This is a genomic window from Spirillospora sp. CA-142024, assembly GCF_050942325.1.
GTDB lineage: Bacteria > Actinomycetota > Actinomycetes > Streptosporangiales > Streptosporangiaceae > Spirillospora.
The window spans coordinates 5562871-6019745 of sequence record NZ_CP192077.1 but is presented as its reverse complement, the minus strand read 5'-3'; the positions used below and the strand labels follow the sequence as shown (position 1 = coordinate 6019745).

Genomic DNA, 456875 nt, shown 5'->3' with positions numbered 1-456875 from the left:
CGGTCGCGGGCGCGGCCGGCGACTCCGGCAGGACGTGCCTGAGCGCGTCGGCGATGAGCTCGTCCGTGGACCGCCAGCGCCGGTAGATGGCGGCCTTCCCGGTGCGGGCGGCGGTCGCGACGCCCTCCATGGTGAGCCTCCGGTAGCCGACCGTCTCCAGCTGCGCGAACACGGCGTCGAAGATCGCCGCCTCCAGGTCGCCGCCGCGGCGGCGGGTGGCCGGGGTCATGACACGGTCCCGAAAATAGTGAACGCTAGCGTTCTCTTTCGTGCGAATCGGTGATACGTTCCCCACATAGTGTACTTCGCCGTTCCTTAAATCTCGGGAAGGTCCGACTTGACCGCGTCCAACGAGCGGACGGCCGCACCCCGGGAGTTCGCCGCTCCCGGGAAGACCGCACCGCCACTCCATCATCGTCCAGGAATCATCCTGGCCGTCATCGTCGGCTGCCAGCTCATGATCGGCCTGGACACCTCCGTCGTCACCATCGCGCTCCCGGAGGTCAGGCAGGGCCTCGGGCTGTCCACCGGGGGGCTCGCCTGGATCCAGAACTCCTACATGCTCGCATTCGGTGGGCTGCTGCTCCTCGGCGGGCGCGCCGGGGACGTGTTCGGCCGCCGCCGCACCTTCACCGCCGGGATCGCGCTGTTCACCGCCGCGTCGCTGCTCGGCGGGCTCGCGAACGCCGGCTGGTGGCTGCTCGCCGCCCGCACCCTGCAGGGCGTCGCCGCGGCCGTCGCCGCGCCGAGCGCGATGGCGCTGATCGCCACGAACTTCCAGGGCCCCGCCCGCGTCCGGGCGCTCAGCGTCTTCTCCGCGGTCACCGGCGCGGGCGCCGCCGTCGGCATGATCGTCGGCGGGGTGCTGACCGAGGCCGGGTCGTGGCGCTGGGTGTTCTTCGTCAACGTCCCCGTCGGCCTCGTCCTGATGCTGGTCGCGCCGCGGGTCCTCTCCGGGACGCGGCGCAGGCCGGGCCGGTTCGACCTCGGCGGCGCCGTCGCGTCCACGCTCGGCATGACCGCGCTCGTCTACGCGCTGATCAGGGCCGGGGAGGACGGCTGGGGCGACGGCCGGGCGCTCGCGGCGTTCGGCGCCGCGGCCGTCCTGCTCGCCGCGTTCGTGGCGGTCGAGGCCCGCGTCAGGCAGCCGATCATGCCGCTGTGGCTGCTGACCGGACGCGACCGGGCCGCCTCCTACCTGACCCAGCTGGGCCTGGCGGCGGGGATGTTCGGCGCGTTCTTCTTCCTCACCCAGTACCTGCAGCAGGTGCTCGGCTACGGGCCGCTGCGCGCCGGCGCCGCGTTCCTGCCGATGGTCGGGATGCAGTTCGCGGTCGTCCGGACCGCGCCGCGGGTGATGCAGCGCCTCGGCGCGAAGCCGCTCGTCGTCACCGGCACCGTCCTGCTCACCGCGGGGCTGCTGTGGCTGACGCGGCTCTCGCCGGGGGACGGCTACGCCGGCGGGCTGCTCGTGCCGTTCATGCTCATGGGCGCGGGCGGCGGGATGGCGGTCCTGCCGCTGAACGCGACCATCCTCGCCAGCGTGGAGCCGGAGCAGTCGGGGGCCGCGTCCGGCGTCGCCCAGACCATGCTGTGGTCGGGCGGATCGCTCGGCTCGGCGGCCATGGTCACGACCTACGGTTCCGCGTCCTCCGGCCACGACGTCGTGGCCGGGATGGACGCCGCGTTCACGACCGGCGCGGTCTTCGCCGCCGCCGCTCTGCTGGTGGCTGCGCTGGTCCTGCGCGTGCGCCGCTGAGTCACGCCGTTACGCGGGCGGGGGAGCGTACTCGTCGAACCACGCGAGGAACTCGGTGTGGCCGAACATCCGCGCGGTGTCGGCGGCGGACGGCGACCCCGCCCGCGGGTCGGCGCCCGCGTCCAGCAGGGCCAGCACCACGCCCGTCTCCTTCCTGAACACCGCGCCCGCGAGGGGACGCCGGCCGAGGTCGTTCGCCCGGTCCGGGTCCGCGCCCCGCCCCGCGAGGGCCCGGACGGTCTCGGGGTGCCCGTGGCAGGCGGCGAGCATCAGCAGCGTGTCGCCCCTGTCGGTGGACAGGTTCACGGGCGCCCCGGCGTCGACGTAGCCGACGAGCCGCTCGGTGTCGCCGTCCCGGGCCAGCTCGAACAGCCGGGCGGCGGCGTCGTCGGTCTCCGGGTCGGCGCCGGTCATGACGGGGACCCGGTTGCCGGCCGTGAGCAGCCCGCCGAGACTGTCCTCGCCGTAGGTCAGGTGCTTCTCCAGCGCGACCAGCGCCCCCTCCTCGGGGAAGGAGCTGAACCGGACGTCGTCGGCCAGCGTCCGCATGATCAGCAGCCCGCGCCCGTGCTCCGCCACCGGATCGGGCCGCGGGACGCGTTCCGCGTCGAACCCGGCGCCCGAGTCGATCACCTTGATCACGCAGCGGCGGTCCTGGATCATGGCCCGCACCGTGTAGTCGGCGCCGTGCTCGGCGTGCTTGATCACATTGGTGCACGCCTCGGTCAGCATCATCTCGATGTCGCCCCGGATGTGGTCCTCCACGCCGAGCGCGGCGAGCGCCGCGGCCAGGAGCCTCCGCGTCGCCGGGACGCTCGCGGCGTCCCGGGGGAGCAGGAGGTCCATGGTGATTTCCACATCATCTCCATCCGTCCCCTTGAATCGTGCCCTTTCGGTCACGCTCAAACATGCGGGCGGTCAGGCGGGGGGCGGCGTGTGGGCGGCCACCGGCCTGGGCGCGTAGTCGTCGACGTACTCCTGGCCCGACAGCCGCTGGATCGCCTCCATGATCTCGTCGGTGACCTGCCGGGCCGCCCTGCCGCGCGGGACGCCCGCGTCCCGTCCGGCGAAGTCCATCGGCGCGCCGATGCGCAGCCCGATCCGTCCCGGCCGCGGGACGGCCTGCCCGCGCGGCTGCACCCGGTCGGTGCCCTCGATCGCGACCGGGACGACGGGCGCGCCGGTCCGCATCGCCAGCCGCGCCACGCCCGTCCGGCCCCGGTAGAGCCGCCCGTCCGGCGACCGGGTGCCCTCGGGGTGGATCGCGAACACGCCGCCGCGCTCCAGCACCGCCGCCGAGGTGTCGAGCGCGTCCAGCGCCGCCCGCCCGCCCGACCGGTCGACGGCGATCGCGCCGACGCTGCGGAAGAACGTCGCCGTGGCGCGGCCCTTCACGCCCGGTTCGGTGAAGTACTCGTGCTTGCCGAGGAAGTAGACCCGTCTCGGCACCATCAGCGGCAGGACGAACGAGTCGAGGAACCCCAGGTGGTTCGCCGCGAGGATCACCGGCCCGATCCGCGGGACGTGCCGCAGCCCGCTCACCTTGGGGAGGAAGGCGACGCGCATCGCGGGTCCCATGACGACGTACTTCATCAGCGGGTAGATCAGGCGTTCAGGGTCCATGTCCGAGCAGGCTATGGCGGCGCCGTGCCCGCCGCCGCTCGCGCCCGATACAAGTTCGCACCCCTCGAAGTTGTAGGAACCCGCACTTGCCGTATATTGGTTGTACGCAATTGAATTGGTGGCAACTCAAGGAGGACGCATGGACACCCACTACACCGCCGTGGCCACCGCCAACGGACGCGACGGCAAGGCCGTCAGCTCCGACGGGCGCCTCAACCTGCCGCTCGCCATCCCCCGAGAGATGGGCGGCAGCGGTGACGGCACCAACCCCGAGCAGCTGTTCGCCGCCGGCTACGCGGCCTGCTTCGCCAGCGCCCTCGGCGCCGTCGCGCGCGCCACCCGGCAGGACGTCCGGGACGTCTCCGTCACCGCCGAGGTCGGCATCGGCGGCAGCGTCGAGAGCGGGTTCGGGCTCTCCGTCGTCCTGCGGATCGAGCTGCCCGACGACCTGGAGAACGGCAGCGACCTGGTGGAACGAGCCCACCAGGTCTGCCCCTACTCCAACGCCACCCGGGGCAACATCCCGGTGGAGCTGGTCGTCGAGTGAGTTCAGCCGGCGGCGGCGCGCTGGCGGATCGCCTTGCGGACCGCGTCCGCCGCCGGCCCGGACCGGGCCGACAGCTCCTCGATCCGCCGCTTGTGCCGCCGCCGGTCCGCCCCGGGCAGGACGCTCTTCAGCTCGCCCGCCGCCGCCAGCGCCACCGCCGCCGCGTCGTAGCTGTTCACGTGCGCCACCGGACGTCCTCGCAGCGCCGACGACGCCCCGCCCCACAGCTCCTTGACGACCCGCGGGTCCTTCACCGTGACCCGGCGGCGCGGGAACAGCCCGAGCACCCGGCGGGTGCTCACCTTGATCCAGCCGCCGCGCACCAGCTCGTCCCGGACCGTCTGCACGAGGGCCCTGCCGTCCTTGCGCACCCAGTGCTGCCACGACCGGGGCCGCGACGCGGAGATCTGCGCCAGCACGCCGTACGGGTCGTCGCCCGGCGTCCCCGGAACGGGCTTGCGCCGCTCCTCGCCGAGGCGCCCGTCCAGGTACAGCTCGGTCAGCGCCGCCGCCCGCAGCACGTAGCCGAGCTCCGCGCCCCCCTTGGTCATCTTCTGCTTCCGCAGGTCGTACGCCAGCAGGTACATCCGCGCCGGCAGCGAATCGGGAACATCGATCATGGCTGGTCCTCGCCCCCGCCGGGCGGCGGGTTCTCCTCGTCTTCCCCGTTGCGGGCCCTGCGCGGACGGCCGGGCCCGCGCATCCGCCGCGCCGTCCCCGGCATCCGTCCCGCGTCGGCGAGCGCCCGCCGGAGCAGGAACTCGATCTGCGCGTTCGTGCTGCGCAGGTCGTCCCCCGCCCACCGGGCCAGCGCGTCGTGCACGGCGGGGTCGAGCCGCAGCAGGACCTTCTTGCGTTCCGTCACTGGTAGAGCGAGCCGGTGTTCACTATCGGCTGGGCGTCCCGGTCGGCGCACAGCACGACCAGCAGGTTGCTGACCATCGCCGCCTTGCGCTCCTCGTCCAGATCGACCACGTTCTCCTCGTCCAGCCGTTCCAGCGCGAGCTGCACCATGCCCACGGCGCCCTCCACGATCCGCTGCCGGGCGGCCACCACCGCGCCCGCCTGCTGCCGGCGCAGCATCGCCTGCGCGATCTCCGGCGCGTACGCCAGCCCGGTGATCCGCGACTCGATGATCTCCACGCCGGCGGACGCCACGCGCTGCGCCAGCTCCTCCGACAGCTGCGCGGTGATCTCGTCGGCATTGTCGCGCAGCGACGTCCGGTCGTGCGCGTCGTAGGGGAAGCTGCCCGCGATGTGCCGGACGGCCGCCTCCGTCTGGAACGCCACGAACTCCACGAAGTCGTCGACCTCGAACACGGCGCGCGCCGTGTCGGCGACCTGCCACACCACCACAGCGGAGATTTCGATCGGGTTCCCGTCCAGGTCGTTGACCTTGGCGAGTCCGGTCTCGTGGTTGCGGATCCGCGTCGACACCCGGCTCCGGTTCGTCAGCGGGTTCACCCAACGCAGCCCGTCGAGGCGGACGGTGCCCTTGTACCGCCCGAGCAGCTGCAGCACCCGCGCCTCGCCGGGCGCCACGGCGGTGAGGCCCGCCGCCAGGACCAGCCCGGCCAGCCCCAGCAGCGATCCGGCCGTGACGCCCGTCGCGATCGCGGCGCCCCCGCCGACCGCCGCCGCGGCGAACACCGCGGCCGTGCCCACCGCCAGCAGCAGGACCGCGATCCCGAGCATCGCCCACCCGCCGCGGTCCGCGGCCGGCCGCTCCGCGATCTTCGGCCGCGGCATGTCCACCTTCGCCGTCGTGTCGGCCATCCCGTCCTCCTCGTGATCCGTTATCACCAACATAGCAAAGTGATATCACATTTACGACCCCGGCCGACGGGACGATCCCGCCCCGGCCCGGGGCGGGATCGGGCGGTCAGCCCACGGTGACCGGCTCGGCCTCCTCGCTCTCCGGGATGACCTTGGGGACGTTGCGGAGGGTGATCAGGGCGAAGACGGCGACCAGGGCGGCGAAGGCGGCGCTGCACAGGAGGGCGGCGTGCATGCCGTCCACGAAGGCGGTCCGCGCGGCCGCGGCGACCTGGGCGGCCACCGTCCCCGGCAGGTTCGCGGCCGCCTGGAGGGCGGCGCCGAGCGAGTCGCGGGCGGCGGACGCGGCCGGCGCCGGAACGCCCGCGGGCAGGTCCAGGACGTTCCGGTACACCGCGTTCAGCACGCTCCCGAGGATCGCCATGCCGAGCGCGCCGCCCAGTTCGGTCGCGGTCTCGGAGATCGCCGACGCGGCGCCGGAGCGGTCCTTCGGGACGGACGCGAGGACGGTGTCGGCGGTGACCGTCAGCCCCATCCCCATCCCGATGCCGGACAGCAGCATCGCCGGGAGCATCGTCCAGTACGAGGTGTCCAGCCCGATGATCAGGAAGATGGCGAAGCCGCCGGCGGACAGCAGCATCCCGGCCGCGACGACCCGGGCCCGGCCGAGCGCGTTGATCAGCGGCGGGGCCAGCGCGGCGCCGCCGATCATGGCGCCCGCCGCGCCGGGCAGCCCGGCCAGGCCCGACTTCAGCGGCGACCAGCCGAGCGCGAGCTGGAAGAACAGCGAGAAGATCAGCGACTGGGCGACCAGGGCGAACATCGCGAACATGTTGGTGACGACCGACCCGCTGAACGCGGCCCGGCGGAACAGCCGGATGTCGATCAGCGGCTCGGCGAGGCGGCCCTGCCGGACGAGGAACGCGGCGACGGCGAGCACGCCGACCACGGCCGACACGTAGATCCGGACCTCGTCCGGCCCGTGCGCCGCCGCCTCCTTGATCGCGTACACGAGCCCGAGGACGCCGGCCACCGACAGCGGCACGCTGAGCAGGTCGAGCCGTCCGGGGACGGGGTTGCGCGACTCGGGCAGCGCGGCCGCGCCGGCGAGGCACGCCACCGCCATGATCGGCACGTTGATCATGAAGATGGAGCCCCACCAGAAGTGGTCCAGCAGCGCGCCCCCGATGACGGGCCCGAGCCCGACCGCGAGACCGCCGACACCGGCGAACGCGCCGACCGCCATCGTCCGCTCCTTCGGCTCGGTGAACACGCGGCGGAGCAGGGACAGGCAGGACGGCATCAGCGTCGCCCCGGCCACGCCGAGCAGCGCGCGGGCCGCGATCAGCAGCTCCGCGTTCGGCGCGTAGGCGGTCACGGCGGACGTGGCGGCGAACACCGCCGTGCCGATCAGCAGCAGCCTCTTGTGGCCGATCCGGTCGCCGATCCCGCCCATGGTGATCAGCAGGCCGGCGAGCGCGAACCCGTAGGCGTCGGCGATCCACAGGATCTGCGTGGACGAGGGGTCCAGGTCCGCGCTCAGGTGCGGGATCGCCTGGTTCAGCGCGGTCAGGTCGATGTTCGGCACGATCGCGACCAGCAGGCAGATCGCGAAGGTGCTCCATTTGCGGGCTGAGGTGTTCATGCCCGCAACGTTCGCCCGCCGCGCTGACCGTCCCCGCACCGCGCGCTGACAGCGCGGACCGCGGGCCGTCAGCGGCCGACCTGCTCCTGCGGGGGTTAGTCCTCTCGCGAGAGGCCCGGCCGGTCTTCCCGCAGCACGGCGAGGGCCTGGTCGCGGGGGAGCGCGGCGGCCCTGCCGAACGCCTCCTCGTACGCCTCCTCGCCGAGCAGGGCGCGCACGGAGGAGGAGACCTGTTCGACGTCCGGATCGCCCGCCAGCGTGATGCCGCGCAGCGTCCTCCCCACGCCGAGCAGGACCGCCGCGCGCTCGCCGTCCCCCTCCGCCGCGGCGATGCCGGCGAGCCCGGTGGTGGCGGCCGCGCGATAGGCGAAGATCGGGTGGTCGAGCGACATGTCCAGCGCCTCGGCGAACAGCGCGCGGGCCCGCCCGAGGTCGCCCTCGCCGGTCGCCAGCCGGCCCAGCCCGACCAGCGCCGAGCCCCGCACGGCGGCGGCGATGAAGCGTTCGGACGTGTACCCGGTCAGCGCCGTCTCGTACAGCCGGCGCGCTCCGGCGGCGTCGCCGCGCAGCCGCGCGACCTCGCCGAGCCCCAGGTAGCCGCCCGCGATCTTGTCCGGGGTGCCCGCGCGGCGGGCCAGCTCGATGCCGCGCTCGTACTCGGCCCGCGCCGCTTCCAGGTCACCGGCGTGGATGCGGACCAGGCCGCGCTGGTAGAGGATGTCGGCGGTGTCCTCCAGGGCGCCGAGCTCCTCGAGCAGCTCCAGCGCCTCGTCCAGCAGCGCGAGGGCCCGCTCCCGGTCGCCGCGCAAGTCCGCCACCTGCGCGAGCGGGTCGATCGAGTTGGCCGTGCCCCAGCGGTCGCCGCAGGCCCGGAAGCCGCGCACCGCCTCGCCGCACGCCCTCTCCGCCTCGTCCAGGTCGCCGCCGAACTGGGCGAGGAACCCGTCGCTCATCCTGACCAGCGCGCGCGTCCACGGGTCGTCCCCGACCTGCTTGGCGAAGACGGCGAGGTCGGTGCGGTCGGGCCCGGCGGTCAGCGCCCACAGGACGATCGCGACCGGGTACCGCAGCGGGCGGTCGATCCGGCGCAGCAGGTCCGCGGCATGGTCGAGGCACGCCACCGCGTACTCGCCGGTGATCCCGCCCGACACCGCGTTCGCGACGCACAGGACGTACTCCTCGTCGAGCCCGTCCGGCGGGTCGACGCCGACGACGTCCAGCAGCTCGGACGCCAGCGGCGCACCCTCGACGCGTCCGCGCAGCCACCAGTACCACGACAGCGACGCGATCAGCCGCAGCGCGAGCGCCGGGTCCGGCCGGAGGATCCGCCGCAGCGCCGCGTGCAGGTTGCCGTGGTCGGCGGCGAGCAGGTCGAGCCATTCCAGCTGCGCGGCGCCGCGCAGGTGCGGGTCCGCCCGCCGGGCGAGCCCGGCGAAGTACTCCGCGTGCGCCCGCTCGAACCGCTCCTTCTCCCCGGCCTCGGCCAGCCGCTCGGCGCAGAACGCCCGCACGGTGTCGAGCATCCGGTAGCGCGTCCCGTCGCTCTGTACGAGCGACTTGTCGGCCAGCCCGACGAGCAGCTCGTCGGCGTCGTCCAGGTCGCAGACGCCCATCGCCGCGTCCAGCGTGAGACCTCCGGAGAACACCGTCAGCCGCCGCGCGAGGGTCTGCTCCGCCTCGTCCAGCAGGTCCCAGCTCCACTCGACGACCGCCCGGAGCGTCTGGTGGCGCGGCGCCGCCGTCCGGTTCCCGCGCGACAGCAGCCGGAACCGGTCGTCCAGCCGGGTCGCGACCTGCGCGACCGGCAGCGACCGCAGCCGCGCCGCCGCCAGCTCGATCGCCAGCGGCAGCCCGTCCAGCGCCCGGCATATCCGGAGCACGGCGCCGGCGTTGCCGTCGTCCACCGCGAACCCGGGACGGACCGCCTCGGCCCGGTCGAGGAACAGCCGGACGGCCGGATACCCCGGCATCTCCCCGGCCGGGGTGCCCTCGGGCGGAAGCTCCAGCGGCGGCAGCGGGCGCAGCGCCTCACCCGTGATCGCCAGGGCCTCCCGGCTGGTGGCCAGCACCCGCAGCTCCGGGCAGGCGCTCAGCAGCCGGTGCGCGAGGTCAGCGACGGGTGCGACGACGTGCTCGCAGTTGTCCAGGACGAGGAGCACCCGCCGCCCGTCCAGCGCCGTGACCAGCCGCTCCACCGCGTCCGGCGGCTGCTCGCCGGGCATCGGCCGCATCCCGCCCTCGCGCAGCCCGAACGCCCCGAGCAGCGCCTTCGGCACCTCGCCCGCGACGACGGGCGCCAGGTCGACGAAGCGGACGTCGCCGCCCTCCCGCCCCGCCGCCTCGATCGCCAGCCGCGTCTTGCCCGCGCCCCCCGGGCCGAGCAGCGTGACGAGCCGCCCGTCCGCGAGCATCTTCCCGACGCGCCGCAGCTCCTCCTCGCGCCCGACGAAGCTGGTGAGCTGCGCCGGAAGGTTCGCCCGGACGGCCTCCGGCGCCGTCTCCAGATCGCCCCGCAGGATCGCCATGTGGACGTCCGCCAGCTCCTTGGACGGGTCCGCTCCCAGCTCGTCGGCCAGGATCCGCCGCCCGTCCTCGAAGACCGCGAGCGCCTCCGCTTGCCGTCCGCTCCCGTGCAGGGCCCGCATCAGCAGCGCCCGGGCCCGCTCCCGCAACGACTGCGCGTCCACTAGTTCGCGCAGCGGGGAGACCACCGCCCCCGGGTCTCCGCCTTTCAGCCGCGCCTCGGCGTACTCCTCGACGACCGAGGCCCGCTCCTCCTCCAGCCGCGCCGCCTGAGCCCCGGCGAACGGCGCGCCCACATCGGCCAGCGCGGGCCCGCGCCACAGGCCGAGCGCCTCCTCGAACAGCCCGGCCGCCGCCTCGTGCCGCCCGCCCGCCAGGGCCTGCCTCGCGTCCCGGGCCAGCTCCTGGAACCGGTGCACGTCGACGTCCTCGCGATCGACGACGATCCGGTACCCCGTCGGCAGCCCCTCGACCGACCCCGCGTCCTTCAGGCCGCGCCGCAGCCGCGACACCTGCGACTGCAACGCGTTGGCCGCCCCGCTCGGCGGCTCCTCCCCGTACAGCCCGTCGATGAGGCGCTCGCCCGGGACGGCCCGTCCCGCGTCGAGCAGCAGCATGGCCAGCAACGCCCGCACCAGCGGCCCGCCCACCGGCACGACCGCCCCGTCCGCCCAGACCTCGACGGGCCCCAAGATGCCGAACCGCATGCCCCGATTCTCCCGCACTACCGTGGTCCTCCCGACCCGCGGAGGGACGCCATGACCGAGATCCAGACCGTCACCGAATTCCTCGCCGCCCTCGAAGAGCTGGACATCGACCGGGCCCTCGGCCACGCCGCCCCCGGCATGACCTACCAGAACGTCCCGCTTCCCCCGGCTCGCGGCCTGCCCGCCGTCGAGCGGACCCTGCGCGCCATGGCCCGCCACGGCACCGGCTTCGAGGCCCGCGTCCACAGCATCGCCGCCAACGGCCCGGTCGTCCTCACCGAACGCACCGACGTCCTGGAGAAGGGCTCATGGCGAGCCGAGTTCTGGGTCTGCGGCACCTTCGAGGTCCACGACGGCAAGATCACCCTCTGGCGGGACTACTTCGACTGGGCCACCTTCCTGGCGGCCTCCGCCAAGGGACTCCTGTCCGCCGCCCTCTCCGCCGCCCGCGCTCCGCGGACAAGGCCGAGCCGGGGGGCGACTGCGGACGCACAAAAGTGATCCCCGAGGCCGAACAGGCCCCGGGGATCACCACTCAGACCGGCCGGCTCGTCACCGGGTGGTCGACTTCGACGTGTCCGCGCAGGTCGGATACGTCTGCTGCTGCGCGCGCTCTGCGAAGTCCGCCTTGGACTTGAACGCCTGGCAGTTGTTGTAGACGTCCTGGGAGACGCTGACCTTCCAGAGCTTGTCGTGGTACGGCAGCCAGGTCTGAACCTTGCCCAGGTCCCGCAGGCTGTCGTTCAGCACCAGCTTCTCCAGGCTGGCCGGGTCGGCGTCCGCCGGGGCGAGGACGAGGTACGGGCCCTCGGCCTTGTCGTCGAACTTGGCGACCACGATGCCCCCGTCGTCCGCCGGGTCGGACGTGCCGGTGGCCGACGGCGTGGGCGAGGTGGCGGCGGGTTCGGTGGTCGGCGCCGCGGATGAGGGCTCGCCGGCGCCCGATGTGTTGGACGAGGGCGGCTTGGTGATGGCCGGCGGGAAGGGACCCGGCTGTTCGCCGTGCGGGCGGATGGAGATCGAGGCCGCGATGGCACCCACGAGGATCGCGAGTACGGCGATGGCGAGCCAGGAGCGTTTCCGGGCAGGCTTGATGTTCGGCATTTTGTTTTTATGCTGGCGACAGGCCCGACGTTTTGCGGGCACGTGGATGACGCCAGTCCTCCGAGGAGGACCGTCCGGCCTCCGGGCAGGATGACCACCACCGACGTTGCTCAAGAAGGCGCCGCCCGAGCCCGCGTGCCGCACACACCAGAGTTAGAGCAAGGGTGCCGGTGACCGTCGATTCCACCCGTCCCCGGCTCAGGACGGCGGCGCGGTGACGTCGACCGCGGCGGTGTTCACACCGGCGGCGACGCCCAGCAGGATGCCCGCCAAGGCCGCGGTGACGACATCGCCCTGAGTGGGCTCGCCGCTGACGGTGGCCAGGAGAGGCCAGGTCACGAGCGTCCCGACGGCGGCCGCGGACACGGACGCCACGTCGATCATGCTGGCTCCGGGGACGTCCGGCCCGGGCTGCGGGCGTGGTCGGCGGACGGTTCGTGTGGTGGGGTGGAGGTGTGACCACGGTTGACGTCCTGGAGCGGGGGCGGCGGTCGTTCGCCGCGGGCCGGTGGGCGGACGCGTGCGCGCACCTGGCCGACGCGGACCGGGACGCGCCGCTCGAACCGGCGGACCTCGAACGTTTCGCCACGGCCGCCTACCTGACCGGCCGGGAGGCCGACAGCGTCGAGCTCTGGGAACGCGCGCATCACCTTCTCGCCCGGCGGGGTGACCCGGCGCGGGCGGCGCGATGCGCGTTCTGGCTGGCGTTCGAGCTGCTGACCGGGGGAGACGCCGCACTCGGCGGTGGCTGGCTCGCGCGTGCCGGGCGACTGCTGGACGACGCCGGCGGCGACTGCGCCGAGCGCGGCTACCTGCTGGTGGCCGCCGGGCAGCAGCGGGTCGTCGGCGGCGACGCCGGGGAAGGCCGGGAGTTGGCGGCCCGCGCGGCCGGGATCGGCGAGCGGTTCGGCGATCCCGACCTCGTCGTCCTCGCCAGGCAGGTGGAGGGCCGGGCCCTCATCCGGCTGGGCGGCACCGTCGACGGGGTGGCGCTGCTCGACGAGGTGATGGTCGCCGTCATGGCGGGGGAGGTGTCGCCGATCGTCGCCGGGAACGTCTACTGCAGCCTGATCGAGGCGTGCGGGGAGACCCTGGACGTGCGCCGCGCCACGGAGTGGACGAGGGCGCTGACCCGCTGGTGCGACTCCCAGCCCGGCCTGGAGCCGTTCCGCGGCCAGTGCCTGGTGCACCGGGCCGAGATCATGCAGCTGCACGGCGCCTGGCCGGACGCGGCCGAGGAGCTGCGGCGCGCCTGCGAGGTGTTCGGCGGCCGCCCGGGCGACCCGGCGGCCGGGTCGGCCCACTACCGGCAGGCCGAGCTGCACCGGCTCCGCGGCCGGTTCGGCGAGGCCGAGGAGCTCTACCGGACGGCGAGCCGGCTGGGCCGCGAACCGCAGCCCGGGCTGGCGCTGCTCCGCCTCGCGCAGGGCCGGACGGACGCGGCGTCGGCGGCGATCCGCCGCGTCGCCGGTGAGGAGTCCGACCCCGGATCGCGGGCCGGGACGCTCACCGCCTGCGTGGAGATCATGCTCGCCGCCGGCGACGTCCCCGCCGCGCGTGCCGCCGCCGACGAGCTGTCGGGGCTCGCCGCCGGTCTCGGCGCGCCGCTGCTGCGGGCGGCGGCCGGTCAGGCGCGTTCCGCCGTCCTGCTGGCGGAGGGCGACGCCCGGGCCGCCCTCGCCGAGTCGCGCCGGGCGTGGGCGGGCTGGCGGGAGCTGGACGTCCCGTACGAGTCGGCGCGGGTCCGGGTCCTGACGGGGCTGGCGTGCCGGGGGCTCGGCGACGAGGACGGCGCCGCGATGGAACTGGACGCGGCACGGTGGATCTTCCGGCAGCTGGGCGCCGAGCCGGACGCCGCCGCGGTCGACGCGCTGTCGGGCGCCTCCGCGTCGGGCGTGCTGACCGCCCGCGAGACGGAGGTCCTGGCGCTCGTGGCGACCGGACGGACGAACCGGGCGATCGCCGCCGACCTGTTCCTCAGCGAGAAGACCGTGGCCCGCCACGTCAGCAACATCCTCGGGAAGCTGGGCCTGCCCTCGCGGGCCGCCGCCACGGCCTACGCCTACGAGCACGACCTGCACAGATCTGCCCATCCCGGTTCCGGGTGAAATGCCGAATCCTCCCGACGCGGCGGACGGCCGCCCGCGCCTAGCGTCCTGCGTAAAGCGCGCGAACGGGGAGGACCGTCATGGAACAGATCGGCACGCTGGTCATCGGAGCCGGGCAGGCGGGCCTGGCCACCAGCCACCACCTGACCCGGGCCGGCGTCGGCCACCTCGTCGTCGACCGCCGGGACCGGTTCGGCGGCGGCTGGAACGACCGCTGGGACGGCCTCCATCTCGTCGCCCCGAACTTCACCCTGCTGCTGCCCGGCATGCCCTACGACGGCCCCGACCCGGACGGCTTCATGGCACGCGCCGACGTCGTCGACCACCTGACCGCGTACGCGTCCATGATCGAGGCACCAGTGCGTCTGGGCGTGGAGATCACCCGGCTGTCCGCCCTGGACGGCGGCTTCGTCGCGCACACGTCCTCAGGTGCGATCTCCGCGCGCAACGTCGTCCTGGCGACCGGCCCGTACCAGCGTCCGAAGATCCCGGCCGCTTCCCGGCGGCTCCCGGCCCACGTCCGGCAACTCCACTCGGCCGACTACCGGCGCCCCGCCCAGCTGGCGGACGGCGCCGTGCTCGTCGTGGGCACCGGGCAGTCCGGAACCCAGATCGCGGAGGAACTCCACGACGCCGGACGCGAGGTCCACCTGGCCGTCTCCGGCTGCTTCGCCGTCCCCCGCCGCTACCGGGGCCGCGACTCCATCTGGTGGCTGCTGCACGCCTTCCTGCACGGCGCGGAGGTCGGCGTCCCGTTCCCGACGGTGGCGGACCTGCCGTCCCCGGCCGACCGCTTCGGCTGCGACCCGCACGTGTCCGGCAAGGACGGCGGCCACGACATCAGCCTCCGCGCCTTCGCCCGGCGCGGCGTGCACCTGTACGGCCGCCTGGAGTCCGCGGACGGCGCCGTCGTGCGCTTCAGCGACGACCTCGGCGAACGCCTCGCGTTCGCCGAAACGCACTTCGACGAGGAGTTCCGTCCCCTCTTCGACGCCTACATCGCCGCCGCCGGCATCGACGCGCCGCCTGACGACCGTCCGCCCGCCGACACCTACACCCCGGACACCGCCACCGAACTCGACCTCGACGCCGCCGGCATCGGCACGGTCGTCTGGGCGACGGGCTTCGGCCTCGACTTCTCCTGGGTGGACGTGCCGGTCTTCGACGAGTGGGGATACCCGCGCCACGTCAGAGGCGTCACCGAACACCCCGGCCTGTACGCCGTCGGACTGCGCTGGCTGCACTCCGAACCGTCCTCGGTCTTCGCCGGCGTGGGCGCGGACGCCGCCCACATCGTCGACCACATCGCCGCCCGCGCCTGAATCCGATTCACAGCACTCGCGTCATGAACACGCTGTTCGGATCGGACCGTTAATCCGCGAAGGGCTCGCAATATCCGAACCCGAACTTCTCATAGAGCCGCCGTGCCGGAAGGAAGAAGTCCGCCGACCCGGTCTCCAGGCTCACCCGCGTGAACCCCATGCCCCGCGCCTCGCCGAGAATGTGCTCCAGCAGCAGCGACCCGATCCCGCTCCGCTTGCGCGCCGACGTGGTGCGCATCGACTTCAACTCGGCATGCTCCACGTCCAGCTTCTTGATGGCACCGCACCCGACGACCGCCCCGCCGTCCAGCACCGACCAGAACGTCACCTCGGGCTTCCGCAGCGCGTCGAGGTCGAGTGCGTGCTTGCTCTCCAAAGGCGTGATCGCCCGCATCTCCTCGACATGCTCCTGCAGAAACGCGGCGATCTCCGCCCCGCCCAGATCATCCACAACGACCTTCATGCCCTCCAAACCCCAGCCCGGACGCTACCTGACGCCGACGCCAGGACCGCACTCAATTACGTGGCCCCTCGATGGTCGCGCCGAGTCTCCGACATGCCGAACACACCCGCCCACGTCCGTCGTCAGCCCGGCTTGCGTTGCCCCCGTCGCTGCTCGCGGCGTTCTCTTCTCCTTCGACATCGTTCCGCCTCGGCCCAGGCCGCCTCCTCGCTGAGCGACCACGCCGGTCGCCGCCGCAGCAATTGCTCCACGTACGCGGCCTTCCAGCGCCCCGTGCCCGGCCTGAGTCTCCGCACCACTTCCTTGGACAGCCCCAGTAATTCGGCCACGCCGGCGTCACTGAGCCGCGACGCCGCCCTCTCGGCCGTATCGAGGACGGCTTCCCGCTGCTTCTCGTCCTGGCGCACCACTTCCACGGACGCCCGCTGGAACTCGATATCGGCCCACGCCGCGAGAAGCCACGGCGGCGGGGCTCCGGCCAGTTCCCGAAGCGCCGGGACGGGAACGTGCCCCCCGAAATGCGGCACGTGCTGCGAGACGAGCCACGCGGAGACGCCCAGCATCGCCGAGACTTGGTCAGGATCGGCGAGACCCTCGGTGGCACGGGCGGCCCGAGGCAGGACGTCCTCCAGCATCGCCGCGAGTTCGTCTTCCCGCAGCCGCGCCTGGCGCATCAGATGGGCGAGTTGCCCGGTCGGAGCGTCTTCCACGTGGGCGAGCCTCCGGAGCGGCGCCGGGAATCTCCCGGCGGTTCGCATCAGGGCGACCGCCCACCTCAGCTTTTCGATACCTTCCGCATCCGCAGGCTTCCGCGACTCCAACTCGGTGCGCGCCTCCCTGCGGAGTTCGGCGTTCCGTTTCCTGGTCACGGCGGCCTTCTGCGCCGCCTGCTCCCGCGACACCGCGACCGCGGCGGCCCGCAGTTCAACGTCCGCCTGGACGTGGTCGGCGAGCGCATCGACATCACCCGCCCGGTAGTAGACGACACGCAACACCCTGCCGTACTTGCGGACGTCCTCCCCGGCGACCGGCACCAGGCCCGTCGCGGCCGCCACCCGCTTGAAGCGCTGCACGCTGATGCCCAGCCGCGCTGCGGACTCGGTGGCGTTGCAGCGCCTCTCCTGCGCCAATCCCTGCCGGAACCCCCCAGGATCGTCCAACGCCGCCCGGACGGACGCGGCCTCGAAACTCCGATCCGGGAGCCGCCGCAGCAGGCCCGTCTCCGCCGCCAGCTCCACCTCCCACACCGCGAGCCCGAGAGCCGCCCGCACCTTTTCCCGCCCGACCCCGACCGTCCTGTCCACCATGCCGACCTCCTCACCGCACAGCAGCATGACGCAGAGGTGTGACAATCCGTGACGGCTGCTCGACCAAACGTGATCGACGCTCGTGGGCTGGCCAAGCGAGCCGTGCTCGGCACGGTAGAGGTCAGCGCCCGTGGCGAAGCACACGGGTTCTGTCCAAACAGTCCGGCGCCCGTGGTGAAGCACGGGCGCCCACACAAACCGGGAACAACATGAGAAAATTCGTGACACGTGCGCGGATCGCGATCGCGCTCGGCACTCTCGCCGGCGCCCTCGCCGGATTCCTCCTCGGAGGATTCGTCGGGGTGCTGGACCACGTTGGGCACCTCGTCTGGGCCTACCGAACCTGGGGCTACATTCCCGCGGGGTGGGCCGACCTTGGCGTCTTCGTGGACAAGGCCATCGCCGGCGGCGGATCCGTCACCATCGCCGGCGTCATCGGTGGTTTCATCGGTGCCTGCTTCTTCGGCCGTGACGACGACTGGGCCAACCTCATCAGGAAGTACAGGCACTTCGTCGTTGCTGGCGTCGGTCTCGCCGTCATCTGCGACTTCGTCATCGGCTACGGTGCTGCCGGAGACCCCGGCCACCTCAGCCTCCTAATCGCCTACAGCACCTACGCTGTCGGCGTCCTCGTCGGCGCCCGCGTCGTCGGCGACTGACTCACTCGCGGGGGCCTGGCCTGCCAGGCCCCCGCGAGGCACCCTGTAGGACTGGCCCGTGCCGGCCAGGACGCCGAGGTCACCGGAGTCCATGAACCTCTGGCGGAACCCGCCGGGCCGCCGTACGGTACACCTCGTGATCAGTACTGGAAGGCGCGCGCTGCGCCTGGCCGCCGTCATGCTTCCCACCTTGACGTTGACGACCGTGCTGGCCCCCAGCACACCGGCGAGCGCGGCAGGCCCGTCATGCGGGTCCAGATACGCGCTGCGCAGCACCCACTCGATCTACGTGAACTCCAAGGTCCGCGGCTACCTCAAGGTCTACTACAACAACTCCAACGGCTATAACTGCGCGCTGGCCGTCCGCAAGGGCTCGACGCCGCTGTACAACATCCGGCTCAAGCTCTGCGTCTACAACGCGGCCAGGACCAAGTACGGCAACTGCAAGTACGACGGTTACAGCAAGAGGAACCACTGGTACGCCGGGCCGCTGTACGTCTACGCCCGCCATCGGTGCCTGTACGTCAACGCCTTCATCAACACCGACGGCGCGCACACGGGCGAGTTGACCGGCAGGAAGGTTCACTGCGGCTGACCAGCGCTGACCCCCGACCCCCCACCGGTCGGTCCCGGATCGCCGCGATCATCGAGCCCGCCGCCCGGAACCCGAACGCACCCGGCTCACCACGAGATTCGGGACCGGTCCCGGATTCCCCGCGCTAAAGTGCGGTCGCGCGAGGCCGGGTCGGTCGTCCCGATGCGGGAAATGCTGTCCGTTTCGATCTTCAGGGGTGGGTCCTGGTGTTGCGGTATGGAGGTGTCATCGCGGCGGCGGTCCTCGCGTCGGCCCTGGCAGAAGCCGCTTCCGGCTGCGCGATGAGTGCGGATGCGAAGGCGCGGGACGCGTTCAAGTCGGCGGTGCAGGACGTCGGGCCGAACTCTCGTGGCGGCATTCCCGAGTATTGCCGGGAACACATTGCGATGAGCAATGGCGATTGCCTCGACGTGTTCGCCAACGCCGCGGCCTACTGCCCGTGGCCCGACAACAACATGCCCGCCATTCTGAAGTCATGGGATGGGGGCGGTGGACAGACTCTGCGTGTCAGGGGAAAGTACCGTGACGGCACCACCTACACCCGCGATGTGGTCATCGTGAAATACCAGGGAAAGCTGAAGCTCGATCATCCGTACTGGCTCGATGGCAAGAGTCAGCCTCCGTGTCCTCCCGGTTGAGCAAGTCCAGCTTCGATCGGCTTGGCGGGGGTGCCGACGCTCGCGCCGCCGGACGAGCAGGTGCCGGGCCCGGCCCGAGGCGGTGTGGTGGCGGGTGCCGCCAAACGTGACCCGGGCATCCGCCCCCGAATGCCCGGCAAGTATGGCGTACTGGTCAATGATGCCTGGTTACGCAGATCGCCCCCGGGCACCGGCCGCCTGCGGGCCGTGCTCGCCGACGAGGCCGCGCTGCTCCTCGACCTGCCCTCCCTCCCCGGTCTGCCGTCCCTGCTGGGTGTGGAGATGACGGCGGAGGCGATCACCATCGTGACGGCGATGCAGTCGCCCGCGACGCTCCGTGAGCGTCTCACCCGCACCCGGCCGATCCCCGCCCGCGACGAACTGACCTTGCTGGCGAGCACCCTCCCGCACCTCGGCGACGCGCTCGGAGCACTGCACGACCGCGGCCTGGCCCATCGGGCATTGGGCCCCGGGACGATCCTCATGCCGGAACCGGGCACCGCCCTGCTCTGCCTCGGCTGGCCGGCCCTCACCGGCACTCTCGACTCGGGCGACTCCGGCGACGTCCGCGCTGAGTTCGGCGGCTGGCTCGCCGAGCGCGACATCGACCCGGCCCATCTCCAATGGACCGACGCCGGAGTCCTGCGCCTCACCCTGCCCCCCCGGCCGCTACAACATCCGTAACGCGACGGGCGGCCGCAAGGGGACCTTCTCCCTGGTCCGCCTCGGCCCCTACGTGACGTTCCACAGCCACATCCTGCAGCTGTGGTGCGACGATCCCCGCCTGCGCCGCGAAGCCATCCTGGAACGCATGCTCACCCGCGTCGCCGCGTCCCGGAAGCTCGGCGCCGACGAGGCCGCGGACTTCCTGACCCGTCTCAGCGTCCAGTTGGACACGGTCCCCGTCACTGTGGACGACCTCCGCCGCTACGCCCATCACAGCGGGGAGACGCCCTTGCCCTTCTGACCGGTGATGGCCGGTGTGACCTGCCCTGACGGGCCGGGGCCGTCACCGGCCGTCGACATCGGCACCCCGCAGCGCCCCGCCTATCGGCATTGGCGCGTCTGCCAGGAATGCGGGTAGTCCGTACAGCCGCCGCCGAGGACCACGGCCCGTTCCTGGGGGCAAGATGAAGATCGCCGGCCGCTACGTCACGGCACGCCTCCGGCGCGCGGGGGCCGAGCCTCAACGTAAGGCGCCTTTACTCGGAATGAAGAGCGTGCCGAACTCGTATGGTCCAAGCAAATCAAGCCGTTGCCGGGAGGGAAGTCGTGATCTCGTATTGGCCTTCTCCGGCCGCATGCGCCCGAAAGGGTCCTCAAGGCGACGAAGGTCGTAGAAGATCGGGACAGGGGGCAGCGCGAGTACCGGACATCCGGCGTGAAGGCTCCCTTGCCGCGCCGGTCGGGGTTCCACCCCGCCTTCGACGGAATGCTGATATAGGAGGATTTCGTGGGCCAACTCGGACTTGCGGAAAGCATCGCCGCACTACGCGCCGAGCTGATGGAAGCCTTGGAGGCGGGGAAGGACTCGGAGTTCGGTTTCGGTGTCGGCCAGATACAACTCGAATTCCACGTCGGAGTCACGCGGCAGGGCGGGGCGTCCGGCAAGGCGAAGTTCTGGGTCATCGAACTGGGCGGTGACGGCTCCTATCGGAGGGAGGAGATTCAGCGGGTAACGGTCACGCTGGAAGCCCCACTCGACGGAGACGGAAACCCGCTAAAGGTAACGCGCGGACTCGGAGAAAAACCCTGAGATGCCCGAACTCAAGACCCGCGCCGTCGAGATCCTGCGTCGAGGCCCCGGCGGCCGTTGGACCGTGGGATCCGGCTACCTGGTCGGTCGGCAATGGGTGCTGTCGGCAGCGCACAACGTCCTGGACGCCGAGACACTGCTCGTCCGGCTCGTCGATGAGACGGAGCACCCGGCCGAGATCGTGACGGTGGACGAATCCACGGACCTCGCCCTCCTCGCGGTGACCGGCGACTTCTCGCCCGTCGGCTTGGACCCGGTCCGCTTCGCCCGTATCCATCGCTCCGAGACGGACGAGATCACCGGGTGCTGGACGGTCGGCTACCCCAGATGGAAAGAGCGCCCGCAGCCGTCGAAAAAGGTCCCAAAACGCGACACCGCGCACGTGCGCGGCGCGATACCGACGGGTTCGAACCTACGCATGGAGTCGATGGAACTGCGTGTCGAGTCAGACCCGCGTTCGGCCGATGGGCGAGGTGTGAGCGAATGGCAGGGGATGTCCGGGGCGCTGGTGTTCGCCCGGCACCCCGGGCACAGCGCACTCGCGGTCGGCGTGGTGATCGAACACCACGCAGCCCAGGGGACGTCCGTGCTCACGGTCGCCCCGCTGGACCGGTGGGCGGACACGATGCGGGACACGCCCTGGGGCCGGGAACTCCGGCTGGACGAGCTGATCCGCCTCCCACACCCGACCGGCACCGCTCCGTTCTCCCAAGGCCACATGAAGCTGAACAGATCGCTTCCGGACTTCACGGATCGGGACGAGGTCATCGCCAGAGCGAGGGCTCTGCTCACCGAACGGCTGACCGAGACCTGTCCGCTGGTCGTCTTCCACGGCATGGCAGGGGTCGGGAAGACAGAGGTGGCCAACGAACTCGCCCACAGACTCGCCGCCACCTTCACCTATGCGCGCATCCGCGTGGATGTAGCGGCGGCCGCCACTGTGGACGCCGTCATGGTGGAGGTCATGGCCGCGTTCGGCATACCCGCCGACAAGCTGCCGCATGACCCCGTCCAGCGTCAGCGCAAATACCAAGAGCAACTGGCAAAGGGGCCCGGCCTCCTTTTGCTCGACAACGTGTCCGAAGGACGGCAGATCGCCACGCTCCTGCCCGAGTCACCCGGCACGGCCGTGATCGCGACCAGCCGCACCACGCTGGCGTCAGTGGACGGCGCCGACCGGCTCCGCCTCGACCCGTTGCCCGATCCCGACGGACTCCGGCTGTTCGAAAGGATCGTCGGCACCGAGGTGGCGGACCGCGACCGGCCATCCGTCCAGCAGATCGTGCGGCTCCTGGCCGGGCTTCCGCTGGCGATACGCATCGCCGCCGCCCACATCGTGATGAACAGCAGATCGCCGGCACGCTACCTGACCAATCTTCAGGACGAGAGCAGGCGTATTTCCCGCCTCGAAGGCGAGGACAGGGGAGTGCGCAGCAGCTTCGAACTCAGCTACCGGTCTCTGCGGCCTGACACGGCATCGCTGTTCCGCCACCTGGGCGTCCTGGCAGGACGGGAATTCACCGCCGAACTGGTCGCCCGCACAGGCGACGTGGACGACGAGCACGCCGAGCGCATGCTCGGGGAGATGTCGGACCGTCATCTGATCGAGCCTGCGGGAGAAGACCGATACCGCCTCCACGACCTTCTCCGGCTGTACGCAAAGGAACGCATGACGGCCGAGGAGTCACCGTCCACCCGGCGGGACGCCTTCCGGCGCGCACTGAACTGGTACGCCGATCGCCTGCACGAGTGGATGTCGCAACCCGGCGCGCACGAACAGCCTCCGGCCGAGGCGATCGCATGGTTCGCGGACGAATCCCTTAACGTCCACGCGAACCTCCAGGCCGCCACGGAGGCGGAAGAACACGAACTTGTCGTAGGGATCTCTGAATCGCTTTATGGACTCCTCTTCTACCGCGGGCAGTGGGAGGAGATGGAGACGGTAAAGACACTCGCCGTTCAGTCGGCGCATCGCACTGGGGACGCCCCCGCCGAGCTCGGATCGCTGATCCACCTCGCCGAAGCCCGCAGAATCCTGGGGCGCGCGACCGAAACGCCGCCTCTCTATGATCGCGCGCTCGAAGTGGTCCGCTCCATGCGCGATCCCGGCAAAGAGGCGTGGGTGCTGACCCACTTCGGTGACTTCCAGTGCGACCTAGACCATCCTGAACAGGCCCTCGACCTTTATGCTCAGGCACAAGCCATCTACGAGCGCCAGGACGACGCGGCGGGCGAGATCTGGCTGTCAGCGCACATTGCCGACGCCTACCGCCAACTCGGCCGGCACGCGGACGCGGCCCGCGTGCTGGAACACGCCATGGCCCTGGGCCGGCAGCGTGACGACCGCGATGAGATCATCTGGTGCGCATGGCACCTGGCCCTGGCCTACGACGGCCTCGGCCGCTTCGCCGACGCCGAGGAAGTACTGAAGCCTGCCATCGACTTCCATCGAGAGATCAAGAACAAGGCCGGTCTGGCCACGATGCTGTGCATTCTGGGCGACATCCACCGCCACACCGAACACCTGTCCGGGGCCCGGCGAGCCTACTCCGAGGCGCTCGACCTGCTCATCGAGATCGACGCTCCCACAAGGGCCACCGAAGTGCGAGAACTCCTCGCAAGCCTCCCCGAGCACCCCGAATACTAATAGTGACCTCAATCGACCCGGGCGGACGGCTGGAACGCCAAAAGAACCCTGTCATCCCCCCAGGGCCCTGCATCCCGCCGTAACACTCACGACGCTCTCCGGGAAAATTGCCGACACCCGTTCAACATGGCCGGTGACGCCGGGGTGCGTCCCGAGGCGAATCGCGGAGCCGTCTTATACGGCATGGGATACTCAGGACTTTGCCTGAGGTCGGAGACGACGATGCGCCGTTTGCGTTGGACGAGGAGCGGCGTCTCTTAACTCGGGCCCAATTGGGTACAGCGTACTTCCGCCTCTTCGGGTATCGGCCGTGACGCTGTCGGCCACATCCTGGACAGCTTCTGGGCTTTCCAGCGCAATGGTCCCGAGCGGTTCGTGCGCGACAAAGACCCGATCTCGGACGTCGGCGACGCGATGGCGCAGGCGAAGCAGATGGGGGAGCCCTACAAAACCATCCTTGCCGTCCTTCTGGGGAAGGGCCGCGCCGTCCGGACCTTAGCTACGCCAGCAACCTTGAGGCGAGCCAGCTTGGTCTCAAGACCGCTGATGTTCGAAGAGTCAGTGGCAGTCCGTACGGATCTTGTGGAGCAAGGCCCGCCAGTCGTCACCTGTGAACTCCAGAATGGGACTCTCGCCGTTGAGCTTCGTGTCGCGGACGCCGATGGTCCCGTCGCGGGCTCGGCCTACCTCGACACAGTGGCCGTCAGGGTTGCTGCGACCGGATTTGCGCCAGCCAGAATAGTCCTTGGTCATGTTCACGATCCTGCCTGGTCTGCCAGCCGGTTGGCTACCTGTGCGAGGAAGGCGATGCTGTCTTCTGGGGAGAGGGCGGCCTTTCGGAGGCGGTCGTACATCCCGGTATACCTCACGACCTCACGACGCTGGGTGAGAATGAGGTCGGTGGTGACAGTGTCGACAACTGCCATCGGCGGGTCGCCGGGCTCGGCGAAGGCGTAGAGGTAGAACGACGACTGGGGGAGGAAGCCTCCCGGGAGCTGGGCGTTGTGCATCAGCACCCGAACCGTGATCCGCTTTTCCTCCGAGATCGTCGTGATCATGTGCCAGAGCTGAGCGGACATCGCCTCAGGCGGTACCGCCAACCTGTGGATCACGCACTCGTCGAGGACGGTCTCGTAGGCCGGTCCGTCTGGCCTGAGTAGTTCGCGCTGCCGCCGTTCGCGGGCTTCCGCCATCCGGTCCGGTTGGTAGTCGAGAGCCCTTTGGCTCTCGTCGAGCTTGACGAGAGCGTCGATGAATGGACGGCACTGTAGGGCGCCGGGCATCGCCGTCTGGTCGTAGCTGCGGACGGTCGCGGCGTTGTGCTCCAAGTCCGCCGCGAGCTTCTGGCGTGGCCCAATCGACATGCCGTACTGGTCCCACCAGCCTTTGTGTGCAGCCTCTCGAGTGAGTTGGAGGAGCTTGTCGTACTGGCTGCCGGTGACTTCGAGGATGTCGAGCATGTTCATGATCTCGCCCACGTCCGGGCGACTCTGGCCGTTCTCCAGCCGAGAGATCTTCGCGCGGTTGTAGAACATGAGGCCGGCCAGGTCATCGGCCGTGAGGCCACGGCTCTCGCGGAGTTTGCGGATTTCAGCCGCCAGCCGACGGCGGCGGACGTAGGGGCTCGGCATGGCCGTCCTCCTGATATCGCGGAGACACGATCCGTACTGATCGCTAACTCTATGCGGGCAACCACTATCGAGTAATCGTATGGTCACGCTCGGACAAACGCTCGACTCGCGCGCCGATATGAAGCGCCACCCGCAATATCCACACGTGCAAAACCTGAACGTGCGACATTCACGCGCCCGATTCGGCCCAAGAGGCCCAAATCACAAAGCCCACACACGGCGATGTGTCGGAATTGCGAGCACATGACTTCGCAATCGGCGAAGCCACGAAGAGGCCGACGACCCCACGCGCTGCTCGCGCCAACCCGCCAACGCGGAGTACTGCCCGGCACCCGAGGCGCGGATGATCAACAGGCTCAAGACATCTCGTGCCGTAGCGACGTGCTACGACAAGCGCCTACGTCTGCCACGGCAGGGCATCGTCAGTGTGGCGATCCGTCTCTGTCTCGGAGCGTGACCAGCGGCTCCCAGCTCAGCTCGCTTCCAGCGCAGCGCGTCAGGTCCGCCGCGATGTCGTCCCAGTCCAGGCCGTGCAGCCAGAGATTCTCTGCGGCCTCTCGCATCAATGCAGGCTCGTCCGGTCGCTGCAAGAGCGCCAGTCGGTAGGCCAGGTTACGGACCCAGACCGGCAAAAGGCCATCGACCCTATGCGGACACAGTTCATGCAGCATTGCGAGAACCGAATCCGCATCCGCGAAGGTCAGCTCTTCGATGAAGTAGCGCTCCTCGTGCTCGAGGCTGCACTCCGGCCTTGGCCGGTACTCGTCCCCGAAGAGACATCGGGCGTGCTCCGTCAGGGTGTTGTGCATGACCCGGAGCGTACGACACCGTGATTCACCGGCCACGGCCTTGTCCCACCCGGTGTACTCACGACAGGGCGACATTGAACCCCACCTGTCACCCCGGGTGTAGCGCAGTCAGGAGGCACATCGCCAGCGCTCGCATCAGCACAGCCCATCACCCGCCACCTCACGGACGGCACGGCGTAGTTGGTGCGGAAAGGCCTTCGGACGGCTAGGCATCCTGCCGGTCTTTGAGGTAAACGGCCACGGTGGCGTTGATTGCGGGTAAGGGAAGTCTGGCGCGTCGCTGCGCCGAGACCAGTCCGTGATTACTGTCTGCCTCAGGACGGCCCGGCGAATAAACCACGGCCGATTGACAATGATTGTCAAAGTCCTCGGAAGTGCGCCCGGTCGGGCCTAGAGTTTTCCCTCTCCTCGTCGGTGTCTTTTGGCGAGGGTTCGCCGATAACCTCTTACTGGACGTCACCCGTGATCGCACGGGTACCCTCCGCCTGTAGCGAACCCGCAGTGCCCTGAAGAGCAAGCGCTGACCAGTCGAACTCTCTGGCCTTGTCCGCAGCCTCATTGATCAACTCGTATAGAGCGGCCGCATCCAGATCGGCTTCCGCGACGAGTGCCATGAGTAGAAGATGCTCTGTGGCCAACACGCCCGCCGAATCAGAGCCAAAAGGCGGCGCATCCTTTAGTAATTTATCATTGAGCAGCAGGCGAATGATCTTCTCGGCCAAACTTGGGATTAGGTTAGATTCGCCTCCAAGGGCGATCCGCAAATGGGCGACATATTTGATTACATCGGCCAATGACCAGGTCGAAGGAAACTTTCGACGTAACGCCACACCAAGAGAGAATCCAAGGAGCGTTGAGTAGCCTGACGGGTTGGCGTCTTTGCTTAACATCTCAGCGTACTTCGATTCCCATTGGTCTGGATCGAAGATTAGTGAATGCAGGGCAGCCCTGTGAAAGTGAGTGATGTTGGGGGGAGATTTATCTGCCATTCAGTTATGCGCCTTCAGCTAGCCGTCGAATTCTGTTCATAAACTTCTCTAGATCGGAATCACTGAATTCGGCATCTGCTACCAGCCCGCCGAGGATGATAATCTGGCTGAGCATCATCGTGTCGCCATCTATGTCGTCGACTTCGCCCTCGCCCAGGGCATGGAAGATCATCTGTTCGGCAACGGCCGGGTCCAGATTTTCCGCGATATCCGATGTCCGGGAGCGCATGTTTGCGATGAAATCGATGATCGCGGCGCGGGTGGCCGTCCTGTCTCCCTCATCAAAACGATCGTTAATGGCAGTAAAGAATGCTGCGGCCAGAAGCTCGGAATATCCTGCCTGGTCTGCACTCGACGTGAGTTGGCTCAGCAGGCGTTGGTGCTCGTCACCTCGACCCGCAAGCTGAGCCTGCAGTGTGGCCACCTGGAGGTCAGTTATTTGCATGTCTCTTTTCCCTCAACCTGTTGATCGTGTGTTTTGCTGCCCGGTAACCATGGCGGGCCGCCTCGTAGACTACGATTGCAGATACTCCCAGTGACAGTGCGGCATCGCCCGTCCCTGCATTGGTTTGCAAATGCTTTATTTCTGGCCCCGTGGCAGCGACCTCTGCCTTGCCGGTAGGGGGTGGCTTTCGCAGCACACTATCAATAATGGCACCACCTTTCTTGCCGACTTCTTCGAATTTTTCTGCCCTGGCGTTAGCTTTGTAACGAAAACGCTCATATGGGGACATTGATTCGAGATCGGGTTCGAAGTAGTCCCGCTTCTCTGGATCCTCGTCAGGGTCACGGAGTTCGCCGCGTCCAGGCTTGCTGTTGGCTCCGGCTGGGTCGAGGTCTTCGCGGGTTGGGAGGCCGGTCGGGTCTGTTCTTTCCGGTTCGTTTCGTGCCAGTTCGCTGGTCTGCTCGCGTCCATATCGGGGTTCGATGTGCACTCGGCCGCGGCTGTCGGTGTAGACATTGGAAAGGTCGGGATTGGTGCGGGTCTCGGGGTTTGTCTCAGTTGTCTCGTTGGTTTCGTTTGGGGGCTGCTCGGTGTCGGTGCCTTCGGCGTTCTTATCATGGTCGCCGTCTTGATCGCCGGGAGGTTGGCCGTCCCGGGTGTTGTCGTCTTGGGGCTTGGATTGTTCGGTGTCGGGCGGGTTCGCCGGGTCGTCCGGGGGCTGCTCGGGTGACTCAGGCTGGGACGTCCGGCCGTCGGCTGCGGGTTCTCTGTCCGGGATCTGTGGATTCTGTTCGGAGCCGCCGAGGGGTTCGGTGTGACGCTCCCCGGTCTGTGCTTCGCCCGATGCGCCTTCCGTCCGACCTTCCGGCGGGCCGACGGGTTGGTCGGTGTTCTCCCCTGCCTGATCGGGGTGAGGCTGGTCGCCGTCTTCTGCGGCCTGCGGGTTCTGCTCGGTAGGGAGTGGCTCGTTCGAAGCCTCGGGAACGGGACGAACCTCGTCTGTCTTCGGTGTGCCCGCTTCCTGCTCTTGGTCGGCGGTTTCGCCCGGTGGCGTCTGGTCCCCGGCGGGTGTGTGCTCGGGAGTACGACTGTCGCCTTGCGGGGTTCGGCCGTCTCGCTGGGGGAGCGCCTGGCCGCCCTGCTCCTGTGGCTGTCCGGTCCCGGGAGCGGCGTCGGTGGTCTCGGTTTGCTGTGAGCCGTTGTCCGGTAGGCCGGGGAACTCCCAGCCGGCTTGGCGGAGGCTTTCGGTGCGGGACAACAGCTGGGTGGGGGAGCCGGGATTGTCGGTTGGCGGCGTGGCGGTGCGTTCCGGGGACTCGGCCTTTTCGGTGGCCTCGGACGTGTCGCCGATGTCTTCGGTCCGCGGGCCGCCGGACTTGCCGTCGCGCTCACCGTTGGCTTCGCTGCCGTTCCCCGGTACCTCGGCCGGCCGCGGCTCGGTGTCTCGGGGGTGTGCCTGCCCGTCGTGTGGTGTGGTCTGGCCGGTGGGCTGTCGGTCGCTGGTTTCGCCGGTGGGAGCGGTCTGATCGGCCGGTGCGGCTTCGGAGGTGCCGGGCCGTGGTTGGTCCGGCGTCGGTTCCGTCCGTTCGGCGGGGCCTTTGGTGGGCTCTCGACCGTTGTCCCGGTTCTGGGACGCGTCCGCTGCGCCGGTGGGTTCTGCGCCGTTGCCCGTTTCGCTTCCGGGCTGGGCGCGGGGCGTCTCGGAGGGCGCCTGGCGTAGTTCAGTGTCGGTCGTGCGGGGGTCTTGGTCGCGTCCGCCGGTCCCCGATGTTTCGGTTCTGGGGTCGTCGGTTTCGCGCTCGTGGTCACCGGTCTGGGAGCCGCCTTCGGGATCGGCCTTGCCGGTCTCCGGCTCCTTCTCGGCCTCCGGTTCGGCCTCGGCCTGCGGGTCGCCCGGGCCGTGCTGTTTGTCGGCCTTCGGGTCGGCGGGGGAGGACTCGCCGGTCTGCTGGTCGCCGCCCTGTTCGGTGCTGGTTTCTGGCTGGCCGTTGAGTTTCCAGCCGGATTGGCGGAGTTCTTGGACGCGGGACTTCTGCTCGCCAGAGCCGGGGTCGTCGGCCTGCGGCTGGTCGCTGGGGCTCTGCGGGGCGGGCTTGTCGCCGGTTTCGGTGCCCTTGTCGGGCCCGCTCGGGTATTCCACGCCCACGCTTGCGGTCCTTCCATCGGGGGGAGCGGGCCGCCATCGGGGGCATTGGTCGGACGGCACGCCGGGCGTGTCACTTGACGCGCGGGGCTGACGTCACGATCACACCGAGCCCCTATGTAATCGCGCATGTGCGAACTTTGCACGTGCGGATATTCCGCTTGCCCTCCCTGGCCGCGCCTATCACTGGCTTGAGTGCTGAACAACCCGTCGCTTCGTCCGTCTTGGCGAGCGACTCAGAACGATTCAGCCCTCAAGGAGGGGTCATTCAAGCGAAACGAAGATGCTCTCTTCATCCCGAAATGGGTGATTCAAGGGCGCCTGGGATGCCGCAGGAGCAGCGGCTACGTCCGGTCATCGAACAGACCCCTGTCCTGCTGACCACTGCATCTGACACATGAGCTTCCCGCTGGATGGGATGCCCGACCGCACACCCGGGCCGAGAACGCAACGGCAGGTTGCGCGGTCGACGCCCTCGTGGCGCTACCGTTCGGGGACGACCGTCCTTGGAAGGGAGTTGGCGTGAGACCGCCGATGTGCTTGATCTGCCACCGGTCCCTCGGGGACGACCTCCCGTTCTCGTCCTTCAAGCTCGTCCGGTTCGCGCTCACCCCCGAGGAGGAGGCGGTCGAACGGGAGCAGGCTCGGGAGGGCTGGACCGGCCATCCCTCGTGGGAAGAGTGGTTCTGCGACGAGCACACCGCATTGGCCGAGGAACATTCGCATCTGCACTGGCGTGAGGCAATGGCGTTGCTGGCGCAGCAACGGAAGCCACCCGGCCGGATGCGGTGAGTGCCGGAACATGGCGGGCGGCCTGGAATGTCAAGTGACGTTCTGCCGACCTCACGTCATCGCCGGTACCGATGACGTGCACATCGTGGAGACCGTGTTTGACCTGTCAGCGCCTCCCGACGCACTCCATGCGCAGATCATCGAACTCGCCCGCCGCGTCGCCACCGGCCTTCCAACCTGACCAGACGTCCACCCGTGGGTCCGTAGCGGCCCACACACCGGAGCCCCCTCCTCCGGGCGACCCGCCAGATCATCCGGCTTGCACAATGCCTGCGTCAGTGATCTCGCTAAGGTGTTTCGCCCACCCGTCCAACCGGCCCGGAGGATCCATGTCGAATGACGAACCGTCGGCTCCGGATCTCGCCGAAGCGGGCCGGGCGCTTGCGGAGACCATCCGGGTCACGCCGGACGATGCGCTGGAGTGGGAGCCGCGGTTCGCCGGCCGCGACGTCCCGGAGGATTACATCGCCCTCATATCGCGGACGGGGCCGGGGACGCTCGCCGGGGCGCTCCGCCTTCTGGCTTCTGGCTTCGATGGCTTTGACCAGGAAACGGAGCAGCGTCGGCACCAGGCGCCGCACGAGGAGGCGCTGCTTTGGGCTGTGTTCGGCAGCGGGGAGACCTGCTGGTGGCTGCCGATACGCCCCGATCCGGCCGAGTGGCTCGTCGTGGTGGCGGGTGAGGGGCACCAGCAGCTCAATCTCACCACCGCCGAGTTCCTCGACGAATGGCTGGATGGACGACTTGATCTACCGGTCTTGTCCCTGCCGCCCGTACGGCGCGAGCGCGTCCTGACCCGGCCCGGTCATCCGGTCGAGGACCTTGCGTCCGGCCGGAGCGCGGCTCGGGATCCGCTGGCGCAGCTCCAGACCATCATCGGGCCGGGGGAGGCGTGGGCTTGTGACTGGGAAGCCGTCGAGCGAGAGGTCGGCGTGACCCGACTGCCGTCCGACTACAAGCGCCTTCATGAGGCGCAGGGGCCGCGGGTCGTCCTCAACGGCATCTTCGTCTGCGCGCCCGGCGAACTTGCTGAACATCACGACATGCACTCCGGCCTACTGCGGTCCTACGGCAGTTCGGAGGATTCCATGCGAGTCCATCCAGAGCCGGGCGGCCTGCTGTTCTGTGCGAGCACCGAGGGCCGGGACATCCTTTGCTGGGATACTGCGAAGCCCGATCCGGACGAATGGCCCGTCGTCAACATCGACTCCGGGGTCTTCCACGGAAACATCACCGAGCTTCTGGTCGCCGAACTGACCGGGACGGGGCTCGGCATGACCGACTCCTCCCTGGGCGACCCCGCCACCTGGGCGTGGCCCATCTGGGGACCGCACCGTCCGAGATGACGCTCTACCGCCGCGGGCCTGGGCTGTGGATTCCCATCGGCTGGAGCGCTGGAATTCGGCCTCCGCGGAGCCGCGGCGTCAGCGCGGGCGGTGACCCGGCGCGTCCGGCGGCCATTCGGTCTGCGTAGGCATCAGGTGCAGGCCGCTGAGCCACGCGTGGTCGGTCTTCGGCACCACGCGGACCGAGACCGGGATGTTCCGGGCCCGGAGGGTCGGGAATTCGCCCGGTCCGGCGTTGCGGGCCAGGTAGGCGAGGCCTTGCCGCAGGAAGACGCGCGGACCCGGATCGAGTTCGGCCGCCCAGTCCGGCTCGGTATCGCGGCGCAGCCACGCGTAACAGGCCATCGCGTAGCCGAACTCCCGTTCCGTGAGATAGCCGAGTCGTGAATAGCTGTCGTTGCGGGCGGCGTTGAGCGTGCGCTCGTCCAGATAGCCGAGGGGCTGGATGGAGAAACCGCGGGACGTCTCGCCGTATCTCAGCGCGGCGTTCGTCGTGAAGACGCCGAATCCGAAATACACGGTGAGGAGATCGGTGAGCCACTCGTGGTCCTTGCGGTCGGCGGTGATCCGTCCTTCGCCGAGGAGTCGGACGTGGCACAGTTCGTGTGCGATGACGGCGATCAGATAGGAGGCGTCGGACGCTTCCGTCACGTCCAGGCCGATGACCGGACGGCCGTTCTCGACGCGGTAATGCCCGACCGTGCGCTTCTCCTTCCGAGCCGCCGCCGCGTCCTCGTCGCTCCGGTCGAAGAGTTCGACGGTCAGTGTCGACCGGTCGATTCCCATCAGCTCGCACACAAGGGCGACCAAGCCCTCGATCTGCTCCGGCGTCCCGCTGTACGCGGCGGACCGCAGCTCCGGGCCCGCCACCACGACGCCTCGCATCACCGGTCCCCGGCCGAACTCGCGGACGAACCAGGTCATCGACGCCTCGATCCACGCCTGGTGCGGCACGCCGACCGGACAGCCGGTGCCCACGGCCGGCAGCCACGGCCGCGGCCCTTCGGGTTCGTCGTTCATCGCACTCCCTGGCGATCGTCCTGGCCCGTCCGCATTCGCGGAATGGGGTCGACGGTGACCCGCCGCGCCATTTTTACCACGCCGTCGATGGAGATCGCCAACATTAGCAAAAGGTTCTGGAGTGGATCACGAACAATGGTGAAGGTGCTTAAATTTAGAACTCATTTCCCATGCGTTCGTTGATCGAATGTCTTCGCTGCGCGGGTGCGAATCTCGCACGTTCGGTATTCGCGGGTGTGACGTCCGCCCGTGCCGATCTGCCGCCCAGGGATCCAACAGGCGGATTCTCCGTGCTTCGAGGGATGCTCAGTGTGACGAGCGGCGTGCGGACCAGAAGTGACCCGAGTGATCCGCAACCCGACTCGTCCATCACGATCTGAGGTGCCCGATGCCTCCGACGATGGTTCCAGCAGGTCTGTCCGCGACACCGCTGCGGTGGCGGCGCTCCTTCCTCGGCGGGACCCGAGCAGGCCCGCAACGTCCGCCGGTGCGTCGGCTGCCTGCTGGCCGGCTGCCCGTACCTCGACGTTGTCCTTCTCGCCGCCGACTCGTCGTCAACGCCCTGCGGCACACCGAGTCCGGGCAGGACGGCGGCCTCTTCACCGTCGAGATCGCCCGCGACGGCGGGCTGCTCGCGGTCTCCGTCGCCGACCAGGGCGGCCCCGGCGAGCCCGCCGCCACCGACGCGGGAGAGCTGGCCGAGTCCGGCCGGGGACTGCGCACCGTCTCCCCTGACCGCCGCGAGCTAGGGCTGGCACGGCAACGGCGAGGGCCGCACCGTCACCGCCGCCTTCGCCGGGGGATGGGCCGTGTGAATGCGCCGGTCGCGGCTTCCCAGGCACCGTCCCCACCAACGACCCTGGTTGGGCTCCGACCTGCATTCGATCAAGCTGTGACTGTACGTAAACCGCACTCCCCCTAGGGGAGCAATCCGGGAGAGCCCAGGGAAGTTCCCCATGCGCCCGGGGACGGTGGCGGATGAGGCTGGAGGCATGTTGATGCCTGCGCTCTCCGTGACCCTGATCGCCCTGGTCGTCGCTGCGGCAATCGGCTGGAACCGGCGGACACTTGCGCGGCCCCTCCTAGGGGCCCTCGTGGGTGCGTGGCTCGGTTTCATCCTCGGCGCGCTCGCCGGTCTGACCGTGGACGTGATCACCGGCGGTGGATTCCTGGCGATCGTCGGCCACGCGGCCGCGGTCCTGGGGGCGATGCTCGGTGTTCGCCGAGCCGCTCCCGCAGCGGCAACCTGAACCTGTACGGCCCTGCGCCCCCACCCTGACCTCACGGGACGGTATCGGTCACCCGGCGTCTCCTTGATCACCGGATCCCGCCAGAAGACCCGACCCGTTGGACTTCCTCTACCGGGCTATGGGGCAAGCGGTTTGCAGTCCTCCTTGGGCACGCTGAAGGCCGGGAGTTCGATGTCGGCCGCGGCCTTCACGTCCTCGAAGTTCTCGACGAACCGGTCGTGGATCGCCGAGTCGGCGATCCGCACGGTGATCTCGTCGTTCTCGGACAGCGACGACGGCGTGATGTTGTCCGACCCCGTGAACGTGATCTTTCGGTTCTTGCCCAGGTAGTAGCCGTCGATCATGATGTTCTTCTCGTGGTTGCCCTTCTCGCGCTTTCCGCGCGAGAAGCCCTTGATGTGCAGCGGGGATCCGGCGATGTACTTGGCCAATATCTCGCATGACGACATCGAAATCTGATTGGCCACGATGTCGACGGAGCACCCGGACCGCCCCATCTCCCAGAGCTTCTTGGCCACGGCCTTCCGGCCGATCCACCAGTTGCTGACGCGGACCGTGGCGCCCTTCTTGCAGTTGACTCCGTCGAGGACGTTCTTGACCGTGTCGCCGCCCTTCTTGCGCGGATGGAAGTAGGTCTTGGTATTGCCGGTGGGCTCCGGGGCGTTGTAGTTGTAGTAATCGGGGAGGTTTGGCTCGTCCTTGAGATCGTTGAAATACCCCCTGAGCCGCTCGTACAGGCCGTCGCTGGAGACATCGGTGTAGCCGGCGTTCCACCCCTTGGTGCCGCCTACCCCGCCCGTCTTGTTGTCCGTGAGGTTCGCGGTGGTGATGAAGCTGACCTTGCTCCTGCGAAGCGTCTGCGAGAACAGTGCGAACTTGCTGTGCAAGGCCGGACTGTCCCCCTTGCCGACGCATCCTTCGGAGCAGAGTTTCGCCCAGGAGCCTCCCCCTTCCTTCTGAAGCGCCGCCGCGAAGTCCTTGAATATCCCGTAGTGCTTCCGCTTTGTGTCGCTGTCGGCGAGGACCTTGACCGTGACGTCGTTCTTGGCCGCGGCGAGAAGATGCTTCGCGACGACCTTGTCGCGGAAGAGATAGGTCGAGAGGTAGATCGTGGAGCCGCCGTGCGCACCGTCGATCAGTCTGGTCAGCTGGTCCCTGACCTCTGTCCCGCCCGGTTCGTTGAAGACCGCGCTCGTCCCGAGGTCCGGGGGCGGCTCGGCGATGACGGGACCGCCCAGCAGGCCGGGTACGGCCAGGCTGGCGGCCATGGCTCCGGCCTTACCGATGCGTGCGGTGTTGCGGATGCGCATGAACGTTCTCCCCCGTGAGACTGATTCGTGTTTCCCCGTACTGGTCCTTGCGATGGTCAGGGAAAGCGCAGTTGGTGCGCACCCCCTTTCAGCGCTGCCTAAAAGGGTCACCCGATGGGGCGCTCGCCGGTCTGAGCGTGGACGTGATCACCGGCAATGGCTTCTTCCTGCAGCGGGAGGCCTGGATCAGTGCGGGCTCCGCAATCTGGGCGATGAACAAGTCACCGGCGCCGTGCGTACAGGTGAGCGCAGCCAGAGTGCCGACCGGCCGTGCGACGGCGGGAGGGAAAGGAGAGCGATGGACGCGCCTCGCCGACGTCGTGGTCTGTCCAACTGCGTGCTCGCCGGGGCAGCCTGCGTCACGGCACTGGCGCTGTGCACCGGCTGCGGCTCCGATTCCGCCGACCGCGGCCGCAGGACGCCCGGGGCGGCGACACCGGCGCGGCCGCTCACCCTGCAGCAACTCGGCACCGCGCTGGGCTGCACACCACAGCAACGCGGCCGGGCCGCCGACTACCAGCAGGCGATCTGCGCGGCCCCCTCAGGCCAGTACCTGATCAACACCTTCGCCACCGACAAGGGCCAGCAGGCGTGGCTGGAGTACTCGATGATGTACGGCGGCAGCTATCTGGTCGGCCCGCGCTGGATCATCGTCTCCAGCCCCGAGCGGCTGGCACCGCTGCACGCCCGGCTCGGCGGCCGGATCCAGACCGCGCAGCGCCCCACCGCGCCACAACCCCGGGCCTCCTGAACCGGCCGGGTGCTCCCGGCCCTCGGCGGTCCCAATGTGGCAGAAGGCACAGACGGGTCTCTGAAGAGCCTGAAACACTGACGCAGGCGGAAAAGCGCAATCGAGAACCGCCGCGGATACCGATGAGGACGCTCGGGCGAGGAGCCGTGTGATGGCGGAGCGAGAGCCGGCGGTTCCCTGGCAGCGTGCGCGACTCGTCTTCGGCGGCCTGCTGTCGGTCGGCCTGGGGGCCGTGACCGCCGTCGCCAAGCAGCAGGAATGGCAGCTCGGGCTGATCGTCACGCTCGCCTGCGTCACGCTGACACTGGTCATCGACGCTTTCTTCCGCCGAGAGGAGAGCATCCACCAGGACCGCAGAGAGCTCAAAGAGATCTCCACCGCGCTCGCGATCACCAAGTCGCTGGCCGACGCGCCTCCCGCCTGCCACTCCTTCATCCGTGAGATCGCCGAGCAGTGGACACGGATCGACGAGCGCGACAGCGCGATTCTGCTGAAGCTGCGGGAGGCGCGGCAACGCGCGTTCACCGAGGAGATGCGCGACCTCGCCAACGGCCAATCGTCCCTGAGCCGCCGCCAGGAGTTCCGTCCGAGCATCCTGTCCGAACTCGCGGAGATGACCGCGCTCAGCGCGACCGGCAACGACTACTGGTGGACCGGCCGCGACACCGCCTACCTCGCGACCGAACGGTCCGCGATCGTGCACAACGGTCTCACCCTCACCCGGATCCTGATCGTGTCGGAACGCGATATGGACGACGCCATGATCGAGGTTCTCAAGGGACAGGTGGACGCGGGAATCGACCTTCATCTGGTCATCTCTGAAAAGGTCCCGCCGTTGCATCAGAAGTGCCTGGTCGGCGACCGTGCCCTCGTCACGGACAAGGGAGGTATCGTCGGCGTGGTCATCCCAGGGAACGACGCCGAGGATGCCGTGGCCGACGCGGGGCGCTTCACCATCAATGAGGACAAGATCCAAAGCATGCGGGACATCCTGGAGATGCTCGCCCCGTACCAGATCTCCGTCGCTCAGTTCCTGGAGCACCCGGAGGCGCGGGAAGTCCCCGATTCGGCCTGGCTTCACGGTTCGGCCAGCGCAGGGCTCCGGCGTAATTGAGGTTGGGGCCCGGATCGGATCGCCCTGGCGGTCGAGGTGACCGCCGTGTGAAGACGACGAATGTGCAGGTAGGGCGAGCCAGTCTCCCCAGGTGATGTCGCGGCCGGTTCCGGTTACGGGGACGATTCGAGGATCTGTCTGAGAGTGTTCAGGTTCTTCTTCATGCCCTGTTTGAAAAGGCGTTCGGTCAGGCCGCCGAGGTGGGCGGCGGGGCTGGTCAGCCCTTCCCCGCTGATCTCACCGTCCAACATCAGCCTGGTGCCGCCTGGGTTCGGTTCGGTCCGGTAGTGGTAGCGGAAGGGAGTCGGGCCGCTCGTCGAGGAGAACGCGACCTCTCGGCCCGGGGTGTAGGCCGTGATCTCGACGTCGTTCCGCGCGGGCCCGCCGGGCAGGGATCGCAGCATGCGGAACCGTGCGCCCTTTCCGGGCGGGCCCGTCATCGCCGTGACGCTCTCCACCGCCTCGTACCACCGGGGCATGGCGCGGAAGTCCGCGACGACCTCGAACACGCGCGACGGCGGACGGTGGATGTCCAGCGATATGCGGAAGCTCATCGTCGTCTCCGATCGATCAAGCGGAGAGCCGCCGGCCGGGTCCGCCGTCGAGGGCGGCGGCCAGCCGCTCTGCCGCACCCGGGTCGTGCGCGGGCAGGACGACCAGTCCGGGAAGGCGGGTGCGGAGTTCGTTCACCATCCGCGTCGCCGTCCGCATCTGCCGCTTGTCGCCGACGCCCGGAAGCTTGCTCTGGGCGAGCAACGTGTCGTCATAGGTCAGGTCGCCGACCATGAGGAGCGGCGGACGGTCCGGACGGCGCACGAGCATCGACATCGAGCCGGGCGTGTGGCCAGGAGTGGGCAGGAGCACCAGGCTGCCGTCGCCGAACAGGTCGTGCCCGTCCTGGAAGGGGGCGAGCGATGTGTCGCCGAGGCCTTCCATAGCGACCCGCCTCCACCGCAGGCCCGGCAGGTCGATGTGGTCGGGCATGAGGCCGCGGGCTTGCGGCAGCGGCCGGTGCAGCGACTCCCATTCCGGCAGGCTGACGGCGATCTCCGACCGGCCGAGGAGCGGAAGCCCGCCGATGTGGTCTTGGTGGAGGTGGGAGACGACGGCTGTGCGGACGTCCTCGACGCCGTGCCCGAGGCGGCGCAGCCCGGCCGCCAGGGTCTCGTCGGGCCCGATGTCGAACCTGGCGAGCCGCGAGTAGACCAGGCCGTTCGCTCCGCCGGGGAAGTACCCGGGGTCGGTGACCGAGGCACGGTCCTGGCCCGTGTCGAACAGCACCAGGCCCTCGCGGTGCTCGACGACGTACACGTTGATCGGTCTCGGGGCCGTCCAGCGGCGGGAGGTGGCCAGCCACAGGTAGGTGTTCTTCCAGGTGGGCCCGACGTGCTCGGGCCGGATCGCGACGCTTCCGGTGCTGATGACGGACACTCCCGCGATGGGGTCGGACGTGGTCATGATGACTCCCTTCGATTGCGTTACACGACATTAGATTACACGACATCTATGCTTCGGCAAGAGGTGTCCGGTAAATATGTGTCGTGTAACCTATGGGCCCGTGAAACCTGTTGAGGAGCTGCGCTACCTGGTCCTCGCCGTTCAGCGTGAGGGAAACCGGATCCTCGCCGCACAGCTGCGGCCGCTCGGGCTCACCCCCTCGCAGGCCGAGGTTCTGCGCGTGCTGCACGATCACCAGCCCCTCACGCTGTCGGCGCTCGGCCACCTCCTGGTCTGCGAGACCACCGCGAGCCCCAGCCGCCTGGTCGACCGGCTGGTGTCGCAGGGACTGGTCCAGCGCGCCACCGACCCGGACGACCGCAGATACGTCACGCTGACCCTCACCCCGGAAGGGCGGGGGCTCGAACGCCAGGTCGCGGACGCCGAAGACCACCTGTACGGCCTCCTGGAACGGCTCGTGGCCGGTGAGCGTCTCGACGAGACCGTCCAACTGCTACGGAAGGTGGCGGACGAGTTCCCCGCCGGCCAGGCCCTAGCCCACCGCCGCGAGTCGTCACCGCCCCGACCGGCCTGACCTCTCGGAACAGAGGGGCGCAAAGGAGGGCTGGGCGAGTGAGCGGCCTGTGGCGGACGCTCGCAAGCGTCCGCCACAGGCCCCTGGGCGGGGTCAGGTGCTGGCGGTGACCTCCAGGTCCTTGACCTTCGGGTCGCCCTTGTCGGCGAGGTAGTCGGAGGTGCGGGTGGTGTCTTCTCCGTCGGCGAGTTTGGCGGCTTTGAAGATGATGGTGGCGATGACGGCGATGGCGACGTTGACGGCGAGTGCGAGCATGCCGGCGTAGACGGTGGTTTGGGTGTCGAGGCCGAGGTCGTTGAGGGGGTAGGCGGAGCCGCCGAAGTGCTCTTTGCTCTTGGCGGGGTTGGGGATTTGGTAGAGCATCCATAGGCCGGTGGCCATGCCGGTGGCCCAGCCGGTGATGAGGGCGCCGCGGTGGAACCAGCGGGTGATCAGGCCGAGCCCGACCGAGGGCAGGGTCTGCAGGATGATGACGCCGCCGATCAGTTGCAGGTCGATGGAGAACTCGGGGTCCAGGGCCAGGATGCAGGCGACTGCGCCGGCTTTGACGATGAGTGAGACCAGTTTGCTGACGGTGGCTTCTTCTTTGGCGTCGGCGTCGCGGCGGATGTATTCCTTGTAGATGTTGCGGGTGAACAGGTTGGCTGCGGCGATCGACATGATCGCGGCGGGGACCAGGGCGCCGATGCCGACGGCGGCGAACGCCACGCCGGCGAACCAGTCGGGGAACATGTGGTCGAACAGCACGGGGACGACGGTGTTGGTGTCGGGTTTGCCGCCGGTGGTGATGGGTTTGACGCCGGCGGCGATGGCCATGTAGCCCAGCAGCGCGATCAGGCCCAGGACGAAGCTGTAGGCGGGCAGTGCCGCCATGTTCCGCTTGATCACGTTGCGGTTGCGGCTGGCCAGGACGCCGGTGACGCTGTGCGGGTACAGGAACAGCGCCATCGCCGAGCCGAGTGCGAGCATCGCGTAGTTGAGTTGGCCGGACCCGGCGATGGTGATGCCGTCCCCGGGCGCCGGGGTCTTGTCGAATTTGGTTTTGGCGGCGTCGAAGATGTCGCCCCAGCCGCCGAGTTTGGACGGGATGTACAGCACGGCGACGATGATGACCAGGTAGATCAGCACGTCTTTGACGAAGGCGATCAACGCTGGTGCGCGTAGTCCGGACTGGTAGGTGTAGGCGGCCAGGATGACGAAGGCGATGATGATGGGCCAGTGCCCGTTGACGCCCATGGCTTTGAGGACGGCTTCGATGCCGACCAGTTGCAGGGCGATGTAGGGCATGGTGGCGACGATGCCGGTGATGGCGATGACCAGGGCCAGGGTGGGGGAGCCGAACCGGGCGCGGACGAAGTCGGCGGGGGTGACGAACCCGTGCACGTGCGACACCGACCAGAGCCGGATCAGGATCAGGAACACCAGCGGGTAGACCACGATGGTGTAGGGGACGGCGAAGAATCCGGCGGCGCCGGCGCCGAAGACCAGGGCGGGGACGGCGACGAAGGTGTAGGCGGTGTACAGGTCGCCGCCGATCAGGAACCAGGTGATCCAGCTGCCGAAGCTGCGGCCGCCCAGGCCCCATTCGTCCAGGCTGTGCATGGTGTCGGGGCGCCGCCACCGGGCGGCGACGAAACCCATCCCCGACACCAGCGCGAACAGCACGGCGAAGACGATGATCTCGGTGAGGTGGTCCGATGCCATCGCGCTCAGCCCCGCTTCTTGGTCATCTGGTAGACCACGACCGTGCAGGCCACCCCGAGCGGGATGAACGCCAGCTGGATCCAGTAGAAGGCCGGGAACCCGCCCAGCCGCGGGGTGTCACTGTTGTAGAACAGCGTCAGCAGCGGAACCACCACCGGCACCACCAGCAGCCAGTTCCAGGCACTCCGATCCGAACGGCCCTCAGACGGCGGGGACGATTGCGGCTCCTGTGGGGGTCGGTCATCGATTCTTGGCATGGGTGATCTCCTCGTGAACTGAAGGACAGGGCGGACCGGACCGCGGAGGCGTGCGGTCAGGTGTTCGGTCGGCGGCGTGGTGGCGAGGGGTGGGGCGGGCGGTCCCGGCGCTCGCGCAGCAGCAGGTACGCAGCCAGCATGCAGACGACGCTGCCCGGGACCCAGGCGAACTGGTACCAGTAGAAGAACTCCATCCCGGCCAGCCGCGGTGTCGAGCGGGCGTACCACGGCACGCACAGCAGCGCTACGACGGGCAGGGCCAGCAAGGTGCCGGCAGCGGCACGTCGCGCTGGTTTCGCCATCACGCCTCCGGGGGGTTTCGCGGTCTTGTGGCAGAGTTGTCGACACCCGCGATCCGGTTGACATCGAATTTCCACGAGATTTCCTGCCGGTCTGTGTCAACCAGACGTATGACATGCGCAACACAGAGGCAATGCTGGACGGATGCGGCGGTGACGGATGATCGAGCCGGTGAGCGTGGTGACGTTCCTCGCCGTGCTCGGCGGGACGTCGCTGGCCGCGGTCACCGCCCGCCGGTTCCGCCCGGCCCCCGAGCTGCCCACCCTGGAGAGCTGGGCGCTGGCCGACCGCCGGATCGGCGCGCCCGCCATGTGGTTCCTGCTCGGCGGCACGATCTACACCGCCTACACCTTCGCCGCCGTTCCCGGCCTGGTCTACGGCATCGGGGCGCCGGCGTTCTTCGCCCTGGCCTACACCGTGATCGTGTATCCGCTGGCCTTCGTCCTGCTGCCCCGGCTGTGGACGGTGGCGCGACGGCACGGGTACGTCACGGTGGCCGACTTCGTCCGCGGACGGTACGGCTCTCCGATGCTGGCGCTGGTCGTGGCCGTCACCGGAGTGCTGGCCACCATGCCCTACATAGCGCTTCAGCTGCTGGGCATCCGCGCCGTCCTGACCGCGGGCGGCCTTTATCCGCGCGGGGCCGCGGGCGATCTCGCGCTGATCGCGGTGTTCGCGGTCCTCGCGGTGGCGACCTGCCGGCATGGACTGCGCGCTCCCGCCGTGATCTCGCTGGTGAAGGGGACGGCGATCGTCTGTGCGGTCGTGGCCGTGGTCGTTCTGAGCATGGACCGTCTCGGCGGGCCCGGGCCGATGTTCGCCGGCGCGGAACGCCGCCTGTCGACCGGCGGAACCGCAGGGGCCTCGATGGCCCTGGACCCGCGGATGTACTCCGTCTACGCCACCCTCGCGCTCGGCTCGGCGATGGCGCTGCTGATGTATCCGCACGTGCTGACCGGGGCGTTCGCCGCCACCGGAGCGGACGCGCTGCGCCGCACGTCGATCGCGCTGCCCGCCTGGACGGCGGTGCTCGGGCTGTTCGCGGTGCTGGGCGTCGCGGCCCTTGCCACCGGGATCGTCGCGCCGCCGGGTAACGCGGAGGTCGCGGTGCCACTGCTGGTCAGGGAGGTGACGCCTGCGGCACTGACCGGGCTGGTGTTCGGCGCCCTGGCCGTCGGCGCGCTCGTTCCGGCGGCGGTGATGTCCATCGCGGTGGCGACCCTGTTCGTCCGCAACATCTACGTCGAGTTCTTCCACCCGACGGCCACGCCCAAGCACCAGCGGCGGATCGCGCAGGCGGTCTCGCTCGTGGCCAAGGCCGGGGCCGTGGTGTTCGTGTTCGGGCTGCGCGGCCAGGACGCCATCAACCTGCAGTTGCTCGGCGGTGTCTGGATCCTGCAGACCTTCCCCGCCGTGGCGGTCGGACTGTTCACCCGGCGGCTGCACCACGTGGCGCTGCTCGGCGGATGGGCGGTCGGAATGGCCGCAGGCACCCAGATGGTGGTCAGCGCCGGATTCACCTCGGTCATCCACGTGGGACTCGGCGGGTGGCAGGCGCAGGCGTACGCAGCGGTCGTCGGCCTCGGGCTCAATCTGCTGACCGTCGCGGTGCTCACACCGCTGCTGGACAGGATGGGGGTGCCGCGCGGCCGGGACCTGACGTCGCCGGCCGGCCCGCGGCCAGGAATGGAGACGATCACATGACCGTCCTGAGGCCCGGCGTCCCGTTTCCGCCGCCGCAGCCCGCTCCGGACGTCGCGGCGTTCGCCCCGCCTGAGAGCGCGGCACCATCCGCGCGGGCGCCCGGGCAGGCCGACGCCGACGGACGTGCCATGGATCGCGAGGCCGTGCTGACCCGGCTGTTCGACCTGCACTACCCGGGGCTCCTGCGGCTGGCCGTGCTGCTCGGCGCCGACGACGGCGAGGACATCGTCTCCGAGGCGTTCTGCCAGCTGCACCGCCGGTGGAACCGGCTCCGCACGCCCGATGCCGCGCTGCCTTACCTGCGGTCGGTGGTCTGCAACCTGACCCGCATGCGGCTGCGTCACCTCCAGGTCGTCCGCAAGCACATCGACCAGGGGGCGGATTCGGTGCAGTCGGCCGAGAGCGCCGCCTTGCTGCGCGACGACCAGCGGGCGCTGGTCGCGGCGCTGCGGCACCTGTCGGCCCGGCAGCGCGAGGCGCTGGTCCTGCGATACTGGCTGGGGCTGTGCGAAAGCGACATCGCCGCCTCGATGGGCATCTCGCAGGGCGCGGTCAAGACGCACGTCGCCCGCGGCATGACCACTCTGACCAAGCTGATGCAGGAGCGACGATGACAGGCGGTCCCGCTCTTTCGGGAGATCAGCTGCGCGCGGCCCTCGACGCGCTCACCGACGGGGTCCAACCGGCACCGGACGCCTACCAGCGGGTCCGGCGCGAGTGGCGCCGCCGGGAACGCCGGCGCCGCCGGATCGTGGCCACGCTCATGGCCGTCCTGTTCGTCTGCGCCGACGTCGTCGGCCTGTGGGCCCTCAACCAGGCCGACGACCGGCCCCACGTCATCTTCAACGACCCGGCCCCGTCCCAGCGGCAGCCCCCGGCGATCGACACCCCATAAAGGCCGGGCCGGGAGATCTCCAGCAGCACTCTTTCCAGGGCCTGCACGTGCGCAACGACGGCGTACGGGTTTTACCGGGGAGTCTGTCCGAATACGGTCAGCCGCTTCCCGCGTCCCGGGAGGCGCGGTCGCAGACATCCCTCCCACTCGCTCCGACCTGGGACGACGCTTCGGACGCGGGCTCCTTCGGCCCGTCCGGCCCGGACGATGGATCCGGAGTGGCCCACGGTCACCGCGCCGCGACCGTCGGGGAACCGTGTCGCGGCTACCTGCGCCGACCTATCCTGGCTACCCGGCCGCGGTTCCGGTCGGAGGTCCCTGGTCCGCACCGTCCGGAAATGGCAGGTGGCGATGAAGCCGCTCGAACCGGCCGATCCTCGGGAGATCGGCGGCATCGAGTTGCACGGCAGGCTCGGCCAGGGCGGGATGGGCGTCGTCTACTTCGGAGTGACCCCCGACGCGGAGCACGTCGCGGTCAAGGTGATCCGGGACGGCATGGCGAGCCAGGACGGCATCCGGGAGCGGTTCGACCGCGAGGTGCTCGCGCTGGGGATGGTCCAGGGCCCGCGCGTCGCGGGGCTGGTGGCCGCCGCCGAGCCGGGCGCCGAGGCGCCGTGGCTGGCGATGGAGTACGTGCGGGGCGAGACGCTCAAGGAGTACCTGGAGACGCGTCCGGCGCTCAGTGCCGAGATGGGCGCGGCGCTGGGCGTCCTGCTGGCGGAGGCGCTCACCGAGATCCACGGCGCCCGGCTCCTGCACCGCGACATGAAGCCGGGCAACGTCCTGCTCGGCCCGGACGGCCCGAAGGTCATCGACTTCGGGCTGGTCGACCTGACCGAGGCGGACGAGAGCCTCACCCGGACCGGCTTCCGGCTCGGCACGCCGGTCTTCATGTCGCCCGAGCAGGTCGACTCGGCGAAGGGCCTGGCGCCCGCGACGGACGTGTACTCGATGGGCGTCACTCTGCTCTACGCGCTGACCAAGCATCTCCCGTACGAGGGGCTGAACGGGCACGCGCTGTACTTCGCGATCGCGAACCCCGACAAGGAACCGGACCTGTCGGGGGTGCCCGCGCCGCTGGCGCCGGTGGTCGAGGCGATGACGGCTCACGACCCGCGAGTGCGTCCCACCCCGGTGGAGGCGTCCAGGGAGTTCCGCGGGGTGCTCGCCGCCGGCGGCCTGACTCCGCGGGACGCCCGCGTCCATCTTGCGACGCTCACCTACGTCGAGCGGCCCGACGACCCGCCGTCCGATGTCGAGCCTCCCCGCCGGCCCGCCCGGCCGCGACATCGGGAGCGCTCGGTGCCCCGTCCGGTCGTGGCCTCGCTCGCGGACCGGCTGGCCCTCGCCTACGGGCCGGGCCCCAGGCTCTGACCAGCGCCCCCGCCCCACCCCCCGCAGAACGACCGTAAGGAGCCCGCCGAGTGACCTCCGCCGACGACACCGCGACCCCGTTCGCGCCGGGCGCGCGCATCGAGGTCCGCGACGCGGAGTGGATGGTCCGCACCTGCGTGTCCATCGCCGAGGGCGTCTACAAGATCACCGCGGTGGGGGTCTCGGAGTTCGTGCGGGACGAGGACGCGGTCTTCTTCACCGACATCGAGCATCCGGCCCAGCTCCGCCCCGAGGACACCCAGCTCGTCGCCGACACGTCCTCGGCGTTCGCGCGCAGCCGCCTCTACCTGGAGTCTGTGCTGCGCCGCACGCCGCTGCCGCAGTCGGAGCGGGGGCTGGCGCTGGCCGACCGGTTCCTGCTCGACCCGCTCACCTATCAGCAGCGCCCGGCGGAGCTGGCGCTGAAGGGGCTGCGGCCCCGCATCCTCCTCGCGGACGTGGTGGGGCTCGGCAAGACCCTGGAGATCGGGCTGATCCTGGCGGAGCTGATCCGGCGGGGACGCGGTGAGCGCATCCTCGTCGTGACGCCGCAGCAGGTCCTCGAACAGTTCCAGCACGAGCTGTGGACGCGGTTCGCGATCCCGCTCGTCCGGCTCGACTCGGTCGGCATCGAGCGGATCCAGCGCGACATCCCCGCCGGTCGCAACCCGTTCCTGTACTACAAGCGCGTCATCATCTCCGTCGACACCCTCAAGAACCAGGGCCGCTACGGGCAGCACCTGGAGAACATGCACTGGGACGCCGTCGTCATCGACGAGTCCCACAACCTCATCAACGAGGGGAACCTCCGCAACAAGCTGGCCCGCCTGCTCGCGAGGCACACGGACGCGCTGCTGCTGGCGAGCGCGACCCCGCACAACGGCGACGCCAAGTCGTTCGCCGAGCTGATCGGCCTCCTCGACCCGGCTGCGATCGCCGACCCGAAGGAGTACTCGGCCTCCGACATCGCCCACCTCTACCTCCGCCGGACGAAGATCAGCGACGAGGTGCGCGACCAGATCGGCGGCCGGTGGCCCGACCGGGGGCCGTCGGTGGCCCTGCGCAGCCCCGCCACGCGCAAGGAAGAGGCGATCTTCGCCGAGCTGGCCGGGGTCTGGCTGCCCGGTCCGGACCGCACCGGCGGCTCGGTGGTCGACGGCGACCGCCGCCTCTTCCCGTACACGCTCGCCAAGGCGTTCCTGTCCTCGCACGTCGCGCTCGGCGCGACCGTCGCCAAGCGCTTGAAGAACGCCACGGAGCCGCGCGAGATCGAGGCCCTCAACGATCTGGCGCTTCTTGTCGAGCAGATGGACGACGCCGACTCCGCCAAGCGCAAGGCCCTCGTGGACGAGCTGAAGCGCATCGGGGTGAAGGCCAAGGGCACGATGCGCGCCGTCGTGTTCTCCGAGAGCATCCCGACCCTGGAATGGCTGGCGGACACCGTCCCCGGCGAACTCGGGCTCGCCGCCGACCAGGTGCAGATCATGCACGGCGGCTTCTCCGACCAGCGCCAGCAGGAGATCGTGGAGAACTTCTCCCTCGCCGACAGCAAGGTCCGCCTGCTGTTCACCGGGGACGTCGCGTCCGAGGGCGTGAACCTGCACCGCCAGTGCCACCACCTCGTCCACTACGACCTGCCGTGGAGCCTCATCCGGATCGAGCAGCGCAACGGCCGCATCGACCGCTACGGGCAGGAGCACCAGCCGCAGTTCCGCGCGCTCATCCTGACCTCGGAGACCGAGGGCGCTCTGGACGACACCACGGTCGCGGAGAAGCTGCTGAGGCGCGAGGAGGAGGCGCACCGCAGCATCGGGACGGCGGAGGCCGTGACCCGCGAGTTCACGGCGAAGAAGGAGGAGGACCGTCTCATCAAGGACCTCCTTCGCGGCAAGTCGGTCGAGGAGTCCCTCGCCGAGGCGCCGCCCACCGACTTCCTGGCCGAGCTGTTCGGCGCCGTGGAGCAGGGGGAGGCCCGCGCCGAGGTCAGGCGGGCCCGCGTCCCGAAGCTGTTCGGGTCGACCGAGGAGTTCGTCCGCGAGGCCCTGCGGACCGTCTGCCCGGACCTGCGGATCGACGACGACGGCGAACTGCTCGCCTTCGAGCCGCCCAAGGACCTGATCCACCGCCTGTCCGCCCTTCCCGCGTCCTACCTGCGCACCCACAAGATCAAAGAGCGGATGAAGGTCACCTTCGACCGGGACCTCGCGCAGCGCAAGCTGGACGAGGCCCGCCGCACCAAGACCATGTGGCCGGACATCGCGTACCTGTCGGACCTGCATCCGATGGTGGAGTGGCTGGTGGACAAGGTGCAGGTGCAGCTCGTCCGCCGGCAGGCGCCCGTCATCGCCGCGAAGGTGGACGAGCCGACGTTCCTCGTCCAGGGCATCTACTCCAACGCGCTCGGGCAACCCACGGTGGTCGAGTGGATGGCGATCAGCGGCCTGCCGGGCGCCCCGGCCGTCCGCGACATGACCGAGGTCCTCGCCGAGGCCGGGGTCGGCCCCACGATGATCAACACCACCAGGACGCCCGGCTTCGACCGTCTCACGCCCCTCATCGAGCCGGCGATCGCGGCCGCGCGCCGCCACCTGGACGAGCAGCGCGACCGCCACGACGACGAGGTGGCCCGCCCGCTGCGCGAGTACGACGGGCAGCTCGAACTGTGGGAGCGGCAGAGCCTGGAGAGCCTCGCCGGGACATCGCACGGAACAAGGAAGCGGGGGGCCGTGGACAGCACCGTCGCCGAGCAGAAACGGCTGCTCCGGAGCTTGGAGACGACAGGGGAGCCGCTGCTGCGCATCCTCGCCGTGCTTGAGGGGGACTCGTGACCTACGACTCGATCGTCAACCGCGGCGACTACTTCTCGGCCCACTACCTGGCCGAGGTCCTCCCCAAGGACCTGAAGAAGAAGGACGGACTGCTCGCCCGCTGGGCCGAGGCCGAGAAGGACGGCGAGCAGACCCCGCGCACCGGCCTGCGCGCCCTCAAGCGCGACTACTTCAAGCAGCGCCCCTTCTTCGCGGACAGGCTGGAGACCGTCCGCGAAGGCGGCGACATCCGGAACGTCGAGGAGTGGGAGAAGAACCTCCACGAGCTGCACGGCGACATCCTCCGCGCCCTCGGCTTCGAGGCCGAGCCGCGCGTCCTGACCGTCGAACGGTCCGACAAGCAGTACGAGGTCGCCGTCGCGCACGCCGAGCCGGCCGACCGTCCCGGCGTCATCGCGATCGAGTGCGGTTGGGCGCCGGACGTCGACGCCGCCCTCGACATCGCCGAGGCCGGGCGGCTCCTCAGCCCGGTCGAACTCGACCACCCGCACATGCTCCGGACCGGCGACAAGCTCGCGTCCTGGCTGTTCGCCGCCGACGAGCCGCCCCGCTACGTGCTGATCCTCGCGGGCGGCGTGGTCATCCTGGCGGACCGCATGACCTGGGGCGAGGGACGGTACCTCGCCGTCAGCCTGGACGTCGCCCTCGGGCGCAGCACGGCCGCGTCCGCCGAGATCGACACCATCGCCGCCCTCTTCGGCGCCGACTCGCTGCTGCCACCCGAAGAAGGCGGAGCCGAACCCCTCGCCGAACTGCTCTCCGGCTCCCGCCAGCACGCCGTCGGCGTGTCCAAAGAATTGCGCGAAGGACTCCGCGAATCCGTCGAGATCATCGCGAACGAGGTCCTCGACCGGATGCGCGAGCAAGGCGTCCGGCCCGAAGAGGTCATGGAACCGGCCGCATTCGCCAAGAAACTCGGCCGCGAATCCCTCCGCTACCTCTACCGGATTCTCTTCCTGCTGTATGCCGAGGCCCGCCCGGAACTCGGCATCCTCCCCACCGACGACGAGGCGTACGTCAGGGGCTACAGCATGGCCCGCCTCGGCGACCTGATCATCCGGGACCTGGTATCGGAGGAGTCGCGCCGCAGCGTCCACCTGTACGAGTCGCTCGACCTGCTGTTCCGCATGGTCAACGAAGGACACAACCCGCGCGGCGCGGGCCTCACCCTCGGCTCCGAAGGTGAGGGACTCCGCTTCGAACCCCTCAAGTCGGACCTGTTCGACCCCAAGCGCACGGAGTTTATTGGCAAGGCCGCGATCGACCTGGACGAGGACGAGCCTGACTCGCAGCCCATCGACACGCGTCTCCGCAACGAGGCGCTGTACAAGGTGCTGCGCCTCCTCATGCTCGCCAAGGGCAAGCGCAAGGAGCGCGGCGGCTTCATCTCGTATGCACAGCTCGGCATCAACCAGCTCGGGGCGGTGTACGAGGGGCTGATGTCGTACACAGGATTCATCGCCAAGGAGGAGCTGTACGAGGTCGCCAAGAACGGCGACCCCAAGGACGGCTCTTGGATGATCCCCGCATCAAAAGTGGACGACTACGAGGACGCCGTCTTCGTCCGCCGCGTGGATGACAACGGAATCAAGACCGACGAGCGCGTCCGCTACAAGCCGGGCGCGTTCGTCTACCGACTCGCCGGCCGCGACCGCCAGACAAGCGCCTCGTACTACACGCCCGAGTCGCTGACGCAGGTCACGGTGCAGCTGGCCCTGCGCGAGCGCCTCGACCAGGACGGGACGACCACCGAGGCCCGCGAGATCCTCGACTGGACGATCTGCGAACCCGCCCTCGGCTCCGGCGCCTTCCTCAACGAGGCGATTAATCAGGTCGCCGCCGAGTACCTCAAGAGGCGCCAGGCCGAGAAGAACCAGAGCCTCGAACCCGAGCTCTATGCGCACGAGTTGCAGAAGGTCAAGGCGTACATCGCCCTGCACAACTCGTATGGGGTCGACCTTAACGAGACGGCTGTCGAGCTGGCCGAGGTCTCGATCTGGCTGAACGTCATGCACGAGGGGTTGCAGGCCCCGTGGTTCGGGCTGCACCTGCGCCGAGGCAACTCGCTCATCGGCGCCGGCCGCCGCCTGTACGAGGCACACCACCTGAAGAAGAGGGCGTGGCTCACCACCGCGCCGAAGGACCACCCGTTCCGCGACGGCCCGATCCCCGACGGCCACATCCATCATTTCTTGTTGCCCGCCCAAGGCTGGGGAGCGGTCGCGAGTGAGAAGGAAGCCAAGAACCTGGCTCCCGAGGATGCCAAGCGCCTCGCCGACTGGCGCAAGGGGATGCTCAAGGACCCGTCAACCAAGAAGAAGCAAGGACAGAAACTCACCCAGGTCCAGCGACTCCAAGGTCTCGCCCGCCGCGCCGAGTACCTGTGGGGTCTGGTCATCGAGCGTCTGGAGCTGTCCGAGAAGGACATCAGCCGCCGCATTCACGTCTGGGGTGCCGATGACCTGCGCGAGCCAGGAGAAGAAGTCGTTTCCCGCGAGCAAATTCTCGACGACCTGACTTGGCCGGGCACGCCCTATTGGCGTCTCAAGACCCTGATGGACGCCTGGTGCGCCCTTTGGTTCTGGTCGCTCGACAAGTCCAGTCTTCTGGATGGTTCCGACAGCATCTACGAGCGGTTGAAGGACAACGTCCTCGACAGCGTCCCGCCCACGCCTACTGTGGTTGAGGCACCTGATCCAGACCCGGCTGGATTCCCGCAGACCTGGGAGTCCGCAGCGCTCTTCGGTGACACGCCGGTCCAGATGGCCATTAACCAGCAGAAGCCACGCACCAAGTCAGCGCGCAAGCCTGCCCGCGTCGAGCGCCGCCAGGTGATCCCGCTCGCCGACCTGGAGGACTGGCTCGACTTCGCCGAGGCCCTTCTCGGTACCACGGACATTCCAGAAGGCTCGCTCGGCGCTCACTTCGCTGGCCTGACCGAGATCGGAGAACACGAGGAGCAACTCGCGGCCTGGATGGGTATGGACAGCGAACACAAACTTAGCGACAGGTTTCCTTGGCTCGACACTGTCGAGGACATCGCTAAGGGTCAGGGCTTCTTCCACTGGGAACTCCAGTTCGCCCGGATCTTCGCGAAGGGCGGCTTCGACCTCCAGGTAGGCAATCCCCCCTGGGTGCGTCCCCGTTGGGACGAAGGAAACGTCCTGGCCGAATATGAACCATGGTTTGAGTTGGTTGATAAGCCTGAAGTGGAGGAGTGGGAAAATCGCCGAACAATAACTCTATCGAACGGCTTTGTAGTTCACTTTTTGCTCAGTGAGCTATCAATTCAGGCTGGCCTGAGCTTCCTTAGCTCTGCTGTAACATATCCGACGCTAGTCGGAACTCAAGCCGATCTATATCGGCCATTCATGGTTCGCGTTTGGCAAAATCTTACAGCTCTCGGCATTGCAGGTTTGATTCACCCAAAATCGCACTTCGATGGCACGAAAGAAGGGCGCTTTCGGGCGTCCACGTATAAGCACTTGCGACTTCATGCGCACTTCCAGAATCGACGCCTCTTGTTTGATGAAGTGGACTGGAATAAGCAGTTCTCATTGCAAATCTATGGACGTGAGCGCGCCATTCGCTTCGCGCATATAAGTTGGCTTTTCGATCCGGCAACTTTGACTAATTCCTTTGATCACGATGGCATGGGCGATCCTCCGGGTATTAAATATGAGCGTAGCTGGGATTTGAGGCCACATTATAAACGCATCATTATGGTTGATGCATCAGTGCTTTCGAGGTGGCAACTCCTTGCTGGCGATGGAGGGAGGGGTTTCGAAGAGGCGAAGCTCCTCTATCCCGTGTCAACTGCAGAGAACGATGCGATTGATGCTCTTGCGAATGCCTCGCCGAGGCTGGCGGATTTCAATCCAAGAATTAGCAGAGGGTATGACGAGTCTGGGGCCAAGAAGAATGGGCTTATCCGGTGGGCCACTTTTATGGCTAGCGATTGGGGTGAGGTAATTCTTCGTGGCCCCCAGTTCTCTATTGCCACTCCCTTCGCGAAGCAGCCTCCTGCTATGAAGCATACAGATAAGCCGGTTGACTTGAACAAGTTGAATCCCGATGCTGTGCCAAGTAGTGACTACCAGCGGTCCTGCAGCACTGAAAAATATCGACAGGCGCAGGACACTTGGGTTGACTATCGGGCTTTCGATGGCGGAATAGCGCACACCGCAGTTACCTCAGACGCAAGGACGAACAATCTGACGCCAGAGGATGAAGTGGCGGCCAGGCCGCATCCTATTGTTGTCGAGGGAAACGCGAGTCCGAAGGCCGATCGTGGGAATATTGTTCGGAGACCATATACGGATTTCTATCGCGTAGCCTGGCGGAGGAGGATTCCTTTTAGTACTGAAAGAAGTCTATTCGCGGCGCTGATTCCACCAGGCCCGGCTCATATACACGCAGTTCATTCGATGGCTTTGAAGAGCAATAGAGAAACTGTTGGCGTCGCAGGCTTCTGGGCATCGCTTCCCCTTGATTATCTTGTGCGGGCAACCGGGCGCGCTGATCTTCAGCAAGGGGAGGCCAGGGCGATGCCCGTGCCTGACCCCCGACATCCCCTACTTGACGCCTTGCTTCTGCGTACCTTGCGGCTTAATTGCTTGACTAGAGTATACGCTGATCTCTGGTCAGAACTTTATCAAGAACAGTGGCAGCAAGACTCGTGGGCTGTAGCCTGGGCGAGGATTCCGCCTTTGGGTGAAGAAGGAGAGCACTGGACTCCATCGACACCGCTGCGCACCGAGTTTTCGCGCAGGGCTGCCCTGGTGGAACTGGATGCCCTCGCTGCAATTTTGCTTGGTATCGATGTGGCTGGCCTGATTGCTCTCTATCGTTCCCGCTTCCCTCAACTCGTTGACTATGAATCTGAGATGTGGTTTGACGCTCAGGGACGTAAGATAGCTGCCAATTTCAATCAATGGGGTCATGGGCAGGGCAAAGAGCATTACAGTCAACTGATGGAGCATTTGGAAAGTCCAAGTAAGGTGCCACCGCCTGAGGGGTATCAGGCGCCCTTCTATAAGGCGGATCGGGAGGGTGAGTATCGGCAGGCGCATGCTGCTTTTTCTGAGCGGGCGCGGCGAGCGACGGCTGAGGGGTGGACGCCCGATAGTGGGGGCTCGTCCGCGTGATGATGGTGCGGCGCGCTTTGGATCGTCTTCCGGGCCTTGGATGCGGCGGCGTCGGGCGTTGACTTGCGGCGTGTTGCCCCCATGGGACGTGTCACAGAGGCGACACGCCGCTGTCGATTCCGCAGGCGTCACGGTTTGAGGCGGGCCCAGACCCATTTGCCGCCGGACGGATCCGAGGTGTGGCCGCACTCGGCGGCGAGTGTCGCGACGATCGGGAGGCCCCGGCCGCCGTTGTCGTCCCAGTGCTCCTCGGAGAGGTCCAGCGTGTCGAGCGTCAACTCGATCATTGGGCGAACTCGTGGGCTCGACGGGCTGGCGTCCCAGACGGCGATGAGGACGCCGGCCGCGTCTCGGCTGCACTGGTAGCGGATCTCCTTGCCGGGCGTGGCCGTCACGGCATTGGTGATCAATTCTGAGGCGATCAGGAATGCATCGTCCGATATGTGCATGTAGCCCCAATTGTGCAGGCGCGATCGCGTGAGCGTGCGCGCCAGGCCGGGTGCCGCCTTCGATGCCAGGATGGGCATCAGTAGGCAGTCGGGCGTTGTGATCATCGTCAAGCCTCTCGGGCGCTGTTTCTTTGTTTCTCCCCCAAGGATGAGCAGTTGGGGCTACCTTCCTGTGTATCTCCGATAATCGGAAACAAAGGAGGCGGCGTGGCTCGCGTCCGAGACCCCCTCGACCCCAAGATCTCCCTATGGCACTTTCTGGCGTACGCCCTGCGCTTTGAGCGGGAGCAGCACGGTCTCTCGCTGGCCCAGTGCGGTGAAATCATCAACGCTGCTCGTTCGACTGTTTCCAACATCGAGGCGGGCAGGCTCAAGCTCGGCGATGACCAGGCCAGGAAGCTCGATGCGCGGTACAACACCCCGCACCTGTTCGAGCTGCTGATCTACTTCGCCAACACGTCTCATGATCCAGATTGGTTCCGGCAGTACACCGAGTACGAATCAAAGGCCGAAATCATCCGGATCTACCAGGGACAGGTCATCCCCGTCCCATTGCAGACAGATGACTACGCGCGAGCGTTCCTTGCCGTGGCCGGTGTCAAGGACGTCGACCGCTCACTGGCGGCGCGGGTTGCTCGGCAGGACGCGATCTTCGCACGTCCGAATCCGCCTGTTCTGCTCGTCCTGCTGGATGAGGACGCTCTAGATCGTCCGGTGGGAGGTATCGATGTGATGAGGGGGCAACTCCAGCATCTGCTTGATCTCAGTGAGCGGCCGGATGTGATCATCCGCGTCGTCCCGAGGAAGGTCGGTGCGCACATCGGCCTTAACGGGCCGTTCCAGGTCATGAGCCTTGAGGTCGACGTCGCCTACATCGGTGCCTTCCACGGTGGGCGGTTGGTCCAAGATCCTGTCGAAGTGCGTGAGCTCGCCGTAGATTTCGAGATGATCGGGGCGAAGGCGCTGAGCGAAGACGCGTCCAGGACCCTGATCGTCCAGATCATGGAAGGTTTCTCATGACGATCTACTGGCGCAAGAGTTCCCGCAGCGGCAGCGCGACCGATGAGGCATGTGTCGAGCTAGCCGCATTGCCCGAGGGGGTCGGAGTCAGGGACTCCAAGGATCCGGAAGGCGGACGGCTCGTCGTGGATCGGGCACAGCTCGGAAGCCTGTTGCAGACGATCAAGGATGGGGCTCTCAACCAGGCTTGATGAGTACGCGGGCCGGTCTTGGAGCAAGGACGCTTCGAGATCGGCCAGCTCATCGGGGAGTGGACGGTTGGAGGGGCGCAGGACGAGGCCGGCGCTGGCGGTCGCCCGTGAGGGGCGGCGAGTCTGACGCGGTACCTCCCGACGCGTACGCGCTGGGGGACGAGCAGCCGCGCGACAGCTTGGAGCGTTACTCAACTATCCCGAGCAGGGCATCTCCCGGGGCCGGCTTGCGGGGCCGCACGCGAAGAAGCCGCCATGCCTCCGCACGTCCAGGGGACGTCCGGCCGTCCCGCCGCCTGCCCGGCGGACGCTGCGGCCTCACGCGTCAGGGCGTACCCGGACACGTGACACTCCCGGCTGGTCGTAATGACTGCGTCTCGACGATGGAAGCGACGCCGGCTGAGGCCGGTCCGGAGCCGGGGCTGGCGGTCGCCGCTGTGGAGTGGCTGGCGGCTGTGCAACAACGCTGAACGCGCACGACCTGGTTGGCTTTTCCATCCGTTCCGGGCTGTGCCGCCGCGGGAAGTTCCTGTCGGCTTCGTGAGGCGGGACGTCCATCGCTCTCGGCCCCCGATAGGGCCATGTGCCCCCGTCGTGTGGCATACCTCGTCGGTGATCCGGTGGCGGCAGCGTTCCGTTCGTGCGCTGGACACCGTCCACCTGGCACCGCAGGACCGGCCTTGCTGTCGTCCTGGACGACGTTGGCCCCGTGTGCCCGGTGCAGCGTGCCAGGACGTGAGCGCTCACCCCTCGGCTGGCCGGAAGAGGCCAACCATCGGTCGAGGCCGTGCAGCAGTTCGGAATGCGTCCGCCCGGCGCTTTGCAAAGAGTGGGTCGATATGCGGTTAAGTCGCCGACCAGCGAAGAGCGCTGATCGTCTTCTACGCCACGAAGTTTTCGGCTTCTCAATCCACCTTTGCGTGCAACTCCCCGCCGAATGGACTTTTTGGACAGACCTTGTCACTCCAGTGCCGGTGAGAGAAAATTTTTGCTGACGCACCCGCAACCGGAAGTGAGTTACATCATGGCCAGGCCGTGGGAAGCCGACCACGGTGCGGGGTTCCATCGGCGGCTGGGCAAGACGGCCGCCGAGGTGGGGGACAGCCGCACCACCCAGGACTGCCCGGAGATCTGGGAGCTGGACAACGGCGATATCGCTGTGATCGGCCGCGACGCCACCGGTGCGTACGGCGATCGGCTTCCGCCGGGCGTGAGCATCGGCCCCGACGAGCGCCTTGTGATCATCTCTGGTCGCCTGCTCTCCGCCGCCAAACCGGACATCCGAGATGCTTGACGAGATCCCCCGGCTCTCGGGTGACGAGCTGGACCACGCGGCCTACCACAGCGACTTCGCCCGCCACGTCAAAGGTCTGCGAGGTGTGATCTGGAAGCTCGAACGCTCCCAGACGTTCCGAGAGGTGGATGATCCAAGCTGGGAAGCGTTCCGTTCCGGTGACTGGCGGCGCGCCCTGGACCTCCTTGAGCAGGACCGCGAGGCCGTCCGTACGGAGGCCCGCCACAACAGGCGGCAGGGGCTGAAGATCAAGCGCGTCCGTGTGGTCGAACAGCCCTTGACCCCCTACGTCCAATGGGAGCTTTACGCACTGCGGATGCTCGCGGAAGTGGGCTTCGAGTTGCGCGTTGTCCCGGCCGCCGAACTCGCGCCGTTCGAAACCCGCCGCCAGTTGCCCGAGCTCGTGATAATCGGCAGGCGTGTCCTCTACCAGGTCCGTTACCTCCCCGACTGGACGCCGAACGGGGCCAAACGCATCAACGCGTCCCATGCGATCAGCACGGCCGCGGCCGAGATCTCCCGCCTGTTCCGGAAGGGCGAGCCTCTGCTCGACTTCTTCGAGCGGGAAGTGGCCTCGCTACCCGCCCCGGCGGTTTGATCTATCGTTTCTGGATGCCTTCCGTTCGCATGGGTCGCAGAGCGCTGAGAACACTCAGTCTCAGCCTCCTCGCCATTGTGGCCCTCGGCCTCCTCGGCGCCTCCCCGTGGGCCCTGCGCGCGTTCGAGGGGCCGACCGCCCGCTGGGAACGACTGAGCTTTATCGGCCAGACCTACGGCGCGGCGTCGGCGCTCTTAGCCGCCGTCGCCCTGGTCGGCATCGTGGCCACTCTCATCTTTCAGGCGCGCGAGACGAAGATCGCGCGTGAAGAGGCGCGTCGCATTGCGATAGCCGAGCTGCTCAAGATGGCCATGGACGCCCCCGACCTCGACGCGGCATGGGGCCCGGTGCCGGAGGGCGAGGACCGCAAGGCCCGCCGCCAGCTCATGTACATCAACATGATCATCTCTGAATGGCAGATGTCCTTCGAGACGAAGGCACTCCCCGAAACGCGCCTGCGCGCCATCTCCCGCGAGATGTTCAGCGCCCACCCTGGACGCTCCTACTGGCGCGAAGCCCGCGAAGTGCGCATGAGCACCTCCGAGACGATACGCGCCCGCCGCTTCCACCAGATCCTCGACGAGGAGTACAACCGGGCCCCCGTCCCTCCCTCCGAACGTCCCCGCTCCCGCCGCGCCCGGATACTTCAGGTCGGCGCGGCGGCGGGGGCCGTGGCGCTGGCCTCCGTCCTCGGCCGCGTCCTCACCCGCCGGACACGCCGCTGAGCGCGCGGCCGCACGAGGCTCGTTATCGCCGGAGCCATCTGCCGCACTCATCCGCGCCGACCTGGTCGATTGACCGGTGGCGGTCACAGCGACCCGCCCGAACGGCCTGGGACTGTCACCATGCGTAGATAGCCTGTCGCAGGTGGACGAAAGGGCGGTGTAGATGAGGCCGACGCTGGCGGCCGAGGAGGTTCGGCGGAATCTGACGCAGTACCTCACGACGACGTTCGCGCTGGCGGACGAGCAGGTGCGCGACGGGCTGGAACGCTTCCTCAACCATCCCGAGCAGGGCATCTTCCGCGGCCCCTACCTCCGCATCCGCACCCCGTTCCGCACCGAGCCCGACGGGTGGCGGGGACTGCTCCAGTGGGCGCCGGCCGGGTTCGTTCCGTACCGTCATCAGGCTGCGGCGTTCAGGCGACTTACCACCTTCGACCATGAGGCGCGGCCGACGCTGATCACGACGGGGACCGGGTCGGGCAAGACCGAGTCGTTCCTGATTCCCGTGCTCGACCACTGCCGCAGGCGGCGGGCGGAGGGCAAGGCCGGGGTGAAGGCCGTCCTCCTCTACCCGATGAACGCCCTCGCCACCGACCAGGCCCAGCGCCTCAACGACTACCTCCAGCAGCCCGGCCTCGGCGACGTCACAGCGGCCCTCTACATCGGTGACACGCCCAAGACCGGCTACGCCCGCGTGCTGACGCAGCGTGCCGAGATCCGGCGGTCGCGTCCGGACATCCTCATCACCAACTACAAGATGCTCGACCTTCTCCTCCAGCGGGCCGAAGACCTTCCCCTCTGGGAGGACGCCGACCTCGCCTACGTGGTCGTGGACGAGTTCCACACCTACGACGGCGCGCAGGGCACCGACGTGGCGATGCTGCTCCGGCGGCTGGCGGCGGCGCTCGGGCACAGCGAGCCGGGGCGGCCACTGGGGAACATCTGCCCGGTCGCGACGAGCGCGACGCTGGGGGAGGGCGGTGACGGGGCCGAGATCAGGCGGGTCGCCGAGACGGTGTTCGGGACGCCTTTCGAGTCCGACTCGGTGATCGGGGAGGACCGGCAGAGCGCCGACGAGTTCATCGAGCAGGACGGGATCGACTACACGCTTCCGCTCCCCGACCCGCAGGAACTCGCGCTCATCCGCGACCCGCACGACGACGGCGGCGCGATGGCGCAGATCATGCAGGCCGTGACCGGGCGGGACGCGCTCACCCCGCAGGAACTCGGCGCGGTGCTGCGGCGGCACATCCTCACCAGCGCCGTCCTCGAAGTCCTGGACGGCAGGCCGCACACGCTCGGGGAGATCCTCGAACTCCTCCCGCGTAAGGGCGCCTACAGCTGGGGCAACGCGATCCGCCTCTCGCCCAAGCATGCCGCGACCGCGCTCGCACGGTTCGTCGCGCTGCTGTCCGAGGCCCGCGACCCGGACGACGCGAGCCGCCCGTTCCTCCACGTCGAAACGCATCTGTGGGTCCGGTCGGTGACGCGGCTGCTGCGCGCGGTCGGTCCCCGCCCGGGGTTCGCCTGGTTCGGGGAGGCCCCGCCTCCGATGGACGCGGAGACGACGCTCACCGGCGGCGGCCGGGAGACCCTGCCCGCCGTGTACTGCCGCCACTGCGGACGGTCCGGGTGGGCGGCGATCTCCCCGGAGCGGGACCCGCACGACCTGGTCAGCGACGCCGCCCGCATCTACCGGTCCGGCATCTCGGAGAAACGACTCGTACGGCCGCTCATCAGCGCGACGCGGCGCGAGGTGGAGGCGCGGGCGGCGGGCGGGCAGGGCGGCCCGAACGTCCTGGTCCTGGCGGCGAACGGCCGGCACGTCCGGCCGCTCGACCCGGAGAAGGACCTGGAGAACTCCACCAGGAGCGACTTCCGCGACGTGTTCGTCCTCGCCGACCTCGGCCACTCCAAGGAGAGCAACCGGGACGCCGAGAACGACCGGTGCCCCGCCTGCGGCATGGAGCAGGGGACGCGGTTCCTCGGCTCCGGGCTGGCGGCGCTGGCGTCCGTCGCGGTGACGGAACTGTTCACCGGCGGCCAGCTCGACAAGCAGGAGCGCAAGACCCTCCTGTTCAACGACTCCGTGCAGGACGCCGCGCACCGGGCCGGGTTCGTCGCCAACCGGTCGTACGGGTTCTCGCTGCGGCTCCTCCTCGCGTCCCAGCTCGACGGCGCCGACGGGCCCAAGCCGCTGCACGAGCTGATCTCCGAGACCGTCAAGGAGGCCAGCGACCCTCGATACCTCCCCTCGGTGGTGCCGCCGGACCTGCACGACCGCGACGACGTGGACGCTCTGCTCGCGGGCGAGACCGAAGGGTCCGCGCGGACGTGGACGCTGATCGGGGAGCGGCTCGCGTTCGCGTCCGTCATGGAGTTCGGCCTCCGCTCCCGGCAGGGCCGCACCCTGGAACTCACCCGGACCGCCGCCGCCGAGGTCGCCGTCCAGGACATCGACCGGATCGCCGGCCTCGCCCGCGACCTCCAGCTCGCCGGACCGGCCGCGCTGACCGGCCTGCCCGGCCACGACACCTACGTCGCGTACGTGCGGGGGCTGCTGGAACGCATGCGGATGCGCGGCGCGATCAAGCACCACTGGCTGGACGCGTGGATCGACGGCGCCGGCACCAAGCGGTACATGACCATCTGGGGCAGGCGCCCCGACGGGATGCCCGCGTTCCCGCGCGGGCTGTCCGCGCCCCGCTTCGTGCTGGGCGCGCCGAAGAACCGCAGCGAGTTCGACGGCATCACCGGGCGGCAGTCCTGGTTCCAGGACTGGACGGCCCGCTGCCTCGGCATCGAACCCGGCGCGTCCGGCCAGTACCTGTCCCGGCTGCTGACCGTCCTCACCGACGAGGACGTGATCGCGCGGCGTACCGCCGGGGACGGCGCCACCCCCGTGTTCGGGCTGCGGCCCGGCCACGTCCAGGTGTGGCGGCTCGAAGACGACCAGGTCGAGGGCGCCGGGGTGTACTGCCCGGTCTGCAACTGGCAGCAGACCGTCCATCCCGACCGGATGCGCGAATGGGCGGAGGCGCCCTGCCCGCGCTACCGGTGCACTGGACGGCTCGACACCGACACCCGCCGCGGCGACCGGTACGAGAACGACTACTACCGCAGCCTCTACCGCAGCGCCCGCCCGTTCAGCGTCATCACCGCCGAGCACACCGGCGCCCTCACCCGGGAGCAGCGCGAGACCGTCGAACGGCAGTTCCGCGACGGCACCCGCTACAGCGACCCGAACGTCCTGGCGTGCACGCCGACGCTGGAACTCGGGATCGACATCGGCGACCTGTCCGCCGTCGTCCTGGCGTCGCTGCCGCGTTCCCCCGCCAACTACGTCCAGCGGGCGGGACGGGCCGGACGCAGGACCGGCAACGCCTTCCTGCTCACGCTCATCGGCCGGAACCCGCGCGACCGCTACTACCTGACCGACCCCACCGACATGATCGCGGGCGACATCGTGCCGCCCGGCTGCCACCTGTCCGCCGTCGAGATCCTCCAGCGCCAGTACGCCGCGCACCTCGTCGACCTCGCCGCCCGCGACCGCTTCGAGGGCCTGCCGCCCATGCCGCGGGTCGCGTCCGCGCTGTTCGGCGACTCCGGCTGGCTGCCCGCCTTCCAGGACGCCGTCCTCTCCCGCGGCGAGGCTCTCGCCGACGGCTTCCTCGCCCTGTTCGCCCAGGGCGACCCCGAGACCGGCGTCACCGAGGACGCCGCCCGGCGGCTCCGCGACTTCGCCGCCACCGGGCTCAAGGCGAGCGTCGACGCCGCGGCGCGGGCCTGGGACGAGCGGCTCGCCGACCTGCGCGCCCGGCTGGAGGTCATCGACGCCGCGATCGCCGAGATGATCGACTCCGACCGGCAGCAGCGCGACCGCCGCAACGAGCTGCGCGCCGAGCGCCGCGCCGTGCAGGCCCGGATCGGCGAGATCGGCCGCGCCGACGCGCACGGCGCCCTCGTCGAACTCGGCCTGCTGCCCAACTACTCGCTCATCGACTCCGCCACCGCACTCGAAGCCACCATCACCTGGGAGGAGCGCGTCGGCGACGACACGGGCGAGGTCCCCGCCCCCGCCGACCGGCAGCGCACCGACCGGGCCCGCGGCGACCGGCGCTACCACAGCGAACTCCGCGAGTACGAGCGCTCGGCGTCCCTCGCCCTCACCGAACTGGCCCCCGGCAACCACTTCTACATCCGCGGCTACCGGCACGAGGTCACCGGCCTGGACATCGGAACCCCGCAGCGCCCCGCCTACCAGCAGTGGCGCGTCTGCCAGGAATGCGGCTACGTCCGCACCACCGCCGCCCGCGAGGACCACAGCCCCTGCCCGCGCTGCGGCAACGAGCGCATCGGCGACAGCAGCGGCCTGCACACCGTCCTCGTCCCCACCCGCGTCACCGCCCACGACCTGCGCGACGACGCCCGCATCCGCGACGACCACGACGAGCGGCAGCGCCGCTTCTACGAGACCGCCGTCGCCGTCGACATCCCCCGCGACGAGATCGCCCCGGGAGCCTGGCGGCACGCCAGGCGGGTGTTCGGCGTCGACTTCACCCGCCGCGCCGTGATCCGCCGGTTCAACCTCGGGTCGCTGCGCATGGAACGGCCCGCGGGCGACCCGTTCGCCGGGGACCTGCGGCGCCTCAACCCCTTCCACGTCTGCAGGACCTGCGGCGGCGCCACCGCCGACGGCCCGCCCGACGGGGACGGACGGCTCGGCGGCGGCACCACGTCCGGCTACGACGCGTCCCGCAGCCACCACCGGCCCTGGTGCGCGCAGCGGCGCGGCGGCGACGTCGAGCACGAACCGCTGATCCTCGCGCACGAACTGCGCACCGAGGCGCTGCGGATCCTCGTCCCCATCGCCACCACGATGATCCCCGAGCGGACCGTCACGTTCGAGGCCGCGCTGAAGGCCGGGATCGCCCGCCGCTACGGCGGCGACCCCGCCCACCTGCGGATCGTCACCGCCACCATGCCCGACCACCTGCACCACAGCGGGCACCGCCGCCGATTCCTCGTCCTGCACGACACCCTGCCCGGCGGCACCGGCTACCTGCACCGCATGTCCACCGAGGCCGGGTTCCGCGAAGTGCTGGAGAAGGCGTACGAGGTCGTCTTCCACTGCCCGTGCGCCAACGAGGAGGGCAAGGCCGCCTGCCACCGCTGCCTGCTGTCCCACGTCCGCGGCGAGGAGTTCGACAAGGCCGACCGCGGCCTCGCCGTCGAGATGCTCGCCGACCTGCTGGAGGGATGGGAGACCGCGTCCGTCGCCAGCACCGACGACATCTCCCTCGTCAACCAGGTCGAAAGCGAGCTGGAGGCCCGGTTCCTGGACGCGCTGCTGCGGTGGGCGGGCAGTCCCGGCACCGGCCGCGCCATCAGCCCCGGCCCCCGCCTCAACGACCGCCGCACCGCCCACCTGCGCATCGCCGCCGGAGACGACGTCGTCCACTGGCAGGTCATCCTGCAGAACACCATCAAGGGCACCCGCCCCGACGTCTACTTCAAACGGCTCGACGGGGCGCCCCTCGAAGTCGCCCTCTACCTCGACGGCTACAACTACCACGCCGCCCCGCACGCCAACCGCCTCGCCGGCGACGCCGCCAAACGCGAGCGGCTGCGCGCCCACGGCCGCGTCGTCTTCCAGATCACCTGGGACGACGTCGAGCACTGGGAGGCTGGCCGGTTCCCCGAAGCGCCCGCCTGGATCCCCTACCAGGGCAACGCGCAGGCCAAGGCCCGCGAAGGCTACCTCCACGGCGGCGGAGACCCGGCCGAGCTGGCCGACCTGATCTGGGCCAACCCGATCCAGACGCTCCTGGCGTTCCTGTCCGACCCCGACGGCGAACGCTGGCGGCGCCGGGCCGAGGCCGCCGTGACGGGCCTCGTGATGCCCGGCGCCGAACTCCGCCAGGCCGCACCCGAAGCGATCGGCGACCTCCTGGGCGCCGCGGTGCGCGGCGACGACCTGCCGACCCCGCCGCGCGGCGAACTGATGCTCGCCCGGACACGGGACGCGAGCGGCTGCCCGCTGACCGTCGTCGCCAACGGGCGCACCCGGGCGTGGACGGCGCTCGCCGTCATCGACGACCGGGCCGACGCCATCGACGCCGACGAGGACGCCCACCGCCGCCGCTGGCGCGCCTGGCTGTACTGGGGGAACCTCCTCCAGTTCCTCTCCTACGGCGCGGGCGACGGAGTACAGCTCGCCTACACCGCCCTCGACGGGTTCGACCCGTCCGCCCTCGCCGTCACCGGCGGCGAGGGGCTCCATTCGACCCTCGGCCTGCTGCCGCTGGACCCCGACGACCTGCCGCCCGGCAGCGTCCACGACTCGCGGCCCGAGCCGGACGCCGTCCCGCCGGACATGCGGCAGTCCACCGGCACGTCCACGCCGCCCCCGGGCGAGCGCGCCGCCCCCGCTTCGGGCCCCGCGGCGTCCCCGGCGGTCAACCCGGACGCCTCCCCGGCACCGGACCCCGCCTGGGCCGAAGCACTCGACCTCCTCGACCCGGACGAGCGGGGCCTGGCGGAGCTGGCGCGGGGCCTGATGGCGCGCGGCGCCCCCGCCCCCGAGGTCGGCTACGAGCTGGGCGAGCAGGCATGGCAGGCGGAACTGGCCTGGCCGGACGCCAAGGTCGCCGTCGTCCTCGCGGGCAACGACGACGAGTCCACCGGCCGCTACCGCGCCTACGCGCGGGCCGGCTGGGAGACCCGTACGGCGACCTGGTGGAACGTGGACGAACTGGCGGAACGGATCAAGGCGGGGAACCCATGACCACGCAGGGTGAGGCGACGCTGCGGCTGCTCGACAAGGCCGACAAGGAGATCCAGAAGCTGCCGCGCGTCGTCAAGGGCGCCATCTACGAGTTCCAGCACGACTTCCGCAAGAACCCCGACGCGCGCGGGCTGCGCCTCAAGCGGCTCCAGGGCCACACCCGGCTCCACTCCGCCCGGATCAGCGCCGAGTACCGGGCGCTGCTCCTGCACGCCGGCAACCGCGACTACATCCTCGTCGCCGTCCGGCACCGCAAGGACGTCTACGACAACCTCGACCGCTACCAGTACAAGATCAACGATGTGACGGGCGCGATCGAGTTCGTCGACCTCGTCAGCGTCGAGGAGAACGTCTCCACGCCCCGGGCGGCGGCCCCGGCACCGACCGGGCCCGTCCTTGAGAAACCGGAGCGGACCGAGCCGGCCCCCGAACCCGCGCAGGCCCGGCCGCTGTTCGCCGACCTCACCGACGAGCAGCTCCTCCAGCTCGGCGTCGCCGCCGTCCTGCTGCCCCTGATCAGGACCGTCACCACCGAGGAGCAGCTCCTCGGGCTCACCGAGCTGGCCCCGGCCCTCACCGAGGAAGTCCTGCTGGAGCTGTACTTCGGCAAGACCTTCGACGAGGTCCTCGACCTGGTCACCGCGCCCGTCCAGGCCGCCGAGACCGTCGACACCGAGGACTACGCGACCGCGCTCACCCGGCCCGCCACCCAGGTCACCACGTCCGACACCGACCTGCAAGCCGTTCTGGAGGACGACTTCGGCCGCTGGAAGGTGTTCCTGCACCCCGGCCAGCGCAAGATCGTCGAGCGCGGGAACAAGGGCTCGGCCCGCGTCAGCGGCGGACCGGGAACCGGCAAGACCATCGTCGCGCTGCACCGCGTGAAGCACCTCGTCGACCGGCTCCCGCCCGGCGACGGCAAGCCCGTGCTGCTCACCACCTTCACCAAGAACCTCGCCGCCGACCTCCGCAAGCGCCTGCTCGAACTCGGCGGCCCCGAAACCGTCGCCCGCGTCGAGATCGTCAACATCGACAAGCTCGCCGCCGACGTCGTGGCCCGCGCCGAACCCGGCGGCAAACGCCGCTGGATCGACGACACCAAGGCCGTCCAGGAATGGCGCGACCTGCTCCTCGAACTCGGCGAGACCGACTGGGACCCCGAGTTCCTGCACGCCGAATGGACCCACGTCATCCTCGGCATGGCGGGCCACTCCCGCGCCGACTACTTCCGCACCCGCCGGCCCGGACGCGGCCGCAGCATCGGCCGCGCCCAGCGCGCCGAGATCTGGCGGCTCGTCGAGAAGTTCCGGCTCCGCCTCGACGAGAAGAACCTGTGGACCTACCGGCAGGTCGCCGAACACGCCGCCCGCCTCGAACAGGAACGCGCCGAACGGATCAGGAAGCACCAGGAGGACGGCCTCAACATCCACCGCGAGGACGGCTCCGTCGCCCGCATGCGGCCCCGCTTCCAGCACATCGTCGTGGACGAGGCACAGGACCTCGCCGCCGCGCACTGGAGGATGCTGCGCGCCATGGTCCCCGAAGGACCCGACGACATCTTCCTCGTCGGCGACGTCCACCAGCGCCTCTACGACAACCACGTGTCGCTGAGCGTGCTCGGGATCAACATCCGCGGCCGGCGCTCGACCCGCCTCACGCTCAGCTACCGCACCACCCACGAGATCCTCGGCTCCGCCGTCCGGCTGCTCGGCGAGGAGCCCTGGGACGACCTCGACGGCGAGACCGACGAGATCGGCGGCTACCGCTCCGTCCTGCGCGGGGACCGGCCCGTCCTGCACGGCTCCGCGACCTGGGAGGACGAGCTCGACCACATCGCCTCCCAGGTCAGCGAGCTGATCGACGGGCCGGCGCCGTCCATCGCGATCTGCGTCCCGGAGCGCGCCATGGTCGCCGAGGTGGAGGCCCGCCTCGCCCGCGCGGGCATCGCCGCCACCTCCATCGGCCCGGACGGGCCGCGCGTCGACGACGTCGTCCACGTCGGCACCATGCACCGCTTCAAGGGCCTCGAATACCAGCACATGATCATCGCGGGGGTCTGCGACGGTCTCGTCCCGCAGGGCTACCTGCGCAAGTGGGAGCACTCCGACCCGGCCCGGTACCGGCGGGAACTCCAGCGGGCCCGCGCCCTGCTGTTCGTGGCCGCCACCCGGGCGCGCGACACCCTCCTCGTCACCTGGCACGGCACCCCGAGCCCGTTCCTCGGCGATCCCCGGTGAAGATCGGCGACGCCACCGGCGCCGCCCTCAGCGCTACTCGATCGTGCGTTTGGTCATGTTCTTCTCCGAGCCGGGGTCGATGCCCCAGCTGAATACGGTGCGGGGGTGGATGCGGATGATGTCGCCGCCGAAATGGGAGCCCTCCACCGCCTCGACGACGGCGGTCTCGGCGCGTCCCCGGATCTCGATGCCGCGCACCTTCCACGGACTGACCGAGGCCAGATCGTCGACGACGAAGGCGACCTGGTCGTTGTGCTCCAGGTTGCGGTACTTGCGGGACTTGGCGAGGTTCCAGCCGCCGATATCGATCGTGCCGGTCTCGGCGTTGTAGCTGAATCCGACGGGATTGTTCTGCGGGTCGCCCTTGGGGCCGACGGTGGCGAGGCGGCCGAGCCGCTGCCCGGCGATGTATTCGCGTTCGAGGTCGGTGAGGATCATGCGCTCAAGGCTGCAATCTCAACCGTGCTTGAGGTCAAGCGAGGCGATGACGCTCCGGAGCCGGGGGGACATCTCGTCCGGCAGCGCGTCCAGCGGGCACCAGCGGGCCTCAAGGATCTCGCCGGCGTCCAGGTCGAGCCGCCCGCCGACGACCCGGGCCTCGTAGTAGGTCTCGACCCGGTGCCGGAATCCGCTGGCGAGATGGAGCGGGGGCCCGGCGACCTCCACCTTCAGGGCCGTCTCCTCCCGCACCTCGCGCGCGACGCCGTCCTCCAGCCGCTCACCGGCGTTGACGTACCCGCCCGGCAGCCCCCAGGCGCTGTACGCGGGCCACATGCGGTGCCGCAGCAGCAGGATCCGTCCCTGCTCGTCCCGGACGATCCCGCCGGCATAGACCAGGAACGTGCGGTGCCGGAGCCGCGCGAGCCGCCACTGCATCGGCCCGCCCAGCCGCCTCCAGACCCGCGCGGCCAGCGCCCCGGAGCGGCCGCGCGCACGCCGCGGCACGCCGGACGGGATCCTCATGATCGAGATGCTAGCCGCCGCGGGCGCCCGTCCCATGCCCGGCTCGGCCCGGGTGTGACGCTGGCCACACCGGCCGCGATCGGGATCCCGGACGCGGTTCCGGTTCGTCCCAATGACAAGACGTCCGGGGGAGGCGAAGTGACCACGACCGCGATGGACCGTTCCGGCTCGGAGACCGATCCGTCACCCGAGGCCCGGGGGCGGACGCCCGTCCGCCTCCTTCGCAAGATCGGCGTCGCGATCGCCGGCACCGCGCTGATCGTCGCGGGTGCCGCCATGCTCGTCCTTCCCGGCCCCGGCATCGTCGCGATCCTCGCGGGCCTCGGCCTGCTCGGCACCGAGTTCCCCGCCGCCCGCCGCGTCAGCACCCGCCTGAACGCCCACGCCCGCACCGGCTGGCGCAAGATCCGCCGCCCTCGAAACCCCTGACCCCGCGGTATGGTGCGGGCATGGCTTTCCTTTTCTTCGTCTGAGTCCGGGCACGGCCGATGCCGCCGTTTCTGCTGCCCGTAGACCCTTCGCAAGCCCAGGGAAAGTCATATGCGCGACCGCGCCCATACCGTGCTGCCCGCCGTCACTCCCGTCGCCGTGGCGCAGCTGTCCGTCAAGGACGTCACCAAGTCCTATGGCACCCGGACCGTCCTCGATCAGATCTCCTTCACCGTCCGGCCGGGTGAGAAGGTCGCCGTCGTCGGCGAGAACGGCTCCGGCAAGTCCACCTTGCTGCGGCTGCTCGCCGCGGCCGAGACGCCGGACGCCGGAGAGATCAACGTCGGATTCCCCGGCGGCACCGGCCACCTCGCCCAGACCCTCGACCTCGATGCGTCCCGCAGCGTGCAGGACGCCGTCGACCTCGCCCTGACCGAACTGCGCGAGATGGAGCGAACGCTCCGTGCGGCGGAGGAGTCGCTGGGAGACGCCTCGGATGAGGAACTCGCCGCGTACGGCGAACTGCTGATCGAATACGAGGAACGCGGCGGATACGAGGCGGACGCCCGGGTGGACGCCGCGATGCACGGGCTCGGGCTCGTCCGGATCACCCGCGACCGCCTGCTCGGCTCGCTGTCCGGCGGTGAGCAGTCGCGGCTCGCGCTCGCCTGCGTGCTGGCCGCCGCGCCCGAACTGCTGCTCCTGGACGAGCCGACGAACCACCTCGACACGGTGGCCGTGCGCTGGCTGGAGGAGCACCTGCGCGCACACCGCGGCACCGTCGTCGCGGTCACCCACGACCGCGGCTTCCTGGAGCGCATCGCCACCACGATCCTCGAAGTCGACCGTGACGAGCGCACCGTGCGCCGGTACGGCGACGGCTGGGCCGGCTACCGCGCCGCGAAGGCCGCCGCCCGGCGCGGCGCGGAGCAGCGGTACGCGGCCTGGACCGAGGACGTGGCCCGCACGGAGGAACTGCTCGACGCCGCGGAGAGGCGGCTTGCCACCACCGGCCGCGACCCGAAGGAGGGCTTCGGCAAGCACCGCCGGTCCAGCGAGGCGAAGCTCGGCGGACAGGTGCGCTCCGTCCGGGAGCACCTGGCCCGGCTGCGGCGCGACCCGGTGCCGAAGCCGCCGGAACCGCTCCGCTTCTCGGCGGTGCCGGCGGCGGACGGCCCGGCCCGGCACCCTCTCGCCGAACTCGGCGACGTACGGGTCGGTGATCGGCTGCGTCTGGACGGGCTCCTGACGATCGAGTCCGGACAGCGGCTGCTGGTCACCGGCGAGAACGGTGCGGGCAAGACGACGCTCCTGCGTGTACTGGCGGGCGGCCTGGAGCCGGACGCGGGCGCGGCCCGCCGCCCCGCCCGGATCGGCTACCTCGCGCAGGAACTACCCGCGCGCTCCACGCGGCTCCCGCTGCTCGCGGCGTTCGCCGCCGGGCGGCCGGGGCCGCCGGACGAGTACGCCGAGCAGCTCCTGGCCCTGGGCCTGTTCCGCGAGGAGGACCTGCACATCCCGGTCGCCGCCCTGTCCGCGGGGCAGCGGCGGCGGCTGCAGATCGCGGCCCTGGTGACCCGGCCCGCGGACCTCCTCGTCCTCGACGAGCCGACCAACCACATCGCGCTCGACCTGGTCGAGGACCTTCAGAGTGCGCTCGCGGCGTACCCGGGGGCGGTGGTCGCCGTCTCGCACGACCGCGGCTTCCGCGCACGCTTCGAGGGGGAGCGGCTGGAACTCCGGGCCGGCCGCAGGCGTGGACGTGTGTGACCGCCGTTGCCGCGTTCGCTCCGCGACAGGGGAGCACGAATGGGGCCGGTGTGATTCCTGAGGCGGTCGTTATTTAGTCGAAAATGGTTGTTGTTCCTTGTGTCTTGACGGTCCGAGATTCTCGTATTTCGGATTGCAATGGCGGATAGTGCCAAACACTGTTGATCAGTTTGGGGCTTGGGGGAATGGCGGGGCGGGTATAAGTCGGGCGACACAATTCGATACGTCGCCCGGAGTGTGCAGATGCGTCTCTCCCGCCCCTGTCTGGTCGCTTTCGGTGCGGTGACCTTCGCCGCCGGCTCAGTGGCATGGTCCGGATCCGCCTCGGCGGCCGGAACCAGCTATGTCGCATTGGGGGACTCCTACTCGTCCGGCACGGGGGCCGGGAACTACGACCCCGGCAGCGGGTCGTGCAACCGCAGCGCCAACGCCTACCCGAATCTGTGGGCGGCGGCGCACACCACGCAGTCGTACAAGTTCGTCGCCTGCTCGGGCGCGACGACGGACACCGTCGCCAGTGGGCAGCTCGGGGCGCTCAGTTCCTCGACGACGCTGGTGAGCATCACGGTCGGCGGCAACGACGCCGGGTTCAGCGACGTCATGCAGACCTGCGTCCTGGAGTCGACCTCGTCGTGCCAGAGCAGGGTGGCGCAGGCCGAGAGCTACATGAAGAACACGCTGCCCGGCAAGCTCGACTCCGTGTACGCCAAGATCCGGGCGAAGGCGCCGTCGGCCCGCGTGGTGGTGCTCGGCTATCCGCGCCTCTACAAGATCGTCAACTTGTGCGCGGGGCTGAGCAACACCAAGCGGACCGCCCTCAACGGCGCCGCCGACACCATGGACGGCGTGATCTCCAAGGCGGCCGGGCGCGCCGGGTTCACCTGGTCCGACGTCCGGGACGAGTTCGCCGGCCACGAGCTGTGCTCCGGCGACGGCTGGCTCAACGCCGTGACGATCCCGATCGGCTCGTCCTACCACCCGACCGCGCTCGGCCACCGGTCCGGCTATCTGCCCGCCATGACCGGCTCCGCCCTCCGGGCCCTGGAGAAGCAGGCCTGACCGGCCAGCAGCGCGATCGCGCCGGCCATCAGCAGCGCGCTCACCCAGACGGGCGAGCGGTAGCCGAGGCCGGCGCCGATCGCGGTGCCGCCGAGCCACGGGCCGATCGTCCCGCCGACGTTGAACGCGGCCGTCGCGAACCCGCCCGCCAGCGTCGGCGCGGCGGAGCCCTGGTCGAGGACGCGTGAGATCAGCGCCGGGCCCGTCCCGAACGCCAGCATGCCCTGCACGAACACGAGCGCGATCGTCGCCGCCGGGCTCCCCGCGGTCAGCGCGAGGGCGGCCCACCCGGCGGCCAGCGACGACATCCCGGCCGCGATCAGCGCGGCCGGGTGGGCGTCGGCGATCCGCCCGCCGATGGTGACGCCCGCGAAGGACCCGGCCCCGAAGAGGGCCAGCAGCGCCGGGACCCAGACTGAACCGAACCCTGCGACGCTGGTGGCCAGCGGCGCGAGGTAGGTGAAGGTGCAGAACGTCGCCCCCTGGAAGAGCGCGTTGACCGTGAGGGTCAGCAGGAGCCGGCCACTGGCGAGGGCGCGAAGTTCCCGCCCCGCGCTGCTCGCCGACGGGCGCTCCTCCGGGATCGCCTTGGCGATCGCGAACACCGCGGGCAGCGACACCAGCGCGACCGCCCAGAAGGCCGTCCGCCACCCCCACGCCCCGCCGAGCAGCGCGCCGGCGGGAACTCCGGCGACACAGGCGACGGTGACGCCGCCGACGACGACGGACGTTGCGCGGGCCCGCGCGGCAGGGGGGACGAGCGCGGTGGCGGTGGCGAGCGCGACCGCCCAGAACCCGGCGTTCGCCAGGGCGGCGGCGACGCGCGTCGCCAGCAGCACCGCGTAGCTGGTGGTGACGGCGCCGACGACGTGGACGGCGATGAACGCGCACAGGAACGCCAGCAGGGCGCGGCGGCGCGGCCACCGGCGGGCGAGCAGCGTCATCGACGGGGCGCCGACCACCATGCCGATCGCGAAGGCCGAGGTGAGCAGGCCGGCGGCGGGGATGGACACGTGCAGGTCGGCGGCGATGCCCGGGATGAGGCCGGACAGCATGAATTCCGAGGTGCCCTGGGCGAACACGGCGAGCCCGAGGACGTAGACGGCGAATGGCAAGGGGAGACTCCCGAATCGGCGAACAGGTCGGCTGATCGGTGGGGGGCGTGCCGGGAGGGCCGTCCGGCGTCGTCACGGACGGCGATGGCGAGAAGAGATCCCTCGGATCAGAGGGTGAAGGCAGCCCACCGCAGGCGGCCCGCGCTCAGGGGAGCCGCCCGGGAGTCAGCGTCTGTCGGACTCGGGGCTGGACATGCGGACGAGGCTAGCAGGCCGGCGCGACCCCGGCGCCAGAGCATTGTTCTGGGATGGCAGAATAATGTTCTGTGAGTGAGGCTGGACGAGAGAGGGTCCTGCGGGCGGCGCTGGAGCTGTTCGGGCAGGACGGGGTCGCCGGGACGACGTTGAGCGCGCTCCGGACGGCGAGCGGGGTGAGCGTCGGGAGCTTCTATCACCACTTCGCCGGCAAGGAGCAGGTGGCGGAGGCGCTGTTCGTCGAGAGCATCGCGATGTACCAGGAGGCTTTCCTGGCCGAGTTGAAGGCGCACGACGACGCGCGCGAGGCGGTGTCCTCCGCCGTGGCGTTCCATGTGCGCTGTTGCAGGGAGCATCCGGGGCGTGCCCGGTTCATGTTCACGGAACGTCCTGCCGGGAGCGAGGCACTGGCCGAGCGCAACAGGGCCTTCTTCCGGGAGGTGCGCAGCTGGTGGCGGGTGCAGGCCCGGCACGGCGCGCTTGCCGATGTGGACGCGGTGACCGCGTTCGTCCTCTGGCTGGGGCCCGCGCAGGAGCTGTGCCGGCTCTGGCTGAACGGCCAGAGCCCGGAGCCGGACGCCGGGCAGGTCGCGATCCTGAGCGAGGCCGCATGGCGGTCGGTGGGAGGAAACCATGGTGATTGACGCGTGGATGCAGCACGGGACGGTGCGGTTCCTGCAGCACGAGATGCTGGACTCGCTCTGGAGGTGGACGGGGCAGAAGCCTCCGTCGGAGGAGATACCGGTCGAGTCCACGGTGGCCGCGATGGACGCCGGGGGAGTGGACGTCGGCCTGATCAGCGCCTGGTACGGGCCGGAGGGTGACCTGGTGAGCAACGACGAGGTCGCCTCGTTCGTCCGGCAGGCGCCGGACCGGCTCGCCGGCGTCGCATCGGTCGACCTGCGCAAGCCCATGGAGGCGGTCAGGGAGCTGAGGCGGTGCGTGCGCGAACTGGGCTTCAAGGGCCTGCGCGTGGTGCCGTGGCTGTGGGAGTCGCCGCCGACCGACCGCCGCTACTACCCGCTGTTCGCCGAGTGCGTGGAACTGGGCGTCCCCTTCTGCACACAGGTCGGCCACACCGGCCCGCTGCGCCCGAGCGAGACGGGACGGCCGATCCCGTACGTCGACCAGGTCGCACTCGACTTCCCCGAACTCGTCATCGTGGGCGGGCACATCGGCTACCCGTGGACGGAGGAGATGGTCGCGGTGTGCCGCAAGCACCCGAACGTCTACATCGACACGTCCGCCTACACGGTGCGCAGGTATCCGCCGGAGCTCGTCCGGTACATGACCCAGGACAGGCACCACAAGGTCATGTTCGGCACGAACTACCCGATGATGACCGCCGAGCGGGCCCTCAATGGCCTGGACGAACTGGGCCTCGGCGAGGCCGCGAAGGACGCCTTCCTGTCCGGCAACGCCAGGGCGGTCTTCGGCATCTAGTGATCTACAACGTAAAGGTCAGCGCCGGAGCGTCCGGCACGCCAGCACACCCAGCGGGACCGGCGCCCAGAAGGTGATCGCCCGGAACAGCAGGACGGCGTGCAAGGCGGGACCGGCGGCGATGCCGAGGGCGGCGAGCGCGGCGACGAGCGCCGCCTCGGTGGAGCCGACCCCGCCGGGCGTCGGGATGGCCGAGCCTGCCGCGGCGCCGACCAGGTAGGCGGCGACGAGCGCCAGCGCGTCCGCCGGGCCGACCGCCGTCCCGGGGATGGCGAGGACGCTGATGGCGAACGCGACGCCCATGGCGAACGTGGTCCCGGCGGACGCGGCGAGGGTGGTCGCCAGGTCGCGCGGGCGGCGGCACAGGTCGGCGAAGCCGGCGACGGCCCTGCGGGCGGGAGCGGAGCGCGCCGCGCGGCGGCCCCACAGCACGGCGGCCGGCAGGAGCACCCCGCCGGCGATGAGCAGCGGGACGGGCGGGACGAGGCCCGCGGCCTGGGCGGCGTGGTGGCCGAGCGCGTCCAGCATCCGGTCGTTCCCGGCGCCCGGCCCGAAGACGGTGCCGAGGCCGAGGACGGCGCCCATCAGCAGCAGGTCCGCGGGGACGCCGGCCACGTGCAGGACCGCCACGGCGACGGCGGCGCGGCTCAGCGGCACGCCGCGGCAGACGAGATAGCGGGTGTTGACCGCGGCGGCGCCGATGCCGCCCGGCGTGACCCGGTTGGCGGCGGACGCGGTGAACTGCGTCATCGTCGTCGTGACCAGCGGCAGGGGACGGCCGGACGCGCCGCGGAGCGCGACCGCGGAGAAGACGTAGTGCAGCAGGGAGAGCAGGACCAGCGCCGGCAGGAAGGCCCAGCGCATGTGACCGATCGTCGCGGCGGCCGTCCGCAGCGGGCCGACGGTCAGCATCAGGGCCGTGACGACGAGGGTCAGCAGCACCCCGAGAACGGCCCAACGGGCCCTGCGGGCCCGTTGGACGAGGGTCGGCGTCGCAGTGCGCGCGCCAAAGCCGGAAAGCTCGGCGCCCACCGCGGGGTCGGTGCCTGCGGCGATCGTCTCCACACCTTATTGTCCGGTTGCGTCGTTGAAGAGTATGCGACCACCGCAACCACTCGATGCGAACGTTGCGTGACCTGCGGGCCGCGCGCCCGCAGGTCACGGCCGGGTCAGGCCGTCCAGCCCGGGTCGCGGCCGAGGTAGCGCAGGAGCGCGGCCACCTCGTCGTCACCGGTGTGGTCGATGGCCGCGGCGTACGCGCCGTACTGGCGCAGCGGCTCGACGATCTGCCTGGCGACGTCCAGCAGGGGCCGGGCGAGTTCCGGGGTGAGCGGGGAGGGGCGGCCGGTGGCGACGGCGATGTCCCAGGCGTGGACGGCGGCGTCGAGCGCGGCGGCTCCCGCGCCCGTCTCCGGCTTGAGAGACCCGGGCGGGACGGGGACCGGGGTCTCGGTGGCATCGCGGTCGACGGTGGCCCAGGCTGCGGCGCATGCGGACACGGATGGTTCCAGCAGGTCCATCGGCGATCCGTCGAGCGTGCCGGAGGGCTCGAAGGGGTTGTAGCCGGGGCCGGGCTCGCCGGTGATGGAGGAGGCGAAGGCGAGCTGGTCGCCGGCGGCGTGCTGGACGACCTGGGCGACGCTCCACTGGGCGCACGGGGTCGGGCGGCCGAGGTCCTGGACGGTGAGGTCGCGGACGGTGTTGCGCAGTGCCTCGTGGGCGGTGTCGAGGATGGTCCAGCCCGAGGTGATGATCTCGCTCATGCCCTCCACAATAGCAGAACGGAATAATTCGTTCCACTCAAACCTCGCTACACTCCGTAGGCTTTGCCTCACCCCCGAGATTCTTTTCACACTATGATTAGGTTCCGCTACGGGACGTGACGAAGGTTTGACGGGGGAGAGTGACGACCATGACCAGCGCTCACCAGCGGCTGGGCGAACGCATCAGGGTGTTCCGGGGCACCCGGGGCGGGCGGCGGCCCGCGCCCGCGCCCCCCGGCGGCGGGGCGATCATGCTGACCTGTAGCGACTATCTCGCCCTCGCCGAGCATCCGGCGGTCACCGAGGCCATGATCGCCAGCCTGCGGGCGGCGGACGGCGGCGCGCAGGCCGCCGGTCTCTGCCTGTCCGACGACCACCCGCAGATCGTGCTGGGCGAGGACTTCGCGCGGCACATGGGCGCGCGGGCCGGGGTGCTGTGCCCGTCGGGCTGGGCCGCCAACACCGGGCTCCTGCAGGTGGCCGCCGGGCCGGACGTCCCCGTCTACCTGGACGTTCTCGCGCACATGTCGCTGTGGGAGGGGGCGCGGGCGGCGGGCGCGGAGATGGCCTACTTCCGTCACAACGACCTCGGCCACCTGCGCCGCCGGATCGAGGTGGGCGGCTCCGGCGTGATCGCGGTGGACGCCGTCTACAGCACCGACGGCTCGGTGTGCCCGCTGCCCGGGCTGGTGGAACTGGCCGAGGAGTACGACTGCATGCTCGTGGTTGACGAGTCGCACTCGCTCGGCACGCACGGGGAGCACGGCGAGGGCCTGGTCGCCGCGCTGGGCCTGACCGGGCGCGTCGACTTCCGCACGGCGAGCCTGGCGAAGGCGCTTCCGGGGCGGGCGGGTCTGATCGCCTGCGACCGTCCGGGCTTCGCCGACTACTTCGTCCACACCGCGCTTCCGGCGGTGTTCAGCTCGACGCTGCTGCCGCACGACGTCGCGGGCCTCGCCGCGGCGCTGCGGGTCGTCCGCAAGGAGGGCTGGCGCCGGGAGCGGCTGCGCGCCGTGACCCGTCGCCTGCGGGACGGTCTGGCCGGGCTCGGCTACCGCCTCGTGGAGTCCGACTCGCAGATCGTCGCGCTGGAGACGGGCTCGGAGGCGGACGCGACCATGCTCCGGGACGCCCTGGTCGGCCGCGGCATCTTCAGTGCGGCCCTGTTCCCGCCGACGGCGTCGGTGGGCCGTACGCTGGTGCGCCTTTCCGCGCACGCGGCCCTGACCGACGGTGATGTCGGCCGGATCCTCGCCGCCTGTGAGGACCTGCGTCCCCGCCTTGCCTCCCCGGCCACGGCGGGTTGACTCTGTCAGGCCGCCGGGCGGTAGCGCGCGGGGCGGGTCTGCGCGCCGATGTAGCGGAGCATGCTGCGGAGGGCCCAGTGGTTGATGCCGGTGGGCATCATGCGGTACCCCTGCCGGTTGGCCAGGGCGAGGGCGGCGAACCGGGCCTGGTCCAGCGGGGACCACGGGACGTCGAAGCGTTCCCGGACGATCGGAGGCAGGCAGCCGAAGGTGATCAGGCGCAGCGGGCGTTCGACGACGAGGCGTCCGGCGCGGTCGAGGCGGGCGCCGCCGACGGGCAGGATCGTGACGGTGTCGGAGCCGTGCTTGGCGATCTCCAGGGCGCGGGCGGCGGCCGGGGTGAGTTCCAGCGTCTTGGCGCAGATGTGCCAGAACTTGGACTGGAATCCGGCGTAGTCGGCGGGGACGGGACGCATGCTGACGCCGTAGCGGGAGTACCAGGTGACGGTCTCGGCGTACATCTGCTCGTGGTCCTCGGCGGTGAGGGTGCCGGGGTGGAAGGTCTCGGCGGCCTTGAAGATCTCCCAGGTGAAGGTGGCGTGCGCCCACCAGAACGTCTCGGGTTCGAGGGCGTGGTAGCGGCGGGCTCGCTCGTCCACGCCCCCGATCGCGCGGTGCAGGTCGCGGATGCCGCGGGCGCGGTCGGTGCCGTCCGGGGCGAGGATCGTCGCCCAGATCTGCGGGACGGACCGGTGGATCCGGTCGAACGGGGCGTCGAAGAACGCGGAGTGCTCGGTGACCCCGGCGCCGATGCCGGGGTGCATGAGCTGCATGAGGCCGGCGGCGGCGCCGGGGAGCAGGGAGCGCAGGTCGGCGGCGTGCCGCCACAGGAGCGTGCCGGGCCCGAGCGGAGCGCGGGCGACCGTGCGGGCGGCGGCGGTGACGACCGATGGCGAGGACGGGGCGGGCATCGCACCTCCTGACCAGTGACCACTTACTTCTAGCCTAGCGAACCTGAGACAAGAGTCAATCTTTGTCGCACGTCCAGGCCGGGCAGCGGTCTTCCGCCCGTGACGGGGTTCCAGGGGGTCGCCCCTTGGGTTAACACTGCTTGTACACGGCGACCGCGCAGGCGCTGCCGAGGCCGATGTTGTGCTGGAGGGCTGTGCGGGCGCCGTCGACCTGGCGGTTTCCGGCCTTGCCGCGCAGCTGCCAGGTCAGTTCGGCGCACTGGGCGAGACCGGTGGCGCCGAGCGGGTGGCCCTTGGAGATGAGGCCGCCGGAGGGGTTGACGACCCATTTTCCGCCGTAGGTGGTGGCCTCGTCGTCGATGAGCTTGTGGCCTTCGCCGACCTCGGCCATGCCGAGCGCCTCGTAGGTGATGAGTTCGTTCGCGCTGAAGCAGTCGTGGAGTTCGATGACGTCGACGTCGTCGATGGAAACCTGAGCCTCGTCCATGGCCTTCTTGGCGGCGTGCTGGGAGACGCCGAATCCGACGACCTGGATGGAGGAGTGGTCCTGGAAGCTCTGCGGCGTGTCGGTGGCGATGTGGTGGCCGGCGATCTCGACGGCCTGGTCCCACAGGTCGTGCTCGTCCAGGAACCGCTCGCTGACGACGAGCGCGGCGGCGGCGCCGTCGGAGGTGGGGGAGCACTGCAGCTTGGTCAGCGGGTCGAAGATCATCGTCGCGTTCTTGACGTCGTCGAGGGAGTACTCGGTCTGGAACTGCGCGTAGGGGTTGTCGACCGAGTGCTTGTGGTTCTTCCAGCCGATCCAGGCGTAGTGGTCGGGGGTGGAGCCGTACTTCTCCATGTGCTCGCGGCCGGCGTTGCCGAACATCTGCGGCATGGGCGCCTTGTCGAGTTCCCACTCGCGGCCCGCGGTCATGGAGCGCAGGTGGTGGTCGACGATGGTGACCTTGGACTCGCCCATGCCGGCGCCGAGCGAGCCCTTCTTCATCTTCTCCATGCCGAGGGCGAGGGCGCAGTCTGCGAGGCCGCCGCGGACGGCCTGGCGGGCGAGGAACAGCGCGCTGGAGCCGGTCGCGCAGGCGTTCATGACGGTCATCACCGGGATGCCGGTCATGCCGGTCTCGTAGAGGGCGCGCTGGCCCATCGATCCGTACATGGAGCCGGCGTAGGCCATCTCGACCGTGTCGTAGCCGACGCCTGCGTCCTGCAGGGCGTTGCCGACGGCCTCCTTGGCCATGTCGGGGTACTCCCAGTCGCGGGAGCCGGGCTTCTCGAACTTGGTCATGCCCACGCCGACGACGAAGGTGCGGTTGGCCATCGGGCTCGCCTCCTGTACCGAATGGTGTTCGGTAACACGATAACGCGCGGGCCGCGCGGCGGGCGGACGCACTCCCGATGATCGGGATGCGCCCCTGGTCAGGCGGACATCTCCTCGGCGAGCGCGGCGGCGAACGCGTCCACGTCGTCCTCGGTGGTGTCGAACGAGCAGACCCAGCGGACCTCGCCGGTCGACTCGGACCAGCCGTAGAAGAAGAACCGCTTGCGCAGCTGCTCCGCCACGTCCTTCGGAATGATCGCGAACACCGCGTTCGCCTGCACGGGCCGGGTGATCTCGACGCCGGGGACGGCGCGGGCGGCGGTCTCCAGGCGGCGGGCCATCGCGTTGGCGTGCGAGGCGTTGCGCCGCCACAGGTCGCCGTCCAGCAGCGCGACGAGCTGCGCGGACACGTACCGCATCTTGGACGCCAGCTGCATGCTCGACTTGCGCAGGTACGCGAGCCCCTTCACCGCGTCCGGGTTCAGCACGACGATCGCCTCGCCGAGCAGCAGGCCGTTCTTGGTGCCGCCGAACGACAGCACGTCCACGCCGGCGTCGGTGGTGAGGGCGCGCAGCGGCAGGCCGAGGGACGCGGCCGCGTTGGCGATGCGGGCGCCGTCCATGTGGACCGACAGGCCGCGCTCGTGCGCCGCCGCCGCGACGGCCGCGGTCTCCTCCGGGGTGTAGACGGTGCCGAGCTCGGTGCTCTGGGTGATCGACACGACGGCGGGCTGCCGCCGCTGGATGTTGCCGAAGCCCGTGGCGTACTCCTCGACCTGGGCGGGGGTGAGCTTGCCGTCCGGCGTGGGCACGGTGACGAGCTTCAGCCCGGCGATCTTCTCGGACGCGCCGCACTCGTCGGTGTTGATGTGCGCCGACTCCGGGCACACCACGGCGCTCCACCGGTCCGACATCGCCTGCAGCGACACCACGTTCGCGCCCGTCCCGTTGAACACGGGGAACACCTCGGCGCGGTCGCCGAAACGCCGCCGGACGACCTCGCGGAGCCGGCCGGTGACGACGTCGTCGCCGTAGGCGGGCTGATGCCCGTCGTTCACCCCGGCCAGCGCCGCGAGGATCTCCGGATGCACGCTCGCCTGGTTGTCGCTGGCGAAACCGCGCACGGCGGGCGGCACGGTGGGCGGGGCGATGTCGGACGGCTGAGTCATGCGTCCATTCTCCAGGACGTCCGGCAATGCCCTTTTCCGTGCGGGACGGGGCCGCTATGCGGGGCGGTCGGTGATGTTCTGCACCGGGGCGGGCGAGGCGTCGGCGGGCGCCGGGGGCTCGGCGGCGCGCAGCGGGATCCGGGCGCGCATGGCGTCGAGGTCGTCGCCGAACCTGGCGACGGTGGACTGCAGGTCCCGCCACAGCCCGGTCCGCTGCTCCAGCTGGGCGATCTTGGTGCGCAGTTCGGCGAGGCGCCGCTCGGCGGCCTCCAGCCGGGTGCGGTGGCCGACGGTGTCGCGGCCGGTGCGGATCATGCTGGTGGCGACGGCGGCCAGGTCACGCTCCGTGTCGTCCATGCGCTCGTCGATGCGGGGCAGCAGCCGGTCGTTGAGCTGGACGACCAGCGAGTCGAGTTCGGTGCGGATCGTGCGGAGCTCGGTGTCCTGGTCGCGGACGGCCTGCTCTAGAATCGCGACACGCTCGATGTAGGAGGGCAGCACCCGGCCGAGCTCGGCCGACCGTTCCAGATCCCGCCCGACTCTGACGAGAAGGCCGACGCCTTCGCGCAGATGGCGCTCCGCCTCGGCGGCGGCGCGGCGGACGAGACCCGGGATCACGGTCATGGCGCTCCCTCCAAGGGGCAGGTCGGATGGAATCTCCTTAAACTGTAGGCGAACCGACCGTGAACATTTTGTGAACTCAGATGTTTATTTCCGGGGACCGGGCGTGCTTGCGGCGCGGTGCCGGGCGGGTCCGCGCGGGCGGCGGCCCGCAGGTGCACAGCCCCTGCCGGACGATGAGCCAGGCGCGTTCGGCGGTGTAGTCCGCCGGGCTCAGGGCCGGGCGGACACGGTGACAGGTCAGGCAGAGCATGCGTTCTTCGTCCTCCCCGTGACGCGGGGCGCGGCGCCGTCCCGCGCGCATTCCCCCCGGACGCGCGCGGGACGGCGGATCCACAGGATGGCCCTTCCGCTCCCCAGCGCCGGTAACGGTAGGTGGCGGCACGTTGCATGCACGTTGCGATCGTCCGATCACGGAACGTGCCCGGATCCGGCCAGGCGGGATCCGTGGAATCGGTTGCGCCGCGCCCGCGGATGGACCGATCCTCAGACGGGCCGAGGTTCTCTCCGAGGTTCGCTCCCGGGAAAGGGACTGATGGTGGTGCACGATCCGGTGACCGTCCGTCCGCCGATCGCCGAGTCGTGGCGGCGTTCCCGGGATGCCGGGATCGACGCGGGCGTGGCCGCGGCGCCCCTGGTGTTCGACCGGGACGTCCTCGCCGACGCCCGCGCCGCGCACCCCCTCGAACGGCACCTGCCGATGCTGCGGAACCTGCTGCGGCGGGTCGCCGACGAGACCGAGCACCTGATGGTGATCACCGACGAGACGGGCAACGCGTTGTGGACGCAGGGCCCGCCGGCCGCCCGGCGCGCCGCCGACGCGATCGGGCTGACCGAGGGTTTCCGCTGGTCGGAGGACGCCGTCGGGACCAACGGGATCGGTACCGCGCTCGCGACCGGCCGTCCCGAGTACGTGTACGCCGCCGAGCACGTCGCCCAGGTCCTGCACCGCTGGTCGTGCGCCGGCGCGCCGATCATCGACCCCGACTCGGGGCGGGTGGTCGGCTGCATCGACGTCAGCGCGACCGTGGAGGCGCTGCATCCGGCGACCGTCGCGCTCGTCGCCGCCGCGGCCCGGCTGGCCGAGTCGCGGCTGGAGAACGAGATGCTCGCGCGGGACGAGCGGCTCCGCGCGCGGCTGCTGCCGCATCTGCGGGGGCTGCGCGGCAGCGGCGTCCTCGTCACCGCCACCGGCCGCGTCCTCGCGGCGTCGGCGGACGGGCTGCGCGGGCTGCGCGTCCCCGTCCCCGAGCCGGGCGGGACGGTCGCGCTGCCGGACGGCCGCGTCGCCGTCGCCGAGCCGCTCGGCGAGGCGTTCCTGCTGCGGCTGCCCGGCGCCGGCGGCCGGGTCGACGCGGGCGCCGTTCCCCGCGGCGGCGCCCGCGACGCGGCGGTGAGGCCCGCCGCCGGTGACGGGCCGCTGCTGACGCTGTCGCTCCTCGGCGACGGGCAGCCGCACGCGCACGTTGACGGGCGGCGGTCCGACCTGACGCTGCGGCACGCCGAGATCCTCGCGCTGCTGGCCCTGCACCCGTGCGGGCTGAGCGGCGACCGGCTCTCGCTGTACCTGTACGGCGACGACGGCAGCCCGGCGACCGTCCGCCCCGAGATCCACCGGCTGCGCCACCAGCTCGGCGACATCGTCCGGGCCCGCCCGTACCGGCTCGGCTGCGCGGTCGAGGCCGACTTCCTCACCGTGCGGCGGCTGCTGGACGACGGCGACGTCGTCGGCGCCGTGCGGCTGTACGGCGGCGAGCTGCTGCCGCGCTCCGACGCGCCCGCCGTCCGCGCCGAGCGCGACGAGCTGGCCGTGCGGGTCCGGCGGCAGGCGCTCGACCGCGGCGGCGCCGACGCGCTGTGGACCTACGTCCAGACCGAGCCGGGACGCGCCGACCTGGAGGCGCTGGAGCGGCTGCGGTCGGTCCTGCCGGCGGGGGATCCGCGGGTCGCCGCCGTCGCCTCGCGCAGCGCCCGGCTGCTCAGCGGCGAGCTCTAGGGGGACGGCCGCACGACGCCGGCGAGGTGGGCGCAGTCGTTGTAGCAGACGGGTGCGAGGCCGGACCCGTCGTGCCGCCACCGGGTGACCGAGGCGTTGCCGATGGGCTCCTTCTCGATCTCCATGACCTCGCGCTCGGTCAGCTCCTCCACCAGGTAGCGGGTCATGACGACGATCGCGTCGTGCGCGACGACCAGGACCCGGCCGCCGGGTGCGTCGGCCTGCAGGTCGCGGTAGAAGCTGCGCAGCCGCAGGGCCAGGTCGGCCCACGACTCGCCGCCGGGCGGCCGGTAGTAGAACTTGCCGAGGCGCCGCAGGCGGTCGGCCTCGTCGGGGTACCGGTTCTGGACGCCGCGGGCGGTGAGGCCCTGCAGGATGCCCAGTTCCCGGTCGCGGAGCCGCTCGTCCACCCGGACCGGCAGGATCTCGGAGGCGTCGGCCACCTGGGCGAGAGCGATCTGCGCGGTGTCGAACGCGCGCAGGTAGGGGGAGGAGACGACCAGTGTCGGGCGCTCGTCGTCCGGCAGCTCGGCGAGCCAGCGGCCGAGCGTCGCGGCCTGGGCGCGGCCGGTGTCCGACAGCGGCACGTCGGCGTCCCGTTCGGGGATGCCGGCCTCCTCGGCGTCGGTGCCGTGCACCGCCTGGTAGGCGAGGTTCCCGGTGCTCTCACCGTGCCGGGTCAGGGTCAGCCACTGCAGCGCGTTCACGCCCGCCATGCTGCCATGCCCGGCGGGGCGCGGGCCCCGGTCGCGGTGACGCCGTCCTCTACACGCGGTAGTACTCTTTTGCCGTGACGAACGTCCTGGCCATCATGATCATCGTGGTGGCGCTGCTGGCCGCCGGCTACGCCCTGGTGACGGCGCTGCGCGGCCGCGCGATGGGCGTCGGCGACCTCGTCGTGCTCGGCGTCCTGGAGGCGCTGCTGATCGCGCAGGCCGTCGTCGGTTTCGTCAAGCTCTCCGGCGGCGAGGGGCCGGACGGCCCCGCCACCTTCGTCGGCTACCTGCTGGGATCGCTGCTGATCCCGGTCGCCGGGGCCGGATGGGGGCTGCTGGAGCGCTCCCGGTGGGGGCCCGGCGTGATCGTGGTCGCCGGTATCGCCGTCGCCGTCATGATCGTGCGGATGAACCAGTTGTGGAGCGGCACCGGTGGCTGAGCCCGAGGACGTCAGGCCCGACCAGGTCGGGCCCGGAACCCGTGAGGACGGCGGGCCGCGAGCCCGTGCGGGCGACGGCGCCCGCGCCGGCGCCGAAGCCCGCACGGGCGGCGGAACCCGGCGCGGTCTCCTGCGGGGGGCGACTCCCCGCGCCCCCCGGCAAGAGCCGGCCGGGTCGGCTCCGCGCCCCGGGAACCGTCCCGGCGGCACCGCGGGCGGCCCGGGGCGGCTGCTGGTCGCCGTCTACGCGATCTTCGCGCTCGCGGCCGGCGCGCGGGCCGGCGTGCAGATCGCCACCAAGTTCTCCGACGCGCCCGTGGCCTACCTGCTGTCGGCGTTCGCCGCGGCCGTCTACGTCCTGGCGACGGTGGCGCTGGCCCGCGGCGGCCGGACGTCGTTCCGGATCGCCGTCGCCGCCTGCTCCACCGAGCTGGCCGGCGTGCTGGTCGTGGGCACGCTCAGCATCGCCGACTCCGCGGCGTTCCCCGACGAGACCGTCTGGTCCATGTACGGGCGCGGCTACGGGTTCATCCCGCTGGTGCTGCCCGTCGTGGGCCTGCTGTGGCTGCGCCGCACCGCCCGCAGAGGTGGCGGATCCCCCGCGGGCGGTGGGCGCCCTGTGAGCGGCGGCGTGTGAGCCCTCCGGCCACAGGTGTCCGGCGGTCATCCTGTACCGGTGTGGGGGGTCGCCCCCCACACCCCCCGGCAAAAGCCGCGGCATGCCCTCGCTCCGCTCCGTCATGCCGCGGCGGACAGTGAGCGGCCGCCGATGGGGAGGGCGTGCACGGCGGCCCGGGTGATCGCCTCGACCTCCTCGGGGGAGCGGTCCGCGGCCGGGTTGCGGCGCATCCAGCGGATCAGCTTCAGCGGCGGCGCGAACACGATGCCGTCCGCGGCGAACGGCGTCCGGACCAGCTTGCCGCCGTGCACGGCGAGGACCGGCGTCACCGTCACCGGCACCTCCGCGACGCGGGAGATCGCCTCGGCGGCGGCCTCGGCCCGCGCGGTCAGCCCGCCGACGAGCTTGGTCTGCGTCCGGCCGTCGACGAACAGCCTGCCGCCGTGCTGGGAGATCTCCGTGCCGGGGGCCCACGCCTCGTTGTGGACGAGCCACACGCCGCCCGGGCCGATCACCAGCTGGTCGGCCGGGCCGTGCTCGGGGACCGTCCGCGCGTGCAGCACGCGGTGCCCGCGCCGCTCCAGCGTGTAGCGCAGGAACCGGTTCATGCGCTCCTCGCCCCGCAGCCCGAGCCGCCACACCCGCGACGCGGTGTAAATGCGCCAATGGACGAACGTGTCGGCGGACGCCACCAGAACCGCCATCAGGATTCCGAAAACGGCGTTGACGAGCAGTGCGCACAACACGAGCGTCGCCACCGCCAGAAATGCACGTGTCCGCAATCTCCCTTTACGGCCGCGTTGCCAGAGCTCCTCGTGGACCGCCTGCGGTGAACCTCCGGTGAAAGCGGGGCGGTCCCTGAGGTAGATGGAGCTGCCGAACATCTCTAGCCTCCCAGCACCTGCGATGACGTCCTCATTATGTGGATACCCGAGGCATTGCCGCTACACTTCGCGAGGTGACTTAAATCAAACTCCCGCGTTACTTCTTGGGCTTGACGTCATTGCTCACCTGCCCGTTCGCCTGGATTGAGCCGGTTGATTCGGGGGATAATCAAGAACGGCCCGGCCTATTGCCTGAAAGGCTCGGTGCAACTATCACCGCAACCGGCAGAGCCTTTTTCATCGCAATTGATTTCGGGTCCGCCCGGCCGGGGCGGCACACTGGGACGATGCACCTCAGCGCCGCCGAGAACCTTCCCGTCCGCCGCGCGGTCCCCGCCCTGCGCGCGGCCCTGGACACCGCAGGCACGGCGGTGCTCGCGGCGCCTCCCGGCACGGGGAAGACCACTCTCGTCCCGCTCGCGCTCGCCGGGCTCGCGCTCGGCGGCCCGCCCGCGGCCGGCAAGGTCCTAGTCCTGGAACCGCGCCGGCTCGCCGCCCGCGCCGCCGCTCGCCGCATGGCCTGGCTTCTCGGTGAACGCGCCGGCGGCCGGGTCGGCGTCACGGTGCGCGGCGAGTCCCGCCCGGGCTCCCACGTCGACGTCGTCACGACGGGCGTCGTGCTCCAGCGGCTGCAAGCTGAGCCCGAACTCGACGGCGTCGGCACGGTGATCCTGGACGAATGCCACGAGCGGCACCTGGACGCCGACACCGCGCTCGCGTTCCTCCTGGACGTCCGCGCGACGCTCCGCCCCGACCTGCGCCTGGTGGCCGCGTCCGCCACCGCCGACACCGGCCCCTGGGCGCGCCTCCTCGGCGACGCGCCCGTCGTCGAGACGGAGGCGGCGCTGCACCCGGTCGAGACGATCTGGGCGCCGCCGCCGCGGCCCCTGCCGCCGCCCCACGGCATGCGCGTCGACCCGGCGTTCCTCGCGCACGTCGCCGCCACCGCCGGCCGCGCCCTGGCCGAACGCGACGGCGACGTCCTGTGCTTCCTGCCCGGGGTCGGCGAGATCGCCCGCGTCGCCGGCCTGCTCAAGGACGCTCCCGCCGACGTCCTGCAGATTCACGGCCAGGCGCCCCGCTCGGTCCAGGACGAGGTGCTCGCCCCCGCGGCGCGCCGCCGGATCGTCCTCGCCACCTCGGTGGCCGAGTCGAGCCTCACCGTGCCCGGCGTCCGGGTGGTCGTGGACTCCGGCCTCGCCCGCGAGCCGCGCACCGACCACGCCCGCGGGCTCGGCTCCCTCACCACCGTCCGCGCGTCCCGTGCCACCGCCGGACAGCGCGCCGGACGCGCCGGGCGGGAGGCCCCCGGCACCGTCTACCGCTGCTGGACGCAGGCGGAGCACGACCGCCTCCCGGCCCGTCCCCGCCCCGAGGTCGAACTGGCCGACCTGACCGGCTTCGCGCTCCACGCGGCCTGCTGGGGCGACCCGGACGCGACCGGCCTCACCCTCCCCGACCCGCCCCCGCCCGCCGCGATGGACGCCGCCCGCGAAGTCCTGCACGCCCTCGGCGCCGTCGCGAACGGCCGCGTCACCGACCGGGGCCGGCGCCTGGCCCGCGTCGGCCTCCACCCCCGGCTGGCCCGCGCCCTGATCGACGGCGCCCCCCGGGTGGGCGCCCGCGACGCGTCCCAGATCGTCGCCCTCCTCTCCGAGCCGCCGCCCCGCTCCGCGGGCGACGACCTGACCGCCACGTGGCGCGCCCTCCGCCGCCAGACCCGCCCCGCCGACCCCCACGCGGCCCGCTGGCGCGACGAGACCACCCGCCTCCGCAACTCCCTCACCACCCGGGCCGGTGCCCCCGCCGCGCGATCCGACGACCACGCGGCAGGGGTCGTGGTGGCGCTGGCGTTTCCGGAGAGGGTGGCGCGCAGGCGGGGCGGCGGGTATCTGATGGCGTCCGGGACGGGGGCCGAGCTCACCGGCGGGTCGGCGCTGGCCGTGGGCCGGGCCGAATGGCTCGCGGTGGCGGCGGCGGACCGTCCGGCCGGGTCGGCGTCGGCGCGGGTGCGGCAGGCCGTGGTGATCGACGAGGACGTGGCGCGGTTCGCGGCGGCACCGCTGGTCGGGACGGCCGAGGAGGTCGTGTGGCGGGACGGGGACGTGGTCGCGCGGCGCGTCGAGCGGCTCGGCGCGATCGAACTGGGCTCCAGGCCGCTGCGGGAGCCGGGCCCGGAGCTCGTGCGGGCCGCGCTTCTGGACGGGGTACGGGCCGAAGGGCTCGGGCTGCTCACCTGGACGCCGGCCGCCGTCGCGCTGCGCGAGCGGCTCGCCTTCCTCCGCGAGGCGCTCGGCGATCCCTGGCCCGCCGTCGATGACGCGGCGCTGCTGGAACGGGCCCCGGAGTGGCTGGCGGGGGCGCGCGGGCGGGCGGATCTCCGGCGGGTCGACGTGGCCGGGATGCTGCGGGGGCTGCTGCCCTGGGAGCAGGCCAAGCGGCTGGACGAGTACGCGCCCGAGCGGGTCGAGGTGCCGTCCGGGTCGCGGATCCGGGTGGACTACGCGGGGGAGCGGCCCGTCCTCGCGGTGAAGCTGCAGGAGCTGTTCGGCTGGGACGCGGCGCCGCGGCTCGCCGGCGGGCGGGTGCCGCTGGTCGTGCACCTGCTGTCGCCGGCGGGACGCCCGGCGGCGGTCACCGCGGACCTGGCCTCGTTCTGGCGCGAGGGCTACCGGGCGGTGCGGGCCGAACTGCGCGGGCGGTACCCGAAGCACCCGTGGCCCGAGGACCCCGCGCAGGCCGTCCCGACGAAGCGGACCAAGCGGGCTAGCGGGAGCTGATCAGCGCGTCGATGCCGTCCAGGACGCGGGCGAGGCCGAACTCGAAGGCGCGGCCCGGGGCGACGGCGGCGTCGTACTCCCGTCCGGCGGCGGTGCCGACGCGGGTGCCGAGCGGATAGTCGGCCTCGTCGATGAAGGTGTCGAGGATCGGGGCGGCGGCCTGCCACCACTCCGCGTCGCTCATGCCGCTGCGGCGCCCTGCCTCGGCGGCGTTGACCGAGACGCGCGCGGCGCTCTCGGCGAATCCGGTGACGAGCGCGACCACGGAGTCCATCTCCAGGTCGGTGAGGCCGAGGCCGTCCACGGCGCGGAGCTCGTACTCGTACTTGCCGATCACGTTCGGGCCCATCGGAGGGCGGACCAGGGCCACGCGCAGCAGCCACGGGTGGCGGTGGAACAGCGCCCAGTTGTCGCGCGCGATGTGCTCCAGGCGGGCCCGCCACGTGTCGTCCTCGGGCGGGGTCAGCTCGCCGAACGCGCGGTCGACCATGACGTCGATCAGCTCGGCCTTGCCGGGCACGTAGGTGTAGATCGACATCGGCGACACGCCGAGCTCGTCGGCGATGCGGCGCATGGACAGGGCGTCCAGGCCCTCGGCGTCGGCCAGCTCGATCGCGGCCCGGACGATCTCCTCCGCGGTCAGCCGCGGCTTCGGCCCCCGTCTCGGGCGGCTCTGGACGCCCCACAGGAGTTCCAGGCTGCGCCTCGGGTCGCCCGCCCCGCTGTACTCGGTCACCGGCCGATCCTCTCAGGATGAAACTCTGTACTCCGTACGCTATATTGGCCGCGATGGTAAATCCGTACAGCGTACATAGTTTTGGAGGACGGGTGACGGAACCACGGTTCGCGGTCGTCGCCGAGGGGCTGCGCAAGCGCTACGGCGACACCGAGGCCCTCGCCGGGCTCGACCTGCGCGTCCCCGCCGGGACCGTGCACGGGCTGCTCGGCCCGAACGGCGCCGGCAAGACCACCGCCGTCCGGATCCTGACCACGCTCGCCCGGCCGGACGGCGGCACCGCCCGCGTCGCCGGGCACGACGTGGTCCGCGACGCGGTGGAGGTGCGGCGCGCGATCGGGCTCGTCGGGCAGCACGCGGCGGTCGACGAGGTGCTCGGCGGGCGGCAGAACCTCGTCATGTTCGGCCGCCTCCACCACCTCGGCGCGAAGCGGGCGCGGCGCCGGGCCGACGAGCTGCTGGAGCGGTTCCGGCTGACCGACGCCGCCGACAGGCCCGCCGGGCGGTACTCCGGCGGCATGCGGCGCCGGCTCGACCTGGCCGCGTCCATGATCCTCGCGCCGCCGGTGCTGTTCCTGGACGAGCCGACCACCGGCCTGGACCCGCGCAGCCGCAACGAGGTGTGGGACGCGATCCGCGCCCTGGTGGACGGCGGCACCACCGTGCTGCTCACCACCCAGTACCTGGAGGAGGCCGACCGGCTGGCGTCCGGCATCTCGGTGATCGACCACGGCCGCGTCATCGCCGAGGGCGCCCCCGACGCGCTCAAGGCGCGGCTCGGCGGCGACCGCATCGAGGTCGTCCTGGACGATCCCGCGTCGCTCACCGCCGCAGCCGAGATCGTCGCCAAGGTCGCGAACGGCGAGGTGGACGTCGACACCGAGACCCTGCGCATCGGGGCGCCGGTGTCCGGACGGGCCGCCGCGCTGACCGAGGCCGTCCGGGCCCTGGACGACGCGGGGCTCGCCGTGGCGGACATCGGTCTTCGCCGGCCCACATTGGACGAGGTGTTCCTGCACCTCACAGAGGAGAAGGAGGTGCCCGCGTGAGCGTCCAGACGATGCGGTGGGCCGTCGCGGACGGGCGGACCCTGACCGGCAGGGCCCTCGCCCACTGGGCGCGGCAGCCCGGCGAGGTCGCCGTCGGGCTGCTGTTCCCGGTGATGGTCGTGCTGATGATGGGCTACCTGTTCGGCGGCCAGATGGACGTCCCCGGCGGCGGGAACTACCGGGCGTTCATCGTCCCCGGCATGTTCGCCCTGACGATGGCGTTCGGCGTCGAGACGACGTTCGCCGCGGTCGCGAGCGACGCCGCCAAGGGCGTCACGGACCGGTTCCGCTCGATGCCGATGTCCCCGTCGGCCGTCGTGGTGGGGCGGGCCACCGCCGACATGCTGCACTCGGTCGTGGCGCTGGCGGTGATGGCGGCCTGCGGCGTGCTGATCGGCTGGCGCGTCCACGACGGCGCCGCCCGGGCCCTGGCCGGGCTCGGGCTGCTGCTGCTCCTGCGCTTCTCGCTGGTGTGGCTGGGCATCTACCTCGGCCTGATCGCCAAGGGGCCCGAGTCGGTTGCGACGATCCAGATCCTGGTGTGGCCGATCGGGTTCCTGTCCAGCGCCCTGATCGCGCCCAGCACCATGCCGGGCTGGCTGGCGGCCGCCGCCGAGTGGAACCCCATGTCGGCGACTGTGACGGCGTGCCGGGACCTGTTCGGCGAGCCCGTCACGGGCGGATCATGGGCGGCGCAGCACAGCGTCCTGATGGCGATCGCGTGGCCGCTGGCGATCGCGGCGGTGTTCGTCCCGCTGTCGGTCCGCCGGTACCGGGCCCTCGGCCGCTAGGGCAGCCCACTAGGGCAGCAGGGACGCCCGGTGGCGGGCCAGCGCCAGCGCCGGATAGCACTCCTCGGGCACGGGTTCCGCGCCGTATCCCATGTGGGGGGACGACCCCCCACGCCCCCTGGGAACCGCCTCGGTCAGCCCGGCGCGGAGTCTCGCCCCCGCGGCCGCCGCCTCGTACGGCTGGACGACGCACAGTTCGGCCTGCATCGCCTGCCGCGCCGCCGTCATCAGCGCCGGGACGTCCCCGACGATCACGACCTCGGCGAGGGCGCCGGCGTGGGACAGGCGCACGGCCAGCGCGTGCATCCCGGCGGTGCCGGCGTCCTCGTAGCGGAACTCGCAGACCAGCCGGTCGCCGTCCAGCGGGCCCTCCTGGATCAGCCACGCCTGGCCGGGGACGACCCGTCCGAGCGACCCCTCCCACGGCGCCGCCGGGACGTCGCCGAGCCCGTCCGCCGCGCGTCCGGCCGCCCGGCGCCCCTCGGGCGGCCCGATCGCGGCCAGCGCCCGCAGGAAGGCCCGGGCGCCGGGCGTGGCCGCCGCCCGCAGGCAGCCGATCAGGTCGCCGAGCGCGGCGCGCCGCCCCTGCGCGTGCGGGGCCGCCGCCTCCAGACCGCCGAGCTGCGCGGACGTCCACACCTCCGCCTGCAGCGGGCCGGGCAGCGCGGCCAGCGCACCCGCCTCCCGGACATAGGCCGCGTACACCTCGCGGAGCCCCGGCAGCATCAGCTCGGGGCCCGCGGACGGCCGGATCGCACTCACGGCGCCAGCCTATGAGACGCGGAGGAGCGGCGCGTCCCGCGCGGCCGGTGCGGCCGGACCGCGCGAGGACGCGCCGCGGGTCCTAGGCCGGGACGGTCAGCAGGGTGCGGCCCGCGCCGATCGTCCGGACCTCGAACCGGCTGATCTCCTGTGGCCGCAGCGCCGTCCCGCCCTGCAGCGCCAGCGCCGGCTGCTCCGAGCCAGGCAGGCCGTAGCCCTTGGCGGGGACGGACCAGCCGACGACGGTGTGCGCGCCGCCCCGCTTGTCGACCGCGACCAGCTCGCACTCCAGCGGCCCGCGGACCTTGCTGAGCTGCAGCCCGATCCGGCTGCCCCACGCCTTCTGCTGCATCGCGACCGTCCCGGTGATGCCGGTGCCCGCGTCGGCCGCCGACATCCGCTGCCCCTCGCGCATCAGCGCGGCCGTCCCGTCCTGCTGGGACCGGGCGGGGTCGCGGTCGGCGCCCAGCGTGAACCCGGTGCCGGCCGCGCCGCCGAGCAGCACGACCCCGGCGGCGGCCGCGGCCAGCGCCCGCGCGGCCCGGTACCGCCGGCGGCGGCGGATCCGGTGCCGCATCAGGTCGGTGACCAGCGCCGGTTCCGGCGGCGCCGGCATCGCCTCCGCCGGGTCGGCGATCGGGCCGATGCCGTCCAGCGTCTGCGCGAGCCCGCGGAGCGCGCCCAGCTCCTCGTGGCAGGAGAAGCACGTCGACAGGTGCGCCTCGAACGCGCGGCGGTCGGGCTCCTCCAGCAGGCCGAGGGCGTAGGCGCCGACGTCGACGTGCGGCATGTCCGGCGCTCTCATGGCGTCACGCCCCTCTCCTCCAGGGCGACGCGCAGCGCCCGGAGCGCGTAGTAGACCCGGGACTTCACGGTGCCCACGGGGATGCCGAGATGCTTGGCGGCCTCGTTCACCGAGCGGTCCCGGAAGAAGGTCTCGTTGAGGATCTCCCGGTGGGCGGGGGACAGCGCGAGGAGGGCCTCGGACACGACGACGGAGCGCAGCAGATCCTCCAACCCGTCGGGGACGCGCATGTTCTCCAGCGGGCCCTCGCCCGCCTCCTGCGGCCGGGCGTTCTTGCGGCGCTGGTCGTCGATGACGATCCGGCGGGCGACCGTCGCCAGCCACGGCAGGAGGGAGGTCGCGTTCTCGTCCAGCTGGTGGGCGCTGCGCCACGCGCGGATCATCGTCTCCTGCACGACGTCCTCGGCCCAGTGCCGGTCGCCGCCGGTGAGGCGCAGGACGAACGACAGCAGCGGCCGGCCGTACACGCGGTACAGCTCGGTCACGATCACCTGGTCGTCGACGCCGCCGGCGGGCTGCGGCCCGCGGAACCAGCTCCACGGTCCGGGAGGGCGTTCGCGGGTGGCCGACACGGCGGCCGGTGATCTGTGGGCCATCGGGGTCTCCGGGCGGGTGCGAGGGGGCGGGGCGACGCGGTGACCGTGGGTGTCACGTTGGGAGGCAGTACGGGACCTCCGTGTCTCGCGGTTCAACTGAGCCCGTTTCGCTGCGGATTTTCCGAAAGGTCCCTTACTTGTTCGCCACCTTTTCCTTACCTGCTGGCGCGGATGATCCCCGAGCCGCGTCTCAGATCCGTACGGCACGACAGGATCCGGCCGCACGGGATTCGCAGGGCAACGCTCACTCCATGACTTGGAGCGAATGCGGGCATCGGGCCCATTTGCCCACAGAGACCGAGGGGCGGGATCGGGCTAGTGAAAGGGAACGGGGAAGCACATCTCAGCTACCGCCTGCTGCTGGCGGTGGACATCCAGGGGTACAGCAAGCGCGACACGCGCGAGCAGCTCCTCGCGCAGCGGCGGCTGTCGGACGCGCTGGACCGCGCCGCGCGCGGCGTCGGCCTCGACCGGGCCGGCTGGGACAAGCAGGTCGGCGGGGACGGGGAACTCGCCACCCTGCCGGAGGGCGTCGACCCGGCGCCGGTCGCCGGGGACTTCGTGATCCTCCTCGACGAGGCGCTGCGCGAGGTCAACCGCGACGCCGGCCGCTTCCGGCTGCGGGTGCGGCTCGCGCTGCACCACGGCACGCTGACGGCCGGCCCGTTCGGGCCCGCCGGCGACGCGCCCATCGTCGTCCAGCGGCTGCTGGACGCGACGCCGCTGCGCCGCCTGCTGATCGACGACGCCGGCCGCGACCTGGCCTACGTCGTGTCGGACTCGCTGTTCGACGACGTCGTGCGCACCGGGTTCTGCGCGCTGCCGCCGCGGGACTTCCACGCCGTCAAGATCGTCGCCAAGGGCACGACCTTCCGCGGCCACATCCTCACCGGCCGCACGCCCCGCGAGGGCGCGGAGGGCGAGCGGGGCGGACCGGGTGCCGCCTCCGCCCCGCACGCCCGAGTCCTCGACTTCCCGGCCCTCGCCGTCCGCTGACCCCGCGGCCCGCCGGGGAGCGGCGGGAAGCGATCGGCGCGGGACGGGGTTGTCGCCTGGAAAGAGGACCTGTCGACGGAGGCGGACGATGGCGGACGACGCAGCGCTGGTGAAGCTGCTGAAGGAACGTGACCTCGGGGTGCTCGCCACCCTCAGGCGGGACGGACGCCCCCAGCTGTCCAACATCAACTACCACTTCGACGAGGGCCGCCGGCTCGTCCGGATCTCGATCACCGCGGACCGCGCCAAGGCGCGCAACCTGGCCCGCGATCCGCGGGCCAGCCTGCACGTCAGCTCGCCCGACGGCTGGTCGTGGGCGGTCGCCGAGGGCGACGCCGAGCTGTCGGAGGTCGCCGCGGACCCCGCAGACGCCGCCGTCGAGGAGCTCGTCGAGGTGTACCGCGACATCCGCGGCGAGCACCCCGACTGGGACGAGTACCGCCGCGTCATGGTCGAGGACGGCCGGCTCGTCGTCCGCCTGCACGTCGAGCGCCTCTACGGCCAGGCGCGCTAGTCCCGCCGGCCGGTCCCGCCGGCGGGCAGGAGGGCGGCCAGGAGGCGGTTGCCGCCGTGCTGCCACAGCGTCCCGACCTCGGTGAAGCCGGCGGCGTGCAGCGCCTCGGTGTGGGCGGACAGCAGCCGGGACGGCGAGCCGTGGTGCCCGGTCACCTCGTCGGTGCTCTGGGCGTGCACGTCGGCGAACGCGGGGTCGGTGCCGATCGCCTCCCACCACTGCTCCCAGTTCTCCGGGCGCGGCCTCCCGGCGAGCCGGCGGGCCTTCTCCTTCTCGCGCAGCTCGCGGGCGAGCCCGTCCAAGCCGGGCGTGACGTCGTCCACGTGCAGGTCGTCGCCGTTGAGGAGCAGCCCGCCGGGGCGCAGGACGGTGGCCAGTTCGGCGTAGACGACGCGCAGGTCGGCGGGGGAGATCCAGTGCAGCGCGGTGGTGCTGACGGCGGCGTCGGCCTGCCGGGGCAGCCGCAGCCGGGCGGCCCAGCCGGGCTCGCGCAGGTCCAGGGTGGTGAAGACGATGCCGTCGCGGCCGGCGTGCACGGCGCGGCCGAGCGACAGCAGCAGCGGGTCGGCGTCGACGGCGACGACGGTGGCCCCGGGGATCCGGTCGAGGATCCGGCCGGCGAGCGAGCCGGGCCCGCAGCCGAGGTCCAGCACCAGCGGGTCGGGGCGCCGCGCGGCCGCGCCGACCGCGTCGATCATCGCGGTGAAGCGCTCCTCGCGGTCGGGCACGTAGCCCTCCTGCTGGGCGTCCCAGCGTGCGATCCAGGTGCCGGCGGTCTGCTGGTCGAGCAGCGTCATGACCCCTCCTGTGACTGTCATGTAGCCTTTGGCCAGTGACACGCTAAACCGGAAGGGCGTAACTGGTCAAGTGAACTTCAACAGTCACACCGATGGCGTGGTGGCGTCCGCCGTGAAGCTGGTCAACGGGCTGACCGAGGGGGAGGCCCGCGGCCGCCCGTTCACGCTGCCCGCCGGGGACGCGCTCGTCCCCGCGGCCCTGGAGGTCCTCAAGGGCATGAGCAGGCGCACGAGCCTCACCGCGGACGAGGCGGCTGAGTTGACGGCCGTCGCGCGTGACCTGCGCGTCGTGTTCGACTCCGTTGCCGCCGGCGACCGCGACACCGCCGCCGAACAGCTCAACCGGCTGCTGACCGAGACCCAGGCCAGGCCCCGGCTGGAAAGCCACGACGGCGAGCCGTGGCACCTGCACTTCCACGGCGAGGGCGGCACCATCACCGCCGACTGGGGCGCGTCCTGCGCCACCGGCCTCGCCGTCGTCCTCGGCGGCGAGATGCACGACCGCCTCGGCGTCTGCACCGCGCCGCACTGCGACCGCGTCTACGTCGACACCTCGCGCAACGGCACCCGCCGGTTCTGCTCCACCGCCTGCCAGAACCGCGTCAAGGCCGCCGCGTTCCGCTCCCGCGCCAAGGTCTCCTGACACCGAATCCCGCTCGGTGTAGCGTGTGGCGATGATTCAGGTGACCGCCGCCACCACCGCCTCGCCCGAGACCCTGTTCCGGCATCTGGCCGTCCCCGAGGCATGGGGCGCCTGGGGCAGGTTCCCGACGTCGGCCCGGCAGACGCGCAAGGGCGACACGACCGCCTACGGGGTCGGGGCGGTCAAGAAGATCTGGCCCGCGAGCGAGCAGACCGTCGCCTACGAGCCGCACACGCGCTTCGGCTACGTCGCGCTGTCGGGGCTGCCCGTCCGCCGCTACCGCTCCGACGTCCACCTGGAGGCCCGCGACTCCGGCACGCTCATCCGCTGGGAGGCGGCGTTCGAGCCGCTGATCCCCGGCACCGGCGCGCTGGTCGGGTTCGGGCTGCGGCTCATGCTGAAGGCGTTCGCCAAGTGGCTGCCCGCGCACGCCGAGCACTGCCCCGAGAACTGCCCCGCCCGCCGGGCCGGGGACATCTGACCCGAAAGTAAGAGGAGTTCTCCTGTGGGGGGACGACCCCCCACACCCCCCGGCAAGAGCCGTCCGGCCCGGCTCCCTCCGCTCCGCTGGCGCTCCGCTCCGGGAACCGGGCCGGAGACCGCGCGACCCCCCGCGCGGCCTCCGGCGTGAAAGGTGCAGGCCGAGAGCACCCCGCAGTTCCCTCGGCCTGCACGACCTTGGCCCCCCTCGGACCCTCAGACGGGGTCCGGGCCGTAGACCTCCCACAGCTCGCCGGCGAAGAACCTGCCGAAGTCGAGCAGCTTGCCCGCCCCGTCCGGGCCGGACGTGCGGAACGTCGTCAGCTGGCGCGCGAAGTCCGTCAGCTGGATGTGCAGCACGCCCGCCGCGACGATCTCCGCGCCGTCCTCCTCGTCCGCGCCGACGTGCCCGTCCAGCAGCCGCACGTAGAGGGTGGAGGTGTCCGGCCAGATCCGCGTCGGCGGCCCGTGCAGGACGTTCTTGTGCCCGCTCAGCGTTCGCCGCCGGCCCTCGCCGTCGGTGTAGAACAGGCGGTACTTCATCAGCCGCCGGTCGTTGTCGCCGTCCGCGACGAACAGGTTGAACGTGCCCCGCTCGACCGGGCTGCGCCCCCCGTGGCCGGCGGCGTCCACCCACCCCTCGGCCGTCGCCTCGTGCCCGGGCTCGGCCAGGAACCGGTCGGTGTCCGCCGCGGTGATCGTCAGGCGGAACGACAGGTGCCGCCGCCCGTCGGCCAGCTCGCCGATCCGCGTGTCGGTCTCACCGTAGGTGACGAACCCCTTCATCTCCTCGGTGAACGACAGCGACGTACGGCCGGTCGCCACGCTGGACGGTCCCCGCGTCCCGTCGTGGCTCCCCGAACCCGCACCGTACGCCGTGTGGGGGGACGACCCCCCACGCCCCCCGGGAACCGCCTCGTGTGCCGAGCCGTTTCCCGCCCCGCCCGGCGAGCCGGTTCCCCCGACCGGCTCGGCCCCCGTGGCAGGCGGGGCGGCGGAACCGCCCGCACCCCGTTGTGCGGACGCGCCCTCCAGCAGCCGCGTGGCCAGGCGGTCGGCCTGCGCGGCGATGGTGAGCGAGGGGTTCGGGCCCACCGGTCCCGGCATCGCCGCCCCGTCGGCGATGTACAGGCCCGGGAACCCGAACACCTCGCCGAAGGCGTCGCAGACGCCTTCGCCCGGGTGCGCGCCCATGGGGGCGCCACCCAGCGGGTGGACGGTGATGATGCGCTTGCGGAACCACATCGGGTTGTCGGCGTAGTCGGCGCCGAGCACGTCCGCGATGCCCTGCATCGTCTTGCGGACGCGGTTGAACAGCTCCTCGCTGGTCTCCGACGTCCACTCGGCGGCGAGCCGGCCGTCCTTCAGCCGCAGCCGGCCGTCGGCGGTGTCGCGGCCCATCCCGAGCAGCGGCAGCGAGCTGACCGTCAGCGCCCCGTCGCCGATCAGGTCGGAGATCTCCTTGGACAGGTTGGTGTCCGGCGTGTCCTTGAAGTACTCGGTGAAGCGGTTCCACAGGAACTTCACCGCGCGTTCGAAGTCGTTGCGGACGTCGAAGCCGTCGACGATCCAGTCGGTGAACCCCGGGTAGCCGCCGTCCTCGATGTAGGCGCCGCGGCCCGCGCCGGGCACGCCGTCCAGCTCGTCCGGCAGCCGGATCGCCGTGGTGATCACCGGCCCCCGGCTGGCGTTCAGCGGCCGGACCCGGTTGCGGTCCTTGGCGCGCAGCAGGAACGTCAGCAGGTCGCCGTTGCCGCTGAACCGGGTGCCGAGCGCGTCGCTCAGGCCGGGGAACGCCTTGAGGGACTTCAGCAGCAGGAACGTGGTGCCGTAGGTGCCCGCGCCCAGGATCAGCCGGTCGCACGAGATCGTCTCGACCGCCCGGCGGCGCTTCTTGGCGGTCAGGTCCTCGTGGTGGACGTAGTCGACCTCGTACCCGCCGCCCGGCCGCGGCCGGATCGCCTTCACCTCGTGCGAGGTGCGGATGTCGGCGCCGTGGTGCGCCGCCGCGGACAGGTAGGTGTGGTCGAGGCTGTTCTTGGAGCCCTCGTTGCAGCCGATGTCGCATTCGCCGCACAGCCTGCACGTCCGGCGGCCGCCGCCGTGGATGTTGCCGTACCCGGCGTCCACGATCGGCAGGCTCAGCCCCGGCGTCCCGCCCGGCTCGGAGGCGAAGCTGACCGCGAGCGGCGGCAGCGTGCACTGCAGGCCGAGCTCGGCGGCCGCGTCCTGCATCGCGTGCGTCTTCGGGGTGTCGTCGAACGGGACCTGCTCCAGCGGGTACGGCGTCGCGCCCAGCATCTTCTCGACCACGTCGTAGTGCGGGTCCAGGTCGGCGCGGGAGACCGGCCACGACTCGTACCCGCCGCCGGGCAGCGGCTGGTCGTGGACGAACCAGTGCTCGTCCTTGCGCAGCAGCACGTTCGCGTAGATCAGGGAGCCGCCGCCGAGGCCGGCGGACACGACCGAGTCGCAGCCCTTGAAGCCCCACACGTCGAACATCCCGTACAGGCCGGCGTCCGGGTCCCAGAAGGCCCGTCCCATCTCCGCGGGGGTGCGGGGGAAACTGCCCGGCGGGTACGGCTGCCCGCGCTCCAGCAGCACGACCCGCTGCCCGGCCTCCGCCAGCCGGTAGGCGGTGACGGATCCGCCGAACCCGGATCCGATCACGACGGCGTCAGCGTGCTCCATGGCTCAGCCCGCCTTCCGCTTGAGGAAGTCGAGCACCTGCGGCAGCACCTCGGTGTCGATGCTCTTGCCCATGAACACGTCCTGGTGGCCGTAGCCGGGCAGGACCGCCAGTTCGTGCAGGCCGGGCGTGATCTTCTCGAGCGCGCGGTGGCAGACGATGTTGGAGTCGGTGAACACGTTGTTGCGGTCTCCGGTGAGGAACAGGATCGGCGTCGTGACCTCGGCGGCGCGGGTGAGGTAGTCGTCCGGCAGGTCCGCGTGGCGGGGGTCGCGCGGGGCGTACTTCACCGCGCGGCCGGCCTTCACCATCTTGGAGATGTGCCGGTAGTAGTGGACGTTGCTCGCCCCGAACAGGTCGGCCAGCCGGCCGTGCGTGACCGGCGACATCTTCTCGTGCGAGAAGATCGGTTTCCCGCCGCCCCACATGAAGCTGAGCATGTGGCACGCGGGCTCGGCGCAGTCGCCGTGGAACGGGGCGACCGCCTTGGCGATCGTCCAGCCGCGGGTCAGCACGGGAGCCTGGCCGTAGCGCGGATCGAGATGGCACGGTCCGACGACGTACTCCATCAGCGGCGGCCCGTACGCCAGCTTGATCTTCGACCAGAGCGGTGTCCGCGGGGTCAGCGAGACGCTGTTGCAGACCAGGCTCGCGATGCCGGTGACGGTCCCGGCGAACAGCGACATCGAGAACGACACGGCGCCCAGGCAGTGCGTGATCACGTGCACCCGCCGGTCCCCGATGTGGCGTCGCAGCTCGGCCAGCGCCGCCGGATGGTCGTAGTGCGCGATGTCGTCGAGGTTGTAGCGCTGGGTCTCGGCGTTGTAGGGGAACCGGCCGCTCATCCGGAAGTCGACCGCCCACACGTCGCCGAACCCGGCGTCGTGCAGGTAGTTCACCGTGTTGGTGTGCTCCGGCATGATGTACATGTCGCTGGACGTCGTCAGGCCGTGGACCAGCAGGACCACGTCGTCGCAGTCGGCGCGGCGGAACCGGGTCAGGTTCAGGCCCAGGCCGTCCTCGGTGGCGAAGGGGTGCACGGACACCTCGGCGCCGGCGACGCCCGCGTGCGTGAAGCGCGCGATCCGCTTCTGGTCCATGTCCATCCCTCCGCTTTCTGACGCCCTAACCTTGCCAAACGCGCACATCGGCGCGGCATCGTGGAGAACCCGTACTTACGTGCGTCATCGCGTCGTGCATACGGGACGTACGTGATGTAAGAGTCTGATCTACTCGGAACGGTTCATCGCGGTCGCGACACCGACCCGCGAGGAGACGCCGATCTTCGCGAACACGCGGGACAGATGAGTCTCGACGGTCCGGACGCTGAGGTACAGCTGCTCGGCGATCTGCTGGTTGCTCTTGCCCTCGGCGACGAGCAGCGCGATCTCGTGCTCGCGCGGCGACAGCCCGAACGGCAGGTCCTTCTTGTCGCCCCTGGCGCGCTTGGGCGGCGTCGGCGTGACCGGCACCCGGACGCCGAGGCGGCGCTGCTCGCGGACGGTCTGGGCCAGCAGCCCGCGCATCCCGCACGCCTCGAAGACCTCCGCGGCCGCCCGCAGCCGCTCGCGCGCCGCGCCGCGGTCGCCGCCGGCCGCGTGCGCGATCCCGGCGGCCAGCTCGGCGCGGCCCGCCTCCGGCCGCGCGGCCCGCCTCGGCGAGCAGGACGGCCGCCTCGGCGGCCAGCGCGGCGGAGGCGGCCGGGTCCGCGGCGCGGACCGCGTGCGCGCGGGCCAGCCGGGCCAGGCCCATGTCGCCGGTCAGCGCCGGGTTCGCGATCGCGTCGGCGATGCCCGCCCAGCTCGCGGCGTCGGCGGGGTCCTCCTGCGCGGCGCGGACGGCCGCGAGCGCCTCGGCGCAGACCACCAGCGTGCTGAAGTCAAGGCCCAGGGTGCCGTCGCCGCACGCCTCGATCAGCGCGGTGGCGCCCTCCTCCAGCCGGCCCTCGTTGATCACCGCGAGGGCGCGGGCGACGTGCGCCATGTGCGTCCACCACTCGCCGGAGCCGGTGTCGTTGGCGACGGCCTCGTCACCGGCGCGGATCGCCCGCTCGTGGTCGCCCATCCAGCTCGCCGTGAGGCACTGCTGCGTCAGCCCGTAGGCCAGCACCTCCTGCGAGCGCAGGTCGCGGCCGACGGCGGTGGCCTCGTCGGCGGCGGCGGACGCCTCCTCGAACCGCCCCAGCTGCGCCAGGACGCGGGACTGCCCGGCCAGCATGTAGCCGAGGATGAACGTCTGGCCCGTCGTCCGGGTGATGGCCACGAGCCGCTCCGCGTGCCGCCGCGCCTCGTCGTACATGCCGAGGAACGACTCGGCGTAGACCAGCCAGGCGAAGCAGTCGAGGCAGTCGGTGAAGTCGTTGTCGGACGCGGCGGAGAACAGCTGGTCGGCGGTCCGCGCGTACTCGATCGCCTCGTCGATCTGCCCCCGCCCGTAGGACACGATCGGGCGCATCGACGCGACGGCGGCGGTCAGCCCCCGCCCCCACCCGGGGTCGCGCTGCGGGATGCTGTCCAGGACGGCCTGCGACCCGCGGGTGTCGATCTTCTGGATGCGGTCGGCGACCAGCCGGATCCGCAGCAGCACCGCCTCGGGCGTCTGCCGGTCGGTGATGCGGCGCAGCTCGTCCAGCACCAGGGCGCGGGCCTCGTGGATCCGGCCGAGCTGCCGCTCCATCACCGCGCACATGTGGACGGTGCGCGCCCGGCGCACCGTGTCGCCCGGCGGCAGCAGCCCCAGCAGGGTGCGGGCGCTGTCGCGGCCCTCCTCGGCGTGGCCGCTGACGGCCTGCACGTGGGCCAGCTCGACCAGCAGCTCCGTCCGGTCCGGGTAGGCGCCGTCGGCGGCGTCCGGCATCAGCTCCAGCGCGGCCTGCAGCCAGTACGCGGCGGTGCCGGGCGCCTGCCGCGCGACGACGCGGGCGGCCTCCACCAGCGTCCGGATCGCCTCGGCGTCGCCGAACCGCGCCGACCGCACCACGTGGTGGGCGCGGACGGCCGCGGGGGCGCCGAGCTCGGCCAGCCGGGCCGACACCCGCGAGTGCGCCGCGATCCGCCAGCCGGCGGCGGTGGAGGCGTAGGCGACGTGCCGGACCAGCGGATGCCGGAACCGGAACCGGCCGCCCGTGGTGGGACGCACCACGTCATGGCCGGTCAGCACGTCCAGGGCGGTGAGCGCGGCGTTCTGCTCCATCTCGGCGGCGACGGCGGCGAGCGCGGGCTCGAACACGTCCGCGGCGACCGCGGCGCCCCGCGCCATCCGCAGCGCCTCCGGCGGCAGCGCGCTCAGCTCGACCTGCAGCGCCGCCCGCACCGCGGGCGGCAGCTCGGTCAGGTTCGCGACGCCCTTCTGCCAGCCCTCCCGGTCGATGCCGCCGCCGCCGGAGGGGACGCTCCCGGCCCGCATCTTCGACAGGGCCTCAAGGTAGAACGGGTTGCCGCCGCTGGCCTTGAACAGCGCCTCGCACCGGGTGCGGCTGATGTCGGGGCCGAGGAACTCCCTGACCTCGGGCTGGCTGAGCGGCTCGACGGCGATCCGCACGCCCTGCGGCCCGGCGGCGTCCACCAGCGCCGCCAGCCGCGGCGACGCCTGCGCCGGCCGGTAGGCGACCGAGACCAGCACCCGGGCGCGCGGCGGATGCCGGACGAGATGGTCCAGCAGCTCGATCGTCGCGTCGTCCGCCCAGTGCAGATCGTCGAGGATCAGCACCAGCCCGTGCGGCTCGGCCAGGTCCTCCAGCAGGTGCCGGACGGTGCGGTGCAGCTGGTACCGCGCGGTCCGCGACTCCGGGGACGCGGCCGGCGGCTCGCCGGTGATGTCGGCGAGCGCGGGGAACACCGTCCCGAGCAGGCGCAGCGCGCCCGGCGGCAGGTTCAGGGTGTGCTCTTCGAGCCGGTCGTCGAGGGCGTCGACCACGGCGCCGAACGGCATCTCCTGCTCGAACTCGGCCGCGCGTCCCGCCACGACCGGCAGCTTGCGCGCGATCGCGCCGTCGGCCAGCTCGTTCAGCAGCCGCGACTTGCCGGTGCCGGGCTCGCCGACCATCGCCAGGAAGCCGTAGCCGGCCTCGGCCGCGTCCAGGGCGCCGCCGATCTCCCGCAGCGCGTCCCGCCGCCCGACCAGCGGTGCGTTGCCGGGCCGGGCCCCGGCGCCGCGGGCCGCACGACCCTCCATGTTCACACCCCAGCAGGCGGTCGACTCGCCGTGATCATGCTTCTCGTTGTGGTCCCTGAGAACTGGCGGACCTTACCTTATCGGGTGGAACGTCAATAAGGTCGGGCAACACGCCCCGCCCGCGCGCGGTCCCCGCGGGCCGGTCTCCTCCGTGACCGGGTTGTTCATAGCTATGAACGGTCCTCACGCGCCCCATGTCAACCTCGGGAGGGTAAACCGTCCCGGCACCGTGACATCACCGGGGGCGCCGTGACACCACCGGGCCGGGTCAGCCCTCCAGGCCCAGCCGGGCGGCGGCGTCCCGCCAGCGGGACTCGTCACCCGACGGCGTGTAGCGGCGCACGTCCTGGGTGGCGGCGACCAGGGCGCGGGACTCGGCGAGGTCCGCGACGACGCCGTGGGCGCGGGCCTGGGCCAGGACGTTTCCGAGGGCCGTCGCCTCCACCGGCCCGGCGATCAGCGGAAGGCCGCTCGCGTCGGCGGTCAGCCGGCACAGCAGGTCGTTGCGGCTGCCGCCGCCCACCAGGTGGACGACGTCGATCTCCCTGCCCGACAGGCGGGACGCCTGGCGGAGCGTGGCGCGGTGGGCCAGCGCGAGGCTGTCCAGCACGCAGCGGACGGTCTCGGCGCGGGTGGCCGGCTCGGGGAACCCGCGGCGGCGGCAGTGCGCGGCGATGCGGGCGGGCATGTCGCCGGGCGGCAGGAACTCCGGATCGTCGGGGTCGATGAGCGACCGCAGGCCCGGGACGTCCTCGGCCTCGGCGAGCAGGGCGGGAAGATCCGGGTTCCCCCAGGTCCGCAGGGACTCCTGGAGGAGCCACAGGCCCATCACGTTGCGCAGGTAGCGGACCGTCCCGTCGACGCCGCCCTCGTTGGTGAAGTTGGCCTTGCGGCTCGCCTCCGTCAGCACGGGCTCGTCCAGCTCGACGCCCACCAGCGACCAGGTGCCGCAGGAGATGTAGGCGAAACGGCCGGTGGTTGCCGGGACGGCGGCGACCGCGGAGGCCGTGTCGTGGGAGCCGACGGCCGTCACCCGGAGGGCGTCGTGGCCGATCTCGGCCGCCACGTCCGCGCGGAGGGTCCCGATGACCGAGCCCGGGTCGCGCAGCGGCGGGAGGATCCCGGCGGGAAGGCCCAGACGGGACAGCAGGTCGCCCGACCAGGTGCCGTCGCGGACGTCCAGCAGCCCCGTCGTGGACGCGTTCGTGCGCTCGGCGCCGATCTCGCCGGTGAGCCAGTAGGCCAGCAGGTCGGGGACGAGGAGCAGCGTGCCCGCCCGGGACAGGTCGTCCGCCGCCAGCTGGTAGATCGTGTTGAAGGGCAGGAACTGCAGGCCCGACGCCTGGTAGAGCAGGTCGTCGCCCAGTTCGGCGCGGACCCGGTCCATCACGCCGTCCGTGCGGGCGTCGCGGTAGTGGACGGGATTGCCGAGCAGGGTTCCGCCCGCGTCCAGCAGTCCGTAGTCGACCGCCCACGAGTCGATCCCGGCCGAGGCGAGGCCCGGCGGCGCGGCGCGCAGCCCGTCCAGGACGTTGCCGTAAAGGCCGAGGATGTCCCAGTGCAGCGTGCCGTTGACCCGGACGGGACGGTTCGGGAAGCGGCGGATCTCGTCCAGCGCGAGCGTGTCCGGGCCGACGCGGCCCGCCATCACCCGCCCGCTGGACGCCCCGAGGTCGACCGCCGCGAACGTCGCTTCAGTCATTGGACGACCAGCACTTCCAGCGTGCGCGGCCCGTGCACGCCCTCGACGCGGGACAACTCGATGTCGCTCGTCGCCGACGGCCCCGACACGAACGTCAGCGGACGGCGCGGGTCGAGCCGTTCGAGCGCCTCCGGCACGTCCGCCGCCACCTGGCCGGCCAGGACGACGATCAGGTGGTAGTCCGGCACGAGCGACAGGGCGCGCGGCCCCTGCGCGGCGCCGTGGTCCAGGACGATCGTGCCGGTCTCGGCGATGGCGGCCGCGCAGCCGGTGACCGCCCCCGCCAGCCCGTCGAGCGACGCGACATCGGGATCCCGGACCAGCGAGGAGCCGGCGGCGGTGAACCATTCCTCGGGGACGCCACCGGGAACACCGTAGGAGCCGGGCCGCGCCGAGAGCCGCTCGGCGACCGTCGAGGCCACCTCGGACGGGGACACGCGCAGAACCGTCGCGCGGTAGTCGGCGACCCGCTCGGCGAACAGGTCGAGGATGCCGTCCTCATGGTGGCGGCGCAGGTAGCCGCGGTCGATCCGGTCGTAGGCGGCCGCGACCTCGGCGGCGGGACGGGCGGGCGTCACCCGCTCGACCCGTCCGAGGATCTCCTCGCGCGCGTTCACCTGTCCCCCTTCTTCCGGCCGCCGTCCGTCCTCGCCCACCAGGCGCGGAACGACTCGGGGGGCGGCGCCGGGGCGTCCCTGGTCTCGGTCCACGCGTTCAGCGGACCGGGGAGCCGCCGGATCCGGCCGCTGCGCCCCACCACGCGGCGGCTCGCCGACGCGGCCCGCTGCGCGAGCGCGAGCCGGGTCGGCGAGCGCAGCGTCCACCCGGCCGCCGTCATCGCCACCCGCTCCAGCGGATGGCGGGGGCCCTTCTCGACGGCGCGGGCCCGCAGGTGGACGAGCACCTCCGGGATGTCGATCGCGACCGGGCACGCCTCGAAGCACGCCCCGCACAGCGACGACGCGTAGGGCAGGGAGGCGTCCACGTCCGACCCGATGCCCCTGATCTGCGGGGACAGGATCGCGCCGATCGGCCCCGGGTAGGGCGACCCGTAGGCGTGGCCGCCCGCGCGCTGGTAGACCGGGCACACGTTCAGGCACGCGGAGCAGCGGATGCAGCGCAGCGCCTGCCGGCCCACCTCGTCGGCCAGGGTGGCGGTCCGGCCGTTGTCCAGCAGGACCAGGTGGAAGTCGCGCGGGCCGTCGCCGGGGGACACGCCCGTCCATGTGGAGGTGTAGGGGTTCATCCGCTCGGCCGTGGACGAGCGGGGCAGCAGCTGGAGGAAGACCTCCAGGTCCCGCCAGCTCGGCACGATCTTCTCCACGCCCATCACCGAGATCAGCGTCTCGGGGAGCGTCAGGCACATCCGGCCGTTGCCCTCCGACTCCAGCACGACGAGCGTGCCGGTGTCGGCGACCGCGAAGTTCACCCCCGACACCCCGACCTTCGCCGACAGGAACTTGGCGCGAAGATGCCGCCTGGCCGCCTCCGCCAGCTCGGCGGGGGAGTCGGTCAGGCCCTCAGGCGCGTCGTCCATCGCGCGCAGGAAGATGTCGCGGATGTCGGACCGGTTCCGGTGGATGGCGGGTACGAGGATGTGCGACGGCCGGTCGTCCCCGAGCTGGACGATCAGCTCGGCGAGGTCGGTCTCGTAGGCGGTGATGCCCTCGCCGGCCAGGAACTCGTTGAGGCCGATCTCCTGCGTGGCCATCGACTTGACCTTGACGACCTCGGTCTCGCCGGTCGCCTTCACCAGGTCCGCGACGATCCGGTTGGCCTCCGCCGCGTCCCGCGCCCAGTGCACCGTCCCGCCGGCCTCGGTGACCCTCTCCTCCAGCAGCCGCAGGTAGTGGCCGAGGTTTTCAAGGACGTGGTCCTTGATCTGCTTGCCCGACTCCCGCAGCGCGGACCAGTCGTCCAGCTCGGCCACCGCCGACGCGCGCCGCCCCCGGATCGTCGTGGTCGCGTGCGCGAGGTTGCCGCGCAGCCGCGTGTCGGCCACCGCGCGCCGCGCCGCCTCCGGAAACGACGGCATCCCCAGATAAGTGGGCATCGTCATGACGGGTCCTCCTCGGTGGAGGCGAGGATCTCGGCCAGGTGGACGGTCCGTACCCCCGCGCGGGTGCGGGTGAGGGCGCCGCCTATGTGCATCAGGCAGGAGTTGTCGGCCGCGCACAGCGCCTCGGCCCCGGTCCTGCGGACGGCGGTGACCTTGTCCGCGCACATCGCGGCGGACACCTCGGAGTTCTTCAGCGCGAACGTCCCGCCGAACCCGCAGCACTCGGCGGCGTCCGGCAGGTCGGCCAGGTCGATGCCGCGGACCTCGCGCAGCAGCCGCAGCGGCCGGTCGCCGACGTGCAGCATCCGCAGCGAGTGGCAGGTGGGGTGGTAGGTGACGCGGTGCGGGAAGTACGCGCCGACGTCGGTGACGCCGAGGACGTCCACCAGGAACTCCGACAGCTCGTACACCCGGGACGCGACGGCGGCGGCGCGCGGCGCCAGCCTCGGATGCCAGTCGCGGATCATCGCCCCGCACGACGCGGACGGCGTCACGATCGCGTCGTACGGCTCGAACGTCTCCGCGAACCCCTTCACCAGGGGCAGCGCCTGCTTCCGGTAGCCGGTGTTGAGATGCATCTGCCCGCAGCAGGTCTGCGACTCCGGGAACTCGACGTCGTGCCCGAGCCGCCGCAGCAGCCGCACCATCGCCTTGCCCGTCTCCGGGAACATCGTGTCGTTGACGCAGGTGAGGAACAGCGCGACCTTCAAGGAGTGCCTCCGGAGGAGCGGCTGGACTCGCGGACCACCAGTTCGGGCTGGAACATGACCTGCTGGTGGGCGTGCCCGCCGGACTCGTCGCACTCCTCCAGCAGCAGCTCGGTCGCGATCCGGCCGAGCTGGTACGTGGGCTGACGCACCGAGCTGAGCGGGACGGCCGCCGCGGCCGAGAACTCGATGTCGTCGTACCCGATCAGCGCGACGTCACCCGGCACCTCGATCCCGGCCTGCAGCAGGACGCGCAGCACGCCGAGCGCGAGCAGGTCGTTCGCGCAGAAGATCGCGTCGGGCAGCGGCGGGCCCGCCTCCAGCAGCCGCCGGGCGGCCTCCTGCCCGGCGCGCGCGTTCATCGCCCCGACGGCGACCTCGCGCATGACCTCGCGGCCGAGGCCGGCGGCGCGCAGCGCCCGCAGCGCGCCCTTGCGGCGGTCGGCGCACTGCCGCAGCACGGTGGGCCCGGTGACGAACGCCAGCGTCCGGGCGCCCCCGTCCAGCAGCTCGCCGACCGCCAGCTCGCCGCCCGCGACGTCGTCGACGGCGACCGAGCACTGGTTCGCCCGCGGCGTCGGATGGTCGAGCAGCACCACCGGGACGCCCCTGTCGCGGAGCCGGTCGGCGGTCTCCCCGTCGTCGCCGACCGGGGTCAGCAGGACGCCGCGCACCCGCTGCTCGGCGAAGACCCGCAGGTTGCGCTGCTCCCGCTCGTCCGACTCGCCGGACGACGACAGGATCACCGCGTAGCCGCGCTCGCTGGCGGTGTCCTCCACGCCGCGCGCCACGTCGGTGAAGAACGGGTTGGCGAGGTCGAGCACCATCAGCCCGATCGTGCTGCTGTGCCCGGCGCGCAGCGTGGACGCCGAGCCGTTGCGGACGAAGCCGAGCTCGCGGATCGCCTTCTCGACCCGGACGCGGGTCGCCTCCGCGACCCGCTCGGGCCGGTTGAGGACGTTCGACACGGTGCCGGGCGAGACGCCGGCGCGCGCGGCGACCTGCTTGATGCCGACCGTCCGGCTCAGGGTCCCGGGACGTCCGGTGTCGTCAGTGCTCAATCCGTGTGCCCCCGGTCCGTCCGCTGCTGTGTCGCCGCTCACTTTGGGTCATCGGATTAAAACGTGTCAACCCCGGAGTCGGGACGCCGCGGCGGCGAACCAGGCTGGCCGGTCCCGGTCGCGGGCGAGTTCGAAATCTTCGCCGCCCTTACGGAGACGGCGTTTTCGCAGAGTCAGACGGGCCCCGCCGACAGGTTCCCTCTTGACGAGTGCTCCGGCTCACATCTAGCGTCCTCCGCAACATCCTGTTAAAACGTTTTTCATCTGTACGTCACAGACGTCCCCCGCGAGGAGGGCCGCGATGGGTGCACCGGGCCGGTCGGCGCCGCCGACATTGGCACTGGTCAACGTGAGTAAGTCGTTCGGCGCCGTGCGCGCTCTCCAGGGCGTCACCCTGGAGCTCCACGCGGGCGAGGTGCACGCTCTGGCCGGGGAGAACGGCGCGGGCAAGTCCACCGTCGTAAAAACGTTCGCAGGGGTGCACCGCCCCGACGCGGGCGAGGTGCGGGTGGACGGCGAGCCCGTCACGTTCGGCGGGCCCGCCGACGCGCAGGCCGCCGGCGTCGCGGTCATCTACCAGGAGCCCACGCTGTTCCCCGACCTGTCGGTCGCCGAGAACATCTTCATGGGCCGCCAGCCGCGCGGCGCGCTCGGCCGCATCGACCGCCGCGCCATGCACGCCGAGGCCGCGAAGCTGTTCGGGCGGCTCGGCGTCGCGCTGGACCCCCAGCAGCCCGCCCGCGGCCTGTCGATCGCCGACCAGCAGGTCGTCGAGATCGCCAAGGCCATCTCCCGGGACGCGCGGGTCCTCATCATGGACGAGCCCACCGCCGCGCTCACCGGCCAGGAGGTCGCCCGGCTGTTCACCGTGACCCGCACCCTGCAGGAGCACGGCTGCGCGGTCCTGTTCATCTCGCACCGGCTGGAGGAGATCTTCGAGCTCTGCCAGCGGGTCACCACGCTGCGCGACGGCACCTACGTCGGCACCGACCGGACCGGGGACATCACCGCCGACGACCTCGTCCGCCGGATGGTCGGCCGCGACCTCGACGCGCTCTACCCCAAGCAGGACGTCACGCCCGGCGAGGTCGCGCTGAAGGTCAGCCGGCTGACCCGCGAGGGCGCCTTCACCGACGTCTCCTTCGAGGTCCGCCGCGGCGAGATCGTCGCGCTGGCCGGACTGGTCGGCGCCGGCCGCAGCGAGGTCGCCCGCGCCGTCTTCGGGGTGGACCGCTGGGACGCCGGCGACGTCGAGGTCGACGGCCGGAAACTGCCGGCCGGCAGCCCGACCGCCGCGATGTCGGCCGGGCTCGCGCTCGTCCCCGAGGACCGCCGCCAGCAGGGACTGGTGATGGACATGTCCATCGAGCGGAACATGGGCCTCACCCAGCTGAGGACGCTGCGCCGCGAGACCGGCCGCGGGGGCCTGATCTCGCGGAAGGTCGAGCGGAACCGCGCCGCCGACTGGGGCCTGCGGCTCCAGCTGAAGTACGCCCGGCTCACCGACGCCGTCGGCGTCCTGTCGGGCGGCAACCAGCAGAAGGTCGTGCTCGCCAAGTGGCTGGCCACCGAGCCGGCCGTGCTGATCGTGGACGAGCCGACCCGCGGCATCGACGTCGGCACCAAGGCCGAGGTCCACCGGCTGCTGTCGGAGCTGGCCGCGCAGGACCTCGCGGTGCTGATGATCTCCTCCGACCTGCCGGAGGTGATCGGCATGGCCGACCGCGTCCTGGTCATGCACGAGGGCCGGCTCACCGCCGAGATCGCCCGCGCGGACGCGACCGAGGAGAGCGTGATGGCCGCCGCGACCGGCCGCACCGGCAACGGAAAGGCGGCCTGAGCAGATGACCGTCCTCGCACAGTCCCCGGCCAAGCCGGGTTCGGGCGGGCCGCCGGGCGGCGGCCGCCGCCTCGTCGACATGGTGCTGCGCGCCCGCGAGCTGAGCATCCTCGGCGCGCTCGTCGTCCTCGTCGTCGGCACGACCATCGCCAACCCGCGGTTCCTGTCCGGGCAGGGCGTGAAGGACATCTTCCTCAACGCCTCGATCCTGGTGCTGCTCGCCGTCGGGCAGAGCATGGTCGTCGTCACCCGCAACATCGACCTGTCGGTCGGATCCGTCGTCGGGCTCGTCGCGTTCACCGCCGGCAAGTTCGCCTCCGGCGGCGACCGCAACGTCGTGCTGGTCGTCCTGGCCGGCGTCCTCATCGGCCTCCTCTGCGGGCTGGTGAACGGGCTGCTCGTCAGCTTCTGCCGCGTCCCGTCCCTCGTCGTCACCCTCGGCACCCTGTACGTGATCCAGGGGCTCGACTACCGGATCGCGCACGGCGACCAGATCGGCGCCGCCGAGCTGCCCTCCTCGCTGCTGAAGCTCGGCAACGACGGCGTCCTCGGCATCCCCTACCTGCCGATCATCACCGTGGTCGTGATGCTCGCGGTCGGCTACTACCTGCGCTCCTACTCGTCCGGGCGCGAGTACTACGCGATCGGGTCCAGCCCCGAGGCCGCGAACCTCGCGGGCGTGTCGATCCGCCGCCGCATCCTCACCGCCTACCTGGTCAGCGGCGCGCTCGCCGGCCTCGCCGGGGTCCTGTGGCTGGCCCGGTTCGGCACCGTCGTCGCCGACGCCGCGCACGGCTGGGAGCTCAAGGTCGTCGCGGCCGTCGTCGTCGGCGGCGTCGCCATCACCGGCGGCGTCGGCACCGTGTACGGGGCGGCGCTCGGCGGGCTGCTGCTCACCACCATCGGCAGCGTGCTGGTGGTGCTCAAGGTCAACTCGTTCTGGCAGGACGCGATCACCGGTGTCCTGCTGCTGCTGGCCATCAGCGTCGACCGGCTGCTGGCGCTGCGCGTCACCCGGGCGCTCAGGCAGCGGTCCCTGGAGTCCACCGTGCACCGCGACGTGAACGGCGGCGGGACCGCCCTGGAATCGAACACGGCATCGAACACGGCTACGAAGGAGGGCCGGTCATGAGCCGCCTCATGCGGTGGGAGACCGCGGTCACCGCGCTGCTGATCGTGGTGTTCGCCGGCGGCGCCGGGTTCTCGCCCGACTTCGCCAACAACGACAACCTGTCGTTCGCGCTGGACGACCTCAGCGAGATCGCGCTGATCGCGCTGCCGATGACGCTGCTCGTCGTCTGCGGGCAGGTGGACCTGTCGGTCGCCTCGATCCTCGGGCTCTGCAGCGCCCTCACCGGCAAGCTGTGGGACGGCGGCATGGCCATCGAGGCGATCATCCCGCTGGTGCTGGTCGTCGGGCTCGTCTGCGGCCTGGTCAACGGGCTGCTCGTCACCAGGCTCGGGCTGCCGTCCCTGGCCGTGACGATCGGCACGATGACCCTCTACCGGGGGCTGGCGTACGTGACGCTCGGCACCGGGGCGGTCTCGGAGTTCCCGTCCGCCTACACCGACCTCGCGACCTCGTCCATCCCGGGCACCCCGATCCCGTATCCGATCGCGCTGTTCGCCCTGCTCGCCGCCGCCACGGCCGTCGTCCTGCACGCCACCGGCATCGGGCGGTCGCTGTTCGCGATCGGCGCGCAGGAGGACGCCGCCTACTTCGCCGGCATCCGGGTCAAGCGCCTCAAGCTGATCCTGTTCGTGGTGTCCGGCCTCGTCGCCGGGTTCGCCGGCGTCGTCTACACGCTCCGCTACGGCAGCGCCCGCGCCGACAACGGCCTCGGCCTGGAGCTCACCGTCATCGCGGGGGTGCTGCTCGGCGGCATCGACTTCGACGGCGGCAAGGGCACCCTCGGCGGCGTCATCGCGGCCGTGCTGCTCATCGGCCTGCTCCGCAACCTGCTGATGCTCAACGACGTCTCCACCGAGGTCCAGTCGATCGTCACCGGGCTGCTCCTCATCATCAGCGTCCTCACGCCGCGGCTGATCGCCGTGGTGCGCGAGGCACAAGGCCGGCGGCGGGGCGCGCGACCCGCGGTCCCCGCCGCCGCACCATGACCCCGCCATGAACCCCGCCCCGACCGCCCGAGACCGTCCCCCCGCCGCGTCAACCCACCCCACAGCACGACCCGGATTCTCTGAAAGGCATCTGATGACCATTCGTCTGCGCGCCCCGCGCCGGCTGGCCGCCGTCGCCACGGCGAGCGCCCTGGCCCTCAGCCTGGCCGCCTGCGGCGGGACCACCAAGGACTCCTCGTCCGACTCCGGGGACGGCAAGGCCGCCGGGAACGCGTCCGCGAACCCGAACGCGCCGCTGAAGAAGGGCCTGAAGCTCGCGTTCCTGCCGAAGCAGGTCAACAATCCCTACGAGACGATCGTCGACAACGCCGGCATCGCGGCCACCAAGGAGTTCGGCGGCGCCGCCAAGGAGGTCGGCCCGTCCGACGCGTCGGCGTCCTCGCAGGTCTCCTACATCAACACGCTGATCCAGCAGCGGCACGACGCGATCCTCATCGCCGCCAACGACGAGAACGCGGTGTGCGGCCCGCTCAAGCAGGCGATGTCCAAGAACATCAAGATCGTCGCCTACGACTCCGACACCAACCCCGACTGCCGGGACGTGTTCATCAACCAGGCCAGCTCCGAGGAGATCGGCCGCAGCGAGGTCAAGCTGCTGAAGGAGCAGATCGGCGGCAAGGGCGAGATCGCGATCCTGTCGGCGACCGCGAACGCCACCAACCAGAACACCTGGATCAAGTTCATGCAGGACGAGCTGAAGAAGCCGGAGTACTCCGGCATGAAGCTCGTCAAGGTCGCCTACGGCGACGACGACGACCAGAAGTCGTTCCAGCAGACGCAGGGCCTGCTGCAGGCGTACCCGAACCTGAAGGGCATCATCTCGCCCACCACGGTCGGCATCGCCGCCGCGGCCCGCTACATCTCCGGCTCCAAGTACAAGGGCAAGGTCGCGCTGACCGGCCTCGGCACCCCGGACCAGATGCGCAAGTTCGTCAAGGACGGCACCGTCAAGCAGTTCGAGCTGTGGGACCCGAAGAACCTCGGCTACCTCGCGGCGTACGCGGCGGCGGCGCTGTCGTCCGGCCAGATCACCGGCGCGCAGGGCGAGAAGTTCAAGGCCGGCAAGCTCGGCGAGCGCACGATCGGCGCCAACGGCGAGGTGATCCTCGGCCCGCCGACGGTGTTCGACGCCAAGAACATCGACCAGTACCACTTCTGATTCCGATCGCATGACGTCGTCTGGAAGCCGGAAGCGCGTGTGCTTCCTGCTGAAGGTCAGGCAGGACCGCCTGGAGGAGTACGAGCTGCGCCACCAGGCGGTCTGGCCCGACATGCTGAGCGCTCTGCGCGACACCGGCTGGCACAACTACTCGCTGTTCCTGCGGGAGGACGGCCTCCTCGTCGGCTACCTGGAGACCGACGACTTCGAGGCCGCCCAGGAGGCGATGGCCCGCACCGAGGTCAACGCCCGCTGGCAGGCCGAGATGGCGCAGTACTTCGAGGACCTCGACGGCCGCCCCGACGAGGGCATGCGGCCGCTGACCGAGGTCTTCCACCTGGATTGAGAGAGGTAATCGTGACGGACACCAGCGCGGTGAAGGACGCCCTGCGCCGCCAGCAGATCGAGACTCCCTCGTGGGCGTACGGGAACTCGGGGACCCGGTTCAAGGTCTTCGCCCAGCGGGGCGTGCCGCGCACCCCGCAGGAGAAGATCGACGACGCCGCGCAGGTGCACCGGTTCACCGGCGTCGCGCCCAGCGTCGCCGTGCACATCCCCTGGGACAAGGTGGACGACTACGCCGCGCTCGCCGCGCACGCCAAGGAGAGGGGGGTGCGGATCGGGGCGGTGAACACCAACGTCTTCCAGGACGACGACTACATGCTCGGCAGCGTCACCAACCCCGATCCCGCCGTCCGCCGCAAGGCGCTCGACCACCTGCTCGAAGCGGTCGACATCATGGACCTGACGGGTTCCCGCGACCTGAAGCTGTGGTTCTCCGACGGGACGAACTACCCAGGCCAGGACGACATCCGCACCCGCCAGGACCGGATGGCCGAGGCCCTCGCCGCCGTGTACGAGCGGCTCGGCGACGACCAGCGGTTCCTGCTGGAGTACAAGCTGTTCGAGCCCGCGTTCTACGCGACCGACCTGCCGGACTGGGGCACCTCCTACGCGCACTGCGTGAAGCTCGGCCCGAAGGCGCAGGTCGTGGTGGACACCGGGCACCACGCGCCCGGCACCAACATCGAGTTCATCGTCGCGTTCCTGCTGCGCGAGGGGAAGCTCGGCGGGTTCGACTTCAACTCCCGCTTCTACGCCGACGACGACCTGATGGTGGGCGCGGCGGACCCGTTCCAGCTGTTCCGGATCATGTACGAGGTGGTGCGCGGCGGCGGCTACGACGCCGAGGCGGGCGTGGCGTTCATGCTCGACCAGTGCCACAACATCGAGCCGAAGATCCAGGGCCAGATCCGCTCGGTGATGAACGTCCAGGAGGCCACCGCCAAGGCGCTGCTGGTGGACGCCGGCGCGTTGCGGTCGGCGCAGGAGTCCGGTGAGGTCCTGGAGGCGAACGCGGTGTTCATGGACGCCTACAACACCGACGTCCGGCCGCTGCTCGCCGAGCTGCGCGAGGAGATGGCACTGCACCCGGACCCGGTCGCCGCCTACAAGGCGTCCGGCTACTACGAGCGGGTCGCCGAGGAGCGCAAGGACGGCCAGGCCGCCGGCTGGGGCGCCTGACAGGTGAAGGAGACGAAACCGATGACTTCCACCCCACCCGAGGTGGAGCAGCTGCTGGAACGCGCCAACACTCTCGGCTCGGACCCGCGCAACACCAACTACGCGGGCGGCAACGCCTCCGCGAAGGGCACCGTCACCGACCCCGTGACGGCCCGCGACGTCGAGCTGATGTGGGTGAAGGGCTCCGGCGGCGACCTCGGCACCCTCACCGAAGCGGGCCTGGCGGTGCTGCGCCTGGACCGGATGCGCGCTCTCGTGGACGTCTACCCGGGCGTGGAGCGCGAGGACGAGATGGTCGCCGCGTTCGACTACTGCCTGCACGGCAAGGGCGGTGCCGCGCCGTCCATCGACACCGCGATGCACGGTCTCGTGGAGGCCGCGCACGTCGACCACCTGCACCCCGACTCCGGCATCGCGATCGCGACCGCCGCGGACGGCGAGGAACTGACCCGGCGGATCTTCGGCGACCGGGTGGCGTGGGTGCCGTGGCGGCGCCCCGGCTTCCAGCTCGGGCTGGACATCGCCGAGATCAAGCGTGCCAGCCCGCGGGCGATCGGCGTGATCCTCGGCGGGCACGGCATCACCGCGTGGGGCGACACGAGCGAGGAGTGCAAGGCCAACTCGCTCGACATCATCCGCACCGCGGAGGCCTACATCGCCGAGCACGGCAGGGCCGACCCGTTCGGTGAGGTGGTCCACCCGGCGCTGCCGGAGGACGAGCGGCACGCCCGCGCCGCCGCCCTGTTCCCGCTGATCCGCGGCCTGGCGTCCACGGACCGGCCGCAGGTCGGGCACTTCACCGACGGCGAGAGCGTCCTCGACTTCCTCTCCCGCGCCGAGCATCCGCGCCTCGCCGCGCTCGGCACGTCCTGCCCGGACCACTTCCTGCGCACCAAGGTCGCGCCGATGGTCCTGGACCTGCCGCCGGACGCGCCGCTCGACGACGTCAAGGCCCGGCTGAAGGAGCTGCACGCCGCCTACCGCGAGGAGTACGCGGCCTACTACGACCGGAACGCCGTCCCCGGCTCTCCCGCCATGCGCGGCGCGGACCCGGCGATCGTGCTGGTCCCCGGCGTCGGCATGTTCTCCTTCGGCGCGAACAAGCAGACCGCGCGCGTCGCGGGCGAGTTCTACGTCAACGCGATCAACGTGATGCGGGGCGCGGAGGCGCTGTCCTCCTACGCGCCGATCGACGAGGCGGAGAAGTTCCGCATCGAGTACTGGGAGCTGGAGGAGGCCAAGCTCCGCCGGATGCCGAAGCCGAAGCCGCTCGCCGCCCGGGTCGCGCTGGTCACCGGCGGCGGCTCGGGCATCGGCGCGGCCACCGCGCGCCGCCTGGCCGCCGAGGGCGCCTGCGTGGTCGTCGCCGACATGGACGTCGCGGCGGCGGAGAAGGTCGCCGCCGAGATCGGCGCCAAGGCGCTGCGCGAGGCGGACGTAGCGGTCGCGGTAGGCGCGGACGTGACGTCCGAAGAGGAGATCGCCGCGGCCGTCCGGGCGGCGGTCCTGGCGTTCGGCGGCGTCGACCTCGTCGTCAACAACGCCGGCCTGTCGATCTCCAAGCCGCTGCTGGAGACGACCTCGGCCGACTGGGACCTCCAGCACGACGTCATGGCGCGCGGCTCGTTCCTGGTGTCCAGGGAGACCGCCCGCGTGATGATCGAGCAGGAGATGGGCGGCGACATCGTCTACGTCTCCTCCAAGAACGGCGTGTTCGCCGGGCCGAACAACATCGCCTACGGCGCGACCAAGGCCGACCAGGCGCACCAGGTCCGGCTGCTGGCCGCCGAGCTCGGCGAGCACGGCGTCCGCGTCAACGGCATCAACCCCGACGGGGTGGTGCGCGGCTCCGGGATCTTCGCCGGCGGCTGGGGCGCCAAGCGCGCCGCCGTCTACGGCGTCGAGGAGGAGAGGCTCGGCGAGTTCTACGCCCAGCGGACGCTGCTGAAGCGCGAGGTGCTGCCCGAGCACGTCGCCGCCGCCGTCTTCGCCGTCACCGGCGGGGACCTGACCCACACCACCGGACTGCACATCCCCGTGGACGCCGGCGTCGCCGCCGCGTTCCTGCGATGAGGAGGGACTTCCACCGGAAAGAGGGAAGAACGGCCGGCGGCCCGGACCGCGCGGCGCCGGCGCTCACATCGCCGTCGCCGCACCGTCCCCACCCGGGCCGCCGACCGTCCCTGTCGGGCCCGCTCGACCAAAGTGAACCCGAATAGGAGAACGATGCGCCCGGCCGGAAGGTTCGCGCGCTCCGACGTGTCGGTGATCACGTTTCCGGGCGCGCTCACGGCCCGCCCGCAGACAGGAGGAGAGGAATGGCAGACAACACGGCGCCGCCGACGGTGAAGGTCGGCCTCGTCGCCGGCGGTCTCGGCGCGTACTGGCCGCAGTTCCCGGACCTGCTGCCGCAGCTCAAGCGGTCCGCCGAGCGCGTCTCGGAGCGGATGCGCGGGCTCGGCGCCGAGGTCGTCGACGTCGGCTTCATCTCCGACGCGCAGGAGGGCGCGGCGGCCGCCGAGAAGCTGCGCGCCGCCGGCTGCGACATCATCGTCGGCTTCCTCACCACGTACATGACCGCGACGATGCTGGTCCCGGTCGCGCAGCGGGCGGACGCGCCGGTCCTGCTGATCAACCTGCAGCCGACCGAGTCGATGGACCACGCCGCCTTCGACACCGGGCAGTGGCTCGCCTACTGCGGCGCCTGCCCGCTCCCGGAGATGGCCAACGCGTTCGCGCGCTGCGGCGTCCCGTTCCGGTCCGTCTCCGGGTACCTGGAGGACGAGCGCGCCTGGGCGAAGATCGGCCGCTGGGTGCGGGCCGCCGGGGTGCGGGCCGCGCTGCGCCGGGGCCGGCACGGGCTCATGGGCCACCTCTACCCGGGGATGCTGGACGTCTCCACCGACCTCACCCTCGTCAGCGCCAACTTCGGCGGGCACGTGGAGGTGCTGGAGTTCGACGACCTGCGCGTCCGGGTCGAGAAGGTCACCGACGCCGAGACGGCCGCGAAGAAGGCCGAGGCGGAGAAGATCTTCGAGCTGGACGCGTCCGTCGTCGACGACGACCTCACCTGGGCGGCCCGGGTGGCGGTCGGCCTCGACCGCCTCGCCGAGGACTTCGAGCTCGACAGCCTCGCCTACTACCACCGGGGCCTGGACGGCGAGGTGCACGAGCGGCTCGGCGCCGGGATGATCCTCGGCGCGTCGCTGCTCACCGCGCGCGGGATCCCGGCGGCGGGCGAGTACGAGCTGCGCACGTCCCTGGCCATGCTGATCGCCGACCGGCTCGGCGCGGGCGGCTCGTTCACCGAGCTGCAGGCCCTGGACTTCCACCGCGGCCACGTCGAGATGGGCCACGACGGGCCCGCGCACCTGGCGATCAGCGCGCGCCGCCCGCTGCTGCGCGGCCTCGGCGTCTACCACGGCAAGCGCGGCTACGGCGTGTCCGTCGAGTTCGACGTCAAGCACGGCCCCGTCACCGCGTTCGGCGTCATCCAGCGCCGCGACGGCCGGTTCGCGTTCGCCGCCTCCGAGGGCGAGACCGTGGACGGCCCGCTGCTGAAGATCGGCAACACCACGTCCCGCGTCGACTTCGGCTGCGATCCGGGCGAGTGGACCGACGCGTGGAGCGCCACCGGAATCTCCCACCACTGGGCCCTCGGCACCGGCCACCGCATCGCCGACCTGAAGGCCCTCGCCGACCTCTTGGAGATCGACCTGGTCGAAGTGAATCCCTGACGGAACAACTCTCTCTTGGCGTGATCGGGGGATCCGCTCCTAGGCGATGACGGGCGAAAGCCCACGGCCGACCCGCACGGCCGTGGGTTCTGCTCGGCATGCCCGGGAAACGGGCGCCGTCCCACCCCCCCCGCACAGTTCCGAGAGGACGTCTCGTCCATGCGCAGAATCCCCCCGAGCCGCGCCGTCGTACCGGTGCTCTCCTGCCTCTTGCTCACCGCCGTCACGGCCCTGCCCGCACGCGCGGACGCGGCGGGGCTCCGGGCCACCGGGCTGCGGACCGACGCGCTCGACGACCCCGTCGGCATCGGCGACGTCACCCCCACGCTGAGCTGGCGCCTGTCGGCGGCCGGGCACGGCGCCGCCCAGACCGCCTACCAGGTGGTCGCGGCGACGTCCCGCGACGGGCTCGGCCACGCCGACCTGTGGGACTCGGGCAGGGTCGCCTCCGGCACCGCGAACGCCGTCTACCGGGGCACGGCGCTCACCTCCCGCCGCCAGGTGTGGTGGCGGGTCCGGGTCTGGGACGGCTCCGGGCGCGCGTCCTCCTGGAGCCCGCCGGCCCGGTTCGAGACGGGCCTGCTCGCCAAGGACGACTGGTCCGCCAAGTGGATCAGTGACGACCGGTGGCTGAACCGGGCGCCCACCCCGGTCACGGTCGCGCTGCCGACCGACACCAAGGCCCGTTACCTGCGGCTGGACGTCACGAAGCTGGGACTGCCGATCAAGGAGGGCAGCTCCCTGGTGTCCCGGCTCCAGCTCGCCGAGATCGAGGCGCTCGACCCGTCCGGGACGAACGTGGCGAAGGGCGCGGCCGTCACCGCCTCCGAGGTCCGCGAATACCCCGGCAAGTGGATGCCGGAGTTCATCACCGACGGGTCGGTCACGACGCAGAAGGCGCCCTTCGGGTACACGAGCCCCACCTACGCCTCGCAGGACCCGGGGCATCACATCTGGCTCCAGCTCGACCTCGGCGCGGCCAAGGACATCTCGTCCGTCAAGCTGTACCCGCGCACGGACGTGATGACGGGCGACGGGAAGACGCCGAACTTCCCCGTCGACTACACGCTGCAGACGTCCGGCTCGGCGGACGGCCCGTTCGCGACCGCCAAGACCGTCGCCGGCCAGGAACCGCCGCCCGCCTACCAGACGGACCTGCCCCGGCTGCCGCTGCTCGCCCGCCAGTTCTCCCTGAAGAACACGGTGCGGTCGGCGCGGCTCTACATCACCGCGCTCGGCATCTACGACGCCACGGTCAACGGCCGCCCGGTGAGCGACGCCGTCCTCGAACCGCCGAACACCGACTACCGCAAGCGCGCCGAGTACGCCGCCTACGACGTCACCGGGCTGCTGCGGCGCGGCGGCAACGCGATCGGCGTCCGGCTCGGCAACGGCACCTACAACGTCACCGCGACCAGCGACCGCTACACCAAGTACGTCGGCGCGCAGGGTTCACCGAAGCTGCTCGCGCAGCTTGAGGTCACGCTCGCCGACGGGACGACGACGCGGGTCGCGACCGACTCGTCCTGGCGGACCGACCTCGGCCCGACCACGTTCACCCACTGGTACGGCGGTGAGGACGAGGACGCCCGGCTCGCGCAGAAGGGCTGGGACCAGCCGTCGGCGAACCTGGACTCCTGGCGGCCGGCCGCCGAGGCGCCCGACCCCGGCATCGCGCTGACCTCGCGGACGTCGCCCGCCATCGTGCCCGTCGGACGCCGCGAGACGGTCAAGGTGACCCGGCCGAAGAAGGGCACCTACGTCTTCGACCTCGGCGAGAACGTCGCCGGGTGGCCGGAGATCCGCGTCGGCGGCCCGCGCGGCACGACGCTGACGCTCAAGCCGGGGGAGCGGCTCGGCGAGGACGGTCTCGTCGAGCAGGGCACCATGATCGCCGGGGGGGCGCAGAACCCGCCGGTCGAGGACCACTACACGCTCGCGGGATCGGGCACCGAGACCTGGCATCCCCGCTTCGTCTACCACGGGTTCCGCTACCTCCAGGTGACCGGCCTGCCGTCCGAGCCGGGCAAGGACGCCGTGTCCGCCCTCATCCTGCGCGCGGGCAACGCCTCCGCCGGGTCGTTCGAGAGTTCCGACCTGCTGCTGAACGGCGTCCACCGCATCATCGACCGGTCGATCCAGGGCAACATGTTCAGCATCCTCACCGACTGCCCCGACCGGGAGAAGCTCGGCTGGCTGGAGGAGACCCAGCTGGTCCAGGGGTCGGTCACCCGCAACTACGACGTCGCGGCCTACTACCCGGCGCTGCTGCGGAACATGGCCGAGGCGCAGACCGCGGACGGGCTCGTCCCCGACATCGCGCCCGAGTACGTCCAGTTCTCCGGCGGCGTCCGCGACGACCCCAACTGGGGCAGCGCGATCATCATGGCCGCCTGGCAGCACTACCGCACCTACGGCGACACCGCCCCGCTGCGCGACTTCTACCCGAACATGCAGCGCTACCTGGACTACCTGACGTCCAAGGCCAAGGGGAACCTGCTCGACTACGGCCTCGGCGACTGGGCGGCCGTCGACAAGACCACGCCGCGCGGAGTGGCCGCCACCTACGGCTACCAGCGCAGCGCCGCCACGCTCGCCCAAATCGCGAAGCTGCTCGGCAAGGACGACGACGCCGCCCGCTACGGCAGGCTGGCGGGCGACATCGCCGGCGCCTTCAACGCCGAGTACCTGAACGAGGCGGGGCACACCTACGGGTCGGGCAGCCAGGCCGGGGACGCGTTCGCGCTGGACCTCGGGATCGTCCCGGACGATCAGAAGAAGGCCGTCCTCGACCACCTCGTCGCGTCCATCAAGGCCAAGGGGTACCACCTGACCGTCGGGGAGATCGCGCTCCCCGCGGTGTTCCGGACACTGTCGGCGGCCGGCCGCGACGACGTCATCCTCGCCGTCGCGCAGCAGGTCACCGACCCCAGCTACGGCTACCAGGTCGTGCACGGCGCGACCGCCCTCACCGAGTACTGGGACGGACCGACGGGCTACGGCTCGCAGAACCACTTCATGCTCGGCGCCATCGACGAATGGTTCGGCGCCGGACTCGCCGGGATCGGGCAGGCGGGCGACTCGGTCGCCTTCGGGAAGCTCGTCGTCCGGCCCGCCGTCGTCGGCGACCTGACCCGCGCCTCGTCCGCGTACCGGACGCCGCGCGGCACCGTGTCCAGCTCCTGGCGGCGGTCTGGGCACGACCTGCGGCTTGACGTGACCGTCCCGCCCGGCGCGCCCGCGCGTGTCGAGGTCCCGCTGCTCGGCGCGTCCGGCGCGACGGCCCCGGCCGGCGCCCGGTCGCTGGGCGTCCAGGACGGGCGGGCCGTATACGAGGTCGGATCGGGTTCCTGGACGTTCACCGTCCGCACTCCCGGCGCCGTGCAGCAGGACCGGACCCAGCTCGCCGTCGAGCCGCCGTTCGGCGTCGACATTCCGGTGCTCGACGGAACGTCCGTGGCCGCCCGGTTCCGCGTCACCAACCTTGAGCGGCACGCCGTCACCGTCCCGGTGAAGGTCTCCGCGTCGGACGGTTTCACCGCCTCGGCGGGGGCGCGGGTCGCGATCCCGGCCGGCGGCTCCGCCGACGTCCCGGTCACGATCGGGCACACCGGCGGCGGGACCGGCGGGACCGTCACGGTCACGGTCGACGACGAGACCGTCCAGGCCCCGCTGCACGTCACGTCCGACCTCGTCCGCACCGCGACGATGTCGGCGTCCAGCACCCACAGCGGCTCCTCGCCCGCCTGGACCAACGACGGCGGCACCGACTCCGGCGTCTGGCTGAACGGCGTCGGCGGCTGGAACGACGACACCGCCGGGGACTTCCCCGACACCCTCACCGCCACCTGGGCCGAACCGCAGCGCATCGGACGCGTGAAGGTCTTCACGCTGGACGACTCCGCCCACCCGGCCTCGAAGACCGGCATCCGGGACTTCGACGTCCAGGCCGAGGTGGACGGGAAGTGGACGACGGTCGCGACCGTCACCGGCAGCACCGCCGGCACGGTCGAGAAGACCTTCGCGCCCGTCTCCGCGTCCGCGCTCCGGCTGGTCGTCAACGACTCCAACGACCACAACTACAGCCGCGTCATCGAGCTGGAGGGCTACTCCTCATGATCCGTTCCAGGACGTTCCGCGCGGTCGCCGTGGCCGGGCTGTCGGCCGCCGTGGTCGCGCTCCCCGGCACCGCCCAGGCCGCGCTGCGCGCCGGGCGTGCGCCGCAGTCCCCGGCCGGGCTGACCGTGGGGGATCAGGCTCGCCCGCTGAGCGTGGAGGGGGCGCCGCTGTTCGGCTGGACGCCCCGCGACCGCGACCCCGGCGAGGTGCAGAGCGCCTACGAGATCGTCGTGCGGGAGGCGTCCGGCAAGGCGGTCTGGGACAGCGGACGCGTCCGGTCGGGGAGCCAGGAGTACATGAAGTACGCCGGGCCGTCGCTGTCGCCGGAGACGTCCTACACCTGGACGGTCCGGACCTGGGACGTCTCCGGAAAGCGCTCTCCGTGGGCGCGGCCCGCCGCGTTCGACACGGGGCTCGCCGACAAGGACTGGCAGGCCACCTGGATCCGGCGCACCACCGCGGAGGCCGACGACTACACGCTGGCCCGCAAGGACTTCACGGTCGGGGACTCGAAGGTCGTGCGTGCCCGCGTGCACATCGCGGCCGGCCAGCAGTACGCGCTGCACCTGAACGGGGAGACCGTCGACCACGGGCCCGCGTTCGAGTACGCCGACGACGGCTTCTACAAGACCGTCGATGTCACCTCCAGGCTGAAGGCCGGGCAGCCCGCCACGATCGGCGCGCTGTACCACTGGTACGGGTCGGGGCAGGGCCGGCCGAAGGGCGAGCCGGGGCTGCTGGTCCGGCTGGTCATCGACCACGCCGACGGGACGCGGCAGGTCGTGGTGACAGACGGATCGTGGAAGGTGACGCGCGGGCCCTGGAAGAAGGCGCCGAAGCGCAACGGCGACGCCGGCGACTACGTCGAGGACATCGACGGGACCGCCGCGCAACTCGGATGGGACAAGCCGGGCTTCGACGCCTCCTCCTGGCAGGACCCGCAGGTCGTGGGCGTCCATCCCGCGTCCGGGTTCAAGCACCTGCACGGGCAGGAGACCGTGCTCACGTACCGGACCGTCCGGCCGGTGAAGGTCACTCGGCTGGACTCCGGCGCGCTGGTCGCCGACTTCGGGAAGGTGATCCCGGCCGTACCGGTGGTGCGGTTCCGGGACGGCGTCGCCGGACGGCATGTCGACATGCACGCCTCCTACGTCCTCAACGACGACGGGACGGTCTCCCGCTCAAAGGACGACAACCAGGACACTGACCTCAGCTACGGCTACACCCAGCGCGACGGCGACCAGACCTTCCGGCCCCTCACCTATGTCGGGTTCCGCTACCTGGAGATCGCCCCAGGTTCCGGCGCCGAGGCGGACGACATCTCAGCCGTCCTCCAGCACAACGAGGTGACCCGCGAGGGCACTCTTTATACGTCGAACCCGGGAGTGAACGCGGCCTATGACCTGATGGCGCGGTCGGCGCTGTACGGGTCGCAGTCCCAGTTCCTCGACACGCCCACCCGCGAGAAGGGGCAGTTTCTCGGCGACTCGGTCGACACCTCGCTCGCGATGATGGGCGCCTACGGGGAGCGGCGCCTGACTCGGCAGGCGATCCGCGAGTTCATCGCCTCGCAGGCGCGGTACTGGCCGGACGGCCGCCTCAACGCCGTCTACCCGAACGGAGACGGCAAGCGCGACATCCCCGACTACACCGAGATGTTCCCCGGCTGGGTCTGGGACTACTACGAGCAGTCCGGCGACGCGTCCACGCTCGCGGAGGCGTACCCGGTGATGAGCGCGGTCGCCGGGTACGTCCGCCGCTACATCGCGTCCGGGACGGGCCTGGTCACCGATCTTGAGGGCGGCTCCGGGCAGTACAAGTACGGCATCATCGACTGGCCCGCGACCATGCGTTACGGGCACGACATGGACACCGCCGCCCGTACCGTCATCAACGTCCTCGGCGTGGACGTCCTGAACGCCACCGCCCGTGCCGCCGAGACCCTCGGCAAGACCGGTGACGCGGCGGCGCTGCGCGCGGACGCCGGGACGCTCACCGGCAACATCAACGCCAGGCTCCGGCGGCCGGACGGCGTCTACACCGACGGCCTGAAGAGCGACGGCGGCCAGAGCGCGCACGCTTCGCAGATCGCCAACGCCTACGCGCTCGCCTACGGCGTCGCCCCGGCCGGCACCCGCGCCACGGTCGAGTCCTACATCGCCGGGCTCGGCATGCAGATGGGGCCGATGACCGCGCACCGGCTCCTTGAGGCGCTCTCCAGCCGCCCCAAGGACGTCGTCACCCGCCTCACCGATACCGAAGGGCCGGGCTGGGGCAACATCCTCGCCCGTGGAGGCACGTTCACGTGGGAGTCGTGGGACGCGCCCGAGACCGGGCAGAGCTTCTCGCACCCGTGGGGCGCGACGTCGCTCGTGGACGTGCAGCGGACCCTCCTCGGCGTCACCGCGACCGCCCCGGCCTCGGCCGCCGTCCGGATCAGGCCCCCGCTGACCGGCCTGGACCGCGCCTCCGGGAGGGTGCCGCTCCAGCGCGGCGACATCGGGGTCTCCTGGAACCGGGCCGGCCACGGCTTCTCCCTTTCCGTGGACGTCCCGGTGAACGTCCGCGCCGAGATCCACGTCCCCGCCCGCTCGGCCGGCGACGTGCACGTCTCCGGGCCCGCCCGCTTCACCGGCATGAGGGACGGCTACGCCGTCTTCGAAGCCGGCTCCGGGCACCTCACATTCCGCGCTGAGCAACGCTGAGGTGGCTGCGATGAGCGAGGGAATGAGCCGCCGCCGCTTCCTCGGGGCGTCGGCGGCGGGGGTGACGGGCGCGGTCGTCCTCGGTTCCGCCGGGGGCACGGCGTCGGCGGCGCCTCCGGCCGCGCGGACGCCGGCCGGGCTGCTGACCTCCCTGATGCCGGACGGGCTCGGAGTCACCGCCAGGCCAAGGCTGAGCTGGCAGGTCGCGGACCTCGGCCCGGGGACGCGGCAGACGCACTACCAGGTGCGGTTCGCCACGATCCCGGCCCGTCTGGAGAGCGGCCCGTACGTCTGGGACAGCGGGAAGGTCGCGTCGGCCGCATCCGTCGCCGTGCCGTACGGCGGCCCGGCGCTGTCGCCGCAGACGGCGTACTGGTGGCGCGTCCGGACCTTCGACGGCCACCAGGCGTCCCGCTGGTCCGAGCCCGCCCTGCTGGCCACGGGCGTCGGCGAGTGGACGGCCGAGCCGATCTGGGCACCCGCCGCGCAGGCCCCCGGCGACGGCGTCCTCACGGCCCGGCTGCAGATCACCGCGGTCGCGGCGGGCCTCTGGTTCCGGGCGTCCGGGGCGAGCGCCAACTACCTGTGGCAGCTTCGCGCCGGATCTCCGGGCGTGCTCAAAAAGCACATCTGTGTGAACGGCGCCTACCGGGTGCTGGAGGAGAAGCGGCTCCCGATCGCGATCGAGACGGGCCGCTGGTACGACGTGACCGTCGAGATGACGGGTTCCACGTTCCGGACGTCAATCGACGGCACCGAGGTCGACACGACCACCGACGCCACGTACCGGACGGGCACCGTCGGGATGCGCAACGGGTCCACGGAGTCGAACGTGTGGGACCGCGTCATCTTCACCGGTCCGGACGGCAAGGCGGTCATCGACGAGGACTTCGCCCGTGACCGTGGCACGTTCAGCGCGGGCACGGTCGCCGACGGCACCCTGACGCTCGGCAAGGGCCAGTCGACGCTGTCCTCGGCGGGCTCGGCCGACGACGACTGGGCGCTGCTGCGCACGGAGTTCACCCCGGAACGCAAGCGGATCGCGGCGGCCGTGCTCCACGTCGCCGCCCAATCCCCGACCCCCGTCCGCCAGTACCCCGCGAAGATATGGGTGAACGGCGAGCTGGCCGGCTTCGCGTCCATGCGCAGCGGGGCAGGGGCGCCGCGCTACCACTCGTTCGATGTGACGAAGGCGCTGGACCCGGGACAGCGCAACGCGCTCGCCGTCCTTGCCTTCACCACCGAGGACAAGCGTTTCCTCGCCCAGCTCGTCGTCACCTACGCCGACGGCACGACGACCACTCTCGGCAGCGGGCCGGCGTGGAAGGCGCGGCGCCAGGCCGGGCTGCTGCGCGACGGCGGCACGATCGGCTCCGGGTACTACGTCGGCCCCCAGGAGTACTGGGACATGCGGCAGGAGCCGGCGGGCTGGACGAGTCCCGGCTTCGACGACGCGGAATGGGAACCGGCGCTGGTCAAACCGGCCATCGAAGGGCTGGAACCCGCGCTGATCGAGCCGGTCGGACTGTACGACGCCGACCCCGCGTCCGTGCGGAAGGTCTCGCCCGGAACCTGGCTCGTCGATCTCGGCCGGGAGATCGCCGGCGGCCTGTGCCTGTCCGTGCGCGGCAAGGCCGGACAGACCGTCGAGGTCCGGCTCGGCGAGGAGCTGGACGACGACGGGACGGTCAAGTACGCGCTACGCGCGGGCGTCACCTACAAGGAGATCTGGACGCTCCGCGACGGCCGCCAGACCATCGAGCACTGGGGCTACAGAGGATTCAGGTACGCGCAGCTGATCTGTGACGACGACCTCGACCTCTCGCGGGCCGTCACCGGCCGGGCCTGGCGGGCCGCCTGGCGCGACTCCGACGCCGCCTTCTCCAGCTCCAGCCCCGGCCTCGACCGCGTGTACCGGCTGTGCCGGTATTCGATCGAGGCGACGCGCGGCGACCTCTACATCGACACGCCGACGCGTGAACGCGGCCCCTACGAGGGCGACGCGCTCATCAACCAGGCGTCCGAGTACGGGGTGCAGCGTTCGTTCGCGCTGGCCCGCGCGTCCGATGTCTTCCTGGCGCGCAACCACACCTGGCCGACCGAGTACCGGCTGATGAACGTCATGTCGGCCTGGCAGGACTATCTGCACACCGGCGACCCCGACCAGCTCGCCGCCGACTACGACATCCTCGCGACCAAGAATCTGACGTCCTATCTCGGCGACGACGGCCTCGTGCACAAGAAGCCCGGCCCGTCCAGCCAGGACCTCGGCGACCTGGTCGACTGGCCGGCGTCCAACCGGGACGGCTACGTGTTCACCGACGTCAACACGGTCGTGAACGCGTGCCAGTACGCGGCGTTCACCGCGATGGCCGACATCGCGACCGTCCTGGGCAAGACCGCCGACGCCGACTCGTGGCGTAAGAAGGCGACCGCGTTGGCCACCGCGATGAGAGAGACGCTTCTGGACGCCCCCAACGGGCGGTTCGTTGACGGTGTCGGCACCATCCACAGCGCGCAGCACGCGACCGCGTTCCCCGTCGCGCTCGGCGTTGCGGGGCCCGGCACGGTTCCCGATTCCGTCGTCCGCGCCCTGGGCAAGACGCTCGCGGACGGCGGCATGAAGGTCAGCGTCTATGGCGCGCAGTTCCTCCTGGACGCCCTGTTCGCCACCGGTCAGGCCGAGGCGGCGATCGGCTTGATGACGGCCACCGGCACGAGTTCCTGGCTGCACATGCTGGACGACCTCGGCGCGACCATCGTCACCGAGGCGTGGGACCCGTCCCTCAAGCCGAACATGACGTTCTCGCACGCATGGGGCTCGGCGCCCGCGAACGTCATCCCGCGCCATGTCCTCGGCGTGCGGATCACCGCGCCGGGCGCCGCCGAGATCGAGATCCGGCCCCGCCCCGGCGACCTCACCGAGATCTCCGGGCGCGTGCCCACCATCCGAGGCCCGGTCTCCGTCGCGCTGAACCGCGACGACGGTTACCGGCTGGACGTGGACGTGCCGCCCAGCACGTCCGCGCGCATCGTGGTCGAGCTCGGCGACGACGACCCGGGCGCCTTCCACGTCACCGGACCCCACGCCCGCGCCCCCCGCGCCACGGGCCAGGACGCCACCGGCCGGCTCCTCACCATCGGCCCGGTCGGCTCCGGCCGCACAGTGATCAGGAGAAGATAGGTGAACGACGACCGTAACGGGCAGGGATTCACGCGCAGGCGCGTGCTGCAGATCGGCACCGCCGCCGCCGCTGTGGCGGCCGCGGCCCCGGCCCTCGGGGGCGAGGCGGCCGCCCAGGCCGCACCCGGTCCCACGCCGGGGCCCGGCGGCGGGTTCGCCCGCCCGGGCGCGGCGGTGCGGCCGCGGTTCCGCTGGTGGTGGCCGGACGGCCTGGTCGACCCGGCGGAGATCCGGCGGGAGATCGACCAGATCGCCGCCGCCGGGTTCGGCGGCGCGGAGATCGTCGCAGTGCACCACAGCATCCGCGACAAGTCCGTCCTGGACCCGGAGGGGCACGGCTGGGGCACACCCGCCTGGAACGCCGGCGTCGAGGCGGCGCTCGACCAGGCGGCCCGGCGCGGCGTCACCGTCGACCTGACGATCGGCCCGGCCTGGCCCGCCGCCGTCCCGACGATCACGCCGGACGACGAGGCCGCCGTCCAGGAGCTCGCGTACGGGACGGCGACCGTCGCGGGCGGGGCCACCCATGACGGCCCGGTGCCGGAACCGGTCGCCGCGCCCGAGGCCGCCGTGACGAAACGGCAGCTCGTCGCCGTCCACGCCGTCAGGATCGACACCGCGAACGCGACCCGGAAGGAGACCGGCCTCGCCCCGGCGTCCTTCACCGACCTGACCGCGAAGGCCGCGGGGGAGCGGATCACCTGGACGGCGCCGGCCGGCGGCGACTGGCTGCTGTTCGCCTACTGGCGGCGCGGCAGCGGGCAGCGGCCCGAGTCCGGCCCGCACTCGGCGCCGGACAGCTGCGTCGTCGACCACTTCAGCCGGGCCGGCACCCGCGCCGTCACCGCGTTCTGGGAGGCGCGCCTGCTCACCCGCGACATCCGCAGGCTGATCAGGCGGGCGGGCGCGACGCTGTTCGAGGACTCGATCGAGCTGGAGACGGACGCGCTCAATTGGACGCCGGACCTGCCCGCCGAGTTCAAGCGGCGCCGCGGCTACGACCTGATGCCGTACCTGCCCGTGGTCGTCCGCTACAAGGAGAACACCAAGTTCGCCTACGACGCGGCGACGACGTCGCACGTCCGGCACGATTTCTGGCTGACGATCTCCGACCTGTTCAACGAGTACCACTTCGCGGCGATCGCCAAATGGGCACACTCGCTCGGGCTTGAGTACCGTGCCCAGCCGTACGGGCTGGAGACGGACGCCATCTACACCGCCGCCATCCTGGACGTCCCAGAAGGGGAGTCGCTCGGGTTCAAGAACCTGGACGACTACCGTGCGCTCGCCGGGGGGCGCGACATGGGCGGCCGGACGATCCTCTCTTGCGAGGCGGGGGCCTACCAGGGCGGCGCCTACAACACCACCTGGAACAAGCTGCTCCGCACCATGGGCGGCGCCTATGCGGCCGGGCTCAACCAGACCGTCCTGCACGGCTTCTCCTACGCGACCGCACCGGGTGCGGCGTGGCCCGGGTTCGCGGCGTTCACCCCCTACAACGGCGGCATCGGATTCGCCGAGTCGTGGGGGCCGCGCCAGCCGACCTGGCGGCACGCCCCCGACGTCGCCGGGTACCTGTCGCGGATCCACCAGGCCATGCAGGCGGGCAAGAGCCGCATCGACGTCGCCGTGTTCCGCCAGAAGGGCTACACCAAGACCGGTATCGGCGCCGGATGGTTCACCAAGAGCGGTGTCCCGCTCGGCTGGACGCACCAGCTCATCAGCGCGCCGCTGCTCGACCTCCCGTCCGCGACCGTGTCCGGCGGGCGGCTCGCCCCCGGTGGCCCCGCCTACCAGGTCATGTTCATCGAGGGCGACCGGTTCGCCGGCAACGAGTGCACGCTGCCGCTCGGCACGGCCCGCACCATGCTGAAGCTGACGCAGGCCGGCCTGCCGCTGGTGTTCCTCGGCGACTGGTCGGCCGCGACCGTGCCGGGGCTGGCGCGTGACGGCGAGAACGAGCAGCTGCGGGACGTCCTCAAACAGGTGTTCGCACAGCCGCGCGTCCGCGTCGTGGCTCTGGAGGACGATGTTCCCGGTGCGCTGGCGGACCTTGGCCTGCGCCCGACGGTTGCTTACGCGCAGGCGTCCACGCTCCTCACCGCCCACCGCCAGGACGGCGGCACCGACTACTACTACCTCTGCAACGGAAAGCACGCCGAGACGGTCAAACCGCCCGTCGCCGCCATCGACCACGACGTCACGTTCACCCGGTCCGACCGCAAGGCCGTCCCGTACCGGCTGGACCTGTGGACGGGCGAGACCGAGCGGATCGCCGTCTACCGCGAGGACGGCGACACGATCACGCTGCGGGTGGCGCTCCAGCCGTCCGAGGCCACCGTGATCGTGCTGGCGCGCGGCGGGCAGGCCCCCTCCGCCACTGCGTCCGACGCGGAACTCCGCGTCGACCGGCAGCGCCTCATCGCCCGCGCGACGGCCCCCGGCGGCTACTCCACCACGCTGCCGGACGGCCGGACCGTCGAAACCGTGATCGGTGCCGTGCCCGAGGCGCAGACCCTCACGTCCTGGCGGCTCCAGGTGGAGGACATGACGCCGGACGGCGTCCGGCGGCACGATCTGAAGCTCGACGCTCTGACGGCATGGCCGGACATCCCCGAACTCGCGGACGTCTCCGGCATCGGCACCTACACCACCACCGTGAACTGGGCCGGCGACGGCGGCGCTGTGCTGGACCTCGGCGAGGTCTTCGACACCTGCCGCGTCACCGTCAACGGCCACCGCCTGCCGGTCAGCGTGATCGTCCCGGCCGTGGACGTCGGCCCCTACCTGCGGCGCGGCGCCAACACGATCGAGGTCGGGGTGGCCACGACGCTCAACAACCGGCTCCGCGTCTCCGACCCCGCCGTCTACGGGGGCGCGGCCCGCCAGAAGTACGGGCTGATCGGCCCCGTCCGGCTCGTGCCCTATGGCGAGGCGGTGGTGAGCACTCGCTGAAACAGCGTGCGGGAGGGCGTTGGCCCGCCCTCCCGCACGGTGAACCCCTCATCCCACGTCCTGATCAAGACCGGAATCGCGAGGAATCCATGCAATCCAGCGTATCCAGGCGCCGCCGCGGCGCCGCCGCCGTCGCTCTCGGCCTGTCCGCCCTGATGGCCACTCAGGCCGCTCCGCTCGGCACCGCCTTCGCCGAGCCCGGCCACGACTCGGCCCCATGGGAGCGGTACAACCTCTCCCCGTCGTCTCGTACGCTCCACCCGGTCTCCGTGTTCAAGACAGGCGGCACCGTGGACGGCGCGGACGCCGTGCTGAAGGGCGGCAAGACCGGCCTGAGCGGCACCGGATCGTCCGTCACGCTCGACTTCGGCAAGGAGGTCAGCGGGCTCACCACGCTGCACTTCGCCGGGTCGGACGGCCCGCAGAAGGTCGGCGTCGCGTTCTCCGAGTCGTCCACCTATGTGGACATGACGAGCGACGCGTCCACCGGCGGCCCCCGCAGCCGGGACGGCGCCCTGTCCGTGGACGTCGACGGCGCCACGTCCTACACCACGCCCGCCGAGCAGCTCCGCGGCGGCTTCCGCTACCTGACGATCTTCCTGCAGTCGGGCGGCCGGGTCGACCTGGACAAGGTGTCGGTGCACTACACGCCCGCACCGACGATGAAGGACCCGTCCAGGTACGCCAACTACTTCTATTCGAGCGACGACCTGCTCAACCGCATCTGGTACGCGGGCGCCTACACCGTCCAGCTCAACACCATCTCCCCGAAGACGGGCCGGGTCTGGGAGCCGCCGGCGGCGCTGTGGGACAACACCGGAGACATCGGCGTCGGCGACACGATCCTCGTGGACGGCGCCAAGCGCGACCGGACGGTCTGGCCCGGCGACCTCGGCATCGAGATCCCGAGCGCGTACGCGGCGTTCGACGACACCGTGTCCGCCCGCAACGCGCTCACCACCGTGTACCAGCATCAGCGCGACACCGGAGAGCTGCCCTACGCCGGGCCCGAGCTGAACAAGTACGGCTCGGACACCTACCACCTGTGGACGCTGGCCGCGAGCTGGGACTACTACCGCTACACCGGCGACACCGGCTGGCTGTCGAGCGTCTGGGACCGGTACAAGAAGGGCGTCGACTTCACCACCGGGAAGATGGACGGCAAGGGCCTGGTGTCCATCACGGGCACGTCCGACTCCGTCCGGATCCTGGCCAAGGGCGAGAACCTCATCGCGAACGTGCTGATGTGGCGCGTCCTCGACACCGGCGCCCAGCTCGCCAAGACGCAGGGCGACGATGCTCTCGCCGCGTCCTACGCCGAGCGCGCCGCCGCGCTCCGCACCGCCATCAACACGAACTTCTGGGACGACACCGCCGGCGCGTACAAGTTCTACCCGAACTCCACGATCCACCCGCAGGACGGCAACTCCCTCGCCGCCTGGTACGGCCTTGCCGACCAGGAGCAGGCGCGCCGCATCAGCGCGTCCCTCAAGGGCAACTGGAACGAGGTCACCTCGACCGCGCCCGAGAACAAGGGCAACCCCGGCGTCTTCTCCGGATCGATGGAGGTGAACGCTCACTTCACCGCCGGCGGTCAGGCCGCCGACCAGGCCGGGGTGGACATCATCCGGCGCCAGTGGGGCTACATGCTCAATCATCCGGAGGGGACCGGCAGCACGTTCTGGGAGTCGTTCCGTAACCCCGGGGACGGATGCGTCTTCTGCAGCACCTACGTGAGCCTCGCCCACGCCTGGGCCACAGGTCCCACACCTGCGCTTACGTTCTCCGTGCTCGGGCTGAACCCCACCGGGACGGGCGGACGGTCGTTCGACTTCGTCCCGCACCCGGCCGACCTCACGTTCGCGCAAGGGAGGATCACCACGCCGGTCGGCGCGGTCAACGCGTCCTGGAAGGTCTCCAACGGGACCTACACCGCGCACCTGAAGGCCCCTGGCCGGACCGTGGGACGCGCCGGAGTGCCCACGTTCGGCGCCCGCATCAAGGTCCGCGTCGACGGCCGTCTCGTATGGGACGGTGCCCACGCGCGCGCCAAGGGCGTCCACACCGACGGTGAGTACGTGTACATCGAGGGCCTGCGCGGGGCCCACTCGCTGCGGAGCAGCCGCGCATGACGGCCCCCTTCACCCGCCCTGCATTCAGCCGACGGGCGTTCATCGGCACGGCGGGCGTCACCGCGACCGCACTCGCCCTCCCGGGCACCGCACCGGCCCACGCAGACGCGAAGACGCCGAAGGCGGCCCTATCGCCGTTCTCGTTGTCGGACGTCACGCTCCTGGACAGCCCGTTCCGGGCCAACATGACGCGGACATGCGCCTATCTGAAGTTCATCGACCCCGACCGTCTCCTGCACACGTTCCGCCTCAACGTGGGGCTGCCGTCGTCCGCCGAGCCGTGCGGAGGCTGGGAGGCTCCGAACGTCCAGTTGCGCGGCCACTCGACCGGGCACCTGCTGTCGGCGCTCGCCCAGGCCCACGCGAACACCGGCGACGACGCCTACGCGGCCAAGGGCCGGTACATCGTCGGTGAACTCGCCAAATGCCAGGCCGCTTCCCCGGCGGCCGGGTTCGGCGAGGGGTACCTGTCGGCGTTCGAGGAGGCGGTCTTCGACCAGATGGAGGCGGGCGGCCATCCCTGGGCGCCCTACTACACCCTCCACAAGATCATGGCGGGGCTGCTCGACCAGTACCGGCTGAGCGGCGACGCGCAGGCGCTGACCGTGCTCAAGGGCATGGCTGCCTGGGCCGGGACGCGCACGGGCAAGCTGTCCCGCGAGCGGATGCAGGCGGTACTGCGCGTCGAGTTCGGCGGCATGAACGACGTCCTCGCCGAGCTGTACCAGGTCACCCGCGACCCGCGGCACCTGGAGACGGCCCGCCGGTTCGACCACGAGGAGATCTACGGCCCGCTCGCCGAACGCCGCGACGCCCTGGACGGCTACCACGCCAACACCCAGATCCCGAAGATCGTCGGCGCCATGCGCGAGTACGAGGCGACCGGCGACACCCGGTACCGGGCCATCGCCGCGTTCTTCTGGGACACGGTCGTCCACCACCACTCGTACGTGATCGGCGGGAACAGCAACAACGAGCTGTTCGGCCCGCCCGGCGAGATCGTCAGCCGGCTCGGGTCGGACACCTGCGAGAACTGCAACTCCTACAACATGCTCAAGCTGTCGCGGCTGCTGTTCATGCACGACCCGGACGAGTCCGCGTACATGGACTACTACGAGTGGACGCTGCTCAACCAGATGCTCGGCGAGCAGGACCCCGTCTCCGAGCACGGCTTCGTCACCTACTACACCGGCCTGTTCCCCGGCTCGCAGCGCGAGGGGAAGGGCGGCCTCGGGGCGGCGCCCGGCAGCTACAGCTCCGACTACGACAACTTCTCGTGCGACCACGGCACGGGGATGGAGACGCACACCAAGTTCGCCGACAGCATCTACTTCCGCTCGGGGAACGCGCTGTACGTCAACCTGTTCATCCCGTCCGAGGTGACCTGGGCGGAGCGCGGTGTCCGCCTCCGGCAGGAGACCGGCTACCCGCACTCTGACACGACGCGGCTCACCGTGGCGGACGGGTCGTCCCGCTTCGCGCTCAAGATCCGGATACCCGGCTGGCTGGACGCCCGCGGCCGCCGTCCGCGCATCCGGGTGAACGGCGCGGCGGTGCCGGTGCGGGCGCGTCCCGGCGGGTACGCGACGATCGAGCGGCGGTGGCGGCGGGGCGACGCCGTCGAGGTCTCGATGCCGATGGCACCCGTCTGGCGGAAGGCCCCGGACAACCCGTGCGTCCAGGCCGTCACGGTCGGACCGGTCGTCCTGGCGGGGCGGTACGGCGACCGGGAACTCAACGCGTTCCCGGAGATCGACCCGCGCTCGCTGCGCCCTGCCGGGCCCCTGCGTTACGCGGCGAAGGCCGACGGTGCCGATGTGTCGCTGAAGCCGTTCGCCGAAGTCCAGCACGAGCACTACACCGTCTACTGGGCGACCCCGGCACCGAAGCGGAGGCCGCAACTCCTGGCGCACTTCCCCCTGCGCGACGGCAGCCTCGCCGACGCGACGGGACACTGGCCGGACGCGACCCTCGCCACAGGCGGGTCGTGGACGGAGGGCGCCGTCACCCTCGACGGCGCGACCGGCCACGTCGTCCTGCCGCCCGGTCTGCTCAGCGGCCTGGACACGCTGACCGCCGCGCTCTGGGTGCGCCTGGAGACCCTCACCAACAACGTCCGCGTCTTCGACCTGGGCTTCAACCGGCAGACCTACTTCGCCGTCATCGCCCGGACCGGGGCGGCGAAGGCCCGCTTCACCATGAAGATCACCGGAATGGACGGCGAGGACATCGCCGACGCCGCGTCCGCGCTCCCCACCGGCGCCTGGGCGCACGTCGCCGTCACCGCCGGGAACGGGACCGCCGCCCTCTACATCGACGGCGTCCCGGCCGGACGCAACGACGCCCTGGTCATGAACCCGGTCGTCCTCGGCGCGACCGCGCACAACTACCTCGGCCGCTCGCAGGACACCCGCAACCCGAACCTGCGCGGCCGTGTCGCCGGCTTCCGCCTCTACAACCACGTGCTGACGGCCGCCGAGATCGCCGAGCTGCACGCTCAGCGCCCCTTCTAGGAGCCCCCATGCGTAAGCCACTGCGCGGCCTCGCCGCCGCGTCCATCACCGTTGCGCTGCCGCTGACGTTCCTCTCCGCCCCCGCGTACGCGGACGCGGCGGCACCTCCCACTCACCTGAAGGCCGCCGACCTCAAGGCGGCCCTCGGCATCGACGACACGACACCGCCGCTGTCCTGGCAGTTGCAGGGCGGGCGGAACGTCACCCAGACCGGATACCAGATACAGGCCGCGACCAGCGAGAAGGCCCTGGAGAAGGGCCGTCCCGACCTCTGGGACTCCGGCCGGGTCGCGTCCGCCGACCAGCGCGCCGCCTACGCCGGCGAGAAGATCGGCAGCCGCACCCGGGTGTACTGGCGCGTCCGCGTCTGGACGGGGTCGCGGCACTCGGGCTGGTCGTCGCCGTCCTGGTTCGAGACCGGCCTGACGTCCCAGGACGACTGGCAGGGACGCTGGATCGGCCGGCAGGACTGGCAGACCAAGGACAAGAAGCCCGCACCCATCGTGGTCAAGGTGCCCAAGACCACCGCCCGCTACGTCCGGCTGGACGTGACGAAGCTGGGCCTGCCCAAGGTCGAGCAACTGCCCGGCAAGACCTGGCGACTCCAGCTCGCCGAGCTTGAAGTGCGCGACTCCGCCGACCCGGACACCGACCTCGCCAAAGGCAGGACCGTCACGGCGTCGGACAACGGCGGCAACGTCAACCGCAAATGGGGCACCCGCTACCTGACCGACGGCACGCAGACCACCAACCAGGAGTTCGCCGGCTGGTCCAGCTCCGCCTACGGCAAGGCCGACGTCTCGGATGCGCCCCTCACCCTCACCGTCGACCTGAAAGAGGCCGAGGACTTCGACGAGGTCCTGCTCTACCCGCGCACCGACCAGGGCGTCGAGGGCGGCAAGGTCCCGTACGCGCCCGTCGACTTCTCGGTCGGCACCTCCGATTCCGCCGACGGGCCCTTCGCGACGAGGCAGACGGTCACCGGCCAGGAACCGCCCGAATCGCCCGTCCCCGAGGCACTGCCGATCTTCGCGAAGGACTTCGGGCTGCCCCGCGGAGTCCGCCAGGCCCGCCTCTACATCGCCGGCCTCGGCGTCTACGAGGCGAGCCTGAACGGACGCCGCGTCGGCGACGCCGAACTGGAACCCGCCAACACCGGGTTCGCGAAACGCGTCCAGTACGCCGCCTACGACGTCACGAAGATGCTCCGCTCCGGAGCGAACACGCTCGGCGTCGAGCTCGGCAACGGCGCCGCCAACGTGATCTCGACACCCGACCGCTACCGCAAGTTCGCCGGGACGATCAGCGACCCCAAGCTGATGGCGCAACTGGAGGTCACGCTGGCGAACGGGCAGGTCGTGCGGGTCGCCAGCGACGGGACGTGGAAGACCGTCCTCGGGCCGGTCACGTTCTCCAACTGGTACGGCGGGGAGGACCACGACGCACGCCGCGAGCGTCCCGGCTGGGACACGCCGGGCGCGTCCCGCTCCGGCTGGGAGGCCGCCGTGCCCGTCCCGGCGCCCGGGGCGCTGAGCGGACGCAACGCCGAACCCGTCCGCGTGATGGAGACGCTCCCGGGCCGCCTGGCCGGGGCGGGCGACGGCTACCGGGTCTTCGACGTGGGCCGCAACATCGCGGGGCGTCCCGAGATCACCGTCCAGGCCCCGGCCGGCACGTCCGTGCGGATCCACCCGTCCGAGAGCCTGAAGGACGGGCGCGCCTACCAGTCGATCAGCAACGTCGGCGGGCCCCTCTGGGACGAGTACACGACCCGCTCCGCACGCCCGGAGACCTGGCACCCTCAATTCTCGTACCACGGCTTCCGCTACCTGGAGGTGCGCGGGCTGCCCGAAGGCGCGACGATCACCGTCCGGGGGCAGGTGCTGCGCGCCGACAACGACTCCGCCGGCTCGTTCACCTCGTCCGACCAGCTCATCAACGGCGTCCACGGGCTCGTCCGCCGCGCGATCGAGGGCAACATGATGAGCATCCTCACCGACTGCCCGAGCCGGGAGAAGCTCGGCTGGCTGGAGCAGGACCACCTCGTCGGCGACGCGCTCGCCGCCAACTACGACGTGCACGCCCAGCTCCGCAAGATGGTCCAGGACATGGCGGACGCGCAGACCGATGCCGGGCTCATCCCGTCCACGGTGCCCGACTACACCGTCCTCGCGGGCGCGTACCGGGACGACCCCAACTGGGGCGGCGCGTTCGTCGTCGTCCCGTGGCAGTTGTACCTGAACTACGGCGACATCGAGACCCTGCGGACTTACTACGACGCGATGAAGCGGTACGCGGCGTACATCGAGGGCCGGGTCTCCGGCGGCCTGACCGACTACAGCCTGGGCGACTGGTTCACCCCCGACCGGACGTTCCCCAAGGTCGTCTCCGGCACGTACGGCTGGTGGCGGATCACCGACACCCTCTCCAAGATCGCCGGTGCTCTCGGCGACGGGACGGGCGCCGCCGCCTACCGCGCCAAGGCCGACGAGAGCGCCAAGGCGCTGTCGGACAAGCTCTATGACCCGGCGACCGGCACGTTCGGCGGCGGTGGCCAAGGCGCCGAGGCCATCGCGCTCGACATGGGCGCCGTGCCCGCCGACCAGCGCTCCAGGCTGCTCGACCACCTGGTATCCAGCGTCATGAACGCCGGGTACCACCTGCTGCTCGGCGAGATCTCGCTGCCGTCGGCGTTCCGCGTCCTGCCCGACGACGTCATCTACGAGATCGCGACACGGACGGACAGCCCGAGCTACGGGTACCAGGTCGTCCACGGCAACACCGCGCTCGGCGAGTCATGGGACGGCGGCAGCGGCCAGTCGCAGAACCACTTCATGCTCGGCTCGATCGACTCGTGGTTCTCCGGCCGCCTCGCCGGCATCCGGCAGGCGCCCGGGTCCACCGCCTACCGGAGGCTGGTCGTCGACCCGGCCGTGGTCGGCGGCCTGACCAGCGCCTCCGCCACCCGGCGGACGCCCTTCGGCGAGGTCCGCTCGTCGTGGACGCTGGAGGACGGCGTGGTCACCCTGAAGGTCACCGTCCCGCCGGGCAGCAGCGCTGAGGTACACGTCCCCGGCGCGGCCAAGCCCGTCACCGTCGGCTCCGGAACCCACACCTTCCGCGGCACCACATCCTGACGCACGCTCCGGTGGGCTGCGCGCCGGCCCACCGGACGCGTTTCCACCCGCTGCCTAACGCAACGGGTCTAGAGGCCCGGATGGCCGATCGAATGTCTCCTCGTGTCGATTGCGTGTTCGAATATGGTGACGTATTGTGCTCGCCGTGATGCGTTCCGCAGTCGGCAATGAGGGTGGTGGCATCCCGGCGGCCGTACTCCCTGGTGCGGACGTCACGGCCAATGCTGTTTCCGATGTCGTGTCCGATGCTGTGGGCGGGCCCGTGGCCGGGGCTGGGGTTCGGCGGTTTCGGGGGCGTAACAAGGCTCCGGCGTGGCGGCGTCCGGATGCGGTGACGGTGGTGCGGTTGCGGCTGGCTCCTGATCCGGCCGTTCGGTGCCGGTTGGAGCGGTTGTTTGCGGCGGCGTGGTCGTTGAAGCGGGCGGTGCGGCGGGATGCCCGGTCCCGCGCCGTCGCCTATCGGGCTGGACGCGGCCGTCGTTGCAAGGATGAGGCGGAGGTGTGGCGGCGTCGGTTGGGGTTGTCGCGGGAGGGGTTGGAGCGGGCGGCGTACCGGCATCTGGACGCTTCGGGGCATCTGCGGCATCACGTGTCGAAGGCGGTGGCGATGCATCTGGCCGATGAGGTGTGGGCGGGGGTGGAGCGGCATCTGTTCCCGGATGCCTCAGGTCGCCGCCATGGTCTGCCGAGGGTGGGGTCGTGGTGGGAGTTCACGCGGATCCCGGGGCGGGCCCGTTCGCACACCATGGCGCGCAAGTGGGAGACGTTCCGGCTGCACGGCACCTTGGCCGGTCACCTGGCCGCCCACGCCGCACCGGATCTTCCAGAGGGCTTGACCCCGCGGGGCGCGGCCGGATTACCGCCGGGGACCAGCGTGCTGGCGCAGCCGCGGGTGATGCCGGTCCCGGCAGCGCCGCGCACGCGTGGCCGGAAGGGGGTGTGGTGGGAGTATGGCGGGCCGTTGGCGCTGGTGTTCGCGGGTGGCCCGGACGGGGTTCGGGGTGATCTGGTGGTCCCGGTGCGGTTGCCGCAAGGCGCGGGCCAGTGGCCGCACCTGGTGCACGCCCTGGATGATCCGCAGGCGTGGCACAAGGTCGACCTGGTCCGGCGCCGTGACCCGGCCGCGCCGGGCGGGTGGGTGTACGAGGCGCATCTGATGGTGTTGAAACCGGCGTTCGTTCCAGCCTCGACCGCGGCGCGCCGGGCGAAGGTTCCGTCCGGCCGGCGGGGCGGGGTGGACGGCAATGTCTCCAACCTCGCCATCGTCTCAGTACCCACCAACGTTCCCGCCGCCGTGTTTGCCGGTCTGGAGACCCCGGCGGGTGCGGCCGAGGTGGCCTCATCCGGGGTGGCCTCGTCGGTGGTGACGCTCTCGGCGGATGAGCGGGCCCGGATCGCCCGCCGTGAGCGCAAGCGGCGCGGACGGCAGCGGGCCCTGGAGCGGTCCCGCCGCGCGTCCAACACCGCCCAGTACCGGCTGAGCCGACGCCAGCGTCAGCGACAACGGCGCCGCCAGGCCGCCGGATTGGCGGCCAAGCAGGTGCAGGTGCCGGGTGGGCCGCGCGTCACCCGCGCCGACGGCAAACCCGTCCGCTCCCCACGCCGCGACGAGGTATCCAAGACCTACCGGCGCATCCGCGCCCGGCACGCCGCCGCGTCCTGGCGTGCCGCCCAGTCCCGCGCCACCAAGGCCCGGCAGATCGCCGCGCAGATCGTCGCCGTGCACGGTGCGGATCTGGTGATCGAGGACTGCCGCATCACCGCCTGGTTCCGGCTGTGGGGGCGGGCCTGCGCCCGCTTCACCCCCGGCACCCTCATCACCGCACTCGACCACCAATGCCGCGCCGCCGGCGGGCGGCTGCTGCGCGCCTCCACCCGCACCACCGCCCTGTCCCAGCACTGCCCATGTGGGCGACGCGTCCCCAAACCCCTGGGCGTGCGCACCCACCACTGCCGGATCGAGGACGGCGGATGCGGGCTGACCGGTGACCGCGACCTGGTCGCCGCCGCCCTAGCGGCCTTCATTCGCTTCGACGACTGTGATGACCCGTCCACCGCACGGGTGGACTACCAGACCTCCCGCCGCGTGCTGTGCAGCGGCGGGCCGGGGCTGCCTGGAGCCCTGACCGAGTCAACCGCACCCATCCCCACCCCCCACACCGGCTCATCCGGTGCCGGGACGGGGAGCGCGGCAGCCACCCCCCACACGCCCCGCCGGAAGACCCGGCGCCGCGACCGGGGAGCGGCCTCTGCTCGGCGAACCCGGACCAGTACGGTGCCGACCCCGGATGAACCACCCCCGCCCACCACGGGCAGGGCAGTGGTCACGCCGGACAGACACCGACCACGAACCCGGCTGTTCAACAAACCCCCACCACAGGACTTGTTAAACAGGCCTTAGCGGACGCGGTAGTAGAGATGGGTGACCCCGGTTCCCTGGATGACGCGGTAGGGGTCGTCCAGGCGGACGGGTGCGGTGGACGGGCCCGCGAAGAACGGGATGCCCTCGCCCAGCAGCACGGGTACGAGGTTGATGCGGATCTCGTCCAGAAGGCCGGCCTCCAGGCAGGACTGGGCGGTGAGCCCGCCGCCGACGCCGACGACCCCGTCGCCCGCCGCTGCGGCGGCCTCGCCGACGGCCTTCTCGATGCCGTCCGTGACGACGGTCAGGCCGGGCGGCGGGTCGGCCGGGGCCTCGTGCGTGACGAGCCAGACCGGGGCGTCGAACGGATGGCGGCCCTCCCAGCCGTGCGTGATGTCGTACAGGCGGCGTCCGGTGACCATGGCGCCCACGGCGTCCATCGTCTCGCGGATGTGGGCGGCGCTCGCCTCGGAGACGCGGAACGGCGGCATGCCGCCGACCGTCGGGATCTCCACAGAGCCGTTGCCGTACCAGCCGAACAACTCCTCCACCCCATCGGACGGATCGGCCACGTAGCCGTCCAGGGACATGGTCATCTCAGTGATGACGGTCGCCATACTGTCACCTCTCTCCGATCGCCCATCACCCATGAAGACCGAAGACGCCCCCGGAACTCATCGCAGCGGTCCCGGGCCTTGGTCCGATCACCACTGTCATGTGTCGTCGAACGGTGGTGATGCGGGCGGGGGGATTCCAGGCACCCCGATCAGCTTCATGAGATGGCGCAGCACGACATCGTTCTTCATCATCAGGTCGAAGGCGTCGCGCGCTTCGTACTGCTGCACCTGCTCCGCCACGTGATCGGCGAGCTCCTTGGCCTCGACACGCCGGTCCTTCGCCATCCGCTCGACGACCTTGGCCACCGCGTCCGGGTCCTCTGCCAGTGCGACGGCGTACGGGGTCAGCCACTCGCTTTGCCCGCTCTTAAGAAACCGTTGCCACAACAGGCGACGGTCACCGAAGTACATCACGAGTCGGCGCGCCAGTTCATGCTCGTTGGCCGCGTTCTGCCGCTTTGTCCACGCTTCGCGCTGGACGTCCCGGACGGGTTTGTCCAGGGCCACGATCGTCCGGTGATCGATGGGGCACGCTTCCCCGTCGGTCTGTTCTCCCGACAGGAACTCCAGCCTGGTATTGGCGAAGAGCTCCCCGGCCACCTGGTTGAAGCGGTTCTCCGCCTCGCCCGCCTCGTACGGGGCGAAGTCCCGTGACACCGCCCGCACCTGTGTGGCCAAACGCTCTTTCAAGATGAACTGGTGCTCCTCGGCACGCGCCGCGAGCACTTCCGGATACCCGTGTCCGGTCACGCACCATGTGAAATGGACGGTGACGGAGAAGGTGTAGCCATCGCCCTTCGCCGGAACGACGAGATGGAAGGCGCCCGGATGGTGCACCGCCCGGAACGCCCCCCCGGAACGCTGTGACCATCGCCGCAGACGAGTACCGAGACTGAGGTAGGTCGGAACTCTGTCCACCGGGCCATGGTTGCCGCAGTTCACGCGAACTGTACTCATGTCATGCGCTCCTTCTAGAGAAGGCCGTAGAACCGCATGCGTGGACGTAACCCCGGTTCCGCATAGAGGTCGTCCCGCAGCGCGTCGAAGCGAATGCCGTCCTTCGCCCAGTCGCGCAGGGCGTTCCAAGGATCTTGGCCGCAGTATCGGGAGAGCAGAACCTGACACCACAGCTCCCGCACGAGCACGGGATCCTCCTCGTGCAGCGCCAGGATGCGCGGTCGTTCGCCGTTTGTCAGCTGGGCGATCTTCGTCAGGCACGCGGCCACGAGCCCGCCCAGCTCCCGCGGCTCCGATCGCGCCCAGCCGCGCAGATGGCTGAGCACCACACGGGTGGAGCCGCTCGCGCACAACTCCACCACGGTGTCACGGACGGCGAGCTTCAGGACGTGGGGATGGCGGCGGGCGATCGACCTCAGCGCCTCCATGGCCTGTCCGGCGGCCTGTTCGCCGAGCAGTGTGCCGAGCAGCCGGACGGCGGTCGACTGCCGGGCGATTCCTTCCGGCCGTGCCTGCTGCAACCACATCCGGAGAAGGCCCGCTACACGGTCATGCCGCTGCGGGCATTCGGCGATGACCGCCTCCAGCGCCCACGCGGCGGCCATGTGCAGCGCCTCACGACGGCTGGCAACCCATCCGGCGATGCAGTGCTCGTAGACGAAGTCGAAATCGTAGGCGGCGAAACGCCCTACGGTTTGGGCCGCTTTCAGGCGTACCAGCGGGTCGTTGTCACGGGCCAACTGCGACAACCAGTCGAGCAGCGTCTGGTGCGCGACCACGTAGTCGAGCCAGAGCGCGTCCAGGACGGCGGGGGCGAACTTCGCCCGGAACGACAGCCTCCGATCCAAGTCCTGAACGATGGGGGACAGTTGCTCACGGGCATGCTGGAGCCAGTCATCGAGCATTGCGGCGAAGGGAAGCATGCCCAGCTTCGCGTCCTCCTTCTGTTTCTCGACTTCGAAAAGCCTCCCGGCGAGGTCGTAGGCCGCGCGGCAGACCTGAACCGTGGGCTGCTCGTTCAGCACGGCCCCCGCGATCACGAAGGCCCGGCGTCCAAGGTCGCTCTGGTCGTCCTCCTGGTGGAGCACGGCACGCGCCTCATGTCGCCATGGGTCCGGACGGTCGGTGCAGACGTCCTCGACAGATCCGCCCGATCGCAGCGCGGAGGCCAGCCTGACGGCCAGGTCCTTGGCGTCCCGCGGGCTGGTCGGTGCCTCTGGAATCCGGCCCAGGATCTCTGTGAGGTCGTGGGGGACTCCCGCGAGACGCTGGCTCAGCTGACGGGCCAGCACGTCACGCGGGTCCGGCCGCTGATGGTCGGTGACCAGCTCCGACACCTCGCTCTTGTCCGAATCCGGGCCCACCACGATGACCATCCGGGCATCGAGCTCCTTGAGCGTGTCCCAGCACCCCAGAACGTCCCCCTCGGTGAGGCGCTTGGCCCAGCTCTGCCCGGACACGTTGTACAGATATCCATGCCCGGGGCTGAGCTTCCCCTTGTCGAGCCGGATGGGCGGCTCTGTCGAGCGGATCATCCGTAGCTCACGACATCGGTGAGCCAGCGCTGCCAGGGCGGTGGTCGTACGCCCCGTTCCGGGCAGTCCTTGCAGTACGGCGACGGGCTCGTTGTCGAGACGGTGGATCAGTGTTTCCTTGGACGCGGTACCGGCGAATCGAAGTCTGATGTCGTCCAAGCGTTCTGGGGGGACAGGGTAGAGCTGCCACGAGTCCTTCCCCTTGGCCATGTAAATGTACTTGTCGCCTGTGACCTTGTCTCCGCCGAAAGCGTCCCCCCCGTGGGCCGTGTTCCGCGATCTGGCCTGGTCGTTGAACACGCGCCGGAATTCCCGCACTTGTTCTTGAAGTCTTCGAAGCTCCGACGGGCTTTGGTCCCGCTCCGGAAGACTCTCCAGTTCTTCAGGCTCTCCCTCTTCGTCGGACATCGCGGCCACCTAATGGATGTTCTTGTCACCAGCGACCTTGTCCCCGCCGAAGGCGTCTCCTCCGTACGAGACGTTCGCCGCCCGGGTCCCCTCCGTGCCTCCGTGCGGATACGGCGGCAAAGGCGGAAACGCGGGACCCGGATCGCCGCCCTCCGTCCCGTCCTCCGGGTCATAGGGGCCGAGCGCGGTGACGGTCGCCAGATCGAACCGCGGCACGTACAGGTAGGCGCGATAGACCTGCTTTTTCACGGCGACGCACACAGGGCGGAAGAGCGTCGGCCGGGGATGTCCCGGCCCCTGGGTTATGTAGTCGCGGTAGATGTCGGAGGATGCGATGATCCCCAGGTCCGCCTCGGGGAGCTCGCGCATCGCCACTCGCAGCGGATCGGAGTCACGCAGGCGAGCCGGTTGCACCGCGTGCTGGCCAGGCCACCCCGTCGCGCCGTCCAGATGGAGCGGACCGATGTGGACGGCCATGCGGAGCCGGAGACGGGTCCACGTCTCCTCCGCTTGCCGTCTGTTGTACGACCCCAGTGCCGCGTCCAGCTCGCGGACGAACACATCCATCAGCGGCCCTGTGTCAGTGCCCGCCGGCAGGACCACGTAGACGCCGTCACCTCCGTCTTGGCGCTGCCACGCACGACGGTTCAGCCGGGCCACGTCGGCGGCGTCGTCCAGGATCCGGCCGAGCGCGGCCTGCAGGGTCCGCTGCTCGGCGTCCGTACGGCTGCTGTAGTCCTCGATGTCGACCGTGAACAGAACACGGTATTCGGGAACGCCCATCGTTTCCTCCGATGCTCCGGGTGACCCAGAGCATGGGGCCTTACCATGCACGGCAATCCGGATTAATCCGGGTTCAATGCAGATCCGCGTACTCGGTGAGCCGAGCGAGGTCGGTGATGACCACGCGCCGACGTCCAGCGACTGACACCAGCCCTTCGGAAGTGAGTGCGCGCAACGCCTTCTGCACCGTGTCCTCCTTGGCGCCGACCAGGCCGCCCAGCTCGGCCTGAGTCAAGGGGATGCCCAGGTCCACTCCCATGTCGCAGGGGCGCCCGTGCCGGCCGGCGAGGGCGAGCAGAACCCGAGCCAGGCACTGCCCGGCCGCGTAACCGGCGAAATCGAGGCGTCGCTGGTTGGACCAGCGGAGCCGCTCGATCGTCATCTGGTTCAGGGTGAGCGCCGCGGCCGGGTGCCGTTGGAGGAAGCCGACGAACGCCTCACCTCGGATCTGGCACACAACCGCCCGGCCGCATGTGACGACGGTCGCGGACCGCACCGTCTCGCCGAGGACCGCCATTTCTCCGATCATGTCGCCGCTCACCCGGAGCGCCAGCAGCGCCTCGGTGCCGTTCTCCACCCGAGCGCTCACCTTGACCAGCGCGTCGATCAGCAACCAGACCGAGCCCGCCGGATCTCCCTGCCGCACCAGAGCACGGTGCGGCCCCAGCGAATGCAGCACGCCCAGCCTGAGCAACCCCGTCCTGTCCGGGACCGAAAGCCGACTCAGGAAGGTGCCCTTCGGCCACGTGCGAGCCTCGAACACGACAGTCTCCGGGTTTCCACGAGGCAAGGGATCGTGGGCGACCACGACACCATCATGCGTCAACGGCACCGGGCGGAGTAGCCGTGAGAGTGAGGCCGGTGGAGGAGTCCTCCGTGCGCGGAGCCGAGTCCGAGATGACCCGCGGCAGACCACTCAATGTCACGGAGCGTAACGTTCCGTGTATGGGGGAGGATCGGGGGGTCTGGACGGGGCCAGGCGGATTGAGGGTGACGGCGGTGCGGCTGAGCGGGGCGCACCGGATCTGGGCGGAGCGGGCCGGTGTGCGCGGGGCGAGCGCCTTTCTGGTGACGCGGAACGGAATGCTCGTCGGCCGCGGCTACTACCCGTCGGTCGAAGAGCTCGCCGAGGTCGTCGACCTCGCGGATCTGCGCGCCGGGTGACGGTTGCGCGGGCGCGCCCGCGCATGTAATCGGTTACAGGTGGAAAAACGCATGCGGGATGTCGTCGTGGTGGGGTCGGTCAACGCGGACCTGGTGGTGGGCGTCGAGCGGCGGCCCGCGCCGGGGGAGACCGTGCTCGGGTCCGACCTCGCGACCCATCCGGGCGGGAAGGGCGCGAACCAGGCGGTCGCGGCGGCGCGGCTCGGCGGTCGCGTCGGGCTCGTCGGGCGGGTCGGCGACGACGGGCACGGCGAGCTGCTGCGCGGCGCCCTGACCGCGGACGGCGTCGACCTCGCCCACCTGGCGACCACGCTGGGGGTCCCGACCGGCGTCGCGCTGATCACGGTCGGGCCGGACGGCGACAACAGCATCATCGTCTCGCCCGGCGCCAACGCCCGGCTCGGCCCGGACGACGTCGAGGGCGCCGGCGCGATGATCGAGGGCGCGTCGGTCGTGTCGTTCCAGCTGGAGGTGCCGCTGCCCGCCGTGGAGGCCGCCGCCGGGATCGCCGCGCGGGCGGGCGGACGGGTCGTCCTCAACCTCTCGCCGCCCGTCCCCGTGCCGGACGAGCTGCTCGCCCTCTGCGACCCCCTCGTCGTCAACGAGCACGAGGCCGCCTTCCTGCTGGGCGGGGAGGGCGACGCCGGGCGGATGGCCGCGGCGCTCATCGGGGCGGGGCCGCGCTCGGCCGTCGTCACGCTCGGCGCCGACGGCGTCGTCGTCGCGGACGGGCAGGGCACGACGGCCGTTCCGTCCCCGAGGGCGGAGGCGGTCGACACCACGGGCGCCGGCGACGCCTTCACCGCCGCGCTCTGCCTGCGGCTCGCGCGCGGCGACTCGCTGCGGGACGCGGCCCGGTACGCCGCTCGCGTGGGCGCCGCCGCCGTCCGCAGGCCGGGCGCGCAGAGTTCCTACCCGGCACCGGACGAGCTGCCCGGGGCGTAGCTCAGCGGCTGGTACGGGCCCGGAGCCGGTACAGCTCGTCGGCGACGTCGTGGACGTCGCCGCCGAGGTCGAACGCGCTGAGCAGGTGCAGGTCGTCCGCGGTCTCGATCTCCAGTATCCGCGTGTGCAGCAGGAGCCGGCGCCGCTCGTCGACCCGGATGGCGGTCACCTCGTCCCACCGCAGGCGGCGGCGCCGCGCGTAGCCGGTCACGAGGGTGAGGCCGTCGCCGTCGGCGGCGAGCCGGACCGGCGCGACCAGGTCGCGCAGGGCGAGCGCGTTCAGCCCGATCGCGGCCGTGGCCGCCAGGAACAGGAACTGGGGATCGTGGGAGTACAGGACGACGAGCGCCGTGACGGCCGCCGCGGCGGCGCACTTCACCGCCATGTGACCTGGGGGTACGCGCCACCGTCGTTCCGGACTCGCCTCCATGCCCGAGACCATAGCCGCCCGGGAGACTGCCCGGTCCGCCGATTCGTCCGATAGCGTCATGAGCATGCGACTCGGCGTGTTGGATGTGGGTTCGAACACCGTGCATCTGCTGGTGGTGGACGCCCATCAGGGGGCGCGGCCCCTCCCCGCGTACTCCCACAAGGCGGATCTGCGGCTCGCCGCGCACCTGGAGGACGGGGACCGGCTCTCCGAGGAGGGCGAGGGTCTGCTGCGCGACTTCGTCGACGACGCGCTGCAGATCGCCGAGGACAAGGGGGTCGAGGACCTGGTCGCGTTCGCCACCTCCGCCGTCCGTGACGCCGAGAACGGCGACGAGGTGCTGGAGCGGATCCGCGACGACAAGCGGATCGACATCCGGGCGCTGTCCGGTGAGGAGGAGGCGCGGCTGACGTTCCTCGCCGTCCGGCGCTGGTTCGGCTGGTCGTCGGGGCGGCTGCTGGTGGTGGACATCGGCGGCGGCTCGCTGGAGATCGCGTCCGGCATCGACGAGGAGCCGGACGCGGCGTTCTCGCTGCCGCTCGGCGCGGGCCGGCTCACCCGCGACTGGTTCACCGCCGACCCGCCGTCCCTGGACGAGGTCCGCAACCTGCGCCGGCACGTCCGGGCGGAGATCGCGCGCCGGGTCGGGGACGTCGCCCGGTACGGTGCCGCCGACCACGCGGTCGCCACCTCCAAGACGTTCAAGCAGCTCGCCCGGATCGCCGGCGCCGCGCCCAGCGTCGAAGGGCCCTACCAGCGGCGCGTCCTGGCCGGCGACGCGCTGACCGAATGGACCGAGAAGCTGGCGAAGATGCCGTCCGCCGAGCGCGCCGACCTGCCCGGCGTGTCCGAGCGGCGCGCCCCGCAGCTGCTCGCGGGCGCGATCGTCGCGGACGCGGCGATGGACCTGTTCGAGCTCCCGGACCTGGAGATCTGCCCGTGGGCGCTGCGCGAGGGCGTCATCCTCCGCCGCCTCGACATGATCACCGGCTGATCGCGCGGTCGGACACAACATTTCCCAGCGCGAAAACTGTCCGAATATGGCCTGCAATTAGCCATATCTTAAACGCGTTATGTCTTGACCGTCCCGCGGGTGTCGGCGTAGGGAGGAAAATGCGGGCGGCTTTGTTCCTGGGGGTTCTTTCATGACGGGTGCGAACAGGTTCTCCTCCCTGCCCTGCGGACGGCGGGGCAAATGGGTCGTACTGGCCGTCTGGATCGTCATCCTCGCCATCGCGATGCCGTTGGCCGGCAAGCTCACCGGCGCGCAGACCAACGAGGCGTCGGCGTGGCTGCCGAGCAACGCCGAGTCCACCCGGGTCGTCGAGGAGTCCAAGCGGTTCACGCCCGCCGACACCTTCCCGGCGGTGATCGTCTACCACCGGAACGGCGGCCCGCTCACCGCCGCCGACCGGGCGAAGGCCGCGGCGGACGTGCCGCGGCTGCGGGCCGTCACCGGGGACCCGGAGGGCTCCGATCCGCCCCGGCGGCTCGCCGTGGACGTCCTGGGGCCGATCCCGGCCAAGGACGGGACGGCGCTGGAGACGATCGTCTCCGTCCAGGTGGGCAACGGGGGCTGGGACCTGCTCGGCCCCGCCGTGGACGACTACCGCGACATCGTCCAGCACGGCGCCCCCGGGCTGCAGGCGCACGTGACCGGCCAGGCCGGGTACGCCGGCGACTTCAGCAACGTCTTCGCCGGCTTCGACTCGACCCTGCTGTTCATCACCGCCGCCATCGTCATCTCGATCCTGCTGATCACCTATCGCAGCCCGATCCTGTGGCTCGCGCCGCTGCTGTGCGTGGGCTTCGCGCTGACGGCCGCCCAGGCGGTCATCTACCTGCTGGCCGAGCACGCCGGGCTCACCGTCAACGGGCAGGCCGCGTTCATCCTCACCGTCCTCGTCTTCGGCGCCGGCACCGACTACGCGCTGCTGCTGGTCGCCCGCTACCGGGAGGAACTGCGGCGGCACCGCGACCGGCACGAGGCGATGGCGATCGCGCTGCACCGCGCCGGTCCCGCGATCATCGCGAGCGGCTCGACCGTCGCGCTGGGCATGCTGTGCCTGCTCGTCGCCGTCCTCAACTCGACCAAGAGCATGGGGCCGGTGATGGCGATCGGCGTCGTGGTCGCGCTCGCCGCGATGGTCACGCTGCTGCCCGCGCTGCTGGTGATCGGGGGCCGCTGGATGTTCTGGCCACGGCGTCCGGCATACGGCACGGCCGAGCCGTCCGAACGGGGCCTGTGGGCGCGGATCGGATCGGCCATCGCCGTCCGCCCCCGCGTCACGTGGATCGTCACGGCCGTGGTGCTCGGCGCACTCGCCATGGGGCTGTTCGGCCTGCGCACCGGTTCGCTGCCCAGCAAGGACGCGTTCAGTACCGGCAAGCCCGACTCCGTCACCGGCGAAGAGGTGCTCGCCCGGCACTTCCCGGCCGGCAGCGGCTCACCCGTTCAGATCGTCACGAACGCGGGGACGCAGGACGAGGTCCGCGCCGCCCTCGCCTCCGTCCCGGACCTGTCCGCGGTCGCACCGGCGGGCGACAACCCCGGGCAGCCGTCCGGTGGCCGGGTCTACCTGGAGGGCACCCTCAACGCCGCGCCCGACAGCGAACGGGCGTTCACCGCCGTCGACCGCGCCCGCGCCGCCGCGCACGCCGTGCCCGGTGCGGACGCCGAGGTCGGCGGCACGTCGGCGGTGACGCTCGACATCAACGACGCCTCCCACCGCGACCAGAACGCCGTCATCCCGATCGTGCTCGTCGTCGTGCTCGCGATCCTGGCGCTGCTGCTGCGCGCCGTCGTCGCGCCGCTGATACTCGTCGCCACGGTCGTGCTGTCGTACGCGGCCGCGCTCGGTGTCAGCGCGCTGATGTTCAACCACGTCTTCGGGTTCGCGTCGGCCGACCCGTCCTTCCCGCTCTGGGCGTTCGTGTTCCTCGTGGCCCTCGGCACCGACTACAACATCTTCCTGATGACGCGCGTCCACGAGGAGGCCAAGCGGTACGGCACCCGGCGAGGCGCGCTGATCGGGCTCGCCGCGACCGGCGGGGTGATCACCTCGGCGGGCGCGGTGCTCGCGGGGACGTTCGCCGCCCTCGGCTCGCTGCCGCTGGTGTTCGTCGCCGAACTCGGCTTCACGGTCGCCTTCGGGGTGCTGCTCGACACGCTCGTCGTCCGGTCGGTGCTGGTCACGGCGCTGAACCTGGACCTCGGCCGGCACATGTGGTGGCCGAGCGCCCTGTCCCGCGCCCGCGCGCCGGTCGCCGCGCCGGAGGAGCCGGCCCCGGCCGCCCGCGACTAGCCCGGGCCGGTCGCTACCAGTTGGGGTGACCGAACACGCGCCCGGCGGGGGTGATGACACGGTCGCCGGTGCCGTTCGCGCGGACGGCGTGGATCACCGGGTCGGCGACCGGGCCGCGCACGTAGGCGAGCCAGCGGCCGTCGGCGGACCACGCCGGGTCCATGTCGCGCCCGCCGGCGGACGTCACGGCGTGCGCGCCGGACCCGTCGGCGTTCATCACCCAGATGGCGCTGCCGGTGGCCGGGCCCCGGACGAAGGCGATCTTGGACCCGTCCGGGGACCATTCCGGGTCCACCGCGCGCACGCCGTCCTTGGTCAGCCGCGTCCAGCCGCCCCCGGGACGGTCCGGATCCATCGTGTAGATCTGCTCGTCGCCGCCGTCGCGCTTGCTCCAGAACACGAGCTTGCCCGTGGACGACCACATCGGGTCGTCCTTGACCGAGTCGTCGGTGGTCAGCTGGGTGACCGCGTGCCCTTGCAGGGTGATGGCGAAGATCTGCCGGACGCCCTGCTTCTCGTCCATGTAGGCCAGCCGCGTGCCGTCGGGCGACCAGGTCACCCGCGTGCCGCGCAGGATGCCGGTCACCTTCTCGGCGCCGGACCCGTCGGCGTTCATCACCCACGCCTGACCGGTCGTGTCGCCCCGCCTGCTGAACGCGATGCGCTTACCGTCCGGGGACCGCTCGGGCAGGATGTCGCAGGACGGCCCGCTCACCAGCGTCTTCACGGACTTGTCACCCGGCTTGAAGAGGCCGATGTCGGCGCTGCAGGACGTCGGCCAGCCGCCCGCCGTGTCGACCCGGACGAGCATCGGCGCGGTCGGGAACGCGGCGCTGTCCGCACCGGTGTTCCGCGCGTCGCCGGACGGCCGGTTGGCGAGGTAGACGGCGCCCGCGACGATCGCGGCGACCAGGAGCCCGGCCGCGGTGGAGGCGATGAACGTGGTGCGCCGGGACGTGCCGCCTCCCCGGGCGGGCGGCAGCGGCGGGAGGATCTCGCGTTCGGTGGGCGGTACGGTGTGCCGCTCGACCGCCGGCCGGGTCCGCGGCTCCGGCGGCACCTCCGGGACGGGCCGGGGCGGCTCCGGGACGGGCCGGGGCGGCTCCGGGACGGGGCGGGTCGGCTCCGGCGGGGGCGGCGCGGGGGCGGCGCCGGAGACGTCGCGGGAGGTGACGCTCGGGTCGCCGCCCGGCGGGGACGTCCACGTTTCGCCCAGCTCGTTCGTCACCGTCGCCTCACCGGTCCCGCCGACCAGGGCGAGCAGCAGGTCGCGGGCGCTCGGCCGCTGTGCCGGGTCCTTGCGCAGCGCCGCCTGGACGAGCCCGGACAGCGACGGCGGCAGGTCGCCGATCTCGGGGTCGGCGTGCACGGCGCGGGCCGCCATGATCTGGAACGAGCCCTGCCCGAACGGGTTGCGCCCGCTCGCGGCGAACGCGACGAGGCAGCCCCAGGCGAACACGTCCACGGCCGGGGTGACCTGCTGCGTCGTGATCTGCTCGGGCGCGATCCAGCCGGGGGTGCCGACGACCTGGCCGGTCCGGGTGTGCGCGGAGGCCATGTCCAGCGCGCGGGCGATCCCGAAGTCGATCACGCGGGGCCCGGAGATGGACAGCAGCACGTTGCTCGGCTTCAGGTCGCGGTGGACCAGGCCGGAGCTGTGGATGGCGACGAGCGCCGCGGCGACGCCGACCGCGACGCCGTGCAGCATCCCGGGGGACAGCGCGCCCTTGTCGCTCACGTGCTTCAGCAGCGACGGCCCGTCGATGTACTCGGTGACCATGTAGGCGAGACCGAGGTCCTCGCCGTGTTCGAGGACCTGCGCGGTGCAGAACGACGCGACCCGCTGGGCGTTCGCGGCCTCGTCGTGGAAGCGGGCGAGGAACGTCTTGTCCCCGGCGAGCTCGGCCCGCACCACCTTCACCGCGACCGGACGCTCCTCCGGGTCGCGGCCGAGGTAGACGGCGCCCATCCCACCCTCGCCGATCTTGGCCTCGATCCGGTACCGGCCGATCTGGTGGGGGTCGTCCGGGCGCAACTCACCCAGGGAGGTCGCGTCCATGCAGATCCACCTTCCGCCCCCACGAAGCCGCGTCTTGGCGGCCGCTCACGCGGCGGCACGCGGCCCCAACTCTTCTTACGATGTCAGAGGACGCGCAAAGGTTCTAGCGGCCACAGCCGGCCGCCCTGTCGCCGGTGATCTGAGGTGCCGTGCGCTGGAAGAGGGCCTTCAAGGCCCGACGCCAGGGCGGCTCAATGAAAATCGCGCGCTTTGACGCGGCCGGGGACGGGGAGGCGGCGGAGGCGGGTGGCGCGGATGTTGGTGACGCCGTCGGCGCGCTCCAGGCGGCCGCCGACCAGCAGCGCCTGCGAGTCGACGGCGAGGCCGCGGTACCGCTGGAACACCTGCGGCGGGCACACCACGTTGATGATGCCGGTCTCGTCCTCCAGCGTCATGAACACGATGCCGCCGGCGGTCGGCGGGCGCTGCCGGTGGGTGACGAGCCCGGCGACGAGGACGTTGGTCTCGCCCGGCGTCCCGGCGAGCCGCGCGGACGGCAGCGCGCCCAGTTCGTCCAGTGCCTCCCGGACGTGCGCGACCGGGTGGGTGTGGGAGACGCCGGTCGCCCACAGGTCGGCGAGCGTCTCCTCGATCGGTGTCATCGCGGGCAGCGCGGGGGCGGACGCGCCCGGCGTGACGCCTTCGAGCTGCCCTGGGCCGGAACCCGCCAGCGCACCCGCCGCCCACAGCGCCTCACGCCGCGACAGGCCGAACCGGTCGAACGCGCCCGCGGTGGCGAGCGCCTCCAGCGCGCCGGCCGACAGCGGCACGCGGCGGGCGAGGTCCTCCATGCCGGTGTAGGGGCGCCCTGCCGCGATCGCCTCCGCGGTGTCGTCGCCCAGATTGCGGATGCCGGAGAATCCCAGCCGTATCGCGGGCTGAGGCGCGGCGGGCGCGTGCGGGTGATCGGACTGCACCTCGACGGGCTCCTCCAGGGTCGGGTGGACGTCGCTGGCGTTGATGTCCACCCCCCTGACCACGACGCCGTGCCGGCGGGCATCGTTCAGGAGGCTCTGCGGGCTGTAGAACCCCATCGGCTGGTTGCCCACCAGAGCGGCGGTGAAGGCGGCGGGGAAATGACGCTTCAGCCAGGCGCTGGCGTACACCAGGTGGGCGAAGCTCTGGGCGTGCGACTCGGGGAACCCGAACCCGGTGAAGCCCAGGATCTTCTCGTACACGCTCTCCGCGATGTCGGACGGGATGCCGCGCTCGGCCATCCCGTCCAGCAGCCGCCGCTTCAGCCGCTCGACGCGCTCCGGCGCGCGCTTGGCGCCCATCGCCTGCCGCAGCCGGTCGGACTCCGCCGGGGTGAAGCCCGCGCAGTCCACGGCCAGCTGCATCATCTGCTCCTGGAACAGCGGCACGCCGAGGGTCCGCGACAGGGCCGGCTCCATCAGCGGATGCGGGCAGACGGCGGGTTCCATGCCCTTCCTCCGCCGCAGATACGGGTGGACGGACCCGCCCTGGATCGGCCCCGGCCGGATCAGCGCCACCTCAACCACCAGGTCGTAGAACTCGCGCGGCTTGAGCCGCGGCAGTGTCGCCATCTGCGCCCGCGACTCCACCTGGAACACCCCGACGGTGTCGGCGTCGCACAGCATGTCGTACACCTCCGGGTCCTCCGGGGGGACCGACTGCAGGTCGTACCGGTGCCCGTGGTGCTCGTCCACCAGGTCGAAGCAGTCGTGCAGCGCCGCGAGCATGCCGAGGCCGAGCAGGTCGAACTTGACCAGCCCGGCCGCCGCGCAGTCGTCCTTGTCCCATTGCAGGACGCTGCGGTTCGGCATCGTCGCCCACTCGACCGGGCAGATCTCCCCGACGGGCCGGTCCGCGATGACCATGCCGCCGGAGTGGATTCCGAGGTGGCGGGGGAGCTTCAGCATCCGGTTCGCCAGCTCCATGACCGGGCCCGGGATGTCGGTCTCCGACCCCACCGGGTCACGCGGATCGATGCCCTTCGACCACGCGTCCTGCTGGCCGGGGGAGAATCCGAGCGCGCGTGCCGCGTCCCGGACGGCCATGCGCGGGCGGTAGCTGATGACGTTCGCGACCTGCGCCGTGCACTCCCGCCCGTACTTGTCGTAGACGTACTGGATGGCCTCCTCCCGGCGCCGGTGCTCGATGTCCAGGTCGATGTCGGGCGGGCCGTCCCGCCCGGGTGACAGGAAGCGCTCGAAGAGCAGCCCGTGCCGGACGGCGTCCACACCGGTGATGCCGAGCGCGTAGCAGACCGCCGAGTTGGCCGCCGACCCCCGTCCCTGGCACAGGATCCCCCTGCTCCGGCAGAACTCCACGATGTCGTGGACGATCAGGAAGTAGCCGGGGAAGCGGAGCTGCTCGATGACGTCCAGCTCCTTGGCGATCTGCTCGTAGGCGCCGGAGATCCGCTCCCGCTCGGGCGGCCCGTACCGCGCGAGCGCGCCCTCCTTCACCAGGTGCCGCAGCAGGCTCGCCTCGGTGTGTCCTTCCGGGACGGGCCAGTCCGGCAGCCGGGGCGCGACGACGTCGAAGCCGAACAGGCACTCCCTCGCGAGCGCGACCGTCCTCTCCTGGACGCCGGGGAAGCGCGCCAGCCGCTTCGCCATCTCCGCTCCGCCGCGGATGTGCGCGGTGCCGCCCGCCGGGAGCCAGCCCACCATGTCGTCCAGGCTGCGCCGCGCCCGGACCGCGGCCATCGCCTGCGCCAGCCGCGCGTCGGCGCCGGGCGCCGCGAAGTGCACGTTGTTGGACGCCACCACGTCCACCCCGGCCCGGTGCGCGAGCGCGAACAGCGCGTCGTTGCGGAGGTCGTCGTCGGGCTGGTCGTGGTCGATCAGCTCGACGAACACGTTCCCGCGGCCGAACCTGCCGATCAGGCCGCGCAGCTCCCGCTCCGCCGCGTCCGGCCCGCCCGCCTCCAGCGCCGCGGGGACCGGGCCCTTCCGGCATCCGGTCAGCACCGCCCAGTGGCCGCCGTGGGCGCCGGCCAGCGCCTCCAGGTCGTACACGGGACGGCCCTTCCGGCCGCCCGCGAGCTGCGCCGACGTGATCGCCGAGCAGAGCCGCGCGTATCCGGGTGCGCCGCGCGCGAGGACGAGCAGGTGCCGGCCCACCGGATCGGGTTCGCCGGTCTGCGGCCCCGGCAGGCCGAGGCTCAGCTCGGCGCCGAACACCGTCCCGATCCCGGCCTCCTTCGCGGCCTGCGCGAACTGCACCGCCCCGTACATGCCGTCGTGGTCGGTGATCGCCATCGCCTCCACGCCGAGCCGCGCCGCCTCCCGGGCGAGCGAGGCCGGGTCGCTCGCCCCGTCCAGGAAGCTGAACGACGAGTGCGCGTGCAGTTCCGCCCACGGCACCTCCGCGGCGGCGCGGGGCGGCGGTGCGGCCGCCTCCGGCGCCTGCTCCGGAGCCCGATGGGCTGGCCGCCACGACAGCCGCTCCTCGAACTCCCGCCAGGAGATCGGCGGGTTGTGCCACCCCATCAGCGCCCCCTAGTCATAGACGGCCTCGACGTGCCAGCGTCCGCCCTCGACGGCGAGCAGGTAGGCGGCGCCGTCGTCGGTGGTGACCTGGAACCGGGCGCGGCGGCGCGCGGCGCCGGTGTCCCACCAGCGCTCGTCGGCCGGCCACGGGCCCGTCCAGCCGGTCACGGCGGCGGGACGTCCGCGGACCGTGAGCGTGGCGGGCGGCGCGGACACCTCGCACCGCGCCGACACCACCACCGCCGCACCGGCCGCGTCGACCAGCTCGGCCGGTGCGGGGGCCGCCGGGACGACCGCCGGCGCGGGCCCGGTGACCCGCCCCGGCCACGGCCCTTCCGGCAGGCCGGCGGGGGCCAGATCGCCGACCGGGACGCGCACGACCCGCTCGCCCGGCCCGCGCCCGCCCACCAGGACCGGCCGGGTGATCCCCTGATGGCCGAGCAGCGCCTGGACGCGGTCGGCGGCCCGTGCGATCCGGTCGGTGACGGTGGTCCGGCCCCAGAGCCCCTCCTGCCGCCCCTGGTCGGGGACGATCTGGTCCGGCGCCAGCTCCACCCACGTGACACCGCCCCAGACGTCCTCGGCGTCCCCTCCCTGCCAGGCGGAGAGCTGCCAGCGGACCCGTTCGGCCACCGCCAGCGCCGACAGGCCGTCGTGCCGCCACAGCCGCCGCAGGACGTGCCCGTCGGCGAACCCGACCGCGACCTCCAGCCGGACGCATGCCAGCCCGCCCGCCGCCAGCCCCTCGTGCAGCTCGCCCGCGAGCCGCTTCGCCGCGAACACGACCCGCTCGGCCTGCTCGGCGGGCGGATCGAAGTCGCCGCGCACCGACAGGTCGGCGGCGCCCCGGACCGGTGCGAGCGGGCGCGGCTCCTCGCCCCGCGCCAGCCGGTGCGCGAGCGCCCCGTCCGTCCCGAACCGCCCGGCGACGTGCCCGGCCGGCAGCGCCGCGAAGTCCCCCAGCGTCCTGATCCCGAGCCGCCGCAGCAGGTCGGCCAGCTCCGGCCGGTCGAGCACGGCGAGCGGATACGGCGCGAGGAACGCCGCCGCGCCGCCCTCCGGCACGACCACTCCGCCCGGCTCGGCCCGCGCCGCCAGCTCCGCCGCGAACAGCCCGTCCGCGACGCCCGAGCCGCAGTCGTGGCCCGCCTCCACGACCGTGTCCTGCACCAGGACTCGCAGCGCCTCCTCGCCACCGTAGAACCGGGCGGGGCCGCGCGCCGGGATCGCGCACAGCCCCGGCCGCACCGCCTCCACGCGCGGCGTGAGCTCCGCCACCGCCTCCACCACGGTCTCGAACAGCCGCCCCTCGGCATCGGTGTCCCGTTCCCGCACCTCCAGCTCGGGGCACCGCCGCTGCGCGTCCCGGACCCGCTGCCCGCGCCGCACCCCCTCGGCCCGCGCCGCCGCCGAGCACGCCGCCACCTGCCCCTGCACCACCACCGCCCCCGCCGTGGCCGCGTCGACCCCGACGGCGGTGACCGGCCAGTCCGGGCACCACACGACCAGCACCCGCGTCACGCGACCCCCTCCTGGACCGGCACCCGCACACCCGGCGGGACGCCGGCCGGCCGCGGATGGACGGGCGCGCCCGCGGCCACGGCGCCGGGGACGAGCTCCAGCGGCGGCCGTGCCGTCTCGTCCGGCCTGACGGTGCCGTCCGGAGCGGGGAGCCAGAGGCGGGCGCGGCGGCCGGAGCCGGGGGCGTCGCGGCCTTCGGCGACGATCTCGGCGCGGCGGCCGGTCAGCCGGCCGTGGCCGCCGGCGAGGCCCTCCCAGGCCACGCCGTCCAGGCGCAGCCGGAGCCGGACCCCGGGCCAGTCGCGGGCGAACGCGCCGGTCAGCGTGAGGACGCAGCCGTGCTTGCGGGCCAGCGCCGACAGGCGGCGGACGGCCGCGGCGCCCGGACGCTCCGGCGGGCACAGCAGGATCAGGTCCACGGCCTCGGCCAGGGCGGCGACGACGTCCGGCCAGCGGTCGCCGGGCTCGTCGACGAGCAGGAGGCGCTCGGGAGCCGCCCCCATCCCGGCCGCGGCGGCCACGCCGAAACCGGGGACGCCGACGACGCCGCACCAGCCGCCGGTGCCGTCCTCGCCGCCGTGCCGGGAGACGCCCGCGACGAGGGCGAGGCCGAGGGAGGCGGCGCCGGTGCCGTCCAGCCCGACGACGGAGCCGGGACGCAGGCCGCCGCCCGGGACGACGGTGCGCAGCGCGGGCAGCACGGGTACCGCCGTGTCGCGGCTCGCCGTGGCCGGCCCGGTGCCTTCCAGTGCTGCCGCCAGATCCCGCAGGGCCGCCTCCGGCACGGTCGTCCCTCCTCTCGCCCCCTCCTGCACAATTTCGAACATGAGTTCGACATCTGTCAAGTTGTCGCAGGTCACGCAGCGGAGTCGGGTGAGGTGGAAAGCCCGATGGCGTCGGGCTTCGCGGCAATTTGGGCATGATGGGCGGTATGACGAACGACGCGCGGACCGTCGAGTGGACGGGCGACGGGCTGCGGCTGCTGGACCAGACCCTGCTGCCCGGCCGGGTGGAGTACATCGTCGTCCGGGACGTGGACGCGCTCGTCGACGCGATCCGGCGGCTGGTGGTGCGGGGAGCTCCCGCGCTGGGCGTGGCGGGCGCGTTCGGCGTCGCCGTCGCCGTCCGGCAGGCCGCCCGCGAGGGGTGGGACGACGCGGAGCGCGCCGCCGCGATCGCCCGCGTCCGGGAGGCCCGCCCGACGGCGGTGAACCTCGCCGCCGGCGTCGACCGGGTGCTGCCGTTCGCCGCGAAGGGCGCCGACGCGGTGGCGGCCGAGGCCCAGGCGCTCCTGGACGAGGACGTACGCGGCAACCGCGCCATCGGCGCCCACGGCGCCGACTGGATCCTGCGGCGATCGGGCGACCGGCCCTTGCGCGTCCTCACGCACTGCAACGCCGGCGCCCTCGCCACGGCCGGGTGGGGGACGGCGCTCGGCGTCGTCCGGGAGCTGCACGACAGGGGACGCGTCGAGATCGTCTACGCCGACGAGACGCGCCCGCTCCTTCAGGGCGCCCGGCTCACCGCGTGGGAACTCGACCAGGCGGGCATCCCGTGCGTCGTCCAGGCGGACGGGGCGGCGCCGAGCACGATCCTGCGCGGCCTCGCCGACGTGGCGGTCATCGGGGCCGACCGGATCGCCGCCAACGGCGACACCGCCAACAAGATCGGTTCGGTCGGCGTGGCGCTGGCCTGCCACGCCGCCGGGATCCCGATGGTCGTCGCCGCGCCGTGGAGCACGATCGACCTCGCGATCCCGGACGGCGGCGGCATCCCGATCGAGGAACGCCCGGCCGAGGAGATCGTGACCTGGGGCGGCACCAGGACCGCCCCCGATCGCGTGGGCGCGTTCAACCCCGCGTTCGACGTCACGCCCGCCCGCCTCGTGACCGCGCTGGTCACCGAGACGGGCGTGCTGGAGGTCTCGGCCGGCGCGACGCCCGCTCAGCGGATGGCCGAGAACGCCTAGACGGTGGGGTCGAGGGTGCGGGTCGCGGCACGGAGGCTGCCGTAGAGCCTGGCCTCATACGCCTTGGCGGTGCGGACGTCGTGGTCGACGAAGAGCGCGTCGTTCAGCGCGGGAAGCCGCTGCGTGGCATATCCGGTGTCGATCCCCGGAGCGTAGATCTGGTGCCGGTACCAGGGACGGCCGGGGAGGCCCGCCTGCGTCAGCAGATTCCGCTCGGTTTGCATGATCTTGTCGTTGAGGCTGCGGAACGCTGCCGTATCGCCCCTGCGGAGCGCCTCGTCCGCGCGCGCTTGCAGCGCCCCTGCCGCACGCTGCCACGCCTTGGCCTGCTCGATGTCGCGTGAGACGTCCACAACGACGGACCCCAGCCGCTTACGCTGCTCGTCGGTGAAGTCCGTGAGGTACTGGGCGGTCTCCGCCGCGTAGGGCCGGTAGCCGATCGCGACCACGTCGGCGTTCGCGAGCCGCAGGGTCGCGATGCCGACCAGCCGCGACATGGCCGCGTGGTACTCCCAGGACGGGTCCCCGAAGCGCGACATCCAGTAGAAGTCGTCGCACGAGCAGTGGTAGTTCCCGGACGTCCCAGGCGACGCGGAACCGAGGTCCATCGCGGGCACACCGAACCGCTGGAAGAACGCCTGGAAGTCCGAGCCGCCGCCGATGCGGTCGATCGGGGTCTTCCCGTCGTTCTGCGCCTTCCACGCCTCGTACAGCGTCCCGCCCGTGCCGGGCCACTGCACTTCCTTGGACACGTCAATGACGGACTGGTCCAGCGCGGGCGTCGCCGTGGCGCCGAACTCCGAGCCACCGGCACCGTCCATGTTCACGTAGGCGACCGCGTTGCGGAGTTCTTTCGCGCGCTGCTCGGCGTACTCGGTCGAGCCGAACAGGCCGTACTCCTCGCCGTCCCATGTGGCCAGGACGACGGTCCTCTTTGGCCGCCACCCTTGTTTGAGGAGCTTCCCAAGGGCGCGCCCTACCTGAATGACGTTCTCCGCACCGGACAGGTTGTCGCTGCTGCCATAGGCCCAGGCGTCGTGGTGTGCGCCGAGGATGACCTCCTGCTCGGGGTGCTCGCTTCCAGGGATGCGCACGGTGACGTCCCACAGCGGACGCACCTGGAAGGTGTTCTTGAGGTCCAGGTGGACCTTCGTCCCGCCCGGGCCGAACCGGTAGGTGAACGGCAGGCCGCCCTGCCATTCCTTCGGCACCTGGCCGCCCTTCAGCGCGCGCAGCAGCGGCTCGGCCGCGCCGTAGGAGATCGGCGTCGTCGGGATGAGGCCCTTCAGCATGGGGGCCTGCGACGGCGGGATCCGGTGCGCGCCCTTGACCGCCGGCCAGCCGGGCGTCTGCGGGTCTCCGGCCGCGAGCTGGATCTGCGCGATGCTGCCGCGCTGGATGCCGTCCGCGGCGCGCCACGGCCCGTCCGGATACACCGGGCCCTTGGCGAACCCGTCGTCGGCGGGGTCGGAGTAGATGAGCACGCCCTTCGCGCCCCGCTTGGCGGCCTCGCGCGGTTTGATGCCGCGGAACACCGCCCCGTACCGGACGAGGACGATCTTCCCCTTGACCGAGACGCCGTTCTTGGCGAGCAGTTCGAAATCTTCAGGCCGCCCGTAGTTGGCGTAGACGACCTCGCCCCGGACGTTCCCCGACGGCGACATGCCGTTGTGCCCCGGGATGACGTCCTCGTAGTGCTTCTGCCAGGGACGCTTCTTCTCCTTGACGGGCAGCGTCCGCTGTGCCGGCGCGGTCATCTCGACCTTCACGCGCTTCGGCATGGACAGGTAGGCGTAGTACGTCTTGACCTCGGGTTCCAGGCCGTACGACGTGAGACGCGCGACGATGCGCTGGACCCGGTGCCGGTCACCGGTCGTGGTGGCCAGACCTGGTTCACTGGCCAGTTCGGCGTCCAGGTCGCGGGCCGTCTTCGCGGACGGGATCTCCTGCAGCAGCTTCTCGTACTGCCGCTGCCACCTGGAGTTCTCCTTGGTGAAGCCCGGGATTGGATCGTTCCCGGACGGGGCGGGGGACGATGCCGCGGCCGGGGCCGCGGCCAGCGTGAGGGCGATCGACACGGCGGGGGCGCTCAGCGCCGCCAGTGCCTGGAGTCGGGAGCGGAACACCAGCGATACCTCCCGGTACGGGTGTGCGTACGGGTGCGCCCGGAACGTACGTCGCGATCAACGGAAGATCCAGAACGTGTGCCGGATCCGGCCAACCCGCCGGGTGGATCGGCCATCATGGTGACCGTGCCGACCTCCCCGACCCAGCACGCCGCGCCGCGTCCGGCGGAGCTTGAGGCGGTCTTGGAACGGATCACCTACGCCAACGAGGAGACCGGCTACACGGTCGCGCGGGTGGCGACCGCCAAGACCGGAAGCGACCTGCTCACCGTCGTGGGGGCGCTGCTCGGCGCGCAGGTGGGGGAGAGCCTGCGCCTGGTCGGCCGGTGGCGCTCGCACCCGAAGTACGGGCGGCAGTTCGACGTCGAGTCGTACACGACCGTCCTGCCGGCGACGATCCAGGGCATCCGCCGCTACCTCGGCTCCGGCATGATCAAGGGGATCGGCCCGGTGACGGCCGACCGGATGGTCGGGCATTTCGGCACCGACATCCTGCGGATCATCGAGGAGGAGCCGGAGCGCCTCGTCGAGGTCCCCGGCCTCGGCCCCAAGCGCACCAAGCGGATCGGCGACGCGTGGGAGGAGCAGAAGGCCATCAAGGAGGTGATGGTCTTCCTGCAGGGCGTCGGCGTGTCCACGTCGCTCGCCGTCCGCATCTACAAGCAGTACGGCGACAGGTCGATCGACACCGTCCGCAGGACGCCGTACCAGCTGGCGTCGGACGTGTGGGGCATCGGTTTCAAGACGGCCGACACGATCGCGCAGGCCGTCGGGATCCCGCACGACAGCCCCGAGCGGATCAAGGCCGGGCTCCAGTACACGCTGTCCGAGGCCGCCGACGACGGGCACTGCTTCCTGCCCGAGCCGAACCTCGTCACGGCCGCCGAGAAGATCCTCGGCGTCGAGCGGGAGCTGATCGTCCCGGCGCTGGACGAGCTGGCCCGCGACGAGGGCGTCGTCCGCGAGCCGATCCCGGGGGACGGGGAGGACGCGGCGACGATCCCGGCCGTGTACCTCGTCCCGTTCCACCGGGCCGAACGCTCCCTCGCCCGCGGCCTGCTGGACCTGCTGGACGCCCAGACCGACCGGCTCAAGGCGTTCGCCGACGTCGACTGGGACAGGGCGCTGCCGTGGCTCAGGCAGCGGACCGGCCAGGCTCTAGCGCCCGAGCAGGAGGAGGCCGTCAAGCTCGCGCTCACGTCCAGGGTCGCGGTGCTGACCGGCGGGCCGGGCTGCGGCAAGAGCTTCACCGTCCGCTCGGTGGTGGAGCTGGCCGCCGCCAAGAAGGCCAGGATCGTCCTGGTCGCGCCGACCGGCCGCGCGGCCAAACGCCTCGCCGAGCTCACCGGGCACGAGGCCGCGACCGTCCACCGGCTCCTCCAGCTCCAGCCCGGCGGCGACCCCAAGTTCGACCAGGACAACCCGCTCGACGCCGACCTGGTCGTCGTGGACGAGAGTTCCATGGTCGACCTGATCCTCGCCAACAAACTGGTGAAGGCGATCCCGCGCGGAGCCCACCTCCTGCTCGTCGGGGACGTCGACCAGCTCCCGTCCGTCGGCGCGGGCGAGGTGCTGGCCGACCTGCTCGGCGCCGAGGTGATCCCGCGCGTCCGGCTCACGAAGATCTTCCGGCAGGCGAAGGAGTCCGGCATCGTCGTCAACGCGCACCGCGTCAACGCCGGCGACCACCCCCACACGCGCGGCTACGCCGACTTCTTCCTGTTCCCGTGCGAGGAACAGGAAGAGGCCGCCGAGATGACCGTGGACGTCGTCGCCAACCGCATCCCGCGCAAGTTCGGCCTGGACCCCCGCCGCGACGTCCAGGTGCTCGCACCCATGCACCGGGGCTCGGCCGGGGCGGGCACGCTCAACTCGCTGCTTCAGGAGGCGCTGACCCCGCACGACGACGGCCGCCCCGAGCGCCGCTACGGCGGGCGCGTGTTCCGCGTCGGCGACAAGGTCACCCAGCTCCGCAACAACTACGACAAGGGCGAGGCGGGCGTCTTCAACGGCACCGTCGGCGTCGTCACGTCCGTCTCCCTCGAAGAGCAGTCGCTGACCGTGCTGACCGACGAGGACGAGAGCATCGACTACGCCTTCGACGAGCTGGACGAACTCGCCCACGCGTACGCGATCACGATCCACCGGTCGCAGGGCAGCGAGTACCCGGCCGTCGTCGTCCCGCTGACCACCGGCGCGTGGATGATGCTGCGCCGCAACCTCCTCTACACGGGGATCACCCGCGCGAAGAAGCTCGTCGTCCTCGTCGGGTCGCGCCGCGCGCTCGCCGCCGCCGTCCGCACCGCCGGCGCGGGCCGCCGCCACACCGCGCTGGCGCACCGCCTGTCTCAGCGGTAGCGGGCCAGCTCCCAGGGGTCGTGCGCGCTGAACACCTCGACCTCGCCGCCGAGCGCCAGCTCCCGCAGCCGCGCCACGTTGGCGAGCCGCAACTCCCGGTCGACTTCACCGCCGGCCTGGACGAGTTCCATCAGCGGGTGCGTGACCGGCTCGGGGCGGTCGACCTCCCCGTGGTACATGTACGCGTCGCCCGCGTGCAGGAGCCACCGGTCGCCGTCCCGGACGGCCACACCGGCATGGCCCGGCGTGTGCCCGCCGAGGGGGACCAGCAGCACGTCCTCGGGCACGCCCTCCAGGGCCCGCACACCGTCGAACCGGTGCCAGGTCTCGCCCTCCCCGTCCTCGTAGGCGACCCACTTCGGGCCGTGGGCTAGCTGCGCCGGGGTCTTGCCGCCGTCCGCCCGCTCCGCCTCGAACAGGTGCACCGCCGCGTCCGGGAAGTCGCTCAGCCCGCCCGCGTGGTCGCGATGCAGGTGCGTCGGGACGATGTGCCGGACGTCGCCGGCCGCGTAGCCGAGCTTCTCGACCTGCCGGACGGCGGTCGCGGCCGGGTCCAGCGTGGGCCCCGCCATCTCCACCCAGTCGTCCAGCAGCCGCTCGGACGGGCGTTCGATGTCACCGAGACCGATCCCGGCGTCCACGAGCAGCAGCCCGGCCGTATCGGTCTCCACCAGGAGCACATGGCCGGCGGCCCGTGCCGGCCGCAACGGGCCGTCCGGCCCGTCGGCCGGTTCGATCTCCCGCATGGGAGCGCAGTCGAGATGATGAACGCGCAAGGGGACTCCTTAGAGCAGGTCGCCGAGCTGGCGGGTGACCTCGTGGATGACCGACACGTCCTGCCGGACGCGGGCGAGCATGATGGCGCCCTGCAGGGACGACAGGACCAGCGCGGCCAGCGGATCGGCCCGCTCGTCCGGCACGCCCCAGCCGCGCAGGGCCATCGCGATGCCGCGCTGCCACTCGGCGTAGGTGCCGTCGCAGGCGGCCCTGATGGTCTCGCTCTCGGCGGCCGTCTCCAGCGCCACCGTCGCCACCGGGCAGCCCTTGCTGAAGCCGGACTCCAGCAGGCTCCGCGCGAAGTGGTCGCCCAGCGCCGCGAGCCCGGCCCGTCCGTCCGGCGCGGCGAGGACGGCCTCGGTGAGGTCCTCGCCCACCGAGCGGCCGGACAGCGTCACCGACTCGGACGCGAGCTGCTCCTTCCCCTCCGGGAAGTGGAAGTACAGCGAGCCCTTCGGCGCCCCGCTCTCCGCGAGGACCTGGTTCAGCCCGGTGCCGTGGTAGCCCTGCCGCTGGAACAGCTCCGCCGCCGTCCGCAGGACGCGTTCTCTCGTCTCACCCCGGGGTGCCATGCCGACGAGACTAGACCGACTGGTCTAGAGATTTCAAGGTGAACCGGGCGGGCGCTCGAATAAAAGTCCTGATGGGTCGAAATATTTCGAGACCAGGAACAGAGAATGATCGCAAACGTTCCCTGAAGCTCGCCCTCGGCGTCGCGGTCGTCGCGACCGCCACCGCCGGCCTCGCCGTACCGTCCGCCGCCGCCCCCGCGCCCGCCGACAACTGCGGTGGAGGCTATGTCGGCCTCACCTATGACGACGGCCCCGCCCAGGGATTCACCTCCAGCCTGCTGTCCGCGCTTCGGCAGAACGGAGTCCGTGCCACCCTGTTCAACATCGGGCAGAACGCGCAGAACAACGCCTCGCTCGTCTCCGCGGAGAAGAACGCCGGCATGTGGATCGGCAACCACAGCTGGACGCACCCGCATCTGACGCAGACGTCCCAATCGCAGATGCTGTCGGAGCTGCAGCGGACCCAGCAGGCGATCCAGCAGATCACCGGAACGGCGCCCAGGCTGTTCCGGCCGCCGTACGGCGAGACCAGCGCCACGCTGAAGTCGGTCGAGCGGCAGCTCGGGCTGACCGAGGTCATCTGGGACGTCGACTCGCAGGACTGGAACGGCGCGTCCACCGCGCAGATCGTGCAGCGGGCGAGCGGCCTCCAGAACGGCCAGGTCATCCTGATGCACGACGGCTACTCGACGACGATCCAGGCCATCCCGCAGATCGCCGCGAACCTGAGGAGCCGCGGCATGTGCGCCGGAATGATCTCTCCGTCCACGGGCCGGGCCGTGGCACCGGCGTGACCGCGCCCGGCCGTCACCCTTCGGCGGGCGGCGGCGCGGTGCTCTTGCGGACGACCAGGCTGGTCGACAGCTCCATGCGGGTGGCGACGGGCTCCCCGGCCCGGATGCCCAGGATGATCTGGGCGGCGGACTCCGCCATCTGCCGGAGCGGCTGGTGGACGGTGGTGAGAGCGGGGCTGGCCCAGGGGGCGACCGCGACGTCGTCGTACCCGACGACCGACAGGTCGTCCGGCACCCGCAGCCCGTGCACCCGCGCGGCCTCCAGCACCCCGAGCGCCTGCAGGTCGCTGCCGGCGAAGATCGCGGTCGGCCGGTCGGGCCGGTCGAGCAGTTCCGCCGCCCGCTCGTACCCGCCCCGGACGTGGAAGTCGCCGTAGGTGACGAAGGACGGGTCGACCTCCAGCCCCGCCATGCTCATCGCCGACCGGAACCCGTCCAGGCGCGCGACGGAGCACAGCATGTCCGCGGGCCCGGTGATGATCGCGATCCGCCGGTGGCCCTGGTCGATCAGGTGCCGGGTCGCCGCGAGCCCGCCGGACCAGTTGGCCGAGCCGACCGACGGGACGTCCGGGTCCGGGTCGCCGGCCGGGTCGATGATGACGAACGGGATCGACCGGGACAGCAGCCGCTTCTTGCAGTCCGGCGGCAGGCTGGAGAACAGCAGGATGACGCCGAGCGGCCGGCGCCGCAGCACCCCGCTCATCCACTCCGGGCCGGGGGAGTGGCGGGTGCCGCTCTCGGTCAGCACCAGGCTCGCGCCGTTGGCCTTCGCGACGCTCTCCGCGCCCCGGATCAGCTCCATCGTCCAGAGGCATTCGATCTCGTGCAGGACGATCTCGATGAGCGGCGCCTCGGTGGCGGCCCGCGAGCCCCGCCGGTAGCCGTGGTGGTCCAGGAGCCGCTCCACCCGCAGCCGGGTCTTGCGCGCCACGTCCTCGCGTCCGTTGAGGACTTTCGAAACCGTCGAAATGGAGACGCCGGCCTGATCCGCCACCTGGGCCAGGGTCACCCGGCCGGATTGCTCGTCCTGCTGCATCCCCGAAGCATAAGGATTTCGGTAGACGTTCCGAAACTTGATATCGGAATGCGTCAGTCCCGGACGGTCAGGCGGTCGATGCGGAGGCCGGTGAAGGCGTCGGCGGCGACGCCGCGGACGCGCTCGGACCAGACGAGGTGCTCGTGTGCGGACCACAGCGGCATGGCGGGCATGTCGCGGAGCATCGCGCTCTCCGCGAGACGGGCGGGGATCACGCCTTCGTCCGGTGTGGCCGCGCGTTCGGCCTCGGCGACGAGGCCGGCCGTGTAGTCGTCGTCGAAGCCGGTGCCGGCGTCCAGCAGCGGCGCGAGGGCGGCGACCGGTGCGGGGTAGGCGGCCGTCGTGTGGACGACGAACGGGCCGTCCACCTCGTGATCGTCCAGGGCCTTGCGCAGGTCCGCGACGGGATGTGGGCGCGCGTCGAGCTTCAGCTCCTTCTGGAGCTGCCCGGCGACGGCCTTCACCCAGGCGTCGTCGCCGCGGTTCGCCTCGTACCAGAGGTTCAGCGGCCCCTTCAGCCCGCCCGCGTCGGCGAGCGCCGCGGCCGCGGCCTTGGAGTCGTGGACGCACAGCCGGCACTGCCCCTCGCGGTGACCGGGACGGATGCCCGGCGCGACGAGCGAGTCGGCGGGGGAGTACTGGTGGCCGAGCGCCCCCTCGGTCACGGCGGACCGGTCGATCGCCATGGACAGCGCCTGCCGGACGGTCGGGGACGACAGCCGCTCCTCCCGGCCGGGGAACGCCAGGTAGGTCACGTCGCGCCCGAGGACGGCGCGGTGCCGGTCGCCGAAGTCGGCGTCCATCGACCCGTGCCGGTCCGGCGGCACCTGCGTGGCGACGTCCAGGTCGCCGGCCTCGGCGGCGGTGTACTGCGTCCTCGCGTCCGGCATCGCCCTGACGACCACGGAACGGCCGCCGCCCGACCGGCGCTGCAGGACGATCTCCCGCGGGCTCCGCGACTTCAGCCGGAACGGCCCGTTGCCGACGGGGGCGCGGCCGTAGGACGTCCAGTCCCGCGACGCCAGGACGTTCTGCGGCATCGGGAAGAACGCCGGGTCGCCGAGCAGTGCCGGAAACCCGTTCTGGGGGCGGTCGAGCGTCACCTCGAAGGTCCGGTCGTCCTTCACCTTCAGGCCGGGCATCTCGTCCTCGCCCTCACGGGCGCCCTTGACATGCGCGACCTCGGTGAACAACCGCGCCCCGGCCCAGCCTTCGCGCACGACGGCCGTCCAAGCGCCGGTGAACGAGCGGGACGTGACGGGCGACCCGTCCTGGAACGTCGCGCCCGGGCGCAGCCGGACCGTCCAGACCCGCCGGTCCGGGCTGGTGATCGACTCGGCGGCGGCGTTCGCGGGCGCGCCGGTCTCGGGGGCGTAGGAGACGAGGCCCGTCCACAGCGCGTTCGCGATCATCCGTCCCGGTGCGTCGCGGACGTCGCCGGGCAGCAGCGTCGCGGGGGCAGGGGCGCCCACGGAGATCCGCGGGTCGTCCGGGGCGCTCCACGCCTTGAGGGCCGCCACCGGTGCCAGCAGCACCACCACGGCTCCGGTGATCAAGGACGCGGTGCGGGTGGAGCTCTTCACCCGGGGAGGGTACGGCAGGTTGTCAGGTCTCACCAGTCCGCACGGTGCTGAGTCCATTTCGTGACCCGCCGGACTGTTGATCAAGTTCGCGGTCCCGGTCACACTGGCCGTTGCGAAGATCCTTTCCGTGGAGGCGCGATGCTCCCCCGCACATCCATCGACACCCGGCGCCTGCTGCAGGGCGGCGTCGCGGTCGCGGCGTCCGTGGCGCTGATGGCCGGCTCCGCCTGGGCGTGCCCGCCCGGGCCGCCGAACGAGCAGACCACCAAGGCGGCGGCCGCCGGCGGCGAGGGCACGGACGGCGCCCACGCCGGGCACTACCACCGGGCGGACGCCGCGAGCACGAAGAAGTCCGAGGCGGTCAAGGGCGTGCGGCGCGTCGGCGGCGTGCCCGACGCCAAGGGCGCCATCTCGCTGATGTTCATGGACTACGGCCAGGGCCCGCACAAGCGGACGATCATGTACGCGACGGGCGAGTTCGGGCTGAAGGCGTACGACATCAGCGCCGACCCCCGCGTCCCCAAGCTGGTCGGGCAGCTGAACATGCCCGGCATGTGGGAGACCGAGGACACCGACTTCGACCCCAAGCGCAAGATCATCTATCTCTCCCGGGACCCGCGCGCGTTCGGCGGCAACACCCAGACCGGCGAGTCGGGCATCTACGTCGTGGACGCCTCCAAGCCGGAGAGCCTGCGCCAGATCACCTACGTGAAGGTCCCCGCGGGGCACACCACGACCTGCGTGAACGACTGCAAGTACCTGTGGACGGGCGGCCCCGCCAAGGCCGACTGGATGCCGGCGGACTGGGGCGGACGGCCCGTCTGGGTCACCGACGTCCGCAACCCGGCGAAGCCGAAGGTGCACAAGGACCCGATCGACACGGGCCGCAACGACGGCAAGACCGACTACACGCACGACATCCAGGTCGACTCCGACGGGGTCGCCTGGGCGTCCGGACGCGGCGGCGTGCGCGGCTACTACACGACCGGCCGCCACTACGACCCGGTGGAGAAGAAGCGGCGCACGGCCACCGCGGTCGACCCCGTCCCGTACGCGGGCGGCGGCCTGGACGAGGCCACCACCAACTCCACGTTCATGCACAACAGCTACCGGGCGGTCGGCCGGACGAAGAACCAGGCCGCCGACCCGCGCAGGTGGGGCAACGGCAAGCTGCTCTACGTCACCGAGGAGACGTTCAACGACGGCTGCGCCAACGACGGCCTGCTCGTCATCGCGTCGCTGAAGGGCTCCTACGGCGGTGAGGGCTGGCGGTCCACGCCGGAGCACAAGTTCCGCCTGAACACGGTCGCCACGTGGGGAGTCGCGGGCAAGGAGGGCAGCGATCCTGCGAGCACGGACTGCTCGGCCCACTACTTCGACGTCCGCGACGGGGTGGTCGTCCAGTCGTTCTACTCGCAGGGCACGCGGTTCCTGGACGTCACCGACCCGACGAACCCCAGGCAGCTCGCCTACTACCGGCCGGCGGACGCCGCCTCGTGGCAGCCTTACTGGCACGGCAAGTACGTCTACGTCGCCGACAACACGCGCGGCATCGACGTCCTGGAGCCGACCTTCCGCTGACCCCCACCCACGCAGAGGCCCGTCCCCCATCCCCCCGGGGGGCGGGCCTCTGCCCTTCAGGGCCGGTCGCGGGGCTCGCCGGGCTCGCGGGGGTTCCGCTCGGCGGCGGAGGCCGCCGCCGCGGCGGCCCGGCGCAGCTGGTGCCCGGCCTGCTGGACGACCCGGACCGGCCGCGCGGGCAGGTGCCGGGACGCGCCGCCGTGCCGCCGCCAGTGCTCGCGGGCGCGGGCCCGGTGTTCGACGCGCAGGTTCTCGATGAGCCGGTCGATGTCCATGGACACCTCGCCGTACAGCGGCCACAGGTCCCCTGCGGCGGCGCGCGCGTGCAGCCTGCGGGAGAGCCGGGCTCGGCGCTCGCGGGCCACGTCCACCCGCACCTCCAGCTCGTGCTCGGCGAGGAACGGCCGGGCGTCGCGGGTCAGGTCGGAGCGGGCGAGCCGGCCGTAGGAGGAGATGCTCGCGGCGATCCCCGCGAGCGCCTCGCCGAGCTCGCGGCGCAGCTCCGGGTCGGTCAGCAGCCGGCCCCGGTCGCCGAGCCGCTCGTCGTCGGCGAGGGACCGGGTCAGGCCCCGCAGCGACAGCGTGAAGTGCTCCATCGTCTCCATGGCGTTGCGCAGCGCCACGCCCGCGTCGATCAGGCGCCGCGCCCGTGTGCGCGGGTTGAGCCGGACGCTCTCCTCGGCGGCGCCGAGGTCGCGGTCGGTGCGGCCGATCTCGCGCGCGAGCCGTTCGGCCCCGTCCTGCCAGCGGGCCGCCTCGCCGCTTGTGCGCTCGCCGCGCAGCCCGTCCGCGATGTCCTCGATCAGCTCCCGCAGCTTCTCCGCGACGTCCTGGACGGCCTCCTCCGCCGGCCGGACCCGCACCGAGGGCGCCAGCAGGGTGGCCGCCAGCCCGGTGGCGGCGCCGATCAGCGTCTCCAGGACGCGGTCGGCGGCGCCCGCCTCGCTCGCCGACCCCAGCGCGAAGATCAGCATCGCGGAGATCGGCGCCTCCAGCACGTGTTCGCCCAGTCGCAGCGCGTGCCCGATGGCGAGCGCGGCGAGGATCGTCAGGCCGAGCGTCCACCAGGAGAAGCCGATCGTGCTCGCGGCCAGCACCGCGACCACGACCCCCGAGGTGACGGCGATGACCCGCAGGATGCTCGCCTTGATCGTCTCGTACACGGAGAACTGGACGACGAGCAGCGCGGTCAGCGGCGCCAGCAGCGGCCGCGGCCCGCCGGTCGGCAGCACGGCGAGCGCCAGCACGAACGACAGCACCGCCGTGATCGTCAGACGCGCGATCCGGTAGACCGTGGACTGCACCTCGGTCGCCACGCCCAGCGGCGAGCGGCCGGCGCGATCATCCCGGCCGGAACGGCGGCGGAAGGACACGAGCGGCATGCCCCTGTCGTTCCCGCACATCGGCAAAGGTCACGTGCGGGAAGGGCCGCGTGCGGCGAGGGTCACGTGCGGCGGCGGGCGCGGAAGGCGGCGACGTTCGTCCGGTTCGCGCAGGCCTCCGAGCAGAAGCGGCGCCGTCCCGCCCGGGACGTGTCGGCGTACACGCGGTCGCAGCCCTCCGCCGCGCAGACGCCCGTCCGGCCGAGACCGTGCTCGACGACGAGCTCGGCGAGGTTCATGAGCGTGGTCGCGCGGAAGCGGTCCGGGAGGCGGGACGAGGGCGGCGCGTAGTGCATGTGCAGGCCGTGCGGCTCGTGGTCGGACAGGTGCGGGTGCATGGGGATCTCCAGCATCAGCCGGTTCAGCAGCTCCGTGGCGTCCTCCAGGCGGGTGGCCTCGAAGAAGGTCCGCAGTGTGCGCGCCCAATGCCGGAAGGCGGGGGCGTCCGCGTCCTCGAACTCGTGCCAGAAGAACTCGTGGTCCCGCAGGACGCGGCGCAGCGCGTCGGGCGAGTCGTCCCCGTCGGCGCTCGTCACGGCGTTGACCAGCGCGGCGGCGGCCGCCACCCCGTGACTCTTGTATCCAGTGATGCGCATTACCCGGGCCTCCGGTCCCGCTGCCGTACGGTAAATGATATCTTAGCTACAACCCTTACAGACGACGTCCCTGGGGATGCGCCGTGGAATGCCCACGCTGTGGCTGGCCTGAGTCCGATGTGTACGAGGTGCTCTCGCGGCACCTGACCTCCGATGGCGTGGTGACCTACACCCGCTGCGCCTGCGGCCGGCTCCAGATGCGCGTGCAGCGCTTCGAGCCGAGCGCGGCCGTCGCGGCCGCCGGACGCGACGGCGCGGCCGGGCCCGGCCTCCCCTAGTGCCGCCATCGCGTCGCGGCGGCCACCTGCTGCGGCGTCGCCCCGTCCAGCAGCGCGATCTCCCCGCGCCGCACCGCCGACACCGTGTCGGTGACGGCCTCGCCGAGCGCCTCCCGCAGGACGCCGTCCGCCTCGAACGCCGCGACCGCCTCCGCCAGCGACGACGGCAGCGGGGCGATGCCCCGGGCGGCGCGCTCCTCCTCCGAAAGCCCCGCGGGGTCCACCTCGACCGGCTCCGGGAGCCTCCGGTCGGCGCCTAGCCCGTCCCGTCCGGCCGCGAGCAGCGCGGCCAGCAGCAGGTGCGGATTGGCGGCCGCGTCCAGGCACTTGACCTCCAGGTTCGCGGCGGTGGCTCGCTCGCCCTCCGCCCCCGTCACGAACCGCAGCGCGGCCTCCCGGTTCTCCAGCCCCCAGCACGCGAACGCGCCCGCCCAGTGCGACGGGATCAGCCGCAGGTAGCTCGCCACCGACGGCGCGCCGACCGCGAGCAGCGCCGGCAGCCGGTGCAGGATCCCGGCGGCGAACGACTCCCCGGCCCCGGTCATCCCGTACGGGCCGGGGCCGCCCGCCATCGCGTTCACCGCGCCGTTCTCGGCGTTCTCCCGCCACAGGCTGAGGTGGACATGGGCGCCGTTGCCGACCGAGTCCGCCTCGACCTTCGGCGAGAACGACGCGGCCATGCCGTGCGCCGTCGTCACCGCGCGGATCGTCTCCCGGACCAGGACGGCGGTGTCGGCCGCGCCGGCCGGGTCCTCGGCCGCCACCGACACCTCGTACTGCCCGGCCGCGTACTCGGGGTGCAGCTGGACGACCGTCACGCCCGTCGCCTTCAGCGCTTTGAGGAGGTCCCGCAGGTACCCGGCGAGTTCGGTGACCCGTGTCATCCCGTAGGCCGGGCCCTTGCAGGCGGGGGAGAACTCGTCGCCGTCGCCGTCCGACACCGCCCACTCGATCTCGAACGCGGCCTTCACCGTCCAGCCGCGCTCGGCGAGCCGTCCCATCTCGCGGCGCAGCAGGGCCCGCGCGTCCAGCGGGTGGACGGTGCCGTCCTGCGCGTACCGGAGCGCGGGCGCGTGCGCCCAGCCCGGCAGCGCCGCCATCGGGACGAGCCGGTCCAGGTCGGGATGCAGCCGCAGGTCACCGGCCGGGCCGCCGATGTGGCGCCCGGACACGATCGAGTCGTCCAGCAGGAACACGTCGAACACGGGGGACATCCCGACGCCCCACGCCGCGGCGTGCTCCAGCCGGTCCACCGGGACGGTCTTGGTGCGCGTGATCCCGCTGACGTCCACCCACGTCAGGGCGACGGCGACGATGCCCTCCCCGGCCAGCCTCCGCGCCGCCTCGGCCGCCCGGGCGCCGAGCCGGGCGCGCTCGCGCCCGTCGAGCGCACGCGCGCCGAAGTCCTGTCCGTCGAGGGCGGTCTGAGAGGTCGGTTCCACAGTGCTTACTCCCGATCGGGGCGGCGGAGAACACGGGCACGGCCCGTATGGGCATCGTAGGGAGAACACCGGCCTGTTTCAGGGAAGGAGGCGGGGTGCCGTGCTCGAATACCTGGAGTCGTTGCCGCTGCTCGACCACCACTGCCATGGCGTCTTCGGTGAGGATCTGGACCGGACGTCGTTCGAGGAGGCGCTCACCGAGGCGGAGACCCCGGCGCCCGGCGTGAGCCTGTTCGACTCCCAGATCGGGTTCGCGCTGCGGCGCTGGTGCCCGCCCGTCCTGGACCTCGACGCGCACGCCGAATCCGGCGAGTACCTCGCGCGCCGGGCCGAACTGGGCGCGGCCGAGGTCAACCGGCGGTTCCTGGACGCCGCCGGGCTGGACGCGCTCTGCGTGGACACCGGCTACACACCGGCCACGCTGCTCGACCCGCCCGATCTGGGGAGGCTCGCGGGCGCCGCGGCGCACGAGATCGTCCGGCTGGAGTCGGTCGCGGAGCAGGTGGCGGCGGACGGCGTCGAGGCGGCGCGGTTCGCCGGCGAGGTCCGCGCCCGGATCGGCGCGCGGGACGCGGTCGGGGCCAAGTCGATCGCCGCCTACCGGGCCGGGCTGGAGCTTTCGGGCGTGCGGCCGTCGGAGGCGGAGGTCGCCGGCGCGGCCGGGCAGCTCATGCTCGCGGCCGAGAGCAGCGGGGCGCCGCCGCGCGTCGGCGACGAGATCCTGCACCGGTTCCTCGTCTGGTGCGCGGTGGACGCCGGGCTGCCCGTCCAGTTCCACGTCGGGTACGGGGACGTGGACGCCGACCTGCGCCGCGGCGACCCGCTGCTGCTCATCGAGCTGCTGCGCGCCATGGCTCCCGCCCCGGCGATGCTGCTGCACAACTACCCCTTCCACCGGCACGCCGGCTACCTGGCCCAGGTGCTCCCGAACGTGTACGTCGACGCCGGCCTCGCGACGCACAACCTCGGGCACCGGTCGCCCGCGCTCATCGCCGAGCTGCTGGAACTCGCGCCGTTCGGGAAGGTGCTGTACTCGTCCGACGCGTTCGGGCTGGCCGAGCTGTACCACCTGGGCGCGCTGCTGTTCCGGCGCGGCCTGGCCGGGTTCCTGGCCGGGGGAGTGGAGGACGGCGCCTGGACGTCCCGGGACGCCGAACGCGTCGCGGGGCTGATCGCGTCCGGCAACGCCCGCCGGGTCTACGGTCTGGAGTGAGACGACGAACGTGGGGAGAACCGGCATGGCCGCACGCGAACGGCTGCTCGTCATCGGGGCCGACGCCGCGGGGATGAGCGCCGCGTCCCAGGCCCGCAGGCGGCGCGGCCCGGACGAGCTGGAGATCATCGCGGTCGAGCGCGGGCGCCACGCGTCCTACTCGGCGTGCGGCATCCCGTACTTCGTCGGCGGCGTGGTCGGCGACGCCGGCGCGCTCATCGCCCGCACGCCCGCCGAGTTCCGCGACCGCGGCATCGACCTGCGGCTGCGCACCGAGGCCGTGGAGATCGATCCCGGCGGCGGCCGGGTGCGCGTCCGTTCCGCCGAGGATGGCGGCGAGCGGTGGGAACCCTACGACCAGTTGGTGATCGCGACCGGCGCCATTCCCACCCGCCCACGGCTGCCCGGCGCGGACGCCGCGGGTGTGCACGGCGTGCAGATACTCGACGACGGGATCGCGATCCGCCGCGCCGTCGAAGAGGAGGAGCCGCGCCGCGCCGTCGTCGTGGGCGGCGGCTACATCGGCTTGGAGATGGCGGAGGCGATGGTGATGCGCGGCCTGGAGGTGTCCCTCGTGGACGCCGCCGAGCAGCCGATGCGGACCCTCGACCCGGACATGGGCGCCATCGTCGCCGACGCGATGCGCGGCATCGGGGTGAAGCTGTACCTCGGGGAGCCGGTCGAGGGCTTCGACACCTCCGAGGACGGGCATGTGACCGCCGTCCGCACCGCGAGCCGGACCCTGCCCGCGGACCTGGTCGTGCTCGGCCTCGGTGTGAGACCGGCCTCCGGTCTCGCCCGCGACGCCGGGATCGAGACCGGCCCGACCGGCGGCATCGTCACCGACCGCAGGATGCGCACCCGCACCGAGGGGGTGTGGGCGGCCGGCGACTGCGTCGAGACCCGCCACCTCGTCTCCGGCGCCCCGGTCGCGATCGCGCTCGGCACGCACGCCAACAAGCAGGGGCGCGTCGCCGGCGTCAACCTCGGCGGCGGCTACGCCACCTTCCCCGGCGTCGTGGGCACCGCCGTCTCCAAGATCTGCCGGGTGGAGGTCGCGCGGACCGGGCTGAACGAGCGCGAGGCGGCCGCCGCCGGCTTCGCGACGCTGAGCGTGGCCGTCGAGTCCACCACGCGCGCCGGCTACCACCCCGGCGCCACCGTGATGACGACCAAGCTGATCGCCGAGCGCCGGTCGGGGCGGCTGCTCGGCGCCCAGATCGTCGGGGAGGAGAACGCCGCCAAACGCGTCGACGGCCTGGCGATCGCGCTGTGGAACGGCATGACGGTAGAGGAGATGACGGGCCTCGACCTCGGCTACGCGCCGCCGTTCGCGCCCGTCTGGGACCCGGTCCTGATCGCCGCCCGCAAGGTCGCCGACGCCGTCGAGCGGGACATGCGTTCCGGGTCCTGGCCCGTCCTGTCGGTGATCTCCCCTACGGTGTGGCTCCATGGCGACTCGGGCTGATGAGGACATCTGGGAGATGCCGGACGCGTGGCGGCGGCTCGTCCATCCGCGCCGCGACCGTCCGGGGCCGTGGCCGGAAGTGCGGATCGACGAGTCCGCGGTGGGCAAGGCGCGGGCGCTGGTGGACGGCGCACGGGCGGAGGTCGAGGAGGTCCTCGCGCTGCCCGGCTCGGCGCCCGAACTGGTCGAGCGCGGCCGGGCGCATCTGGACGGTGCGGCCGATCCGCTGGGCGCGGCGGTGGTCGCGTCCATCGCGGTGGCCAAGCGCGGCCTTTTCGAACTCGGCGGAAAGGACCCGTTCCGGGACGCCTGGGCCGCCGAGCACGGCCTGCCGTTCGCCGCGTGCGCCTTCGCCGAACTGTGCGAGATCACGACCGACTACCGCCAGGTGGGGAGCAGGGCGACCTGGACGGGCGTGCGGCTCGCCCGGCCGTCGGACTACCGCGGCGGCCCTTGGGCGGAGGAGCGGCCGGCCCGGCACCTGCGCGCCCTGCTCGCCGCCGCCGATGACGGCGTGTACGCCGAGGCGGTCGAAGGCCTCGCGAGCCGGCGCCGGACGCCGGTGCAGCGCATGGTCGTCTCCTACCTGGCGCCGACCAGGCGGGACTGGGTCGACGAGGTCCGCGCGGATCCGGCGGTCCACGGCCTGCCGCCGCACGTGGGGTACCGGTGGATGCTGTTCTGCTCGCTCGGCGCGCCGGAGCAGGTCGATCCGGTCACCCTGCCGCTCGGCTACTACGACCGGAGCCCGAGCGTCGTGGCGACCCTCGCGGACGGTGCCGGGCCGTCCGCCGCGGTACCGCTGGTGACCGAAGCCCTGGACGGCGAGTACATCGACACCGACACCTTCCGGGACCTGCTCGGCGTCCTCGCGGTGCTGCCCGGGGACGAGGCGTTCCAGGCGCTCGTGGACCGGCTCGGCGCCAAGTACGTCCCGCCCGCGGTGATCGCGGCCGCCCGGACGTTTCCGCGGCGGGCGGTGCGGCTCCTCGCCGGGGCGGCGAGACCGGAGGCGGAGGACCTGCTGCGGGCCCACATGCTCACCCACCCCGACCTGGTGGAGGAGATGCTGCCGGAGCTTCCGGACGAGTCGCGCGCGGTCATCGAGTCGATCCGCGAAACGACGGTCCGGGTGCCGGAGGCGCCGGCCGCCGCCCTGCCGCCCCTGCTCGCGGACCCGCCGTGGACCCGGCCCCGGCCGAAGGCCAAGCCCGTCGTCATCAAGGATCTGCCCTCGTCGGGCACGCGTTCGATCGGCTGGGAGCCGGGCGAGCGCGATGACTGGAGGGTCGACCTGCACCACCTGTGGCGCTGGGTCGAGCGGCTGGACTGGCAGATCCAGGTCGAGAAGTTCGCGAAGGGCGACCTGCCGGGCCACATGCACCCGCTGTTCTTCGTGGAGGGCCCTGACGAACTCGTCCGTCCGCTGCTCGCGGGCTGGGAGCCGCCCACACCGTGGGACGTGGCCGAGTGGATGCGGGTCGTCGTCTCCCGGTTCGAACTCGACGCCCTGGACGCCGCCGTGTTCGCGGCGCGCCGTGACCCGGCCAACGCGGCCGAGATCCTGCTGCCCTTCGTGAGCGACGAGGTCGCGCGGCTGATGGCGGACTGGCTCGTCCGGCTCAAGCAGGCCGGGAGGACGGCGCGGACCTGGTTCCGGCGCCACGGCCTCGCCGCCGTCCCCGCGCTGCTGCCTCCCGGACTGGGCAAGGCGGGTGCCGAACGCCGTGCCGCCGAGGCCGCGCTGCGCCTCATCGCCGCACAGCATGGAGCCCCGCCGATCGTCGAGGCGGCCCGCGCCCACGGCGACAAGGCCGCGGACGCGATCGAGCGCCTCCTGACGGCCGATCCGCTGGACGTCCTCCCCACGAAGATGCCGGCCGTAGACGACTGGGCCGATGTACGGCTGCTCCCGCAGATCCTGCTGCGCGACCGCGAGCACGCGCTGCCGGACGCCTCCGCCCAGCACGTGCTGACGATGCTGGCGATGTCCAAGCCCGGTGAGGTCTACGGCGGGGTGGACGTCGTCCGCGACCTGTGCGACCCCGGGTCGCTCGCCGAGTTCGGCTGGGCCCTGTTCCGGCGGTGGGAGGCGTTCGGTGCGCCGTCCAAGGAGGGGTGGGCGCTGGCGCAGCTCGGCCTGACCGGCGACGACGAGACCGTCCGCCGGCTGACCCCGGTGATCCGGGCGTGGCCGGGGGAGGGCGGGCACGCCAAGGCGGTGACCGGCCTGGACGTCCTCGCCGCCATCGGCACCGACGTGGCCCTGATGCACCTGCACGGCATCTCGCAGCGGGTCAGGTTCAAGGGGGTCAAGAGCCGGGCGCAGGAGAAGATCGAGGAGGTCGCCGCCGAGCTGGAGTTGACCGCCGAGCAGCTGGCCGACCGGCTCGTCCCCGACTTCGGGCTGGACGCCGACGGGACCCTCACGCTCGACTACGGTCCGCGCCGGTTCGCCGTCCGCTTCGACGAGCAGCTCAAGCCGTATGTGACGGACGAGGACGGCAAGCCCCGCAAGTCGCTGCCCAAGCCCGGCGCGAAGGACGACCCCGAGTCGGCGCCCGCCGCGTACAAGGCGTTCTCGACGCTGAAGAAGGACGTGCGGACCGTCGCCGCCGACCAGCTCCGCCGCCTCGAAAGGTGCATGGTCACGCGGCGCCGCTGGCCGGTGCGGGAGTTCGAGGAGCTGCTGGCCGGTCACCCGCTCGTCCGCCACATCGTCCGGCGCCTGGTCTGGCTGGCCTGTGACGGTGAGGAGGACGGCGGCAAGGTCACCGCGTTCCGCGTCGCCGAGGACGGCACGTTCGCCGACGCGGACGACGACGTTCTCACCATCGCGGAATCGGCGGTCGTCGGTGTCGCGCATCCCGTCGACCTGGACGGCTCCGTGGCCGCCTGGTCGGAGGTGTTCGCCGACTACGAGATCCTCCAGCCGTTCCCGCAGCTGGGACGTCCGGTTCACAGGCTGTCCGGCGACGAGCGCGCGGGCGGTCGGCTGGCCCGGTTCGAGGGCCTGACGGTCCCGGTCGGCAAGGTGCTCGGGCTGACCTCGCGCGGCTGGGACCGGGGCGCCCCGCAGGACGCGGGCATCGAGTGCTGGATCTCCCGGCGCCTCCCCGGCGGCCGGTACATCGTCATCGACCTCGACCCGGGCATCGCCGTCGGCGTGGTGGACGCGCTGCCCGACCAGACGCTGCGGGCGGTCGCGCTTACCGGCCGTCCCGACCAGATCTGGATGGGCGGCGGCCCCACGGCGTCCTTCGCCGACCTCGACCTGGTCACCGTGTCCGAGGTCCTCGCCGACCTCGCGACACTGAGCTGAGAAAGAGAACGATCATGGAACTGCCGAAGGCCCTGCTGGACCCGCCGTGGAAGCGCAAGCCCGCGGCCGAGCCCACCGACGAAGAGCCGATCATCGTCCCCGGTCTGACGCCGCCCAAGGACCGCTTGATCGTCTGGAGGTTCGGCGAACGTGAACGATGGGCCGCGGTCCGTCCGTACGGGTTCTGGCGGAATGACGAGTGGGAGAGGGCCGCCGAGGAGTTCCGGGACGGCCGGATGGGCTACGAGCCCACGCGGGCGGGCTTCCTCGCGCAGGCCCCCGAGGATCTGGCGCGGCCGCTGCTGGCCGGGTGGAAGCCTCAGGTGACCTGGGACTTCAACCATTCGCTCGTGCCGATCGTCATGCGTTTCGAGATCCGCGCATTGGATGTGTCGTTCCGCCTGGCGAAGCAGAACCCGGCCGGCACGGGCCCGATCCTGATGCCGTTCCTGTCCGCCGACGTCGCCCGCCTGATGGCCGACTGGCTGTACCGGCTCAAGTCGGCACAGAAGGTCGCCCGCACGTGGTTCGAGAGGCACGGGCTCGCGGCCGTCCCGTACCTGGTGCCGGACGCGCTCGGCAAGCGCGTCGGTCCACGCCGGGGCGCGGTCAAGGCATTGCGGATCATCGAGGGAGACGTCGCCGGCGCCGCCCGCGTCCACGGGGACGAGGCCGCCGAGGCGGTCGCGAGGCTCCTCGCCGACGCACCGGCAGCCACGGCGCCCGTCGAACCGCCGGTCCGGCCACCGTCCCTCCCGAGCTGGCTGGACGTGGAGGCGCTGCCCAGGCCGGTCCTGCGCGACGGCGGGGAACTCCCGCCCGAAGCGGTCCGCAACCTGCTGCTCGCCCTCACGGGGAGCCCGGGAGGCAGGATCGACGTGACCCCGGTCGTGGACGGCGCCGCCGAGGTCTGCGAGCCCGGATCGCTCACCGCGTTCGCGTGGGCGCTGTTCGAGGCGTGGCAGGCGGCGCGGCTGCCGAAGGGCAGCCGGTTCGTGATGTCCGCGCTCGGCCGGTTCGGCGACGACGAGACCGTCCGCCGCCTCACCCCGCTGATCAAGGAGTGGCCGGGCCAGGGCGCCGGACACCCCCGGGCCGTCCAGGGGCTCGAGGTCCTGGTCGAGATCGGCAGCGACGTCGCGCTGACGCAGCTGAACGGCATCGCGCTCAAGTCCCGGTACAAGGGACTGAAAGGCGAGGCGGAGCGCAGGCTCCTGGAGATCGCGAAGCGGCGCGGGCTGACGACCGAGCAGCTCGCCGACCGGCTCGTCCCCGACTTCGGGCTGGACGCCGACGGGACCCTCACGCTCGACTACGGGCCGCGCCGGTTCGCCGTCGGCTTCGACGAGCAGCTCAAGCCGTCCCTGACGGACGAGAACGGCAAGCCCCGCAAGTCGCTTCCCAAGCCCGGTGCCAAGGACGACCCCGAGCTGGCGCCCGCCGCGTACAGGCGGTTCGCGGAACTGAGGAAGGACGCGCGGTCGGTCGCGTCAGGCCAGGTCGCCCGCCTGGAGTCCGCCATGGTCATTGGCCGGACGTGGACGAAGGCCGAGTTCAGCGAGTTCATCGTCGGCCATCCGCTGATGTGGCACCTCGCCAGGCGGCTGGTCTGGCTGAGCGGGGACCGGGCGTTCCGGCTCGCCGAGGACCGCACGTTCGCCGGCATCGACGACGACACGGTCGAGCTCCCGGACCAGGCCGACGTCCGGATCGTCCACCCGGTGGAACTGGGCGACGCCGTGGCGGCCTGGTCGGAGGTGTTCGCCGACTACGAGATCCTGCAGCCGTTCCCGCAGCTCGGACGACCCGTCCACACCCTCGCCGACGGGGAGGGCAAGAGCGGCAGGCTGGAACGGTTCGAGGGGCTGACCGTCCCGACGGGACAGGTCCTCGGCCTGACCCGGACGGCCTGGCGGCGCGGCGCCCCCCAGGACAACGGCGTCGAGCACTGGATCTCCTGGCACCTCGCCCCTGGCGTGACCGTCGTGATCGACCTGAACCCCGGCATCGTGGTCGGCCTGGTCGACCTCAACCCCGTCCAGACGATCGAGCGTGTCCGGATCGGTACGGGTCCGTACTCGGAGGCGATCGAGAACGGCCTCGCGGACGTGGATCCGATCTTCGTCTCCGAGCTGCTCACCGACTTGACGAGTCTGACCGCGTCCTAGCCGAAGCGGCTGCTGGGCACCGGGCCGGGGGAGCGCACCGCGTCCCTCGGGCCGGTGAGCCAGTGCCCGCCGACCGCGCGGACGAACGCCGCGAGGGCCTCGTCGGGGTCCGGCGGGACGCCTTCGTCCGCGCCGTCGTCCTCGTGCGGATCGGCGCGGACGATCTCGTCGGCCAGTTCCTCCACGGGACGGTCGTCGGGCGGGACGGTCTCGGCCTCACCGGCGGGCGAGATCCGCAGCCGCTCACCCCACGGCGACTTCACCACCTGGTGCAGGAGCCCGGTGACGTCGGCGCTGACGGGCGGCGGGTCGGTCCAGCAGGACGCGTGCTCGAACAGCACCTGCCCCTCGGCCCGCTCCCACAGCCCGTCCGCCTCGGTCTCGTTCAGGTCGTAGGCGACGACGAGCACGTCCGGGCGTCCCGGGGCGAACGGTTCGGCCGGCAGCCCGAACAGCCGCGCCGCCGCGAGCCCCAGGATCCGGCTCGACCGGTCGGGGAGCAGGCCCACCGACACCGGCCGCCGCCCCGCCGCGTCCAGGATCAGCCGCAGCCGGTCGAGGCTGCGCCGGCACGTCGCGAAGCTGTCAGAGGTGTAGGCGAACCGCCCCGTCATGCCGTCATGGAACCCGTACGGCGAGATCGTGACGAGGAGGCCGCCGGTGAGCGCGAAGTGCCACCCCCGCAGGTCCGTGGAGTCCAGCGGGCGCACGGCCCGCGCCGCCCGTGCCCGCGCGATCGTCCGCCCCAGCCGGTCGTGGGCGGGCCTCCAGTCCTGGTCGTCCGGCGCCGGCAGCAGCCCGGCCTCGTGCTCCGCGCGGGCGAGATCTCCGGCGAACAGCGCGTTGCGGGCCAGTAGGTAGCGGGCGGGCCACGGCTCAAGCGAGGCCACCCGCGGTTCCAGTGCCGCGACGGCCTCGGCGTGCCGGTTCTCCCGCTCCAATGCCGACACGAGTTCCATGAGCAGCACGGGCTCGTCCGGAAGCATCTCCAGCGCCCGCCTCAGTGCCGGAACGGCCAGGAACGGAATGCCGCGCTCGATGCAGGCGTAACCGAAGTCGTAGAGCTGCTGAGGCGCCTGCTCGCGGGCCATCGCCGCGGCGGCCTCCTGCATGTCGTCGAACCCGGACACCGCCGCCGCGCCCTCCATGAGCCGCGCGACCTCCGCCAGTTCCATGCCGTCCGCGTTGAACCGCAGATGCCGGATCAGCCCGGCGATGTCCCCGCTTTCCAGAAGTGCCCGCGCTTCGCTCATGGGCGGCAACGCTACAGCCGGCGCCCTCCACCGATCATGTCGTTTTCTCCAGCGCACGAAGGACGTCCGCGACGAGATCTGCGGTGTCCTCGATGCCGGCGGAGAAACGGATGAATCCGGGTGCGACGGCGTCGCCGCCCCACCTCCCGCGCCGTTCCGCGGAACTGTGCACGCTGCCGAAACTGGTGGCCTGCATGACGAGCCGGAGCGACCCGAGGAACCGTTCGGCGGACGCCTCGTCCTTCAACGTGAACGACACGACGCAGCCGAATCGCCGCATCTGGCGGACCGCGATCTCATGCGCCGGGTCGCCGGGCAGCCCCGGGTACCTGAGCCCGGAGACCTTCGGATGGCCCCGCAGCGCCTCGGCGAGCGCCAGCGCGTTCGCCGCCTGCCGCTCCAGCCTCAGCTGGAGCGTGGCGAGCGACCGATGCGCCAGCCAGGCCTCCATCGGTCCCGGGACGGCGCCGACGGTCTTGCGCCAGAACCGGACCCCCTCGGCGAGTTCCGGATCGCGGGTGGCGACGTGCCCGAGAAGCAGATCCCCGTGCCCGGTCAAGGACTTCGTGTCGCTGGCGACGGAGAAATCGGCGCCCAATTCCAAAGGGCGCTGCCCGAGCGGCGTGGCCAGCGTGTTGTCCACCGCCACAAGTGCGCCCGCCGCGTGAGCCGCCTCTACGATCCGCCTGATATCGCACACGTCCAGACCGGGATTGGACGGCGTCTCCAACCAGACCAGGCGAGCACCGTCCACCAATCCGATCTGCGCGTCCCCGGCGGTGGGCCCCATCCGGATCTCGGCGCCGTACGATTCCAGCCGCTCTTTCAAAGCCCGCGTCGTCTGATAGCAGTCGGCCGGCAGCACCACGACGTCGCCGCTCTGGATCCGCGACAGCAGGACACCCGCCACGGCCGCCATTCCGGACGAGAACGAGACGACCTCGGCCCCGCCCTCAAGCTCGCCGATCGCCCGTTCGAGCAGCGTCCACGTCGGATTGGAATCGCGCCCGTAGGCGTAGGGCCCGGCGGCCTCCCCGGCCAGGTGGTAGTGCGCGGCGAACACGGGCCCCGGCAGCCCCGGCGCGAACTGCTCCGCCTCCGGCCGCCCGGCCCCCACCGCCAGCGTCCCGTCCCCGATGTCCACGCACACCCTCCCCAGATGACCGGCCCTCATCGTCCCACCTGCCACTCTCACAGGGTTCCCGGTCGATTCCGAGCGGTTTGTCGGGGTGCTCCTCTACGGTTGGGCGACATGGAAGATCACCTCCCCGGCGAAGACGTCCTGACGATCCCGGAGTCGTGGCGGCGGTCGCTGCACGCGCGGCGCGGAGGTGCGCCCGGCCCGAAGATCAAGGTGGACGCGGCGGCCGCGGACGCCGTCCGGGGCTTCGTCGAGCGGACGGGCGGCGCGGTCGACGCGCTGCTGGAGGGCGGCACCGGCGACCCCGCGCTGGCCGAGGCCGCGCGGCGGCACATGGCCGGGGAGGCGGATCCGGCGGGGGCGGCGGCGATCGCGGCCGTCACCGTGATGGGCAACGGCGGCCCGTACCAGAGCGACAAGGTGCACCGCCCTTACGTCGACGCGTGGATCACCGAGCACGGGATCGCGTTCGCCGCGTGCGCGCTGGTCGAGCTCAGCCGGACGACGGCGGCCCGCGAGAGCGGCGGCACGTGGCGCGGCACCTGGGTCGGCGCCCAGCACGCGCCGGACGAGACCATGCTCGCGGTGTCGCAGGAGGACGCGCGCCGCGTCCGCGGGCTGCTGGCCGCCGCCTCCGAGCCCGACTACGCGGACGCGGTCGGCCGGCTGGCGGAGCACCGGTCCGGCTGGGCCGCGCGGTGGCTCGTGTCGTACCTGGTCCCGACGCGGCAGGACTGGGTGGACGAATGCTGCGCCGCGGCGGCCCCCCAGGCGCGGCGCCACGACCTCGACCTGCTCGTGCTGTCGGCAGTGGGCGACGCCGGCCAGCTCGCGGCATCGTTCCCGTCGCGCGGCCTCTACTGGGGCCAGGCGACGCGGGCGCTGCTCGGCACGATGGCGGACGGGATCGGCCCGGACGTCCTGCCGTTCCTGCTGGCCGAGGCGGACGGCAGGTATCTGGAGTCCGACGACCGCAAGCGCATCTTCGAGGCGATCGCCTTCCTGCCGACCGACGAGGCGTTGCAGGCGCTGATCGACCGGCTGGACCGCAAGCATGTGCGGGCCGCGCTCGGCGAGGCGACGCGGCGGTTCCCGGTACGGGCGCTGCGGCTGCTGGCGCGGGCGGGCGTGGACGATCTGCTCGCCCATCACGTCGAGGCCCACGCCGACCTCGTGACCGCCGCGCTGCCCGGGCTGCCGGACGACGTCGCCGCGGCCGTCGAGCGCATCGCCGCGACGTCCACGCGCGTTCCGGCGGCGGCGCCGGAGGAGCTTCCCGCCCTCCTCAGCGGCCGTCCATGGCTGCATCCCCGCCGGCCCGTGATGACCGGCCTGGCCCCGCCCGCCTCGCGGCTCATGTGGCGTGACGGCGAACGGCAGGAGTGGCTGGACGCCGAGCCGCACGTCCGGCGACCCCATGGCGACGAATGGGAGACCTACGTCGACAGCTTCACGAGGGGTGGTGCCATGACCGGTTCGCTGGTGCTGATGGTGCACGGCCCCGAGGAACTGATCCGTCCCGTCCTGCCGGGCTTCCAGGGCGTCGCCAACCGGGACGCCCACCGGTGGATGCGGCCCCTCGCGGCCCGCTACGAACTGGATGCGCTGCCCGTCGCGATCCGGATGGCCAGGCCGCACCCGGAGACCTGCTGCGAACCGCTGATGCCGTACTTCGACGCGGACGCGGCGCTGCTGATGGGGGAGGTTCTCGCCAAACACGGGAGGCGCTACCGTCCCGCCGGCGCATGGTTCGACAGGCACGGGCTCGACGCCGTCGCGCTGCTCGTCCCGGCGGCGCTCGGGAAGAAGGCCAAGGACTGGCGGCACGCCGAGACCGCGCTCCGGTACCTGCTCGACGCGCACGGTCTCCGGGCCGTCGTGGACGCCGCCCGCGACGCGCACGGCGACGAGGCCGCGAAGGCGATCGAGGACCTGCTGTCAACGCCACCGGCGGAGACGGGCCTCGCCCAGCCCGCGAACATCGCCGCATGGGTGGACCCGGCACCGCTTCCCCAGGTCCTGCTGCGCGGCCGTGACAAGGCGCTGTCCCTGGACGCGACCCGGGCCCTCATCGAGCTGCTCACCCTGCCGGCGGCGTACGGGATGGACGAAGTGGCCAAGGCGTGCACGCCGGATTCGGTGGCCGAGTTCGGCTGGGCGCTGTTCCGGCAGTGGCTCGACGCGGGCAAGCCGTCCAAGGACGCCTGGGCGCTGCGACAGCTCGGCCATACCGGCGACGACGAGACCGTCCGGCGCCTGACGGCGGTCATCCGGGCCTGGCCGGGGGAGGGCGGGCACAAGAACGCGGTCAACGGCCTCGGCGTGCTCGCCGAGATCGGGTCGGACGTGGCGCTGATGCACCTCCACGGCATCGCGCAGAAGGTCAAGTTCAAGGGTCTCCAGGCGGAGGCGCAGCGGCGGATCCGGCAGGTCGCCGAGCGGCTCGGCCTCACCACCGAGCAGCTCGCGGACCGGCTCGTCCCCGACTTCGGCCTCGACGCCGAAGGAGGCATGGTCCTCGACTACGGGCCGCGCCGCTTCCTCGTCCGGTTCGACGAGCAGCTCAAGCCGTTCGTCGCGGACGAGGACGGAAAGCACCGCAAGGCCCTGCCCAAGCCCGGCGCCAAGGACGACCCCGAGCTGGCGCCCGCCGCCTACAAGACGTTCGCCGGCCTCAAGAAGGACGTGCGGACCGTCGCCTCGGACCAGATCCGCCGCCTGGAGCGGGCGATGGTGACGCAGCGCCGCTGGACGACCGCCGAGTTCGGCGAGTTCATCGTCCGGCATCCGCTCGTCTGGCACATCGCGCGCCGTCTGGTCTGGATCGCCGAGGAGGACGGGACGACGGCCGCGTTCCGCATCGCCGAGGACCGGACGTTCGCCGACTCCGGCGACGACCCGTTCCCCCTCTCCGAGCCGGCCCGGGTCGGCATCGCCCACCCGCTGCACCTCGGCGACACCATCGAAGCCTGGTCGGAGGTGTTCGCCGACTACGAGATCACGCAGCCGTTCCCGCAGCTCACCCGTACCGTCCACGTGCTGACCGCCGCCGAGCGCGACAGCGGCCGGCTGGAGCGGTTCGAGAAGCTGAAGGTCCCGTTCGGCAAGGTCCTCGGCCTCGTCAAGCTGGGGTGGCAGCGGGGGACCCCGCTGGACGCGGGCGGCGAACGGTGGATCTCCCGCCGCATAGCCGACGACCGGCACGTCGTCATCGACCTCGATCCCGGCATCTCGGTCGGCGCCGTCGACGCCACCGGCGACCACCAGGTCCTCGACTACGTGTGGTTCGCGACGGAACCGGACGACTTCTGGCCCAGCAAGGGCACCCCGCTGAAATTCGGCGAACTGGACGACGTCACCGCGTCCGAGATCCTCGCCGACCTGACCACCCTCGCGGAGGCGGCCGAGAAATGAGCGACACCACCACCGAAACCGAGAGCACCGGCACCGGCTACCAGCGGCCGCCGGCCGAGGTCCGGTTCGCCGCCGAGCTGGACCGGCTCCGGGAGGACGACTCCGGGCCGCGGCCGCCCGGCTGGGCGCTGAGCCTGACGGCCGCGCGCCGGTTCATCGTCGGCGACGACGCGCTCGGCGTCCGCCGCAAGTTCGTCGGCGACACCGCCCTCATCGACCGGGCCCTGGTCACCCTCGCCACCAGCCGCGGGCTGATGCTCGTCGGGGAGCCCGGGACGGCGAAGTCACTGCTGTCGGAGCTGATCGCGGCGGCGGTCAGCGGCACCTCCACGCTGACGATCCAGGGCGGCGCCGCCACCACCGAGGACCAGATCAAGTACTCGTGGAACTACGCGCTGCTGGTGTCGGAGGGGCCGTCCACGCGGTCGCTCGTGCCGGCGCCGCTGCTGACCGGGATGGCCGAGGGGAGGGTCGTCCGGTTCGAGGAGATCACCCGCTGCCCGCTGGAGGTGCAGGACTCGCTGCTGTCGCCGCTGTCCGACCGCGTCCTCGCCATCCCGGAACTGTCCGGGCACGAGTCGATGGTCTTCGCGCGCGACGGGTTCAACGTCATCGCGACCGCGAACACCCGCGACCGGGGCGTCAACGAGATGAGCGCCGCGCTCAAGCGGCGGTTCAACTTCGAGACGGTGTTCCCGATCGCCGACTTCGCGACCGAGCTGGACCTGGTCGAGCAGGAGGCCGGGCGGCTGCTGGAGCACAGCGGCGTCGAGGCCGCGCCGCGCCGGGACGTCCTCGAAGTGCTGGTCACCACATTCCGGGAGCTGCGGAACGCCACCACCGAGGACGGCCGCTCGATGGACCGGCTGTCGGCCGTGATGAGCACCGCCGAGGCGGTGTCCGTCGCCCACCAGGTCGGGGTGCGCGGCTGGTTCCTGCGCGGTGAGGAGGGCAGCGCCGCCGACATCGTCGAGTGCCTCGCCGGGACCGCCGCCAAGGACAGCCCCGAGGACCTCGCCCGGCTGCGCCGGTACCTGGAGCAGCAGGCGCCCCGCCGCCCCGGGGAGCAGTGGAAGGCGCTGCACGCCGCCCGGCACCTGCTGCCCGGCTGATGGCCGTCACCTTCGTCGGCGTCCGGCACCACAGCCCGGCGTGCGCCCGGCTCGTCCGGGACGTGATCCGGCGGCTGCGTCCCGCGTACGTCCTGGTGGAGGGGCCCGCGGACTTCGGCGGACGGATGGACGAGCTGCTCCTCGGCCACGAACCGCCCGTCGCGGTCTTCAGCTACTACCGGGACGCCGAGCGCGTGCACGCCTCGTGGTCGCCGTTCTGCGGGTACTCGCCGGAATGGGTCGCGCTCCACGAGGGGCGGGCCGCCGGCGCGGACCTGCGGTTCATCGACCTGCCCGCGTGGCATCCGGCGTTCGCCGGCCGCAGCAACCGGTACGCCGACGCGGAACGCCGCTATGCCGAGGTGACCGAGCGGCTGTGCCGGGAGTTCGCCGTCGACAACACCGACATCCTCTGGGACCACCTCTTCGAGATCGACCCCGACGGGGCGGGGGAGCGGCTCGGCGCCTACTTCGGCCTGCTGCGGGGCGAGGCGGAGGCGGGGGAGGACGACACGGCCCGCGAGTCCTACATGGCGGAGTGGATCCGGGCGGCCGAGGCCGACGCCGGCGACCGGCCCGTCGTCGTGGTGACCGGGGGCTTCCACAAGCCCGCCCTCGAAGCGCTCGTCACCTCCGGCGGCACGGACTGGCCGCGGGTCCCCGAACCGCCCGAGGACGCGACCGGCGGCAGCTTCCTCGTCCCGTACTCGTTCCGGCGCCTGGACGCGTTCACCGGCTACCAGTCGGGCATGCCGTCGCCCGAGTACTACCAGCGGCTCTGGGAGAGCGGCCCGGCCGCGGCCGCCGGGGCGCTCGTCGAGACGGTCGTGGCGCGGCTGCGCGCGCGGGGGCAGGTCGTCTCGACCGCCGACCTGATCGCCGCCCGCACCCTCACCGAGGGCCTCACCCGGCTGCGCGGCCACCCGGCGCCCGCCCGCGCCGACCTGCTGGACGGGCTCGTGTCCGCCCTGGTGAACGACGACCTCGACCAGCGGCTCCCATGGACGTCCCGCGGCACGCTCGCCCCGGGCGCGCACCCGGCGGTCGCCGAGATGGTCGCCGCGCTCAGCGGTGACCGGACCGGACGCCTGCACCGCGACACCCCCGCGCCGCCGCTCGTGGACAACGCGACGTCCGAGCTGGCGCGGCTGGGCCTCGACCGCGACGGCCCGGTCGTCCTCGCCCTGACGACCCCGCGCGGGCTGGAGCGGAGCAGGGCGCTGCACCGGCTGCGCGTCCTCGGGATACCCGGCGCGAACCGCGAGTCGGGGCCCGCGACGGGCGCCGACCCGGTGCTGGAGGAACGCTGGGTCCTGGACGTGTCCGACCGGGGCGGGCTGCGGCACTCCGCGCTCATCGAGGCGGGCGCGTACGGGCCGACCCTCGACGACGCGGCCGCGGCCGTCCTGGACGAGCGCATGAACGTCGCGGGCACCGACATGGAGCGGCTCGCGGGCGTGCTGTTCGACGCGGCGCTGTGCGGGTGCGCGGGCCGGTCCGAGCGGATCGCCGAGTCGATCGCCGCCGCGATCGCGGGCGCCTCCGACATCGCCGCGCTCGGTGCGGCGCTCGACACCGTCCTCGGGCTGTGGCGGCACGACCGCGTCTTCGGGACGGCGCGCAGCCCGCTGTTCGGGACGGTCATCGAGGAGTGCGCCGACCGCGTCCTGTGGCTGGTCGAGGGCGTCCGCGGCGGGCCCGCGCCGGCCGATCCGCGCCGGCTCCGCGCCGTCGCCGCGACCCGCGACGCGCTGCTGCACGCCGGCGGGACCCTGCGCCTGGACCGGGACGCGGCGCTCGGCGTCGCCCGGCGCGTCGCCGCCGAGCCCGACGCCCCGCCCGACCTGCGCGGAGCCGCGTTCGGGCTGGGCCGCGTCCTCGGCGACGCCTCCGATCCGGTGCGGGCGGTGCGAGGCGCGGCCGGGCCGAAGACGTTCGGGGACTGGCTCGCCGGCCTGTTCGCGCTGGCCAGGCAGGAGGTGCTCGATCCGGACACCTCCGTCCTCGGCGTCCTCGACGAGCTGGTCGGCGCGCTGAGCGAGGAGGACTTCCTCGTCGCGCTGCCCGCGCTGCGGCAGGCGTTCGAGTACTTCCCGCCGCGCGAGCGGGAGGCGATCGCCCAGGGCCTGCTGGACCGCCGCGGTCTGCGCGGCTCCGCCCGCGCGCTGCTGCGCACCCCGGACGCGCCGCTGCTCACCGCCGAGGCGCTCGCTCTGGAGGCCCGCGTGGACCGCGCCCTCTCGGCCGTGGGGCTGATGGGAACGAGCGACTCCCCGCAGGGAACACAGGAGGGAGAGTCGTGACCCCGCCCGACTTGGAACGCTGGCGGCTCGTCCTCGGCGCGCCCGCCGAACAGTGCATGGGCGCGCTGGGCGGCGGGGCCGCAGAACAGGACGCGGCGCTCGACTGGCTGTACGGACGCGACCCCGACCTCGGCAGGCGCGGGGTGCGGCGCGGCGGCGGCGCGGGCGGCGGCGAGCCCGATCCGTCCGGGGACCGGACCGGCGGGGACGGGCCGTCCCAGCTCACCACCGTCGAGTGGCTCGACGCCGTGCACCGGCTCTTCCCGAAGGAGACGATCGAGCGGCTCGAACGCGACGCCGTCGAACGGTACGAGATCCACGAGGTCGTCACGGACCCGGAGGTCCTGCGGCGGATCGAGCCGGACGAGACGCTGCTGCGCGCCGTCCTGCGCACCAAGCACCTGATGAACCCCGAGGTCCTCGCGCTCGCCCGGCGCATCGTGGAGGCGGTCGTCCGGCAGCTGATGGACCGGCTCGCCACCGAGGTCCGGCAGGCGTTCCACGGCACCCGGTCGCGGCGGCCGAGCCGGATCAAGAACTCCCGCAACTTCGACTTCCACGGCACGATCCGCGCCAACCTCGGCCACTACCGGCCGGACGAGCGCCGCCTCTACATCGAGCACCCGAGGTTCGTGTCCCGGACGAGACGTCACGTCGAGCAGTGGCAGATGATCCTGCTGGTCGACCAGTCCGGCTCCATGGTCGGGTCGGTCGTGCACGCGGCCGTCACCGCCGCGTGCCTGTGGGGCCTGCCCGGCCTCAAGACGCACCTCGTCGCGTTCGACACCTCCGTGGTCGACCTGACCTCCGACGTCACCGATCCCGCCGAGCTGCTCATGAAGGTCCAGCTCGGCGGCGGCACCGACATCGCGCGGGCCGTCGCGTACGGGGCGGGGCTGGTGGAGAACCCGCGCCGGTCGATCGTCGCGGTCATCACCGACTTCTACGAGGGCGGGGACGAGCACCGGCTCGTCCGGGAGGTCAGGCAGCTCGTCCGGCAGGGCACGCAGGTCCTCGGGCTGGCCGCCCTCGACGAGGACGCCGACCCGTCCTACGACCGGGGCATGGCGCAGCGGCTGGCCGACGAGGGCGCCCACGTCGGCGCCATGACGCCGGGGCAGCTCGCCGAGTTCGTCGCCGAACGGATCGGCCGATGACCCGCGCCGACCTGCTCTCCCTGACACCGGACGCGCTCGCCGCCCTCGCCAACCGCGGCCTGGTCAAGCGCGCCGCCAAGGACCTGGACGCCGGCAACGGCCCCGAGATCACCGTGTCGCCGGACGGGGACATCGACGGCGCCTTCCCGGACGGCACCAAGACCTCGCTTCCCGCCGGAGCCGGGCTGGAGGCCGCGACCTGCTCGTGCGCAGCGACGGGGACCTGCCGCCACCGGATCTGCCTCGTCCTCGCCTACCAGCGGACCGCCTCCGAGGCCGAACCGGGGGCTGAACCGGGGGCCGAACCGGCGGCACCCGAGCCCGTCTGGTCGCCGGGCACGTTCGACGACGAGGCGCTCGCCCGGCTGCTCGGCCAGCGCGCCCTCACCGCCGCCCGCCGGACGCTCCGCACCGGCTACTCGGCCAGGATCCGCCGCCCCACCCCGCAGGACCCGGTGGCACAGGTCGAGCTGCCGACCTGCACCGTGCGGTTCCTCGTGCCGGACGAACTCGGCTACGTCCACACCGACGCCGTCGCCGCGGTGCGGGGCGAGGTCACCGTCCTCGCCGTGTGGGCGTTCCGCATCGCCGACGAACGCGGCCTGACCGGCGACGAGATCCGCCTGGACGTCGGCGGCTCCGCCGCGACGACCGGTGACGGCCTCGACGCCGCGGTGGACCTCGCCGATCAGGTCCTCCTGGAAGGCGCCATGCACGCGGGCCCCGTCCTGGCCGCCGCGCTGGGCCGCGCCGCCGCCGACCTGGCCGCGGGCGGCCTGCACTGGCCCGCCGCCGCGCTCGATGACCTGGCCGCCCAGCTCGCCGCCTACCACGACCGGCGCGCCGACCACGACCCCGGACGGATCGCCGGCCTGCACGCCGAGATCCATGCCCGGCACCGCGCCGCCCGGGCCGGCGGCCACCGCTCGCAGGTGCTCGGCACGAACGAGGCCGCGGAGACGCCGCTGCGCCGCGTCCGCCTCGCCGCCCTCGGCTGCCGCGTCGCCGGCACGGACGGGACCCGCACCGCCGCCATCTACCTCGCGCACACCGGCACCGGCATCGTGCTCGTCCTGAAACGCCACTGGGACGTCCCGGACGGAACGAGCCTGACCGGCGCCGACCTGGCCGGCCGCCGGATCCTCGGCGCGCCGCTGCGCTCGCTCGCCGCCGCGAACGTCGTCTCCGAGAGCGCCACCCGCAGCGCGGGCCGGGTCGTGCGCGTCGCCGCCGGCCGGATCGCCAAGACCACGGTCACCCCGCTGGGCGACGCGTGGGAGAGCCTGCCCGCCGGCCTCCTCGTCCGCGACCTCTCCGCCGAGAGACGCGCGCTGGACGCGCTACCGCCCCGCCTGGTCCGGCCCCGCGTCGAGGCGGAACTCGTCCGCGTCATCGAGATCGCCGAGGTCCGCGACATCGGCTACCACCCCGGCTCGCAGCGGCTGGAGGCCGTCGTCGCCGACGCGGAGGGCACGGCGGCCGTCGTCTCCGCCGACTACAGCCCGCACCGCCCCGCCGCCCTCGACGCGCTCGCCGAGGCCCTCGCGCAGACCCCCCGATTCGTCACCGGTTCCGTCCGCCGCGACCGCGGCGGGCTCGTCATCGACCCGTTCGCCGTGCGGACCGCGGACGGCATCGTCGTCCCCGACCTGGTCGCCGGCGACGGAGCCGCCGGCCTGGACGCCCCGGCCGCCGAACCGCGCGACCCGCTGGGCGAGGCCGTCGACGCGGCGCTCGCCGTCACGGCCGAGACCGCGCACCGCGGCCTTCTCGGGGTGTCGCACGGCCTGCGCAACCGGATCGCCCGGACCGCCGGAACCCTGGAGAAGGCGGGCCTCCGCACGACGGCGGAGACCCTGACCGCCCTGGCCGCGGCCCTGGCATCCGACGACCAGGCCCGCACCGTCCAGGCCTGGGCGGACGCGCGCATCCGCCTCCAGACGGCCGCCGAACTCCGCTAGCCCCGCCGGCCGGTCAGGCGCGGCAGGTGAGGGGGCGGCCGCCGTTGAAGGCGATCATGTCGTTCAGTGCGGCCACCAGGTCGATCTGGGCGCCGGGCTCCAGCCCGTCCAGTTCGGCGTAGGCGCGGTGGAGGTTGCCGACGAGGCGTTCGGGGTCGGTCAGCCCGGCGAAGGGGCCGAGGTCGGTCTCGCGGGCGGCCTCCAGCGGCGACAGGCCGGCCGGCTTGGCCTCGGCGGCCGTCGCCTGGACGAAACGCGCGTAGGCGATGACGCGGTCGATGAGTTCCGGGTCGGCGACGGGGCCGTGGCCCGGCACGATCGTCCGCGCGTCCAAGGGCGCGACGACCTCCTCCAGCACCTTGATCGCGCCGGCGATCGAACCCTGCATGAGGAAGGGCGTGCCGCCGTTGAACAGCAGGTCGCCGCAGAACAGCACCCGCCGGTCCGGGATCCAGACGATGGAGTCGTTGGTGGTGTGCGCGGGCGTCCCGACGTGCCGGACCTCGCAGCGCAGGTCGTCCACCCACAGCGTCACGCCGTCGGTGTAGGTGAGGAAGGGCGGTTCGAGTTCGACGTCACCCCAGTCGACCTTCGTCCAGAAGGGCTCGTAGAACGGCTTGCCCCAGCCGAGCGCGCCCTCCCGCGTCCCCTCGTGGCCGACGACGGTGGCGCCGGGGAACAGGTAGTTGCCGAACGTGTGGTCGCCGTGATGGTGGGTGTTGACCAGCGTCCGGACGGGACGGTCCGTGACCGACCGGATCGACTCGGCGTAGGCGCGGGTGCGCCGCTCGGTCGAACAGGAGTCGACGCTCGTCACCCCGCGGGCCCCGACGAGGAAGCCGGTGTTGTTGATCCACCAGGTGCCGTCGGGCTGGAGGTAGGCGAAGATCCCGTCGGAGACCTCCTGCAGCCGCGGGCTTCCCGGGCCGCCGCGGTCGGGTGCGTCGCTCATGGGCCGGGAGTGTAGCCCGGCGCCCCGCCGTCAGGGGTTCTCGTCGGACGGCCGGGCGGGCTCCGGGCCGTCCGGGCCGACGCGGATCATCCGGGTGACGCGGGCGATCCGGAACCGCCTGCCGCACGCCACGAACTCGACCCCGTTCCCCGACTCGACCCGGTCGGCGGCACGGGCGTACTCGGCCAGCTCGCCGGGGCTCGGCGGCGCGCAGTCCTCCGGCACGGCCTTCGGCAGCAGCACCCGGAAGTAGTACGCGAGGGCGGTGCGGGCTTCCTGCGGGCCGTTCCCGCGGGCGACCGGTCGCCAGCGCCCGTCGGCGTCCTCCAGGACGTCGAACTGCGGCGGCAGCAGCACCACCCCCGGGTGGGCCTCGACCGCTGCGGCGGCCTCGCGGCGCAGGGCGTCCGGGACGACGCGCGCGGCGTGCCCCCGGCCGAGCAGTTCCAGCCGCAGCGCCGCGTCCGCCGGGCCGACGGGTGCGGCGGGGTCGATGCGGAACGAGCGCAGCGGACCGGCCTCGGCGTCGGTGACCCGGGCGGGCTCGGGCCCGTCGTCCCCGAACCGGGCGAAGCCGAGGACGCGGACGATCCGGTACCGCAGCGGCCCGGCGTGGCACTCGTTGAGGACGGCGGGCTCGTCCTCCCGCGGGCAGAGCAGGCCCGCGAGCCGCAGCATCTCCTCCCGCACCGCCGTCTCGTGGCCCGCGGCGGCCTCGCGGAGATGGACGCCGAGGTCGGCACGGGCCTCGCACGGTTCCAGCGCGCCGAGCCGGAGGATCCGCCACACGCCGCCCGCCTGCTCGGCGCCGCCGAACTCCGGCGGCCCCATGCCCACGAGCTGCGGGTAGGCGCGCCGCCGTTCGGCGGCCTCCTGGTCGCGGACGGCCGCCACGGGCTCCAGCTCCCCGACGACGTTGATCACGTCGTGTCCGGGCATCCCTTCGAAGGCCATGCACCCATCGTGACGCCGTCGTGCACCTCGCGTGACGGAAACGCCCCAGGGTCCGGCGAACCGTTCTCACCGGGGCGCACCGGAGCCGGTGTCAGTACTCCGGCACCGTCGTCAGCAGATAGGGGCGCGGGGAACCGGCGCGGGCGGACGGCTCCTGGGAGCCGGCGGAGCGCAGCACCTCGCCGGCGCCGAGCACGGCCGCGTCGCCGGTGTCGTCGCCGACCCGCGCGCCCAGCCCCGTCCGGTCGCGGATCAGCCGTTCGAGGCCGGGCAGCCGGGCGCAGCCGCCGGTGAGGGTGACGCCGACGCTCAGCAGGTCGCCGGAGATCTCCGGCGAGCAGCCGGCGAGGCCGGCGCGGATCGCGTCCACGATCTCCGCCACCGGCCGGGCGATCGCCCGGCCGACGTCCACGGTGGTGAGGACGATGCCGCGCGGCATCCCGGTCGCGACGTCGCGCCCGTGGACGACGGTCTGCCGCACCGGATGCCGGCCGAGCGGCGGCACCGCGCCGACCTCCAGCTTCGCGGCCTCCGCGGCGGACAGCGACAGCGCGACGCCGTGCTCGCGCCGGACGAGCGCGACGATGGCACGATCCAATGCGGACCCGCCGATGGGCGCGGTGTGCGAGGTGACGAGGCCGCCGAACGCGATGACCCCGACGTCGGTGATGTCGGCGCCGATGTCGGCGATCACCGTGACCTCGGACCGTCCGGACGAGGTCATGCCCATGCCGATGGCGGCGGCGATCGGCGTCGGCACGAGCGTGAGGCGCCGTGCGCCCGCCTGGAAGGCCGAGAACTGCAGAGCCCGGTAGTGGACGGACGACATCCCGCTCGGGACCGTGACCACCAGCCGCGGACGGGCGGTGTAGTGGCGCCGGTGGTGCCGGCGGACCAGGTGCCGCATCAGGTACTCGGCCTCGTCGGTCTCGGCCGGCGCTCCCTCGCGGATCGGCCGGACGAGGGTGATGTCGGGGTTGCGTCCGGCCATTTCCTGCGCGGGGGCGCCGAGCGCCAGGATGCGTCCGTTGTGCCGGGATCGGGCGAGCAGCGACGGTTCGCGGCACACGACGCCGCGGTCCCTCACATGCATTCGCACGGTCGCGCTGCCCAGGTCGATAGCGGTGTCGCGGCCCGCGAAATCCCACATCGCGTCCCTCCCAATCGCCCCGAAAGTCGCAAGAGCCCAGATGATTCCCTTGCTGCCTGCGGCGATGCCCACCCTCGGGTAAGCGAATGGCAACGTCATGGCGAACACGGGTCCGGAATATCCGGAACGCCGATCGCGACCGCGGCCCCGCCCGGCCCGCTGTGCCGGGCGGGCACCAAGAGATCATGTTGGGACGGTGTCGAACCGCGCCGCCGCGCGCCGCGCCGTCCAGCCGCGCCGCGCGCGGACCGCTCCGGCCGCGCGGCACACCCCGTACAGGGCGAACGAGATCGTCGTGACGTACGGGCTGATCGGGATACTGGAGCCGATCGACAGCAGGATCCCGCCGACCACCGACACCGTCGCGAGGACCGTGCTCAGCACCGGCACGAGCACCGGCGACGCGGTGACCCGCACCGCGGCGGCGGCCGGGGTGCAGATCAGCGCGAGCACCAGCAGCGCCCCCACGACCTGCACGGACACGGCGACCGCGAGGCCGAGCACCAGCATGAAGACGAGCGACAGCGCCCGCACCGGGACGCCCCGCGCCGCGGCCACGTCCGGGTCCAGGCTGGCGAACGCCAGCGGACGCCACATGACCGCGAGGCACACCAGGACCACCGCCGACGTCGCGAGCAGCCACGACAGCCGCGGCGCGTCGATCGCGACGATCTGCCCGGTGAGGATGCCGAACTTGTTGGCCGACCGTCCCTTGTACAGCGACAGGAACAGCACGCCGAGCCCGAGCCCGAAGGGCATCAGCACGCCGATGACCGAGCCCCGGTCCCGCGCCTTCGCGCCGAGCATCCCGATCAGCGCGGCGGCGGCCAGCGCCCCCGCGATGGAGCCGACCGCCACGCTGGTGCCGAGCAGCAGCGCGGCCGCCGCCCCCGCGAACGACAGCTCGCTGATGCCGTGCACGGCGAACGCGAGGTCGCGCATGACGACGAACGTCCCCGCGAGCCCGCCGACGAGCCCGAGCACGGCCCCCGCGATCAGCGAGTTCCGGACCAGTCCGAGCAGCGCCCCGTAGTCCTCGAAGTTGAAGATCTCGCGCCAGACCTCGTGCCAGCTCATGCCGCCCCCGATCCCAGCACGCCGGCCATGTCCAGGACCCGGTCGGCGAACGGCAGGACCGGATCGACCTCGTGGGTGACGAACACGACCGTGGTGCCGTGCTCGCGGCGCCGCCGGTCGATCAGGTCGCCGACGATCCGCTGGTGGTCGGCGTCCAGGGAGGCCAGCGGCTCGTCGCAGAGCAGGACGCGCGGGTCGGTCGCGAGTGCCTGGGCGATCCGTACGCGCTGGAGTTCACCTCCCGACAGCAGGTCGAGCGGAACGTCCGCGAAGGACGCGGCGCCCACGTCGCGCAGGCTGCTCTCGACGCGGCGGCGCGCCTCGCGGCGCGGCGGCCGCGGCCCCCAGCGGTGCCCGTCGATGCCGAGCCGCACCAGGTCGCGGGCCCGCAGCGGGGTGTGCGCCGGGACGGCCTTGTGCTGCGGGACGTAGCCGATGAGGTCGCTGCCCCGCCGCGGCGGGCGGCCGTTCACCGCGACCGTCCCGGCCGACGGCCGCAGAAGCCCGAGCAGCACCCTGAGCAGGCTCGTCTTGCCCGACCCGTTCGACCCGACGACGACGAGGAACTCACCGGCCGCCACGTCGAGGTCGAGCCCCCGCCACAGTGTCCGCTCCCCGTAGGAGAGGGCCAGGTCGCGCAAGGCGATCACGACAGCGCCTTCTGCAGCGCGGCGATGTTGCCGTCCATCCAGCTGACGTAGTCCTGCCCGGCGGGCAGGGTCTCGGTGACCGGCACGACGGGGACACCGGCGTCCTTCGCCGCCTTCTCGACCTGCTCGGTCTGCGGCCCGCTCGTCTGCGCGTTGTAGACGAGCGCCTTCACCTTCTTGCCCGTGAGCAGCGCGAGCGTGTCCCGCAGCGTCCTCGGCGGGACGTCATCGCCCTCCTCGATCGCCTCGCTGAACTCCTCCGGCGTCTCGTTCTTAAGGCCCGCCGCCTCCAGCAGGTAGACGGGCACGGGCTCGGTGATGGCGACACCATCGCCCGCGTGCGCGGCCTTGATCGCCGCCACCCTCCCCTCCAGCGTCTTCAGCTTCGCCTTGAAAGCGGCGGCGTTCGACGAGTACGTTCCGGCGTTCTCCGGGTCGGCCCTGCCGAGCGCGGCCGAGATCCGGTCGGCGAGCAGCGCGACGGACGGAAGGTCGTACCAGACGTGCTCGTTGAGTTCCTCGCCCGCCGGCGCGGTCTTCCCGGAGACCTTGACGGCGTTGAGCACCTCTGCCTTGGACCCCGCGCCCTTGAGCAGCGTGCCCACGAAGTCGTCGTAGCCGCCGCCGTTCTCGATGACCACCCCGGCCCTCGACAGCGCGAGCCGGTTGCGCGTGCCCGCCTCGAAGGAGTGCGGGTCCTGCGCGGGATCGCTGATGAACGACGTCACCTTCACCTCGCGGCCGCCGATCTGCCGCGCGATGTCCCCGTACACGTTGGTCGAGGCCACCACGGAGACGGATGCGCCGCCCGGCTCCGCAGCGTCGGAAGACGACCCGCAGCCGCCGAGGGCGAGCGCCGAGGCGGCGAGGACGGCGCCCGCCCCGGACACGCGGGCACGCTGGGCAGAGAACATGAGGGGCTCCCGAAAATGAAAACGATTTTCACTGCAACCTAGCATGGCTCGTCCCGGTTCGTGCCGGTCGAGTTGCTGATTTCGGGAATCTGGGCATACGTCACAGGCCGCCGTCCCGGCCTCGGGACGGCGGCCTGTGACGCCGGGCTCTAACGCTTGCGGACGACGCCGCCGTACTCGTAGATGGTCCGGTCCCGCTTGGAGGCGCCCTCGTACTTCGCCAGCTCGGACGGGACCGGGGCGAGCGGCGGCTGCACGTCCAGCGGACGCCAGTCGACCAGGTTGCACAGGCCCGGCTCGACGGGGTCGAACCCGGACAGCAGGGCGTCGATCTCGGCGGGCGTGCGCGTCTGCCACGGGATCCCGGCGCCGGTGACCTGCTCGGTCATCTCCGCGCTCTTCACCGGGTCGTCGCACGCGACCTGGGAGAACGTGAGGTGGCTGCCGGGCGCGGCACGGTCCATGATCGTGTTCAGGACGCGGCGGGGGTCGTCGGCGTCCGGCAGGTGGTGGCCGACCGACAGGAACAGCGTCGCGACCGGCTCGGAGAAGTCGATCAGGCGCTTCACGTCGTCGTCCTCCAGGACGGCGTCCTGGTCGCGCATGTCCGCCTGGATGACCGTGGTCGAGGAGTCGCCGGCCAGCAGCGCCCGCCCGTGCGCGAGGACGATCGGGTCGATGTCGACGTAGACGACCCGTGCGTCCGGCGCGAACAGCTGGGCGACCTGATGGACGTTGGCGTCGGTCGGCAGGCCGCAGCCCATGTCGATGAACTGGCGGATCCCGGCCTCGGCGGCGAGGTACCGGACGGCGCGGTACAGGAACAGGCGGTTCTGCCGGGTGATGTCCAGCCCGGCGGGGTGGTGCTCCAGCTGTCCCCGGATGAACCGCCGGTCGACCTCGTAGTTGTCCTTGCCGCCGAGCAGCCACCCGTAGGCCCGGGCGGACGTCGGCACATCGTGCGGGATGTCCGCGATCGAGGGCCTGTCGTCTTTGTCCACATCCGAACGGTATCCCGGCGGGCGCCGCCCGGAAGTCCCTTCGGCGATCTTGGTCGAGCCGCAAGGAAGCCGTCTCGCCGTCGCCCATATCGGTGACTCCCGCGCCTACCTGCTGCGTGCCGGCGACCTGTTCCAGATCACCCGCGACCACACGATGGGTTCAGTCGCCCGTGGACGGCGGGCAGCTCACCGAAGCGGAGGCCGCCGATCACCCGAGAGGATCGGCCCTTGTCAGGGCCCTGCAGCTGGCCTGGGCGCCGCGGTGCTGATGCCGTCGGCCGTCGCGAGCCGCCGGCCCGGCCGCCGCATCCGCGGCAACCTGCTGCGTGCCGGCGCGCTGCGGGCCGTGATCACTCTGGCGCCCGGCGGCCCCGACCTGTGGCTCCTGCACCGCCCTCGGCCGGGCGAGCCGCCGCTGCTCCCGGGGGCCGCCAGGTCCGCGGCACAGGCATCCGGCGCGCTCCAGGCCGGGCGGCACGTGGCGGTGCGGCGATGCCGGGTGCCCGGCATCGCCGCGCCGGTGAGAGGGACCTCAGGGACCGGTGTACTCGGCCCATGGCTGGGAACCGGGGATGTCCCAGAAGGGCTTCGGGTGCCGGTGGGGCCGCGGTCTGGTCCGCGGCCGGGGGGCGGGCTTCGCGGCGGGGGCGCCGGGTGGCGCGGCATCTTCCGCCGGGGTGTGTCCGGGGGCGGTCATTGGGGGATTGTCGGCTTTCTCGGGAAATGTAGCGTCAGGTGGCGGAATCTGGGGGGTCCGCTTCTTATCGGGCGGTTTAAGGTCCGCTCTCTTCTCCACGCTCATTCTGTCGATCTTCTCGACGAGCTCCCGCACCGACGGCGACCACTCCCGATAAGCGGGCGCGCCGGGCCGTACGGCGCCGGCGAACTGCTTTCTTCGCCGTGCGCCGAGTTCGTCAATGCGGACCCTGGCGCCGGCGTGGGGCGCGTGCAGGAATCGACCGTGCCCCACATACATGCCGACGTGGCTGCGGCCGTGGAAGAAGACGAGGTCCCCGGGCTTGAGGTCCTTGAGCGCCACTTTCCGGTCCACCTTGCGGTACTGAGCGTAGGTGACGCGCGGGAGTTTGACGCCCGCCTTGCGCCATGCGGCCATCGCGAGACCGGAGCAGTCGTAGCCGCTCGGCCCGTCCGCGCCCCACCGGTACGGCTTGCCGATCTGCTCGCGGGCGAATCGCAGCGCCTTCTTCGCGCGCTTCCGCTGGTTCTTCTCACGGGTCCGGTACTTGTCGTACGCCTGGACCTTCTCCAGCGTGGCCGCGTCGAGATGCAGGCTCTTCAGCACGACGGGATTGAGCGCCGCGAGCGCCTGCGAGCCCATCGGGACCGCGAGCGCGAGCCCGGTCGCCGTCATGGTGACGGCCGTCCGGAGCAGTCTCTGTTTTCGGGTGGCCGCCGGGGTGCGGCCGGCATGCCCGGCCGATGACCGGCTTCCGGCCGTTTCTCTTCCGGCCGGGTCCTTGTGCGCGTGGCTTGCGATGGACATTCCAGGGCTCTCCGTTCCGGATCCACTTTCCGCAGGTGATCTTCCTGCCGAGAGTTCGGATACCCGTTGATCGGCACGGAATTGGGAGAGCCCGCCGATTTTGCATGATCATAGCTCGGAATTGGCTGCCGGCTTCGGTGTCTTTTATCAGACGGTCAGATGGGCCAGCGATTTCAGCGGGACCGGCAGCCAGGCCGGCCGGTTCCGCGCCTCGTACCGCACCTCGTAGACGGCCTTCTCGAATTCGAATGCGCGGATGAGCACCGAATGGGCGGCCGGATCGGGCCCGCCGGCCGCAGCGTAGCCGCGGCAGAACGCGGCCCTGTTCCGGGCCGCCCAGGCGTGCGCCCGGGTCTCCAGCCGCGGCCCCGACTCGGTCGGCACCGTGCCCGCCTTGGTGATGAGGAACCGCGCCGCGTACTCGAACGAGCGGAGCATCCCGGCGACGTCGCGCAGCGGATGCGCGAGGGCCCGCCGCTCGGTCTGCGTCCGCGCCGGCTCGCCCTCGAAGTCCAGCAGCGTCCAGCCCGACTCGGTGCGCAGCACCTGGCCTAGGTGGTAGTCGCCGTGGACGCGCTGGACGGGCAGCGGCGACGCGTGCGCCGCCAGGTCGAGGAACGCCGCCGTGAGCGCCTTCGCGTGCGGTGCCAGGCCGGGCACAGCGCGGCAGGTGCCGGTCAGCTCGGCGTTCATCCGCGCCGCCATCGCGCGGACCTCGCCGGCGGGGAGGATGGTCACCCCGAACGCGTCGGCGAGGGCGCGGTGCACCTCGGCGGTGGCCGCCCCGAGCCGTTCGGCCTCGGCCGCGAAGTCGCCGCCGGCGGCGCTCGCGTCCAGCTCCGCCCACTCGTCGTCGCCGGGCGGCAGCGTGTGCGCGTACCAGTCGCGGACGCTGGCGATCGCGAGACTCCAGCCGTCCGCGCCGGTGTGCAGGTAGTCCGACAGGAGGCCGAGCGTGACCGGCTCCCCGGCGTCGCCCGCGCCGTGTCCCGGCTCCAGCTCGATCCAGCCGAGGACGGCCGGGACGTGGGTGCAGCCGCCGCGGGTCAGCGCGAGGTTGACCTCAAGGTCGAGGTTGACGCCCTGGCTGAGCCGCCGGAACAGCTTGCAGATGTAGGAGTCGCCGAACAGCAGCGACGTGTTGCTCTGCTCGGCGGTGATGGGCAGGCTCGCCAGGTCCGTCCGGATGCGGGCGCCGTCGGCGTGGTGGAACCGCAGCGGGCCGGCCGACGCCTCGCCCGCCAGGGCGTCCAGCAGGACCCGGGTCAGGTCCGGGTCGTGTGCGGCGTCGTACAGCCGGAGCCCGGTGTCGCGTACGCCGCCGATCTCGACATGCCGGAGCCGGTCGGGCAGGTCGCGGCGGGTGCCGAGGAGGAGCTGGTAGTGGTCGGTGGTGCGGTTCTGGCGGACGTCGAGGACGAGGTGGTGCAGGCCGGGGTCGCCGGGGAGCAGCGTGGTGGCGGTGGCGATGGACAGGTCGTCGATGGGGCCGTCCTTGCCGCCGAACCACCGCTGCCGGGGCAGCCACTCGGCGAGGTCCCGGACCAGGTCCGGTTCTGGTGGCAGCACGGTCAGACGGTCCTTCCCGCGCGCGTGCCCGGACCCGCGTCCGCGCTCGCCTCCGCGTCGCCGTTCTCCGGAGGACTCAGCTGGAACCAGTAGAAGCCGTGCCCGGGCAGGGTCAGCAGATAGGGCAGCTCGCCGATGGCCGGGAACTGGACGCCGCCCATGCACTCGACAGGGGAGTAGCCCTCGAAGCGCCGCATGTCGAGTTCGACCGGCTGCGGGAAGCGCGACAGGTTGCTGACGCACAGGATCGTGTCCATCTGGCCCCACGGGCTCTCGTCCTCGGTGATCTCGCGGGTGAAGGCGAGGACGGAGGGGTTGGAGGCGGATAGTTCGACGTAGGAGCCGACGCCGAAGACGGGGTGGCGTTGGCGGATTTCGATCATTTTGCGGGTCCAGTGGAGCAGGGATCCGGGGTTGTTGGCTTGTGCTTCGACGTTGACGGCTTGGTAGCCGTAGATGGGGTCCATGATGACGGGGAGGTAGAGGCGGGCGGGGTCGCAGTGGGAGAAGCCGGCGTTGCGGTCGGGGGTCCATTGCATGGGGGTGCGGACGGCGTCGCGGTCGCCGAGCCAGATGTTGTCGCCCATGCCGATTTCGTCGCCGTAGTACAGGACGGGTGAGCCGGGGAGGGAGAGCAGGAGGGCGGTGAAGAGTTCGAGTTGGTTGCGGTCGTTGTCCAGGAGGGGGGCCAGGCGGCGGCGGATGCCGATGTTGGCTTTCATGCGGGGGTCTTTGGCGTATTCGGTGTACATGTAGTCGCGTTCTTCGTCGGTGACCATTTCCAGGGTGAGTTCGTCGTGGTTGCGGAGGAAGATGCCCCATTGGCAGGATTCGGGGATTTTGGGGGTTTGGGCCATGATTTCGGAGATGGGGTAGCGCTGTTCGCGGCGGACGGCCATGAAGATGCGGGGCATGACGGGGAAGTGGAAGGCCATGTGGCATTCGTCGCCGCCGGCGGCGGGGTCGCCGAAGTATTCGACGACGTCGGCGGGCCATTGGTTGGCTTCTGCGAGCAGGACGCGGTCGGGGTAGAGGCGGTCGACTTCGGCGCGGACGCGTTTGAGGTAGGCGTGGGTTTGGGGGAGGTTTTCGCAGTTGGTGCCTTCGCGGGCGTACAGGTAGGGGACGGCGTCGAGGCGGAATCCGTCGATGCCCAGGTCGAGCCAGAAGCGGAGGTTTTCCAGCATGGCGTCTTGGACGGCGGGGTTGTCGTAGTTGAGGTCGGGTTGGTGGGTGAAGAAGCGGTGCCAGTAGTACTGGCCGCGGATGGGGTCGTAGGTCCAGTTGGAGGATTCGGTGTCGATGAAGATGATGCGGGCGTCGGGGTAGCCGGTGTCGTCGTCGGCCCACATGTAGAAGTCGCCGAAGGGGCCGTGGGGGTCGGTGCGGGAGGCTTGGAACCAGGGGTGTTGGTCGGAGGTGTGGTTCATGACCAGGTCGGCGATGACGCGGATGCCGCGGGCGTGGGCTTGTTCGATGAGTTCGACGAAGTCGCCGAGTTCGCCGAAGTCGGGGAGGATTTTGGTGTATTCGGCGATGTCGTAGCCGCCGTCGCGCAGGGGTGATTGGTAGATGGGCAGTAGCCACAGGCAGTCGATGCCGAGCCATTGCAGGTGGTCCAGGCGGGAGATCAGGCCGCGCAGGTCGCCGTAGCCGTCGTTGTTGGAGTCGGCGAACCCGCGTACCGACACCTCGTAGAACACCGCCGTCTTGAACCAGTGCGGTGTGCGCGGAGACTGCTCGTCGAACGGGTCCGGGACAGGGCCGGCGGCCGGCCCCGGAAGCGGTCCGGGGTGCGGTCCGGGCGCGTCCGCGGGCGGGCCGGAGTCCGTCTCCGGCGCGCTGACCTCGTCGGACGTGCTGCGGGTGAAGTTCTTCGACTGGCCGTGCATGGGTCCACCCCGGGTGTGTCGGCGACATCTAGATCAGCGATTCCCTCCGCCAGGGAGAGGTGTCTGCGCGCCTGGCAACCATCCGTAAAAGCTTCAGTACGGAGCGTGATCGTTCGGAAAGGCAGCGTAAAAACACGGCGATTCACGGCCCGTTCACTGGCGCTGCGGGCCGCGAATACTTGCCGCGCACCGGTTGTGTCATGTCCGGGTTTTTAGGTTCGTCGCTTTTTCTGTCGCAACCCCCGGGTAGGTCATTTCCAAGCTCAGAACCCGCCGCCGTGGCGGGTTCTGCTCGGTTCGGACGGAAAGCGTCCGTCCAGAAGCGATCGGAGGGACAGTGGAGCGCTGGGAGATGTCGCCATCGGTCGTACCGACGCGCGATGACCTCGTGGCGCGGCTGCGCGTGCGTTTCGCCGACATCCCGGTGGAGCGGGTGCGCCGCTGCGTGGACGACCTGTGGTGCTGCTGCACCCATCTCGGGGTGCGGCCCGAGACGCGGACCATCGAGCGCCTCGCGGCGTCCCGGCTGACGGGCGTCGTGCGGGGCGGTCGCCCGCCCTATCCGGACGAGCGGCCCGCGTCCAGACCGCCCGGCCGTCCGACCGCTCCGCCCCGGCGCGCCCGCGCGGCCGCTCGAACCCCGATCGGGATGTGACAGATGAAGGACACGACCGTGCCGGGCCTCGGCATCGAGACCCGGCGAGGGTTCATCGTGCTCAGCCTGCCCGCGCAGATCAGCTGGCAGAACTACGCGGGGATCCGGGAGGGGGTGAGCAAGGCGCTGTCCCTCGCCTGCGCAGGCCCGCGCGGGATGCGGCGCGGCGGAGTCGTCGTCGACTTCGGGGACGCGGTCCTGCTGGACGCCGCCGGGCTCGTCCTGCTGGCGCGCGCCGAGACGCGGGCGCAGCTGCTCGGCTGCCCGCTGCGGGCCGTGGTGCCCGCCCTGTCCGCGCATGTGCGGCGGGCGCTGCACCTCACCGGGCTGGCGCAGCTCGTCCCGGTGTTCGCGGACGTCGCGTCGGCGACGGCCGCGCCCATCCCGGACGGGACGGCGGGGGAGGTCGACACCACGCATGTGCTCGACGCCATCCGCGCCCTGCATCCCGGGGACGCCGGGCTCACCCCGACGCCGCCCGCCCCGTCCGAACTGACGATCACCACGACGGCGGCGGGCGACGGCGACCACACCGTCGTCCACCTGTCCGGCGTGCTGGACGAGGTCACCGTGCCGCGGCTCGGGGAGACCCTCACCACCCTGGTCGAGGGGAACCTGCGGCACCTGATGGTGCGGATGCACGACCGGCTCGGCGTCCGCTGCGACCCGCTGCCCATCCTGCTCGGCATCCGCTGGCGCGTCGCCGCCGAGGGCGGCTGCCTCGCGCTTCCGGCGCTGCCGGCCAAGCTCCGGGAGATCATCGACCGCGAGGGGCTCGGCTCGGTGTTCACCGGCTGCCGGTCCATCGAGGACCGCCTGCTCGGCGGCGCGGCGCCGGTCTGATCCCGGAGCCGGTCAGCTCCCGTTCGCCCAGGGCCGGTTCCTGACGGCCCGCGAACTCCGGCCGGTCCCCGCCGGCGTCGCGTCCGTCCCGGCACCTGCTCCTCCGGCGGCCTGTCCGCCACCAGCCCGCGCATGTCTCTCGTTCCGCTCGACCGTGAAGACGTGCGCGGGCTTGGTGTGCGGGTCGAGGCGGACGTAGTTGGATTTGGTCCAGGTGTAGGTGGTGGCGTCGAGTTCGTCGGTGATGGTGAATTGGTGGGTGGGGTCGTCGGGGAGGCCGAGGGCGGGCAGGTCGAGGTGGAGGGTGGCTTCGCGGGGTTGGTGGGGGTTGAGGTTGACCACGGTCAGCACGACGTCGTCGAGGTGGCGTTTGGAGAAGGCGAGGAGTTCGGGTTGGTCGATGTGGTGGAAGTGCAGGTTGCGGAGTTGCTGCAACGCCGGATGCGCATTGCGGAGGGTGTTGAGCCTGGTGATGAGGGGGGCGATGGTGGTGCCGGTGCGGTCGGCGGCTTCCCAGTCGCGGGGCCGGTACTGGTATTTCTCTGAGTCGCGGTATTCCTCGCTGCCGGGGCGGACGGGGGTGTTCTCGCATAGTTCGTAGCCGGTGTAGATGCCCCAGGTGGGGGAGAGCAGCGCGGCGAGCACGGCGCGGATTTCGAAGGCGGGGCGGCCGCCGTGCTGGAGGTATTCGTTGAGGATGTCGGGGGTGTTGGTGAAGGCGTTGGGGCGCATGTACGTCGCGGCCGGGCCGGTGAGTTCGGTGAAGTATTCGCGGAGTTCGTCGGCGGCGTTGCGCCAGGTGAAGTAGGTGTAGGACTGGTGGAATCCGATTTTGGCCAGGGTGTGCATCATGGCGGGTCGGGTGAAGGCTTCGGCGAGGAAGATGACGTCGGGGTCGGTGGTGTTGATGTCGGCCAGGAGCCGTTCCCAGAACGCGACGGGTTTGGTGTGGGGGTTGTCGACGCGGAAGATCCGTACGCCGTGGTTCGTCCAGTGCCGGATGACGCGGTGGATTTCGGTGGCCAGGCCGTGGGGGTCGTGGTCGAAGTTGAGGGGGTAGATGTCCTGGTATTTCTTGGGCGGGTTCTCGGCGTGGGCGATGGTGCCGTCGGCGCGGGTGGTGAACCATTCGGGGTGCTGGGTGACCCAGGGGTGGTCGGGGGAGCATTGCAGGGCCAGGTCCAGGGCGACTTCCAGGCCGTGGTCGGCGGCGTAGGCGACGAAGGCGTCGAAGTCGGTCAGGGTGCCCAGGTCGGGGTGGATCGCGTCATGGCCGCCGTGTTGTGAGCCGATGGCCCAGGGGGAGCCGGGGTCGTAGGGGCCGGCGTCCAGGGTGTTGTTGGGGCCTTTGCGGTGGGTGGTGCCGATGGGGTGGATGGGGGGCAGGTAGATGACGTCGAAGCCCATGTCGGCGATGGCGGGGAGGCGTTTCATCGCGGTGCGGAAGGTGCCCGAGGTCGGGCCGCGGCGGCCGATGGGGTCGAAGGCGGCGCCTTCGGAGCGGGGGAAGAACTCGTACCAGGCGCCGTACAGGGCGCGTTGCCGGTGCACCACCAGCGGGTACCAGTCGCTCACGGTCAGCAGATCCCGCAACGGATGACGCCCCAGGATGTCCAGAACTGCCGGGTCTCCGGCCGCGGCGAGGCGTTCCAGCGCGTCCTCGTCCTCATCTGACAGGAAGCGGGCGAGCCGGGCCAGGACCCGGCGATCCTCCGTCGGAACCTCGCGCGCCGAACGCATGAACAGTGCCACGCCTTCGGCGAGCATGAGCTCGACGTCCTGGCCGCGGGGGATCTTGATCTGGGCGTCGTGCCACCAGTGCGCGATCGGATCGCCCCACGCCTCCACCCGGAACGACCACGACCCCATCTCCGTCGGCGTCACCCGGGCCGACCACCGGTCCAGCCCCACACCCACCTCGGCCATCGGCCGCGGCGGCAGCTCCTCCCCGTCCGGCGTCCGCAGCACCACCGCCGCACCCAGCATCTCGTGCCCCTCACGGAACACCGTCGCCGACACCTCGACGGTCTCGCCCACCACCGCCTTCGCCGGCCACCGGCCACACCCCACCACCGGCGCCACGTCCACGATCGGAATGCGCCCGAGTTCGGCCTCCAGCTTCACCTGCATGCGTTCCGCTCCCGCTCGTCGGCGCCGTCCCTCGGCCTCGGTCCCAGTCATCCATGCCCCGTCCGCAACTCTCCGCGGTCCTCACCACCACAAGATCACGCAAAGAACTGCCCGGCCCGGAGGCGATGTCCATTAGGTGACCTTTGAACTCCCCTGGCCCGGCCTGCGTAATCCGAGCAGTCGGTCGAAGGGGAGTGGATCGTGAGACGGACGGGTGGTGCGCGCACCGTGCTCGGCATGGCAGGGCTGCTCGCGGTGCTGGGCGGGGCGGTCTCCTGCGGGGGCGGGGAGGAGCGGGTGGCGGGCCAAGTCGCGGCGGAGTCGTCGGCCTGCGCCCGGATCCGGCAGGACATCGCGGCCGGCAGGGCCGTGAACGTCGGTGCCGCCGAGAACTGCGACCAAGCGGAGTTCGCCGCGCTGGAGGACCGGCGCCAGGCGGCGCGGGCCGGCGGCGAGAAACCCGCGATGCAGATCAGCGCGACGTGCCAGGCGGTCAACGCACGGGCCGCGCAGGGCGACCCGGCGCTGGACTTCGGGCTGGCGTTCAACTGTCGCCAGCGTGAGCGTTTCGCCAACACCACCAACGCGGTCAGCGGCCTCGGCCCGGCGAACAAGGTCTCCTCGCTCTGCCTCGGCCAGCGGGCCAAGAAGGCGAGGGGCGAGACCGTCGACGCCTTCACCGAATCGTTCTGCAGCAAGGAGGAGGCCGCCGCCGGTACGGCCGCGACCGGCGCGGCGGAGGGGTCCGGTCAGCCGCCGGCGTCGAGCGCACCCGCCCGGCCATCGACGAGCGCGGCCCCGGCCGCGTCCGGTGACGTCGTGTGCCCGGGGTCGACCGTGACGCTGTCCGGTGAGGCGGGCGCGCCTGCCGCGTCCAGCAGCACCCTTCCCGCCGGGACGAAGGTGAAGGTCACCAACCTCGACAACGGCAAGTCGACGACCGTCGAGGTCACGTCCACCTCCGGGAGTTGCCTGCTCCTGAACGACGCCGCGTTCGAGCAGGTGCGCGAAGCCGGCAAGTTCCTCATCCGCCGCGCCCGCATCGAACGGGTGTGACGTGCGCCGGGCGCCCGCTCGCGGGGGGTCAGGTCGCGGCGTGGATCACCGAGGAGACGCCGGCCGACGTCGTGACCAGGCGGCGGTACTCGGGTTGCCGCAGCTCGCCGCCCATGAACGGGTGGGGGTTGCGGTGGACGGCCGGGCTCGGCTCCTCGCTGAGCGCGGCGAAGTGGATCTCCCGGGCCCCGGTGGCCTCGACGACGCGGGCCACGTTGCGGTCGGTGACGCCGCCGCCCGGCATGACGATGATGCGGTCGCCGGCGTGCTTCACCAGCTCGGCGATCAGCGGCGCACCTTCCAGCACGCTCACGTCCTGCCCGGAAGTAAGGACGCGGGCCACGCCGAGTCCGGCCAGGGCGTCCAGGGTGCCGAACGGGTCGGCGGCCATGTCGAAGGCCCGGTGGAAGGTGACGGGCAGCCCGTCCGCAGCCGCGATGAGCCGCTCCACGACGGGACGGTCGATCGTCCCCTCGGGCGTCAGCGCGCCGATCACGACGCCGTTCACGCCGGCCTCGCGGACGAGCGCCACGTCGTGCTCCATCGCCGCGACCTCGTGCTCGTCGAAGATGAAGTCGCCGCCGCGCGGGCGGATGATGACGTTCACCTTGATGGACGACACGGCGGCGAGCGCGGCGCGGACCGTGCCCAGGGTCGGGGTGAGCCCTCCCTCGAACAGCGCCGCGCACAGTTCGACGCGGTGGGCGCCCGCCTTCTCGGCGGCGATGGCGCCCGCGACGCTGTCGATGCAGATCTCGTAGGTGAGGCTCACGTACGTCCTTCCTCGGTGGTGCGTATCTCGCCGACCGGGCGTCCGCCGCCGAGGACGGGGACGGCGCCGAGCGGCGCGGCGGGGGCGGTGTCCGCGCCGAGCGCGGCGAGCGCGCGCAGCGCGATGGCGGTGGTGGCGCGGGGGCTGCCGTCGATGACCTTCACCGCGACCGCGTGGCCCTCGGCGGTGGCGGCGACGAACACGCCCTCCGCGCCGCCCTTGGCGACCGAGCCGGGCAGGGCCCGCATGAACGCGGTGTTGGCGTGCTCCGTCCCGCCCACGTACTCGGGGTGGGCGCGCATGGCGTCCGCGACGGGTCGGGCCTCCTCGGACAGGACGAGGGAGCGCGCGGCCCTGGCGAGGCCCGCCAGGGTGAGGCCGAACAGCGGCGCGCCGCAGCCGTCCACCGCGACGGGTGACGGTTCCTCTCCGGCGCAGTCGGCCATCACCTGCTCGACGGCCAGTTGCAACGGGTGCTCAGGCGAGAGGTAGGTGCCGAACGGCCAGCCGTTGGCGGCGCACGCGGCGAGCATGCCGGCGTGCTTGCCGGAGCAGTTCATCCGCACCCGCGACTCGCCTTCGCCCGCCCGGATGAGCGACGCCTTGGTGGGCTCGTCCTCGGGCCAGGACGCCGGGCACTGCAGTGCGTCCACGCTCAGACCGGCGTCGGAGAGGATGCCCTCGACCGTCTTGACGTGGAAGTCCTCGCCGGTGTGGCTGCCCGCCGCGATCGCGAGGCGTTCCCCGGCCAGCGGCGCGCCCGCCCGCAGGCAGGCGAGCGCCTGGAACGGCTTGGTGGTGGACCGCGGCAGGACGGTCTCCTCGACGTTCCCGCGCACGTGGGCGAGCGTCCCGTCCGGGGCCAGCCCGGCGACGCTGCCGTAGTGGCGGCTCTCGACGAAGCCGTTCCGGACGACCTCGGCCAGTACTTCGTACATCTCGGTCCTCACGGTGTCGCGGCGGGGACGGCCTCGCGGACGGCGCGGGACGGGCGGGTCCGCTGCCGCGCCTCCAGCGTCCGCGCGAGCTTGGCCAGCGACGCGTTGATCACCAGGTAGATCAGCGCGATCACCAGGTAGGTCTGGATGAGCAGGTGGTTGTAGTTCGCCAGCACCTTCCCGCTGTAGAGCAGCTCGGCGTAGCTGACGACGTAGCCGAGCGAGGTGTCCTTCAGCAGCCCCGCGGACTGGCTGACCAGCGACGGCAGCACGCGCCGCGCCGCCTGCGGCAGGACGATCAGCCGCATCGCCCGGCCGCGGGTCAGGCCGAGCGCGAGGCCCGCCTCCAGCTGGCCGCGCTCCACCGACCGGATCCCGGCCCGGAAGATCTCGGCGAACGCGGCGGCGTTGGACACCGACAGCGGCACCACGAGCTTCCAGAACAGGGGCAGGTCGATCCCGTACTTCGGCAGCGCGAACAGCACGACGTAGACGAGGAGCAGCGCCGGAATCGTCCGGACGATCTCGACATAGGCCGCCGACGGGACGCGCAGCCACCGCGCCGGCGACAGCCGTCCGAGCGCGAGGACGACGCCCGCCGCCATGGCCAGCGCGATCGACACGACCGCGGCGTACAGCGTGGAGCGGAGGCCCTCCAGCAGGTACCGCCACATCGGCCAGGTCCCGTAGGGGCGCCACCGGTCGGCGGCGAGCTGCCCGTTCTCGCCGAACTGGCGCAGCGCGAGCGCGACGAGGACGGCACCGGCCAGCAGGCTCAGCGCGGTGGCGATCCGGGTGCGGCGCTGCGCGCGCGGCCCCGGTTCGTCGAACAGCAGGCGGGACGAGGTCATCGCAGGATCGCCAGCTTCCGTTCGAGGCCGCCGGTCACCAGCCCGAAGACCGCCGACAGCGCCATGTACGCCAGGCCCGCCGTCACGAAGATCCAGATCGGCCGCGCCTCGGCGAGGTTGACCCGGTTCGCCGCGGCGGTCAGCTCGACCACGCCGACCGCCGCGGCCAGCGCCGTGTTCATCAGCGTCATGATCGCGATGTTGCCGAGCGGCTGGACGACCGTCCGCAGCGCCTGCGGGAGGACGACCAGCCGCAGCGACTGGACGAACGTCAGCCCGAGCGCCCGGGCCGCCTCGCCCTGCCCGGCCGGCACCGCGTTGATCCCGGAGCGGATCGCCTCGGCCATGTACGCCCCCTGGTAGAGGGCGATGACGACGACCGAGGTGGTGAACAGCCCGGCGATCACCCCGATCTCGGGCAGCCCGAACACGGCGATGACGAGCCACACCAGCAGCGGGATGTTCTGCAGCACCTCGACGTAGGCCATCCCGGCGGCGCGCAGCACGCGCACCGGCCCGACCCGCATCGCGGCGACGGCGATCCCGGCCGCGAGCGCGCCGGCGAGCGACAGCAGCGTCAGTTCGACGGTGAGCAGCAGGCCGTCGCCGAACTCGCCGAGGTGATCGGTGATGACGTTCATGGGGTGACGGTTACTCCGAGCCCTTCGCGGAGCCGATCGCGGGCGGCTGCGGGGCCTCGCCCTGCACCACCGTTCCGATCGAGTTCTTCCAGACCTTCGCCCACAGGCCGGACGCCTCGATGTTCTTGAGCCAGTCGTTGACGAACTGCTTCATCTGGGCGTCGCCGTGCTTGAGGCCGATCCCGTACGGGTCGCTGGTGAACGGCTCGCCCTGGATCTGGATGGTCGGGTCCTGCTTGGCGGTCGCCAGCAGGATGGCCTGGTCCTGGACGTAGGCGGCGCCGCGGCCCTGCTTGAGCGCCTGGACGCACTCGGGGTCGCTGCCGAACGTGACGATCTTCGCGTCCGGGGCGGCCTTCTTGATCGCGGGGATCGCCGGGGTGTTGGCGCCCGCGATGACCGTCTTGCCCTTCAGGTCGGCCGGCGTCTTGATGCCCGTCTCGTCCTTCTTGGTGGCGATGACCAGGCCGGAGCTGTAGTACGGCCCGGCGAACGCGACCTGCTTGGCGCGTTCCGGCGTGATGCTGTACGTCTGGAACACCACGTCGACGGTGCCGTTGGACAGCAGCGCCTCCCGCGTCTCCGACGCCGAGTTGACGATCTTCACGTTTGGCTTGCCGATGATGTACTTGGCGAGCAGCCGGCCGAAGTCGGCGTCCAGCCCCTCGACCTTCTTCGTCGCCGGGTTCTGCTGGGACAGCAGCGGCGCGTCCAGCGAACCGCCCACGACCAGCTCGCCGCGCTGCTTGATCTTCTCCATGGTGGAGCCGGCCGGGATGTTCGACGCGACCGGCGCCGAGGCCGCCAGGTCCGCCGTCTTCCCGCCGCCGGAACCGGGCACGGCCGGGTCGGAGTCGCCGCCGGAGCAGGCCGCGAGGCCCGTCAGCGACAGTGCGGCGACCGCGGCCACCGCCGCGCGCCGCATCCCCGCGAGGGTACGCACCATGATCATCAACCTTTCTCGGGTGGCGCGCCATGGGCGGCGCGCCGGGGGGTCGTGCTAGTGGCTGAGGACCTTGGCCAGGAAGTCCCGGGCCCGGTCGCTGGCGGGGGAGTCGAAGAAGGCGGACGGCGTGCCGGTCTCGACGACCTCGCCGTCCGCCATGAACACGACGCGGTCGGCGACCTGGCGGGCGAACCCCATCTCGTGGGTGACGACCACCATCGTCATGCCGTCGCGGGCGAGGCCCGTCATCACGTCCAGCACCTCGCCGACCATCTCGGGGTCGAGTGCGGACGTCGGCTCGTCGAACAGCATCGCCTTCGGCCGCATCGCGAGCGCGCGGGCGATCGCGGCGCGCTGCTGCTGGCCGCCGGACAGCTGCGCCGGGAGCTTCATGGCCTGCTCGCCGATGCCGACCCGGTCGAGCAGTTCACGCGCCCGCCGCTCCGCCTCGGCACGCGACAGCCCCCGCACCCGCGTGGGCGCCATCGTCATGTTCTGCAGGACGGTCTTGTGCTGGAACAGGTTGAACGACTGGAACACCATGCCGACGTCCGCGCGCAGGCGGGCGAGGGCACGTCCCTCGGCGGGCAGTTCCTCGCCGTCGACCCGGATCACGCCCGCGTCCGGCGTCTCCAGCCGGTTCAGGCACCGGCACAGCGTCGACTTGCCCGAACCGGACGGCCCGATGACCACGACGACCTCGCCGCGGGCCACGTCCAGGTCCACATCGCGCAGGGCGGTGTGCTCGCCGAAGCGCTTGTGCAGGCCACGAACCTCGATCATTCGGTCACCTACGTCCCAACTTCCTTCGAAATCGAAGTCAACGAGGACGATAGAACGTCAAATCGACGTAAGTCAACGCGTTGCTGTACCAAGTTCGCGCATGCTATCTATCTGGGGTGCGTAACAGCAGAGACGACGGATCGGCGGCGCTTGTGCGGCTGGTGGCTACCGGTCAGGCGGAGTCGCGGGCCGAGCTCGCCCGGCTGTCCGGCCTCGCCGCCTCCAGCGTCTCGCTGCGGGTCGAGCAGCTCATCGAGGCCGGCCTGTTCGCGGAGGAAGGCGCCGGGGCCTCGCGCGGGGGCCGGCGGCCTCGCCGCCTCCGCCTCGCCCGCGCGGCGGGCGTGTTCCTGGTCGCCGACCTCGGCGCGCACCACGCCCGCCTCGCCGTCGTCGACCTCGCCGGCACGCCGCTCGCGCTGGCCGATCTCGCGTGCGACATCGCGGTGGGGCCCCGGGAGACGCTGACCACGGTCATCGGCAGTCTCCGCGCGCTCGCCCGCGACCACGGGCTGCACGACGTCCCCGTCCGCGGCATCGGGATCGGCCTGCCCGGGCCGGTCGACCCGGCGACGGGCCAGGTCGTCTCGCCCTCGCGCATGCCCGGCTGGAACGACTTTCCCGTCCGCGACTTCGTGACCGAGCACGCGGGCGTCCCGGCCCTGGTCGAGAACGACGCCAACCTCATGGCCGTCGGGGAGCACCGCGGGTCATGGCCGTCCCTGGACAACGTCATGGTCATCAAGGTCGGCAGCGGCATCGGCTGCGGCGTCATCGTGGACGGCCGGCTGCACCGCGGCCGCGGCGCGGCGGGCGACATCAGCCACGTCCGGATCCTGTCCGACGCCACCGTCGACTGCTCGTGCGGTCACCCCGACTGCCTGGAGGCCCACGCGAGCGGTGCCGCGCTCGCCGCGGCCCTCGCCGCGCAGGGCATCGAGGCCGGCAGCCCGTCGGAGATCGTCGACCTCGTCACCGACGGCGTCCCGCAGGCGACCAGCGCGGTGCGCACCGCCGGGCGCCTCATCGGGGACGTGCTGACCGCCCTGGTGAACTTCTTCAACCCCGACGCCCTGGTCATCGGCGGCAGCCTGTCCAACGCCGAACCGCTCGTCGCGACGATCCGGGGCGTCATCTACGAGCGCTGCCTGCCGCTCGCCACCCGCAACCTGGAGATCGCCACGTCCCGCGCGGGCCGCGACGCCAGCATCCTCGGCGCGGGCCACCTGCTCCTCGGCGAGTCGGACCGGTGGATCGACCGCGTGCTGGAGCGCTGAGCGCTACGGCGCGGCCGCCGCCAGCGCCTCCCGGGCGGTCGCCACGTCGGGCGCGATCGCCACCCGGCGCGGCAGCCCGGCCACCTCCGACACGCGGCGGACGATCCCGCGCGGCGGCAGCACGACCCACATCGGCACGCCCAGTTCGGTCGCCCGCATCTGGGAGTGCGTGATCACGTTCAGCCCGTTGGAGTCGCAGAAGGTGCAGCCGGTCAGGTCGAGGATCAGGGCCGGGATCCCGGAGTCGAGAAGGCCGACGGCCTGAGCGAGGATCGCGTCGCCGTTGCTCAGGTCGACCTCGGCCGGGAACGTCAGCGTCCCGCAGGTCTCCGTGCACTCCACTCGTCCCATTCCGAGATCCATGACTCGCCCCAAAGCCGATTTCCTCATCTGGATGACAACGGGGGTTACTTCACTGCGACTGTAAGCTCCAAAGCTGGACGAGACCTGAAAGAAAGAGTCAAGTCTAGGACCTCCCTCCCCCATATCCCCGACGATCCCGTTCACTTGCGATTGATCCTGTTTTGTCGCGTTTTGACGGCCCGCTCGTCCGGCACCCGGACCCGCGTCTGACACTGCTGAGTCAAGGCTTGCGTGCGAGTAAAGCCATCACCGGGACGACCCGCCCTCCCGGCGACATCGCGCGCCATCCTGGACTGACCACAGCCGTTGTCACACCAAACGCCTATATTTCCCCAAGCAGGCTGCAAGCGTTACGGAACCGGGGGTGGCAATGAGCACGGATCCAGTGGTCATCGACGGGGGTGACCGCTCCTGCGTGCGCCTGCTGCTGGAACTGCGCGGCCACATCGCCGATCTGGCCGCCGGCACCGTGATCCACCTGATCGCCAGCGATCCGGCGGCCCCCATCGACCTTCCGGCGTGGTGCCACCTGACCGGCCACACCTATCTGGGCCCCGTGGAAGCCGCCACCCCCACCTATGCGCTCCAGGTGGCGGCCGATCCCCGTCCCACCTCCCCGGAGTCCCCCTGGCGCCCCCGCTCGACCTGACCGGCACCGCCGGTCGTCCAGGGGGTTACGCCGAGGCGTCGCGGACGGCCTCGGCCATCGCGGTGTCGCCCTCCGCCAGGTAGCCCTCGACCACGCCTTCGCGGTCGGCCTCCGGACGGTTCTGGCTCATCTTCGCCTTCGCCTCGATCCTGGTGATGACCAGTTCGAGGCCCACGATCGCCCGTAGCTGGCCGTCGATGAAGGCGGGCGGGGCGTCGTCCACCGACCAGGAGGGGGCACGCCGCCCCTCGTGATGATCGGTCAGGCGGCGGACCATCGACCCGACCCAGGCCTGGTCGTCGTGGACGGCGAGGCGGCCGTAGACGTGCGCGGTCAGGTAGTTCCACGTCGGCACGACCCGTCCGTGCTCGCGCTTGGACGCGTACCAGGACGGCGTCACATAGGCGTCCGGCCCATGGACGATGAACAGCGACTCCCCGGCGGCGGGTTCGCTCCACTGATCGTTGTTGCGCGCCACATGCGCCAGCAGCGCGCCGTGCTCGCCCACCGTCGGGTCGAACAGGACGGGCAGGAACGTCGCGACGAGCCCGCGCGGCGTGCTGGTGACGAGGTCGGCCGCACCGCAGCCGGCCAGCAGGTCCCTGACCTCGGCATCGCCCGCGGAGAAATGCGCTGGAACGAACATGGACGCGACGTTACCGGAGGGGCGTTTGTCCTTGCCGCGTGCGATGGTGGTGAAGTGAGCGCCGATGAGGAGCGTGACGGGGTTCGGCTGACGAACCTCGACCAGCCCCTGTTCGAGGGGGCGGACGCGACGAAACGCGATCTGGTCGACTACCTGGACGCCGTCGCCGGACGCATCGTCCCGCGGCTCGCCGGCCGTCCGCTGTCGGTCAAACGCGTCCTGCGCGGCCAGAAGCCGTTCATGCAGAAGAACATCCCCAAGTACACGCCGTCCTGGGTGCGGACGGTGACGATGTGGGCGGAGTCGTCCCAGCGCGAGGTGTCCTACGCGCTGTGCGACGACCGGCGCACGCTGCTGTGGTTCGCGAACCAGCGCGCCGTCGAGTACCACCCGCCCCTGGTCCGCGCCGAGGCGTGGGACAGGCCCACCCACATGGTCATGGACATCGACCCGCCGGAACCGGACGCGTTCGGTGTCGCGGTCGCCGCAGCCCGCCTCGTCCGCCAAGCGATGGAGGACTCAGGGCTGCGGGGCGCCGTCAAGACGAGCGGCGCCAAGGGCGTGCACGTGTTCGTGCCCCTGGACGGCGGGACGTCCATCGAGGACGTCGCCGCCGCCACACGCGCCCTGGCCGTGCGCGCCGAACGTCTCGACCCCGGCCTGGTCACGACGGCGTTCATCCGCGAGGACCGGGGCGGCAAGGTGTTCCTCGACTCGACCCGCGCCGGCGGCGCCACCGTCGTCGCCGCCTACAGCCCGCGGATCCGTCCCGGTACGCCGGTCTCCTTCCCCGTGCCGTGGGACGATCTCGACCGCGTGACGCCGACCGACTTCACGGTCCGGACGGCCGCCGCCCTCCTGGCCGACCGCGACCCCTGGGCGGATCTGCTGCCGGAGCCGCAGCCGGTTCCCGCCGATCTGATCGAGCAGGGCCGCACGATCCCCATCGCCCGGGTCCAGGCGATGCACGAGGGCAAACGCCGGGCGAGGGCCCGCCGGAACACGTGAATCCGCCCGTCCGGGACGAATGAATGTTGCGTCGGGCCGTCCGTTTCCCCGGCTTTTCGCGGCCGGGCCGGGGAAACGGACGGCACCGGCTCAGGAATTGAGGTTGACCGGCAGTGCCCGGTGACCGTTGGAGATGAACGACTCGACCGGGCGCAGCTCCATCGGATCGACCGCGAGCGACATCTCCGGGAAACGCTCGAAGAGCGCGGGCAGTGACACCTCGGCCTCCATCCGCGCGAGATGCGACCCCACGCAGAAGTGCACGCCGTGCCCGAAGGAGATGTGCTCCTTGTTCGCGCGCGTTATGTCGAACAGGTCGGCGTCCTCGCCGTGCAGGGAAAGGTCGCGTCCCGCCGCCGCGTAGGCCGCGAGGATCGCCTCGCCCTTGCCGATCGTGACGCCGTCGACGTCGATGTCCTCCACGGCGTAGCGGAGCGGCAGGTTCGCGACGGGCGCCTGCCAGCGCAGCGCCTCCTCGATCACCTCGCTCCACGGCACCTCGCCCGACCGGACGAGCGCGCGCTGCTCCGGGTGCCTCAGCAGCGCCGTGATGGCCTGGTCGAGCAGGTTCACCGTCGTCTCGTGCCCGGCGGAGATCATCAGGATCAGCGTGTCGACCAGTTCGTCCTCGCTCAGCCGCGACCCCTCCTCGTCCCGGGAGGAGATGAGGACGCCGGCCAGGTCGTCGGCCGGCTCCCGGCGCCGGAACGCGACGAACTCCTGCAGGATGCCGTACATCTCGGTCTGGTTGGCGACGGACTCCTCGGGCGTCAGCGCCGTGTTGAAGATGCCGTCGACGCAGCGGCGCAGGGCCGGCCGGGTCTCCTGCGGGACGCCGAACAGCCGGCAGATCACCTCGATCGGCAGCGGGTAGGCGAACGCCTCGCGCAGGTCGGCGGACCCGCCGGGGGACGCCGCCAGCCCGTCCAGGAGGGAGCGCGTGATCTCCTCGACGTCCGGCCGGAGGGCCTCGGTGCGGCGCGGGGTGAACGCCCGCGAGATGATGTTGCGGAGCCGCCGGTGGTCGTCGCCGTAGGCGGTGAACATGTTCTGTACCGAGACCCACAGGCGCAGCGGCCAGTCCTCCGCGATCTCGCCGTTGATGTACGGGGTCCAGTGCAGATTCGGGTTCTTCGACACCCGGGGATCGGCCAGCAGCCGTTTGAGCTGCTCCTGGCCGGTCACCGCCCACGCGACGACTCCGCCGGGCAGTTCCACGGGAGTCACCGGCCCCCTTTCCCGCAGTTTCGCGGCCTCTCCCTGGACGTCGTTGCCGGCCGGGTCGATGACGAGCGGGTTCTCCATTGAGGACCTTTCCACGGATCGCGGGTCGGAGCGCCGTCGGAGGCGGGCTCCGGATGAGCAACCCTGCCAACGTACGGCGCGCCGTGTCCGCGCCGCCAGATCACCCCGGCGACTTACCCGGCTACCCCTTTTCGGCCTTTCCTTAAATGGCCGCGCGGAAATCCTCGGGACGTGTCTCGGCATGCAGCGTCTCGGGGAAGTGGCTCAGGTCCGGCTCGCTTCCGGTGACCGCGCTCTCGCCCCATCTGTGACCTGGGGACACCACGTTGTCGGGCGCGGGCTCGGCGGGGGCCCCGTACAGGTAGGAGCCGAGCCCGATCAGCAGCCGCTGGACGTCCGTCTGCGGCCGGACGACGAGCCGCAGGAACTGGCTCGTCGAGCCGAGCTTGTTGCCGCACTCGCGGACGAACACCCCGTGGTGGGCGATCAGATGGTCGCGCAGCCCGACGCCGTCCTTGCCGTCCGGCAGCTTGACCATCACGAAGTTGCCCTGGGACGGGAAGACCTTGAGTCCCGGCAGCGCCGCGAGCTGCTGGGACATCAGCAGCCGGTCGCGGGCCAGCAGCCGCAGGCTCTCCCGGTACTCGGCGCCGTGCTCGCGCAGCAGGAACACGACGACCTCGGCGAAGGAGTTGAGGTTCCACTTCGGCAGCGCCACCCGGACGGTCTGCGCCAGCGCCGGGTTGGCGACCATGTAGCCGAACCGGATGCCGTGCAGGCCGAAGTTCTTCCCGAGGCTCTTCAGCACGATGACGTTCGGCCGGATGCGGGCCTCGTCGGCGACGCTGGTGTGCGCCTCGGCGTCCACGAAGTCCAGGAACGACTCGTCCACCACGACCAGGTCCAGGTCGATGAGGCAGTCCAGCAGCCGGACGATCTCGCGCCGCGGGACGTACCCGCCGTCGGGGTTGTTGGGATTGCAGACCACCGCGACCCGCGATCCGCGCGCCCGGACGAACTGCACGAACGCGTCCACGTCGAACTCGAAGCCGCGCAGCTCGTGGAGCTGGAACATGTCGACCCGCTTGCCGGTCTCCATCGGCTGGTCCGTCCACCGGCCGAACGTCGGGATCGGCGTGGCGAGGCTCTCCCGGACCAGCAGGTGGTCGATCCAGGTGATCAGCTCGGTCGACCCGTTGCCCATCACGACCGTCTGCGGGTTGTGCCCGAGCGTGGCGCACAGCTCGGCGGTGATCGTGTCGGCGTCGCTCGGGTAGTACTTCAGGATGTGCTCCAGCGAGCCCGCCAGCTGGGTGAACATCCCCGGCGTCGGGAAGTACGGGTTGCACGGGATGCAGAAGTCGACCAGGTCCTGACGCCCGGACGAGGCCCGCTGGAGGGCGAAGAAGGACGGACTGTGCGCGTTCTTGCGCAGCAGGCCCGGATCGATCGAGTCCGTTGACACGGATGTGCTCCTCGCGCAGGGGACGCCCGCCGCGCCGGAGGGCGGACGACGTCTTCCGGTGGGGGTGTGGCCCGTCGCCCCAGGGGTACGCGCCGGATCCGACCCGGGTTCAGCGGCGCCCGGCGTCGTCGCGGAGGAGCCTGCGGAGCTGCTCGGTCGCGTCCGGTTCGAGCGTGCCGAACCGTTCTCGGTACAGGGCTGTTGACGCGGCCGCGGGCCAGCCGTCCGGAAGGTGCTCGGCGGGCAGGCCGGGGTCGGTGCGCAGCAGCTGCAGCCAGTCGGCGCCGAGCAGGGTCAGCCGGGTCAGCGGACGTCCGCGCCGCTCCCGGTCCGGTGTCCAGGTGGCGAGGAACGATTCGTGCTCGGCGCGGATCGCCGCCACGTCCCACGCGCGGTGCAGCAGCCGCGGCACGTCGGTGCCCTCCACCGGGACGGAGTAGAACGCGTCGGCCAGGTCCGCGAACCCGGCGAACTCCGGCCCGGCGAAGATCGCGTCGATGTCGACCCGGCCGGGCGCGATCCACAGCCCGTCCCGCAGCCCGCCGAAGCCCGCCCAGATCAGCCGGGCGCGGATCTGGTGGCGCAGGTCGCGGCGGCTCTCCGGCATGGAGTAGCTGAGCAGCGTCCACTCGCCGCCCGGGTGGGTGAACGGCGCCGGCGAGTCGACCCGGGGGGTGGCCTCGCGCAGCAGGTCCTCGGCCCACGGGGTGAGCGAGAACCGCGCCGTGCGCCCCTCCCGGGTGCGGGCGAGCAGCCCCTTGCGGGTCATCCGCGCGAGCGTGGCGCGGGCCGCCGCCTCCGCCACCCCGAGGTCGTCCAGCAGGTTCAGGAAGACCCGCGAGCTGATCGGCGGGTATCCGCGGTCGAGGACGAGCGATCCGAGAAAACTGAACAGCAGCTGCTGCGGCGCCCGCCGGCGCGGCCGTGCGCCGGGGGACGCGTCCTGCTCGGCGGTCATGCCCGTCCTTCCCGTGGTCGTCACCGGTGGCCATCACACCATGCCGCGGCGCCGCCCGGCCGGAACCCAGCTTATTCGATTAAATCTTGACGCGCGACAAATCAGAATCTAGCTTCGGAGGGGTAAGGACCGGATCGGGAAGGTGCCAATGGAGCTGAACGGGAAGGTGGCGGTGGTCACCGGAGCAGGGCGCGGCCTCGGCCTCGCCTACGCCGGGGAACTCGCCCGCGCCGGCGCGGCCGTCGTGGTCAACGACGTGGACGCCGCCACCGCCGAGGCCGCGGCGAAGCGGATCGGCGACGCGGGCGGGCGGGCCGTCGCGCACGCCGCCGCGATCGGCACGTCCGAGGCGGCGGACGGCCTGGTCGCCCGGGCCGTGGCGGAGTTCGGCCGGCTCGACGTGATGGTGACCAACGCCGGCGTCCTGCGCGACCGGGTGCTGTGGAAGATGACCGACGACGACTTCGACACCGTCGTCGGAGTCCATCTGAAGGGCAGCTTCACCTGCGCCCGCGCGGCGGCGGTGCGGTTCCGCGAGCAGGGCGAGGGCGGCCGGCTCATCCTGGTCGGCTCCCCGGCCGGTCAGCGCGGCAACTTCGGCCAGACGAACTACTCGGCGGCCAAGGCCGGGATCATCGGCTTCGTCCGCACCTGGGCGATGGAGCTGGCGCGCGCGAACGTGACGGTGAACGCGATCGTCCCCGTCGCCGCGACCGCGATGACCGAGACGATCCCCGCGCTCGCCCCGTACGTGGAGGCGATGCGGGACGGACGGGAGATGCCGCCGTTCGCCCGCCGCGCCCTCGCCTTCGGCACGCCCGAGGACGCCGCCGGGCTCGTGGCGTTCCTCGCCTCGGACGCCGCGTCCGGCATCACCGGGCAGGCCGTCGGCGTCGGCGGCGACCGGCTCTCGCTGTGGACGCATCCGACCCAGGCCGTCGCCGCCTACCGGGACGGCGGCTGGGGCGCGGACGACATCGCCGACGCCTGGCCGACGGTCTTCGCCGAGCACGAGCAGAGCGTGGGGGAGAACCTGCCGGAGGCGCCCCGATGAGCGGCCTCGACCTGGACGCCCTGGAGGCCATCGACGTCCACGTCCACGTGGAGTCGGACCTGCACGGGCATCTCTCACTGCCGGACGAGTTCATGGAGGCGTCCGCGAAGTACTTCGGCGCGGACGCCGACCGCACTCCCACGATCGACGAGATCGCGGCCTACTACCGCGAGCGCCACCTGGCGGCGGTCGTGTTCACCGTCGACATCGAGAACGCCACCGGGCATCCGGCGATCTCGAACGAGGAGATCGCCGACCGGGCCGCCGAGCACGCCGACGTGCTCATCCCCTTCGCGAGCATCGACCCCGCGAAGGGACGCGCGGGCGCCCGGACGCTCCGCCGCCTGATCGAGCAGCGCGGCGTGCGCGGCGTCAAGTTCCACCCGTCACTGCAGGGCTTCGCGCCCAACGACCGCAGCGCCTACCCGCTGCTGGAGGTCGCGGCCGAGCACGGCGTTCCGGCCCTGTTCCACACCGGGCAGACGGGGATCGGCGCGGGCATGCCGGGCGGCGGAGGGATCCGGCTCGGCCTGTCGAACCCGATGCTGCTGGACGACGTCGCCGTGGACCTCCCCGACCTGACGATCATCATGGCGCACCCGTCGTTCCCCTGGCAGGACGAGGCCCTCGCCGTCGCCACGCACAAGCCGAACGTCTACATCGACCTGTCCGGCTGGTCGCCCAAGTACTTCCCGCCGCAGCTCGTCCGGTACGCCAACAGCCTGCTCCAGGACAAGGTGCTGTTCGGCTCCGACTACCCGGTCATCACCCCGGACCGGTGGCGGGACGACTTCGCGAAGCTGGAGATCAAACCGGCCGTCCGGCCCAAGATCCTCAAGGACAACGCCGTGCGGGCCCTGCGCCTGCGCGGTGTTGCCTGAGCGAAGCGAACCGGGGGGTGCGGGGGGTCGTCCCCCCACCCACGAAAGGAGAAGGCATGAGCACGACCGTCGCGTTCGCGGACCTTAAGAGCCTGGCGGGCGGCTCGCTCGGCACCAGCCGCTGGCTGGAGGTGGACCAGGCCCGCATCGGCACCTTCGCCGACGCCACCGGCGACCACCAGTGGATCCACGTCGACCCCGAGCGGGCCAAGGCCGGCCCCTTCGGCGGCCCGATCGCGCACGGCTACCTGACGCTGTCGCTGGTCATCCCGCTCTGGACGGAGCTGCTCGACGTCACGGGCGTCACGACCAAGGTCAACTACGGCCTGAACAAGGTGCGGTTCCCGGCCCCCGTCCCGGCCGGCTCCCGCATCCGCCTCTCCGGGACGCTCACCGACGTGTCGGACGTCTCCGGCGGCCTCCAGGTCACCGCCGATCTCGTCGTGGAGATCGAGAACGGCGCCAAGCCCGCCTGCGTCCTCCAGCCGGTCTTCCGCTTCTACCCGTAGACCCCCGCCGGAACGCCGCACGCGGGCTGCAGAACGGGCCGCGGTCGTCCGGTCAGTTGTCCGTATGATGGACACCCTGAGGGACGGCGGCGAGGGGAAGATCGATGCCACGGGAAGGCACCGGACCTGATTTCATCGAGGCGCTGGCCCGGGGCCTCGACGTCATCACCGCCTTCGAGGCGCGGCGTCCGGTGATGTCGCTCGCGCAGGTGGCGGAGGCGACCGGCCTGGCCCGGCCGACCGCCCGCCGCATCCTGCTCACGCTGCGGGAGCTCGGCTACGTGCGGGTGGACGACGGCGGCTACGCGCTCACCCCGCGGGTCCTGGACCTCGGCGTCGCCTACGTCCGCTCGATGGGCCTGTGGGAGGTCGCGCGCCCGCACATGGAAAGGCTCGTGGCCAGGACGAACGAGTCGTGCTCGATCGCGCAGCTCGACGGCTCCGACATCGTCTACGTCGCCCGCGTCGCCGTCCCGAAGATCGTCGCGCTGGCGGTGCAGATCGGCACGCGGTTCCCGGCCATGCAGACCTCGCTCGGCAAGGTCCAGCTCGCCGCGCTCGACCCCGCCGAGGTCGACGAGATCCTCGCCGAGCCGACCCGCTCCGGCCTGGAGCCGCGCGTCCCGCTCGCCAAGCGGGAGCGGGACGCGGAACTGCGCGAGGTCCGGGCGCGCGGATGGGCGCTGACGGACGAGCAGCTCGCGCGCGGCATCCGGTCGGTGGCGGCGCCGCTGCGGGACGGCTCCGGCAAGGTCATCGCGGGCATCAACGTCAACACCCATGCCGCCGAGACGCCGGTCGAACGGCTGCTGGAGGAGTACCTCCCGATGCTCCTGCACACGGCGGGGGAGATCAGTGCCGACTTCGCCCGGCTGGAGACCGTCCCGCAGGTCACCCGGGCGGGCGCGGGGTGAGGACGATCCGCCCCGCCGCCGTCCCCTCGCCCTGACGGCGCCACGCCGCCGCCGCGTCCTCCAGCGGCACGGTCTCGTGCACGACGGCCAGCCTCCCGGCCGCGGCCTCCGCCGCGACGAACGCGACCGCCGCCGCCCGCTGCTCCGCCGTCAGCTCGTTGTTGGTGTACCCGAGCAGCCGCAGCGACTTCCCGCGGATGGTGGACGATTCGATCGGGCACGTCTCGCCCGCGGAACTCCCGAGGTTGACCAGCCGCCCGCCGGGACGCAGTGTCCGCGCCGCGGCCGCCGCCGGGGCCCCGAACAGCGGATCGAGCACGAGATCGACCGGCCCGTCGGCCGCGTCGGCGAACCGCCGCGCCAGCTCGGCGACGTCCCCGGTGTCGAGGGCGACGACGGCGTCGGCACCGGCCCGCTCCGCCCGTTCCCGCGCGCCCGGCGATCGCGCGCCCGCGACGACCCGCCGCGCGCCCGCCGTGCGCGCGAGCTGGGCGGCGGCCTGACCCACCACGCCACCCGCTCCCAGCACCACGACCTGCTCGCCGGCGACCAGCTCGCCGCGCCAGCTCAGTGCCATGTGCGCGGCGACCGCCGACAGGCCGAGCGCCGCCAGTTGCAACGGGTCGGCGCCGTCCGGCAGCTCGACGAGGGAATCCTCCGGGACGGCCGCGACCTCGGCCATGCTCCCGTCGCCCGGCGCCATCCCGGCTTGGCTCGGGAACCAGACCGTCCGGCCGTCGACGGTTCCCACGCCTTGAACACCCGGGACGTACGGCGTCGCGGGTGTCCCGAAGTAGGACGTCCCGCTCGCGCACAGCAGATCGAGCGGTGTGATCGGCGCGGCGAGGACGTCCACGAGCACCTCGCCGTCCCCGGGCACGGGCGGCTCCCGCTCCGCCACCACCGGCGGACGGCCCGGCTCTCTGATCTCGGCGGCGCGCATCGGCTCAGGTCGCGATGTCGGGGTAGGGGAGCGAGAAGTGCGAGATCCGCCGCGCGTACTCCAGCTGGAAGCCGAGCGGCTCGTCGTGGTCGCGCTCGAACATCGCGATGAACAGCGTGAGCGTCAGGAACGGGTGCGCGCCCAGCTCGAACAGCTTCGGGTAGTCGTGCCCGGCGAGCGCGGCCCGCTCGGTGTCGTCGAACCGCAGCCAGGTGCTCGACTCGCAGCCGTGGCAGTTGATGATGCGGTTGGCCTGTTCTTCTTCCCACCATGCGACGGTCGCCTCGGGCTCGTCCCGGTACCGCTCGACGAGCTCCGGGTCGCGGTCGACGGTGTAGAGGAACTTGTTCAGCAGGTACTTGCTCACTGGCCGGCTCCGTTCGGGTACCACGTGAAGTAGGCCTCCATCGTGTGGAACAGGTCGTAGGTGTCGACGTAGTCGGCCTTCCGGCCCTCGCCCGCGACGCCCATCATCAGCATGAAGTCCATGAACCCGTGGGTGGCGTTGCCGGGCGCGTGCAGGCTGTCGAGCGTCACCTCCGAGAGGCAGCCCTCGATGTCGCCGGAGGAGATCCACTCCACGGCCTTCGCGTCGAACTCGGGATCGGGCCCGTGCGGGCCGAACTGGCGCGGCCCGCCCAGTTCCAGCGACAGGTGGCCGGTGCCGATCACCGCGACCCGCCGGTCGTCCGGCCACGACTCGACCAGCTCCCGGATGGTCCGGCCGAGCTGGACGAACCGCTTGGGCCGCGGCAGCGGCGGCGCGAAGATGTTGGTGTAGACGGGGACGATCGGCAGGTCGTTCTGCGGCCGCAGCGTGATGATCGGGCACGTGATCGAGTGGTCGATGCGCAGCTCGTTGGAGAAGGCCAGGTCGAAGCCGGCGTCCAGGCCCTCGCGCAGCAGGTACGCCGACAGGTCCTCCTGCCCTTTGAGCACCATCCTCGGCAGGCCGAACTCGCGTTCCTCGTTGTACCAGTTCGCGTCGTAGAACGGCGCCTTGCCGATGAGGAACTGCGGCATGTTGTCCAGCCACAGCTGGTGGAAGTGGTCGGAGCCGACCATCACCAGGACGTCCGGCCGCGCTTTGGTCAGCGTCTCGCGGAACGCCTCGACCTTGCGGACCCACTCGTCGGCGAAGTCGGGGCGGTCCTCGCCGGTCGCCGTGCTGGCGCGGTGGTAGAAGGGGTGGTGGGTCGAAGCGATCACAGCGACCAGTTCAGCCATGACGGTCTCCGGGGGTGTAGGGGTCGGGGGCGACGGACCGGTTGTTGAGGTCGACCGACAGGAAGATCTCGTTGCCGACGGGATGGCGCAGCTCCTCGGCGAGCTGGCCGATCAGCCCGGCGGTGCGGGCGAGCAGCGCGAACCCGCGCAGCAGCTCCAGCGGCAGCCCGAGGTCGGCGAGCGCGGCGCCGCACACCCCGGCGCCGTTCAGCGGCAGCGTCCGGCCCAGCACCTCGGGGTGGACGCGCCCGATGGCGGCGAACAGCGAGAGGTGCGGCCCGAACAGGCCCTCCTCGGTGGCGATCTCCATGAGCCGCGGCGTGCGCGGGTCGCCGTCCTTGTGCACGTGGTGGCCCAGGCCCGGCACGAACCGCCTGGCCTGTCTCTCGGCCTGGACGGTCTTCAGCGCCAGCGCGTCCCACCCCTCGGCGTCGGACGGAGGTCCACCGTCCACCGAGGTCAGCACGTCGTGGAGGAAGCGGCCTGTGTCCTCGGTGACGCCGAGGAACCGGGAGCCGCCGCCGAGCAGCCCGGCGGCCAGGGCGCCCTGGACCGAGTCGGGTGCCGACAGGTACGTCAGCCGGGTGACGATCGCCGTCGGGGTGAAGCCGTGGTCGGCGAGCGCTGCGAGGACGGCCTCGAACACCCGCGTCTCCCCGGGCGAGGGGCGCCGCTGTGCCGCCAGCCAGAACGCCAGCTCGCCGAACCCGACCTCGCCCATGACGTCCCGGGCCAGGTCGTGCCCCAGCAGCGTGATCGTCTCCCGGCTGGACGCGCCCAGCGCCGTCGGGTACTCGCGCGGCTCAGCCACGGCGGCCCTCCTCCGGCTCGGACAGCCATTTGCGCAGCTCGGCGCCGTGCTCGTCCAGCTCGGGCGGCGGCAGCCGGTAGTCCACGGGCGTCCGTGAGAAGCGGATCGGATGCCGGGTGGTCGGCACCGCGTGGTCGCCCTCGCCGACCACCACGACCGGGTCCAGCTCGAACCGCTCGGCCATCGCGAACCCGCCGTCGATCGTGTTGATCGGCCCGCTCGGCACGCCCGCCTCCACCAGCAGCTCGAACCACTCGACCGCGCCGCGCCGGGCGAGCCGCTCGACCAGGATCGGCCGCAGTTCCGCCCGGTTGGCCGTCCGGTCGGCGTTGGTCGCGAACCGCGGATCGTCCGGGACGTCCGGGATGCCGAGCACCTCGCACAGCCTCCGGAACTGCCCGTCGTTCGCCGCCGTGACGATCAGGTCGTTGTCGGCGGTCGGCAGCGGCTCGTAGGGGAACACGCTCGGGTGCGCGTTGCCCATCCGGTACGGGACGGTGCCGCCGGCGACGTAGGCGGAGCTGTGGTTGACGAGGCCGGTCAGCGCCGACGACAGCAGGTTCACCTCGACGTGCTGGCCCTCGCCGGTCGCGTCCCGGTGCCGCAGCGCCGCCAGGATCCCGATCGCGGCGTGGTTGCCCGCCATCACGTCGAACACGGAGATGCCCGCCCGGTACGGCGGGCCCTCCGGGTCGCCGGTGAGGCTCATCAGCCCGGAGATCGCCTGCACCATCAGGTCGTACCCGGGGACGTGCCGTCCCGCACCCGACCCGAAACCGGTGATCGAGCTGTAGACGATGCCCGGGTTGGCGGCGCGCACCGAGTCGTAGTCGAGCCCGAACCGCGCGAGGCCGCCCGGCTTGAAGTTCTCGATCAGGACGTCGGCGCGGCGCGCCAGCTCCCACCCGGCCGCCAGGTCGTCCTCGTCCCGCAGGTCCAGCGCGATCGAGCGCTTGCCCCGGTTGACGCCCAGGTAGTAGGTGGACACGCCGCCGCGCTCCGGCGGCGTCCACGACCGGGTGTCGTCGCCCTTCGGGCCCTCCACCTTCACGACGTCGGCGCCGAGGTCGGCGAGCAGCATCGTCGCGTAGGGCCCGGCCAGGATGCGGGAGAAGTCCGCCACCAGCACCCCTGACAGCGGCCCGCCGCGCTGGGTGTCCGTCATCCGGCTCCCTCGCTCGTCCGTTGGACGGACGGTCGTCCGTCATTCCGATTCTGGCACGGCGCCTTCCCGCCCGGTCAACCGGTTGACACTCTGACCACCGGTGACGAGAGTGGGCGACATGCAAGCGTGACCGTAGAACGGACAACAGTCCGTGAATGCTTCCGGCGGTCGTGTCCCGAGGACGAGGAGTGCGAGCGATGAGCGAGTTCGAGCCTGGGCGTCCCCTGGTGCTGCGCGGCGGCACCGTCCTGCCGATGACCGACGGGCGCGAGGTCCTCGACCGCGCCGACGTCCTCGTCGAGGGCGACAGGATCGCCGCGGTCGGCCCCGATCTGCCGGTCCCGGACGGCGCCGCCGAGATCGACGCGTCCGGCGGCATCGTCATGCCCGGCATGATCGACACCCACCGTCACATGTGGCAGACCGCGATGCGCGGCTACGGCGCCGACTGGACCCTGACCCAGTACTTCGTCTGGTACTACCTGGAGCACGGCAAGCGGTTCCGCCCCGACGACGTCCACGCCGGGAACGTGCTCGCCGCGCTGGAGGCGCTCGACGCGGGCGTGACCACGGTCGTCGACTGGTCGCACGGCCTGCAGACCCTCGACCACGCTGACGCCGCCGTGGACGCGCTCCGCTCGGTGCGGGGAAGGTTCGTCCTCGCCTACGGCAACATCCAGGCGCCGCCCGCCGAGTGGACCGGGACGCCCGAGTTCCGTGCCTTCGCCGGCAAGCTCATCGGCGGCGACATGCTCGGCTTCCAGATCGCGTTCGACGTGCTCGGCGACCCGTCCTTCCCGGAGAAACCCGCCTTCGAGGTCGCCCGCGACCTCGGCGTCCCCGTCACCACCCACGCCGGGGTCTGGGGCGCGACCAGCGACGAGGGCATCAAGCAGATGCACGACCACGGGTTCATGACGCCCGAGACCGTGTACGTGCACGCCGCGTCCCTGTCCGCGGACTCCTACCACCGCATCGCCGCCACCGGCGGCTCCATCTCCGTCTCGACCGAGAGCGAGCAGAGCGCGGGGCAGGGCTACCCGCCCACCTGGGTCCTGCGCACGCACGACATCCCGGTGTCGCTGTCGATGGACACGAGCGTGTGGTGGAGCGGCGACCTTTTCTCCGCCATGCGGACCACGCTCGGCGCCGACCGCTGCCGCATGCACCTGGAGGCGCACGACCAGGGCGACACCGTCACGCACTGCAGCCTGCGCGCCGACCAGGTCGTCGAATGGGCCACCCGCGGCGGCGCCCGGACGCTCGGCCGCGACGACCTCGGCAGCCTCGAACCCGGCAAGAAGGCCGACGTCGTGCTGATCAAGAACGACGACTCGCCGGTCTCGTTCCCGGTCCTCAACCCCTACGGGCACGTCGCGTTCCAGGCGCAGCGCGGGGACGTCCACACCGTCGTCGTGAACGGGCGCGTCGTCAAGCACGACCACCGCCTCGTGGGCGTGGACCTCGGCGCCGCCCGCCGCGAGATCGAGGCCACGGTGGAGCACCTGCGCTCCTCGATGGGGGAGGAGGAGTGGCGGAAGGGCATGTACCCCGACGTCCCCGAGACGAAGATCCTCGACAACCCCTACACCTACACCGAGTATCGCAGCGCCTCCACGCACACCCGCTGACCCGGCCTCGGCAAACCGCACGTCCGGATCCGGTACAGAGACTCGACATTCTCTTGATGTGCCTCAAAGAATTTGTATAGCTTCTGGCTGAGGCCGCACGGAGACGTCCACGTCACGCCCGATCCGGACCGAGGTGAGCCATGGATCTGTTCGCCACGCCGAGCACGCTCGCCGAGCGGCGCGCGGACGGCTCGATCGTCCTGGAGTCGGCGCTGCCGCTCGGCCCGTACGCCGCGAGCATGGCGGAGCTGTTCCGGAGCGCCGCGGACGCCCATCCCGGCCGCCTCCTCGTCGCCGACCGCGACGGGGACGACTGGCGGCGCGTGACGTACGGCCAGGCGCGCCGCATGGCGGACGGTCTCGCGCAGGCGCTGCTCGACCGCGGCGCGTCCGGCCGCCCGGTGATGATCCTTTCGGGCAACTCCGTGGAGCATCTGCTGCTGACGCTCGCCTGCTACACGATCGGCTCGCCCGCCGTCCCGGTCAGCACGGCGTACTCCCTGCTGGACGCCGGCCACGGCAGGCTCCGCGCCATGGCCGCGCTGACGAGACCCGCCGTGGTGTTCGCCGACGACGCGGACGGCTACGCCCCCGCCCTGGAAGCGGCCGGCGGGACGGCCCTCGCCGGACGCGACGCCTTCCGGGAGTGGGCGGCGGCCGAGCCCACCCGCCGGGTCGAGGAGCACGCCGGGCGGGTCGGCCCGGACACCATCGCCAAGATCCTCTTCACCTCGGGCTCGACGGGCCGGCCCAAGGGCGTGATCAACACGCACCGGATGCTGTGCGCGAACCAGCGGATGCTCCGGCGGATCTGGCCGTTCCTCGCCGGCGAGCCGCCGGTCCTGCTCGACTGGCTGCCGTGGAGCCACACGTTCGGCGGCAACCACAACATGGGCCTCGCCCTCGCCAACGGCGGCACCTTCTACGTCGACGACGGGCGTCCCGGCCCCGACCTGGTGAGGCGGACCGTCCGCAACCTCGCCGACGTTCGCCCGACCGTCTACTTCAACGTGCCCGCCGGGTACGCCTCGCTCCTGCCGCATCTGGAGTCCGACCCGGAGTTCGCCGCCGCGTTCTTCTCCCGGATGCGCTACGTCTTCTACGCCGGCGCCGCGCTGCCGCAGCAGGTGTGGGACGGCATCGCCAAGGTCGCGGCGTCCGCCGGGTCCTCCGCGCCGATGACGACCTCCTGGGGGGCGACGGAGACCGCACCGGGGGCGACCTCGGCGTACTTCGCGTCCGGGCGCAGCGACTGCATCGGCGTCCCGCTCCCGGGCGTCTCGATCAAGCTGGCGCCGGTCGGGCCGAAGCTGGAGATCCGCGTCAAGGGCCCGTCGGTCACCCCCGGCTACCTCGACGATCCGGAGCGGACCCGGGAGGCGTTCGACGAGGACGGCTACTACCGCACCGGCGACGCCGTCCGGATGGTGGACGGCGCCGACCCCGGCAGGGGACTGGTGTTCGACGGCCGCATCAGCGAGGACTTCAAGCTGTCCAGCGGGACCTGGGTCAGCGCGGGCACGCTGAAGTCCGCGCTCCTGAGCGCCTGCGGCGGGCTGGTCTCCGACGCGGTGCTGACCGGCCACGACACCGGCTCCGTCGGCGCGCTGGTCTGGCTGAACCCGGCGAGGGCGGCGGCCTGCCCGGACGTCCGCGCCGCTCTCGGCGAGGCGCTGCACCGGCTGAACGACGGCGAGGCGGGGGCGTCCCGCAGGATCGCCCGGCTCCTCGTCCTGGACGACGCGGCGTCGCTGGCGGACGGCGAGATCACCGACAAGGGCTACGTCAACCAGCGCGCCGTCCGCGACCGGCGTGCCCACCTGGTGGAACTCCTGCACACCGACCCCGCCCCCGCCGAGGTCGTGCTGCCCTACCCGCCCGGGTAGGCGGTACCGCCCCGGCGCCGGACCCGCCCGTCGGAGCGCGAACGCGATGTCGCGCGGGGGCGCACCGCTCGGCCTCGGCCGGAGGACTCGACATCACCGGTCTGCATTTGCGGTCCAGGCCGGCCGTCGACGGCCTGGGCGCGATACTGGAGACCGGATAGGGCTCCCGCACCGCCGGAAGCTGTGCCAGATTCAAAGCGTGACCGAAGAGCCGGAAATCAACACAGAAGTGCCGCAGGCCGCCCGGATCTGGAACTATCTGCTCGGCGGAAAGGACAATTATCCGGTCGACCGGGAAATGGGCGACCAGGTCAGGCGGGTGCTGCCGGAGATCGACCGGCTGGCCGTCCAGTCCCGGCAGTTCCTCAACCGCGCCGTCGCCCATCTCGCCGGGGACGCCGGGGTCCGCCAGTTCCTCGACATCGGCACCGGTCTGCCCACCGCCGACAACACCCACGAGGTCGCCCAGCGGGCCGCACCCGGGTCGCGGGTCGTCTACGTCGACAACGACCCGCTCGTCCTCGCGCACGCCCGCGCTCTGCTGACCTCCAGCCCGGAGGGCGCCACCGACTACCTGGACGCCGACGTCCGCGACCCGGACACGATCATCGAGCGGGCCGCCGGGACCCTGGACTTCGGCCGCCCGATCGCGCTGATGCTGATGGGGATCCTGGAGTTCGTACCCGACCACGACGAGGCGAACGCGATCGTCGACCGGCTGGTGGGGGCGCTGCCGTCCGGGTCCTATCTCGCGCTGTACGGGTCGACGAACGTGGTGCACGGCGAGCGGACGGACGAGGGCGTCCGCATGTGGAACGAGGCGCCGGGCACGAACCCGATGACGATCCGGACCGTGGAGCAGATCGGCCGGTTCTTCCGGGGGCTGGACCTGGTGGAGCCGGGGCTCGTCCCGATCGTGGAGTGGCGGCCCGTCCACCCCGACCTGCTCCCCGACCCGGTCGACGGATACGCGGCGGTCGGCCGCAAGCCCTGACCCCGTCCGCGCCGGGAGACGCGGCCAGGGCACCGCGTCACCCGGGCACCGTCATGCGGCGCCCGCGCGCCGTCCGGCGGAGGCGAGGCCGGGCGGGGCGGCGGCGAGGGCCCGCTGAATGGCCTCGACCAGCGCGAGCGCCGACTCCTCCGTCAGCTCGACCGCGACGCGCGCGGACGGCCCGTCGCCCGGGTTCGTGAAGTCGATGTTCACCGTGTGCTCGTGGCAGGCGTGGTACGGGTGGTCCACGTAGACCGCGCCGTCGGTGAGCGTGAACCAGCCGTTCGCGCCCTTCGCCGCTCCGTCCAGCTCGACCTTGACGGTCTGGTAGGTGCACATGCGGGGACTCCTCTCAGGCGCTCAGGTGGCGGCCGTAGAAGGCGAAGATCTTCGCCCAGCCGTCCTTGGCGGCGGCGGGACGGAACGCGGGCCGCTCGACGGCGAAGAACGCGTGCCCGGCGCCCGGATAGGTGTGGAACTCGTGCTCCTTGCCGAGCCTGGTCAGCTCCGCGTCCAGCGCGGCGACCTCGTCCGGCGCGGGGAACCCGTCCTCCTCGCCGAACAGGCCGAGCAGCGGGCAGGACAGGTTCGGCGCCTTGGACACGATCGACCTGGCGGAGGTCGGGGCGTCCTCGGGCGGGTCGTTGACGACGAAGGCGCCGTAGCAGTCGACGGCGGCGTCGATGTCCAGCTCGCAGGCGGCGAGGAACGCGTGCCGCCCGCCCGAGCAGTGGCCGATCACGCCGATCCTGCCGTTGGCGTGGTCGAGCGAGTTCAGATGGGCGGCGGCCCCCGCGACGTCGCCGACGAGCTGCTCGTCGGGGACGCCGCCCTTGGCGCGGGCGGCGGCGGCCTGGTCGTCCGGGCCGGCGCCCGCGCCCTCCCGCGAGTACAGGTTCGGGGCGATCGCGGCGTATCCGTGCGCGGCGAACGTCCGGACGAACTCCTTGGTGCCCGGGTCGTATCCGGGCATGTGGTGGATCACCACGACGCCGCCGCGCGGGGCGTCGCCGAGCGGTCTCGCCAGGTACGCCTCAAGCCGGTCGTCGCCGTGTCCGGTGATGTCGACGGTCCCGGCCCACATCGCATCGTTCATGACTGTCGAACGCTCCGTTCCTCGGCGGCCCGGCGCGCGCACCCCGGCCCCGCTACGCCGTACGGATCTTGACAGTGTCCCGCATACCCGCTGGTCTCAGGCGTCCAACGTCCCCGCGCCGAGCAGACCGAACAGGAGCAGGCCGATGACGACCCGGTAGATCACGAAGGACGTGAAGCTGTGCCGCGCCACGAACCGGAGCAGCCAGGCGATCGAGGCGTAGGCGACGACGAACGACACCAGCGTGCCGACGATCAGCGGCGTCGTGCCGGCGCCCGAGTCCAGCGCGCTGGGCAGTTCGTAGACGCCGGCGCCGGTCAGCGCGGGGATGCCCAGGAAGAACGACAGCCGGGTCGCGGCGACCCGGTCCAGGCCGAGCAGCAGGCCGGTGGACATCGTGGCGCCCGACCGGGAGAAGCCGGGGAACAGCATCGCGAGGATCTGCGACGAGCCGATGAGCATCGCGTCGGTGAGGGACGTGTCGTCCTCGCCGCGCTTGTGCGTGCCGTACCGGTCGGCGAGCCACATCACGACGCTTCCGCCGATCAGCGACCCGGCGACGACCCACAGCGAGGCGAGCGGGCCCTCGATAAGGTCCTTGGCGGCGACCCCGACGATCACGACCGGGACGGTCGCGAAGATCACCCACCAGCCGAACTTGTAGTCGTGGTGGTACCGCTCGGACGGCTTGGCGATGCCGCGGCCCCAGGCGGTCACGATCCGGACGATGTCGGAGAAGAAGTAGACGAGGACGGCCGCGATCGCGCCGACCTGGATCACCGCGGTGAACCCGACGACGGCCTTGTCGTCCACCGGGATGTCCATCAGGCCCTCGGTGATCTTCAGATGGCCGGTCGAGGACACCGGGAGGAACTCGGTCAGGCCCTCCACGATCCCGAGGACGATCGCCTGCCCGACATTGATCACGCTCAAAGACCCGATTCCTCTCCCGACCTGCGTTCTGTCCGCGGCGAGCCTACTCCCGGCCGCTGATCAAGGCGTGCGCCGCCGGGGATTAGTTCATCCATCGTTAACCCAGGCGGGGTTCCAGGAGGGGTCAGCCCCAGATCTCCTCGGCGGTCTCCGCGATGAGGCGCAGCTTGGCGGCCTGCTCGTCGGCGGTGAGGACGTTGCCCTCGACGGTGGAGGAGAATCCGCACTGCGGCGACAGGCAGATCTGGTCGAGGGGGACGAACCGCGAGGCCTCGTCGATTCGGCGCTTGAGGTCGTCCTTGGACTCCAGTTCGCCGCGCTTGGTCGTCACCAGGCCGAGCACGACCATCTTGCCCGGCGGGACGAACCGGAGCGGCTCGAAGCCGCCGGACCTGGCGTCGTCGTACTCCAGGAAGAACCCGTCCACGTTCAGCTCGCCGAACAGGGCCTCGGCGACGAAGTCGTAGCCGCCCTCGGCCGTCCAGGACGAGCGGAAGTTCCCCCGGCACATGTGGGTGGTGACGTTCATGCCCTCGGGGCGGCCGCCGATCGCGGCGTTGATCTGCCTGATGTAGCGCAGGTGCAGGTGCTCGGCGTCGTCGCCCCGCTCGGTGATCATGGCGCGCTGCGCGGGGTCGTTGAGGTAGGCGAGGCTCGTGTCGTCCAGCTGCAGATAGCGGCAGCCCATCTCGCCGAGCCGGCGGACCTGCTCGGCGTAGGCGGCGGCGAGGTCGTCCCAGAACTCCTCGATGTCCGGGTAGACCTCCGGGTCGATCGCCGCGGGCCCGCCGCGGTAGTGGACCATGTTCGGCGACGGGATCGTCAGCTTCGGGGTCACGCCGTCCCCGACCGTCTCCCGCAGGAACGCGAAGTGGTCCCCGAAGATCGTGTCCTCCAGCCGGACCCTTTCGTGCACGCGCAGGGCCGCGGTGGTGAACTCGATGTCGCCCGCGTCACCGTGGAAGCGCACCTTGATCTTCTCGTCGGCCGGGCTGATGCCGCCGAGCCGGTAGATGAAGTCCATGTGCCAGGACGTGCGGCGGAACTCTCCGTCGGTGGCCGACATGAGCCCGGCCTCGCGCTGCATCCGCACGACGTCGCGGATGGCGGCGTCCTCGGCAGCGGCGAGGGCCCCGGCGTCGATGCGGCCCTGCGCGTGGTCCTCTCTGGCGGCCAGAAGCGCGGCCGGACGCAGGAGGCTGCCGACGTGGTCGGCGCGGAACGGCGGCGCCGTCCGCATGGATCGGTTCGTACCTTCGGGCACGGCTCGCTCCCTCCGCGAGGCGGGGACTTCGCCCTAGCCAATCTAGGCACCGCCGCAACGGCGATCAATAACCTGCCCAAGATGGGGGGTGATCAGCGGACGGCGATGTCCAGGGCCGCGACCGCGGCGAGGTCCCGCCAGGCGTCGCCGGGGCGGAGGGTCTCGTCCGGGTCGCCGTTGAAGGGGTCGAGGAGGACGGTGTCGGCGCCGAGCAGGCGCAGCTGTTCCAGGTCGTCCGCCACCTGGTCGAGGGTGCCCTCGCCGGTGAGGCGGTCCGGGCCGGTCACGGGGGAGGTCGCCAGCCTGAGCGCGATGCGGGGCTGGAGGGCGGGAACGGGACGGCCGTGCTCGTCCGCGATGGTCGTCAGGCGCTCCAGCGCGGCGCGGAGCCAGGGCAGGGTGAAGCGGAGGGGATGCCAGGCGTCGCCGATGTGGACCGCCCGGCGGAGGGCGGCGTCGCTGTTCCCGCCGATCCACAGGGGGATGTTCGCGGTGCGGTAGTCGCCGGTGTGCTCCCAGGCGGCGCGGATCGTCTGAAGGTACTCGTCCGTCAGGGCGCCGCGCTGGTGGAACGGGACGCCGAGCGCCGCGAACTCCTCGCGGGCCCAGCCGACGCCGGCGCCGAGGACGAGCCGTCCGCCGCTGAGGTCGTTGAGGTTGGCGGCCATGCGGGCGACGAGCAGCGGATGCCGGTACGGGACGATCAGCACGGTGGTGCCGAGCCGCACGCGGTCGGTGACGCCGGCCAGCCAGGCGAGCGTGGTGAACGGCTCGTAGAACGGCGCCGGGTACTGCTCCGCGACGTCGGGCGTGATCACGACGTGGTCGGAGACCATGAGCAGGTCGAATCCGAGCCCCTCGACCGTCCGCGCCCATTGCCGCAGGGCGCCGGGGTCGGTGCCGGGCCCGAAGTTCGGGACGTTCACACCGAGACGCATCGCCTCAGGCTAACCGGCCGTCCGGATCAGGGGCGGGGCCAGGGGTGGCCGGCCAGGCGTTCGATGTCGGTGTTGAAGCGCTGGAGGAAGGCGGCGAAGGCGGCGACCTCGTCCGGCGTCCAGTCGACCATGATCTTGTCGATGCCGGCCGTGATCTGGCCGCGCTCGGCGTCCAGGCGCCGCTCGCCCTCGCCGGTGATGCGGAACTTGCGGGCGATGCCGCCGGCGGGGTCGGGGATGCGCTCCACCAGCCCGTCCCGCAGCATGGCGGAGGTCTGCCGGTTGAGGGTCGAGGGGTCCAGGTCGAACGCCTCGCTGAGCTGCCGGATCGACATCGGGCCCTCGATGCGGATGCGGCTGAGCAGGATGTAGGCGCTCCGCTCCAGCAGGCCGCCCGCGCGGCGGGAGCGGCGGGTGGCCATGCTGTGCCGCCCGAGCAGCATGGTCTCGTACTCGATCTGGTCCGTGGGCTTGTCCATGCCGGTCCTCCTCCCGGTCGTGCGGGTCCGGGTCGCTCCGCCTCGATGCCCGCACCATGCCTACCACAGCGATATGCGCCATACATAACTTGTGTATTGACCACATCATATGTATGGTGCACAAGATTCTTGTGTCCGGCAGAAGGGAAATCTCACGTGGACGAGTCAGCGCCCCCCGTCCGCCCCGGCGGGATCGTCGGCGTGCTCGCCGTGGGCGGCATCGTCGCCGCGTTCATGCAGACCCTGGTGGTGCCGCTGATCGCTCAGCTGCCGCGGCTGCTGGACACCACGGCGTCGAACGCGACGTGGGTGATCACCGCCACGCTGCTGGCGTCCGCGGTGGCCATGCCGATGATCGGGCGGCTCGGCGACCTGTACGGCAAGCGCCGGATGCTGCTGGTCTGCATGGTGCCGCTCATCGCCGGGTCGGTGCTCTGCGCCGTGTCGAGCTCGCTGATCCCGATGATCGTCGGGCGGGGCATGCAGGGCGTCGGCATGGGCATGATCCCGCTCGGCATCAGCGCGCTGCGCGACCTGCTGCCGCCCGAGCGGCTGGGGTCCTCGATCGCGCTGCTGAGCTCGTCCATGGGCATCGGCGGGGCGTTCGGGCTGCCGATCGCGGCGGTCGTCGCGGAGAACACGAGCTGGCGTGTGCTGTTCTGGGGGTCGGCCGCGCTGAGCACGCTGGTCGCCGTGCTGATCTGGCTGCTGGTGCCCGCCACGCCGGTCCGGGCCAGAGGACGCTTCGACATCGTCGGGGCGGCCGGGCTCGGCGCCGGCCTCGTGTGCCTGCTGCTGGGCGTCTCCAAGGGCGCCGACTGGGGCTGGACGAGCGGCACGACCATCGGGCTCTTCGCCGCCACGGTCGTGGTCCTGCTGGCGTGGGGCTGGTGGGAGCTGCGCACCCGCGACCCGCTGGTCGACCTTCGCGTCACCGCGCGGCGCCAGGTGCTGCTCACCAACGCGGCCTCGGTCGTGATCGGCTTCTCGATGTACGCCCAGTCGCTGATCGTGCCGCAGCTGCTGCAGCTCCCCAAGGCGACCGGGTACGGGCTCGGCCAGTCGATGGTGGCCGCCGGCCTGTGGATGGTGCCGTCCGGGCTGCTGATGATGGCGGTGTCGCCGCTCGGCGCGCGGCTGTCGGCCGCGCGCGGCCCGAAGGTCACCCTGGCCGCCGGAAGCCTGGTGATCGCGCTCGGGTACGGATCGTCCACGGTGCTGCTCGGGACGGCCTGGGGCCTGATGATCGTCACCGCGATCTGCGGTATGGGCGTCGGCCTCGCCTACGGCGCGATGCCCGCCCTGATCATGGGGGCCGTGCCGCAGTCGGAGACCGCCTCGGCCAACAGCTTCAACACGCTCATGCGCTCGGTCGGCACCTCGACGTCGGCGGCCGTGGTCGGGGTCGTGCTGTCCCAGCTGACCATCGATCTCGGCGGCCACGTGCTGCCGTCCGAGGACGGCTTCCGCGCCGGCCTGCTGATCGGCTGCGGCGTGGCGCTCCTCGCGGGCGTCATCGCGCTGACCATCCCGGGACGCCGTCCCGCGGATCCGGCGGCCGGGCACGCCGCCGCCCCGGGCGAGGCGCCCGCGACCTCCAAGGCATGACAACGTCCGGGCCGTCGCGCGGCGGCCCGGACGGTCAGCCGGAGCCCGCGACCCGGCGGAGCAGGTAGGTGTCCATGATCCAGCCCTTGCGGGCCCGCGCCTCGGCCCGCACCGCGCGGATCTCGTCGGCGACCTCCTCGACCGGACCGGAGATGAGGATCTCGTCCGGCGTGCCGAGGTAGGCGCCCCAGTAGATGTGGAAGCCGTCGCCCGCGCCGGCGAACGAGCAGTGCGCGTCCAGCATGACGAGGACGTCGTCGGCCGTGGCGCCCTCGGCGGCGAGGCGGCGGCCGGTGGTGAGGTGGACGGGGCGTCCCACCCGCGTGAGGCCCACGCGGTGCCGGGCGGTGAGGACGGAGACGCTGCTGATCCCCGGGATCACCTCGCACTCGAACTCGGCGTCGACCTCGTCCAGCGCGGCGAGGGTGCTGTCGTAGACGCCCGGGTCGCCCCAGACGAGGAGCGCGCCGGTCTGCCCGTCGCCCAGCTCGTCACGGACGAACGACTCGTAGATCCGCGCGCGGCGGGAGCGCCAGTCCTCGACGGCGGCGGTGTAGGCGGCCGCGTCGCGGTCGCGTTCGGGGTCGCGGGCCTCGACGATCCGGTACGGGTGCCGGCCGTGCGCCGCGATGAGGTCGTGCCGGAGCCCGGCCAGGTCGTGCTTGGCCTCGCCCTTGTCGACGAGGAGGAACACGTCGGCGGCGGCGATGGCCTTGGCCGCCTGGAAGGTCAGGTGGTCGGGGTCGCCCGCGCCGATCCCGATGATCGAAAGCCGCTTCACGCGGCCAAGTGTGCCAGAGCGTCTCCTATAGGCTTGACGCCCGATTTCACCCTGAGGAGGCCAGTGGACACGCGTGTCATCACCGTGGTGGGAATCGGCGCCGAAGGGTGGGACGGGCTCACCGAGAACTCGCGCGAGGCGCTGCGGGCGGCGGAGGTCCTGTTCGGCAACCAGAGGCAGCTCGATCTCGTCCCGGGCGACGAGGCCGAGCGGGTCGCCTGGCCGTCGCCGCTGCTGCCCGAGCTGCCGGGGCTGATCGAGCGGCACGAGGGGCGCGCGGTCGTCGTGCTGGCGAGCGGCGACCCCATGTTCCACGGGATCGGCTCCACCCTCGCCGGGCTGCTCGGACCCGACCGGATCCGCGTGCTGCCCCATCCGTCCTCGGCGTCGCTCGCGTGCGCCCGCCTCGGCTGGCCGCTGGACCGGGTGGACGTCGTCAGCATCGTGGGTCGTCCCCCCGCGGCCCTGAACGCGGTCATCGCCCCGGGGCGGCGGCTCATCGTGCTAGGCGCTGGCAAGGAGGCTCCGATCATCGTCGGCGCGCTGCTCGCCGGCCGCGGCTTCGGGCCGAGCCGGATGACCGTCCTGTGCGATCTGGGGGCGGTCGAGGAGACCGTGCAGATCGGTGTCGCGGAGGAGTGGACGGAGCCCGCCGCGACCCCGCTCACCCTCATCGCCGTCGAATGCGTGCCCGGTCCGGACGCGGCGCCGCTGGCCCGCACGCCCGGGCTGCCCGACGACGCGTTCGAGCACGACGGGCAGATCACCAAGAGCGAGGTCCGCGCCGTGACGCTGTCCCGCCTCGCGCCGCTTCCCGGCGAGCTGCTCTGGGACGTCGGCGCCGGGTCGGGCAGCGTCGCGATCGAGTGGGCGCGGGCGCACCCGGCCTGCGAGGCCGTCGCGATCGAGAACAGCCCGAACCGGGCCGAGCGGATCAGCGCCAACGCGGCCGCGCTGGGCGTGCCTCGCGTCCAGGTCGTGAAGGGCGAGGCGCCGGACGCGCTGGGCGGCCTCCCCGAGCCCGACGCGGTCTTCATCGGCGGCGGCCTCACCGCCCCCGGCCTGCTGGAGCACTGCTGGGACGCGCTCAAGCCCGGCGGACGTCTGGTCGCCAACGCCGTCACCCTCGAATCCGAGGCCAAGGTGGCCGAGTTCCGCCGGTCCCTCGGCGGCGAGCTGATCCGCGTCGGCGTCGAGCGCGCCGCGCCGCTGGGCGGGTTCACGGCCTGGCGTCCCGCGATGCCCGTCACCCTCTGGACGGTGCGGAAGGACGCGGAATGACGGTGTACTTCGTCGGCGCCGGCCCCGGCGCCGCCGACCTGATCACCGTGCGCGGCCTGCGCGTTCTGGAGGCCGCGCCGGTCTGCCTGTACGCGGGGTCGCTGGTGCCGCGCGAACTGCTGGACGCCTGCCCGTCCGGCGCCCGCCTCGTCGACACGGCGAACATGACCCTCGATGAGATCGTCGCCGAACTGACCTCCGCCCACCGCGACGGGCTGGACGTCGCACGCCTGCACTCCGGCGACCCGTCGGTGTTCAGCGCGGTCGCCGAGCAGATGCGGCGGCTGGACGCGGCGGGCGTCCCGTACGAGGTCGTCCCGGGCGTTCCGGCCTTCGCGGCGGCGGCGGCCTCGCTCGGACGGGAGCTGACCGTGCCGGGTGTCGGCCAGACCGTGATCCTTACCCGGACGGCCGTCCGGGCGACCCCGATGCCGGACGGCGAGGACCTGGCGACCCTCGGCGCGAGCGGCGCCACGATGGTGCTGCACCTGGCCGTCCAGCGCATCGACGAGGTGGCCGCCGAGCTGCTGCCCCACTACGGCGCCGACTGCCCGGTCGCCGTCGTCGCCCGAGCCAGCCGTCCGGACGAGCTCGTGCTGCGCGGCACCCTCGCCGACATCGCGGGTCTCGTGCGGGAGGCGGGGGTGAGGCGCACGGCGGTGATCGTCGTCGGCCGCGTCCTGACGGCGTCGGCGTTCCCCGACAGCCACCTCTACAGCGCCGACCGGGACCGGGCGTGCGGCGCGTCCTGATCCTCGGCGGGACGGCGGAGGCACGCGCCCTCGCGGCCCGCCTGACGGACGTGCACGTCGTGTCGTCGCTCGCCGGACGCGTGTCCGACCCGCGCCTGCCGGTGGGGGAGGTGCACATCGGCGGGTTCGGCGGCGCCGACGGGTTGGCGACGTGGCTCAGCGAGCACCGGATCGACCGCCTCGTGGACGCGACCCATCCGTTCGCGGAACGGATGAGCGCCTCGGCCGCACGCGCATCGGACCTGGCGGGCGTTCCGCTGCTCGCACTGCGGCGTCCCGGCTGGGACGAGGAGGACGGCGACACCTGGCAGCGCGTCCCCTCGTTGGGCGCCGCCGCAGAGGCCCTGCCGGTGGGCGCGCGCGTGTTCCTCACCACGGGCCGGCGCAGTATCCCGCTGTTCGCCGACCGGGCGGACGCGTGGTTCCTCGCGCGGTCCGTCGATCCGCCGGAGCCGCCCGTCCCGCCCAACGTGCGCGTGCTGCTGGCGCGCGGCCCCTACACGGTGGACGGTGAGCGCGCCCTGATCCGCGAGCACCGCCTGGACGTGCTGGTCACGAAGGACAGCGGTGGCGCGATGACCCGTGCGAAGCTCACCGCCGCCCGTGAGGCCGGGATCCCGGTCGTCATGGTGGAGCGTCCACGTCTGCCGGACGGCGTCCGGACGACGGACGACGTGGGAGCGGCCGCCGCCTGGGCTCAGGGGTAACGGCGGGGCGTGTAGACGACGCCCTGATCGGTGACCGTGGTGGTCGACGATCCGATGATGAGCAGGCAGCGCATGTCGACCTGGTCAGGGTCCAGCTTGCCGAGCGTCGTCACGGTGACGCTCTCCTCGGGGCCGCCCACATCGCGGCCGATCACGACCGGCGTCTCGGGGGAGCGGTGCTCCAGCAGCAGGTCGCGAGCCGCCGGGAGCTGGTGTTTCCTGCGGCTGGACGACGGGTTGTACAGGGCCAGCACCAGATCGGCCTCGGCCGCCGCGGAAAGCCGCCGCGCGATCACGTCCCATGGCTTGAGGATGTCCGACAGCGAAAGGACGCAGAAGTCGTGCCCGAGCGGTGCGCCCGCCCGCGCCGCGACGGCCTGGGCCGCCGTCAACCCCGGCACGACCTGCACCGGCACGTCCGCGAACTCGTCCTCGTCCGCCACCTCCAGCACGGCCGCCGCCATCGCGAACACACCCGGGTCCCCGGACGAGACGACGGCGACCCGCGCCCCGTCCCGCGCGAGTGCGAGCGCGTGCCGCGCCCGGTCCGCCTCCACCCGGTTCCCGCTGGAATGCCGGTGCTGACGCGGGTTCGCGGGCACCCGGTCCAGATAGGGCCCGTAGCCGACGAGGTCGGTGGCGGACGCGAGGGCGTCCTGCGCCTCCGGGGTGAGCCACGGCCGTCCCGCCGGCCCGAGCCCGACGACCGCGACACCGCCCGCCCCCTCCGGCCGGGCCGGGGGAGGGGCCTCGAACGACCCTTCCGCCGGGCTCGTCAGCAAGGCGAGGGACATGTACGGCACCTCGGCCGGGTCGACCTCGGCGAGCGGCGCGACCCGCTGCCGGCTGGACGAGGCCCGCTCGACGTACCAGGCGTCGGCCAGCCGCCCCGCGTCCTCGAAGGCCTGCCTGACCTTGGTGAACGTCCGGCCGAGTTTGAGCACGGCCGCCGCATCCGCGGTGCGCAGCCGCTCGGCCAGCGCGTCTCCGGACAGCGTGCCCGGCAGGACGGTCAGCGTCTCCTCCCGCTCCACCAGCGGACGCCCCGCCGCCGCCGACGAGGCGCTCAGCGACGTCACGCCTGGCACGACCTCGGTCGGGTAGTGCGGCGCGAGCCGCTTGTGGAGATGCATGTACGAGCCGTAGAAGAGCGGGTCGCCCTCGCTCAGGACCACGACCGTCCGCCCGTCGTCCAGATGGGCGGCGAGACGCGCGGCGCAGTCGGCGTAGAACTCGTCCAGCGCTCCCTGGTAGCCCCCCGGGTGGCCGGTGGTCTCCGTCGTCACCGGGTAGACGAGCTGCTCCTCGATCTGGTCGCCGCGCAGGTACGGCTCGGCGACCGACCGGGCGATGCTGCGGCCGTGACGCGCGCTGTGGAAGGCGACCACGTCCGCCTCGCCGATCAGGCGCGCCGCCTTCACCGTGACCAGCTCGGGGTCGCCGGGGCCGACACCCACACCGAACAGCCGTCCCGTCATCACTCCGCCTCACTGGCGATCGCGTTGACCGCCGCCGCCGTCATCGCGCTGCCGCCGCGCCGCCCGCGCACCACCAGATGGTCGAGGCCGCTCGCGGCGAGCGCCTCCTTGGACTCGGCCGCCCCGATGAACCCGACCGGGATCCCGAGGACCGCCGCCGGACGTCCCGCGCCCGCCTCCACCAGCTCCAGCAGCCGGAACAGTGCGGTCGGCGCGTTGCCGACGGCGACGACGGCACCGTCCAGCCGGCCGGCCCACAGCTCCAGCGCCGCCGCGCTCCGGGTGGTGCCGAGCCGCGCCGCGAGCTCGGGCACACCGGGGTCGCCCAGCGTGCACACGACCTCGTTGGCGGCGGGCAGCCGGGCCCGCGTGATGCCGGACGCGACCATGCGCGCGTCGCACAGGATCGGCGCCCCGCCCAGCAGCGCCGCCCGCGCCCGCTCCACGACCCCCGGCGACCACACCAGGTCGTCGACGAGGTCGGTCATCCCGCAGGCGTGGATCATCCGCACGGCCACCCGCGCCACGTCGCCCGGCAGGCCCGACAGGTCGGCCTCCGCGCGGATGGTCGCGAACGACCGCCGGTAGATCTCGGCGCCGTCACGGACGTAGTCGGTCATCTGCCATCCTCACCACGACGGGGCCGCGGGGCGTCCCGCAGCGTCGGTCACAGCCGGCCCAGTGGACGGGCGTCCCGGGGGCGTGCTCCAGGCCGTCCACCCAGCGCCGGGCCTCGCCCTGCACGTCGCCCCGCGACTTCCCGCATCCCGGACTGCCCGTGCACGCGGTCACCCCGACCCAGGGCGACGCGGCGTCGACCGCGAAGCCCGCCGCGTCGAGCGCGACCGCGACGGCGGACGTGTCGTCCCTGGTCAGATCGCGCAGGACCACGCTGCGCCACGGCGTGACCCGGACGTCGGCCGCGACGTCGGCGAGCGCTTCGGCCTGCGCGCCGGACAGCCGTCCGAGCGGCGGCACGGCCTCAAGCGCGACGGACCCGTCCCGCTGCTCGATGACCCCGGCATGCGGGGCGGGAGGGCTGCCGGGGTCCCGCGCCTTCCCGAGCGTCCCGCCCAGCCTTTCGGCGACCCGCCGCGCGCCGTCCGGGACTTCCGCCAGCCGCCACGCGTCACCACGGACCGCAAGGAACGCCTCCGCCGCCGCGGCCATCGCCCCGATCGGCTCGTCGCAGGTCGGCTCTATCGGCACGCCGGCGAGCAGGAGGCCGGACGGCGTGCAGGTCACGTCGGCTTCCAGAGCGGTGACGTCACCGGATCCGTCATCGAGGGCGAACAGGAAACGGCCCGGAAGCCCGGCCAGCAGAGGACTCGCGCACAACGCCGCGTCGAGCGCCGCGACCAGCGGATCCGTCGCCAGATTCCCGTGGACGCCGCGCCCGCCCAGCGGCGAGGAGACGATGTTGCGCACCCGCTCGTGGGACGGCGAGGGGAGCAGCCCGGCGGCCTCCAGCCGTGCCGCGAGAGCCGGCGGGTCGGCGACGCCGCGCAACTGGAGGTTGGCGCGGGAGGTCAGCTCGATCACGTCGAGTCCCAGCTCGCGCGCCGCGACGCCGAGCACCCTGAGCTGCGCGGCGGACACCGCGCCGCCCGGGACGCGGACGCGCGCCAGCGGCCCGTCGGCGGCATCGTGGGTCTGCAGCGTCCCGGGGCACGCGTCGGCACGCGTGCGTCCCGCCGCAGGGGCATTCGGCACGAGGAGGATGTTAACCGCACCTTGCCGGCGCGCCGCGCCGCGGCAGGCGTCCGACGCCGCTCCCGCGATCGCCACCGTTCGGCGGCGAGAATGTCGGTAGCGCCGCCTAACCTCACCCGCGAAACAGGAGGCGGCCGGTCGATTGATCCAGGCAGCGGTAGGGGGCAGGGTGGCCACATTCGTCTTGATCCACGGCGCCGGTGATGTCGGCTGGTACTGGCATCTGGTGGAGGCCGAACTGCGTGCGCGCGGTCATGACACCGTTTCGCCGGATCTTCCCTGCGAGGACGACTCGGCCGGCCTGCCCGAGTACGCAGGCACCGTGGCCGAGGCGATCGGCGACCGGACCGATCTGATCGTCGTCGCGCAGTCGTCCGGCGGCTTCACGGCCCCGCTCGTCTGCGACCGGATGGTGGTGGAACTGCTCGTCCTGGTCGCGCCCATGATCCCGATGCCGGGAGAGGCGCCCGCCGACTACTCGGCCGGTACGGGATACGACCGGGAGGAGCGGGACCGCTACGACGATGTCGTCGCCCTGTTCTACCAAGATGTCCCGCCGGAGCTGGCAGCCGAGGCGCTGAAGCGGGGGCGCGCCCAGTCCGAGGCGAGGATGGGGGAGCCGTTCCCGCTGCGGGCCTGGCCCGACGTTCCCACGCGGGTCCTGATCTGCCGCGACGACCGGGTGTTCCCCGCCGGATTCCTTCGCCGCGTCGCCCGGGAGCGCCTGGGCATCACCCCCGACGAGATCGACGGCGGGCACACCCCGGCGCTGAGCCGCCCGCACGAGCTGGCAGACCGTCTTGAGGCGTACGCCGCCGAGGAAGGACCGCTCCGCTGATGGACGCCGGCGGTTACGACGCCGAACTGCGGCGGCACGACGAGGTACTGCGCCGGGCCTGGGGCATCCGGCCCCACGACCACGTCCTCGACATCGGATGCGGGACCGGGCAGACCACCCGGCAGGCCGCGCGCGCAGCCCAGGCGGGCAGCGCGCTCGGGGTCGACGTCTCCGCGCCCGCCATCGAGCGTGCCCGTGAGCTCGCCCGGACCGAAGGGCTCGGCAACGTCGCCTTCGAGCACGCCGACGCGCAGGCCCACCGCTTTCCGGACCAGCACTTCGACCTGGCGATCAGCAGGTTCGGCACGATGTTCTTCGCCGACCCCGTCGCCGCGTTCGCCAACGTCAGGCGGGCGCTGCGCCCGGCCGGGCGGCTGGTGATGATGGTCTGGCAGTCCCACGAACGCAACGAGTGGGACGTCGCCATCCACCGGTCCCTCGCAGGACCCGAGGGGCCGGTGGCCGTGCCTGCCGGACCGGATCCGTTCTCGCTCGCCGACCCGCCGACCGTGAAACAGATCCTGGGCGCCGCGGGGCTGACCGACATCACGTTCACCGACGTCCACGAGCCGGTCTACTACGGTCCGGGCGTGCCCGCCGCCCTCGACTGGGTCCGCGGCTTCACCAGCACCAGCGAGACGCTGAAGCGGCTGGACCCCGCTGCCGCGGCGCGAGCGGTCGGGCGGCTGCGCGAGACGCTCTCCGCACACCTGGGCGACGACGGTGTCAGGTTCGACTCCCGCGCCTGGATCATCACCGCCCGTCGCGGCTGACGGCGCACGAAAGGACGCCGGCCGCGGTTTGCAGGCGGGCCGCGCTGCCGTACGCTTCTGCCCAGGCGATGGCAATGGGAGGAAGCCGGTGCGAATCCGGCGCGGTCCCGCCACTGTGACCGGGGAGCGAACCCCGCTTGAGGCCACTGTCCGCAAGGACGGGAAGGCCGGGGCGAGCATCGATCCGGAAGCCAGGAGACTCCTGCCGTCGCGACACCCGCGACCGGGGCGAGGACCCCAGGGGGAGGAACGACCGTGTCCGCTGGCACCGTCCTGCTGCTGTCGACGTCCGACACCGATCTGCTGAGCGCCCGCGCGTCCGGCGCCGCCTACCGGCTGGGCAACCCGGCGCGGCTCGCCGTGGACGATCTGCCCGAGCTGACCGAGGGCACCGATCTCGTCGTCGTCCGCCTGCTCGGCGGGCGGCGGGCCTGGGAGGACGGCCTCGACGCGCTCCTCGCGGGCCCCCGCCCGGTCGTCGTCCTCGGTGGCGAGCAGGCCCCGGACGCCGAGCTGATGGAGCTGTCCACTGTCAGCGGCGGTGTCTGCGCCGAAGCGCACGCCTATCTCGCCCATGGCGGGCCCGCCAACCTCGCCGAACTGCACGCCTTCCTGTCCGACACCGTGCTGCTGACCGGACGCGGGTTCGCGCCGCCGGCACCGACGCCCACGTGGGGACGGCTCGGCCGCGAGGCCCGCACCCAGGACGGCCCCGTGATCGGCGTTCTCTACTACCGCGCCCACCACATGGCGGGCAACACCGCGTTCGCGGAGAAGCTGTGCGAGGCGATCGAGGACGCGGGCGGGCAGGCCATGCCCGTGTTCTGCTCGTCTCTCCGCACCGCCGAGCCCGAGTTGCTCGACACGCTCCGCCGGGCGGACGCGCTGGTCGTGACCGTGCTCGCGGCGGGCGGGTCCAGGCCCGCGACGGCCGGGGCGGGCGGCGACGACGAGGCGTGGGACGTCGGGGCTCTCGCCGCGCTGGACGTCCCGATCCTTCAGGGGCTGTGCCTCACGACGGGCCGCGCCGACTGGGAGGCGAGCGACGACGGCCTGTCGCCGCTGGACGCGGCGTCGCAGGTCGCCATCCCCGAGTTCGACGGACGCATCATCACCGTCCCGTTCTCCTTCAAGGAGATCGACGAGGACGGCCTCACCGTCTACCGGGCGGATCCCGAGCGGGCCGCGCGGGTCGCCGGGATCGCCGTCCGGCACGGACGCCTGCGGCATGTCCCGCCCGCCGGGCGGCGCGTCGTCGTGATGCTGTCGGCGTATCCGACCAAGCATTCCCGCGTCGGGAACGCCGTCGGGCTCGACACTCCTGCGAGCACCGTCCGGCTGCTGGCCCGGCTCAGGGACGAGGGGTACGACCTCGGCGAAGGCTTCCCGGGCGTCGCCGCACAGGACGGCGACGCGCTCATCCACGCGCTCATCGCGGCCGGAGGGCAGGACGAGGACTGGCTCACCGAAGAGCAGCTCGCGGGCAACCCCGTCCGCATCGCCGCCGCGTCCTACGAACGCTGGTACCGCACTCTCCCCGCGGACCTGCGGGAGGAGATGGAGCGGCACTGGGGCCCGCCGCCCGGGGAGCTCTTCGTGCAGGACGGCGACATCGTGCTCGCCGCCCTCCGCGCCGGCAACGTCGTCGTCATGGTGCAGCCACCGCGAGGCTTCGGGCAGAACCCGATCGCGATCTACCACGACCCGGACCTGCCGCCGAGCCACCACTACCTGGCCGCGTACCGGTGGCTGTCGGACGAGTTCGGCGCGCACGCGATCGTCCACGTCGGCAAGCACGGCAACCTGGAGTGGCTGCCCGGCAAGGCGGCGGGCATGTCGGCGTCGTGCGGCACCGACGCCGCGCTCGGCGACGTCCCGCTCATCTACCCGTTCCTCGTCAACGACCCGGGCGAGGGGACGCAGGCCAAGCGGCGCGCGCACGCCGTCCTCGTGGACCACATGGTCCCGCCGATGGCCCGCGCGGAGACCTACGGCGACATCGCCCGCCTCGAACAGCTCCTCGACGAGCACGCCACGATCGCCGCGATGGACCCGGCGAAGCTGCCCGCGATCCGCGCGCAGATCTGGACGCTGATCCAGGCCGCGAAGCTCGACCACGACCTCGGCCTGGACGACCGCCCGCACGACACCGAGTTCGACGACTTCCTCCTGCACGTGGACGGCTGGCTGTGCGAGGTGAAGGACGCGCAGATCCGCGACGGGCTGCACGTCCTCGGCCAGGCGCCCGAGGGCGCGACCCGCGTCGACCTGGTGCTGGCCATGCTCCGCGCCCGCCAGATGTGGTCGGGACGCGAAACGCTGCCCGGTCTGCGTGAGGCGCTCGGTCTCAGCGAGGACGGCGGCGAGTCGCTCGCCGACGTGGACGCCGCCGAGGCCACCGCCCGCTCCCTCGTCCAGGCGATGGAGGACGCCGGCTGGGCCGTGGAGGCCGCAGCCCGGGTCGCCGGGGCCGTCCCCGCCGACCGCCGCGAACCCGTCGAGCGCGTCCTGGAGTTCGCCGCGACCGAGGTCGTCCCGCGCTTGGCGCGGACGTCCGACGAACTCGACCACCTCCTGCACGCCCTGGACGGCGGCTACATTCCGGCGGGCCCCAGCGGGTCGCCGTTGCGCGGCCTCGTCAACGTCCTGCCGACGGGCCGGAACTTCTACTCGGTGGACCCGCGCGCCATCCCCAGCCGCCTCGCGTGGGAGACCGGGCAGGCGATGGCCGACTCGCTCCTGGACCGCTACCGCGCCGACCACGGCGAGTGGCCGCGCTCGGTGGGCCTGTCGGTGTGGGGGACGAGCGCGATGCGCACGGCCGGCGACGACGTGGCCGAAGTGCTGGCGCTGCTCGGCGTCCGCCCGGTCTGGGACGAGGCGTCCCGCCGCGTCACGGCGCTGGAGCCGATCCCGGTCGCGGAGCTCAAGAGGCCGCGCATCGACGTGACCGTCCGCATCAGCGGCTTCTTCCGGGACGCGTTCCCGCACGTCGTCGCCATGCTGGACGACGCCGTCCGGCTGGTCGCCGGCCTGGACGAGCCCGGCACCGACAACTACGTCCGGGCCCACGTGAAGGCCGACCGCGAGCAGCACGGCGACGAGCGGCGGGCCACGCTGCGCGTCTTCGGGTCCGCGCCGGGCGCCTACGGGGCCGGGCTGCTGCCGCTCATCGACAGCCGCAACTGGCGCGACGACGCCGACCTCGCCGAGGTGTACGCGGTGTGGGGCGGCCACGCCTACGGACGCGACCTGGACGGCGTCCCCGCCCGCGCCGACATGGAGAGCGCCTACCGGCGGATCGCCGTCGCCGCCAAGAACGTCGACACCCGCGAGCACGACATCGCCGACTCCGACGACTACTTCCAGTACCACGGCGGGATGATCGCGACCGTCCGCGCGCTGACCGGCCGGGCCCCGGAGGCGTACGTCGGGGACAGCACCCGCCCGGACGCCGTCCGTACCCGCACCCTCTCGGAGGAGACCGCGCGGATCTTCCGGGCCCGCGTCGTCAACCCGCAGTGGCTGGCCGCGATGCGGCGGCACGGGTACAAGGGCGCGTTCGAGCTGGCCGCGACCGTCGACTACCTGTTCGGCTACGACGCCACCACCGGTGTCATGGCCGACTGGATGTACGACAAGCTCACCGCCGCCTACGTCCTCGACGAGGAGAACCGCGAGTTCATGGCGGAGTCGAACCCATGGGCGCTGCACGGCATCGCCGAGCGGCTGCTGGAGGCCGCCGAACGCGGCATGTGGGAGCATCCCGACCCGGAGACGCTCCAGGGGCTCCAGGAGGTCTACCTCAAGACGGAGGGAGACCTGGAGGACGACACGAGCCGCTGAGCCGCCTCCGGGCATCCCGCCCAGTGCAGGTGGAGGTAGGACGCGGTGATCCGTTCGTCCCCGAACCCGTCGGAGCCGTCCTTCCAGCGGAACAGCGGATCCGCGTCGGTGGTCAGGGCGGTCCGGTGGAACTCGTGCCCGCGGAACCGCTCGCCCGGACGGGTCAGCGGCGACTCCGCCACCGCGACCGCCTCCCGGTATCCCAGTGTCAGCCGGGACGTCATCCGCGCACTTCCCGGGACGCGCCCGCACATCCTCTGCCCGTCGAGCCGCTCGCACAGATAGAGGAGCCCGGCGCACTCGGCGGCGATCGGGCCCGGGAACGCCGCGACCTCGGCGAGCAGCGGCGCGTTGGCGGCCAGGCCGGCGGCGTGCACCTCCGGGAACCCGCCGCCGATGACGAGCGCGCCGGTTCCGGCCGGGAGCCTCTCGTCCCGCAGCGGGTCGAAGACGGCCACATCGGCGCCCGCCGCGCGCAGCAGCTCCACATGCTCCGCATAGGAGAAGGTGAACGCGGCGCCGCCCGCGACGGCGACGACCGGCCGGCCGTCCACCGGCGTCACATGTTCGGACGGGTCCCACGCGGGCCCGGGCAGCGGGGGAGCGGTGCCGGCCAGCCGCAGCAGCGCGTCCAGATCACAGGACCGGCCGACCAGTTCGCCGAGCCGCTCCACCGCCCGGACCGCCTCCGCCTCCCGCTCCGCCGCCGGGATCAGGCCCAGATGGCGGGACGGCGTCACGACCGCGTCGTCCCGCCGGACCGCGCCGAGCACCGGCACGCCCGTCGCCTCCAGCGCGCTCCGGCACAGCTCCTCATGCCGGTCCGAGCCCACCCGGTTGAGGATCACGCCGCCGATCCGCACACCCGGCTCGAACGTCGCGAACCCGTGCACGAGCGCGGCCACCGACCGGCTCTGCCGCGCCGCGTCCACGACCAGCACCACCGGCGCCGCGAGAAGCGCCGCGACATGCGCCGTGGACGCGAACCCGGTGTCGCCGCGCCCGTCGAACAGGCCCATCACACCCTCGACCACGGCCACGTCGCAGCCGGCTGCGCCGTGCAGGAACAGCGGCGCCACCCGGTCCTCGCCCGTGAGCCACGGATCGAGGTTGCGGCCGGGACGCCCCGCCGCGAGCGCGTGGTAGCCGGGGTCGATGTAGTCGGGTCCGACCTTGTGCGGCGACACCCGCAGGCCGCGCGCCCGCAGCGCCGCGATCAGCCCCGTCGCGACGGTCGTCTTCCCGGAGCCGGACGACGGCGCCGCGACGACCAGGCGGGGGATCACCACTCGATGCCCCGCTGCCCCTTCTGCCCGGCGTCCATCGGGTGCCGGACCTTGCCCATCTCCGTGACCAGGTCGGCGGCCTCGGCGAGCCGGTCCGGCGCGTCCCGCCCGGTGATGACGACATGCTGGTTACCGGGACGGCCGGTGAGCGCTTCGAGCACGTCGTCCAGGTCGATCCAGCCCCACTTGAGCGGGTAGGTGAATTCGTCCAGCACATAGAAACGGTACGTCTCGGCGGCCAGGTCCCGCTTGATCTGCTCCCAGCCCTCCCGCGCGTCCGCCGCGTGGTCGTCCTCGGTCCCGGGACGCTGGATCCACGACCAGCCCTCGCCCATCTTGTGCCAGGCGACCGGGCCGCCCTCGCCGCTCGCCCCCAGCACCCGCAGCGCCCGCTCCTCGCCGATGCGCCACTTCGCCGACTTCACGAACTGGAACACCCCGACCGGCCAGCCCTGGTTCCACGCCCGCAGCGCCATCCCGAACGCGGCGGTCGACTTCCCCTTCCCGGGGCCGGTGTGGACGATCAGCAGCGGCCGGTTGCGGCGCTGCCGGGTGGTGAGGCCGTCCTCGGGGACGGACACGGGCTTCCCCTGCGGCATGTCAGGCCGCCTTCCTGTGGTCGCGAACGATTCCGTCGAGCTCCGCCAGCGGGACGAGCCGCGCCCCGAGCCGGGCCGCCAGCCGTCCCGCCAGGCCGAGCCGGACCGGGCCGTCCTCGCAGTCCACGACGATCCCGGCGGTCCCCGCCAGCAGCCCGGCGGCCCGGTCCGCGTCGCCGCCCGCGGTCGCCCGCCCGTCGGTGACGACCACGAGCAGCGGGCGCCGCGCCGGGTCGCGCAGCCGCTCGGCGCGCAGCACCTCCGCGGCACGGACGAGCCCGGCGGCCAGCGGCGTGCGGCCCCCGGTCGGCAGCGCCCGCAGCCGCGCCGCGCCGGCCTCGACCGAGGACGTCGGCGGCAGGACGAGGTCGGCGGTCCGCCCCCGGAACGTGATCAGGCCGACCTTGTCGCGGCGCTGGTAGGCGTCCAGCAGCAGGCTGAGGACGGCGGTCTTCACCGTCGTCATGCGGCGGCGCGCGGCCATCGAGCCGCTGGCGTCCACCACGAACAGCACGAGGTTGCCCTCCCGGCCCTCGCGGACCGCCTCGCGCAGGTCACCGGGCTTCAGCAGCAGGCCCGCGCCGGACCGGCCGCGCGCCCTCTGGTGCGGGGCGGCGGCCAGCAGCGTCGCCACCACGTGCGGGTCCCGGACCCGGTCGGACGGGCGGCGTGCCCCGGTGACCCGGCCCCGCGCCGTCCGCGACCGGGACCGCCGGCCCGCCACGCCGTCACCGACACCGGGAACCTCCAGCAGCGGCACCGCGTGCGGCGCCGCCACCGCCGCCACCCGCTCGCCGCCGCCCCCGGACCGCTCCTCGCGCTCGCCCTGCTCCCTGGCGGACTCCGGCCCCGCCTGGGAATCGGCGCGGCCCCCGCCGTCGTCCGGCGGGCCGCCGTCACCCGGCGGAACACCGCCGCCCGGGGGCGGGTCATCGTCGTCGGGGGACGAGCCGTCCAGGAGTTCGTCCAGCAGCGACTCGTCCAGGCCGGGCGCGTCGAACGGGTCGCGGCGGCGCCGGTGCGGAAGCGACAGCCGGGCCGCGGCGCGCACGTCCTCGGCCGTGACCGCGTCCCGCCCCTGCCAGGCGGCGTGCGCGAGGGCGGCGTTCGCCGTGACGAGGTCGGCGCGCAGCCCGTCCACCTCGAACCCGGCGCACACGGCCGCGATCTGCTCCAGCCGCTCGTCCGGCAGCCGCACGCCGTGCAGCCGCTCCCGCGCGGCGGAGATGCGGTCCGCGAGACCGGACTCCGCGTCCGCCCACCGCGCCGCGAACGCGGCGGGATCCGCCTCGAACGCCAGCCGCCGCCGGACGACCTCGGCGCGCTCCTTCGGCTCCCGCGACGCCTTCACCTCGACCGTCAGCCCGAACCGGTCGAGGAGCTGGGGGCGCAGCTCGCCCTCCTCGGGGTTCATCGTGCCGACCAGCAGGAACCGGGCCGCGTGCCGCACCGACACCGACTCGCGCTCGACATAGCAGGTGCCGAGCGCGGCGGCGTCCAGCAGCAGGTCCACCAGGTGGTCGTGCAGCAGGTTCACCTCGTCCACGTAGAGGACGCCGCGGTGCGCCGCCGCGAGCAACCCCGGCTCGAACGCCTTGACGCCCTCGGTCAGCGCCCGCTCGACGTCCAGCGATCCGGCGAGCCGGTCCTCGGACGCGCCGACCGGCAGCTCCACCAGCGCCGACGGCCGCCGCCCGGCCGGGCCGCCCGCCTCGTGCGGGCCGTCCGGGCACAGCGGGTCGGGTGCCGCCGGGTCGCACCCGAACCGGCAGCCGGCCACGACGTCCACGGCGGGCAGCTGGGCGGCCAGCGCCCGCACGATCGTCGACTTGGCGGTGCCCTTCTCGCCCCGGACCAGCACACCGCCGACCCGTGGCGAGACGGCGTTGAGCAGCAGCGCCAGCTTCAGGTCGTCCAGCCCGACGACGGCGCTGAACGGGTACGTGGCGTTCAATCGAGGACCTTCCGGTTGACGTGGGCGACCCGCCAGCCGTCCCGGACGGCGGTGAGCCTCGTGGTGGACAGCGGCGCGACGTCGATCCGGTCGGCCGCCGGGACGGCGAGGCCGAGGGCGTGCCCGAGCGCGGCACGGATGACGCCCGCGTCGCAGACCGCGATCCCGGACGGCCCCGTGCCGAGCCAGGCCGCGACGCGTGCCGCGAGGGCGGCGCGGCTCTCGCCGCCGTGCGGGACGGCGTGCGGGTCCGCCAGCCAGCTCGCGAGCGCGTCCGGCTCGTCCCGCGCGACCCGCGCGTAGCGGACGCCCGCCCACCGGCCGTGGTCGGCCTCGGCGAGGGCGGCCTCGGTGCGGGCGTCGAGACCGAGCGCGGCGCAGGTCTCCCGGGCGGCTTGGGCAGGGGACGACCACGCGTCGCCGTCCGGCAGCGACCCGGCCAGGGCCCTCGCCCTGGCCAGGCCGGACGCGTCGGCGGCGGGATCCGCGGGGAACCGGGCGTCCCGCATCCCCGCCGACGTCGCGTGCCGGACGAGCAGCACCCCGTTCAGGCCGGTGCGGGGGCCCGCGCGGGACGCGCCGCCCGGTCGCAGAACCACCCGAACAACGTCCCGAAGGACGCCCAGAACACCAGCTGCGTCCCGAGCGATGTGATGCGGAACTGCCACAGCAGCGTGGCGGGGAACCCGTCCGGCACCTCGTCCACCCCGGGAAGCAGCAGCGACGCCACCGCCACCGGGACGACGAACGCGAGCACGGCCGCCGGCCACCGGGCCCACGGCCCGCCCGGCACGCTGCGCGCCGTGGTCACGGCGATGGCGGCGGACAGCAGCCCGACACCGATCATCGCCAGGTACAGCACGGTTCGGGTGTTGATCGTCTCGGGGTCGCCCACCGCCGGCGGGTTCGCCGGATACTTCACGAACGGGACGAGGATGACCGCGGCGAAGGCCGTCCCCGCGGTGGCGAGCGCGAGCCCGCCGTCCGACCGGGGGCCGACCCGTCCGCGCAGTCCGGCGAAGACGAGTGCGAACACGCCGCCGACGGCGAGCCCGTAGAGCCCGGTGGCGAGGAAGAGCCCGGCCTTCTGCGTGCCGCGGCTCACCTCTTCGCCGTGCTCGTGCTCATGCGCGCCGGCGCCGTGCTCGTGCTCGTGTGCGGCGGCGGCCTTCTCCAAGGCGATCGCCTCGTCGATGCGGGGCTCGCCGGCCGCGAACGCGAAAACGCCCGCGACGAGACCGGCCAGCAGGCCCAGAAGCAGGCCCCTGACCAGCAGGGTGCGCACCATGCGGCGGCCTAGTGGCAGGGCACGCCGAGCAGGTGCCGCCCGTCGTGCATCAGCTCGTGGAGGTAGCCGCCGGTCTGCGACACGGCGCCGTTGTCCATCAGGACGAGGTAGCCGAGGAGCAGCAGCGCGGGCACCGCGAGCAGCCAGGGAATGAGGCGGGGAAGGGGGATGTGTCGAGCCGACAGCGTGCTCACGGAGCCTCCGTAGGGGATCTTGCGCGTCCCGGACAATGAGGTCGCGATCACCCGAGCGACCTGGCTCCCGGGATCTGCGTCCCGGATACAGTGGCGCGTCCGCACCGGCATCTCACCGGATTTCCCTCGGGCAACCGTGAATCAGCCGAACCGTACGGCTCCGCCGGCGCCCCTGTCAACAGCACCCCCGGCCGGGTTCGTCACCGAGCGGATACACAAAATGGCCGGATGTTGCCATACTGGCAGTCTCACCTATCATGACGACCTCCTTTCGTGTCCCCCCGCTCCCGAACACGATGACGCTGGAGCCGTCCTATGATCAGCCAAGAGACCGACCCCCCCGCCACCCTCGACGACGTCAAGGGGTGGTTCCCCAAGGTCGACCAACTGCTCTTCACCTGGTTCCTGGAACGCCAGGAACGCGGGGGACAGAGCGGCGATCTCGTGGAGCTCGGCTCCTACCTCGGCAAGAGCGCGATCCTCATGGGCCGCCACCGGCGTGAGGGCGAGACCTTCACCGTGTGCGACCTGTTCGACTCCGAGGCGCCGGACGACTCCAACCAGGCGGAGATGAAGGGCTCGTACTCCACCCTGACGCGCCAGGCGTTCGAGGCGAACTACCGCGCCTTCCACGACACGCTCCCGGAGATCGTCCAAGGTCCGACCTCGCTGATCCTGGACCACGTCCAGCCCGGGACCTGCCGGTTCGTGCACGTGGACGCGTCCCATCTGTACGAGCACGTGCACGGCGACATCCGGGCCGCGCGCGCCATGCTCCCCCCCGAGGGGATCGTCGTGTGCGACGACTACCGGTCCGAGCACACTCCCGGGGTCGCCGCAGCGGTGTGGGAGTCGGTGGCCGTCGACGGGCTGCGCCCGATCTGCGTCACCACCCAGAAGCTCTACGGCACGTGGGGCGACGCCGCCGCCGTCCAGGACGAGCTGCTCGACTGGCTGGCCGGGCGGGACGACGCCTGGCACGAGACCCAGCAGGTCGCCGGGCGGCGCCTCGTCCGCGTCAAGGGCAAGTCGGCGGCGCGCTCCAAGCCGAACGACGTGAAGGGGCTGAAGGACCGTCTCGCCAAGTCGGAGAAGCGGCTGGCCCGAGCGGAGGAGGGGCTCGCCCGCGCCCGCAAGGAGCTGGAGTCCGTCCGCAACTCGGTCAGCTTCAAGATCGGCCGGAGTGCCACCGCCGTGCCGAGGGCGCTGCGCCGCGACCGCTGAGCGGGCCGGCCCCGGCGCTGCGTTAGAACGCGTTCTAGTATCGCCTTCATGCGACACGGCATCGTGCTCTTCACCAGTGACCGGGGCATCACGCCCGCCGCCGCCGCGAAGGCCGCCGAGGAGAACGGGTTCCACACCTTCTACGTCCCCGAGCACACGCACATCCCGGTCAAGCGCCAGGCCGCGCACCCCGGCACCGGCGACGAGACGCTCCCGGACGACCGCTACACGCGCACGCTCGATCCCTGGGTCTCGCTCGCGTCCGCGGTCACCGGGACGTCCGCGATCCGGCTCGCCACCGCCGTGGCGCTTCCGGTGGAGTCCGATCCGATCACACTCGCCAAGACCATCGCGACGCTCGACCACCTGTCGGGCGGGCGGGTCACGATCGGCGCCGGATTCGGCTGGAACACCGACGAGCTCGCCGACCACGGCGTCCCCGCCGCCTCGCGACGGACGGTGCTGCGCGAGTACGTGGAGGCCATGCGAGCACTGTGGACGCAGGAGCAGGCGTCCTACTCTGGACAGTTCGTCTCGTTCGGCCCGTCCTGGGCGTGGCCCAAGCCCGCCCAGCCGCACGTCCCGCTGATGATCGGGGCGGGCGGCGGCCCGAAGACGCTCGCGTGGATCGCCGCCCACGCCGACGGGTGGATGACCACCCCGGCCGAACGCGACATCCTGGCCAAGGCCGCCGCCCTCCACGCGGCCTGGGCGGACGCGGGACGCGCCGGACGGCCGGAGATCTCCGTCCTGGCCGCCACACGCCCCTCGGCGGAGGACATGGCGGCGTGGGAGGAGGCCGGCGTCACCGAGATCATGTGGGGCCTGCCCGACAAGCCCGCCGACGAGGTCACCGCCTTCCTCACCCGGCACGCCCGGCGTCTCGGCCTCTAGAGAACGCCCAGAGACCCGGTCATGCCGGCTGGCAGATGCGGCACCAGACCGTCCGGCGGCCGGAGACGCGACGCCCGGAGAGGGGCGTTCCGCAGCGCGGGCACGGGCTCTCGGGCTCGTCGCGGGCCCCGGTGAGCCAGGTGGCGCGCGGCGGCGCCCGCCCGGCATGGGCGGGCCCCGTCGCGGTCAGGGAAGGGCCTGTTCGGCCCAGATGGTCTTGCCCTCCGGTGTCTGCCGGGACCCCCAGCTCTGGGTGAGCTGGGCCACCAGGAGCAGGCCGCGGCCGCCCTCGTCGAAGACGCGCGCCCGGCGCATGTGCGGAGCGGTCTGGCTTCCGTCGGCGACTTCGCAGATGAGCGTCCGGTCCCGGATGAGACGGAGCCGGATCGGGCCCCCGGCGTGCCGGATCGCGTTGGTGACCAGCTCGCTGACGACGAGCTCGGTGACGAACCCGAGCTCGTCGAGACCCCACGCGGCGAGCCGCTCGCCCACCTCCCGGCGGGCGTCGGCGACGATCGCCGGGTCGGCGGGCAGGTCCCAGGTGGCGACGTGGCCGGGGCTCAGCGACCGGGTGCGCGCGACCAGCAGGGCGGCGTCGTCCATGGGGCGGGCGGGCAGGACGGTTCCGAGAACGTGGTCGCAGACGTCGTCCAGCGACGCGGTCGGCGACAGGGACGGCGCCGACAGCGCGTGCCGCAGGCGTTCCAGCCCTGCGTCGATGTCGAAGCCGCGGGACTCGACGAGGCCGTCGGTGTAGAGGACGAGGGTGCTGCCTTCGGGAAGCTCGACGTCGGCGCTTTCGAAGGGCAGGCCGCCGAGACCGAGCGGTGGGCCGGCGGGCAGGTCGACGAACTCGACCCCGCCGCCGGGGCCGATGAGCGCGGGCGGGCAGTGCCCGGCGCGGGCCATGCTGCACCGGCGGGACGCCGGATCGTAGACGACGTACAGGCAGGTGGCCCCGACGTCGTGCGCCCCCTCGGCGGTGTCGGACTCGGGGGCGAGCCGGCCGACCAGGTCGTCCAGGTGGGTGAGCAGCTCGTCGGGCGCCAGGTCGATGTCGGCGAGCGTGCGCACCGCCGTGCGGAGCCGGCCCATTGTGGCGGACGCCTGCAGCCCGTGCCCGACGACGTCGCCGACGACCAGGGCGACGCGAGCGCCCGACAGGCGTATGACGTCGAACCAGTCGCCGCCGACGCCGGCATGGGAGCTCGCGGGCAGGTAGCGGCCCGCGACCTGCACGGCCGAGGTCTCCGGGATCCGCCGGGGCAGCAGGCTGCGCTGCAGCGCCAGCGCGGTGGTGTGCTCGCGGGTGTACCGGCGGGCGTTGTCCAGGCAGACGGCCGCCCTCGCGGTGAGCTCCTCGGCGATGAGCACGTCGTCGGCTTCGAAGGGGTCCGGGCGGCGGCCGCGCAGGAACGCGGCGACGCCGAGGGTGAGGCCCCTGGCCCGGATCGGCACCGTGATGACCGAGTGGAGCCCGTGCTTGCGGACGCTGTCCGCCCGGTCGGGGTTGTGGCTGATCGAGGGAAGGAACGAGGGGTCGTGGAAGCCGGTCGTCACCGTCTCGCCCGTGGCCAGGGCGCGGGCCGAGGGGGCGGTGTCCGGATAGTGATCGATGTCGCCGATCTTGATCACGGTTTCCGGGACGCCCTCGTTGACGGACTGGTGGGCGGTGCGGCGCAGCGCGACCGTGGCGGGCAGTGGCCCGGGGAGCGGCTCGTCCCCCTGGAAGACGCTGTCGAGCAGATCGACGATGGCGAGGTCGGCCAGTTGCGGCACGGCCACGTCGACGAGCTCCTGGGCGGTCCTGGTGATGTTCAGGGTGGTGCCGATGGCCGTGCTCGCCTCGTTCACCAGGCTCAGCCGCTGCCGCGTCCGGTACTGCTCGGTGACGTCGAGGACCCCGATCAGGATGCCCTGTGTGCTGCCCGCCTCGTCCTTGAGGGGGGAGATGGACACCGACCAGGCCCGCTCGCGGGTCTCGCCCGGCACGCGGCGGTAGGTCTCCCGCTGCACCGGCTCCCCGGTTTCGAGCACCTGGCGCATGTACCGCTCCAGGGTGTGGAACTGGGGGGTGGGGTACGTCTCGGCGATGCGCCGTCCGCGAAGGCGGTCCTCGGTCGTCTGGAACATCTGGCACAGGCGCTCGTTGACGCGCAGGACCACCAGGTTCCTGTCATGGACGGCGAGCGCGAACGCCGACTGGGTGAACGCCCAGTCGATGAAGGGCTGCTGGAGCTCCATAGCCACTGGCAGCCCTTCGGTGTGCGCGTCCGATGTCATGCGCTCCGCCCCCGCAGGAGTCCCATCTCCCGTCGCCGCAGGTCAGACAATCAACTTACCAGGAGGCAAGGCGGACGTGCCATGGATCACACCGGGCGCCGCTGTCACGGTGTGATCACGCGGCTCCGTATGGTCAGCCGACGTGGACGATGGGCCGGCGCTCGATGTCCGGCTCGGCCTGGCGGAGGATCTCGCGGGTGAGGGGTGGGATGTCGCCGCCACCGAAGATCAGGTAGCGCAGCAGCGCGCCGACCGGGTTGCCTTCCACCCAGTGGAAGTAGACGTGCGGGTGCTTGCCGGTCTCCTCCTGGATATGAAGCAGGATCGCGGCGATGGCGTTGGCGATGCTCGGGCTCTCGGTGCGCAGGATCCGGTAGCCGTGCCGTTCCTCCCCGGTGACCTGCACGGTGGACTCGAACTCCGAGGCGTCGGAGACGGTCACCTCCAGGAACAGCAGTCCCTCGTCGTCGCGCAGGCGGTGCAGGGCCCACGCCTCCTCGGCCTTGTCCAGGTACTCCTGGCGGTCGCGTTCGTCGGGTTCGTTGGCGATGATCCGCAGCTCGCCGGCCTCCTCCAGGAAGCGGCGGGCGGCCGGGTCGAAGTCGACGCCCGTGATGCGCAGTTCGGTGGAGCGGGTCGCGCGGGAGATCAGCGACGTCACCACGATCGCGATGCAGAACAGCACCGCGATCACCAGGCCGTCGGGGCGCTCGATGATGTTGGCGACGGTCGCGTACACCAGGATCAGCGTGACCAGGCCGAACGCGGCGCCGAGGCGGCGCCGGCCGCTCTTCCAGGCCGCGAGCGTGGCGGCGACCGCCGCGGACAGGATCAGTGCCAGCACGCCCGTGGCGTACGCGCCGCCCTGCGCCTCGACCTCCGCGCCGAACAGCAGCGTGATCCCGAACGAGACGACCGTGAAGATGAGGACCAGCGGACGGGTCGCGCGGGTCCAGTCCGGCGCCATCCCGTACCTCGGCAGGTACCGCGGGACGATGTTGATCAACCCGGCCATGGCGGAGGCGCCGGCGAACCACAGGATGGCGATGGTGCTGATGTCGTAGGCGGTGCCGAACCAGTCGCCCAGGTTCTCGTGCGCGAGGTAGGCCAGCGCCCGGCCGTTGGCCTTCCCGCCCTCCTCGAACTCCTTCTTCGGGATCAGCACGGTCGTGGCGAAGCTGGAGGTGATCAGGAAGACGCTCATGATGGCGGCCGCCGTGGTCAGCAGCTTGCGCGTGCCCTGGATGCGCTGCTCCAGTTCGCCCTTGACCAGCGGCATCACGGCCACTCCGGTCTCGAACCCCGACAGCCCCAGAGCGAGCTTGGGCATGACGAACAGCGACACCGCGATCATCGCGACCGGGTTGGCGTGCTCGGCGGTCAGCACGTTGCCCCAGTCGGTGACCAGCCCCGGATGCGTCACGACCTTGGCCAGCGCCGTCCCGACCACCACGACGTTCAGGGTGAGGTAGACCGCCACCAGCACCACGGCGATGGAGATGGCCTCGCTGAACCCGACCAGGAAGATGCCGCCGAGCGCGGCGATCAGCACCAGCGTGACGGGCACCTGCCAGCCCGCCATCGCGTCCGGCACGAACGGGTTGTGCAGCAGGTGGGCCGTCGCGTCGGCGGCCGAAAGGGTGATCGTGACGATGAACGCCGTCGCGACGAAACCGAGCAGGAACAGCACCAGCAGCTTGCCGCGCCACCCGGGCAGCAGCCGTTCCAGCATCGACAGCGAGCCCAGCCCGTACGGGCTCAGCCCGGCCACCGACCGGTACACGGGCAGTGCCCCGAACAGGGTCAGCGCCACCAGCAGCAGCGTGGCGATCGGGCTGAGAGCGCCCGCCGCCAGCGCGGCGATGCCCGGCTGGTAGCCCAGGGTGGAGAAGTAGTCGACGCCGGTCAGGCACATCACCTGCCACCAGCGGTGCTGCTTGTGGGGCGCGTCCTCGTGGGAGGGGGCCGGCCGGTGGTGCGGGCCGGCCTTGCGGCCGGGGCGGTGCAGCCCCTGCAGCAGCCATCGCCGCATGCCTTCACCCGTGTCCGGCTGGAGTGACGCGCTCATCCGAACCCACCTCGGTCTTCCACGCCCTGGCTGATAAAACAGCACACCCTACTGGGGCGGCCGCCCATCGCGCGCGGTCGCCCCGGAGAAAGATCGGATGAGAGCGGCGGCCGTCAGGCGCCGTCGAGGACCTGGCGCAACCTGTGCGCGAACGCCTCGGGCTGGCCCGCGTAACCGAACTCGCCGCCCATGAAGCCGCCGTGATGGCTCGGGAACACCGTCACCTGCTGCCCGAGCAGCTCGGCCGTCGCCACCGCGGTGCGTCCGGTGAAGGTGCCGCCGGACTCCTCACCCACCGCGATCACGACGTGCGTGGGCGCCGCGGCGAGCGCACCGGCGTCGGGCCGGTAGTCGCTGACCGCCCAGGACCGGTCGGAGAGCAGCGGATCGTCGCGGGAGCCGTCGTCCTCGGCCGGCATCCCGAAGGCGGCGGGATCGGGTGCGGGCCGGGCGAAGTAGTCGTCGGTGAACTCGCCCTGCCACGACGTCATGGCGATGAACGCCGCCATGCCGGCGCCCCAGCCCTTGGCCTCGTAGGCGTCCCGGACGCCGTCCCGGGCGCGCCCGGCGGCCCGGGCGTCGGGAAGGACCGGGATGAGCGGCGGCTCGTGCGCCACCAGGGTGGTCACGTCGTCGGGGTGCGCCGTCACCAGGGCGAGCGCGGTCACCGCACCGCCGCTGCTGGCGAGCATCTCGACCGGGCCCGCGCCGAGCGCCTCGATGAGGGCGTGCACGTCGGCGGCCTGGACCTCGGGCACGTTGTCGACCCGGCCGTCCTTGCGGGTGCTGCGGCCGAGACCGCGCGGGTCGTAGGTGATCACGGTGCGCTCGGGGAAGTACGACGCGAGCGTGCGGAAGCCGCTCGCGTCCATGGGCTGGCCGATCATGACCAGCGGCGACCGTCCGTCGGCGGCCGGCAGCGGACCGTGGACGTCGTAGACGAGATCGACTTCGGGTGTCTGGAGCGTTTGCGTAGCCATGACCAGGTAGACCACCCGCCAGCCCGGAACTCATCGGCGCCCCCCCGGGCATCGCTCATGGGCGCCTCCTGGGGAACCTCGCCGCCGGCCCCGCCGTCTGACCTCGGCACCTGCGACGCGAGGAGAACGTGGATGACGGCTCCGGCCCCGGCCCCGAAACGACGCGGGCCGCTACGTGCGGGTCCGGCGCCCATCGTCGCCGTGGTCGTGCTGCTGACCGTGCTGGCGGCGGGCGCGGTGATCTGGCATCACGCGGGCCGATCCGACGATTCCGGTCCCTGCTGCAAGCTGCCGCCCGACACCAGCGCGATCAGGGATGTGCCGCGGAAGTGGCAGGCCGTCCTCGGTCAGGGCGATGTCCGGTCCGCGTGGGAGCTGCTCACTCCCCAAGCGCAGCGGCGATACGGCTCGGCCGGCGGCCTGCGGGCGGCCATGACCCGACTCGATATACGCCCGAAGGGGCCGGCGACATGGCGGCAGATCACCTCGACCACCAATGGAAGAGGCACGCCCAGCGCCTTCTTCTATCTGCTCGTCGAGAACAGGACCCTGCGCCCGGTCGGTGCCGTCGTCGTCCACTCGATGGCCGACGGAACTGAGGACGGACGGATCGATCCCGAAGTCGCCGCGACCACAAGGATTCTCTCCCCGGCGACCCGGGCCACGGTCGGGACGAGGCCGCGGATTCAGGCGGCGACGAACTCCCCGCCGACATATGTCGCCGTCCAGGCAGGCCGGGAGACCGTCGGCGCCGTCGGCGCGATCCGCGGCACCGATGGTCTCGACACGCCTTTCCCGGACCCGGTGACGGCGGTGAGACCCGGATCGGCCCTCATCGTCGCGGTCGCCTCTGATGGGAATGGACGCTTCGCTTACGGAAGCGTCCTGGTGAGGGTCCGCTGACGCGCGCCGGCCGGCCGGCACTGATCCGCGCTGCTCTGGGCGGATCCGCCGTGGGCGGATATGGCTGGGAGCGGTGCACGCGCCGACGCAGAGTTGGGGCATGAGCGAGGAACAGAAAGTCCCGTTGTTCAACGAACGAGTGCGGCGCGAGCTCTACCAGCAGCGCGTTCTCGTGCTCGACGGCCCTCTCGACGACGACAATGGCACCCTGCTGGCGACGCAGCTGATCACGCTGGCGCGGGAGGACTCGTCGACCGACATCGCGCTGTGGATCCATTCCCCCGGCGGGTCGGTGCCGTCGATGCTCGCGATCCGCGATGTCATGCGGCTCATTCCGTGCGACGTGTCCACGGTGGTGCTCGGCATCGCCTACAGCGCCGGCCAGTTCCTGCTGTCGTCCGGAACCCGCGGCAAACGCCGCGCCATGCCGCACGCCCGCGTGCTGATGCACCAGGGCTCCGCCGGAATCGCCGGCGCCGCCGTCGACATCGAACTGCAGGCCAACGACCTGCGCCACACCCGCGACACGGTGCTCGGGCTCATCGCCGAGGACACCGGGCAGCCCCTGGAACGGGTCTTCGAAGACTCGCTGCACGATCGCTGGTACACGGCGCAGGAGGCGCTCGACTACGGGTTCATCGACGCGGTCGTCAGCACGTTCGACGAAGTCGTGCCGACCAGCCACCGGCCCATCGGGCTCGGTGCCCCGTCCGAAGGAGCCGTCCGATGAGCACCTACACGATCCCCAACGTCATCGCGCAGCACCCTCGCGGTGAACGGATCATGGACGTCTACTCGCACCTGCTGACGGAGCGGATCATCTATCTCGGCACCGCCATCGACGCGGGAGTCGCGAACGCTCTCGTCGCGCAGCTGCTCTACCTGGAATCCGACAGCCCCGAACGCGACATCCAGCTGTACATCAACTGCGAGGGCGGAGACCCGAGCGCGATGCTCGCCGTGTACGACACGCTGCGCTACATCCGTCCGGAGGTGGCGACGACGTGCGTCGGCCAGGCGGTCGCCGTCGGCGCCGTGCTCCTCGCCGCGGGCACCCCCGGCAAGCGCGCGGCGCTGCCCCATACCCGCGTGGTCCTGCACCAGCCGACGGGGCAGAGCCGGGGAGCGATCCCGGACCTCATCCTCCAGGCGGACGAGGTCGTCCGCGTCCGCGCGGACATCGAGCACATCCTCTCCCGGCACACCGGGCAGGACACCGCGACACTGCGCGCCGACACGGACCGCGACCGCGTGTTCACGGCGAACACGGCACTGGACTACGGCCTCGTCGACCACGTGATCGAGGAGCGGCAGCCGCTCCCCGTCTAGCTCGGGGGCCGCCTACGCGGCCAGTGCGTAGGCGGCCTGGCAGGTCGGGCCGGCCGGAGCGGCTCCGGCCGGCACGGCCAGGAGGGTCGTCGCGATCGCGAGCGTCAGATCACCGAGCGACACGTCCAGGGCGCCGGCGACCGCGGCGATCATCTCGCTCGAAGGTTCCTTGACGCCGCGTTCCATCTCGGAGAGGTACTGCGGTGAGACCCCGGCACGGCGGGCGGTCTCGGTCAGGATCTCGCCGCGCTCCAGGCGCAGTCGCCTGAGGCACTGGCCGAGCGCGTCGCGCCAGAGCGGCTCCGTCGGCCGGCGCGGCGCGGTCGGCTTGTCCGGCGTGTCGTCGGCGGGCATGAGCGGTCGGGCGGTCTCGGCCATGCGCTCATCGTAAGTCGGCGGCGCCGGCGAGCCCATGCATTCCGCCCACCGCAGAACCGCGCTCACCGAGGGGCGCCGCTCGCGGCGACCGATTGAGGCCGTTCCGCGACGTCCGTGCGCTGTCATCCTGAGGGCATGCGGATACTGGTCGTTGGTGCAGGGATCATCGGGGCCGCGCTGGCGGACCGGCTCACCCGTGCGGAACGCGGCGGCCGCTCGGGTCCGCGGGACGAGGTCACGGTGATCGAGGAGCGGGAGCCCGGCGCCGGGACGTCCGGCACCAGCTATGCCTGGATCAATGCCAACGACCCCGGAGACCCGGCCTACCACCGGTTTCGGACGGCGGCGATGTCCGCCTGGCGGGACCTGGCCGCCGGGTTCGGCGACCCGGCCTGGTACCGGCCGGCGGGCAACACCACGTGGGCGACCACCGAGGACGCGAAAGGCCGGCTGGCCGACCGGGTCGCTCGTCTCGCCGACCTCGGCTACGCCGCCGAACTGATCGGCCTCGACCGGTTACGCGAGCTCGAACCGCACGTCCGGGCTCCGCAGGACGCCCTCATCGCGCACTACCCCGACGAGGGCTACGTGCAGGGAGGCTCCGCCGCGCGAGCTCTGGCGCGGCGCGCACGTGAGTCGGGTGCCGGCATCGTCACCGGTCACCGCGCGGTCCGCCTCAACACCGAGGGCGACCGCGTGACCGGAGTGCGGCTGGACGACGGCCGGGACCTGGACGCCGACCTCACGATCTGCGCGGCGGGCCGGCACGGCCCAGCGCTCCTGGCCACCGCCGGCGTCCCCCTTCCGCTGGTCGACCCGTCAGAGCCCGGCTCGGCCGCCCCATGCCTCGTCGCCACCACCTCCACGGCGCGGGACGTCCTCAACGGTCTCGTCCACGCGCCTGGCCTGTCCGCCCGCCAGGCGGAGGACGGGGGGCTCGTCCTGGAGGCCGACGACCTGGACGCCGGTGTCGACGAGTCGGCCGCCCCGGCGCTGGTCCGGGCGGTCGGCGCCGAGCTCCTCGCGCGAGCGCGCACGCTCGTCCCCGGACTGACCGCGGAGGTCGCCGGAGTGCGGCGGTGCGTCCGCCCGCTGCCCGTCGACGGGTATCCGCTCACCGGCTTCCAGCGGCCCGGTCTGTACACCGCCGTCACCCACAGCGGCATCACGCTCGGTCCCTTTCTCGCCGCGCTGATCTGCCGGGAGATTCACGGCCACGGGTCACCGGAGCTCGATTCCTACCGGCCGGACCGTGTCCCCGCAAGGCGCCGCTGAACGGATGCTGGATTCCCCCGGACGCGCGGGGAGGACGGAACTATGCTTGATCTTCATCACGTGAGCGCCGCCGACCGATGCGGTGTTCGAAGGCGCGCATTAATTGCGAACCGTCGGTGCCGCACAAGGGAGCGCCTTCGATGGCCGTTGGAGTTTACCGGGTGGAAGCCGCGAACACGGCGGATCTGAAGCCCGGTGACCGTACGGACTTCTGGAGCGAACTCATCAACACCTACAACCAGAGCCCGATGGGATTCGCATACCGGCGTCCCGACAGTTTTCACGGCGAGGCGGTCCGCCAGTCCAACGGGGCCTACCATCTGCTCGACGTCCGGTCGGATGAGCTCACCTACGTTCGCACGCCGCGCCAGGTTCGCCGGAATCCGGACCCCGACTACCGCTTCGTGGTGCCGCTCAGCGGAGCGTTCGAAGTACGGCAGGACGGCGCGGAGTCGGTGCTGTCGCCCGGCACCGGCGGCCTCATGACACTCGAGACGGCGGTGGAGTTCAAACAGGTGGCGGGGACCCGCGCGCTCATCGTGACGATTCCGGGCCACGAGGTGGACGGGCCCCTCAACCGGTCGTCCCCGGTCAGCGCCATGGTGGACGTGACGCGCGGGCTTGGGCGGGTGGTTACCGAGATGCTCACCGGGCTGGCCGGCGAGCGCGACGGGCTCCACAGCCGCCACTTCGCCGCCGTGTGCGACCGGGCGGTCGAGTTGCTGTGCATGCTGGCCGTCGGCGACGACCGCCCGGTCGTGCCGGGCCATCTCGCCGAGGTGGAGGCGATGGTGCGGCGGCATGTGCGCGAGCGCGTCACCGACCCGGGGCTGACCGGCGCGTCGGTGGCGCGGGATCTCGGGTGGTCGCTGCGCCAGGTCCAGCTGGCGCTGCAGCACGCCGGAACCACGCCGCGCGAGCTGATCCGGGAGGAGCGCCTCCGGCTGGCGCGGGACCGGCTGACGAGCCCGACCTACGACCACCTGAGCATCACCGATCTCGCCGGCCTGACCGGTTTCTCGTCCGCCAGCGTATTCAGCACCGCGTTCCGGCGGCACTATGGAGCCACTCCCCGCGAGATAAGGCACGACCGCGACTCGTGACCGTTATGGCGTCCGCCACAGCACCCCGCGGAAAAGGCATTTACCAGAGCGCGTAAGACGGAATGTTCCGCCGTTCCGCGTTTTCCGGTCGCGCCCGGGTGCGAAAGCGGCCCTTTTGCCGAATGATCACTTACGGTATCGGGGCCGGGTTCTGCACGCCTCAGACGGCGATCTCGCGGGAGCAGATCGAAGACCTGCTCGGCAACATGGCGGTCTGGCACGGCTCCGCTTGGATCAGCTGTCTCCGCCCCTTCGCCGGCGGGCCAGCGGGCCCCAGAACGGCCGGGGCTCGCCGGCTGCGGAGGCGCCGGGCGGTGGACCGGACGGCGCGGCGGAACCGGCCGGTACGGGGGCGGCGATGAAACGGCTGTCCCGTACGGCGACGGCGGGCTCGGCGGGCATGGCCGGCTGCGACGGCGGGAAGACGACCGGGAGCTCGACCAGCGCCCGGTGCACCCATCCGGTGCGCCACGCCAGCTCTTCGGCCGGGACCGCCGGCCGCATGTCGGGCAGGCGGTCGAGCAGCTTCTCGATGGCCACCGAGGCGATGAGCCGGGCCTGCCCCTTGGCCGCGCAGGTGTGGTCTCCGGCGCTGAAGGCCAGGTGAGCGCGGTTGCCCGTCCGGTCGCCCATGGAGATCGACGGGTCGGTGTTGGCCGCCGCGTAGCTGACGACGACCGGCTGGTCGGCGGGCAGCCGGACCCCGGCGAAGTCGACGTCCTTCACGGGATAGGTGATGCCGTAGTTGGCGATCGGGGGATCGGACCACAGGATTTCGTCGAGCGCGTCCTGGACGGCCAGGCTGCCGCCCGACAGGTCGCCGGCGAACCGGTCGTCGGCCAGCAGCAGCCGGAGCGTGTTGATGATGAGGTTCTGCTCGGGCTCGGTCACCGTCCCGAGCAGCATGACGATCTGGTGCGCCATCTCCTCGTCGTTCAGCCGCGCGGGATGCGCCATCAGCCAGGACACCACGTCGGCGCCGGGTTCGCGGCGTTTGAGGGCGACCAGCTCGGCCACGGCCTGGGCCAGGTCGCGGTTGGCGTTCTCGGCGTCGGCGCCGCCGTCCATCATCGCGCTCATGCCGGCGACCAGCCGATCGCCGAGGGCGGTGGGGACGCCGCAGAGCCGGTTGAAGACCAGCAGCGGCAGGGTCTGCGCGTACTGGGTGCGCAGGTCCGCCGCCCCCTTGGCGCCGAACCGGTCGATGAGCAACTCGGCGCTCTGCTCGACATGACCGCGCAGCGCCTCGACGTCCACCTGGGCGAGGCTCTCGGACACCGCCTGGCGGAGCCGGTCGTGAACGGCGCCGTCGGTGAGGTTCGCGGTCGGCCGGTACTGCATGAGCGGCAGGACCGGGCAGTCGGACGGCACCGAGCGCTGCCACCGGCGGGCGTCCTTGGGGAACGTGTCCGCGTCGCGCAGTACTTCCAGCGCGTGCTCGTAGGAGGTGACGAGCGTGGCCGGGATCCCGGGAGCCAGCTCGACCGGTGCGACGGGCCCGTATCGGCGGAGCAGCTCGTAGACGCTCGCGGGATCGGCGGCGAACGCCGGGCCGTACAGCGGGACACGGTCCGGCAGCGGTGCCGGGCCGGAATCGGCGGGCTCGAAGGTCACGGGCACTCCTGTTCGGTGGCGGGTGTCGACGCGGCATCGCAGGCGGCGGGCGTCCATGGCGTCGAGCCGCCCGCGCCCTCGGAACGGCTACGGCTTCATGGCGAGACCGCACAGCGCGAGCGGGGGCTCACGTGTGCGGCGTCCGGCGGTCCAGGTCCCGAGCGCCCGGACCCCCTGCGGACCCGGATCGAGGCCGCCGGCGAACGCCGCGATCTCGTCCCGCGACCGGAACCAGCCGGAGCCGAGTTCGGCGACCAGCATGTTCTCGGCACAGCGCGCCTGGTCCTCCATGTGCCATGGGGCGTCCGGGGCGTGGAAATGGCTGAACGCGAGCATGGACCGCGAGGGAAGCCGGTCCATGTACGACCGCGTGATGCCGCGGGGATCGTCCGCGTCGGGGAAGTGATGCAGCATCGCGGTGAGCAGCACGCCGACCGGACGGGACGGATCGACCAGCTCGCGCGTCTCGTCCGCCGCGAACACAGCGTCGGCGTCGCGCATGTCCGCGTGGACGACCGCGGTCCGGCGGGCTTCGGCGAGATGGGCCCGGCCGTACGCGACGACGACCGGGTCGTGGTCGACGTGGACCACCCGGACGGACCCGGCGAACCCGCGTCTCACCTGCCCCGCGGCGTTGGTGCTGGGCAGCCCGCAGCCCAGGTCCAGGAACTGCGTGACGCCGAGGCCGGCCATCTGCCGCATGGCCTGAACGACGAACCTGCGGTTGAGGTGCAGGATCCGCGGCAGGCTGGGCGCGACCGCGATCAGCCGCCTGGCCAGCTCCCGGTCCTCGGCGAAGTTGTCCTTCCCCTGGAGCATGGCGTCGTAGAACCGGGCCATGTTGGCGGTGCGCCGCTCCAGCACGGGCTGCGGGCCGCCTCGTCCCGGATCGAGCGGGCCACGTGGACCAATCATGGCTGGCTTCCTGAGTCCGATGACCGACAACAGTGGATGTACGACCGTAGGTCGGCGGCATCGTCGCCAGTTGCTCCGCCGCGTAAGGAACTTGCGACTGTGCGCAGCGCCGCCGGGGCGCCGCCTCGGCCCGTCCGAGGAGAGTCGTGGAACGTGTCGGCCCGGTGCCGACCTGGGCTCAGCCGATCAGATCGCGGGCGCCCTGGCGCAGGAGGCCGGCCGCGACCGATGCGCCCAGACTCTCCGCCTGTTCGGGAGCGGCCTGCATCCGGAAGTGCACGGACCGGTCTCCGTCCCGGTCGAACACCATGCCCTCCAATGACAGCCGTCCGTCGGGCTCGTACCGGGCCCGCCCGGCGATGGGCGAGTCGCAGTCACCGTTCAGCTCGAACAGCATTCTGCGCTCGGCCGCCACGCATGTCCGTGTCCGCGCGTGATCCAGTCGCCCGAGCAGTTCGGTGAGACGAGGATCGGCGCTGCGGGAGGCGATCGCCAGCACGCCGGCCCCGACGGCGGGAAGCATGTCCAGCGTCTCGTACGGCCGTTCCAGTCCGAGCCGCGCAAGCCCCACGTGCGCGAGGACGATCGCGTGGAACTCCTCGCCGGCGTCGAGCCGCGCGAGCCGGGAGTTGACGTTGCCCCGGAGGTGCTCGACGCGGAGGTCCGGCCGTAGCCGCCGGAGCTGGGCGCGTCGTCGCACGGCCGACGTACCGACCCTGGCGCCGGATGGCAGGTCGGCCATGCCGGTGATGCCCGACGTCATCGGGAAGAGCATCACGTCCCGCGTGTCGCCTCGCTCCAGATAGGCGGGCCACTCCAACCCTTCCGGCGGCGGCACGTTTCCGGGAACGTCCTTGAGACAGTGCACGGCCAAGTCCACGGTGCCCGTGAGCAGGGCGTGGTCGATCTCCCGCAGGAACGCGCCCTTGCCGCCGTGCTCCGACAGGGAACCTTGGAACCTGTCGCCGGACGTCTCGATCCCGACGATCTCGACGGCCACCGGCGCCTGCTTCTCCAACAGGTCCGCAACATGGTGGGCCTGCGCCATGGCCAGCGGCGAGCGGCGGGTGCCGAGCCTGATATGCCCCTCGTCAGGCACGGGTCCGAGACCTGGCATGCGTGCGCCTCCCGTCGTCATGCGCGGTGATGTGGCCCACCGGACCGCGGGGATCGCCCTTCATGTTGCCGTACGCGGTGAACCCATCCCGACGTGCCCCCTGATCCGGAACGACAGCGTCGCCCGTGCCCTAATCTGTTGCTCATGACGTTCTTCTTCCACCTGCGTTAGCACGCCGCCGACGAAGCGAGGATTCCCCGGCGTCGGCGAGGCGGGGTGGCGGAGCGCTGCCCCGGGTGCTGACGTGGGAGAAGAACGATCACCATGCGCATTCCGCGCCCCTGTCTGGTCGCGCGCTGTGTCCGCGGCCTGGAGTCCGCGGTCGCCGCGGAGGTCCTGGAGTCCGGGCTCGGCGCCGTCACCGGTCTCGGCCATCGCGAGGTCCGACTCCGCCTCCGCTCGTCGGGGCCGGAGCCGATCCCGGTTCCCCGCACCGCGGACGACCTCTTCCTGCTGGCCGCGCGCCGACCTGACATCGGGACGACGAAGTCTGACCTGCACGCCCTCGCTGGGCTCGCCGAACTGGCCGACACCGATCTGCTGCTGCGCCTGCGCCGCACGCTGACCCAGGCGCAGGACGATGTCCCGGGCATCGATGTCTCCGCCTCCTTCCTCGGGCGGCGCACCTTCAGCCGGTACGACGCCGAGGACATCGTCGGCGCGGCCCTGGCGGAGCGGCTCGGCGTCCCCTACCACTCGCGCCGCGCCGGCGCCGCACCTCCGCCGGGCCGCCAGGGGTGGCGGTTGACCCTGGACGGCACGCACGCCGCGCTCATGCTGCGGATCGGCGACCGGCCGCTGCACCGCCGCGCCTACAAGCGCAGGACGGTCCCGGGCACCCTCCACCCGCCGGTGGCCGCGGCCATGGCCGTGATGGCCGGCATCCGGCCGGGTCACACCGTCCTGGACCCGTGCTGCGGCGCCGGCACCCTGCTGATCGAGGCCGCGCTCGCCCAGCCCGGCGCCCGACTGCGGGGCTTCGACCTTTCACCTGACGCCGTCGCGGCGGCACGGGCGAACGCCGCAGCGCTGCCCATCGGTGTGGATCGCTGCGACGCCGGCCGCCTTCCCCTCCCCGACGCAAGCATCGACCGCGTCCTGAGCAACCCGCCGTGGGGCACCCAGGTCCACCCCCGCGGCCTGCTCGCCGACTCACCGTCCCGCTGGTGGACGGAGCTTCGTCGCGTCCTGTCTCCGGACGGTACGGTCGTGCTCCTCCTCCCCACCTCCGAGACTCTGGCCGGCGCCATCCGGCACGGACTTACCCCAGTCCACATCCAAGGCGTCCGCGTCTCCGGCGCCCAATCGTTCATCGTCCGTCTGCAACCGGCATCGTGAACGGGCAGTGCGTTCACGAGCGGTCTTCCGTCGGGGTGAAGGCTCCGTGGCGGCCCTCGCCGGCGGTGAACCGGGCGGCCCCCGCCACGCCCTCGGCCGCCACGATCGGCGCGCCCGCCGCGCCTTCGGCCCGCAGCGCCTCGGCCGGCGGCAGATCGAGGGCACCGTAGGTGGAGGCCCGGTCGGCCAGCACGCACCCGAACGGGAACTCGGCGATCTCCCCGGCCAGTTCACGCGCCACCCGGACCGCCTCGCCCGGACCGACGACCCGGGTGGCCAGGCCGATCGCCAGGGCCTCGTCCGCCTCCACCGGACGTCCCGTCAGGATCAGGTCCAGGGCGCGGCCCAGTCCGACGATCCGCGGCAGCCGGACCGTGCCGCCATCGATCAGCGGCACGCCCCACCGCCGGCAGAACACCCCCAGCACCGCGTCGCTCTCGACCACCCGCAGGTCCGCCAGCAGCGCCAGTTCGAGCCCGCCGGCGACCGCGTACCCGCTGATGGCGGCGATCAGCGGCTTGCCCAGCTGCATCCGGGTCGGGCCCATCGGGCCGGTTCCGCCGCCGTCGGGGTCGAGCTCGTTGCTCCGCTCCCGGTCGCCGACCGCGGTCAGATCGGCGCCGGCGCAGAACGTCCCGCCGGTCCCCGCCAGGACCGCCACCTTCTGTTCGGGGTCGGCCTCGAACGCCTGGAACGCGTCCCGCAACTCGGCCGCCATCGGCCCGTCCACGGCGTTGCGGCGCTCGGGCCGGTCCATCCAGATCGTGGTGATCGAGCCCTCGATCTCGACGCGCACATCACCCATCACTACCTCCGGCAACTCGATGTCGACGCCTGGATCTCCACCGGCCCGTTACGGCGCGCCGGTGAGGTTGCCCATCACCTGGTAGACCTGCTCCTGGGTCAGCGGGGCGGTGGGGAGGGGATGGGCGGCTTCGGCGCGCAGGCCGTCGAGCATGAAGGCGACGTTTCGGCGCCAGGCGTCGGGCGCGGTGTCCTTGGCGGCCCGGGAGAGCAGGGCGTTGGTGCCGAAGATGAACAGCAGGTCCTCATGGGTGAAGTCGGAGCGCAGGGTGCCGGCCTGCCGGGCTCGCTCGATGATGCGGTCGGCGGCGGCGTGTGAACGTGCGCAGAAGGCCATCAGACGTTCGGCGTCCGGGTAGCGGCCGGTGACCACGTCGCTGATCGCGGGGTCGGTGACCTGGAGTTCGCAGAGGGTCTCGATGTAGTACGCGAATCCGTCCCATGCGTCCTCATGGGCCAGGGCCTGCTCGGCGGCCTCATCGAGCCGGTCCGCGGCCAGGTCCGCGACCACCTCGTCGATGAGCGCCTCACGGGTGCCGTAGAGGTTGTAGAGGGTGCCGTGGCTCACCCCGGCGCGGCGGGCGATCTCCTTCAGAGGGGCTTGGAGGCCGCGCTCGCGGAAGAGCTCGGCCGCCGCTGTTCGCAGCTTCTCCGCGTTGCGTCGCGCGTCGGCCCGCATCCGGCCGCCCTCCTCGTCGTGTGCTCGGCGCCCATGGTTTCATCCTCCGGCCGCACATAACTTGACCCTAGGGTCAAGTTATGTGCTACGGTCGGGCATGGAAGTTGACCCATGGGTCAGAATATCTCTTCGGCAAGGAGTCGTGCCATGTCCAAAGTGATCGCGGTCTTCGGCGCCGGTACCGGTCTTGGCGTGTCCGTCGCCCGCCGCTTCGGCCGGGAAGGTTTCCGCGTGGCCCTGGTGGCCCGCCGCAAGGAGCGGCTGGACGCCCTGGTCGCGCAGCTCGCCGGCGAGGGTGTCGAGGCCGCCGCCTTCCCCGGCGACCTGTCCGACCCGGCGGGAGTTCCCGCCCTGGTGGACGCCATTCGTGGCCACTACGGCCGGATCGACGTCGTCGAGTACGGGCCGATCGGCGGGGACATGTCCTTCACCCCGGCCGCCCGGCTGGACGCGGCCACCCTCGAAGGGCTCTCCCGGCTGCTCCTGCTCACGCCCGTGGAGGTGTTCCGCGCGGTGCTGCCGGAGATGACCGAACGCGGGGACGGCGCCGTCCTGATGACCACCGGCTACACGGCGGTGCAGCCGATGCCTCAGCTCGGCGGGCCCGGCCCGGTGATGGCCGCCGCCCGCAACCACCTGTACTCCCTCAACGCCGAACTCGCCGACAGCGGCGTCTACGCCGGCACCCTCACCGTCGCCGCCATGATCGCCGGCAGCGAGGCGGCCGAGGCGGCCGAGGTTGAGGATGACGACAGGTTCACCGGCGCGGCGTTCCCGGTCGTAGACCCGTCGGAACTCGCCGAGCACTACTGGGACATGTACACCAAGCGCGACCGCGTCGAGCAGGCCTACCCCGCGGAACTGACCCCGCAGGCCGGCGGCGTCCCCGCGTGACCGTCGGTCACGGCTCACCCGCCAAGCCGAGCCCGGCTTCCTAGGGCCGGAGCACGATCTTGCCGTGGGTGTGCCGCCGCTCCAGCTCGCGGAACGCGTCCCGCACCTGCTCCAGCGGGTAGGTGCGGGCGATCGGCACCTCGAGTTCCCCGCGCGCGGCGAGCCGGACCAGCTCGCCGAGCACGACCGCGGACGCCGCCGCGCCTTCTCCGTAGGTCCGCGCACCGACCTTGGCCGCGGCCTGCCAGTCGCTGATCGTGTTGATCCGCTCGGGCCGCACGCCCAGCTCCACCGCAAGCTCCACATAGCCGTCGCCGAAGGTGTCGATGAACGCGTCGACCTTCCCGCCGGAGGCCTGCCGGATCCGCTCGGCCGCACCCTCCCCGTACTCGACCGGGACGACCCCCCGATCCTTCAGCCAGGCGTGGTTCGGCTCGCTCGCCAGCCCGATCACCGTGGCGCCACGGCGCCGCGCGAGCTGCACGGCAAGCGAGCCGACGCCGCCCGCCGCGCCCGACACCACGACCGTGTCGGCCGGTCCGGGGTCGACCGCGAAAACTGTGGCATATGCGGTCGTCCCGGCCACGTACAACGACCCGGCCGCGTCCCAGGACAACCCCTCCGGACGCCTGGTCAGCTGCACGTCGTCGACCACGACGAACTCCGCGTGGCTCGCCCTGTCGTGGGTGAAGCCGAGGACCTCGTCGCCCACCGCGAAGCCGCGCACGTGCGGACCGGTCTCCACCACGACGCCGGCCAGATCGCTGCCCTGCCCGGAGGGGAACGTCGCCGGCCACCGCTCGTGCAGCGCACCGGTACGGATATGGACCTCTCCCGGCTGGATCCCCGCCGCGCGGACCTCGACCAGCACCTGCCCGGGGCCGGGCACCGGACGCTCCACGTCCTCCACCCGCAGGACATCGATGTCGCCGTACTCGTGGAACCGCACCGCCTTCATCGCGTGATCACCGCTCTTCCTCGTCCGGATGGATCTTGGACGGCCACCTCTCGGGTTGCCGCACCTCGATCGTGCCCCCGCCTTCGGCGGCTTAGGAACGGAGCGGTTTCCCTAGGATCAAGGGTCCGAGGATGCGTGTGACGAACGGTGATGGTTGAAGAGGGCTTGTACTGCGGCTTCGTCGCCTTCGATTTCAGCGAGCCCAAGGGTGTCGCCGAGGGCGAGCTCACCCGCCGCCAGCCCGAGGACGATCTGGGCTTCCGCACGCACGACGGCGTCGAGATCGCGGCCATCATGCGGGCTCACCTCAACGCCCGAGTGTGTCGCCCGCAACTGGAGCAGCCGGCCGTCGACCGCGACCCCCACAGTTGACTGGTGGGCAGAGGCCTTGCCGGCGAACAAGGCTCGCAGAGCGACGACGAGCCATTCGGTTTGGAAGCGGTCGCCGCCCGGTCCGCGCACCATGAGCGGTGTGGACCAGCGGACGAGGCTCTCGACCGGCTCCCGCAGTTCGGCGCCCCACGGGGTGAGCGCGTATGCGATGGCGTTGCCCTCCTCGGCCAGCCGCCGCTCGACCACTCCGGCGGTCTCAAGGTCGCGGAGACGGTCGGTGAGCAGGTTCGTGGCCACGCCGCCGAGCCCATCGAGCAGTTCGCGGTAGCGGGCGGGAGCGATGAGAAGCTGGCGGACGATGAGCAGATTCCATCTGTCGCCCACGACATCGAGTGCCCGGGCGAGCCCGCAGTACTGGCCGTAGCTCCGACTCATGGCGATCACTTTACAATCTCAAGCACGCCTGACAACATCCAGCACCAGTCGGAGGGGTGCGGCGCATGGCGCCATGCCTCAGGCGAAGGCCAGACCCAGGGAGGTGCTGACATGGCCCCGGAAGCGACGCCCAGTGGTGCGCCCGACACCATGGTCCAGGCTCGTGCGGCGTTGCGGGACGTTGTCTCCGGCCTCGTCACACTGGTGCGGAGCGTCCCCGACGCGAACACTGCTTCGGTCGGCACTTGGACGGTGGCCGATGTCGCGGCTCACCTTTCTCATGCTTTTCGCGTCGACACCGACGCCATCGCTGGAAGGCCGGTCCCCGAAGCCACGGTGACCACGGCGGGAATGGCCGAGGTCAACGCGAGAATGCTGGCCGAGGACGGCGAACGAGACCCAGCCGTACTCGCCGATCGCATCAGCGCGCTGGCACACGAGTTCGACGAAGTCGCGTCGCGTTCGCGAGCAGCCGCCGTCGACTGGCTGCAAGGTGCCCGAATGCCGCCTTCGGCCGTGGCGTGTCACCTGCTTGAGGAATGCCTGATCCACGGATATGACATCGCCAGAGCCACCGGACGCTCATGGCCGATCCGACGTCATCATGCTCTGCTCGCGGTCGAGGGCGGCGTGTTCCCGCTCATCGCGGCTCTGCCGCCCACAGCCTTGTTGAACCAGGAGAAGGCCGGTTCCTTCCAAGCTCACTTCGACCTCCGCCTGCGTGGAGGTGGACGCACGTCGATGGTCTTCGACCGCGGTTCGTTGACCCTCGACACAGGGTGCACGCGTGACGTTGACGCCCACCTTTCTGCCGACCCGGCGGCTCTCATGCTGGTGTTCATCGGCCGACAAGGGATCGGGAAGCCGCTTGTTGAAGGCAAGCTCACCGCTTGGGGGCGCCGGCCATGGAAGCTCGCCCGCATGCTCACCGTCATCAGCCCCCCATAGAGTCCGAGCAGGCAGGCTCCGGCTGTGACCTTTGGCGGGTCAGTGCGCGAGCACGTCCGGTAAGCCGAACATCGCGACCAGCGCGGGATCGTGGAACTTGACCACGCGGGACGCGCCGGTGGCGGTGGGGGCCAGCACCACGACGCCGTCGGCTCGGAGCGCGCCGTCGGCATCCCGGTGGTACACGACGGCGGCGGGCTGGCCGTTGGCCGCGGTGGCGATCATCCGCCAGTCGCCCGGTGCGCCCAGCACGTACGTGTCGAGCATGTGGATGCACATCGCGCGGCCCGCCTGCCATTCCCGGAACGGCGTCGCCTCCAGCGTGGCGTCCGCGCGCAGCACCTGTTCGAGCAGGCGGGCGTCGGAGCGCTCGAAGGCCGCGATATAGCCGTCCAGCAGCGCGCGTGCTCGTTGGTCGGCCGGTTCGAGCAGTTCCCCGGGCTCGGGCTCCAGTTCGTCCAGCCGGGCACGGGCGCGTTGCAGACCGCTCTTGACCGCCGCCGTGGTGGTGCCGAGGATCTCCGCGGTCTCGGCCGCGGAGAACGCCAGCACCTCGCGCAGGATAAGGATGGCGCGCTGGCGGGCGGGCAGATGCTGCAGGCTGGCGATGAGCGCCAGCCGCAGCGACTCGCGTTCGACCGCCACCGCAGCCGGATCGTCGGCGGACGGGGCGATCCATGCGTCCGGCAGCGGCTCCAGCCACGAGACCTCGCCCGGCGTGACCGGGCTCGGCGGGCGATCGGGTCCCTCCTGCGGGCCCGCCAGACCCGAGGGCAGCACCCGGATCGGTCGCGGCTTCAACGCCGTCAGGCAGACGTTGGTGGCGATCTTGTAGAGCCAGGACCGGATCGACGCCCGGCCCTCGAATCCGGAGTAGGACCGCCACGCCCGCAGATAGCTCTCCTGGACCAAGTCCTCGGCGTCCTGCGCCGAGCCGACCATGCGGTAGCAGTGCGCCAACAGCTCCCGGCGGAACCGCTCGGTCTCGACGGTGAACCGGTCACGATCCGGTGCCGCTCGCGGATCCGATGTCACGCCGTGACCCTAGTGCTGCGGCCTCTCTGGGCGCTCTCTTGCAGAGGCGGCATCCGCGATCAGATCTCGTCGAGCTGCAGGACCATGCCACGGAACGTCGCGTAGCGGGCCAGGTTCTCCGCGGCGTCCTCGGCGGTGCGCCTGCCGATCTCGGACTTGAGCGCTGCTTCCAGGGATGCCATATCGTCCCAGTCCAGCATCACGACCATATGGCACGGCTCACCGATCACGGCTGCAGGCTCATGACTGCGCGTGAAGCGACGCAGGCCCGGATACTGTTTCGCCAACGGGATGTGGACATCGTTGTAGTGGCGTTCGAACGCCTCGATGTCGGAGGGCGTGTCGTAGATCACGACGAATCGCGCCATCTGCCTGGCGTCGGGGTCCACGGTTCCGGTCATCTGCTTCAACTCCTGTCATGGGAACCTCCGGTGCGGGAGTCCACCGGTTCGGCACTAGAGGGGCTTCTCAGCCGGTTTCTCAGGGGAGCAGGGCCAGCTTGCCGACGGTGGCCCTCGCTTCCAGTTCCGTGAGCGCCTTCGGGCCGTCGGCCAGTTCGTACCCCGTGGGCAGGCTGGGTGAAAGCACACCGGCCGCGATCAGCGCGGACAGCTCACCCATCAGCTCGCCGAAGATCTGCGGTGCGGCCTGGATCAGCACGCCGATATTGAGGCCGATGATGTGGACCTGGTGCTTGTACACCAGCTCCCAGTTGGTGATCGGGGCTTCGCCGCCCGCCACCCCGTAGACGATGACCCGGCCGGTGACCCGCTTGGCCGCGGCCAGGCTTGCCGCGAAGGTGGCGCCGCCGGCCGACTCCAGAACCACATCGGCGCCGGAACCGCCGGTCAACTCCATCACCTCGACGGCGAGGTCGCCGCCAAGAGAATCCAGGACGTGGTCGGCCCCCAGCGCCAGCACCGTCTCGTGCTTGCCCGGCGAGGCAGTGGCGATGACCCTCGCGCCGTAGTGCTTGGCCATTCTCACCGCTGCCTGGCCGGTCGCGCCCGCCGCGGCGTGGATCAGCACGACATCCCCGGCGGCGACGCCGCCCAGAGGCTTGAGCGCGGCCAGCGCGGTGGGCCAGTTCACGACCAGACCCAGCGCCTCTTGCTCCGCCCAGCCCACCGGCACCGGCGCCGCCGCAGCCGCGGGCAGCGCCATGTACTCGGCGAAAGCACCGGTTCCGACCCCGACGACGCGGGCCCCCGGTTGCGGGCCGGTCACCGCCCCGCCTACCGCGACGACCTCACCGGCGGCCTCGAAACCCGCTAGGTACGGTGGGCGCGGCCCGTCCAGGAACGTGCCGTGGGCCTTCGAGATGTCGGCGAAGTTGACCCCCGCGGCGGTGACGCGGATCAGGACCTCGCCCTGGCCCGGGCTCGGCACCGATGCGTCGGTGATCAGCCGCATGTCCTGCGGACCGTTGAGGGAAGTCTGCTGCAGCGCGCGCATGGTCGCGGGAATGCCCATTGGTGGTCGGCCCTTCTGTCTCGGCGTACATGAGAGGGGCGCGGCCCCTCACGCGGGCCGCGCCTCCCACCATGTAGACCCCGGCCACGACCAAAAGGAATCGTGGTTGCCTGCGGGCTCCTGACCGACACGGTCAGTTAGCGCAGCCTCCAAGCTGCCCGACAAACGAAAGAGGTGATAAGCGGTATGTCCACCAGACGGACGGGCCTGAGCTTCCGCACCATACGGCGGCGGACGTGGGAGGTCCTGAAGGGCGTTGGCCGTATCGTCCTCGTGATTTCGGGGAGGGTCCTGCAGTTCTTCGCTGTGGTGATCGTCCTCATGACACCCATGCCCCACGGGTGGGGTGACGTCGCCATGCTGGCGGCGCACAACCTGCCGTTGGTGGTCGGTTACGCCTGCCTGGGCGGGTTCTGCCAGCGGCTTGCCGTGGCCATCAAGTAGCGGCGAATGCCGCGACCAAGAAGCAGTGGGGGACCTCCCCCCACTGCTTCTTTCTGTTCGAGTGCGACGTTGGTCCACGTCGGGCACTCTGTTCTCCTCGATGTGACATGTCCGCAGCGGGTGGCGCTGAAGGGGTACGGCGGCCGCCCCTGCTCCAGCGCGGCCGCCGTGGGTCACCCCCTGTTGGGAAGCCGGGATTCGGTGGCCGCCTCGCCCCTGGCCGACCCCGCCGGTCACGCCAGGGGCGAGGCCACTCTCCGGACGGCTGCCGCTGGTGGCGGCGGGTCATGTGCTGTTGCCGTATGGGCGTCCTTGTGAGCTCAGCCGGTGTTGCGGTGGGCGAGGTCGTCCAGGATCTGCGCGGTTGCCGTGGCGCCGAAGCGGGTCGCGCCGGCGTCGGCCATCTGAAGGAGCGTGTCCAGTGTGCGGACGCCTCCGGCGGCCTTGACGCCGATGCCGGGGGAGACGCTCTGGCGCATCAGGCGCAGGTCGTCCAGCGTCGCGCCGGTGGGGGCGAACCCGGTCGAGGTCTTGACGAAGTCGGCACCGGCTTCCTCGGTCAGCCGGCAGGCTCGGACCTTCTGGTCGGCGGTGAGGTAGGCGTTCTCCAAGATGACCTTCACCAGGGCGCCGGTGACGGCCGCCTGCTCCACGACGGCGCGGATGTCGGCCAGGACGTAGGCGTCGTCGCCGGAACGGAGCCGGCCGATGTTCACGACCGTGTCGAGCTCTTGTGCGCCGCCGGCCAGGGCCGTGGCCGCTTCGGTCGCCTTGACGCCGGTCGCGCTGCCGCCGTGCGGGAAGCCGACCACGGTGCCGACCGCGACGCCGGTGCCGTCGAGGGCATGCGCCGCCAGCGGCACGTCGGCCGGTCGTACGCACACCGACGCGACGCCGTAGCGGGCGGCCAATGCGCATCCCCGGCGCACGTCGGCCGTGGTCAGCTCGGGGCGCAACAGGGAATGGTCGATCATCGCCGCCACCTGCTCGACGGTCATCGCGGCACTGGGCATGGTGATCTCCTATCGGCGGTCGAGATCAGGAAGAGGAGGGTGAGGCCGCCTGGGGCGGTTCGACGTGGAAGGAGACGTCGAGCGCGTATCTGTCGGCGGCATAGCGGGATTCGGTGAGCTCCAGGGGACGGTCGTCACGGTCGAGGATGAGCCGGTGCTCCACCAGCAGCGCGGAGTCGGCGGCGAGCGCCAGCAGGTCGGCGTCCTCGGGACCGGCCTGTCGTGCGCGGATGGTGGCGTGACCGGTGGCGGGGACGCAGCCCAGGTCGATGAGCGCCGCGTGCAGCGAGCCACCGGCCAGGTCGGCGTCCAGCAGCGCCGCCAGGTCGGGTGGGAACACCGCCGACTCCAGGGCGACCGGCACCTCGTCGGCCAGCCGGACGCGCCGGATCGCGACCACCTGCGACGATGGGCGCAGCCTCAGCCGATCGGCCTCGGCGGGGGTCGCCGGCCGCAGCTCGGCGCCGACCAGCCGGGAAGAGGGCCGCTGACCACGGCGACGCATCTCGTCGCTGAACGAGACAAGTACCTCGGCATGCCGCCGCGTGGGCGGGACGTCGACGAAGGTGCCCCTCCCCGGCTCCCGATAGACCAGCTCGTCGTTCACCAGCCGCTGCACGGCGGCCCGGGCCGTCATCCGGCTGACACCGAACTCCGCGCACAGCTCGGTCTCGGAGGGCAGCGGATCGTTGGGACGCGCCGCCGCGACCCGGGCACGCAGCGCCTGTTCGATGGCGTAGTACCGCGGCGTGAAGTCAGGTTCTCTCTTGTGCACGAGGCTAGGCTAGCCCACTGGTTGTATATACAGCTAGCCCTTCAGCGATACCGGGCGCTTCAGCGACCTCGCGCACGCGGGAAGCTCGCGCTCAGAAGGACCCTGGTTGCCGACGGGTAGGGTGAGCGCCGTGGTGCCTAGGGTTCCGCCGCCGACGAGCCCGCTTACGCGAGCCCGGGGAAGGCTCCCCCTTGAACAGCCTGGCCCTCTCGCTCGTCCTTCTTGCCGCCGTCGCGCACGCGATCTGGAACTTCTCCGCGAAACAAGTGGGCCGCGGTGGAGCACCGTTCGTCTTTCTCTACTACACCGTTTCAGCCGTCGTCTTCGCTCCGGCCGCGGTGGTCTTCCTTGTGGCGGTCGAGCCCCGGCCTCCCCAATGGAACTGGCTGCTGGCAGCGCTGGTGACCGCGGCCCTGCATGTGATGTACGGGATCACGCTTCAGCGCGGGTACGCCGTCGGCGACCTCTCCGTGGTGTACCCCCTTGCCCGGGGCACCGGGCCGTTGCTGTCGGTCCTGGTGGCGATTTCCCTTCTCGGTGAACACCCCGGCCGTCCGGGCGAGGTCGGTGCGCTCCTGGTGATCGTCGGTGTCCTGGTCGTCAGCTCCGGTGCACCGGCGCAGGACGGTGCATCGCCTGCGCGGCGCCGTGCAGGCGTCGTCTACGGCGTGCTCACCGGAGTCACGATCGCGGCCTACACGTTGTGGGACGCGCATTCGGTGACCGCCCTGGGTATCCCGCCGCTGGTCTACTTCGGCTCAGGCGCGCTCGTCCAGAGCCTGCTCCTCGCGCCGCTCGCGTTGCGGCAGAGGGCCGAGGTCGCCGAGTTGTGGCGGGACCATCGCCGTCAGGTGCTGACCGTCGGCCTGCTGTCGCCGGTGGGCTATCTGCTCGTGCTCCACGCGCTCCGGACGGCGCCTGTCAGCTTGGTCGCCCCCGCCCGCGAGCTGAGCATCGTCCTCGGCGGGGTGACCGCATGGCGGGTCCTCGGCGAAGCGCACGCGGTCCGCCGCCTGGCGGGTTCCCTGGTGGTGCTGGCCGGTATCGCCGCCATCGCGATGGCCTGATCTATCGGCGAAGAAGGGCGTAGAAGGCCTTTGTGGCCGTTTCGATGTTGGCCACGGAACAGGTCTCGTCGGTGACGTGAGCCTGTTCCGGGTCGCCGGGGCCGAAGACCACCACGGCGGGCTCGCCGAGTTTCGCCGTCAGCACCGAGGCGTCGGTGAAGTACGTGGCGTACTGCGGGCGCCGTGCGGACGACCCCGGCTCCAGCGTCTCCAGGACGTCCGCCATGCCCGGCGCGGCGGGGTCGCTCGCGACGCCGGGCAGGTCCACCAGCCGCTCGATCCCGATCTCCGCGCCGCACAGTTCGGCGATCCTGGCGACGGCCTCGCCGGAACCGAACTCCGGGATCGTGCGGACGTCGATGCGCATCTCGGCGTGGTCGGGAACCAGGTTCGGCTGCACTCCGGCATGGAACGTGCCGACATTCACCGTCACCGGCCCGTGTGTCGGGCTGACGGGCCAGTCCCGGTGGCCGTGGACCCGCGTCGCCGCGGCGGCGAGCGCCACGAGGGCGTTGCGGCCCAGCTCCGGGCGGGAGCCGTGCGCGGAGACACCGCGGGCCGTGGCCCGCAGCCAGAGCGTTCCCTTGTGCCCGAGGACCGTCCGGTCGCCGGTCGGTTCGGCCACGACGAGCAGGTCGGCGGGGGCCAGCGCGTCCTCGCCGAGCTCGGCGGCACCGTCGCAGCCGGTCTCCTCGCCGAAGGTGAACACGAGCTGGACGGGGCACCCGCCGTCGCGCGAGGCCCGCACGGCCGCCTCGATCTGGCAGGCGACGCCGGCCTTCATGTCGCTGCTGCCGCGGCCCAGCAGCCGCCCGCCGCGCACCTCACCGCTCAGCGGGTCGAACGACCAGCCGGACGGATCGGCGGGCACGGTGTCCAGATGTCCGGTGAACGTCACCGGCACCCGGGACAGGGCCGGGCCCGTCCGGGCGATCACGTTGGCCCTGCCCCGCACCGGCTCCTGGAGCCGGACGTCGAACCCTGCGTCGTCCAACACCCCGGCGACGAGGTCGGCCGCCGCGCGCTCGCCGCCGCCCCGGGTGTCCAGCCGCACGAGCCGCCGCGCCAGCTCCAGCGCCTCCAGTACCTCGCCCATCTCCGTCCTTCCGCTCGAACCGCTCGCCGATCAGGGTGACGGGGCGTCCGCCCGCGTGCTCGCGCGGACGACCAGGGACGGCACGAGCGCGACGTGGGCGGACGGGCCGCGCCCGCCGCCCTCGCCGCGCTTGCCGCCCTCGCCGTGCCTGGCCGCCGCGGCGGCGCCCAGCAGCCGGACCGCCTCGGCCGCGATCCGCTCGCGCGGCTGGTCCACGGTCGTCAGCGCGGGCTCGCCGAGCCGTGCGAACTCGATGTTGTCGTACCCGGTGACCTGGATCGTCCCGGGAACGTCGACGCCGTGCGCCCGGCAGGCACGGGTGACCCCCAGCGCGATCAGGTCGTCGGCGCAGACGATCGCGTCGGGTGGATCGCCCGCCGTGAGCAGGCGCGCGACGGCGGTCTCGCCCCAGACCACGCTGTAGTCGCCGAGGAGCACATGGTCGGGATCCACCGCCATCCCCAGCTCCTCTGCGCGGCGCCGGAACCCGGCGAAGCGCTGCTCGGTCGAGGAGTTGGTGAGCAGTGAGCCGACGAAGGCCGCCGAGCGGGCCCCGCCCTCCCGCAGATGGTCCATGACCTGGCGCATCGCGGCGATGTCGTCCACCCCGACCCAGTCGGTACTGGTGCCGCCGACGAACCGGTCGAGCTGGACGAGCGGCAGCCTGTCGGCCGTTGCCTGGACGGCCGGGCCGCTCTCGGTGCCGTGGCAGGGGCTGACGATGATGCCGTCGACGTTGCGGGCCACGAGCGTGGCCAGCCGCCGTGCCTCGATCTCCGGGTCGGACCGGGCGTCGCACAGGAACAGCTCCTTGCCCTCGCGGCCGAGCGCGTGCTCGACGCTCTCCACCAGCGAGGTGAAGAACGGGTTGGAGATGCTCGGCACGACCATGCCGACGGTGTCGGTGCGGCTGTTGCGCAGCGCGCGGGCGATGGGGTTGACCTGGTAGCCGAGCTCCTCGGCGGCACGCCGCACTTTGCGCTGGACCCCGGCCGACACCGGCCCGCGGCCCGACAGCACGCGCGAGACCGTCGCGGTGGAGACCCCCGCGCGCTGGGCGACCTGGGCGATCGTGGGCCGCTGCAATCGTTTACCTCTCCAAACCGATCCGACAGCTGATCTCAGTGGTCAGAGACGCACTGACCGAAGCATAGACCCTTGACGGCCTGGGGGTCCGGTATCTACGGTTCACCAAACCGCACTGCAATCGATTACATGGAGGCGACATGGCGGAGCCGGCCGGGAGCGATCGGGCGCCGGGGGTGTTCCCCTCGCGGCCGAACGCGCTGGTGGAACTGTTCGGCGCCCCGAAGGTCGTCATCGGCGTCGTGCACCTGCCGCCGCTGCCGGGCAGCCCCCACTACGAGGGCGTCCCGCTGGACGAGATCTGCGCGTTCGCGGTGGAGGAGGCACGGGCCTACCTGGAGGGCGGCTGCCACGGCCTCATCGTGGAGAACCACTGGGACATCCCGTTCCTCAAGCCCGGCGAGCACGGGTACGAGACCGCGGCGGCCATGGCCGTCGTGACCGACAGGGTCCGGCACGCCACCGGCGGACGGCTCGGCGTCAGCGTGCTGTCGAACGCGGCCGAGTGCTCGATCGCCTCGGCCTGGTCGGGAGGCGCGGGCTTCGTCCGGGTCAACCAGTGGGCCAACGCCTATGTCGCGAACGAGGGGATCATCGAGGGGCAGGCCGCGCACGCCGCCCGCTACCGCAGCCGGATCGGCGCCGGCCCGGTGAAGGTCTTCGCCGACGTCCACGTCAAGCACGGCGCGCACGCCATCGTCGCCGACCGCACACTGGCCGAGCAGACCGAGGACGCCGAGTTCTTCGGCGCCGACGTGCTGATCGCCACCGGCTCGCGCACCGGAGACGCCGCCGCCCTGGACGAGGTCGAGGGCATCGCCGCGCACACCGCGCTGCCGGTGGTGATCGGGTCCGGGATCACCGCGGGCAACGTCGGGGGGCTGATCTCCGCATGCGACGGAGTGATCGTCGCGTCCTCGGTCAAGGACAACGGCCGGTGGTGGGGCCGCGTCGACGCGGCGAAGGTGCGCGAGCTGACCGCCGCCGCGGCCAGGGCGGGCGTGGTCCTGCCGTGATCGTCTTCTGCGGCTACGCGAACGCCGACCTCACGGTCGCCGTCCCGGTGCTGCCGGGCCCCGGGGCACGAGTCCAGGCGACCGGCGTACGCCGCGGCGACGGCGGGATGGGGGCCAACGCGGCGGTGGCCGCGGCCCGGATGGGCGCCGACGCCCGGTTCGCCGGCGTGGTCGGCACCGACCCGCTGAGCACGGAGTTCCTGCGAATCCTCGCCGCCGACGGCGTCCGGACGGACTGGACGTCGCGCACGGGCACCCTCACCACGGCCGTCGTCCTGCTGACCCCGGACGGCGAGCGCTCGATCATCAGCCAGGACGACCAGGTCACCACCGCCCACGTCGCGGACGTCGCCGCCCGTGCCCGCGCGGCGGGGGCGGACTGGCTCTACCTCGACGGCTACCGGTTCCCCGCGGCGGCGGCCGTGCTGGGCGGTCCCGGCGGTCCCGGCGGTCCCGCGCTCGTGGTCGACCTGGACGGCTGCGACGGCCCGCAGGCCACGCGCGCCGCCCTGGACGCCGCCGAGCACGCGATCGTCGGCCGGGCCCAGGCCGCGGCCCACCTGGGCGGAGGCGCCGACGCGCTCGCCGCCGCGGCGACGGCCCATCGGGTAAACCTGGTGGTCACCGACGGTGCTCGCGGCTGGACGCTGTTCACGCCGGGCGGCGGGCGGCACGGCGGCCGGGCGATCGAGGTGACCGCCGTGGACGCCACGGGCGCGGGCGACTGCTTCGCCGGCGCCTACTGCGCGGAGCTGGACCGGGGCGCGTCGCCGCCGGAGGCGGCCCGGGTCGCCGCCGTCGCGGCGGGTCTGTCGTGCACCCGGCCCGGCGCCCGCGACGGCCTGCCCCGCCGCGAGGCCGTCCTCGCCCACATCCAAGCGACCCCTACAGAACCGACCCGGTCGGCGCTCGCCCGATCCCACCGAGAGGAGATGAGATGCGACGAACGGTGACGGCCGCGGCCGCGGCCGTCCTGCTGCTCACGACCGTCGGCTGCGACGTGCAGGCCCGGCGCGAGATCGCGGCCGAGAAGAAGGCGACCGAGCAGGGCCCGCCGCCGCCCGCGCGGGTGGCGCAGGCCTGCAAGGTGCAGGGCCGCACTCCCAAGATCGGGATCGTGCCGATCAACCTGCAGGCGCTGTTCTTCAACCAGATCAACACCGGCGCGCAGACGGTGGCCCGCAAGGCGGGCGCCCAGGTGCAGATCGTCAACGGCAACGACGACTCCACCACCCAGGCCAACGCGATCGACGACATGGTGGCCGGCCACTACGACGCGATCATCGTGGACGCGGTGGACACCGAGGGCATCAAGCCCGCGATCCGGCGCGCCAAGGCGGCCGGGATCCCGGTCGTCGCGGTGGACGCCACCGTCGGCGACCCCGCGGTCGCCACCCAGGTCGGCACCGCCAACGCCGAGGGCGGCAGGCAGCTCGGGGAGGCGCTGGTGAAGTCGTCGGGCGGCAAGGGCGAGATAGGCGTGGTCGGCGCGCTGAACAGCACGATCCAGAACGAGCGGCAGAAGGGCTTCACCGACGCGGTCACCGCCGGCGGCATGAAGATCAAGACCGTCGTGGACGGCCGCAACATCCAGGAGAACGCCCAGACCGCCGCCGAGAACCTGCTCACCGGCAACCCCGGCCTGCCCTATGCCTACGCCACCGGCGAGCCCGCCCTGATCGGCCTGGCGGCCGCGGTGGTCGGGCAGCAGCGCACCGACGACCTGAAGGTCGTCGGCTGGGACCTGTCCACGCAGGCGGCGGACGGGCTGCGGGCCGGCTGGATCACCGGCGTCGTCCAGCAGAACACCTTCCAGTTCGGCTACGAGGCGATGAACGCCGCGATCGACCTGGCCTGCAAGCGGACCGCCCCGAAGGACGTTCCCGTCCCGACCCAGATCGTGACCCCGGCCAACGTCAAGGACTACCTGTACTACCTGGAGAAGTGATGAGCGATCGACCATTGGTCGCCCTGCGCGGCATCACCAAGTCGTTCGGCGCGGTGCAGTCGCTGCGCGGGGTGGACCTGACGCTGGCGCCCGGCGAGGTGCTCGGCCTCGTGGGCGACAACGGCGCCGGGAAGTCGACGCTGATGAAGGTGCTGGCGGGGGCGGTGCAGCACGACTCCGGCCAGATCACGCTCGACGGCCGCGACATCCGGTTCGCGAGCCCGGCCGACGCCCGCCGGGAGCGGATCGGCATCGTCTACCAGGACCTGGCGCTGTGCGACACCCTCGACGTCGCGAGCAACCTGTTCCTGGGCCGCGAACCGCGCAGGGGCCCGTTCGTGGACCGACGGACGATGCACCGCAAGGCCGCCGAGACGCTGTCGGAGCTGCACGTCCGCGTCAGGTCGACCTACCAGGAGATCGGCCACCTGTCCGGCGGGCAGCGGCAGGCGGTCGCGATCGCCCGCGCCGTGTCGTTCGAGCCGAGGGTGCTGATCCTGGACGAGCCGACCGCGGCCCTCGCCGTCGCCGAGGTCCGCCAGGTGCTGGCGATGATCCGGGACGTGGCGGCGCGCGGCGTCGGGGTCATCCTGATCACCCACCGGCTGCAGGACCTGTTCGAGGTCTGCGACCGCATCACCGTCATGTACGAGGGCCGCAGCGTCGAGGACGAGCCGGTGTCCGCCCTGGACATCGAGCGGCTCGTCGCCATGATCACCCGTTCCGGGACCGGCACCGCAGAGGAGGTGGCCTGAGCATGAGCGCCCCCGCAGCGCCCGCGCCCACCGTACTGGCCGAGACGCCCGGCTGGTGGGAACGCGCCAACAAGGCGACCCTGGCCATGGCCGCAGTCACCGTCCTGCTGTTCGCCGGCTTCGGGATCGGCGCGGACAACTTCCTGAGCTTCGGCAACATCTCCAACCTCGCCACCCAGGTCGCGATCACGCTGATCGTCGCGGTGGCCATGACGTTCGTGATCACCACCGGGCAGATCGACCTGTCGGTCGGCTCGACGGTCGCCTTCGTCGCGGTCGGCACCGCCGAGATGCTGAAGGCCGGCTGGGACTCGTCCCTGGTGATCGTCGCCGCGCTGCTCGCCGGCCTGTTCTGGGGCGCGGTGAACGGCTGGCTGGCGGCCTACCAGAAGATCCCGCCGTTCATCGTCACGCTGGCGACGATGTCGGTGATCCGGGGGCTGGCGCAGCTGTGGACCCAGGGCTTCTCCGTCCCGATCGACCGGCGGCTGTACGTCGCCAGGATCGGCGAGGCGAAGTTCCTCGGCTTCTCCGCGCTGGCCTGGATCGCGCTGGCCGCCGTCGTGATCGGCGCGGTGCTGCTGGCCAGGACGCGGTTCGGCGGCTACGTCAACGGCATCGGCTCGCAGGAGGAGTCGGTGCGCCGGGCCGGGGTGAACACCGACCGGATCAAGATGGTCACGCTGATGCTGGCCGGGCTGGCGGCCGGCGTGGCGGGCCTGCTCACCGCGGCGCGGCTCGGCTCGGGATCGGCCAACTCGGGGCAGGGCTTCGAGCTCACCGTGATCGCCGCGGTGGTGCTCGGCGGCACCGACCTGTTCGGCGGCCGGGGCACGATGACCGGCACCATCATCGGCGCGGTGATCACCGGCGTGATCGCCAACGGGCTGACCCTGCTCGACGTGAGCCCGTTCCTCACCCCGATCGTCACCGGCCTGGTCCTGCTCGCCGCGATCTGGGTCAACCTGCGCGGCCGCTCCCTGGCCGACCTGGCGTCCCACCTGGTCCGCGGGCCATGACGGTGGACGGCGGGACCGGACCGGCCGCAGGGGGAGCGGTCACGGTGACGACGGTGACCGGCCCGGTCTCCAGCGCGGGGCTCGGGCTCACCCTCACCCACGAGCATCTGCGCAACGACCTCAGTGCGGCGGTCACGGCGCCGGACGACCCGTCGCTGGCGTTCCTGCGCGACGCCCGCACCGAACCCGGTCTGGCCTGGCTGCTGCGCGAGCAGCCGTACGCCTGCCTCGACCACTGCCGGCTGGACGACGACGCGGCGATGCTCGGCGACCTGCGCGCGTTCGCGCAGGCCGGCGGTGGCACCGTCGTCGACGTCACCCCGGGCGGCATCGGACGCGACCCGCTCGCGCTGCGCTCGCTCGCCGAGCGCAGCGGGCTGCGGATCGTGATGGGTTCGGGCTGGTACCTGGAGCGCTACCACCCGGCCCACCTGTCCCGGACGGACGAAGCGACCCTGGCCGCCGAACTGGTCGCCGAGTTCGCGGACGGCGCCGGCGGCACCGGCGTCCGGCCCGGCGTGATCGGGGAGATCGGAGTCTCACCGGACTTCACCCCCGACGAGCACACGGCGTTGCGCGCCGCCGCGCGGGCGCAGCGCGAGACGGGCGTCCCGCTGTACGTGCACCTGCCGGGCTGGCAGCGCCGGGCACACGAGGTGCTCGACGTCGTCCTGGGGGAGTACGGCGTCTCGCCCGGCGCCGTCGTGCTGTGCCACATGGACCCGTCCCACGACGACCCGGGCTACCAGAACACCGTCGCCGAGCGCGGCGTCTGGCTGGAGTTCGACATGATCGGGATGCCGTTCAGCTATCCGGGCGAGGGTCAGTCGCCCGCCCCGCACGAGACGGCGCGCGCGATCGCCGGGCTCATCGGGCGCGGGCACGCCGGGCGCCTGCTGCTCAGCCACGACGTGTTCCTCAAGAGCATGCTCACCGCGTACGGAGGCAACGGCTTCCGGTACGTGCCGGAGCTGTTCGTCCGGCGGCTGGTCGGGCTCGGCGTCGCCGCGGACGTGGCGCACGGGCTCCTGCGGGCCAACCCCGCCCGGCTGTTCGAGGACGCCGCGGCCTGACGACGCCGTCCCGGACCAGTACATCCCACCCAGAAGAGAAGAGAAAGGATCACAAGTGAGCCGCGTCCTGATCGCAGGCGAGAGCTGGGTCACCCAGTCCACCCACATCAAGGGGGTGGACTCGTTCACCACCAGTTCCTACGTCGTCGGCGTCGAGCCGCTGCGGCGGGCCCTGGAGAGCCGGGGCCACCAGGTGACGCACCTGCCCGCGCACCTCGTCCCCGCGCAGTTCCCGGCGGACGCGGACGCCCTCGCCGCCTACGACGTGGTCGTGCTCTCCGACATCGGCGCGAACTCCCTGCAACTCGCCCCCGAGGTCTTCGAGCAGGCGGTGCCGGGCGCGGACCGGCTCGGCGCGCTCAGCGCCTGGGTCCGGGACGGCGGCGGCCTCCTGATGGTGGGCGGCTACCTGTCGTTCACCGGCTTCGAGGCCAAGGGCGCGTTCCGCAACACCGTCCTGCACGAGGTGCTGCCCGTCGAACTGCTTCCCGAGGACGACCGCGTAGAGCTTCCCGCGGGGGCGCGTGCGGCGGTGACCGCCGCGGACCACCCGGCCCTGGGCGGCGTCACCGGCGAATGGCCGCTGCTGCTCGGGTACAACCGCGTCCTGCCGAGGCCCGGCACCGAGGTCCTGGCCACCCTCGGCTACGACCCGCTGGTCGCCGTCGCGCGGTACGGGTCGGGGCGCTCGGCCGTGTTCACCTCCGACTGCTCGCCGCACTGGGCGCCCACGCCTTTCTGCGAGGAATGGGACGGCTACGCCCGGGTCTTCGGCGGGCTCGTCGAATGGCTGGCGCGATGAGCCGTTCGCGCCGGCTGCTGGAAGCGTGCGCGGAGCCGATGGGGCGGGCGGTGGCCATGCGGTTCGCCGAGGAGGTCCGCACAGGCGTGATCGGCGACCAGGCATACGCCGACTACCTGGCGATCGAGGCGTCCTTCGTCGAGACGGCGGCACGGCTGCACGGCCTCGCGGTGTGGGACGCACCTGGCCGGCAGGCGATGGAACGCAACTCCCGCGCCGTCCACGCACTGACGACCGAACAGGCCGCCTATTTCGACGCCGCGCAGGCCGCGTGGCCCGTCCGGCCGCGCCCCGACGCGGCGGGGCGGGCGGCGATCCTGTCGGAGTTCGCCCTCGCGAGTGCCCGCGAGGGCGGCTATCCGGCGGTGATGACCGTGCTGTTCGCCGCCGAGAGCCTCTACCTCACCTGGTGCACCCGTGCGTACCGGGAGGGACGCGTCCAGGCGGGCCCGGTCGCCGACTGGGTGGCTTTGCACGCGGACCAGGCGTTTCGCTCGGGCGTGGACGCACTCGCCAGAGAGGTGGACGCACTACCCGCCGACGTCCCGGACGAACTGCTCGCCCGCTGGTTCACGGGGATGCTGGAGGCCGAGATCGCCTTCCACGACGCCGTCTACACCTGACCCACGATCTCCTCCCATGCTGTCGCCGGGTCAGTGATCGATGATGGTCAGGCCCGCGGCGGCGGCTTCGGAGTAGGCGTCGTCGATATGGACGGTCTGGCGTCCGGCCCGCTGGAGCAGGCTGCCGGCGGCGGCGGCCCGGTAGCCGGAGCCGCAGTGCACCCAGATGACTCCGTCGGGTATCTCGTCCAGCCGATGGGCCAGATCGGGCAGCGGGATATGGACGGCGCCGTCGATGTGCCCGTCCGTCCACTCGCCGGCCATGCGTACGTCCAGCACGGCGTCCGGCGGAGGCAGGTGGCCGGGTACGCGGCCGGCTCGGGCGGCGGACAGGTCGGTGAACGTCGCGACGGGTGTGTGCTCCAGCCTGCCGCTGTCGCCTCCGGCCCACTGCTCGGGAGCGCCGGAGGCGGCGGCGGACGGATGGTCGATGCCGATGCGCGCCAGTTCCCGCTGGGCCACGGCGAGCTGTTCGGGACTCTCGCCGAGCAGGGTGAGCGGCGCGCCCCAGGGGGCCAGCCAGCCGAGCCACGTCGACATCGATCCGTCCAGACCGAAGCTCAGGGTTCCGGCCAGATGCCGCTGGGCGAAGGCCTTGCGGGAGCGCAGGTCCACGACCCACTCCCCGGCGGCGATGCGATCGTGCAGTTCGGCGGGATCGGCGGCTCGGGCGGGGGTGAGGTCGATCAGATCGGCACCGGCGCGGTTGCGGACGCCCATATGCGCGTAATAGGCGGGATAGGCGTCGAGCCCGTCCAAGGTCTGGTTGACGAAGTCGCCGGCCCCCAGGCGCAGCGCCGGGTTGGCCCTCCTCTCCCGGCCGATGGTCGAGGACGCGACGTCGGACTGGCTCGCCGAGCAGAAGCTCCCGAAACCGTGCGTGGGCCAGACGTGCGCGCCGTCAGGCAGCAGATCGGCCAGGCGCTCTGCCGAGGCGTGCTGCCGGTGGGCCAGGACGTGGGTGTGCTCGGAACCGACCAGGTCGGTGCGGCCGGTAGTGCCGAACAGCAGGCCCCCGCCGGTGAAGACGCCTTCAGGACCGTCCGGGCCGGAAAGGATGTAGGACAGGTGGTGGAAGGTGTGCCCGGGCGTGGCCACGGCTCGAACGCGGAGCGCATGGGAGACGGTGACCTCGTCGCCGCCGGAGATGCCGGTCCGGCCGAAGTCGACGCCCTCCTCGGCGGCGACCAGGTACGCCGCACCGGTCGCCTTGGCCAAGGCCAGACCGCCTGAGACATAGTCGTTGTGCAGGTGGGTCTCGGCCACATGCGTGATGCGGACGTCCAGTCGCCCGGCCAGGGCCAGGAAACGGTCGATGTCGCGCTGCGGATCGACCACCAGCGCCACCCGCCCGTCGTGGGCCAGGTAGCTGCGATCGCCCAGCGACGAGGTCTCCACCACCTCGACGTGCATCATCTATGGTCACTCCTCATACCCGGGGGTATCGGCGGATCACATTCCGGTCATGTACGTGCCCGCGCGAGAGGCTCGGAGTCGTCGAACCGGATGATGCCGCTGCGCACGGCCACTGCTCCTGGCCTCCGCGTACGGCCGACAGGTGATGGCGTTCAACCGGGCCCGTGGTGGGTCCGCTGCGGGACCGGTCCCTCGCGCAAGGCCGTACCGTGCCGGGTGACCATAGGTATTTCGGCATAAGCGAGGACGGAAATCACTCCGGACGACAAGGAGTTCAACGTGGAGTATGACATCGCGGTTGAAGAGCCGCTGGAACACATGCGGTCGTGGTCTCGTTCGGCCGGGGAGAGGGATTGATGCGCGCGCGCCCGCCGGGCCGCCACGGCCGCAGAGGGCGCCTCTCCCGAATGGCAAGATATGCCCGGCCTCCGTCGAAACACTCCAGGCCGCTCGAACGAGGATCGCTCATCGTCATGAGCGTGGTGACCACCATTGGCGTCGCCTCGATGCTCTGGGCAATGCCGGGCCGCCATGCCGAGGGGCCCCAGGCCACGGCCCGCGTCCCGTCCGCGAAACCCTCCTCCCCGTCCCTGGAGGGGTTGGCCGAACACGCACCGACATCGACACCGACGAGCGCTCCCCCGCTCGCACCCGAGACCCTGCTGCCCACGTGGAGGCCACCTGCCGTGAAGGCACCTGGCCACGGGCAGGTGACGGCGGTCGAACTGACCCGCCCGGCCGACGGCGATCTGATCGATGAAGACCGCGATTTCACGGTCGAGGGTACCGTCCGCAATCTCGGCGACGCCGATCTGCGCATCTTCATCTACGCCGTGGAACGCCGAAGGTTCTACCTGGCCGACTACGGCCCGGAGGACATTGACGAGAACGGCCGCTGGAGCATCCAGTCCACCGGTATCGGCTACGAATTCGGAGACGACGGCGACGCCTACCAGGTGCAGATCGTTCGCGCCGACGACACGTGCCGGGGCCGACTGCGCGGTCTCGAACTCGGCGACGACCATTATCCGGAGTTCTCCGTCCTGCCGGACGGCTGCCAGGTCCGGGCCCAGGTACGCGTCATCGAGGGGGAGAAGTGAGCGGCACAGGGTCATGCGACGAGCGGGCCTGCGCCTGAGGGTCCGTCCGGTGGTCGGGCTCTGTCTTGACCGCCGTCACGTTCAGACCAGGGCCTCGCAGACCCAATGGACCTCGTAGAAGGGACCGGGGTCGGGACGCTGTCTGACGCGGAGCTTGTCGAAGCGCGGGTAGTGCCACTGGCAGGACTCTTGCAGAACGATGGGGTGCAGGTCGCCCCCGGAGTCCTCACACCACCACTTGCGGCCCCCTTCGGTGTACAGGGACGTCTCCTTGTACCCGAGCTCCGCGCAGTAGGGCGACAGGCGGTCCAGACCACCGATCTCGCGCCATTGCTTGGTGGGGCGCGTGACCGTGACCGTGGGCTTCGTGCTGGGCTTGTCGGTGCTCTTGGGTGGGTTGGGCGACCTGCTCGGCGACCTGCTGGGCGACGTGCTGGGTGTCGGCGAACTTGACTGGGGACTCGGTGTGCCGGTCGGCGACGAAGCCGCCACGACCGGCCCGGAGGGCCGGTCGTTGTCTGTACCGCGGCTGAGTGTATAGAACGCCGCGCCCGTCGTCCCCAGCAAGACCAGCGCGGTCACCCCGGCCGCGACACCGGCCATGGCCCACCTCCGGCGCCTTGACGAACGCGGCGGAACCGCCCCCGACGGCCCGCCGGGCGGCGTGCCTTCCGGAGAGGGTGGAGGTACGGCGCCGGACGGGACCGGCGGAGCGGCCTCTGATGGGCTCGGTCCGGGGCGCCACTCGTTGTGGATCAGGTCGATGGCGGTCTCGTCCGGAGCCTGCTCGCCCAGGAGCTGGACGAGCAGGGCCTCGGCGGTCGGCCGCCGAGCCGGGTCTGGGTGGAGGGCGGCCTGGACCATCGGCAGGAGGCCCTGCGGCACGGCCGACAGGTCGTACCTGGCCTGTTGCGCGCGGGCGGCGAGAACGGGCAGCGTCCCGAAGCCGAATGGGTTGCGCCCGCTCGCCGCGTACGCGACGAGCGTTCCCCATGCGAAAACGTCGCCGGCGGTGCTGACCTGTCCCTCGAACGCCTGCTCTGGAGCGACGTATCCGGGGCTGCCGATGACGGCGCCCCGCTGGGTGTGGTGGTCCTCGGAGTCCAGGGCGCGCGCGATGCCGAAGTCGATCACGCGGGGCCCGTCGGCCGCGAGCAGCACGTTGCGCGGCTTGAGGTCGCGGTGCACCAGCCGGACGGCGTGGATCGCGGTCAGGGCGGTCGCCACGCCCACCGCGAGGCTGCGCAGCGCGCCGGGCGGGAAGCGGCCGTGCGCCTTGATGTAGTCGGTGAGAGACGGCCCGTCGATGTACTCGGTGACCATGTAAGGAAGCCCGTCGGCCACGCCGTGGTCGAGCACCCGTGCCGTGCAGAAGGACGCGACACGCCGGGCGCTGGCTATCTCGGCGTCGAACCGCGTGCGGAACGCCGGGTCGCGGGCCAGATCGCGGCGGATCACCTTGACGGCGACCTTTCGCCCGGAGGGAGCCAGCCCAAGGTAGACGACACCCATGCCGCCCTCGCCGAGCCGGTTGAGGAGCCGGTGCGTGCCGACGGACGCGGGGTCGCCTGATTCGAGCGGGCGCACGCTGGCGCCGGCGGCGGACCAGCCCAGAGGGTTCTGCGGGGTCATCAATTCGGTTGTCCTGTGACGGGTGTCAGCGGCGGTCGTGGGGGAGCAAGTCCGCGGTCACCGCGGAACTAAGACGGTCGACGTCGTTCGGCGGGACAGATGGGATGCGAGCGGCCCCACAGGTCCGCCCGCATGCCACTGCTTCGTCAGCCCTTCTTCATCGTCGAGCGCTTAGCCTGCTTGTGCGTGAGGCCCGACTTGCGGAGCTGGATGTAGGAGTACGGATCCTTGCCGGCCTCTTCCACCTCGTCGACCTCCTGGGGCTTGATGTCCGTCCCCTCGATCTGGCCGTACAGCTCCTTGTTCATGGAGACCTCCTTTCATGGGAGATCCCTATTCAGGGATCTTGTTTGTAGGGTCCTTGCGCTCCCGAGTACGGGTTTGGCCTATGAGAAGTTCAACCCCGGCACCGCGCAGGTGCCCGCAGGTGCTGCGCGCCGGGCTGGGGCCCAGGCTGCCCGGGATGGCCGACGTCCGAGGTCAGGACATCGCGTGGCTGACGGTGACCTGCCTGCGGGCCGACTTGTTGACCAGGAGTTTCACCTTGAGTGGATTCCGTTGGAGGGGTTGACGTGCAAGGTGCGGCTCCAGAATCTTGTCTGAGACAAAGAGGTAATCAAGGTGCATGAGTGGCGAGAGCGACTCACGGGGGAGACGGGGAAACACTGATATGGAGATCTCCAGACGACGGGTGATGGCAGGAGGGGCCACCCTCGCTGCGGCAGCGACGGCCTTCCCCGCACTGGACTCCCCGGCGGGAGCGACCACGGCGAACCGGGCGCTCTCCGACCCGTCGCCGCAAGAGATCGCCAACGCCATCGGCACGTGGGACGCGCGCCGCACCACCCCGGGCGGTGAGGAGTTGTGCTTCCTGTCCGCCTCCGACCTGCTCCGCGTCATGCGGTCCAGACGGGCCTCCCCGGTCGAGGTGGCCAAGGCGTACCTGGCGCGGATCGACCGGCTGAACCCCAAGGTGAACGCCGTTGTCTATCGCCACCCCGAGGAATTGGTGCTGGCCCGGGCGCGGGACGCGGAACGACGGTACATGAACGGCACCGCCCGCCCGATGGAGGGACTGCCCTACCTCATCAAGGACCTCTTCGATTTCTGGAAGGACGCCCCGAACACCTTCGGGTCGGTGGTGTTCAAGGAAATGGGCTTCCGCCCGCCGTCCAACTCCATCTACATCCAGCGCGTACTGGACGCGGGGATCAACCCGATGGGCAAGACCAACACTCCGGAATTCGGGCATGAGGGCACCACGGACAATTACGCCTTCGGACCCACCAGCACGCCGTTCGACCTCACCAAGAACGCCGGTGGCAGCAGTGGCGGCAGCGCAGCCGCCGTGGCCGGTTTCCTGACCGCCCTCACCCAGGGCTCGGACGCCGGAGGCAGCGTTCGCATCCCCGCGGCGTTCACCAACACCGTCGGGTTCAAGGCCACCTTCGGGCGCATTCCCCAGGACGCCCCGCCACTGCCGTACAACCCGATGCTGCACCCGGGCCCGATCTGCCGGACGGTGGAGGACGCGGCCCTCAGCATGGAGGTGATGGGCGGATTCCATCCCGGGGACAAGTTCAGCATCCAAGACCGGCCCGCCTACCTGCGGAGCCTTAAGAAACTCAGTGGCAGACTCAACGGTAAGCGCGTCGCGTTCAGCCCGAATCTGGACATCTTTCCGGTCGAGAGCCAGGTGGTGAAGGCCGTCCGGGACGGGGTGGCCGCACTGTCCGCGGCAGGGGCCAAGGTGAGCGAGATTCCGATCGGTATGGACAAGCTGACCGCCACGGATCTGCTGTCGGGGACACACGAACCGGTCACCCAGGCGATGCTCAGCGACCTATGGGTGATGCTGCAGAGCGCACTGTACGGCTTCGCCCGGGACCTGTTCCTGCACTACGGAATTCCCGTGGACCTGATGAAGGAGCCACACGTCGGCAAGCTGAACCCGGAGTTCCGCAGGATGCTCGAGCGTGCTGCGAAGACGAGTGTCATGGAGTACAAGCACGGGGAGTTCCTGGAGATCGCCGTCAATGATGCGGTCGAGGCCGTCTTCGCCCAGGGTTACGACTACATCGTCTGTCCCACGCTTACGACTGTTTCGGTGACCAACACCACCGACGGCAACACGCTGGGCCCCGCCTCGGTCAATGGTGTGCCGACCGAGCGCACCATCGGATGGTGCATGACCTACCCGTTCAATTTCACCGGCCACCCGGTGGTCAGCGTGCCCGCCGGGTTCGCCGGCAAGATGCCCGTCGGAATGCAGATCGTCGGCCGCCGATTCGCGGACGTGGATGTGCTCAACGCCGCAAAGGCCGTTGAGGACCACAGCCCCTGGTACGGCCGGTACCCGAAGGAGTTCTAGCGCGAACTGCCCGCGACCGTCTGATCCCCCGGGTCTGCGGGTTACTTGAGACTCTGGAACCAGTTGAGTGTGTCGGGTACGCCTCGGGTGAGCGAGTCCATGTGCGCCGTGCCGGGGCCGTAGTCGACGAATTGTGGTTCGGCGCCGTGTGCACGCAGGGCCTGCATACAGCTGAGCGTGTTGGTGTGGGCGACCTGTTCGTCTCCGGACCCGGCGAACAGCCGGACCGGGACCCGAGGCCTCCAGTCGCAGGTGCCGTCCGAGGATCGTATGGCCCGCAGCAGCGGCCCGGATGGGTGCAGCAGCCACCTCCGGTACCGGGGTGTGAGCAGTTCGATGGGGGTGTTCGGCAGTTGCGGCATGATCTGGGTGTCCTGGTCCTTGGTGCCGTCGAACAGACCTTCCACGAACTTGTCGTATGGGGACTCGAACACCTTGGACGGGGAGTCATAGAGGTCGTACAGGCGGCCCCAGGACACCGTGATGTAGGCGAGGTAGAACACCGAGGCCTTCGGTGCGAGTGTGGTGCGGCTGGTGAGTGACGCGGGGATCTGCGCGTGCCGCAGGTCGTAGGGGCCGCTGACCGGCGCGAGCGCGCCCAGCCGCAGGTAAGGATCCGCGCCGCGCTGCAACTCGCGGCCCAGGGCCATCGCGGCAGCACCACCCTGGGAGAATCCGGTCACCATGACGCGCCGGTCGAACCGGCTGCCGTGGGCGGCGGCGACCGATCGAGCCGCCCGCAGCATGTCCAAGGAGGCCGACGCCTCGGAGCCGGCGTGCATGTAAGGATGCGGGCCGGGGCCGAGTCCCAGCCCGAGATAGTCAGGGCCGACGCCCGCGTATCCGGCGGCCGCATAGTAGATCGCGGCGGGAACCGCGGTGAGAGCGATCCCGGCACCGACCAGCTTGGCGTGGCGGCCGCGGCCACTACGATCCGTGGGCTTCATGCCGCTGACGCTAGGCCGCGCCCTGCGCCCGCCCCATGGGCTTGAGCACCGGATGCGGGTGTACCTGCCGACACCCTCCCCCCTCGACTTACGCCCCTGGCGCTCGCTCAACTCAGTGACGGTTCGGCGCCACCGTCCGCCCCGCGGAGCCTGCCGCACTTGCCGAAGATCCCCTCCAGCTCTGGTGCTTGGTCAGGTCAGCGTTGGGAGTGGAAGGCGCGGAGGCGCTCGACGACCGGTTGGTAGTTGGGATGTTCGCCTTTGGCGAGCCAGTACTCGGCCAGATCCAAGGCGGTACGGCCTCTCCAGTCCGGGGTGTCGTCCGCGCGCTGGTGCAGGATCTCCTCCACCAGGGCGAGGAGGATGTCGCTATCCACCTCGTGCTCGTAGTACCCGTAGCGGTCGAACAAGGCGTGCAGGGCGCCTTGGGTGCTCGCGCCGGACTCGAGCCGGAATCTCACTTCGTTCACCCGGATCTCCAAGTCCTCCCTTGACTCATAGGGCAGATCCCGCAAGAGCGTGGCGAGGCGGTGTTCCGCGTACTGCATGGTGTGGGCGCCGTGCTCGGTCAGAATGCGGATCGCCTCCTGCGGGTAGGGGCGGGTCCTGATCGCCAGGTCCAGCAGGCGCGTGGCGCGCCGGTTGGGCGCGTTCACCGGCGCTCCCGCTTCGACCAGCATGCGGAGGATTCGCCAGTGGTCGTCGTGTTCGATGTGGTCGGCGATGGGCTCGACGGTCCGGCCGCTGCCGAGGGCGGCGAAGTGCGGGGCGTTGCCGCCCGCGGCCTGCAGGGCCGGGTCGGCCCCGGCGGCGAGCAGTGCCGCCACAACGTCCGGGCGGCGCCGCGCGACCGCATGGTGCAGCGGGGACATGCCGCGGTCATCGAGCGCGTTGACGCTCGCGCCGCCGGCGATGGCGGCTTGGACGGCCGCCGGATCGTTCGCCTCCAGCAGGGAGCGGTCGGCGGGTGAGAGCGCACCGGTCGGACGGAGTTCCAGGACGGCGTATGCCTCATCTTGATGTGGCGAAGAGGCCCTGGTCAGAAACACGAAGCCGGCCGCCGCAAAGCGCCGGGGAGCGGCACCCAGGTAGGGATCATTCCAATGGTCCTCGGTCAGCACGTCCATGAGCGCGATGCGGCTGAGCGCGATCAGCGCGAATATCCGCCGTTCCCGCGCCTGGATCTCGCCCAGCACGGGAAAGTCGTCCTCCGCATCGGCGTGCTCGGCCAGGAGGTCCTCGATCACGCCGGTGTCGAAGGGGCCTGCGGCCGCGTGCACCAGCAGATCAAGGGCCCCGTACACGGAGGAGGCCTCGCCGAGCACACGGACACCGGCCAGGTCCTCGTCCTCCTCACCGGCTTCCTCCTGATCCCCCTCCGGGTCGTACATGACCGCGGCGTAGCGCCCGCCGCAGAGTTCGGGGCGCAGCCGTCCCGAATCGGCTTCGGCCAGGCAGCACAGCAGCTCGTCAAGGTCCATGATCGTGGAGTCTGCACCAAGCCGGTCCACCCCGATACCGGTGCACGACTGGCCCCAACGCGTCAAAATGAGGAAGCCCAGGTCGGCGTTTGTGGCCTGACCTGGGCTTGTGTGGTGGGCGATACTGGGATTGAACCAGTGGCCTCTACCGTGTCGGCAATTGTGAGTGCTCCCGCCGCTGACCGTTCCGGGCGGGAGCAGCGGGAGCACGCCTGGGGGAGCGGCGGTGCACGTCACCCGCCGTGCTGCCATGCTTCCGACTCAACCGACGATAAATGCGACGGAATGCGAAACACCTACAGCCCGCCACGGTCAATCAATCAAGAAATAGCGCATCAGCGTTAGTGGCCAGCGTTCTAGGTGATGTCTTCGGGCGTGAGTGTGGCGAGTTGTTCGGTGGTGAGTTCGGTGCCTGTGTTGGCGAGTTGTTCGGTGCGGCGTGCGTGTGCGGTGACGGCGGCGCGGAAGAGTTTGTCGACTTCGCGTCCGTTGCCGACCCGGAACTCGTCGCGGTTGGCCTCCAGATAGGTGGCCAGGGCCTGTTGGGTGGGTTCGGGGACGCGGTAGTCGGCGGCCTTGGCCTTGCCCAGGAAGATCGAGACCAGGCCCTCAACCGGGTAGGGCTGGAAGTTCAGGGTGCGGGCGAACCGGGAGGCAAGGCCGGGGTTGGTGGCCAGGAACCCCTCCATCTCGGCGGTGTATCCGGCCGCGATGACGATGATCTCGTCGCGGTGGTCCTCCATCAGCTTGACCAGGGTGTCGATGGCCTCCTGCCCGAAGTCGTTGCCCGTTGCGGCTTGGCGGGACAGGGTGTAGGCCTCGTCGATGAACAGCACCCCGCCGCGGGCCCGCTCGAACACATCCGCGGTCTTTTGCGCGGTGTGCCCGATGTACTGCCCGACCAGATCCACCCGTGCCGCCTCGACGACCTGCCCCTGGGCCAGCACGCCCAGCGCGGTGAGCAGTTCGCCGTACAGCCGGGCGACCGTCCTGCACCTCGCAGTCCCGCAGGGTGAGATGGGCGCCCCCCGACGCCCGTACGGCGAGGTCGTTCTTGGTCGTGAACTCGCACTGCTCCGCCAGGACGGTGCCTTCCGCGACCTCCAGAGCCAAGCCGTCGTCACTCCAGTTCCGGACGATGAGCCCCTGAAGCACCACCTGACCGGTGACCTCGATCGTGGCGACGGTACGGCCGTCCAGCGTGACCGAACCCGGCCCCTCCACGGCCGTCAGGACGAAGTCACCCGAACTCTTGAACCCCGTGTTCGGGTACGAGCCCGGCTCGATCAGGATGTGCCGCCCGGGCGGTGAAGGCGGCAGCGGCGCCAACAGCGCCTCCAGCACCGTCCGATACGCCCCGGGGGAGGTCAGTGACACGACCAGACGATGCAACGAGCCTCCTCAGACATCACCGCAATGGTGCCATGAGGAGGCCCGTTCCCGATTTTCAATGGCCTCCTCGCGGCGCGGCAAGGAGCACTGCGGGCCCGCGCCGACCAGCACCCTGGTCCATACGGCTGCAGAACCTGGCGCTTGGAGAGAACGACGTCGCGGCCGGATCGATTGCGCAGGCCAGCTATAGCTTTCACTCTCCCCAGCGATGGATGTCCCCCAGGATCCGTGCCCTGGACGTTCGGCTGTGACTGAGCACTTCAGTTGGCGGGTGAGCGCTTGAGTTGGCCGCCGGCATGCCGGACCGGCGGCTCGCTGCGCCGAAACGGGGTAGGCGTCACAGTCACCGGTTGTGGTGAGACGAGATGCGAACACGGTGTTGTTGTCCGCCCCCTATCGGAGGTCGGTTCATCAGGAGGTCGACCGGGTGCCTCAACCGGTGACAACATCCGTGCCCCTCTGCCGCCTAGCGCGCTGATGTGGCAACTGTCGTGCCTGGCGGAGACGAGGCCGCAGGTTGGAGCCTGGCGTTGGTGACGCCTATTGCATCGGCTCACTGGCAGCATGGCGGGCATGGACACAAATACCGTCGAAAGGTGGGTCGCGGGGTACGAGCGGGCGTGGCGCACGCCCGGCACCGAGCCGCTCGCCGAGTTGTTCTCGCCGGACGTGTCGTACCTGCCGTCGCCGTGGGCACACCCGATCGTGGGCCTGTCCCGGCTCGGCCCGTGGTGGGACGCCGAGCGCGACGGCCCCGACGAGCCGTTCACGATCATGAGCGAGGTCGTGGCCGTCGAAGGCGACACGGCGGTGGTGCGGATCGAGGTCGACTACCTGGGCGACGACCCGGCGCGCTGGCGCGACCTATGGATCCTGCGTTTCGACACCGACGGCCGCTGCGTCGGGTTCGAGGAGTGGCCGTTCACCCCAGACCAGCCCGACGGGCACTAGCCGCAACCGACCTGCACTGGATCCCGCTCCCCGGCGGGCCGGCCCGACGTGGCGGCAGTTCCGCACCGCGCAGCTCACGCGCATCGACACGCCGCGGTTTCTGATTCACGATCGCGATCCGGGCCGCGGCCGAACCCCATCGACCTATGCTGCATCCGCCGACAACGTCTCATCACAGGCTTGATCAGCGAATATCACCACGCCGCATAGCCACAGGTCAGACCACGTGACTCAATATTCGAGCGCCACACGGTGCCGCAGCACCGTGTGGAACGCTTGGTCGTAGTTTTCGGCGACGCCCACACGTCACTCGCCGACTGGGTCTCCGGGGCCGAGGGCTTCGGCGAACGCCTCGGCCGGACGGACCACGACGTAGCGTTCGGCCTCACCGTCGCCGGTAGGAAGCGGGATCAGGGTGGCCGATCCGATGGAGAGGTCGAACCTCAGGTAGACGTCGGCGGCGCCGAACAGACCGGGAAACCCGTTCGCCACAGCGATCGCCACACCCGCACCAGCGCGCTCGGCGGCGTGCTCGCCGAGCGCGGAGACGCGGATGACCGCCTCTTCCCTTTCCGAGTGGGTGAGCAGAGGACGCAGCCGGGTGCAGAACTCCGTGGGATCCATGATCGTCGGCCAGATCGCGGCGTCGTCGGGCGCCGGGCCGCCGTCGAAGCCGGACCGGTCGCTGACGAACGGTAGAACGATGTCTGAGAGGAGCCTGTCCTCCCAGCGGGCGACGGCCGTGTCCCGCGCGTCCGTGAGCCGATCAAGGTGCGCCCGCCATCGGCTGGACGATGCCGGGCACCCCGGCGTGTAGCCGCCGTCGCAGACGCACCAGAGCGATATCCCGAACCGTCCGGGCTGCGGACGGGCCAGCGCCTCCAGCACCGCGGACAGCGGTGTGCGCGCGCCGAGCCGCCGGGCCTCCCGCCGCGAGCCGCGGCGCAGCGTCATCATCAGCGGACGCGCCGTCCCCCAGATTCCGAGAAGCAGGTAGCCGAGGAGCAGGAGTTCTCCGGCGAGGACCAGGACGGTCAACGCAACGGCGGACGTCCCACCCGTCAGCAGAGCCGCCGAGGGGCGCGGGGCCTCCGCGCATCCCCAGCGACTCCCGAGCCAGAGCAGGACGGGCGCAACGGTCAGGGCGCCCGCGGGCCAGGCCCACCGGTTCGGCGACGTGACGGCATGCGGCAGGAGTATGCAAGTCAGCAGCACGCCAGGAGCCAAGAGCTGCGCGACGGCAAGCACCCCGGAGAGCGGGCCGCCGCCGCGCCGTTCGCCTGTCCGGTGTCGCCGGACGTGCTCGTCGAGCGCGTGGCCGCTCTCGGTGACCACCCTCTCCTCCGGGGTTCCGGTGGCCAGCAGAACCTGGAGGTGACGGCGCGAAACGTCCGTGAAGACCTCGCGGAGCGATGCCGGGTCCGCGGCGAGGTGCCAGAGCAGGTCCGGTCGCCTGATCGTTCGCCGGAGCAGGCCGACCGCCAGGCTCGTGGCACCGCCCCGCGACCCGGCCACCCCCACGTCGCCCCGCGAATCGGGCGTAGGCACGTCGTTCACGCCAGTGCGGCGACCATGACGAGGCCGATGGCGTTCGTCATCATGCCGACCGCGGAAACGACCGAGTAGCCGAACCACTTGCGTGAGACGTACACGGCCGCGTCCTGGCTCGCGACCCAGGCGACGAGCCCGATCGAGCACACGGCGACGACGGTGAGGAACCCGAGGGGGAACATCGGGTCGACGCCCTGGGAGAGCGAGAAGACCGCGCCGACGATCGGCAGCAGCGCGGCGGAGGCGATCTGCACGAAGTCGGCGGCGTACTCGACGTAGTCCTCGATCGCCGGCTCGGCGAGGTAGTACGGGGTGTCCGCGGGGTCGGTGGGCGAACGGGTGCGCACCCGGCTCTCCGCGATCTGGCCGACGAGGATGCGCTTGGCCTGGAGGGCGAGGTACGGCGAGGTCAGGTAGAGCAGGATGGCCGCCGCGAAGGGCATCATCAGGCCGAACGTCTCCATGGTTCAGCCGGTCGTGTCCACCTGGAGGTGCAGGGAGGTGCGGCACTCGCCGGAGTGCCCGATGGGAGAGCAGGACACGTCGACCCTGATCGACTCGTCCGAGGCCGAGCCGACGCAGGAGAGGGCGGTCTCCCTGGCGCGCTCACCGGCCCGTCCGCTGGGGCGCCGGACCGCGACCCGGATCGTCTCCTGCCAGTGGATGTCCCCGGACGCGTACTTGAGCCCGGACGTCTCACAGGTCGCCGACACGTCGACCGAGAAGCGGAAGAGGGTTCGGTTGCGCACGACGACCCTGTGCCGGGCCTGCTGCGCCGAGTTCACCGTGCAGTTCCCGGCATCCGACTCGACGGCGGACTCGACCGTCAGCCCTCCGGGCAGCGACGTTCCGCGGTCGTAGCACTTGCGGTCACGGGCGCCCATCGCCGCCTCCTTCCACCGATCTCGACGCAGGGGCGGTCAGCAGCATGTCAAGCCTGTCGAGCAGCCGGTTCTCGCCGACGTCGAGCGTGGCGCCGACCACCTGGCGGGTACCCGTCCGGATGATCAGCGATGCGACGAGGGTGAGGGGCAGGCGCTCGGCGGCGATGCCGAGGAAGCCGACCCGAGGACCGTCCTCGCGGGGGAAGCTCTGGTAGGCGATGCTCTTGTCGTCGAAGTCGATACGGAAGAACTCGCACGAGCTGTCGAAGGCGGGAGGATGGGCGCGGATGAGTGAGGCGATCAGCCCCGGGCTGATGCCGCCCGTCTCGCCGTCCACACAGATGCTGGCTTCTCCCACGTCACCCGCTCCGACCAGCTCCAGAGCCAGTGCCCCGGCGGCGCTGGGACTGAGCGCGGTGGTCCAGTTGAGGATCTGCCCGTCGTCGGCGCGGTCGAAGAGGAGGCGCTCGGTCTCGTCGAAGCTGAACACCGTGACCTCGCCGTCGTCGTGGTACTCCACCGACTCCGCGGGCGGCCGAATCTCGCGGGGCTCGGCCGCCCGCCCCGGCCGCCGGGACCAGTCTGGCGCCGGGGGATCGAAAAGCGGGAGCGGAAGAGGGCCGGGTGCGACCCGGGGAAGGCCGGCCGTGTCCGAACCCCGATGCTCACGTACCGGACGGGTGGCGGGGTCCCTCGGCGACGGGTCGTAAGACCCCGGTGACTCGGACTCGGGTTCAGCGGACCTCCAGGAGCCGGTCTCGGGGAGAAGCGGGCGCGGAGAATACGTCGCCTCCGTCCCGCCCGCCGGCGGCCTGCGGTCCTCGACGATCTGCGCGGCCAACTTCGGTACCGCGCCACGGAGTGCGTGAGCGAGTTTCGCCCTCAGTTCCTCGTTCTCCTGGGTCAGGCGGTCGAGTTCGGCCGCGACCACGTCGAGGAATGCGTCGACCTCCTCCTCGTCGTATCCGGGCCTGAGGCGGGTGGTGCTGAACCGCATGTTCAGGACGTCCGCCGATGTGAGCGGCATGGGCGGCTCCAACGGTCTCCAGGTGTTCCCTGCCCCCACATCCTGCCCGCTGACTTGGGCGGACGATGAAGGTTGGCCGTGGTGGGCCATGTGCTGCTCGGGGACCGCCGCGCTGCGGGCGGACGCCGCCGCTGATGCGCCGCGTAGTGATGATTGAACCAGTGGCCTCTACCGTGTGTTGCTTCCCGCTCCGGGCGGGAGTAACGGGGGCACATATGGGGGAGCGGTGGTTCGTGCCTTTCGAAGGTGGTCGGCGTTTCGGTAGACGCGCGGGTCTGTGGTGACAGGATCAGTGCTCTCGCGGAACATGCGTGCTTGGTCCCGCACGTTGAACAGGTCGCGCCCTCGGATCACTTGATTCCGAAGACGTGGGTGATGTGCGGGGTGTCGATGAGGGTGTGCGGCACCAATGCGTGGTAGGCCCAGACATGCACCCAGGCATTTCCGGTGCGAAGGGTCAGGTTCGTCTTCACCATTCCTGGCGGCACGTACAGCAGAAGCAGGAAGATGAGGGAGAGCAGTGTGTCACGGGGTGAGGAGAAGACCATCCAGGCGTCCCAGAAATGCATTGCCGCGTAGGTGAGCCCCCCCAGAACGGTGGTCGTCGCGACCGAGCCGGTCAGGCGCAGGTAACGCGGCACCAGGATGCAGTAGATGAAGACCATCGCCGGCAATACCGCTCCCGCGAGGAAGAGCACGAATGTGAGCGGCGCGCCGAACAGCAACTGTGAGCCGGTCATGTCGACGATCGCCGGTCGCAGCGCGGTGAACTGCACCGCCGACTCGACCAGGAGCACGACGCCGATCAGTTTTGCGTCTGCGCGCCGGTCGGTGGAGGTCAGGTTCAGGGCCGTGGCGGAGTAGCGGCGGCGGAAGTACACAAGGGGCACGGTCGCGTAGACCAGCAGGTTGTAGCAGGCCCAGGTGACGGCCTCGGCCGGTGTCACGTGCTCGTGCGTTCCGACGACCGATCCGGCGAGGTGGAACCCGAAGGGGTGCCAGCCGAACGTGCGGGCCAGGAGGTGGCCGCCGAGGAGCCCGGCCGCGCCGTAGGCCAGCAGGAGGAGCGTCTCGCGCGTCGCTCGGGCGCGGTCGGCCGGGGCGCGTTCGGCGAGGTCGGGGATGGCGCGCCGACGGGTCAGCGCGTAGGCGAGCGCGATGATCAGCAGGGCCTCCAACGCCCGCGCGGCGAACTCGACGAGTTGCCCGGCGACTGCCGTGCCCGGCCAGTCGAACGGGAGAGTACCGCCGCCCACCGCTAGGACAACGACGTTGGCGAGCAGCCAGCCGAGGAGAGTGAGCTGGACGGCGCGTTCGCGCATGGGCCGCACGACGGGGCGGCGGGCGTTCCGGAGCGATGGTCGTCGTGTCACCGGCATGGCTTCCTCCACCGAGTGGTAATAGTACGGCTGTGCTAGTAAGAGTCGGATAGTAACACGACTGTGCTATAAAAGGTCCATGCCGAGAGTCGTGGACCCTGTGGAGCGGCGGCGCGAGCTGGCCGAGGCCGTCTGGCGGGTGATACTGCGGGATGGGCTGGAGCGGGCGTCGGTGCGGAACGTGGCGCGCGAGGCCGGCCTGTCGATGGGGTCGTTGCGGCACTACTTCGGCACGCAGGACGAGCTGCTCGCCTTCGCGCTCGGCATGGTGATCGAGCGGATCGAGAGCCGCATCGCCGCGCTCGCCCCGCAGGCCGACCCGCGTCGGCGCGCCGAGCTGGTGCTGGCCGAACTGCTGCCGATGGACGCCGAGCGCCGGGCGGAGAACGAGGTCTGGCTCGCCTTCACCGCCCGCGCCCTGGTGGACCCGGATCTGCGCGCTCTGCGCGAACGGGGCCGCGCCCAGCTCCGGGCGGGATGTCTGCGGCTCGTCGAAGACCTTCTCGGCCCGGAGGCCGCCCGCGAGGACGTCGATCTGGAGACCGAGAGGCTGCACGCATTGCTCGACGGGCTCGCCGTCCACGCCTCCACGCGCCCCGATCTGTACGGCCCGGAGCTCATGACCGCCGTGATGTCACGCCACCTCGATCGCCTTACCTGATCGGCGACTCGGCGACTCGGCGACTCGGCGGCCGCCGGCCGCCGGCCGCAATGGCCATTCATCTGCCGCCGAGCCGTTGCACGGAGTGATTGACGCTCGGCGAACGGCCTCGGTACCGAGCGCCGGACGGTGCTGGAGTCCTCTACCGCGTCAAGCCGCGACCTCCGAGGTACTAGGGGCCATCGCCGTGAGTCTCCAGGAGGAGCTGAAGGTGGGTGAAGAGGCGCTGGTGGGGGTCGTTGAAGTCCAGACCGGATAGGGACGCCGCACGCTTCAGCCTGTGGCGGAGGGTGTTGGGGTGGACGCGGAGGCGGAGGGCGGCCGTCCGGACGTCGCCCAGGTGGTCCAGGTAGGCGAGGAGGGAGGGGACCAGGTCGGAGCGGTGGTCGGCGTCGTGGGCCACCAATGCGGTGACGCGGGGATCGCGGAGGCGGGGGCTGTGTTCCAGGAGGGCCAGGGTCTCACTGATCAGGACCTTGGCGCGGACGTCGGCGATGGTGGCGACGCCCAGGGTCTCGTCGTGGGCCATGACGTCGAGAACGCGGTCGGCCTCGGTCTTGGATTCGCCGATGTCGGCAAGGGTCGTCACGACGGATCCGATGGCGGCGCGGACGGTGAGGGCCAGGCTCTTGCCGGCGGCCGCGACCACTTCCTGAGCCAGGCCGAGGGCGGTCGCGCCGGCGGAGTGATCCGGGAGGTCGGGCAGGAGGACGTACACGCGCTTGCCGATGGTGGTGGCCAGCGCGCTGCGGCGGTAGGCGGCGGCATGCACGGAGATCAGGTTGGTGAGCGCCGCGCTGCGCAGCTCACGGGACGGCTGGTCGGGCGGGTCGGACGGGCTGAAGGCGGCGATCGCGGCGGGCCGGTTCGGGCTGGCGCCGATATTGCTCGCCAGGGAGTCGGTGTCGATCCGATTCTCCAGCGCGCCGGTCAGGAGGTTCTCCTGGAGGCGCAGGCCGGGGGTGGTACCGGTGCGGCGGCGGACGAGATGGAGCGCGGCGACGCGCGCGGCTCCGAGGAGGGCCGATTCGGAGCGTTCGGTGAGCTTGTTCTTGCCCTCCTGGACCCAGATGGTGCCCATGAGTTCCGCGTCGGCGCGCACGCCGATCGCCAGGCGGCGGCGGATGCCCAGTTCGGGGCGTTCGTCGACACGGACCACATCGTCGCCGGCGGCGAGGCGCTCGAAGACGCCCCATTCGCGCAGGAGGGCCAGGAAGTCGGCGGGGCCCTGCCAGCCGAGGATCGAGAGGCGGCGCAGCTCGTCGGCCTCGTCGTCCGAGCGGGAGTAGGCCAGCACCCGGCTGGTGCTGTCCTCGATGCTGACGATGCCGCCGGTGAGCGCGGCGACCGTCTGGGCGAGGGCGAAGAGGTCGCCTGCCTCCTCGGCCTCGGGCATGCGCCTGGCGTCCGCCACGACGCTTCTGGCCAGGGCGTCGAGTTGGTCCCACCGGGCGTCGGCCCGGACGCCGAGGACGGCGATGCCGGTGTCGTCGGCGGCGTCGCGGAGGCCGTCGAGGTCGTCCCCGGCCGTCACCTTGACCGCGGCGGCCGAGGCTCCGCGGAGGGCGGCGTCTCGGATGAGGCGGATCGCCGCCCGGCCCCGGGCGCCGATGATCAGCACGAGACGGCCGTCGTAGGACGCCGGTTCGTCGTCAGGGTCGAGGATCACTATGTCGCTCACCTCGACGTCCAGCCCGCCCGGCGCGGCGAGCAGCTCGGCGAGGGGCTCGCCCAGGGCGATCAGGAGCTGACGCAGTCCGACGCCGTTCCGGTCCATGGATTGTCCGATCGAACAATGAGGGCCGTCCAACAGTGGCCGGCTCAACGACCCACGGTGGGACCACCATTCCTAGGGTTTCACCCCAACAGTATGTGACTGCAATGGAGCACCTCGTGGATGTGGTGACCGAGGTTCCGGTACCTGCCAACGAGCTCGTCAGGGATTACGCCCCGGGCAGCGCCGATCGCCACCAGCTTGAGATGGAGCCGACGAGGCCGGCCAAGCCGCCCGCCGAGCCGGCGTCGACGATCGGCGGCGGGTAGCGGATGGGCCGCAGCGTCCAGGTCGATGTTGTGCAACCGCACAAGCACCGGGTGGTGCTGGGCGGCGCCACCGTGGTGGACGTGCGCCCGGCCGACCTGCTGGCGGGGCCGTGGCGCGAGACGTTGAACGCTGCTTCGAGCCACGCGCCGCCCGATTTGTGGACGGCCACGTCCACGCGCTGCTCGCCGGGCGGCTTCGTCCACGACGTCCGGGAGCGGGCCCGCGAGGACGCCCGCGTCCATGTCCCCTGAGAGACCCGCCCCAAATCATCTGGGAGAGTCATGGCCACAACAACGCGCAAGCCCGGGACCAGCTCGTCATTCTTCCGGCGAAAGCCGATCGACCAGATCGAGGAGCCGGAGTCCGGCGGGACGGGGCTGAGGCGCGAGCTCGGCCTGCGCCAGCTCACCGCCATCGGCGTCGGCGGCATCATCGGCGCGGGGATCTTCTCGCTGGCCGGGGCGGTCGCGAACGGGAAGGCGGGGCCCGCGGTCCTGCTGTCGTTCATCATCGCCGGCATCGCCAGCGCGGCGGCGGCGTTCTCCTACGCGGAGTTCGCCGGGCTGATCCCGAAGGCGGGTTCCGCGTACACCTACGGCTACGCGGTGCTGGGCGAGCCGATCGGCTGGGCGATCGGCTGGGACCTGCTGCTGGAGTACACCGCGATCGTGGCCGTCGTGGCCATCGGCATATCCGGCTACTTCAACGATCTGCTCGGATACCTCGACATCGGGCTCCCCGCCTGGATGATGGGCGCGCCCGGGACCGAACCCGCGGGCGTGGCGGCCGGCAGCTACAAGGTGAACCTGTTCGCCATGCTGCTGTGCCTGCTCGTCGCCTACGTCCTCAACCTGGGGATGCGGAACGCCGCGCGGTTCGAGACGGCGCTGGTCTACCTCAAGGTCGCGGTCGTGGCCCTGGTGATCGTGGTGGGTGCCTTCCACATCAAGACCGGTAACTACGAGCCCTTCTTCCCGTTCGGGGTGACCGGCGCCTTCTCGGGTGCCGCGACGGTCTTCTTCGCGGTTTTCGGCTACGACGCGATGAGCACCGCCGCCGAGGAGTCGAAGGACGCGCAGAAGCACATGCCGAAGGCGATCATGTACTCGCTGGCCATCTCGATGGTCCTGTACGTAGTGGCCTGTCTGGTCCTCACCGGGATGGTGAACTACAAGGACATCAACGCGGAGAGTGCGTTCTCCAGCGCGTTCGAGTCGGTCGGGCTGGAGGCCGTCGGGGCGGTGATCGCGGTCGGCGCGATCCTCGGCATCATGACCGTCCTGTTCACCTTCCTGATGGGCGCGTCCCGGGTCGGCTACTCGATGAGCCGAGACGGCCTGCTTCCCCCGTGGTTCTCCAAGACCCACGCGAAGCGGCAGGTGCCCACCCGCATGACCTGGGTGCTGGGCATCGCGTCGGCCGGTATCGCCGGGTTCCTGCCGATCGCCGAGGCGGCCGAGCTCACCAACATCGGCATCCTGCTGGCGTTCGCGCTGGTCTGCGTCGCGGTGATCGTACTGCGCTACCGCCGCCCCGACCTGCCGCGCAGCTTCCGCTGCCCGGGGATGCCGGTCGTGCCGATCGTCGGAATCGTCTTCTCCCTCTGGCTGATCACCTTCCTCGACCCGATGACCTGGGTGCGCTTCGGCGTCTGGTTCGCCCTCGGGGCGATGGTCTACTTCGCCTACGGCCGCCGCAAGTCGGTGCTCGCCGGCCGGCCGGTATCCACCGAGGACGATGCCCCTGAAGGGCCGAGCCGGGACCACTAGGTGTACTGACCTTCAACGCCGTCAACGCGGATTCGGCCGCGACCCGGCCCAGGCGCCGGGTCGCGACAGGCCGATCCCCGCCCCTCGCCTTCAGCGATCCGCTCCCGCAGGGGGCAGGTAGTAGAGGCGCTCCACACGATGAGGCACCGGCTTCTTGTGAACGGAACCCGGTGGACAAGCCTGCGGCGTCGCTATTCAGCTGCCTGTGAGGGTGGTATCAGGGAGTGCCGAGCTCACGCGCCAGCTCGTCGAGGACCGGCTTGTGGCATTGACGACCATGCCGATGGCATCCTTGCGTCGCATTACCGGTTCCGGGAGAATCCCGCATACCTGCAGTGGATCTCCATGGAAACTGCCGAGAGTTCAAGTTGGTCCCATCGTGACGGTTCCCCTCGGTAGGGGGTACGCCGCCCGCGCGGCGCATGAGTTCGGTGCCGGCTGGCCGAACTCAGAACCTTCGTGTGCTGGAGGGCCGCTTCGTTCTCGAGCGGGTGTCCGACGTCCGCGCAGTCGCCCCCGAATCCGGCCTGCTCGCGCTCGTGCTCGGTCCGGACGGAGGCGCGGCGATGCGGCGCGACGACGCGGCCGAGGACGGCTGGGCAGGGCTGTGGAACGGCGATGACGCGCACGACCCGGAAGTGACGGGGATGCTCAGCGCCATCGTCGCGCCGCTCGCCGCCGGCGAGCTCCCGGTCTGGACCGCCGCGAGCCACGACGGAGACCTCGTGCTCGTCCCGGCCGGCCAGAGGAAGCCGTCGGCGTGCTTCGCCGGGTCGGCCACCAGGTGGCCGTATGACTGAGTTGAGACTGGGGGAGCGTTGAAGCCTTCGCGCAGTGGTCACGTGCCGATCAACGGTCTGAGTCTCTATCACGAGGTGTATGGAGAGCTCGGCACCTCGGAAACGGCTCCTTTGCTGCTCATCCCTGGCGCGTACATGGCCGCCGACTCGATGGGGCAATGGGTGTCGGCCTTCGCGGGCACGCGCACCGTGATCGTCTTCGATCAGCAGGGGCACGGCCGCACACCGGACACCTCGCGCGAGCTGTCCTACCCGCATTTCGCCGACGATGCCGCGGCGTTGCTGCGCGCGTTGAAGGTCGAGCGTGCGGACGTGATGGGCTACTCGCAAGGCGGCGGGGTCGCGCTACAGCTCGCGCTCCGGCACCCGACACTGGTCAACAAGCTGGTAACGCTGTCGGCCGCCTACCGCAGGGACGGCTGGTATCCGTGGGTGGTGGAGGGCGCCGAGGATTCAGGCACCCCATGGTGGGCCGGTACGTCCGTCGAGAAGGCGTTCTTGGCGCACACGCCGGACGCCACGGCGTTGGAGGCCTACCTCGAGAAGATGAGGGTCTTCGGCAACGATGACCAGTACATCAGCGACTCGGAGATGCGCTCGATCGCTGCGAAGACGCTGGTCATCGCCGGTGATATGGATGACGTGAAGCCGGAGCACACGCTGGCGATGTTCAAGCTGCGCGGCGGCGCCGATGCGACTGCGGCAATGTCGTGGGCAGGGGTTCCAGCCGCGCGCTTGGTGATTCTGCCGACGACGCACGTTGGCATCTTTGGGGAGTCAGCGGTACTGGTGCCTATGGTGAGCGCGTTTCTCGATGATGTGACGCCGACGACGCCCGATCTCTTTTGAGCCGGCATGTGCCCTCATTGTGGCCGTGCTGATGCAGCGTGAGACACCGGAGCGGGCTTGTCTGGTCGGCAAGGTCGTGCTGGTCATCGGCGCCACCTCAGGGATCGGCGCCGCGGTGGCGCGGCGCGTTGCGGCGGAGGGAGCGGCGGTCGTCGCGGCCGGGAGGCGCACCGAACTCGGCGAACACCTCGTCACGGAGGTCCGGGCCGGCGGCGGTGAAGCGCTGTTCGTCACCTGCGACGCGACCGTGGAAGACGATGTGGCCGCTGCCGATGCTGTGAGCGACCGAGAGCTCTACCTGCCCACCGAGTGGGCGGGCGTGACCGGGGACGAGACCTACGGACAGAATCCGACCTTCCGCGCCTGGCTGCCGACCGGCAGATCCCGTTCGTTCCCGCCACCCGCAACGACGACCTGCTCACCAGACCACTCCTCGATCGCCCGACGCGCGCCCGCGACCCGGACCAGCTCGCGCAACGGCGTGGCCGCGGGTGCGGCACAGCGGTAAAACGCCGACTCGCGCACCGTCTTCCAGGCGGCGAAGAACGAGGCCGGGTTCGACCGCGAGGCTGAAAGGGGGGATCCGCAGCCGGCACTCGTGGGCTTATCCCGCTGTCGACCAACGAGATCCGCCGCCTCCCCTTTACTTCGCCGACCTGTATCGACCACGTCGTGCACTGGTCGACATGACGCCGAGAACCCGCCACGCCAAGCCCGCACCTGCCACTGTCCACGCCGAGGCGAAGAAGGCCTTGCGCGCCTTGACGAGTCGCCACCACCACAGGGCGCCGATCATGAGAGACAACGTCCCGCAGGTGAGCAGTGTCGGCAGGCCACGCGGCCTGCCGACCGAAACCTCAACGATCCGCGGTCGATCGGACTACCGCGGGCTGTGTTCAGCCAAAGAAGTCGTAGGCGCGCTTGATTCTTCCGTTCTCCACGCTCACGACTCCGTAACCGGTGGCCAGGGGGGTGGAGGTGGTGTCGGGCTGGAGGAGATGCCAGGAGAACAGCGCGTGATCATGATGGGCACTGATCACCTTGATCACCGTGAGGACGAGGTTTCCGAGTTTCTCCTCGCGTGCCTGGCCGATGGCGGCTGCGATGGCATCGCGGCCTTCGGCCGTCCAGTCGGGGTCGACGACTGTGGCGTCCTCGGTGAAGAGCGTCTCAATGGTGGTGCTGCGGTGGCCGCGGTCGAGGTCGTTCCATGCGGCGAAATAGGTGTGGACGATGTCAAGGGTGTCGCTCATGGGTGTGTCTCCCAGGGTGTTGGGCTGACCCGGTCGGGTCAGTAGCCGATGGTGAAGCGCCGCTGGACGAAGCGGGGTAGTTCCGCCTCGTCAACGAGGGCGACGGCGGCGTCCTCGAAGGAGACGCGGCTGCGTCCGTCGGCGTCGAGGACCGCCTGGTCACCCCCGATCCGGAAGCGGCCGGTGCGCTCGCCGGGCGCGATCTCCTCGGCAGGGCTGAAGTAGGTCCAGAGCCGGTTGGACGTGCGCAGGACATTCAGCGCATCCCGATGCCCGCGCACGGCGGCGGCGTACCCCCTGGGCAGTCCCAGCCGATCCAGGCTCTCGTGGAGCAGGTCGTCGGAGTCGGCTCGTGTGAGGCCGGGCTCCAATTCCAGGCTGCCCGCGCCGCCGATCACGATCAACCGGGTCCGGGGATGGCTCTCCAATGCCTTGAGCAGGGCGCGGGCGGCGGTGGCGTAGACGGTGGGGTCGGCAATCGAGCACGTCACCGTGTCGTCGAAGTCCTTGGCGGCGTTGCCTGGCTGGTACCCGCTGATCAGCACGTCCAGGCCAGGCAGGATCGCGGCGACGCTCGCGGTGTCGAGGACGTCCACGCTCTTCCAGGCGATGTTCTCCCGCTCGTCGCTGATCCTGGTGGCGTCGCGGCTGAACGCGGTGACGTGGTGCCCTCGGCGGACGGCTTCGTTGACGGCGCGGCTTCCGATACCGCCCGTGGCTCCGATGATTCCAATGTGCACAGATCTCTCCTGTGGTCGCAGACCGGAAGGTGCAACGCGAGACTATACGCCGTGAAGTTTTTATACGGCAACCAAGACTGGTGACGCTGTAGAGTCGCTGCCATGGCAAGCACGGGAGGACGCCGCGAACGACTGCGGGCCGAGACGACGGCGGAGATCAAGCAGGTCGCGCTCACACTGATGGCCACGGGAGGACCCGACGCGATCACGCTGCGGGCCATTGCCCGCGAGATGGGCATGACCGCCAATGCCCTCTACGGCTACTTCGCCACTCGTGACGACTTGATCAACGTCCTGATCAACGAGGTGTACACCGCGCTCGCCGACGCGGTGGACACGGCGTGGGCGAGTGCGCCCGCCGAGGACCCGGCCGGTCGGATCAGGACGTGGGCGCGAGCCTTCCGCGGCTGGGCCCTGGCCAACCCAGAGGGATTCCGCCTCATCTACGGCGACCCCGTCCCCGGCTACCAGGCGCCCGAGCGTGGCCCTGCCCCGGATGCCGCGCACCGGGTCTGCACGGGCATCGCCGCCCTCGCCGACGCCGCCTGGCCGTCCGCCCGACACCTGTACGCGCAGAGCGACTTCCAATGGTCCGACTTCGACGACGGCCTGCTCGCCAAGGTCCGGCCGGCCTTCCCTGACCTGCCACCGGCCGGCGTGGCCCTGGCGCTGCGCATCTGGGGCCACCTGCACGGCCTGACAGCCCTGGAGATCTACGGACACCTGCGCACCCAGACGACCGACCCCGGCAAGCTCTTCCAGGAAGAAACGGCCCAACTCGTCCGATCCCTGGGCATCGAGCCCGATGAGTAGGCGACCTCAGCGGCGCCATGGGCGGCGTCACCCCGGGCGGACGCGACGTCCACCGCCACGTATCCTCCCCGCCGCTGCGGGTCCGACGTTGTTTGAGGGTCGTTCAGGATGGTTCGGGAATCCTGCGTGCTCCCGCTGGTCCCCGCCCGGGGCGGGAGCAGGGGAGCACGCCTGGGCGAGCGGTTTGGGGTGGCTTGCTCCTTATGCTGGGCTGTGTGAGCGGGGTCTGTTCTTGCGGACGTCAAGTGGTTTCTGATTCGGAGATCGGCGCCGCTGCTGGATCCGGTTCGAGTTTTGCCAGCACCGCCGACCATGGGCGACCGATGGGCAGAGGTGCCGATCGGTCGCATCGAAGGGGCCTGGCACAACGTCTGTGTTCGGCTATTTGCGCACAGCTCTCACCTGGGGCAAGCGCGGCGTGCCCGGCCTTGCCGGGCGAGGCCGGTGAGGAGCCGTCCGACTGTCGGCCCGGTAGCCGGGCTGCTCGGATTCACGGCCATCGGATTGAAGATCGCTCGATCACTTGCCGCTCCGTCACGCAGGCCATCTTCCTGTGCCGCGATTTGCCGTTTCGTTCGCATTCCTGGCGTCTTCAGTGACGTCCGGTGCCGTTTGCGCTCACCGTGTTCCGCGACATACGAGCAAACAACGAGCCAACGCGAGCCGGTATCGCGCCTCTTCGTCTCCGAGAGGGGGTGACTGGCTCAGGACGTCTGGTGATCAGTGCTGCCGAGGCATCCTGACTCGGCTCAGGCCAGGGCGCACCTCGTCAGTTGATCCCTGACTCGGTACACGATTCGGGGTCAGTTCCTGGGCATCCAGCAGGTGGGCTGGTCATCCCGGCAGGAGGACCCGTCTGCGTGCCAACCGTGTGGGTGTTCCTTCGCGTCCGTCGGCTGCCGTGGTTCGTCCGCCGTGCGCCTACCGCTCTCGGACGGCGTAGGTCAGGTGTGTCGCCCGCTGTGTCGGCTCCGCGCGGATCGGTTCCAGGGCCACGCGGCCCGCGTCCACGCCCTCGAACAGGCGGATTCCGGAGCCGAACAGCACGGGGGAGAGCGCGATCGAGAACTCGTCGATCAGGCCTGCGTTGACGTACTCCAGGATCGTCGCGCCGCCGCCCGCGATGCGGACGTCGCGGTCGCCGGCGGCCTCGCGGGCCTGGTCGAGCGCGGACTCGATGCCGTCGTTGACGAAGTGGAACGTGGTGCCGCCGGGCCGCTCCCAGGGGTCACGCTTCTCGTGCGTCACGACGAAGACCGGCGTGTGGAACGGCGCCTCCTGCGGCCACATCTGCTCGCCGGCGTCGAACATGCGCTTGCCCATCACGCTTGCGCCGGTGCGCTCGAACGTCTCCCGCGCGATGTCGTTGTCGCGGCCCTCCTCGCCGCCCTCGCCCAGCTTCAGGTTCTCCCGGAAGAACCGCTGCGGGAGGATCCACGCCTGCAGTTCCATCCACTGCTGCCCCATCAAGTCCCCGAGGGACTCGGGCGCAATGAATCCGTCCAGCGACATCGACACACTGAAGAACACCTTCCCGGCCATCAGCCCTCCGCTCCCTTCCGAACGGCCTCGGTGACGTAGGCGGCCAGGTTGCTCAGGGTCTGCCGGCCGCCCTCGATCGCGTGGTACTTCTCGACCGCCTCGTCGCGCAGCTCCTTGGTGGGGAACACCGTGCGCATCTCGATCCGGGTCGCCGCCCCGTCGGGCGCGAACGTCAGGACCGACTCGAAGGCGTTCGGGTCGCCGCGGGACTCACCGTGCAGCAGCGCGATCCGCTCCGGTGGCACGATCTCGGTCCAGGAGATCCACTCGGTGTAGTCGGTCCCGTCCGGTCCGTGCATCACGAAGTCCCACTCCCCGCCGACGCGGAACTCGAACGCCCGCGTGGTGGTGGTGAACCCCTCCGGCCCCCACCACCGCGACAGGTGCCGCACCTCGGTGAACGCCTCGAACACCAGCTCCCGCGGGGCCTCGATGACCCGGGAGATCACGATCTGGCGGTCGGCCGTCGCGGACTGCGCCGGCGCTCCTTGTCCCATCGCGCTCATCAGCTATTCCTCCTGCCTTGCCTGCTTGAGGTCCTGCACGTATGCGTCCAGCCGGTCGAAGCTCTCGTTCCAGAACCGCTCGAACCCGCCGGCCCACTCGTGGACCGGTCGCAGCCCGCGGGCGTCAAGGCCGTACAGGCGCTGCTTGCCTGCCCTGCGGTCCCGCACCAGCCCGACCTCCCGGAGCACCCGCAGGTGTTTGGACGCCCCCGGCTGGGTCATCCCCAACTCCCGGGCCAACTCGGTCACCGGCCGCTCACCCGCCCGCAGCAGCACCAGGATCTCCCGGCGCTGCGGCTCGGCGATCGCGTTGAAGACGTCCGACGTCGTCGCTGCTCGTGCCATGACCGCCATCATATGCCGATATAGGCATGCGTCAACCGGAGGAATCAGGCGGGTCTTGTCAGATGACGATCGTGACCCTTGTCAGCGGCTGCGGAAACGCCTACCTGCGGGGCACCTCCGTCGGCTGTCGCTGGCGGGTCAGCAGCCGGGTTGGTGCGCCGCACGATCGGTGGGTTCTCGATGCCGATCAGTGCCGCATCGTCCGGTACCCGCCACCCCGGCACCGCCCCGATCACAGCAGTAGCGTGGGCGCACAGCCCGAACCGACAACCGCGGGGGACTCCGCAGATGCTCGACGACATGCGCTTGCTGCGCGACGCAGTACACGACTACCGTGCGGCAGCGACGTCTGCCGGTCTCACCTGGCCAGAGCCCGAGGTCGACACCGTCCCTGGTGGACCTGCGCCGGACCTCGTCCATCGGCTCTTCGATGTTGACCGGGTCGCCGGCCACGCCACCTGGCTGCTGTCCCAGGGCTGGGAGATGGATCGGCTGCTGCCCGGCGGGGGGTGGATCGCGGCCTGGCCTACCGACGTGCGTGACGCCCTCGACATCGTGGCCATGGCGATCGGGGCCCCGTTCGCCTGGCGGCGCCAGCTGCCCCTGTTCGGTTTCGAGCACCACGTTTTCACGTTCATCCTCGCCGGCGACCACGAGGGCGAGATCTGGCGCTATGAGATCGATCCCGACGGCTGGGGTCCGGCGCCCGCGGCCCCCGGGCTGGCCGCGCTGTTCACCCAGTGGTCGAGGGCGATCCGGGCTGGTGTGGTCGGTCGGGTCGACCACCTTGGTTGGCTCCAGGTGGGCCCCGACATTCCGGGAAACGACGCTGCTGTGGTCCGGGCGCTCCAGCAGCACGGCCTCGATCCGCTGGCGTTCCCGGTTTATCTGACCGGTCATCCACTGCTGCGGGCCCGCCAGATCGAGTCCGGTGTTGACATCGACGCCGTCGACCGTGGCTTTGACGCCTTGGAGGAGCTGATGGACGAGGCCGACGCCGTACGCGCCCGACTCAGCGGCTGACAGAACCAGCCGACTCACACCGAACACATCCCAGACCAGCACCCTGACCTGCAAATTTCCGGGCGCGGTGAGGTTGGGCGGGCTGGTGAACGTCGGCTGTGGCGAGCGCGCCTGACCGATATGAGCGACGAGGCGGCGGACGCTGGTAACAAGGAGATCCGCCGACGCACCGACGTGGTCGGGATCTTCCCCGACCGCGCCGCGATCGTCCGCCTCGTCGGCGCCGTCCTGATGGAGCAGACCGACGAATGGAACGAGGCCCGCTGCTACATGGGCCTGGTATTCCTGGCCAAAGCCCGCCTTCGAGTAGTCGAGGGCAACACACCCGACCTCGAGATCGACCAGCGAGAACTCGCCGCTTAACCTGCAGAAACAGGATCACGCGGAGATCAACTCTTACACCGCTCCAGTGGACGTGACCGTCAAGTAGCCGATCACGTTGCTGGGATCGCTGCCTTCTGGGTGGAAGAAGTTGAGCCAGCGGTCGCGCTCGCCCTCTTCTGGCGACACATCCGCAGAATGACATAGTACGACCAGCAAGGCGGACTCCCTTCGCTGCGCACGCCTTTATCGTGCCGCCCGGACCGTGGGGCGCCCGACGTGAGGCCATGTGTGGCCTGAACGCCATGAGGCGCTTTGCGCGTCTTGACTCCAGGATCGCCACTCCGGAGTCTGGCCTGTACGAGTTGGGTTTCCCGCCCACGCGCAGTATGTCGCCCGCGATGCAGCCGTCCGTGCGGTTGAGGCTCCTCCAGGAGGTGGCCCATGGAATTGTCCGCCGAGATCCTGCGCGCGCTTGCCGACGTCGGTGCCGACCTGTTCCCCCTCAATGGGGTGAACGGATTCGATATCGGGCTGGATGAAGCCGGTGTCTTGGCCGTACGCATCCTGGTACCGCATCCCGACGAGCCGCCCGCAGGGCTGCCGTCTCTTGGCGACTTGCCGGTGATCGTGGTCTACGGCAGCCCGTACCTGGAGACCACCCCCGTGATCCCGGACGCCGCCCGGCACGATCCCGTGCTCGGCTGCCACCAGGTCGGCCGCCACGACACCTATGGCGGTCTCGCCGGTACCGGCACGCTGGGCTGTGTACTGCGCGACAGCGGTACCGGCCAGCCCGTCGCGATCGGCAACGCGCACGTCCTGGGCGGTACGCCCGGCTCGCTCCCGTATGCCGTCGGCGATGTGATCCAGCAGCCGGCGCCGAGCACTTTGCCGCCGAGCAGTCTGGAGCGACTGGGTGAGCGGGTGCATGAGCGCGGGGCGCGAACGCTGGAGACTGCGGGCAGGGTCAGCGGAATCTCGAGGGTGTACGCGTGTACGCGTGTACGACGGCGCGGGCGACCTGCTGTGGTGGACGTTCGGACAGATCACCATCGACGTCGACACCTGGTATCCCGGCGAGAACCCCGACGGCGTCCGGTCGGACTCCGGCTCAGTGGTGGTCAAACGCGGATCACAAGATCATCGGCCTGCACCACGCGGGCGATGACACCACCGGTTACGCCTGTGACTTCCCGGCGGTGGCGGCCGCGCCCGGAGTCACCTTGTGAGATGAGGGCGATGTGACGGGGACGGGGCGATGATCAGGGCGTTGGTGGCGCGACCGGCGGACCACCTGCTGCTGGGGGTGGAGTGGTCCGGCATGACCGTCACCGGCGGAGGGGAGGCGCTGGTGGCCGACCCGGGTGGCGGGGTTCTTACGCTCTGGTTTCCGCCACAGCACCTGGCCGAGGAGACGATCGCCGAGACCGCCGGGGCCGACGGGCGGCGGGCGCGGCTGTCCGGGTCGAGCGCGCTGCGGTTCGTCGTGCCGGCCGGGAACAGGGTCGAACTCACCGTGGAAGGCCTGGTCCGGGCCGCCGGCGAACTCGCCGTCGACGCCGGTAGCGTGGTTGAGCTGCCGTGGCGGCTGAAGGTACGCCCCCAGACCCAGGGCGGACACCCGCTGCGGGCCGGCCACCCCGTCGGCACGACCCCGGATGAGACCAACCCGCTGTGGCGTACCCGGTTGCACGCTTCCGAGCCCGGCTCGGGGGTGGAGCTCGTGGTGGTGGACGAGAGGGCGGCAGGCATCGGCGACCCTCCGGACTTCGTGCCGGCGCTCGACCGGTTCGCCCGGCAGTCCCTTGCCGAGCTGACGGGCAAGGCGCCGGCGCGGTCACGCCTGTTGGAGCTGAGCGCGCTCGGGGGCTCCCTCGTGGCCTCCGGACGCTGGCCGGAGGCGGAATGGGACCACAGCGCCGTACTCGGCCGGGACATGTCCGTCCGCTTCCTCGCCCGCGGCTACCTCTACCCGTTCGGGCACCGGGCCATCTACGAGAAGTCGGTGGTGCGCGCCTTCGATGCGGCCGAGCAGGTCGCGGTGCTTCGCCACGCGTACCAGCTCACAGTCGTCGAGCCGGTACGCGGCCGGTCTCAGGACCCGGCCATCCGCCGCCGGTTCCCATTCGACGAGGTGGAGATCTCCCGAACCGTCTTCACCGAGCTCGAGCACCCCGACTGGCAGAGCTTCGATGCCGGGGACGGCCAACGCAGGGACACGTACTTCCGGCCCATGGCCTCGGCCGGGCAGCCCCTCCTGTTCCCGGTGGTGTGCCACGCGCCGAACGGCCCCGTCCGGCTCGAGGTCCCGCTCGCGTTCGTCGCGGACCGGTCGCTGGACACCGCGGCGACCTCGCGGCTCGCCGAGGAACTCGGGAGGTTCTACGGCCGGGTCACGGTCGCGATTCCGCCCACCCCGCTCGACCTCGTTCGGGCGCCCAAGGCCGCACCGGCGGACGTCCACCTGGTCCGCGGCTTCACGCTCGGCGGCCGGTTCGGCCATGCCGATCCGGGGGCCGTCCTCGAGGAGCTGGAGATGACGCTGCCGGCGCTGGGACGGCTGCTGGACCAGGCCGACGCCTACCACCCGTTCCGCTACACCGACGCCTTCGCCGAGCAGGGCGAGTCGGCGTACGCGATGCTCGAGCTCGCCGCAGGCGAGGCGATACCGATCGACTTCGCGGGGCGGGCGGAGCGTTCCGGCGGGCTGGCGGCGCTGGCGTACCGGGTCAACGCGATCTCCCGGAACTACGGGCCCGTCAAGGCCGCCGCGGGCGCCCTGGTGTCCTCCCCGGCCGGCCTGTTCGACGTCGGGGCCGGCCTGCTCGGCTACCCGCTGCGCGAGATCATCGAACGGATCGACGTGCCTCCGATGATCACCTCGGAGATGCGGCCGGGCCGCGGCCCCGTCGTCACGATGAGCTGGTCACAGCCGGGCGCCGTCACGTTCCGGAAGAACCTCCCGGGATTCGTCGCCAAGGACACCACCCGCCTCGAGCTGAACGTGGTCGCGTCCGACACCGGCACAAGCGTGACCTGCACACTGCATGACTTCGGGCTGCGGCTGCCCACGTCCAACCCGCTGCTCGAGCTGTCGTTCGCGAAGGTGACGTACGTCCGGCGGACCGGACCCGAGCCGCCGGGCCAGGGCGCGCCTCCCGACGGGCTCACCGTCGAGGGCCTCGGGGCGAAGCTGCTGGGCAGCCTGAAGCTGCTCCAGGAGCTGGGCGACAACGTCGCGATCGGCGACGCCGGGCCGAAGATCACACCGTCCACCAGCGGGGTCGCGGTCGACTACGCGCTGCCGCTGCCCGCCGTGACATGCGGCGTCTTCGTGATGCGCAACATGCTGTTCAGGGCCGGCGTCGACGTGTCCTTCACCGGCGCACCACCCGAGGTCGTGCTCGGTTTCTCCAGCCGGACGAACCCGTTCGCGCTGACCGTGATGGCGTTCGGCGGTGGCGGCTACCTGGAGCTCGCCGCCGACCAGAACGGGCTGCGGCGGCTGGAGGCGGCGCTGGAGTTCGGGGCGCTGGTGGCCGTCGAGTTCTACGTCGCACGCGGCGAGGCCCACATACTCGGCGGGGTGCGGTTCGTCTGGGACTCCGGCGAGCTGGAGGTCAGCGGCTACCTGCGGATCGGCGGCACCCTGGACGTGCTGGGGCTGGTCTCGGTCTCGGTGGAGCTGAGGCTGGAGCTGACATACCGGTCGGCGACGAACGACTTGGTGGGCCGCGCCACCGTGATCCTCGAGATCGAGGTCCTGTTCTGGTCCGAGCGTGTGGAACTGGACAGCGGCGAATGGCGCCTGGTCGGCGGGGACGCGCCGGCACTGACCCGGCCCGCGGCCTTCGCGGCCTTCACCGCCGACGGCGACCACGACCCGGGGCTGGAGAACTGGCGGCGGTACCGCAGCCGCTACGCGCCCGCGCCCTCGAAGGAGGAGCCGTGAGCAGCGTCCCCCCGGTCGCCGAGTTCGACCTGCCGTTCGCCCCGGACCGGCTGTTCTGGACGGACGGCGATCATCTGCTGGCCGCCCGTACCGGCACCACGGCCCCCCCGCTGAAGCTGTCGATGCCCGGCGGGCAGGCTCAGCCCGCGTGGGGAGAGGATCCGAGCGGCCTGCCCCGCGGCACCCTCACCGCGATCACGGTCCAGGCCGCGTACGGGGTCTGCGCGTACGCCGAACGGATGCAGGTTCCGCACGACACCGAGCCGTTCCAGCGGCTGGTGGGGCTCAACGTGCACACCGGTGAACGGTTCTGGCAGCGGCAGTACCAAGGCGCGAGGGACCTCGCCCTCGGCGACGTCGGAGATCCGTTCCTGTTGGCGTGGACCGATGACGGGTTCCTCGCCTACGCGATGGAGCCGGGCGATCCTGCAGGGTGGACCCGGTCCGTGTCGCTGCTGCTGAGCCAGCCGTGGTGCCTGGGACCCGACGGCTCGCCCTCGTTGCTCGCGTACGGCTCGCCACCCTCGATCGTCGACTGCGCTACCGGCGAGCCGCGACCTACGAAGCAGACGCGGCTCCTCCTCGGCGAGTGCCGGCAGCTGAAGTGGGCCGCCGGCGAGATCCTCCTCGCGGTGGGCGAGTACTTCTGGGTGGACGAGGCGGGTGGCGAACCCGGCACCTCCGGCTGGATCATGGAGTTCGAGGGCGACGGGTACGTCGAGTTCCGGCTCCCGGCCGGAGACTCGGTCGGCTACCACGGCATCGCCACCAGTCCGTCTGGGAAGTTCGTGGCCTACGCCTCGGGCTCCGAGCTCACGGTCCGGACGCTGCCCGGGCTTGCCCCGTCGGAGGATTTCCGTACGCTGCGGCTGGACCCGGCAACGGGCAGGCCACGCTGCGTCCGATACAGCCCCGACGGCGGGCTGCTGGCCGTGAACGCCACCCCGTCCGGCCCAGGGGTGACGCTGCTCGAGGCCGGCACCGGCGCCTGCCTTTGGCGGCATGACGGCGAGGCCGGCCGGATCGAGTTCAGCCCATCCGGCACCCGGATCGCCCTGTGCGGCGGCAACCGGGTCACCTGCTACGACATCGACGACGTCGCGGCGGCCGCATGGACCCACCGGCAGCAGTGGGAGCGGCGCGGCACCCCGTACCGGATGGTGCTCGCCACGATCCCGGACTCCCAGGCGCCGGAGCGGGAACGGACCTGGATCGGCGTGGTCGGTGCAGGCGAAGGGGCCGACGGCTTCGAGTACTTCCGCAGGCTCGGCGACGCCGCGCCCCTGTACGAGAGCGAGCCGGACGCGCGGGTGCTCGGCCTGGCCGTGAGCCCGAGCGGGGACCACTGCGCGGTGTGGCTGGCCGACACAAGACTCGTGGCCCGTACGTTGCTCGGCACGCCGTTGCAGTCCTGGCCGCGGCAACCCTCCGCCGCCACCCGGGCCCCGCGCGACGCGGCGTTCATCGACGACCGGCGGCTTGTCGACGTACGCGGCGACACGTGGTTGCGGTTCTACGGCGTCAACGAGGAGGACCCGACGAGCGTGCAGTTCAACGACCCGCTCGAGCGGGTCGCGGTGCTTCCGGCCGAACCACCCGACGACGCGGTGATCGCGGTGGCGAGCCGGAGCCACTGCCGCCTGCTGCGCCACGACGGCGGGCAGATCATCGAGAAGCCGATCGACGTCGACGGCAAGATCGCCTCTCTGGCGTTCGCCGTGCCCGGCGAAGGGAGCGCCAAGCTGGTGATCACCAGCAGCAACGCCGACGCCGCGCTGGTGCTCGTGGACATCCGTACCGGCCTCACCGAGACGATCTCCCATCACACGGGGATCGACCAGGTCGTGGTGAGCCCGGATGGCCGGCTGCTCGCGACCGCGGCGGGCAACGACGTGCGGGTGACCTCGGTCTCCTCCCCCGGTGACGAGCACACGGCGTGGCGGCTGCCGTACCCGGTCACCCGGCTGGCGTTCTATCCGAAGGGACGCGCCCTGCTCGTGGCGACCGAGCAGCCGTACCTGTACATGTTCGACCTTGACGGCGAGGCGGTCGGGCGCGGGGATCGCGACGACGCGGACGCGTTCTGGTGGGGTCCGGTGGCCGGCGTTCCCCACGACCTGGGGTTCACCGCCGACGGCAGGGTGCTCGCCGTCGCCTGCGAAGACGGAATCCATTTCTACCGAGGCCGGGGCGATGAGTGACCTGGTGCTGATCGCGGTCCCGAACCGCCTGCTCAACCCGGCCGACGTGCCCGGCCACGAGATCGGCCGGCCCGCCGTACTGCGGGTCGTCGTGGTTCCCAGGCTTGACGGCAGCTCCCTGACGACCGAAGGGATGGACACGTGGCCGAGGATCCTGCTCGACGACCTGGACTTCCGGCTGTACGTCAAGAATCCCGCAGGCGTACAGGCGACACGGTTCCGCCCGGTGCTGTACGACTCCGTGGCCAGCCAGGACGTCTGGGACGCCGTCTTCCGGGGCGACGCGGCCAGGCTGTTCGCGGGCCTGCGTGAGCCGGACAGCGCCCTGGTGACGCCTCGGTACGGCGACGCCCAGCGGATCGGCCTGACGTACCGCGAGGTGAGCGAGGTGCTGGCCGAGCCCGACGGCCCCCCCGACCTGGCGCGGTACCTGCGGCCGTGGGCCGCCGTCCCTGCGCCGGAACCGCCGCGGGACTCGCCGCTGCTGGACTCGGCCATGGACTTCCGGCGCACGTTCGGGCTGATCCGCGAGCATCCAGAGGTGCTGCGTGACCTCGGGCTGGTATTCGAGCTGCTGATCAACGCCGACGAGCTGGACGACGGCGATCGGCTGTCGGTGCGCGCGTACGGCACCGACCTCGTGTTCACCTCGCCGTGGACGTGGTACGAGCTCGACACGGAGGGATTCTGGCCGGGTGCCGACCCCGAACGGGCCGGTGACGTACGGCGGGGGGTCATCGACCTGTCGGACGCACCGCGGATCGACCTGGTGGACGAGACGCGCGGCACGCCACCATGGGCGATCGCGACCTTCGACGTGGACGGCGGAGTGATCGGACTGCGGGCGGCCGCACGGCTGCTCGCCTCCGGCGCCAGCACTGATCCGGCCGGGCCCCCCGCGCCGAACGGGCCGGGCGCACAGCTGCCCGCGCTACGGTCGGCCGGGCTGATGCTGATCCGCCCTGACCGGCAACGCGAGTTCGACGACCGACTCGACCGGGCCTCCCTGCGCGCCCACAACCGCATCCACGCCACCGACGGCAACGCCGAGGACGAACTGGACGCCACCGAGCTGGTGCTCGGCTATCGAGTGGACGTGTTCGACGCCGACGACCCCCGGTGGCGGTCTTTGTGCGCACGCGAGGCCGTCTACTCGGTGCTCGACGCGGCGGGCGACCGTATCGAGATCGGGACCGGGCGGGGCCGCCGGGAGGAGGGCCACGTCAAGCACCTGGCCGCCGTACGCGGCGAGGACGGCGTGATACGCGCGGACGAGATCGTGGTGCGGTGGGACGGCTGGAGCCTCGCGGTGCCGCCTCCCGAACTCGCCCACCGTCCCGACCGGACCTGGCAGGCCGCCGCCCCGCGCATGTCCGCCCCGTACAACCTGGACTGGAGCTTCGACGTGCCGGAGGGAGCGCTCCCCCGGCTCCGTTTCGGCCGGCGCTACCGCCTGCGCGTACGCGTGGCGGACATCGCCGGCGGCGGCCCTGATCTGGACGCCGTCACCGACGACTGCGCCAGCGGCGAGATCGCCTACCGCCGGGCCGAGCCGGTGGCGCCGCCCCGCCTGCACGTGGACTCCGCACCGCTGCCCGGCGCGGCCGTCGACCGCCTGGTGATCCGCAGCGACCAGGGCATGACCGCCGAGGAGTTCGCCGCCGCCGAACCCCGCTACGCCGCCCGGGACGCCTGCACGCTGCACCCCCCGGCGGTCGCGTTCGCGCTGATCGAGCAGCACGGCGTACTCGACTCGATGACCGATGCCGAGAGTTGGCGGCTCGCCGCGCAGGCGTTGCGGGTCGAACCCGGCGACCAGCCCGCGCTCTCCCTGCCGGACCCGGCGGCGGCCGGCGTGGCCGCGTACGCCGGCGGGCCGTGGTCGGCGGCGGACTGGCACCCCTGGCCGGGCACCGACACCAAGACCGTCGTGGTCGGGGACCACGTGCCCGAGAGCACCGCGGTCGTGCTCAGCTGGGAGAACGACGATCGGCTGCGGATCGACCTGGCCCCCGGGGAGAGCGCCGACGTCGAGCTCTCCTCCACGATCACGCCGGGCTTCCTCCCGCACTTCGCCGTCCACGAGTGGCTCGGGCCGCGTGCCGCCCCCGGCGGAGTCACCGGCGAGAACGCGCTCCGGGGGCGGCATCCGTTGCTCTCGCCCCCGGTGACCGTGCGCGCCGTGCACGCCGTACGCCGGCCCCGGATCGCCCCGGTATGGCGGGAGCTGCAGGCGACTCGTGGCGAGGGCGACACGGCGGCCATCGTCACGGCGGAGTTCGCCGAGGACGGGCTGCACACCGCCAGCACGGGCAGGGTGGAGGTCGCCGCCGCCTGGGAGGAATGGTCGGATGACTCCGTACGGCCGATGACCGCAGGCCACGTGCACGACCGGGACGTGGACCGTGACCAGGCGCCGCGACTGCGCTTCGCGCACCAGTTCGGTGACACCCGGCATCGCGACGTCGCCTATACCGCGAAGGCGGTGAGCCGCTACCGGCCGTACTTCGCCCCGGAGGACCCGCCGGGGGCGTTCGAGCTCATGGGCGAGCCGCGCACCGTGGTGGTGCCGTCGTCCGCCCGGCCGCCGAAACTCGAGGTGCTTGCGGTGCTGCCCGGTTTCCGTTGGTCGGCGGAGACCGGGCCGGACCGGATCGTACGCCGCCGCTCCGGCAACCGGTTGGTGGTCGAGCTGGCCCGCCCCTGGTACGCGACCGGTGCAGGCGAGTGCCTGGGCGTGGTCGCGTCCGAGAGCCCCGGAGATGCCGCGCATCTGGTCACCGAGCTGGCCGGAGACCCCGTCTACGCATCGCCGCGCGTCGGCCGGTACCCGGGGGCCGAGTGGTTCGGCGGCGAGGCTCGTTCCCTGCGGCTGCCCGGCGGTGAGCTGACCGCATCGGTGATCGCGTGCCCGGTCACCCTCGAGGGCAACGCGTGGCGCGCCGAGGTGGTGCTGACCCCGCCCGCCGACATGCGCGCGTACCGGCCCTTCGTACGGTTGGCCGTGGCCCGCTACCAGCCGTACAGCCTGCCGGCGCTGGAACTGTCGCCGGTGGTCACGACGGAGCGGGTGCCGCTGCTGCCCGATCGGGAGATCGTCGTCGAGCGCGCCGGGGGAGGGCTGCTCGTACGGGTGCACGGCGTCGGGCCGCAGCCGCCGAACCGAGTCGAGGTCGGCATCGACGAGGCCCCGGACAGCGGCCCGGCACCGGAGCTGATCGCGGTCGACTCCGCCACCGACCCCGGCCTGCCCGCGTGGCGCCCGCTGCCGACGTTCACGCGGACCGGTGACGCGTCCGGCACGCCGATCGAGCTGCCGCTCCCGCCCGGAGGCCGGCCGCTGCGGCTGCGGGTGCGGGAGGTCGAAGACCTGACTCCGCTCGGCGATCTTGCGGCCCCGGAGGAGGGCCTCGGCGCGCAGCCGCCGGAGCTGACCGAACGCACGGTGTTGATCGACCACATCCCGATCCCAGGGGGATGGCTGCCGGAAGGGGACGACAATGGGTGAGCTGGAGATCTCGGTGGACACAGGCGGACTGATCCAGACCCCGCCGATCGATGTGAACGTCGCCGACGACGGGTCGGGGATGCCGCGCGGCACGATCACCTTCGTCATCCACAACACGGGCACGGACGCCGTCACCGTGACATTCGACGTCCTGCCGGACGAGGGGACCCCGGCTTCGTGGTTCCGGGTCGAGAACGACCAGTTCACGGTGCCCGCGGACGCGTACGTCCAAGCCGGCGTACAGATCACCATGCCGGCCGAGGGCGGGTACGAGCGCCACCACCTACGGGGACGCGTGCGATCACCTGGTCTCGCACCGGCCGTCAGCGAACAGGGGCGCTTCTCCCGGCCACTCCCGCCGGGATGGAGGCTGTCCTCATATCCGGATACCTACCTCGACCTCTCCTACGGTGGCCGCGAGATCTCGTTCTCGTTCCACGGTCCAAGTGCCGGTGAGCGCCTACTCTTCGACATCGGAGCACCAGACGCGGAGTCGGCCGGCTGGTTCAGCGTCGACCAAACTGTTAAGGGTCCCTTTGGGCTCGAGCCTTGGGACGGGACCTTCACCTGGCGGGTCAACGTCAACGCCGGCGCACTGATCGCCTCCGGACGGCCCGGGGTGTGGCTCCAACCACGGGTGGATATCGAGTACTTCCCTCCCATATCGGAAGGGGATACCTCCATTCCAGGCCCTGAATGGAAGCCGTGCGGGTACTGGTTCGGCTATGGCGTAGAGGTTGGCGGCTGATGAGCACTTCGTAGGCAGGATGCTTACGGGATAACCGGAGGCACCGCACGGACCTACGCGCGAGCCGTGTCATGTCCACGTCAGAACTTGATCGGGAGTACGACGACCAGGATCTGGTAGCCGAGTCCGTCCGGGACCGAGGTGTCCGGCAGTGAGATGCGCTCGATGACGGTCCCGCCGAGCCGTTGGACGATCTGCTCCATCTTCGGCAGCGTGTACGAGTTCGTGGCGATCGTGAGGCGCGCGCCGGATGCCGCGATTCGGCGTATCTCGCTCTCTCCGCGAGGCGTGATGGGCGCGGACCGCAGTGCGATGTCTGTGGCCGTGTCGGGTGGAATGGTGTCGGTCAGCGGGCGAGGTGGTCCGCCGATGACTCCGGGGTCGGTGACGAAATCCTCGAAGCCCTGGTACTGGGTCTCCCCTTCGCCGCCGATGTTCACCTTCCGCCCGAGGCCTGGGTTGATCGGCGTGGCGATGTGGTCGACCAGGTGCCCGCTGGTGTCCCTTGGGCACGTGCTGTGGTCGTGGGGAGATCCTTCATGGGTCAAGGAGACGAACAGGCTGACCACGGTCGGCGGCGGTCTGTTCTCGAACGCCACGAGCTCATTGTCCAGCGCGGCGATCGTCTTCTTGCCGACGATGTTGTCCGGCGTCGTCTGGCCGGGGCCCAGGATGTTGCGCGGTGGCCCTTTGAAGGCCAGTACGGTCCGCGCCGTCGTCTGGCCGTAGAGCATCCCCTCGATCTCGTCAGGAGCGATCACGCCGGCACCCAACGTGACGAGCGCGGCCTGGATCTTGGAGACGTGGTCGCCCCTGGCGCCGGGTGTGACGTGGCCGGCGTCCGACACCAGGCACTTCTGCAGCGCCGCGTCGTCGCGGAAGAGTTTCGACGTAAGAGGCATTGTCCCTCCTTGCCGCAGGCCCCGCCGCGTGGCACATGCGCATCCCCCTGGGGTCGACCGCAATACCGTAGAGGTGCGGTCGGATGCGATCAGCAAAGCACGGGCAAAGACCTCCTGCTAGAGGCACGGCCGGGTATGGACACGAGCCGCCGCCCCACAATGTTCTCACTTGCATGGGCCGCAGGCGGATTTCTCCTCGGCCGTTCACGTAGGGACAAGTCTTGAATTTTGGGAAGCACGGCGCTCCAAGAACCGTCGAGTTGCCTGGACCGAGGTGTTGACCACTTATCTGCTGGTCATGCCTCGGTTCCTAGGCGTGAGCGGAGGCATGGGATTCGAGCCCAGTAGGGCAAGCCGCACTTAGTGATCTCGATGGTCTGGCCGTAACGTGAGACGGCCACCGCTGTGATCATTCAGGTGTGTACGGACTGAATGAGGGGCGGTGGCCGTGCCGCCCAGGGTAGAGGACGAGGTGGATCCGGCGGCGTGGATGGCGGGTTTGAGGAGCTGTTCGCCGAGGTCGGTTCGAGAAGTCCGGCACCCATAGCGTCGGGGTTCAGCGGCAATACACCGGCACCGCCGGGAAGATCATCAACTGTCGGCTCGGGACGTTCTTGAGTTACGCCTCCCGGCGCCGGCACACACATGAGACGACCCCGCAAGCGGCTCAAGTCACGACTACCAAAGGCCGGGCCCCACCAAGGCCAGAACGGACCGACCGGTCTTGTCGCAGCGCTCCCGACGCCGGCTACTCACAAGGTCTCCACCGTTGACCAGCAGCGTCAGGCCTACCTGCTCATCAGGGCTACGACCACACCGACCTGCGGCGCCGGCTGCGCGAACGTGGCATCACGCCGCGCATCGCCCGCCGCGGCATCGAGTCCTCCGACCGGCTCGGCCGGCACCGCTGGGTGGTGGAACGGACGGTGTCATGGCTGAGCGGCTGTCGCCGCCTGCACCGCCGCTACGAACGTAAGGCCGAGCACTTCCTTGGGCTTCGTCGGCATCGCCGCCACTCTCATCTGTCACCGCCGACTCACCAAATGAGATGGCGTCTTAAACACACCCTTAGTTCAAGCCGAGGGTTCCGTCTTTCAGTAGTTGAGTCAGATCGACCGAGGTCAGCTTGACGGTGTTGGGGAACGCGGCCTCGTCGTTGCCGGAGTCGGTGGCAGGACGGTCCGGGGCGGCCCGGAACATTCGCGCGACATGTTTGCGTAGTCGGTTGCGCTTCATGTCGTCCCTTTCTGGTCAGTGCGTCAGTTCGCGGGGCGTGTGCGGGGCTTCGTGAATCTCGCTGAAGCCGCCGTCCGGGCTCATCAGGATCCGTCCGGTCTCGCGGCCGTGAATGGACTCCCTCTGCTCCCGGTAGGTCAGTCCAAGGCAGATCCACCGGGTGAGGGCGTAGGTGAGCGGCGGTCCGGCGAAGACGGCCACCCTGAAGAACCAGGTGACGTCGTACAAAGACAAGTGGAAGTTGCGTGCGATCTGGTCGTTGGCGGCCGCGGCCCACAGCAGTCCATAGAAGGCGATGCCGGCCGCGCCCACCGCAGTACGGGTCGCCGCGTCGCGGGGACGGTCCAGAACGTGGTGGATGCCGCGATCGCCGGTAAGCCGCCGTTCGATCAGGGGATAGGCCGCCAGGAGGGTGAAGAACGCCCCCGGCATCAGGAGCGCGGGCACCAGCACCGCGAGGGTGACCGGGTGACCCGCCACGCTGAGTTCCCAGCCCGGCATGATCCGCACGGCTCCGTCCAGGAAGCCCATGTACCAGCCGGGCACCGCTCCGGCGGTGGTGTCCCCGGGCCGGTACGGGCCGTACTGCCAGATCGGGTTGATCTGCGCGAACGTGCCGATGAGTGCGAGGACCCCGCAGGTTGCCAGCAATAGCGCCACCGCTGAGCCACGCGACGCGCGTCCTGGGAAGGCGTCGCGGAAACGGGTGTGGCCGTGCTTGCGGACGAGCCTGTGGCGGAGGAGGAACAGGCCGGCCAGGACCGATGGGAGCACCAGGATGTGCAGCCAGTAGAGCCGGGGAATGATCTCCTCGCCCGGGAACTCGCCGCCGAAGATCAAGAACGTCAGGCTGGTGCCGACAAGCGGAATCGCCTGGGTCACGCCCTGGAGAAGCCCGAGGCTGCCGCCGGACAACATGTCGTCCGGCAGGATCGTGCCGGTCCAGGCCGTCACCATGCCCAGCACCAGTACGGTCACCCAGATCAGCCAGTTGAGACCGCGTGGGCGGCGGAACGCGCCGGTGAAGAACAGCCTCAGCAGTTGCAGGGCGATCGAGGCGACGAAGATCAGCGCGGCCCAGTGGTGAATCTGCCGCATCAGCAGGCCGCCGCGCACGTCGAGGCTGATGTCGAGCGTCGACGCGTACGCCTCGCTGACCGGCACGCCCCGCAGCGGCCCGTACGAGCCGTCATAGGTGACCTGCGTCATGTCAGGGTCGAAGAACATGGTCAGGAACGCACCCGTGGCGATGAGCACCAGGAACGAGTAAATGGCGAGCTGGGCGAACAAGAACGACCAATGATCGGTCCGTGCCTGCCGTGACCACCGGCCCACCCAGCGGGCTTGTCCCTTCATTGGCCCCACTCCCCGATCTAGTTCTGGTACACATGCGACGTGCCAAGGTCGGCAGCTGTGACACTGAAGGGAGCGAAACTGGCAGATGTGACATACGAGACAGGAAGACCACCCGTGCGCATTCGCAGGAGGGCAGCCTCCGATAGGCGGGTTCGGTTGCGGATCTTGGTGGCCGCCAGCGGTGGTCCAGCCAGGCTCTGCCCTCTTCTCGGTGCGGGCTGGTTCAGCCTCGGCCACATGGCCGCCCACCACCCCGGCCAGTCGGGCAAGGGCCGTCCGGTCCCCACCGCCGAGCAGGTTCGGCGGATCGGTGAACGGATCCGGCGGCTGGGCGGCCGATACATCGAGATCATTGTGATCACCGCCGCGTGGACCGGGATGCGCTGGGGCGAGTTGGCCGGGCTCGCGCGTGGCAACTGTCGTACCGGCGACGGGTACATCCTGATCGACCCCGACGTCGGATCCCTGCATTAGGTCGGCGCCCGGCTCTGGCTCGGACCGCCCAAGAGCCCGGCCGCCGCCCGCCGCATCGATCTGCCGGCCTTCCTGGCCGAACTGCCAGAGGAGGCCATGGCCGGTCATGACCACGACCAGGTCTTCGTCGCTTCCCGAGGAGGATGGCTGCGCCGGTCCCACTTCGCCCGCCGCGTCTGGCGTCCCGCCTGCGACGGAGATCTCGCCCTACGGGGCACGCAACCACCGATCCTGCTCGGCGCGGTCTTCCACGGCCTGCGCCACCACCACAAGACCATCCTGGACGAACTCGGCGTGCCCGAAGTCATCGAACACGAGCGGATGGGGCACAAGATGAAGGGCATCCAGGGTGTCTACAGCCACGTCACCGAAACCATTCGCAGGCGCCTGGTCACCCGGTTGCAACGACGCTGGCATGGCTGACTCCGCACACGCTGAACAGCCCGATGCCGCCGTCCGGGGGCATCGGGCTGTCACGCTTGTTCGGGCGACCGCCGGGATTTGGGGCGTCGCGGCTTGCAGCGAATGCCAAGCCGGTCCGCGCTTGCAGGGGGACGGTCGAGGCAGAAACGGCGCGAGCTGCCGGCCACGGTGCTACTCGTGGTTGCCCATGGCGGCCCGAGAGAGCGGGAGCAGCATGCTCCCGGGTGGGCACTACCCAGGGTCAGGTAGTCCGGGACGGGGGTGGGAGCAGCGTGCTCCCGATTCCGCGTCCAACTGCGTCAAAACGAGAGCCCAGGTCGGCGTTTGCGGCCTGACCTGGGCTTTGTGGTGGGCGATACTGGGATTGAACCAGTGGCCTCTACCGTGTCAAGGTAGCGCTCTCCCACTGAGCTAATCGCCCTTGCGAGGTGGAGACGGGATTTGAACCCGTGTACACGGCTTTGCAGGCCGTTGCCTCGCCTCTCGGCCACTCCACCAGAGCGAGGCCTGACGGGGGCCTCTCAGAGCGGACGACGGGATTCGAACCCGCGACCCTCACCTTGGCAAGGTGATGCTCTACCAACTGAGCCACGTCCGCTTGTCCGTCCGGAGGTCGCCCTCCGGGCTCGCATGGACAACTCTAGCGGAATCCGGGAGTGGTTGCGTACCGAGCGGGCTCCGAGTCGGTGAGCTCCGCGTGGAGGGTGTTCCAGAAGTCGAGTTCCTTGTCCTCTTCGAGGTGGGCGATGCGGCCCCAGAACTCGCGGTCCTCGGCCTCGTGGGCGGCGGCGAGGGAGATGGCGGGCATCAGGGTGGTGCTGGCGTCCGCGGCGTCGAGGTCGGCCGGGGTGACGTCGGCCGGGAGCGCGACGGGGGTGGACGGGCGGTGGTGCTTCCCGCGTTTGCGGACGCGGATCGGCGGAGTCGTCGGGGCCTTCGCGGCGGCGGCGCGGCCGGCGGCGAGCGCGACGGTGCCGCACAGGACGAAGGCGAGGATGCCGCCGAGGACGACCTCCTGGGTGGGGAGATGCTCGGGGGCGGCGGAGTGCTCCTGTTCCTGGGCCTGCGTCGAGGTGACGGGGGAGCCGATCCGGTCGACGGTGGGGGCCGGCGCGGCGTGCTTCGGGGCGTACTTGGCCTCGACCTTGATCTTGGACGGGTAGCCGAAGCCGACGACGTCGTCCATGTCACGGGTCTTGCGCATGAGCTTGTAGCCGTCGGCGTTGCCCTCGATGGTGTGGAGGGTGTGGCCGTCGACCTTCTCGACGATGCCGACGTGGTCGACCTGGTCGATGTCGCCGGAGCCGTTCCAGTCGTAGAAGACGATGGCGCCGGGCTCGGGGTCGTGGCCCCAGGCGTCGTTCTTCTTGAACCACTTGGCGTGCTCGATGGTGGAGGCGAACTGCCCGGCCTGATCGGTGACGTCCGCCTTGTCGGCGGCCCAGGCGAGGAACATGTCGCACCATGGCGCCGTCGAGAAGTACTCGTCGTGGTCGCCGTCGACGTTCTTGCGGTACCACTCGCCGAACTTCGTGTAGCCGTCGCCCTTCTCGGTGTAGCCGAGTTCCTTCTGGGCGATGTCGAGCAGCTTCTTGCCGATCGGGTCCATCTCGCTCCCTGCCGCACCTCGCTCGTTCGGGCAGGGTGACGCCCGACCGGGGGGACGGAACGCGCCAAGGCCCCCAGACCGCGGTCCCAAGGTCACGTTCCGATCTCGACGGAATGTAGCGGAGGTAAACGGGGGGCGGCAAGTCGTTCCGCACAACCGGCCAAAAGGGACTACTAGTAGTAGCCGCGCGGGAGGACGGTGACCGGGCACGGCGCGGCCCGCAGGACCTTGAGGGCGACCTCGCCGACGAAGACGCGGTGGGCCGCGGCGTCCTCGCTGGACGCGCAGACGAGCAACTCCCCGTCGAGCCAGTCCACGTCGTCCAGGGCGTCGGCGACGTCGTCGCCCTCGGCGAGGTCGGCGGAGACGTCCTCGGAGAGCAGGTCGGCGGAGTCCAGGGCGAGGCGGATGGCGAGGGCCAGGTCGTCGCGCAGCCGCTCGGCGTTCACGTCCCCGATGGCCAGCGTGACCAGGCGAAGCGGCACCTCCAGGCGGTCGGCGGCCTGGGCGGCCCGGATGACCGCCTCGTCGCACTGGGGCCGCCGGACGTACATGACCGTGATGCGGGCCAGGTCGTCCGGCGGGGTGTAGCCGGACGGGGCGAGCATCACGGCCTCCGTCGCCGAGTGCAGCAGGTGGTCGGCGGCGGCGCCGACCCCGATGCGGCCGCGGGCGCCGCCGTCGGGGGAGCCGACGACGATCAGGTCGGCGCCGATCCGGCTGGCGAGCACGGTCAGCCCCCTGCCGACGCTGCGACCCTCCTGGACGAGCAGGTCCGCGGGCTGCCCGTCCAGGACGTCCGGTAACTGGTCCAGGACCGCGCGCGCCTCGCCGGCCGCGGCCGGGAGGTCCGGCGGGTGGACGGTCGCCACGCTCAGCCGGCCGCCGGTCAGCAGGACGATCCCGCGCGCGAGGTCGAGCGCCTCCCGGCCGCCCGCGTCCGGAACGTAACCCGCGAGCACGTGTTCACCGATCATGTCCTGAGCATTCCCCGGAAGGCCCCCGGCAGACCAGGGGAGTTATGCGGTAGTTTTTCCTGGTTGTCAATGTTTGGGGGGATTTTCATGGGGGCCGAGGTGTCCGAGCTCGAAGCCGGCCGCTGGACCATCGACCCGGTCCACTCCGAGATCACCTTCACGATCCGGCACCTCATGACGACGGTGCGCGGCTCGTTCCCCGACTTCGGGGGCGAGGTGGTGATCGCGGAAGACCCGCTCGACTCGACCGCCCGCGCGGAGATCCGGATGGGCTCGATCGACACCCGCAGCCCCGAGCGGGACGAGCACGTCCGCTCCGCCGACTTCCTGGACGTCCGGCGGCACCCGGTCATGATGTTCGCCGGCACCGGATTGGAACGTGCCACCGTGGGCCGCCGCGCCCGCGCGCCCCGCTACCACCTGGTCGGCGACCTGACGATCAAGAACGTGACCCGCCCCGTCCGGCTGCTGACCGAGTTCCACGGCGTGGACTCCGACCCGTGGGGCGGCGTCCGCGCGGGCTTCACCGCGACCGCGTCCATCAGCCGCCGCGACTTCGGCATCGAGTTCAACGTCCCGCTGCAGGGCGACCGGGTCATGCTCGGCGACGAGATCGCGATCTCCCTGGAGATCCAGGCCCTCCGGGCCGGCACCGACGCCCGCGCCTGAGCCCCCTCAGGCCCCCGGGCGGGTGAGGGCCAGGAGGTCGCGGGCGGGGCCGGCGGGCCGCTGGCCGGACGGCCAGACCGCGCGCAACGGCCGGGAGAGGTCCAGTTCGGGGACGGGGACGCGGATCAGCCGACCGGCGGCGAGTTCGTCAGCGACGGCGAGGTCGCTCACCACGACCGGGCCGGCGCCCGAGACGGCCGCCGCCTTGAGCGCGGTGGTGGACGCGAGCTGGAGCAGCGGCGGCGCCGTCCCCCCGTGCGCGGCGAGCGCCCGGTCGAGGACCTCGCGCGTCCCCGAGCCCTCCTCGCGCAGGACGAGCGGCGTGGCCGCCAGTTCGGCCGCGGAGACCCCGGAACGCCGCCGCGCCCAGGCATGGCCGGGGCCGACCACGACCACGAGCCGGTCCGCGGCGACCACCGTGCCGTTCAGGCCCGGCGGCGTTCGCACGCCCTCGACGAACCCCAGGTCCGCGCTGCCGCCGTGGACCTGCTCCGCGACCACGGTCGAGTTGGCGGTGCGCAGCGTCACCGCCACGCCGGGACGGACGGTCTTGAGCGTCACCAGCCACCCCGGCATCAGGTACTCGGCGACCGTCAGGCTCGCCACGACGCGCAGTCTCCCGTCCCGCTGCTCTCGCAGCGCTTCGACGCCCGCGCCGAGCGCCTCCGCCGCCGTGACCACCTGCCGGGCCCACTCGGCGACCAGCGCGCCCGCTTCGGTGGGGCGGGAGCCGCGCGGCGACCGTTCGAGCAGCGCCACGCCGATCTGCCGCTCCATCGAGCGGATCCGGGCGCTGGCGGCGGGCTGGGTCACGCCGAGCTCGGCCGCGGCGCGCCCGACGCTGCCCAGCCGGACGACGGCGAGCAGCAGTTCGAGGGCGGCCAGATCGGGGACGCGGTGCGAAACGGCCATGACGCCGATCCTACGGCGCCCATAAGGGTGCCTTATGACCTCATAGAGTCATGACCTCTACTGATGGCTCGTGCGAGAGCGGAGCCTGGGTCCCATGAGCCTCCCCTCCGCGAACGGCGCCCCGCTGAGCGCGCTCGACCGCCCGGCCGACGTGTTCCGCCACCTCGGACCCAACTGGTACGCGGCCGTCATGGGCACGTCCATCGTCGCGAACGGCGCGAGCGCGCTGCCGGTGGACGTGCCGGCGCTGCACGGCTTCGCCGTCGCCGTGTGGGCGCTCTCGCTCGTGATGCTCGCGACGCTCGTTGCGGCGCGGGCCGTCCACCTCACCCGGCACCGGGATGTGGCGCGGTTCCAACTCCTGGAGAATCCCGCGACCGCCGTGTTCTACGGCTGCCCGCCCATGGCGCTGCTCGCCGTCGGCTACGGGACGCTCGTGCTCGGCCCCGGCGTGATCGGGACCGGGGCGGCGGTCGTGCTGGACGCCGTCCTCTGGACCGTTGGAACGATCTACGCCGTGGCCGCCGCCGCCGGCGTGCCCTACCTGATGATCACCAGGCACCGGCTCGAACCGGGGTCCGCGGACCCGACCTGGCTGCTGCCCGTCGTCGCGCCCATGGTCGCCGCCGCGCTCGGGCCCGCGCTCGTGCCGCACCTGCCCGCGGGGCAGGCCCGCGCCACGCTGCTGTACGGCTGCTACGGCATGTTCGGCGCGAGCCTGCTCGCCACGCTCGTCCTGCTTCCCGGGATCTGGACGCGGCTCGCCGGCGGCCGGCCGTCGCCGGTCGCCCTCACCCCGACGCTCTTCCTCGTGCTGGGGCCGCTCGGGCAGTCCACGACGGCCGTCGTCCAGATCGCGGAGGCGGCGGGGCGGGCCGCCCCCGGCTACGCGGCGGCGATGCGCGCCTTCGCCGTCCTCTACGGCACGCCGGTCATGGGTTTCGCGATGCTCTGGCTCGCCCTGGCGGGGACGGCGAACGTGCGGGCGCTGCGCGGCGGCATGCCGTTCGCGATGACATGGTGGGCCTTCACCTTCCCCGTCGGGACCTGCGTGACCGGCGCGTCCGGCCTGTCCAGGATGACCGGCGTGGACGCACTGGCCGACCTTGCCGTGATCCTCTACCTCCTCCTCGTCGTGGCCTGGGCCGTCGCCGGGTTCCGGACGCTCCGGGGCGCGCTGAGCGGCCACCTCTTCCTGCCGGCCGCCCCGGCCGTCGCCCGGCCCTGAGCGCCAGGAATACCCGCCCGTCCGGCACGGTTCGGTAGGATGGTTGAAAGTTCTACTATTTGGAGGACGGCATGCAGTTCGGGATCTTCACGGTCGGCGACGTCACCCCCGACCCGACGACCGGGCGCGTCCCGTCCGAGGCCGAGCGGATCAAGGCCATGGTCGCGATCGCGGACAAGGCCGAGGAGGTGGGGCTGGACGTCTTCGCGACCGGCGAGCACCACAACCCGCCGTTCGTGCCGTCCTCCCCGACGACGATGCTCGGCTACATCGCGGCCCGCACCGAGCGGCTGATCCTGTCCACCGCGACGACCCTGATCACCACCAACGACCCGGTGAAGATCGCCGAGGACTTCGCGATGCTCCAGCACCTCGCCGGCGGCCGGGTCGACCTGATGATGGGACGCGGCAACACCGGCCCCGTCTACCCGTGGTTCGGCAAGGACATCCGCGACGGGATCCCGCTCGCCATCGAGAACTACCACCTGCTCCACCGGCTCTGGCGCGAGGACGTCGTCGACTGGGAGGGCAAGTTCCGCACGCCGCTGCAGTCCTTCACCTCGACGCCCCGTCCGCTGGACGGCGTCCCGCCGTTCGTGTGGCACGGCTCGATCCGCAGCCCGGAGATCGCCGAGCAGGCCGCCTACTACGGCGACGGCTTCTTCGCCAACCACATCTTCTGGCCCAAGGAGCACTTCCAGCAGCTCATCGGCCTGTACCGGCAGCGCTTCGAGCACTACGGCCACGGCTCCGCCGACCAGGCGATCGTCGGCCTCGGCGGGCAGGTCTTCATGCGCCGGAACTCGCAGGACGCCGTCCGCGAGTTCCGCCCGTACTTCGACAACGCCCCCGTGTACGGGCACGGGCCGTCTCTGGAGGAGTTCACCGCGGAGACGCCCCTCACGGTCGGCAGCCCGCAGCAGGTGATCGAGAAGACGCTGACGTTCCGCGACCACTTCGGCGACTACCAGCGCCAGCTGTTCCTGATGGACCACGCCGGCCTGCCGCTGAAGACCGTCCTGGAGCAGATCGACATGCTGGGGGAGGAGGTCGTCCCCGTGCTGCGCAAGGAGTTCGAGTCGCTGCGCCCGGCGCACGTCCCCGCCACCGCGCCGACCCACGGCTCCCGTCTCACCGAGGAGGTGCGATGACCACCCTCGCCGTCGTCTCAGCGGGCCTCGGGCAGCCGTCGTCCACCCGCCTCCTGGCCGACCGGCTCGCCGCGGCGACGTCGGACGCCCTCGCGGCGGACGTCGCCGTCGAGGCGATCGAACTGCGCGACCACGCCCACGCCATGGTCGACGCGGCCCTGACCGGGTTCCCGTCCGGGACGTTCCGCTCCGCCGTCGAGACGGTGACGAACGCCGACGGCCTCATCGCCGTGACGCCCGTGTTCAACGCCTCCTACAGCGGCCTGTTCAAGACCTTCTTCGACGTCCTGGAGCGCGGTTCCCTGGACGGCGTCCCGGTGCTTCTGGGCGCGACCGGCGGTACCGCCCGGCACTCGCTGGCCATCGACCACGCCATGCGCCCGCTGTTCGCCTACCTGCGCGCGGCCGTCGTCCCGACCGGCGTCTACGCGGCGTCGGAGGACTGGGGGAGCGGCGACCGTGCCCTGCCCGACCGGATCACCCGGGCCGGCACGGAACTGGCCGCCCTCATGACCGCCCGCCCGGCTCCGCCGAAGGACGACCCGTTCGGCGACCCCGTCCCCTTCGAGGAGCTTCTCAGCGGTCGATGATTCTTAAGGCTTGGCTTATATAAGTCATTCCTGTAGCTTGGCCTTCGTGCACGCATTCGATGTGCTGGGCGACCCGGTCCGCCGCCGGATCCTGGAGATGCTCGCTGACGGCGAGCGCTCCTCCGGCGAGGTGACGGCGGTCATCCGCGAGGAGTTCGGGATCTCGCAGCCCGCCGTGTCGCAGCATCTGAAGGTGCTCCGGGACAGCGGGTTCGCGGTCGTGCGGGCGGAGGGGACGCGCCGGCTCTACGCCGTCGACTCGGCGCCCCTGCAGGAGGTCGACGCGTGGCTCGACCGCTTCCGCCGCTTCTGGACGCCGCATCTGGACGCGCTGGCGACCGAGATCGCCCGCGGCAAGCGCGCACGCCGCCAGACGGAGAGCGACCCAGGGAGCGAGTCATGGTCGAAGTGACGGGACAGATCAACGCCGTCCGCCGCACGGTCGGCGAACGCGTGCTGGAGGCCGGCACCGCACGGACCTGCACGGTCAGCCAGGTCTACGACACCGGTGTCGAGGACCTGTGGGACGCCGTCACCACCCCCGAGCGCATCGCCCGCTGGTTCCTGCCCGTCTCCGGCGACCTGCGGCTCGGCGGCCGGTACCAGCTGGAGGGCAACGCAGGCGGGACGATCGAGCGCTGCGACCCGCCCAAGAGCTTCTCCGCCACCTGGGAGTACGGCGGCCAGACCAGCTGGATCGAGGTGCGGCTGACCCCCGAGGAGGACGGCCGGGCCCGGTTCGAGCTGGAGCACATCGCCCACGTCGACGACCGATGGGGCGAGTTCGGCCCCGGCGCCGTCGGCATCGGCTGGGACATGGGGCTCCTCGGCCTCAGCCTGCACCTGGCGTCCGGCGGGAGCGCCCCGGACGAGGTCGGCGCCGACTGGCCCGTGACCGACGAGGGCAAGGAGTTCAGCCGGCAGAGCGGCGAGGCGTGGTTCGAGGCGCACGTCGCCGCGGGCGCCGACGAGGCGGCCGCGCGCGCGGCCGCGGACCGCACCATCGCCGCCTATACCGGGGCGGCCGAATGAGCCGCGGCCTCCTCGCCTGACCGCGATGGCGGCGTCGTCCGCCATCGCGGTCAGGCGCGCCCACGGACACGCCTCGCGCGGCGCCTTCCCGGCCCGGCAGGCCCCGGACGGGACAATGGCCGGGTGGACGTCCGGGTCGGCGTCCGCGTCGAGGGGGTCGTGCAGGGCGTCGGGTTCCGGCCGTTCGTGCACGGCCTCGCGACCGGTCTCGGGCTGTCCGGGCTGGTCGGAAACGACGCGGGCGGCGTGTTCATCGAGGTCGAGGGCGCACCCGACGCGGTCGGGCGGTTCCTGGACGGCCTGCGCGCGCGCCCGCCCCGGCTGGCGGTCGTCGAGCGCGTCACCACACGTGAACTGCACGCGGACGGACGCGACGGGTTCGCCATCGTCGGCAGCGACGGGTCGGGGGAGCGCCGGGCGCTCGTGTCGTGGGACTCGGCGACCTGCGACGACTGCCTCCGAGAGATGCGCGATCCGGCCGACCGGCGCCACGGATACCCGTTCATCAACTGCACGAACTGCGGGCCGCGCTTCACGATCGTCACGGACGTCCCCTACGACCGTCCCAACACGACCATGGCGGGCTTCGCGATGTGCGGGCCATGCGCCGCCGAGTACGAGGACCCGACCGACCGCCGCTTCCACGCCCAGCCGGCGTGCTGCCCCGCCTGCGGCCCGTCCCTGACCCTGCGCCCGCACGCCGCCGCCGACCCGCTGGACGCCGCGCGGTCGATGCTCGCGGACGGCGCCGTCCTCGCCGTCAAGGGCCTGGGCGGCTACCACCTGGCGGCGCGGGCGGACGGCGCCGCGGTCGCCGCGCTGCGTTCCCGCAAGCACCGCGAGGACAAGCCCTTCGCGGTGATGGTCCGCGACCTGGCCGCGGCCCGGGCCTTGTGCGTCCTCTCCGAAGCAGAAGAGGCGCTCCTCGCCGGGCCTCGGCGCCCGATCGTCCTGGCCCGCCGCCGCCCGGACGCGGTGCTCGCCGACGCGGTCGCGCCGGGGAACCGGGCGGTCGGCCTCATGCTGCCCTACACGCCGCTGCACCACCTCCTCGTCACCGAACCGATCGTCATGACCAGCGGAAACGTCTCGGACGAGCCGATCACCCACCGCGACGACGACGCTCTGGAACGGCTGTCCGGCATCGCCGACGCCTTTCTCATGCACGACCGGCCCATCCACACACGCACCGACGACTCGGTGCTGCGGGTCTTCCGCGGCACGCCGCTCCCGGTCCGCCGGTCGCGCGGGTACACGCCGGAGCCGATCCCCGTCGCCGAAGGCCCGTCCGTGCTGGCCTGCGGCGCGGAACTGAAGAACACGTTCTGCCTGACCCGCGGCGGCCGGGCGTTCCTCTCCCACCACATCGGCGACCTGGAGAACTACGCGACCCTCCGCGCCTTCGAGGAGGGCATCGAGCACTTCCGGCGGTTGTTCGACATCACCCCCGAACTCCTCGCCCACGACCCGCACCCCGAGTACCTGTCGACCAAGTACGCACTCGACCAGGACCTGCCCGCCGTCGCCGTCCAGCACCACCACGCGCACATCGCGTCCTGCCTCGCCGACAACGGGGTGGACGGGCCGGTGATCGGCGTCGCGTTCGACGGCACCGGATACGGGACGGACGGGACGCTCTGGGGCGGCGAGTTCCTGGTCGCCGACCTGCGGGGCTTCGAGCGTGCGGGGCACCTGGAGCCGGTCCCGATGCCGGGCGGCACCGCCGCGATCCGCGAGCCCTGGCGCATGGCGGCCGCCTACGGCGTGCCGGACGATCTGCCGGTGGCCCGCCGCCCCGGCTGGTCCACCGTCGCGGACATGGCCCGTCGCCGGGTCAACGCCCCGCTCACGTCCAGCATGGGCCGCCTGTTCGACGCGGTCGCCGCCGTCCTCGGCGTCCGGGACCGGATCAACTACGAGGGCCAGGCCGCCGTCGAACTGGAGCAACAGGCCGACCCCGCCGAGCTCTCCGCGTATTCGGTGTCCCTCAGCGGAACGTCCGCCTTCACGGCCGCGGGCGGCGACCTGATCGAGGCGGTGGTGGCCGACATGAAGGCGGCCGTCCCCGTCCCGGTGATCGCCGCGCGGTTCCACAACGGCGTCGCGGCGCTGATCGTCGACGCGGCGTCCCGCGTCCGCGCGGGCACCGGGCTCGGCGCGGTCGCGCTCTCCGGCGGAGTGTTCCAGAACATGCTCCTGCTGGAACGCGCTGTGTCAGGCCTCACGGAGGCGGGTTTCGAGGTGCTGACGCACCACCGGGTCCCGCCCAACGACGGAGGCGTCAGCCTCGGCCAAGCCGCCGTGGCGATCGCCCAGGAGCGACCGTGAACCCACCGGGCGGCACCGGTACGCTCGAAGGCAACATGTCCGATCATGTGCTGACCATCGGAGAGCTGGCGCGCCGTGCCGGCGTCGCCGCCTCGGCCCTCCGGTACTGGGAAGAACTCGGCCTGCTTCCCGCGCCCGCCAGGATCTCCGGTCAGCGGCGCTATCCCGAATCGGCGGTCGCGCTGGTCGGCGTCATCCTGATCCTGCGCGACGCCGGGTTCTCGCTCACCGAGCAGAAGGCCCTCCTGCCCCTTCCCGGCGCGGGGCTGGACGAGTGGCGCCGGCTCGCGCGGCGCAAGCAGGCCGAACTGGACGAGCAGATCGCCAGAGCACAGGCGGCCCGTGACGCCATCGAGCACGCCCTGAAGTGCCCCCACGAGGATCTCCGGGACTGCCCCAACTTCTCCGGTCTCGTCGCCGCCCGCCTGTCCGGCCAGTCGCTCCAAGAGGCCCACCGGCACTGAAGCCGCCGGTGCGGGGCCGCCCCGTCAGAGGCCGCCCCGTCAGAGGCCGCCCCGTCAGAGGCCGCCCCGTCAGAGGCTGCCCTGTCAGAGGCTGCCCTGTCAGAGGCTGCCCTGTCAGAGGCTGCCCTGTCAGAGGCTGCCCTGTCAGAGGCTGCCCTGTCAGAGGCTGCCCTGTCAGAGGCTGCCCAGGACGCGGGTCACGGTGATCTCGATGACCACGCGGTCGGGGTTGGGGCGCGGGGGCTTGTACCGGGCGGTGTAGCGGTTCTCCGCGTCGGCCACCGAGGCGGCGTCGGTCTTGAGGGTGGCGCGGCCCTCGATGGTCGACCAGCGGCGGCCGTCCACCTGGGTGACGGCGACGGGCAGGCCGGCCTCGCCGGCCTGGCGGACATGGCGGGCCTTCGCCGAGCCGGCCGAGGTGATCACGCGGACGGTGCCGCCGTCCAGGGTGGCCCCGACCGGGACGGCATGAGGGGTTCCGTCCGGACGGAGCGTGACCAGGGTGCACAGGTGGCGTTCCTGCCAGAACGCGATGAGGCGCTCGTCGGCCGCGTCGAGCCGGTGTCTCCGCTTTCCGTTCACCCAAGGATCCTAGGAGGTCACGTTCGCGGCAGGTCTTCCGGTCTGGCGGAGTATGCCCGGCATATGATTAGTTAGCGGAAGCAACTATTCGACGGGGGAGGGTCGGCGTGCCGTCCAAGCACTATCCGTGGGTCGCGCTCAGCAACACGACGCTGGGCATGCTGCTGGCCACGGTCAACTCCTCGATCGTGATCATCTCGCTGCCGGCGATCTTCCGCGGCATCCACCTAAACCCGCTGGAACCGGGCAACGTCAGCTACCTGCTGTGGATCCTGATGGGCTACATGCTCGTGTCCGCGGTGCTGGTGGTGACGCTCGGGCGGCTCGGCGACATGTTCGGGCGCGTCCGGATGTACAACGCCGGGTTCGCGGTGTTCACGGTCGGAACGCTCGTCCTCGCGCTGGACCCGCTGCACGGGAGCGCCGGGGCGATCTGGCTCATCGGCTGGCGGGTGTTCCAGGGGATCGGGGGCGCCATGCTGATGGCGAACTCGGCCGCGATCCTCACCGACGCGTTCCCGGCGCACCGGCGCGGCATGGCGATGGGCGTCAACCAGGTCGCCGGGATCGCCGGGACGTTCATCGGCCTGGTGGCCGGCGGGCTGCTGAGCGAGATCAACTGGCGGCTGGTGTTCTTCGCGTCCGCGCCCATCGGGATCATCGGCACCGTCTGGGCGTACCGCAGCCTGGTCGAGACCGCGACGAAGGCGGTCGCCGCGAAGATCGACTGGCTCGGCAACGTGACCTTCGCCGTCGGGCTGACCGCGCTCCTCGCCGCGATCACCTACGGCATCCAGCCCTACGGCGGGCACGACATGGGCTGGACGAACCCGTGGGTGCTGACCGGCATCGCGGGCGGTGTCGCGGTCCTCGTGCTGTTCAGCTGGATCGAGACCAGGGCGCCGCAGCCGATGTTCAACCTCGCGCTGTTCCGCATCCGGGCGTTCACGGCGGGCAACGCGGCCGGGCTGCTCGCCGCGATCTCGCGCGGCGGGATGCAGTTCATGCTGATCATCTGGCTCCAGGGCATCTGGCTGCCGCTGCACGGCTACGACTACGAGGACACACCGCTGTGGGCGGGCATCTACCTGCTGCCGCTCACGGCCGGGTTCCTGGTGGCCGGGCCGATCTCCGGGCACCTGTCCGACCGGCACGGGGCGCGCGCCTTCGCCTCCGGCGGGCTGGTCCTGTCGGCGCTGGCGTTCGCCGGCCTGCTGGTCATCCCGACCGACTTCGGGTACTGGACGTTCGCGTTGCTGATCTTCCTCAACGGGATCGGCTCGGGATTGTTCGCCGCCCCGAACACCACCGCGATCATGAACGCCGTCCCGGCGGACCAGCGCGGGGTGGCGTCCGGCATGCGCGCCACGTTCATGAACGCCGGCATGGTGCTGTCGATCGGCGTGTTCTTCTCGCTGATGATCGCGGGGCTGTCCGACACGCTGCCGAAGACGCTGACGCAGGGGCTGGCCGAGCACGGCGTCCCGGCGGGTCCGGCGGCCGAGGTGGGGAACCTGCCGCCGGTCGGCACGCTGTTCGCCGCGTTCCTCGGCTACAACCCGATCCGGAACCTGCTCGCGCCGTTCCACGTGCTGGGCGGGCTCGCGCCGGACGACGTGGCGACGCTCACCGGCCGCTCGTACTTCCCGCACCTGATCTCCGAGCCGTTCCATCACGGGCTCGTCATCGTGTTCAGCATGGCGATCGCGATGTCGCTGGTGGCCGCGCTCGTGTCGCTGCTGCGAGGACGCCGCTACGTGCACGAGGAGGACGTCCGGGACGAACCCGCGCTGCAGGGCGCGGGCCGCGACACCGCCTGATCCTGCCCCGTTCGAAGCCCCCGGCCCACCCCGCCCGGCCGGGGGCTTTTCCACGCCGGCTATTGACACTGTTCCGCAAACGTTTTCATAATCCTCGGCATGAGCGCGGACCGTACGGGCGCGGGCGGCGCCCCCGCCGGCGGGCGGCGGGACGCCGACGGCCCGCGGGCCTCGATCCGGGCCGTGGCGAACCTCGCCGGAGTGTCGCCCTCCACGGTCTCGCGAGCGCTGAACTCCCCTGAGCTCGTCAACGCCGAGACCCGGCGGCGCGTGCTCGAATGCGCCGAGCGGCTGGGCTACCAGCCGAACCGCGCGGCGCAGTCGCTGGTCCTCGGGCGGACCCGCAACGTCGGGCTGATCGTCCCCGACATCGCCAACCCGTTCTACGCGCCGTTCATCAAGGGAGTGGAGGCGTACTTCAGGGACACCGAGTTCGCCGTCTTCCTCGCCGACACCGACGAGGACACGGCGACGGAGATCAGGCTGGCCGAGGCCATGATCGAGCGGGTGGACGGACTGATCCTGTGCGCCCCCCGCATGTCCGGGACGCGGCTGAGCGCCGTCGCGGCCAGGACGACCGTGGTCCTCGCCAACCGGACCAGCCGGAACGCGCCGTCGGTCCTGCTGGACTTCCAGCCCGGCATGGACCAGGCGGTCGCGCACGTCCACGCGCTCGGCCACCGCCGGTGCGCCTACCTGGCCGGACCGCCCAACTCGTGGTCGAACCGGCAGCGGCGCAGGCTGCTCGGCGCCGCCTGCGCGGAACGCGGCATCGAACTGGTGGACCTCGGCCCGTACGAGCCGCGGTTCACCGGCGGGTACCGGGCCGCGGACGAGGTGCTCGCCGCGGGCGTGTCCGCGGCGTTCGGCTACAACGACCTGGTCGCGCTCGGGGTGCTGTCCCGGCTCACCGCGCGCGGCGTCCCGGTGCCCGGCGAGCCCGGGTCGCCCGGCGGGCTCAGCATCGTCGGGTTCGACGACGTCCCGATGGCGTCGATGACCAATCCACCCCTCACCACGGTCGCCAACCCCGTCAACGCGCTGTCCAGGGCGGCTGCCGCCGCCATGCACACCATGCTCGACCCCGGGGCGTCGAAGGCGCCTCCTCCGCCGCCGGCCTCCGCGCTGGCGACCCGACTCCTCATCCGAGGCACCACCGGGCCGGTGTGATCCGGCCCTGCCCGTGGGACCGCACGTCCTGCCAGGAGGACCCACCCCATGAGAACCTCCCGATCCGCCCTCCTCACGATCACGACCGCCGCCGGCCTGCTGCTGGCCGCCTGCGGGGCGCCCGACTCGGGCGGGAAGTCCGCCTCCGAGCCGGCCGTGGCGGACGTCAAGCTGCCGTCCAAGCCCGTCACCCTGAACATCATCGACGTCGCCGGCAACCTCCAGCTCACGCAGCAGATCTTCGAGAACTACCAGAAGGAGCACCCGAAGCTCGTCAGCAAGGTCACCTACACCAAGGCGACCGCGCCCGAGCTGGCCGGCAAGGTCAAGGCGCAGCAGGACGCCGGGCGCCTCGACATCGACCTCGTGCTGACCGGCACGGACGGCCTGTCCGCAGGCCTTGAGCAGAACCTGTGGGTCGACCTGGCCGGCAAGTACTCCGCGAAGCTGCCGGACCTGAAGTCGCAGTATCTGGAGCCGGCGTCCAAGATGCAGGACCTCGCACAGGGCAAGGGCGTCGTCGTGACCTACTACCCGTCGGGCCCGCTGCTGGAGTACAACCCGAAGAAGGTCACCGACCCGCCCAAGACGGCCGAGGCGCTGCTGGCGTGGGCGAAAGCACATCCGAAGAAGCTGGAGTACGCGCGCCCGTCCAACTCCGGGCCCGGGCGCACGTGGCTGATGGGCCTGCCCTACATCCTCAAGGACTCCGACCCCAAGGACCCGAACAACGGCTGGGCCAAGACCTGGAAGTACCTCAAGGACCTCGACCAGTACGTCGAGTACTACCCGACCGGCACCACGCAGACGATGAAGGAGCTGGGCGAGGGGACCCGCGACATCATCCTCAGCACCACCGGCTGGGACATCAACCCGCGCGTGCTCGGCCAGGTGCCGAAGGACGTCAAGATCCAGCCCTTGGACGGCTTCACCTGGGTCACCGACGCGCACTACATGGTCGTCCCGAAAGGCGTGTCGGGGGAGAAGCTCGCCGTCCTGCTCGACCTGATGAAGTACGCGCTCCAGCCGAAGCAGCAGGCGATCACCTACGACAAGGGCTACTTCTACCCGGGCCCGGCCGTGAAGGGCGTGACCCTCGACATGGCGCCCGCGGAGAGTCAGCAGGCGATCAAGGAGTACGGGCGCCCCGAGTACGACTCGCTCATCGCGGGCAACCCGAAGGCGCCGCCGCTGGACGCCAAGGCCCTCGTCGCCGCGTTCGACCGCTGGGACCGCGAGATCGGCGGCCAGAAGGTCAAGAAGTCATGACGGTGGAGACCGTGCCGGAAAGGGACTCGCGCGCGGCGTTCGGGCATCTGCGGCTGGAGGGCGTGACCCGCCGGTTCGGCAGGGCGACGGCGCTGAGCGGTTTCGACCTGCGGATCGAGGGCGGCGAGTTCATCGCGCTGCTCGGGCCGTCCGGATGCGGCAAGTCGACCGCGCTGAACTGCCTGGCCGGCCTGCTGCCGCTGTCGGACGGCGCGATCTGGCTGGACGAGGAGCGCATCGACACGCTGCCGCCGGAGCGGCGCGACTTCGGGATGGTGTTCCAGAACTACGCGCTGTTCCCGCATCTCTCCGTCCGCAAGAACGTCGCGTTCGGGCTGTCGGTCCGGCGCGTCGGGAAGGCGGAGACGGCCCGCCGGGTGGACGAGGCGCTGCGCACGGTCGAGCTGACCGAGCACGCGGACAAGCTGCCCGGCCAGCTGTCCGGCGGCCAGCAGCAGCGGGTGGCGATCGCCCGCGCGATCGTGCTGCGGCCGAAGCTGGTGCTGATGGACGAGCCGCTGTCCAACCTGGACGCCAAGCTCCGCGTCCAGATGCGCACGGAGATCCGCCGCATCCACCAGACGCTCGGCCTGACCACCGTGTACGTGACGCACGACCAGGAGGAGGCGCTCGCGCTCGCCGACCGGGTCGTGGTGCTCCGGTCCGGGCGGATCGAGCAGATCGGCACCCCCGAGGAGGTCTACACCTACCCGGCGAGCACCTACATCGCCGGGTTCATGGGCTACCGGAACCTGCTGGAACTGCCCGTCGTCTCGGCGGGCGACGGGACGGCGACGCTCGGCGAGCTGGACGGGCCGCACCTGACCGGGGTGAGCCGGCAGCCGGTCGGCGGGGCGCGGGCGGTCGCTGCCGTCCGGCCCGAGGACTTCCACGTCGCGGGGCCGCCGGACGCGGCGCAGGGGGAGAACCTCCTGACGGTCCGCGTGGAGGTATCGGAGTTCCACGGGCGCGAGGTCGCCGCCGAGGGCGTCACCGACGACGGCCGCGTCGTCCACTTTCGGTCCCCGGAGCGGATCGCGCCGGGGGAGCGGGTGGCGCTGACCGTCCAGCCGGAGCGAGTGCTCGTCTTCGATGAGAGCGTGCGGGACGCGGCCGAGGCGCTCGACGCGTCCACCACCGAGACGCTCGGCGGGACGGGGGCGCGAGATGGCGGTTGAGGCTCCCGCACGTCCCGAGGCGCCGGCGCCCCGGCGCGGGGGCCTGCGGCACCGGCTCGCCGAACGCGGCGTGGACCGGGTGCTGCTCCTGCTGCTTCCCGCCGTCCTCGTCGTCGGCCTGCTGTTCCTCTACCCGATGATGTACGGGGTCGGGCTGTCGCTCCAGCCGAAGAACGGCGGCGGACCCTTCGCCAACTATGCCGACTTCTTCCGCGACTCCTACCAGCGCGACACCGTGTGGAAGACGCTGAAACTCGCGCTGCCCGCCTCTCTGATCAACGTGGGCGCGTCGGTGCCGATCGCCTACCGGCTGCGGGGCAGGTTCCGGGGGCGCCGGCTGCTGACGGCGCTGCTCGTCCTGCCGGTGACGCTCGGCACGGTCCTCGTCGCGGACGGGCTGCTGCGCTACCTCGGCCCCAAGGGCTGGTTCAACCGGGTCCTGCTCGACCTCCACCTCGTGGACGAGCCCGTCCGGCTGATCTACAACTACTGGGGCGTGCTGTTCTCCCTGCTCATCACCGGGTTCCCGTTCGCGTTCCTGCTGGTGCTGGCCTACATGTCCGGGATCGACCCGACGCTGGAGCGGGCCGCCGCCACGCTCGGCGCCGGGCCCTGGCAGCGGATGCGGCGGGTCATCCTGCCGCTCCTGGCACCGGGCCTGGCCACCACGTTCGTGCTGGCGTTCGTGCTGGCGTTCTCGGTGTTCCCGTCCGCGAACCTCGTCGGCGAACCGGCCGGGGAGACGCGGGTGATGGCGATCGCCGCCTACCAGGCGGCGTTCGAGAAGTACGACTACTCGATGGCCTCGACCATCGCCGTGCTGATGGGCGTGTTCGAGCTGCTCGTCATCTCGGTCACGCTGCTGCTGCGCGGCCGCCTCTACACCGGCCCGGCGATGGGAGGTAAGGGATCATGACCGCCGTGTCCCGCCCGCGGGGCCTGTCGAGAAGGGGTCTGCCGAAGGGTCGGCTGAGCGGCTGGCTCGTCTGGGCCTTCGTCGCGTTCTTCCTGGTCAACCTCGCCGCGCTGATCCTGTCCGTGGTCGTCAACTCGTTCGGGACGAAGTGGTTCGCCGGGTGGCTGCCGCAGGGCTTCACCAGCGCCTGGTACTCCGACGCGTGGGACGAGTTCGCGCTCGGCGACGTCCTGACCGTCACGCTGGAGATCACGCTCATCGTCGTCGCGCTGTCGCTGCTGATCGGCGTCCCCGCCGGGTACGCGCTGGCGCGGCGCGACTTCCCCGGCAAGCGGATCGTGATGTTCCTGCTGCTCCTGCCGGTGCTGCTGCCGCCGATCACCTACGGCATCCCGCTCGCGACCGTCCTGTACAAGGTGCATCTCGCCGGGACGATGACGGGTGTCGTGCTGGCGAACCTCGTCCCGGCGCTGCCGTTCGTCGTCCTCGTGATGACGCCGTTCGTGGAGCAGATCGACACGAACGTGGAGTCCGCGGCGCGGATGTGCGGGGCCCGCACCCGGCAGGTGTTCACGCGGGTGCTGGTGCCGCTGCTGCTGCCCGGCATCCTCGCCGCCGGAATCCTGGTGCTGGTCCGGACCGTCGCCATGTTCGAGCTGACGTTCCTGGTGGCGGACGCCGACAGCCAGACCCTGATCGTCGCGCTGTACAGCGCCGCGTTCACGCCTGGGATCCGCGCCGCCCAGGCCATCGACGCGATGGCGGTGATCTACATGGCGCTGTCCGCGGTGCTGCTGGTCATCGCCCTGATGTTCGTCAACCCGACGCAGATCGTCGCCCAGGTGAGGGAGGCCCCGGCCGAATGAGCGCTGTCCAGTTCGACTACACGGGGGAGCGGGTGCTGGTCACCGGCGCCGCCGGGCTGATCGGCCGCGCGCTGGTGCGGAGCTTCGCCGACGCGGGCGCCGCCGTGCTCGCCGTGGACGTGGACGCCGTCGGGCTCAAGGTCTACGGCGACGATCCGCGGGTGACGACGATGCCCGGCGACCTGGCCCGCGAGGACGTCGCCGACGCCGTCTTCGAGAGGCTCCGGGAGGACGGCGGCCTGGACGTGCTCGTCAACAACGCCGCGATGACCGAACTGCGCACCCCGTTCATCGACATCGACGCCGGCGTCTGGGACGCGGTGATCGCCGCCAACCTCCGCTCGGCGTACCTGCTGTCGGTGCGGGCCGTCCGGTACTGGCGGGACGCCGGACGGGGCGGCGCGATCGTCAGCATGTCGTCGCCGGGCGGGTCCCGCGCGCACGAGAACCAGAGCGCCTACGACGTGACCAAGGCGGGCATCGAGGCGCTCAGCCGGGCGATCGCCGTGGAACTCGGCGGGCTCGGCATCCGCGCGAACTGCATCGCGCCCGCCAGCGTCGTCGGGGAGATCCGGTCGGCGACCGACATCCCGTCCGGCCGCACGACCTCGCCGGAGGAGGTCGCGGACGCGGCGCTGTTCCTGGCGTCTCCGTCGGCGGCGCAGCTCAACGGGCACGTCCTGCGCGTGGACGGTGGGCTGCACGCGCGGCTGCGGACCGACCCGTCCCAGGAACAGCAGCGCGATCAGGACTAGGGCGAGGCGGGCCCCGGGCAGGGGCCGGGCGACGCCGGCGGTTTCGTGGAGGCCGTCGGCGTCGGCGTGCGGCCAGGCGGCAGGGCGGGCCCGGTCCGGCGCAGGTTGTGCCGTTTCATCACGGACTGGAGGTCGGGGGTGCCGCCCCGCCCGGTGGCGTCGGCGAGAGCCGGGCATGCCCAGGCGTCCTGGCGGCCCCACGAGTAGCTGATGTCGAACGCCGGCCGCGGCACGAGCCGGTCCCAGCGACGGAGGATGGACCGCAGCTGGGCCTCGTCCGGCAGCCGCCAGTTCCGCTCGCCGTCGTTGCAGGACTGGCCGAACGTCTGGAACACCGGGACGATCATGCCGCGGGGGAAGCCGGCGCGGGCGGCCTGCCCGACCATGGTGTCGATCGCGTCGAGGTCGCAGCCCTCGCCGTCCGTCCGGCACGGGTAGGGGTCCAGGCCGATGAGGTCGAGGTGGGTGGCCGACGGCTTGAGCGGACGCATCGGCCAGTCGGTCAGCGACGCGAACGCCTTCTGGCCGGGTGCGTACCGGTGGACGATGTCGGCGCGTCGGCGGATCTCGTCGACGATTCCCGGGCACTCGTCCGGGTTCGGCTCGTCGGACAGGTACCAGCCGTAGACGCGATCGTTCCCGGCGAACCGCTTCACGGTGTCCGCGAAGGCGGACGCGCTCCCTTGCTGGAAGTCGCCGCAGGTCGTGTTGCCGACCCAGAGCAGCGCCCGCCCGCCTTTGGGCAGGGACGCGATGTCGTCCGCGTCGGGGTCGACGTCGAACAGGTCGTAGCCGAGCGAGGCCGCCTTGGCGCGGTCGCCGGCCGGCATGTTCAGCGCGAGATGTAACGTGCCGCTCGCGGTCTCGTGGGCCATGGGACGGGCGAAGGCGTCCCCGGGCGAGGGGGCGATCAGGTACCCGAGGGCGGCTCCGCCGAGGGCGGCCACCGCGGCCACTGCTGCCAGTCGCGTCTTCATCGGCTCTCCCGGCGTCGCTGGTGTCCCCAGCGTCGCATGGACGGAGCGTGATCACGCCGATACGCCGAAGACCGGCCGCCCGCAATGGCGGGGGCGGCCGGTCCGGAACGCGGAGCGGAAGGGTCAGACCCGCCAGGACTGGACGAGCGCGTCCAGCGTCGCCTGGTCGTAGACGATCCCCTGCGAGGTCAGTTCCGCGGCGACCATCTCGCCGTCGCCGTGGTGCTTGGCGAGCAGCCGGTACACCGCGTACGGGAACCAGTGGTTGTCGCTGATCCGCTGGATCTCGGTCTCGTCGCAGCTGTAGCCCTCGGCCCTGACCTCGGCGAGCGTCCCGGCGACGTCCCCGTGGCGCCGTTCGAGGATGTCGATGACGATCGAGCGCAGGTTCTCCGGGTTGGGGACCGCCGGCGCGGGCTCCTCGATGGTGGAGCCGTAGGAGCTGCGTCCGTTGAGGCTGCCGCGCGTGGCGGCGCTGACGACGGCCAGTTCCGGTTCCGGCTCGGGCGCCGGGGCCGGAGCGGGAGTCGGTGCCGGCGCCTCGGGCGCCCGGGCGGCGGCAGGAGCCGCGGCCTGGGTGGACGCACCGGAGGCGGGCTCACCGGCGGTGTCGGCCTTGGCCTCGGCCCCGGCCGAAGCGGCGGCCGGGGCGCCGGACTCGATCGCCTTGCCGGAGTACCCGGGGACCTGGATCTGCGGGAAGGGGCCCGTGTTCCGCAGCGGCATCAGCGTGATCTGGTTCAGCGTGACCGGCCCGGCGATGGCACGCGTCTGCGGCTCGGGCTGCTTCGGCTCGTCCTCCTCCCTGTCCGACACGTACCTGTGCAGTGTGCGCAGCAGGACGAACAGGCCGAGCATCGACACTATCGGCGGGACGGCGGCCGTCGCCTGGTAGGAGAACGTCTTGTGGCCGACGTGCCCGACGTTGAAGATGAGGCTGGCGGTCCAGCCCGCGAGGGCGATGGTCAGCGGCAGGCAGAAGTCGAGCCAGCTCAGCAGGGCCCGGCGGCGCAGGACGAAGGCGTCGACGGCCAGCAGGAAGAGGCCGAGCTCTCCGACGATGATGAACAGGTCGACCAGCAGGGGGAACGACTCGGCCTTCCAGCCCCGCAGGCCGTGTTCCAGTGCCCAGTGGTAGAGCCCGGCATAGGACTGGGCGAAGCCACCGGCGGTGGCGGTCAGGACCGCGGCCGCCATGAAGGCGATGGCCCCCCACCGTGTGATGACCTGTGCCCGGTTGGCAGCGCTCATGCGGCGTGTGCTCCCAGATTTCCTTACTCAACCAAAAGTTATCGCTGGGAGACTATCCATTCCTTTGGCGTTTCGTGGGGGATTCGCATCACGTCTCGGTCGCATTCCCGGCGATTCGGGATGAGATGCCGCACGGACGCGCACCCGGGCGCCAATTGTCGTAATTGCCGCAATAGTCCACTTTTGGCCACGGTGGTCCGGTGCGGGGCAACGGTCCTGCCGCCGTGTGCCCGGGCTTTGGCGGCGAGTGCCAAAGCTCGTGCGCAGCCTCGTGCTGACTCGCTCATTGACCTTCCTGACGGGCCATAGAAGCCTTGCGGTGGCGTCCGAGACCCCGCCCGCCGACCGGAGGAGCGTCATGCCCACGCTCGTTGAAACCTCTGCCCACCATGGTCGTGACCAGGCTGGATGAGGGGGCGCAGGCGCTGCCGGCGATCCAGGAGTGGATCGAGGCGCGGCTGCACGACCCGTCCCTCTGCCCGGCGGCGATCGCCGCGGCGCACCACATCTCCGTCCGCCAGCTGCACCGGGTGTTCCGGCCGACCGGGACGACCGTCGCCCGCTACATCCGCACCCGCCGCCTCGAACACTGCCGCCGGGAGCTCGGCGACCCCCTCCTCGGCGCGCAGCGGATCGGCGCGATCGCGAACCGGTGGGGCCTGCCCGACGCCGCCGCCTTCAGCCGGGCGTTCCGCGCCGCCTACGGGCAGACCCCCACCGCCTACCGCTCCCGTGCGGCCCGGCGCCCTCCGGTAACGGGGCGCCCTCCGGTAACGGGCCGACCTGGAAAAAGACTCGCGGTCGGGCCCACTGGTGTCGCATGATTCCGGCATGGTGGACACCTCTCTCTACGCGGCGTTCGTCGTCGCGGCCGTCGCTCTCTGCCTCACCCCCGGGCCCGACATGATGTTCATCGTCGCGATGGGCGGACGCGGCGGTCCCGGCACGGGGGTGATGGCCGCCGTGGGCGTCGCGACCGGCGCTCTCATCCACGCCGTCGCCGCGACGCTCGGGCTCTCCGCCCTGTTCACCGCCTTGCCCGCGCTGTACCACGTCCTGCGCTGGGCCGGTGCCGCCTACCTGCTGTATCTCGCGGTGAAGGCGTTCCGGGACCGCGGCGAGACCGGCGAGGGCACGGCCGTCGTCGGCCCGGGGCGGCTCCGCGCGTTCTGGCAGGGCGTCGTCACGAACCTGCTGAACCCGAAGGTGATCCTCTTCAACATCGCCTTCCTGCCGCAGTTCGTGGACCCCACCCTCGGGCACCCGATGATGCAGCTCCTCGTCCTCGGGATCACGCTCGTCCTCATCGGGCTCGCCGTGGACGCCTCCGTGGGCCTGCTCTCCGGCCGGCTCGCGAACCTGCTGCGGCGCAGCCGCCGGGTGGCGCGGGGCCTGAACCTCTTCAGCGGGACCGTCTTCACCGGGCTGGCGCTGCGGCTCATCGCCGTCCCCAAGTGACGCGCCCCGGGTTTGCCTGGTCCTCCGAAGGATGCCCCGGCCTCAGGCCGGAGAGGAGTTCGGACTCGGTCAGGGGCGGCCCGGCGCTGCCTGGACGTTCCAAGCGCCGGGTCACTGGCAGCGAAAGCCATTACGTGTACCGGACCGATGTGTAAGGTTTATGGTCATGCGGACTGCGTACAAGTGCCGGGCCTACCCCGACACCGAGCAGGAGGCCATCTTCGCCCGCACGTTCGGCTGCGTGCGCCTGGTCTGGAACAAGACCCTCGCCGAACGTCACCGCGCCTACCACACCGAGGGCAAGCGTACGTCCTACAAGGAGACCGACGCCGCGCTGACCGGGTGGAAGAAGACCCAACAGCTGGCGTTCTTGTCCGAGGTGTCGTCGGTGCCGCTGCAGCAGGCGCTGCGGCACCAGCACGCCGCGTTCGCCAACTTCTTCGCCGGACGCGCCCGCTACCCGCGCTTCAAGACCCGCAACTCCCGCCAGAGCGCGCACTACACCCGCTCGGCGTTCCGCATGAACGACGGCGACCTGTGGATGGCCAAGACCACCGCACCCCTGGACTTCGTGTGGTCCTTCGATGAGGTGGACCTGGCCGGGCTGAACCCGACGATGGTCGTGGTCTCGCGGGAGCCGGACGGCCGCTGGTATGTGACCTTCGCCGTCGACACCGACACCCCCGAGCCCGCCCCGGCCGCCGGGCACCAGATCGGCATCGACCTGGGGGTGAAGGACTTCGCGGTGACCTCCGACGGGGAGTCCATTCCCAACCCCCGCCACCTGGAGAAGAAGCAGCGCAATCTGGCCAGGTACCAGCGGCGCGTGGCCCGCAAGCAGCCCGGTTCGGTCAACCGCCGCAAGGCCAAGACCAAGGTCGCTCGCGCCTGCCGCAAGGTCCGCAACGCCCGCGCCGATTTCCTGCACCGCACCAGCACCAGTCTCGTCCGTCAAGCGGACGTGATCGTGATCGAGGACCTTGCGGTCGCCAACATGGTCCGCAACCGCAGCCTGGCCAAGGCGATCTCCGATTGCGGGTGGGGGGAGTTCCGCCGCCAGCTGGAGTACAAGGCCGAACGCGCCGGACGCACCCTGATCGTGATCGACCGCTGGTACCCCTCGTCCAAGACCTGCTCGGCCTGCGGGCACCTACTGGCGAAGTTGAGCCTTTCCACCCGGGCATGGACGTGTCCGGGTTGCCGCACCCGGCACGACCGGGATCACAACGCGGCCAAGAACATCCTTGCGGCTGGTCGAGCCGTAGCCGGGGGCATCCCCGGCGATGTCTGTGGAGCTGATGTCAGACGGCAAGGGTCCTCCCTTCCGCAGTCGGCTACGAAGCAGAAACACCCACGGCGCGAGCCGTAGGAATCCCTCCCAACAGGGAGGGGAGGAAGTCAAAGTTCAGATGACCCTGGGAAAAGGAGGCGGCTGTTGGCACCGTACGCGGCGTCCTCCCCGCCTCCCGCGTTCTGGGCCGCGCTCGACTCCGCGCAGCGGTCCGCCCTGCGCGCCGCCGCCCGTCCGAGGACGTTCCCGGTCAGGGCGCCCCTGGTGTACCAGGGCGACGAGTCCGATCATGTGATGATCATCGAGCGGGGCTGGGCCAAGGTGACCTCGTCCACCGAGGACGGTCACGACGTGGTGCTGGCCGTCCGCGGCCCCGGCGACCTGCTCGCCGAGAGCGCGGTGCTCGGCGGCCGGCCGCGGGCGGCGACCGTCACTGCGCTGTCGCCGATCCGCGCCCTGGTCGTGCCCGCGGCCCGCTTCACCGGTTTCCTGGACGCCCATCCGGCCGTGTGGATGCTCGTCACCGGAACGTTCGTCCAGCGCATGGACGATTCGGACCGGCGGCTGACGGCGCATGTCACGAGCCGGGGCCCGCAGCGCCTCGCGGCCCTCCTCGCCGACCTCGCGGAACGTTCGCTCCACCACGTCCCGCCCGCGGCGGACGGGTCGATCGAGATCGGGCCGCCGCTGTCCCAGGAGGAACTCGGGAGCTGGATGGACGCGTCCAGGGAGACCGTCGCCCGGGCCCTGAACGGCCTGCGCCGCGAGGGCCTGATCCGCACGGGCTGGCGCAAGATCACCGTCATCGACCTGCCCCGGCTCCGCGAGTTCGGCAAAGAGGCCGACTGACGGCCGTGCCCCGGGCGCCGTCCGGACGCTGGAACTTGTCAATGCCAAGATAGGATTCCGGCATGAGCGGCGACGGCTACCACCACGGGAACCTGCGGCACGTGATCATGGCGGCCGCCGTCGAGGCGATCGCGGAGTCGGGCACGGCGACCTGGAGCCTGCGCGAACTGGCGCGCCGCGCGGGGGTGTCGCACGCGGCGCCCGCCCACCACTTCGGCGACAAGACCGGCCTGCTCACGGCCGTCGCGGCGGAGGGCTACACCCTGTTCGCGGACGCTCTGGAAGCCGCGGGCGGCGGCCTGCACGACGTCGGTCTCGCCTACGTCCGGTTCGCCGCCGGCCACCGGGCGCATTTCGAGGTCATGTTCACCCCGGCGCTCTACCGCGCCGACGACCCCGACCTGAGCGCCGCCCGCGCACGTGCCGGCCGGGTCCTCGCCGAAGGGGTGCGCGGCGTCTCGCCGCGCCGCCCGGAGGACGACCGGACGGCCGCGATCGCCGCCTGGTCGATCGTGCACGGCTTCGCCCACCTGTGGCTGAGCGGCGCGCTGCCCCCCATCCTCGGCGACGATCCCGTGGCCGCGGCCGGTCCGGTCATCCATCTCCTCTTCGAGCGCTGATCTCTTTCCGGGCCCCGGCCGAAACGGCTTCCCGCTCTTCGGACCGAGTGTCGGAGGACCGCTCGGGGACGACGGCGAGGTCGGCCCGGAAGCGGCGGTTGAGGGCCGCGCGGACGCGGCCGGCGACCGTCCGGCCGCGCGGGCTCTCGACGCCGCCGACGGGCGGCGGAACGTCCAGATCGACGGCCGGCGCGGGACGCGAGTCGGTGATCGCGGCGATCGCCTCGTCCGGGAGCGGCCGCTCGACCTCGCTGTACCCGCCGCCCGGCGACCGGCGGATGATCCCGGTCTCCAGCCCGTGGTGGGCGAGGGCCAGATCGCGGCGCTGCAGGCCGACGCAGAGGCGGTAGGCGACCGCGTAGGCCAGCACCGGCCCGAGGATGATCGCGCCGCGGAAGAACCAGGTCGTCCAGAACAGCGGGACGTCGAACCGGTCGGCGAGCACGTCGTTGCCGCCGGCGAGCCAGAGCGTCCCGTAGAAGACGACGCCGCCCATGCCGATGCCGGTGCGGGCCGGGACGTCGCGCGGCCGGTCCAGCAGATGGTGGATCTGGTGGTCGCCCGTCACCCAGCGTTCCAGGAACGGGTAGACGGCGAGCCCGGTGAACAGCAGCCCCGGAACCACGAGCGCCGGCACGACCACGCTCATCGCGACGGTGTGGCCCCACGCGTTGATCTCCCAGGCGGGCATGATCCGCAGCGCGCCCTCCAGCCAGCCCATGTACCAGTCCGGCTGCGAACCGGAGCTGATCGCGCCCGGGTCGTAGGGCCCGAAGAGCCAGATCGGGTTGATCTGGACGAACGCGGCCAGCAGGGTCGTGACGCCCATCACCCACAGGAACAGCGACGTCGTCTTGGCGATGAACACGGGGAAGAACGGGTAGCCGCGGACGGTGGTGTTCGAGCTGCCCTTGCCGGGGAACTGGGTGTGCGTCTGCCGCCAGGTCAGCACGATGGCGTGCAGCGGGATCAGGGCCGCGAGCAGGCCCGGGATCAGCAGCACGTGGATGATGTACAGGCGCGGGATGATGTCGGTGCCCGGGTACTCCCCGCCGAACAGGAACATCACCGCGTAGGAGCCGACCAGCGGGATCGACGCGGTGACGCCCTCCAGGATGCGCAGGCCGGTGCCCGACAGCAGGTCGTCCGGCAGCGAGTAGCCGAAAAGCCCGTTCAGCATGACGAGCATGAACATGACGATCCCGATGAGCCAGTTCAGCTCGCGGGGCTTGCGGAACGCGCCGCTGAAGAAGTTGCGCAGCAGGTGCACGAGGATCGCGCCCATGAAGATGAGCGTCGCCCAGTGGTGGATCTGCCGGACGAGGAGCCCGCCCCGCACATCGAAGCTGATCTTGAGGGCGGAGGCGTACGCCTCGCTCATCTCCACGCCCCGCAGCTTGGTGTAGGAGCCGTTGTAGACGACCTCGTGCATGCTCGGCTTGAAGAACAGCGTGAGGTACACCCCGGTCAGCAGGATGATCACGAACGAGTACATCGCGATCTCGCCGACGAGGAAGCTCCACTGGTCCGGGAACGCCTTCTTCAGCGCCTTGCGGGCGAAACCGGTGGTGCCGAACCGCTCGTCCAGGGCCCGTGCCGTGCCGTCCACGGCCCTCGGGGGCGTCCGGGTGCCGGCCCGCGCCCCACCGGGCGTGCTCATCCCCGCCATCGTCAACATCCCTCCATCGCGCTCTGGGCATGCCGCGCTTCTGGGATTAAGACCGAACCAATGCGGACGGATGTGACATCGGCGCGGTGTGCACCGCGTCACACCGTGGATCCTCAGCGGGCGGACGCGGTGAGGCGGCTGCCGCGCTGGTAGCGGGGACGCCAGTGGGCCCGGTAGCAGAGCCGGATCGGCGGCGGGAGCAGCCGCAGGACCGCGCGGCCGGTGGCGGCGGGGGCACCGTCCAGCAGCCAGGGAAGGAAGACGCCGAGGCCGCGCAGGCCCAGTTCACGGCGCAACTCCACGTCGAAGGTGCCCCATTCGAACGGGGTGAGCGTCTCCTGGATGAGCGGCAGGACGTTCGACTCCTTGAAGTCCAGGAGGGCGTCGACGGACGCGCGCAGATCCCGCGTGTACTGCGCGAACGCGGAGCGGTCGTGGTGCTCCAGCGCCGCGTCCACGCCGTCCATGAGGGGGACGACCTTCACCGCCTGCAGGGCCATCGCGTCGAGGACTACTCCGACCCGTCCTGGCGCACCGGCGTCCTTGGCGTACATGACCGTCCACAAGGCGGCCTTCTCCGCGTGGTCCTGGAGGCGCCAGTGGCCGGTGAACAGGGACCAACTGTTCGCGGTCGCCGCACCGTCGAGGCCCGAGCCGGTCCGTCCCGCCGCCTCCAGCCCGGCGGCGTCGCGGCGGAACGCGTCGTACGCGGCGTACAACATCGTCAGGTCGAACCGTCTCGCCACGCTGTCCATGCCGCCTCCGATTCCCTCCGCGCCGCTACAGAGGAAGATGCGTCGGACACCCCCGAATGTGACGCCATGCGGGGCCTGACTTGTGTGATCTGCCCCACGGAAGGCGGGATATGCGGGCCGGCCGGGCGCGTCGTCAGCCGCGCGCGGCGAGACGCTCACGCTGGGGAACGACGGTGTACTTGGGGTCCTTCGCCGACTGCATGCCGGCGTGGAAGACGCCGAAACGCGTGCAGGCCGAGCCCGCCAAGAGCGCCGCCCCGCTGAGCGCCGCCGCCGTGCGGCTCCGCCCGCCGAGCAGGGCGCCCCCGGCGGCGCCCGCGGCCGACAGGATCTCGCCCGCGCGCATGAGCCGGCCGGCCTTCCCCACCTTGTACGGCTCGGCGGCGAGCCCGGCTCGATGTTCCATCAGCCTGGCCGCGGCGACCTCCAGGGCCGTCCCCGCGATCGCGGCCGTCCGCATCGGACCGGTCTCGCGGACGGGCGACGCGACCAGCGCCATTCCGGACGCGGCCGCCGTCCCCGAACCCACGAACAGGAACGGCAGTTCCCGGTGCACCTCGTGCCAGGCGGGCACCGCAGTGTCGGCGACGAGCACGGCGGTGTAGGCGGCGACGCCGGGGCCGAGCGCCGCGGCGACCGCGGTGGCGGCCCGGCCGAGGCGCGGGAAAAGCCCGGTCACGTCCAGCACCGCGGCGGCGCCCGCCGCCGGACCGTAGGCGGCCAGCGTCCAGGAGCCCATGCTCATCGGCGACGTCGGCTTCATGACGCGCAGCATGTTGAAGAACCGCGCGGGCCGTCCGAGATCGTGGATCAGCGCGGCGGTGGACCCGCCGAGGGCGAGCAGCGAGGAGACCTTCAGCGCCCGCGCGGCGGCGGGACGTCCGGTCAGCTGCGCGCCGGCCGCCAGCACCGAGCCCGCGCCGGCCAGGCCGCCGAGGAAGAGGTACGCGGCGACGTCGCGTGCCTTCCAGACGGGCGGGTTCAGGACGGGCTTGCCGTAGTAGGAGGTGAACTCCGCCTCCGGCACCATCGCCTTCTCGCCGCGCCGTCCGCCCCGCCGCCCCTCACGGCGACGCAGCCCTTTGCCCACCTGGGCCTCGCGGCCGGGACGCGCACCCCGCACGCCTTCCTTGCCGACATCGGACGTGCTCACCGTCAGGCCCCCTCACGGCCGTGCGCGGCGAAGACGGCGGCGAGCCCGCCGAGGAGCGCGGCGGCGGCCACGCCCGCGTGCTTCCACATGGACGGCAGCTCGCGTGTGGTGACGACCGGGTCCGGTGGCAGCCCGTACACCTCCGGCTCGTCCAGCAGCAGGAAGAACGCGCCGTCGCCGCCGACGCCGTCGTCAGGGTCGTGCCCGTAGAGGCGCGCGTCCTCCACGCCGAGATCGTGGAGCTGGTCGACGCGCATCGCGGCCCGCTCGCGCAGCTCGTCCAAGGGCCCGTACTGGATGGAGTCGGTCGGGCACGCCTTCGCGCACGCGGGCTCCTGGCCCGCGCCGAGCCGGTCGTAGCACATCGTGCATTTCCACACGCGGCCGTCGCCCTTGCGCTGGTCGATGACCCCGTACGGGCAGGCGGGCACGCAGTAGCCGCAGCCGTTGCAGATGTCCTCCTGGACGACGACCGTGCCGAACTCGGTGCGGAACAGCGCACCGGTGGGGCAGACGTCCAGGCAGGCCGCGTGGGTGCAGTGCTTGCACACGTCGGACGCCATCAGCCAGCGGAGATCGGTGTCACCGGGCGCGTCACCGTGGTCGGCGCCGGACTCGGCGTTCCCCATGGGCTTGTCCTGCTCGATGAACGCGACATGCCGCCAGGTGTCGGCGCCGAGCCCCTGCGTGTTGTCGTAGGACATCCCGGTGAACTCCAGGCCGTCCTCAGGAATCGCGTTCCACTCCTTGCAGGCCACCTCGCACGCCTTGCAGCCGATGCACACGGACGTGTCGGTGAAGAAGCCCATGCGGGGAGGGGCGTCGGGATAACCCGCGTCGCCGGCGACGTCGGGTTCGGCTCCGGCGAGCAGGTTCCGTCCGACCAAACTGCCCATTCCAGGACCTCCCCTCCGCGGCGCCAGCCCCTTGCCGACTTCCCGGAGAGGCGCCTCCTACACACGTTCAGCAGGTTCGACGGGCCGTTGACGGTGGTTTCGGCGGCTGTATAGCTTCTGGGGATGACGGTCGAACGCGCCGGTTACGCGGGTCCGCTGGACGAGACGCTCGGCCTGCTGGTGACAGAGGCGTCCGACCGGGAGGTCGTGGCCGAGCTGAAGGTCACCGACGGGCTCATGCAGGGGTACGGGATCGTCCACGGCGGCGTCTACTGCGCGATCACCGAGACCGTGTGCAGCGTCGGAGCTGCGCTGACGGTCGGGCTGGAGAACCAGGTCGTCGGCGTCAGCAACCACACCCGGTTCATCCGGGCCGTGCGCGGCGGCCGGCTGGTGGCCCGCGCCCGCCCGGTCGACTGCGTGGACGACCACGTGACCTGGCAGTCGACGATCACCGACGAGAAGGGCCGCGTCGTCGCCGAGGGAACGGTCAACCTGCTGAGACTGTCCCCGAAAATCTGATCGGGTCGTTCTCGGGCGGCGACGCCGTCAGGTGTTCATCGCCTTCCACTGGCGGTCGGCGATGGGGCGCCAGGTGTCGTGGCGCTCATGGAAGAGGGCGAACGCCTGCGAGCCGCTCCAGTCGTCCGGCAGCAGCTCCGCCGGGAGGGCCGGGTCGAGGAACGGGAACCGGCGCCATTCCTGGACCAGCCTGGTGTGCGCGGCGAACGTTCCGGGATCGTCGGCGGGACGCAGCGCGCGGACGGCGTCGAGGAAGTCCTCGTAGGCGAGCTCGATCTCGTCCAGGTCCCATGCCTGCCGGGCCACCCTCCGCGCCTCGGACAGGTCGCCGAGCCGCCCGACGAACAGGGTGGAGGTGTCGGCGACGCCGATCTCGGCGAGGACCTCCCGGACCTCCGGCTCGCGCTCGGGGTGGGGGCTGACCCACACGCCGGGGGAGAGGTTGCCGAGGCCGCTCCAGGCGAGCCGCGTGCGCAGCAGGTGGCGGAGCCGGCGGCTGGTCTCCGGGACGGTGGCGAGGACCATGAGCCACTGCCCGTCCCATTCGCCGACCGGGCCGCCGAAGCCGTAGATCCGTTCGGTGCCGTCGGTGAGGAGCCGCTCGCCGGACGGGGTGAGCCGCCAGGCGGCGCGCCGGCCGTGCCGTTCCCCGGCGAGCCAGCCTTCGCCGCCGCTGCGGGCGAGCGCCTGCCGGACGGCCTTCTCCTCGACGCCGAGCAGCCCGAGCGCGCGCAGGAACGTCGCCGTCCACACCGGTTCGCCCGCGGGGAGGACGAACTCGCCGAGCACGGTCAGCAGCAGCGACCGCGCGCTCGCCGCGCCGAGTTCGCGGCGGCGCCGGAACCTCGGCTCGGGGTGCGCCGCGTCGTCGCCGGTTCGGGCCATGTGCTCCTCCTTCTGGGCCCTTCTGGGGCGCGACCGTCCATGGAAGCCTGTCCAGTATCGCGCGAGTCCGGACGGGTTCCGTGCGGGTTTCCCGCGTGAACGTCCATCATTCCACAAGTCTATTGACTAGCGTTTCGTCTCTGTAGAGCATTAGTGGCACGGTTCCCGGCGAGGGGAGACCCCGATGACCGCTGAAACGGCGACCGCCCCGGTCCCGCCCGACACGTTCAACGCTTCCGAGTACCTGCTCCAGACCGCGTTCCGGCCGGACACCGCCGGCCGGACGGCGCTGACGGGCCCGGGCGGCGATCTCGGCTACGGCGAGCTCGCCGAGCTCGCCGGGCACATCGCCGCCGGGCTCGGGCGGTGGGGCCTGCGCGCCGAGGAACGGGTCGTCCTGTTCATGGCCGACGGCCCGCTCATGGCCGCCGCGATCCTCGGGGCGATGCGGCTCGGCGCCGTCCCTGTCCCGGTGTCGACGATGCTGACGGGCGCCGAGCTGGCCGCCCTGCTGAACGACGCGCGCGCCAGGGTCCTGCTGGTCAGCGACCGGTTCGCGGTCGCCGCCGAGTCGGCCGTCGCGCACGCCCCCGGCGTCCGGCGCGTGGCGGTGGAGGGCGAGGTGACGCTCCGGGCTCCCGCGGGCGTGCAGGTGAGCCCGTTCGAGGATCTGGTCCACGAGGGGCGGGCGCACGGCGGTGAGCTGACCGAGCCCTACATGACCTCGGACGACTCCAGCGCGTTGTGGCTCTACACCTCGGGGACGACGGGCAAGCCGAAAGGCGCGATGCACCGGCACGCCAACATCCGGCATGTCGTGGAGACCTACGGGCGCCAGGTCCTCGGGATCACCCCCGAGGACCGCTGCTACTCGGTCGCCAAGCTGTTCTTCGCCTACGGGATCGGCAACTCGCTGTTCTTCCCCCTCGCCGCCGGTGCGACGACGATCCTGGACCCCGACCGCCCGACGCCCGCGTCGGTGGCCGAGCGGCTGGCCGAGTACCGCCCGACGCTGTTCTTCGCCGTTCCCACCTTCTATGCCGCGATCCTGAACGCCGACGTCCCGGTGGAGGCGTTCGCGTCCGTCCGGCTGGCGGTGTCGGCGGGCGAGCCGCTGCCGGCCGAGCTGTGCCGCCGCTTCACCGAGAAGTACGGCGTGGAGATCATCGACGGGATCGGCTCGACGGAGTGCCTGCACATCTTCCTGTCGAACCGTCCGGGGCAGGTCCGCCCGGGGACGACGGGCACCGCCGTGCCCGGCTACGAGCTGCGGGTCGTGGACGCCGACGGGACCGAGGTCGAGCCGGGAACGCCGGGCTCGCTGCTCGTGAAGGGCGAGTCGATCGCGACGGGCTACTGGTGCCGCACCGAGACGACCCGGAAGGTCTTCCAGGGGGAGTGGCTGCGCACCGGCGACACCTACGTGGTGGACGAGGACGGCTACTACACCTGCCTCGGCCGGACGGGCGACATGCTCAAGGCCGGCGGCATCTGGGTGTCGCCCGCGGAGGTGGAGGGGCGGCTCCTCGAGCATCCGGCGGTGTCGATGGTCGCCGTCGTCGGGCTTCCGGACGCCGACGGCCTCGACAAGCCGATCGCCTGCGTCGTCCTCAAGGAGGGCGCGTCGGCGGAGCCCGCTGAGCTGATCGAGTTCTGCCGGGCGGGGCTCGCGTCGTTCAAGCGTCCCCGCGAGGTGCTGATCGTGGACAAGCTGCCCACGACGCCGACCGGCAAGCTGCGCCGCTTCGCCGTCCGCGAGATGGCCGCGACCAGGCTCGCCGCACCCTGAAACCGTCCCGGGGCCGCCCCCGCCCGGGGCGGCGCCGGGGATTGAAATGCTACAAACTCTTGACGTGTTGAACGAAACTTGTGGAACATAGTGGAGACGACACCGGCGGAAGGACATCTCATGAGCACCGCCCCGCACGTGGAGTTCCGGGTGGACCCGTCCGGCTACCGGCACTGGAGCCTGGACGTCGACGGCCCGGTCGCCACCCTCACGATGGCGGTGGACGAACAGGGCGGGCTGGTCCCCGGCTACGAGCTGAAGCTCAACTCCTACGACCTCGGCGTGGACATCGAGCTGTACGACGCCGTCCAGCGGCTCCGGTTCGAGCATCCCGGGGTCCGCACCGTGGTGATCACCAGCGGCAAGGACAAGATCTTCTGCGCGGGCGCCAACATCCGGATGCTCGCCGCGTCGCCGCACGCCTGGAAGGTCAACTTCTGCAAGTTCACCAACGAGACCCGCAACGGCATCGAGGACGCGACCGCGAACTCCGGCCAGACCTACCTGGCGGCGGTCAACGGCACCGCGTCCGGCGGCGGGTACGAGCTGGCCCTCGCCTGCGAGCACATCATGCTCGTGGACGACCGCTCCTCGGCGGTGTCGCTGCCGGAGCTGCCGCTGCTCGGCGTGCTGCCCGGGACCGGCGGACTGACCCGGGTGTCGGACAAGCGGCACGTCCGGCGTGACCGCGCCGACTACTTCTCCACCAAGGCCGAGGGGCTCGGCGGCAAGAAGGCCGTCGCGTGGCGCCTGGTGGACGAGGCCGTCCCGCGCACCGCGTGGGACACGACGGTCGCCGAGCGCGCGAGGGAGCTGGTGGCCCGCTCGTCCCGTCCGGACGATGCCGAGGGCATCGCGCTCACGCGGCTCGGCAAGGAGCGCACCGACACCTCCATCGCCTACCGGCACGTGTCGGCGAAGCTGGACCGTGACGCCGGCGCCGTGGAGATCACGATCGCGGGCCCGGACGCGCCCCCCGGGGACCTGCACAGCGAAGGTTTCTGGACGCTCGCCATGACCCGCGAGCTGGACGACCTGATCCTCGACCTGCGCACCAACGAGCTGGAACTCGGCACCTGGGTCTTCCGCACGACCGGGACGGCGGAGCACGTCCTCGCGCATGACCGGCTGCTGCTCGACAACGCCGGCGACTGGCTCGCCAACGAGATCGTGCACTACCTCAAGCGGACCTTGAAGCGCCTGGACGTCACCAGCCGCAGCATCATCGCGCTGATCGAGCCGGGCAGCTGCTTCGCCGGTTCGCTCCTGGAGGTCGCGCTGGCCGCCGACCGCACCTACCACCTCGAGGGCGTCTTCGAGGACGTCGATCCGGACGCCGTCCCCGCCACGATCACCGTGGACGCGATGAACCTCGGCCCGCTGCCGATGAGCAACGGCCTCACCCGGCTGGGCACCCGGTACCTCGGCGACGACGACGCCCTGACCGCCGTCCGCGACGCGGCCGGCAAGCCCCTGGAGGCCGGTGACGCCGAGCGCCTCGGCCTGGTCACGTTCGCGCCCGACGACATCGACTGGGACGAGGAGGTCCGCATCGCGATCGAGGAACGGGCGAGCTTCAGCCCGGACGCCCTCACCGGGCTGGAGGCCAACTACCGCTTCCCCGGCCCGGAGACCCTGGAGACCAAGATCTTCGGCCGGCTGACCGCCTGGCAGAACTGGATCTTCACCCGTCCGAACGCGTCCGGCCCCGACGGCGCCCTCCGCCGCTACGGCACCGGGCAGCGCGCCGACTTCGACCGAAAGCGAGTCTGACCGATGGCGACCACCGCCGACTACACCGAGAAGATCCCGAACAACGTCGACCTGCACGAGGACCGGCGGCTGCAGCGCGCCCTGGAGTCGTGGCAGCCGAACTTCCTGTCGTGGTGGGAGTCGATGGGCCCGTCCCTGCCCACGCAGGAGGTGTACCTGCGCACGGCCGTGAACGTCGGCCGCGAGGGCTGGGCGCACTTCGGGCACGTCGCCATGAAGGACTACCGGTGGGGCATCTTCCTGGCCGAACGCGACGGCGACCGCCGCATCGGCTTCGGCGCCCACAAGGGCGAGCCCGCCTGGCAGAAGGTCCCGGGCGAGTACCGCGCCGACCTGCAGCGCCTCATCGTCATCCAGGGCGACACCGAGCCCGCGTCCGTCGAGCAGCAGCGCAACCTGGGGGCGACCGCGCCCAGCCTTTACGACCTGCGCAACCTGTTCCAGGTGAACGTCGAAGAGGGACGCCACCTCTGGGCGATGGTCTACCTCCTGCACGCCTACTTCGGACGTGAGGGGCGCGAGGAGGCCGAAGAGCTGCTGCACCGCAACTCCGGGAGCGAGGAGTCGCCCCGCATCCTCGGCGCCTTCAACGAGGAGACGCCCGACTGGCTCTCCTTCTTCATGTTCACCTACTTCACCGACCGGGACGGCAAGTACCAGCTCGGCACGCTGAAGGAGTCCGGCTTCGACCCGCTGTCCCGGACCTGCGAGTTCATGCTCAAGGAAGAGGCCCACCACATGATGGTGGGCACGACGGGCATCGACCGGGTCGTCGAGCGGACCGTCGAGCTCATGAAGGAGCACGACACCGACGACGTCACGCCGCACGGCGCGATCTCCCTGGACGTCATCCAGAAGTACCTGAACTTCCACTACTCCGTCTCGCTCGACCTGTTCGGCTCCGAGACGTCCAGCAACGTGGCCAACTACTACACGGCCGGGCTCAAGGGACGGTGGATGGAGGGCCGCCGCAAGGACGACCACCGCCTCACCGACGACGCGATCATGGTGGACGCCTTCCTCGACGGCGCCATCGCCCAGACCGAGGTGGCCGCGCTCACCGGCCTGAACACCGACCTGCGCCGCGAGTACATCTCCGACTGCCAGAGCGGCGTCAACCGGTGGAACCGGATCCTGTCCGAGGCGGGCCTCCCGCAGCGGCTCTACCTCCCCAGCGTCGCCTTCAACCGCAAGGTCGGCGCGTTCGCCGGCATCGAGGCGGGCCCGGACGGCGAGCTGCTCGACGCCGGTGAATGGGAGCGCCGCAAGGGCGCCTGGCTTCCGACGGAGGTCGACAAGACCCACGTCCGGTCGCTGATGAAGCCGGTGCACGAGCGCGGCAGGATCGCCGGCTGGATCGCGCCGCCCCGCAACGGGATCAACGGGCAGCCGTTCGACTACGAGTACGTGCGGCTCTGATCAGGAGACCCGTACCGGGAGGGTCTTCCAGGCCCGCAGCGTGTTGTTGTGATGGCGCACCGGGGTGCCGGCGAGTTCGACGCGCCGGACGCGCCGGGCCAGCGCGGTCAGGAGCGCCTCGGACTCCAGGCGCGCCACGTGCTGGCCGACGCACTGGTGGACGCCCATGCCGAAGCCGACGTGGCCGGACGGGTCGCGGGACAGGTCGAACGCGTCGGGTTCGTCCCAGCGGCGGGGGTCGCGGTTGGCGCCGCCGAGGAACATGAGGATCTTCCGGCCGTCCGGGATCACGGTCCCGGCGATCTCCCGGTCGCCGACGGCGGTGCGGAAGAACGTCTGGACGGGCGACTGCCACCGGACGGCCTCGTCGAACGCCGTCCGGGCCATGGCCGGGTTCCGCCGAAGCCGCAGCCATTGGTCCGGGTTGACGGCGAAGGCGTAGAGGACGGCGGCGAGGCCGTGGACGGTGGTGTCGACGCCCGCCGAGAGCAGGGACCGGACGACGAGCGGCGCCTGCTCGTGCGTGATGTCGCCCCGGTCGGCCGCCGCCCAGATCTGCGCGCCGAACCCGTCCGGTGCAAGCCGGTCGCGGGCACATTGGGCGTTGACCCAGCCCGAGAGCTCGGCCACGCGCGGCTGTCCCTTCTCCACGAGGTCGTTCACCGGCCCGAACGCGTTGAACAGGTGGTCGCCGTAGGGGAGGAGGTTCTCGCGGCGGTCCGTCCCGAGACCGACGGCGTCCGGGAACACGCGAAGCGGGAACGCCTCGGCGAGACGCGCCACGGCGTCGAACTCGGTGTCTCGGAGGACCTCGTCGACGAGTGCCTCGGCATCTGCGAACCACGCCTCCCGCAGCTTCCGCAGAGCCCGTGGGCCGAGGACCTTGGAGAGGACGGCCCTGGGCGCGTCATGCCGGGGCGGGTCCGCCTCCAGAAGCAGGCTCGGCGGGCGCCACGGCTTCTCGTGGCGGAAATTGCTGAGCCCGACACCGGCGGCCGACTGGAATCCCTGCCAGTCGGTGAGCGCCTGGTGCACATGCTCGTACCGGGCCAGCGCGAACACGTCGTACCTGGTCAAGTAGCTGACGGGTCCGGCGTCGCGGAGTCGCCCGTGGAGGGGGAGCGGGTCTTCGAGTGCCTCGTGGCCGAACGGGTCGGCGTCGATGGCGGGCGGAGCCTGGACGGTGGTCATCCCGGGTGTCCCTTCAGAGGTCCAGCACGAGCCGGTCGGAACGGGAGCGCGACACGCAGACGAACATGCAGTCGCCCGCCTCCCGTTCGCCGTCGTCGAGGATCGAGTCGCGATGGTCGGGTTCGCCTGCGAGGACGGAGGTCTCGCACGTCCCGCACAGGCCCTGCCTGCAGGACGACAGGACGCCGACGCCGACGCCGGCGCCGCCGACCGCGTCCAGCACGGACTGCCCCGGCCGGACGGTCAGGGACACGCCGGAGCGCTCCAGCCGAAGCTCGAACGGCTCGTCCCGGACGGCCCCGAAGTCCCTGGCGACGAAGCGTTCGGTGCGCAGCAGCCCCTGCGGCCAGGCCGAGCAGCGGGTCTCGACCGCTTCGAGCAGCGGAGCGGGACCGCAGCAGTACACCTTGGTTCCGGAGTCGGCCCCATCGAGCCAGGCCGGCAGATCGAGAAGCCCCTCTTCGTCCTGCGGGACGACGGTGACGTTGTCCCCGTATGCCTCCAGTTCGTCCAGGAAGGCCATCGACGTGCGCGAACGGCCGCCGTAGAGGAGCCGCCATTCGGTCCCGAGCATCTCGGCCTGGCGCACCATGGGCAGCAACGGCGTGATCCCGATGCCGCCCGCGATGAACAGGTACCGCTCGGACGGGACGAGCCGGAAGTTGTTGCGCGGTCCGCCGATCGAGACCCGGTCGCCCTCCCGCAGCTCGTCGTGCACGAAGGCCGACCCGCCGCGCCCTTCCCGCTCCCGCAGCACGCCGACCCGGTAGGTGCGGGCGTCCCAGCGGTCACCGCACAGCGAGTACTGCCGCGTCATCCCGTTCGGCAGCACGAGGTCGATGTGCGCGCCGGGCGTCCAGTCGGGAAGACGCCGCCCGTCGGGATGATCGAGCGTCAGCGTCACCACACCGTCGGCCATCGGGGTCTTGGCCGCCACGCGCAGTTCGACAGCGGCGTCCGCCATGGTCACTCCTCACAAGTTCAAGGGGCTGACCACGACGATCGCCGCCGCGTGCGCCGGCGACCACGGCTTTCTCATTCAATGAGAGACGAAAGCGGAGACGGTCACAGGCCGCCCAGGGAGCGTGACACGCCCCGGGCGGCGGCCTTCAACGCGGGCACCTGGGCGCGGGCGTTCCCGTCATTCGGGACGACGACCGACAACGCGGCGATGACCTTCCTGCCCGGCCCGCGGACCGGAACGGCGATCCCCGTGGCGCGTTCGTCGATGAAACCCGGGCAGAACGCGACGCCGCTTCGCCGCACATCCGCCACGAGGGCGCGCAGCCGACGCGGGTCCACGACGGTTCCGGCCGTGTAGGCGACCGGTTCACCGGCCACGACGTCGTCCAGCAGTTCGGGCGAGGCGTGCGCGAGGAGCACGAGCCCGCTGGACGAGGCGTGCAGGGGCAGCCGTCCCGCGACCCGCGTCACGTTGATCACGGAGTTCGGCATCGAGAGCCGCTCGACGAACAGCACCTCCCGCCCGTCGAGCACCCCGAGCTGGGTGTGGTGGCCGATGACGGCGTGCAGGTCCTCCATGAACGGCATCGCCGCCTCGCGCAGCCCCAGCGTCGGCGCGGCCCGGGACGCCAGCTCCCACAGCCGCATCCCGACCCGCACCCGCCCCTGCTCGTCCCGCGCCAGCAGCCCGTGCCCGACGAGCTCCGCGACGAGCCGCGACGCCGTCGCCACATGCAGCCCCGTCCGCCGCGCGATCTCCGAGACCGACAGCGCCGGATGGTCCGGATCGAACGCCTCGAAGATCGACACGGCCCGCGTCAGTACGGAGTCCCGCGTCATCCCTCCATTCTCGCGGGCCGCGGAAAACGAGGCGCGGTCACGAGTGCCGCCGCGAGACAATGACCGTCTTCGTGATCAGGCGGTACCGGCTGGTCGCGGAGGCGATCGATTCACGGAGGAACCCTTGGCCGAGCCCATGCAAGCCGCGCCCGAGCCCACCGGGCTGAGCGACCGGATGAAGGCGTACGAGCAGGCGACCCGCACCGTCCTGCCGCGCCGTACGTACACCATCTGCCGCGTCGACGGCCGCGCCTTCCACACCTTCCTCCGCCACGCCGACCGCCCGTTCGACGACACGGTGATGGCCGCGATGGACTCCGTCGCCGAAGCGCTCTGCGGGGAGATGTCCGGCGCGGTGTTCGCCTTCACGCAGTCCGACGAGTGCTCGGTGCTGCTGACCGACTTCGCCGGCTCGGGAACGGAGCCGTGGTTCGGCGGCGTGGTCCAGAAGATGGTGTCGATCGCCTCATCGATGGCCACCGTCGCGTTCAACCGGGCCTACGAGGCCGACCAGGGGGCGACGTTCGACGCCCGCGTGTTCACCGTCCCGAGCCCGGTCGAGGTCGCGAACTACTTCCTGTGGCGGCAGCGCGACGCCGTGCGCAACTCGATCTCGATGGCCGCGCAGGCGCACTTCTCCCACAAACGGCTCCACCGGGTGAGCACCGACCAGATGCAGGACCTGCTGTGGCGCGAGGCCGGGATCAACTGGAACGACTACCCGGCGGGCTGCAAGCGGGGCCGGGCCACGGTCCGCCGCGTGGGGGAGCGGCCGGTGTCGTACACCGACCGCCGGACCGGGCGGCAGGTGACGACCACGGCGGTCCGGTCGTGGTGGGAGACCGGCGGCGCCCCCCACTTCACCGCGAACCGGGACGGCTGGCTCGCCGAGACGATCCCGCCGCTCCCAGCCCTGACCGGCGGGGAGGACCCCGAAAGCGACCGGTGACAGCCGCTCACGCTAGCGGAGGGCATCGACGAAGCGCTGCGCCTCGTCCCACTGCATCCCCGTCTCGGCACGCACGAGCGCGATCGCGGACTCGTGGTCGCCGGCCGCCTTGAAGGCACGGACCCGGTCCGACAGCACCGGGCCCGGCTGCGGGGGTATCCGCCCCTCCCGGACGGCGTCGACGTAGTCCTTGGAGGCCCTCAACCCGAGGCCGGTGTCCTTGCGGACCAGCTTCGCCGCGTCCTTCCACCTGCCGTCGGCGATCAGCGCCCGCGCCTTGGCCTGCACCTCGGGCGGCACCACCCGGCCGAACGCCTCCCCCTTGAGACCGTCCACATACTCCTTGGCCTCCTTGAGACCGGCCCCGGTGGCCTCCCGGACCAGCTTGATGGCGGGAATGTACTGGCCCCGCGAGACCAGATCGATGACCCGCTCCCGAGCCTCGGGCAGCACGTACGGGACGGACGACTTCACCAGTTCTCTCCTCAGCGCTGCGACCACACGGCAGGCGTCCGATTCTCCCATTTCCGGAGGAGGCCGCCACCCCGCACGCCCGCCTCGACGGGCTCCGCGCTCAGGACGTCGACCACCGACGGCCCGGCCGCCGGCACCACCTCGATCATGAAGAACGGCAGGGGGCGAATCCGGGAGCGCGGGCGTGGCCGTTAACGGCCTCGTCCCGACGACCCTTATCGGAATCGGCACGTCTCATACTCGAACGGTGAGTCTTTCCAAACTCGCCGCCGCGACATTGATCTTCTCAGTCGCGGCGGGCATTACGGGGTGCGGGGGTTCCTCCGGTGGCAAGGGCGGAAAGGGGCCGTCGGCGAACCCGGCACCGCTGGGCTCGGCGCTCCAGCAGTCGCCGCAGGCGCCAGGCCGGCAGGGCCAGCCAGGGCAGGGGCAGCCGCCGCCCGTTGGCCCGTCGGCCCAGGCCTGGCAGACTCCCCGGGTCTCCTCCGGAAGCGGCGCGTCCCTCGAAAACGAGACCCCCAACAACGTTTGCCGGGCGGTCTGGGCGCCCTATCCCGTGCGGATCGAGAGGTTCGCGATCAACAAGACGGGAGGACCCGATCCTCGGCCATATCCAAACCTCGAGTCCGAAAATCAAGCGGCGCGGGCGGGGGCGAAGTTCGCCGGGTTGAGTTACCAGCCCGTCTCCGACTGTCCGGGTTCGAAAGAGCTCGGCACACGGGGGGCTCAGAAGCCCTGCGCGGCCGACACGGTGATATCCCTCGCCGAACCGTGCGGAATAATTCCGTATTTCACTGAAGTCGACCCACAGCCCGCCAGGCCCGCGAAATACACATTCAACATCACCTGGTACCTCTCCAAACTGTGCACCGACGCGACGACGGGGCCGTGCCGGAGCCTCCAGGGAGCTCAGCCGGGTCCAGGACGTCCGGTACGGGCGACCTGGCAGTCGACGACGATCGTCACGGCGTGCGTGGTCTGGGTCGACGCGCCGGGGCTCGAAGCCGGAGGTGAGGGCGAGGTTGCCCAGTGCTGACGACAGATCCGACCGGCTGGCGAGGGCTCGCCGGAGAGCCGAGCGGCGGCGGACGGACGAGGAGCCTCCCGCCGCCGATCCCGCTCAGGACTGGACGCAGCGGCTGACGGCGCTCAGCACGTTCGGGCCGCCGACGACGATCATCGCGGGCGTCCTGATCTGGTACGGCTATGTCGCCACCCTGCAGCGCTTCCGGTATTTCGGCGTCGATCTGCAGCTCACCGACCTGGCCAACCAGGACCTGCTGAAGCTCGGTGTGGAGGTCGCGTATCCGGCGGCGGTGCTGCTCCTGCTGGTCCTGCTGGTCGCGCTGGGCACGCACGCGTTGATCAGCGGCGTGGTGCTGCCCGCCCGGCCGAGGCTGGTTCCGCGGATCGCCGCGGCCACCGCGCTGGTGGGGCTGGTATTGCTTGTGAGAGCGTTGATCGGGCTTCTCTCAACGCAGGTCGCGAGGAATGAGACACCAGGTGTCACGCCTTTGTCTCTGACCATGTCCGTACCGTTGCTGGTGTACGCCTTCTGGCTGGCACGCCACGGCGGGGAAGGCGGATGGCGGGACCGGCCCGTCATGGACGCCCTCGAACGCGGCGGGCGGCTGGTGTCCATCGGAGTCGTCGTGATGGGCCTGTTCTGGGCCGCCAACAGCCTGGCCGGTGAGGTCGGTATCGCCCGCGCGTACGACGACGCCAAGAATTTGCACAAGCGCCCCGAGGTCGTCCTTTACTCGAAGGAGCCTTTGCATGACGTCCCGCCGGAGACGATGTACGCCGACTTCGGCGCGAACGTCCCGTTCCGGTATCGCTACCGCAACTTGCGCCTTCTGCTCGCCTCGGGCGGACGACTCTTCCTTGTACCCTTGACGTGGAAACCCCACGATTCCACGGCCCGCATCTCGACCTTCGTCGTTCCCTATGACGGAAACATCAGGCTGCAGTTGATTCCGCAGAGGAACCGCTAGTGACCAACGCTGTTGCTGGAGAAACGACCCCGGGACGACCCGACGACCGCGCCGCGTCCGCCCTGCGCTTTGCAACGGAACTCATCGCGTGGGTGGCCACTCCCTGGGCCTTGGCCGGCCACTCATGGCTGCTCGCCGTCCTGTCCGTGGTGGTCCTGATCGGCCTGCCGACGGTCCTGTCCCCCCGGGGGATAAGGCCAACGTGATCATCGCGGTGCCGGGCTGGGCCACGATACTGCTGGTGCTGCTCCAACTCGCAGCGGCCGTGATCTCCTCGTGGCTTGCCTGGCCCGCCTGGGCAGCGGGTCCCGTGACCGTGTTGGCCGCCGCAGCCGTCGTCACCGAGCGCCGGCGCTGGCGGTGGCTTCTCTCCACCGGCCACCTCGCCGGCTGAAGCGCTCATCAGCCGACCGAAGCGCTCAGCCTCACCTCACGCCCGGACGCTATTCTGATGTGGCACCCCGAAGGCGGATCTTGCCGTCCGCCGCCATGTCCTATCCAGCGCGGAACGAGGCAGGCATGCAAGGTCTGGGTGTCACCGAGGCGGTCATCGTCATCATGTTCGTCATCGTGCTGTCGATGGCCTTCACCGCCCTGCGCCGCCGGCGCAAGCGGACCGCCTCGCGGCGCCGCGCTCGGGGGACGCACTCCTCCTGAACCTCGGGCCCGAAAGACCGCAGGTAGAAGGGGCGGCTATCGGGCGAGGTGGCGGGAGATGACGAGGCGTTGGATCTGGTTGGTGCCTTCGAAGATCTGCATGACCTTGGCTTCGCGCATGAAGCGCTCCACCGGGAAGTCGCGGGTGTAGCCGGCGCCGCCGAGGACCTGGACGGCGTCGGTCGTCACCTTCATGGCGTTGTCGGTGGCGATCAGTTTCGCGATGGACGCCTCGCGGCCGTAGGGGCGGTCCGCGTCCTTCAGGCGGGCGGCGGAGAGGTAGGTGGCGCGGGCGGACTCCACGGCGGCGGCCATGTCGGCTAGGACGAAGGCCAGGCCCTGGTGGTCGATGATCGGCCTGCCGAACGCCTCGCGCTCCTTGGCGTAGGCGACGGCGGTGTCGAGAGCGCCCTGGGAGAGGCCGGTGGCGACGGCGGCGATGCCGAGGCGGCCGGCGTCGAGGCCGGCGAGGGCGATGGAGAGGCCCTGGCCCTCGGAGCCGATCAGGTTGCCGGCGGGGACGCGCGCGTCCACGAACCGGACGGTCGCGGTGGTGGAGCCCATCAGGCCCATCTTGTCCTCGGGCTCGTCGAACTCCAGGCCGGGGGTGCCGGCGGGGACGTGGAAGCAGGAGATGCCTCGTGCGCCGTCGTCAGAGGTGCGGGCCATCACCGTGTAGAAGTCGGCCTTGCCGCCGTGGGTCGTCCACGCCTTGGCGCCGTTGAGGACATAGGAGTCGCCGTCGCGGACGGCCTTGGCGCGCATCGCGGCGGGGTCGGAGCCCGCGTGCGCCTCCGACAGGCAGTACGCGCCCAGCTGTTCGCCGGAGAGCATGTCCGGGAGCCATCGGGCCCGTTGTTCGTCGTTGCCGTAGGCGAAGAGGGGGAAGCACGAGAGCGAGTGGACGCTGACGCCCACGCCGACGCTCGCCCAGACCGCACCGATCTCCTCCAGGACCTGCAGGTAGATCTCGTACGGCTGGTCGCCGCCGCCGAACTTCTCCGGGTAGGGGAGGGTCAGCAGGCCAGCCCGGCCCAGCGTCGTGAACGCCTCGCGCGGGAACGTGCCGGTGCGCTCGGCGTCGGCGACGCGCGGCGCCAGCTCCTTGGCCGCGATCTCGCGGGTGAGCGCGATCAGGTCCTCGGACTCGGGGGTCGGCAGGTGCCGGGTGGCGGGCATGGGCGGACTCCTTTCGGCAGGCCAACAGTACCAAAGGCGGTACTGGCGAACCCGTTTTGGTACTGTCTCGTCCATGACCTCGGTGGACGAGCGGGCGACGCGGGCCTCGCGGCGGCGTGAGTCGCTCATCGAACGGCTCATGGAGGTCTTCCTCGACCGCGGGTTCGCCGAGTTGAGCGTCGCCGACCTGGCCGCCGTGCTGCGTTGCTCGAAGAGCACGCTGTACTCGGTCGCGGCGAGCCGGGAGCAGATCATCGTGGCGGTGGTGCGGGCGTTCTTCCGCCAGGCCACCGAGCACGTGGAGGCCGTGCTCGACGCCAGCGCCGATCCCCGGGAGCGGGTCGGCGCCTATCTGCGCGCCATCTCGGACGAACTCGCCCCCGCGTCGCCGGCGTTCTTCGCCGACCTGGACGCGTTCGCTCCCGCGCGTGAGGTGTACAAGCAGAACACCGGGTTCGCGGTACGGCGCGTGCAGGGGCTCGTGCGGGAGGCGTCGCCCGATTCGGACGCCGCCTTCGTCGGCGCCGTCGCCGGGCAGGTGATGGAGTCCATCCACCGCGGCGAGATCAAGGCGCAGACCGGCCTGGACGACTCGGCCGCCTACGCCGCGCTGGCCTCCCTGATCGTCGCCCGGATGGCGTCCGGCTAGCCCTGCGCCGCCTGGAGCGCGTGCTCGACGAGGGCGACCAGCACGCCCCGCGCCACCTCGCGGCTCCGCACGTCGCACAGCATCACCGGGACGCCGGGGTCGACGTCGAGGGCGTCGCGGATCTCCTCCACCGTGTAGCGGCGGGCGCCGTCGAACCGGTTCGCGGCGATGACGAACGGGATGTCCCGCTGCTCGAAGAAGTCGATGGCCGCGAAGCTGGTGCTGAGCCGGCGGGTGTCGACCAGGACGATCGCGCCGACCGCGCCGTAGGCGATCTGGTCCCACATGAACCAGAACCGCTCCTGCCCGGGCGTCCCGAACAGGTACAGCCGGACCCCGCCGGAGAACGTCAGCCGGCCGAAGTCCATCGCGACGGTCGTGGTTGTCTTGCCCTCGACGCCGCCGAGGTCGTCCACCCCGACGGAGGCGTCGGTGAGGGTCTCCTCGGTGCGCAGCGGGCGGACCTCGCTGACCGCGCCGACCAGGGTCGTCTTGCCGACCCCGAAGCCGCCGGCCACAAGGACCTTCAGGGTGTGCAGCGGGACGTCGTCGTCCCGCCCGTAGGGCGTCACGTCAGAGACGGCGGAGTTCATCGAGCACTCTCATCAGGATGCGGGGGTCGGGGCGTTCGGTGTGCGCGGCCTGCGGCATCTCTTCGATCAGGCCGTACTGGTACAGGTCCTCCAGCAGGATCTGCACCACCCGGAACGGCAGGTCGGTCTCCGAGGCGAGGTCGGCGGGCGTGGAGGGCCGCCGGCACAGCTCCAGCAGCCGCCGCTGCTCGCGCGACAGCCAGACCCGGCCGTCCGGGGTGCGGCCGGTCGCGACGAGGACGGACACCAGGTCGATCACGAGCCCGCGGGGGCGGGTGCGCCCGCGGGTCACCGCGTAGGGGCGGACGACCGGGCCGGCGTCCGCCCCGACCCAGCGTTCTCTCGGGCTCTCCACGGGCCGCTCTAGCCTGACGCGCCCGTGCGCACCGGCGGATCCTGCGGCCCGGCCGCGGCGCGCGGCTGGGCGGACAGCGTGCGCCGCACCCGCTTGATCAGCATGGTCGTCTCGTAGGCGACCAGCCCGGCGTTGCCGCCGGCGTCGCTCAGCACGGCGAGGCAGCTTCCGTTGCCCGCCGGCATGACGAAGAACAGCAGGCCGTCGAGTTCGACGACGGTCTGCCGCACCTGCTTGGCCTGGAAGTGCTCGCGGGCGCCGTTGGCCAGGCTGTGGAAGCCGGACGACAGCGCCGCGAGGAATTCGGCGTCCTTGCGGGTGACGTCCCCGGAGGCGCCCATGACCAGCCCGTCCCGGGACAGCAGGACGGCCTGCCGGACCTCTCCCACCCGCTGCACCAGATCGTCGAGCAGCCAGTCGAGCTCGCCTGTGGCGTGGCCCTGCCCCATCATGATTCCCCCCATTCATCGCGTGGATCAAGATCGCCCGGTTCGTCGTCGACCCTGCCGCGCAGCCATCCGGACTGTAGCGAGGCCATCAGGTCGCGGCTGAGCTCCGGGCTCGGCTCGTCGAAGTCGTCGTCCGCCGGCCGGGGATGCCGGGCCGCCGGACGCCCGCGCAGCTGCGGGGCCAGGGAATGCTGCCGCACCCGGCGCGGGAGCCGCCCGGTGACCTCGCTGTCCTCCACCTCGACCGGCTCCGGTTCGCCGCCGGGCGGCCGGGTGCGGCCACCGGGCGGCTCGGGCGGGTCGAGCAGCGGTTCGGGCGACGGCTCGGGCGGCCCGGCGGGCAGGCCGGCGGGCTCGCCGGACTGCGGCGCCTGGACGACCCCGCCGGGCAGCGCCGGACGGGACGGGCGGCCGAGCCGCGCCCCGGACCCGCCCGCGGACACCCCGACCGGCTGCGGCGCCCCCGCGCCCCGGCCCCGCGCCATGTGCCAGTCGTCGTCCAGGACGACCAGCGCGTGCGGGACGAGGACGATCGCGGTCGTCCCGCCGTACGCCGACGGCTGCAGCGACACCTGTACGCCGTGCCGGGCGGCGAGCCGGGCGACGACGAACAGGCCGAGCCGTTCGGTGTCGACCAGGTCGAACTCGACGGCGCTGGCGAGCCGCCGGTTGAGGTCGTCCAGCTCGTCGGCGGCCAGGCCGACGCCCCGGTCGATGATCTCGACGGCCAGCCCGTTCGCGACCGTCTCGACCTTGACGGTGACCTCGGTGGCCGGCGGGGAGAACGACGCCGCGTTCTCGATCAGCTCGGCCAGCAGGTGGATGACGTCGGCGACCACGGCGCCGGTGACCGCGGCCGACGACACGCCCGTCACCTCAACCCGCGTGTAGTCCTCCACCTCGGCGATCGCCGCGCGCACCACGTCCTCCGCGGCGACCGGATGCTCGAAGGCGCGGACCGTCGGCGACCCGGACAGGATGACCAGGCCCTCGGCGTGCCGCCGCATGCGGGTGGTCAGGTGGTCGAGCCGGAACAGGTCGTCCAGCTCCTCCGCGCTGGACGCGCGCCGCTCCATCTGGTCCAGCAGCCGCAGCTGCCGGTGCAGGAGCGACTGGCTGCGCCACGACAGGTTGACGAAGACCCGGTTGATGCCGGCGCGCAGCTCCGCCTCGCCGACCGCGGTGCTGAAGGCCGTCCGCTGGACGGCGTCGAACGCGTCGGCCACCAGGGCGATCTCCCGGGTCCGCCCGGGTTCCGGGCGCGGCGCCTCCGCCCCGACGTCGACCCTCTCACCGCGCCGCAGCCGCGCCACGACCGCGGGCAGCCGCTCGTGCGCGAGCCGCTGCGCCGACACCTGGAGGTCCCGCAGCTCCCGCGCGAGCCGCCGCGCGAACAGCAGCGGCACCGTCACCGACGCGGCCACGATCAGCAGGCCGACGACGCAGGCCAGATAGAACCGCAGCATGATCAGCCGGCCGGCCGGCTCGACGAGGTCGTCGTTCTGTACATCGCCCGCCCTGGCCGCCGCCTTCTGCCACAGCGGCGTCAGATCCCGCATGACCGCCCGCCACTGCTCGGCGCCGGGGGTCAGGCCCTGCCGGATGATCTGGCCCTCCAGCAGGCTGAAGCTGCCGTACGCGCTCGAATTGACCAGGCCCTCCACGAGGGTGGAGATCGTGCCGTCCACTTCGCCGCGGGCCAGCTGGAGGAACTCGTCGCGGTTGCCCGCCCAGCGGGCGAAGGCCATCCGCTCCACGGCGTTCAGCCGGTGCCCGCCGACCGCGGACAGCAGCGCGTCCTCGCGCAGCATGAAGTCGCGCGCCCAGGTGAAGTGCAGGATGCCGGCGCTCTGCCGGTAGATCGCCGTGTCGTCGACGCCGACGAAGGTCGTCAGCACCCGGAGCGTGTTGTCGGAGATCTCGCTGTAGGCGTCGATGGCCTGCACGGTGCCGGCGGCGCCCTCGCCGACCTGCGTCCGCAGCGGCCGCAGCTCTTCGAACCGGCGGTCGAGCGCCTCCAGGCGGCTCCACATCTCGTCGGTGGTCGCGTCCCTGGCCGTGGACGAGCGCGCCGACCTGCGGAACGCCGCGACGGCGCCGTCGGTCTGGCGCGCGATCTCCTGGTACGCCCGCACGTTGCCGGGGGTGTGCGCCTTCAGCACGGCCACCGCTCCGGCGCGCTCCCGCTGGATCATCTCCATGACGGCGCCGGCCGGCCGGCCGACGTCCTTGTACAGCCGCGTGAAGTCCGACCGCTGCAGCGCGGCGGACAGCGTCGTCCCCGCGGCGAACGCCCACAGCGCGACGAGCGCGGCCAGCGGGATCGCGAGCAGCATCGCGATCCGCCGGCCGACCGGACGCGTACGCGGCCGCTCATGGGAGCCATGAACCTGCTGGGGGTTCGTCACCGGCCCACACTCCTGATCGTCCTCAAGCCGCGGTCGCCTCGACCGATGTCGGCGGGACCGGAGCATACTTAGTTCGATTTGCCGACGACCAGGGGTCTCACCTGGGGCTACTTGTGATCCTCCGGGTGCGGCGCGTGAGCCTGCGGCCTCGGCCCGATGGAGGGCCCGCCCCGGATGCGCCGCGGCCGCGACCGGTGCGGGCGCGCGGCCGCACATCCCCCTTCACGATGTCACCGCAGGTCAGAAAGTCGCCCTCGGAATTGATGACCTCGCAGGGCGATGCGTGCCCGCACTTTGATGATCAAGCTCTGGATGGGGGACGAGCAGGGCGAGCGGTATTCGCCGCGGCGGATGTTGATCTTGTAAGTCGGGTGCAAAGAGAGGCCAATATTGGCCGTTTTGATGCAGAGTCGTGTCTTGTTGCAGGAAATGACGCATGTCAGGCTTCGGGTTACTTTGTCCCCCACCACCGGAGACCGAGACATGCGCAGAGCCGCGCTAGCCTCCCTCACCGGGCTGTCGCTCGCCATCACCCTGGCCGCAGCTCCCGCCCAGGCCGCCGCGCCGGCCGCCTCCAAGCTGGCCGGGCTGGTCACGCTCAAGAACGTCCGCCACCACCAGCTGAACCTGCAGAAGATCGCGGACGCCAACGGCGGCAACCGGGCCGCCGGCCTCGCCGGCAACAAGATCACCGTCAGGTACATCGCGGACCAGCTGAAGCGGGCCGGATACACCCCCACGATCCAGAACTTCGAGTTCGACTTCTGGCAGGAGCCGTCGCAGCCGGTCTTCGCCGAGACCGCGCCGGAGCCGAAGACGTTCGCGCCGGACACCGACTTCGCGACGCTGCAGTACTCCGGGTCGGGCGACGTCACCGCCGCGGCGAGCCCCGTCGACCCGGGCGCCACCGGCACCGGCAGCGGGTGCGAGGCCGACGACTTCGCCGGCTTCCCCAAGGGGAACATCGCGCTGATCCAGCGCGGCGGCTGCTTCTTCTCGGTGAAGGCCGACAACGCCATCGCCGCCGGCGCGACCGCCGTCGTCATCTACCAGCTGCCCGACCAGCCGGGCCCCGTCGGCGGCACGCTGACCAAGCCCTACGGCATCCCGGTGATCGGCCCGTCCAACGCGGTCGGCAAGGCGCTCGTCCAGCAGGCGCAGAACGGCGGCGTGACGCTGCGCGTCAAGACCGACACCGTCAACGAGAAGCGCCAGACGTCCAACGTCATCGCCGACACCAAGCGCGGCAGGGCCGACAACGTCGTGGTCCTCGGCGCGCACAACGACAGCGTCACCGACGGGCCGGGCATCAACGACGACGGCTCGGGGACCGCGACGCTGCTGGAGACGGCCAAGCAGATCGGCAAGCTCGGCGGTAAGGTCCGCAACAAGGTGCGGTTCGCGTTCTGGGGCGCCGAAGAGGAAGGCCTGCTCGGCTCCCAGCACTACGTCGACAGCCTCTCGCAGGCCGAGCGCGACAAGATCGCGCTGAACCTCAACTTCGACATGCTCGCCGCACCGAACTTCGTCCGCTTCGTCTACGACGGCGACAACAGCGAGGGGCAGAACGGCGCCGAGGCCCCCGCCGGGTCCGGCGCGATCGAGAAGGCGTTCAACGACTACTTCGCGACGCGCAAGCTGGCCACCGCACCGACGCCGTTCAACGGACGCTCCGACTACAACGCCTTCATCACCGTCGGGATCCCCGCCGGCGGCCTGTTCACCGGCGCCGAGGGCATCAAGACGGCCGAGCAGGCGAAGGTGTACGGCGGTGAGGCCGGGAAGGCCTACGACCCGTGCTACCACTCCGCGTGCGACCGCTACGACAACGTCAGCCTCAAGGGCTTCGACCAGATGATCGACGGCGCGGCCGCGGTGACCGAGCTGTTCGCGCACAGCACCCTGACGGTCAACGGCAACGAGCTCGCCCGGAAGCAGGCGCAGGCCCAGCCCAGGAAGCGCATGGTGCCCGAAGAGATCGGCAAGTACACGACCAGGTAAGGACCGGTCCTCGGAGGGACGCGCCCGCGACCGGGCGCGTCCCTCGCCATGTCCGGGTCAGCCCAGCGTCTCGATGATCGACCGCAACGCGGGACGCGGGTCGCCGCCGGGCTCGGTCAGCACCTGGACGGCCACGTGGTCGGCGCCCGCGTCCAGATGCCCGGCCAGCCGGCCGGCCAGCGCCGCGGCGTCGCCGTGCGCGATCAGCGCGTCCACGAGCGCGTCGCTTCCGCCATCCGCGACGTCCGCGTCGGTGAAACCGAGCCGCTTGAAGCTGTTCACGTAGTTCCGCAGGCCGAGGTAGATGCCGAGCATCTCCCTGGCCAGCGCGCGGGCGCGCACGGGGTCGGTGTCCAGCACGACCTTCTGGTCCGGCGCGAGCAGCGGGCCCTCGCCGAGCGCGTCCCGCGCCTCGCGGGTGTGCTCGGGAGTCGTCAGGTACGGGTGCGCGCCCGCCGCCCGCTCGGCCGCCAGCCGCAGCACCTTCGGCCCGAGCGCGGCCAGCACCCGCCCCCCGGCCGGGACGTCCGCGGCGTCCAGCGCGTCGAGGTAGCGGACGATCGTCTCGTACGGGCTGCGGTACTCCTGCGTGGCCTCCGGATGGCCGATGCCCACACCGAGCAGGAACCGCCCGCCGTGGGCGTCGTTGAGCCGGTGGTAGGACGCGGCGACCTCCGCGGCCGGCGTGTTCCACATGTTCACGATGCCGGTCGCGATCACGATGCGGTCGGTGGCCGCGAGGAGCCGGTCGGCGATGTCCAGGTCCCCGCTCGGCGAGCCGCCGATCCAGATCGCCCCGTAGCCGAGGTCCTCGATGTCCTTGGCGAGCCGCGGGTCCAGCTGGCTCCACGGCCGCCAGATCCCGAGCCTGCCCACGTTGATCTTCGTCATGTCGCCCCCAACACGTCGTCCTGCCGTTTCATGCCCCCTTCCCGGGTGCCAGGATGTGATCCATGACCGACCGGTCCAGCCTGCTGCTCCTGGACGGCCACTCGCTGGCCTACCGGGCGTTCTACGCGCTGCCGGTCGAGAACTTCAGCACCACGTCCGGGCAGCCGACGAACGTCGTGTACGGGTTCGCGAACATGCTGGCCAACGTGCTCCGGGACGAGCGCCCGACGCACGCGGCGGTAGCGTTCGACGTGTCGCGCCAGACGTTCCGCACCGAGGCGTTCCCGGACTACAAGGCCACCCGGTCGCGGTCGCCGGAGGAGTTCGGCAGCCAGCTGCGGATCCTGGACGAGTTCCTCGCCGCGATGAGCCTGCCGGTGCTGCGGGCGCCCGGTTACGAGGCCGACGACGTCATCGCGACGCTCGCCACGGCGGCCGAGGCGGACGGCATGAGCGTGCTGATCGTCACCGGCGACCGGGACGTGCTCCAGCTCGTCAGCGACAGGGTCACCGTCCTGTACTTCTACCGGACGGCCTCGGAGATGATCCGGTACACCCCCGAGGCGGTGCGGGAGAAGTACGGGCTGACCCCGGCGCAGTATCCGGACTTCGCGGCGCTGCGCGGCGACCCGTCCGACAACCTGCCGAGCATCCCGGGCATCGGGGAGAAGACGGCCGCGAAGTGGGTCCGCGAGTTCGGGTCGCTCGACGCCCTGCTGGACCGCGCCGGCGAGGTGAAGGGCAAGGCGGGGGAGAAGCTGCGCGCCGCGCTGGACTCGGTGCGGCTGAACCGGAGGCTGACCGAGCTCGTCCGCGACCTGGACCTCGCGGTGTCGCCGGGCGACCTGCTGCGCCGGCCCTACGACCTGTCCGCGTTCACCTCCCTGCTGGACGACCTGGAGTTCCGCAACGCCAGCCTGCGGCAGCGGCTCTTCGCGGCCGACCCGGGCGGCGGCCGTCCGCCCGAGGCGGCCGGACCCGAACCGGTCAGGGGCCGCGAGCTCGGCCCGGACGAGCTGGCCGGCTGGCTGCGGACCCGCGCGACCGGCCTGACCGGACTCGCCGCCGACGCCGCCTGGGTGCGCGGCGCGGGCGACATCACCCGGATCGCGCTCGCCACCGGCGACGGGTACGCGGCCTCCTTCGACCCGTCCGAGCTCACCGGGAAGGACGAACGGGCCTTCGCGGAATGGCTGGCCGACCCCGGCCGTCCCAAGGCGCTGCACGACGTGAAGTCGCTGCTGCGCGTCTTCGGCGAGCGCGGCTGGCGCCTCGACGGCATCGCCGCCGACGTCGCGATGGCCGCCTACCTCCTCCTGCCGGGCCTGGCGGCCTACGGGATCGCCGACCTCGCGGGCCGCCATCTCGGGCGCCGCCCGTCCGCCGAGGGCGCGGCGGGGCTGATGCTGAGCGCCCGGGCCGTGCTCGACCTGGCCGGGACGTTCGCCGACGACCTCGCCTCCACGGGCATGGCGGACGTCCTGCGGGACGTCGAGCTGCCGCTGTCGGGCCTGCTCGCCCGCGCCGAACGCGCCGGCGTCCACGTGGACGCCGATCTCCTCCACGGCCTGGAGCGGCACTTCGCGGACGCGATGGAACGCGCCGCCGACGAGGCCGCCGAGATCGCCGGCCGCCGCTTCAACCCGGGCTCGACGAAGCAGCTCCAGGAGGTGCTCTTCGGCGAGCTGGGGCTGCCCAGGACCAAGAAGATCAAGTCCGGGTACTCCACCGACCTGGACGCGCTGACCTGGCTCGCCACCCAGACCGACAACGGCCTCCCGCAGGTGCTGCTGCGCCACCGCGACCAGGCGCGGCTGCGCACCACGGTCGCCGGCCTGATCCGCGAGATCGGTGCGGACGGCCGGATCCACACCACCTTCCAGCAGACCGTCGCGGCGACCGGGCGGCTCACCTCGACCGAGCCGAACCTGCAGGTCATCCCCGTCCGGACCGGGGACGGGCGGCGCATCCGCCGCGCGTTCCTGCCCGGCGGCGGGTACGAATCGCTGATGACGGCCGACTACGGCCAGCTCGAACTGCGGGTCATGGCGCACCTGTCGCAGGACCCGACGCTGCTCGCGGCGTTCGAGTCCGGCGAGGACCTGCACGCCACGATGGCCGCGCAGGTCTTCCAGGTCGCCCCGGACGCCGTCACGCCGGACATGCGGCGCAAGATCAAGGCGATGTCGTACGGGCTGGCCTACGGGCTGTCGGCGTTCGGCCTGGCCAAGCAGCTCGGCATCCCGATGGCGGAGGCGCGCCCGCTGATGGACGCCTACTTCGCCCGGCTCGGCGGCGTCCGCGACTACCTCGACCACGTCGTCGCCGAGGCCCGCATCACCGGCTACACCCGCACGATCCTCGGCCGCCGCCGCTACCTGCCACATCTGACCAGCGACAACCGGCAGCGCCGCGAGACCGCCGAGCGGATGGCGCTGAACGCCCCGGTCCAGGGCTCCGCCGCCGACATCGTCAAGATCGCGATGCTGCGGGTGGACGAGGCGCTCACCGCGGCCGGCCTCGCCAGCCGCCTGCTGCTCCAGGTGCACGACGAGATCGTGCTGGAGGTGGCGGGGGGCGAACGGGACGCCGTGGCGGAGATCGTCCGCACCGGGATGACCACCGCCTACCCCCTCACGGTCGGCCTGGAGGTCGCGCTCGGCACCGGTCCCGACTGGAACGCCGCCGCCCACTAATCGACCCGCCGGACTCGTGTCACGCCCGCCGCGCGGGTAGTGCTCAACAGGGGGAGGGATTCATGGAGATCGACATGCTCGTCGAGATCCCGAGGGGATCGCGCAACAAGTACGAGATGGACCACCGGCTCGGCCGCATCCGGCTCGACCGGATGCTGTTCACCTCGACCCAGTATCCGCTGGACTACGGCTACATCCCGGAGACCTGCGCCGAGGACGGCGACCCGCTGGACGCGATGGTGCTGCTGGAGGAGCCCACCTTCCCCGGGTGCATGGTCACCGTCCGCAGCGTCGGGGTGTTCTGGATGCACGACGAGGGCGGCCCCGACGCCAAGATCCTCACCGTGCCGGCCCGGGACGTCCGCTACGAGGGCATCCGCGACCTGCGGGACGTCCACGAGCACCTTCTCGACGAGATCGCCCACTTCTTCGACATCTACAAGAGCCTGGAGCCGGGCAAGGACACCGACGTGCGCGGCTGGCAGGACCGGCGGGTCGCCGACCGGACGATCGAGCTGTCCAGGGCCGCGCACGCGCGGGACATGGCCGGGACCGGCACGGCCTGAGCGCCGCCCGGCCCGGCGCGGCCGCTTTACGGCGGGCCGCCGGGCGGCGCACCATCGCGAGGGTGGGATCTGTGACGGACAGCGAGCCGGTCGTCGTCGCCGGCGCCGGGCCGGTCGGCCTGGTCACGGCGCTGCTGCTGGCACGGCACGGTGTGCCGAGCGTGGTGCTGGAGGCCGCCGCGCGCCGTGACCCGTCCGGGTCCAGGGCCATCTGCTTCCAGCGGGACGTGCTCGACGTCCTGGACCGGGCCGGGTGCGCCCAACGGATGATCGCTCGCGGTGTGACCTGGACGACCGGCCGCACCTACTACCGCGGCGACGAACTGTTCTCCGTCACCTTCCCGGACGCGGGGCGCGGCGCCGTCCCGCCCTGGATCAACATCTCGCAGGCCGAGGTGGAGGCGTTGCTGCGGGACCTCGCCGCCGCCGAGCCGCTCGTGGAGGTCCGCTACGGGCATCCGGTCGCCAGCCTCCGCCAGGACGCCGGCGGCGTGGAGGTCGAGGCCGGCGGCACCCTGCGCGGAACCCATCTGGTCGGCGCGGACGGCGGGCACGGCACCGTCCGGGAACTGCTCGGCATCGGCTTCCCCGGGCGCACCTTCGCCGACCGGTTCCTCATCTGCGACATCCGCGCGGACCTGCCGTTCCCGAGCGAGCGGCGGTTCTTCTTCGATCCGGAGTGGAACCCGGGCCGGCAGGTCCTGGTCCACCAGTGCCCGGACGGGACGTGGCGCATCGACTGGCAGGTCCCCGCCGACCACGACCTCGACGCCGAGCGGCGGACGGGCGCACTGGACGCCCGCATCCGCAAGATCGTCGGGGACGTCCCCTACGAGATCGTGTGGGCCACCGTGTACCGGTTCCACGAGCGGTGCGCGGCGGCGTTCGCGTCCGGCCGCGCCTTCCTCGCCGGAGACGCCGCCCACCTGTACGCGCCGTTCGGCGCCCGCGGCCTGAACTCCGGCGTCCAGGACGCCGAGAACCTCGCGTGGAAGCTCGCGTTCGTGCGGCGCGGCTGGGCCCCGCCGGAACTGCTCGGCAGCTACGACACCGAGCGCCGCGCCGCCGCCAAGGAGAACCTCCGCGTCACCACGCGGACGATGGAGTTCCTCGTCCCGCAGACGCCGGAGCAGCGGGCGGTGCGGCTGGAGTCGCTGGAGAGGGCCCGGACGCACCCGGACCCGCGCACGATCATCGACTCGGGCCGGCTCGCCGAGCCGTTCTGGTACCTGGACTCGCCGCTGACGACGCCGTCCGGGCCGGTGGAGGGCTTCCCGCTCGAACCCGGGGCCGTCCGGCCGCCGGTGCCGGGCGTCATCTGCCCGGACGGCCCGTGCGTCGTCGAGGGTGAGCGGACCCGCCTTCGCCGCCTCTTCGGCACGCACTTCGTGGTCCTCACCCAGGGCGGGGGAGTCGCGGAACTGCCGACCGACGTTCCGTACCGAATCCATGCATTGGACGACATCGATGCGGACGGGGTGCTTCGGGCGGCTCTGCGCGCCGGTCCGGACACGGTGCACATCGTCCGACCGGACGGCCACCTGGCCGCCGTCCTGCCTTCCTGCGATCGCGGAAGCGTGGTCGCGGCCCTGCACCGGGCCTGCGGACGCGGCTAACCGGCGTCCAGGACGGCGCGGGCCGCGTTGTGCCCCGGAATCCCGCTGACCCCTCCGCCCCGACGGGCTCCCGCCCCGCACAGCAGCACACGGGGATGCTCGGTCTCCACACCCCAGCGCCCCCGCTGATCCGGCACCTCGGCGAAGGGCCAGGACAGGTCCCGATGGAAGATGTGGCCGCCGGGAAGCCCGGTCTCGTTCTCCAGATCGACCGGGGTCTTGGCCTCCAGGCACGGTGTGCCGTCCGGGGCGCGCAGAAGGCAGTCCTCGATCGGCTCGGCGAGAACCGTGTCGAAAGAGGCCAATGTCGCGCGCAGGGCCTCCGCGCGTGCGCCTTCGGGATCGGATCGGAAGAGCCGTGCCGGCATGTGGAGACCGAACAGCGTCAGCGTGTGCGCCCCGGCGGCCCGCAATTCCGCTCCGAGAATGGACGGATCGGTCAGCGAATGGCAGTACACCTCGGTCGGCGGCAATGCCGGAATGCCGCCGTCGCGGGCCTCCCGATACGCCCTGTCGAGCTGTGCCCGGCTCTCGTTGATGTGGAAGGTGCCCGCGAAGGCCTCGTCCGGCCGGACGGACGCGTCGCGCAACCGGGGAAGGCGCGAAAGCACCATGTTCACCTTCAGCTGCGCTCCCTCGGCGGACGTGTCACCGGGCATGTTGACCAGCACCCACCGGGCCGAGACGGTGTGCTCGGCGCCTTCGTGGTCCTGGAATGTCACCTCACCGGCAGGGTCGATGTGCAGGACCTCCATGCCGGTCCGCAGGTCCGCTCCCGCCGCCCGCGCGGCATCGGCGAGCGCTCCGGTGACGGCTCCCATGCCACCGACCGGCACGTTCCAGTCGCCGGTTCCGTTCCCGATGACGTGGTACAGGAAGCACCGGTTGGCCAGGAGCGAAGGGGCCGACGGGTCGGCGAACGTGCCGATCAGTGAATCGGTCAGGACGACCCCGCGCACGGCGTCGTCCGCGAAACGCTCGTCGACCACGTCTCCGATGGGGCGCTCGAACAGATCGCGCCATGCTTCCTGGTCGTCCACCACCTGGCGGAGTTCCGCCCGGTCGCGCAGCGGCTCCAGCAGCGTCGGCGCGACACGTTCCGCGACACGTCCGGCCATTTCGTAGAACCGCCGCCAGGCCTCGGCGTCGCCGCCGAGGGACGCCGCCGTCCGTGCCGGGTCCCCGTTGTCGATCAGCAGGCCCCCGTCGCCGGCCGGCGTGTACGAGGCGTATCGCCGGCCCCGCAGCTCGACGTCCAGGCCCAGATCCCGGACGATCCGCGACGGCAGCAGGCTCACCAGGTACGAGTACCGCGAGACCCGCGCGTCCACCCCGGGGAACACGCGCGCCGAAACCGCCAGCCCGCCGAGATGCCCGAGCCGCTCCAGCACCAGCACGCGCCGCCCGGCGCGGGCCAGGTACGCGGCGGCGACCAGTCCGTTGTGCCCGCCGCCGGCGATGACCACGTCGTACATGACCCCAGGGAACCACACTGATCACCGTGCCGGGTGAGGGCCGGGCCCGCCGAAACTCCGTTTGCCGGGGTGGCCGCGGCGAGGATGATAGGGCGGGTGAAGATCCGGCTTTATGGGGGCGTGGTGGCCTCGGGGCGTCATGCCTGGATCGCCGGACCCTCCGGCCCGGTCCGCCTGCTGGACGAATCGGACGCCCGGCCGGGGACCGCCGTCGCGCTCGGGCCCGAGAACGCCTCCGGGGACGACGTGGCGCACGCCCTCTGGGAGCTGTCCTTGCTCGTGACCGACGGCGGAGCCGTCGCGGCCGGCGCGGGCGTCGACCTCGGCGCGGGCTTCCGCTCCGCCCGGCTGGACGGGGCGCGCGGGGACCAGCGGGACGCCGTCCTGGCCGCACTGCGGGCCGTCGGCCCGCGGAACGCGCACCGGCTCGGGGAGCGGGCCGGGATGCTGGTCGCGCTGTTCGGGCCCGCGGTCACCAAACGGGTCGGCGCCGCCGCCGCGCAGGCGGCCGAGGACGGGCGATGGGCGGCGCTTCATCTGGCGTCGGCGGCCAGCGACGTCCTCGGGCCCGAGCAGCTCGAACAGGTCCTCGCCCTCCGGGCCCCCGAAGACGTCGACCTCACGCCCGGCGGGCCGCCCTCGGTGCTCGCGCGGTACTTCCGGCAGGTGTTCGAGGACGTCCCCGCGCCCCGCCGCCTCGCGCTCGTCCTGGACCTGTGGGCGCGGGTCCTGGAGCGCCGGACCGGCCTCGCCCGGCGGGAGGCGCGGCTGGCGACGCAGTCCCGCCGCGACCGGCTCGCAGATCTGCGCAGACGGCGCCGCCACGATGACGACGAGCGGATCCTGTGGCGCGTCCGGACGGACCTGGAGACCAGGCAGCCGTCACTCGCGGACGCGGCGCGCTGGATCCCCGACGAGTTCTACTGGCGCGAGCGGCTCGACCGCGTCTTCCAGGACGCGCTCGGCGCCACCGCCCTGCTCCGGACCGCGCTCGCCGTCGCCGACCACGGCCTGGAGGACGGCCTGGAGCGTTCGGCCCCGATCCTGCGCGCGGCGGCGGTGACGGTGCCCGACTGGGCCGCCGCCGAGGCCGCGCGGCCCGTGCCGGGGCTGACCGGACTTCCGGTGCGTCCGGCCGCCTACGTGCGCGACATCGTGCGCAAGACGGCCGGTGACAAGCCGAAGGACGCCAAGTTCACCGGTTACCTCAAGCCGCGCCTGGCCTGCGCCCGCGATTTCGCCCTCGTCGTCATCGAGGACATCGGATTCCTGATGAACGAGATGGTCGGAGCTCACGACGACCTGCTGCGCCTGTGGGGAAGCGCCCGCTTGACGGGCTGGCGGGAAAGCGCCGGCTATGGCCGCCCTCCCGCCGAGTGGATGGGCATTCCGCAGTGGACCGGGCCGATGCTGGGCCACGAGGAGCCGCTCCAAAGCCGGCTCACGCCGGCCCAGGACCCGGCGACCGTGGAGAGCAGAGGCGACCTGCTCTGGTACGCGGACCTGATCGACGCCCTCGCCCGGCTGTACGGGCACGAGCTGGCACAGCCCACCCCGGGCACCGGCGAGCCCTGGTTCGACCATGACCCGCCGCCGGAGACCGAGCCGCTGACACCGCGCCTCGACTCGATCATGGTCGCCGTCTCCGGCGCCGCGCAGCTCGTCGCGCTCGGCGGCGTCCCGCCCCGGGCGCCGCGCACCTGGGCGGCCTTCACCGCGGGCCTCATGTCGGCCACCGCGATCACCGAGGCCCTCACTGGCGACTTCGCCGTCCCGGCCGCGCTCGCCGCGCGGAACGGGACGGCCGTCGCCGGCGCCGGCGTCCGGCTCAAGATCGCACGCAGCGCCCGGGACGTCGCCGAATGGGCGGACTACATGGGCAACTGCATCGCCGGTCCCGCCTATGTCGAGGACGCCAGGAAGGGCCGGACCGCTCTCGCCGGCCTGTACGACGCGGACGGCCTCCTGGTCGTCAACGCGGAGCTGTCCCCGCTCCGGCCCGCGTCGCGGGGATGGCGCGTCGCCGAGATCGCGGCGAGGTTCAACGACACGCCGGACGCGACCCTGGAACAGCGGTTCCGCGACTGGGTCGCCGCGCTCCCCGGGGACGTCGAGGAGGAGACCGTCCAGGCGCCGGAGGAGCTTCCGCCGCCGCGGACCGCGCGCCGGCGGGCGGCCCCCCGCCTCGTCGAGGAGGTGGGCCCGGCGCTCGGCGAGCTCGCGGCCGGCGCCGGGTCCGGCCCGGTGCCGTCCGGCCCCTTCGCCGCCGTCGCCGCGACCTCGCCGGACGCCGCGCTCGCCCGGCTGCGCCGGCTCGGCGGGGCGCAGCTCGCGGGAGCCGTCCGCCGCGCCCTGGACGAGGGCGCCACCGGCCTTGTCCCGCTCTGGACGAGCACCGGGCACCGTCCGCTCGCCGCCGCGCTCGACGCCCTCGACCCCGCTCTGCGGGACCGTTTCGACCAGCTTCCGCTCCTGCTCGGCGAGCCGCCGCTGCCGAAGACGCTGCGCAGGCTCGTCAAGCTCCCCGCCGTCGCCGACGCCTACTCCCTGGACCTGGTGGCCCGCCGGATCCGCCGCGCGATCGGCCGGCTCGCCGTCCAGGACGACCCGGTGATCGCCCGCGCCCTCGCCAAGCCCACGACCGAGCCGCTGCTCTGCGCGCTCGCCATCGCGACCACCTGCGGTGCCCCGGAGGCGGACCTCGCGCCCGTGACCCGGCCGCGCACGATCACCGTCCCCGGCTACCCGGCCACCACGCTGGAGGACAAGGAGGGCTGCTGGCAGCGCGCCCTGCCCGCGGCCCGCGAACTGGGGGCCGACACTTCGGCGTTCTGGGACGAGATCGCCGAGCACGGGCTGCGCGTCCCCGCGTCGTGGCTCTCCCACGGCGGCTGGACGGCCCTCTGGTCCCGCGCCCACACCCACCGCCGCTGACCGCCGGCAGGGGGCCGAGGCCTACGGGCGGTGAGGGGAGCGGCGGAAGACGGTGATGGAGTGGCCGACCTCGCCGATCGGCTCGCTGGAGCGGATCAGCGGGGTCAGCCGCGGGTCGTCCTTGGCGATCCAACTGTCGGACACCACCAGCAGCCCGCGCACTTGATCCGGTGGCACGCCGAACGGGTCGCTCGCGCGGATGCCGTAATAGGACGGGACCCCACTGCCCTTGTACACCAGCCAGACCGGCTCGCCCGGGTAGCGCTCCCGGAGGCGGTCGGCGAGCCGTTCGAGATCCTGGCCCCAGTCGACGTTGGAGTCGTGCAGGCGCAGGTGAGTCTTGGACGGGCCGCCGAACGCCTCGTTGGAGTAAGGCAGGTAGTAGGGATAGGTCCGCAGCGAGCTCACAGCGACGAACAGCAGCAGCGCGGCCGTGACGGCCTTCGTCCACCGCCACCGGACGAGGGTCGTACCGGCCGCCGCGACCCCCAAGAACATCGGGATGAAGACAACGTAGCGGACGCCAAGGTCGCGGGCGCCGGTCATCGCCACGACGAGCAGCACGACCGCCGGGGCGAGGACGTACGGAGCGGCAGGACGCAGCCGGGGGAGGGCCGCCATCGCCGCGATGCCCGCCAGCCACAGGGCGAGCATTCCGAGCGGCGTCTTCACCAGCAGCGCGGCCGGAAGGTAGTACCAGCGGGATCCGTGGTAGGTGTGGCCGAACAGGAAGCCCGTCCACCGCATGTCCTCGAAACCGAACTGGACGCGCATCCCGTCCTGGAAGGTCCTCGGGAAGGGCACCCAGCCGGCGACGAGCCCGCGCACACCGCCGATGGCGGGCAGGTCGGCGGGGGTCGTCCAGCGTAGGCGAGGGTCGACCGCGAGATAGCTCGCCCACACCACCGCGACGGCCAGGACACCGACCCCGGCCGCCGACAGCACGCCGCTCACGATGGGGCGGCGGGACGGACGGAAGGCCCGGACCGACACGAATGCCAGCGCCAGGAGCACCGGCACGGCGGGCAGCGTGCTCATCTTGGTGGCCATGGCCGCGCCGAGCGCGACCCCGGCGAGCGGCAGGTAAAGGCGCGGCCTTCGTCTCGCCCGCCACAGGAGCCACACCGATGTCAGCAGGAATCCGGCCATCGGGACGTCCAGGGTGGCCAGCGACCCGTGCGCGATGACGTCGGGGGAGAAGGCGTAGAGCGTGAGCGCCGCCAGCCCGCCGCCCGGGCCGGTGAGGTCGCGCGCGAAGGCGAAGACCACCAGCCCGAACAGCAGGGTCAGGGCGATGACCGGCAGGCGCGCGGCGAGCAGGACCCGCTGCGCATCGTTGCCCGACTTGTACAGCAGATGCGGCCCGACCTGGTACTGGCCGCCGGTGAAGGAGGTGTCGAGGTGCGGGCCCGCGAGCACCGCCCCGGCGCCGATGATCAGCTTGCCGAGCGGCGGATGCTCGGGGTTGTAGCGGAGGTCGTGCTCCTGCAGATAGACCACGCCGGTGCCGATGTAGACCGGCTCGTCGATGGTCGGCGTCTGCGCCACGGCCGTGGAGATCATCGCGACCGCCATCTGGGTCAGCAGCGCCACCACGGCCGCGACGACCGCCCACCGCCGCCAAGGCACCCGGGACCGGCCGGTTCTCCTGTGGGGGGACGACCCCCCACACCCCCCGGAAGGGCAGGCCGGGCCGGCCCCCTCCGCTCCGCCGGCGCTCCGCTCCGGGAGCCGGCCCGGCGGCGCCTCAGCCGGAGGCGCCGCGGGCCGGCCGGGGCCCTCGGTCAGCGAGGTCACTCCTCCACCATCGCATCACCCGCTCTGCCATACGGCGACGTAGTCGACGAGCATGGGGCGGCCCGAGACCGTCGCCGCCGTCGGGGTGTTCTGGCCGGAGACACCGTTCGGGAACGCGCCGCCCATCGCCACGTTCAGCAACAGGAAGTAGCCGCCGTGCCCGGTCATGGCGTCCCACGTCGCGGCGTCGAGCTGGTTCTGGCCCACGCTGTGGAACTGCTGGCCGTCCACGTACCAGCGGAGCTGGTTCGGGGAGACGCTGCGGTCCCATTCGAACCGGTACGTGTGCATCGCCGACTGGCAGGAGGCGCCGGGACAGGCGCGGTTGGTCCCGAGCCCGGTCGTCTCGTTACAGGGGCCGCCCGGATTCGTCCCGCAATGCAGGGTGCCCCAGACGGAATTGATCCCGTTGACGTTCTCCATGAAGTCGAACTCGCCGATCGAGGGCCAGTTCTGGTAATTGCCCCGGTACGGGGATCCGAGGGCCCAGAACGCGGGCCAGTAGCCGAGCGCCCCGTCGCCGGTGACGTCCGGCATCTGGATCCGGCCCTCGATTCGCAGGACGCGGCCGTCGGTCGGCTTGAAGTCCGTGCGGCGCGTTTCGATCCGGGCGGACGTCCATTCGCCGGACGTCCCCCTGATCGGGGTGATCTTCAGGTTTCCGCCGCCGTCCTGGCCGATGTTGGCGGGGTCGGCGGTGTAACGCTGGATCTCCCCGGTGCCCCAGTTTCCTGGGCCTCCGGGGTATCCGTGGCCGGTGTCGACGATCCAGTCGCCGGAGGACGGCGGCGCGCCGGCGGGGCCGGTGAAGTCGTCGCTCCACACCAGCGACCAGCCGGCCGGCGGCGGTGGCGGCGTCGCGGCGGCCGCGACGCCGGCGATGGCGAGCGGGGCGGCGGCGAGCGCCGCCAGGGCGAGCTTCAGCGCTTTCGGGGAATGGAGCCGTGGGAGCGGGTGCGGCATGGTGCGGCCTTCCACAGGAGTTGGCGGGGAGGTGGGTCGGCACCTGCGGATGCTGATCATCTTCTCCCATTCCCGGAACGCCATTCCCTAAATCCCGATCAGCCTCCGAAAGCGGTCAGGAAACGGTCACGGAAGGCGCTCATCGGCCATACCGGAGTGTTCTTGGCGGGGCGCAGGCCGTCCTGCCATCCCCAGCCGGAGATCCGGTCCAGCACGGCCTTGTCCTTCGCGACGATCGTGATCGGCACGTCCCGGCTCGCGCCCGGGCCGGTGATGAGCGGCGCGGGCTGGTGGTCGCCGAGGAAGATCAGGACCGAGTCGTCGTCGCCGTAGGTCCGCATGTAGGACACGAGCGTGTTCAGCGTGTACTCGATCGACTTGCGGTATTCGGTGCGGATCTGACCGGGCCCCGGCCAGGGAGCGTTGTACCCCTTGCCCATCCCGTTGAAGACCGAGCCGTCCCCGACCTGGTTCCACGGGACGAGGCTGGGGATGGACGCCCACGGCGCGTGGCTCGACACCAGCGCCGTCTCGGCCATCACCGGCGCACGGTCCTTCTTGTCCAGCTCGGTGCGCTGGAGCGTCGACAGGGTGTACTGGTCCGGCATCGTGGCGAAGCTGAAGCGCGGCCCGCGGTAGCCGAGGGTGCGGTCGTCGTAGACCTTGTCGTAGCCGTAGAACGACGCCTCCGGCCAGGCCCGGGTGATCGCCGGCATCAGCGCGACCGTCCGCGCGTCCGCCCGGTGGAACGCCCCGTTCAGCGTCAGCCGGTCGCTGTGCACGAGCGTCCGGTACCGCTGCTGGTTGTTGATCCACAGGCCCGACAGCAGGGTGGCGTGTGCCAGCCAGCTGCCCCCGCCCGCCGTCGACGAGGTGAGCCAGCCGCTGCGCGCGGCGAACCCGGACTCGCGGAGCTGCCGCGACCCCTGGTCCAGCACGGCGTCGACCTGCCCGGCGTACTCCGGGCTCTCGACCGCCGAACGCCCGTAGCTCTCGACGAACGCCAGGGTGACGTCCTTCCCCCGCAGCCCCGTCAGCAGCTTGTCGTCGGGCGTGTTGCGGAACTTGTCGACCGCGGCGGCCTTCGCGAACTCCTTCTTGTCGTTCAGGCTCGTCCGCACCTGCCGTGCGTGGTCGTAGGCGAGCACCGCCGCGCTCCTGGACGCCACCGGCACACCGTGGACGAACTGCGCCCCGAGCGCGGCGCACAGGACCCAGATCGCGCCGAGGACCCCGGCCCCCCAGGCGGCCGGCCGGTCGTGCCGGACCACGACCCGGCTCAGGCGCAGCGTCGACAGCGCCATCAGCACGATCACGCCGACCGTCAGCACCGCCGCCCCCACGACGGCGCCGATCGCTCCGGCGGACCCCGCCGACTCCTTGACGAACTCCACGCCCGGCGCCAGCATCGGCCAGTCGAGCACCAGGTCGAACGGCCGGACGAGCACCGCGTCGAACCCGATGTCCATCACCTTCAGGACGAACAGCAGCCCGAGAACCGCCCCCGCCGTCAGGGCCACGTACCGCCGCGCCCTCGCCGGCACCACGAGGATCAACGCGACGCCCAGCACGCCCTCCACGGGGATGCGGACGAAGGCGGCCGGTGTGAGGCGCGCGAACTCGGCCGGCGCGACCAGCGCCGCGAGCACGAACAGGAACGCCGCGACGGTCACCGTCCGCCCGGCGACCCGCCGCCATCGCGGCCGCGCGTCCGCTTTCCGGGCTCCGGCCGGCACTTCCTCCTGTGTCTCCCGCTCCACGCGGCTATCGGTGGTCAGTTGGTCCTCCCAGGCTCGTTCCCCCTGCCGCGACCGCGACACACACTGCACGTCCGCTTCGCGCCGGAGGGTTCAAACGTTTCCATGTTTCTCCCGGCGGGATGTCGAGGAGCGGGAGGCGGCTCCGATCTCCTGGTGAGAGGCGCCGGTGGGGCGCCCGTTGAGGAGGAATGGACATGAGCAAGGTCACCTGTGACATCACGGTTTCCGTGGACGGCTACGCGGCGGGCCCGAACCAGCGGATGGACGAGCCGCTCGGAGACGGCGGCGAACTGCTGCACCGGTGGATGTTCGAGGAGGCCGAGGCCAACGCCGAGGAGGTCGAGAAGATCACGTCGGCCGGCGCCTACATCATGGGACGCAACATGTTCGCCTCCGGCCGAGGTGACTGGGACCTGGAATGGAACGGCTGGTGGGGCGACGAGCCGCCGTACCACGCGCCGGTGTTCGTCCTGACCCATTACCCGCGCGAGCCCGTCCCGATGAAGGGCGGGACGACGTTCTCCTTCGTCACCGACGGAATCGAGTCGGCGCTCGCCCAGGCCCGGCAGGCCGCGGGGGACCGGGACGTCGCGATCGCGGGGGGCGCCCACACCGTGAACCAGTACCTCGCGACGGGGCTGATCGACGAGCTCCGGCTGCACGTCGCGCCGATCGTCCTCGGCGGGGGCGAGCGGCTCTTCGAGGGCGTCGGCGACATCTCGCTCGAACCGGCCGGCGCGTCCCGCACCGAACTGGTCACCCACGTGACCTACCGCGTCAGTCGGCGCGGATGATCTTCAGCAGGCGGGCGACCTCGGCGGCGACCGCGTCGCGGGCGGCGCCGACGTAGCGGCGCGGGTCCACGAGGGCCGGGTCGGCGGCGAGCCGCTCGCGGACGGCCCCGGTGTACACCTTGTTCAGCTGTGTCGCGATGTTGATCTTCTTCATGCCGTGCCGGACGGCGGCGGTGAGCGCCTCGTCGGGCACCCCGGACGAGCCGTGCAGCACCAGCGGCACGGGCACGGCGTCGTGCAGCCGCGCGATAAGGGGGAGGTCTAGGACGGTGTCGCGGGTGAGCATGGCGTGGGACGTGCCGACCGCGACGGCGAGGGCGTCCACGCCGGTGGCGGCCACGAAGCCCGCGGCTTCGCCCGGATCGGTCCGGGCGTGCGGGGCGTGCACGCCGTCCTTGCCGCCGATCTCGCCGAGCTCGGCCTCGACCCAGACCCCGCCCGCGTGGCAGCGCGCGGCGACCTCGGCGGTGGCCGCCACGTTCGCGTCGTGCGCGAGCCGGGAGGCGTCGAACATCACCGACCCGAACCCGAGGTCCACGGCCTCGCCGACCAGGCCGGCCGAGGTGGCGTGGTCCAGATGGACGGCGACGGGCACGGCGGCGGCGCGCGCTACCGCCAGCACCGCCTGTCCGATCGGCGCCAGCGCGCCGTGGTAGGCGACGCAGTTCTCGCTGACCTGGAGCACCACGGGCGTCCCCGCGTGCTCCGCGCCGGCGACGATCGCCTCGGCGTGCTCCAGCTGGATCACGTTGAACGCACCCAGCCCCCGCCCGGGCGCGCCGACGGCCTCACTCATGGGGACGAGCGGCATGGTCCTCCTCGGCTCGGACGCTGACATGGGGGAGGAGCGCGGGGACCGCGGCGGCGTCGATCTCACCGGCGACGGGGGAGCGGACCGCGCAGGCGGCCAGCGCGACCGCGTTCCGGAGCAGGTCCGGCCAGGGCCGGTCCGCCGCGAGCCCCGCCGCCAGCCCGGCGGCGAGCGCGTCTCCCGCGCCCGTCGGGTTGCCCGGGACGGGACGGTCGAGGGCGGCGCGCAGCACACCGCCGGGGGTGTCCGCGACGACCCCGCCCGCGCCGAGGGAGGCGACCACGGTCCGCGCGCCCGCCGCGCGGAGCATGCGGATGCCGGCCGCCGTGTCGCCGGTGCCGCTCACGCGGGCCAGTTCCCCGGCGTTCGGTTTCACCACGGCGGGACGTCCGGCGAGCCCGAGCCGCAGCGGCTCCCCGTCGGCGTCCAGGATCACCGGGCCGGGGGCGAGGCGGGCGAGCCGCGCGTAGGCGTCCGGGGGGACGCCCGGGGGCAGGCTTCCCGACAGGACGACCACGGCGGCGTCCCGGGCCAGCGTCTCGTAGCGGGCGAGGAACGCCGCCCATTCGGCGGCGGTCACGGTGGGCCCGGGCTCGCAGAACATCGTCACCTCGGCGCCGACGATCGTGACCGTGCGGCGCGACTCGCCGGCCACCGGCGAGAACGCGGCGGGCACGCCCAGGGCGGCGAGCCCTTCCTCGATCTGCCGCCCGGCGGCGCCGCCGGCGAGCCCGGTGGCCACGACCTCGTGGCCGAGGCCGTGCAGCACCCGGGCCACGTTGACGCCCTTGCCGCCGGGCCGCCGGTGCACCGCGGCCACCCGGTTGACCTCGCCGAACCGCGCGTCCGGCACCTCGTAGGTGTCGTCGAGGGCCGCGTTCGGCGTGACCGTGAGGATCATGCGCCCCCGTCCCCGGCGGCGGGGTCCAGGATCACCGAGCGGGTGAGGTGCCGGGGCCGTTCGGGATCGAGGCCCGCCGCCGTCGCGCGCGCGACGGCGAGCCGCTGCACCCGGATCAGGTCGGCGAGCGGGTCGGCGCCGGCGGCGCGCAGCAGCCCGCCGGTCGCGGCCACCTCGCCGGCCAGGCCGTCCGGGAGCCCGCCGAACATCCACACCGCACGGCCGGGGCCGGTGACGCTGATCGGCCCGTGCCGGTACTCCATCGCCGGGTACGCCTCCGTCCAGAAGCACGCGGCCTCGCGCATCTTCAGGGCGGCCTCCTGCGCGATCCCGACCGTCCAGCCGCGGCCGAGGAACGTGACCTGCCCGACGTCCAGCAGCTCCGGCGGGAGCGGATCGGTCACGGCGGCCTCGGCGTCCGCGATCGCGGCCGCCAGGTCCTCGCCGAGGTGGGCGCGCAGCAGCGCCAGCTGGGTGGTGGCGAACCGGGTCTGGACGACCGACTCCTCGTCCGCGAAGTCCAGGGAGATCACCTCGCCCGCGCTCCCGGAGACCGGGGTGTCCGGGTCGGCGGTGATCGCGGTCGTCCGGACGGCGCCGCCGAGCCCGTCCAGGACGGCCAGGACCTCGGTCGTCGTCCCGGACCGGGTGAGCGCCAGCACCCGGTCGTAGCGGCGGGCGAGCGGCATCTCCGAAGCGGCGAAGGCGTCGGTCTCGCCGTGCCCCGCGCCCTCCCGCAGCGCCGCGTACGCCTGCGCCATGAACAGCGAGGTGCCGCATCCGACGACCGCCACCCGCTCCCCGCGGGCCGGCAGCGCGTCCCGCAGCCCGGCGGCCAGCCCGGCGGCCCGCCGCCAGCACTCCGGCTGCGCGGCGATCTCGCTCATGATGCGGTTGTCGGCCATGAATTCTCCTGACGTCTCTCGGCCGGTTCGGGCGCGGAGCCTCCGGGCGGCCCGGCCGGGCTCCCGGCGTGGCGGGCCGCTTCGGCGGCCTCGGTCCAGGTGGGCTGGGCCAGGGTTCCGCCGTGCGCGCGGGTGGACAGCGCCCCGGCGGCGGTCGCCAGCGCGAGACATCCGGCCAGGTCGAGACCGCGCAGCCGGGCGGCCAGGAAACCGGCGTCGAATGAGTCCCCCGCCCCGACCGTGTCCAGCGGCTCCGCCGGGACGGGGGCGGCCCGCACGAGGCCCCCGTCCCACGCCAGGGCGCCCTCGGAACCGCACTTGATCACCGGCAGGACCCCGCGCGCCGCGAGCCGCCGTGCGGCCTCGGCGACGTCCTCGCATCCGGCGATGTCCCGGGCCTCGGACTCGTTCGGCAGCAGCACATCGGTCACGGCGAGCACGGCATCGAGCCCCGCCCACCGTCCGGACGGATCGTCGTTGGTGTCGAGCGAGGTGGTCGCCCCGCCCGCGCGCGCCGCGGCGAACACCGCGGGCAGCCCGGACGCCAGCCCCGGCTGCAGGAAGTAGGAGGCGGCGTGCACGTGCCGGGCGCCCAGCAGCGCCTTCGCGGGGACGTCCTCCGCCGTCATCTCCGGCAGCGTTCCCGGCGCGGTCAGGATCGCGCGGTCGGCGCCCTCGTTGAGGATCACCGTGAGCCCGGTCGGCCTCTCGGGATCGACCGCGCACGCCGACACGTCCACGCCCCGCTCGGCGAGGGCGCCGAGCACGAACCGCCCGGCCGCGTCGTCCCCGACCCGCCCCGCGAACGCGACGCGCAGCCCGAGCCGCGCCGCCCCGCACGCCATGATCGCCGCGGACCCGCCCAGCGCCAGTTCCCCGTGCCGGACCAGCTCCTCCCGCTGCCCGAACGCCGGCCGCCGGGGCGCGCCCACCAGCACGACGTCCGGGTTGGCGTCACCGACCACGAGCAGATCGACCGCGTCGCCCACCACACCTCCGCATGCGCGTTCACGCTCAAAACTCCCGCCAATCATCCGCAAACAATCACCACCGCACAAGAGCAGACTCCGTCGGTGTTCGTAGGAGAGCCGACGGGTCCGGCGGGGAGTGGGCGCATCAGGGCGCACAGGGAAGCCGTCGCCGCAGAGGTGGAGGCAGTCGCCGGATCTGGTGGTCGGGAGGGGGGATATGTGCGAATTGACCTTGTGTCCTGACATCGGGGGCCGTCCTCCGGCAGCGCGGTGGGCCCAGGCCCGATGGAACGTTCCCGCCTCCCGACAGGGCTCCCTGACTCCACTGCCGGCCTGACTGACTCTGTGCACGTCAGCGAAGTGAATGACGGACTTCGAGCAGGTTCCGCCCAGGGTGATGACGGATGTCGAGCAAGAGTGTTACGTTCCACGGCGTGACATCGAGCAAGCGTCGTGCGCAGATCGTGTCGTCCCTGCGCACCAAGGGCGCCGCCTCCGTGCGGGAGCTGGCCGAGACCCTCCAGGTGAGCGAGTCGACGATCCGGCGTGACCTGGACGTGCTCGACCGCAACGGCGAGCTCATGCGGACCTACGGGGGAGCGGCCCTGTCGCCCCGCTCGGCGGTGCCCGAGATCTCCTTCGCGGCGTCCGCGGAGCACGACAGCGCGGAGAAGGCCGCGGTGGCCGAGCGGGCGGCGGCGCTGGTGGAGGACGACATGGTCGTCGTGCTCGACATCGGGACCAGCACCAGGCTGATCGCCCGGCATCTGCGCGGCCGGCCCGTCACCGTCATCACCGCAAACCTGGCCGTGCTGGACGAACTGCGCGACGACGATGCCGTCCGGCTGTGCCTGCTCGGCGGTGTCGTGCGGCGCAACTACCTCTCCCTCGTCGGGTCGCTCACCGAGACGGCGCTCCGCCAGGTGCGCGCCGACCTCGTGTTCCTCAGCTGCACCGGAGTGCGGCCGGACGGGCACGTCATGGACGACATGGAGGTCGAGACGCCGATCAAGCAGGCGATGCTCGAATCCGCGGACCGGGTGGTGCTGGTCGCCTCGGAGGCGAAGTTCCCCGGCACCGGCTCGCTGCGGGTGTGCGCGTTCGACCGGATCGACGCGCTGGTCACGACCGCCGGGGCCGACCCCCGGACGCTCGAGGTCTGCCGGGAGGCGGGCGGGAAGGTGTTCTTCGCATGAAGCTGGCCATACTCGGCGGTGGCGGGTTCCGGGTGCCGTACGTGTACCAGGCCCTGTTGCAGGACCCGGGCTCTCCGCGCATCGAGGAGGTCTGGCTCCAGGACTCCGACGCCGGCCGCCTGGAGGCGATGGCGGCGGTGCTCGGCGCGCTCGCCGAAGGGGTCGAGGACGCGCCGCGGGTGTTCACCGGCACCGGGCTGGACAAGGCGCTGGAAGGGGCCGACTTCGTCTTCTCCGCCGTCCGGGTGGGTGGCCTCAGAGGGCGTGTGTGCGACGAGCGGGTCGCCCTGGACCTGAACGTCCTCGGGCAGGAGACCACCGGGCCCGGCGGGATCGCCTACGGGCTGCGCACCATTCCCGTCATGCTCGACATCGCGCACCGCGTGAAGGCCCTCGCGCCGGACGCCTACGTCATCAACTTCACCAACCCCGCCGGAATGATCACCGAGGCGATGCAGGGCGTGCTCGGCGACCGGGTGCTCGGCATCTGCGACACCCCGTCCGGGCTCGGCATGCGGGTGGCCGCGGCGCTCGGGCTGGATCCGGGCCGGATCCGGCTCGACTACGTCGGCCTGAACCATCTCGGCTGGATGCGCCGCATCCTGCACGACGGCGTGGACGTCCTGCCCCGGATGCTCGCCGACGACGAGCTGCTGGGGACGCTGGAGGAGGGCGTGGTCTTCGGCCGTGACTGGCTGCGCGACCTCGGCGTGATCCCCAACGAGTACCTGTACTACTACTACTTCAACCGGGAGGCGGTCCGCGCCACCCTGGACGCGCCGCAGACCCGCGGCGAGTTCCTGCTCAAGCAGCAGGAGGCGTTCTATGAGCGGATCGCGGCGGCGTCCGGCGGCGCGGCCATGGGACTGTGGCGCGAGACGGTGGCGTCCCGCAGCGCGAGCTACATGGCCGAGATGAAGGGCGCGCGGACCGGCGAGGCCCTGGACGACCACGCCGGGATCGATCCCGCGGACGAGGGATACGCCCGGGTCGCGCTGAACGTGATGGCCGCGATCAGCCGCGACGAGCGCGCCACCATGATCCTCAACGTGCGGAACGGCTCGGCCGTCACCGCCCTCCCGCCCGACGCGGTCGTCGAGGTGCCGGTCACCGTCGACGCCGCCGGCGTCCACCCGCTCGTCCTCGACCAGCCCGACCTGCACCAGACCGGGCTCATGCAGCAGGTCAAGGCCGTGGAGCGGCTGACCGTGCAGGCCGCCACGACCGGTTCGCGGGCGGACGCCGTCAAGGCGTTCGCGCTGCACCCCCTGGTCGACTCGGTGGAGATCGGGCGGCGGCTGCTCGACGGCTACATCGACCGGATTCCCGAGGTCGCCGACGTCTTCGCGGCCGGTGGCCGATGACCCCCGCGACCGACCTCGGCCCCGACGGCCCTCGTGAGGAGGAGTCATGACAGTGGAGACCCTGGACGGGAGCGCGGACCCGGGACCGGGCGGGGCGGCGGCCCCCGGCCGGCCGCCCGAGCCGTCCCTGGCCGACCCGTGCGCCGAGCGGGGCCTCGCCGCGGACATGCTGCACCGCGCGGACGACGCCGGTGCGGCGCCCGAGCTGGACGTCTTCCTGAGCGGCCAGGTCTTCATGGACATGATCTTCACTGGGCTGCCCGGTCTGCCGCCGCCCGGGACGGAGCTTTTCACCGAGGGGCTCGGCTCGGCGCCCGGGGGCGTCGCGAACATCGCGGTGGCGATGAGCCGGCTCGGCCTGCGGGTCGGGCTCGCGGCCCCCTTCGGGGACGACATGTTCGGCGCCTACCTGTGGCGGACGCTCGCCGAGCAGGAGGGCATCGACCTCGGGCACTCCCGCAAGATCACCGGCTGGCCCACGCCCGTCACGGTGTCGCTGGCCTACGACTCCGACCGCAGCATGGTCACCTATGCCAAGCCCATGCCGGACCTCGACCCGGCGGAGCCGGCGGCCGGTGCGGAGGCGGTGCTCGGCTCCCCGCCGCCCGCCGCGCGGGCCTGCTTCGTCGACATCGAGCGTCCCGTGCCGGGCTGGGCCGGGGAGATGCGGCGGTCGGGCACCACCGTCTTCGCCGACCTCGGCTGGGACGCGACCGAGACCTGGTCGACCGAGGTGCTCGACCGGCTGGAGCACGTGGACGTGTTCCTGCCGAACGCCGTGGAGGCCATGGCCTACACGCGCGCCGGGTCGCCCGAGGAGGCCGCCCGCAGGCTCTCCGAGCGGGTCCCGGTCGTGGTGGTGAAGCGCGGCGGGGCAGGGGCCGTCGCGATCGACTCGGCGACCGGCGAGGTCGCCGAGACCGAGGCGCTGCCGGTGCGCCCGCTCGACGCCACCGGGGCCGGCGACGTGTTCGGCGCGGGGTTCCTGTTCGGGACGCTCGCGGGGCTCCCGCTCGCCGAGCGGCTGCGGTTCGCCAACCTGTGCGCCGGCCTGTCCGTCCGGCACCGCAGCGGCTCGCTCGGGGCGCCGTGCTGGGGGGAGATCGCCGCGTTCGGCGAGTCCGGCGAGGTCCCCGAATCCGTCCTCGAACAGTACGCCTTCGTCGTGGACTTCATCCCCGACTCGGCGACCGACACCGTCGTCCGGGCCGAGCCCACCCTCCGGGCCGAGCCTCAGCAGCCGTCCTGACCCGGGACAGAGAGACAAGGGAGCCGCTGGAATGCCGACACTGACGAGGCGAGGGGCGGTCGCGGCGGTCGCGGCCCTCGCGACCGTGCTCGCCGCCGCCTGCGCCCCCGGTTCGTCCGGCGACGAGCCGGAGAGCAAGGCGCCCGCCGCGGTGAACACCGACGTGGCCAAGGCCGGGAACGTGACCCTCACCGTCTGGGACCAGGAGGTCCAGGGCGGCCAGAAGAAGCAGATCGAGAAGCTCAACGCGCAGTTCCAGGCCAAGTACCCCAACGTGAAGATCAAGCGGGTGTCGCGGTCGTTCACCGACCTGCAGTCGACGCTGCGGCTCGCCCTGTCGGGCGGCAACCCGCCCGACGTCGTCGAGGCCAACCAGGGCTACGCGTCCATGGCGCAGTACGTCAAGGCAGGGATGCTCCTCCCGCTGGACTCCTACGACAAGGTCTACGGATGGAGCAAGCGCTACCCCAAGGGCCTGCTCGACCTCAACAGCGTCACCGACGGCGGCAAACTGATCGGCTCGGGCAAGCTGTACGGCGTCTCCCTGAACGGTGAGATCGTCGGGCTCTACTACAACAAGGAGAAGCTCGCCAAGCTGGGCATCCAGCCGCCGAAGACATGGGCGGAGTTCGACCAGGCGCTCGGCACCGCGAAGAGCAAGGGCGAGGTCCCGATCGCGTTCGGCAACCTGGAGAAGCTGCCCGCGATGCAGCTGTACGGCATCCTCCAGGACGGCGTGACCGACAAGGAGTCCGTCCGCAAGCTCGTGTTCGGCAGCGGCGGCGCCTGGACGGACGCCCCGAACGTCCAGGCGGCGCAGAAGCTCGCCGACTGGTCGAAGAAGGGCTACTTCACCAAGGACTCCAACTCCGTCAAGTGGGACGACACTCCGGTGAACTTCGCCAAGGGCGAAGGCGTGTTCATGTTCGGCGGCACCTGGTGGGCGTCCGAGCTGAGCGACAAGATGAAGGACAAGGCCGGCTTCATGCTGCCTCCCGCCGCGCAGGCCGGGGCGCCGACGGCGACGATGGGCGGCGAGAGCCTGCCCTGGTCGATCACCGCCAAGAGCAAGCACGCGGACGTCGCCGCGGCCTACATCAACTTCATCACCTCGCCCGAGGCGATGGACGTCTCCGTCGAGACCGGCAACCTGCCGGTGCTCGCCGCGCCGTCCAAGCAGCCCTCGGCGACGCTGCTGAAGGAGGTGTCGGCGGCCTGGGCTGAGCTGAGCAAGAACGACGGCGTCACCCCGTACATCGACTACGCCACGCCGACCTTCGCCGACGCGTTCGGCGGCCCGCTGCAGGAGCTCATCGCCGGCCGGAAGCCGGCCGACGAGGTCATGAAGGCCGCGCAGGACGACTACACCGCCTTCCAGAAGAAGAAGTAGGGATCGGGTCCGTCCGCCCCGGCCGCGCCACGTCCACGGCGCGGCCGGGCGCCGGACGGGGCCGGACGCAGGACAAGGAGCCCGCACATGACGACCGTCGCGCGGCGAAAGACCCCGAAGTCCAGGCGTGAGGCGGCGGCCCCGCGTGCGGCGCTCCGGGACGGCGCCTCCGCGCCTCCCGGGGAGGCCCGGGGAGTCGGCTGGCTGTACGTCCTGCCCGCGCTTCTGGTGTACGGGGCGTTCCTGCTGTGGCCGCTGGTGCGGGGCGCGCAGTTCTCCCTGTACCACTGGGACGGCCTGGGCCCGGCGACGTGGGCGGGGTTCTCCAACTACACCGCCATCTGGTCGGACCCCGCGCTGCGGGGCGCGTTCGGGCACCTGCTCGTCCTCGTCGTGTTCTACTCCGTCCTGCCGTGCTGCATCGCGTTCGTGCTGGTCGGCGCGATGTCGCGGACGAGGATCCGCGGCCTCACGTTCTTCCGGACGGTGCTGTTCCTGCCCCAGGTCGTCGCGATGGTCGCCGTGGCCGTGGCGTGGCGGTGGGTGTACTCCACCGACGGACCGGTCAACACCGTCCTCGGCTGGCTGCACGCGCTCGGCCTGCCCGACTGGCGGCACGGCTGGTTCGGCGACTTCACCTTCGCGCTGCCCGCGGTGGGGGTCGTCGGGACCTGGGTCGGGATCGGGCTCGCGATGGTGCTGTTCCTCGCCGGGGTGCAGAAGATACCGCGCGAGCTGTACGAGGCCGCCAGGATCGACGGCGCGGGCGCCGTGCGCGAGTTCCTCGCGGTCACCCTGCCCGGGCTGCGCCGCGAGCTGGCGGTGGCGCTCACGCTGACGACCATCATCGCGATCCGCAACTTCGACCTCATCTACATGGCCACCTCGGGCGGGCCGGGCGACGCGACGAAGGTGCCCGCCTACGAGGTCTACAACCGCACGTTCAACACCGGCGAGGTCGGGCTCGGATGCGCGATCGGCGTCACGCTGGCGGTGCTGGCGTTCGCCGTCACGGCCGGGATCCGGCGGCTCGTGGAAGGGAAGGGCGCATGACCGGGCGGACGGAACGGTTCGTCAACCACGCGATCCTGGCCGTCTTCGCGGTGATCGCCGTGTTCCCCATGATCGGGATCGTGGCGCAGGCGCTGCGGCTGCCCGACCTCGACTTCGCCGCGTTCGGGACGGCATGGCGGGAAGGCCATTTCGCCACCTACATGCGCAACAGCGTCATCGTCACGGTCATCACCGTGGTCGTGGCCGCGGTGCTGTCGATCACGGCCGGGTACGCGCTCGGCACCATGCGGTTCCGCGGTTCCGGCGCGGTGTTCCTGCTGTTCCTCGCCGGGCTGACCATCCCGACGGAGGCCATCGTCGTCCCGCTCTACTTCGACCTGAGATCGGCGGGGCTCGACAACACCTACGCGGGGCTCATCCTCCCGCAGGTGGCGATGTCGGTGGCGTTCGGGACGTTCTGGATGCGCGCCTACTTCCGCAGCGTCCCGCGGTCCCTGCTGGAGGCGGCCCGCATCGACGGCGCGTCCAGCTGGACCACGCTGTGGCGGGTGCTGGTGCCGGTCGGCCGCCCGGCCATCCTCACCATGCTGCTGCTGACCACCATGTGGACCTGGAACGAGTTCCTGCTCCCCCTGGTGATCATCAACTCGGACGAGGGGCTGCGCACCGCGCCGCTCGGGCTGTCCTTCTTCCAGGGCACCCACAAGACCGACTATTCGCTGCTCATGGCGGGCGCGCTGATCATCGCCGCGCCCATCGTGATCGTCTATGTCTTCCTGCAGCGCCAGTTCATCGCAGGAATGCTCTCGGGGGCCGTCAAGGAGTAGGGAAAGAACAGGAGAGTTCATGCGAAGACTCGCCCTACCCGCAGTCCTGTCCACGGTGCTCGCCGCCTCGGCGATCGCCTTCGCGAGCCCGCCCGTGGAGGCGGCCGGGCCCGGCGGCGCCGCGTCCACGGATTCCGCCGACGGCCGGCTCGACGTGCTGTTCGTCGGCGCCCACCCCGACGACGAGGCCGGCGCCCTGTCCACGCTCGGCCAGTGGAACGAGTTCGACAAGGCGAAGGTCGGCGTCCTCACCGTCACCCGCGGCGAGGGCGGCGGCAACGCCGCCGGAACCGAGGAGGGCCCGGCGCTCGGGCTGCTCCGGGAGAACGAGGAGCGGCGCGCCGTCGGCAAGGCGGGCGTCACCGACATCCACTACCTGGACAAGGTCGACTTCTACTATACGGTGAGCACCCCGCTCACCGCCGCCACCTGGGATCACGAGAAGACGCTGGAGAAGGTCGTCCGGCTCGTCCGCGAGACCCGGCCGAAGGTGATCGTCACCATGGTGCCCGCGCCGCTGCCCGGCCAGCACGGCAACCACCAGGAGGCGGCGCGGCTGGCGACCGAGGCCTACTTCGCCGCGTCCGACCCTGCCGCCTTCCCCGCCCAGCTCGGCAAGGAGGGGCTGAGCACGTGGGCTCCTGGACGGCTGTTCCAGACCGGCGGGGCGTCCGGGCCCACGGGGTCCGCCTGCGCCGCGAAGGGCACCCCGGCCGACCCGGCCTCGACCACCTACGGCGTGTGGGGCGGTCGTGCGTCCGCCCGCAACGGCGGCAGGACGTGGGCGCAGGTCGAGCGCGAGGCGCAGCGGACGTACGTCAGCCAGGGCTGGGGCGGATTCCCGGACGTCCCGTCCGACCCGGCCCAGATCGGCTGCGACTACTACATGCAGATCCACAGCCGGGTCCCGTTCACGCTGGGGGACACCGGCCCGGCGGCGATGCTGGAGGGCGCGGTGCTGCCGGGCAAGGGCGGCCTCCCGCTCGGCACCCGGTTCTCATTGACGACGGACTCGTTCGGCGTGACAGCCGGACGCCCCTTCAAGGTGACCGCGCACGCGAGTTCCCCGAAACGGCTGACGGCGGCCAAGGCATCGCTGGCGGTGCCGTCCGGCTGGAACGTGACAGGTCCCGGTGACCTGGGGACGGTCGGCTCGACCGAACGCACCGCGACGTTCACGGTCACGCCGCCGGCCGGGGCGAAGACCGGCCGCGTCCAGCTGGCGGCGACCCTCACCAGCGGCACGGCCAAGGGACAGACGGCCACATCCGTGGAAGTCCGGCCGGCCGTCACCGGGGTGCTGGAACCGCTGCCGCGCGTGGCGGACTTCGACTCCTGGGCCGGCAAGACCGGCGTCCCGGCGCTGACCGGGCAGGTGAAGCGGGTGCTCACGCTGGCGTCCGGCAAGTCCCGCAAGGTGCGCGTGGACCTGGCCAACACGACCGCGTCCGCGCAGTCGGGCACCGTCAAGCTCGATCTTCCGGAGGGCTTCGCCGCCGACGCCGCGTCCAAGCCGTACACGCTCGGCGCCGGGGCGACCGGCTCGGCCACGTTCACCGTCACCAACACCGACGCCTCGCTGCCCACCTCCAACGACGGCGGCGCGGGCGGAGACTACGACCTGACCATCACCACGACCACGTCCACGGGCTCCGATGTGCAGAAGGGGGCCCTGGAACTCGTCCCGGCGGCCGTCCTGCCGAAGGCGGCGACCGCGCCGACCGTGGACGGCAAGGAGTCGCCCGGCGAGTACCCGGGGCCGGAACTGAACCTGTCCCGGCGCTGGGAGGGCTCGGCCTGCGAGTCCGCCGCCGACTGCTCGGCGACGGGCAAGGTCACCTGGACCGACGACGCGCTCCACGTGCTGGTCAAGGTCCGCGACGACAAGCAGGGCACCGTGCTCGGGGCGGACGACTGCAAGCGGCACTGGCGCACCGACTCGGTGGAACTCGCGATCGACCCCCGCGGCGACTCCGAGAACACCTCCACCACGTTCAAGACCGGCATCTTCCCCAAGATGTCGGACGGGAAGCCGTGCTTCGAGCGTGACGCGGACGCCCGCCAGGGCCCGGGGGAGGAGACCGCGCCCGGCATGCGGGTCGCCTCGTCGGTCGCCGAGCCGTACGACGGCTATGTGATCGAGGCGGAGATCCCGTTCAAGGCGCTGCCCACCGCGGTGGACCCGGAGCGGATGGGCCTGAACCTGTTCGTGTACGACTCCGACACCCAGGACAAGACCGGCCAGACCCGGATCGGCTGGTCGACCTGGGGCGGCGTGCAGGGCGACCCGTACCGGTGGGGCCTCGTGTCCCTGCCCGGGCACACCCCGCCGTCCGGCATGCCGACCACGCCTCCGGCGCCGGCCATGCCGACGGACGCGACGCGGTCGGTGAACTCGCCGGAGTCCATCCTCCAGGCGGTGCGGACCGGAATCCCGCTCGCCGCCGGCCCGGCCGCGCCGCGCACGGACACGGCGCGGATCACCGGGGAGCCGAAGGTCTCCGGCGGCTCGACCACCGTCAGGCTGCTGGCGACCGGGCCCGGCACCGCCCACGTCCACGTGTGGGACGGCAAGCTCCTCGGCACGAAGCAGGTCGAGATCGGCCATGCCGGCGTCACCACCGTGACCGTGCCGGGCGCCACCGGAACCGTCGCCATGGCCTTCGAGGCCGCGAAGGGCGGGACGGCGAGCGGGGCCGTCCCGTTGTCCGGCTGAGGTGACGCCGCCGGGCCGGGGCCGTCCGCCCTGGTCCGGCGGCGGCCGCCGGAGACTTTGAACTCACTCCCGCCGGGGCGCGTACCCCCACGCGTAGATCGACACCCGGAACCGGGAGGGTTCATGACGCGCCGGAAGAGCGTGAGGAACAGTCGGCTGCGGACCGCGGTCACGACGACCGCGGTCGCCGCCGGATCCGCCGGGCTCCTGGCTGGCTCGCTGTACGTCGTGCACGCCGAGGGACGGCCGGGCGGCAAGGAGGCGAAACTCGCCGGCGACGCCCAGGCCGGACGCCAGGGGACGGGACAGGGCGCCGGGCAGGCCGCCGGCCGGCGAACCGGGCAGGCCGCCGCCACGGCCGCCAGGATCGCCGGCCGGCTCGGCCCCCGCACGACCGGCGGCTACGTGGACTCCGCTGGACGTCCCGTCGTCACCGTCACCAACGCCACGGACGCCGCCGCTGTGCGCGCCGCGGGCGCCGTCCCCAAGATGAGCCGGCGGAGCCCGGCGGACCTGGCGGAGGTCACCACCGCGCTCCGCCGGTCCGTGTCGGACATACCCGGCACCGGATGGGCCGTCGACCCAGCCACGTCCAAGGTCACGGTGTGGACGGACGACACGGTCACCGGCAGGCGCATGGCGGCCGTCCAGCGCACCGCCCGGCAGATGGGCACGGCGATCCGGATGGTCCGCATCCCCGGCAAGCTCCGCACGTTCGCGCTCGGCGGCGACGCGATCTTCGGCGGGGGCGCGCGCTGCTCGCTCGGCTTCAACGTCAAGCGCGGCCAGCAGGACTTCTTCCTCACCGCCGGGCACTGCGGCAACGAGGTCCAGAACTGGACCGCCGACCAGCAGGGCGCCGAGGCCGTCGGCACCACCGTGGAGAGCGACTTCCCCGGCAACGACTTCGCGCTCGTCCAGAGCGAGGGCGAAGCGGGCCAGAGCGCGGTCAACCTCTACAACGGCCAGGCGCAGGAGATCACCGAGGCCGGTGAGGCCGTCGTCGGCCAGGAGGTCCTGCGCAGCGGCAGTACCACGGGCGTCCACGACGGCACCGTCACCGCCACCAACGCCACGGTGAACTTCGCCGAGGGCAGCGTCAGCGGCATGATCCAGACCACGGTCTGCGCGGAGCCGGGCGACAGCGGAGGCCCGCTCTTCGCCGACGGCGCCGCCCTGGGGCTAACCTCCGGCGGCTCGGGCGACTGCCAGACCGGCGGCGTCACGTTCTTCCAGCCGGTGACCGAGGCCCTCGAAGTCTTCGGCGCCGAAATCGGCTGACCCCACACCCATCCGAGGCCCAGGCCACATCCGGCCTGGGCCTCCCTCGTGCGCGGCGTCCGCCGTCCCGCGGCGCCCGAGTCCGCGCCGGGAATCGGGTGACAACAAGGCGGATCGGCTGAAAGGCTTTGCGGGCACCGTGTTCGCCTCCGGGTGACGGGGGTGCCTTCAGGCCGGCGCGTCCGCGCGGCACAGGGGACAGCGAGGAGGCGACGGCAGTGACCGTCTCGATGGTGAAGGGTCAGCGGATCTCGCTGGAGAAGCCCGGCGGCGGGCTGAGCATGGTCCGCATGGGGCTCGGCTGGGACGCGGTCAAGAAGAAGGGCTTCTTCGGCTCCCGGGAGCGGGAGATCGACCTCGACGCGTCCTGCGTGCTCTTCGCCGACGGCAGCATCGCCGACGTGGTGTACTTCGGCAAGCTGGTCAGCGACGACGGCTCCGTCCGGCACACCGGCGACAACCTGACCGGGGCGGGCGACGGCGACGACGAGTCGGTGATCGTCGACCTCGGCCGGCTGCCGGTGCACGTCACCTCGCTGGTGTTCACCGTCAGCTCCTTCAACGGGCAGACCTTCAACGAGGTCGAGAACGCCTTTTGCCGACTGGTCAACGAGATGGACGGCGGTGAGCTGGCCCGGTACACGCTGACCGGCGGCGGCGCCCACACCGCCATGGTGATGGCCCGGATCTACCGGCACGGCGGCTCCTGGAAGATGAACGCGATCGGGGAGCCGTGCCACGGCCGCACCTTCCAGGACATGCTGCCGACGATCACCGGTCTCGCCTGACCGCCCATGACCGCACTCACGCGCGGCGCCAACGCGCCGCTGCCCGCCCGGCGGGTGACCGCCACCGCGTCCTGCGCCGTCCCCGTGGACGTCAGCGCCCTGCTCGTGGGCACCGACCTGCGGGTGCGCTCCGACGCCGACCTGGTGTTCTTCAACGCGCCCGAGGCGCCGGGGGTGCGCTGGGCCGACGCCGGGGGAGGCCAGCGCGTCGAACTCGACCTCGACGCGGTCCCCGCGGGCGCGGCGGCGGTACTGATCGCGGTCAGCCTGACCGGCGCGACGACCTTCGGGACGGTGCCGCCACCGGAGCTCCGACTCACCGCGGGCGGCGAACTCGTGGCCGAGTTCACCGTCGCGGGCCTGGGCCCGGAGAAGGCGATCATCGGGCTGGAGATCTACCGCCGGGACGGCCGGTGGAAGGTCCGCGCGGTCGGCCAGGGCTACCCCGGCGGGCTGGCCGAGCTGGTCGAGGCGCACGGCATCGAGGTGGACGACGCGGGAGACCGGGCCGATCCGGCCGGTCCGGCGCCCGGAATGCCCGCCCCGCCGGTCGCCCCCGCGGTCGGTGCAGCGCCCCGGGAGCACGTCCCGCCGTCACCGCCGCCTGCCTCGGAGGTCGGCTACGTCGAGCGCTGCTGGCTCGTCTGGGAGGACGCCAGCCGCTCGCTGGCCGCGTTCCTGTCCTCGACCGAGCACGCGCTGACCCTCCGCAACGAGGAGATCGCCGGCCGGCAGCCGCGCGGACGCTTCGAACAGCTCATGACGGCCGCCGACCAGCGGCTGCGGTCCGACGCCGCCCAGCTGCGCGAGGAACTGGCCCGCGTGGAACCGCACATCACCCCCGAGGCCGCGCCCTTCGACGCGCCCGCCTGGCTGACCTGGCAGCCCCGAACCGACCTGGCCGAGGGGATGCTGCTGGGCCGGCTGTCCACCGCCGAGCTGCCCGATCTGCGCGTACCGCTCATCCTGCGGCTGCCCTGGCGGCGCGCCGTGTGGGTCTCGCGGGGCACGATGCCGGGCGACTCGGCCGCCTACGCCTGGTCGCTGGCCACCCGGTTCCTGGCCGCCGTCCCGCCCGGGGTCGCCGGCCTGGAGGTGATCGACGCGGCGGGCCTGTCGGGCGCCGGCTGGCTGCACGGGTTCGATCCGTCCACCGGCGCCCGCCTGCTGGGCGGCGGGGTGGCCACCGGCCCGGCCGCCGCCGAGCGCCTCCGCCGCCTCCTCGACCTGGTGGACCTGCGCCGGATCGGCGGCGACGACGACCGGTCGTCCGCCGGCCCCCCGATTCGGCTGGTGGTCGTCCTCGACGCCGGCGCCGCCCTCGCCGGGGAGGAGGCGCACCAGATCCTGCGTCTGGTCGAGGACGGGCCGCTGGTCGGTGTCCCGGTGCTGCTGGTGGAGACCGACACCCCCACCGGCGATTCCGTGCGCGCCATGCGGGTCCAGCAGTCCTGCAACGACCTCCCCTCAAGCGAGGGCAGCATCGGCGACTCCTGGGTGGGCGCGGAGTGGACCCTGACCCCCGAGGTCCTCCCCGACGCCGCCGGCGGCACCCGTGCCCCCGCCCTCTTCAGCCATGTCCTGAGCACCCACGCCCGCGCCATCACCCCCCACGGCCAGTAGGACACCGGGGACGGAACGCGGCGCGGCCGTCAGCCGCGGACAGCGGCGCGCTTCCGGGCGCCACGGACGGCGGCGGAGAGGGTGGCGATGTCGTAGGCGCCGAGGTGGCGGCGTCCGTTGACGAAGAAGGTCGGGGTGCCGGAGACGCCGCTCAGGTCGGCCGAGTCGACGTCCTCGGCGATCCGCCCCGCGCCGATGTGCCGGCGCATGTCGGCCCGGAACCGGTCGAGGTCGAGACCGAGGTCCTCGGCGTAGCCGACGAGGTCGCGCGGGCGCAACGCGTCCTGGTGTTCGAGCAGCACATCGTGCATGTCCCAGAACGCGCCCTGTGCGGCGGCGGCCTCGGCCGCCTCCGCCGCGAGCTGCGCCCGGGGGTGGATGTCGTTGAGCGGCAGATGCCGCCACACGTACCGGACGTCCCCGTGCCCGGCGAGCAGCTCCCGGATCACGGGCTCGGCCTGCCCGCAGTACGGGCATTCGAAGTCGCCGTACTCCACGACGGTGACCGGCGCGCCGGCGGGCCCTCGGACGTGGTCGCGGTCCGGATCGACCGGCGCGGCCAGGTCGACGATGCTCTCCGCGGTCCCCAGCAGCGCCCGCAGCCGGCGCCGCGGCGGCAGCAGCGCGGTGGCGCGGACGACCACCCAGGTGACGGCCGTGGCGCACAGCGCCGCCGACAGCACGCCGATCTTCGCGTCCTCCAGCCGCTCACCGCTGAACGACAGCGTCGCGATCAGCAGCGCCACGGTGAATCCGATGCCGGCGATGGCGCCGCCGCCCCCGACGGCGGCCCACCCGACCGGCGGACGCAGCCGGCCCCGGCTGAGCCGCCGGACGAGCCACGAGAAACCGAGGATGCCCACCGGCTTCCCGGCGACGTAGCCGATCAGGATGCCGAGCGTGACCGGCGAGGTGAACGCGCGGCCGAGAGAGCCGGCACTGATCGTGATGCCGGCGTTGGCCAGCGCGAACAGCGGCACGATCACATAGCTCGTCCACGGGTGGATCAGCAGCTGAAGCCGTTCGTTCGGTGAGATCGCCGCGGCGACCTCGGTCTGCGCCGACCGGGCGAACTCCGGCGTCGGCTGCTCCCGGAACAGCCGGAAGACCTCCGTGGCGCGTTCCAGATCGGTCCGCGCCGCCGGGTGCGCGTAGGTCAGCAGCCCCATGGCCAGGCCGACGACCACCGGTTCGACGCCCGAGGACTGCATCGCCGCCCACGCGGCCAACCCCAGCACCACGTACACCGCCGTCTGCCGCACGTCGAGGGCACGGACGATCATCGTCAACGCGAAGATCGCGATCGTCAGCAGCAGCGGCGGCACCGAGACGTCCTCGCTGTAGAAGATCCCGATGACCGCGAGCGCGACGACGTCGTCGACCACGGTGGCCGTGAGCAGGTAGGCGCGCAGCCGCGCCGGGAAGCTCCGCCCGACCAGCGCCAGCACGCCCAGCGCGAAAGCGGTGTCGGTCGACATCGCGATGCCCCAGCCGTGCTGGGACGGCCGGCCCGCGTTCGCGGCCAGGTAGATCGCCACCGGCACCACCATCCCGCCCAGCCCGGCGGCGAGCGGCAGCGCCAGGCGGCGCCGGTCGCGCAGTTCCCCCATGTCGAACTCGCGGCGCGCCTCCAGCCCGACCACGAAGAAGAAGATCGTCATCAGGCCGCCGTTGACCCAGTGGCGCAGATCCTGTGTGATGCCGGCGCCGCCGAGGCGGATCGACAGCTGCGTCCCCCATGCCCTTTCGTAGCCGGACGCGTCCACGTTCGCCCAGGCCAGCGCGGCGAGCGTCGCGGTGAGCAGGACCACGGCGCCGCCCGTCTCGGTGCGCAGGAACTCCCGCAGCGGTGTCTGCAGGCTGCGCGCCCACGCCGTCCGGCCGGCGAACGGCCCGGCCGGGGCGTCCTCCCCCCGATTTTCGGTCACCACTGCATTGTCACCCGGCCCCGGCCGCCACCGGACGTCGATACAGTTCGGCGTAGGTAGCGGTCTCCCCCTCAGGACGAAGATGATTCCTCAGCCGGTTCGCGGTCGTCGTCCGAAAAGCGGTCTGGCGGCGGCCGTAGTGGCGATGTTGTGGGCGTCGGCGGCATGCTCCGGCGAAGCAGCGGATACACGGCCGACCCAAGCCGCCTCGCCGCCGGGGCCGGCGACGTCGGCTCCGCGCCCGACGTGGACCCCGAACGTGGACGTCGACGAGGCCGCCTGCCGGAAGAAGGACCCGAAGCCGTGGCGGCCGTCCAGCGACCCGTACACCGGGACGGGGCCGCACTACATCCACCCGATCGAGGTCCAGCTGGATCCCGGTGAGCCGGAGGACGCGATGGACAGCAAGGACCTGTCCACGATCCCCGACGACATGCAGATACCCAGTGGGCGAATTCCGGATGGCTGGCAGCTCGTCGCCTGTGTGTACGACGGTCAGCCCGTACGCCGGTCCGGCACGGTGAGCTGCTATTTCAGCAACCTGAAGAAGAGCAAGAAATACCCGTTCTATGAATCCCGTTACGAGGTGATCGTGCGGGAGGCCCGAACCGGGAAGAAGGTGGCCACGCTCAGTGTGCCGGGCACGACCAATGAGGACGGCGACTGCCCCAGTGTCGTCGTGGACTCCGGTGACACGATTATCCTGAAACCACTGGTCGGCCGCACTCTCGGAGAGAAGCTCCGCCCCGTTTTCAGTGCCGCTGAATAGGCCTTACGCCACACCGTGGGCGTAGGCGCACCTCTCCCAGATGTCGCCGTGGTACTCGCAGACTTCGACGAACACGCGATACCCGTCGGCGAAGTAGTTGGTGGCCCATGAATGGCACTGCCCGTCGTTGGACGGGTCTTTGAAGACGTAACCGGCGGGGTCGGTGGGCTCGTCGCCGTTCGGGTCCGTTCCCTCCAGGTAGGCCACGATTCCACGCTGGTCGGTGGTGTTGTCGCACACGGTGATCTTCTCGTACGAGGGATACCCCGCCAGATCGGCGTCGAAGAAGACGGCGCCACTACCGCTCAGCGTGTAAAGCCAGTGGACGTTGTGAGGCGGCTCGGCCGCACCCGCCTGCGTGCCGCCCCAGAAGACCATGACCGCCATCACGGCCGCGAACAGGCCGAATCGTCGTGCATTTCGCATCCGGGGTCTCCGTTCTGCCGCACCATGATCGACATGATCGGGACGCATCCTAAGCCCGGCAAGAGGGCCGAACGCGAAACCATGAAGGCCGGAATCGGCCGCCCCTTCCATGCGCCGAGTTGTCAGCTCAAGCCGACCTGAAGTCAAATGGGTTCATGGATGACGGGCTTCTTCCGATCGGCGAGGTGGCGGCGGTTCGGGATCGGCTCGGTGCTCGCGGGTCGGCGGTGACGGCCAGGACTGGCGGGCCATCGTGCGGGGACGGGTGCGGGCCATCGATGCTCAGGTCCAACGGCTGGGTACCGCCCGCGCCTACCTGGACCATCTGCTGGAGTGCCCCAACCACGATCCGGCGGGCGGCTGCCAGCGCCGTACCGACCTGGCGGGCGGTGCTGACGGTGGCGGCGGCGATGCCCGTCCGTTCCCGCGGCACGAGCTCCAGCACCGCGGCCGCGCGACCCGGCGCTCCACGGCCGGCAGCAGGGCGGCGGCCAGCGCGGCGGCGGCCAGGGCACCGATCGTGATCCACGACCCCCAGCCATGGCTCCCGGCCTCGATCACTCCGTACGACAACGCGCCCAGAGCACCGATCACCAGCGACTGCCCGGCGGGTCCAGCGCCGCATGCTGCGGATCGGCGCTTTCGCGAATCGCGCGCAGGCCGGTCGCGATGGCGGCCAGACCCACCGGCACGTTCACCAGGAAAATGCTCGGCCATCCGAGCGTGTCCACCAGCAGCCCGCCGAGCAGCGGCCCGGCGATGACGGCCAGGGCGCCCGCCATGCCCCAGTAGCCCATGACCCGGGCTCGGGCCCGCGGGTCGGGTACGGCCTGCCCGATCAGCGACAGCGCGCCGGGGACGATGACCGCCGCCGCGGCGCCCTGCAGGCACCGGGCCGTGACCAGGATCGCGAGCGTCGGTGCCAGGGCGCACAGCACCGAGGCGACCACGAAGCCCCAGACCGGAAAGGAACCCCCGCTTACGCCCGTACCGGTCTCCCAGTGATCCACCCGACAGCATCAGCGACGCCAGTGCCAGCGCGAAGCCGTCCACCATCCACTGCAGCCCGGCCAGATCGGTGTGAAGGTCGGCCTGGATGCTCGGCGCCGCCACGTTCACGATCGTCAGGTCGAGCAGCGCCATGAACGTCCCCGAGAACACCGGGACCAACGCCAGTGCGCCCCCGGCCCGCCCGCTCGTCGTGTCCACCCTTGATCCCTTCGGTCGGCTCGCCACCACGACGAGCCGACCGTAGGAGTTCAAGCCGACTTGAACGCAAGGCCCGGCGCCATTGCGGGCCTACTGCGCTCCCTCGCTGTAGCGCGCGTAGCGCTCGGAGGGCCACCAGTGGCTGTAGGTGGGCGCCTGCGGCCAGCCCTCGGGGACGTCCTGCCACTCTTCCTGGCGGCCGTAGGGGAGCAGGTCGATCAGCGGGAACGTGTGGCTCAGCTGCTCGGTGCCGCGCCCGTTGGTGTGCCAGGTGCGGTAGACGGTGTCACCGTCGCGGAGGAAGACGTTGACCGCGAAGCCGCCCCCTGGCGGCGCGTCCATGTCGCTGCCGAAGGAGCTGCCGGCGGTCGAGTACCAGTCCATCGCGTTGCCGACCCGCCGCTTGTAGGCCAGGGCCTCATCGATCGCCCCTTGGGTGACGATGACGAAGCGGGCGTCGTATTCGTCGAGGAACTCCAGTTTCCAGAACTGGGAGGTGAACCCGGTACAGCCCGGGCACTGCCACTCCTCTCCGGGGGTCCACATGTGGTGGTAGACGATCAGCTGGTTCTTTCCGTCGAAGACGTCGACGAGCCGGACGGGGCCGTCCGGTCCCTGGAGGGTGTAGTCGGGCAGCCGCACCATGGGCAGCCGCCGGCGCTGGGCGGCGATGGCGTCGAGCTCCCTCGTGGCGGCCTTCTCACGCGCGCGCAGCTCGTCGAGCTGCTTCCGCCAGCTCTGCTCGTCGACGACGTGAGGTAGTGGCTTGGAGGTCATGTCGGCATCTCTCCGAACCTGGGTCTCGGCTGCGTGCCGGTGCGGCACCTTGCAACCCATGGAGACCAGGCGAGCGCGCGAAACTCATCGGAGGCCAAAGCGGCGTGGTCAAGGAACCTCTCGTGGAGAGATCCCTTGACCACGCCGGATGGGCCATGCCGGGGGGTCAGGGGTGTGCGGGCAGCGGTTCGGCGCTCTCGGCCGCCCCCGCGGGTTCGGCGTCCTCGGCGACGGCCTGGTGTTCGGGGCGCGGGGTGTTCATCACGACGGCGACGATCAGCGCGCCGACCAGGATGATCCCAGCGGCCCAGGCGCTGGCCGTCGAGAAGCCCTCCACGACCGCCTGCTTGGCGAGGGCCGGGTCCATGCCGTGCGAGGCGTGCGAGGCGAGGTAGTCCGCGGTCGCGCTGGTGGCGATGGTGTTGAGCAGCGCGGTGCCGATCGAGCCGCCGATCTGCTGCGCGGTGTTGACGCTCGCCGACGCCACGCCGGAGTCGCCCTGGTCGACGCCGTGGGTGGCGTAGTTGATGGCCACCGGCATGATCATGCCGGCCCCGAGGCCGAACAGGAGCTGCACGACCAGCACGCCGCGTGCGTAGGAGGTGCCGGCTTCCAGGGTGAGCATCCACAGCATCGCGGCGGAGCCGATGAGCATGCCGGGAACGATCAGCATCCGCGGCTGGACCCTGGGCAGCAGCCGGGTGGTGAGGCCGCCGGCCGACACCAGGACCGCCGTGGCCATCGGAAGGAAGGCGACGCCCGTCCTGACCGGCGAGTACCCCTTGACGATCTGCATGTAGTAGGTCATGAAGAGGAACGCGCCGAACATTCCGATGACGGCCAGCCCCACGGCCAGGTAGGCGCCGCCGCGGGTCCGGTCGGCGATCACGCGCAGCGGCAGCAGCGGCTGCGCCACCCGGCTCTCGACGAGGGCGAACGCGCCGAGCAGCGCCGCGCCGGCGGCGAACAGGCCGACGACCGTCGCCGAACCCCAGCCGTCGGACTCGGCCCGGCTGGTGGCGTACACGACCGCGACCAGCCCGCCGGTGACCAGCAGCACACCGGGGATGTCGAACCGGGCCCCGCCCTCGCGCCGCGACTCGGTCAGCACCGCGGACCCGCCGATCGCCGCGATCGCCGCGATCGGGATGTTGACGTACAGGCACCAGCGCCAGTCCAGGTAGTCGGTGAGCGCCCCGCCGGCCAGCAGCCCGATCGCGCCGCCCGCGCCGGCGATGGCGCCCCAGACCCCGAACGCCTTGGCGCGGTCCTTCGGCTCGGTGAACGTCACGGTCAGCAGCGACAGCGTGGACGGCCCGAGCAAGGCGCCGAACGCGCCCTGCAGGGCACGGGCGATCAGCAGCATCTCGAAGTCGCCCGCCGCACCGCCCAGCGCCGACGCTCCGGCGAAGCCGATCAGCGCGATCAGGAAGGTCCGCTTGCGGCCGGTGTAGTCGGCGATCCGGCCGCCGAGCAGCAGCAGGCTGCCGAACGCCAGCGTGTACGCGGTGATGATCCACTGCCGGTCGCCGTCGGAGATCCCCAGGTCCCGCTGCAGCGACGGCAACGCGATGTTCACGACGGTGGCGTCCAGAACGATCATGATCTGGGCCAGCCCGATGAAGAGCAGGGCGGCCCAGCGGCGCGAACCGGCCGCCGCGGCCTGCCCCTTCGTAGTTGCCATGCCTAGTCCTCACTCACGGTGTTGCGTGCCGCGGATCGTTCGCGCGGCGTCCTGACGAACACGAGACGGCGGCGGCCCGATCCTTGTGACGGCGCCGTCATGTGGCGTACGCCACCGAAAGCGGGTGTCACAAAGCGGCGGGCGCCGGCGTCTTGTGCGTGTGGCAGAGTCGAATTCGAACTGGCAGGAGTCGTCTATGAGCGAGCGCAGCGAGCCGGCAACGAGCAGCGCCGAGCCGCTCGCTCGGGGGGAACGCATGGATTCCGCCACGGAGGCCTTCGTCGCGCACCGCAACCTTCTGTTCACCGTCGCCTACGAGATGCTCGGCTCGGCCGCGGACGCCGAAGACGTCCTGCAGGAGACCTGGCTGCGGTGGGCGGGCGTCGATCTCGCGACTGTGCGGGATCAGCGCGCCTACCTGGTGCGGATCGCCACACGGCAGGCACTGGACCGGCTGCGCACGCTCCACCGGCGCAAGGAGTCCTATGTCGGCCCTTGGCTGCCCGAACCGCTGCTGACCTCGCCTGATGTGGCCGAGGACGTGGAGCTGGCCGACAGCGTCTCGATGGCGATGCTGCTGGTGCTGGAGACGCTCACGCCGACCGAGCGGGCGGTGTTCGTGCTGCGCGAGGTGTTCGACCTGGCCTACGACGAGATCGCCGAGGCCGTCGGCAAGAGCGCGCCCGCGGTCCGCCAGATCGCGCACCGGGCCCGCTCGCACGTCGCCGCGCGCCGGCCACGCGACGTCATCTCACCGGCCGACACCCGGGCCGCGCTCCAGGCGTTCCAGCGGGCGGTCGAAACCGGCGATCTGCAGGACCTGTTCGACATCCTCGCGCCGGACGTCGTCCTCCTGAGCGACGGCGGCGGACGCAAGCAGGCCATCCTGCGGCCCATCGTGGGGGCCGGCAAGGTGGCCCGCCTGATGACCCTCGGTTTCAAGAGGCTCGAAGTCGAGGTGACGGTCGAGCCTGTGCAGGTCAACGGCTGCCCGGGGCTCATCCTGCGGCTCGACGGGGAGATCGACGGCATCGTGGCGATGCGGGTCGAGGACGGCCTCGTCAGCGGACTCTACTTCGTCCGCAATCCCGAGAAACTGTCGCGTGTGGAGCGGGAGACCGCGCTGAGCCGCTGAGGCCCGGACGGCCTCAGGACGGGGCGAGCCTGGCCTGGAGGCCGTCGAGGAAGCGGTCGAGCCCGTAGGCGAAGTTGACGTCGCGCAGCCGGGCGGGATCGTCGTCCCGCCGCGTGGCGAACTCCTCCCGCAGCCGTGGGTGATCGTCGAGGGCCTGCTCGGCGGCGGGACGCAGGCTTTCGGCCCACTCCTGCTCGGTCCGGCCGCTGCGGGCGAGCATGGACAGGTACGCCGCCTCGCTGATGCTCATCCCGATCACGTACGCGAGCAGGCCGTTCATGGCCTGCTCGGCCTCGCCGGGAGGGAGCCCGGCGGCGTGGAAGAGGGCGAGCATGCGCTCCGACTGGTCGATCAGGTTGGGCCCCAGTTCGGCGAGGCCGACCTGACCCAGCACCGCCGCGACCCAGGGGTGGCGGATGATCATGGCGCGCAGGCTCTGGGCGCAGCCTGCGAGTGGCTCCCGCCAGTCCGCCGCGCCTGCCGGGGCGGGCACGCGGAGCTCGCCGTACAGCTCGTCCACGATCAGTTCGATCAGCTCGTCCTTGTTGGCCACGTGCCGGTAGAGCGAGGTGGCCGCGGTGCCCAGCCGGACGGCCAGGCTGCGCATGCTGAGCGCTTCCAGGCCCTCCTCGTCCAGGAACCGGATGGCCTCGGCGACGATGCGCTCGCGGCTCAGGGCCGGCTGTTCCTTCTTCGTGCGGGGGCGTGCCCACACCGAGGGGATGGGCGGCTTGGCGGCTGACATGCCCCCATCCTAGCGTTCGACGTTCGCACTTGCGTACAGCGTTCCGTGATGCGTACAGTGTTCGCATCACGAGTACAGCGTTCGCCCCCAATGTGAGAGGTCCCCGATGCAGACGCGCAGCCCCCGCCGCTGGCTGATCCTGATCGTGCTGTGCCTGAGCGCGATGGTGCTGGTCATCGACAACATGGCGCTGGCCGTGGCCATCCCGCCGCTGGCCGCCGACCTGGGCGCGAGCCCCCAGGACACGCAGTGGATCCTCGACTCCTACATCCTGGTCTTCGCCGGTCTGCTGCTGACCGCGGGCGGCCTGTCGGACCGGTTCGGCCGCCGCCGCGTCCTCGTCATCGGCCTCGGCCTGTTCGGAGCGGCCTCGCTCGCCGCCGCCTGCGCCGCCGACCCGGCCCAGCTGATCGCCGCCCGGGCGGTGATGGGCGTCGGCGGCGCGCTCGTGATGCCGAGCACGCTGTCGATCCTGATCACCGTCTTCGACGCCGCCGAACGGCGCCGCGCCATGGCCTGCTGGAGCGCGGTCGCCATGCTCGGCCTGGTCGGCGGGCCGGTGCTGGGCGGCGCGCTGATCGCCCACCTCCACTGGGGCGCGGTCTTCCTGATCAACGTGCCGGTCGCCGTCCTCGCCATCGCCGCGGCGCTGCTCCTGATGCCCGAGTCCAAGGGGCCCGCGAGCAGGCCCGACCCGCTGGGCGCGGTGCTGTCCATGGCCGGCATGACCGCCCTGATCTGGACGATCATCGAGTTGCCGCACGGCCTCTCCTGGCCCGCGCTCACGGTCACGGTTCTCGCGCTGGGCGGGTTCGTCGCCTGGGAGCTGTACACCCCGCACCCGATGGTGCCGCTCGGCCTGTTCCGCCACCGTGCCTTCAGCGGCGGCAGCCTCTCCCTGACCCTCGTGCAGATCGGCAACGGCGGGCTGCTGCTCGTCCTCACCCAGTACATGCAGTACGTCCTCGGGTTCACGCCCACCCAGGCCGGGCTGGCGTTCATCCCGCTGGCGGTCGCCTCGGTGGCCTTCAACACCCTCGGTGCCACCGTCCTCTCCGGCATCGGCCACCGGGCGCTGATCGCCGCCGGCCTGACCGGCATGGCCGCCGGGTTCGGCGTCCTGGCCGCCCTGTCGGCCGAGGGCGGGTTCGTCCAGCCGGCCATCGGCCTGTTCCTGCTCGGCGCCGGCGGCGGCCTGGCCATGCCCGCGGCCGTCTCCGCCCTCATGGGCACCATCCCCGGCGAGCACGCCGGCGTCGGCTCCGCCCTGAACGACACCGTCCAGCAGGCCGGCGCGGCCCTCGGCGTGGCCGTCCTGGGAAGCATCGTCTCCAGCGGCTTCACCGGGACGATGTCCGGCTCGGCCCCCGGCCGGGCCGCCCGTTCCGTCGGCGACGCGCTCGCGGTGGCCGGACGCACCGGCGACACCGCCCTCGCCGGCGCCGCCCGCGACGCCTTCACCACCGCCATGTCCTCCGCCTTCGCGGTCAGCGCGGCCGGAGTGCTCGCGGCGGCCGTCCTGGCCCTGATCGTCCTGCGGGAGAAGCCCGCCCCGGCACCCCGTCCCGAGGCGGCGCCCGAAGCCGCGCCCGAAGCCGCGCCCGAGCCCGCCCTCTCCTGACCTCTCACCCTTCTGACCTCACTCTTCTGCCGAAAGGAAGCACGATGAACGAGACGATGAACTGGAACGCCGACGGCGACTGGAAGGTCCAGGGCGAGTGGGGCGTCCGCGACTCCGCCGGCAGGCGCTTCGACCTCGCCCGCTGGCAGCGGTGCTTCGACGAGCTGCGCGCCGCCCACCACGTCCCCGGCGCGAGCCTGGCCGTGGTGATCGACGGGCAGGTGCACGAGCTGGCGAGCGGAGTGCTGCACCGAGGCACCGGCGTCGAGGTGACGCCCGACTCGGTGTTCCTGTCCGGCTCGATCGCGAAGGTCTACACCGCCACCCTGATCATGCGCCTGGTGGACGAGGGAAAGCTGGACCTGGACGCGCCGGTCGTGGACACCCTGCCGGAGTTCGCCACCCCCGACCCGGAGGCCACGAGGACGATCACCGTCCGCCAGCTGCTCTCCCACACCGGCGGCGTGACCAACGACTTCAACTTCGACGGCGGCCGGGGCGACGACTGCCTGGCCAGGTACGTCGAGGCCGCCCGCCGGGTGGCCCTGGACTGCCCGCCCGGCACCGCGATCTCCTACGGCGGGCTCGGCTACATCGTCCTCGGCCGCCTCATCGAGAAAGTGACCGGACTGACCTGGGACCAGGCCCTCAAGGAACTCCTCTTCGCCCCGCTCGGCCTGGAGCGCTCGGTGACGCTGCCCGAAGAGGCGCTGCGCTTCCGCGTCGCCATGAGCCACCTCGGCGAGCCCGGCGCCGACCCCCACCCGGCCCCGTCCTGGGACCTGATGCCGCGCTCCGTCGGCCCGGCCGCCCGGGTCATCGTGTCCGCCGGCGACATGGCCCGCTTCGCCCGCCTGCACCTCGACGGCGGCCTCGCCCCCGACGGCGCCCGCGTCCTGTCCGCAGACGCCGTCGCCGCCATGCAGCACCGCGAGGTGGACGTCCCCGACAAGTGGACGGTCAGCGCCGACGGCTGGGGCCTTGGCTGGACGCTCTACGACTGGGACGGCATCGCCGGCTACGGCCACGACGGCGCCGCCATCGGCCAGTACGCCTACCTGCGCGTCGTCCCGCAGGCGAACGTCGCCGTGGCCCTCATGACCAACGGCGGCGCGGCCCGCCTGCTGTACGCCGACCTGTTCCGCGACCTGCTCGCCGAACTCGCCGGCGTCACCATGCCCGCCCCGTTCGCCCCGGCGGACCCGGCCCCCGCCGTGGACCTCGCGCCGCTGCTCGGCACGTACAAGCGCGAAGGCGTCGTCATCACCGTCTCCCGGAAGGACGACGGCTCGCCCCACATGCGGTACGAGTTCGTCGGCGACATGAAGGACATGTCGCCGCCCTTGGAGATGGACCTGGAGCCCGTCACCGACAAGGTCTTCGCCGCCTCAGGCGCCGGCCCCTCCTTCAGCGAGGACTACATGCCGGTCGTCTTCTCGACCCTCGCCGACGGCAGCGAGGTCTGCTACGTGGGCATGCGAGCGACCCCCAAGACCGCCTGAACCGAAGCGCGACCGAGACCAGCCGGCGGGCATTTCCCGGCGGCTGGTTCGTCGTCGCGCGACCGCCGTTCAGCTCGCCGAACTCACAGGGCCGGGGCGATGGCCGAGCCGCTGCGACAGGGCGGCGGCGCCCTTGCGTACCAGCTCGCTCCATTCCCGCTTCCGCTCGTCGTCCCATCGCATCGTGGGGACCGAGATGCTCATCGCCGCGATCATGCCGCCGCCGTGGTCGTAGATGGGCGCCGTGACGCAATGCACGGATTCGTTCGACTCGCAGTGGTCGTAGGCGAGCTCGTGCTCCCGTACCTCGGCGAGGTGGGCGCGCAGCCGTGACGGCGAGGTGATGCTGTTCGGCGTCATGCCCGGCAGCTCGCGGTCGCGCGGGAAGAGCGCGTCCAGCGCCTCCGGGGAGAGCCCGGACAGCAGCATCTTGCCGACCCCGGTGCAATGGGCCGGCAGCCGTCGGCCGACTGCGGACACCATGCGCACCGGGTGGGTGCTGTCCACCTTGGCGATGTAGACCACGTGGGTGCCGTCGAGCACCGCGACATGGACGGTCTCGTCGCAGTCCGCCGCCACCTTCTGCGCGACGACCTGCGCCTCCTGCGCGAGGTCGAGCCGCTCGGCGAACGCGCTGCCCAGCTGGAACGTGCGCATGCCCAGGCGGTACCGCGTGGGCGTGCCGCCGGCCGGGACCAGGTATGAGCGGTCGACGAGCGTCGTGAGCAGTTCGTGCACGGTGGTGCGGGGCAGCCCGAGCCGCTCGGTGATGTCCGGTGCGGACAGGGCCGGCCGGTCGAGAAAGAGCTCCAGGATGTCCAGCGCCCGGCTGACCGCGGGGACCGCGCGAGCCATCGATTCACCTTCCCCCGGTAGCGCCTTCGCCCTGGACCGGCGATCCGCGGATCTCCGGACGGTGTCCCGAACGAAATCGTCGGTCGAATCAGATGCGAAATGTCGAACGGAGCTTAGCAAGATGGGGCGTTGACGCTCGGCGCGCCTCCGTCTAGCGTCCTCAAACACGGGGGATTTCGGACTCTGTTCGAAATTTCGAACATGGAGCGTGAAATGAGTTCCAGGACGGGGAAGATCCGGCCGCGCGTCCGGCCGCGCGTCCGGCCGCGCGCATCCGGCCGTCCGACCACGTGACGGGCACATCCACCCCCACCCGAGAAGGGAATGCCCATGCTCAGGCCAGGTAGATCAGGTAGATCCCCAGGCGCAGGCCTGGCCGGGAGAGTCTGCGCGGCGATCGTGCTGGCGGGCGCGATGACGGGAGCGGGCACGGCGGCCTCCGCGGCGCCCGCGCGCGCGACGCATTCCACCTTGAAACCGGGCATCAAGAAGGACCTGTTCGGTTCCCTCGAGGACGGCACCAAGGTCTGGCGCTACACGATCACGAACCGGTCCATCCGCGTCCGGATCATCACCTACGGCGGCATCGTGCAGACGATCGAGGTGCCGGACGCGCGCGGCCGGATGGGCAACGTCGCCCTGGGCTTCGCCGGCCTCGGCGACTATGTGGCCAAGAACAACCCCGGCCCGTACTTCGGCGCCCTCATCGGCAGGTACGCCAACCGGATAGCCAAGGGGCAGTTCACCCTCGACGGCGTGACCTACCAGCTGCCGATCAACAACGACCCCAACAGCCTGCACGGCGGCACCAAGGGCTTCGACACGAAGGTCTGGACGGCGACCCCGGGCAGCGACCACGGTGATCCCTCGCTGCGGCTCGACTACACCAGCCCGGACAAGGAGATGGGCTACCCGGGCACCCTGCACGCCACCGCGACGTACACGATCACCAAGGACTCGATCCGCATCGGCTACCGGGCCACCACCGACAAGAAGACGATCGTCAACCTGACGAACCACTCGTACTTCAATCTGGCGGGCGAGGGCACCGGCACCATCTACGACCACGTCCTGCAGCTCAACGCGCATCGCTACACGCCGGTCGACTCCACCCTCATCCCGACCGGTCAGCTCGCGCCGGTCGCCTCCACGCCGCTCGACTTCACCAGGCCGACACCGATCGGCGACCGGATCCGCGACGGCCACCAGCAGATGGTCTTCGGCCGCGGCTACGACCACAACTGGGTCGTCGACGGGTCGGGCCTCCGGCAGGCCGCCCGGGTCAGCGAGCCGACGAGCGGGCGGGTGCTGACGATCTCGTCCGACCAGCCGGGCATCCAGTTCTACTCCGGGAACTTCCTGGACGGGACGCTGTACGGCACCGGCGGCCACCAGTACCGGCAGGGCGACGGGTTCGCGCTGGAGACCCAGCACTTCCCCGACTCCCCGAACCACGGCAACTTCCCGTCGACCGTGCTGTCGCCGGGCCAGACCTACCGAACCACCACCGTCTACACCTTCAGCGCCCGCTGACGCCCACCCCCGGCGGGACCCGATCCGCGTCGCATCGCCCGCCCGGTCCCGCCGGGCCCAGGAGGTCCACATGAGTAAGTCAGACTCCACGGTCGAAGAGGCCATCGACACGCTCGACATCAGGGGGACGGTCCGGCGCCGGCTGCTCAGCGCGGCCGGCTTAGTCAGCGCCACGGCCGCCGCCTCGGCGTTGCTCGCCGCGTGCTCCAGCGACAACAAGAAGGACTCGGCGGCGGCCGGCGGCGGACCGGGGAACTACCCGTCCACTCCCAAGTGGCGGTTCGTGTTCGTCAACCACGTCACCACCAACCCGTTCTTCACGCCCACCCAGTACGGAGCGCAGGACGCGTGCGCGCTCCTCGGCTGCTCGTTCCAGTGGACGGGGTCGAAGGACTCGATCGTCTCCGAGATGGTGAACGCCACGAACCAGGCGATCTCCGCGAAGGCGGACGGCATCGCGATCTCCGTGGTCGACAAGTCGGCGTTCAAGACGCCGGTCGACAAGGCGCTCGACCAGGGCGTCCCGGTGGTCTCGTACAACGCCGACGGCGCCCGGAACAACCCGGGGTCCAGCCGGCTCGCCTACATCGGACAGGACCTGTACAACTCCGGCTACCAGCTGGGCACGCGCATCGCCGCGCTGATGACCGGCGGCGACGCGGTCGGTTTCATCGCCACCCCGGGCTCGCTCAACATCCAGCCGCGGATCGACGGCGCCAAGGACGCGATCAAGGCGTCCGGGAAGTCGATCAACTTCGCGGACGTGGCGAGCGGCGCCGAGCTGCCGAAGGAACTGTCCACCATCGACGCCTACGCCCAGGGGCACCCCGGCCTCAAGGGCATGTTCGCCGTCGACGCCGGCTCCACCGAGAACATCGGCAAGGTGGTGGCGAAGTACAACCTGAAACAGAAGGGCGTGGTCGCCGGCGGGTTCGACCTCAACCCCTCGACGCTCCAGTCGATCAAGGCTGGCCACCTCGACTTCACCATCGACCAGCAGCCGTACCTGCAGGGCTTCCTGCCGGTGCTGCAGCTGTACATGTACAAGCTTTCCGGCGGGCTTGTGGCGCCGTCCGACACCAACACCGGTCTGCTGTTCGTCACCAAGGACAACGTGGACCCGTACCTGACGTCGAAGACCAGGTACGAGGGGTCGACGACGCAGCAGAAGTACCTGCCGAAGACCGGCGCGATCTCGCACCAGTGAGCGCCGGATGAGTGACGTCGTCAACCAGAGAACGCCCAAGGCGGGCTCGCCGGCCCCCGGGAAGCGGGGGTCCGGTGTGCTCCGCCTCGCCGTCGACGCGTTCCTCCGCCGCCGCGAGGCCACGATCCTCCTCGTGGCCATCGGCCTGGTGATCTACTTCCAGGCCTCGACGGACGGGATCTTCCTCTCGCACAGCAACCAGGTGAACCTCTCGCAGAGCACCGCACCCTTCGCGATCATCGCGGTGGGGGAGGTGTTCCTGCTGGTCAGCGGGGAGATCGACCTGTCCGCGGGAGCGGTCTACGCGTTCGCGCCGTTCATGATGCACTACCTGATCGACTACTACGGCGTCTATCCGATCCCCGCCATCGTGCTGTCGGTGCTGGTCGGCGCGGTCATCGGCTTCGGGAACGGGTTCATCACCGTGGTGCTCAAAGTGCCCTCGTTCGTCACCACCCTCGGCATGCTGTTCCTGGTCGGCGGCATCACGCTCACCACGTCGCACGCCTTCCCGGCGGAGATCCCGCAGGCCGCCCGAGGCACCGTCCAGAGCTGGTTCGGCCACGCGGAATGGTCCGAGCTCATCTGGTGCCTGCTGATCGTGGCCTTCTTCCAGATGGTGCTGACCAGTACCCGCTGGGGCCTCTACACGATCGCCGTCGGAGGCAACCGGCTGGGCGCCGACGAGGCGGGCATCAGGACCGGCCGCGTCAAGGTGGGCAACTTCATGCTCATCGGCGCGCTCTCGGCGTTCGCGGGGATCCTCGAGGTGTTCCGCACCGACACGATCGACCCGACGCTGAGCGGCGCGGACTTCGCGAGCGCGATGTTCACCGCGGTGGCGGCCGCGGTGATCGGCGGCACCGCGCTGGCCGGCGGCTCCGGCACCGTCGTCGGTGCGCTGTTCGGCGCGTTCGTGCTCGCCGAGCTGCGCAACGGCTTCAACCTGATCGGGATCAGCGCCAATCCGTTCAACATCATTCTCGGCCTGGCGATCCTGCTGTCCATGATCCTCAACGTCTACCTGGCCAATCTGCGAAGGGCGGGCCGAACATGACGGAGTCCCCGGGACCGGCAGCCGGCCCGCCGCCCGCCGGCACTCCCGAACCCCCGCCCGGCGAAGTGCTCCGGGTCGAGCACATCGCCAAGCGGTTCGGCGCGGTCGAGGCGCTGAGGGACGTGACCATGCACCTCGACCGCGGCGAGGTGCTCGGTCTCATCGGCGACAACGGCGCGGGCAAGTCGACCCTGATCAAGACCATCTGCGGCTACCACCAGCCGGACCGCGGCCGGATCATCGTGCACGGGGCGGAGGTCGCCCTCAAGTCGGTGGCGCACGCCCGTTCCCTCGGGATCGACACGGTGTACCAGGACCTCGCGCTGATCAACGAGCTGACCGTCTACCACAACATGTTCCTCAACCGCGAGATCGTCCGATGGCCGCTGCTCAACAACAGGGTGATGCGCAAGCGCGCCCGGCGGTACCTCGACGACATGGGAGTGCAGATCCAGGACGTCGGTTCCGAAGTGGCCAAGCTGTCCGGCGGCCAGCGGCAGGCCATCGCGGTGGCGCGCTCGGTCTACTCGGACGCCAGGATCCTGCTGCTGGACGAGCCGCTCGCCGCCATGGGCGCCAAGGAGGGCGCGCTCATCCTCGACCTGATCCGCGACCTCAAGGAGCGCGGCGAGGTCTCGATCGTCATCATCGCGCACAACTACGCCCAGGTGCTGGAGGTCTGCGACCGGGTGAACCTGCTCCAGCACGGCTCGATCACCTACGACAAGCGCCGGGACGAGACCTCGGTCGCCGAGCTGACCGACCTGGTCGTGGCCGAGTACAGGGCGGCGCGCGGCACCCGGGAGTGAGTACCGGCCCCGGGGCGCACTAGGGCCGGAGAAGGATCTTGCCCGCGGTGGGCGAGCCACTGAGCTTGAGCGCCTGCTCGTAGTCTTCGAGCGGCAGCTCATCGGTGACGAACGGGGCGGGCGCGAGGATGCCCGCGGCGAACGCGCGTACGACGTGGGCCCAGTCGGCGGACGTGGAGCCGAAGACGGTGTGCAGCGCGAGGTGGCGGGTCACGATCAGCGTGGTCGGGATCGAGTCGGCCGGGTCGCCGGGGATGCCGAGAATCGCGACCCGGCCGCCGCGGCGCGCCAGCCGGACGGCCGCGTGGGCCGTCCCGGACGCGCCCGCTGTCTCCACGACCGCGTCGAAGCGCCCGTTCAGCGGACCGATCTCATCCGGTGACCGGAACGCCGTCGCCCCCGCCTCAAGGGCCGGCTCCACCCGCTCCCGCCGTGGGTCGACGACGACGAGCTCGACCGGCGAGTACGCGCCGAGCAACTGCAGGGTCAGCACTCCGAGGGTGCCCGCGCCGATCACGGCGAGCGACTCGCCAGGTCGTGGGCCGACCTTCCGTACACCGGCCGCCGCGACGGCCGCCGGTTCCAGCAGGGCGGCGGCGCGCAGGTCGGCGTCGTCGCCGAGGACGTGCAGCAGCCGGGCGGGCAGCAGCAGGTACTCGGCGAACGCCCCCGGGCTGGTGAAGCCCGTCTCGTCGTACCCCTTCGCGCACAGGTTCGTGTCGCCGTTGCGGCAGCTGTCGCAGGTCAGGCAGGAGCGGTGGCCTTCGCCGACGACCTTGGCCGCCACCAGGGCCGGGTCGGCGCCCGGGCCGACCGCGGCCACCGTCCCGGACCATTCGTGCCCCGGTGTCACCGGATAGGCGGCGAACCCCGCCGGGCGGGTGTCGGCGTACAGGTCCCGGTCGCTGCCGCAGACGCCCGCCGCGACCACCCGGATGAGCGCCTCGCCTGGACCGGGTTCCGGCGGATCCGCCGTCACCAGGCGCCAGACTCCGGGTTCGTCCAGGACGATCGATCGTGTCATCGGCCGGCTCCCCGCAGATGCCAGTCCTCGGCGAACAGGTCGAGGCCGGCCCGCTCCGCGGAGAACTCGGCGAGCGCGTCCAGGTCGAGCTCGACGCCGAGACCGGGCGCCGTGGGCAGCGCGAAGTACCCGTCGACCACGTCGGGCACGCCGGGCGCGATCTTCTTGATCTCCACGTCGGCGAAGTCGTTGAAATGCTCCTGGATCTTGAAGTTGGGGGTGCACGCGCCGAGGTGCAGGTTGGCGGCGGTCTGCACCGGCCCGCCGACGTTGTGCGGGGCGACCAGCACATAGTGGGTCTCCGCCGTCGCCGCGAGCTTGCGGGTCTCCGCGATGCCGCCGCAGGCGGCGGTGTCCGGCTGGATGATGTCGGCCGCCTGCAGCTCGAACAGCTCGCGGAACTCGATGCGGTCGTGGATGCGCTCGCCGGTCGCGATCGGCAGGCGCGTGTGCGCGGCGACCTTCGCCAGCGCCTTGTGGTTCTCCGGCGGGCACGGTTCCTCGATCCAGCCCGGGTCGTACGGCTCCAGCAGCCCCGCCAGCCGGATCGCGGTCGCGGGGGAGAACCTGCCGTGCATCTCGATGAACACCTCGGCCGCCGGGCCCACGGCGTCGCGCACCGCCTCGACCAGGGAGACCGAACGCATGGTCTCGGCGTGGTCGAGCTCGAACCGGCCGGCGCCGAACGGGTCGACCTTGAGCGCGCGGTACCCGCGTTCGACCACGGCGCGGGCCGCGTCGTGGAAGGCGTCCGGGGTGCGGTCGACCCGGTACCAGCCGTTGGCGTACGCCATGATCCGGTCCCGCACCTTGCCGCCCATCAGCCGCCAGACCGGCTGCCCCAGCGCCTTGCCGACGATGTCCCAGCAGGCCGTTTCGACGCAGGCGATGCCCGACATCACCACCTCGCCCGCCCGTCCGTAGTCGCGGTACTTCATCCGGTGGACGAGGTCCTCGATGTCGAACGGGTCGGAGCCGGCGATGTGGTTGCGCTCGGCCTCGGCCAGATAGCCCAGCAGAGCGTCGGTGTGGTTGAGCATGCGCGCCTCGCCGACACCGGTGAGGCCTTCGTCGGTGTGCACCTGGACGTAGGTCAGGGTGCGCCACGCGGTGCCGACGACGTGGGTGGTGAGCTTCGAAATACGCACGGGCGTCTCCATCGACGGCGGAGTGGGCGGCCCGTGTACAGACTGCACGGCCCCCCGCAGTGGATCAATGGACCACTCGCCGAGTGACCGGCCCGCGGCCGACGCTGGCCATTCGCCGCCATCGCGCACGCCCTCAGGTCGACGATCGAGCACCCTGAGGGCGCGGCGGTTGCTAAGATCAATGTCCGGCCGAACCTGCCCGACCTCCGCACGACGGGGAGCACGCCGCCGCCATGACCAGCACCGGTGACCCGCCAACACTGGTACGCGGATACCGCGACCTCACGATCGCCCATCAGGGTGCCGGCGGGGTCACCTACCGGGCCGTCCACGAGGAGTCCGGCTGGGTGGTCGCGCTCCGCGTCCAGCGTTTCGGTTCCTATCCGCCGCTGGACGAGCTGGCCGCGCTGGAACGGGCCACCCGCCACGACCATCTCGTCACCGTGCTGGAGACCGGGCGTACCGCGACCGGTCGCCGGTACGCGGCGTCGCTGTACTGCCCGGGCGGCGACCACGACTCCGGCGCGCTGCTGCCCGTGCATGAGGCGGTCGAGATCGCGGTCTCGGTCGGCATGGGGTTGCAGGCGCTCCACGCCGAGGGCCTGATCCACGGCGGAGTGAACCCCGGGCGCGTGCTGCGCGGTGACCGCGGGCCGCTGCTCGCCGGGCCCGCCACGCTGCGCGGACTCGGCGCGCATTCGGCGCCCTGCGTGCTGGAGCCGGTCGGTCTGGAACGCGTCGATCCCGGGTTCGCGGCGCCCGAGGCGCTGCGCCGCCAGGAGCAGACCGTGGCCTCCGACGTGTACGGCCTGGGCGCGACGCTGTGGGCCCTTCTCGCCGGGCGCGCCCCGTTCACCGCCGACGGCCGGTGGGAGGTGCGGGAACGGGCGCTGAACGAGCCCGTTCCGCAGGTGCCGCGAGACGACATCCCGGAGTGGCTCGCCGGCGCCCTCGCCAGGGCGATGGCGAGCGACCCCGCCGAGCGGCATCCGACGGTGAAGGCGTTCACCGACGCGCTGGGGGAGGGGCTCGGGCACCTTCCCGCGCCCGCAGCCGCGCCCATGCCTCCACACGCGCCCATGCCTGCGCCCGCGCCTCCGCCTCCGCCCGCGCCCGCGCCCGCGCCCGCGCCCGTGACCGCGACCGCCGAGTTCTTCGACAGCTGGGAACGGCCGTCGGCGTGGCCCTTGGAGAGGGCGGCGGCCCCTGCCGGCGGCAGCCTTGACCAGGTCGGCGGCACCCTTGAACCGGCCGGAAAGCAGGTCCCGGAGCAGGCCCGCGAACAGGAGCGGACCGTGTCTCCGCGCCGTGTGCGCCCGGTCATAGCGACCGTGGTGGCGCTCGCGGCCGCCGGGGTCGGGGTCGTGGGGACCGGGTTGCTGTCCGATTCCAGAACGTCCGAGCACCGGCCGCTGGCCGAGCGGTCGACGGTGCCCTCATCTTCGCCGACCGCCATCCGGCCCGCCCAGCAGTACGCGCCGGCCCAGGTGCGGATCGTCGACGGCCAGGTCTCGATCGAGGTCTCCTGGCAGGACCGCAGCGGAGGGCAGGCCGCGCACTACGTGGTCGGCGGGCCGGTCGGGCGCCCCCCGTCCACGCTGGCCGCCGTGGACCCGGGGAGCCAGAAGATCGTGATCACGGCGCTGAACCCGAGCGTGGACTACTGCCTGACGGTGGTAGCGGTGGTGGACGTCGACCGGGTCGCCCAGGCCGAGCCGGTCTGCACGCGGCGCGTCAAGCGGACCGGCTGAACCGACCAAAGCAGCGCGCGCGGGTCCCACCACCACGTCAGGCGGCGCAGCGGCGACCGTGAGCGCCGCAGCCCGGCGGCCAGCGAACCGGTCTGCGCGACCGCGAACGCCGCGTCCTCCTCGGTGACCGCACCGCCGAAGCCGGCCGCGTTCACCAGCCGGCACAACCGCCGCAGCCGTTCGGGATCGGTCTCGGGCAGCTCGCGTGCCAGCCTTTCCGTCACGTCGGCGGCGGTGGCGGACGCGGGGGCGGGAAGGCCCGCGAGCCGCAGCGCCACCAGCAGTTCCGTCCATGCGGCGAGCATCCGGTCCGGTGCGGGTCCGAAGCGCGATCTGCGCAGTCGCGAGAGGCGCAGCAGCGGCACACCGATCAGGAAGGCGGCAAGCAACGCGACCGGGGGGACTGCGAGCAGGCCGCTGCCCGGCCCGCCCGCGCGCGGCGGTCCGGCGCCACCCGCGCCGCCGTCCGCCAGGTCCTCCGCACCGTCGTCGCGGTGCGCGCCGTCGCGGTCCGACCGCTCTCCCGTGCTCGGCCGCGGCCGTGCCTTCGAACGGTCGCGGGGGTTCGGGTCGTACGGCACCCAGCCCAGGCCCTCGAAGTACACCTCGCCCCAGGCGACCGCGTCGCCGGTGCGCACCACGCGCCCGCCGTCGCCGCCTGTGCCTGGGCCGAACCCGACCACCACCCGGCTCGGCAGCCCGGCCGCGCGGGCGAGGACCGCGAACGCGCTCGCGAACTGCTCGGAGGTGGCGCCGCCGCCCTTGCGCCCCGGCGGGACGAGAAGCTCGGACAACTCCGCGTAGCCGTGCCCGCCGGGGGCGCCCGGCTCGAAGGTGTAGCTGTCGCGCAGGTACTCGGCGATGCGGGCGGCGCGCCGGTGCGGCGTCCCGTCCCCCGCGGCCGAGGTCGCGATGTCGGCCAGCCGCGCGGGCGCGCCGGGCGGCAGCCGGAGGTAGCGCTCGTACCCGGTCCCGGACGCGATCTTGGCCTGCGCCGCCTCGTCGCCGTTCCAGTCGGCGACCAGGCCCTCGGCCGTGTACGTGCGCCCCGCCACCGGGCCGTCGGAGGACAGCAGCGTGCCGGAGAGCGCGTCGTGCCCGACCGAGATCCCGTCCACGCGGGTGGGCGTCCCCGGCACCGGCACCCAGTCCCCGGGAAGGTTCCGGACCGACACCCGGACCGACGTCCGGGTCGTGTGCGGCGGCGTCTCCTCCGGCGGCGGCAGCACGTGCCCGGCCGGACGGTACGAACTGTCCGGCAGCCAGGTCGGACCTGTGAACTCGGCGAGCGCGACCCACCGCAGTTCGGTCCGCGGACCCGTCACGTTCATCAGCGGCACATCGGGGTCGGCCGCCCACGCCGACAGGTACGCCAACGGGTTGCGCACGTCGAGCGGCGTCTCGGCCGCGGGGGCCTCGGCGCGCGGGTCGGCGGCCTGCACGGGCCAGCCCGTCAGGATCCCGGGCGCGGCCACGGCCGCGCCGACGCCGGGCAGCAGGACCGCGCAGGCCATCGCCGCGCCGGCCGCCCGCGACCGGGGACGGGCGGCGGAGCGGACGGGCCCCGGGTCCCGCATCCGCAGGGTGACCCCGGTCCGGGCGGCGTCCGGCCGGTCCTTCGGCGCGGAGGCCAGCAGGACGGTGGCGGCCAGGGCCAGCAGCGCCGCCGACCGGTAGCCGGGGCCGGCCGCCTCGGGGTCGAGCGCGGCGGCGCCGACGAGGAGCAGCGCGGCCGGCAGCAGCGCGGGCAGGACCCGGCCGTCGCGGCGCAGCACCGTGCCGATGGCCCCCGCGAGCCAGACCGCCAGCGCCGGGAACGCCAGCAGGTCAACGGTCGCCGGCGCCGGGGGCGCCATGGTCAGGATGCGGGCGCCGGAGTGCAGCACGGCGTCCACCGCCGCGGGGGCCGGCCCCTTGACCTGGCCGGGCGACCAGGCGGCCAGGGCGACCAGCCCGGCGGCGGCCACGGGCAGCCCGGCCGGAATCGCGGCGGCGGGCCCCCAGTCGCGGAGCAGCCGGTGCGCCGCCGTCGTCACCGCCACCGCGGCCACCGCGGTGACGACCAGCACGGCGAGCACGGCCGGCGGCCGGTCGTACCCCGCCGCCAGCAGGGGTGCCGGGGCCGCGGCGGCCGTCGCGACCGCGGCGGCGGACAGTGCGGTACGGACCCGGCTCACCGCGTCCACCAGCGGGTCTCGTTCCATCGCGCGGCGAAGGACTCGGCGTCGGGCGCTCGCAGGATCCGCACCCCGGCGGGCGGCGCGGCGGGTTCCGCGCCGTCGCCGGGACCGTCCGAGCCGACCAGGCCCAGCAGGGAGACCGTGCGGCGCGCGGCGAGCGCCTCAAGCGCCGCGGCCATGTCCTGCGGCGTCGCCGCGGTGGACATCAGCACGACCGCGCGCCCGGACGGGGCCGAGCGGAGGCGCCGGCAGGCCGCCGCGAAGTCGGCGTCGGGACGCGGCACCGCCTCCGCCAGAAGGTCCAGCTGGGCGGTGCCCGCCGCGCCGGCCGGCGAGTACCCGCCGCCGGCCAGCCGCAGATCCACCGGGACGTCCGGCCCGGACCGCACGATCGAGGCCGCGACCTCGGCGAGCGCGTCCAGTTCGCCGGGGCCGTATCGGTCGTCCACCAGGACGGTCAGGCCCGGGCGCGCGGTGTCGGCGTGCTCGCGCACCATCAGGCGCCCGCGGCGCGCCGAGGTGCGCCAGTGGATCTGGCGGACGTCGTCTCCCGGCGCGTGCTCGCGCAGCCCCGCGAAGGCGCCCTCGGTGGCGCGGGTGGCCGCGGACGAGGTGTCCCGCCCGCCGGCGCCGGCCGCGGGCACGGTGGCCAGGTCGTGGTGGCGGGGATGCACCAGCACGCGGACCGGCTCGTCGGCGGCCGGCCGGGCTGCCCGCACGAGGCCCAGCGGGTCGGTGCGGACCAGGCTGAGCGGGCCCGCCTCGATCACCCCGCGCCGCTCGGCGGACAGCTCGTACCTGATCCGGGGACGGGCGGGGCCCAGCCGCAGCACGGCCGTGCCCTGCGGGCCGGTGACGCGCTCGGCGGCGACGGCGGAGTCGGCTTCCATTTCCAGGACGATCGTGACGGGATCACCGGCGCGGACGCGGGACACGGTGGCACGCCGCCGCACCCGGACGGCGGGCGGGCGCCCGGCGAGCGCCATCGCCAGCCCGACGGTCGGGAACGCGAGCGCGCCCAGCGCCCCGGGCGCCAGGTAGCCGAATCCGAGGCCGCCACCGCACAGCAGGGCTCCCGAAGCGAGCAGCCCCCAGCCGCGGCCGGTGGGGCGGGGCCACGCCACCGATCAGCGCCGGTTCTCGTGCGGGCCCGGAACCGGGACCTCGGCCAGCAGGCCGTCGAGCAGTTCGGCGGTCTCGTCCGCGGTCGCGGCGCCCGAGAGCGGCATCAGCCGGTGCCCCCAGACCGGCGCGGCCAGGGCCTTGACGTCGTCCGGCGTGACGTACCCCCGGCCGTCGGCCAGCGCGTACATGCGCGCGGCCCGGCACAGCGCGATGGACGCGCGCATGGACACGCCGGCGCGCAGCCGGGGGTGCCGCCGGGTCCGCTGGGCCAGCCGCAGCACGTACTCGTAGACGGGGTCGGCGAACGCGACCCGTTCGGCGGCCGCGACCAGCCGCTCCGCCTCCGCGTCGTCCAGCACCGGGGCCAGGTCCTCGGGCTCGGCCATGGCCGAGGCCGAGCCGCGCATCAGCGAGAGCTCGGCCTCCTCCCCGGGGTAGCCCAGCGACAGCCGCATCAGGAAGCGGTCGAGCTGCGCTTCGGGCAGCGGGAACGTGCCCTCCAGGTCCACCGGGTTCTGCGTGGCGACGACCAGGAACGGGCGGGGCACCGGGTGGGCGGTCCCGTCCACCGTGACCCGCTCCTCCTGCATGACCTCCAGCAGCGCCGACTGGGTCTTGGGCGAGGTCCGGTTGACCTCGTCCACGATCACGACGTTCGCGAACACCGGGCCGGGATGGAACTCGAACTCCCGGCTCTGCTCGTTGAAGATCGTCACACCGGTGATGTCGGAGGGCAGCAGGTCGGGTGTGCACTGGACGCGGCGGGCCGTGCCGCCGGTCACCGCGGCCAGCGCCCGGGCCAGGGTCGTCTTGCCCATGCCGGGCAGGTCCTCCAGCAGGACGTGGCCGCCGGTGGCGAACGCGGTGAGGACCAGCCGCACGGTCGCCGGATCGCAGCGGGCCACCCGTTCGATGCCCGCCGCCATCCGGTCGAAGGCGTCGGCGGCCAGCACCGCCTCCTCGCCGGTGAGCGCCGGCGGCTCGGCCGTCGTTGTGCTCAAGCTCTCCCTCTCTCCACTGTGTCCGCTCCGGTCTCAGCCGCAGTTGGCCCAGCCGGCCGAGGCGCTCGCGCCGGAGGCGCCGCCCGAGTAGCGCACGCAGTCGCCGGGCGCGTGGACGTACACCGGTCCGGCGTAGTACTTGAACGTGCCGTTGTCGCTCGCGACCTTGCCGCCCTTCTGGCTCTGGAGGCGGACCCAGACGTTGGTGCCCTTGCCGATGTCGGCGGTCTTCATCGTGACGGCGCAGTTGTTCTTGGTGGTCGCGCTGTAGAGCTGGTAGATCCTGCCGCCCGAGAACGAGCTGGAGCGCTGCACCTTGTAGCCGCTGCCCGAACCGCCCGCGTTGCAGACCTGCACCGCCGTGTACGGGTTGCTCGCGGGAGGCTTCGTCGTGGGCGGCTTCGTGGACGGGGGCTTCGTTGTCGGAGGCTTCGTCGTGGGAGGCCTCGTTGTCGGAGGCCTTGTCGTGGGGGGCCTTGTCGTGGGGGGCCTCGTCCACGGGGGCTTCGTCGTGGGCGCGCTGGTCGTCGGAGCGTGGCTGGTGGGAGCCCCGGTCGTGGGCCTCGACGTCGGGCGGGGGAAGGTCAGGCTCGGTGACGGAGCCGGAGGGCTGCCGGGGGAGGGCTTGGGGCTCTCGGGCCTTCCCGGTGCCTCGGTCCGCGGCGGCTCGGGGGTGCCGGTCTCCGTGGGGCGCTTTCCGGGCGGATCGATCAGGTCGGGCGGGTCGGGGAAGATCGGATCGGCGGGCGGTGCCGAGACCGGCGGCGGTCCGTTCCCGCCGCCCGGCGCGACCGGCTTGTCACCGCCGCGCCCCTTGCCGTCCGGGTACTTGCCGACCGTGCGGACCCGGCCGTCGGCGCCGATGACCTGCGCGTCGGGGCTCCCCGGCGCGTTGACGAACAGGTTGCCCTCGCGCACCTGCAACTCAAGGTCGCCGCGTCCGGACGGCATGTTCAGCACGCCGGTCTGCTCGCCGGTCGGCGCGTACACGCGGACCTGGCCGGTCTCCCGCACGGGCACGTACACCTTGCCCGCGAACGGGACGGCGGGCTCCTGCACGGGGTCGCGCAGCGGGAACGAGTGGATCGGGCCGCCCTTGCGCACGTCGTCGAGCGTGACCACGGCGCCCGCGGCGGGCACGGTGATCGCGGCCAGGCCACCGTGCGTGCGCTCGGGCACCAGCGCGCCGGCCAGCGGAACCGGCGCGGTGATCCGGCGGGTGCCGTCGCCGATCGCCGCGACCAGGTCGCGGCCGCCGCGGTCCACCACGAGCGCGCCCTCGTCGAGCACGGTCAGCGCGAGGTCCCGGTCGGGTTCGGCGACCTCGACGGTCCGGGCGACGGCGGCGCCTTCGGCGGTCACCTCCACCGCGGTGACGGTGCCCTGCCGGGGGACGGCCGTCCACAGCTGACCGGCCGCGTCGAACTCGCCGCCGGTCAGCGGTCCCGGCAGCTGCAGGACCGGGCCCGTCGGGCGCAGGGTGGCCGGGTCGAGCGCACGTACCTGGCCCGACGTCCGCTCGACGACGGCGGCGACACCGTTCCCCATGGCCAGGTGGGGGTCGTCGCGGGTGCCCACGTCCGCCTGCCCGGAGAAGCCCAGGCCGCTGAGGTTCAGCGAGGACACCCGCCCGGTCTCCAGGTCGTGGATCAGCAGATTCTGATCGTTCTGGGTGACCTGGACCCGGTGACCGCGCGATCCGGGCACCACCCGGGTCCGCTCGACCCTGCCGTTGTCCGGGTTGACCCGGCCCACCTCGCCGGCCGTCCGGCTCCACAGCCAGGCGCTGCCGTCCGCGGCGACGGTGGCGTGGCCCGCCCGCCCGCCGCCGAGCAGCGTCGCCAGCAGCGCCAGGGTGATCAGCGCGGCGGTGGCCCAGCCACCGACGCGCGTCCGCGCTGAAACCGCGGTCTTCGCCCGCCTCACCAGCGGTTCCTTTCGTCCTTCGTGCACGGCCGCGCCGGTGCCGCCGTCGCACGGCTCTCGGCCCCGGTCGGGCTCCCGCCGCTGCGGGAACTCCCCGGCCGTACTGATCACGATCACGATAGCGATCAGCACCACGCGGGCCAATACAGTTGGCAAGATCCGTCGGCGCCGGCGCCGAACGGAACGGCGGGGAGGCGATGCCTCCCCGCCGCGATCGCGCGGCTGGTCGAGCCGCGCGGCTATGCCCGGCGGCGCGGTTCACCCGCCGCCCGGCCTGACCACGGCCGTGCCCCTTGGGTGGGGGGCACGGCGGTCACTTATCGGAGATCGCCGCGCAGGAGCCGGACCAGCGGCCGGTCCAGTTCGGCGGTGTTGCCCACGATGGCCACCACGATGATCAGCACACCGGCGGCCACGAACCAGCCGGGGACCTCCCCCAGCAGGAGCAGCCCGACCGGCAGGCTCATGATCGGCTCACCGCTGGACAGCACCCCGAACTTCTCCTTGCCGAGGTAGCCGATGGACCGCGCCTCCAGCACCGGAGCCACGCACGCGGTGAACAGACCGGTCAGCACGGCCAGCATGATGACGCGGGGCTGGAACCAGTCCAGGCCCCCCGCGATCAGCCAGACGGCCGCGCCCGGGATGGTGAGCAGGCCCGCCAGGGCCAGGCCGATCGTCTCGGCTCCCCGGTCCTCCAGCTTCTCGACCGCACTGACGTTGACGGCGAAGCAGACCGCGGCCGCGGCGGCGAAGGCGTAGCCGAGCATGTCGGCGTGCGCCTCCTCCTGCAGCGACATGACCCACAGGCCCACGGCGGCCAGGACGGGCCAGGCCACTGCGGTGTAGCGGGCCTTGCGGAACGCGCCCCACATCGCCACACTCAGCGGGCCGCAGAACGCCACCGCGATCACGGTGGCGAAGCTGCCCACGCGCTGGGTCGAGGCGACCAGCAGCGGCAGATAGAAGATTCCGGACACTCCCAGGCACACGATCGGCCACCGGACCGACCCGGCCGAGGCGCGCACCCGCCGGAACTCTTCGGCCGCGGCGCCGTTGCGGCGGGACGACCGCACCGCCAGGCCGAACCTGAGCGTGGCGTATCCCGCGAGGAAGAGGCCGCCGAAGATCGCCCCGAGCGCACCGGGCGCGAAGGGGAACTGCTTCTCGTCTTCGGCACCCAGCGCGGAGAAGGCGTCTCCGGCAACGCAGAACAGCAGCCCGAGCAGGCCGATGGCGACCCCTCGGAGCGTGCTGTGTCCAGGCAAACGCACCTTGGACATGGCAAATGACCTTTCGTTTGTCGTGTTCTCCCGGCAAGGGCCGGCGGCGGGCGGCGTCCGCCCGCAGTAGGTACCGTGATCAATCAGATGTGAATGACAACCGTTATCAAACTCACATCGGGCGACGAGCAGGCCCGATGAGGACGGCGGGAGCCGTGCGCGCCGATCCGATGCCGCGATCGGGCTTGCCGAGCCGGAAACGCACCTTGCCCTTGAGGACGGTGCCGGACTCGGCCTGACCGCCGGTGAGACCTTCGCCGGGGAACAGCGTGAACGTCCACCTCGGGTTCGACTCGCAGTCGGGCAGGTGGCGGCCGCTCTGCAGGACGCGGGCACCCCACAGCTGGCGGATCATCAACGCCCTGGTGTCGGTGCCGGCCACCGTGAACGACGTCGGCGGCCCGGCCATGACCTGGTTGTGGCTGCCCAGAGACGGCCCATAAGTCCCGGTCACCGTGGCGACCATCGTCCACGGCCCGCCGGGCCGGATGCCCAGGGCCCCCGCACCGAGCCGCTCGTCGAACACGTCCTCAGCGGGTGCGCCGAGCTGGCCCGCGCGCACGGCCGGAGCCATCGGACGCCGGGTGTCCAGCCTGCCGGGGTCGGGCACCAGAAGGACGCCGTACGTCACCTCGTCCGCGAAGCGAGCCGACGCGAAGTGGTCCCGGAGGGCGGACACCGCGCGCTCTGCGGCGTCCCACAGATCGTCAGAGAAGGCGGTCGCCGCATACTCGGGCGTGACCGCGGGGAGCCCGGCTCGCGCCACGGCCTCGGCCACCGATTCGCAACGGGCCCATCCCGACTCGGCCAGTCTGGAGATCTCCTCCGCCTTGAACGACATCACTCGCACGCAACCGCGCAGATCGGTGTCATGACCCTCAATATCGAGGAAGGCGGGCGTGGCTCCAAATCATGACCGGCAGATGCAGAACTCGTTGCCCTCCGGGTCTTTCCAGACCTGCCAGAGATCCTCTCGCAGTGCACCGGCCGGTACGGCGCCCAGCTCGGCCGCGCGGGCGCACGCCGATTCGAGGTCGTCGGCGACCAGATCCAGATGGAGCCGGTTCTTCACGCTCTTGGGCTCGGGCACGCGTTGCAGCGCCAGTCCGGAGCCGAGACTGATCCACTCGTCCTCGCGGCGAGTGATCTCCAGATCCAGCAGCCGGCTCCAGAAGAGGGCCATGCGTTCCAGGTCGACCGCGTCGATGACGATTCCGCTGATCCGTACGCCCGCCGATGTCCTCTCGGCGGCCGCCGACGGTTCCGTCCCCATCTCGCCCTCCCTCTACCGGATGCCTTCGGTGGCCCGCCCGGTCCGGCCTTCACCGCCCGGCCATGATCACAGAACACCTGGCGACCGGCTCATCGGGGGCGAAGGGCTCGGCAACGGCGACCCGCACGGGGTACTTGACGACATCCATGAGCGTCACCTCAGCCGGTCTTGAAGCGGGTGCCGCCTGCCAGGTCGAAGTAGTGCAGGGCCTCGGGGCGCACCGCCAGTTCGAGCCTGTCGCCGGGCCGGACCGGAAGTGCGGGGGGAACGCGGGCGCACAGCAGCCGCTCCGCTCCCGTCGCCGCCGGCCTTGTCCCTCGTTCTTCGGCGAAGGTGGCATGCGAGATCTCCGCGGTCTCGTCAGGGCCTGACGAGACCCCGAAGAACACCAGCACATCGGCCCCCAGGTCCTGGCGCACGGCGCATTGCACGCTCAGTACGCAGTCGCCGGGCGCGGCCTCCGCACGCAGGTCCTCGGGCCGGATGCCCACAAGGATCCGCTCACCGTCGTGGACCGGGGGACGCGTCCGGTCGATCACCCCCAACTTGAAGCCGCCGAATTCCAGCACGTCTCCCCGCAGAGTCCCGACCGCGAAGTTCATCGGCGGGGAGCCGATGAACGCCGCGACGAACGCGTTGGCCGGCCGGGCGTACAACTCATGGGGAGTGGCGACCTGCTGGAGTTCGCCGCCGTGCAGGACGGCGACGCGGCTGCCCAGTGTCATCGCCTCGACCTGGTCGTGGGTCACGTACACGGTGGTCACGCCGAGCC

General features: G+C 71.7%; 392 protein-coding genes, 3 tRNA genes, 7 pseudogenes and 1 riboswitch (2 of these 403 only partly in view). Of the genes and pseudogenes, 200 read left to right on the top strand and 202 right to left on the bottom strand.

The features are described 5' to 3' along the window. Positions 1-229, bottom strand: the beginning of a protein-coding gene (locus tag ACQPZP_RS28695; protein WP_433472838.1) for a TetR/AcrR family transcriptional regulator. The gene continues 350 nt to the left of window position 1, outside the view; 229 of the gene's 579 nt are visible here — the first part of the coding sequence; its start codon is at positions 227-229; its stop codon lies off the left edge, out of view. A 108-nt stretch (positions 230-337) separates the two neighbouring features. On the opposite strand from ACQPZP_RS28695, the gene ACQPZP_RS28690 reads away from it, so the two are divergent. Then, a complete protein-coding gene (locus tag ACQPZP_RS28690; RefSeq protein WP_433472837.1) occupies positions 338-1759 on the top strand; it encodes an MFS transporter in 1422 nt (473 codons plus the stop codon). Positions 1760-1768: 9 nt separating this feature from the next. On the opposite strand, the gene ACQPZP_RS28685 is transcribed toward ACQPZP_RS28690, so the two are convergent. Continuing rightward, positions 1769-2617, bottom strand: a complete 849-nt coding sequence (locus ACQPZP_RS28685) for an ATP-binding protein (protein ID WP_433472836.1) — start codon at positions 2615-2617, stop codon at positions 1769-1771. 60 nt (positions 2618-2677) lie between these two features. Further along, entirely contained in the window at positions 2678-3382 is a 705-nt protein-coding gene (locus tag ACQPZP_RS28680) for a lysophospholipid acyltransferase family protein (protein ID WP_433472835.1), read from the bottom strand. A 139-nt stretch (positions 3383-3521) separates the two neighbouring features. On the opposite strand from ACQPZP_RS28680, the gene ACQPZP_RS28675 reads away from it, so the two are divergent. Further along, on the top strand, positions 3522-3929 hold the full coding sequence (locus tag ACQPZP_RS28675; RefSeq protein ID WP_433472834.1) for an organic hydroperoxide resistance protein: 408 nt from the start codon (positions 3522-3524) through the stop codon (positions 3927-3929). Between the two features lie 2 nt (positions 3930-3931). Here the strand turns inward: ACQPZP_RS28675 and ACQPZP_RS28670 are convergent, their stop codons facing one another. The 5 genes from ACQPZP_RS28670 to ACQPZP_RS28650 form a co-directional block, all read right to left on the bottom strand. Beyond that, positions 3932-4549 carry a GOLPH3/VPS74 family protein gene (locus tag ACQPZP_RS28670; RefSeq protein ID WP_433472833.1) on the bottom strand — a complete coding sequence of 206 codons (618 nt, stop codon included), beginning with the start codon at positions 4547-4549 and terminating at the stop codon, positions 3932-3934. Beyond that, complete coding sequence (locus tag ACQPZP_RS28665; RefSeq protein ID WP_433462432.1) at positions 4546-4794, bottom strand: hypothetical protein; 249 nt, start codon at positions 4792-4794, stop codon at positions 4546-4548. The genes ACQPZP_RS28670 and ACQPZP_RS28665 overlap by 4 nt, the downstream gene beginning before the upstream one ends. After that, on the bottom strand, positions 4791-5705 hold the full coding sequence (locus ACQPZP_RS28660) for an SPFH domain-containing protein (RefSeq protein ID WP_433472832.1): 915 nt from the start codon (positions 5703-5705) through the stop codon (positions 4791-4793). Before ACQPZP_RS28660 ends, ACQPZP_RS28665 begins: the two co-directional genes overlap by 4 nt. 106 nt (positions 5706-5811) lie before the next feature. Continuing rightward, positions 5812-7350: an MFS transporter gene (locus ACQPZP_RS28655; protein WP_433472831.1), complete on the bottom strand. Its 1539-nt coding sequence runs from the start codon at positions 7348-7350 to the stop codon at positions 5812-5814. 95 nt (positions 7351-7445) lie between these two features. Beyond that, entirely contained in the window at positions 7446-10580 is a 3135-nt protein-coding gene (locus tag ACQPZP_RS28650) for a BTAD domain-containing putative transcriptional regulator (protein WP_433472830.1), read from the bottom strand. 51 nt (positions 10581-10631) lie between these two features. Here ACQPZP_RS28650 and ACQPZP_RS28645 point away from each other — a divergent pair, with 51 nt between their 5' ends. After that, a complete protein-coding gene (locus ACQPZP_RS28645; RefSeq protein WP_433472829.1) occupies positions 10632-11081 on the top strand; it encodes a limonene-1,2-epoxide hydrolase family protein in 450 nt (149 codons plus the stop codon). A 51-nt stretch (positions 11082-11132) separates the two neighbouring features. On the opposite strand, the gene ACQPZP_RS28640 is transcribed toward ACQPZP_RS28645, so the two are convergent. Continuing rightward, positions 11133-11684, bottom strand: a complete 552-nt coding sequence (locus ACQPZP_RS28640; RefSeq protein ID WP_433472828.1) for a hypothetical protein — start codon at positions 11682-11684, stop codon at positions 11133-11135. Between the two features lie 198 nt (positions 11685-11882). Further along, positions 11883-12068, bottom strand: coding sequence for a hypothetical protein (locus ACQPZP_RS28635; RefSeq protein ID WP_433472827.1), 186 nt, complete (start codon positions 12066-12068; stop codon positions 11883-11885). 71 nt (positions 12069-12139) lie between these two features. Between ACQPZP_RS28635 and ACQPZP_RS28630 the strand changes: the two genes are divergently transcribed. Both ACQPZP_RS28630 and ACQPZP_RS28625 read left to right on the top strand, forming a co-directional pair. Continuing rightward, on the top strand, positions 12140-13792 hold the full coding sequence (locus tag ACQPZP_RS28630; protein WP_433472826.1) for a LuxR C-terminal-related transcriptional regulator: 1653 nt from the start codon (positions 12140-12142) through the stop codon (positions 13790-13792). 80 nt (positions 13793-13872) lie between these two features. Continuing rightward, positions 13873-15114: a flavin-containing monooxygenase gene (locus tag ACQPZP_RS28625; RefSeq protein WP_433472825.1), complete on the top strand. Its 1242-nt coding sequence runs from the start codon at positions 13873-13875 to the stop codon at positions 15112-15114. A gap of 49 nt (positions 15115-15163) precedes the next feature. Here ACQPZP_RS28625 and ACQPZP_RS28620 read toward each other — a convergent pair whose 3' ends face one another. Both ACQPZP_RS28620 and ACQPZP_RS28615 read right to left on the bottom strand, forming a co-directional pair. Then, positions 15164-15577 carry a GNAT family N-acetyltransferase gene (locus ACQPZP_RS28620; protein WP_433472824.1) on the bottom strand — a complete coding sequence of 138 codons (414 nt, stop codon included), beginning with the start codon at positions 15575-15577 and terminating at the stop codon, positions 15164-15166. Between the two features lie 122 nt (positions 15578-15699). Next, positions 15700-16884: a hypothetical protein gene (locus tag ACQPZP_RS28615; RefSeq protein WP_433472823.1), complete on the bottom strand. Its 1185-nt coding sequence runs from the start codon at positions 16882-16884 to the stop codon at positions 15700-15702. Between the two features lie 221 nt (positions 16885-17105). On the opposite strand from ACQPZP_RS28615, the gene ACQPZP_RS28610 reads away from it, so the two are divergent. The 7 genes from ACQPZP_RS28610 to ACQPZP_RS28580 all read left to right on the top strand — a co-directional run bounded on the left by ACQPZP_RS28610 (position 17106) and on the right by ACQPZP_RS28580 (position 23179). Further along, positions 17106-17543, top strand: a complete 438-nt coding sequence (locus ACQPZP_RS28610) for a hypothetical protein (protein ID WP_433472822.1) — start codon at positions 17106-17108, stop codon at positions 17541-17543. A gap of 136 nt (positions 17544-17679) precedes the next feature. Then, positions 17680-18138, top strand: coding sequence for a hypothetical protein (locus ACQPZP_RS28605; protein WP_433472821.1), 459 nt, complete (start codon positions 17680-17682; stop codon positions 18136-18138). A 206-nt stretch (positions 18139-18344) separates the two neighbouring features. Then, complete coding sequence (locus ACQPZP_RS28600; protein ID WP_433472820.1) at positions 18345-18776, top strand: hypothetical protein; 432 nt, start codon at positions 18345-18347, stop codon at positions 18774-18776. A 21-nt stretch (positions 18777-18797) separates the two neighbouring features. Next, positions 18798-19460, top strand: a complete 663-nt coding sequence (locus tag ACQPZP_RS28595) for a hypothetical protein (protein WP_433472819.1) — start codon at positions 18798-18800, stop codon at positions 19458-19460. A 52-nt stretch (positions 19461-19512) separates the two neighbouring features. Then, positions 19513-19743, top strand: coding sequence for a hypothetical protein (locus ACQPZP_RS28590; protein WP_433472818.1), 231 nt, complete (start codon positions 19513-19515; stop codon positions 19741-19743). 486 nt (positions 19744-20229) lie between these two features. Continuing rightward, positions 20230-20532, top strand: a complete 303-nt coding sequence (locus ACQPZP_RS28585) for a trypco2 family protein (RefSeq protein ID WP_433472817.1) — start codon at positions 20230-20232, stop codon at positions 20530-20532. Position 20533: 1 nt separating this feature from the next. Next, positions 20534-23179 (top strand): tetratricopeptide repeat protein, encoded by a 2646-nt coding sequence (locus ACQPZP_RS28580; protein WP_433472816.1) that lies wholly within the window; start codon positions 20534-20536, stop codon positions 23177-23179. 558 nt (positions 23180-23737) lie between these two features. Here the strand turns inward: ACQPZP_RS28580 and ACQPZP_RS28575 are convergent. The 6 genes from ACQPZP_RS28575 to ACQPZP_RS28550 all read right to left on the bottom strand — a co-directional run bounded on the left by ACQPZP_RS28575 (position 23738) and on the right by ACQPZP_RS28550 (position 29199). Then, the gene (locus tag ACQPZP_RS28575) at positions 23738-23932 is read right to left on the bottom strand and encodes a DUF397 domain-containing protein (RefSeq protein WP_433472815.1); all 195 of its coding nucleotides are present in this window, start codon (positions 23930-23932) and stop codon (positions 23738-23740) included. Positions 23933-23934: 2 nt separating this feature from the next. Further along, the gene (locus ACQPZP_RS28570; RefSeq protein WP_433472814.1) at positions 23935-24810 is read right to left on the bottom strand and encodes a helix-turn-helix domain-containing protein; all 876 of its coding nucleotides are present in this window, start codon (positions 24808-24810) and stop codon (positions 23935-23937) included. A gap of 422 nt (positions 24811-25232) precedes the next feature. Further along, positions 25233-25619 carry a hypothetical protein gene (locus ACQPZP_RS28565; RefSeq protein WP_433472813.1) on the bottom strand — a complete coding sequence of 129 codons (387 nt, stop codon included), beginning with the start codon at positions 25617-25619 and terminating at the stop codon, positions 25233-25235. Between the two features lie 446 nt (positions 25620-26065). Beyond that, a complete protein-coding gene (locus ACQPZP_RS28560) occupies positions 26066-26608 on the bottom strand; it encodes a hypothetical protein (RefSeq protein WP_433472812.1) in 543 nt (180 codons plus the stop codon). A gap of 4 nt (positions 26609-26612) precedes the next feature. Then, on the bottom strand, positions 26613-27032 hold the full coding sequence (locus tag ACQPZP_RS28555; protein WP_433472811.1) for a hypothetical protein: 420 nt from the start codon (positions 27030-27032) through the stop codon (positions 26613-26615). Between the two features lie 7 nt (positions 27033-27039). Beyond that, a complete protein-coding gene (locus tag ACQPZP_RS28550) occupies positions 27040-29199 on the bottom strand; it encodes a hypothetical protein (protein WP_433472810.1) in 2160 nt (719 codons plus the stop codon). A gap of 519 nt (positions 29200-29718) precedes the next feature. Between ACQPZP_RS28550 and ACQPZP_RS28545 the strand changes: the two genes are divergently transcribed. The 3 genes from ACQPZP_RS28545 (at position 29719) to ACQPZP_RS28535 (ending at position 31334) form a co-directional block, all read left to right on the top strand. Further along, entirely contained in the window at positions 29719-29988 is a 270-nt protein-coding gene (locus ACQPZP_RS28545; protein ID WP_433472809.1) for a hypothetical protein, read from the top strand. Positions 29989-29998: 10 nt separating this feature from the next. After that, the gene (locus tag ACQPZP_RS28540; protein WP_433472808.1) at positions 29999-30169 is read left to right on the top strand and encodes a hypothetical protein; all 171 of its coding nucleotides are present in this window, start codon (positions 29999-30001) and stop codon (positions 30167-30169) included. Positions 30170-30317: 148 nt separating this feature from the next. Beyond that, positions 30318-31334 carry a hypothetical protein gene (locus tag ACQPZP_RS28535; protein WP_433472807.1) on the top strand — a complete coding sequence of 339 codons (1017 nt, stop codon included), beginning with the start codon at positions 30318-30320 and terminating at the stop codon, positions 31332-31334. Between the two features lie 78 nt (positions 31335-31412). Here ACQPZP_RS28535 and ACQPZP_RS28530 read toward each other — a convergent pair whose 3' ends face one another. Then, positions 31413-32354 carry a hypothetical protein gene (locus ACQPZP_RS28530; RefSeq protein WP_433472806.1) on the bottom strand — a complete coding sequence of 314 codons (942 nt, stop codon included), beginning with the start codon at positions 32352-32354 and terminating at the stop codon, positions 31413-31415. A gap of 998 nt (positions 32355-33352) precedes the next feature. Here ACQPZP_RS28530 and ACQPZP_RS28525 point away from each other — a divergent pair. Continuing rightward, on the top strand, positions 33353-33604 hold the full coding sequence (locus tag ACQPZP_RS28525) for a hypothetical protein (RefSeq protein WP_433472805.1): 252 nt from the start codon (positions 33353-33355) through the stop codon (positions 33602-33604). A 116-nt stretch (positions 33605-33720) separates the two neighbouring features. On the opposite strand, the gene ACQPZP_RS28520 is transcribed toward ACQPZP_RS28525, so the two are convergent. Next, positions 33721-34914 (bottom strand): phospholipase D-like domain-containing protein, encoded by a 1194-nt coding sequence (locus tag ACQPZP_RS28520; protein ID WP_433472804.1) that lies wholly within the window; start codon positions 34912-34914, stop codon positions 33721-33723. Positions 34915-35212: 298 nt separating this feature from the next. Here ACQPZP_RS28520 and ACQPZP_RS28515 point away from each other — a divergent pair, with 298 nt between their 5' ends. Both ACQPZP_RS28515 and ACQPZP_RS28510 read left to right on the top strand, forming a co-directional pair. Further along, positions 35213-35665 carry a hypothetical protein gene (locus ACQPZP_RS28515; protein ID WP_433472803.1) on the top strand — a complete coding sequence of 151 codons (453 nt, stop codon included), beginning with the start codon at positions 35213-35215 and terminating at the stop codon, positions 35663-35665. 151 nt (positions 35666-35816) lie between these two features. After that, positions 35817-36779, top strand: coding sequence for a hypothetical protein (locus ACQPZP_RS28510; RefSeq protein ID WP_433472802.1), 963 nt, complete (start codon positions 35817-35819; stop codon positions 36777-36779). A gap of 113 nt (positions 36780-36892) precedes the next feature. Here the strand turns inward: ACQPZP_RS28510 and ACQPZP_RS28505 are convergent, their stop codons facing one another. Beyond that, entirely contained in the window at positions 36893-37333 is a 441-nt protein-coding gene (locus tag ACQPZP_RS28505) for an SRPBCC family protein (protein ID WP_433472801.1), read from the bottom strand. Positions 37334-37349: 16 nt separating this feature from the next. Next, complete coding sequence (locus tag ACQPZP_RS28500; RefSeq protein ID WP_433472800.1) at positions 37350-38237, bottom strand: N-acyl homoserine lactonase family protein; 888 nt, start codon at positions 38235-38237, stop codon at positions 37350-37352. Positions 38238-38337: 100 nt separating this feature from the next. On the opposite strand from ACQPZP_RS28500, the gene ACQPZP_RS28495 reads away from it, so the two are divergent. Continuing rightward, positions 38338-38811, top strand: coding sequence for a MarR family winged helix-turn-helix transcriptional regulator (locus tag ACQPZP_RS28495; protein WP_433472799.1), 474 nt, complete (start codon positions 38338-38340; stop codon positions 38809-38811). A gap of 93 nt (positions 38812-38904) precedes the next feature. On the opposite strand, the gene mctP is transcribed toward ACQPZP_RS28495, so the two are convergent. The 3 genes from mctP to ACQPZP_RS28480 all read right to left on the bottom strand — a co-directional run bounded on the left by mctP (position 38905) and on the right by ACQPZP_RS28480 (position 41074). Next, positions 38905-40515 carry a monocarboxylate uptake permease MctP gene (gene mctP, locus ACQPZP_RS28490; RefSeq protein WP_433472798.1) on the bottom strand — a complete coding sequence of 537 codons (1611 nt, stop codon included), beginning with the start codon at positions 40513-40515 and terminating at the stop codon, positions 38905-38907. Between the two features lie 5 nt (positions 40516-40520). After that, positions 40521-40676, bottom strand: coding sequence for a DUF3311 domain-containing protein (locus tag ACQPZP_RS28485; protein WP_433472797.1), 156 nt, complete (start codon positions 40674-40676; stop codon positions 40521-40523). 152 nt (positions 40677-40828) lie between these two features. Then, entirely contained in the window at positions 40829-41074 is a 246-nt protein-coding gene (locus tag ACQPZP_RS28480; protein ID WP_433472796.1) for a DUF3311 domain-containing protein, read from the bottom strand. A gap of 169 nt (positions 41075-41243) precedes the next feature. Here ACQPZP_RS28480 and ACQPZP_RS28475 point away from each other — a divergent pair, with 169 nt between their 5' ends. The 6 genes from ACQPZP_RS28475 (at position 41244) to ACQPZP_RS28450 (ending at position 53020) form a co-directional block, all read left to right on the top strand. Further along, on the top strand, positions 41244-42776 hold the full coding sequence (locus tag ACQPZP_RS28475) for a sodium:solute symporter family protein (protein ID WP_433472795.1): 1533 nt from the start codon (positions 41244-41246) through the stop codon (positions 42774-42776). Continuing rightward, the gene (locus ACQPZP_RS28470; RefSeq protein WP_433472794.1) at positions 42773-43390 is read left to right on the top strand and encodes an RNA polymerase sigma factor; all 618 of its coding nucleotides are present in this window, start codon (positions 42773-42775) and stop codon (positions 43388-43390) included. Before ACQPZP_RS28475 ends, ACQPZP_RS28470 begins: the two co-directional genes overlap by 4 nt. Then, positions 43387-43671 (top strand): hypothetical protein, encoded by a 285-nt coding sequence (locus ACQPZP_RS28465; protein WP_433472793.1) that lies wholly within the window; start codon positions 43387-43389, stop codon positions 43669-43671. Before ACQPZP_RS28470 ends, ACQPZP_RS28465 begins: the two co-directional genes overlap by 4 nt. A 351-nt stretch (positions 43672-44022) precedes the next feature. Next, entirely contained in the window at positions 44023-45045 is a 1023-nt protein-coding gene (locus ACQPZP_RS28460; RefSeq protein ID WP_433472792.1) for a serine/threonine-protein kinase, read from the top strand. Positions 45046-45095: 50 nt separating this feature from the next. Further along, the gene (locus ACQPZP_RS28455) at positions 45096-47873 is read left to right on the top strand and encodes a DEAD/DEAH box helicase (RefSeq protein ID WP_433472791.1); all 2778 of its coding nucleotides are present in this window, start codon (positions 45096-45098) and stop codon (positions 47871-47873) included. Further along, complete coding sequence (locus ACQPZP_RS28450; RefSeq protein ID WP_433472790.1) at positions 47870-53020, top strand: Eco57I restriction-modification methylase domain-containing protein; 5151 nt, start codon at positions 47870-47872, stop codon at positions 53018-53020. Before ACQPZP_RS28455 ends, ACQPZP_RS28450 begins: the two co-directional genes overlap by 4 nt. A 128-nt stretch (positions 53021-53148) precedes the next feature. On the opposite strand, the gene ACQPZP_RS28445 is transcribed toward ACQPZP_RS28450, so the two are convergent. Beyond that, positions 53149-53574 carry an ATP-binding protein gene (locus ACQPZP_RS28445; RefSeq protein ID WP_433472789.1) on the bottom strand — a complete coding sequence of 142 codons (426 nt, stop codon included), beginning with the start codon at positions 53572-53574 and terminating at the stop codon, positions 53149-53151. Between the two features lie 102 nt (positions 53575-53676). Here ACQPZP_RS28445 and ACQPZP_RS28440 point away from each other — a divergent pair, with 102 nt between their 5' ends. The 7 genes from ACQPZP_RS28440 to ACQPZP_RS28410 all read left to right on the top strand — a co-directional run bounded on the left by ACQPZP_RS28440 (position 53677) and on the right by ACQPZP_RS28410 (position 66321). Continuing rightward, positions 53677-54489, top strand: a complete 813-nt coding sequence (locus ACQPZP_RS28440; RefSeq protein WP_433472788.1) for a helix-turn-helix domain-containing protein — start codon at positions 53677-53679, stop codon at positions 54487-54489. Beyond that, positions 54486-54680 carry a DUF397 domain-containing protein gene (locus ACQPZP_RS28435; protein WP_433472787.1) on the top strand — a complete coding sequence of 65 codons (195 nt, stop codon included), beginning with the start codon at positions 54486-54488 and terminating at the stop codon, positions 54678-54680. Before ACQPZP_RS28440 ends, ACQPZP_RS28435 begins: the two co-directional genes overlap by 4 nt. 1024 nt (positions 54681-55704) lie before the next feature. Then, positions 55705-55974, top strand: coding sequence for a hypothetical protein (locus ACQPZP_RS28430; protein ID WP_433472786.1), 270 nt, complete (start codon positions 55705-55707; stop codon positions 55972-55974). Next, positions 55967-56572, top strand: coding sequence for a DUF6879 family protein (locus ACQPZP_RS28425; RefSeq protein WP_433472785.1), 606 nt, complete (start codon positions 55967-55969; stop codon positions 56570-56572). Before ACQPZP_RS28430 ends, ACQPZP_RS28425 begins: the two co-directional genes overlap by 8 nt. Positions 56573-56586: 14 nt before the next feature. Continuing rightward, entirely contained in the window at positions 56587-57297 is a 711-nt protein-coding gene (locus ACQPZP_RS28420) for a DUF6082 family protein (RefSeq protein ID WP_433472784.1), read from the top strand. Positions 57298-57460: 163 nt separating this feature from the next. After that, positions 57461-64084 (top strand): DEAD/DEAH box helicase, encoded by a 6624-nt coding sequence (locus tag ACQPZP_RS28415; protein WP_433472783.1) that lies wholly within the window; start codon positions 57461-57463, stop codon positions 64082-64084. Next, complete coding sequence (locus ACQPZP_RS28410; RefSeq protein WP_433472782.1) at positions 64081-66321, top strand: UvrD-helicase domain-containing protein; 2241 nt, start codon at positions 64081-64083, stop codon at positions 66319-66321. Before ACQPZP_RS28415 ends, ACQPZP_RS28410 begins: the two co-directional genes overlap by 4 nt. 33 nt (positions 66322-66354) lie before the next feature. Here the strand turns inward: ACQPZP_RS28410 and ACQPZP_RS28405 are convergent, their stop codons facing one another. Together ACQPZP_RS28405 and ACQPZP_RS28400 are read right to left on the bottom strand one after the other, a co-directional pair. Then, on the bottom strand, positions 66355-66759 hold the full coding sequence (locus tag ACQPZP_RS28405; protein WP_433472781.1) for a PPOX class F420-dependent oxidoreductase: 405 nt from the start codon (positions 66757-66759) through the stop codon (positions 66355-66357). 18 nt (positions 66760-66777) lie between these two features. Continuing rightward, positions 66778-67284: an NUDIX hydrolase gene (locus ACQPZP_RS28400; RefSeq protein WP_433472780.1), complete on the bottom strand. Its 507-nt coding sequence runs from the start codon at positions 67282-67284 to the stop codon at positions 66778-66780. Between the two features lie 138 nt (positions 67285-67422). Between ACQPZP_RS28400 and ACQPZP_RS28395 the strand changes: the two genes are divergently transcribed. The 3 genes from ACQPZP_RS28395 to ACQPZP_RS28385 all read left to right on the top strand — a co-directional run bounded on the left by ACQPZP_RS28395 (position 67423) and on the right by ACQPZP_RS28385 (position 70542). Further along, positions 67423-67713, top strand: coding sequence for a PGPGW domain-containing protein (locus tag ACQPZP_RS28395; RefSeq protein WP_433472779.1), 291 nt, complete (start codon positions 67423-67425; stop codon positions 67711-67713). Positions 67714-67824: 111 nt separating this feature from the next. Next, complete coding sequence (gene abc-f / locus ACQPZP_RS28390; protein ID WP_433472778.1) at positions 67825-69483, top strand: ribosomal protection-like ABC-F family protein; 1659 nt, start codon at positions 67825-67827, stop codon at positions 69481-69483. 243 nt (positions 69484-69726) lie between these two features. Beyond that, positions 69727-70542, top strand: coding sequence for an SGNH/GDSL hydrolase family protein (locus ACQPZP_RS28385; RefSeq protein ID WP_433472777.1), 816 nt, complete (start codon positions 69727-69729; stop codon positions 70540-70542). On the opposite strand, the gene ACQPZP_RS28380 is transcribed toward ACQPZP_RS28385, so the two are convergent. Beyond that, entirely contained in the window at positions 70488-71657 is a 1170-nt protein-coding gene (locus tag ACQPZP_RS28380) for a Cmx/CmrA family chloramphenicol efflux MFS transporter (RefSeq protein WP_433472776.1), read from the bottom strand. The two genes, ACQPZP_RS28385 and ACQPZP_RS28380, sit on opposite strands and share 55 nt — an antisense overlap. A gap of 266 nt (positions 71658-71923) precedes the next feature. Here ACQPZP_RS28380 and ACQPZP_RS28375 point away from each other — a divergent pair, with 266 nt between their 5' ends. Together ACQPZP_RS28375 and ACQPZP_RS28370 are read left to right on the top strand one after the other, a co-directional pair. Continuing rightward, positions 71924-72496: a TetR/AcrR family transcriptional regulator gene (locus ACQPZP_RS28375; protein WP_433472775.1), complete on the top strand. Its 573-nt coding sequence runs from the start codon at positions 71924-71926 to the stop codon at positions 72494-72496. After that, positions 72486-73295, top strand: coding sequence for an amidohydrolase family protein (locus ACQPZP_RS28370; RefSeq protein WP_433472774.1), 810 nt, complete (start codon positions 72486-72488; stop codon positions 73293-73295). Before ACQPZP_RS28375 ends, ACQPZP_RS28370 begins: the two co-directional genes overlap by 11 nt. A gap of 18 nt (positions 73296-73313) precedes the next feature. On the opposite strand, the gene ACQPZP_RS28365 is transcribed toward ACQPZP_RS28370, so the two are convergent. Together ACQPZP_RS28365 and ACQPZP_RS28360 are read right to left on the bottom strand one after the other, a co-directional pair. After that, positions 73314-74360, bottom strand: a complete 1047-nt coding sequence (locus ACQPZP_RS28365; protein WP_433472773.1) for a lysylphosphatidylglycerol synthase transmembrane domain-containing protein — start codon at positions 74358-74360, stop codon at positions 73314-73316. A gap of 104 nt (positions 74361-74464) precedes the next feature. After that, on the bottom strand, positions 74465-75058 hold the full coding sequence (locus tag ACQPZP_RS28360; protein WP_433472772.1) for a TIGR03086 family metal-binding protein: 594 nt from the start codon (positions 75056-75058) through the stop codon (positions 74465-74467). A gap of 149 nt (positions 75059-75207) precedes the next feature. Here ACQPZP_RS28360 and cqsA point away from each other — a divergent pair, with 149 nt between their 5' ends. Then, on the top strand, positions 75208-76365 hold the full coding sequence (gene cqsA / locus ACQPZP_RS28355; protein WP_433472771.1) for an alpha-hydroxyketone-type quorum-sensing autoinducer synthase: 1158 nt from the start codon (positions 75208-75210) through the stop codon (positions 76363-76365). Positions 76366-76370: 5 nt separating this feature from the next. On the opposite strand, the gene ACQPZP_RS28350 is transcribed toward cqsA, so the two are convergent. The 5 genes from ACQPZP_RS28350 to ACQPZP_RS28330 all read right to left on the bottom strand — a co-directional run bounded on the left by ACQPZP_RS28350 (position 76371) and on the right by ACQPZP_RS28330 (position 80637). Next, the gene (locus tag ACQPZP_RS28350; protein WP_433472770.1) at positions 76371-77276 is read right to left on the bottom strand and encodes an oxygenase MpaB family protein; all 906 of its coding nucleotides are present in this window, start codon (positions 77274-77276) and stop codon (positions 76371-76373) included. A 130-nt stretch (positions 77277-77406) separates the two neighbouring features. Then, the gene (locus ACQPZP_RS28345) at positions 77407-78594 is read right to left on the bottom strand and encodes a thiolase C-terminal domain-containing protein (protein WP_433472769.1); all 1188 of its coding nucleotides are present in this window, start codon (positions 78592-78594) and stop codon (positions 77407-77409) included. A 98-nt stretch (positions 78595-78692) separates the two neighbouring features. Next, positions 78693-79763: a threonine aldolase family protein gene (locus ACQPZP_RS28340; RefSeq protein ID WP_433472768.1), complete on the bottom strand. Its 1071-nt coding sequence runs from the start codon at positions 79761-79763 to the stop codon at positions 78693-78695. Positions 79764-79817: 54 nt separating this feature from the next. Next, positions 79818-80387 (bottom strand): hypothetical protein, encoded by a 570-nt coding sequence (locus tag ACQPZP_RS28335; RefSeq protein ID WP_433472767.1) that lies wholly within the window; start codon positions 80385-80387, stop codon positions 79818-79820. A 76-nt stretch (positions 80388-80463) separates the two neighbouring features. After that, positions 80464-80637: a hypothetical protein gene (locus tag ACQPZP_RS28330; protein ID WP_433472766.1), complete on the bottom strand. Its 174-nt coding sequence runs from the start codon at positions 80635-80637 to the stop codon at positions 80464-80466. 282 nt (positions 80638-80919) lie between these two features. Here ACQPZP_RS28330 and ACQPZP_RS28325 point away from each other — a divergent pair, with 282 nt between their 5' ends. Beyond that, complete coding sequence (locus ACQPZP_RS28325) at positions 80920-82380, top strand: GAF domain-containing protein (RefSeq protein WP_433472765.1); 1461 nt, start codon at positions 80920-80922, stop codon at positions 82378-82380. Here ACQPZP_RS28325 and ACQPZP_RS28320 read toward each other — a convergent pair. Then, on the bottom strand, positions 82377-83096 hold the full coding sequence (locus ACQPZP_RS28320; protein ID WP_433472764.1) for a histidine phosphatase family protein: 720 nt from the start codon (positions 83094-83096) through the stop codon (positions 82377-82379). The genes ACQPZP_RS28325 and ACQPZP_RS28320 overlap by 4 nt on opposite strands. Positions 83097-83170: 74 nt before the next feature. Between ACQPZP_RS28320 and ACQPZP_RS28315 the strand changes: the two genes are divergently transcribed. Together ACQPZP_RS28315 and ACQPZP_RS28310 are read left to right on the top strand one after the other, a co-directional pair. Beyond that, positions 83171-83536, top strand: coding sequence for a hypothetical protein (locus ACQPZP_RS28315; protein ID WP_433462371.1), 366 nt, complete (start codon positions 83171-83173; stop codon positions 83534-83536). A gap of 229 nt (positions 83537-83765) precedes the next feature. Then, on the top strand, positions 83766-84173 hold the full coding sequence (locus tag ACQPZP_RS28310) for a hypothetical protein (protein ID WP_433479687.1): 408 nt from the start codon (positions 83766-83768) through the stop codon (positions 84171-84173). A gap of 101 nt (positions 84174-84274) precedes the next feature. On the opposite strand, the gene ACQPZP_RS28305 is transcribed toward ACQPZP_RS28310, so the two are convergent. Continuing rightward, the gene (locus ACQPZP_RS28305) at positions 84275-84913 is read right to left on the bottom strand and encodes a nuclease-related domain-containing protein (protein ID WP_433472763.1); all 639 of its coding nucleotides are present in this window, start codon (positions 84911-84913) and stop codon (positions 84275-84277) included. Positions 84914-85326: 413 nt separating this feature from the next. Here ACQPZP_RS28305 and hrpB point away from each other — a divergent pair, with 413 nt between their 5' ends. Then, a complete protein-coding gene (gene hrpB / locus ACQPZP_RS28300; protein ID WP_433472762.1) occupies positions 85327-87819 on the top strand; it encodes an ATP-dependent helicase HrpB in 2493 nt (830 codons plus the stop codon). On the opposite strand, the gene ACQPZP_RS28295 is transcribed toward hrpB, so the two are convergent. Next, on the bottom strand, positions 87806-88555 hold the full coding sequence (locus ACQPZP_RS28295; RefSeq protein WP_433472761.1) for a TetR/AcrR family transcriptional regulator: 750 nt from the start codon (positions 88553-88555) through the stop codon (positions 87806-87808). The two genes, hrpB and ACQPZP_RS28295, sit on opposite strands and share 14 nt — an antisense overlap. A 53-nt stretch (positions 88556-88608) precedes the next feature. On the opposite strand from ACQPZP_RS28295, the gene ACQPZP_RS28290 reads away from it, so the two are divergent. Both ACQPZP_RS28290 and ACQPZP_RS28285 read left to right on the top strand, forming a co-directional pair. Beyond that, positions 88609-89604, top strand: a complete 996-nt coding sequence (locus tag ACQPZP_RS28290; protein WP_433472760.1) for an ATP-binding cassette domain-containing protein — start codon at positions 88609-88611, stop codon at positions 89602-89604. Positions 89605-89615: 11 nt separating this feature from the next. Next, complete coding sequence (locus ACQPZP_RS28285) at positions 89616-90395, top strand: ABC transporter permease (protein ID WP_433479686.1); 780 nt, start codon at positions 89616-89618, stop codon at positions 90393-90395. A gap of 9 nt (positions 90396-90404) precedes the next feature. On the opposite strand, the gene ACQPZP_RS28280 is transcribed toward ACQPZP_RS28285, so the two are convergent. From ACQPZP_RS28280 to ACQPZP_RS28270, 3 genes are all read right to left on the bottom strand, one after another. Next, positions 90405-91157, bottom strand: coding sequence for a hypothetical protein (locus tag ACQPZP_RS28280; RefSeq protein WP_433472759.1), 753 nt, complete (start codon positions 91155-91157; stop codon positions 90405-90407). Between the two features lie 82 nt (positions 91158-91239). Further along, entirely contained in the window at positions 91240-91962 is a 723-nt protein-coding gene (locus ACQPZP_RS28275) for an anti-sigma factor family protein (RefSeq protein ID WP_433472758.1), read from the bottom strand. Continuing rightward, positions 91959-92558: a sigma-70 family RNA polymerase sigma factor gene (locus ACQPZP_RS28270; RefSeq protein ID WP_433472757.1), complete on the bottom strand. Its 600-nt coding sequence runs from the start codon at positions 92556-92558 to the stop codon at positions 91959-91961. The genes ACQPZP_RS28275 and ACQPZP_RS28270 overlap by 4 nt, the downstream gene beginning before the upstream one ends. A 318-nt stretch (positions 92559-92876) precedes the next feature. On the opposite strand from ACQPZP_RS28270, the gene ACQPZP_RS28265 reads away from it, so the two are divergent. Together ACQPZP_RS28265 and ACQPZP_RS28260 are read left to right on the top strand one after the other, a co-directional pair. After that, positions 92877-93554 (top strand): hypothetical protein, encoded by a 678-nt coding sequence (locus ACQPZP_RS28265; protein ID WP_433472756.1) that lies wholly within the window; start codon positions 92877-92879, stop codon positions 93552-93554. Between the two features lie 88 nt (positions 93555-93642). Beyond that, the gene (locus ACQPZP_RS28260; protein ID WP_433472755.1) at positions 93643-94068 is read left to right on the top strand and encodes a PPOX class F420-dependent oxidoreductase; all 426 of its coding nucleotides are present in this window, start codon (positions 93643-93645) and stop codon (positions 94066-94068) included. Here ACQPZP_RS28260 and ACQPZP_RS28255 read toward each other — a convergent pair. Continuing rightward, on the bottom strand, positions 94065-94865 hold the full coding sequence (locus tag ACQPZP_RS28255; RefSeq protein WP_433472754.1) for a class I SAM-dependent methyltransferase: 801 nt from the start codon (positions 94863-94865) through the stop codon (positions 94065-94067). The two genes, ACQPZP_RS28260 and ACQPZP_RS28255, sit on opposite strands and share 4 nt — an antisense overlap. 70 nt (positions 94866-94935) lie before the next feature. On the opposite strand from ACQPZP_RS28255, the gene ACQPZP_RS28250 reads away from it, so the two are divergent. Both ACQPZP_RS28250 and ACQPZP_RS28245 read left to right on the top strand, forming a co-directional pair. Then, positions 94936-95508 (top strand): CGNR zinc finger domain-containing protein, encoded by a 573-nt coding sequence (locus tag ACQPZP_RS28250; protein WP_433472753.1) that lies wholly within the window; start codon positions 94936-94938, stop codon positions 95506-95508. Positions 95509-95539: 31 nt separating this feature from the next. Beyond that, positions 95540-95989, top strand: coding sequence for an SRPBCC family protein (locus ACQPZP_RS28245; RefSeq protein ID WP_433472752.1), 450 nt, complete (start codon positions 95540-95542; stop codon positions 95987-95989). Positions 95990-96204: 215 nt separating this feature from the next. Here ACQPZP_RS28245 and ACQPZP_RS28240 read toward each other — a convergent pair whose 3' ends face one another. From ACQPZP_RS28240 to ACQPZP_RS28200, 9 genes and pseudogenes are all read right to left on the bottom strand, one after another. Beyond that, the gene (locus tag ACQPZP_RS28240; RefSeq protein ID WP_433472751.1) at positions 96205-98679 is read right to left on the bottom strand and encodes an FAD-dependent oxidoreductase; all 2475 of its coding nucleotides are present in this window, start codon (positions 98677-98679) and stop codon (positions 96205-96207) included. A gap of 3 nt (positions 98680-98682) precedes the next feature. Continuing rightward, complete coding sequence (locus ACQPZP_RS28235; protein ID WP_433472750.1) at positions 98683-99777, bottom strand: alpha/beta hydrolase; 1095 nt, start codon at positions 99775-99777, stop codon at positions 98683-98685. A 129-nt stretch (positions 99778-99906) separates the two neighbouring features. After that, complete coding sequence (locus tag ACQPZP_RS28230; RefSeq protein WP_433479685.1) at positions 99907-100203, bottom strand: response regulator transcription factor; 297 nt, start codon at positions 100201-100203, stop codon at positions 99907-99909. 2146 nt (positions 100204-102349) lie between these two features. Next, positions 102350-102850: pseudogene (locus tag ACQPZP_RS28225) on the bottom strand (ATP-binding protein); the annotation flags it as partial. 268 nt (positions 102851-103118) lie between these two features. After that, positions 103119-104552 (bottom strand): rhamnulokinase, encoded by a 1434-nt coding sequence (locus tag ACQPZP_RS28220; protein ID WP_433472749.1) that lies wholly within the window; start codon positions 104550-104552, stop codon positions 103119-103121. Next, entirely contained in the window at positions 104549-105169 is a 621-nt protein-coding gene (locus tag ACQPZP_RS28215) for a LutC/YkgG family protein (RefSeq protein WP_433472748.1), read from the bottom strand. Before ACQPZP_RS28215 ends, ACQPZP_RS28220 begins: the two co-directional genes overlap by 4 nt. Next, positions 105166-106611, bottom strand: a complete 1446-nt coding sequence (locus tag ACQPZP_RS28210; protein ID WP_433472747.1) for a LutB/LldF family L-lactate oxidation iron-sulfur protein — start codon at positions 106609-106611, stop codon at positions 105166-105168. Before ACQPZP_RS28210 ends, ACQPZP_RS28215 begins: the two co-directional genes overlap by 4 nt. Then, positions 106608-107321, bottom strand: coding sequence for a (Fe-S)-binding protein (locus ACQPZP_RS28205; protein WP_433472746.1), 714 nt, complete (start codon positions 107319-107321; stop codon positions 106608-106610). Before ACQPZP_RS28205 ends, ACQPZP_RS28210 begins: the two co-directional genes overlap by 4 nt. Then, entirely contained in the window at positions 107318-108379 is a 1062-nt protein-coding gene (locus ACQPZP_RS28200) for a LacI family DNA-binding transcriptional regulator (protein ID WP_433472745.1), read from the bottom strand. The genes ACQPZP_RS28205 and ACQPZP_RS28200 overlap by 4 nt, the downstream gene beginning before the upstream one ends. A gap of 301 nt (positions 108380-108680) precedes the next feature. Between ACQPZP_RS28200 and ACQPZP_RS28195 the strand changes: the two genes are divergently transcribed. The 16 genes from ACQPZP_RS28195 to ACQPZP_RS28120 all read left to right on the top strand — a co-directional run bounded on the left by ACQPZP_RS28195 (position 108681) and on the right by ACQPZP_RS28120 (position 141924). Beyond that, entirely contained in the window at positions 108681-110219 is a 1539-nt protein-coding gene (locus ACQPZP_RS28195) for a sugar ABC transporter ATP-binding protein (protein WP_433472744.1), read from the top strand. Between the two features lie 4 nt (positions 110220-110223). Further along, positions 110224-111351 carry an ABC transporter permease gene (locus ACQPZP_RS28190; protein ID WP_433472743.1) on the top strand — a complete coding sequence of 376 codons (1128 nt, stop codon included), beginning with the start codon at positions 110224-110226 and terminating at the stop codon, positions 111349-111351. Next, a complete protein-coding gene (locus ACQPZP_RS28185; RefSeq protein ID WP_433462347.1) occupies positions 111348-112337 on the top strand; it encodes an ABC transporter permease in 990 nt (329 codons plus the stop codon). Before ACQPZP_RS28190 ends, ACQPZP_RS28185 begins: the two co-directional genes overlap by 4 nt. 94 nt (positions 112338-112431) lie before the next feature. Further along, complete coding sequence (gene rhaS / locus ACQPZP_RS28180; RefSeq protein ID WP_433472742.1) at positions 112432-113517, top strand: rhamnose ABC transporter substrate-binding protein; 1086 nt, start codon at positions 112432-112434, stop codon at positions 113515-113517. Between the two features lie 10 nt (positions 113518-113527). After that, a complete protein-coding gene (locus ACQPZP_RS28175) occupies positions 113528-113863 on the top strand; it encodes an L-rhamnose mutarotase (RefSeq protein ID WP_433472741.1) in 336 nt (111 codons plus the stop codon). An 11-nt stretch (positions 113864-113874) separates the two neighbouring features. Next, on the top strand, positions 113875-115041 hold the full coding sequence (rhaI, locus tag ACQPZP_RS28170) for an L-rhamnose isomerase (RefSeq protein ID WP_433472740.1): 1167 nt from the start codon (positions 113875-113877) through the stop codon (positions 115039-115041). Between the two features lie 21 nt (positions 115042-115062). Beyond that, entirely contained in the window at positions 115063-117114 is a 2052-nt protein-coding gene (locus ACQPZP_RS28165; RefSeq protein ID WP_433472739.1) for a bifunctional aldolase/short-chain dehydrogenase, read from the top strand. A 245-nt stretch (positions 117115-117359) separates the two neighbouring features. Continuing rightward, the gene (locus tag ACQPZP_RS28160) at positions 117360-118778 is read left to right on the top strand and encodes an arabinose isomerase (RefSeq protein WP_433472738.1); all 1419 of its coding nucleotides are present in this window, start codon (positions 117360-117362) and stop codon (positions 118776-118778) included. Between the two features lie 159 nt (positions 118779-118937). Beyond that, on the top strand, positions 118938-122897 hold the full coding sequence (locus ACQPZP_RS28155) for a family 78 glycoside hydrolase catalytic domain (RefSeq protein ID WP_433472737.1): 3960 nt from the start codon (positions 118938-118940) through the stop codon (positions 122895-122897). Beyond that, the gene (locus ACQPZP_RS28150) at positions 122894-125602 is read left to right on the top strand and encodes a family 78 glycoside hydrolase catalytic domain (protein WP_433472736.1); all 2709 of its coding nucleotides are present in this window, start codon (positions 122894-122896) and stop codon (positions 125600-125602) included. The genes ACQPZP_RS28155 and ACQPZP_RS28150 overlap by 4 nt, the downstream gene beginning before the upstream one ends. Positions 125603-125612: 10 nt before the next feature. Continuing rightward, a complete protein-coding gene (locus tag ACQPZP_RS28145) occupies positions 125613-128786 on the top strand; it encodes a family 78 glycoside hydrolase catalytic domain (RefSeq protein ID WP_433472735.1) in 3174 nt (1057 codons plus the stop codon). After that, complete coding sequence (locus tag ACQPZP_RS28140; RefSeq protein WP_433472734.1) at positions 128787-131741, top strand: glycosyl hydrolase; 2955 nt, start codon at positions 128787-128789, stop codon at positions 131739-131741. It begins immediately after the preceding gene. Positions 131742-131830: 89 nt separating this feature from the next. Beyond that, positions 131831-133873, top strand: a complete 2043-nt coding sequence (locus ACQPZP_RS28135) for an MGH1-like glycoside hydrolase domain-containing protein (protein WP_433472733.1) — start codon at positions 131831-131833, stop codon at positions 133871-133873. Beyond that, positions 133870-136386: a beta-L-arabinofuranosidase domain-containing protein gene (locus ACQPZP_RS28130; RefSeq protein ID WP_433472732.1), complete on the top strand. Its 2517-nt coding sequence runs from the start codon at positions 133870-133872 to the stop codon at positions 136384-136386. The genes ACQPZP_RS28135 and ACQPZP_RS28130 overlap by 4 nt, the downstream gene beginning before the upstream one ends. Before the next feature lie 8 nt (positions 136387-136394). Then, positions 136395-139523, top strand: a complete 3129-nt coding sequence (locus tag ACQPZP_RS28125; protein WP_433472731.1) for a family 78 glycoside hydrolase catalytic domain — start codon at positions 136395-136397, stop codon at positions 139521-139523. 607 nt (positions 139524-140130) lie between these two features. After that, a complete protein-coding gene (locus tag ACQPZP_RS28120) occupies positions 140131-141924 on the top strand; it encodes a hypothetical protein (protein WP_433472730.1) in 1794 nt (597 codons plus the stop codon). On the opposite strand, the gene ACQPZP_RS28115 is transcribed toward ACQPZP_RS28120, so the two are convergent. From ACQPZP_RS28115 to ACQPZP_RS28095, 5 genes are all read right to left on the bottom strand, one after another. Next, complete coding sequence (locus tag ACQPZP_RS28115) at positions 141921-142502, bottom strand: dihydrofolate reductase family protein (protein ID WP_433472729.1); 582 nt, start codon at positions 142500-142502, stop codon at positions 141921-141923. The genes ACQPZP_RS28120 and ACQPZP_RS28115 overlap by 4 nt on opposite strands. Positions 142503-142598: 96 nt before the next feature. After that, on the bottom strand, positions 142599-143459 hold the full coding sequence (locus ACQPZP_RS28110) for a hypothetical protein (RefSeq protein WP_433472728.1): 861 nt from the start codon (positions 143457-143459) through the stop codon (positions 142599-142601). 14 nt (positions 143460-143473) lie between these two features. Continuing rightward, positions 143474-145402 carry a hypothetical protein gene (locus ACQPZP_RS28105; RefSeq protein WP_433472727.1) on the bottom strand — a complete coding sequence of 643 codons (1929 nt, stop codon included), beginning with the start codon at positions 145400-145402 and terminating at the stop codon, positions 143474-143476. 9 nt (positions 145403-145411) lie between these two features. Beyond that, positions 145412-146185, bottom strand: coding sequence for a hypothetical protein (locus ACQPZP_RS28100; RefSeq protein WP_433472726.1), 774 nt, complete (start codon positions 146183-146185; stop codon positions 145412-145414). Between the two features lie 73 nt (positions 146186-146258). Next, positions 146259-146993 (bottom strand): Crp/Fnr family transcriptional regulator, encoded by a 735-nt coding sequence (locus tag ACQPZP_RS28095; RefSeq protein WP_433472725.1) that lies wholly within the window; start codon positions 146991-146993, stop codon positions 146259-146261. A 182-nt stretch (positions 146994-147175) separates the two neighbouring features. On the opposite strand from ACQPZP_RS28095, the gene ACQPZP_RS28090 reads away from it, so the two are divergent. Beyond that, entirely contained in the window at positions 147176-147349 is a 174-nt protein-coding gene (locus tag ACQPZP_RS28090; protein ID WP_433472724.1) for a hypothetical protein, read from the top strand. Positions 147350-147400: 51 nt separating this feature from the next. Next, positions 147401-148294: a ribokinase gene (locus ACQPZP_RS28085; RefSeq protein WP_433472723.1), complete on the top strand. Its 894-nt coding sequence runs from the start codon at positions 147401-147403 to the stop codon at positions 148292-148294. A 1-nt stretch (position 148295) separates the two neighbouring features. On the opposite strand, the gene ACQPZP_RS28080 is transcribed toward ACQPZP_RS28085, so the two are convergent. Beyond that, positions 148296-148679, bottom strand: a complete 384-nt coding sequence (locus ACQPZP_RS28080; RefSeq protein WP_433472722.1) for a PH domain-containing protein — start codon at positions 148677-148679, stop codon at positions 148296-148298. 109 nt (positions 148680-148788) lie between these two features. Between ACQPZP_RS28080 and ACQPZP_RS28075 the strand changes: the two genes are divergently transcribed. Together ACQPZP_RS28075 and ACQPZP_RS28070 are read left to right on the top strand one after the other, a co-directional pair. Continuing rightward, complete coding sequence (locus tag ACQPZP_RS28075; protein ID WP_433472721.1) at positions 148789-149718, top strand: Ppx/GppA family phosphatase; 930 nt, start codon at positions 148789-148791, stop codon at positions 149716-149718. 151 nt (positions 149719-149869) lie between these two features. Continuing rightward, positions 149870-152029 carry an MMPL family transporter gene (locus ACQPZP_RS28070; protein ID WP_433472720.1) on the top strand — a complete coding sequence of 720 codons (2160 nt, stop codon included), beginning with the start codon at positions 149870-149872 and terminating at the stop codon, positions 152027-152029. Positions 152030-152042: 13 nt separating this feature from the next. Here the strand turns inward: ACQPZP_RS28070 and ACQPZP_RS28065 are convergent, their stop codons facing one another. The 4 genes from ACQPZP_RS28065 to ACQPZP_RS28050 form a co-directional block, all read right to left on the bottom strand. Beyond that, entirely contained in the window at positions 152043-154088 is a 2046-nt protein-coding gene (locus ACQPZP_RS28065; RefSeq protein ID WP_433472719.1) for a protein kinase domain-containing protein, read from the bottom strand. A 191-nt stretch (positions 154089-154279) separates the two neighbouring features. Beyond that, a complete protein-coding gene (locus tag ACQPZP_RS28060; RefSeq protein ID WP_433472718.1) occupies positions 154280-157549 on the bottom strand; it encodes an error-prone DNA polymerase in 3270 nt (1089 codons plus the stop codon). A 9-nt stretch (positions 157550-157558) separates the two neighbouring features. After that, positions 157559-159070, bottom strand: coding sequence for a DNA polymerase Y family protein (locus tag ACQPZP_RS28055; protein WP_433472717.1), 1512 nt, complete (start codon positions 159068-159070; stop codon positions 157559-157561). After that, complete coding sequence (locus ACQPZP_RS28050; protein ID WP_433472716.1) at positions 159067-159855, bottom strand: hypothetical protein; 789 nt, start codon at positions 159853-159855, stop codon at positions 159067-159069. Before ACQPZP_RS28050 ends, ACQPZP_RS28055 begins: the two co-directional genes overlap by 4 nt. Positions 159856-160001: 146 nt before the next feature. On the opposite strand from ACQPZP_RS28050, the gene mtnA reads away from it, so the two are divergent. Next, entirely contained in the window at positions 160002-161039 is a 1038-nt protein-coding gene (gene mtnA / locus ACQPZP_RS28045) for an S-methyl-5-thioribose-1-phosphate isomerase (RefSeq protein WP_433472715.1), read from the top strand. Here mtnA and ACQPZP_RS28040 read toward each other — a convergent pair. Next, a complete protein-coding gene (locus ACQPZP_RS28040) occupies positions 161036-163165 on the bottom strand; it encodes a M28 family peptidase (RefSeq protein WP_433472714.1) in 2130 nt (709 codons plus the stop codon). The genes mtnA and ACQPZP_RS28040 overlap by 4 nt on opposite strands. A gap of 117 nt (positions 163166-163282) precedes the next feature. On the opposite strand from ACQPZP_RS28040, the gene recD2 reads away from it, so the two are divergent. Next, a complete protein-coding gene (recD2, locus tag ACQPZP_RS28035) occupies positions 163283-165523 on the top strand; it encodes an SF1B family DNA helicase RecD2 (RefSeq protein WP_433472713.1) in 2241 nt (746 codons plus the stop codon). Here the strand turns inward: recD2 and ACQPZP_RS28030 are convergent. Continuing rightward, positions 165514-166299, bottom strand: a complete 786-nt coding sequence (locus ACQPZP_RS28030; protein WP_433472712.1) for an MBL fold metallo-hydrolase — start codon at positions 166297-166299, stop codon at positions 165514-165516. The genes recD2 and ACQPZP_RS28030 overlap by 10 nt on opposite strands. 9 nt (positions 166300-166308) lie before the next feature. After that, entirely contained in the window at positions 166309-166872 is a 564-nt protein-coding gene (locus ACQPZP_RS28025) for a TetR/AcrR family transcriptional regulator (protein ID WP_433472711.1), read from the bottom strand. Positions 166873-166943: 71 nt separating this feature from the next. Here ACQPZP_RS28025 and ACQPZP_RS28020 point away from each other — a divergent pair, with 71 nt between their 5' ends. Continuing rightward, complete coding sequence (locus tag ACQPZP_RS28020) at positions 166944-167666, top strand: polysaccharide deacetylase family protein (RefSeq protein WP_433472710.1); 723 nt, start codon at positions 166944-166946, stop codon at positions 167664-167666. Positions 167667-167679: 13 nt separating this feature from the next. Here the strand turns inward: ACQPZP_RS28020 and ACQPZP_RS28015 are convergent, their stop codons facing one another. Next, complete coding sequence (locus ACQPZP_RS28015; protein WP_433472709.1) at positions 167680-168702, bottom strand: LacI family DNA-binding transcriptional regulator; 1023 nt, start codon at positions 168700-168702, stop codon at positions 167680-167682. A 53-nt stretch (positions 168703-168755) separates the two neighbouring features. Continuing rightward, entirely contained in the window at positions 168756-170285 is a 1530-nt protein-coding gene (locus ACQPZP_RS28010) for a peptide ABC transporter substrate-binding protein (protein WP_433472708.1), read from the bottom strand. 138 nt (positions 170286-170423) lie between these two features. Between ACQPZP_RS28010 and ACQPZP_RS28005 the strand changes: the two genes are divergently transcribed. Continuing rightward, the gene (locus tag ACQPZP_RS28005) at positions 170424-171866 is read left to right on the top strand and encodes an LVIVD repeat-containing protein (protein ID WP_433472707.1); all 1443 of its coding nucleotides are present in this window, start codon (positions 170424-170426) and stop codon (positions 171864-171866) included. 56 nt (positions 171867-171922) lie between these two features. Here ACQPZP_RS28005 and ACQPZP_RS28000 read toward each other — a convergent pair whose 3' ends face one another. Both ACQPZP_RS28000 and ACQPZP_RS27995 read right to left on the bottom strand, forming a co-directional pair. Further along, positions 171923-173248: an FUSC family protein gene (locus tag ACQPZP_RS28000; RefSeq protein WP_433472706.1), complete on the bottom strand. Its 1326-nt coding sequence runs from the start codon at positions 173246-173248 to the stop codon at positions 171923-171925. 62 nt (positions 173249-173310) lie between these two features. Beyond that, positions 173311-173844: a CGNR zinc finger domain-containing protein gene (locus ACQPZP_RS27995; RefSeq protein WP_433472705.1), complete on the bottom strand. Its 534-nt coding sequence runs from the start codon at positions 173842-173844 to the stop codon at positions 173311-173313. Positions 173845-173963: 119 nt separating this feature from the next. On the opposite strand from ACQPZP_RS27995, the gene ACQPZP_RS27990 reads away from it, so the two are divergent. Next, entirely contained in the window at positions 173964-174122 is a 159-nt protein-coding gene (locus ACQPZP_RS27990) for a hypothetical protein (RefSeq protein ID WP_433472704.1), read from the top strand. On the opposite strand, the gene ACQPZP_RS27985 is transcribed toward ACQPZP_RS27990, so the two are convergent. Continuing rightward, entirely contained in the window at positions 174119-175564 is a 1446-nt protein-coding gene (locus tag ACQPZP_RS27985) for a hypothetical protein (protein WP_433472703.1), read from the bottom strand. The two genes, ACQPZP_RS27990 and ACQPZP_RS27985, sit on opposite strands and share 4 nt — an antisense overlap. Positions 175565-175664: 100 nt before the next feature. Between ACQPZP_RS27985 and ACQPZP_RS27980 the strand changes: the two genes are divergently transcribed. The 4 genes from ACQPZP_RS27980 to ACQPZP_RS27965 are packed head-to-tail and all read left to right on the top strand — an operon-like array spanning position 175665 to position 183735. After that, positions 175665-176777, top strand: coding sequence for an amidohydrolase family protein (locus ACQPZP_RS27980; RefSeq protein ID WP_433472702.1), 1113 nt, complete (start codon positions 175665-175667; stop codon positions 176775-176777). 25 nt (positions 176778-176802) lie between these two features. Beyond that, on the top strand, positions 176803-178245 hold the full coding sequence (locus ACQPZP_RS27975; RefSeq protein ID WP_433472701.1) for an FAD-dependent oxidoreductase: 1443 nt from the start codon (positions 176803-176805) through the stop codon (positions 178243-178245). Beyond that, complete coding sequence (locus tag ACQPZP_RS27970) at positions 178229-181567, top strand: DUF4132 domain-containing protein (RefSeq protein WP_433472700.1); 3339 nt, start codon at positions 178229-178231, stop codon at positions 181565-181567. The genes ACQPZP_RS27975 and ACQPZP_RS27970 overlap by 17 nt, the downstream gene beginning before the upstream one ends. Positions 181568-181581: 14 nt before the next feature. Beyond that, positions 181582-183735, top strand: coding sequence for a DUF4132 domain-containing protein (locus ACQPZP_RS27965; RefSeq protein ID WP_433472699.1), 2154 nt, complete (start codon positions 181582-181584; stop codon positions 183733-183735). On the opposite strand, the gene ACQPZP_RS27960 is transcribed toward ACQPZP_RS27965, so the two are convergent. Together ACQPZP_RS27960 and ACQPZP_RS27955 are read right to left on the bottom strand one after the other, a co-directional pair. Further along, positions 183732-184988: a tetratricopeptide repeat protein gene (locus ACQPZP_RS27960; protein ID WP_433472698.1), complete on the bottom strand. Its 1257-nt coding sequence runs from the start codon at positions 184986-184988 to the stop codon at positions 183732-183734. The two genes, ACQPZP_RS27965 and ACQPZP_RS27960, sit on opposite strands and share 4 nt — an antisense overlap. A gap of 34 nt (positions 184989-185022) precedes the next feature. Continuing rightward, a complete protein-coding gene (locus ACQPZP_RS27955) occupies positions 185023-186132 on the bottom strand; it encodes a cystathionine gamma-lyase (RefSeq protein WP_433472697.1) in 1110 nt (369 codons plus the stop codon). A gap of 108 nt (positions 186133-186240) precedes the next feature. On the opposite strand from ACQPZP_RS27955, the gene ACQPZP_RS27950 reads away from it, so the two are divergent. The 5 genes from ACQPZP_RS27950 to ACQPZP_RS27930 are packed head-to-tail and all read left to right on the top strand — an operon-like array spanning position 186241 to position 196076. After that, the gene (locus ACQPZP_RS27950; protein ID WP_433472696.1) at positions 186241-189543 is read left to right on the top strand and encodes a DUF4132 domain-containing protein; all 3303 of its coding nucleotides are present in this window, start codon (positions 186241-186243) and stop codon (positions 189541-189543) included. Further along, on the top strand, positions 189540-190655 hold the full coding sequence (locus ACQPZP_RS27945) for an ATP-binding protein (protein ID WP_433472695.1): 1116 nt from the start codon (positions 189540-189542) through the stop codon (positions 190653-190655). Before ACQPZP_RS27950 ends, ACQPZP_RS27945 begins: the two co-directional genes overlap by 4 nt. Further along, positions 190613-192958, top strand: a complete 2346-nt coding sequence (locus tag ACQPZP_RS27940) for a DUF5682 family protein (protein WP_433472694.1) — start codon at positions 190613-190615, stop codon at positions 192956-192958. The genes ACQPZP_RS27945 and ACQPZP_RS27940 overlap by 43 nt, the downstream gene beginning before the upstream one ends. After that, positions 192955-194115 carry a VWA domain-containing protein gene (locus ACQPZP_RS27935; protein ID WP_433472693.1) on the top strand — a complete coding sequence of 387 codons (1161 nt, stop codon included), beginning with the start codon at positions 192955-192957 and terminating at the stop codon, positions 194113-194115. Before ACQPZP_RS27940 ends, ACQPZP_RS27935 begins: the two co-directional genes overlap by 4 nt. Further along, entirely contained in the window at positions 194112-196076 is a 1965-nt protein-coding gene (locus ACQPZP_RS27930) for a hypothetical protein (protein WP_433472692.1), read from the top strand. Before ACQPZP_RS27935 ends, ACQPZP_RS27930 begins: the two co-directional genes overlap by 4 nt. Before the next feature lie 13 nt (positions 196077-196089). Here ACQPZP_RS27930 and ACQPZP_RS27925 read toward each other — a convergent pair whose 3' ends face one another. The 7 genes from ACQPZP_RS27925 to ACQPZP_RS27895 form a co-directional block, all read right to left on the bottom strand. After that, entirely contained in the window at positions 196090-197028 is a 939-nt protein-coding gene (locus ACQPZP_RS27925; RefSeq protein WP_433472691.1) for an MBL fold metallo-hydrolase, read from the bottom strand. A 30-nt stretch (positions 197029-197058) separates the two neighbouring features. After that, positions 197059-197982 (bottom strand): DUF5954 family protein, encoded by a 924-nt coding sequence (locus ACQPZP_RS27920; protein WP_433472690.1) that lies wholly within the window; start codon positions 197980-197982, stop codon positions 197059-197061. Positions 197983-198073: 91 nt separating this feature from the next. Further along, positions 198074-199132, bottom strand: coding sequence for a rod shape-determining protein (locus ACQPZP_RS27915; RefSeq protein ID WP_433472689.1), 1059 nt, complete (start codon positions 199130-199132; stop codon positions 198074-198076). A 183-nt stretch (positions 199133-199315) separates the two neighbouring features. Next, positions 199316-200209: a metal ABC transporter permease gene (locus ACQPZP_RS27910; RefSeq protein WP_433472688.1), complete on the bottom strand. Its 894-nt coding sequence runs from the start codon at positions 200207-200209 to the stop codon at positions 199316-199318. After that, the gene (locus ACQPZP_RS27905) at positions 200206-200859 is read right to left on the bottom strand and encodes a metal ABC transporter ATP-binding protein (protein WP_433472687.1); all 654 of its coding nucleotides are present in this window, start codon (positions 200857-200859) and stop codon (positions 200206-200208) included. Before ACQPZP_RS27905 ends, ACQPZP_RS27910 begins: the two co-directional genes overlap by 4 nt. Then, complete coding sequence (locus tag ACQPZP_RS27900; protein WP_433472686.1) at positions 200856-201773, bottom strand: metal ABC transporter solute-binding protein, Zn/Mn family; 918 nt, start codon at positions 201771-201773, stop codon at positions 200856-200858. Before ACQPZP_RS27900 ends, ACQPZP_RS27905 begins: the two co-directional genes overlap by 4 nt. A gap of 149 nt (positions 201774-201922) precedes the next feature. Further along, positions 201923-202774, bottom strand: a complete 852-nt coding sequence (locus tag ACQPZP_RS27895; RefSeq protein ID WP_433472685.1) for an SAM-dependent methyltransferase — start codon at positions 202772-202774, stop codon at positions 201923-201925. On the opposite strand from ACQPZP_RS27895, the pseudogene ACQPZP_RS27890 reads away from it, so the two are divergent. Next, a pseudogene (locus ACQPZP_RS27890) lies at positions 202740-202877 on the top strand (hypothetical protein); the annotation flags it as partial. The gene ACQPZP_RS27895 and the pseudogene ACQPZP_RS27890 overlap by 35 nt on opposite strands. Before the next feature lie 429 nt (positions 202878-203306). Here ACQPZP_RS27890 and ACQPZP_RS27885 read toward each other — a convergent pair. The 3 genes from ACQPZP_RS27885 to treS all read right to left on the bottom strand — a co-directional run bounded on the left by ACQPZP_RS27885 (position 203307) and on the right by treS (position 207739). Continuing rightward, the gene (locus ACQPZP_RS27885; protein WP_433472684.1) at positions 203307-204278 is read right to left on the bottom strand and encodes a C40 family peptidase; all 972 of its coding nucleotides are present in this window, start codon (positions 204276-204278) and stop codon (positions 203307-203309) included. 147 nt (positions 204279-204425) lie between these two features. Beyond that, positions 204426-205847, bottom strand: coding sequence for a maltokinase N-terminal cap-like domain-containing protein (locus ACQPZP_RS27880; RefSeq protein WP_433472683.1), 1422 nt, complete (start codon positions 205845-205847; stop codon positions 204426-204428). Between the two features lie 2 nt (positions 205848-205849). Further along, on the bottom strand, positions 205850-207739 hold the full coding sequence (treS, locus tag ACQPZP_RS27875; RefSeq protein WP_433472682.1) for a maltose alpha-D-glucosyltransferase: 1890 nt from the start codon (positions 207737-207739) through the stop codon (positions 205850-205852). Positions 207740-208091: 352 nt separating this feature from the next. Here treS and ACQPZP_RS27870 point away from each other — a divergent pair, with 352 nt between their 5' ends. Continuing rightward, positions 208092-208394, top strand: a complete 303-nt coding sequence (locus tag ACQPZP_RS27870; protein ID WP_433472681.1) for a hypothetical protein — start codon at positions 208092-208094, stop codon at positions 208392-208394. A 3-nt stretch (positions 208395-208397) separates the two neighbouring features. Further along, complete coding sequence (locus tag ACQPZP_RS27865) at positions 208398-209237, top strand: STAS domain-containing protein (protein ID WP_433472680.1); 840 nt, start codon at positions 208398-208400, stop codon at positions 209235-209237. A gap of 12 nt (positions 209238-209249) precedes the next feature. Here the strand turns inward: ACQPZP_RS27865 and ACQPZP_RS27860 are convergent, their stop codons facing one another. Beyond that, complete coding sequence (locus tag ACQPZP_RS27860) at positions 209250-211367, bottom strand: alpha-1,4-glucan--maltose-1-phosphate maltosyltransferase (protein WP_433472679.1); 2118 nt, start codon at positions 211365-211367, stop codon at positions 209250-209252. Positions 211368-211568: 201 nt separating this feature from the next. Between ACQPZP_RS27860 and ACQPZP_RS27855 the strand changes: the two genes are divergently transcribed. Beyond that, entirely contained in the window at positions 211569-212423 is an 855-nt protein-coding gene (locus ACQPZP_RS27855) for a hypothetical protein (protein WP_433472678.1), read from the top strand. Positions 212424-212451: 28 nt separating this feature from the next. On the opposite strand, the gene ACQPZP_RS27850 is transcribed toward ACQPZP_RS27855, so the two are convergent. The 6 genes from ACQPZP_RS27850 to ACQPZP_RS27825 are packed head-to-tail and all read right to left on the bottom strand — an operon-like array spanning position 212452 to position 217354. Then, a complete protein-coding gene (locus ACQPZP_RS27850; RefSeq protein ID WP_433472677.1) occupies positions 212452-213195 on the bottom strand; it encodes a copper homeostasis protein CutC in 744 nt (247 codons plus the stop codon). Continuing rightward, the gene (locus ACQPZP_RS27845) at positions 213192-214133 is read right to left on the bottom strand and encodes an asparaginase (RefSeq protein ID WP_433472676.1); all 942 of its coding nucleotides are present in this window, start codon (positions 214131-214133) and stop codon (positions 213192-213194) included. The genes ACQPZP_RS27850 and ACQPZP_RS27845 overlap by 4 nt, the downstream gene beginning before the upstream one ends. A gap of 8 nt (positions 214134-214141) precedes the next feature. Continuing rightward, complete coding sequence (locus tag ACQPZP_RS27840) at positions 214142-214984, bottom strand: amino acid ABC transporter permease (RefSeq protein WP_433472675.1); 843 nt, start codon at positions 214982-214984, stop codon at positions 214142-214144. After that, positions 214981-215625, bottom strand: a complete 645-nt coding sequence (locus tag ACQPZP_RS27835; protein WP_433462278.1) for an amino acid ABC transporter permease — start codon at positions 215623-215625, stop codon at positions 214981-214983. The genes ACQPZP_RS27840 and ACQPZP_RS27835 overlap by 4 nt, the downstream gene beginning before the upstream one ends. A 10-nt stretch (positions 215626-215635) precedes the next feature. Beyond that, entirely contained in the window at positions 215636-216571 is a 936-nt protein-coding gene (locus ACQPZP_RS27830) for a glutamate ABC transporter substrate-binding protein (RefSeq protein ID WP_433472674.1), read from the bottom strand. Positions 216572-216625: 54 nt separating this feature from the next. Next, on the bottom strand, positions 216626-217354 hold the full coding sequence (locus ACQPZP_RS27825) for an amino acid ABC transporter ATP-binding protein (RefSeq protein ID WP_433472673.1): 729 nt from the start codon (positions 217352-217354) through the stop codon (positions 216626-216628). A 116-nt stretch (positions 217355-217470) separates the two neighbouring features. Here ACQPZP_RS27825 and ACQPZP_RS27820 point away from each other — a divergent pair, with 116 nt between their 5' ends. Further along, on the top strand, positions 217471-218628 hold the full coding sequence (locus ACQPZP_RS27820) for an ROK family protein (RefSeq protein ID WP_433472672.1): 1158 nt from the start codon (positions 217471-217473) through the stop codon (positions 218626-218628). A gap of 3 nt (positions 218629-218631) precedes the next feature. On the opposite strand, the gene ACQPZP_RS27815 is transcribed toward ACQPZP_RS27820, so the two are convergent. Then, positions 218632-218979 (bottom strand): STAS domain-containing protein, encoded by a 348-nt coding sequence (locus ACQPZP_RS27815; RefSeq protein ID WP_433472671.1) that lies wholly within the window; start codon positions 218977-218979, stop codon positions 218632-218634. A gap of 382 nt (positions 218980-219361) precedes the next feature. On the opposite strand from ACQPZP_RS27815, the gene ACQPZP_RS27810 reads away from it, so the two are divergent. Next, positions 219362-219640 (top strand): sulfurtransferase TusA family protein, encoded by a 279-nt coding sequence (locus tag ACQPZP_RS27810; RefSeq protein WP_433472670.1) that lies wholly within the window; start codon positions 219362-219364, stop codon positions 219638-219640. 25 nt (positions 219641-219665) lie between these two features. On the opposite strand, the gene ACQPZP_RS27805 is transcribed toward ACQPZP_RS27810, so the two are convergent. Beyond that, on the bottom strand, positions 219666-220286 hold the full coding sequence (locus ACQPZP_RS27805) for an FMN-binding negative transcriptional regulator (RefSeq protein ID WP_433472669.1): 621 nt from the start codon (positions 220284-220286) through the stop codon (positions 219666-219668). Positions 220287-220340: 54 nt separating this feature from the next. Here ACQPZP_RS27805 and ligD point away from each other — a divergent pair, with 54 nt between their 5' ends. Continuing rightward, positions 220341-221294 (top strand): non-homologous end-joining DNA ligase, encoded by a 954-nt coding sequence (ligD, locus tag ACQPZP_RS27800; RefSeq protein WP_433472668.1) that lies wholly within the window; start codon positions 220341-220343, stop codon positions 221292-221294. A gap of 90 nt (positions 221295-221384) precedes the next feature. On the opposite strand, the gene ACQPZP_RS27795 is transcribed toward ligD, so the two are convergent. The 3 genes from ACQPZP_RS27795 to ACQPZP_RS27785 all read right to left on the bottom strand — a co-directional run bounded on the left by ACQPZP_RS27795 (position 221385) and on the right by ACQPZP_RS27785 (position 224962). Continuing rightward, entirely contained in the window at positions 221385-222599 is a 1215-nt protein-coding gene (locus tag ACQPZP_RS27795; RefSeq protein ID WP_433472667.1) for a cytochrome P450 family protein, read from the bottom strand. A 142-nt stretch (positions 222600-222741) separates the two neighbouring features. After that, on the bottom strand, positions 222742-224004 hold the full coding sequence (locus ACQPZP_RS27790) for a pyridoxal phosphate-dependent aminotransferase (RefSeq protein WP_433472666.1): 1263 nt from the start codon (positions 224002-224004) through the stop codon (positions 222742-222744). Between the two features lie 109 nt (positions 224005-224113). Then, on the bottom strand, positions 224114-224962 hold the full coding sequence (locus tag ACQPZP_RS27785; protein WP_433472665.1) for a PaaX family transcriptional regulator: 849 nt from the start codon (positions 224960-224962) through the stop codon (positions 224114-224116). A 148-nt stretch (positions 224963-225110) separates the two neighbouring features. Between ACQPZP_RS27785 and ACQPZP_RS27780 the strand changes: the two genes are divergently transcribed. The 4 genes from ACQPZP_RS27780 to ACQPZP_RS27765 all read left to right on the top strand — a co-directional run bounded on the left by ACQPZP_RS27780 (position 225111) and on the right by ACQPZP_RS27765 (position 228320). Beyond that, complete coding sequence (locus ACQPZP_RS27780) at positions 225111-226016, top strand: SDR family NAD(P)-dependent oxidoreductase (RefSeq protein ID WP_433472664.1); 906 nt, start codon at positions 225111-225113, stop codon at positions 226014-226016. Beyond that, entirely contained in the window at positions 226013-226897 is an 885-nt protein-coding gene (locus tag ACQPZP_RS27775) for an amidohydrolase family protein (protein WP_433472663.1), read from the top strand. Before ACQPZP_RS27780 ends, ACQPZP_RS27775 begins: the two co-directional genes overlap by 4 nt. A 56-nt stretch (positions 226898-226953) precedes the next feature. Then, on the top strand, positions 226954-227406 hold the full coding sequence (locus ACQPZP_RS27770; RefSeq protein ID WP_433472662.1) for a MaoC family dehydratase: 453 nt from the start codon (positions 226954-226956) through the stop codon (positions 227404-227406). Positions 227407-227510: 104 nt separating this feature from the next. Beyond that, positions 227511-228320 carry an IclR family transcriptional regulator domain-containing protein gene (locus ACQPZP_RS27765; RefSeq protein WP_433472661.1) on the top strand — a complete coding sequence of 270 codons (810 nt, stop codon included), beginning with the start codon at positions 227511-227513 and terminating at the stop codon, positions 228318-228320. Here ACQPZP_RS27765 and ACQPZP_RS27760 read toward each other — a convergent pair. Genes ACQPZP_RS27760 through ACQPZP_RS27740 form a run of 5 tightly spaced genes read right to left on the bottom strand, consistent with a single transcriptional unit; the run spans position 228298 to position 232466 of the window. Continuing rightward, positions 228298-229263 (bottom strand): quinone oxidoreductase family protein, encoded by a 966-nt coding sequence (locus ACQPZP_RS27760; protein WP_433472660.1) that lies wholly within the window; start codon positions 229261-229263, stop codon positions 228298-228300. The two genes, ACQPZP_RS27765 and ACQPZP_RS27760, sit on opposite strands and share 23 nt — an antisense overlap. Positions 229264-229267: 4 nt before the next feature. After that, entirely contained in the window at positions 229268-229630 is a 363-nt protein-coding gene (locus ACQPZP_RS27755) for a hypothetical protein (RefSeq protein ID WP_433472659.1), read from the bottom strand. Beyond that, complete coding sequence (locus tag ACQPZP_RS27750; RefSeq protein WP_433472658.1) at positions 229627-230490, bottom strand: extradiol ring-cleavage dioxygenase; 864 nt, start codon at positions 230488-230490, stop codon at positions 229627-229629. Before ACQPZP_RS27750 ends, ACQPZP_RS27755 begins: the two co-directional genes overlap by 4 nt. Next, positions 230483-231301, bottom strand: a complete 819-nt coding sequence (locus ACQPZP_RS27745; protein WP_433472657.1) for a citryl-CoA lyase — start codon at positions 231299-231301, stop codon at positions 230483-230485. The genes ACQPZP_RS27750 and ACQPZP_RS27745 overlap by 8 nt, the downstream gene beginning before the upstream one ends. Further along, the gene (locus tag ACQPZP_RS27740) at positions 231294-232466 is read right to left on the bottom strand and encodes a CaiB/BaiF CoA transferase family protein (protein ID WP_433472656.1); all 1173 of its coding nucleotides are present in this window, start codon (positions 232464-232466) and stop codon (positions 231294-231296) included. Before ACQPZP_RS27740 ends, ACQPZP_RS27745 begins: the two co-directional genes overlap by 8 nt. Positions 232467-232663: 197 nt before the next feature. On the opposite strand from ACQPZP_RS27740, the gene ACQPZP_RS27735 reads away from it, so the two are divergent. The 3 genes from ACQPZP_RS27735 to ACQPZP_RS27725 all read left to right on the top strand — a co-directional run bounded on the left by ACQPZP_RS27735 (position 232664) and on the right by ACQPZP_RS27725 (position 236977). Next, the gene (locus ACQPZP_RS27735) at positions 232664-234097 is read left to right on the top strand and encodes an amidohydrolase family protein (protein ID WP_433472655.1); all 1434 of its coding nucleotides are present in this window, start codon (positions 232664-232666) and stop codon (positions 234095-234097) included. Between the two features lie 140 nt (positions 234098-234237). Then, positions 234238-235983, top strand: coding sequence for a feruloyl-CoA synthase (locus ACQPZP_RS27730; RefSeq protein WP_433472654.1), 1746 nt, complete (start codon positions 234238-234240; stop codon positions 235981-235983). 190 nt (positions 235984-236173) lie between these two features. Then, positions 236174-236977, top strand: a complete 804-nt coding sequence (locus tag ACQPZP_RS27725) for an SAM-dependent methyltransferase (RefSeq protein ID WP_433479684.1) — start codon at positions 236174-236176, stop codon at positions 236975-236977. Between the two features lie 51 nt (positions 236978-237028). Here the strand turns inward: ACQPZP_RS27725 and ACQPZP_RS27720 are convergent, their stop codons facing one another. The 6 genes from ACQPZP_RS27720 to ACQPZP_RS27695 all read right to left on the bottom strand — a co-directional run bounded on the left by ACQPZP_RS27720 (position 237029) and on the right by ACQPZP_RS27695 (position 241687). After that, positions 237029-237316 (bottom strand): DUF6295 family protein, encoded by a 288-nt coding sequence (locus ACQPZP_RS27720; protein ID WP_433472653.1) that lies wholly within the window; start codon positions 237314-237316, stop codon positions 237029-237031. Between the two features lie 13 nt (positions 237317-237329). Continuing rightward, positions 237330-238073, bottom strand: coding sequence for a dienelactone hydrolase family protein (locus ACQPZP_RS27715; RefSeq protein ID WP_433472652.1), 744 nt, complete (start codon positions 238071-238073; stop codon positions 237330-237332). Positions 238074-238169: 96 nt separating this feature from the next. Beyond that, the gene (locus tag ACQPZP_RS27710; RefSeq protein ID WP_433479683.1) at positions 238170-239000 is read right to left on the bottom strand and encodes an undecaprenyl-diphosphate phosphatase; all 831 of its coding nucleotides are present in this window, start codon (positions 238998-239000) and stop codon (positions 238170-238172) included. Positions 239001-239130: 130 nt separating this feature from the next. After that, positions 239131-240246, bottom strand: coding sequence for a 5-methyltetrahydropteroyltriglutamate--homocysteine S-methyltransferase (locus ACQPZP_RS27705; protein WP_433472651.1), 1116 nt, complete (start codon positions 240244-240246; stop codon positions 239131-239133). A gap of 116 nt (positions 240247-240362) precedes the next feature. Continuing rightward, the gene (locus ACQPZP_RS27700; protein WP_433472650.1) at positions 240363-241208 is read right to left on the bottom strand and encodes an LLM class flavin-dependent oxidoreductase; all 846 of its coding nucleotides are present in this window, start codon (positions 241206-241208) and stop codon (positions 240363-240365) included. 26 nt (positions 241209-241234) lie between these two features. Then, the gene (locus ACQPZP_RS27695) at positions 241235-241687 is read right to left on the bottom strand and encodes a MarR family winged helix-turn-helix transcriptional regulator (protein ID WP_433472649.1); all 453 of its coding nucleotides are present in this window, start codon (positions 241685-241687) and stop codon (positions 241235-241237) included. Between the two features lie 156 nt (positions 241688-241843). Between ACQPZP_RS27695 and ACQPZP_RS27690 the strand changes: the two genes are divergently transcribed. After that, positions 241844-243295: an MFS transporter gene (locus tag ACQPZP_RS27690; protein WP_433472648.1), complete on the top strand. Its 1452-nt coding sequence runs from the start codon at positions 241844-241846 to the stop codon at positions 243293-243295. A gap of 34 nt (positions 243296-243329) precedes the next feature. Here ACQPZP_RS27690 and cobF read toward each other — a convergent pair whose 3' ends face one another. Next, positions 243330-244076 carry a precorrin-6A synthase (deacetylating) gene (cobF, locus tag ACQPZP_RS27685; protein ID WP_433472647.1) on the bottom strand — a complete coding sequence of 249 codons (747 nt, stop codon included), beginning with the start codon at positions 244074-244076 and terminating at the stop codon, positions 243330-243332. A 63-nt stretch (positions 244077-244139) separates the two neighbouring features. On the opposite strand from cobF, the gene cbiE reads away from it, so the two are divergent. The 3 genes from cbiE to ACQPZP_RS27670 are packed head-to-tail and all read left to right on the top strand — an operon-like array spanning position 244140 to position 246816. Next, on the top strand, positions 244140-245357 hold the full coding sequence (gene cbiE, locus ACQPZP_RS27680; protein ID WP_433472646.1) for a precorrin-6y C5,15-methyltransferase (decarboxylating) subunit CbiE: 1218 nt from the start codon (positions 244140-244142) through the stop codon (positions 245355-245357). Continuing rightward, positions 245354-246109 carry a precorrin-4 C(11)-methyltransferase gene (gene cobM / locus ACQPZP_RS27675; protein WP_433472645.1) on the top strand — a complete coding sequence of 252 codons (756 nt, stop codon included), beginning with the start codon at positions 245354-245356 and terminating at the stop codon, positions 246107-246109. The genes cbiE and cobM overlap by 4 nt, the downstream gene beginning before the upstream one ends. Beyond that, complete coding sequence (locus tag ACQPZP_RS27670) at positions 246094-246816, top strand: cobalt-precorrin-6A reductase (protein ID WP_433472644.1); 723 nt, start codon at positions 246094-246096, stop codon at positions 246814-246816. The genes cobM and ACQPZP_RS27670 overlap by 16 nt, the downstream gene beginning before the upstream one ends. Here the strand turns inward: ACQPZP_RS27670 and ACQPZP_RS27665 are convergent. The 3 genes from ACQPZP_RS27665 to ACQPZP_RS27655 are packed head-to-tail and all read right to left on the bottom strand — an operon-like array spanning position 246807 to position 250007. Further along, on the bottom strand, positions 246807-248294 hold the full coding sequence (locus ACQPZP_RS27665) for a precorrin-2 C(20)-methyltransferase (RefSeq protein WP_433472643.1): 1488 nt from the start codon (positions 248292-248294) through the stop codon (positions 246807-246809). The two genes, ACQPZP_RS27670 and ACQPZP_RS27665, sit on opposite strands and share 10 nt — an antisense overlap. Continuing rightward, complete coding sequence (locus ACQPZP_RS27660) at positions 248294-248914, bottom strand: precorrin-8X methylmutase (RefSeq protein WP_433472642.1); 621 nt, start codon at positions 248912-248914, stop codon at positions 248294-248296. The genes ACQPZP_RS27665 and ACQPZP_RS27660 overlap by 1 nt, the downstream gene beginning before the upstream one ends. Further along, the gene (locus ACQPZP_RS27655) at positions 248895-250007 is read right to left on the bottom strand and encodes a precorrin-3B synthase (protein WP_433472641.1); all 1113 of its coding nucleotides are present in this window, start codon (positions 250005-250007) and stop codon (positions 248895-248897) included. Before ACQPZP_RS27655 ends, ACQPZP_RS27660 begins: the two co-directional genes overlap by 20 nt. A gap of 169 nt (positions 250008-250176) precedes the next feature. On the opposite strand from ACQPZP_RS27655, the gene ACQPZP_RS27650 reads away from it, so the two are divergent. The 3 genes from ACQPZP_RS27650 to cobN all read left to right on the top strand — a co-directional run bounded on the left by ACQPZP_RS27650 (position 250177) and on the right by cobN (position 255464). Next, positions 250177-250845: an alpha/beta hydrolase gene (locus ACQPZP_RS27650; protein WP_433472640.1), complete on the top strand. Its 669-nt coding sequence runs from the start codon at positions 250177-250179 to the stop codon at positions 250843-250845. Next, entirely contained in the window at positions 250845-251618 is a 774-nt protein-coding gene (locus tag ACQPZP_RS27645; protein ID WP_433472639.1) for a class I SAM-dependent methyltransferase, read from the top strand. Before ACQPZP_RS27650 ends, ACQPZP_RS27645 begins: the two co-directional genes overlap by 1 nt. 78 nt (positions 251619-251696) lie before the next feature. Further along, positions 251697-251820, top strand: a riboswitch (cobalamin riboswitch). Between the two features lie 53 nt (positions 251821-251873). Beyond that, positions 251874-255464, top strand: coding sequence for a cobaltochelatase subunit CobN (gene cobN, locus ACQPZP_RS27640; protein WP_433472638.1), 3591 nt, complete (start codon positions 251874-251876; stop codon positions 255462-255464). Here the strand turns inward: cobN and ACQPZP_RS27635 are convergent. The 6 genes from ACQPZP_RS27635 to ACQPZP_RS27610 are packed head-to-tail and all read right to left on the bottom strand — an operon-like array spanning position 255419 to position 260785. Then, a complete protein-coding gene (locus ACQPZP_RS27635; protein WP_433479682.1) occupies positions 255419-256750 on the bottom strand; it encodes a cobyrinate a,c-diamide synthase in 1332 nt (443 codons plus the stop codon). The genes cobN and ACQPZP_RS27635 overlap by 46 nt on opposite strands. After that, positions 256747-257349: a cob(I)yrinic acid a,c-diamide adenosyltransferase gene (gene cobO / locus ACQPZP_RS27630; RefSeq protein ID WP_433472637.1), complete on the bottom strand. Its 603-nt coding sequence runs from the start codon at positions 257347-257349 to the stop codon at positions 256747-256749. Before cobO ends, ACQPZP_RS27635 begins: the two co-directional genes overlap by 4 nt. Before the next feature lies 1 nt (position 257350). Next, positions 257351-259303: a VWA domain-containing protein gene (locus ACQPZP_RS27625; RefSeq protein WP_433472636.1), complete on the bottom strand. Its 1953-nt coding sequence runs from the start codon at positions 259301-259303 to the stop codon at positions 257351-257353. After that, positions 259300-259902: a histidine phosphatase family protein gene (locus ACQPZP_RS27620; RefSeq protein WP_433472635.1), complete on the bottom strand. Its 603-nt coding sequence runs from the start codon at positions 259900-259902 to the stop codon at positions 259300-259302. Before ACQPZP_RS27620 ends, ACQPZP_RS27625 begins: the two co-directional genes overlap by 4 nt. After that, the gene (locus ACQPZP_RS27615) at positions 259851-260591 is read right to left on the bottom strand and encodes a CbtA family protein (RefSeq protein WP_433472634.1); all 741 of its coding nucleotides are present in this window, start codon (positions 260589-260591) and stop codon (positions 259851-259853) included. Before ACQPZP_RS27615 ends, ACQPZP_RS27620 begins: the two co-directional genes overlap by 52 nt. Positions 260592-260599: 8 nt before the next feature. Then, positions 260600-260785, bottom strand: a complete 186-nt coding sequence (locus tag ACQPZP_RS27610) for a CbtB domain-containing protein (RefSeq protein WP_433462235.1) — start codon at positions 260783-260785, stop codon at positions 260600-260602. 315 nt (positions 260786-261100) lie between these two features. Here ACQPZP_RS27610 and ACQPZP_RS27605 point away from each other — a divergent pair, with 315 nt between their 5' ends. Next, the gene (locus ACQPZP_RS27605; protein ID WP_433472633.1) at positions 261101-262009 is read left to right on the top strand and encodes a class I SAM-dependent methyltransferase; all 909 of its coding nucleotides are present in this window, start codon (positions 261101-261103) and stop codon (positions 262007-262009) included. Between the two features lie 48 nt (positions 262010-262057). Further along, positions 262058-262903 (top strand): LLM class F420-dependent oxidoreductase, encoded by an 846-nt coding sequence (locus ACQPZP_RS27600; RefSeq protein WP_433472632.1) that lies wholly within the window; start codon positions 262058-262060, stop codon positions 262901-262903. Positions 262904-263089: 186 nt separating this feature from the next. Here the strand turns inward: ACQPZP_RS27600 and ACQPZP_RS27595 are convergent, their stop codons facing one another. The 3 genes from ACQPZP_RS27595 to ACQPZP_RS27585 form a co-directional block, all read right to left on the bottom strand. After that, positions 263090-265186, bottom strand: a complete 2097-nt coding sequence (locus ACQPZP_RS27595; RefSeq protein ID WP_433472631.1) for a SpoIIE family protein phosphatase — start codon at positions 265184-265186, stop codon at positions 263090-263092. A 133-nt stretch (positions 265187-265319) separates the two neighbouring features. Next, positions 265320-267254, bottom strand: coding sequence for an amino acid transporter (locus ACQPZP_RS27590; protein ID WP_433472630.1), 1935 nt, complete (start codon positions 267252-267254; stop codon positions 265320-265322). Positions 267255-267367: 113 nt separating this feature from the next. Next, entirely contained in the window at positions 267368-268234 is an 867-nt protein-coding gene (locus ACQPZP_RS27585) for an alpha/beta fold hydrolase (protein ID WP_433472629.1), read from the bottom strand. Positions 268235-268366: 132 nt separating this feature from the next. Between ACQPZP_RS27585 and ACQPZP_RS27580 the strand changes: the two genes are divergently transcribed. The 3 genes from ACQPZP_RS27580 (at position 268367) to ACQPZP_RS27570 (ending at position 270466) form a co-directional block, all read left to right on the top strand. Beyond that, complete coding sequence (locus tag ACQPZP_RS27580; protein ID WP_433472628.1) at positions 268367-269137, top strand: hypothetical protein; 771 nt, start codon at positions 268367-268369, stop codon at positions 269135-269137. 100 nt (positions 269138-269237) lie between these two features. Further along, positions 269238-269867, top strand: a complete 630-nt coding sequence (locus ACQPZP_RS27575; RefSeq protein ID WP_433472627.1) for a ClpP family protease — start codon at positions 269238-269240, stop codon at positions 269865-269867. Beyond that, entirely contained in the window at positions 269864-270466 is a 603-nt protein-coding gene (locus tag ACQPZP_RS27570) for a ClpP family protease (RefSeq protein WP_433462226.1), read from the top strand. The genes ACQPZP_RS27575 and ACQPZP_RS27570 overlap by 4 nt, the downstream gene beginning before the upstream one ends. A gap of 12 nt (positions 270467-270478) precedes the next feature. Here ACQPZP_RS27570 and ACQPZP_RS27565 read toward each other — a convergent pair whose 3' ends face one another. After that, on the bottom strand, positions 270479-270844 hold the full coding sequence (locus ACQPZP_RS27565) for a helix-turn-helix domain-containing protein (protein WP_433472626.1): 366 nt from the start codon (positions 270842-270844) through the stop codon (positions 270479-270481). Positions 270845-270979: 135 nt separating this feature from the next. On the opposite strand from ACQPZP_RS27565, the gene ACQPZP_RS27560 reads away from it, so the two are divergent. Together ACQPZP_RS27560 and ACQPZP_RS27555 are read left to right on the top strand one after the other, a co-directional pair. Continuing rightward, positions 270980-272119 carry an NAD(P)/FAD-dependent oxidoreductase gene (locus tag ACQPZP_RS27560; RefSeq protein WP_433472625.1) on the top strand — a complete coding sequence of 380 codons (1140 nt, stop codon included), beginning with the start codon at positions 270980-270982 and terminating at the stop codon, positions 272117-272119. A 140-nt stretch (positions 272120-272259) separates the two neighbouring features. Then, entirely contained in the window at positions 272260-273222 is a 963-nt protein-coding gene (locus ACQPZP_RS27555; RefSeq protein WP_433472624.1) for a helix-turn-helix domain-containing protein, read from the top strand. Between the two features lie 234 nt (positions 273223-273456). On the opposite strand, the gene ACQPZP_RS27550 is transcribed toward ACQPZP_RS27555, so the two are convergent. From ACQPZP_RS27550 to hemC, 3 genes are all read right to left on the bottom strand, one after another. After that, positions 273457-274836 (bottom strand): cytochrome P450, encoded by a 1380-nt coding sequence (locus ACQPZP_RS27550; protein WP_433472623.1) that lies wholly within the window; start codon positions 274834-274836, stop codon positions 273457-273459. 87 nt (positions 274837-274923) lie between these two features. After that, on the bottom strand, positions 274924-275751 hold the full coding sequence (locus ACQPZP_RS27545) for an SAM-dependent methyltransferase (protein ID WP_433472622.1): 828 nt from the start codon (positions 275749-275751) through the stop codon (positions 274924-274926). Positions 275752-275929: 178 nt separating this feature from the next. Next, positions 275930-276868: a hydroxymethylbilane synthase gene (gene hemC / locus ACQPZP_RS27540; RefSeq protein WP_433472621.1), complete on the bottom strand. Its 939-nt coding sequence runs from the start codon at positions 276866-276868 to the stop codon at positions 275930-275932. Positions 276869-277132: 264 nt separating this feature from the next. Here hemC and ACQPZP_RS27535 point away from each other — a divergent pair, with 264 nt between their 5' ends. Next, positions 277133-278206, top strand: coding sequence for a methyltransferase domain-containing protein (locus ACQPZP_RS27535; RefSeq protein WP_433472620.1), 1074 nt, complete (start codon positions 277133-277135; stop codon positions 278204-278206). A gap of 13 nt (positions 278207-278219) precedes the next feature. Here the strand turns inward: ACQPZP_RS27535 and ACQPZP_RS27530 are convergent, their stop codons facing one another. Together ACQPZP_RS27530 and ACQPZP_RS27525 are read right to left on the bottom strand one after the other, a co-directional pair. Next, positions 278220-279011: a crotonase/enoyl-CoA hydratase family protein gene (locus ACQPZP_RS27530; RefSeq protein WP_433472619.1), complete on the bottom strand. Its 792-nt coding sequence runs from the start codon at positions 279009-279011 to the stop codon at positions 278220-278222. A 48-nt stretch (positions 279012-279059) separates the two neighbouring features. Next, on the bottom strand, positions 279060-279689 hold the full coding sequence (locus tag ACQPZP_RS27525) for a TetR/AcrR family transcriptional regulator (protein WP_433472618.1): 630 nt from the start codon (positions 279687-279689) through the stop codon (positions 279060-279062). A 147-nt stretch (positions 279690-279836) separates the two neighbouring features. Here ACQPZP_RS27525 and ACQPZP_RS27520 point away from each other — a divergent pair, with 147 nt between their 5' ends. After that, positions 279837-280583, top strand: coding sequence for an SDR family NAD(P)-dependent oxidoreductase (locus ACQPZP_RS27520; protein ID WP_433472617.1), 747 nt, complete (start codon positions 279837-279839; stop codon positions 280581-280583). A gap of 40 nt (positions 280584-280623) precedes the next feature. On the opposite strand, the gene ACQPZP_RS27515 is transcribed toward ACQPZP_RS27520, so the two are convergent. Together ACQPZP_RS27515 and ACQPZP_RS27510 are read right to left on the bottom strand one after the other, a co-directional pair. Beyond that, positions 280624-281541 carry an NADP-dependent oxidoreductase gene (locus tag ACQPZP_RS27515; protein WP_433472616.1) on the bottom strand — a complete coding sequence of 306 codons (918 nt, stop codon included), beginning with the start codon at positions 281539-281541 and terminating at the stop codon, positions 280624-280626. A 117-nt stretch (positions 281542-281658) separates the two neighbouring features. Beyond that, positions 281659-282309: a winged helix-turn-helix transcriptional regulator gene (locus ACQPZP_RS27510; RefSeq protein WP_433472615.1), complete on the bottom strand. Its 651-nt coding sequence runs from the start codon at positions 282307-282309 to the stop codon at positions 281659-281661. A gap of 111 nt (positions 282310-282420) precedes the next feature. On the opposite strand from ACQPZP_RS27510, the gene ACQPZP_RS27505 reads away from it, so the two are divergent. After that, positions 282421-283257 carry a maleylpyruvate isomerase N-terminal domain-containing protein gene (locus tag ACQPZP_RS27505; protein WP_433472614.1) on the top strand — a complete coding sequence of 279 codons (837 nt, stop codon included), beginning with the start codon at positions 282421-282423 and terminating at the stop codon, positions 283255-283257. A 39-nt stretch (positions 283258-283296) separates the two neighbouring features. Here ACQPZP_RS27505 and ACQPZP_RS27500 read toward each other — a convergent pair whose 3' ends face one another. The 3 genes from ACQPZP_RS27500 to ACQPZP_RS27490 all read right to left on the bottom strand — a co-directional run bounded on the left by ACQPZP_RS27500 (position 283297) and on the right by ACQPZP_RS27490 (position 285747). Further along, positions 283297-284292 carry an RNA polymerase subunit sigma-70 gene (locus ACQPZP_RS27500; protein ID WP_433472613.1) on the bottom strand — a complete coding sequence of 332 codons (996 nt, stop codon included), beginning with the start codon at positions 284290-284292 and terminating at the stop codon, positions 283297-283299. A gap of 59 nt (positions 284293-284351) precedes the next feature. Then, the gene (locus ACQPZP_RS27495; protein ID WP_433472612.1) at positions 284352-284693 is read right to left on the bottom strand and encodes an EthD family reductase; all 342 of its coding nucleotides are present in this window, start codon (positions 284691-284693) and stop codon (positions 284352-284354) included. A gap of 79 nt (positions 284694-284772) precedes the next feature. Further along, entirely contained in the window at positions 284773-285747 is a 975-nt protein-coding gene (locus tag ACQPZP_RS27490; RefSeq protein WP_433472611.1) for a zinc-binding dehydrogenase, read from the bottom strand. Between the two features lie 204 nt (positions 285748-285951). Between ACQPZP_RS27490 and ACQPZP_RS27485 the strand changes: the two genes are divergently transcribed. Then, positions 285952-286209: a hypothetical protein gene (locus ACQPZP_RS27485; RefSeq protein ID WP_433472610.1), complete on the top strand. Its 258-nt coding sequence runs from the start codon at positions 285952-285954 to the stop codon at positions 286207-286209. Positions 286210-286529: 320 nt separating this feature from the next. Here the strand turns inward: ACQPZP_RS27485 and deoC are convergent, their stop codons facing one another. Together deoC and ACQPZP_RS27475 are read right to left on the bottom strand one after the other, a co-directional pair. Then, the gene (gene deoC, locus ACQPZP_RS27480; RefSeq protein WP_433472609.1) at positions 286530-287222 is read right to left on the bottom strand and encodes a deoxyribose-phosphate aldolase; all 693 of its coding nucleotides are present in this window, start codon (positions 287220-287222) and stop codon (positions 286530-286532) included. 25 nt (positions 287223-287247) lie between these two features. After that, positions 287248-287997 (bottom strand): GntR family transcriptional regulator, encoded by a 750-nt coding sequence (locus tag ACQPZP_RS27475; RefSeq protein ID WP_433472608.1) that lies wholly within the window; start codon positions 287995-287997, stop codon positions 287248-287250. Between the two features lie 191 nt (positions 287998-288188). On the opposite strand from ACQPZP_RS27475, the gene ACQPZP_RS27470 reads away from it, so the two are divergent. Then, the gene (locus ACQPZP_RS27470) at positions 288189-289064 is read left to right on the top strand and encodes an EamA family transporter (RefSeq protein ID WP_433472607.1); all 876 of its coding nucleotides are present in this window, start codon (positions 288189-288191) and stop codon (positions 289062-289064) included. A gap of 1 nt (position 289065) precedes the next feature. Here ACQPZP_RS27470 and ACQPZP_RS27465 read toward each other — a convergent pair whose 3' ends face one another. Together ACQPZP_RS27465 and ACQPZP_RS27460 are read right to left on the bottom strand one after the other, a co-directional pair. Next, on the bottom strand, positions 289066-290160 hold the full coding sequence (locus ACQPZP_RS27465) for a M20 family metallopeptidase (RefSeq protein ID WP_433472606.1): 1095 nt from the start codon (positions 290158-290160) through the stop codon (positions 289066-289068). 30 nt (positions 290161-290190) lie between these two features. Continuing rightward, complete coding sequence (locus ACQPZP_RS27460) at positions 290191-291246, bottom strand: LacI family DNA-binding transcriptional regulator (protein WP_433472605.1); 1056 nt, start codon at positions 291244-291246, stop codon at positions 290191-290193. Positions 291247-291386: 140 nt separating this feature from the next. Here ACQPZP_RS27460 and ACQPZP_RS27455 point away from each other — a divergent pair, with 140 nt between their 5' ends. From ACQPZP_RS27455 to ACQPZP_RS27420, 8 genes are read left to right on the top strand one after another with little or no spacing between them, the layout of a single operon-like run. Beyond that, a complete protein-coding gene (locus ACQPZP_RS27455) occupies positions 291387-292262 on the top strand; it encodes a BtpA/SgcQ family protein (RefSeq protein WP_433472604.1) in 876 nt (291 codons plus the stop codon). After that, complete coding sequence (locus tag ACQPZP_RS27450; RefSeq protein WP_433472603.1) at positions 292259-293215, top strand: carbohydrate kinase family protein; 957 nt, start codon at positions 292259-292261, stop codon at positions 293213-293215. The genes ACQPZP_RS27455 and ACQPZP_RS27450 overlap by 4 nt, the downstream gene beginning before the upstream one ends. After that, a complete protein-coding gene (locus ACQPZP_RS27445) occupies positions 293200-294210 on the top strand; it encodes a substrate-binding domain-containing protein (RefSeq protein ID WP_433472602.1) in 1011 nt (336 codons plus the stop codon). Before ACQPZP_RS27450 ends, ACQPZP_RS27445 begins: the two co-directional genes overlap by 16 nt. Next, positions 294210-294965 (top strand): ATP-binding cassette domain-containing protein, encoded by a 756-nt coding sequence (locus ACQPZP_RS27440; RefSeq protein ID WP_433472601.1) that lies wholly within the window; start codon positions 294210-294212, stop codon positions 294963-294965. The genes ACQPZP_RS27445 and ACQPZP_RS27440 overlap by 1 nt, the downstream gene beginning before the upstream one ends. Positions 294966-294967: 2 nt before the next feature. Then, on the top strand, positions 294968-295984 hold the full coding sequence (locus tag ACQPZP_RS27435) for an ABC transporter permease (RefSeq protein WP_433472600.1): 1017 nt from the start codon (positions 294968-294970) through the stop codon (positions 295982-295984). Between the two features lie 44 nt (positions 295985-296028). Next, positions 296029-297057 (top strand): phosphotriesterase family protein, encoded by a 1029-nt coding sequence (locus tag ACQPZP_RS27430; RefSeq protein ID WP_433472599.1) that lies wholly within the window; start codon positions 296029-296031, stop codon positions 297055-297057. A gap of 55 nt (positions 297058-297112) precedes the next feature. Continuing rightward, positions 297113-297859, top strand: a complete 747-nt coding sequence (locus ACQPZP_RS27425; protein WP_433472598.1) for a glutamine amidotransferase — start codon at positions 297113-297115, stop codon at positions 297857-297859. Continuing rightward, a complete protein-coding gene (locus tag ACQPZP_RS27420) occupies positions 297856-298482 on the top strand; it encodes a TenA family protein (protein WP_433472597.1) in 627 nt (208 codons plus the stop codon). Before ACQPZP_RS27425 ends, ACQPZP_RS27420 begins: the two co-directional genes overlap by 4 nt. A 30-nt stretch (positions 298483-298512) precedes the next feature. Here ACQPZP_RS27420 and ACQPZP_RS27415 read toward each other — a convergent pair whose 3' ends face one another. Beyond that, the gene (locus ACQPZP_RS27415; protein WP_433472596.1) at positions 298513-299898 is read right to left on the bottom strand and encodes a rhodanese-like domain-containing protein; all 1386 of its coding nucleotides are present in this window, start codon (positions 299896-299898) and stop codon (positions 298513-298515) included. Positions 299899-300371: 473 nt separating this feature from the next. Between ACQPZP_RS27415 and ACQPZP_RS27410 the strand changes: the two genes are divergently transcribed. Further along, positions 300372-300998, top strand: coding sequence for a hypothetical protein (locus ACQPZP_RS27410; protein ID WP_433472595.1), 627 nt, complete (start codon positions 300372-300374; stop codon positions 300996-300998). 81 nt (positions 300999-301079) lie between these two features. On the opposite strand, the gene ACQPZP_RS27405 is transcribed toward ACQPZP_RS27410, so the two are convergent. Together ACQPZP_RS27405 and ACQPZP_RS27400 are read right to left on the bottom strand one after the other, a co-directional pair. Further along, positions 301080-302630 (bottom strand): serine/threonine-protein kinase, encoded by a 1551-nt coding sequence (locus tag ACQPZP_RS27405; RefSeq protein ID WP_433472594.1) that lies wholly within the window; start codon positions 302628-302630, stop codon positions 301080-301082. Positions 302631-302776: 146 nt separating this feature from the next. Continuing rightward, positions 302777-302938 carry a hypothetical protein gene (locus ACQPZP_RS27400; protein WP_433472593.1) on the bottom strand — a complete coding sequence of 54 codons (162 nt, stop codon included), beginning with the start codon at positions 302936-302938 and terminating at the stop codon, positions 302777-302779. Between the two features lie 620 nt (positions 302939-303558). Between ACQPZP_RS27400 and ACQPZP_RS27395 the strand changes: the two genes are divergently transcribed. Continuing rightward, positions 303559-305001, top strand: a complete 1443-nt coding sequence (locus ACQPZP_RS27395; protein WP_433472592.1) for an amidase — start codon at positions 303559-303561, stop codon at positions 304999-305001. Between the two features lie 41 nt (positions 305002-305042). Here the strand turns inward: ACQPZP_RS27395 and ACQPZP_RS27390 are convergent, their stop codons facing one another. The 3 genes and pseudogenes from ACQPZP_RS27390 to ACQPZP_RS27380 form a co-directional block, all read right to left on the bottom strand. Further along, positions 305043-305948, bottom strand: a complete 906-nt coding sequence (locus ACQPZP_RS27390) for a hypothetical protein (protein WP_433472591.1) — start codon at positions 305946-305948, stop codon at positions 305043-305045. 197 nt (positions 305949-306145) lie between these two features. Further along, a complete protein-coding gene (locus tag ACQPZP_RS27385; RefSeq protein WP_433472590.1) occupies positions 306146-307429 on the bottom strand; it encodes an ankyrin repeat domain-containing protein in 1284 nt (427 codons plus the stop codon). A 356-nt stretch (positions 307430-307785) separates the two neighbouring features. After that, positions 307786-308442, bottom strand: a pseudogene (locus ACQPZP_RS27380) (AAA family ATPase); the annotation flags it as partial. Between the two features lie 952 nt (positions 308443-309394). Here ACQPZP_RS27380 and ACQPZP_RS27375 point away from each other — a divergent pair. Next, a complete protein-coding gene (locus ACQPZP_RS27375; RefSeq protein ID WP_433472589.1) occupies positions 309395-309772 on the top strand; it encodes a nuclear transport factor 2 family protein in 378 nt (125 codons plus the stop codon). Between the two features lie 306 nt (positions 309773-310078). Here the strand turns inward: ACQPZP_RS27375 and ACQPZP_RS27370 are convergent, their stop codons facing one another. From ACQPZP_RS27370 to ACQPZP_RS27350, 5 genes are all read right to left on the bottom strand, one after another. Next, complete coding sequence (locus tag ACQPZP_RS27370; RefSeq protein ID WP_433472588.1) at positions 310079-311320, bottom strand: hypothetical protein; 1242 nt, start codon at positions 311318-311320, stop codon at positions 310079-310081. 5 nt (positions 311321-311325) lie between these two features. Beyond that, complete coding sequence (locus tag ACQPZP_RS27365) at positions 311326-311787, bottom strand: hypothetical protein (protein ID WP_433472587.1); 462 nt, start codon at positions 311785-311787, stop codon at positions 311326-311328. Between the two features lie 3 nt (positions 311788-311790). Next, positions 311791-312207: a hypothetical protein gene (locus ACQPZP_RS27360; RefSeq protein WP_433472586.1), complete on the bottom strand. Its 417-nt coding sequence runs from the start codon at positions 312205-312207 to the stop codon at positions 311791-311793. Next, positions 312194-313234, bottom strand: a complete 1041-nt coding sequence (locus ACQPZP_RS27355; RefSeq protein WP_433472585.1) for a DivIVA domain-containing protein — start codon at positions 313232-313234, stop codon at positions 312194-312196. Before ACQPZP_RS27355 ends, ACQPZP_RS27360 begins: the two co-directional genes overlap by 14 nt. Before the next feature lie 350 nt (positions 313235-313584). Beyond that, positions 313585-314613: a hypothetical protein gene (locus ACQPZP_RS27350; protein WP_433472584.1), complete on the bottom strand. Its 1029-nt coding sequence runs from the start codon at positions 314611-314613 to the stop codon at positions 313585-313587. A gap of 79 nt (positions 314614-314692) precedes the next feature. Between ACQPZP_RS27350 and ACQPZP_RS27345 the strand changes: the two genes are divergently transcribed. After that, positions 314693-315274: a TetR/AcrR family transcriptional regulator gene (locus tag ACQPZP_RS27345; protein ID WP_433472583.1), complete on the top strand. Its 582-nt coding sequence runs from the start codon at positions 314693-314695 to the stop codon at positions 315272-315274. 172 nt (positions 315275-315446) lie between these two features. On the opposite strand, the gene ACQPZP_RS27340 is transcribed toward ACQPZP_RS27345, so the two are convergent. Continuing rightward, positions 315447-317051, bottom strand: coding sequence for a PucR family transcriptional regulator (locus ACQPZP_RS27340; RefSeq protein ID WP_433472582.1), 1605 nt, complete (start codon positions 317049-317051; stop codon positions 315447-315449). A gap of 116 nt (positions 317052-317167) precedes the next feature. Here ACQPZP_RS27340 and ACQPZP_RS27335 point away from each other — a divergent pair, with 116 nt between their 5' ends. From ACQPZP_RS27335 to ACQPZP_RS27310, 6 genes are all read left to right on the top strand, one after another. Then, positions 317168-317317 carry a hypothetical protein gene (locus ACQPZP_RS27335; protein ID WP_433472581.1) on the top strand — a complete coding sequence of 50 codons (150 nt, stop codon included), beginning with the start codon at positions 317168-317170 and terminating at the stop codon, positions 317315-317317. A gap of 30 nt (positions 317318-317347) precedes the next feature. Continuing rightward, positions 317348-317569 carry a hypothetical protein gene (locus ACQPZP_RS27330; protein ID WP_433472580.1) on the top strand — a complete coding sequence of 74 codons (222 nt, stop codon included), beginning with the start codon at positions 317348-317350 and terminating at the stop codon, positions 317567-317569. A 30-nt stretch (positions 317570-317599) separates the two neighbouring features. Then, entirely contained in the window at positions 317600-319087 is a 1488-nt protein-coding gene (locus tag ACQPZP_RS27325; protein WP_433472579.1) for an amino acid permease, read from the top strand. A 491-nt stretch (positions 319088-319578) separates the two neighbouring features. Next, on the top strand, positions 319579-319887 hold the full coding sequence (locus ACQPZP_RS27320; RefSeq protein ID WP_433472578.1) for a hypothetical protein: 309 nt from the start codon (positions 319579-319581) through the stop codon (positions 319885-319887). A 42-nt stretch (positions 319888-319929) separates the two neighbouring features. Then, complete coding sequence (locus ACQPZP_RS27315; RefSeq protein WP_433472577.1) at positions 319930-320736, top strand: alpha/beta fold hydrolase; 807 nt, start codon at positions 319930-319932, stop codon at positions 320734-320736. Between the two features lie 19 nt (positions 320737-320755). Continuing rightward, positions 320756-321244, top strand: coding sequence for an SDR family NAD(P)-dependent oxidoreductase (locus ACQPZP_RS27310; RefSeq protein WP_433472576.1), 489 nt, complete (start codon positions 320756-320758; stop codon positions 321242-321244). 388 nt (positions 321245-321632) lie between these two features. On the opposite strand, the gene ACQPZP_RS27305 is transcribed toward ACQPZP_RS27310, so the two are convergent. Together ACQPZP_RS27305 and ACQPZP_RS27300 are read right to left on the bottom strand one after the other, a co-directional pair. Further along, entirely contained in the window at positions 321633-321989 is a 357-nt protein-coding gene (locus ACQPZP_RS27305; protein ID WP_433472575.1) for a nuclear transport factor 2 family protein, read from the bottom strand. Between the two features lie 38 nt (positions 321990-322027). After that, a complete protein-coding gene (locus ACQPZP_RS27300; RefSeq protein WP_433472574.1) occupies positions 322028-322729 on the bottom strand; it encodes an NAD(P)-dependent oxidoreductase in 702 nt (233 codons plus the stop codon). Positions 322730-322831: 102 nt separating this feature from the next. Here ACQPZP_RS27300 and ACQPZP_RS27295 point away from each other — a divergent pair, with 102 nt between their 5' ends. Further along, a complete protein-coding gene (locus tag ACQPZP_RS27295; RefSeq protein WP_433472573.1) occupies positions 322832-323542 on the top strand; it encodes a TetR/AcrR family transcriptional regulator in 711 nt (236 codons plus the stop codon). Positions 323543-324463: 921 nt separating this feature from the next. On the opposite strand, the gene ACQPZP_RS27290 is transcribed toward ACQPZP_RS27295, so the two are convergent. The 3 genes from ACQPZP_RS27290 to ACQPZP_RS27280 are packed head-to-tail and all read right to left on the bottom strand — an operon-like array spanning position 324464 to position 325935. Further along, complete coding sequence (locus ACQPZP_RS27290) at positions 324464-325084, bottom strand: dihydrofolate reductase family protein (protein WP_433472572.1); 621 nt, start codon at positions 325082-325084, stop codon at positions 324464-324466. Further along, positions 325084-325590, bottom strand: coding sequence for an SRPBCC family protein (locus ACQPZP_RS27285; protein ID WP_433472571.1), 507 nt, complete (start codon positions 325588-325590; stop codon positions 325084-325086). Before ACQPZP_RS27285 ends, ACQPZP_RS27290 begins: the two co-directional genes overlap by 1 nt. Before the next feature lie 3 nt (positions 325591-325593). Then, positions 325594-325935, bottom strand: a complete 342-nt coding sequence (locus tag ACQPZP_RS27280) for an ArsR/SmtB family transcription factor (RefSeq protein WP_375027184.1) — start codon at positions 325933-325935, stop codon at positions 325594-325596. 288 nt (positions 325936-326223) lie between these two features. On the opposite strand from ACQPZP_RS27280, the gene ACQPZP_RS27275 reads away from it, so the two are divergent. The 7 genes and pseudogenes from ACQPZP_RS27275 to ACQPZP_RS27245 all read left to right on the top strand — a co-directional run bounded on the left by ACQPZP_RS27275 (position 326224) and on the right by ACQPZP_RS27245 (position 337691). Continuing rightward, positions 326224-326958 carry a hypothetical protein gene (locus ACQPZP_RS27275; protein WP_433472570.1) on the top strand — a complete coding sequence of 245 codons (735 nt, stop codon included), beginning with the start codon at positions 326224-326226 and terminating at the stop codon, positions 326956-326958. 147 nt (positions 326959-327105) lie between these two features. After that, positions 327106-327321: pseudogene (locus ACQPZP_RS27270) on the top strand (transposase); the annotation flags it as partial. Positions 327322-327723: 402 nt separating this feature from the next. Next, complete coding sequence (locus tag ACQPZP_RS27265; protein WP_433472569.1) at positions 327724-328527, top strand: hypothetical protein; 804 nt, start codon at positions 327724-327726, stop codon at positions 328525-328527. Between the two features lie 13 nt (positions 328528-328540). Continuing rightward, positions 328541-331234 (top strand): hypothetical protein, encoded by a 2694-nt coding sequence (locus ACQPZP_RS27260; protein WP_433472568.1) that lies wholly within the window; start codon positions 328541-328543, stop codon positions 331232-331234. Continuing rightward, on the top strand, positions 331231-333435 hold the full coding sequence (locus tag ACQPZP_RS27255) for a hypothetical protein (RefSeq protein ID WP_433472567.1): 2205 nt from the start codon (positions 331231-331233) through the stop codon (positions 333433-333435). Before ACQPZP_RS27260 ends, ACQPZP_RS27255 begins: the two co-directional genes overlap by 4 nt. Next, positions 333428-336943 carry a hypothetical protein gene (locus ACQPZP_RS27250; RefSeq protein ID WP_433472566.1) on the top strand — a complete coding sequence of 1172 codons (3516 nt, stop codon included), beginning with the start codon at positions 333428-333430 and terminating at the stop codon, positions 336941-336943. The genes ACQPZP_RS27255 and ACQPZP_RS27250 overlap by 8 nt, the downstream gene beginning before the upstream one ends. Then, positions 336936-337691: a hypothetical protein gene (locus tag ACQPZP_RS27245; protein ID WP_433472565.1), complete on the top strand. Its 756-nt coding sequence runs from the start codon at positions 336936-336938 to the stop codon at positions 337689-337691. Before ACQPZP_RS27250 ends, ACQPZP_RS27245 begins: the two co-directional genes overlap by 8 nt. Before the next feature lie 80 nt (positions 337692-337771). Here ACQPZP_RS27245 and ACQPZP_RS27240 read toward each other — a convergent pair whose 3' ends face one another. Then, positions 337772-338593, bottom strand: a complete 822-nt coding sequence (locus tag ACQPZP_RS27240; protein ID WP_433472564.1) for a hypothetical protein — start codon at positions 338591-338593, stop codon at positions 337772-337774. A 524-nt stretch (positions 338594-339117) separates the two neighbouring features. Here ACQPZP_RS27240 and ACQPZP_RS27235 point away from each other — a divergent pair. Together ACQPZP_RS27235 and ACQPZP_RS27230 are read left to right on the top strand one after the other, a co-directional pair. Continuing rightward, positions 339118-339234, top strand: a pseudogene (locus ACQPZP_RS27235) (transposase); the annotation flags it as partial. 147 nt (positions 339235-339381) lie between these two features. Next, positions 339382-339640 (top strand): annotated as a pseudogene (locus tag ACQPZP_RS27230) (transposase); the annotation flags it as partial. 21 nt (positions 339641-339661) lie between these two features. Here the strand turns inward: ACQPZP_RS27230 and ACQPZP_RS27225 are convergent. Both ACQPZP_RS27225 and qcrB (ACQPZP_RS27220) read right to left on the bottom strand, forming a co-directional pair. After that, entirely contained in the window at positions 339662-339829 is a 168-nt protein-coding gene (locus ACQPZP_RS27225) for a hypothetical protein (protein WP_433472563.1), read from the bottom strand. A gap of 15 nt (positions 339830-339844) precedes the next feature. Beyond that, positions 339845-341185 (bottom strand): cytochrome bc1 complex cytochrome b subunit, encoded by a 1341-nt coding sequence (qcrB, locus tag ACQPZP_RS27220; protein ID WP_433472562.1) that lies wholly within the window; start codon positions 341183-341185, stop codon positions 339845-339847. A gap of 237 nt (positions 341186-341422) precedes the next feature. On the opposite strand from qcrB (ACQPZP_RS27220), the gene ACQPZP_RS27215 reads away from it, so the two are divergent. Continuing rightward, entirely contained in the window at positions 341423-341659 is a 237-nt protein-coding gene (locus tag ACQPZP_RS27215) for a hypothetical protein (RefSeq protein ID WP_433472561.1), read from the top strand. A gap of 96 nt (positions 341660-341755) precedes the next feature. Further along, the gene (locus ACQPZP_RS27210; protein ID WP_433472560.1) at positions 341756-342082 is read left to right on the top strand and encodes a hypothetical protein; all 327 of its coding nucleotides are present in this window, start codon (positions 341756-341758) and stop codon (positions 342080-342082) included. A gap of 346 nt (positions 342083-342428) precedes the next feature. Here the strand turns inward: ACQPZP_RS27210 and ACQPZP_RS27205 are convergent. The 5 genes from ACQPZP_RS27205 to ACQPZP_RS27185 form a co-directional block, all read right to left on the bottom strand. Beyond that, a tRNA-Val gene (locus ACQPZP_RS27205) sits at positions 342429-342503 on the bottom strand. A 5-nt stretch (positions 342504-342508) separates the two neighbouring features. Next, a tRNA-Cys gene (locus ACQPZP_RS27200) sits at positions 342509-342579 on the bottom strand. Between the two features lie 28 nt (positions 342580-342607). Beyond that, a tRNA-Gly gene (locus ACQPZP_RS27195) sits at positions 342608-342680 on the bottom strand. 42 nt (positions 342681-342722) lie between these two features. Next, positions 342723-343691 (bottom strand): CHAP domain-containing protein, encoded by a 969-nt coding sequence (locus ACQPZP_RS27190; RefSeq protein ID WP_433472559.1) that lies wholly within the window; start codon positions 343689-343691, stop codon positions 342723-342725. 173 nt (positions 343692-343864) lie between these two features. Further along, positions 343865-344668, bottom strand: a complete 804-nt coding sequence (locus ACQPZP_RS27185; RefSeq protein WP_433472558.1) for a universal stress protein — start codon at positions 344666-344668, stop codon at positions 343865-343867. A gap of 99 nt (positions 344669-344767) precedes the next feature. On the opposite strand from ACQPZP_RS27185, the gene ACQPZP_RS27180 reads away from it, so the two are divergent. Beyond that, complete coding sequence (locus tag ACQPZP_RS27180) at positions 344768-345337, top strand: YceI family protein (RefSeq protein WP_433472557.1); 570 nt, start codon at positions 344768-344770, stop codon at positions 345335-345337. A gap of 6 nt (positions 345338-345343) precedes the next feature. Here the strand turns inward: ACQPZP_RS27180 and ACQPZP_RS27175 are convergent, their stop codons facing one another. Next, positions 345344-346249 (bottom strand): LysR family transcriptional regulator, encoded by a 906-nt coding sequence (locus ACQPZP_RS27175; RefSeq protein ID WP_433472556.1) that lies wholly within the window; start codon positions 346247-346249, stop codon positions 345344-345346. 94 nt (positions 346250-346343) lie between these two features. Between ACQPZP_RS27175 and ACQPZP_RS27170 the strand changes: the two genes are divergently transcribed. From ACQPZP_RS27170 to ACQPZP_RS27140, 7 genes are all read left to right on the top strand, one after another. Then, complete coding sequence (locus ACQPZP_RS27170; RefSeq protein WP_433472555.1) at positions 346344-347477, top strand: TDT family transporter; 1134 nt, start codon at positions 346344-346346, stop codon at positions 347475-347477. 71 nt (positions 347478-347548) lie between these two features. Further along, positions 347549-348628 (top strand): LLM class flavin-dependent oxidoreductase, encoded by a 1080-nt coding sequence (locus tag ACQPZP_RS27165; RefSeq protein WP_433472554.1) that lies wholly within the window; start codon positions 347549-347551, stop codon positions 348626-348628. Further along, a complete protein-coding gene (locus tag ACQPZP_RS27160) occupies positions 348625-349218 on the top strand; it encodes an FMN reductase (protein ID WP_433472553.1) in 594 nt (197 codons plus the stop codon). Before ACQPZP_RS27165 ends, ACQPZP_RS27160 begins: the two co-directional genes overlap by 4 nt. A 46-nt stretch (positions 349219-349264) precedes the next feature. Next, positions 349265-349630, top strand: coding sequence for an ArsR/SmtB family transcription factor (locus tag ACQPZP_RS27155; RefSeq protein ID WP_433462162.1), 366 nt, complete (start codon positions 349265-349267; stop codon positions 349628-349630). Beyond that, positions 349618-350250 (top strand): SRPBCC family protein, encoded by a 633-nt coding sequence (locus ACQPZP_RS27150; RefSeq protein WP_433472552.1) that lies wholly within the window; start codon positions 349618-349620, stop codon positions 350248-350250. Before ACQPZP_RS27155 ends, ACQPZP_RS27150 begins: the two co-directional genes overlap by 13 nt. A 123-nt stretch (positions 350251-350373) precedes the next feature. Continuing rightward, positions 350374-352578, top strand: coding sequence for a carbamoyltransferase HypF (gene hypF, locus ACQPZP_RS27145; protein WP_433472551.1), 2205 nt, complete (start codon positions 350374-350376; stop codon positions 352576-352578). Continuing rightward, the gene (locus ACQPZP_RS27140) at positions 352575-353042 is read left to right on the top strand and encodes a MerR family transcriptional regulator (protein ID WP_433472550.1); all 468 of its coding nucleotides are present in this window, start codon (positions 352575-352577) and stop codon (positions 353040-353042) included. Before hypF ends, ACQPZP_RS27140 begins: the two co-directional genes overlap by 4 nt. Before the next feature lie 174 nt (positions 353043-353216). Here ACQPZP_RS27140 and ACQPZP_RS27135 read toward each other — a convergent pair whose 3' ends face one another. Next, the gene (locus tag ACQPZP_RS27135; protein WP_433472549.1) at positions 353217-353624 is read right to left on the bottom strand and encodes a PPOX class F420-dependent oxidoreductase; all 408 of its coding nucleotides are present in this window, start codon (positions 353622-353624) and stop codon (positions 353217-353219) included. 107 nt (positions 353625-353731) lie between these two features. Between ACQPZP_RS27135 and ACQPZP_RS27130 the strand changes: the two genes are divergently transcribed. The 7 genes from ACQPZP_RS27130 (at position 353732) to ACQPZP_RS27100 (ending at position 361598) form a co-directional block, all read left to right on the top strand. Further along, the gene (locus ACQPZP_RS27130) at positions 353732-355444 is read left to right on the top strand and encodes an MFS transporter (RefSeq protein ID WP_433472548.1); all 1713 of its coding nucleotides are present in this window, start codon (positions 353732-353734) and stop codon (positions 355442-355444) included. 99 nt (positions 355445-355543) lie between these two features. Further along, positions 355544-356614 (top strand): LacI family DNA-binding transcriptional regulator, encoded by a 1071-nt coding sequence (locus tag ACQPZP_RS27125; RefSeq protein ID WP_433472547.1) that lies wholly within the window; start codon positions 355544-355546, stop codon positions 356612-356614. A 48-nt stretch (positions 356615-356662) separates the two neighbouring features. After that, a complete protein-coding gene (locus ACQPZP_RS27120) occupies positions 356663-357883 on the top strand; it encodes an extracellular solute-binding protein (RefSeq protein WP_433472546.1) in 1221 nt (406 codons plus the stop codon). Beyond that, positions 357880-359061, top strand: a complete 1182-nt coding sequence (locus tag ACQPZP_RS27115; RefSeq protein WP_433472545.1) for an ABC transporter ATP-binding protein — start codon at positions 357880-357882, stop codon at positions 359059-359061. Before ACQPZP_RS27120 ends, ACQPZP_RS27115 begins: the two co-directional genes overlap by 4 nt. Next, positions 359051-359977, top strand: coding sequence for an ABC transporter permease (locus ACQPZP_RS27110; RefSeq protein WP_433472544.1), 927 nt, complete (start codon positions 359051-359053; stop codon positions 359975-359977). Before ACQPZP_RS27115 ends, ACQPZP_RS27110 begins: the two co-directional genes overlap by 11 nt. After that, a complete protein-coding gene (locus ACQPZP_RS27105; protein WP_433472543.1) occupies positions 359974-360843 on the top strand; it encodes an ABC transporter permease in 870 nt (289 codons plus the stop codon). The genes ACQPZP_RS27110 and ACQPZP_RS27105 overlap by 4 nt, the downstream gene beginning before the upstream one ends. Further along, a complete protein-coding gene (locus ACQPZP_RS27100) occupies positions 360840-361598 on the top strand; it encodes an SDR family NAD(P)-dependent oxidoreductase (RefSeq protein WP_433472542.1) in 759 nt (252 codons plus the stop codon). The genes ACQPZP_RS27105 and ACQPZP_RS27100 overlap by 4 nt, the downstream gene beginning before the upstream one ends. Here ACQPZP_RS27100 and ACQPZP_RS27095 read toward each other — a convergent pair. Next, entirely contained in the window at positions 361595-362575 is a 981-nt protein-coding gene (locus ACQPZP_RS27095) for a hypothetical protein (protein WP_433472541.1), read from the bottom strand. The two genes, ACQPZP_RS27100 and ACQPZP_RS27095, sit on opposite strands and share 4 nt — an antisense overlap. 123 nt (positions 362576-362698) lie before the next feature. Beyond that, positions 362699-363826 carry a DUF2637 domain-containing protein gene (locus ACQPZP_RS27090; RefSeq protein ID WP_433472540.1) on the bottom strand — a complete coding sequence of 376 codons (1128 nt, stop codon included), beginning with the start codon at positions 363824-363826 and terminating at the stop codon, positions 362699-362701. 395 nt (positions 363827-364221) lie between these two features. Here ACQPZP_RS27090 and ACQPZP_RS27085 point away from each other — a divergent pair, with 395 nt between their 5' ends. From ACQPZP_RS27085 to ACQPZP_RS27065, 5 genes are all read left to right on the top strand, one after another. Beyond that, the gene (locus tag ACQPZP_RS27085; RefSeq protein WP_433472539.1) at positions 364222-364650 is read left to right on the top strand and encodes a helix-turn-helix domain-containing protein; all 429 of its coding nucleotides are present in this window, start codon (positions 364222-364224) and stop codon (positions 364648-364650) included. Positions 364651-364657: 7 nt separating this feature from the next. Further along, positions 364658-365284: a LysE family translocator gene (locus ACQPZP_RS27080; protein WP_433472538.1), complete on the top strand. Its 627-nt coding sequence runs from the start codon at positions 364658-364660 to the stop codon at positions 365282-365284. A 166-nt stretch (positions 365285-365450) separates the two neighbouring features. Beyond that, positions 365451-366653 (top strand): RNA-guided endonuclease InsQ/TnpB family protein, encoded by a 1203-nt coding sequence (locus tag ACQPZP_RS27075; RefSeq protein WP_433472537.1) that lies wholly within the window; start codon positions 365451-365453, stop codon positions 366651-366653. Positions 366654-366719: 66 nt separating this feature from the next. Further along, on the top strand, positions 366720-367424 hold the full coding sequence (locus ACQPZP_RS27070; RefSeq protein ID WP_433462146.1) for a Crp/Fnr family transcriptional regulator: 705 nt from the start codon (positions 366720-366722) through the stop codon (positions 367422-367424). Between the two features lie 62 nt (positions 367425-367486). Then, on the top strand, positions 367487-368044 hold the full coding sequence (locus ACQPZP_RS27065) for a TetR/AcrR family transcriptional regulator (protein WP_433472536.1): 558 nt from the start codon (positions 367487-367489) through the stop codon (positions 368042-368044). On the opposite strand, the gene qcrB (ACQPZP_RS27060) is transcribed toward ACQPZP_RS27065, so the two are convergent. The 4 genes from qcrB (ACQPZP_RS27060) to ACQPZP_RS27045 form a co-directional block, all read right to left on the bottom strand. Further along, on the bottom strand, positions 368019-369704 hold the full coding sequence (qcrB, locus tag ACQPZP_RS27060) for a cytochrome bc1 complex cytochrome b subunit (RefSeq protein ID WP_433472535.1): 1686 nt from the start codon (positions 369702-369704) through the stop codon (positions 368019-368021). The two genes, ACQPZP_RS27065 and qcrB (ACQPZP_RS27060), sit on opposite strands and share 26 nt — an antisense overlap. 122 nt (positions 369705-369826) lie before the next feature. Continuing rightward, positions 369827-370468 carry a hypothetical protein gene (locus ACQPZP_RS27055; RefSeq protein WP_433472534.1) on the bottom strand — a complete coding sequence of 214 codons (642 nt, stop codon included), beginning with the start codon at positions 370466-370468 and terminating at the stop codon, positions 369827-369829. A gap of 133 nt (positions 370469-370601) precedes the next feature. Then, positions 370602-371621 carry an NrfD/PsrC family molybdoenzyme membrane anchor subunit gene (gene nrfD / locus ACQPZP_RS27050; RefSeq protein ID WP_433472533.1) on the bottom strand — a complete coding sequence of 340 codons (1020 nt, stop codon included), beginning with the start codon at positions 371619-371621 and terminating at the stop codon, positions 370602-370604. A 2-nt stretch (positions 371622-371623) separates the two neighbouring features. After that, positions 371624-372430, bottom strand: a complete 807-nt coding sequence (locus tag ACQPZP_RS27045; RefSeq protein WP_433479681.1) for a 4Fe-4S dicluster domain-containing protein — start codon at positions 372428-372430, stop codon at positions 371624-371626. Between the two features lie 210 nt (positions 372431-372640). Here ACQPZP_RS27045 and ACQPZP_RS27040 point away from each other — a divergent pair, with 210 nt between their 5' ends. After that, positions 372641-373039 carry a PaaI family thioesterase gene (locus ACQPZP_RS27040; protein ID WP_433472532.1) on the top strand — a complete coding sequence of 133 codons (399 nt, stop codon included), beginning with the start codon at positions 372641-372643 and terminating at the stop codon, positions 373037-373039. Between the two features lie 27 nt (positions 373040-373066). On the opposite strand, the gene ACQPZP_RS27035 is transcribed toward ACQPZP_RS27040, so the two are convergent. Beyond that, positions 373067-373924, bottom strand: a complete 858-nt coding sequence (locus tag ACQPZP_RS27035) for a PaaX family transcriptional regulator (RefSeq protein WP_433472531.1) — start codon at positions 373922-373924, stop codon at positions 373067-373069. 184 nt (positions 373925-374108) lie between these two features. On the opposite strand from ACQPZP_RS27035, the gene ACQPZP_RS27030 reads away from it, so the two are divergent. From ACQPZP_RS27030 to boxB, 3 genes are all read left to right on the top strand, one after another. Further along, a complete protein-coding gene (locus ACQPZP_RS27030; protein ID WP_433472530.1) occupies positions 374109-375713 on the top strand; it encodes a benzoate-CoA ligase family protein in 1605 nt (534 codons plus the stop codon). Positions 375714-375833: 120 nt separating this feature from the next. Continuing rightward, positions 375834-377486: a 2,3-epoxybenzoyl-CoA dihydrolase gene (gene boxC, locus ACQPZP_RS27025; protein ID WP_433472529.1), complete on the top strand. Its 1653-nt coding sequence runs from the start codon at positions 375834-375836 to the stop codon at positions 377484-377486. Between the two features lie 3 nt (positions 377487-377489). Further along, positions 377490-378905, top strand: a complete 1416-nt coding sequence (gene boxB, locus ACQPZP_RS27020) for a benzoyl-CoA 2,3-epoxidase subunit BoxB (RefSeq protein WP_433472528.1) — start codon at positions 377490-377492, stop codon at positions 378903-378905. On the opposite strand, the gene ACQPZP_RS27015 is transcribed toward boxB, so the two are convergent. The 3 genes from ACQPZP_RS27015 to ACQPZP_RS27005 all read right to left on the bottom strand — a co-directional run bounded on the left by ACQPZP_RS27015 (position 378906) and on the right by ACQPZP_RS27005 (position 381899). Continuing rightward, on the bottom strand, positions 378906-380096 hold the full coding sequence (locus tag ACQPZP_RS27015; protein ID WP_433472527.1) for a cytochrome P450: 1191 nt from the start codon (positions 380094-380096) through the stop codon (positions 378906-378908). A 13-nt stretch (positions 380097-380109) separates the two neighbouring features. Beyond that, positions 380110-381060, bottom strand: a complete 951-nt coding sequence (locus ACQPZP_RS27010; protein ID WP_433472526.1) for a PDR/VanB family oxidoreductase — start codon at positions 381058-381060, stop codon at positions 380110-380112. 101 nt (positions 381061-381161) lie between these two features. Next, complete coding sequence (locus tag ACQPZP_RS27005; protein ID WP_433472525.1) at positions 381162-381899, bottom strand: IclR family transcriptional regulator; 738 nt, start codon at positions 381897-381899, stop codon at positions 381162-381164. A gap of 124 nt (positions 381900-382023) precedes the next feature. Here ACQPZP_RS27005 and ACQPZP_RS27000 point away from each other — a divergent pair, with 124 nt between their 5' ends. Continuing rightward, complete coding sequence (locus tag ACQPZP_RS27000; protein WP_433472524.1) at positions 382024-382848, top strand: tRNA(His) guanylyltransferase Thg1 family protein; 825 nt, start codon at positions 382024-382026, stop codon at positions 382846-382848. 12 nt (positions 382849-382860) lie between these two features. Here ACQPZP_RS27000 and ACQPZP_RS26995 read toward each other — a convergent pair whose 3' ends face one another. Then, positions 382861-383322, bottom strand: coding sequence for a ribosomal protein L7/L12 (locus tag ACQPZP_RS26995; protein ID WP_433472523.1), 462 nt, complete (start codon positions 383320-383322; stop codon positions 382861-382863). A gap of 1022 nt (positions 383323-384344) precedes the next feature. Here ACQPZP_RS26995 and ACQPZP_RS26990 point away from each other — a divergent pair. The 3 genes from ACQPZP_RS26990 (at position 384345) to ACQPZP_RS26980 (ending at position 385973) form a co-directional block, all read left to right on the top strand. Continuing rightward, on the top strand, positions 384345-385316 hold the full coding sequence (locus ACQPZP_RS26990; protein ID WP_433472522.1) for a hypothetical protein: 972 nt from the start codon (positions 384345-384347) through the stop codon (positions 385314-385316). Between the two features lie 202 nt (positions 385317-385518). Then, positions 385519-385710, top strand: coding sequence for a hypothetical protein (locus ACQPZP_RS26985; protein WP_433472521.1), 192 nt, complete (start codon positions 385519-385521; stop codon positions 385708-385710). Positions 385711-385835: 125 nt separating this feature from the next. Continuing rightward, complete coding sequence (locus ACQPZP_RS26980) at positions 385836-385973, top strand: hypothetical protein (RefSeq protein WP_433472520.1); 138 nt, start codon at positions 385836-385838, stop codon at positions 385971-385973. Positions 385974-386009: 36 nt separating this feature from the next. Here ACQPZP_RS26980 and ACQPZP_RS26975 read toward each other — a convergent pair whose 3' ends face one another. Beyond that, positions 386010-387152 carry an acyl-CoA dehydrogenase family protein gene (locus tag ACQPZP_RS26975; protein WP_433472519.1) on the bottom strand — a complete coding sequence of 381 codons (1143 nt, stop codon included), beginning with the start codon at positions 387150-387152 and terminating at the stop codon, positions 386010-386012. A gap of 73 nt (positions 387153-387225) precedes the next feature. On the opposite strand from ACQPZP_RS26975, the gene ACQPZP_RS26970 reads away from it, so the two are divergent. After that, positions 387226-387801, top strand: coding sequence for a TetR/AcrR family transcriptional regulator (locus ACQPZP_RS26970; protein WP_433472518.1), 576 nt, complete (start codon positions 387226-387228; stop codon positions 387799-387801). Here the strand turns inward: ACQPZP_RS26970 and ACQPZP_RS26965 are convergent. Genes ACQPZP_RS26965 through ACQPZP_RS26950 form a run of 4 tightly spaced genes read right to left on the bottom strand, consistent with a single transcriptional unit; the run spans position 387798 to position 391606 of the window. Then, positions 387798-388394 carry a GTP-binding protein gene (locus tag ACQPZP_RS26965; RefSeq protein WP_433472517.1) on the bottom strand — a complete coding sequence of 199 codons (597 nt, stop codon included), beginning with the start codon at positions 388392-388394 and terminating at the stop codon, positions 387798-387800. The genes ACQPZP_RS26970 and ACQPZP_RS26965 overlap by 4 nt on opposite strands. Further along, positions 388375-388749, bottom strand: coding sequence for a DUF742 domain-containing protein (locus ACQPZP_RS26960; protein WP_433472516.1), 375 nt, complete (start codon positions 388747-388749; stop codon positions 388375-388377). Before ACQPZP_RS26960 ends, ACQPZP_RS26965 begins: the two co-directional genes overlap by 20 nt. Before the next feature lie 8 nt (positions 388750-388757). Then, positions 388758-389201: a roadblock/LC7 domain-containing protein gene (locus ACQPZP_RS26955; protein ID WP_433472515.1), complete on the bottom strand. Its 444-nt coding sequence runs from the start codon at positions 389199-389201 to the stop codon at positions 388758-388760. Then, the gene (locus tag ACQPZP_RS26950) at positions 389198-391606 is read right to left on the bottom strand and encodes a sensor histidine kinase (protein WP_433472514.1); all 2409 of its coding nucleotides are present in this window, start codon (positions 391604-391606) and stop codon (positions 389198-389200) included. The genes ACQPZP_RS26955 and ACQPZP_RS26950 overlap by 4 nt, the downstream gene beginning before the upstream one ends. A gap of 483 nt (positions 391607-392089) precedes the next feature. Here ACQPZP_RS26950 and ACQPZP_RS26945 point away from each other — a divergent pair, with 483 nt between their 5' ends. Continuing rightward, positions 392090-393607, top strand: a complete 1518-nt coding sequence (locus ACQPZP_RS26945) for a M20/M25/M40 family metallo-hydrolase (protein ID WP_433472513.1) — start codon at positions 392090-392092, stop codon at positions 393605-393607. A gap of 57 nt (positions 393608-393664) precedes the next feature. Here the strand turns inward: ACQPZP_RS26945 and ACQPZP_RS26940 are convergent, their stop codons facing one another. After that, complete coding sequence (locus ACQPZP_RS26940; protein WP_433472512.1) at positions 393665-394498, bottom strand: LLM class F420-dependent oxidoreductase; 834 nt, start codon at positions 394496-394498, stop codon at positions 393665-393667. Between the two features lie 62 nt (positions 394499-394560). On the opposite strand from ACQPZP_RS26940, the gene polA reads away from it, so the two are divergent. The 3 genes from polA (at position 394561) to ACQPZP_RS26925 (ending at position 399376) form a co-directional block, all read left to right on the top strand. Further along, complete coding sequence (gene polA / locus ACQPZP_RS26935) at positions 394561-397194, top strand: DNA polymerase I (protein ID WP_433472511.1); 2634 nt, start codon at positions 394561-394563, stop codon at positions 397192-397194. Positions 397195-397256: 62 nt separating this feature from the next. Further along, positions 397257-397760 carry an inorganic diphosphatase gene (locus ACQPZP_RS26930; RefSeq protein ID WP_433472510.1) on the top strand — a complete coding sequence of 168 codons (504 nt, stop codon included), beginning with the start codon at positions 397257-397259 and terminating at the stop codon, positions 397758-397760. A gap of 62 nt (positions 397761-397822) precedes the next feature. Further along, on the top strand, positions 397823-399376 hold the full coding sequence (locus tag ACQPZP_RS26925) for an FAD-dependent monooxygenase (RefSeq protein WP_433472509.1): 1554 nt from the start codon (positions 397823-397825) through the stop codon (positions 399374-399376). On the opposite strand, the gene ACQPZP_RS26920 is transcribed toward ACQPZP_RS26925, so the two are convergent. Then, on the bottom strand, positions 399373-400851 hold the full coding sequence (locus ACQPZP_RS26920; protein ID WP_433472508.1) for a phytoene desaturase family protein: 1479 nt from the start codon (positions 400849-400851) through the stop codon (positions 399373-399375). The two genes, ACQPZP_RS26925 and ACQPZP_RS26920, sit on opposite strands and share 4 nt — an antisense overlap. A gap of 96 nt (positions 400852-400947) precedes the next feature. On the opposite strand from ACQPZP_RS26920, the gene ACQPZP_RS26915 reads away from it, so the two are divergent. After that, positions 400948-403785, top strand: coding sequence for a hypothetical protein (locus tag ACQPZP_RS26915; protein ID WP_433472507.1), 2838 nt, complete (start codon positions 400948-400950; stop codon positions 403783-403785). A 21-nt stretch (positions 403786-403806) separates the two neighbouring features. On the opposite strand, the gene ACQPZP_RS26910 is transcribed toward ACQPZP_RS26915, so the two are convergent. From ACQPZP_RS26910 to ACQPZP_RS26900, 3 genes are all read right to left on the bottom strand, one after another. Next, a complete protein-coding gene (locus ACQPZP_RS26910) occupies positions 403807-405414 on the bottom strand; it encodes an ArnT family glycosyltransferase (RefSeq protein WP_433472506.1) in 1608 nt (535 codons plus the stop codon). Between the two features lie 183 nt (positions 405415-405597). Continuing rightward, entirely contained in the window at positions 405598-406545 is a 948-nt protein-coding gene (locus ACQPZP_RS26905; RefSeq protein WP_433472505.1) for a glycoside hydrolase family 16 protein, read from the bottom strand. Between the two features lie 98 nt (positions 406546-406643). Continuing rightward, the gene (locus ACQPZP_RS26900) at positions 406644-408305 is read right to left on the bottom strand and encodes a sulfatase (protein WP_433472504.1); all 1662 of its coding nucleotides are present in this window, start codon (positions 408303-408305) and stop codon (positions 406644-406646) included. A 194-nt stretch (positions 408306-408499) separates the two neighbouring features. On the opposite strand from ACQPZP_RS26900, the gene ACQPZP_RS26895 reads away from it, so the two are divergent. Next, positions 408500-409099, top strand: a complete 600-nt coding sequence (locus tag ACQPZP_RS26895) for a dihydrofolate reductase family protein (protein WP_433472503.1) — start codon at positions 408500-408502, stop codon at positions 409097-409099. On the opposite strand, the gene ACQPZP_RS26890 is transcribed toward ACQPZP_RS26895, so the two are convergent. Genes ACQPZP_RS26890 through ACQPZP_RS26875 form a run of 4 tightly spaced genes read right to left on the bottom strand, consistent with a single transcriptional unit; the run spans position 409083 to position 412705 of the window. After that, positions 409083-409910, bottom strand: a complete 828-nt coding sequence (locus ACQPZP_RS26890) for a class II fructose-bisphosphate aldolase (protein WP_433472502.1) — start codon at positions 409908-409910, stop codon at positions 409083-409085. The genes ACQPZP_RS26895 and ACQPZP_RS26890 overlap by 17 nt on opposite strands. Then, a complete protein-coding gene (locus ACQPZP_RS26885; RefSeq protein WP_433472501.1) occupies positions 409888-410811 on the bottom strand; it encodes a 1-phosphofructokinase family hexose kinase in 924 nt (307 codons plus the stop codon). The genes ACQPZP_RS26890 and ACQPZP_RS26885 overlap by 23 nt, the downstream gene beginning before the upstream one ends. Then, positions 410808-411716, bottom strand: a complete 909-nt coding sequence (locus ACQPZP_RS26880) for an SIS domain-containing protein (protein ID WP_433472500.1) — start codon at positions 411714-411716, stop codon at positions 410808-410810. The genes ACQPZP_RS26885 and ACQPZP_RS26880 overlap by 4 nt, the downstream gene beginning before the upstream one ends. Continuing rightward, positions 411695-412705: a carbohydrate kinase family protein gene (locus tag ACQPZP_RS26875; RefSeq protein WP_433472499.1), complete on the bottom strand. Its 1011-nt coding sequence runs from the start codon at positions 412703-412705 to the stop codon at positions 411695-411697. Before ACQPZP_RS26875 ends, ACQPZP_RS26880 begins: the two co-directional genes overlap by 22 nt. 416 nt (positions 412706-413121) lie before the next feature. On the opposite strand from ACQPZP_RS26875, the gene ACQPZP_RS26870 reads away from it, so the two are divergent. From ACQPZP_RS26870 to ACQPZP_RS26825, 10 genes are all read left to right on the top strand, one after another. Then, on the top strand, positions 413122-413883 hold the full coding sequence (locus tag ACQPZP_RS26870) for a DeoR/GlpR family DNA-binding transcription regulator (protein ID WP_433472498.1): 762 nt from the start codon (positions 413122-413124) through the stop codon (positions 413881-413883). Further along, on the top strand, positions 413880-415247 hold the full coding sequence (locus ACQPZP_RS26865) for a 6-phospho-beta-glucosidase (RefSeq protein WP_433472497.1): 1368 nt from the start codon (positions 413880-413882) through the stop codon (positions 415245-415247). The genes ACQPZP_RS26870 and ACQPZP_RS26865 overlap by 4 nt, the downstream gene beginning before the upstream one ends. A gap of 46 nt (positions 415248-415293) precedes the next feature. Further along, positions 415294-416496 carry a carbohydrate kinase family protein gene (locus ACQPZP_RS26860; RefSeq protein WP_433472496.1) on the top strand — a complete coding sequence of 401 codons (1203 nt, stop codon included), beginning with the start codon at positions 415294-415296 and terminating at the stop codon, positions 416494-416496. 31 nt (positions 416497-416527) lie between these two features. Further along, on the top strand, positions 416528-417886 hold the full coding sequence (locus ACQPZP_RS26855) for an extracellular solute-binding protein (protein ID WP_433472495.1): 1359 nt from the start codon (positions 416528-416530) through the stop codon (positions 417884-417886). Positions 417887-417973: 87 nt separating this feature from the next. Continuing rightward, entirely contained in the window at positions 417974-418939 is a 966-nt protein-coding gene (locus tag ACQPZP_RS26850; protein ID WP_433472494.1) for a carbohydrate ABC transporter permease, read from the top strand. Continuing rightward, positions 418936-419727 carry a carbohydrate ABC transporter permease gene (locus ACQPZP_RS26845; protein ID WP_433472493.1) on the top strand — a complete coding sequence of 264 codons (792 nt, stop codon included), beginning with the start codon at positions 418936-418938 and terminating at the stop codon, positions 419725-419727. The genes ACQPZP_RS26850 and ACQPZP_RS26845 overlap by 4 nt, the downstream gene beginning before the upstream one ends. Before the next feature lie 19 nt (positions 419728-419746). Continuing rightward, positions 419747-422443, top strand: a complete 2697-nt coding sequence (locus tag ACQPZP_RS26840; RefSeq protein WP_433472492.1) for a sugar-binding protein — start codon at positions 419747-419749, stop codon at positions 422441-422443. A 123-nt stretch (positions 422444-422566) separates the two neighbouring features. Then, positions 422567-423724, top strand: coding sequence for a S1 family peptidase (locus ACQPZP_RS26835; RefSeq protein ID WP_433472491.1), 1158 nt, complete (start codon positions 422567-422569; stop codon positions 423722-423724). 218 nt (positions 423725-423942) lie between these two features. Further along, positions 423943-424512, top strand: coding sequence for a TerD family protein (locus ACQPZP_RS26830; protein WP_433472490.1), 570 nt, complete (start codon positions 423943-423945; stop codon positions 424510-424512). Positions 424513-424518: 6 nt separating this feature from the next. Then, entirely contained in the window at positions 424519-426135 is a 1617-nt protein-coding gene (locus tag ACQPZP_RS26825) for a TerD family protein (protein ID WP_433472489.1), read from the top strand. Positions 426136-426164: 29 nt separating this feature from the next. On the opposite strand, the gene nhaA is transcribed toward ACQPZP_RS26825, so the two are convergent. After that, on the bottom strand, positions 426165-428063 hold the full coding sequence (gene nhaA / locus ACQPZP_RS26820; RefSeq protein ID WP_433472488.1) for a Na+/H+ antiporter NhaA: 1899 nt from the start codon (positions 428061-428063) through the stop codon (positions 426165-426167). Positions 428064-428322: 259 nt separating this feature from the next. Here nhaA and ACQPZP_RS26815 point away from each other — a divergent pair, with 259 nt between their 5' ends. Next, positions 428323-428832 carry a hypothetical protein gene (locus tag ACQPZP_RS26815; RefSeq protein ID WP_433472487.1) on the top strand — a complete coding sequence of 170 codons (510 nt, stop codon included), beginning with the start codon at positions 428323-428325 and terminating at the stop codon, positions 428830-428832. A gap of 3 nt (positions 428833-428835) precedes the next feature. Here the strand turns inward: ACQPZP_RS26815 and ACQPZP_RS26810 are convergent, their stop codons facing one another. Both ACQPZP_RS26810 and ACQPZP_RS26805 read right to left on the bottom strand, forming a co-directional pair. Further along, the gene (locus ACQPZP_RS26810) at positions 428836-429258 is read right to left on the bottom strand and encodes a hypothetical protein (RefSeq protein ID WP_433472486.1); all 423 of its coding nucleotides are present in this window, start codon (positions 429256-429258) and stop codon (positions 428836-428838) included. Positions 429259-429848: 590 nt separating this feature from the next. Continuing rightward, a pseudogene (locus ACQPZP_RS26805) lies at positions 429849-430401 on the bottom strand (MFS transporter). On the opposite strand from ACQPZP_RS26805, the gene ACQPZP_RS26800 reads away from it, so the two are divergent. Beyond that, positions 430355-430513: a hypothetical protein gene (locus ACQPZP_RS26800; protein WP_433479779.1), complete on the top strand. Its 159-nt coding sequence runs from the start codon at positions 430355-430357 to the stop codon at positions 430511-430513. The pseudogene ACQPZP_RS26805 and the gene ACQPZP_RS26800 overlap by 47 nt on opposite strands. Positions 430514-430557: 44 nt before the next feature. Here the strand turns inward: ACQPZP_RS26800 and ACQPZP_RS26795 are convergent, their stop codons facing one another. Then, positions 430558-431244, bottom strand: coding sequence for a DUF899 domain-containing protein (locus tag ACQPZP_RS26795; RefSeq protein ID WP_433472485.1), 687 nt, complete (start codon positions 431242-431244; stop codon positions 430558-430560). Positions 431245-431410: 166 nt separating this feature from the next. Next, entirely contained in the window at positions 431411-432928 is a 1518-nt protein-coding gene (locus ACQPZP_RS26790) for an MFS transporter (RefSeq protein ID WP_433472484.1), read from the bottom strand. Positions 432929-433124: 196 nt separating this feature from the next. Here ACQPZP_RS26790 and ACQPZP_RS26785 point away from each other — a divergent pair, with 196 nt between their 5' ends. Further along, complete coding sequence (locus ACQPZP_RS26785) at positions 433125-434063, top strand: RNA polymerase sigma-70 factor (protein WP_433472483.1); 939 nt, start codon at positions 433125-433127, stop codon at positions 434061-434063. 13 nt (positions 434064-434076) lie between these two features. On the opposite strand, the gene ACQPZP_RS26780 is transcribed toward ACQPZP_RS26785, so the two are convergent. Then, positions 434077-434808, bottom strand: coding sequence for a TetR/AcrR family transcriptional regulator (locus ACQPZP_RS26780; RefSeq protein WP_433472482.1), 732 nt, complete (start codon positions 434806-434808; stop codon positions 434077-434079). 106 nt (positions 434809-434914) lie between these two features. Between ACQPZP_RS26780 and ACQPZP_RS26775 the strand changes: the two genes are divergently transcribed. Next, entirely contained in the window at positions 434915-436429 is a 1515-nt protein-coding gene (locus ACQPZP_RS26775) for an MFS transporter (RefSeq protein WP_433472481.1), read from the top strand. A gap of 44 nt (positions 436430-436473) precedes the next feature. Continuing rightward, a complete protein-coding gene (locus ACQPZP_RS26770; protein WP_433472480.1) occupies positions 436474-437931 on the top strand; it encodes a serine hydrolase domain-containing protein in 1458 nt (485 codons plus the stop codon). 69 nt (positions 437932-438000) lie between these two features. Here the strand turns inward: ACQPZP_RS26770 and ACQPZP_RS26765 are convergent, their stop codons facing one another. Further along, positions 438001-438786 carry an IclR family transcriptional regulator gene (locus ACQPZP_RS26765; RefSeq protein WP_433472479.1) on the bottom strand — a complete coding sequence of 262 codons (786 nt, stop codon included), beginning with the start codon at positions 438784-438786 and terminating at the stop codon, positions 438001-438003. Positions 438787-439200: 414 nt separating this feature from the next. Here ACQPZP_RS26765 and ACQPZP_RS26760 point away from each other — a divergent pair, with 414 nt between their 5' ends. The 4 genes from ACQPZP_RS26760 to ACQPZP_RS26745 all read left to right on the top strand — a co-directional run bounded on the left by ACQPZP_RS26760 (position 439201) and on the right by ACQPZP_RS26745 (position 443392). Further along, positions 439201-440319 (top strand): aldose epimerase family protein, encoded by a 1119-nt coding sequence (locus ACQPZP_RS26760; protein ID WP_433472478.1) that lies wholly within the window; start codon positions 439201-439203, stop codon positions 440317-440319. Between the two features lie 70 nt (positions 440320-440389). Next, positions 440390-441526 carry a sugar ABC transporter substrate-binding protein gene (locus tag ACQPZP_RS26755; RefSeq protein ID WP_433472477.1) on the top strand — a complete coding sequence of 379 codons (1137 nt, stop codon included), beginning with the start codon at positions 440390-440392 and terminating at the stop codon, positions 441524-441526. A gap of 7 nt (positions 441527-441533) precedes the next feature. After that, complete coding sequence (locus tag ACQPZP_RS26750) at positions 441534-442583, top strand: ABC transporter permease (protein WP_433472476.1); 1050 nt, start codon at positions 441534-441536, stop codon at positions 442581-442583. Continuing rightward, the gene (locus tag ACQPZP_RS26745; protein WP_433472475.1) at positions 442580-443392 is read left to right on the top strand and encodes an ATP-binding cassette domain-containing protein; all 813 of its coding nucleotides are present in this window, start codon (positions 442580-442582) and stop codon (positions 443390-443392) included. The genes ACQPZP_RS26750 and ACQPZP_RS26745 overlap by 4 nt, the downstream gene beginning before the upstream one ends. Before the next feature lie 19 nt (positions 443393-443411). On the opposite strand, the gene ACQPZP_RS26740 is transcribed toward ACQPZP_RS26745, so the two are convergent. Both ACQPZP_RS26740 and ACQPZP_RS26735 read right to left on the bottom strand, forming a co-directional pair. Beyond that, positions 443412-444416 (bottom strand): zinc-dependent alcohol dehydrogenase, encoded by a 1005-nt coding sequence (locus tag ACQPZP_RS26740; protein WP_433472474.1) that lies wholly within the window; start codon positions 444414-444416, stop codon positions 443412-443414. Continuing rightward, a complete protein-coding gene (locus ACQPZP_RS26735) occupies positions 444413-445564 on the bottom strand; it encodes a mandelate racemase/muconate lactonizing enzyme family protein (RefSeq protein WP_433472473.1) in 1152 nt (383 codons plus the stop codon). The genes ACQPZP_RS26740 and ACQPZP_RS26735 overlap by 4 nt, the downstream gene beginning before the upstream one ends. Positions 445565-445797: 233 nt before the next feature. Here ACQPZP_RS26735 and ACQPZP_RS26730 point away from each other — a divergent pair, with 233 nt between their 5' ends. Beyond that, a complete protein-coding gene (locus ACQPZP_RS26730; RefSeq protein ID WP_433472472.1) occupies positions 445798-447315 on the top strand; it encodes a protein kinase domain-containing protein in 1518 nt (505 codons plus the stop codon). Here the strand turns inward: ACQPZP_RS26730 and ACQPZP_RS26725 are convergent. The 8 genes from ACQPZP_RS26725 to ACQPZP_RS26690 form a co-directional block, all read right to left on the bottom strand. Continuing rightward, complete coding sequence (locus ACQPZP_RS26725; RefSeq protein WP_433472471.1) at positions 447225-449519, bottom strand: transglutaminase-like domain-containing protein; 2295 nt, start codon at positions 449517-449519, stop codon at positions 447225-447227. The two genes, ACQPZP_RS26730 and ACQPZP_RS26725, sit on opposite strands and share 91 nt — an antisense overlap. Next, positions 449489-450619: a DUF58 domain-containing protein gene (locus ACQPZP_RS26720; protein WP_433472470.1), complete on the bottom strand. Its 1131-nt coding sequence runs from the start codon at positions 450617-450619 to the stop codon at positions 449489-449491. Before ACQPZP_RS26720 ends, ACQPZP_RS26725 begins: the two co-directional genes overlap by 31 nt. Before the next feature lie 3 nt (positions 450620-450622). Next, positions 450623-451621 (bottom strand): AAA family ATPase, encoded by a 999-nt coding sequence (locus ACQPZP_RS26715; protein ID WP_433472469.1) that lies wholly within the window; start codon positions 451619-451621, stop codon positions 450623-450625. A 33-nt stretch (positions 451622-451654) separates the two neighbouring features. Next, the gene (locus ACQPZP_RS26710; protein WP_433472468.1) at positions 451655-453682 is read right to left on the bottom strand and encodes a hypothetical protein; all 2028 of its coding nucleotides are present in this window, start codon (positions 453680-453682) and stop codon (positions 451655-451657) included. A 182-nt stretch (positions 453683-453864) separates the two neighbouring features. Beyond that, positions 453865-454830, bottom strand: a complete 966-nt coding sequence (locus tag ACQPZP_RS26705) for an EamA family transporter (protein ID WP_433472467.1) — start codon at positions 454828-454830, stop codon at positions 453865-453867. A gap of 112 nt (positions 454831-454942) precedes the next feature. Then, positions 454943-455671 carry a hypothetical protein gene (locus ACQPZP_RS26700; RefSeq protein WP_433472466.1) on the bottom strand — a complete coding sequence of 243 codons (729 nt, stop codon included), beginning with the start codon at positions 455669-455671 and terminating at the stop codon, positions 454943-454945. 69 nt (positions 455672-455740) lie between these two features. Beyond that, a complete protein-coding gene (locus ACQPZP_RS26695; protein WP_433472465.1) occupies positions 455741-456103 on the bottom strand; it encodes a VOC family protein in 363 nt (120 codons plus the stop codon). Between the two features lie 158 nt (positions 456104-456261). Beyond that, positions 456262-456875 carry the 3' portion of an ABC transporter ATP-binding protein gene (locus tag ACQPZP_RS26690; RefSeq protein ID WP_433472464.1) on the bottom strand. 547 nt of this gene lie beyond the right edge of the window, so 614 of the gene's 1161 nt are visible here — the last part of the coding sequence; its start codon lies off the right edge, out of view — the gene reads right to left on this strand; the stop codon is at positions 456262-456264.

Bases quoted from the DNA above. Each gene is read 5' to 3' on its own strand.
- ACQPZP_RS28680 (WP_433472835.1), bottom strand. From the start codon at position 3,382: ATGGACCCTGAACGCCTGATCTACCCGCTGATGAAGTACGTCGTCATG.
- ACQPZP_RS28675 (WP_433472834.1), top strand. From the start codon at position 3,522: ATGGACACCCACTACACCGCCGTGGCCACCGCCAACGGACGCGACGGC.
- ACQPZP_RS28670 (WP_433472833.1), bottom strand. From the start codon at position 4,549: ATGATCGATGTTCCCGATTCGCTGCCGGCGCGGATGTACCTGCTGGCG.
- ACQPZP_RS28660 (WP_433472832.1), bottom strand. From the start codon at position 5,705: ATGGCCGACACGACGGCGAAGGTGGACATGCCGCGGCCGAAGATCGCG.
- ACQPZP_RS28655 (WP_433472831.1), bottom strand. From the start codon at position 7,350: ATGAACACCTCAGCCCGCAAATGGAGCACCTTCGCGATCTGCCTGCTG.
- ACQPZP_RS28650 (WP_433472830.1), bottom strand. From the start codon at position 10,580: ATGCGGTTCGGCATCTTGGGGCCCGTCGAGGTCTGGGCGGACGGGGCG.
- ACQPZP_RS28645 (WP_433472829.1), top strand. From the start codon at position 10,632: ATGACCGAGATCCAGACCGTCACCGAATTCCTCGCCGCCCTCGAAGAG.
- ACQPZP_RS28640 (WP_433472828.1), bottom strand. From the start codon at position 11,684: ATGCCGAACATCAAGCCTGCCCGGAAACGCTCCTGGCTCGCCATCGCC.
- ACQPZP_RS28635 (WP_433472827.1), bottom strand. From the start codon at position 12,068: ATGATCGACGTGGCGTCCGTGTCCGCGGCCGCCGTCGGGACGCTCGTG.
- ACQPZP_RS28625 (WP_433472825.1), top strand. From the start codon at position 13,873: ATGGAACAGATCGGCACGCTGGTCATCGGAGCCGGGCAGGCGGGCCTG.
- ACQPZP_RS28620 (WP_433472824.1), bottom strand. From the start codon at position 15,577: ATGAAGGTCGTTGTGGATGATCTGGGCGGGGCGGAGATCGCCGCGTTT.
- ACQPZP_RS28615 (WP_433472823.1), bottom strand. From the start codon at position 16,884: ATGGTGGACAGGACGGTCGGGGTCGGGCGGGAAAAGGTGCGGGCGGCT.
- ACQPZP_RS28580 (WP_433472816.1), top strand. From the start codon at position 20,534: ATGCCCGAACTCAAGACCCGCGCCGTCGAGATCCTGCGTCGAGGCCCC.
- ACQPZP_RS28575 (WP_433472815.1), bottom strand. From the start codon at position 23,932: ATGACCAAGGACTATTCTGGCTGGCGCAAATCCGGTCGCAGCAACCCT.
- ACQPZP_RS28570 (WP_433472814.1), bottom strand. From the start codon at position 24,810: ATGCCGAGCCCCTACGTCCGCCGCCGTCGGCTGGCGGCTGAAATCCGC.
- ACQPZP_RS28565 (WP_433472813.1), bottom strand. From the start codon at position 25,619: ATGCACAACACCCTGACGGAGCACGCCCGATGTCTCTTCGGGGACGAG.
- ACQPZP_RS28560 (WP_433472812.1), bottom strand. From the start codon at position 26,608: ATGGCAGATAAATCTCCCCCCAACATCACTCACTTTCACAGGGCTGCC.
- ACQPZP_RS28540 (WP_433472808.1), top strand. From the start codon at position 29,999: ATGGCGGGCGGCCTGGAATGTCAAGTGACGTTCTGCCGACCTCACGTC.
- ACQPZP_RS28535 (WP_433472807.1), top strand. From the start codon at position 30,318: ATGTCGAATGACGAACCGTCGGCTCCGGATCTCGCCGAAGCGGGCCGG.
- ACQPZP_RS28530 (WP_433472806.1), bottom strand. From the start codon at position 32,354: ATGAACGACGAACCCGAAGGGCCGCGGCCGTGGCTGCCGGCCGTGGGC.
- ACQPZP_RS28525 (WP_433472805.1), top strand. From the start codon at position 33,353: ATGCCTGCGCTCTCCGTGACCCTGATCGCCCTGGTCGTCGCTGCGGCA.
- ACQPZP_RS28520 (WP_433472804.1), bottom strand. From the start codon at position 34,914: ATGCGCATCCGCAACACCGCACGCATCGGTAAGGCCGGAGCCATGGCC.
- ACQPZP_RS28515 (WP_433472803.1), top strand. From the start codon at position 35,213: ATGGACGCGCCTCGCCGACGTCGTGGTCTGTCCAACTGCGTGCTCGCC.
- ACQPZP_RS28510 (WP_433472802.1), top strand. From the start codon at position 35,817: ATGGCGGAGCGAGAGCCGGCGGTTCCCTGGCAGCGTGCGCGACTCGTC.
- ACQPZP_RS28505 (WP_433472801.1), bottom strand. From the start codon at position 37,333: ATGAGCTTCCGCATATCGCTGGACATCCACCGTCCGCCGTCGCGCGTG.
- ACQPZP_RS28500 (WP_433472800.1), bottom strand. From the start codon at position 38,237: ATGACCACGTCCGACCCCATCGCGGGAGTGTCCGTCATCAGCACCGGA.
- mctP (WP_433472798.1), bottom strand. From the start codon at position 40,515: ATGGCATCGGACCACCTCACCGAGATCATCGTCTTCGCCGTGCTGTTC.
- ACQPZP_RS28480 (WP_433472796.1), bottom strand. From the start codon at position 41,074: ATGGCGAAACCAGCGCGACGTGCCGCTGCCGGCACCTTGCTGGCCCTG.
- ACQPZP_RS28470 (WP_433472794.1), top strand. From the start codon at position 42,773: ATGACCGTCCTGAGGCCCGGCGTCCCGTTTCCGCCGCCGCAGCCCGCT.
- ACQPZP_RS28465 (WP_433472793.1), top strand. From the start codon at position 43,387: ATGACAGGCGGTCCCGCTCTTTCGGGAGATCAGCTGCGCGCGGCCCTC.
- ACQPZP_RS28460 (WP_433472792.1), top strand. From the start codon at position 44,023: ATGAAGCCGCTCGAACCGGCCGATCCTCGGGAGATCGGCGGCATCGAG.
- ACQPZP_RS28445 (WP_433472789.1), bottom strand. From the start codon at position 53,574: ATGATCACAACGCCCGACTGCCTACTGATGCCCATCCTGGCATCGAAG.
- ACQPZP_RS28435 (WP_433472787.1), top strand. From the start codon at position 54,486: ATGACGATCTACTGGCGCAAGAGTTCCCGCAGCGGCAGCGCGACCGAT.
- ACQPZP_RS28430 (WP_433472786.1), top strand. From the start codon at position 55,705: ATGGCCAGGCCGTGGGAAGCCGACCACGGTGCGGGGTTCCATCGGCGG.
- ACQPZP_RS28425 (WP_433472785.1), top strand. From the start codon at position 55,967: ATGCTTGACGAGATCCCCCGGCTCTCGGGTGACGAGCTGGACCACGCG.
- ACQPZP_RS28420 (WP_433472784.1), top strand. From the start codon at position 56,587: ATGCCTTCCGTTCGCATGGGTCGCAGAGCGCTGAGAACACTCAGTCTC.
- ACQPZP_RS28415 (WP_433472783.1), top strand. From the start codon at position 57,461: ATGAGGCCGACGCTGGCGGCCGAGGAGGTTCGGCGGAATCTGACGCAG.
- ACQPZP_RS28410 (WP_433472782.1), top strand. From the start codon at position 64,081: ATGACCACGCAGGGTGAGGCGACGCTGCGGCTGCTCGACAAGGCCGAC.
- ACQPZP_RS28405 (WP_433472781.1), bottom strand. From the start codon at position 66,759: ATGATCCTCACCGACCTCGAACGCGAATACATCGCCGGGCAGCGGCTC.
- ACQPZP_RS28400 (WP_433472780.1), bottom strand. From the start codon at position 67,284: ATGAGGATCCCGTCCGGCGTGCCGCGGCGTGCGCGCGGCCGCTCCGGG.
- abc-f (WP_433472778.1), top strand. From the start codon at position 67,825: ATGCGCGACCGCGCCCATACCGTGCTGCCCGCCGTCACTCCCGTCGCC.
- ACQPZP_RS28385 (WP_433472777.1), top strand. From the start codon at position 69,727: ATGCGTCTCTCCCGCCCCTGTCTGGTCGCTTTCGGTGCGGTGACCTTC.
- ACQPZP_RS28370 (WP_433472774.1), top strand. From the start codon at position 72,486: ATGGTGATTGACGCGTGGATGCAGCACGGGACGGTGCGGTTCCTGCAG.
- ACQPZP_RS28360 (WP_433472772.1), bottom strand. From the start codon at position 75,058: ATGAGCGAGATCATCACCTCGGGCTGGACCATCCTCGACACCGCCCAC.
- cqsA (WP_433472771.1), top strand. From the start codon at position 75,208: ATGACCAGCGCTCACCAGCGGCTGGGCGAACGCATCAGGGTGTTCCGG.
- ACQPZP_RS28350 (WP_433472770.1), bottom strand. From the start codon at position 77,276: ATGCCCGCCCCGTCCTCGCCATCGGTCGTCACCGCCGCCGCCCGCACG.
- ACQPZP_RS28345 (WP_433472769.1), bottom strand. From the start codon at position 78,594: ATGGCCAACCGCACCTTCGTCGTCGGCGTGGGCATGACCAAGTTCGAG.
- ACQPZP_RS28340 (WP_433472768.1), bottom strand. From the start codon at position 79,763: ATGACTCAGCCGTCCGACATCGCCCCGCCCACCGTGCCGCCCGCCGTG.
- ACQPZP_RS28335 (WP_433472767.1), bottom strand. From the start codon at position 80,387: ATGACCGTGATCCCGGGTCTCGTCCGCCGCGCCGCCGCCGAGGCGGAG.
- ACQPZP_RS28330 (WP_433472766.1), bottom strand. From the start codon at position 80,637: ATGCTCTGCCTGACCTGTCACCGTGTCCGCCCGGCCCTGAGCCCGGCG.
- ACQPZP_RS28325 (WP_433472765.1), top strand. From the start codon at position 80,920: ATGGTGGTGCACGATCCGGTGACCGTCCGTCCGCCGATCGCCGAGTCG.
- ACQPZP_RS28320 (WP_433472764.1), bottom strand. From the start codon at position 83,096: ATGGCGGGCGTGAACGCGCTGCAGTGGCTGACCCTGACCCGGCACGGT.
- hrpB (WP_433472762.1), top strand. From the start codon at position 85,327: ATGCACCTCAGCGCCGCCGAGAACCTTCCCGTCCGCCGCGCGGTCCCC.
- ACQPZP_RS28290 (WP_433472760.1), top strand. From the start codon at position 88,609: ATGGTAAATCCGTACAGCGTACATAGTTTTGGAGGACGGGTGACGGAA.
- ACQPZP_RS28285 (WP_433479686.1), top strand. From the start codon at position 89,616: ATGCGGTGGGCCGTCGCGGACGGGCGGACCCTGACCGGCAGGGCCCTC.
- ACQPZP_RS28275 (WP_433472758.1), bottom strand. From the start codon at position 91,962: ATGAGAGCGCCGGACATGCCGCACGTCGACGTCGGCGCCTACGCCCTC.
- ACQPZP_RS28270 (WP_433472757.1), bottom strand. From the start codon at position 92,558: ATGGCCCACAGATCACCGGCCGCCGTGTCGGCCACCCGCGAACGCCCT.
- ACQPZP_RS28260 (WP_433472755.1), top strand. From the start codon at position 93,643: ATGGCGGACGACGCAGCGCTGGTGAAGCTGCTGAAGGAACGTGACCTC.
- ACQPZP_RS28255 (WP_433472754.1), bottom strand. From the start codon at position 94,865: ATGACGCTGCTCGACCAGCAGACCGCCGGCACCTGGATCGCACGCTGG.
- ACQPZP_RS28245 (WP_433472752.1), top strand. From the start codon at position 95,540: ATGATTCAGGTGACCGCCGCCACCACCGCCTCGCCCGAGACCCTGTTC.
- ACQPZP_RS28240 (WP_433472751.1), bottom strand. From the start codon at position 98,679: ATGGAGCACGCTGACGCCGTCGTGATCGGATCCGGGTTCGGCGGATCC.
- ACQPZP_RS28235 (WP_433472750.1), bottom strand. From the start codon at position 99,777: ATGGACCAGAAGCGGATCGCGCGCTTCACGCACGCGGGCGTCGCCGGC.
- ACQPZP_RS28230 (WP_433479685.1), bottom strand. From the start codon at position 100,203: ATGCGCGGGCTGCTGGCCCAGACCGTCCGCGAGCAGCGCCGCCTCGGC.
- ACQPZP_RS28220 (WP_433472749.1), bottom strand. From the start codon at position 104,552: ATGACTGAAGCGACGTTCGCGGCGGTCGACCTCGGGGCGTCCAGCGGG.
- ACQPZP_RS28210 (WP_433472747.1), bottom strand. From the start codon at position 106,611: ATGACGATGCCCACTTATCTGGGGATGCCGTCGTTTCCGGAGGCGGCG.
- ACQPZP_RS28195 (WP_433472744.1), top strand. From the start codon at position 108,681: ATGGGTGCACCGGGCCGGTCGGCGCCGCCGACATTGGCACTGGTCAAC.
- ACQPZP_RS28190 (WP_433472743.1), top strand. From the start codon at position 110,224: ATGACCGTCCTCGCACAGTCCCCGGCCAAGCCGGGTTCGGGCGGGCCG.
- ACQPZP_RS28185 (WP_433462347.1), top strand. From the start codon at position 111,348: ATGAGCCGCCTCATGCGGTGGGAGACCGCGGTCACCGCGCTGCTGATC.
- rhaS (WP_433472742.1), top strand. From the start codon at position 112,432: ATGACCATTCGTCTGCGCGCCCCGCGCCGGCTGGCCGCCGTCGCCACG.
- ACQPZP_RS28175 (WP_433472741.1), top strand. From the start codon at position 113,528: ATGACGTCGTCTGGAAGCCGGAAGCGCGTGTGCTTCCTGCTGAAGGTC.
- ACQPZP_RS28165 (WP_433472739.1), top strand. From the start codon at position 115,063: ATGACTTCCACCCCACCCGAGGTGGAGCAGCTGCTGGAACGCGCCAAC.
- ACQPZP_RS28160 (WP_433472738.1), top strand. From the start codon at position 117,360: ATGGCAGACAACACGGCGCCGCCGACGGTGAAGGTCGGCCTCGTCGCC.
- ACQPZP_RS28155 (WP_433472737.1), top strand. From the start codon at position 118,938: ATGCGCAGAATCCCCCCGAGCCGCGCCGTCGTACCGGTGCTCTCCTGC.
- ACQPZP_RS28150 (WP_433472736.1), top strand. From the start codon at position 122,894: ATGATCCGTTCCAGGACGTTCCGCGCGGTCGCCGTGGCCGGGCTGTCG.
- ACQPZP_RS28145 (WP_433472735.1), top strand. From the start codon at position 125,613: ATGAGCGAGGGAATGAGCCGCCGCCGCTTCCTCGGGGCGTCGGCGGCG.
- ACQPZP_RS28135 (WP_433472733.1), top strand. From the start codon at position 131,831: ATGCAATCCAGCGTATCCAGGCGCCGCCGCGGCGCCGCCGCCGTCGCT.
- ACQPZP_RS28130 (WP_433472732.1), top strand. From the start codon at position 133,870: ATGACGGCCCCCTTCACCCGCCCTGCATTCAGCCGACGGGCGTTCATC.
- ACQPZP_RS28125 (WP_433472731.1), top strand. From the start codon at position 136,395: ATGCGTAAGCCACTGCGCGGCCTCGCCGCCGCGTCCATCACCGTTGCG.
- ACQPZP_RS28120 (WP_433472730.1), top strand. From the start codon at position 140,131: ATGCATCTGGCCGATGAGGTGTGGGCGGGGGTGGAGCGGCATCTGTTC.
- ACQPZP_RS28115 (WP_433472729.1), bottom strand. From the start codon at position 142,502: ATGGCGACCGTCATCACTGAGATGACCATGTCCCTGGACGGCTACGTG.
- ACQPZP_RS28110 (WP_433472728.1), bottom strand. From the start codon at position 143,459: ATGAGTACAGTTCGCGTGAACTGCGGCAACCATGGCCCGGTGGACAGA.
- ACQPZP_RS28105 (WP_433472727.1), bottom strand. From the start codon at position 145,402: ATGTCCGACGAAGAGGGAGAGCCTGAAGAACTGGAGAGTCTTCCGGAG.
- ACQPZP_RS28100 (WP_433472726.1), bottom strand. From the start codon at position 146,185: ATGGGCGTTCCCGAATACCGTGTTCTGTTCACGGTCGACATCGAGGAC.
- ACQPZP_RS28085 (WP_433472723.1), top strand. From the start codon at position 147,401: ATGCGGGATGTCGTCGTGGTGGGGTCGGTCAACGCGGACCTGGTGGTG.
- ACQPZP_RS28080 (WP_433472722.1), bottom strand. From the start codon at position 148,679: ATGGCGGTGAAGTGCGCCGCCGCGGCGGCCGTCACGGCGCTCGTCGTC.
- ACQPZP_RS28075 (WP_433472721.1), top strand. From the start codon at position 148,789: ATGCGACTCGGCGTGTTGGATGTGGGTTCGAACACCGTGCATCTGCTG.
- ACQPZP_RS28070 (WP_433472720.1), top strand. From the start codon at position 149,870: ATGACGGGTGCGAACAGGTTCTCCTCCCTGCCCTGCGGACGGCGGGGC.
- ACQPZP_RS28065 (WP_433472719.1), bottom strand. From the start codon at position 154,088: ATGGACGCGACCTCCCTGGGTGAGTTGCGCCCGGACGACCCCCACCAG.
- ACQPZP_RS28060 (WP_433472718.1), bottom strand. From the start codon at position 157,549: ATGGGGTGGCACAACCCGCCGATCTCCTGGCGGGAGTTCGAGGAGCGG.
- mtnA (WP_433472715.1), top strand. From the start codon at position 160,002: ATGACGAACGACGCGCGGACCGTCGAGTGGACGGGCGACGGGCTGCGG.
- recD2 (WP_433472713.1), top strand. From the start codon at position 163,283: ATGGTGACCGTGCCGACCTCCCCGACCCAGCACGCCGCGCCGCGTCCG.
- ACQPZP_RS28025 (WP_433472711.1), bottom strand. From the start codon at position 166,872: ATGGCACCCCGGGGTGAGACGAGAGAACGCGTCCTGCGGACGGCGGCG.
- ACQPZP_RS28020 (WP_433472710.1), top strand. From the start codon at position 166,944: ATGGGTCGAAATATTTCGAGACCAGGAACAGAGAATGATCGCAAACGT.
- ACQPZP_RS28015 (WP_433472709.1), bottom strand. From the start codon at position 168,702: ATGCAGCAGGACGAGCAATCCGGCCGGGTGACCCTGGCCCAGGTGGCG.
- ACQPZP_RS28005 (WP_433472707.1), top strand. From the start codon at position 170,424: ATGCTCCCCCGCACATCCATCGACACCCGGCGCCTGCTGCAGGGCGGC.
- ACQPZP_RS28000 (WP_433472706.1), bottom strand. From the start codon at position 173,248: ATGCCGCTCGTGTCCTTCCGCCGCCGTTCCGGCCGGGATGATCGCGCC.
- ACQPZP_RS27995 (WP_433472705.1), bottom strand. From the start codon at position 173,844: ATGCGCATCACTGGATACAAGAGTCACGGGGTGGCGGCCGCCGCCGCG.
- ACQPZP_RS27975 (WP_433472701.1), top strand. From the start codon at position 176,803: ATGGCCGCACGCGAACGGCTGCTCGTCATCGGGGCCGACGCCGCGGGG.
- ACQPZP_RS27970 (WP_433472700.1), top strand. From the start codon at position 178,229: ATGGCGACTCGGGCTGATGAGGACATCTGGGAGATGCCGGACGCGTGG.
- ACQPZP_RS27965 (WP_433472699.1), top strand. From the start codon at position 181,582: ATGGAACTGCCGAAGGCCCTGCTGGACCCGCCGTGGAAGCGCAAGCCC.
- ACQPZP_RS27960 (WP_433472698.1), bottom strand. From the start codon at position 184,988: ATGAGCGAAGCGCGGGCACTTCTGGAAAGCGGGGACATCGCCGGGCTG.
- ACQPZP_RS27950 (WP_433472696.1), top strand. From the start codon at position 186,241: ATGGAAGATCACCTCCCCGGCGAAGACGTCCTGACGATCCCGGAGTCG.
- ACQPZP_RS27945 (WP_433472695.1), top strand. From the start codon at position 189,540: ATGAGCGACACCACCACCGAAACCGAGAGCACCGGCACCGGCTACCAG.
- ACQPZP_RS27930 (WP_433472692.1), top strand. From the start codon at position 194,112: ATGACCCGCGCCGACCTGCTCTCCCTGACACCGGACGCGCTCGCCGCC.
- ACQPZP_RS27925 (WP_433472691.1), bottom strand. From the start codon at position 197,028: ATGAGCGACGCACCCGACCGCGGCGGCCCGGGAAGCCCGCGGCTGCAG.
- ACQPZP_RS27920 (WP_433472690.1), bottom strand. From the start codon at position 197,982: ATGGCCTTCGAAGGGATGCCCGGACACGACGTGATCAACGTCGTCGGG.
- ACQPZP_RS27915 (WP_433472689.1), bottom strand. From the start codon at position 199,132: ATGTGGGATTTCGCGGGCCGCGACACCGCTATCGACCTGGGCAGCGCG.
- ACQPZP_RS27910 (WP_433472688.1), bottom strand. From the start codon at position 200,209: ATGAGCTGGCACGAGGTCTGGCGCGAGATCTTCAACTTCGAGGACTAC.
- ACQPZP_RS27900 (WP_433472686.1), bottom strand. From the start codon at position 201,773: ATGTTCTCTGCCCAGCGTGCCCGCGTGTCCGGGGCGGGCGCCGTCCTC.
- ACQPZP_RS27885 (WP_433472684.1), bottom strand. From the start codon at position 204,278: ATGTCCATCGCAAGCCACGCGCACAAGGACCCGGCCGGAAGAGAAACG.
- treS (WP_433472682.1), bottom strand. From the start codon at position 207,739: ATGCACGGCCAGTCGAAGAACTTCACCCGCAGCACGTCCGACGAGGTC.
- ACQPZP_RS27870 (WP_433472681.1), top strand. From the start codon at position 208,092: ATGTCGCCATCGGTCGTACCGACGCGCGATGACCTCGTGGCGCGGCTG.
- ACQPZP_RS27865 (WP_433472680.1), top strand. From the start codon at position 208,398: ATGAAGGACACGACCGTGCCGGGCCTCGGCATCGAGACCCGGCGAGGG.
- ACQPZP_RS27860 (WP_433472679.1), bottom strand. From the start codon at position 211,367: ATGCAGGTGAAGCTGGAGGCCGAACTCGGGCGCATTCCGATCGTGGAC.
- ACQPZP_RS27845 (WP_433472676.1), bottom strand. From the start codon at position 214,133: ATGTACGAAGTACTGGCCGAGGTCGTCCGGAACGGCTTCGTCGAGAGC.
- ACQPZP_RS27840 (WP_433472675.1), bottom strand. From the start codon at position 214,984: ATGACCTCGTCCCGCCTGCTGTTCGACGAACCGGGGCCGCGCGCGCAG.
- ACQPZP_RS27835 (WP_433462278.1), bottom strand. From the start codon at position 215,625: ATGAACGTCATCACCGATCACCTCGGCGAGTTCGGCGACGGCCTGCTG.
- ACQPZP_RS27830 (WP_433472674.1), bottom strand. From the start codon at position 216,571: ATGGTGCGTACCCTCGCGGGGATGCGGCGCGCGGCGGTGGCCGCGGTC.
- ACQPZP_RS27825 (WP_433472673.1), bottom strand. From the start codon at position 217,354: ATGATCGAGGTTCGTGGCCTGCACAAGCGCTTCGGCGAGCACACCGCC.
- ACQPZP_RS27815 (WP_433472671.1), bottom strand. From the start codon at position 218,979: ATGGGACGAGTGGAGTGCACGGAGACCTGCGGGACGCTGACGTTCCCG.
- ACQPZP_RS27810 (WP_433472670.1), top strand. From the start codon at position 219,362: ATGAGCACGGATCCAGTGGTCATCGACGGGGGTGACCGCTCCTGCGTG.
- ACQPZP_RS27805 (WP_433472669.1), bottom strand. From the start codon at position 220,286: ATGTTCGTTCCAGCGCATTTCTCCGCGGGCGATGCCGAGGTCAGGGAC.
- ACQPZP_RS27795 (WP_433472667.1), bottom strand. From the start codon at position 222,599: ATGGAGAACCCGCTCGTCATCGACCCGGCCGGCAACGACGTCCAGGGA.
- ACQPZP_RS27785 (WP_433472665.1), bottom strand. From the start codon at position 224,962: ATGACCGCCGAGCAGGACGCGTCCCCCGGCGCACGGCCGCGCCGGCGG.
- ACQPZP_RS27780 (WP_433472664.1), top strand. From the start codon at position 225,111: ATGGAGCTGAACGGGAAGGTGGCGGTGGTCACCGGAGCAGGGCGCGGC.
- ACQPZP_RS27775 (WP_433472663.1), top strand. From the start codon at position 226,013: ATGAGCGGCCTCGACCTGGACGCCCTGGAGGCCATCGACGTCCACGTC.
- ACQPZP_RS27770 (WP_433472662.1), top strand. From the start codon at position 226,954: ATGAGCACGACCGTCGCGTTCGCGGACCTTAAGAGCCTGGCGGGCGGC.
- ACQPZP_RS27765 (WP_433472661.1), top strand. From the start codon at position 227,511: ATGCCACGGGAAGGCACCGGACCTGATTTCATCGAGGCGCTGGCCCGG.
- ACQPZP_RS27760 (WP_433472660.1), bottom strand. From the start codon at position 229,263: ATGCGCGCCGCCGAGATCAGAGAGCCGGGCCGTCCGCCGGTGGTGGCG.
- ACQPZP_RS27750 (WP_433472658.1), bottom strand. From the start codon at position 230,490: ATGGCTGAACTGGTCGCTGTGATCGCTTCGACCCACCACCCCTTCTAC.
- ACQPZP_RS27740 (WP_433472656.1), bottom strand. From the start codon at position 232,466: ATGACGGACACCCAGCGCGGCGGGCCGCTGTCAGGGGTGCTGGTGGCG.
- ACQPZP_RS27735 (WP_433472655.1), top strand. From the start codon at position 232,664: ATGAGCGAGTTCGAGCCTGGGCGTCCCCTGGTGCTGCGCGGCGGCACC.
- ACQPZP_RS27730 (WP_433472654.1), top strand. From the start codon at position 234,238: ATGGATCTGTTCGCCACGCCGAGCACGCTCGCCGAGCGGCGCGCGGAC.
- ACQPZP_RS27720 (WP_433472653.1), bottom strand. From the start codon at position 237,316: ATGTGCACCTACCAGACCGTCAAGGTCGAGCTGGACGGAGCGGCGAAG.
- ACQPZP_RS27715 (WP_433472652.1), bottom strand. From the start codon at position 238,073: ATGAACGATGCGATGTGGGCCGGGACCGTCGACATCACCGGACACGGC.
- ACQPZP_RS27705 (WP_433472651.1), bottom strand. From the start codon at position 240,246: ATGCGGACGGCGCCGCCGTTCCGCGCCGACCACGTCGGCAGCCTCCTG.
- ACQPZP_RS27700 (WP_433472650.1), bottom strand. From the start codon at position 241,208: ATGCGTCTCGGTGTGAACGTCCCGAACTTCGGGCCCGGCACCGACCCC.
- ACQPZP_RS27695 (WP_433472649.1), bottom strand. From the start codon at position 241,687: ATGGACAAGCCCACGGACCAGATCGAGTACGAGACCATGCTGCTCGGG.
- cobM (WP_433472645.1), top strand. From the start codon at position 245,354: ATGACGGTGTACTTCGTCGGCGCCGGCCCCGGCGCCGCCGACCTGATC.
- ACQPZP_RS27665 (WP_433472643.1), bottom strand. From the start codon at position 248,294: ATGACGGGACGGCTGTTCGGTGTGGGTGTCGGCCCCGGCGACCCCGAG.
- ACQPZP_RS27660 (WP_433472642.1), bottom strand. From the start codon at position 248,914: ATGACCGACTACGTCCGTGACGGCGCCGAGATCTACCGGCGGTCGTTC.
- ACQPZP_RS27645 (WP_433472639.1), top strand. From the start codon at position 250,845: ATGGACGCCGGCGGTTACGACGCCGAACTGCGGCGGCACGACGAGGTA.
- cobO (WP_433472637.1), bottom strand. From the start codon at position 257,349: ATGCCGCAGGGGAAGCCCGTGTCCGTCCCCGAGGACGGCCTCACCACC.
- ACQPZP_RS27615 (WP_433472634.1), bottom strand. From the start codon at position 260,591: ATGGTGCGCACCCTGCTGGTCAGGGGCCTGCTTCTGGGCCTGCTGGCC.
- ACQPZP_RS27605 (WP_433472633.1), top strand. From the start codon at position 261,101: ATGATCAGCCAAGAGACCGACCCCCCCGCCACCCTCGACGACGTCAAG.
- ACQPZP_RS27600 (WP_433472632.1), top strand. From the start codon at position 262,058: ATGCGACACGGCATCGTGCTCTTCACCAGTGACCGGGGCATCACGCCC.
- ACQPZP_RS27595 (WP_433472631.1), bottom strand. From the start codon at position 265,186: ATGACATCGGACGCGCACACCGAAGGGCTGCCAGTGGCTATGGAGCTC.
- ACQPZP_RS27590 (WP_433472630.1), bottom strand. From the start codon at position 267,254: ATGAGCGCGTCACTCCAGCCGGACACGGGTGAAGGCATGCGGCGATGG.
- ACQPZP_RS27585 (WP_433472629.1), bottom strand. From the start codon at position 268,234: ATGGCTACGCAAACGCTCCAGACACCCGAAGTCGATCTCGTCTACGAC.
- ACQPZP_RS27580 (WP_433472628.1), top strand. From the start codon at position 268,367: ATGACGGCTCCGGCCCCGGCCCCGAAACGACGCGGGCCGCTACGTGCG.
- ACQPZP_RS27575 (WP_433472627.1), top strand. From the start codon at position 269,238: ATGAGCGAGGAACAGAAAGTCCCGTTGTTCAACGAACGAGTGCGGCGC.
- ACQPZP_RS27570 (WP_433462226.1), top strand. From the start codon at position 269,864: ATGAGCACCTACACGATCCCCAACGTCATCGCGCAGCACCCTCGCGGT.
- ACQPZP_RS27565 (WP_433472626.1), bottom strand. From the start codon at position 270,844: ATGGCCGAGACCGCCCGACCGCTCATGCCCGCCGACGACACGCCGGAC.
- ACQPZP_RS27560 (WP_433472625.1), top strand. From the start codon at position 270,980: ATGCGGATACTGGTCGTTGGTGCAGGGATCATCGGGGCCGCGCTGGCG.
- ACQPZP_RS27555 (WP_433472624.1), top strand. From the start codon at position 272,260: ATGGCCGTTGGAGTTTACCGGGTGGAAGCCGCGAACACGGCGGATCTG.
- ACQPZP_RS27545 (WP_433472622.1), bottom strand. From the start codon at position 275,751: ATGATTGGTCCACGTGGCCCGCTCGATCCGGGACGAGGCGGCCCGCAG.
- hemC (WP_433472621.1), bottom strand. From the start codon at position 276,868: ATGCCAGGTCTCGGACCCGTGCCTGACGAGGGGCATATCAGGCTCGGC.
- ACQPZP_RS27535 (WP_433472620.1), top strand. From the start codon at position 277,133: ATGCGCATTCCGCGCCCCTGTCTGGTCGCGCGCTGTGTCCGCGGCCTG.
- ACQPZP_RS27530 (WP_433472619.1), bottom strand. From the start codon at position 279,011: ATGGGTGATGTGCGCGTCGAGATCGAGGGCTCGATCACCACGATCTGG.
- ACQPZP_RS27525 (WP_433472618.1), bottom strand. From the start codon at position 279,689: ATGCGGGCCGACGCGCGACGCAACGCGGAGAAGCTGCGAACAGCGGCG.
- ACQPZP_RS27520 (WP_433472617.1), top strand. From the start codon at position 279,837: ATGTCCAAAGTGATCGCGGTCTTCGGCGCCGGTACCGGTCTTGGCGTG.
- ACQPZP_RS27515 (WP_433472616.1), bottom strand. From the start codon at position 281,541: ATGAAGGCGGTGCGGTTCCACGAGTACGGCGACATCGATGTCCTGCGG.
- ACQPZP_RS27510 (WP_433472615.1), bottom strand. From the start codon at position 282,309: ATGAGTCGGAGCTACGGCCAGTACTGCGGGCTCGCCCGGGCACTCGAT.
- ACQPZP_RS27505 (WP_433472614.1), top strand. From the start codon at position 282,421: ATGGCCCCGGAAGCGACGCCCAGTGGTGCGCCCGACACCATGGTCCAG.
- ACQPZP_RS27495 (WP_433472612.1), bottom strand. From the start codon at position 284,693: ATGACCGGAACCGTGGACCCCGACGCCAGGCAGATGGCGCGATTCGTC.
- ACQPZP_RS27490 (WP_433472611.1), bottom strand. From the start codon at position 285,747: ATGCGCGCGCTGCAGCAGACTTCCCTCAACGGTCCGCAGGACATGCGG.
- ACQPZP_RS27485 (WP_433472610.1), top strand. From the start codon at position 285,952: ATGTCCACCAGACGGACGGGCCTGAGCTTCCGCACCATACGGCGGCGG.
- deoC (WP_433472609.1), bottom strand. From the start codon at position 287,222: ATGCCCAGTGCCGCGATGACCGTCGAGCAGGTGGCGGCGATGATCGAC.
- ACQPZP_RS27465 (WP_433472606.1), bottom strand. From the start codon at position 290,160: ATGGGCGAGGTACTGGAGGCGCTGGAGCTGGCGCGGCGGCTCGTGCGG.
- ACQPZP_RS27455 (WP_433472604.1), top strand. From the start codon at position 291,387: ATGGCGGAGCCGGCCGGGAGCGATCGGGCGCCGGGGGTGTTCCCCTCG.
- ACQPZP_RS27445 (WP_433472602.1), top strand. From the start codon at position 293,200: ATGCGACGAACGGTGACGGCCGCGGCCGCGGCCGTCCTGCTGCTCACG.
- ACQPZP_RS27440 (WP_433472601.1), top strand. From the start codon at position 294,210: ATGAGCGATCGACCATTGGTCGCCCTGCGCGGCATCACCAAGTCGTTC.
- ACQPZP_RS27435 (WP_433472600.1), top strand. From the start codon at position 294,968: ATGAGCGCCCCCGCAGCGCCCGCGCCCACCGTACTGGCCGAGACGCCC.
- ACQPZP_RS27420 (WP_433472597.1), top strand. From the start codon at position 297,856: ATGAGCCGTTCGCGCCGGCTGCTGGAAGCGTGCGCGGAGCCGATGGGG.
- ACQPZP_RS27415 (WP_433472596.1), bottom strand. From the start codon at position 299,898: ATGATGCACGTCGAGGTGGTGGAGACCTCGTCGCTGGGCGATCGCAGC.
- ACQPZP_RS27410 (WP_433472595.1), top strand. From the start codon at position 300,372: ATGAGCGTGGTGACCACCATTGGCGTCGCCTCGATGCTCTGGGCAATG.
- ACQPZP_RS27405 (WP_433472594.1), bottom strand. From the start codon at position 302,630: ATGACCCCGCAGAACCCTCTGGGCTGGTCCGCCGCCGGCGCCAGCGTG.
- ACQPZP_RS27400 (WP_433472593.1), bottom strand. From the start codon at position 302,938: ATGAACAAGGAGCTGTACGGCCAGATCGAGGGGACGGACATCAAGCCC.
- ACQPZP_RS27390 (WP_433472591.1), bottom strand. From the start codon at position 305,948: ATGAAGCCCACGGATCGTAGTGGCCGCGGCCGCCACGCCAAGCTGGTC.
- ACQPZP_RS27385 (WP_433472590.1), bottom strand. From the start codon at position 307,429: ATGGACCTTGACGAGCTGCTGTGCTGCCTGGCCGAAGCCGATTCGGGA.
- ACQPZP_RS27375 (WP_433472589.1), top strand. From the start codon at position 309,395: ATGGACACAAATACCGTCGAAAGGTGGGTCGCGGGGTACGAGCGGGCG.
- ACQPZP_RS27365 (WP_433472587.1), bottom strand. From the start codon at position 311,787: ATGGAGACGTTCGGCCTGATGATGCCCTTCGCGGCGGCCATCCTGCTC.
- ACQPZP_RS27360 (WP_433472586.1), bottom strand. From the start codon at position 312,207: ATGGGCGCCCGTGACCGCAAGTGCTACGACCGCGGAACGTCGCTGCCC.
- ACQPZP_RS27355 (WP_433472585.1), bottom strand. From the start codon at position 313,234: ATGCCGCTCACATCGGCGGACGTCCTGAACATGCGGTTCAGCACCACC.
- ACQPZP_RS27350 (WP_433472584.1), bottom strand. From the start codon at position 314,613: ATGCCGGTGACACGACGACCATCGCTCCGGAACGCCCGCCGCCCCGTC.
- ACQPZP_RS27345 (WP_433472583.1), top strand. From the start codon at position 314,693: ATGCCGAGAGTCGTGGACCCTGTGGAGCGGCGGCGCGAGCTGGCCGAG.
- ACQPZP_RS27340 (WP_433472582.1), bottom strand. From the start codon at position 317,051: ATGGACCGGAACGGCGTCGGACTGCGTCAGCTCCTGATCGCCCTGGGC.
- ACQPZP_RS27325 (WP_433472579.1), top strand. From the start codon at position 317,600: ATGGCCACAACAACGCGCAAGCCCGGGACCAGCTCGTCATTCTTCCGG.
- ACQPZP_RS27305 (WP_433472575.1), bottom strand. From the start codon at position 321,989: ATGAGCGACACCCTTGACATCGTCCACACCTATTTCGCCGCATGGAAC.
- ACQPZP_RS27295 (WP_433472573.1), top strand. From the start codon at position 322,832: ATGGCAAGCACGGGAGGACGCCGCGAACGACTGCGGGCCGAGACGACG.
- ACQPZP_RS27290 (WP_433472572.1), bottom strand. From the start codon at position 325,084: ATGGCCGGGAAGGTGTTCTTCAGTGTGTCGATGTCGCTGGACGGATTC.
- ACQPZP_RS27285 (WP_433472571.1), bottom strand. From the start codon at position 325,590: ATGAGCGCGATGGGACAAGGAGCGCCGGCGCAGTCCGCGACGGCCGAC.
- ACQPZP_RS27280 (WP_375027184.1), bottom strand. From the start codon at position 325,935: ATGGCACGAGCAGCGACGACGTCGGACGTCTTCAACGCGATCGCCGAG.
- ACQPZP_RS27275 (WP_433472570.1), top strand. From the start codon at position 326,224: ATGCTCGACGACATGCGCTTGCTGCGCGACGCAGTACACGACTACCGT.
- ACQPZP_RS27265 (WP_433472569.1), top strand. From the start codon at position 327,724: ATGGAATTGTCCGCCGAGATCCTGCGCGCGCTTGCCGACGTCGGTGCC.
- ACQPZP_RS27260 (WP_433472568.1), top strand. From the start codon at position 328,541: ATGATCAGGGCGTTGGTGGCGCGACCGGCGGACCACCTGCTGCTGGGG.
- ACQPZP_RS27250 (WP_433472566.1), top strand. From the start codon at position 333,428: ATGAGTGACCTGGTGCTGATCGCGGTCCCGAACCGCCTGCTCAACCCG.
- ACQPZP_RS27245 (WP_433472565.1), top strand. From the start codon at position 336,936: ATGGGTGAGCTGGAGATCTCGGTGGACACAGGCGGACTGATCCAGACC.
- ACQPZP_RS27240 (WP_433472564.1), bottom strand. From the start codon at position 338,593: ATGCCTCTTACGTCGAAACTCTTCCGCGACGACGCGGCGCTGCAGAAG.
- ACQPZP_RS27225 (WP_433472563.1), bottom strand. From the start codon at position 339,829: ATGAAGCGCAACCGACTACGCAAACATGTCGCGCGAATGTTCCGGGCC.
- qcrB (WP_433472562.1), bottom strand. From the start codon at position 341,185: ATGAAGGGACAAGCCCGCTGGGTGGGCCGGTGGTCACGGCAGGCACGG.
- ACQPZP_RS27215 (WP_433472561.1), top strand. From the start codon at position 341,423: ATGGCCGCCCACCACCCCGGCCAGTCGGGCAAGGGCCGTCCGGTCCCC.
- ACQPZP_RS27210 (WP_433472560.1), top strand. From the start codon at position 341,756: ATGGCCGGTCATGACCACGACCAGGTCTTCGTCGCTTCCCGAGGAGGA.
- ACQPZP_RS27190 (WP_433472559.1), bottom strand. From the start codon at position 343,691: ATGGACCCGATCGGCAAGAAGCTGCTCGACATCGCCCAGAAGGAACTC.
- ACQPZP_RS27185 (WP_433472558.1), bottom strand. From the start codon at position 344,668: ATGATCGGTGAACACGTGCTCGCGGGTTACGTTCCGGACGCGGGCGGC.
- ACQPZP_RS27175 (WP_433472556.1), bottom strand. From the start codon at position 346,249: ATGGCCGTTTCGCACCGCGTCCCCGATCTGGCCGCCCTCGAACTGCTG.
- ACQPZP_RS27170 (WP_433472555.1), top strand. From the start codon at position 346,344: ATGAGCCTCCCCTCCGCGAACGGCGCCCCGCTGAGCGCGCTCGACCGC.
- ACQPZP_RS27165 (WP_433472554.1), top strand. From the start codon at position 347,549: ATGCAGTTCGGGATCTTCACGGTCGGCGACGTCACCCCCGACCCGACG.
- ACQPZP_RS27160 (WP_433472553.1), top strand. From the start codon at position 348,625: ATGACCACCCTCGCCGTCGTCTCAGCGGGCCTCGGGCAGCCGTCGTCC.
- ACQPZP_RS27150 (WP_433472552.1), top strand. From the start codon at position 349,618: ATGGTCGAAGTGACGGGACAGATCAACGCCGTCCGCCGCACGGTCGGC.
- ACQPZP_RS27125 (WP_433472547.1), top strand. From the start codon at position 355,544: ATGAGCGCGGACCGTACGGGCGCGGGCGGCGCCCCCGCCGGCGGGCGG.
- ACQPZP_RS27120 (WP_433472546.1), top strand. From the start codon at position 356,663: ATGAGAACCTCCCGATCCGCCCTCCTCACGATCACGACCGCCGCCGGC.
- ACQPZP_RS27115 (WP_433472545.1), top strand. From the start codon at position 357,880: ATGACGGTGGAGACCGTGCCGGAAAGGGACTCGCGCGCGGCGTTCGGG.
- ACQPZP_RS27110 (WP_433472544.1), top strand. From the start codon at position 359,051: ATGGCGGTTGAGGCTCCCGCACGTCCCGAGGCGCCGGCGCCCCGGCGC.
- ACQPZP_RS27105 (WP_433472543.1), top strand. From the start codon at position 359,974: ATGACCGCCGTGTCCCGCCCGCGGGGCCTGTCGAGAAGGGGTCTGCCG.
- ACQPZP_RS27100 (WP_433472542.1), top strand. From the start codon at position 360,840: ATGAGCGCTGTCCAGTTCGACTACACGGGGGAGCGGGTGCTGGTCACC.
- ACQPZP_RS27095 (WP_433472541.1), bottom strand. From the start codon at position 362,575: ATGAAGACGCGACTGGCAGCAGTGGCCGCGGTGGCCGCCCTCGGCGGA.
- ACQPZP_RS27090 (WP_433472540.1), bottom strand. From the start codon at position 363,826: ATGAGCGCTGCCAACCGGGCACAGGTCATCACACGGTGGGGGGCCATC.
- ACQPZP_RS27080 (WP_433472538.1), top strand. From the start codon at position 364,658: ATGGTGGACACCTCTCTCTACGCGGCGTTCGTCGTCGCGGCCGTCGCT.
- ACQPZP_RS27075 (WP_433472537.1), top strand. From the start codon at position 365,451: ATGCGGACTGCGTACAAGTGCCGGGCCTACCCCGACACCGAGCAGGAG.
- ACQPZP_RS27065 (WP_433472536.1), top strand. From the start codon at position 367,487: ATGAGCGGCGACGGCTACCACCACGGGAACCTGCGGCACGTGATCATG.
- qcrB (WP_433472535.1), bottom strand. From the start codon at position 369,704: ATGAGCACGCCCGGTGGGGCGCGGGCCGGCACCCGGACGCCCCCGAGG.
- ACQPZP_RS27055 (WP_433472534.1), bottom strand. From the start codon at position 370,468: ATGGACAGCGTGGCGAGACGGTTCGACCTGACGATGTTGTACGCCGCG.
- ACQPZP_RS27045 (WP_433479681.1), bottom strand. From the start codon at position 372,430: ATGGGCTTCTTCACCGACACGTCCGTGTGCATCGGCTGCAAGGCGTGC.
- ACQPZP_RS27040 (WP_433472532.1), top strand. From the start codon at position 372,641: ATGACGGTCGAACGCGCCGGTTACGCGGGTCCGCTGGACGAGACGCTC.
- ACQPZP_RS27035 (WP_433472531.1), bottom strand. From the start codon at position 373,924: ATGGCCCGAACCGGCGACGACGCGGCGCACCCCGAGCCGAGGTTCCGG.
- ACQPZP_RS27030 (WP_433472530.1), top strand. From the start codon at position 374,109: ATGACCGCTGAAACGGCGACCGCCCCGGTCCCGCCCGACACGTTCAAC.
- boxC (WP_433472529.1), top strand. From the start codon at position 375,834: ATGAGCACCGCCCCGCACGTGGAGTTCCGGGTGGACCCGTCCGGCTAC.
- boxB (WP_433472528.1), top strand. From the start codon at position 377,490: ATGGCGACCACCGCCGACTACACCGAGAAGATCCCGAACAACGTCGAC.
- ACQPZP_RS27015 (WP_433472527.1), bottom strand. From the start codon at position 380,096: ATGACCACCGTCCAGGCTCCGCCCGCCATCGACGCCGACCCGTTCGGC.
- ACQPZP_RS27010 (WP_433472526.1), bottom strand. From the start codon at position 381,060: ATGGCGGACGCCGCTGTCGAACTGCGCGTGGCGGCCAAGACCCCGATG.
- ACQPZP_RS27005 (WP_433472525.1), bottom strand. From the start codon at position 381,899: ATGACGCGGGACTCCGTACTGACGCGGGCCGTGTCGATCTTCGAGGCG.
- ACQPZP_RS26980 (WP_433472520.1), top strand. From the start codon at position 385,836: ATGCAAGGTCTGGGTGTCACCGAGGCGGTCATCGTCATCATGTTCGTC.
- ACQPZP_RS26975 (WP_433472519.1), bottom strand. From the start codon at position 387,152: ATGCCCGCCACCCGGCACCTGCCGACCCCCGAGTCCGAGGACCTGATC.
- ACQPZP_RS26970 (WP_433472518.1), top strand. From the start codon at position 387,226: ATGACCTCGGTGGACGAGCGGGCGACGCGGGCCTCGCGGCGGCGTGAG.
- ACQPZP_RS26965 (WP_433472517.1), bottom strand. From the start codon at position 388,394: ATGAACTCCGCCGTCTCTGACGTGACGCCCTACGGGCGGGACGACGAC.
- ACQPZP_RS26955 (WP_433472515.1), bottom strand. From the start codon at position 389,201: ATGATGGGGCAGGGCCACGCCACAGGCGAGCTCGACTGGCTGCTCGAC.
- ACQPZP_RS26945 (WP_433472513.1), top strand. From the start codon at position 392,090: ATGCGCAGAGCCGCGCTAGCCTCCCTCACCGGGCTGTCGCTCGCCATC.
- ACQPZP_RS26940 (WP_433472512.1), bottom strand. From the start codon at position 394,498: ATGACGAAGATCAACGTGGGCAGGCTCGGGATCTGGCGGCCGTGGAGC.
- polA (WP_433472511.1), top strand. From the start codon at position 394,561: ATGACCGACCGGTCCAGCCTGCTGCTCCTGGACGGCCACTCGCTGGCC.
- ACQPZP_RS26930 (WP_433472510.1), top strand. From the start codon at position 397,257: ATGGAGATCGACATGCTCGTCGAGATCCCGAGGGGATCGCGCAACAAG.
- ACQPZP_RS26920 (WP_433472508.1), bottom strand. From the start codon at position 400,851: ATGTACGACGTGGTCATCGCCGGCGGCGGGCACAACGGACTGGTCGCC.
- ACQPZP_RS26905 (WP_433472505.1), bottom strand. From the start codon at position 406,545: ATGCCGCACCCGCTCCCACGGCTCCATTCCCCGAAAGCGCTGAAGCTC.
- ACQPZP_RS26895 (WP_433472503.1), top strand. From the start codon at position 408,500: ATGAGCAAGGTCACCTGTGACATCACGGTTTCCGTGGACGGCTACGCG.
- ACQPZP_RS26890 (WP_433472502.1), bottom strand. From the start codon at position 409,910: ATGCCGCTCGTCCCCATGAGTGAGGCCGTCGGCGCGCCCGGGCGGGGG.
- ACQPZP_RS26885 (WP_433472501.1), bottom strand. From the start codon at position 410,811: ATGATCCTCACGGTCACGCCGAACGCGGCCCTCGACGACACCTACGAG.
- ACQPZP_RS26880 (WP_433472500.1), bottom strand. From the start codon at position 411,716: ATGGCCGACAACCGCATCATGAGCGAGATCGCCGCGCAGCCGGAGTGC.
- ACQPZP_RS26865 (WP_433472497.1), top strand. From the start codon at position 413,880: ATGAAGCTGGCCATACTCGGCGGTGGCGGGTTCCGGGTGCCGTACGTG.
- ACQPZP_RS26860 (WP_433472496.1), top strand. From the start codon at position 415,294: ATGACAGTGGAGACCCTGGACGGGAGCGCGGACCCGGGACCGGGCGGG.
- ACQPZP_RS26855 (WP_433472495.1), top strand. From the start codon at position 416,528: ATGCCGACACTGACGAGGCGAGGGGCGGTCGCGGCGGTCGCGGCCCTC.
- ACQPZP_RS26850 (WP_433472494.1), top strand. From the start codon at position 417,974: ATGACGACCGTCGCGCGGCGAAAGACCCCGAAGTCCAGGCGTGAGGCG.
- ACQPZP_RS26845 (WP_433472493.1), top strand. From the start codon at position 418,936: ATGACCGGGCGGACGGAACGGTTCGTCAACCACGCGATCCTGGCCGTC.
- ACQPZP_RS26840 (WP_433472492.1), top strand. From the start codon at position 419,747: ATGCGAAGACTCGCCCTACCCGCAGTCCTGTCCACGGTGCTCGCCGCC.
- ACQPZP_RS26835 (WP_433472491.1), top strand. From the start codon at position 422,567: ATGACGCGCCGGAAGAGCGTGAGGAACAGTCGGCTGCGGACCGCGGTC.
- ACQPZP_RS26825 (WP_433472489.1), top strand. From the start codon at position 424,519: ATGACCGCACTCACGCGCGGCGCCAACGCGCCGCTGCCCGCCCGGCGG.
- ACQPZP_RS26810 (WP_433472486.1), bottom strand. From the start codon at position 429,258: ATGCGAAATGCACGACGATTCGGCCTGTTCGCGGCCGTGATGGCGGTC.
- ACQPZP_RS26800 (WP_433479779.1), top strand. From the start codon at position 430,355: ATGCTCGGCGCCGCCACGTTCACGATCGTCAGGTCGAGCAGCGCCATG.
- ACQPZP_RS26795 (WP_433472485.1), bottom strand. From the start codon at position 431,244: ATGACCTCCAAGCCACTACCTCACGTCGTCGACGAGCAGAGCTGGCGG.
- ACQPZP_RS26790 (WP_433472484.1), bottom strand. From the start codon at position 432,928: ATGGCAACTACGAAGGGGCAGGCCGCGGCGGCCGGTTCGCGCCGCTGG.
- ACQPZP_RS26785 (WP_433472483.1), top strand. From the start codon at position 433,125: ATGAGCGAGCGCAGCGAGCCGGCAACGAGCAGCGCCGAGCCGCTCGCT.
- ACQPZP_RS26780 (WP_433472482.1), bottom strand. From the start codon at position 434,808: ATGTCAGCCGCCAAGCCGCCCATCCCCTCGGTGTGGGCACGCCCCCGC.
- ACQPZP_RS26775 (WP_433472481.1), top strand. From the start codon at position 434,915: ATGCAGACGCGCAGCCCCCGCCGCTGGCTGATCCTGATCGTGCTGTGC.
- ACQPZP_RS26770 (WP_433472480.1), top strand. From the start codon at position 436,474: ATGAACGAGACGATGAACTGGAACGCCGACGGCGACTGGAAGGTCCAG.
- ACQPZP_RS26765 (WP_433472479.1), bottom strand. From the start codon at position 438,786: ATGGCTCGCGCGGTCCCCGCGGTCAGCCGGGCGCTGGACATCCTGGAG.
- ACQPZP_RS26760 (WP_433472478.1), top strand. From the start codon at position 439,201: ATGACGGGAGCGGGCACGGCGGCCTCCGCGGCGCCCGCGCGCGCGACG.
- ACQPZP_RS26755 (WP_433472477.1), top strand. From the start codon at position 440,390: ATGAGTAAGTCAGACTCCACGGTCGAAGAGGCCATCGACACGCTCGAC.
- ACQPZP_RS26750 (WP_433472476.1), top strand. From the start codon at position 441,534: ATGAGTGACGTCGTCAACCAGAGAACGCCCAAGGCGGGCTCGCCGGCC.
- ACQPZP_RS26745 (WP_433472475.1), top strand. From the start codon at position 442,580: ATGACGGAGTCCCCGGGACCGGCAGCCGGCCCGCCGCCCGCCGGCACT.
- ACQPZP_RS26740 (WP_433472474.1), bottom strand. From the start codon at position 444,416: ATGACACGATCGATCGTCCTGGACGAACCCGGAGTCTGGCGCCTGGTG.
- ACQPZP_RS26730 (WP_433472472.1), top strand. From the start codon at position 445,798: ATGACCAGCACCGGTGACCCGCCAACACTGGTACGCGGATACCGCGAC.
- ACQPZP_RS26725 (WP_433472471.1), bottom strand. From the start codon at position 449,519: ATGGAACGAGACCCGCTGGTGGACGCGGTGAGCCGGGTCCGTACCGCA.
- ACQPZP_RS26705 (WP_433472467.1), bottom strand. From the start codon at position 454,830: ATGTCCAAGGTGCGTTTGCCTGGACACAGCACGCTCCGAGGGGTCGCC.
- ACQPZP_RS26700 (WP_433472466.1), bottom strand. From the start codon at position 455,671: ATGTCGTTCAAGGCGGAGGAGATCTCCAGACTGGCCGAGTCGGGATGG.
- ACQPZP_RS26695 (WP_433472465.1), bottom strand. From the start codon at position 456,103: ATGGGGACGGAACCGTCGGCGGCCGCCGAGAGGACATCGGCGGGCGTA.